A 461373-nucleotide genomic window follows, 5' to 3' on the forward strand; every position below is an offset into this window, starting at 1 on the left:
TATCTATATCCCCAAGACTCCAATGTCAACCTGCTTTATTACAATGTGGCCATGTTCAGGGAAGCCGGCCTAGATCCGGATAATCCGCCGAAAACGATCGAGGAGCTTGATGCAGCAGCAGAGAAGCTTACGAAAATAAGCGATAGCGGCTTTGATCGACTGGGATTCATTCCTTGGATCGATGCCGGCGATGACTCCTTTCTGTGGGGCTGGGTATTCGGCGCTAATTATGTTGACGAGGATACAGGCGCGATTAAGCTGAATGATGACCATCTGGTCAATATGTACAATTGGATGAACAAGTACGCCCAAAAGTACAATCCGGAAAAAATCAAATCGTTCACGTCCGGCTTTGGCGGCGCCTTCTCCCCGGATCACCCGTTCTTTACAGGTAAAGTCGCCATGACCGTAAACGGCAACTGGTTCGCAAATGCGCTAAGCATTTATGCGCCGGATACGGAGTACCGCGTTGCTGCTATACCATATCCGACTGGCGGCCGAGAGAAAGCGACTACGTTTGGAACTAACGTATTCATGATCCCGAAAGGGGCCAAAAATCCGCAGAATGCGATGAAATTTATTATGTTTGCCGGCCAACCGGAAATTCTCGCGGACAACATTAACACTTGGCGCTCCATCTCTATCTATACGAAGCCAAGCGATGCTATCAAGTGGGATAAAGAGAACGACCAGGTTTATAAAATCGTACGAGAAGTCGCTGCCTCGCCAAGCTCCGGACATCCTGCGCTGACACCGGTAGCGAAGGAAATGTCCAATGAATTGATTCTGCTTCGCGACAGCGTCATTTATAACAACAAAGACCCGAAACCGCTCCTGGAGAGCGCGGAGAAAAAGATCCAAGCGGCATTGGATAAAAAGAAATAAGTGCTTTGCAGCCTTATGCTCCCGGACCGGGCACCTTGTTCGGGAGCAAAGCTGCACATGCCCGGCGGCTTTAATCCAATAAATACGCACAAGGTGGTGAAAGTACGTGAGAAGTTCTGTCCCAGCCCTGAAGCCAACACCTGCGGTGCATGCGAAGCGCAGATCCAAGAAGCTGATGGAACGATTGGAGCTCGCTGCGGTATATGTCATTTTGAGCATAACGGCGCTCGCTTTTATACTACCATTTCTTTGGCTGTTGTCCGGTTCACTCAAGAGCAGCTCGGAGCTGTTTGCGAATCCTCCGATTTGGATTCCAAGCAAGCCGCAGTGGTCCAACTTCACGACGGCTTTCGGTGAATTTCCGTTTCTGCTGTATTTGCGAAATACGCTGACTATTGCAGGATTTGGCATCGTGGGTGCCGTTTTATCGAACACGTTGATTGCCTATGGTTTCTCGCGTGTGGAATGGAAGGGACGGGATGGCGTATTCGTCCTAGTACTCGCAACGATGATGCTGCCGTTTCAGGTTACGATGATCCCGTTATTCATCATGTTCCAGAAGCTTGGCTGGATCGGAACGTTTCTCCCTCTCATTGTTCCTGTGTTTTTTGGAAATCCGTTTTTTATTTTTCTGCTGCGCCAATTTCTCATCGGCATTCCAAAGGAACTGTCTCAATCCGCGAAGGTAGATGGGGCTAGCGAGTTTCGGATTTATTGGCAAATGATTTTGCCGTTGTCTTTGCCAGTCGTTACTACGGTTATGATCTTCTCCTTCATTGGCTCATGGGGAGATTTCATCGGACCGCTGGTGTTCTTGAGCGACAATAAGCTTTATACGCTATCGCTAGGAATCCAGCAGATCATGTCCGTTAATGATCCGCGCTGGCCGCTGCTAATGGCGATAGGCATCAGCATGACGGTGCCGATACTGATTATCTTCTTTGTCCTCCAAAAGTATTTCATACAAGGGATCGCTTTTTCGGGAATCAAAGGCTAGGGGTGAACAGTGATGAATATGACCAGAAAAAATGTGCTGAACGGATTGCTCTTTATTTCTCCTTGGATTGTCGGATTCCTATGCTTCACTGCGTATCCCCTTATCAGCTCGTTTTATTATTCGCTGACCGACTACGATATCATCAATCAGCCCGTGTTTGTCGGATTAGAGAACTATAAGACGCTGTTTACCGGTGATGACCTGTTTTATAAAGTGCTGAAAAACACGCTGTATATGGTTTTTGTCGGCATAAGCGTCATTACGCTCTGTACAATATTTATCTCGATCCTGCTCAATAACAAAAAGATAAAAGGCATGGCTTTCTTTCGGGTTGTCTTCTTCCTGCCGACCTTGGTTCCATTCGTCATTCTGTCGATTCTGTGGGTATGGGTGCTGCAGCCCGATTCGGGTGTTGTCAATACGATACTCGGCTGGGTTGGCATTGAAGGCCCCGGCTGGTTCTCGAGTCCGGCATGGGCCAAGCCGTCTTTTATCCTAATGGGATTATGGGGAGCTGGCGGCTCGATTATTATTTACCTTGCAGGCTTGCAGGGCATACCGGAATCGCTTTATGAAGCGGCTTCGATTGACGGTGCGAATTCGATGCAGAAGGTTTTTTCAGTCACCTTGCCTATGCTGCGACCGGTCATTCTTTTTAACGTCATCACAGGCATAATCGGCACATTTCAATCGTTTGCGGAGACGTTCATCATTACGCAGGGCGGACCGAATGGATCAACCATGTTCTATTCCCTGTATTTGTACCAGAATGCGTTCCAATACGCCAAAATGGGCTATGCGTCGGCGATGGCATGGGTGCTGCTGCTTATCGCGCTTACCTTCACGCTGATTCTATTCAAAGTTTCGAGCCGCTGGGGAAATAACGACTAGACCAATAGCGCTACAATTCGAAGGGATGTGCAGTTGTATGAACCACGTGGAGAATGCAAATCTGACGAAAATCGGGCTCATCGTTGATAACATAGAAGAAGCGGCGGAACGTTACTGTGCTTTATTCAACCTGCCAATGCCGGAAATTCAGGTGCCAACGCTGGATGATCCGCCGTCTGATCAAACCGATGACTCTTATACTTGGTACCGTGGAAAACGCCGAGATACGCGGACGAAATTTGCCAATTTGCAGATGGGTCCGGTAACCATTGAGCTGTTGGAGCCGCTTGACGAGCCAAGTCCATGGAGCGAATTTAAACAGAAGCATGGGCAGGGCGTACATTTTATCACCTTTACAGTAAAAGGCTTCGAGCAGCATATCGACTTTTTAGAGCAGCAAGGGCTTCCGCTTATTCATAAGGGAGAGTACGGTTCAGGGCGCTACAGTTATTTTGACTCGGAACAAGTGCTTGGCGTTACCTTGGGGATTCAGGAGCTCGGCCCGAAACGAAGCATTTAAAGAATTACAACTAATGTGAACAGAAGGAGCGCTCATATGATTAAAGGAATTGCGCATAACGCGATACGTGTGACGGACATGGAAAAGTCTCTGCATTTTTACTGCAATATTGCGGGGTTAACCAAAGCATTTGAGATTCATGATGATAACGATAAGCCTTGGATTGTTTATTTAAAGGTGTCGGACGGACAGTTTTTGGAATTATTTTATGATGGAGTCAAAGTGCCGGAAAATAGATATGCGCCTGATCTTATTGGGTATCATCACTTCTGCTTTGAAACGGATAATATCGAGGAGCTTGCCAAGCATTTTCATGCGAACGGGCTTATGAAAGGCGACCAGCCGGGGCATGGCAAGGACTTGAACTATAATTGCTGGATTCATGATCCCGATGGCAACGCAGTGGAGTTCGTTCAGATCCATCCGGATTCACCGCATGCCAGAAGCAGCTTGAGGAAGGGGGTATAACAATGTTGAAAGGCAATGCCCACGTGGCGTTTGTTGTATCGGATATGGAGAGATCGCTGCAGTTTTATTGCGACGTATTGGGCTTTGAAAAAGCTTTTGACCTCGATGATGATGAAGGCAATCCGTGGATCAATTATTTGATGGTAGCAGACGGCCAATTCATTGAACTGTTCTATGGCGGCAAGCGCAATTATGTTCACCATCCGAAAAATGCCGGCTCGGCGCATATTTGCTTTGAGGTCGACGATATATATGAAATGGCTAATCACCTCAAGACGCATGGCGTCAAGCTGGACATTGAACCGAAGCGGGGCAAAGACAACAATTACCAATGCTGGACAAAGGACCCTGACGGCTTCCCGATCGAATTCATGCAGCTGCATCCACGCTCACTACAAAGAAACAGTTAAAGGCTAGTAGTGGAATGGATGCTCAATTAGGCATGGGGAAGGAACGGTTAAGAAGCAGTTAAATTCTCTCCTGCGCTCAGCGTACATGCACTTCTAGGCAGCTACCCACATACAATAAAGAACAGACTTCAATGTTCGCCCGGATCGGAAAAGCCGAAGGGGATTCCGAGCTGAGGTAATACAACGTGGGGGTGTACGGTACAATGCCTGGATTGTTCTCAGCGATAGCGCTATTCATTAAGCAGCTTTCATTGCTCGTCTCTTATGTCAAAAACAATGCTTTTCCCCAGCCTCTTCAAGAGGAGGAGGAAACCAAACACCTGCAGCTGATGGCCGAAGGCAATCAGCGTTCCCGTAACCTGCTCATTGAGCACAATCTCCGCTTAGTCGCTCACATAGTGAAAAAATTCGACAATACTGGGGAGGATCTCGAGGATTTGATCTCGATCGGGACGATTGGATTGATCAAGGCGATCGAGAGCTTTCAAACCGGTAAAGGAACGAAGCTCGCTACATTTGCAGCTCGTTGTATCGAGAATGAAATACTTATGCATCTCCGGTCTTTGAAGAAGACTCGGAAGGACGTTTCTTTGCATGATCCGATCGGCACGGACAAGGAAGGCAACGAGATTACGTTGATTGATATCCTCGGCACTGAGGCGGATGATATCGTCGATAAGGTGCAGCTAAAGATTGAGAAGAGCAAAATATATAAGAATTTGGATATACTCGATGACCGCGAGAAGGAAGTCGTTATCGGCCGCTTTGGGCTGGAGCATGGCGGGGATGAGCGGACGCAGCGGGAGATTGCGAAGGAATTGGGGATTAGCCGGAGCTATGTGTCGCGGATTGAGAAAAGGGCGCTTATGAAGCTTTATCATGAGTTTTATAAAGCGAAGAGATAGAATAGGGAATGTTACAGGGCTGCTCCAGTAGGAGCGGCCTTTTGTTATGAGAAGTACTCCTCATAAATGGAGTTGGGACGTGCGCTCAATTACATTTATTGCCACAGAGTAATGCTATTGCATGTATACAAGAAGAAAGCCATTACTATCAAGATAAGCCGAAACTAACCGCCTATTTAGAAAATAATGACTCTCAAAACAACACGTACAAGTTATACATTCCATTATCACGTTTTCTATACTGCAAGTCAGACTGCACCTTAGCTAGCTCTATTGAAGGCCGCCATGGGCAGTAGTCCGCATGGTTTTAATCTTTAATAAGAATGGGCTCAAGACCGCGTACGCGATTGGCGCTACAGGCGAAAAGTCGCTGTTCGCCAATGTGATCCTGAAAAAAGGCGTCGTGCGATACTAGTGCTCGCTGGCTATATAAAAGGCCCAATCTCGAAAGATTGAGCCTCTTTGAATAGCCGTTTTGCTTTAGCCTTTTACCCCGCCAACGACCATCCCTTTGACAAAATACTTCTGTAGAAACGGATAGACCATAATAATCGGCACACTGGCTACGATCGTCATCGTTGCGCGAACCGATGTTGGCGTAACCATCGTTACATTGCCCTGCGCATTAGCAAAGGCATCAGCCGCCGAGCCGCCTGAACTTGTCGTAGCACTTGATGTGGACAACACCTTCATCAGTTCATACTGCAAGGTACTTAGATCAGGCCGGGAAGAGTTGTACAAGAATACGTCAAACCAGGAGTTCCACTGGGATACCGCTACGAACAGAGACACCGTAGCAAGAGCCGGAACGGTAAGCGGAAGCACTATGCGCGTAAATGTAGTAAAGTCTCCGGCGCCATCGATTTTAGCCGATTCCATGATGCCTTCCGGCAAACCTTCAATGAAGGAACGGATAACAATCATATTGAAAACGCCGATAATGCCCGGGATAATGTATACCCAGAAGTTGTTTAACAATCCAAGCTCTTTGGTCAGCAGGTAGCTCGGAATCAAGCCACCGCTGAAATACATCGTAAAAATGAAGGTAATAGCTACAAATTTCTTCAATGCATATTCAGGGCGGCTGATCGTATAAGCCAGCATCGCCGTACAAAACACGGAGACGATCGTGCCGATGATCGTCCGCGCAGCGGAGATGAAGGTCGCATAAAACACATTGGACTCGCTAAACACATATTCAAAATTTCTCAGAGTCCATTCGCGTGGCCAAATATAAACGCTGCCTCGAATCGAATCATTCGCATCGTTAAACGACAAAGCAAACATATTCAAGAAGGGGTACAGGGTCAAAATGACCAGGATAATCATAAAAATAATGTTACAAACATCGAAAATTTTATCGCCCATCGAAGAGTTTCGAGCTGATTTGGCTTGTTCCACAGCCTTAGCCTCCTTTCATTTAGTACAATCTGCTTTCGCCCATCCGTTTGGCGAGGTTGTTGGCGGCGATGAGGAAGATGAAGCTGACCACGGTTTTAAACATTCCGGCTGCGGTCGCCAAGCCAAAGTTATTCATTTGCATGCCGTATTTCAAGACGAATATATCCAGATTTTCCGAAAATTCAACATTGATACCATTGCCAAGCAAGTATTGCGCTTCGAACCCGGACTCCAGAATATGACCCAGATTCATAATCAGCAAAATGATTATGACCGTCTTCATGCCTGGAAGCGTAACATGCCACATCCGTTGAAGGCGTGAGGCGCCATCCATTTCTGCTGCTTCATACTGTGTAGGGTCAATCGTCGTGATGGCGGCCAAGTAAATGATGGTGTTCCAGCCGACATTCTTCCATACTTCCGTTACTCCGAGAATCCCCCAGAAATATTCGCCTATCCCCAACCACAAAATAGGATGATCGATGAGCTGCATTCGGAGCAGCAACACATTGACTATACCTTCGGGCGCCAGTGCTGTTTGCACGATATTTGCAGCTACTACCCATGAAATAAAATGCGGCAAGTAGCTGATCGTCTGCACCGCCCGCTTAAAGTAGACCTTACGCAGTTCATTCAGCAGCAGTGCCAGCCCGATGGCCGTTGCAAACCCAAGCACCAGATTGATAGAGCTCATAACGAGCGTATTGCGCAGGACTAGATAAAACTGTTGTTCCTGGAACAAAGACCTGAAGTTATCCAATCCGATCCAGGTCTGATCAAAAAGATCCCTTGCCAATCTGAATTTTTGAAAAGCAATCGTCCATCCCCAGAGCGGAACATACTTAAATATGATGACCCAGACGAGAAATGGCAAAGACATCAGCATCAGCATTTTTTGATTAGACAATGTTTTGAATAAGGTGCTCAGGCGCGAATCTTTAGAAGTCGATCTTGCCATCTGTACTGCATGTTTCTCCACCCGATCTGTCTCCCTTCCGTCTAAAACTGTATCTCTCTAACAAGTGTAGAAGGGAAAAGTGAAGTGACTTCACCTTTCCCGGTTCATTATTATGATTCAGAAGCTGCCGCCTACCAATTTCCTGCGACACGCTCCTTCACCTTAGTGGTAATGAATTTCTCGAAACCGGCAGCACCCAGCTTGTTGAACTCTGCAATATACTCATTCCAAGTGGATTCGAAGGCTGCTTCGGAAGCAAACACCATTTTTGGATAGTATTTCTGCTGGAGATCTCCTGCTTTCTGATTGAAGATCTGTTCAGGAGAGCCTTGTTCTTTCTCGATGCTCCAGGCAGGGTACCAGGGGCGCTCAACCGGTTCGGAATAGAAACCGGAGAAGGTCTTCAGACCGTAGGCTTTTAGCAAGGCTAGATCACCCTCCGTGTAATTGACCGCCGCTACTTCCGGCTGACTGGTGGGCACATGAGCGTTGCCGTCCTCGTACACCGAGTTGTTGCCGTAACGCGGCCACTCATAATCGAAATACGCCCAGCCATACTTGCGTTTGAATTCATTGTCGTTGCGGTTGGCTAATTGCTCCTCGTTCATGACGAAACGGCCTTCTTCATTTACCGAATAGGTGACATCTTTCTCACCCCATTGAATGAGCTTCTGATTTTCTTCTGTCAGCATGTTATCCCAATATTTAATGATGCGTACCGGATCCTCAGCGCTCACGGTAATTCCGAGCCCGCGGTTGTTGACGAAGGAGGGAGGATCGATATAGGCATCCGTGATGCTTTCGTCAAAGACAATGGGAAGCGCCACATAACGAAGGTCGTCATTGCCCGCCGCTTTCAGATTGTTGGTCGCATCTCCAATCTGCCAGGAGTAGTTGGCATATCCCAGCACGCGGCCGGACGTAAGCTTAGCGAGGTACTGGTCTTTGTTAGCGGTAAAGGTCTCCGGATCAAGCAAGCTTTTCCGGTTCATCTCGTTTAATGAGGCAAGCCAGCGTTTCTCATATTCGGTGCCCATATAAAGCTTGGCTTCATGGGTCTCCATGTCAACCAGGACGTTGCCGTCGTTCGGATATCCGGCAAGATGCATCGGCTGATTGGTTATGGTGAAAAACTCACCAGGGGTGCCGGCGAACGTAAGGAAGCCAATCGTGCCTTTTCCGTCCACAGAAGGGTATTTGGCTTGATACTGCTCGATAAGATCAAAATATTGATCAAGCGTTTTCACTTCCGGATATCCGAATTCTTTCAGCACGCGGCGCTGCATCCAAAAAGTACTTGACGCGTCCGGCTCCATCAAATAGCCGTTAACATTGGCAGTGAAAGGAAGAATATAGATGTTGCCGTCCTCATGCGTAATCTTGTCCATATAGTCGCCGTAGACACGCTTGATGTTAGGACCGTACTTCTCGATCAGATCGTTGAGCGGGATGAACGCGCCTGCATCCAAGAGCTTAGAAAGCTCGCCTACCGGAGAGATCACATCGGGATAATCGCCGCCGGCAATCATGACACCGGACTTTGTGCTAGCGTCCCCTACAACATACTCCATCTTCCAATCGACACCTGTCTGATCCTGGAGAATTTTGCCGATGGTCGTGTTGCTGGCAATTACGTCTTTATTCGTACCGAAGGCGAAGTAATCGTATCTTACCGGGTCTGTACTGACCTCTCCGTTCGTTCCGCCTGCTTCTGTGTTGCTTCCTGCTGGATTATTATTTGAGCAGCCAGCAAGGAGGATTGTCGCAGCCGTTAGAACGGACAGGCTGTATTGCAGCCATTTTTTCTTGCGCATTGCTGTATCCCCTTTCTCTATCAAAGTATTGTAAGCACTTTCAGTATAGAAGATAGTGTTTCTGATTGTTATATAGCAAACCTTAGATCGGTCTTTGAATAATTAAGAACTTGTTGCGAGGGATCATTTTTTTTTGTCCAGCGGTAGACGCAGCATGATCCGTGATCCCACTCCCGGATCACTGTCAATCGTGAAGGTGAACGAATCACCATAGCATATTTTCAGGCGAGTAATGACATTTTTCATTCCGATGGAATCGCCCATGATAGCTTCCTCATGGAGGTAATGATGAAGCTCCCGTATCTTCTCCTGATCCATGCCCACCCCATTGTCCGCAATGAGGAAGACAATCTGACCATGTTCTTGCGCGATTTGAATCGTAATATACCCAATGCCCGGCACATTCTCGATGCCATGAATGCTTGCATTTTCAACAAACGGCAAAAAGGTCATCTTTGGAATTTCAATATCCAGAAGGGATTGATCCACTTCGATATGATACTCCAGTTTACTGTCAAAACGGTACTTCTGAATTTCCAGAAAGCTTTCCATCAACTCAAGCTCCTCGCGAATCGTAACGAAGCTCCGTTTCCAAATAATCGATTTACGAAAGATTCTTGCCATGTTCTGAATCGTCTTGGCCGTCTGTATCTCACCCTTCATCTGACTTCGCATTCGGATCGTCTCCAGCGCATTGAATAAAAAGTGAGGGTTGATCTGACTGTGTAGCGCATGTAGTTGGGCTTGTCTTTGGCTCAGCTCCAGCTCTTTCTTCTGTATCTCCGTTTCATACACATCATTGATCAGGTTCTCGATCCGCTCGCTCATGCGGTTGAACTCCACTGCAAGCTCGCCAACCTCGTCCCTTTCCCGATGATAAGGAATACGTTCGAAGTTTTTGCCTTTTACGGACTTCATGTGTTTTAGGATTTTTTGAATGCGTGTATGGATCGAGCGGGAAACAATCACGATCACGATCGTAGGCACAAGGAAATTAATCCCTGCAAACCAAAGGATAAACTGCCCTGATTGTCTGACATCATACAAAATTTTCTCTTCATCCAAGACCCCGTATACCGTCCAGTCTCCCAAATAGCGATTATTATGATATTGGTTGCTGATGACGATTGACTTATCCGGCATGGGTATATCATCGAGGCTTAGTGTCCGCCCTGTTGTGATCTGATCACTTGGTTGACCGCTGGACAGACGGCCGTAACGAGCTTGATAAGACGGATCCAGAAAGTAAAAATCCCCCTTAAAGCTGGATAAATCAAGGATTTGAGAAATATAATTCATATTCAAGTCGATTTTCATAACATGCTCATACGTCTCGGTCCGGCGATCGGATAGCTTTTGAATAACGCTGATACTGTCGGACGTCACATACAAATAGGGATACGTGTTATTGAAATTTTTGATTTGATGATACCAATCGGTGTTCCGCATCTCGTCCTCGAGTCTGATGATATGGCTCGAGGCCAGTATCGTCGGATTGTCACTCATAATGACAACGGAGCTAATGGTTTTGTATTCCTTGTCGGCTCGATTGAACAGATTCGAAATGGCATTCAGCGACTCCACATAGTGGTCATGAGACGCATGGACGATGTTTAAATGGTAGTTGAGCTGCTTGTTAATAGAATACAGATAGGAAATACCTGCTGCATCTTCAATGACTGCCCCTAATTCGGCTTTCAATAGATTTATCGATTGTTCCGCATCTGCCGTTTTCTGATTTTTTATGTTAATGGTTGTCACATGATAGAACATCACGTTAGTCAGTACGATCGGTACGAACACGCATGCAATATAGATGAAGACCAGCTTGTTTCGGAGCTTCAAATGATGAAAACGAAAGTTGAGCACGAGGGGGAGCCTCCTTATTTTTTACCGATCATCTTATTGCGATAATCCGTTGGCGTCATGCTCTCCAGCTTTTCAAACTGGGCAGCAAAATAATCGGCATTTTGAAAGCCTACCAATTCCGCGATTTCGTACATGCGTTTTTTAGATTGCCGCAGCAGCCGCTTCGCCTCTTCGATGCGAAGCGACAGCACATACTCATTGAAATAGACGCCGTAATTTTTGCGAAACAACTGTCCGAGGTAGACCGGATTCATATGAAATTCGGCAGCAATCCCTTTCAGATAGATGTTTTCTTTGTAGTGGCTGTCGATATATTTTTTCACCTTTTCAATACTGCCCTCGTTCTTTTCGCCTCGCTTTTCCGCGATATATTTAGCCGCTTCTTCTATAAATTGCAAGAAAACATACCTTAGCTGCTTCAAATTGCGGTATTTCATCTGCCAATTGAGCAACTCGTCCAACCATTGCAGATCTTTTTCGTTTCCTTCCAGCTGCCGGATGATATTGATGATAGCAATCATAATTCGCCTTATTGTATTCGTAACTGCACCTGAAGCGAAATGCCGCTCCTGAAAGGCAATAAAAATGGCATCAATAGCGGAGTTATAACCTTCCTTTCGATCCGCTTCAATCTCATAAATGAGCTTGCTGTGCAGGTCTTCATCCACATCAAAATAATATAAGGGCAGCTCCAGCAGGTCCGATGCCATAAAGATGCTGTTAAAGCCGGCGGCAAAACGATAATTCAAGCATTCCGCGGCACTGATTCCGGAATGAGCGATCTGTTTTAAATGGCTTGCCGTATGGCCTATAAACAAAGCTATCGTCGTTGCAAGCTCCGTTTCCAGCATATCAAGCAGCTTGGCGTAGTTCGTCCGCTCTGCCTCGCTTTGCTCGTCCAGCCATAACTTAGGCACAATAAAGCCATATTGATTGTACGCGCGTACATGAATGAGCAGAGGTTGCCCCTCATGATGAAAATATTGCTGGAGCGATGTTTGCAGTGCGGGAAGATAGTCGATTACCCCTTGAGGCAGCCTATCCTGTATTTCTGCAATGATATACGTATAGGAAGAGGAGAGTGGAAGCTCCAACGCATGGGCAATCCGCGCCATCACCTGCTCGCTTGGTTCGGTCTGCAGCAAGCTTTCGATGACGGTTTCGATAAGAGGCTTTTCTCTCGTTATCGATAAGAGCTGCTTTTGATTCAGCGTATTGGCTATTTTTTTTAAGGTAGATGTAAACTCCTGTTCATCAACCGGCTTCAGGATATAATCCGACACATTGTAACGGAAGGCTTGCTGAGCATAAGAGAAATCGGGGTACCCGCTTAAGATAATAAACAGCGGTTGATGCTCGCCCTCCGCTTTCACCTTCTGGATTAGCTCCAGACCGTCTAGCACGGGCATGCGTATATCCACAATGACTAGGTCCGGGGTCAGTTGTTCGATAAGGTCCAGTGCTAGCTCCCCGTTTTCCGCTTCGCCACAGATTTCAAATTGCAGCGACGACCAATCCATCAGACTTATTAACCCCTTGCGCACAAAAATTTCGTCATCCACGATCAGCACCTTGTAAATGATTTTTCCTCCTCCGAGAAATCTACTAAGACATTTATTTCGGTCAGTTTGGGAATGAAGCTCTCCCTTGCAGGCGTTTGAAAGCCGAAGGCGACATCCCCTTGTATTTCTTGAATTGCTTTGAGAAGTAGCTTAGATGCTGAAAGCCGTTCTCAAGCGCCGCTTCCAGCATGCTGCATGAGCCGGATTGGATCATGAGTGCGGCGCTGTTAACTCGGAGCAGATTAATATATTCCAGCGGCCTCATGTCCGTCAGCTCCTTGAATAGCCGGCACAGATGGGACGGCGAAATAGAGCCGATGGACGCCAGATCGTCAAGCGTGAGCGGAGACTTGTAGTTTTCGTCGATGTACTCCAGCACTTGAAGCAGGTTCTTCCATTTGTGCGTGTTTAACGGATTGGCGCGTTCGTATAGCTGCTTTGGAATCAAATGTGAGTAGAGGGCCGCGAGAAGCATATAAAGCCGTCCCTTGACGCCAAGCTGAAATCCGCCGTGTTCGTTTCGGTATTCCGCGAGCAGATCCTCGATTCGGTCGATCCCTAGCTGATCCAGCACTCGCCGTCGCGTCAACAGGGAAGGGAACATAAGTTCTCCACGAAGAAGCGGATTCAAGAACTTCTCCTGACAGAAATCGGGATGCAGGGCGGATAGCCACGACAGCTTGAATACGATAGCGGTATAGGAGCATCCGGATGCGGAATCACTATAGCCGCTGTGGGGCTCTCCCGAATTGACGATCAGACAATCGCCAGCCTGCACGGGGATCTCCACATGGCTCACGGAGAATACGGCCTGTCCCACTCGGATATAGATCAACTCGATTTCCTCGTGCCAATGCAACGGAAGGATAGACTGATTTCCCGAAAGGTAATCTACGTTGTAGACGGCGAACGGAAAGTCAGAGGATCCGTGCGTTACTTTTTCCAGGAGACGGTATTCCAGCAAAGATATTCACCCCCTATCAATATTGAGTTAATTATAAGCAAAATTGAGTTATAAGTTAATTTATATAATCAATATCATTATAATTGAAGGGAATTGCATAGCGCGAAGGAATGGAATGCCAATCGTGAATTACAAGCAGCTGCCGGAGGCTCTGCTGATCTAGACGGACGAAGGATGCTGTTAAGCGGGGAGAAGAAGAAAGCTGGTCTTTTACCAATGGTCTGAAGAGACGGGCTGGTTGCTGGCGGTCGTGATCTCGAAGAAGGAGCTGTTCGAATCTATGAGGCAGTTCACTGTAACGGCCGCTGCGCTTACCTTGGCGATACTCTTCTTCACTCTACTGTTCTCTTATTATACTGCGCAAAAAATAACGAGGCCGATTGCCAGATTGCATTCCTCCATAAAAAAATCGATCTGAACGGCACGGTTCAACCGAAGCGCCATGTCGACAGCGGTATAAACGAAATCGAGGCGCTGAATCTTGCCTTCCAGAACATGCAAGCGAAATTGCAAAGCTCCGTCGATAAGCTGTTGTATTCGCAATCCCAGGAGATCAGCGCAGTCAGTATTAATTGGCAGGTTGTTTGTTCAGTATGGAAAGTTTATACTGTTTGGCAGTTAAGCAGGTGTAAACAGGAAGGGGAAGGAAATATGATGAGTCCGATTAACCATGATTCACTAAGACGTGCCGTTCCGCCAGGGTATGACCAGTACAGGGAAGATATTGCCCGCGGCAAAATAGAAACGGTTGAATATTTCTCTATGACGGTGGGATGCAAGCGCAAAACGATGATTTACATCCCTCCAGGTTATTCTGATGGTCAAAGGGGTTATAACGTTCTTTATTTATTGCACGGTATCGGCGGGGACGAGGCGGAATGGTACAATCATGCGGGGCCGCAAGTGATTCTTGATAATTTGTATGCAGACTGCAAGCTTGCGCCCATGATTGTGGTCCTACCTAACGGCCGTGCAATGCAGAACGACCGGGCGGAGGGGAATTTATTCGACGCGGATAAATTAAAGGCGTTCGAGAATTTCGAATCCGATTTGCTTCATGATCTCATCCCTTATGTGGAATCGAACTATACGGTTCTGACGGGGAGAGAGAACCGTGCTCTGGCCGGTTTATCGATGGGAGGAGGACAATCGCTCAATATCGGATTAGGCAATCTAGATCAATTTGCTTGGATTGGGGTTTTTTCCTCCGCACCTAACACGAAGGAACCCGTATTGCTTGTCCCGAATCCCGAAGAAGCGGCGGCTAAGCTCAGAATGCTCTGGCTGTCATGCGGGCTTCTGGACAATCTTAAGCATGTCAGTGACCGGACACATGCCTATTTGGAGAGGAACAATGTGCCCCATATTTGGTACGAGGAGAGCGGCGGCCACGATTGGCCGGTTTGGAAAAACGATTTATACCATTTTTCCCAACTTATTTTTAGATAACGTGCAGCGGCTGCTGCAAAAGTCTGATCTAATCTAAAGCAAGAACACAAGATGAATGGAATCAATTAAGGCAGCCGACGAGTTTGGCTGCTTTTTTTTGTAAAAAGTAAAGATTCGATAACATTATCAATAATTGCATCTTGATTTTTACGTGAATAATCAGGGAGAATAATAATTATTCATGAATATTTCGTTGCCGAGAAATGGGGTTGTCATCGTGCGGAAGCGAATTGGGAGCAAGGCTGCAATAATGCTTGCCGTATCAATGTTAGTGCAGACACTGGCGGCATGCGAGGACCAGCGTCCAACTGATGAGCTGGATAAGAGGGGTGCGGAAGAAGCGATCTATTCGGACCCAGGCCTAGCCAAATATAATCCTCCGATAGAGATTTCGCTCGTACGGAATGTAAATGAAGATTTCACCGACTTGATCAGCAATTTTCCGGGAGAGACTCTCGAGGATAATCGTTGGGACCGGCTCTACGAGGATGTGCTGGGCATTCGGGTAAAGTACGAATGGACTGCCAAAGATGATCTCTATCATCAGAAATTAGGCTCGGCGTTGGCATCGGGCAACATTCCCGATATCGTAAGAGTGAATGCACAGCAACTTCGGCAGTTGGCCAACGAAGGATTAATTCAGAATTTGAGCGACGTGTATGAACACTATGCGGCACCGTTCACCAAGGACGTACTGAGCCAGGAAGGAACTGGACCGTTCGAAGCGGCAACTATAGACGGAAAGCTGATGGCCATTCCGGAAACATCGGCATCGATCGAAGGCGCCCAATTTTTGTGGATACGAACCGATTGGCTGGATCGGCTTAATCTTAAGCCTCCGAAGACGATAAATGACCTGCTCGCTATTTCGAAAGCGTTTACAGAAAACGATCCCGACGGGAACGGCAAGGATGACACGTATGGGCTGGCGCTGACGCAATATTTGTGGGATCCCGTCATGGGTGCGTTAGACTTTATGGCGGGCTACGGAGCTTATCCGAATATTTGGCTCGAGGATGATACCGGCAAACTCGTGAATGGAGCTGTACAGCCTGAAGTGAAGCAGGCGCTCGCGGTGCTTCAGCGAATGTACCGCGACGGACAGATCGATCCGGAATTCGCTCTGAAGGACGGCCGCAAAGAAAAGGCGCTGATCGCTGAAGGGAAAATCGGCATCATGTACGGCGAACAATGGGGGTCCTTCGTTGTTCAATCGAGCTATGAGAAAGACTCAGATGCGGATTGGCAGCCGTACCCGATTGTGTCGGCCACAGGTGAGCTGTCCAAGGTGCCGCTCCGATTTGCGACTACGCAATTTTTGGCCGTCAAGAAGGGCGTTCAGCATCCGGAAGCGATCGTAAAGATGATCAATTTGCATCTGGAGAAAAATTGGGGCGTTACGGCCGAATACGAAACGTACTATAGTACCCCATATCCGGCGTGGCAGCTCTCGCCCGTTACTCCCGCCCCTTTGCGCAAAAATTACGAGGCATTTCTCCAATTAGAGGAGTTCCGGATCACGGAAGACGAAGCCGTGCTCCATGATGAAGCCAAAGCGATTCAAAAAAACATCGATGCCTATCGGACTAGAAACGACATTACGGGATGGGGCTGGGAACGTACCTATGGCCCGAAGGGGGCGTACTCAATATTTAGAAAATACGAAAAAAACAATCAACTGTTATTCGAGAGCTTCGTAGGCGTTCCGACGGAAGCGATCATCGAGAAGCAATCGATTTTGGACGAGTTGAAAAACAAAACGTTCATGAACATTATTCTCGGAAGACCTATCGAGGAATTTGACCGTTTCGTCGAGGAATGGCATCGACTGGGTGGGACGGAAATGACGAGCGAGGTCAACGATTGGCATGCGGAGAAGGGCCGAAAGACGCAGTAAGCGTGAGCTTCGATCGCGATCCTCACGTATTCGCTCCATGGACAAAGCTCTTTCGAGGGGTTGTGTAAGATTGCTTAAAATACCGGTCAATTCCATGCGCCACGCCTTGTTTCTTAGGCTTGTCATCATGCATCTCGTAGTGATTTTGCCTATCATTATTCTTGGCGTTTATTTGTATAACTGGAGCTACACCAACGCGAGCCAGGACATTTCGAGGAACACCTTGGCGCAGCTCTCATCGTATTTGGAAGACATGAACCGCGAGGTAGAATGGCTGGAGGTCCAGCAGTTCGATATGCTGCAGGAGGGAGAGCTTACGAAGGTCGCGGTAACATGGGATATGATGGACAGCGTCGAGAAGAAGGAAAGCATGGATTATTTGATTCATCGGCTCACTTCCATTAGGAACAGCAGCGCTTATATGAAGGATATATACGTTCATATCCCCTCGATTGGCAAAACGCTATCGTTCGGCAATGCTGTTCACGATCTTGAACAAGGAAGGTATGACCAAATTCGGGCTTTGTCGGAAAGAAGCGGGGCAAAACGTCTGATCAGACAGGGCGATTCGCTTCATCTTAGCGCTTCCAAGTACGGTGGGAAGAAGGGAGAAGAGCCGCTTTACATCGTTCAGATCGAGCTTGATACGGCGAAGCTGAAGGAATCGCTAAACCAGCTGAGCGTTTATCCCGAGAGCGGCTCATTCCTTATCGCTGAAGATGCGGATTTCACCCTGCTCGGCAGCGATAAATCACCCCATATTCTGAACGAATATTTGCAAACGCTGCAGCTTTCGGAAGAACGTACGATGCAATTAAAAGCAGATGGACGAACCTACCATATCGACAAAGCGAAATCGTCTGAATTGGGCCTTGCGGTCGTGACTTATTTGCCGGAGGAAACGGTGAAGAGGCCTCTTAACAAGTTCAATAAGTGGGCATGGCTCTTCACGGCAACCTCGATTCTTGCGATCGTCGTCTACTCGCTCTCGACTTACCGGCTCGTTCATCGGCCGCTGCTGCTGCTTGTTCAGAGCTTCCGCAGAATGGAAGGCGGGACGCTGGATATCCAGATTGAACACGAGAATAAAGATGAATTCGGTTATTTGTACGATCGATTCAATCAGATGCTGAACAAACTGCAGTTGCTGATTGACCAGGATTTCAAGCAGAAGCTCATGATGCAGAAGGCTGAGCTGAAGCAGCTGCAGTCCCAGATTAACCCTCACTTTCTATATAACAGCTTCTTCATACTCAATTCGCTTGCCAAGACGGGCGATACGGAGCGTATCGAGCTGTTCACCAATATGCTCGGCGAATATTTTAGGTTCATTACGCGCAACGGGGAAGATAACGTCTACTTATCCGAAGAAATCAAGCATGCCAGGATGTATACCGAGATCCAGAAGCTTCGGTTCTCAAGACGCATCAGTGTGCAATTCGACGAACTTCCGAAGGAAATGGAGCGTATTCGCGTACCAAGGCTTATTGTTCAACCGATCATCGAGAATGCATACGAGCATAGTCTCGAGAAAATGTCGGAGGAGGGTTTTCTTCGCGTCTCGTTCGAGAGGGATGAGTCGGATTGGTTGATCGTCGTCGAGGACAACGGAAGTCAGATTGACGACGCTGCCATTCAAACGTTAAACGACCAAACGACGAACAACGGCGAAGCGCATGAAATGACAGGCATCATTAATATTCATCGCCGGATTATGCTGACGTACGGAGAAGGCAGCGGTTTATTTTTATCCAGAAGCAAGTTGAATGGCTTGCGAGTCGAAATACGGATAAATCCAAAGGAGGCGGATGGAGATGCACCGATTGTTGATCGTCGATGACGAGGAAATTATTACAGACGGCCTCTATGAAGTGTTAAGCAATCTCATGCCGGATCAATTGGACGTATGCAAAGCTTATTCGGCCAAGGAAGCGTTGAATTGGATGGCACGAACGCGCATCGATATCGTCTTGACCGATATCGCAATGCCGGGTAAGAACGGTTTGGAATTGTCTGAAGAAATTTTGATGTATTGGCCGAGGTGCAAAGTTATTTTTCTTACCGGCCATAGCGAATTTGATTATGCCTACAGAGCTTTCCAGCTGCCGGACGTCCGTTATTTGCTCAAGACGGAAGGCTATGCGAAAGTGACGGAGGCTATACGGGGCGCATTGCTCGACATTCAGCGCAGCAATCTCGAGAGCATGCTGCTGGAGCAATCACGCGAGCAGAAGTATGCCTATGAATTTATGGCGCAAGGGGATTACATGAGGCAGCTGCTGCAAGAGAGCGCCGCTCTCTGCGCAGAGCAAGGACGAGTCATCGAGGAATTTGGCCATCTGAATATTGGTTTGAATCCGATGAATCCCGTAATGCTGGTGCTTGCTCGTCTATCGTACCCAACTGGGATGACGTATACGGAGAGAAACAAGCTCCTTGTTTCAGCGAGAACGGTATGGGATTCCTATCTGATGGATCACGCCGATAGTATTGGCATCGTTGATAGGCATGACGACCTGATGTGGTTTATTCAGCCGTCCAGAGAGGCAAGCGGGAAACAAAGCGGAGACTTTATCCGCTATATGGAGGGAGTGCTCGAGCTTGTCCAGGAAGCGTGCCTGACGTCTCTCGGATTAGAGATTACGTTGACAATAAGCGGTGCAAGCTGCGATTGGATGGCAGTCACGCAGCAATATGAAAGGCTGCGCCAGCTGCAGCAGTTGAAGATCGGCGACGGCATTTCCATGATTTTGCGGGATCGCGACGAGAACATGGACGGCTTCGGCGGTAAAGAAGCATTCGTACCGAGCCGCAAGGCGGAGATCATGGCAGCGCATTTGGAAGCGGGCCGAGCGGACGAGTTCCATGCGGATTGGGATCAGTTTTCGAGGGCTGCGCTGCAATATAACGAGCATGCGCAGCGATCGATTGAAGCGTACTATTCCGTTGCCCTGATGCTTTATTCTTGCTTGAACCGTCTGGGACTCCAAAATCGCCTCGACGATCACGGGAAGCTGATGCGACTCGATTGTCATGCTTCTATGAAGGATGGATTTGCCTATTTGAAGCAAACGGCGGAAGCGATCTTCCGCTACAAGCAGAGCGACGAGCGGGATAGAACCTCGCAAGTGATCGACCGGATCAGCCAGTATATCGACGAGCATCTTAGCGAAGATTTATCCTTAGTACGACTGGCTGAAATTCATTACTTCAATCCTTCCTATCTATCGCGCTTCTTCAAACAGGAACGAGGCATTAATCTATCCGAATATATCGACACTTGCCGAGCCAGAAGGGCGAAAAAACTTCTGCGTGACAACGATCTGAAGGTCAGGGAGGTCGCCGTGTCGGTCGGGTATGAAGCGGCCCATTCGTTTACACGTTTCTTCAAGAAGGTAACAGGCATGACGCCCCAGGAGTACCGCGATTCTCTTAGCGTCATCTAACATATTAATAAAGCGAAAGTATAAGCACGATACTTATACTTTCGCTTTTTTTTATTGTATTCTGCTCAGCCGCATAGATGCAAAAACTGGAATTGTGGGGGTGAATACACAGAATTTGACAGATCGTGAACATACCGTGGAGACGATAAATTAATGTAACAGAGAGGGGGAGCGATTATGAGCATCGCAATACGGAGAAAAAACATGTTGTCCGATGAAGAAAGCGGCGATCGTCTCCCTCGAGTTAGCAAGGGAGACGATCGCCGCTTCTGTTTATTATCGCGCAGTCGATTAATAAATGCGGTAATTGCCGCTTAATGCCAGCAGGCTGAAGAAGTACAGGCAATTGTCGTAATAACGCCGAACGCCGGTACGCAAGGGGGTGTTCCAGAACAAATGGACAAAATGAGCGGCCTCCGGACCGTCCGCGGAAAGCGATGCCATCGCATTCGTCGCCAGAAGCCCGACCGGATGCAGCGAAGGTTCTTCGAATGCCTTCCCGTCGATCGTGTAACGGCGATAATCGGATACGTCGATATCGCGGAAGAACGCTTGGATACGATTCGACTGTTCGACTTGCCACGGATCCTTGCGGAACCATTCATAATCAAGACCGATGTTCGCCGCAACGCGGTAAGCGTCACTGAAGAAATGCCGGTAGTCGCCGTGCGGCTGGGGTACGGCAGGCGTCCCGTCATAGTTCGCGTATTCGGGCGAGAGTCCCGTTACGGGATGGCAGGCGGTTTGCAAATAAGCGCGGCTTGCCGAGGCGGCTTCCCTCCAGAAGCGTCTATCCTGCTCGTCCGCATGAAGCGCGAACAAGTCGTAGAAATGCGGCAGATGATAAGAAGGGTCGCTGAACGGCGATTCCGGTATGAACTTAATCAGCTTGGTAGCAGGATCCCACATCGGATCGCCTTCGCCGTTCTCTCCTTGATGCACGCATGCGCGCAAAATCGTCCTCGCTTGGTCGGAATAGTCGAACGGCTCCGGCCCGTCACCCCAGCGATTCGAGGCGAAGATCAGAGCCATGGCGAAAAACTCTTCCCCGTCCGGTGCCGGCCCCTGGGAGATGCGGGTACCGTCAGGCTTGCAGTGCCAAGCGAAATAGTGCTGGTAGCGGCCTTCCTTATGCTGCATGAACGTCTTCGCATAATTCCAGAGACGGTCGAATTCTCCCTTCTTGTTCATTTGCACGGCCATCATCATGCCGTAGGACATGCCTTCGGATCGAACGTCCGAATTGCCTGTATCTAGGAGATAACCTTTATCGTCACCCAAAGGATAATAGATTCGCAAGTCAGCGTGGCCATAAAACAATTCGTCCCATGCCTGCTCGAGTCTGGCGTGTATTTCCTGTTCGGAATATCCGAGCTCCTTGAACAGATTCCTGTACTTGGCTGTGTGGAAAGCTCCTTTTTTCACTTCAGACACGGTCGTAACCTCCATTGTCAATCATTTATGCCCATCATAGCATGTTCGTTAGTTAAGAAATTAAAGCGTTTACTTTGAAAACTATAGCGTTTCCGATTTTTCGAAGAGAGAGGGTTACCTGCATGCATAGCGTAATCATTGTCGACGACGAAATATATTTTGGCAAAGGCTTTATAGGATTGGGAAGGAAACGGCTATCAAGTGATAGGCGAGGCTGACAACGGAGAGGACGGCGATGATCCGGGGTAAAAATTCCGATTTGGTCATTCGGATGCCCGTTCTGGACGGTCTTTCCTTAATTCAGGCGGCAGATGAGGAGATGCTCGATACGGAATTTGTCATTGGGAATCCGCAGGTGCCGCAGCGGAGGATTGGATGGAGCATGAGACGGCATTTGGATCTCGAACTTTCACGTACACGCTGATCGAGCTGAGCAATGTTCACCCATGGAGCGATAAGAAACAGCCATCGAAGGAAGAGCGGCGGGCAAGTATTCGGGATTCGGTGCGGCAGCTGGTCGGGCAACGAAGACGATCATCGCTTCCGTGCCGGTTATCATTGTATATCCGGTCTTGCAAAAGTACTTTGTCAAGGCATGATAGTCGGCGGCGTCAAAGGCTGAGTGTATAGTCCAACTGCAAATGACGCTGAGCTCAAGCACCCCAGATGGGTGCCTGAGCTGTTGCTGCGCACTGAAACCTAGAACTTGACGGGTAATGACTAAGAGATAGGCAGGTTGTTCCTGGCTCTGGTTGACCTTACTATGTTCAGTAATAGGGAAAGAGGTGAGCCTGCTGACATATAGAAGGCGTATCGGGTTCGTCGCAGCGCTGGCCGCGGCTGCCGCGGCCATTTTTCTCATCTACCAATCGCAGGATGGCCTGAACGAATCAAAACCCAAGCCGACACCTGTTGCGTTGTCGGCTTATCTGAAGGAAGGGACGGTAGAGTTAAGCAAGAAGAAGGATACGACCTATGAAGTGAAATTATTGATGGACGACTTCCCAGATGGGGCAGAAGTTGTTCAAATTCGCGCGCTGCTGAACATTCCAGCCGCATTCGAGGTTGATGCAATCGTTCCGAACCCGAGCAACATACCGGTGGCAGCCGTCGCGTTCCAGCCTGTAAAGGGTGGTATGGAACTTCGAATCGGCAATGACGACGGCTCGGTAATTTCATTTGCCAACCTGGATGGCAGCAAAGAGCTGGCAACAATTACATTAAAACAAAAACGGGAGTTGATTGTGAGAATGAAAGAAGAGTTGAAAGTAAGCAGCCTGGAAATCGTGGAATCCGATCATAAAAGCAAGGCGTATGACGTTAGCGGAGCATCCTCCGCGATGAGCTATGAACCGCCCGCAAGCGCGATCGGCAAGCTTCCTCAGAACGGAAATCCGATCGTTTCGCATAAATTTGGCGCCGATCCTTACGCGATCGTCTACAATGACCGCGTCTATATCTACAGCACATACGACGTGCTGGAGTACGACGAGGCCGGCGAAGTGAAGGATAACACATACGGGTCAATCAACCGGCTGTCTATCGTTTCCTCCTCGGATTTGATGAACTGGACGGACCATGGCTTCATCGTAGTGGCTGGTCGAGAAGGCGAAGCGAAGTGGGCGACGCAATCCTGGGCGCCGGCAGCGGCTCATAAGGTGATTGACGGCAAGGACAAGTTCTTCCTGTACTTTGCAAATAACGCCAGCGGCATTGGCGTGCTAACGAGCGACAGCCCGACCGGACCTTGGATCGATCCAATCGGCAAGCCGCTTATTTCAAGATCGGCGCCGGCTGCAGAGGGCGTGACCTGGCTGTTCGATCCTGCTGTATTGGTCGATGACGACGGCAAGGCCTATATTTATTTCGGCGGAGGCGTTCCTGAGGGCAAGGATGAGAAGCCGGATACGGCGCGCGTTATGCAGCTTGGCGAAGATATGATCAGCGTTATCGGGGAAGCGGCCGTTATTCCAGCGCCGTTCATGTTCGAGGATGCCGGCATCAATAAAGTTGGCGGCACTTATTATTATACGTATTGCTCGAACTTCTACGGGGGTGCTCGTCCGGAGGGAAGTCCGCCGGCTGGCGAAATCGCCTACATGACGAGCGATCATCCGATGGGCCCGTGGGCGTACCAAGGAACGATTCTCAAAAATCCCGGCCACTTCTTCGGCGTTGGCGGCAATAATCACCATGCGATGTTCCAGTTCCATAGCGAGTGGTATATCGCCTATCATGCACAAACGTTGTCCAAGGCGATGGGCGTTCCGAAAGGCTATCGTTCGACGCATCTGAACAAAGTAAGCTTCAGCGAGGACGGTGCAATTCAAGAAATCGAAGCCGACTTAAAGGGCGTTCCGCAGCTGAATAAGCTTAATCCATTCGTTCGCGTGGAGGCGGAGACGCTTGCATGGAGCGCGGGCATAGATGCGCTGCCGCTGCAGATGGACGATAGAGGAACGGCAGTCGTAGAGGTTGCCATTGCAGGTATCCATAACGGCGATTGGACGGCGGTATCTTCAGTGGACTTTGGCGAGGGAGCTTCCACGTTCTCTGCGTCAGTAGCAGGAGGAAGCGACGATGCCGTCATCGAGCTTCGGCTAGACAGTCCGGATGGTGACCTGATTGGCTCGCTTGCCGTGCCGAAGGCATACGGCTCTGGAAGTTGGACTGAAGTGAAAACGGCGGTCGCAGGCGCCGAAGGCGTTCACGATCTGTACTTCGTGTTCAAAGGCAAGGACGATACGGAACTGTTCACATTCAATGCCTGGCAGTTCGGCAAATAAAGCAGCATATGTGATTTGAGCAGCGCCAGTCGGGTTATCCGGCTGGCGCTGTTCGTTTCATTTCATGAAGTCCCGATCACGCCTCTGTGCAAGAGCTTATTTGATCTTACCCCACCAACCTATCTTTTATAGGGTGAACGAACAAGAAACGAACAGGTACTTCTCCAGAAATGAAAACGTTAAAATGAATAGTGATCAATAATGAAATCTAGAAAAAACGAGGAGGTTAGCGATGTCGGCGAAGATAGGGTTACCGAGTGAAGCAAGTGGCGAGTCGATACTGAAGGCGATCAGCCTTAAGCGGACATTCGGCAAAGGCAATGCCGCCGTCACCGCGTTATCGGACGTCCATTTGGATATAAGAGCCGGATCGATGGTGGCGCTCAAAGGCAGATCCGGCTCAGGCAAGACGACATTGCTGAATATGCTTAGCGCGCTTGATGAGCCCACGGAAGGACAGGTGTTCTTTCAAGGTAGAGAAATTACGCGCATGCCTGGCAAGGAGAGAAGCGCTATAAGACGCAAGGAAATCGGCCTCGTATTTCAGTCTTTCGGGCTCATTCCGCTCATGAATGCATACGAGAACGTTGAATTCGGTCTGCGCGTTGCAGGTACGCCGTTCAAGGGCAATCGGGAGGCGGCTGAACGGGCTCTGGAGCAGGTTGGGATGAAGGAGAGAATGAAGCATCGCCCGGCCGAGCTTTCCGGCGGCGAGCAGCAGCGCGTGGCGATCGCACGAGCAATTGCTCATGAACCCGTGCTGCTTATTGCGGACGAGCCGACGGCCGAGCTAGATAGCAGGATGGGCATTCAAGTGATGCGGGTATTCCGAGAACTCGTCAATCGTTCCGGCATGACTGTCGTTCTAACGACGCATGACCCGGACATCATGGAGCTAGTCGATCATGTCATTTCATTGGAGGATGGAACAATTGTACCGCATACGAACATCGAATAACGGAAGCGGACGGACGTTAACGGCAACGCGACGAGCTGCAATCGCGATAACCGCGATGCTGGCGCTGTCCGGATGCGGACTGCTCCCTGCCGAGCAGCAAGCATTGCAGCCTCCGCTCGTACAGCCCGCGCAAGAGCAGCTGGATATCGTGGAAGCAAGCCGTGGATCCATTCAGACGTATCTCAAAGGCACGGCTCATTTCGTCTCCTCGAGCGCGGAGAACTTGTCATTCAAGGAGTCGGGAGGCCGGCTCAAATCGATAAAAGTGACGATCGGTCAAGTAGTGAAGGCTGGCGATCTGCTCGTGGAGCAGGAAACGGGAGATCTTGAGCTTCAGGTTAGTCTGCAACGTCTTAACGTGGAACGGGCGCAGCTGATGTATAAGGAAGCTATTGTCTCTGAAGCAACGCCGACTGATCAGCGTCTGCGTGAAATCGATCTTGAACGCGAAATAATATCGCTGCAGTCGATGGAGTCGCGCCTCGCAAAATCCCGGCTGTATGCATCGATTTCGGGGACGGTAACCTTCGTGGAAACGCTGAATGCGGGTGATTTTGTAAATGCTTATCATTCCATCGTTTCGATTGCGGATACGTCTCGCATACAGCTTACGTATGTCGCGGGTGACATGAAGGAAGTACTACCGGTCGAAGCGGGCATGCCCGTCAATCTGAAGTACAAGGGCAAGTCTTACACGGGCAATGTGCTGCAATCGCCTTCCAATGTACCGATCGGATCGGACGGCGCCAAGGCCGAGCGAAATGCGGTAACGATCTACATGAGCATGGACAATGCACCGGCCGGCATCCATATTGGCGACAGCGCCGAACTTACGATCGAGCTTCAGAAGCGCGAAAACGTCATCGTTCTGCCTCGCTCGGCAATTCGTTCTTATATGGGACGTTATTACGTGCAGGTAGCGGAAGGCGAGCGTCGCAAAGAGGTCGACGTCGAGGTAGGTCTGATGACGCCGACTGAAGCCGAAATCGCCAAAGGGCTCGAGGAAGGCCAGCAGGTTATTCTGAACAACTAACAAACAACGAAGACCAGTTACAAATAAGTACCTGGCGCTAGGATGGGGTGTACGTATGGCCTTATGGACGATGATCCTCCGCAAGATGGCAAATAACAAGTGGCTGCAGCTGAATTTATGGATCGGCCTCACTGTATGCGTGGCCTTGTTCAGCTCCATGCCGCTTTACTCGGATGCCATCCTGCAGCGGACGCTGCAAAAGGAACTGCAATCGGTGCAGCTGCAGGAAGGGGTGCATCCGGGATATATTCGCATCGGTACGACCGTATCCTCGTCGGCGATGGACGACAAGACGATCGAGGCTATCAAGCGTGCCGACCGATTCGTGCAAACGATACCGGGCAGGACAGGACTTGAAGCTTTATCCTTCTACCAGAAGCGTTTCACGCAACGCATGAAGGTGTACGGAGCTGACGCTACGGATCAGGAGAAGCAGTCGCAGAAGGCAGCGGGAAGCATCAAGTCGCTCTCCGGCCTTGAGAAACGCGTGCGTTTGATCGATGGCGCAATGCCTGCCGTTCGCGCTGACGGCATTTACGAGGCGCTCGTTACGCAGAAGTTTCTGATCGCGACGAAGCGCGATATTGGGGACGAACTGATCGCGGAAGCGCCGGACAAAACGAAGTTTCGCGTCATCCCAGTGGGGATTATGGAGACGAATCCAACGGCAGATCCTTATTTGCCTTTTCTTACTTCGGAGGATAGCGACGGCTTCATTATTCCTTTCGATCAGTTTGAGAGCGATTTCATACTTGGGGACAAGACGAAGCTGGCGAGCTTGGAGTGGCGCTTAGCATTGAAATACGAGGGATTAACAATCGATAATATCGATGCATTCGTGCAGGCCGACAAGGATATTAGACGATACTTCCGCGGCCGTATCGGCGTCGACGAGGTCAACATTCCTGCCGTATCAACGGTTAATGCCTATCAGGGCAAGCAAGAGAAGCTTGATGTTATGATGCTATCTCTCTATTCACCGGTTATGCTCATGCTTGCCTTCTATCTCTATATGGCCGCCAATCTCATTATTGAGCGGCAGAAGACGGAAATTTCCGTCCTGCGCAGCCGCGGGGCAAGCCGTTTGCAAATCATGACGGCATATACGTTCGAAAGCTTGTTTCTTGGCGTGAGCGCACTTGCCGTCGGTCCGATTCTCGGTATTTGGTTCACGAAAGTGCTAGGCGCCTCGAACGGCTTTCTGGAGTTCGTCGATCGATCGGCGCTTGAGGTCAGTCTGACCAGCACCGCTTACTTGGTGTCTTCGGTGGCGGTGGCTGCCGCTTTGGCTTTGATTCTGATTCCGGCTTTCATGGCGACTCGAGTCAGCATCGTTAGTCATAAGCAGCAAAATGCCCGCCACAACAAGCTGTCGTTCTGGCATAAGACGGGCCTTGACTTTATCCTTGTCGGCATTGCCGTATATCTGCTCTACAATTTCAACAAGCGCCAGGAGGACTTACAGCGGCTAGGGCTCGATTCGGACGCCTTCCAGCTCGATCCGATGCTGTTCCTCATGCCTTCGCTATTCGCGCTCGGGGGCGGTTTGCTGCTGCTGAGGGTATATCCATGGTTCATTCGTCTTGTCTATTTGGCAGGGCGCCGTTGGTGGTCGCCGGCGCTGTACAACACACTAGTTCAGATCAGCCGGTCTTCTGGTCAATACCAGACGATTAAGCTGTTCCTAATCATGACCGTCGCAACGGGACTCTTCAGCGCGAATGCAGCCCGTACCATTAACGACAACTTGGAGAGTAAGATTCAGTACAATATCGGAGCCGATATGACCATTATGACCCGCTGGGAAAGCGATGCGCGTCCATCGACCTACGTAACGTCCGCTCCGCAAACGCAGGCCGAGATAACTGCGTCCAGCTCGAACCGGGTTCAATACACCGAGCCGCCGTTCCAGCCGTTCGAAGAGCTGGAAGGCATTGAAGCGAGCGCAAAAGTGTTCAAGAAAGAGAAAGCGCGATTCGTAACGCCAACCAGCGGAGCAAGCGGGGCGACTACTCTCATCGGCATCGACACGATGGACTTCGGCCGGACAGCGTGGATGAAGGACGGACTGCTCGAACATCCCATTAACGGATACCTTAATCTGCTCGCGCCCAATACGAAAGCGGTTCTAATCTCTCGCTCGATTGCGGAGAAGGCAAAGGCGAAGCCAGGCGATACGATTGCACTGTCCTGGGATGGACTCGACCATGCTCAATTCGTCGTTTATGGCATTATCGACTACTGGCCTAGCTGGAATCCGCTTCCGACCGGCAATAACGGTAACGAGAAATCTGTTCCACCTAACTTAATCGTCGGCCATCTTGCTACGATTCAGAAAAGGCTTGCCGTAGAGCCTTACGAGGTGTGGCTGAAGCTGAAGGACGGCGTCGCAAGCCAAACCGTCTACGACCAGCTGGCGGAGAAGAAGCTAAGGATCATCACCCTTCAAGACGCTACGCAAGAGCTAATTCAATCGAAAAACGATCCGTTCAGACTTGCGATCAACGGCGTTATGACGCTCGGTTTCGCCATCTCGATGCTGATCAGCTTCTTCGGCTTCCTGCTATTTTGGGTGCTCACGCTGTCGGGCAGAACGCTTCAATACGGTGTGCTGCGGGCAATGGGCATTCCATTTGGACAAATTATCGGCATGCTCGTCAGCGAGCAAGTGCTGACGTCCGGAGCGGCGGTCCTTCTAGGCGTCATCATCGGTAATACGATAAGCAAGCTATTCGTGCCGTTATTCGAGATGTCATTTGCGACGAAGGATCAAGTGCCTCCTTTTGAGATGATTCAACAGCTTAGCGACTATCTGCAGCTATACAGCATTGTCGGCATTACGCTGACAATAGGCCTGCTTATCCTTGGTTACCGCTTATCGAGAATCCGGATTGCGCAAGCACTCAAGCTTGGAGAGGAGTAAAGGATGATTAAAAGCGAAGGACTCGTCAAAATTTACAAAATGGCAGATCTTGAGGTGTTCGCCTTGCAAGGTCTTGATCTGCAGGTCGAGGACGGAGAGCTGATGGCGATTATCGGCAATTCCGGCAGCGGCAAGTCGACGCTCCTGAATATGCTGGGAGGACTGGATAAGCCTTCTGCCGGCAAGCTGTTCATAGATGGCAAAGACTTACTGAAGTTCGGCGAGAAGGAGCTGGTGGCCTACAAGCGCGATACGGTAGGCTTCGTATGGCAGAATAATGCGCGCAACCTTATTCCTTACTTAACCGCGCTGGCTAATGTAGAGCTTCCGATGCTGCTGCGCGGAAATCGCAGGCGGGCGCGGGCAATGGAGCTACTGGAGGCGGTGGGGCTTGGCCATCGGATGAAGAATAGGCTGAGCGAGCTGTCCGGCGGCGAACAGCAGCGGGTAGCGATCGCGATAGCGTTGGCCAACGATCCGAAACTGCTGCTCGCCGATGAGCCGACGGGCTCTCTCGATACGAACACATCCAATCAAGTGCTCGATTTGTTCCGAACGCTCAACCGTTCAATCGGGATCACGATCGTAATCGTAACGCATGATCCGGCGCTGGCCCGCAAGGTAGACCGGGTCGTCCAGATTCGTGACGGCAAGACGTCGGCGGAAATGATCCGCAAGGTGTCGTATGCCGATGAACTGGCCATGTTAGACGCCGAGAGCGACATGCTTGAAGCGGAGAGCCACACGGAATATGCCGTGTTAGACAAAGCAGGACGGCTGCAAATTCCTTCCGGCTTCCTTGATGTGGACGGTTTCAAGGACAGCAACAAGGTACGCGTGGAAATGGAGGACGGCCGTATCGTTCTCTATCCCCAGTCAGCGAAGCAGACAGGCTAACCAAGCGCCATGCCACTCCCCGCAAGAGGAGTTTGATATGGATATCTAATTGGAGAGAGGTGTTGTTCGCAAGATGAAACGTTTAAAAAAGTTGATGGTATTGGGACTAGCCGCAGCGCTGATGTTAAGTGCTGGGACGATAAGTTCGATCACGTCCCGAACGTTAGTACATGCGGAAGCTGCAGTTTCAAGTGAAGCGGAGGCGAGTAATGAACCTTCATCAGAGCTTGAGCGTATCGCAACGGACTTTGAGGACGGAACGGTACAAGGCTGGCAGCCGCGCGGTGGCAGTGTCATTTTGTCGGCATCGGCTGACGCGGCTTATTCGGGCGAGTACGGGCTTAAAGTGGAAGGAAGAACGCAAGGCTGGAACGGCCCTACGTTTAACGCGACGTCGTTTATGCAAGTCGGCAAGACATATGGCATAACGGCATGGGTTCGTCTTCCGGCGGGCTCGAGTACCTCTTCCGTCTCCATGCTCGTCGAGCGGACGACGGACGGTACGCCATATTACGAATCTGTCACGTCCAAAACGGCAACGGACAGCGGCTGGGTAAAGCTGTCGGGCGAATATACGCTCAAGAATCCCGTTTCCAGTGCCGGCGTTTACTTTGAATCGTTCGACAATCCGACGTTATCCTTCTATGTTGATGAATTTATAATTGAACGCATACCCGATCCGATTCCGATCGAAATCGAGCAGGATATACCGAGCTTGAAGGATGTGTTCGCTGACGATTTTCTCCTTGGTTCGGCCTTGCTCGTTCACGAGATAGCAGATACGGAGGGACCGGACGCCGAACTGCTCAAGAAACATTTCAACAGTCTCACCGCAGGCAATGAGATGAAATGGGATGCGACCGAGCCGGTCGAAGGGCAATATACTTTCGCCAATGCGGACAAAATCGTAGACTTTGGGGAGGAAAATGGCATTGCGGTACGCGGACATACGCTGATTTGGCATTCTCAGACACCGAACTGGGTGTTCTACGACGACAATGGCAATCTGGCCAGCAAGGAATTGCTTTTCGCGCGCATGAAGAGCCATATCGACGAAGTTGTCGGCCGCTACAAAGGGAAAGTCTATGCCTGGGACGTCGTGAACGAGGTCATAGAGCCCGGTGACCGTAAGCCGAACGGCCTGCGCAACAGCTTATGGTATCAAATCGCAGGCGAGGAGTACATCGAGAAAGCGTTCGAATACGCCCATGCAGCGGATCCCGATGCCGTTTTGTACATCAATGATTACAACACGCATTTTACCGATAAAAGGCAATTTATGTACGACCTGATCAAGCGCCTCCAAGACAAGGGCATTCCGGTGCAAGGAGTCGGCCATCAGACGCATATCGGCATCGCGAGCCCTTCCATTCAGGAGCTCGACGACATGCTAGCGGCCTTCCGTGACCTCGGTATCGAGCAGCAAGTTACCGAGCTGGATATGAGCGTTTATACGAATGACGCGGAATCATACGAGTCGTTCCCACTAGAATTGCAAATCAACCAAGCGAAACGTTACCAAGCGATCTTCGACGTGTTCAAGAAGCATGCGGATCAGCTTACGGCCGTAATCTTCTGGGGCAAGGACGATCTGAATACTTGGCTGCGAACTTTCCCGGTCGATCGGAACAACTGGCCGCTGCTATTTGATGAGCGTCTTCAAGCGAAGTATGCGTACTGGGCGCTTGTTGACCCAACCCAGCTGCCGGTCGAAATACAGAAGACATCCGCGGTTGCTGGCACCGTGTTGGTGGACGGCAAACTGGATAATTCATGGATGGCAGCAAGGCCGATTACGATTCAATCAGAGGGCAGCACGGCAGCTTCCTACCGGACGCAATGGGCATCAGGAAAACTGCATGTTTGGGTCGATGTGTTGGACTCGACGGTCAACGGAAATGATTCCGTTGATGTATTCATTGACGAAAATAACGGCAAGACCGCATCCTACGAGGCGGACGATAAGAAGTATACGTTCCGCATGAGCGGCGCGAATCCGCATAGTCCAGTCGTATACAAGGCGGTCAAAACGGCGACCGGCTATGTTATCGAAGCGTCGATTCCACTCGCCGGCGCAGCTCTTGGCCAAACGATCGGTTTTGATGTACGGATTAATAATCGCTCCGGAAGCGACACCTCGTTGACGTCGTGGAACGATATTCAACATAAGCAAGATACCGATACGTCGGGCTTCGGCGAACTGGAGCTAATCGAAGGTCCTCGTCATGCGAAGGCTGTACGCGGAACGCCGGTCATTGACGGGGACATCGACGGGATTTGGAAGTACGCGTCCGCCTTTACGACGGACCGGTGGGTGCAAGGAACTTCCGGTTCGACGGCGAAGGTCAGAACCCTCTGGGATGGCAACCGGTTGTATATCTTGGCAGAGGTGACGGATTCGAACCTTACGAAGCGAAGCGCGAACGTATGGGAGCAGGATTCGGTAGAAATATTCCTCGACCAGAACAATGCAAGAAGCGATTCTTATGATGCGGACGACGGACAGTACCGGATCAACTTCGACAATGAACAATCCGTTAGCCCGGGTTCATCCAGCGGTAGACTCGTATCCGCAGCGAAGCGAACGGGTGCGGGGTATACCGTAGAAGCTTCCATCGCCTGGACGGGTACGCCGCCGCAAGCCGGTATCCTGGTCGGCTTCGACGTTCAGGTCAATAATGACCAGGACGACGATGGTGTCCGCGACAGCATTGCGATCTGGAATGATACGACAGGAATGACGTGGCAGAACTTGTCCGGGATCGGACTGCTTGAGCTTACGAAATAATCCAAGAGCCGATTGCTTATCACGGATAAGCATCGGCTCTTTCTATGGAAACCAAAAAAGCCACGATGCATCGTCATTCTGACGATTACCGGGGCTTTCTTTATAGTTGTCGGCAGCAATCGTGTAAGCGGTTACGCAGTAATGGAAAACATTTTACGGTATTCGTTAGCGCTCAAGCCTGTATATGCTTTGAATTTTTTGTAGAACCAATCCATTTCCGTATAGCCGATCTCATTCGCGATTTCATACACTTTCATGTCCGTATTTTCAAGCAGCAGCTTAGCCTTCTCCATGCGCTGTTGCAGCAAATATTCATTGAAGGTCATATTTTCCTGGAACTTGAACTTTTGACCCAAATAAGAGCAATTGAAATGAAGGTTGTTGGAAATTTCCTTCAAGGTGATGTTCTGATGCAGCGCCTCATCCACATATTCCTTAACCTTCTCGATGATATTCGGTTGAGGCTGGGCTTCCTTTTCCGTCGGCACCCATGATAGCGCTTTATTTTTTTTGATTGCGCAATCGAGCTCACCTTTGACGGCCAGCAGGCTTGACGTTAGCTCGACAGAAGAAACGGGGTCCGGCAAATAATCGCTTACTTGGTAATAGAGAGCCTTTCGGGCAAGCTGGAAATCGTTTCCTCCGCCTATCAGGACAATCGGTACGCGGCTCTTCTGGCGAATGTAATCGCATAGATACAAGCCGTCGATATGAGAGCCGTTCATGCCGATCAGGATAAGCGAAAATTGGTTTCGGACAAGAAAATCGATTGCGTCCGCAAAGCTGTTCGCATAAGCGTCCAATTCAAATTCGATCCGATTCCATTCCGGCATACGTTGCAACATCTCCATCGACGATGTGGAGTCAAAGTCGACAAGCAGCACTTTATACACGATGGTTTCCTCCTAATTGAATTTGCGGAACTTAGGGGTTTCCCTAATGGGAGAATGACTACGTTTTAATTATGTGAATTGGACGTAAACGAAACAACGTGCTTTTCTTTGCATCTCACACATGTTTTTACTTCTTGCTCAAAAAACATCTTTTGGTGAAATAAATTGATTTCCAATCTAGAATTTGACAGGTGATAGACCTGTTTTCCCACAGGTTGTTGAATGCATTATGAAAGCGCTACACTTTTCGGTGTAGTTCAATATGTAAAGGGGGATTCGCAATGAAGATTCGCAAATTAATGGTTCTGCTATGCGCTTTTGTTCTCGTACTTTCAGCATGCAGCGGCGGTTCGGGCAACGGTAACAGCACGAACAACGGGTCAAACCAAGCTACGAACAACAACGGCTCTGGCAACACGGGTAACACGGCCACGGCTGCGCCGGAGGGCGAAGGAGAAGAAGATATCAGCTCGCCCGAGATGGATTTCGACATGGGCGGCAGAACGGTCAAAGTCGTATCCTGGTGGGATATGACGATTCCGGAAGACAACCCCGACAATATTCAACGCAAGAAAAATCTGGATGAATTGATGAAGAAGCATAACTTCAAAATCGAATATGTTGCGATCGACTTTGGCGAATACCAACAAAAAGTAACGGCTTCCTTGCTGGCCGGCGAGCCGATCGGCGATATCGTCCGTTTGGGAAGAAACTATATGATTCCGACATTGGTCAAGCAAGACTTGCTCTGGCCGGTCGACGAGTATACGAAAAACACGAAAGTGTTCAACCAGAAGACTACGAGTGAATACTTCACTTACGAGGGCAAGGGCTATGCGTTCACGGAAGACCAAAGCAATCTAGTTCAAGGCATTTTCTACAACCGTACGCTCTTGAATCAGCTTGGAATCAAAGCGCTGCAAGATTACGTGAATGAAGACAACTGGAATTGGGATACATTCGTTCAAGTAGCGAAAGAAGCCAATAAAGATACGAACAACGATGGCAAGCTGGATACATGGGGTCTTGCTAACTCCCAAGTTGTCGAGCATGCGATGTATTCGAACAGCGCTCACCTGACGAAAGGCGACAAGCAAAACCTGGATGATCCAGCAACGCAAGAAACATTGAATTTCTTATCGAAACTCGCGACGGAGCAAGTGTACAGACCGACTGAGGGCGGAGACTGGACGGAGCCTGGACAATTTTTCCGTCAAGGAAATACCCTCATGTATGCCGGCGCCATTTTCGAATTGAACGGCTTTAAGACGGATATGCCGGATGCGGACATCGGCTTCGTACCGTTCCCTAAAGGGCCTAGCGCAACCGAATATCATTCCGGCGAAGCCGCTTACCAAGCGCTTACGATTCCGAAGGCAGTCGAGCATCCGGAACAATTGCTCTACATTTGGGAAAAAATCAACGATATTGACTCCGAATACGACTATCCGGGTCAAGCGTCCTTTGAAAGCAATTTTTCGAACGAGGATGACATTAACAACGCCAAGATGGTGGGACCTGGCATGATCATATTCGACCATGGTACGTACGGCGATGCCTTGAAATTCTGGGACTTCGTCGGTGAGATCAACAGCGGGGTATCGGTATCAACGGTTGTCGAGAAGTATAAACCGGTGTTCCAAGCGGCAATTGATGCGGTGTACGGTTCTTAACGTGTTATAACGTGTGAGCGACAGTCCCTATTTAGAATCCTTTCTAATGGGGACTGTTGTTGAATTTAACTTCTTGCTGCAGGAGGGAGAAAAGTTGAACTTCAGAAAGAAGAACTACTTCGCGATTATACTCATTCTCGCCGTATTGGCAACGTCTATATTGGCTTTCTACCCTTCGGATTCGAAGGATAGCGGACGCGCCATGGCCATGGCGGATTTCGCCGCCGTTACGGCATTGGCAGGAAAAGACAGCTATGATGCGTATTTGAGAGCCCACTCGAATGCTGGGCGGCCGGACGAGATCATCCGAATTGAGGGCGAGAGCTTCTCGGAAACGACCGGTGAAGGATTCGACATATCTGACCATCTGGAAGGGTTGGACGGAAAGGCCGTTGTTACGCCGGATACCGGCTCCATTAGGTGGGATGTCCAGGTGAAACAAGCGGGTCTGTACAATATGAGGATTCATTATTTGCCGATCGAGGGCAAGAGCTCTGCGATCGAAAGGCAATTTGCTATTAACGACAAAGTCCCTTTTAAAGGGGCGGATATTTTATTGTTCGACCGGGTTTGGGGAAATCGACAGGATGAAATCGAGCGGGACGATCGCGGCAATGAAATCAGACCAAGGCAGGTAGAAAAACCGGCATGGCAAATCGGGATATTCACCGATCGCAACGGTTATTATGACGAGCCTTACTCCTTTTACTTCGAGAGCGGGCAGCAATCGTTTTCCTTGAGGGCCTTAAGGGAACCGATGGCGATTGATTATATTGAGCTGTACCAGGACCAAGCATTGGTGACGTATGAGGATATGAAGAAACAGTATGACGCCGAAGGAATCAAGGCGACATCGGATCAGTACATCGAAATTCAAGCCGAGGATGCCGTTGCCAAGTCATCGCCTACGTTGTATCCGCTGGCAGACCGATCGAGTCCGACGGTTGTTCCTTACAACGTGTCAAAGCTTCGAATCAATACGATCGGCGGAACGAACTGGAAGCTTCCCGGACAGTGGATCGAGTGGGAGTTCGAGGCTCCCGAAGACGGCTTATATCAAATCGCGCTGAAGCAAAAACAGGATACGCTGCGCGGCATATACGCCACTCGGAGCCTGACGATCGACGGCGAGACGCCTTTCCTGGAAATGAAGCGCCTTCGCTTTAATTTCAACATGGATTGGGCGATGAACGTGCTGGGAGAAGAAGAAGAGCCTTATTTGTTCCACTTGTCCAAAGGGACACATCGCATTCGAATGGAAGTTTCGCTCGGCGACATCGCGCCGCTTATTCGAACGATCGAATCGAGCGTGCTGCAGCTTAACGAGATGTATCGGAAAATATTGATGATTACATCAAATACGCCCGACCCGTTCCGCGATTACCAATTGGAGAAGCGGATACCGGATATGGTTAAGACGTTCGAAGAGCAAGCCATGATCATACAGAACGTGGCGGATTATTTAGAACAATCAACAGGTGAGCGGAGCGATAAAGTAGCCGTTCTTCATACGATGGTCGGCCAATTGAAGGAAATGGTCAAAAATCCGGAGACGGTCGGCAATCGATTAACGGCATTCAAAACGAATGTCGGGGGCTTGGGCACATGGATACTTACGGTCCGCGAGCAGCCGATAAAGCTGGATTATCTCATTGTGTCCTCACCAGACAAGAAGCTTCCGAGAGCGGAAGCGACAATCTTCGAGGAAGTTAAGCATGAGCTTGGCGCATACTTTGCTTCTTATTCCGAGGACTATGACAGCATCGGGAATACGGGCGGAGACCAGGATCGCAATATAACGGTTTGGATTACGACGGGGCGGGATCAAGCGCAGGTGCTTAAGAGCTTGATCGACGATTCCTTCACGCCGGATTCGAATATCGCGGTAGATTTGAGGCTCGTACCGGGGAACATCTTGCTTCCGGCAACGTTGGCCGACGAGGGTCCCGACGTCGCGATGCAGATCGGCGAGGACGTTCCCGTGAACTACGCGATGCGGGATGCGGCGACAGACTTGACGCAGTTTGGGGACTTCGACGAAGTAGCCTCCCGTTTCCATGACAGCGGACTTACGCCCTACAAGTACGATCAAGGCGTCTATGCGCTACCGGAGCAGCAGTCGTTCCCGATGCTGTTCTACCGGAAGGATATTCTTGAGGAGCTCGGACTCGATCCGCCTAAGACATGGCAGGATATTTATAACATGATTTCGGTCCTCCAGAAGCATAACATGGAGTTTTGGCTGACGATCGAGGCAACGAACGCAAGTCTTGTACCGAATGCGACATTCTCTATGCTGCTTTATCAGAACAGCGGCGAATTCTATCGCGACGGCGACAAGAAGAGCGCTCTTGATACGGATCTATCCATGGAAATGTTCAAGAAGTGGACGCAATTTTATACCAACTACAAATTCCCGGTACTGGCGGACTTTCCGAACCGATTCCGTACGGGCGAGATGCCTATCGGCATTGCGGACTACACAACGTATAACATGCTGACGGTGCTTGCGCCTGAGATCAAAGGTTTGTGGGATTTCATGCTCGTGCCTGGTACGGAGCAGGATAACGGAACCGTTAATCATGCGGTAGCCAGCCATACCACGGGCGTTATGATGATGGAGAATGCCGACAACAAGGAAGCGGCATGGGAATTTATGAAATGGTGGACCAGCAAGGATACGCAAATTGCTTACGGCCGAGAAATGGAAGGTTTAATGGGCGAAGCCGCCCGTTATCCAACGGCTAACGTAGAAGCGCTTGCGGAATTGCCTTGGCCAGTCAAGGATTACAACAATCTGTCCAGTCAGTGGGAGTGGGTTGAGGGTATTCCTCAAGTGCCGGGCGGTTACTTTACGGGCCGACATCTGGATAATGCCTTCCGCAGAGTCGTCAACGCGAACGAGAATCCTCGGGAAGCACTTAACGATTACGTGCTCTATATTAACGACGAAATCGAGATCAAGCGGAAAGAATTCAATTTACCGTAATCGTTTGGGGGTGGAATTCATTGCAAGCCGAAACAACCAGTCAAGCCGTACCTAATCTTATCCATCCGAAGAAAAAATCGAAGCTGGCCCATATATGGACGGAACTGAAGAAAAACAAGCATTATTACCTTCTGATGAGTCCGTATATGCTTATTTTCTTTACCTTTACGGTCATTCCCGTCGTATTCTCGCTCATTCTTAGCTTTTTTTACTTCAATATGCTCGAATTTCCGCGGTTTGTCGGATGGCAGAACTATTCCAGGTTATTTCTGAACGACGACATCTTCATGATTGCATTGAAGAACACGTTCATCTTCGCAATCATTACCGGTCCGGTCAGCTACATCGCCTGCTTTTTCTTCGCATGGATCATTAACGAGCTGTCGCCGAAGATACGGGCGGTCATGACTTTGATCTTCTATGCGCCGGCGATTTCCGGCAACGTATTCTTTATTTGGCTAATCGTATTTTCTGGCGACCGCTACGGCTATTTGAACGGATTCTTGATTAAATTCGGGTTTATTCTGGAACCGATCCAATGGCTGACTAATGAAAAATACATTCTTATGATCGTCATGATCGTACAGCTGTGGCTCAGCTTAGGCACAAGCTTCCTTGCCTTTATAGCCGGCCTGCAAACGGTTGATCGGACGCTGATCGAAGCTGGCGTCGTGGACGGAATCAAAAACCGTTGGCAGGAGCTATGGTTCATCACGCTGCCTTCCATGAGGCCGCAGCTGTTGTTCGGCGCCGTGATGCAAATTACGGGATCGCTGGCGGTAGCCGATATTACGATCGCGCTCGCTGGCTTCCCGAGCGTCAACTACGCGGCGCATACGATCGTTACCCACCTGATGGACTACGGCACGATTCGTTTCGAGATGGGTTACGCCTCGGCGATTGCGACAGTGCTGTTCGGTATTATGATCGGGACTAACAAATTGACGCAAAAATTGCTCAGAAAGGTAGGTGAGTAACGTTGGTCGTTAAAATGATGACCGCATTTCGGACGACGAAGCGGCTGAACCGTTCGTTTACGGTCAGCTTCATATTGTTCGCGTTTCTCGCCGTGTTCGGAGCGTTCATGGTGCTGCCACTGCTTTATGCGGTGAACAACGCCTTCAAGCCGCTGGATGAGTTGTTTATTTTCCCGCCGCAATTCTTCGTGAACAATCCGACGCTCGATAACTTCTATGACCTGGTTGCTTTGATGGGCAATTCATGGGTACCGTTGACGCGTTACATTGCCAATACGCTGCTCATTACTCTCATCGGAACCGTGGGACATATATTGCTGGCTTCTGCCGCGGCTTACCCACTAGCGAAATATCAGTTCCTTGGATCGAAGACGCTATTCTCGATCGTTGTCCTGTCGCTGATGTTCTCGGGGCATGTTACGGCAATTCCAAACTATATGGTGATGTCTTGGCTGGGCTGGATCAATACGCATGCGTCGATTATCGTTCCATCGCTTGCTTTTCCGCTAGGCCTGTTCTTGATGAAGCAATTCATGGAGCAGCTTCCGACAGCTTTGCTGGAAGCCGCCAAGATTGACGGAGCGAGTGAATACCGGATCTATTGGAGCATCGTGATGCCGAACGTGAAGCCTGCTTGGCTAACCCTTATGATTTTGCAGTTTCCAATGCTATGGGGAACCGATGGGGGTAGTTTCATCTACAGCGAGAACCTGAAGACGCTCCATTACGCGCTGGGACAGATCACGCTGGGCGGAATAGCGCGCGCGGGCGTTGGGGCGGCCGTCGCGCTCATATTAATGGTCGTTCCGATCACGCTCTTCGTCATCTCGCAGAGCAGCGTCATTCAGACGATGGCGACTTCCGGGATGAAAGAGTAGAAGGGAGACTTGCACGATGCTGAAGAGAAAAACAAAACTAAGAGCTTATCTCCTTACGGCCATATGCTGCGTATTCGGCATAAGCGCGGGAGGATCGCTTGCTTATGCCGCGGATGGCGATTCTTACAACTATTCTGTCTGGGGAGAGACAGTCGTATCTCCTTCCGCCTATGAAGCGACGACTCTAATGACCGGCACTATGCTCGGTGTAGGCGCGTTTAAAGACCCAAGCGATCTGCACGTCACGGCGGACAATGAAATCTATGTGCTCGATTCGGGCAATAACCGGATCGTCGTGTTGGACGACGATTATCGTGAGACGGCGATCATCGACTCCTTCGAGCATGACGGAGCGACCGATACGTTTCTGAATCCGCAAGGTATCTTCGTAACCGAGCAGAAGCATGTTCTTATCGCCGATACGGGAAACAAGCGGGTCGTTCATCTCGATGAAAAAGGCCGGTTGGCGCAAATCGTAGAGAAGCCTGCATCCGAGCTGCTGCCGGGGAGCTTCGAGTTTCAACCAGTCCGCGTCGTCATGGATAAAGCGCAGCGCATTTATGTCATGGCGATCGGCGTGTTCGACGGGCTGATGGAATTTAGCGCGGAAGGTGCGTTCACTTCTTATATCGGCGCGAACCGTGTCTGGGTCGATCCGGTGGAGCTGTTCTGGAAGCGGCTGTCGACGGAGGCGCAGCGCAGCCAAATGGTCATGTTCACGCCAACGGAGTTTACCAATATGGACATTAACGACGAAGGCTTCATTTACGCGACAAGCGGCGATTCGGGGGACACCATTCGTAAGCTGAACGCCCAAGGCAACGATATTTTGCGAAGAACCGGATTTTACAAACCACAGGGCGATATACGCTTCGCGAGCGATCTGGGACCTTCCAGACTCATTGACGTCGACATTACGGACAGTGAAATCTACTCGGTCCTCGATTCGAAGAGAGGCCGGATATTCACGTATAATGGCGACGGGCAATTCATGTATGTGTTCGGAGGCATGGGCAACCGTATCGGGGAGTTCAACACGCCGGTCGCCATTGAACGGGTAGGGGACGATTTCCTCGTTCTGGACAAGGCGTTCGGCGAAATGACTTTGTTCCGAACGACGGAATACGGCCGGACGCTGAATGAAGCCGTCAGGAGCTATTACCGGGGCGAGGAAGAAAAGGCGCTTCAACTCTACGAACAGACGATTAATAGGAACGCGAATCTGGATTTCGCTTATTCCGGTATCGGCAAGGCGATTCTAAGGCAGGGCGAATACGACGATGCGATGCGTTACTTCAAGCAAAGCTTGGATCAACCCAACTATTCAAAGGCGTTCCTCCTTTACCGCAAGGAAGTGCTGAGAGCAAACTTCAGCACGATTATGACGGTTGTCATCGGATTAGCTGCCGTCGTCCTGATCGTAAGGGTTTACCGGAAAAAGCTGGCTAGAAAGAGGGGCGTTTCGTTTGAATAAAGAGCTTATTAAATTTCCCTTTTATGTAATGATGCATCCCTTCAACGGTTATTGGGAGCTGAAATACGAACAAAACAAGAAGCTGAACTTGATCTTGTCGTTCGGGATTCTGCTGATGCTTATTATGACTAACGTTCTAAGCAGCCAGTACAGCGGGTTTCTAGTCAACATCTACAATCCTGAATACATGAACAGCTTAATGGAGATCACTTATGTTCTCGTACCGGTCTTATTCTGGTGCGTGGCGAACTGGTCGCTTACGACGCTGATGGACGGCGAAGGGAAGTTCGTGGACATATTCACGTCCACCTGCTTCGCGCTGCTGCCGCTGGTTATTGTCAACTTTCCTTGGATTTGGCTAAGCAACGTCATTTCCATGCAAGAGACGACGTTCTATTATTTCTGCAACAGCTTTGCCGTTCTATGGTCGATGTATCTGCTGTTCGTCGGAAATATGACCGTTCATCAATTCACGCCAAGCAAGACCATCGTAACGATCATTCTCTCGCTGGTTGCCATCGGTTTCATGGCGTTTCTCTGCTTATTGTTTTTTAGTCTTATTCAACAAATTGTTACCTTCATCACGATCATTTACCAAGAAATCACCTTGAGGAATTAGGAAGGAGGAACGTAAGATGCATAGGGCCAGAAATGCCATCTTGTCCGCGTTTCTCGCAACCGGACTGCTGGTCGCCGGCTGTTCCAGCGCGGATACCGCGAACCTACCGGAAGATGCGCAGCAGCTAGAGGCTGCATTCGTGCAAGGAAAGGCGCTTAACGCTTCGTTTACGGATGCGCGCATCGCCGGAATGAAGGGGATCGCCGAAAATGAGTTGCTTCGGTTGTTCATCAACGAGGAGACGGGCGCCATTGCCGTACTTAACAAAAGCGGCGGCGAAATATGGCACAGCAATCCACTTGAAGCCGAGACTGATCCTATAGCGACGGGGGTGAACAAGGGCTTGTTGTCCTCACAGTTGAAGATCGACTACTATAACAGCTTCGGACAGGTCAACTCGGTCAATACGTTCCTGGACAGCGTCGCATACAAACAGGTTAATTATGAATCGATTGATAGCGGAGTCAAAGTAACCTATAAATTCGGTAAAGCCGAGAGATCTGCAGCGGATTTGCCTCTCATGTTAAGCGTTGCCCGTTTCGAGGAGTTGTCAGGCAAGCTGGATAAGGCAGGTCAACGCGCCTTGCGTATTGGGTATACCGAAAATGAAGATAAAGCGGCCTACGTTCGGAATGACCAAGCGCTGAACGGTCTTCAGCTCGATCGCGCGTTCAAAGCATTCGAGGATGCCGGCTATACGCAAGAGGATCTGGAGAAGGATATGGCCGAGCTCAATTTTACGCAAGATTCGCCTGCGCCGAGAATTTTCCTCGCTTCCATCGAGTATAAGCTCGATGGGGACAGTCTTGTTGTCAAGTTGCCGTCTCAGGAAATCCAATCTCCAAGCGAGTATCCGGTCAGCAGCGTCTCTATGCTGAGCTATTTCGGCGCTGCCGGAAGCGAGGAGAAAGGCTCGATATTCGTTCCGGACGGCTCGGGCGCGCTCATCTCGTTCAATAACGGCAAGACGAAGTACCCTGCCTACCAGCAAGCGGTATATGGGAGCGACCAGGCGATGGAGAGGGTCGAGAACGCCGTTAACGAACAAACCGTCAGGCTGCCGATCTTTGGAATGATCAGGGACGGTAACGCATTCCTTGGCATTATCGAAGAGGGAGCGGCTGCAGCGACAATCAATGCGGATATCAGCGGCAAATTGAACAGCTACAACTATGTTTATCCGACCTTCAACGTGACGAACAAAGGGGAGCTTACGCTTCAGGCGAACGGATCGGAGCGGACGCTGCCGAAGTTCCAGGAGCATCCGATGAAAAGCGATTATACGGTGCGTTACGCCTTCCTTACCGGCAAGTCTGCAACGTATCAAGGCATGGCCGAGTATTACCGTCAATATTTGGAGAGCCATGGCGGATTGCCAGAGTCGAAGGCGGAAAGCGGGGAAGAAGATCTTCCGTTCTACGTTCAGGTAGTGGGAAGCATTGCGAAGCAGAAGCATTTCGTCGGCGTCCCGTACAAGACGCTTGAGCCGCTTACCACTTTCAAGCAATCGCAGCAAATGATCAGCGAAATGAAGGAGCGCGGCATCGCAAATATTAAGCTTCGGTATGCCGGTTGGTTCAATGGCGGACTCCATCACCAAGTGCCGGATGACATATCGGTAGACGGGGCGATTGGCGGCACCAAAGGCTTGCGCAGCTTGGCGTCGTTCGCGAAGGAGCAGGGCGTAGACCTCTATCCTGACGTCGCTATTCTTACCGCGCATACGGGCAAGGGGTTCAACGAGAAGGAGGAGGCTTCGCGTTCTCTGCGCGGCGTGCCTTCGTCATTTTATCCGCTTGACCTGGCGATGGGCCGACGCGACCGTACCGAGTCGCCGTCCTATGTCGTATCACCGAAGCGTGTAGGAACTTACGTGGATGCTATTCTAAAGGATATGAAAGGCTTCAATATGAGCGGTATCTCGCTTCGCGATATGGCCGACCAGTTGAACAGCGATTTTCGCAAAAACAATCAAATCGACCGTACCGAGTCTGAGGATATTTCTATACAGGCGTTGAACGACATTCGTGAAGCAAACATGAATATTTTGGCGGATGGCGGAAATGCTTACGTACTCCCTTACTTGTCGGATATTACGAATGCACCTTTAACGAACAGCCGCTATAAGCTCGAGGATCAAGAGATTCCATTCTTCCAAATGGTTATACGCGGGAAAATCGATTACACGGGCTCGCCGTATAATTTGACCAGCTATACGAACGTGAGGCAATACATTCTGAAATGCCTCGAGTACGGCTCCGGCGTATACTTCGAATGGATCCATGAGCCGAATTACAAGGTCAAGGATACGGCATTCAGCAATCTGTATGCTGTCAATTACGAGCAGTGGCTGGAGCAGGCTGCACATATTTACGATGAAGTGAACGGCGTGCTGAAGAAGGTACAGAATGAGCGCATCTCCTCACACGTGAAGCTTGGCGAAGGTTTGTTCAAAACCGTCTACGAAAGCGGGACGTACGTCATCGTGAACTACGGCGCTACGAATGCAACCGTGAATGGGCTGACGATAGAGGCCGAGGGCTATGTTACGGGTGGTGAGCAACCTTGAAATCGATAACGAAACTTGTGTTTAGATCAAGAACGTACAACGAGCAGAAGGCGTTGTGGGGCTTTCTCTACGTGCTGCCCTGGCTGCTTGGTTTTCTGTTTTTCTTTCTAATTCCTTTATTGACTTCGCTGCAATACAGCTTAAGCTCGATCAAGGCCAATGCGAACGGGATGACAATCAAATACATCGGCTTCGCGAACTATATTGAGGCACTCATGGTAAATACGAGTTTTAACCGAGCGTTGACGGAGTCGGTCATTAATATGGTCGTTAACGTACCGCTCATCGTTATATTCAGCTTGTTTCTAGCGGTGCTGTTGAATCAGAAGTTCGTCGGGAGAGCTCTGGCAAGATCGATCTTCTTTCTTCCGGTTATTCTTGCTTCCGGCGTCATTGCGACTTTGGAGGCGTCGAGTCTGGTGCAGGCGATCAATGAACAAAATGCGAACGGGGGCGTATTCTCGAGCGGCACGATAGAGCTTGCGAACATTATGGTCAGATCCGGCGTCAATGAGGATATTGTCATGTACTTGATGGATGCAGTCGAAAGAATCTATCAGATCGTCAGTCAATCCGGCGTGCAAATTCTTATTTTCCTAGCCGGCATTCAGACCATCTCGCCGCAGTTGTACGAAGCGTCCAAAATCGAAGGCGCAACCGGATATGAGGCATTCTGGAAAATCACACTCCCGATGGTCAGTCCGCTCATACTCGTAAACGTCATTTATACGATTATCGACTCTTTCTCCAGAAACAATATGACGACGCTAATCAAAGAAACAGGATTTACAACCTTTAACTTTGGGCTTAGCTCGGCGATGGCTTGGATTTACTTCCTGGTCATCATGCTAATCCTATTAGTCAGTACGTACTTCATATCCAAACGGGTCTTCTACCAGGAATAGAAGGAGAGTGAGAACGTTGATATTGGCCCGATTGTTATCGTTGGAAAGTTGGAAGCGAGGGCTGTGGACGATCGTTCGGCTCGTGCTGATCATCGGATTGTCGTTTGTTATCTTATATCCGATTATCCAAAAAATTTCGACGGCGATCAAGGACAAGGCGGACCTGTATTCGCCGATCGTCGTGTTCATTCCCGAGCACTATACGTTCGACAATTTCAAGCAAGCGATCTCCATTATGGATTATTGGGAAACGCTGGTGAATACGTTTCTGCTATCAAGCATGACGACGGTCATGACCGCAGCATCTTGCGCGTTCGCAGGTTATGCGTTCGCCAGGTTGAAGTTCAAAGGAAGTAATCTGCTGTTCGCGGGCGTAATACTAACCATACTGGTTCCGCCTACGACCATCTTAATTCCGATCTATATGAACTTAAAGGACTTTACGCTTCTGGGATTGGTCCCGTTGTTGACGGGCGGAAAGTCATTGAATCTGCTTGATTCATATTGGCCGTTCATTCTGACCTCCATTACGGCCAATTCGTTAAAGGCGGGGCTATACATCTTTATTTTCCGGCAGTTTTTCAGAGGCATTCCGAAAGAGGTCGAGGAAGCGGCTTACATCGACGGAGCAGGCATCGGCTCGACGTTCCTTCGCATCATGCTTCCGAATGCGATTCCATCCATCGTTACGGTGCTGCTCTTCTCATTCGTGTGGCAGTGGAACGACAGCTTCTTCACGACGACCTATTTGACGTCGAGCAAGGTTATGTCCACGCAGTTGTCGTCACTTCCTTACAACTTGCAAATATTGCTTGAAGGCGGCGCAACGACCAACAAAGACCCGTTCTTCATGAGCATGGTGCAGGATACCGGTATTTTGCTCGCGATTCTGCCGCTCGTTATTCTTTATTTGTTCGTTCAAAGGTACTTCGTCGAAAGTATCGAGCGTACCGGAATCGTCGGTTAAGGGAAGGACGCATGTATAGCGCCTTACGGGGGCCGGCCACTTCGGCCGGCTGCCCGCAAGGCGCTTGTTGCTGCTTAGAGGATTGGTGTGGCAAAAAAAGATTTCGAATGGAAGGCGGGCAAACGAAATGATTCGAAAAGGCAACAAGCTAATATACAGCATAATAGCAGCTGTCACATTAATTGCGGTCGTTGCTGTGCTTATTTTCAATAAGCATCAAGCGGAAACCGTGAATGAAGCGGCTGTGCTTCAGAAGGAAGCACCTGCGGGCAGCGTGAATACCGAGGATGGCCAGCCTTCAAGCACTCTTGAAGCGAGTGCGACTCCGGTTCCATCATTGAAGCCAACTCCGATGCCGGAACCATCTGTCGAGCAGGATATTCCGTCGATTGCAGAGGTGTTCGCCGATTACTTCCCGATCGGAGCGGCCATCGAGCCGTCCCAGACCGAGGGGCTGAAGGCGGATTTGCTCAAGAAACATGTGAACTGGCTCGTAGCGGAAAACGTGATGAAGCCCGATGCGATCCAACCATCGGAAGGAAACTTCAATTGGGCCAATGCCGACCGAATGGTTGCGTTCGCGAAGGAAAACGGCATGGAGGTGAGATTCCATACGCTTGTCTGGCATAGCCAGGTGGGTGCCTGGTTCTTTAAAGACGCCGAGGGCAAGCCGATGGTCGATGAGACTGATTCGACTAAGCGCGAAGCGAATAAGAAGCTGCTTTTGCAGCGACTCGAAAAGCATGTCCGTACGATCGTCGAACGATACAAGGACGATATCCAATCATGGGACGTCGTCAATGAAGTAATAGAACCAGCCGATCCGGACGGGATGCGGGCTAGCGAATGGTATAAGATAACCGATACAGACTTTATCGAGACGGCGTTCCGAGCGGCACGCGAAGCGGGCGGAGCCGAGGCGAAACTGTACATTAATGATTACGGTACAGACAATCCGGCCAAGCGAGACCGATTATATGAGCTTGTGAAGGAAATGCTGGACAAAGGCGTGCCGATCGATGGTGTCGGACATCAGACGCATATCGACCTATTCGGGCCGACGGTGAATTCCATCATCGATTCGATGAAGAAGTTCGCCGGGCTTGGACTGGACAATCTCGTAACTGAGCTGGATATGAGTCTCTACGCATGGAACGATCGGAGAGATATCGGCAGCGATATCCCTGAAGACCTCCTACTGAAGCAGGCGGACCGATATCGCGAGCTGTTCGAGGCGTTCAGGGTGAACAAGGATATACTCGGAGGGGTCGTATTCTGGGGCATCGCGGATGATCACACGTGGTTGAACAGCTTCCCGGTGACGCGTACCAACGCGCCGTTCCTGTTCGACAAGCAGCTTCACGCGAAGCCGGCATTCTGGGCCGTCGTCGATCCTTCTGGGCAAGTACGACCATAAAAGCATGAAAAGTATCGCCTATAATTTGCGGGGGAACCCCTATTGATAGACGGGTTGTTCCCCAAGCGCATGCAGGCTAGACTGGTTGGATGATGGACTAATCCAGAACTACAAAGGGGAGCTAGCGATGAACAAAACGACAATAACGAACCCGGTCATCTGGGCGGACGTTCCGGATCCGAGCGTGATCCGTGTAGGATCGACCTTCTATATGGTCAGTACAAGCATGCATTCGATGCCGGGCTGCCCGATTATGAAGTCCGAAAATCTGCAGGATTGGGAGCTTGTTAATTACGTATACGAGACGTTCGAAGATAATGACGCGCACAATTTGCTTGACGGTAAAGGCATTTACGGCAAGGGATCTTGGGCTGCCAGCTTACGCTATCGCGACGGCATCTTTTATGTGTGTTTCTCGAGTCTGGATATGAATCAGTTCTACGTGTATACGACCGAGGATATCGAGAACGGGAAGTGGGAACGCAACGTTATTCAAGGACTTCACCATGATCCGAGCATGCTGTTCGACGATGATGGCCGTGTGTTCGTCTTCCACGGCAATGGCGATATTCGGATTACGGAGCTGTCAGAGAATGCAACTGCACTGAAGCCGGACGGTATCAATCAGTTGCTGCTCGAGACGGAACGAGACGGGATCATGCTTCGTGCCGAGGGTTGCCATGCCTACAAAATCAATGGTTATTATTATTTGTTCTTCATCGATTGGCCGAATGCAGGTAACATGCGCCGCAGACAGCTATGCTATCGTTCACGTGATCTGCTCGGTCTATACGAGCACAAGCTAGTACTCGATGATCAAATGGATTATCGCAACAATGGCATCGCGCAAGGCGGCATTATCGATACGCCAGATGGGGATTGGTATACGGTACTGTTCCAGGATCACGGAGCCGTCGGCCGCATTCCATGCGTTCTGCCCGTCGTTTGGGAGAACGACTGGCCAGTCCTGGGGCAACACGGCAAAGCGCTGAAGACGTTCGAAGTGAAGCTGCCCAACTCAGAGCCAAAGCCGCTTGTCATCAGTGATGAGTTCGATTACGGGGAGAACCGTCTAGCGCTTAACTGGCAATGGAATCATAATCCGGACAATGGTAAATGGTCAGTAACGGAGCGACCGGGCTGCTTGCGCCTAACGACGGGACATGCCACGAATAGCGTAGAATTTGCCCGCAATACGTTAACGCAGCGTACAGTAGGTCCGGCATGTGTCGGTACAACTGTTATGGACATCAAGGCTATGAATCCGGGCGACCGTGCAGGATTGGTGGCGCTGCAATATGCTTTCGGCTCGGTCGGTATTCAGGTCGACGACAACGGCGACCGTTACGTAGCAATGTGCGTCAATGGCAGAGTGGACGGCGGTCAAGGCGAAATCACGGTTGATCGCGTAAAGTATGAGGGCGACCAAATCTATTTGCAAATGGAGTGCCAGTACGATAATGGCGATCGCGAGGATATTGCCTGCTTCCGCTATTCCTCGGACGGAGTGAATTGGCATGTGATCGGCGATCCGCTTCGTATGCAATACAGGCTCGAGCACTTTATGGGCTACCGAATCGGGCTGTACAATTACGCCACGAAGCAAGCTGGCGGTTTCGTCGATTTCGATTACTTCCGCTATGCTAGACTTATTTAACTATTTTCGCAACGATAAGGAGAGTGCGCTTGCATGAATTATAACAATCCGGTTATAAGCGGGTTTCATCCGGACCCAAGCGTCTGCCGCTTTGGCGATGATTATTATCTCGTAACGAGTTCCTTCGAATATTTTCCGGGTGTTCCGCTGTTCCACAGCAAGGATCTTGTGAATTGGACGCAGCTTGGCCACGTCCTGACAAGGCCCGAGCAGCTTGATCTAAGCCGCGCGCCAAGCTCTGGCGGCATATTCGCGCCTACGATCCGCGAGCATAACGGAACATTCTATATGGTGACGACGAACGTTACCGCCGGCGGCAACTTCTTCGTGCATACGAACGATCCGCGCGGGGAATGGTCGAACCCGATATTCGTCGATCATCCCGGCATCGATCCCGACTTGTTCTTCGATGAGGATGGAACATTGTTTTTCACATCTTCCGCTCACGGGGATCATGGGCCTGGCATCTATCAAAGCAAGATTGATCCAAAAACCGGAAAAAGGCTGACTGATCCTGCTTTCCTCTGGACGGGAACGGGAGGCCAGTACCCGGAAGCACCGCATATTTATCGTTACGGCAACTGGTACTATTTGATGATTGCCGAAGGCGGCACCGAGTACGGCCATATGGAAACGATCGCTAGAAGCGAACGTCCGAACGGGCCTTTCGTAAGCTGTCCGCACAATCCGATCTTGACCCATCGCAGCCAGTCGAAGACTATTCATGCAACGGGACACGCAGACCTCGTTCAAACGCCGGACGGCGACTGGTGGGCTGTATTTCTTGGCATCAGGCCGCATGGCTATCCGAATAAACACCATCTCGGCAGAGAGACTTTTCTTGCTCCCGTCACATGGACGGAAGAAGGCTGGCCGATCATTGGCGATAATGGAACCGTCAGCGAGACGATGCCGGCAGGCAATCTTCCGCTGGAGCCTGTCAAAGCTGTTCCCGTTCGGGACGGCTTCGAGGAGGAGGCTCTTGCGCCGTATTGGAATTTTATGCGTTCGCCCAACTCGGATAATTGGTCGCTTAGGGAGAAGGACAGCTGTCTAACGCTACGTGGCAACGAGACGACGTTGAATGAAATCGGAGCGCCTGCATTTCTAGCGAGAAGACAGCAGCATTTCGATTGCAGCGTGTCTACGCATATGGAATTTGCACCTCAGCGTGACGGAGAGGAAGCGGGCATTACCGTTTATATGAACGAGCGCTTCCATTATGAGATTGCTGTGACTCGTATCGCCGGTGTGTGCAAAGTAATTTTCCGTAGAAAGCTCGGCAGCTTGTGGAAGATCGAGAACGAGGCGCCGTGGGCGTTCGATTCTATCGTGCTTCATGTGAGCGCGAATCGCGACCAGTATGCTTTCGGATTCTCTGATGGCAACGGAGAGCCATTCTGGTTCGGCCGTGGAGAGACCTCCCTTCTTGCAACGGAAGTGGCTGGCGGATTCACTGGCGTGCTCTTCGCATTGTATGCGACCGGCAACGGAGCCAAATCGGAGTCGCTTGCCCATTTTGACTGGTTCGATTATGAATCAAAGTAACAAATTATCCTTTTCTTGAGCAATACAAACAATAAAAGCTTCTCCCAAGTTGCCGGGAAAAAGTTTTTATTCTACTAAGTCGGAAACCAACTCAGGCGCCTTTCTTCACCTAATTTGGGTCTAACCGATATGTTCCGGACAGGTATAACTGTCGTATCTGTTTCAGTCGTCGCTGCTGTCTGGAGTCCATGGCTTCTGCTGGCAATCTTTCTTGTGGCCCTGCCGACGGCCTTATCAAAATGGAATGAAACTATTGAAATATAACCTGGGAAAAATAAATTGCCTATCAACTACTTAAGCACTATTTGGCGGGCTTCGTTGGCTTGTATCAAGTCTAAACCTATAATTCAACAGGTTGTTTGAGAGTAAAGCAAAGTCTAAAGTCAACCTATACAAGAAGAGGAGGCGATCGGAGAAATGGACAATTCCCGATATGAAGGATCTTTAAAACTTCATAAAGCGTTTAGTCAGCAGTTTTTAATTGGTGCGGCTGTAAATGTGAAGACGCTGGTTACACAACGCGAGTTGTTGGCTTATCATTTCAATAGTTTAACGGCTGAGAATGAGATGAAGTTCGAGCGTTTGCATCCTGCAGAACACCAGTATACTTTCGAGGATGCAGATCGCCTAATGAATTTCGCGAAAGTAAACGGAATGCAGGTTAGAGGGCATACGCTCGTCTGGCATAATCAAACGCCTGCTTGGGTGTTCGAGAATGAAACTGGAGGTCTAGTTGAACGCGATACGCTGTTGAAGCGAATGAAAGCTCACATCAATACAGTGGTTGGGCGTTATAAGGGTCAAATTTATGCATGGGATGTCGTGAATGAAGCCGTGTCTGATAGTAGCGAAGAACAACTGCGTTCGTCCAAATGGCTCGACATCGTCGGGGAGGAATTTATTTCCAAGGCGTTCGAATATGCGCATGAGGCCGATCCGAAAGCGCTGTTGTTTTATAACGATTATAACGAGTCCGTACCTGAGAAGAGGGAAAAAATTTATGGACTGGTAAAATCTCTGAAGGAGAAGGGCGTGCCAATTCATGGTATCGGACTTCAAGCGCATTGGAATCTATCCCATCCGTCACTGCACGATATCCGAACGGCAATTGAACGTTACGCTTCGCTTGGGCTGAAACTGCATATCACGGAGATGGACGTGTCGGTTTTCGAGTTCGAAGATAAACGAACCGATCTGATATCGCCTACTTCCGAGATGATGAGTCTTCAGGAGGAAAGGTATTCCCAGTTTTTCCAGCTGTTCTGCGAATATAGCAATGTGCTGACGAGCGTAACGTTCTGGGGGGCCGCGGACGATTATACGTGGTTGGACAACTTCCCGGTCAGAGGGCGCAAAAATTGGCCGTTGCTGTTCGACAAGGAACAGCTGCCGAAAGGATCATACTACAAGTTGGTCAGCAGGTAGCAGAAGCGTCTAAAAGAAATGCCGGATTAGCCGGGGTACTCGTTTTAGGATTAAAAAAAACTCAAAATAGAATAAAATCATAGCTAACACATTTGGGGATGACAAGGATCGCTTTTTCAATACTTCTTGTATCGATAATATGGAAAGCGTTCAACCTGAGGAAAGCTTGTAATAGAAACGGAAACATGGTGAGTTGAAGAGGTTAACAATCCTGCTCTACCTAGCTATAGTGCTGGTATCAGAGGGACTAACGATGGCAACGGCAAAACAGAAATAATAGAATGTTCCATAGTGCAAGAAGGAGAGCGCCTGCTTATTTTGCAATTATTCTTCGAACTTGCTCAACGGTTAAGTATTTATTAATGATACGGGTAGTAATTTGATATTTTCCCCTTTAAGTAGACACTCAAAAAAACCGTCAAGTTATTATGACGGTAGGAGTGAAACCTGGAGGGGATATTTTTTATGGCTAAAAAGGGACAGCATTTCGAACCTAAACTGAAGAATTTATATTAGAGGCGGTTAGAGCATATCTTGAGGGTTGTTCAAGCTACAAAAGGATGGCTGAACGGTTAGATATCCGTAATTGTTCGCAACTAAAAGTGTGGGTAAAGAAATGGCAAAATGGGAGCTTATTCGATGAGTTTAAAAAACGGGATTAGCCCATTGAAGGGGCGCCCTCGCACGACTTTTAGCAGTGTCGAGGAAGAGCGGGACTACCTGAAAGCAGGTGGACTAGTCCAGCTATTACAAATGGCGAACCACACAACCGAAGCGTGACGCGAGACAACAACGGGATCATGAGGTCAAAGAGCATATGATGGCCATCCATGTTAAGAACCATGAGTTCGGCTATTCTCGCATGATGAACGCTTTATGGGAAGCAGGCTTCAACAGTGTACTTCGCGGGCAAAATTAGTTACGAGTGACTATTTTACGAAGCCGAAGCCCAGAATCGTAAATCGCTTGCTCTCATGTTCTGCCGCCATTCTGATTTCCACTGTATGCTCTCTCGATTGCCGCTCCCGATACAAAATGAGGGCGTGGCAACGCGTCCACTTGACGGTTTGGGACTCCGCCACCTTCACAAGCTTTCCGTCAACCCAAATATCGGCGTTTCCGAAATCGTTGCTTCCGGAATTTTTATAAATGAGTAGCAGGCTTTTGCAGTGAAGCGTCATGGTGAAGCTGTCTCTGCCGGATTCGGATGTATGCATCCAGTTGTCGGGGAATTGAGGTGTGCCGTATGGATGGTCGTCCATCTCCGCGAACTGGAGTTCGGTATCGGATGCGTAGAAACTGCCTTCCATAATCTTTGCTACACTAGGGCCATTGTTCCTATCCAGCAAACGAACGTCGGCGAAATCGTTGCCGAACATCGGCGGCTTGTTGAGGATGATATCCTCTTGATTCGGTGCGCAACGATCGGTCTCCGCGAATAGCCAACGCAAGCAGTCGGCCATGATGCGATGTCCCGCGTTGGTCGGATGATAGATGTCGCTAAAAAATTGCGGCTTGGAAATGACGTTGCCTTCGTCCTTTGACTTTGGAAATTGTTTCGTCACCGCATCCTTCACGCTTACCATGGGAAGCCCATAATGCCGGCCGACGGGAGAAAGCCGTTCCTGCAGATTCCAATCGTTTTCGAACACGCTGAACAGCAGAATGACAGCGGGTACATTGGCGGCGGCTAGGGCTTTCAGTACGAGACTTTCGTAGCAAATCCCTTTCGTCTCGTCGTCGGCGTCATTGACGGCAAACTCCACGACGACGATGTCCGGCTGAACCGCTCCGTTTCTCAGGACATCTCGCTCATAGCGAATCATGCCCAGTTCGGAAGGCGTGCCGCCTACACCCGCTTTGATAAAGTGGATCTGATTGCCGCCGTCCTTACCAAACATCTCTTTGAAGGCGGTATATGTCCGGTAAGCGTAGCTGGACGTATGGAGCGGATCTGCTCCCGCTCCATGAGTGATGGAGCCGCCAATGAAAGCAAGCGTAACGTTATCGCCTCTTTTGGCCTTTTCAATGGCGGCTTTCAATCGCTTATTGTTGCCTTTGTCGAGCAGCGATTTGGCGATCATCTCGTGATAAGCCTCCGAGTAAATATCAACGAGCTCCTCTGTAGCGTCTAAGGGTAGACCGTCTGTCATCGTTATTCCCCTCTCTTAGGTTCGATTAGCCTATCTTAGTACAAACCGACCGAACAGAAAACCCGTCAAAGCATGGTTGAAGGTTCGGAAAATCGTAAATAGCTTTATCAATAAAGTGCTGGCAGCAAATTTCAACCATTATCAAATTGATTTTACATCGGGTTGTGTCCACAACGTCAAAAAATTCGACAATACTGGGGAGGATCTTGAGGATTTGATCTCGATCGGGACGATTGGACTGATCAAGGCGATCGAGAGCTTTCAAACCGGTAAAGGAACGAAGCTCGCTACATTTGCTGCTCGTTGTATCGAGAATGAAATACTTATGCATCTCCTGTCTTTGAAGAAGACCCGGAAGGACGTTTCTTTGCATAATCCGATCGGCACGGACAAGGAAGGCAATGAGAAAATAAACATAGAAGATCTAAATAAGCTAACGGGCAGTTTTGTTGAAAGAGCACGATGTACAAGCAGGACTTGTGAAACCTCTGGATAAATTTAGGTTGATAATATTTCATTGAGAGATTGGGGTGTTTATATGGAACTAATGTATGATGAATTTCATACAAAAATCAATAATAAATTTGAGGTGTCATGTCTTTCAGTTCCCTGCTTATTGACAATATTATGTTTAGTAGCTAAACTAAATTTATGAATAAAAATAATCAACCTTCGTCTGACAAAGTAAACAGTGGAAGTCGTAATCTTGGCCGATTGATTATGCAATTGCGACGGCTCGAGCGCCATCCGAAAAGTTTTGGTAAAGCAGGTTTATTAACACCAAGTGAAATTCACACGATTGAAGCAATCGGCTGCGAGGGCGGCATTCTTATGAGTGAGCTCGCTGTCCGCCTTAGTGTTACTAAAGGTGCTGTCACGCAGATTGTTGTGCGCCTGGAAGCAAAAGGGCTGGTGACACGTTCGACACATCCGCATGATTCGAGGGCAATCGTAATTTCACTTACCGAAATAGGAAGGGAGGCTTTTAAGGCTCACGAAGATGTTCATGATAAATTTTACGATCAACTTCGAACTCAGTTAAGTAAACAAGAGATAGAAATATTCGAGAAGTGCATTGATAAATTGATCGAATCATTAGGGGGATAATTTTTTTTGGTCATTTAGTTTAGTAACTATACTATATAAATTTGTTGGTGATTATATATGAATTCATCCGCACTTCAGGCGCAAGTTATTACAAATAAACATCGATTTTTCATGATGACTGCCATATGCATGGGGGCATTTATTCTCATTTTACTGCTGGTATCGTGAACGTTTCACTCCCCCATTTCATGAAAATATTTCAAACAAACCTGGGAACCGTTCAATGGATTACAACGGGATACTTGCTTGTCATTGCCTCCTTGCTTCCGTTAATGGGGAAACTTGGAGACCGCTTTGGACATCGTCATATCCACAATCTTGGATACTTGTTTTTTACCTTAAGCTCTTTGCTTGTTGCCTTTTCGCCGAACGTATACACGCTGTTGATTCTTCGAATGGTGCAGGCCATAGGGGCCGCTATGTTCCAAGCTACAAATATTGCGTTAATCACTTATCATTTTCCAAAAGAACAAAGAGGCCAGGCGCTTGGAATTATGAGCTCCGCCGTAGCTATTGGCGGGATGACTGGACCGATTGCCGGGGGAATTATAGCGGAGTGGCTCAGTTGGCAATGGTTGTTTTTGATTCATGTCCCTGTTGTTTTAGTTGCTACATGGCTGGCTTTTCGCTATATTCCGTCTAGCCGACAGGAGAGAATGTCCTGTTCTATTGATAGTCTTGGAGCAATTTTATTTATGATCGTGATCAGCACACTCATTTATGGTATATCGAGCGGCAATACTCGAGGCTGGCTTTATTCTGAAATCATTTCCGTATTTACTGTTGGTTTCATTTCTTTGGCCATTCTCCTGTTCTGGGAGTTACGTCAAAATACCCCCTTTTTACCAATAAAGGCATTTCGTATTCCGGCTGTGACATACGGTTTGATCATTAGCTGCGCTTCTTTTGTTCTTGCAAATACAGTGTTGGTGGTTATGCCATTTTATTTATCCGGCAAGGCTGGATATGCTCCTGCAGCTGTCGGATATATCATGACCTCTTATCCTATGTTGTTAGCATGTACGAGTCTGGTTGCGGGACATTTGTCCGATCGTTTCGGTTCAGGTTTTTTAATGATCACTGGGTTATGCGGCATGGGAGCAGGGCTTGTCATTCTCGCCTTTTTTCTCGGTCAATTATCGGTTGTTGGGCTTATTGCTGTACTTGCCTTGATTGGAATGGGTATGGGGCTCATCGCTTCTCCAAATAACAGCTTCATTATGAGGCATGTGCCTTTGGAGTATGCCGGGTCGATAGGAGGAATGATCGCATTAACACGAAATACCGGCATGGTTTTAGGGGCGGCTCTGGGACTTGGGATTATGAATACTGGACAGATTCCTTCATTAAACGCTTTTCAGTTCGTATTCGTAATTAACATTGCCATTTGTATAGTCTGCGTTGTGGCAATGGGATATAGAGTTCGTTTAGAACGCCGGCGAGATAGGGAATCTGTTGAAAAGTAATGGATGATACACAGGAATGAACGATAATATCGTAGTGGTTGGCGGATATGGTCAAGTGGGGAAGGTTGTTTGTAACAGTCTGGGAAAACTTGTTTCCAAGGAAGGTTTATGCTGCCGGAAGGAGTTTTGAGAAAGCCAAGCAATTTGCTTCAACTACCCATGGAAAGGTTCTGCCTCTACAAATGAATGCATATGAAAAACAGTCTGTTAACTTCTTAGAAAAAGCAGCTCTTGTTGTCATGAGCCTGGACCAAGAAAAACACGACGGTAGCCATGTAATAGGGGGATTCGCTCCAGCCAATTCTAATTGGCTGGAGCTTCCCTTTATTGTTAATCATTCGCCCTCACACAATAAAGGGATATTTTCACAACTGTGATCTATGATAAATAGAAGATTTAACAAAATATTTGTCGGATATATATAGGGTATACCCGTATGGTATAATAAAAAGAAGGAGGCGGATGTAAATGAGCGACCAAACAGATCTAGTAGAACCAACCTCTCATGAAGCTTCTTCATGTTGCGGAGCGGAGGAGACGGGGAGAAAGAGCCATCACTCGGAAAAGGAAAAAAATAATTTGGTTTCACGTCTTAATCGGATAGAAGGTCAAATTCGCGGCGTTAAAGGAATGATCGAAAAGGATACGTATTGTGACGATGTGTTGAATCAAATTGCTTCCGTTCAATCTGCATTGAACAGTGTGGGGAAACTTTTGCTTGAGCATCATATGAGAAGCTGTGTCATCGAACGTCTGCAGGATGGGGATACTGAAGTACTAACGGAACTGATGACTACGATGAACAAGTTAATCAAATAAAAGAACACAAGTGAGTTATAAGTAAGTCTATAGATTGTGCTAATAATAACTAAGAGAGCATTTAGATTGTAAATGCTCTCTTAGTTATGTAGAGGTATCAAATTGATGAGTCTGATGATTTTGCTAATAGAGACTGGTAATGGCCTTCACGTATCCTGAATGACTTTTGCTAATACTTCGGTTGTCCTGTAACTTTCCTCCAAACTGTTTTCGACACCGCCGATTTCAATTAATGCACTATTGCCAGTGAGCGACTGATCGCCGAGAAATGGTCTTGTCATTAACGGATAAAGGTTCACGAACCATTCGACAGATACGTGAGCAATCAATAAAGTTTTATCAGAGTGTTTTAAAGGATCTAACAGCAAATGATCAAATGATTATTATTGAAGGCATCAAAACATTTACAGATGCGCTAATAAGATACAAGGGAGATTGGGCAGCAGAAATGCTGCTTTTTTTATATAGTATACGGGGGTATCGTAAAATTTTGTTGACTAAATATAGGGTGGAGGGGTATACTATGTTTATAAAGAGGTTGGCAATGATTGTTATACAAAACACCCCAGCGACTTAGAAATGAAATTATTGAATGATTGTTACGATGTAACAACTAATCATAAAAAGGAGAAGATGAACAATGACAAATATAACCTTGCAAGTAGAGGGTATGAGCTGCCAGCACTGTGTGAATTCAATTGAGGGAGCATTGAAAGTTATCGGGGCAATTGGAAAAGTAGATCTTACGAATAATACAGTGGACGTATCGTTTGACGAGAATCAAGTTGCCTTTGAAGCTGTAAAAGAAGCGATTGAAGAGCAAGGCTACGATGTTGTGTGAAAAACGAAATAAGGAGAGAATGGCTGATGGAAGCTACTGCAACTAATGATAGCAAGCAGGTGACTTTTCAAATTACTGGAATGACTTGCGCCGCATGCGCAAATCGAATTGAAAAAGGATTAAATAAACTAGAAGGTGTTTCCTCCGCCAATGTAAACTTTGCTCTTGAGAAAGCAAGCGTTACTTATGACTCGAAAGTTGTAGGCATTAACAAACTGGAGGATAGCATTAGTAAATTGGGTTATGGTACGGCAAAGGAAGCCGTTGATTTCCAAATTGAAGGCATGACATGCGCGGCATGCGCGAACCGGATTGAAAAAGGGCTTAACAAGCTGCCAGGAGTAACGAATGCAACAGTCAATTTTGCTATGGAAACCGCACGGGTTGAATATTCCCCAGGTGAGATCTCCATAGCCGATATGCAGAATAAGGTGCGGCAGTTAGGTTATAAAGCAAATACGAAACAAGAGAACGAAAATAAGGGTGACCATCGCGAGAAAGAAATCCGGCATCAAAAACGCATTTTGCTTCTATCTGCTATTCTCTCGCTCCCTCTCTTATGGAGCATGGTAGGGCATTTCTCGTTCACTTCATGGATCTATACACCGGATATATTCATGAACCCATGGTTTCAGCTTATCTTGGCCACACCTGTTCAGTTTTATGTTGGAAGACAATTTTATATAGGTGCTTATAAGGCGCTGCGCAACGGCAGTGCAAATATGGATGTGCTTGTATCGCTTGGGACATCGGCTGCGTATTTCTATAGCTTGTATCTTACGATCGAATGGTTCTTAAACGGCGCCTCTGCTCATCATGGGCCATCCTTGTATTATGAGACGAGCGCTGTACTTATAACGCTCGTTATTATGGGAAAATTGTTTGAATCGCTCGCTAAAGGGCGGACGTCAGAAGCCATTAAATCTTTGATGGGATTGCAAGCAAAAACAGCCTTGGTGGTGCGCGAAGGTCAAGAGCTTACCATTCCGGTTGATGAAGTTCTTGTTGGAGATGTCGTACTAGTGAAGCCGGGCGAGAAAATTCCGGTAGACGGGGAGGTTGTGGAAGGAACCTCATCGGTAGATGAGTCCATGCTAACCGGCGAGAGTATTCCAGTCGAGAAAAGATTCGGAGACGCCGTCATCGGCGCGACGATCAATAAAAACGGAATGCTCCGAATTAAGGCAATGAAAGTAGGCAAGGAAACGGCGCTTGCTCAAATTATTAAAGTCGTAGAAGAAGCCCAGGGATCAAAAGCGCCTATTCAAAGGGTGGCGGACGTCATTTCGGGCATATTTGTCCCAATTGTCGTGGGCATTGCAATCGTTGCTTTCTTGGTCTGGTACTTCTTTGTTACCCCTGGCGATTTTGCGGAAGCATTGGAGAAAGCCATTGCGATCCTGGTTATTGCTTGCCCATGCGCGCTTGGTCTGGCAACTCCGACCTCCATTATGGCAGGATCAGGGCGTGCAGCCGAGCTAGGCGTTTTGTTCAAAGGCGGCGAGCATCTGGAACAGACGCATAAGATTAACGCCATCATTTTAGATAAAACAGGTACAGTCACCAAAGGGAAACCGGAATTGACAGATGTGCTGACGGATAACGAAGAAATGGAGTTTCTTAGACTTGTCGGCGCGGCGGAGAAAAACTCGGAGCATCCGCTGGCGGAAGCGATTGTAGCGGGCATTCAGGAGAGAGGCGTCACGCTCCCGGGTACGGAAGCGTTCGAAGCCATCCCGGGATTCGGCATTAAAGCAGTCGTGGAAGGCAAGGAAGTGCTGATCGGTACGCGCCGGTTAATGGAAAAATTCGATGTGGATGCGAAGCCTGCTTATGATATGATGTCCCGCCTTGAAGAAACAGGCAAGACTGCCATGCTTGTCGCGATAGATAATCGTTATACAGGAATCGTTGCCGTAGCGGATACGGTGAAAGAAACGTCGAAGGCCGCGATCAGCCGGCTGAAGGAAATGGGCATACAGGTTATTATGATCACTGGCGACAACGAACGCACGGCAAAAGCCATTGCTGCCCAGGTTGGAATCGAACACGTGCTTGCGGAAGTTCTTCCGGAAGGCAAAGCGGAGGAAGTGAAGAAGCTGCAGGCCAGCGGTAAAAAAGTGGCAATGGTAGGGGACGGCATAAACGACGCGCCTGCTCTGGCTACGGCAGATGTTGGGATGGCGATCGGCACGGGCACTGACGTGGCGATGGAAGCGGCAGATGTGACGCTGATGCGCGGCGATCTTTCGAGCATTCCGGATGCGATTTATATGAGCCGCAAGACGATGAATAACATTAAGCAAAATTTGTTCTGGGCGCTTGGCTATAATACGCTTGGTATTCCTATTGCCGCGATTGGTCTATTGGCTCCATGGGTCGCAGGCGCCGCAATGGCGTTAAGTTCCGTTTCCGTCGTCCTAAATGCCCTTCGCTTGCAGCGAGTCAAAGTACGTCATTAAAACTTATTTAATAGAGGAATGGAGAATCCGAATGATGAAAAAGAAGTTGACCCTCCTTATTTCAATCGTCCTTACTCTTAGTTTGTTGGCAGCTTGCGGCAATACTTCAGGTGGGAATAATCAAGCTGTCGGGCATGAAGGCCACGGCGGGCAGAATACGACTGACAATATGGAGAGCAATAACAACGGTCATAGCGGGCATGGCGATGACGCACAGACTGAAAGCGCCAATCTTAAAGCTTCCTTTACCTTTGTTTCCGGCGGTGCAAAAGCTAAGGAAGATACGGAATTAGCGATTCAGATTACCGACGATGACGGAAACCCGGTTAACGACTATAAAGTCAATCATGAGAAGTTGCTTCATTTGATCATTGTTAATCATGATTTGTCGTTCTTTAATCATATCCATCCAGAATTTCAGGGAGACGGCAAGTTTACTGTAGAAACTTCTTTTCCCTCGGGCGGGGAATATAAGGTATTTGCAGATTTTATCCCTGCTGGCGGAGCCAATTTGACGCTTAGCGAATGGGTAGAAGTAGAAGGCAAGGAAGGGGAGCATGCCGATATTGCACCCGACTCGAACCTGATCAAAGAAGTAGGCGGAAAAGAAATAGAGCTTTCTTTGAGTGGTATGAAGTCGAAAGAAGAAATAACGCTCTCTTTTACGATTCGCGATTCCGAAACGAAAGAAGAAATTAGGAACCTGGAGCCTTATCTTGGTGCAGTAGGTCATGTCGTTATACTGTCGGCTGATGCGGAAAGTTATCTCCATGTTCATCCGCTTGATGAAAAAGCCACTGGGCCTCTTGCAGAATTTGCAACCACTTTCCCTCAAAGCGGCACATATAAGATATGGGGACAATTTCAGCATAATGGGGAAGTCATAACCGTCCCGTTCGTGGTTGATATCAAGTAAATCCAATTAATCGATAAGGGAGGGTACTGGACTTGGGAGTGAAAACGAAGATTGCTGTTGCCCCCGAAATTCAAGTTGGCGGTAGTTTGTTTTCTCCGGAGCAACTTGCCAAAATCGGTACTATTTTAGGTGCCGATGCCCAAATTGAAGTGACTCCTTTTAAGCAACTTTATGTAGAGGTTTCGCTCGATAGGCGCGATGCCATTATAGAGGAATTCAAGCTTGTCGGTCTTGAAGTTTACCCGTCAGGTTCTACAACCAAAAGTTTGATTGCCTGCAATTTTTGCAAAGGAGCGGAAGAGGCGGGGCTAGATACAGCACGAAAATTAAATCTTGCCATTGCAGGCATTGAAACGCCCACTCCGCTTAAGATTGGCTATGCCGGATGTGCGCTGGGAACTAGCGAACCACTACTAAAAGACATTGGTGTTGTAAAAATGCGGAATACGTTTGATATTTACGTCGGCGGAGAGCCTAAAGGATTAAAAACGTCTATAGCCAAACTACTACTTACGGGGTTAACAGAAGATAGGCTGGTGCCGATTATAAAAGCTCTTATTGATTTCTATAAGGAAAATGCAAAAGGAAAAGAAAAATTTAGCAAATTTATCGATCGAATAACACTTGATCAGTTAAAGCAAATTGCTGGATAATCGGAAGTATTTGAAGGAGCGATAACCTTGGCGGAACAATTACGAATCTATACGATACCGACATGCAGTGATTGTACCTATGCGAAACGATATTTTAATGAGAATCAGATTCCCTTTACCGAATACAATTGCGAAGACAACGAAGCTTATGCAAGAGAGGTGTGGGATTTAACAGGGAAACAAATTGCCCCGACTATTGTCATTAACGAGAAAGTATTTGTTGGATTTGCTGAAAATCTAAAAGAAATAAGCGAATTGCTGGTTTAAGAATAGGATTGAATAACAAGCTCACTTCGAAGTGGGCTTGTTTCTATTGGCATGCCTTTTTAGTTTTAATTTTCGGTTCGACGAAATCTGCAGAGACGCGGGCCGGGTAACGATAGTTGAACAAACAATGAGCGGTTTGCTGCTACGGCGGTTGCTCCCTTTCTTAATCAAGCTAATTGGCAGATTTCGCTAACTGGAGTTGAATGTTGTTATTCCGCTCTCAATATTATATAATGAGTAAAAATTCATTCATCAAAAAGGAGCGAATTGTTTGCCGCGTAGCAAGGAACAGTTTGAAGAAATGCGCAATGCCACTAGGGAAAAAATCCATTCAGCTGCGATGCAGTTATTTGTTCATCAAGGTTTCGGCTCGACGAATGTTCAAGATATCGCGAATACAGCTGGCATTAGTATTGGGCTGATGTATCGTCATTACAAAACGAAGGATCAGTTATTTAACGAATTGGTTGCCTACGCGGTTGAAGGATTGAAACGTAATATTATTTTCTTTGAATCCGATCAATCCCCTAAAAAGTTAATGGCACAGTTTGTCGACGAAGTCTACACTGACATGATCAATGGGGAGGAACTAGCCCATCTACTGATCCTTATTAATCAGTCGCTATTAGCTGGAGCTGCCACCGCCTCAAAACATTATGAAGAGATCCTCCAGGTAAATGCCAGGCTGCTTGATTCTACGGCACAGCTCATTCGCAAGGGTCAGCAGCTTGGGGAATTTTGCTCGGGTGATGCGCAGGAAATGGCTGCCCTTTTTTATGCATCGATTCAGGGTTTGGCTCAGATGAAAGCATTACTAAAGAGCAACTTTACCATGCCCTCACCATCTATCCTCACCGCATTTCTATTGAAGGAAAGGAAGTGACCATGTCATGATTAACGTGGTTAGAGCCGATCAAGCTGAATTTGATGTGAGGCGAGGAATATCTGAAATATTCGCAGAGGGATTCACACAGTGGCTTGGGTTTTTCTCTAAGGATCCGAAAAGGATTGCTGCAGCGTTCGCCCATATATTCGTTTTGGACCAATTTTATGTGGCTTTATACAAGGGGCAAGTGGTCGGAATGGCTGCTTGTACGGATGGAACTTCACTTTCGGTTAAACTGGATAAAAAGGAACTTCGCAAACATTTAGGCTTTTATAGAGGCACTATGGCCGGTATTTTCTTGAAAAAAGAATTTGAAGCTACCTTCGTTCATCCTTCATCTGGTGTAGGCTCCATTGAATTTGTAGGGACGGCCACCGAATTGAGGGGGCAAGGCGTTGCTTCGCAACTGATTCGTCATATCCTTGAGCATACACCATATGAGGTTTATTTGATTGAAGAAGTCGCCGATACCAATATTCCAGCCATGAAACTCTATTATAAATTAGGTTTTGAAGAATACAAACGCAGGCAAATACCAATTAAACGGGCAAAGAAAATCGGGATCAATTACGTTGTATCATTGAGATATTCGAAATAATGCGGATTAGAAAAGTTATTACGTTGACCAACGAATTCTAGACTTCTAAAATGAAGGATACTCTTTAAGCTATCGGGTAACGATAGTGTAATGATACAGGCTGTCGATCGATAGTTGACATTATCCCCTTTAAGTAGACAGTGCCAAGAAAGCGCACTACAGTTTACTTGGAGGGGATTTTTGTATGGGAGAATTTTCATAAACATTGTAACGAATCGTCCATAGACAAGTCTTTATACTTCTCCTAATCGGAAAAGCAAAAGCGGTTTGTGGCTCATGATACAACTGAAGCAGCAAGTGAGAACAGTATCGAAGAATCGTTGCTTGATAAGGCATTCATTCACGTTGCAGCATGAAGACGGCCAGACCGAAAGCCAGCGCAGTGTAGCCGCAAAGCACAGCAAAGCCAGTCCATGGTGTCAACGGATAATATCCCATCTGCGGTACATAGGCGCCGATTACCTGTGGGTACTCCGTTAAGCTCTGCTGGATCGCGAACCCAGCAGCTGGGGTGAGTTTTAATAGCCACCGTGATACGCCCAGGTGCAGGACGTTGGCAAGGATATAGGGGAGGACGACTGCCGTAATACTGGCAATCACCGCCACGACCCTACGCCGGAATAAGGCAGCGAGGGCGAGTGAAAAAATAGCAACTACGGCGAGGAATGCAGCGGTACCAAGTATTACACGCAACTCGGTAAACAGAGTTACAGGAAGTACATGAATTCCGTTTGAGAGCAGGATTGGCGTGCAAAGTGAAACTGCAACTATGGCGGCAGCCAGCCCGGCAACAAACGTGACGGTACCCATCACAATAGCCTTCGCTGCCAGCACCCGTTCTTGCCGTGTACTCGCAGGTTGAGCGTTGCGAGTCAAGCCTCGTCGATTTTCGGTGGTGACAAACAGCACCGCCACAATAATCACTGCTATCAGCCCGAATAACACACCAATAAGGGAGTGCTCAATACGCCAGTTACCATCAGTTCCAGTTTGCGGCGCGATGTCACCAACTCCCGTCACTGTGAACCGACTACCTGACTCCTCCACCCCGCCTGGGTGATGCGGCGTTTTCCCATCGGGTTCCATGTCGACGCCCACATCGTCGCGGCTCCATGGGCCATGTAGGTTGACCCGGTCGAAGACGGCAGTGACCTCACTAAAGCGGACCGCATACCTGGCACCTTCGAACCTGAGGTCACCGGGGGAAGCAGCAAACATTCCGATCCGCACTGTGTCCGGCAGAACCATCTGAACCGTGTCGATCTTGATCCACTGCTTGCCATCAAAGGATTCGTAGCCGATCAGCGTGTTCCCCTCGCGGGTGAGCCGCAGCCAGCGGGGAGAGTTTTCCGAAACGCCACCCGGCCGACTAGCCGTGTCGTGGGTGAAGTTGTGCTGCATGCGCACACCATGCTCGGCGGTGACCATCACCGCCACATACGGCGTACCCTGGCGAATACCGTCCTTGATCATGACACCGGCCTTCGCCCATGGTACCATCCCTGGCACGGGCTTGGGGCCAGGCCCGATCGTGCCGCGAGGTGAAGGGTCCTTGATCCGGCCCGTCATCGAGGTCAGACGGACCGTGATACTGCCGTCTCCCGTCAGCGGCTTATGCACAAAGTAGAACTTATCGGTCACCGCTTCGCCATCCGGCCCCACCAGAATAGGGGAAGAGCCACCTCCGTTCGAACTGCAATAATCCAGTCACAGCTGCGCTTTGGTAGACGAACATACGGATAGGAAGCGAAATGATCCCTTTTTAATCTATCGTCCAAAAAATTTTTTTCAGTGTGAAAAATAATAGGCTCTTCGATTGTATTACTAATGTAAGGGCGACATCAGGTAATCATGTGAAAGTCTGGTTAATCCGAACAACGAATAACATGCTTGAATCTTAAACCAAAAACTCTACGAGGTGAAAGAAATGAAAACAAAATTCAAAATGATTACTCTTTCCGCTGTTACCGCATTATCATTAACCTTTGTAGGTCAAAGCTATGCAGCTACCAACCCTTTCTCGGATATAACGAATATCGCGGCAAAGGATAAAATTGTTGCCTTACAAGAACAAGGCTTAGTCCATGGTATTTCGGACGACTTATTTGCCCCGAATGACACCATCACAGCGGCACAAGGTATTCAGCTTATTGTTAATGCCGCGAATCTGAATCTAGATCTAGTAAGATTCCTTGTAGAACCTAAAGCTGCGGATTATTTCAAAAACGCAGACAACGATGCTTGGTATGCGAATGCCTTAATTACGGCAAGCGTTAATGGAGTCGTACTGCCAGCCGATCTGGATCTTAACAAGAAATGGACGCGTGAAGAGTTTACTCACCAGCTTATCAGCACGATTGAAACGCACAGCAATCTTCCAAAGATTAATCTTGTTCCCGCCCAGATTAACGATAGCACGGATCTAACCATTGATTATGATGGATCCATCCAGCGCGCGCTTGCTTATAACGTAGTGAAACTAGATGAACAAGGGAACTTCCATCCTAAAGCCGAAATCTCTCGCGCTGAGGCAGCGGAACAAATCTACAATGTACTCGAATACATTAAGGCACATCCTGCACCATCGCCACAACCAGATCTAGAATCAGAAACAAACTCAAAAAGATCACCTTCGTCAACAAGTCCACAAATACCAGGAACAAAATAAGGTCTACAAAGCGGGGACGAATTTCGTCCCCAAACGTCGGACGCCATCCGATTAGAACCTAAGGCGAGCTGTGAAAACCCAGACAGGACAATGCTTCAGCTGAATTAATCGGATTGCTTCGGATATCCGTTCCGTCGCTGGCTGCGATGCGGTCAGGTATTACTTTGCATCGGGTTGTGTCCACATCGTGGATAAGGTGCAGCTCAAGATTGAGAAGAGCAAATTAAGAATCTGGATATTCTCGATGACCGCGAGAAGGAAGTTGTGATCGGCCGCTTCGGGCTGGAGCATGGCGGGGATGAGCGGACGCAGCGGGAGATTGCGAAGGAGCTTGGGACTTCGCGGAGCTTATGTTTCTAGGATAGAAAAGAGAGCGCTTATGAAGCTTTATCATGAGTTTTACAAGACGAAGCGATAGATAGATTTCGATCCAGACTGTTCTTTTAGAGCAGTCTATTTCTGTTTTTGATCGCTAATGCTGATTCTATCTTTTTAGGCCACGATCTGTGATATACCCTGATATACTTCAAATAAAAAATTGCTGATAATAAATTCTGAGTTGCTTGGAGGGAAGTTATGAATCACATACAGGATCTTCAAAAGCTGATAAAGCTAACGGGAGATCGCGCTAAGTTTAGAAGCCAAGGCTAATGGTACCTATGTCGTCTATAAAACAAAAGATGGGCAGTTTGTGAAAGAATATAGCAATGGGAAAAGCGAACAAATTGAAAAACAGGAAAATGATCATGAGTGAACATTGTGGCTTTACAAGAGTGTCGGAAAAGTGCAATCAAGTAGTCGTCATATTGTTAGTTCACTAACAAGTATTGTGATAAAATGAGGAAAGATCCGGATTTTGATAGGTATAAGGGGGGCGAAGATGGACGCAGACCGATCGGTCGCGCTGGAGCTCAGAACGCTAAGGAATATGTTGAAGAGACAGGTTGACGGGTTTATTCATCAGAAATACGCGGATCAAATGACCGGCATGCATGGTTGGGTTCTGAAGTATTTTGTTGATAACCAGGATAAAGAGATCTTCCAGCGTGATTTCGAGAACGAGTTCTCGATCCGCCGTTCGACGGCGAGTAAGATTTTGCAATTGATGGAGAAAAACAGCCTCATAACGAGACAGCCGGTTTCCTACGATGCGCGATTGAAAAGGATTATTCTTACGCCTAAGGCCATCGAGTACTATGAAACCATTATCGAGAAGTACGTTGCATTGGAGTGTGAGTTGAGGAAGGGTTTATCGCGAGAGGAGATGGATATGTTTTTTTCCGTGCTGGATAAAATCAAAAAAAATTTGGAGTAGCAGTCGTCGTAGTTGTTGGGACGGCTTTAATTAAAATCATATTGTTAGTAAACGTGCAGTTCTATAGCTAACAACAGGGAGAAGGAGCGTTCGGTAGATGCTTAAGATTTTGAAGTATTTTAATCCGAAAAATGTTTGGTTTATTCTCGTCAGCACCGCATTTATCGTATTCCAGGTATGGCTCGACCTGAAGCTTCCCGACTATTTGGCCGAAATTACGAGGCTGGTGCAGACCGAAGGCAGTTCCTTGAGCGAGGTTTGGGAGCCGGGCGCCTACATGATGTTATGCGCGATTGGGAGCTTAATCGCTTCCTTCATCGTCGTCTATTTGGTCTCGCAGAGCGCCGCGTCGCTCGCCAAGAGGCTTAGGAGTATGCTCTTCGACAAGGTTGAATCGTTCTCAATGGCCGAGATGAACCAATTCTCGACGGCGAGCCTCATTACGCGCTCCACGAACGATATTACACAAGTACAGATGATTGTGGCGATGGGACTGCAAGTCATGATCAAGGCGCCTATTTTAGCAGGTTGGGCGATCGTGAAGATATCCGGCAAGAGTTGGCAGTGGTCGCTTTCGTCCGGTGTATCGGTTGCGCTGCTTCTTCTCATGATCGCGATCGTCATTTTGTTCGCAATGCCGAAGTTCAGAATGATTCAGGGACTAACGGATCAATTGAACCGGGTAACGAGGGAAGGGTTAAATGGTCTGCGAGTCATTCGTGCCTATAATGCGGGACCGAGCCAAGAAGCGAAGTTCGATCACGCGAATCGGGAGTTAACCGATGCGAATCTGTTCACGAGCCGATTAATGGCGTTGATGATGCCGGTCATGAGTCTTATCATGAGCGGATTAAGCTTGGCAATCTATTGGATCGGCGCCTATCTGATCAATGGGGCGGATACGCCGGCAAGGCTAGGCTTGTTTAGCGACATGGTCATCTTCTCCTCCTATGCCATGCAGATCGTCATGGCCTTCATGATGCTATCGATGGTTTTCTTCATGCTGCCGCGGGCGTCGGTCTCTGCCAAGCGCGTTATGGAAGTAATAAATACGGAACCAAGCATCAAGGATGGCAGCTCGAAATCCACTTACGCCGCAAAGGCAGGAGAGATTGAATTCCGGAATGTCAGCTTCAAGTATGCGGATTCGGATGAATATGTTCTTAGAAACATCAGCTTCGTTGCGCGCAGGGGCGAGACGGTTGCATTCATCGGCTCGACGGGCAGCGGCAAGAGTACGATGATGAACTTAATTCCGAGATTTTACGATGTGACGGACGGAGAGGTGCTTGTTGGGGGCATGAACGTGAAGGAGTACGCGCTGCGGGATCTGCATAACAAGCTCGGCTACGTTCCTCAGAAAGCCGTATTGTTCAGCGGAACCGTGACGTCCAACGTCGCCTATGGCGATAACGGGCGTGTGGCAGGGTCGGCGGACGATGTGAAGAAAGCAATAGCAATCGCCAAGGGCCAAGAGTTCGTCGAGAAGCTGGATGGCGGGTATGAGGGCAGCATCTCGCAAGGCGGCTCGAACTTGTCCGGCGGGCAGAAGCAGCGGTTATCCATCGCTAGGGCTGTATACCGTAAGCCTGACATTTACATTTTCGACGATTCATTCTCTGCGCTTGATTACAAGACTGACCGTCAGCTGCGATCCATGCTGAATCAAGAAACAGCCGGCGCTACCAATCTGATTGTGGGGCAGCGAATCGGAACGATCAAGGATGCCGATCTCATACTCGTTCTAGACGAAGGCAAAATCGTAGGAAGAGGCACGCATCAAGAGCTGCTGCAGACCTGCGAGGTATATCGTCAGATCGCGAACTCTCAGTTATCGAAGGAGGAGCTTGAAATTGGCTAATCAACAGGTCGCAACCAAGAAAAGCATTGATTTCAAAGGCACAATGGGCAAGCTTGTCGCGTATTGCAGGCCGTACGTTCCTCTTATTGTCGTGGCCCTTCTGCTGTCCGTCGTAGGCACGATATTTACGATTATCGGGCCAAGCAAGCTGGAAGACATGACGGATCACATTACCGAGGGGTTAATGGGCGAAATCGACATGGACGCGATTTGGAGCATCGGTATACTGCTTGCCGTCCTATACGGATTAAGCGTTGTCTTCTCGTTTTTCCAAGGCTATATTATGGCTACGGTAACGCAGAAGGTATCGAGAAGCTTGCGTACGCGCATCTCGCAGAAGATCAACAAGCTTCCGTTGAAGTATTTCGATTCCACCAGCAACGGCGACGTGCTGAGCCGTGTCACGAACGATATCGATACGATCGGACAAACGATGAATCAGAGCGTCGGGATGCTTGTGACTTCCGTCACGATGCTGGTCGGCTCGTTGGTAATGATGCTCTTTACCAACGTATGGATGACGTTGACGGCGATCATTTCGACGTTTCTAGGATTTGCTTTCATGACCGTGATGATCAAAAAATCGCAAACGCATTTCGTCCACCAGCAGGCGAACCTGGGTGCAATGAATGGCCATGTCGAGGAAATATACTCGGGCTACGATGTTGTTAAGGTCTATAATGGAGAGCGGAAGGCGAAGGAAACCTTTAACGAAATTAACGATAAATTATATGAAAGCTCATGGAAGTCGCAATTTTTATCCGGATTGACGATGCCGCTCATGATGTTTGTCGGAAACTTCGGCTATGTAGCGGTCTGTATTGTCGGCGGAGCATTAGCTATGAACGATCAAATTTCGTTCGGTGTCATTGTCGCCTTTATGCTCTATGTCCGGCTGTTCACGCAGCCACTGGGGCAAATCGCGCAGGCCGCGACAAGTCTACAATCGACTGCAGCCGCAGCCGCACGCGTTTTTGAATTTTTGGAAGAGAAAGAGCTCGAGGACGAGAACCATAAATCGAAGGTGCTTAAGGACGTAGAGGGGCAGGTAGAGTTCCGGAACGTTACTTTCGGGTATGATCCGAATAAGCTTATCATTCACAATTTCTCGGCCCGCGCTTTGCCCGGCCAGAAGATTGCCATCGTTGGACCGACGGGGGCGGGGAAGACGACGATCGTCAATTTGCTGATGCGATTCTATGAGCTGAACGGCGGAGAGATTATTATCGATGGCGTTCCGATTCAGGAGCTCCAAAGGGAAAACGTACATGAGCTGTTCTGCATGGTGCTTCAGGATACGTGGTTATTCGAGGGGACGATCAAAGAAAATATCGTCTTCAATAAGCAAGGCGTTACCGATGTCGAAGTGAAGGACGTCTGCAAGGCCGTCGGCATTGACCATTTTATCCGGACCTTAACGCATGGCTACGAAACGGTTTTGAACGAGCAAGTGAATCTTTCCGCAGGGCAGAAGCAGCTGATTACGATTGCGAGAGCGCTCATTGCAAACGCCCCGCTGCTCATCCTCGACGAGGCGACGAGCTCCGTCGATACGAGAACGGAGCTTCTCATTCAGGAAGCGATGGACCGGCTGATGGCGGGACGAACCTCGTTTGTTATCGCGCACAGACTATCCACGATCAAAAATGCCGACATCATCCTCGTCATGAAGGACGGTGATATTATCGAGAGCGGCAATCACCGGGAGCTGCTTGCGGCGAACGGCTTCTATGCCGAATTGTACAACAGCCAGTTTGAGACTGCGGAAGCAGCTCTGTAAAAAAGACATATGCTCAAAAAAATGAAAGAGACGGCTGCTGGTTATGATATGCTCCCCTTACGGTCGTAGTTATGAAATAGCTTTGTTTATGTCTTAAATGATTACTAAGCATTCGAAACATCTGGAGTGTTGCTCACTGTTGGTCAGAAAAGATTAATAGCTGAGATGTATTGGCGGAAATAGTAAAGAGGGGCGGAGAACCCCTCTTTTTGTTTTTAGAAATGTCATCGTACAATGATGTTTTTTAAACGAAAAAAACCAGATTACTTCCCTGCTATTTTCGAAACTATTTAGATTCAAATAAAAATATATTAAATGATCTCTACGTTCAATCTCTCTTTTGAATCCTAATTTCCTCAATAACATTGTTTTTGTCAAACAGCCCCCACCGACAGCCCGAATCCTCTAGATGAAATCTGATAATTTCCTCAGCTTCTTTTACAGCCTTACATGGTTCAATATCCATAAATCTTGTAATTTCCTCATCTGAGAAATGTTTAAATACTATTTTGGAATCTTGTAGTGTTAAAAGCCTAAGATTTAGTCTTTCTGTTTCTAATGAAGGAAATTCGACTTTTTGACCTTGCCTTAAGATTGTGGACAGCAAGAAAGCCTCATTACAACCTTTAGTCTAATCATTTAAATACAGCTTTCTTAGCCACAGCGATGAATTGTTATGAAAAATAAGTGAATTCATCAAAAAAATACAATAAATTTATCTATTTCATGAAATGGTTTTCGAAATCCACATCAATATTGTGCAATATAAATCGCTAATCCTCACTATTGTTTCGTCTGAAGGCTTGGTCTATATTAATAACGGATGGATTTGTTAGTAATAGTTGAGGTGCACATGGCTGAGTATAGGAGTGAATAAAACAGATGAAACGAGCGAGTATCCGCTATAGATTAATGGTTCTAATGATATGCCTTGCAACTCTGCCCGTGTTGACTGTTACCTGGATTGCGACAATCAATACGCGAAGTACGGTGGAAAAAGAGATTATTGAAGCGAATCGTTCTCGTATGATGTCTGCGGATCAATACTTGGATGAATTAATCCGCCAAGTAAGCGTTTTATTTTATTCATTACAAGTGAATCAACAATTAAGAGATGGCCTTAATACGATAGACTCGCAGAATGGGGGTCTGCAATTTAGGACGCAACGATATATTCAGGAGACGCTGACCGCAGCGTTCTATGCTAATTCAAAAAAAATAGATGAACTGTCGCTGTATACGCATCAAAGCCAAAAGATGTACTCGGTTAATTATGTGAACAGCGGACTCATATACTCCCTTGATATTGAAAAAAGCGATTGGAGCCGCATGCTGCAAAAGCCGGTCAATATGTATTTCAAACAATCAGGTAACGGTATTTATGCTTACCATAGCATTAATCGATTTAATGACCAACAGTTTCTTGGCGGTCTGTCCGTCCGTATCAATAAGGATGTATGGGAGAAAGTCAGTGAGATATTAAAATCCGAGTCAGAAAGCTCGGTCTTCTTAGTAAACGATGAAGGAGAACTATTATCTGGATCACCTGATCAAAGTGCTAGTGAGATCATCGATCAAGCAGAGCTTGAGAATCTGAAAGGTTCCGAAATGATACTCCGAAAAACCGATCATTACTATCTTTTCACGAAAAGGGTCGACGATGGCGAGCTTAAATTAATTAAAGCATTACCAATCAAGACAATTACGAATAGTGCTCGGAATACCGTTCGGGCCGGGATTTTGACTGGTCTTCTATTTGCCGCTGTTTCTATCCTTTTATCCATCGCCGTATCGCTTCGAATTAGCAGACCGATCGTCAGCCTTGCAAGAACCATGCGAATGGCCCCGATACATCAGTTTGAGCTGACATCTGTACAAAGCAATGATGAAATTGGACTGCTGGAACGCGGCTATAATTCCATGATAAAGCGGATGAAGGAACTCATTGAAAACGAGTATCAGAAAGAAATTGAAGTGAAGAATGCGCAACTAATGGCATTACAGGCACAAATTAATCCTCATTTTTTAAATAACACACTGAACTTAATAGGGGGAATGGCTCTTACTAAAGGAGCTCCTGAAATTTATAAAATCACTAAAGGCATTGGTGACTTACTTCGCTATTCAATTAGTTCCGGCTCTGACTCAGCAACTCTCTATGAAGAGTTGAAGCATATTCGGAACTACCTTTTTATTCAAGAACAACGTTTTTTAGGTCGGTGCAGCATTATTATTGCTAACGATGGATCGGGAGAAAACCTCAGACTTCCAAGATTTACGCTTCAACCTCTCGTAGAGAACGCATTTGAACATGGCCTTCAGCCGAAAGAAGGAGCTTGGCATGTCGAAATTCGAATCAAAACGATAGGCAAGCATCTTGTTATTATGATCAAAGATGATGGTGTGGGGATCGAACAAGAACGGCTGCGGCTGCTTCGGATGGAGTTAAAAGAAGGGGTTGCTTTGAGAACGGATGCGACCGATCTGTACAAGGAGATACCGCGAATGCAAAAAGGAATAGGGATTCAAAATGTGGATTCGAGATTGAAACTGCATTTTGGGCTAAAAGCAGCCGTACGTGTATTGAGCAGACCTAAGAAAGGAACGGTTATATTACTGAAGTTACCTTTGCAGGAAGGGAGGCATACCGTTGAATAAAGTGTTGATCGTAGACGATGAGCCATGGGCAAGGGAAGTCATAAAGGCGCTGGTTGATTGGGATAGGCTAGGGCTAGCAATAGCAGGGGAAGCGGAGGATGGCAGCCAAGCGCTTCATTTCATTAAGGAGCATAAGCCTCAGATCGTAATTACAGATATGAGAATGCCAGGCTTAGACGGCGTGGAGTTCCTTAAAGCGTTGAACGAGCAATTCCCTTCTATAAAAATTATCGTCATGAGTGGATATGATGATTTCGTTTATTTAAAGCAAGCCATTCGTTCCCGGGCTGTAGAGTATTTGCTAAAGCCTGTCGATGAAACTGAACTGAACGAAGCATTACATAAATGTATTTTTGAATTGGAGAACGAGAAGCAGACGGTACACACGGCATCGAGATCTCCGATCGTTTTTCCAAACGCCCAATCGATGGATCGATATGGGGGATTGCGAAAACGAGTTTTTGGCACGTTGTTTGAACTTAGCAAACCGGCGCTTTTGCAGGCACTTGATAAGTTGGAAGCGCTTTTAGAGGATACGTTTTCGAATGGGATAGACTCGGCTTTGTTGGCAAAAATCGGAGACGATTTTTTACGTATGCTGGCAGAGTTTGTATCCGAAAACGGTACTGATTTTGAAGCAGCGGATTTGGAGTTAGAGAACTCCAAGCGTTATGAAAATGTAAGCGATCTGATGAGAACGGTCGCGAATGCTTACGGAGCGGTAATCGACAAGATGGAGTCGATAAGAAAATCGAAAAATCGGCTAGTTATATTAGAAGTCCAGCATTATATCGACCAGCATTATATGGATCCCATTTCGCTTGAAACGGTGGCGTACCAATTTTATGTGACGAAAGAGCATTTAAGCCGAGCATTCAAATCAACGATAGGAGAGAATTTGACCGAATATATGACTCGCAAACGTATGGAAAAGGCGAAGCAGTTGCTTATGCAATCTGATGTATCGATTAAACAGGCAGCCCAGATGACCGGTTATTCGGAACTTGCCTATTTTCATCGGGTATTTAAAAAGCACTTTGGGGTAACACCAGGAGAAATTCGAAGTGGCAATCGATAAGTAAGCGTTATCAATATTGTGCAATAGATGTTGCTAATTGGCTCTAATGATCCTCCTTCAAACTTACCCTATACTAAGGATGTACTAATCATTTAAGGGGGATAAATCAATGAAGAAAGCGTTTTATCTGGGTCTAGTAAGTGTAATGTTGATGTTGTCAATTACGGCATGCGGCACTAACAACACGCAAAACAGTGGAGAAGCTGCCCAGGCTACCAATGCAGGAGCATCCGGCGTAAACACGGAAGAACCAAAAGGAGAGGCACAGAAAGTCGAACTGAAAGTGCAAATAGGATCACCGCGTTTCAAGGATCAATTTGAAAAATATTTTGAACAGTTTAAAGCCAAAGAACTAGCAGAGAAAAATATCAATGTTACGATCGATCTCGAAATGCCGAATCCAGATCAGGCTAAACAAGTTCTTCAAGCGCGCCTGGCTTCTAATGATGCACCCGACATCTTTGATGTACATGCCAACGATCTCCCAACGTATGAAAAAGCTGGTTATCTGGAAGATCTTACGAGTCAACCGGCAATTGCAACCTTATATGATAGCGTGAAAAATACCGTAACGCTTGACGGCAAGGTTGTGGCCCTTCCACTTGAGAGCTTGGCATGGGGGTACTTGTACAACAAAAAGATCTTTAGTGATGTGGGAATCACGCCTCCACAAACGCTTGATGAAATGAAAGCAGCTGTAGATAAATTGAATGCGGCTAAAATAAAGCCATTCTTGCTTGCTTTCCAAGAGTCATGGGTGCCTCAGCTGATGACAGCTCTTTCCCTTGGTGGAATCATTTCCTCTGAGAATCCGGACTGGATCGAAAAAATGAATAAAGGCGAAGCTTCTTATGCAGATGTTCAAGGGATATTCAATATTATCGACCTCATTAATGCAAACGGAACAGATAAACCTTTTGAAGTAGGCAATGAAGCGGGTTCCACTGAATTTGCGAGCGGAAAAGCTGCGATGTGGATACAAGGACCATGGAATGCAGAAACGCTCCTAAAAGTAAATCCTGATTTTGAGTTTGGCGTAGCTCCACTTCCGGTTAGCAACAATGCCGCTGGAACGATGATCAATTTGTCGACCTCCACAACGCTTGCTGTATCGAAAACCAGCGAGAATAAAGAAGTGGCGCTTGATCTCTTGAATTATATCTTGGATGAGAAAGATTCGTCGGCATTGTTCCAAGAACTGAAGTTCAATCCCGTGTCGAGCGTTCACAAATATGAGGTATTCCCTTGGGTGAATGAAGCTTCCGAATATGTGGCACAAGGTAAAGCATATCAAGATCTCAAACTGCCTAATGGTGTTACAGACGAACAAGCCAAATTGCTGCAAAGCTATTACGTTAAAGAGGTTACCAAGGAGCAATTCATCAGCACGATGGATAAGGCATGGGCAAATGCAGTAAAAGCAGCGCAATAGGTATGACAAACAGGTGACCGGGAGTGACGGATTATGAATTTTACAAAAAAATACAAGCAAACGGTCATCCTTCTCGCCTTCGTTTTTCCGGCATTATTATTCTATGCTGTATTTACCATCGCCCCTACAATCGGGGGCGTGTTGTACAGCTTGACGAACTGGAATGGATTGGATCCCACCTATGACTGGGTGGGATTCTCCAATTATACCGAGGCGCTGAAGGATGCTTATTTCATGAAATCAATATGGTTTACATTGAAATATGTGATCTATATGGTTGTGCTGCAAAATGTCATTGCTTTGCTCTTGGCGGTCTTCGTGGAATCCAGGAAAAAGAGCAAAGTATGGTTCCGAACCATATTTTTTATGCCGAACATGCTCAGCTTGATCATCGGCGGATTCATGTGGGTGTTCATCTTTACGAAAGTGTTACCTTCTTTTGTTGCGTCTACCGGTATCCACTTTCTAGATCAATCCTGGATTGGCGATCCGGCCTATTCCTTCTATTCCATCATCATCCTTTCATTATGGGGCGGGGTAGGCTATCAGATGGTTATCTATATAGCCGCTCTACAAGGTGTACCTGCGCAGTTAAAAGAAGCAGCAGCTATAGATGGAGCCAGTGCAATTCAGATCTTTCGTCATGTTACGCTCCCCATGATATATCCGGCACTAACAATCGGTATTTTCCTAGCGCTTAGCACTTCATTTAAAGTGTTTGACGCCGTATTTGCATTAACCGGAGGAGGGCCGGGAAGGTCAACGCAGGTAATCGCGATTAACATCGTGGAAGAAGCCTTTCGTTTCAACCAGCGTTTCGGATATGCCAGCGCAAAAGCGATTATCCTTTTCTTGATTGTCCTCTTAGTTACACTCGTTCAATTATTAATTATGAAGAGAAGAGAGGTAGAGGCATAATGGCACAGAGGCAATCGAGCAATAGATCGATCGGGCGCGGAGCCGGAAATGCTTTTATTTTTCTCGTATTAATTATTGCTTCTATTTTCACGCTTTTCCCCATTTACATGGCGCTATTAAATTCTTTTAAGCCGGATGGGGAAATGCTGACGAATATCATGTCGCTTCCTACCCGATTAGACTTTGGAAACTATATTGATGCATACCAAAAGATCGATTATCTGAACAGTTTTGGGAATACCATAGTCGTAACGATTATCGGGGTAGCAGGGATCATTCTTTTTGCTTCCATGGCCGGATATAAGATGTCGAGGACACCTGGGAAGTTAAGCAGTTTTCTGTTTGGATTATTTGTCTTATCGTCATTAATCCCGTTTCATTCCATAATCATTTCACTGGTCAAAATCGCTAAGGAACTGAAAGTGCAAGGAACGTCATACGGTCTAGGATTGATTTATATTGGTTTGGGGGTAGCTCTCGCGATATTTCTGTACCATGGATTCGTAAAATCGATTCCTAGGGATTTGGACGAAGCAGCATTGATGGATGGATGCGGTGAATTTCGGCTTTTCTTTTCTATTATCTTGCCATTGCTTCTGCCAATAACGGCAACAGTAGCTATATTAAATGCTCTGTGGATGTGGAACGATTTTCTTTTGCCGCTGCTAATGTTAACCGATTCCGAATATTATACACTTTTAATTTCTACGAACATGCTATTCGGCGAGTATAACAACGACTGGTCGGCTATTCTATCCTCTTTGGTGCTGACGATGCTGCCGATTATTGTCTTGTATCTGCTCCTGCAAAAATATATTTTAAGCGGTATAGCAGAAGGTGCAATTAAAGGTTAATAGGAAAGGATGAGGATTGAGACAATGAGAAATTCCATAGAAGTACAAGGTTTCGTAAAAGCCTCCGGAAAAAAAATCATTAATGGCAACGGCCAAGAAATCCTGTTTCGGGGCGTCGGCTTCGGCAGTTGGATGTTGCCTGAAGGCTATATGTGGCGGTTTCCCAATCAAGGTGACCGTCCTCGCCGAATCGAACGCATGATTAAAGAATTAGTCGGAGAAGAAAAAGCCGCACAGTTTTGGGATATGTATTACGAAAATTATACATCGGAAAAGGATATACAAAAAATAGCGGCTGAAGGATTCAACTCCATTCGTGTACCTATTAACGCTAGATTCCTTATCGAGGATGGAGAACCTTTGCGTCTTATCAATGGACGTATCGAGATCATTGACAGAGTTATTGACTGGTGCCGTGAACACTCGCTTTATGTCATCCTTGATTTACATGGTGCTCCCGGTGGACAAACGGGGACGAATATCGACGACTCTGAACATGATAAGCCGGAACTGTTCATGGATGATAAGAATAAGCGTTTAACGGTTGCATTATGGAAAATGCTCGCGGAACGCTATAAAGATGAATGGATCGTCGCAGGATATGACCTGCTGAATGAGCCTTTACCGGATTGGTTCTCAGTATATAACGATCAAGTTATGCCGCTTTATAAAGAGATCGTGAACGCCATCCGAGAAGTGGATGACAGGCATATGATTATTTTAGAAGGTGCGCACTGGGCTACCGATTGGTCCATTTTCGACGAGAAGATTGACGACAATCTCATGCTTCAATTCCATAAATATTGGAATAACCCGGATACGGAAAGTATTCAGACCTTTTTGGATAAACAGGATGAGTGGAACGTACCGATTTTCATGGGCGAAGGCGGGGAGAACAACTGCGATTGGTTTGCAGGAGTATTTCGCCTATATGAAGATCACGATATATCCTGGAACTTCTGGACATGGAAAAAGATGGACTGTACTAATTCTCCTTGTTCTGTAAATACGCCAAAGGGCTGGCAGTTGCTCATTGACTATTTGGAGGGCGGCATTAAACCGAATGCGGAAACTGCAGAGAGGATCCTGTGGGAATACCTAAACAATATGTTGTTTGAACATTGTGTTTATCGATCAGAAGTCGTTAATGCTTTATTCCGTAGGCCTCCAGTTCGTATTCCTGCAATCTTTTATGGTTACAAAGGCGAGGGTACAGGTTTCGGCATTGGGAAACCATGTGATAAGAAGATTGGTTTTAGAATAAATGACGGAATAGATATCCGATTTGTTAAAGAACAAAGAGAAAAACCTCATTTTCAACATATGAAGGGTGAGGAATGGCAGCCGGATGAGCTTTTATATGTACAACTTGCTCCGAATGACTGGCTTGCTTATGAATTTACTGTTCCTTTATTCAGTTCCACATTGGCGTTCACCTTAGAATTATGTGTTCAAACAGGAGAATTTGGGATAATCGAAGTTACTGTGGATGACGTCCTTATCGGTGTAGCCGATACGTGTGGAGATTCTTGGAACTTAATTAAACTTCACAAACATTTCAGTGCTAATGATGGTCTACATCGGTTAGTATTGAAGGCAAAAGGACAGCCTGTTGCAATTCAATGGCTTCGAATAGTACCCGTTTAAAAAGTAAACTAAGAAGAGGAGGCACTCTTATAGATATCCTCGGTACCGAGGCCGATGATATTATCGATAAGGTGCAGGTGAAGATTGAGAATAGTAAAATCCACAAGAACCTCGACGTACTCGATGACCGGGAGAAGGAAGTTGTGATCGGCCGCTTTGGGCTGGAGCATGGCGGGTTAAGTAACGCTTGAACAGCACAAAAAGAACCCCTTCAATCGGCGAGCCTACGCCAATTGAAGGGGTTCCTTTTGTACTTACGATCTATTGCTGATATAGATTAATTTCTGCAATGGACCACCATTGACCGGCAGTACCCCTTTGGTTGATATTGAAGTATCTTGCATGAACGGTTGCGAACTTGACCCGCTGAACCGGTCCTGTACCGTCACTACTGGCTATAGGTGTCCAATTCACGCCATCGATCGAGACGCTGTATGATTCAGAGGATCCGAATACGGAGCATTTCTCGCCGCCTGCAACCACTCATCGATTGCGACGCTAGGATTATGACTGATCTTTGCTCCGGCAGCCGGAGCGGATTCGATACCAAGTACGTTGGCTTCAGCGACGGACCACCAGTTTGCAGGCGAGCCGGTCTGAGTCACTTTGCAAGAGGTCAGTGGTTGCTATTGTATTGAGACAATGATAGGTTGTGGGACCTGGATCGGCTATAGCACTTACCTCTTTACGCCCCGCCCTGCATCCAACTGCTTCTGTACTTCTTTCCGTACCTCTTCGATGCCTGCTTGCTTTAGCTCCTCGTTAAACTTGGGGAGGATCGTGTCAACATCGACGGTGCCAGTCATGAGGCTTGGATAGTATTTCTTCCAAATCATCTCGATGGTATCGGTTTGGGCGGTCAGCTTGGATAGATCAGGAGTAAAGCCGAGAGCGGTGGACTTGATTGCTTCAGCGTTGTATTTGCGGAATTGATCCCATTTATCGAGGGGTTCTGGGTTATCGCCGCCCATGGTTTTCAGGATAAACCAGTTACCCTGTGTATATTGTACTCCTGCATAGCTTGCTGGAGCATCCGGGATCGGGTCGCCGTGGATGTCTTTGTCGGGAATTAGGGCCGCTTGCCCATGTTCACCCAGCGTGTAATGCACTCCTTCAATACCATAATTAAATAAGTTTCGTATTTCAGGGTCGGTATTGAGTAGATTCAGAAACTTAATACACTCAATGGGATGCTTGGTGTTGGCATTAACAGCCATGATTCCTCCACGGACTGATTCCGTGGTGACGACGCTTGGGGTTACCGGATTTGATACAACCGTGTAGCCGCGATCCTTACTCCAAGTAGTCTCCGAGAGTGGGCCACCACCTGAGGACTTCCAGAACACTTTATCTCCACGCTTAAGTCCGCCAGGCTCCCGCAGCGCGGCGTCCTTGTTAATGAAGCCCTCTTTATAATAACGCCGTAATGTGTCTAATACCTGCCGTGCTTCCTTTGTTTCGAAGATATTCACGACCTTAGGGTTAGGGTCCAGTGATTTCACCATCAGGGGAACTTTATGGTTCACAATATATTCGTAGCCATAGAGAGCGAAGAAATTGTGTGAATCCCGATCTAATTCCATCGGTATGTATGCAGGCTCATCCTGTTGAATCATCCGGAGCAACGGTTCAAGCGATTCCAGCGTGTTGTACTTGGCAATGTCGATATTGTACGTTTTCACTATTGAAGCAGGGTACATCCAATGATCACGGACGGCCAGCTCTTTATTGGTCGGTACACCATAAATGCCTCCATCATTCATTCGTACCCCTTGCCAAAAGGTTGGGTCAATGGTGTCGTACAGATCTTTACCCAGACTCGTAAGATAGTCATCAAGTTTTAGCCATGCGCCGCGCATAGCGGTGGTTGCATAGTTGGGTGCAAAAGCAATGTCGAAAGGGCTTCCTGCGGATATAAGGGTGTTCAGCCGATCTTCATACTCCTGCCAACCTACCTTGATATAGGTGATAGTCACGCCAATTTTACGAGCCATGATTTCATTGATTTTCTCATTTACGAGCTTCAGATCCTTGTCAGGCTCTCCAATCGTGTAATAAATCAGATTTACAGTGTCACCATGATATTTATCATTGTTGTTTTTGCCAGGCTGCCGGGAGCAACCGGTCGTAAACGCTGTGAGTAGCAATATAATAATGATTATAATGAAGATATTTTTGTGTCCATAGCACTTTAGCATCGATATGCTCCTTTCTGCCGAGTTCGTTGTTAACCTTTTCCCCGCAGATCAGAGGGAGATTTTCCGAAAAAGCTTTGAAAGTGTGTATAGAAATAATTGAGATTGTTGTAGCCGACGGAAAGCGCGATACAAGAAATCTTCTCATCCGACGATTGAATTCGTTCTTGTGCGAGGAGCATTCGGTAAGCCATTAGGTATTCTGAAAATTTCATTTCGGATTCTTTTAGAAATAATTGTCCAAGGTAAGTACTGTTCATCTGGAAGCGCTCTGCCACTGATTTTAAGGTGATATTCTGAGTATACTCCGTCTTGATCATCAGCAGAATGCGGTTAACCAGCTTGGATAAGCTGTCATAGCTTACACCGAGCACAGGATCCTTTTTCAAACTCTCGCAACTAATATTACCTATCGTACCACCCAGATCTTCAACAATAATCTTCTCAACAACTTGCTGTAGCTTTGTACGTTCTACAGGCTTGAGTAGATAGTCTTTGACACCACAGCGAATGGCTTCTTGGGCATATTTGAACTCACTATAGCCGCTCATAATAACATATTTCGTAGGGATTTGGAGCTCGTTGAGTCTGCGTATAGTTTCATATCCAAGATTTTTGCCAATGCAGACATCAAAAATAGCGATATCTGGCTGCATGTCTACAACCTTGGACATGGCCACCTCTGTAGATTCGCAGGTTTCGATCCGACTGAAGCCGTATCGTTTCCAGTCCAGGATTCGCTTCATCCCCTCCAAAATCTGAGGTTCGTCATCCAAAATCAGCAGTTTGTACATGTTCAATCACCTCTTTTGAAATCCGTACAGAAATCTTAACTCCAGCTTCCTCATTATTCTCAATCTCTATAGAAAAGCTTTTCCCATAAAAGAATTGAAGCCTTGTGTATACGTTGCGTAAACCAATACTCTCGGAAGAAGTATCATCATTGTTGGACAGTGTGCTTCGCACTGTATTTAAACGCTCCGCATTAATACCACGGCCATTATCCACGAATTCTAATACATAATGCTCTTCAGCTTCCCAGCCATTAACTACATATAGGTTAAACTCATTACTTGCGATAAAGCCATGGATAAAAAAATTTTCAGCCAAAGGCTGCATCCAGAATTTCACGGTAGGGATCGAGAGTAACGTCGGCTCTACATTAACTTGATAATAAAAACGCCCTGGATACTTAAACTCCATAATCTCTAAGTACTTCTGCAGCAATTCCAGCTCACTTGCAATAGAAATTATATTCTCCTTCTTGACAATTTCACGATAGAGCGCCCCTAAGGTAGCAATTGCATCAGCGGTATCCCTGTCCTGGTTAACAAGGGCAGTGGAGCGGATTACCTCTAACGTATTGTAAAGAAAATGAGGGTTAATTTGGTTTTGGAGCGCTTTCATTTCGGTTTCTTGCTGCTTTAGTTTAAGCAAATATTCATTACGGATATGCTTATCTAACTGCTGAATCATATCGTCTAATTCCCTTGCGATCATGCCGTATTCATTTCGACGATAACGGGCAGGGCGATTAAGTGTGAAATTGGCTGTTTTCACGCGTCCAATCGATTGAATAATGCGGTGCAGGAAGCGGGAATCATCCCGCATATTGTACACAATGAGCAGTAGTACACTAATCATGGTCATTAATACGATCAGAAAGATGGTGATTAGCATCCTAGCATGCTGCCGAATCAGCATAGATAAATCAACGATGCTAACGAATTTGAAATTGAATTTGGTGGACGGAAAGGTGATAAAAAATATATGCTTTAAAAACCCCTTCGAAATATATCCATGGCTGCGTCCATTCGCCGCCGCCAGACGGTAAAATTCCTTCAAGTCTTGGTCCTGTCCATTACCGATAAGGTATATCTCACCAGAAGGACTGACTGCAGCAGCCTTTCCGAATCGATAATTTTGTATCGTTTTAAAGATTTGATCACTGCTGACCAAGAAGCGCAGCTCCCCTAATTCCTCAGAGCCAAGTGTTGGATCCGATAGCTTCTTGCGATATACGAATCCTTTTAGAATTGTATCGTGAAAAGCTTCATCTGAATTTGGAAGACCGAACGTGAAGCTTGCAATTCCGTTATCGTTAAAGCGGACGACATTGCCATATTGGTTGGTATGTAGACTAATCTGTGTTATTTCACCTTGCGCCCAGCTGTACAGGTAGGTTTTTATATCCTCTGGGAAGGATACCAGCGGCTGTGAGAATTGGCTGTTTTGAAGACTATTGGTTAAGTAGCCTTCAGCACTGCTGCTTAAAAAGCTGCGAGCATCATCCATCAGACTATGATTGGAGTATATACGCTGCATGTAAGACTCAATTCGGTCGGCATCATACTGCAGCTCATTCTCTACACCAGCGAAAGCATTAGCAGCCTCTAAACGGGCATCACCAACCCATTGATTCAGCAGCATTGAACAGGTCAGAATGCCAAGCGTGAGTCCAATGGTCACGACGAAGATGACATAGGCAATAAACTTGTAACGATAAATTTTGATTTGTAAAAAAGAGCTCATACGACACCTCAATTGCAGTAGCTCGTTAAAAAAAGTAAGCGTTACCATATCACTTTAACATGATTAAGCAAAGCTTCATAGATAGCAAGAAAAAAGCATCCCATACCGAGTGTCTCAATAAGGGATGCTCATTCATTTAATCTTACTTGAAGTAATTATTAATTTGCTCTTGAGCAGCTTTCATAATCGTGTCCATACCAGCGGACTTTAATTCAGCTGCAATCTTCGGAACCATTTTCTCCGGATCGGATGCGCCCGTAATTAGTTCATATTTGTATTTATCCCATACAGACTGGCAATTCGCCACTTCTGTCTGAAGATTGCTGATGTCCAGTGCGAAACCTAGTACAGTGGAAGATGTCGCTGCATCATTCAGCTTTTTAACCTGTTCCCATTGATCTTCAGGAGCGCCTTTTGTAACCGCTAGATTAAAGAATGTACCTTGGGTGTAGGCGGCCAGCGGCCAAGTATCGGATGTGCGCTCGATTACCTTTTCACCATCGACATTTTTGTAGTCTAAGCCTAACTCGCCGAATGCCAGCATATTGCGCAGTTTTGGATCTGTGTTGACCAATTCGAGGTACTTCAATGCTTCCTTCTTATATTTCGAATTCGCTGAAATCGCGTTCAAGGAGCCTTGGATCGTGCTCGTTGTATAAATAGGTCCGAAGTGCTGAACCATATCATACTTTTGAATAGCATCATTGATTTGCCAGCTTACCTCTGCACCTGGAAATGCCTGAGCGGCAAAGAACGGTCTGCCTTTGTCATTCTCTGTTTTAGTCGGAGCATCAGGGTTGATGATGCCATCCTGATACCATTGATGCAGGAGCTTCAGATCGGCCATAATATCAGGCTGCTCGAGAACAGAGACAACCGTGCGTGATCCATCGTCTGCTTTTACGCCAATTGGAGTGAAGCCTAGTGTTAGATCGTCATAATTGTTAAAGAAACCGTTCAAGCCTTCACCTTGGGTCATTGGCAATGGGTAGAAGCTCTTGCCTTCGCCAGACTTTATACTGCGCAGAGGCTTATCAAGGTCCTGCAGTGTTTTGATGTTGTTGATATCGATACTGTACTTTTGCACGTACTTATCATCGTACACCCAATATTGCGTTAGCGCTGAATCCTTATATGTGGGAACGGAATAATACTTGCCGCCAATTTTCGTGCCATCCCATACCTTTTCAGGAATCAGTTTGTATAAGTCTGGTGTTTCACTTTGAACCAGATCAGTGATATCGGCAAAAGCTCCCATAGCGACTTGCTTGCTGTATTTACCGCTGTTTGTGAACATAATGTCGAAGGGTTCGCCAGTATTCACAATCGTGTTGATTTTAGTGTCCCATTCACCCCAGCTGGCTACCTTGATGTCAATTTTCACACCAATTTTCTCAGCTGTGTACGCATTCATGGCATCAATAGCTTTGCTGAAGTTATTAGGTACTTGACCGCCGATGGTCCACCAGATCAAAGTCGGAATATCCTTACTAGGTGCTTCGGTGTCCTTTGGAGTATCTGTAGTTGTCGGAGAACCATTTGTTGCAGATGGAGAGTTCGAGCCGGAGCAGGCAGCTAAGGCAGTCACCAGCAGTGTGAGAATACAAAGCGTAGAGATGAGCTTCCAAGATTTCTTCATTTCATTTCCCCCTTATTGAAGTTGTATCACCGTAAGAGTCGTACAGTGATCTATCATAAACCAAGCTAGCTTGGCTTATTTCGTTGATTATCCTTTGACAGCGCCGATCGTTAGTCCGGATATGAAATATTTCTGGAAGAACGGATAAGCGAAGGCTACAGGCAGAACGATGATAATGGCTACAGCCATGCGGGCAGATTCCTTAGGCATCGTTGCGACAAGCACAGCATAGCTGACGCCCATACTTGCAGCATTCTTGGCAAGTGCATCCACATTGCTCATCAAGCTGTTTAACAGTGCCTGCAGAGAATAGAGGTTCTGGTTGTCGATATATAGCATGGATTGGAACCAGTCATTCCAATAAGAGAAGCAGAGAAACAGTCCAATTGTTGCAATGACCGGCAAGGAGATCGGTAGGATGATTGAGAAAAAGATTCGCAGCTGGCTCGCTCCATCAATTTCAGCAGATTCAATCAGTCCGTCGGGAATCGTACTTTTAAAGAAGGTTTTACAAATGATAACGTTGAACGATGAGACGGCCAGCGGCAGAATAAGTGCCCAGACGCTATCCTTTAGTCCTAATAAATTTGTATTAATGAAGTAGCTGGATACCAGACCGCCATTGAATATCATGGGGATGAATACGACCCAGGTCAGAAAGCCATTCAGCTTGTATGTTGGGCGAGAAAGTACATAGCCCATGGAGGTGGTAAGCAATACACCGAGCACAGTACCAACCGCAGTAACAAGAGCGGATACGCCGAGCGCCCGCAGAATCATCGTTCCCTGCTTGACTACATAGGCGTAAGCCTCTCCTGACAATGCAATCGGCAACAGATGATATCCTGTCTCACGTATGGAGTCCTCACTGGAAAATGAAATGGATAGAACAACAACTACTGGTATGACGCAGAGCAGCGCCAAGATGATAAATATAAGGTTGAAAAAGATGTTTACGACTTTGCTTGTACGGTTAAATTTCTCAAGGCCCGTTTCGTAAGTAGTTCTCGTTGACATTCTCTTACCTCCTTACATCATCGCGCTATCAGGATCAACTTTGCGAACAATCCAATTAGCGGCTAGAATAGTTGCACAGCCCAGAACCGACTGTACGAATGCGGCAGCTGCTGCCATCCCCAATGTAGCGGATTTCAGTTGTTTATACACCATGACGTCGATGGTGGTAGACACGTTGAACAGAGAATTGGAATCTCGCGTGACCTGAAAGAACAAGCCAAAATCGGTGTAGAATATACGCCCAACTGCCAAAATGAACAGCATGACGATAACGAGTTTGAGCATTGGCAATGTAATAAATCTCGTTTGCTGCCAGATAGAAGCGCCATCAATAACAGCTGCCTCATAATAGGTGCTGTCAAGGCTTGTGATGGTTGCCAGATAAATGACCATGCCATAGCCAAGGCCTTTCCAGATATTTAAGAGAATCAGGAAGAATGGCCAGTATGCCGGCTCCATATACCAGTTAACAGGATCGCTGCCCATATTGACGAGCATTTGATTGAGAATCCCTTTATCAAAGCTTAGGAACGCCCAGCCTACAGCAGATACGACAACCCAAGACAGGAAATAGGGGAGGAACATCATCGTCTGATAGACTTTACTTGCTTTGCGGCTGTGGAGTAGTCCGATCATAATGGCGAATAGAACGGGCAGCACAATACCTAGAACGATAAAAATAATGTTGTATCCAATGGTGTTTCGAATAATGATCCAAGCGTCATTCGACTTGAATAAGAACTCAAAGTTTTTGAAGCCTACCCAAGGACTGTTAAACACATTGCTCAAGAAGCCGCCGCTAATTCTGAAGTTTTTGAAGGCAATAATGATCCCGAACATAGGTAAGAAACAAAACAGTATGTACCAAATCGTGGTAGGCAATGCCAAGAGGGTTAGTTCCGTATCCTGCTTGTGCCAACGTATCCGTAAGCGCTTTCGTTTAACTTGTAGTTCAGCTTTAGAGCTCATGTCTGTCACTCCTTCCGGTGTTTTCTCGCTTGTATTACATTTGTTAAGTTCATTGTATAGTAGGAGAATTCGATGCTTCTAGATAACAAACTTGATACCATAGTCAACAAACGTTAGATTCGAAAAATTCAGTTCACAGAACATGTTTATTATTCCACTATTTAACCAGGTGGACTATGAAGTGATCTATTGGATTCGTGCTGGATTGAGCGGGAGATTGCGAAAGAGCTTGGGATCTCGCGGAGTTATTCGTCGCGGATTGAGAAACGGGCGCTTATGAAGCTTTATCATGAGTTTTATAAAGCGAAGAGGTAATACTACAATAAAAAGCAACGAGGGTTACACTGAACTGTGAGCCGTAAGATGGACACTTTGAAAAAAGTATCCTCTTACGGGTCTTTTCTTTTTTATTCAAATAAGAATAATTTTGCGAGGTGAAAGTGTTAAAGTGGAATGCATCTGTTCTTCGCGTTTCGTTTCCAGTGTCGAGCCCCTCGCATTGTATAACTAGATTGAATCGCTTACAATAGTATCGCAAAGGGACTAAGCGATGTGGAAAGTACACATTTATCCTCAAATCGAAGACAAGGGTGTCGATCGGATGAAGCGTTTTATAGCAAAGTTCGGAATTATAACGTTTGAGAGATTAACCTTAAAAAAGAGAATCATTCTAATTTTCGCTGCAAGCACGATCATCCCGTTCCTTTGTACCGCGCTCGTCTCTAATCATGCAATCACCTTAATTTTGAGCAAAAATTTAAATTCCGGTGTTCAAAGCAATTTGCATCAGGTCCAATTATCATTGGAGACGACCATTAGCAATTTGAATCATGTATCGCAGCAATTGGCCTATCCGGGAAGCGTAGGTATGATGCTGGAGCAGTATTTATCCGCTACCCAGCAATACCAGAAAGCCGTCTTAATTGAGGATATTCAAACGGAGTTAAATCTGATTACGTTCACGAATCCATCCACAAATCTAGTGATGTACTATTTTAAGAATGAAGAGAGCTATAGCTACATGTTTCAAAACAATGCGATAAGAGAGGATTTCTCATTAAGCAAGCTGCCTATGCTTGCCTCCTATTACGGCATCACCTATTACGGCCCGCATATTAGCAACAGCTTGTATAATAATGAATTCGTGCTCTCCGCGCTGCGGCGGGTCAATGTGCCTGGCCGTGAAGGTATTTACGTATATATTGAATCAGGCTTTAAACTGACTCAAAGTATTCTTGAGAGCGATCGAATCGGCAAAAACTCGTTTCATCTCATTCTCGATAACGATGGGCGAATCGCCTACAGCGAGGCTGGCAGCATCTTTCCCCAGAACGGCTATTTTTCTCCGGACGGTAAACCGTCTGATCAAGCGGTTGACAGAGATTCCGGTCTGATGAACGGCTATTATTGGTTTAAGGGCACAAGCAATCAGGGATGGAGCGTTGTATCGCTTATTCCGAAAGAGGATTATAACCAGGAGAAAAACCGCTGGATCATGCAGATGATCTATTTGTTTGCCATATTTACGAGTATTGGTCTCCTTCTCGCTTGGCTGCTTTGGAAGATGGTTTATAAGCCCTTGAACCAGTTTAATATGGAGATGAAAAAAGTGATCAGCACACGCATTCAATCTCCAGAGGCTCGCACCACTATCCCTGAATTCAACTATCTACTTAAGCAGTTCCATAATATGAAGAATCAAATTGCGAATTTGTTTCATGAGGTCGAGCAGAAGGAGAAACGAAGAGCTGATCTCGAGGTGGAGAAGCTGCTTTACCAGATAAATCCTCATTTTCTTATGAATACGCTGGATACGGCCCATTGGCTGGCCGTAATGAACGGTCAGAAGGAAATTGACCGCTTGGTGCTGTCCTTGAATAAGCTGCTTCACTATAACCTAGGCAAACTAGGCCAAAAATCTACAATAAGAGAAGAAATCGATTCGCTCAGGCAGTACCTCATTTTGCAGCAAATCCGTTATGACTTTGCTTTCGACGTGCGGATTGAAGTAGAGGACGATGTACTCGATGCAGCGGTGCCCCGCTTTATTTTGCAGCCGCTTGTGGAAAATTCACTGTACCATGGTCTGGATGACGAGGGCTACATTCAGGTAGACGTGAAGCAGAAAGATCATATCGAGATTACAATACAAGATAACGGAGCGGGGATTACGCAAGAGAAGATCGAAGAGCTGATGAGTGAGCAGAAAAATCCGCAGGAGAAGGTCGGTATGGGCATCGGTATGAGCTATGTCAAACGGATGCTTGAGTCCTATTATGAGGGCCATGCGAAGCTGGACATTGTAAGCGAAATTTCTAAAGGCACCACCATACGCCTTACATTACCTTTCAGGGAGGCGAGCCAAAATGATGAACGTGTTGGTCGTGGATGACGATAAACTGGTTAGAAAAGGGCTGATTTCTGCAATGCCATGGCATGATTTTGATTTGCATGTTATTGGTGAAGCCAAAAATGGCGAGAAGGCGCTTGAATTTCTTGCAACTGCAGAGGTCGATTTGCTGCTGACCGATTTGGCGATGCCGATCATGTCCGGGCTTGAATTGATGAGAATCGTACGCAAGAAGTATCCGCATATTTTTATCGTCGTCTTAACCCTTCATCAAGATTTTGAATATATACAGGAGGCCTTGCGCCTTGGGGCGATTGACTATATTGCCAAGGTTCAGCTCGAGGAGGAGAACTTCGAGGAGGTGCTGGGGCGGATTTGCGGACGTATGGCCGAGGAGCAGGCGAAGCTGGAGGCACAGGAGAAAGAGCGAGGCAATGAAGCGCTGCGTTTGGATACAGGGTATGCGATGATTGCAGTCGCGTCCGAGGACAACGAGCGGCAACGGCCAATCGTACCGATTCCGGTCAGTCAAGTGCTAGAACGCGAAATTATGCCCCATTTAAGATTGTGGCTACCGGTTAATGAACAGGATAATGCTGTAGTCGGAAAGGAATTAGCCGAGGCGGCGGAGCGTTCGGAGCTATGCCTTCTAGAGCTGAGCGGCTTGGAGGGACTGGCCATCCCAAAAGTAGAAAGACTGCTTATCGCTTATACTGCCTACGGTTTCTTTTATGACTATCGAGAGGATATCAAGGTTTATTCATTGTCCGTACATCACATAAAGGAGCTGCCGCCTGAGGTGGACAAAGAAGCCCTTTTATCCGTGCGGGAGAAAGGCTTGTCTTTGGAATGGGTTCACAAGCCAGCGCTGTATGAGCAGCTTGTCGGGCAATTGTATGAGCTGCAAATGCCTACTGGCCAGCTTGTGAGTGAATTAAACCAGTGGATCGTAGAGTGGAACCGGATATATCAGCCGGCAGCCTCAAGCAGTCTCGAACCACCGATATTAGCAGACGCTTGGGTACAGATTGAAGCTTGGCTTAGGAAGACACGTCAGCTCCTGCTCGAGGCATTAGGCAGACCTCTTTATTCGACGGAAGTACAGGATTGTATCGTAAAGGCCGTTCAGCTCATTCATTCCGGGCTTGCTGAACGACTGAATGTGATAAACATTTGCCAGCAGGTTAACATGAGCCGGAGCTATTTCAGCCAATGCTTTCGGGACATTATGGGCGCAACCTTCAATGATTATGTCAGACAGCTTCGCGTGGACAAGGCGAAGGAGTATTTGACGAAGACCAATAAGACGATCTTTTGGATCGCCGAGCATACGGGCTACGCAGATGAGAAGTATTTCAGCCGGATTTTTCGCAAGCATACTGGACTGCTTCCAAGCGAGTTTCGGCAGCTTCGCCGCGAAGGTGAACAATCGTCCAAAACTTAGGGAGACAAATGTCCGATAGCCCGCAAAATCGTGGTTTATGCCGCGAAAATGAAAGCATTGCCCCACCTTATTATGAGACCGTACTCTAACCATGAGAACGGTCTCATTATGCTATTGTAAGAGTAAGAAAAACATCAACGCGAAAGAAGGGGTGCAAGATGAACAAAAAAAACCAAGGCAAAGTGCTACTGCTTATGATTATGCTGCTTGTGATCAGCGCTTGCAGCAATGCAAACAATTCCCCCCAAAATACAGGGACGAATGCGCCGAGCAATGCGGAAGCTCCTCAGGACCCGTTTGGCAAATACGCAGAACCGATTAAAATCAGTATCGGCATGGAGATTGATCCCACGGACAAAAGCTTGCCTGCTGGAGATACGCCTCTAGACAATCAATACACGCGCAACATCAAGGAAAACCTGAATATAGAGGTGGAGCACACCTTTACGGCATCAGGTGCTAACATGCCCCAAAAAATTAGTTTGGCTATTGCCAGTAACGACCTGCCGGACGCGATGGTTGTAGGACCAATCGAACTGCGGCAAATGGTTGAGGCTGATCAATTGGCTGATTTGACAGACGTATACAAAAACTATGCGTCCCCTACGATTAAGGAAATTATTGAAGGCACAGGCGGCGCCGCGCTGAAAACGGTTACGTTTGACGGGAAAATTATGGCCATCCCGGGTGTCCAGCTGAAAGCAGACGGCATCCATACGATGTGGATTCGTCAAGATTGGCTGGATAAGCTGGGCCTTGAGCCTCCAAAAACCATAGAGGATTTGGAGAAGGTTGCAAAAGCCTTCGTCGAGCAGGATCCGGATGGGAACGGCAAGGCAGATACCATCGGTATTTCCGGTCCGCAGAGCGGCGACGGCAAGATGTATGCGAACTTCCTGGAATCGAAAAATAATTTGTACGGCTTTGACGCTATTTTCTCCGCCTTCGACGCGTACCCGGGCTTTTGGGTTAATGGAGCTGACGGCAAGCCTGCATATGGCTCTACTCTACCGGAAACAAAAGAGGCGCTTGTTAAGCTGCGCGAAATGTACGCAGCAGGTCTTATCGATCCGGAAATGGCCGTGCGCAAGGAGTCGAAAGAGCCGGTTGTAAGCGGCAAGTCCGGCATGTTCTTTGCACCATGGTGGATGGGTTACGGGCCGGTATCCGATGCCGTCCAGAACGATCCGAAAGCAAACTGGCAGTCCTATGCGCTGCCGCTGAACAAGGACGGCAAGTTCAGACCGCATATCGGTACGCCTTCCAGTGATTTTGTTGTCGTCCGCAAGGGTTATGAGCATCCCGAAGCACCTATGAAAATGTTGAACAATCTATTCAAAAATGAAGCGGAAGCGACCTTTGATCCAAGCAAAGGCGGGCCTGGCTTTTATCCGCTCCGCCTAGTATACGCGCCTTCTGACGAAACGGAATATACAGTTAAAGCGATACGCGAGGTGCTGGCTGGCACAAAAAAACCTGAGGATTACGCAGCCGACGTAAGCTACAAGCTGCTTGCATCCGATTTGAGAGATATTAAGAAAGTAAAGAACGAGCCTTACGATCAAATGGGCATTGAAACATGGAATCCAAGCGCGGATATGGGCATTTGGACACGGGCTTACTCGATAATGGTAGGCGGTACTCCGCTTGTCGATACGAGCATGGAGGATGTTCCGAGTTTAATTTACGAGCAAACGCCATTGATGGAGAGCCGATGGGTGAACCTGAAGAAGATGGAAGATGAAATGTTCTTGAAAATCGTGATGGGGGTTGCTTCCGTAGATACCTTTGATACCTTTGTGGCTGACTGGAAGAAGCAAGGCGGAGATCAAATTACAATGGAAGTAACGGATATCGTTAACCCGTAGTTTAAAAATGGCGGCGCCGACGCAATGTCGGTGCCTTGCCGCTTGAAATTATCGAAGGGAGAGATAGCATGAAAACGAAAGGGTTTGCTAAGCATTATTACCTCATGCTGTTGCCAGGCTATCTTTGGCTACTGATTTTCAGCATCATTCCCATGTTTGGCATTATCATTGCATTCCAGCAGTTCAATCCGGGAAAAGGGATTTTCGGATCAGAAATTATTGGCCTTGAGCACTTTAGATATATGTTCGCGCTTAATGATACACGGGATGTGTTTGTTAATACGCTATACATTGCCGTCATGAAAATAATTGCGAATCTCATTGTGCCGCTTATGTTTGCGTTGATGCTCAACGAGCTGCGTCTAATGATTATGAAACGATGGGTTCAAACGATCGTATATTTGCCGCATTTTTTGTCATGGGTTATTCTCGGCGGGATTGTCCTTGATTTATTTTCTTACAAAGGACCTATCAATCAAATTGCTGGTCTGTTTGGCATGGAGCCGGTCATCTTTTTTGCCAATGCGAGCTTGTTTCCTTATCTGGTAGTAGGCAGCGATGTATGGAAGGAGTTTGGCTTCAATACCATTATTTATTTGGCTGCGTTAACAGGTATCAGTCCTGCATTGTATGAAGCGGCAGGCATAGACGGCGCCTCGCGGTTCCGCAGCTTGTGGCATATTACGCTGCCAGGCATTCGGACTACCGCAGTGCTTTTGACCGTTCTTAGCTTAGGAAATGTGCTGAATGCCGGCTTTGATCAAGTATTCAATCTATATAACCCGCTTGTTTACTCGACGGGGGATATCATTGATACCTGGGTGTACCGGACGGGCTTGCTGAATTTGCAATATGAGCTGGCAACAGCTGTCGGTTTACTAAAATCTTTGGTCGGCTTCATCTTAATTTCCGTGTCCTACTACTTGGCTTACAAGTTCATCAACTACCGCATATTCTAACGAGCACAGGAGGTGACGGGATGGTTCGCGATACAACAATCCGTTCAAAAGCTTTCGATATTTTATTGATCATCATTTTGGCTCTTATTACTCTCACCTGTATTTTGCCATTATGGTATACGCTTGCGCTTTCACTAAGCTCAAATACGGCAGCTGCGGCGGGCAAAGTATGGCTGTGGCCGATTGATTTTAATTTCAATGCGTACAAGCAAATTTTACAAGATAGTCAATTTTTCAACTCCTTCTGGATTTCGGCGAAACGCGTTTTTCTTGGGGCCGGCTTGAATTTAGTTGTGGTGGCCATGATGGCTTATCCGCTCTCCAGAAGCGTGCAGCAATTCAAGGGGCGTAATGTGCTTATGTGGACGCTTATATTCACTATGCTATTTAATGGCGGGCTCATACCGCTATATTTAACGATCAAAGAGCTGGGAATGCTTAACAGCTTATGGTCGATGGTTCTTGTCGGCGGTGCCCACACCATCGTGTTTAATGTCATTCTGACCGTTAACTTTTATCGGAATCTCCCAAAAGAAATGGATGAAGCGGCGCTCGTAGACGGAGCAGGGCCGTGGGATGCGCTAATTAAAATTTATATTCCGCTCGCTGTGCCTGTTCTAGCAACCGTGACCTTGTTCAGCATTGTTTATCACTGGAATGAATTTTTGTACGGGCTGATCTTCATGACACGCGAGGAGTATTATCCGCTGCAAACGTATATTCAGCAGCTTGTCGTTTCCGTCGATCCGTCTACGATGACGGAGGATCAATATAAACGAATGTCTGAGCTGTCTAACCGGACATTGGATGCTGCTAAAATATTTATCGCCATGCTTCCAGTTTTAGTTGTGTATCCGTTTCTGCAGCGGTTTTTCATTCATGGAATTACGTTAGGCTCCGTTAAAGAATAGCTGATAGCAGAGCTGGGACACAGCCATATGCTGCTATATATTATAGAAGGCTGATGGTCTGTTTCCGCAATTTGCGGACGCAATCATCAGTCTTTTATTAATGCAAAACAAACTGTAATGCGTGGTTAATTAACACCGGCAGCATGTACACATGGCTGCTTCTTTTTTTATTTAGGTGTGGGCATACTCTCTCTTTGCCATACCGAAATTACTCAATAAAAGATCTTGCTTCACCTTTTATTACACTACTGTTATATTATAGTGGTGAAATATAACTGTGGGATTGAAAGGATGGTGCTTGTGAAACAGCTTTCCAGCGTGGAATTGGTGTTGCTACAAATCATCGCGGAGTCTAAACAAACGTCTGGGTATGAAATTAATAAGCTGATAGAGCAAAGAGGTTTTAGGGAATGGGCTAAAATTGGCACTACTTCCATCTACGCCGGCTTGCAGAAGCTGAATGAGAAGCGCTTGATTCAATCAGACACCCCAACCGATAAATTAGGTAAAGGTCCGTTGCCAGTCAAATTTACGATAACGGAAATCGGAAAACAAGTGCTGCGCACTGAAATCATCGATTGTTTATCCTCCACACGGGAAAGAGACAACCGCTTCGATCTCGGAATTGCAGCCTTACCTTTAATTCAAAAAGAGGAGGCTGTGGAAGCGTTAAAGAAACGGTATGAATTTTTGCGAGAAGCGTCACTGAATATCAGGGAGAAATATGAAGTTCAAGGAGGAGAGCAGTTGCCGCTGCACGTTTGGGCTTTGTTTTTCCACCCTTTAAATCTCATTGAAACAGAACTGCAATTTATCGCTCAGTTGATAAGCAAGTTGGAAGGAGGAGCGACTCGATGATCATAGAAGATTTTATTCCGTTCGCGGGAGAGCATTGTGAGACGACGGCCATGGGCAACCTCCTTTCACATGCAGGCATTCATTTGTCTGAACCGATTTTGTTCGGGATCGGAGAAGGTTTGGGGTTTATCTACTGGGATATGAAAGGGATGGATTTTCCGTTTATCGGAGGCAGGACTAAACCGGATGAATTGACAGCCCGCATTGCGTCCCGTTTAAACCTGACCCTCACGATGCAGGAAACCGCCTCTGTTAAGAAAGCATGGAGCAATATCAAAGTGAAAATTGATTGCGGTGTTCCCATAGGCCTAAAATTAGATTGCTATCACTTGGATTATTTTACTAACAAAATTCATTTTGCAGCACATTATGTCTCCATGTACGGATACGATGACGAATACGCTTATTTGACCGATACAACCCAGCAGGGTGGCGTAGTCAAAACACGCTTGGAGACATTGGCACTTGCTAGAAATGAAAAGGGATCCATGAGTTCTAAAAATCTCTCCTACACTATCGAAAAAATAAATGAACTCCCCCTGCTGGCTCCCGTCATTCGAGCGTCTATTTCAAGCAACGCCTATCATTATTTGAATCCGCCGATCCGCAATATTGGAATAAAAGGGATCGAAAAAATGAGCGCCGAAATACTCAAGTGGCCTTCCCGAAGCCAGAATATGGCCCATGATTTATGTTTGACAGCATTACTCATGGAAAAAGGGGGGACTGGTGGAGCGTTTTTTCGTAATTTTTACAGAGACTTTCTCAAGGAAAGCATGGAAATATGCGACGATTCAAAAATAGAGCGAGCCTACTTATCATTCAAGGAAATTGCTTTGCTATGGCATGAAGTTTCAACTTGTATAGACAAAGCGGGAAGAACAGGAAATATGGACGATCTAAAACAAGCTTCCGAATTATTGCTGCATATCGCTCGAAAAGAAAAAGAAGCGATGGAACTTTTATTGGAGCTTTAAAGCATATTTCGTTGCGGGGCGCATGTGGAAGTGACTGGGGCATGCCTAAAATTATCGAATAAATGATAAATCGGTGAGTCCGCCATTGCTTAGTAAAACAGTCCGCGTAAATCGCGGGCTTATTTTATATTAAATAAAGTATATAAATATATATTAATATTATTTATAATTTTTAAAGCGCTTACATATGGTTGAGAAAGGAGCAGCCAGGTTGTTGTAGTTTATTTCATGTCGATCTAATAAAAGGAGATGACTTGTAATGAAGAAATGGTTAAGCCTTTTGCTTGTTGCCGCTTTGACGCTAACCTTTCCTGCGGGAGGCTTCGCTTATACAAATCCTATCCAGATGCCGGAATCCTGGCATTGGGACAACGGGGACTTCTACGGGGAGGGTGACCCGTACATTCTGAAATTCAATGGTATTTATTATCTTTATACGAGTACGGTGGACGATAAAGCCGGCGTGAAGGCCTGGTCTTCCGCAGATTTGGTTCATTGGGAATACCGCGGTCTGGTGACAACGGAGCTGGTAACAAAAGCGGCATACGCTCCGGAAGTCATCTATTGGAATGGGCAATTTTACATGTACACCTCACCTGCCGGTCGAGGCCATTATGTATTAAAAAGCGAGAGCCCGCTTGGCCCGTTCACCGTCCAGACGGAAAACAAGGGCATGGGGATCGATGGCCACGTATTCATCGACGATGACGGGAAATGGTACTTCTATAGTACGGGTGCGGGGCGTATCGATGTGCGTCCGATGTCTGATCCTTATACGTTCGGGGCCTTGGCCGATACGGGTGCGGAAATGAATGGTTGGACGGAAGGTCCTACGGTAGTGAAGCGTAATGGAAAATACTTTATGACCTACACAGGAAACCATATCTGGAGCAAAGGCTACAGAGTGAATTATAGCAGCGGTGTAAGTCCGATGACTGGCTTTACACCGGCCTCCTCACAAAATCCGATCCTAATCAATACGGAAGGAAACCATGTCGGACTCGGGCATAACAGCATTGTGCGCGGTCCCGATCTTGATTCCGATTATATGGTCTATCATAACCATGCCAGTCCGGGACGGAATATGAACCTCGACCGGATCGTATGGAACGGTGATAAAATGAGTGTTCTTGGTCCTACGACATCGGGGCAGACGGATCCAGAGATGCCGGATTTCAGCGACCGTTTTCAAAGGGCGGCTCTAGGCGAGGAGTGGAGGGCTGCCAACGGCGGCAACTGGGGGATTCGAAATGCAGAGTCCTTATACCAGGATAGCTTGGGAGATCCGTTGCGTCCATATCTGATTACATCGAAGGAAGAAACGGAGCATCAATATACGGCTGAATTTCACATGAAACAAGTCGAACAAGGAATGAGCGCTAACCCGCTGATTGGCGCCGTGTTCTCCTATAAAGATAAGGATAATTATGGCATTGCGGTATTAAGCCGAAATCATGGCCGGTTGGAGACGTTCTTCCGCGTTAATGGGAGGGATAAAGGCTGGGAAACTTCTCTGCTGCCGGAGGACTATGATCTTACGAAGTGGCATGAGATCCGGGTGGAAAAGGGCGGGTCCGACTACCGAATCTATGTAGATGGCATGCTGAAGCAGACTCGAACGATTGATCGACTCGGCAGCGGTAAGGTTGGCTACACGACAACCGATGCACGGGCGGACTTTGGCTATGTCGCATTTAGCAATGAGGTTGATGGCAGCAGTGCCAACCTAGCATCCAAGCCGATTCCCGGGGAGATCCAGGCTGTTCACTACAACACGGACGAGAAAGATTCAGATGATCGGAGAAATGAATCGGATAAGAAAAATAAACAGGATCAGCATCGCAGAGAGGATATCATCCCAAATCCAGAGGGCGGCTATTACGTGAAATTAGATGGAACCGGTGATTCGCTGCGCTATAACGTAAATGTTACGGAGGCCGGCACCTTCGACCTGGTTATCAGGTATGCGGCGGCTGCCGGCAATGCCCGGTTAAAGCTTGCGCTTGACGATTCTGATTTAATGAAAAACGTGCAAGTGCCGTCAACAGGAGGCGCCGACCAATGGGGCAATCTCCATATTAAAGGGCTTAAGCTTCCGAAAGGACAGCACATACTCAAATTAAAGGCGGATAAAGGTGAATTTAATTACTCTGCACTGAAGTTTCAACGATCTGCTGAAACAAAGTCCATTTTCGATGACTTCAATGATGGAAACGATACAGGGTGGCAAAAATTCGATCAGAGCTGGAAGATCAAGACGGATGAGCCAAGCAGCTTTGACGCCTACAAACCGATCCCGGGTATTGTCGAAGCGCCATATTATAATACCGGCGGGGAAGGCGTTGCCTACCATGATGCAACAGCGGAAAATATCGGCGGGGCACTTCGCGGGGATGCCGTCGATATTCGTACCAACTCCTTCAATGGAATCAATGTCGGTTGGAATCAGACAGGTGAATGGTTGAAGTATAACGTCGATGTCAAAGAAGCAGGCTTCTACAATTTCGAGCTTTCCGCAGCAACGACATTCATAGGAGCTCAGGCTCGGCTATGGTTGGATGAAGAGACAGACCTGACCGGTATTATCGATATACCTAGATCAGGGGATTGGAACGTCTGGCAAACTGCATCGGCGCAGCGCTTTTTCCTGCCCGAGGGCAAACACACGCTCAAGCTGGAAACGGTAAAGGGAGAATTTGATTTTGCGCGATTGAAGTTCACGTCATTCGATATCTATAAGCCGCTGCCCGGAATAATCGAGGCTGTGCATTACAACACTGGCGGTGCGGAGGCCGGGTATCATGACAATACGCAGGAGAATATTGGAGGCAAGTATCGTGCGGATGCCGTTGATATTCGCGACAATCCGGAAGGTGGCTGGCATGTCGGATGGAACCAGACCGGTGAATGGTTGAAATATAACGTAGATGTTGCTGCAACGGGTACCTATAATGTGGGCGCCCGGATTGCGACGGCGCTTGATGGCGGTAAAATCCGATTATGGCTTGATGACATGACCGACTTGACGGGCATTGTCGAGATTCCGAATACCGGCGGATGGGACACCTGGAATGATGTCCGGCTTGGCGACATCATACTTCCTCAAGGCAAGCATACGATCAAGGTTGAGATCGTGGAAGGCGAATATGATTTCTCGAAGCTTACCTTCTTTGCGTTTGATAAGCCCAAGTCCGTTACGGGAAGCGTATATGCTGCAGAATATAAGACAGGGGGAGAAGGAGACGGCTATCATGACCTCACTCCAGTGAATATCGGAAGTGAGTACCGCGATGATGCTGTCGATATTCGAACGCATCCCGAGGGCGGATTCACGACCGGTTGGAATCAGACCGGGGAATGGTTGAAGTATAACGTGCATGTAGACGAAGCGGGCACATATAAGCTTGATCTAAAGGTAGCGACCGCCCTGGAGGGCGGCAAAGCGCGGCTATGGCTTAACGATTCAATAGATCTCACCGGAATAATGGAGATTCCGAATACCGGCGGTTTCGATGCGTGGTCTACCTTGACTAAAGAGGGAATAACCCTTCCCGAAGGCGATCACACCATTAAAGTTGAAATTGTAGAAGGGGAGTTCGATTTCTACAGCTTCAGATTCCATAACGATCCGGCCGATCCCAAGCAAGGCATGTATAAATCCGAAGCGGGAGGATTTGCGAAATCGGTCATTGGTGACGGTGGATGGTCGGACTATACGATTGAGGCGGATATCCAACTAGCCCGCGGTACTTCGGGTCCAGCGAATAGCGGCATCTTGATGCGCGTAAATAATGCTGCGACCGGGAATGATTGGGGTCAAAACAACGCGGAATTCCTGCAAGGCTACTCAGCGTATTTAACTGCGGACGGTGTTCACTTAGCCAAGTTTAATTATAACGTTGAGTACTTGGCCGGATCGGCCCTGAGCGATACTGTCGACACCTGGCAGCATATGAAGGTCGTGGTTAGCGGTGCAAATATTAAGATTTATGTCGGTGACATGAATCAGCCGTTGATAGACTATACCGATCGGAGCAGCACGGCATATACGCACGGCAAGGTGGGGGTTAGAAGCTTCTTTGCGGAAAGTCTTATCGATAACTTTACGGTAAAACCTAACAGCGTGGTGATGAAAGAACATGATGACCAAAATTGAAGCCGGTGGGAGGGCGTTATGATCGGATCGATTAACGGTTAAATCCTCAACCATTACGACAAATCAGCAGGAGGCTTAATTTGAACACAAACGCGAAAATTACGATTGACTGCAGCCGAACGAGCGAGCATACGGTCAACCCTTATTTATTCGGCCATTTCGTTGAAGACATTCGGGATCATATGGAAGCGATGCTCGCGTTTCCGCTTAAGGATATGGATTTCGAAAGCGAAGCCGAGACGAAGAAAGAGATAGCCGGGAGCTGGTACGCCTATACGAACGGGCGGAACACCAAGTACGCATTGGAGGCACCCGCTCCGAAGCATTCGGGGCGGGCCCAGCGCATCCGCCTTCAGAGCGATGACGAAGCCTATGCGGGAATCGCTCAGAAGGTGGCGCTCAAGGGACCTAAGGATTACGCGGTCAAGCTTGTGGCCCGGGCTTCCGTAGAGTTGAAGGTTATCATCGTCGAAGCGGTGGACCGGCGCTCGGAAGAGCTCCTTGGACAAGTCCGGATCGAACTCGGCAGCCACAACTGGCGTGAGTACGAGGCGCAGCTGTCTATTTCCTGCGCATGCGTGGACGCCGAAATCCGAATATATGTTCCGGCCGATCACCCGAGGTGGATCGATCATGTGTCCACCGGTATGCTTTGGATCGACCATGTGTCTGTATTACCGGTAGACAGCATCGTCATGGTGAAGCGCGAAGTAATCGACATGACGCGGGAACTGAACGCGGGGATGATGAGGCTTGCCGGCAACTACATCAGCGCCTACCACTGGGAGCATGGCATAGGCCCGGTTCTTGAGAGACCTGTCATGTACAACGAAGCGTGGGGAGGCTGGACCAGCAAATATTTCGGCACGGACGAATTTATTCGTTTTTGCCGGGAGCTTCAGGTCGAGCCCCTCATCTGCGTAAATGACGGATCGGGTACGCCCGATGAAGCTGCTCAGTGGATTGAATACTGCAATGGCGGCGTCGATACGCCCATGGGAGCGCTGCGTGCAGCAAACGGAAATCCCGAGCCGTACAATGTCCGCTATTGGGAGATCGGCAACGAGGTGTGGGGACAGTGGCAGGTCGGCACTTGCTCCGCGGATCAGTTCGCTAGGCGCACGGTTTCCTTCGCCGAAGCCATGAAGGCGGCCGATCCCTCTATCAAGCTTCTAGCCTGCGGCCACTTCGAGCAGGAGTGGAATAAGACTGTCCTTGATCTGGCCGGCGAGCATTTCGATTACCTTACCCTGCACTTGTATCACGGCTACGGTCCCTTCGGCATGAACCGGAATACGCCGGCGGAGGATCGGTATAAGGCGATCGCATCTTATCCCGAGTTTACCCGTCACCACATCACGCAGACGGCAGAGCATATTCATGCGGACGCGAAGCATAGCCATGTGAAGCTGGCCATTACCGAATACAACACGATGTATTATCCGAACACGATTCGGAAAGGACTGCCGAACGAGCATACATTGGGCGCGGCGGTTGCCAATGCAGCCAACCTGAACGAAATGATACGCTGCAGCGATATCGTTCATATTGGCAGCTTCTCCGATCTGGTGAATGGCTGGCTCGGCGGATGCATCCGCGTAGGTGATTATTATGCCGATCAATATTGCGGCAAGGAGCCCGGCTGGAGCGGATTGCCCCTTACCGTATACGGGACGCCAACTTATGAAGTGATGAAACTTTATGCGAATCGGAATATTCGGCATATTCTCCACGTTGCAGCCGAGTGCGGGAAGTTTGCCGTTCCGTCACTCAGGGAGACGCCTATCATGCTGGACGCACTGCCTGATCTTGATATTGTGGCCGGCACGAATGACGACCGCAGCACCGTCTCCGTATTTATCGTGAACCGCAGCTTGAATGAGGTGAAGGTGGCGCTTGGCCTGCAAGACTTTGAGGCTTCGGAAGAAACGGTTCTTTATGAAATAACGGGAGAATCATACGACGATATCAATTCCGTGTTTGAGCCAGAACGGATTATATGTAAGGTAAGAGTCGTCCCTGCCGAAGAATGGAATCTCGGCTACACGCTACGCCCTACTTCCGTTTATGTACTTGAAATGAAAGAGAAGCACAAGAAATAGGAGGCGCGGCATGACAACGAAGGCATATATCAAAGACTATCCCAGGCCACAATTCGTACGCGACAATTGGCTCTGCTTAAACGGCGAATGGAGCTTCCGCTTCGATGACCGTAACGTGGGGGAGAAAGAGAAGTGGCAGGAGAAATTCGAAGAGACCCACAAAATAAACGTGCCCTTTACGTACGAAACCAAAGCAAGCGGAATCGGAATCGAAGAGTTCCATCCGCAAGTATGGTACAACAAAGCCGTTCACATCCCGAAGGAATCCGAAGGGAAAAGGGTCATTCTTCATTTCCAAGCGGTGGATTACGAAGCCAAAGTGTGGGTGAACGGAACGTTGGCAGGCCGGCACCAGGGAGGCTACGCGGCCTTCTCGTTCGACATTACCCCTTATCTCGTATTCGGGGCCGATAATCAAGTCACGTTGAAGGCGGAAGACAGCAATAGCTGCTTTCAGCCCCGAGGAAAGCAGCGCTGGATGGAAGACAATTTCGAATGCTTCTATGTCCAGACGACCGGGATCTGGCAGACGGTATGGATGGAATACGTGGAGGAACAGCGTCTTGATGCTGTCAAGATCACGCCGGATGTCGACCGTTCTATCGTCCGTTTCGATTACGAAGTGCAAGGGGTGGAGGAAGACGGAGCTGGCGACTTAAGGCTGGAAGCTATCGTTACGTTTAAAGGCAAGCAAGTAAAAAGGGTTAGCCTAGCGATTGACCGCCCTTGCCTCACCGTTGAGGTTGATCTGCTGCATGAGGCGAACGGGCCGTGGAAGAAATGCTTCTGGTCTCCCCAGCATCCGAACTTATATGACGTGGAATTTGTGCTGTATGCGAAGGATCAGGTCGTGGACCGGGTGTTCTCCTATTTCGGCATGCGGAAGATTTCCATCAAGAACGGCGAGGTGCTGCTGAACAATGTGCCGATCTACCAGCGATTGATCCTAGACCAGGGGTATTGGACAGACAGCCATCTGACTCCGCCAAGCGAAGAAGCCCTGATCGAAGATATCGATTACATCCTGACGATGGGCTACAACGGTGTGCGTAAGCATATGAAGATCGAGGACGCGCGCTTTCTCTATTGGTGTGACGTGAAAGGTCTGCTTGTATGGTCCGAGATGGCGGCCACCTTCGAGTTTCATGATAGGGCGGTTGATGCTTTCACGAAGGAATGGCTGGAGATTGTGAGGCAGCAATACAACCATCCAAGCATTATTACATGGGTTCCATTTAACGAATCATGGGGCGTCGCGTCCATTCTACGCGATAAGCGGCAGCAGAAATTCACCGAGGGCATCTATCATCTGACCAAATCAATCGATCCTTACCGTCCGGTCATCACGAACGATGGCTGGGAGCACACTGTATCGGACATTCTAACGCTGCATGACTATGTTGCGTCAGGAGACGGTTTCCTGAAGCGTTATGCCAACAAGGAAGCGATCGTGACCAATGAAACGACTTGCAATCATTGGAAGTACGCATTTGCCGAAGGGTATGCATACCGGGGACAGCCGATCATCATCAGCGAATTCGGCGGCATCGCGTTCCAGTCGGACCAAGGCTGGGGCTACGGCGATCAGGTTGCTTCGGAAGAGGAATTCATTAGCCGATTCCGCGGCATCACCCAAGCGATTAAGAACGTCGAGTATATTAGCGGGTATTGCTATACGCAGCTTACTGACGTCCAGCAGGAAATCAACGGGCTTCTGACGGAGGATCGCAAGCCGAAAATTCCATTGGCTACAATCAAAGCCATTAATTTAGCCTGAATGAACTTATACAGCATAAGAGTGGGGCTGCGCGAGCTGCGCAGTCCTCATCGTTCTTCCAGATATAATGAGGTATAAAAATTGATTATTACTCCATCCATCACCATTCGCCCCTTAATTCTGCTCCTGCCTTGCATGACTTCTTGCCCGCTGTTGTCCATTTACTTAATCTCATAACTTTATAGAGGCATTTTATGATCGTTTAGAGAGGATCTTTTGATTTCCGGTAAAAGCTCGGCGGCTGTCCGTGGTAGCTTTTAAAGGCATGAGTAAATGAGTAAACGTCTGAGTACCCGAGGGAAAGGGCGATATGGGAAATCGGCAGAACGGTCGTTCTCACTATTTTCATAGCATCCTTCATGATCAGATTCGTCAGGTACCGATGTGGCCGGATGCCGACTTTCTGATAAAAGACGTTCGAAAAATGCGAGCGGTGGATCCCGACATGATCAGCAATGTCTGTAACGGTTATGCCTTCCTTATAATACAAATGAATGTAGTCGATGCTTGTAGCAACCCAATCATCGGTTGGTGAGGATGCTTTAATCGGCTTAGATAATCGAACGATCTGATTCAGTAAAGAGTAAAACCGTTGCGTTAAGGAGAAGTCATCTTGTTTCACGAGGTGCTTCCATTCAAATGCAAACTGAAAAAACGACTGCTCAAGATCCTGATTAAAAAAATCTTTGATATAGGGGTGTTTGAGCGTAAGTCCAAGACGGCGGGTGACCAGTGGCATTTGTTTGCCCTCGGCAGCAACCCAAAACATCTTTAGAGCAGGTTCTTCACGGGGAGTAATGTAATATTCATGAATGCTGTGAGGGAATAAAACGAATAGATCACCTCGCGTAAGCGTGGTCTCTTCCTGATTCATACGCAGTGTAACCTGACCTGCAAGAACGAAGTGCAAACTATAATAAGCAATAAAGCGCGGTCCTATATGATAATTTGGCTTTGCCTCGTTATAGCCAATACGGATGGGTATAACGCCGCTATGCTTTTCCAATGCATTGGGGGTATGATACATATGCTCCGCGAATTCATGGGTAAACTCTATCATGCAAACGACCTCTTCCGAAGTTAAAGTTGATGAAAGTCACTATCATTTTAACATCGTCAGGCATAGGTGAATAGTAACCCGTCATTCGAGAAAAAGACCTCAAGCATACAAGCAGTGCCATTGTCCAAATGGTTGCAGCTTGCAGGCTTGAGGCCTCGGTTTGGACGGGTTAAGCGTGACAAACTCTGGGCATTGGCATAGCTTCTTTACCAAGTTCAGCCCATACGTATTTTAGTAGGAGTTCTGATTTTAAACTGGCGAAATCAGGGTTATTCCACAAGTTATGAAGTTCGTTCGGATCCTCTTGCAGGTCAAAAATTTCACCGTATGTCTGGTTGTAATACACCGTAATTTTATATCTTTCATCGACGTACGTTTTTTGATGGATGGTGGTTGCCTCATGCCGGAATTCACAGATGGCATGGTCTCTTGCTTGATCTGAGATCCCGAGCCAGACTTCCTTCTGGTCTACGCCTGTCATTGCATGAGGTATAGGCAGATTCGAGAAAGACAGGAAGGTAGGGGCAAGATCGACGAGTGATTGAAATGCCGAAGAGGTTTTGCCGGCCGCAACGCGCCCCGGGTACCTCACGATGAAAGGCAGTTTCAGCAAATCCTCATAGTGGAAGCCGCCTTTAGCTTGTAAGCCGTGCTGCCCAAAGAAATGGCCATGGTCGGTAGTGAATACGAGTAGGGTACTATCGGCCAAACCGAGCTGGTCTAATTTATCCAGAATCGAACCAATATATTTATCCATCATGCTGACCATGCCATAATACACAGCGACCAGCTTTTTCCTGTCCTCTTCCGTCAGCCTGAATTTGTTGCCGTACTCGTAGAAATGATGGGAGCGGTAACCATGAATGTCAAATCCGCTCTCTCGTAAGTTAGAGAAGTCAGGGGCCTCTTCCTGAGTCATTCGAAAATGCGGCGGATTATTATCGTGTTCACCAGGAACCATGGAGGGGATGGTAAGCTTATCGGGGTCATACATCAAATCCCATGGCTCAGGCACCAGGTATTCCGGATGAGGGTCAAAAAAACTGGACCACAAGAAAAAGCTGTCGTCATTCTGTTTATATTGTTCTAATAAAGCATTGGTACGTTCGGCGATCCAGGTGTTATAGTGGTACTTCTCAGGAATTGGCCATTTGTAAGTCTGGCTTGGATCCATGGTGCCTGTCGGCGGCAAGAAATAATCTCGCCAATTAGCACATCCTTTGTCCTCCATCCATGCAGCATAGTGCTGTCCAACATGCGCTTCATTGGTGTGATTTCGTGCTAACTCGACATGAGAGAAGCCGTAAAAAGAGTCTTTTTTCGTTTTCCAGTAATCCAAATCCTGAAGTATAGGGTACGATTCGAGCGATGGATATTTTTCTGTTGACCGTAAGGGTTGAAAATGTGCCTTACCAACCAACGCAGTTTTATACCCGGCCTGCTGGAAGTCCTCGCCAATGGTATGACGATCCTCAAGCAGTTTCGTTCCAAGCGTCCAAGCTCCATGCTGGCTTGGATACATGCCGGTAATAATGGATGCGCGGCTCGGCGTACAGGTAGGGTTGGGGCAATAAGCCCGGCTGAAAGTTGTTCCTTCATGAACCAGCCGATCCAGATTGGGAGTATGGATCTCATTGTTAAATGCGCCTATCGTATTCCAATGCTGCTGGTCGCTCGTAATCAGTAGAATATTTGGTGTTTTCATAGAATCATCTCCTTCCTGCTTCTCATTATAGACAATATTGGTAGGAAGAAGGATGACATAATGTGTGATCCGTATTTGTTATTTTGTAAGGTGGTTTTTAAAAAATGTTTTTATCATACTGGGATTAAGGTGTAATATTAAAGAGCGATTACAGGTTAGAAACCGCTAATTAATACAGGAATTAGCTTGTGTTAATTCCAAAACGGAATAAAGAAAGTTGCCATTACGAAGACAATTATAGGAAGGCGGTGTTGAGAAGTGGATCGTTCCCAATCTAGTCCTCCCCGGTTAATATCCTTATTTTGGAGCTTTCTGAAGCTTGCGCCTGTTTCTTTTGGCGGCGGTTATGCCACTTTTCCTGCGCTCGAACGCGAGATTGTAGCCAGCAGAAAATGGATGAACGAAGAGGATTTACAAGAAACGCTTTCTCTTGCGGCTGCAGCCCCGGGAGGAGTAGCAATCAATGCCTCTTTCTTGATCGGGTATCGTCTTGGCGGGTTGAAGGGATCGGCCGCAGCAGCAATCGGTGCCATCTTACCAACTTGTCTCGTCGTTATCGCTCTCTTTCTTCTCTATCACAAGTTCAGTGACAACGTAAAGGTAAAAGGTGCGTTAAGAGGTATCGGTTGGGGAATTGTTGCTATGATCCTTTATACCGTTTATAGGCTGGGGAGGGTATCAATTAAGGATACACTTACGTTAACGATTGCGATAATAAGTCTTATTCTCCTCTTCTTGGATACACATCCCATATGGCTTATAGCCGGAGGCGCTGCCGCCGGCGCCGTTGCAACACATGGTAGAAACCGGAGCGTAAAAAACTCGCAGACACGCCAATCCAAGGCTGGCGTCGACAGCTCCTATATGTATTTTATTTAAGTGAATCCATTAGGGGGGTGTAATCATGGTGGAGTTATTTTGGTTCTTTCTGCAAATGGGATTCGTTTCTTTTGGCGGAGGGTATGCGTTGATCCCTTTGATTGAGAAGGAGACGGAACGCCAAGTCTGGATGAGTAATGGCATGCTTGTAGACGCAATCGCTGTAGCAGGAATGTCTCCCGGTCCCATCGCCGTTAATTTGGGTTTGCTTGTCGGCTATCAAACATACGGGGCGACTGGGGCTATGGCGGGCGTGCTAGGCTTGCTGCTCCCTTCCATGCTGATGACTGCCGGAATGGTTTACTTCATCACTCGGGATCATAAAAACTACTTGAAGCGCTGCATGTATGGAGTGCAGCCTATCGTTACGGCTCTAATTCTTTTTGCCGCGTATCAACTTTGTGCGGTCCATTTATCCGCTAGCCTGTCTGCCAGTGAGCTTCTGCCCGCCTTGCTAATAGTAGGGGCATGCCTATACATGTTATTGCGTTTACGAATGCATCCCTTTGCGATTCTATTATTCTCGGGGATTAGCGGGGCGGCATTCTACGCTTAGGTTAATATGTGATGCTCAAGCATATGAAATAAGAGAAGTCCCCGCGTAACGGCTGCATGCTGGTTTGCGGGGACTTCTTCGTCAAGATCAGATTTCATTTGAACCGGTAAAGCCTTGGATAAATTTACGGGGAGATATCGCTTCGATTTGTTTAAAGGCTTTGCTAAATGCATAGACGCTGCCGTAGCCTACCTTCTCCGCGATGGTTGTAATCGACAGCGGCGTATAAATCATAAGATGTTTTGCTTTTTCAATTCGATAGCGCATCTGGAATTGATGCGGCGTGAGACCGTATTTTTGTTTAAACAGCCTGGAGAAATGGAAGACGCTTAGCGTGGCCGTCTTGGAAAGCTCCTCAAGCAGGATCGTTTGGTCAAATCGTTCCATGATGAATGTTGCCGCTGCGTCCAGCGATTTATGATGGACCCGGCTCCGTGACAGCTCGCTAGCTTCTAATCCTTTCATGATCAGATAAATCAGTTTTAAAACCAGTGATTTTTGCAAAATGAAAAAATCCAGATCCCGCCGTTCATAAGCATAAATGAGCTGCTGAAGCGTTTTTAGTATTTCTCCGTGGTTATCAACCCGAATGACATCCGGTATTTGCAGGACGGCTTCCAGAACGTCATCGCGAATCCAGCTTTTTTCTTGCTCGCTGCAATCGGCTAAGCTTTTGTAACTGATGGGCACCTCCTCCAGATTATCTGCGTAAAGCGCGTCGAAGTGAATATGCGGCATCCAGCATTCACCGACGGATTCCAAAAACTCATGCTCCTTGCCGGGCTTGAATAACACAATGTCCCCAGGTAGGAGGTTATGAACGGAATCGTTGATCCTTAGTGTAAGCTCCCCTTTCTCCAAGTAAAGCAGCTCATAATCGAATATAATGCGCGATTTTAATCGCATGCCGGATTCACGATGGTTCCAAGCTCTGCGAACATTGGGCGAGAGCTGCATCATCAATGTTTTCTTAGGATCGGAAAACGCTTCCATTTTATCACTCCAAAATAGCAAGATAGGATAAATAATAACAAGTTGAACTAAAGAAGTTCTCAAAAAACTATGATAACATAAGCGATGTAAACGATAACATGATTTGAATGGCCGAATGATAGAAAGCATCTTCTATTATATTATAGCTCGGTTATTCCATCAACCGATGGTTGTCTTTCTTTATTTGAAGAGCTGTGCTTATCTGGAAAGGAGCATAAAAATCATGAATACATTTAACGGTCTAGAAATGGGAATTGGCAATTTGGCTAGAGTTTCTGACGCACAGTCCCGTTCGATAAGCGCGGAAAATTTTAACGGGGAAAAGGGCAAGGGCGGAATGGCAACAGAAGGAACCGGTGCAAATTGCGCACGGGATCTAGGGATCGGCTGGAAGGTATCTCCTTCGGTGGAGATTGCGGCTGGAGCGACCTTCACCATGGCCGAAATTGACGGTCCCGGAGCGATTCAACATATATGGCTGACATGCTTTCCAACGCATTGGAGAAATATGATCCTTCGCATGTATTGGGACGAAGAGGAGCAGCCTTCCGTCGAAGTGCCGCTTGGCGACTTCTTTTGCAATGGCTGGCAGGAACGATGCGACGTAAATTCGCAGCCAATCGCCGTGAACCCGGCGGGCGGAATGAACAGCTACTGGCTGATGCCGTTCCGGAAGCATGCCAGAATTACCGTTGAGAACAAAGAGCCAGATAAGGTCGTGCTTTATTATCAGGTTGATTACACTTTGACGGCTGTCCCGGATGATATGGCTTATTTCCATGCCCAGTGGAGAAGATCCAATCCCGTGCCGTACGGCGAAGTCCATACGATACTGGACGGCGTAAACGGAAGAGGACAATACATCGGGACGTATCTGGCCTGGCAAGTAAACAATACAGGCTGGTGGGGCGAAGGCGAAATCAAGTTTTACATGGACGGTGACAAGCAATTTCCGACGATATGCGGAACGGGTACCGAGGATTATTTTGGCGGGGCTTGGAACTGGGAGCAGCCGATCGGGAAGTATTCCACCTATTCGACCGCGTATCTCGGGATGCATCAGCTGATCAAGCCGGACGGATTATATCGCAGCCAGCAGCGTTTCGGGATGTATCGGTGGCATATCATGGATCCGATTCGGTTCCAGAGCGATTTAAAAGTAACGATCCAGGATCTCGGCTGGCGTTCAGGAGGAAGGTATTTGCCGCAGCAAAGCGATATTGCCTCAACGGCGTTTTGGTACCAGCTTGAGCCGCATGCTCCTTTTCCTTCCTTACCGACCAACGATGAGCGGGAAGTGATTTGACGGTTGCATGCAACCTGAAAATTCAATACAGCATGAGGTGAAAGCGCTTTGCTTAAAGCAACAATAAAACAAGTCGCTGCCGAAGCGGAGGTATCTACGGCAACCGTATCCCGTGTTCTGAATAGCAGTCTAAAAGTAAGCGATGAAGTGAGGCGCCGCGTCACCGAAGCAATTGCGAAGCTGCACTATGAGCCTAGCGCTATTGCAAGAAGCTTGAAGCAGGATAAAACGTTTATGATCGGCATCATCGTACCCGACATTACAAACCCGTATTTTATGGAAATATCGAAGGGCATCGAGGATACGGTTGGGCAATGCGGATTCCAGCTGATGTTCTGCAGCTCCGATGAAAATAGGGAGAAAGAAGGAAGGCTTCTTCAGCTTCTTGGCGAGAAGCGTGTAGATGCCGTCGTCATTGCGACCGCTGGCGGCAACGGAAGAAAAATCGAGAGTATGTCTCGCTCCGGGCTTCCGGTCGTACTGATCGACCGAAGTTTGGAGGCCAGGGAGGACTTGAAGAGGCTGGATCTGATTGCTGAGAACAATGCGGAAGGTGCTTTTATGCTGACCAAGCGGCTGCTGGAGGACGGGCACACTGCGCTGGGCGTCGTGAACGGGCCATCCTCGGTAAGCACCGGGCGAGAGCGTCATGAAGGCGTGCTGCGAGCGATGCGGGAATGGGGAATCGAACATCCGCTGCATGTGTACAATGGCGATTTCTCCGTCGAAGGAGGGATTCGTGCGGTACGACGGTTATGGCAGGCCGATCAAAAGCCGACGGCGATCGTATCGCTTAACAACCGGATGACCTTCGGCGTCCTGCTCGAGCTTATACGAAGCGGCCTCCATATTCCAAGCGATGTGGCCATAGCCTCCTTTGGCGAGGTTGAAGCAGGACGGCTGCTCAAAAAACCAAGGCTTTATTATATTGATCAGCAGCCGTATGACATGGGGAAGAGGACCGGGGAGCTACTGCTCAGCCGGATGAACAAGCAGGACGACGGCGTCAACCCTCATTTGGAACTATTCAGCCATCAAATCAAATGCATGCTATAAGCATTATCCAATATTAGAGACGATTAACTAGGAGAGGTGACTTCGATGTCAAACTTAAAAGCCGTAAACCGATTGCAGGGCAATTTGCCGAAAATCGGCATCCGTCCCATTATTGACGGAAGGCGAGGCGGAATCCGCGAATCGCTGGAAGAGGTAACGATGGACATGGCGAGAGCGGCGGCAGCCTTCTTATCAGAAAATCTGATGCATAGCTGCGGCGTGCCAGTTGAATGCGTCATTGCAGATACTTGCATCGGAGGAGTGGCCGAAGCGGCCCGCGCAGAGCAAAAGTTTGCTACCGCAGGCGTCGGGCTGACGATTTCGGTTACGCCGTCTTGGTGCTACCCGACAGAAACGATGGATACCGATCCGACGAGGCCAAAAGCGATTTGGGGCTTTAACGGAACCGAAAGACCGGGAGCAGTCTATTTGGCCGCAGCGCTTTCCGCGCACAACCAAAAAGGGCTTCCCGCATTCAGCATCTACGGACGCGACGTGCAGGATATTGGCGACACGACCATAACGCCGGACGTTCAGGAGAAGCTGCTGCAGTTCGCGCGGGCAGGGCTGGCCGTTGCAACAATGCGAGGGAAATCCTATTTATCGATGGGCTCTGTCTCGATGGGCATCGCGGGCTGTATCGTGGATGAGTCATTCTTCCAGAAATATTTAGGCATTCGCAACGAGTATGTCGATATGACGGAGTTTGTAAGACGGATGGAGCTTGGTATTTACGATCGCGAGGAATTTGAGCTGGCTTTGGCGTGGACGAAGCAGAATTGCAAAGAAGGAATCGATGTGAAACCGGAGCATCTGAAACGGACGGCCGAGCAGAAGGAGAACGACTGGGAAACTGTTGTTAAAATGGCGCTGATCGCACGCGATTTGATGATCGGCAATCCGAAGCTCGATGAGCTCGGATACGGTGAAGAGGCGCTCGGGCATAATGCTATCGCAGCAGGCTTTCAGGGGCAGCGGGCTTGGACGGATTACTTCCCAACCGGCGATTTCATGGAAGCGATGCTTTCTTCTTCCTTCGACTGGAATGGGATCCGCGAACCGTTTATGCTGGCGACGGAGAACGATACCCTTAATGGCATTACGATGCTGTTTGGCCATTTACTTACGAATGCTGCACAGATTTTCGCTGATGTTCGCACGTATTGGAGCCCGGATGCGGTCAAGCGCGTGACGGGCCATGAATTGACGGGCAGAGCGGCGAACGGCATCATCCATTTGATTAATTCCGGTCCGGCGGCGCTTGACGGCACTGGTCGCCAAACCCGAAACGGCGAGCCGGTCATGAAGCCATTCTGGGAAATTACGGAGGATGAAGTGAAGAACTGCTTGGATGCTACGGAGTGGTGCCCGGCGGTAGACTTTTTCCGCGGCGGCGGTTACTCAACCGATTTCACGACTTCTGCCGGAATGCCGGTGACGATGGCTCGCATTAACCTGATCGCCGGACTTGGTCCCGTGCTTCAGCTGGCCGAAGGCTATACGGTCGAGCTGCCGGATGAAGTGCACGATGCGCTTGACGAACGCAGCAATCAAACTTGGCCGACTACCTGGTTTGCACCGAACTTGACGGGCGAGGGTTTGTTCAAGGATGTATACACGGTTATGAACAAATGGGGCTCGAATCACGGTGCTGTGAGCTACGGCCACATCGGCGGCGATCTGATTACACTTGCTTCGATGCTTCGTATTCCGGTCTCCATGCATAACGTTCCAGAAGATAGAGTGTTTAGACCCAGCGCATGGGCAGCCTTTGGCGAAATGGAGCCGGTCGGCGCTGATTACCGGGCTTGCCAAAACTTTGGACCGCTTTATAGATAGCAGAAAGGGATGATAATCTATGTGTGCCAAATATGCAATCGGCGTCGATTACGGCACCGAATCGGGAAGGGCAATGCTTGTGGACGTGGCTGACGGCAGGGAAATCGCAGCGCATGTTACGCCCTATCCGCATGGCGTGATGGATGAAAAACTTCCTGACGGAACCTTGCTGGGCCCTGATTGGGCGCTGCAGCATCCGGAAGATTACATGGAAGTGCTCAGACGCTCCGTACCCGAGGTGCTGCGCGAGGCGGGGATTAATCCCGAGGATGTCATCGGAATCGGAATCGACTTTACGGCTTGTACGATGATGCCTCTCGATGAGCAAGGCTTGCCGCTTTGCCTAAAGCCGGAATGGAGCGGCAATCCGCACAGCTGGGTGAAGCTCTGGAAGCATCATGCGGCTCAGCAGGAAGCAAGCCGCTTGAACACGATCGCGGAGGAACGCGGGGAAAATTTTCTTCCTCGTTACGGGGGCAAGCTCTCATCGGAATGGATGATCGCCAAAGTATGGCAAATCTTAAATGAAGCGCCGGAGGTTTACGAGCAAACGAATCTTTTCATGGAAGCGGCGGACTTTGTCGTGATGCAAATGACGGGCAGCCTCGTAAGGAATAGCTGCACGGCAGGATACAAAGCCGTATGGCATAAGGAGCAGGGTTATCCGTCGAACGATTTTTTCGCAGCGCTGGATCCAAGGCTTGAGACGCTGACCGAGACGAAGCTTCGCGGCCAGATCGCCGCTCTGGGCTCAAAAGCGGGCGAGCTGAATGCCGAATTAGCAGAGGCGATGGGCTTATACCCCGGCATAGCGGTTGCGGTAGGCAATGTCGATGCGCATGCGGCTGTGCCTGCGGTAGGCGTCGTAACGCCTGGCAAATTGGTTATGGCGATGGGTACTTCCATCTGTCACCTGCTGCTAAGCGACAAAGAAGTTAACGTTGAAGGTATATGCGGCGTTGTAGAAGACGGCATCGTGGCAGGCTATTACGGCTATGAAGCCGGTCAATCCGCGGTGGGCGATATATTCGCTTGGTATGTGGATGAGGCAGTGCCTGCGTATGTGCGGCATGCCGCGCAGGATGAGGAAATAGGCGTTCATCAATGGCTGGAGCGCAGGGCAGCCGCATACAATCCGGGAGAAACGGGACTGCTCGCTCTGGATTGGTGGAACGGCAACCGTTCGGTGCTCGTCGATGCAGATCTGTCAGGCTTGCTCGTCGGTCTAACGCTGCAGACGAAGCCGGAAGAAATCTACAGGGCGCTGCTCGAATCGACCGCTTTCGGAACGAGACGGATCATTGAAGCGTTCCATCAGAACGGCGTCGAGGTTAATGAGTTATATGCCTGCGGAGGACTGCCGCAGCGAAATCGGCTGCTCATGCAAATTTATGCGGACGTAACCGGCCGAGAAATTAAAATTGCGGATTCAACGCAAACGGCAGCGCTTGGCGCAGCCATGTTCGCGGCGGTAGCAGCGGGAGCCGAGGCCGGTGGTTATGCGACTATCGTCGATGCAGCGGAAAAAATGGCGCGGGTAAGAGAAGAAACATTCAAGCCGATTCCTGAGCATGCTGCCGTATATGAGGAACTTTATCAGGGATACCTCAGGCTGCATGATTATTTCGGCCGGGGCGGAAACGACGTTATGAAGTTGCTGAAGACTATGAAACGCAGCTCCATCTAAGCTTTCAGCGTTTTATCATGCAAAATGTGCAATCGATCTCACAATTCATCGCAGAAAAGGTGGTACATCAATGGAAATCCAACAATCGATTCAATCGCTTAGCCAGATGAGACAGGGAAAACGGAAAAGAGAATCCAGTTATGACCGTACGGGCGGCAACAAAGACTACTATACGATCAATCCAGGTGACAAAACAGACATTTGCCAAATCCAAGGAGCGGGGGCCATTACCCACATTTGGATGACCATGGCGACGGACGGCCCGCAGGAAGAGGCGCTGCTGCCAAGAAAGATCGTGCTTCGCATGTACTGGGACGGGGAGACCGAGCCAAGCGTGGAAGCGCCGATCGGCGATTTCTTCGGACTCGGGCACGGGATAACCAAAAACTACGAGTCGGCTTGTCTCATGATGAGTCCCGAAGACGGCAAAGCGCTCAACAGCTTTTTCCGTATGCCGTATGCAATCGATGCCAGAATTGAAATCGAGAGCGAAGCGGATCATCCGATCAAGTTTTACTTCTATATCGATTATGAAGCTTACGACAAGCTGCCTGAAAACGAGCTGCGCTTCCATGCCCAGTGGAACCGAGAATGCCCTACGGATGGAATTGACGATACGAGCGTAGATAACGCTTACTTCGAATTCGGCGGCAAAAATACGACGGGTGACGGCAACTACGTCATTCTTGAAGCGAAGGGCAAAGGGCATTACGTTGGCGTAAATTTCAATATTCATAACCTGCGGGAAACAAGAGAGTGGAACTGGTACGGCGAAGGTGATGACATGATCTTCATCGACGGAGAGCCGTGGCCGCCGACGCTGCACGGTACGGGGATGGAAGACTATTTCAACACGGCATGGTGTCCGCAGCAGGAAGTATGCACGCCGTATCACGGAATCATCCTTGGCGGAGGACCGAACTGGAGCGGCAAAATATCTACCTACCGATACCATATTCTTGATCCGATTATGTTCGACCAAAGCATTAAAGTGACCATCGAGCACGGGCATAACAATCATCGCAGCGACGATGTTTCTTCGACGGCTTATTGGTATCAATCGGAGCCTCACCAATCGTTCAAGCCGCTGCGGAAGGTAACGGGACGTCTTCCGCTGGCGGACACCAAACCTTTTAATGACCAAAGCCTGAAAGAAATATTCAAGCACGCTAATCCGTAAACGCGCTTCGGCTGCGCCTCTTAAAGGAGATGATGAAGCTGCGTAAAACGATGACGGGCACTTTGCTAATCCTCTGCTTGCTGCTATCGGCCTGCCAAGCCGGCAATGATCAGAACGCGGATCAGATGCTGGACGGAAGCGGGAAAACGTTTCAGTTGCAAAGCGTAACCGGCTTGCAACAGGTTGCGCAATTAACGGGAAAAGATTCGATGAACGGGACAGACCGCTATGCGGTATCGGGCACGGATCTTGGTTCGATGTTTCAAGCAGGCGACAGAAGCTATTTCGTCTTCGGTGATACCTTCGGTGACCGTGAGGACGGTTCGACCGGCGCCGGAGGCAGCTTTTGGCGGTCCAATACGTTGGCTTATTCTACCGATATCGACCCGTCGGACGGCATCATGTTCGACGGTATGATAACGGATGACATCGGACTCGCGAAAGAGCTGCTGCCTTCCAAAAAAATCGATTTCGATGAAATGACGAAAATTCCAACCCACGGCGTATCTGCGAACGACAGCCTGTATTTGTACTACATGTCGGTCAACCATTGGGGAGATCCCGGGCAATGGGATGTCAATTACAGCAGCCTGGCGAAGTCAAGTGACGACGGGGAAAATTGGACGCTTATGGACGAGGTGAAATGGCCGGGAGACAGCCACTTCATTCAGGTTAGTCCTTATAAAGTGCCGAACGGCGAGGACGGTTCGGACATTTACTTTTGGTGTATTCCCTCGGGCCGGTTCGGTGGCGTGAAGCTGATGAAAGTTAACGAGGCCTTGATCGAAGATCTAAACGCGTATGACTATTTTGCCGGTACCGATAATAAGGGCGAGCCAATCTGGAGCAAATCGATCGCCGATGCAGAGCTTGTTGTGGACGATAAGGCAGGAGAGCTGTCCGTGATTTGGAATCCGTATCTCGAAAGCTGGATCATGACCTATCTGAAGGAAGGCCAAGGCGTGGTTATGCGCGAAGGCTTGACGCCTTGGGGACCATGGAGCGAAACGACGCTGCTGGTTTCATCAACGGAATATCCGGGCCTATACGGTCCTTATATGAATCCTCGATATATGGAAGATGAAGGCCGGACCATTTATTTCACTTTATCGCTATGGGAGCCTTATAACGTGTTCTGGTTTAAAGCGACGCTAAATAAATGAAAGCGCTTCAAAAAGTAGTATGCCAGTTGATTCCGGTTTAAACGCTTAGGCGTTTAAATAAACAGTCTTTTTTAAAAAAAGGGAGGATTCACACATGCAGGCTTATCGTGGAAAGGTTTTGACGGGCATTCTAGCGGCGATTCTCATGCTGACCTTCGTATTGTCCGGCTGCGGCAATTCCGGCACAAACGCAGGCAATGAGGGCAATACAGGCAATCAAGGCAATCAAGGCAGCACAAATGAAACGGCGAACAACGGGAAAACGGACGAAAAACCGGCCGAGAAAGTAACGGTTGAATTTTGGGCGAATAAGTTTGAAGACACGACGGATGCCTGGTTCAAGAAATGGACCGATGAGTTCAACAAAACGCATGAGGATATTCAGATTAAGCTGACAATCGTTCCTGGCGACGCGTGGGCGCAGAAGCTGAAAGCGGCGCAAGCAGCAGGTAAAGCGCCGGATATCATGACGAAGAGCTACTCGGGTATTGCTCCGGCTGCCAAGAACGGCGAAATCAAGCCGCTTAACGACTTGATGGATCCGGCTGTGTTCGAGGATTTGTACGATAATGTCAAAGAATTCGTTACGGTTGGCGATCAATACTATGCTTATCCGAAGCTTGTAGAGCCTTCCGCTGTATTGTACTACCGCAAGGACTTGTTCGAAGCGGCTGGACTTGATCCTGCGAAGCCGCCGGTTACATGGGCGGAGCTGATCGAATACGGCAAGAAGCTGACCCAAAAAGGAATTTTTGGCCTTTCCACGGCGCAGACGGCTCCTGATCTAGGATGGTCGAGCTGGGGCTTGCAATACAACGCAACGGGACATCTTCCGATTACGGAAGACTGGTCCAAAGCAGACGTGATGCACGATGGCTATAAAGCACTGCTTAACTACTATAAAACGCTTTATCAAGAAGGCATTATACCGAAGCAGCAGCTTTCCGCTTATGCTGATGCGGCTCCATTCGGTCAAGGCAAGCTGGCAATGACAATAAGCGGTTCTTGGGCGATGGGCTTGTTCCGCAACGATTACAAAAACATGCTGGACAAAATCGGCGTAGCGCCGATGCCTTCCATCGACGGAGACCAAACCAAGCCGACATCGACTCTCGGCGGCTGGACGCTCGTCGTAGACGGGAAATCGAAGAAGCCGGAAGCTGCTGCCAAGTACATTGAGTGGCTGCTGGCAGGAGACCCGGCGATTATGATTGACTTCTTCAAAACAAGCCAATTCTCCAAATTCTCGCCCCGGAAATCGGTAGATGAAGCAATGAATCAAGATCCGGCAGCATCGGCTGACGAATGGCGCAAGCTGATCGCCGAGAAGGTTATTCCGTATGCAAAAGCGGAACCAAACTATCCATGGGATATTAGTATCGCATTCTCAACGGCAATCGAGTCCGCTATGAAGGGTGAAGACGTAGACAAAGCGCTTCAGAAAGCGGAAAAAACGATTAACGATTACATCGCGAAATCGAGCTTGGCGGGTACGAATCCGAAATAACAAGCAGCCGGGGGGAAACGTCCGGGAGCAGACGCTCCCGGATGGCTGATCCCCGTACTTTTACACGACGGTGGTGAATGCGAATGAAGAAGAATAAAACACGGCTCGACAATATGACCGCTTATACCATGCTTATTCCTATCGTGGTGCTGCTGACTATTTTTGTCGTCATCCCGTTTGTTTACGCTCTCTATGTCAGTTTCTACGACTGGAGCTTTTATCAGGAATCCCAGTTTGTCGGCTGGAAAAATTTCAGTAATGTGCTTAGCGATCCGCTGTTTATGAAAGCAATCGTTACCGGCTTGAAATTTGCTTTGTTTGTTGTTCCTGCTCAAATGATTCTCGCGTTTCTGTTCGCGCATGTCATTCGTTCGATGGGTACGAAGCTTTCCGGATTCGTAAAGACATCGATATATATTCCGACCATTATTTCGGGTATTGTCGCGTCGATTATTTTCGTGTTTATTTTCGATTACAATGCGGGTCTTGCCAACGTTATCGTTAATCTGTTCGGCGTGGAAAATCAGGCTTGGCTTGCCGATGTGAAGACGGCGCTCGGAAGCATGGCGCTGCCTGCGATATGGCTTGGTTTCGGGATTACGACGCTGATTATGCTCGCCGGCTTACTTGATATTCCCGAAAGCTATTATGAGGCTGCGAATCTCGAGGGAGCCGGTTCATGGACAAAGATGATCCATATTACGATTCCTTTGCTTAAAAACGTCGTATTGTTCTTGCTAATTACCGGCTTTACGGGTGCCATTCAGCAGTTCGAGCTGTCGCTGGTCATGACAGGCGGGGGACCGCTTGATGAAACGACGACGCCGAATTTGTACATCTTCAACCATTTCCGGAATGACGTCCTTGTCGGCCACTCGATCGCTTCGGCACTTCTTTTGTTTGTTGTGCTTGGCAGCATATCGGCTATCATTTTCAAAGTGCTCAATTCGGAAAAAGCGGTTGACGGTTAAACGAACAGGCGAATGGAGGAGAGAACGCGATGAAATTACAGGAGCAAACCTTAAAAACGATCATGTATGTCATCGGCATCCTGATAGCGATTGTGGCATTGTTTCCGCTCGTATGGATGGTGATCGCCGGCTTCAAGGCCAAAACCGAGGTGCTGTCGTCGCCCTTCCGTTTTTTTCCGGAAAAATGGCTTTTTTCAAATTACAGCGCCATTTTGTCAGATCCGATGTTTCTTAAATCAATGGGTGTTACCTTCACCGGCGCGGTTTTCTTTGCCGCGTTAAGCCTAATTATTAATTCAATGGCGGCTTATGTTTTCGCCAGGCTCGAATTCCGCTTTAAGCGCACATTATGGGTGTTCGTCATTTGTACGATGTTCATACCCGGCATGGCCATCCTCCTTACTTCCTTTATCGTAGTGACCGAGATGAAGATGCTGGACACGATGGCCGTTCTTATTTTGCCTGGCGTGGCCTCCGCAGGGCATATGTTCTTTATCCGCCAGTTTTATTTAAACATTCCGCTGGCGCTCGAGGAAGCTGCGCTTATCGATGGCGCTAACCGGTGGACAATTTTTACAAGCATCTTCTTTCCAATGTCCTATCCGGTATTCGTTATCGTAGGGATCGGTTCCTATCTCGGCTATTGGAACTCCTTCGTATGGCCGACGATGACGATTACGAATCCTGATTTGTTCCAAATCATGCAGTTCTTGAACACATTCCGTTCCGAGCGTTCGACGGAGATGGGGCTGCTAATGGCCGGATCTACGCTTGCGGCGATTCCGACGATCATCTTGTTCCTTATTTTCCAAAAATACATTATTAAAGGCATAAAAATTTCGGGGTTAAAGTAACGGGAGGCGTCTCTACATGGTAGAACTGGCGAATGACCGTATTCGTATCGGCATTAGCGAGACGGACGGAACGATCCAAAGTATTTTGGACAAACGCAGCAGCAAGGAATACGTCGCTTCCGGGGGCGCGGGAGAGCCGTTCCGGCTCGAAACCGACGGCGGAATATCGAGCGCTTTCGTTCAATTTTCGTTTGAGGAGCAGCAGGCAAGCGGGAAGCAAGAGGCGCGCCTGATATGGCGAGTATCGGAGGGCCTAACGGTAAAAGCGGTAATCCGCATTTCGGGCGGAAACGATGAGATTGAATTCCGCTGCGAGGTGATGAATGAAACAAACGAACGCATCGTCAGCATGGAATACCCGATTATCGGCGGTCTTGGCGCCATCACGGAGGGAGGTGAAAATGATTACGCAGCGCACAGCTTTGCGACGGGGTTCAAAGTACGCAATCCTTTGAAGCATTTCGAGAAGGACGGCGGGGGCTTGCGGTTTATGCCTTATCCGGAGAGCTTCTCCGGCGCTTCGATGCAGTTCTTCACCTATTACGGCTTGAACGAGGGCGGTCTCTATTTTGCTGCGCTGGACGGAGAAGGTTATGCCAAATGGCTGAATTTCTACAAGAACGGCAGCGGGCTGCTCGAAGCGTCCTTTATTCACGGCTGCGAGGATATGGGTGCAGGCAAAGGTATTCGCGCCGAATATCCGATCGTCGTGAAGCCGCTCGAAGGACGCGACTGGTACGAGGCTGCCGATCTTTACAAGGCATGGGCGGAGCAGCAAAGCTGGTGTTCAAAGGGTAAGAGTATCGATCGGAAGGAGGCGGACAGCTGCAAGTGGCTGCATGAGACGATGGGAGCCGCCACCTTCGGCATTAACGCCGGCTCCGATCGAACGGAGTGGCTGCGCAAATACCATGAGCATATCCGTACGCCGATGTTCCACATTCTCGGGCCGGACTGGTCGAACGCCCCGCAAACGTTCTACAAGGGCTTCCCTGGCGGGCTTGACGACTGGTTCCCGACACGCTTCAACCGGGAAAATATCGAGACGATGAAAAGCTATGGCGATAAATATGCTCCATTCGAGTTCGATTACCTGTTCCATATGGAAGGAGCCGACGGAGAACGCGGGAAGGAAGCAGCGCAAAAGTTTCCGGAGAAAGAGAAGCTGAAATCAATCGATGCCTACCGTTTCCCGTTTATTTGTCCGGCAGCCGAATATACGCGGCATTTTCATGTAGACCGTGATACGACGCTTCAGCGAAATGATGATGTAGATTCAATCTACTACGACATATCTGCCAATAACATTATGAAAATATGTTTGGACGATTCGCACGGGCATCCGGTTGGTGCCGGCAGGGCGATCAATGAAGCGTACCGGCAAAATTATATCCGGACGAAAGCGGCGATGATTGAAGCGGCCGGGCGCTATGTGCCAATGGGCACGGAGATGATGAACGAGACGTTTTTGGATGTGCTCGATTATTACCAGGCACGCGCGGGCGGACAGCCGGCAGCGCCGCTCGAAGGTTACCCGCTGCGCGATTTGCTCAAAACCGGCGAAGCGGAGCTTATCCCGATGTTCGCTTACGTATACCACGAATACGGTGCCGTGCGTTTGGACGGATGGGGCAAGCTGGTCGAGGAAATCGGCTCGCTTTACTATTTTACGGTTGCGCGTACGTATTTATGGGGCGGGTTGTATGAGCTGAACTATGAATACAGTCCGATGGAAGCGCTGGAAGGGCGTGAAAATGCGCCAGAGGAGCACTACTATCCGTTCGAGCCGAGAGGCTATGCCTTCTCCGCCGATCGCGCCGATTACTTGGCTCAGTTCGCTGATCTGCGCACGGGGGCAGCCAACAAATATTTGGCCTACGGCATGATGCTGCCTCCGCTTCACTTTGAGCGCGGTCGCATTAGCGTGGATTGGTTCCACTACAATCACGGTAAGGAAACAAAGGAATACAACGATGCCGGCGAGTTGGAGGTCGATGCGATCGTCCACTCCGCTTGGCGTTACAAAGAGGAAAGCGTAGGCTTGTTCTTTGCTAACGTAAGCAGCGAAAACCGCCGGGTGAAAGCTGCTGCCGAGCCGACTCGTTACGGGCTTGCGGGCTCTTCGTTCCGGTATGTTCTGCATACAGGCGGGGCTAGCAGGGAAAACACTGTACCTACGCCTCAGGAAGACGGCTCCTTCGAGCTGGATATTCCGGCTAGAAGTGTCGTCCTGCTTGAAATTCATTAATATGCTGCAAAAGCTTAACGTCTTGCAAGGAAAGCATCCGGTCAGGCTGACATGAACCAAAATCATGTGAAGTAGGATGGTGCAAGGAAAATGAGAAGAAAATTGTTATTGTCGTTATTGGTATTCCAAATGGCGTTTTGCTCCCTGCTCATTGCAACGGCAGAGGCGGTCACACCGACGGGCCTTGAGATGATCGCTCGCGTAACAGGGGTAAAGCCGGAAGGAGAGACGATGCCTAATCCGAATCAGACGGATGTGAATTACCAAATTACCGGGACGGATCTGGGTATCGTCTGGGATAAAGGGGACGGACAATATTTCGTCCTCTTCGGCGATACGAACGGCTTTGGTCCTAACGACTGGCGCAGCAATACGCTTGCCATTTCATCCGATACGAATCTGTCCGACGGCTTGTCCTTTGACACGATGATTCAGGATACGCCGGGGCATGCCAAAGAAATTTTACCTTCCAAAAAAATCAATTTCGATGAACAGACTGTTATTCCGACCGCGGGAGTCACCGTGGGCAATCGCCATTATATCCACTATATGTCCGTCAATCATTGGGGGGATGCAGGGGTCTGGTATACCAATTATTCCGGCATCGCTTACTCAGACAACAATGGCGCGACTTGGACGAAGCATGCGACGGCCAGATGGTACAATAATACAACGGCTTGGGATAACAAATTCCAAATGGCGGCTATGGTCAAGGACAGCGGCTTCGTCTACATGTACACGACGCCGAACGGACGTTTCGGAGACGTATATCTGGCCCGCGTGCCCGAGAACAGCCTGCTCGATATTAACGCTTACCGTTACTGGGACGGCAACGGCTGGTCAACGAGCCAATCGTCCGCTAATGCGGTAGCGAACGGCGTAGCCGGAGAGTTGTCCGTCGCTTACAACTCCCATTTCAAACGTTATATTATGACTTACCTGAACGAGCATCGCCAAGCTATCGTCATGCGGGATGCGCCGACTCCTGTCGGGCCATGGAGCGGAGAAAAAACATTGGTTCCGGGCGGCTTCACGGGATTAGGGCAATATAACGCCTTTATGCACCCCTTGTCTAACAACAGCGACACGCTTTATTTCATCATGTCGACATGGTACCCGGATTATAATACGCATCTTATGAAAGCGACGTTGACGGCCGACATGTTCGGCGACAATATCGTGACTGATCCCGGCTTCGAAACGCAGACGCAGACACCTGTCATGGCGCCGTGGCATGTGGTCGGTGAAGGGGGAATCGATCGAGACTTAGGTCAAGCCCGCACGGGAGAGGATAATGGCTACGTTCGAAACGGCACCGGCTGGAATGCGATTAAGCAGCGTGTCGTCGTTCAGCCGTTCACGAACTACACCTTAAAGGGATGGGTCAGAACATCGGGCAATAACAACGACGGGTATTTCGGAGCGCGTGTGCCTAATGACGGCATTGTTCTCGGTGAGGTTCCGTTTGATTCCTACGCGAACTATACCGAGCTAACGGTGCAATTCAACTCCGGGGCGAATCATTTTGTAGAGCTGTACGCGGGCATGTGGGCAAACGGGGAAACTTGGGTTCAGGTAGACGATGTAAGCCTGGTCAGAGAAGCGAACCTTGTCGGGCACGCCGGCTTCGAATCGCAGCCTGCGTCTACGGTCAGTTCTCCCTGGTATTTGAACGGCAACGGAGGCATTGACCGGAATGCGGGATTCGCCCATACGGGCCTCAACAATGCGTTCGCGAGATACGGAACCGGCTGGAACGCGATGAAGCAGGAAGTGTTCGTCGAGAGAAATACGCATTATACGCTGTCTGCGTGGATCCGCACATCTGCAAACAATAACGACGGTTATTTCGGCGCGAGACTAATAAATGGAGGCGCAGTCCTGAATGAGACGCCGTTCGGCAGCTTGCCGGGCTATACGCAGCACACCGTACAGTTTAACTCCGGCAACGCGCACAGCGTGGAAATCTATGCGGGAATGTGGGCGAACAACGGCGACACCTGGATACAAGCCGACACGTTCAGCCTGACCAAAAATTGACGTTAAGAGGTGACAATCATGAAAGCGCTTGTAATTGATAAACCGCAACATGCTACTGTACAGGAGGTTCCTTACCCGTCCCCCGGAAGGGACGAGGTTGTCATTCGCGTGGAGAGGGTCGGCATTTGCGGGACCGACTTTCATATCTTCGAAGGGGAGTTTCTTTCCCCTTATCCGATTATTCCAGGCCATGAGTTCTCGGGGACAATCCATGAATGCGGTGAGGGAGTGGAGGGCTTTCGGATCGGCGAGCGGGTAACCGCCGATCCTTCCCTGTTCTGCGGGCGCTGCGTCTATTGCCTCACGAACCGGGGCAACCAATGTGAGAATTGGGGAGCTCTTGGCAATACCGTAAACGGTAGCATGGCGGAGTTCGTGGCCGTACCGGCGCGCAATGTTATCCGCATACCGGACTCGATGTCCTTTGAAACAGCAGCGTTCATCGAGCCGATCGCCTGCGTGGTGCATGCGATGAATAGGCTTCGGCTAAAAGCCGGTGATTCCGTGCTGCTGCTTGGAGCGGGAGCGATGGGCCAGCAGCTTGTGCAGACTTTATCCCGGTCCGGCGCATCGCGGCTTACGGTCGTCGACGTATCGGAGACCAAGCTTGCGCTCGCAAGGTCGCTTGGCGCTACGGAAACGGTCAACGTGCGGGATAAATCCCGTCTTGCCGGTGTGAAGTTCGACGTCGTCGTTGACGCGACCGGCATTCCGGCCGTTATTGAGGATGCCTTCTCCTATTTGGGCAAGACGGCGACTTATTTGCAGTTCGGCGTGACGCCGAAGGATGCGCAGATCCGCATCAATCCTTTCGATCTTTATCATAAGGATTGGACGATTTTAGGCTCGATGGCTATCAATTATACGTTCCTGCCCGCGTTCGAATGGGTGAAGGAGGGGAGAATCCAGCTGGAGCCTCTCGTGTCTAAAGTTATTTCATTAGAAGAAACAGCCGAATTTCTTGCGAAGCCAAAGGATCCCGAGCTGTTGAAAGTGCAGATCAAGCTTTAAAGGGAAAGGAGCTTTCTATGATGTACACGAAAGAGCAGCTGCATGTCGATAACACGCAGCGCACTTATCCCGGAGAAGCAAAGGAAGCGGCTTTTCTGCTTGGCGGAGTCGGAACAGGCAATATATCGCTTGGCAGCCGGGTGTGGATGCGATATCGGGAAAGACGATTTCGGGAGAAATCACTCTAGAAGGCTACGGGGTATTGGTCATTCAGACAGACAAGGAGGAATCATAAATGAAACGAATCACTTTGAAGGCGATCGGTTCCACCATGCTTGCAACGACGTTTATGCTTACGATAGCAATGCCCTCTTTCGCCGACGGTCTTCCTGCGCCGAAGGATACGGCTGCCTTTGAACTGACGGCAAGCAAAGCGATGAAGATTTCCAGAGTAACTGGCGCGTCGCGCGAGGGAGAAACCGTTCCGAATCCGAATGAGACTCATACGCACTACGCCCTGACGGCAACTGATCTAGGCATCATGTGGGATGCGACTTCGGACAATGGCAGCAAAAAAGTAATGGTCGCATTCGGCGATTCCTATGACGACGGTTGGGGCGGCTTCGGAGGCGGCGGAAACGGCGCGGGCTGGAGAAGCAATTTGCTCGCGATTTCGGAGGATGCCGAGCTCTCGGACGGCCTGACCTTCTCTTCGATGATTATGAATGAGAATAAAGCCGGCTACTCCAAAGAGATCATCAGCTCCGCCCACAATACGTCCGGAAGCGGCGATTTCACCGCGATCCCCACTGCGGGAGTAACGGTCGGTACAAGGCATTATATCCATTATATGCAGATTAAAAATTGGGGAGCAAACGGGCGCTGGAATACGAACTTCTCCGAAATCGCTTATTCCGACGACGAGGGGCAAAATTGGACGAAGTCCGGCGCGAAATGGGGTGCCACGAGCAAATTCGCCCAGGCTGCTTACGTGAAGGACGACGGCTATGTCTATATGTTCGGAACGCCTGCCGGCAGATTCGACAGCGCTTACTTGGCAAGAGCGGCTGACCAAGACATGCTTCTGAAGGAGCAATACGAATATTGGAACGGCACGGGCTGGTCAAAAAATAACGAAGCAGCGGCAGTAGCGGTCGTGGACGCCCCGGTCAGTGAATTATCCGTTGTGTATAATTCCTATTACGATAAGTGGATCATGACTTATTTGAATGAGAATCAGTATGCTATCGTCATGCGGAGTTCATCCAGTTTGACGGAAGGCTGGTCTGACGAGACCGAAATTGTAACAGGTGCGGAATACCCGGGATTGTACGGAGGGTTTATCCATCCTTGGACGAACGACGGCCAGGATTTGTATATGCTGATGTCGGAGTGGGGTCCGTATAATGTGTTCCTGATGCATGCCAAGCTGGACGTTGGTACACCGGATCATAATCTTATTGCAGACCCTTCCTTCGAGAAGCAAGCCTCGGGAACGATTTCCGCCCCGTGGACACTTGAAGAAGGTAAAGGCGGAATAGATCGTGCGACGTTGTCGAGAGCGGGAAGCAACAACGTATGGCTGAGAAATTCGGCCGGCTGGAACGCGATTGCGCAAGTAGTAGACGTCGAAGCGAATACGGAATATCTGCTTACCGGCTTCGTTAAGACCTCACAAAACAATAATGCCGGCTATTTCGGCGTAAGGGATTCCGCAGGCGGCATTTTGAAGGAAACGAAATTCGAACGATTTGATAATTATTCCAAATTATCGGTACGCTTCAATTCCGGCAGCAATACGCAGGTGAAAATATTTACGGGCATGCATACGAACGGCGACACCTGGATTCAGGCTGACGATTATTCGCTGTTGCCTGTAGATACGGCGCCTCCTGTGATTACCCTGCTCGGCGGCGCAGCGGTTGAAGTGCCGCTGGGCGGCGCGTTTACCGATGAGGGCGCTTCGGCTGTCGATAGCAAAGACGGCGATTTATCACACAAAATTGTCGTAGAAGGAAGTGTCGATCAATCAATCATCGGAACCTATCCTTTATCCTATAAAGTGTCGGACTCTGACGGCAATGCAGCCGTCCCTGTCATAAGAACAGTGAAGGTTACAGGCGCTGAATATAGCGTAAGCGGGGTATCCTTCAAGGACGCGGATGGAAAAGTGATCAGGAAGCTTCCGAAAAAAGGCTTTGTTACAGCAAGCGCGAATGTGAGAAACAATACGGGAGCAGCGAAGACCATTACGCTCGTTGCAGCCTTGTATAATAAAAAAGGCGAGGTCGAAAATGTATCCGGTGTAACGAAATCACTTGTCTCGGGCGCAGAGGAGACATTTATCGGAGGCTTTAAAATGCCCGGCAACAATTCCGGGTACATACTAAAGGTATTTATCGCGAATTCGCTGAATGATCTGCAGTCTATTTCCGATGTGGCCATATTGAATTAGGAAAGCTCGCTCCCCATCCGCTGTTTATTGAAAAACGGATGGGGATTTTTATTGATGACAGAAAAAAAACATGCTAATGTGAAATGTGAAATCGATTGCAGAACAGAAGCGGCACAGCATGCATGGAGGAGGGAGGCTTATATGAATAAAAACACGATTTATCAAATCGCAGAGCAGGTCGGGTTGTCGGCTTCAACGGTTTCGAGAGCGCTTTCAGGGAAAGGCTATTGCGGCGTTAGAACAAAAGCGAAAATTATGGAGGCAGCGAAAGCATTAAATTATGCGCCCGATCATGCCGCTAAAATGCTGAAAACCCGAAAAACGAATAAAATCATATTTGCCGTCCCGGATATATGCAATCCCTTTTACTTTGATATGATTAACGGAATCAACCAGGTAGCGGAGGAGCATGGATACCTGCTGATCCTGTTTTATACAAAGCACCGACTGTCGGAAGAGCTGAAAGCGATTCAGAACGTAAAGGAAAGAGTAGCGGACGGTATGATCATGGTTTCCTTCCATTTTTGCGAGGAAAATATTCAGGCGATAAACGAGCTGTCCTCCCCGGTGGTCCTAACCAATCAATACGAATCGCCCGAAGGGGGAGACCGCTTTGATTACGTATACGTAGACACGTTCGAGGGATCGAAGCAGGGAACAGGGCATCTGATCAAGCAAGGAATAGAGAGGATCGGCTTTATAGGCGGGAGCTTGAGCGAGCAAACCGGGCATCAGAGATACAGCGGTTACCGTGAAGCTTTGCTTGAGGGCGGCTTGCCGTATGCGGACGAACTGGTCATGGAGTCCGATTATACGGAAGCCGGCGGTTATGAGTCTGCAAAGCAGCTTCTATTGCTGGACAATCGTCCGCAGGCAATCGTGGCCGCTAACGACTTGATGGCAATCGGCGTGATGCATGCATGCGAGGAGGCGGGGTTGTCGATCCCGCTAGATATGGCTGTTGTAGGAATGGATAATCTCGATATCTCATCACGGGTTCACCCAAAGCTTACTTCCGTTTCCCTTATGCAGGAGGAAATCGGTAAGCAGGCCGCAAGCATTTTAATGAATAGGCTGCACGGAAGGGACATCTCCGAGAGAGCAGTGAAAATTATGCCAAAGCTGGTCGTCAGGCAATCGAGCAAACGGTTCGTTAACGACTCGAATTTATAGAAGCGGAGAGATCACACAAGATGCTGAAGCAGAAGCTGATTAGACATATGAACCTGCAAAAAAAAATAACGCTGCTTCTCGTTTTGTCTATTTTTATTCCGCTTACCTTGTTTGGCTATTTATTTTATCAAAGCTCGAATCAATTCGTTGCTGATCGTACGGACAAGGAAACGAATCAGCTGCTTCATTTGGTCAACCAAAATGTCGATCGGCTGTTGAATGAATATGAAGCACAATTGAAATCAATATATGAAAACGAAAATGTCATTTTGCAGTTAAGCCATATCAATCGGCAAGCAGACGGTGGAGAGGCTCAGCTGTCTGCCGAATCGATTAACCGTTTTTTGAGGAATTTCCTTCGGGGGAAGGATGACCTCGACTCTATATACTTATTTAGCGGCGAAAAGCTGTTTTTTGCTGATTTCAAAGGATCGCAATATTACGAGGAGCAATTCCGCAAGCACCCTCAGTGGCAGCAAGCAGTGCATGATGCCGGCGGAAGAGCGGTATGGATGCCGACTTACGAGCTGCCTGTCAATCGGTATACCTTTGAGCCTTCCCATTATTTCTCGGTTGGGATGCAGGTGAAGAACGTAGCCGATGTCATGCAGACGCTCGGTTCCATCTATATCAACGTAAAAATTACGGCATTGGACCGTTTGGTGGATCAGGTGCGGGTAAGCCCTGGCGGAACTCTGCTCATAGCCGACGGCGAAGGGCATGTCATCTGGCATCGGAATTCCGAAGCGTATCAAGAGACGCTGAAGGAAATCCCTTTTTATGAAGAGCTGCTCACGGGAAAGCAGTCGTTCACAACGGTTAAAATGAACGGGCATCTATATCAGATGAGCTACATTCAATCAGCTTACAATGACTGGTATTATGTATCGCTCATTCCTAATACCGATTTAGCTGAGCAATCCAAGGAGCTTCGGCGATTTTTAATTGTGACCATCTTGGCCTTTGGCGCATCGTTTATATTGCTTGCGTTATGGGTGTCCAGGTTCATTACGAAACCGATTAGGCAGATGGCGGTTGCCATGAAACAAATCCATAAGGAAAATGTCGACTTTCAGCTGCCTGTCGCCTCCGAGGATGAGATCGGTCTTCTGAATGCGGCTTTTAACAGTATGAGAAGAAGGATTAATGAGTTGATCCATGAGGTTCGGGTCGTTTCCGAGAAAGAAAAGGAGGCGGAGGTGCGTGCGCTTCAGGCACAAATTAATCCGCATTTCGTTTATAACTCGCTTGATACGATCAATTGGATGGCGATTGAACGGCAGCAGCATGATATTAGCTCGATGATCGCGGCGCTCAGCGACATTATGCGTTATGCGATCCGCCCGGGTGAGCCATGCATTGCACTCGAAGAAGAAATGAAATGGGCAAAAAATTACGCTTATTTGCAAAAGATGAGATTTGAGGACCGGTTCGATATTATTTTCCAAGTCGATCAGGCGCTGCTTCGGCAGAAGGTCCCGAGGCTGTTTTTGCAGCCGTATTTGGAAAACTCTATTTTACACGGGATGGAAAATATCGAATCGGGCGGCTTGATAACCGTCACTGTTTTGCCGGACCTTAAGACAGGCGGCATCCGGGCTCAACTGGTGGATAACGGGAGCGGAATAAAAGAGGACGAGCTCCAAAACATTATGCTTCGCCGAACGCACGGCATTGGCATTTATAATTTGGACGACCGCCTGAAGCTGGAGTATGGCTCCATGTACGGCGTTACCATGCGGTCGGAATGGGGAAAAGGCACCGTTGTCACGATTATTCTTCCTCGTGATCCAATCGAGCACGAAAACAGCGGACAAGAATGACGGTCACAGGAGGAAACCATGTATAAAGTAATTGTAGTCGATGACGAGCCCAGGGTGCGAAGGGGATTGCAGTCACTCATACCGCAGCTGGAGCCCGATTGGACTGTAGCTGGTTCTGCCAGCAACGGTATTGAGGCGATTGAGCTCGTAAGGAAAGAAATGCCCGATTTGGTCATTACCGATATCCGTATGCCGCTTATGAACGGGCTTGATTTGCTCAGCGCATTGAAGGAATATCCGGTGCATGTCGTTATTTTATCGGGTTACGGCTATTTTGAATACGCGCAAACCGCTGTGAAATTCGGCGCATTCGATTATTTGCTCAAGCCGGTCAAACCGGCAGAAATAAAAAGTGTATTACTGCGGGTGAAGGCGCACAAGCAAGTGCAAGGGCCAGTGGCCACTATATTGCCAAGTCCGGTTAATTACTCGAAATGGTGGAAAGAGTGGCTGTCATCAGAAGCTGGGGAAGCGCAGGAGTATATGGAAAAACTGCGCCAGCAATTACCGAAACAAGTGTCAAGCTATCAGCTCGTGGCTCTTGAGATCGACCGTTACGACGATCTGATTATGGACGATCAATGGGGAGACAGACAGCTTGTTCTGTTTGCGGTCCGCAATGTCGTTCATGAGATGCTGCCGGAGCTTGGGGCCGAAAGCTCAACCTTCTTATTCGCGAACGGACCGCAGCTTTATTATTTGATCACCGATGGCCTATGCACGCTGGAACAATCCAAGCGCTTGATGGAAGAAGTGCGCAAATGGGTAAAAATTTCGATTTCGATTGGCGTCAGCGCAATGCTGGACGATTTCTCTGAGCTGCCGACCGGCTTTCGGCAGGCAAAGGAAGCGCTGCAGAACAAATGGATATACGGCGACGGTATCGTCAGCGCATACGAGGATGTGACCTTGTTGAACCGCCGAGACCTTGGATATCCTACCGAGATTGACGAAGCTATCGTTAGATCGGTTAGGTCAGGTGAGCGTGAGAAAGCGCTGGATGGTGTGGCTGTTTTTGTGGGACGGATAAAGGAAGACAGCATTCCCTTTCGGCAATTCCGCCGTTTCTGCTTACAGCTGTTGTCGTCCGTCTTCCGCGTCGTCTATGAACATAAGCTGAATGAATTGATCCTCAAACAGATCAATCAACCGCAGGATTTATTTCATCGTGATTTTACGGCGGAGGAATTCGTTGGCTTTCTATCGGAGCTGATTAGCCGGGTCATCGAGTCGATGGAATGGAACATTCATCAGAAGCAAAACCGAACGGTCGAGAAGGTGGTTGATTTCATCCGCAAAAATTATGCGAAGGACATATCGCTTGACGATGTAGCTGTTCATGCGCAGATGAGCAGCAATTATCTCAGTACTTTTTTCAAACAGGAAACGGGGGAGACATTTATTGAACATTTAACCCGTCTCCGCGTCGACAAAGCCAAAACGTTGATGATGAACGCTCAACTGCGGCTATATGAAATCGCCCAGATGGTCGGCTATCAAGACGTCAAATATTTTTCCCGGCTGTTCAAGCGTGCAGTGGGTGTGACGCCAGCGGAATACCGTCAGTTTTTTTATCGCAAGGAGGATTGATCGAATGGGGACTCGTATGAAATCCACGCCTCTTTTTCTTTGTGCTCTGGTTGTTTTTCTGCTGGCCTCCTGCGGCAACTATGTCGAGTCCGAAGGACCGACAATCGGCAAGCTGCTCAACGAATCGTCGCCTGTAGATCCGAACAAGAACAAAATCGAGCTTCGTTTATGGTCGTTTCATCAATCCCGCGAATATGATTTCTGGCAATGGCTTGCCAAAGAATACGAAGCTGAGCATGAAAATATTAAGATCAAAGTTGAATTCGTAACCAGCGATGATTATTTCTCGAGAACGCGCTTGCTCTCCTCATTCGCTTCGGGACAGGGGCCGGACATTTTTTTTGTGTCTCCAGCTACGATTGAGCGGTTCGTGAAGGCGGATATCTTATATCCGCTGACGGATTCCTTCACAGCTGAAATGAAAAATGACTTCTATCCATCGGCGCTGGAATCGGTGACGCTTGGCAGTGATATTTATGCGGTGCCTATTGAAACAGAGATGCTCGGACTTTTTTACAATAAGGAAATGTTTCGAAAGAAAGGCATTCAGCCTCCTTCGACGTGGGAAGAGATGAAGGAAGCGGCGCAGGCACTCACCTCGAGCCGTGTGAGCGGATTGACCGTTGAAACCTTTGAAGGGGTCTATTTAAACTTTTCCTGGCTGCCGTTTCTATGGCAGACCGGCAGCGACCTGTTGACGGAAGACGGAAAGGGGTCGGCTTTGCCTGGACAAGCTTCGAAGGAAATGTACTCGTTCTTCAAGGATATGGTTAATCAAGGCTTGTTAAATATGAGACCGTCTCGGCCGGTAACGGATATCGGCATTATCGCAAGCGGTGAGACGGCGATGCAAGTAAGCGGTACGTGGAATATCCGTACGCTCGAGACCGAATTTGCCGATGAGCCGATCGGTGTTGTGCCGCTGCCTGTTCCTAAAGGCGGCAACCCGGTGACGATTGCGGGCGGATGGAAGCTTGCCGCGAGCAAACAAAGTGAACATGCGGAGGAAGCCGCAAAATTTATTATGTGGGCGTTAGCCGGAGATCCCGCAATTCCTCTTAAGTGGGTCAATGAAACCAAATTTGCTTATTCTCCGCGCAAATCAGTCATGCAAGAGGGACTGGAGGACTACCGTCAAGGATTAAGAGCGGTATTTACCGATCAAATATTCGGTACAGAGCGGGAGGAGCCGCAGCTTCCGGAAGAAATAAACCGGATATTTTCCGATTCGTTGCAGCAATTGCTGTTTGGGGACGAGAGCGCTCAGCAAATCCAAGAACAAGCCGACGCACGAATCAAGAAGTACCTGGAGGACGTCAGAAAATAGTCCACCCTGCGTAAATATTTCCCGTTATATGCCCTAGCCCAAGTGGATTACACTTGGGCTATATTCATTGAAAGGGGTTACAAACAAATGGGGAAAAGATGGAAAAGTCTTGGTTTTGCCGTTTTGACGCTGCTGCTCATGCTGCAGGTTGCATGCGGGAATTCGAACAATGGAGGGGAGCCAGGCGGGAATAACACTGCCGATTCAGGACAAACAGCGGACGTCGGCAAAAAGGTCAAGCTGAAATTTTGGGACTTCCATTCAGAGAAAGAAGAGGAGTTCTTCAAAGGCTTGGTCGATGAGTACAACAAGGTTCAAGATAACGTCGTCATTGAGTATTCCACCTTTAACCAAACGGATTACACAACAACGAAGCTTCCGACCGGATTTGCTTCCGGCGAAGGCCCGGACATTTACATGATCAGTCCCGGCGATTTTATGAAATTTTCCAAATCCGGTTTGATGGCTGATTTGTCACTGTACTTCCCTGAAGGCGCCAAGGAGGATTTCCTGCCTGCATCGCTGGATGCGGTAACGGTCGACGGCAAAGTATTGGCTCTGCCGTACGAGCTTGAGCTTCTCGGTCTTTACTATAACGAACAGATGCTGAAGGACGCGGGTGTCGAAGTTCCGAAAACATGGGATGAATTGTACGCCGCATCGAAGAAGCTGACGACAGACAAGGTGGCAGGTTTAATTTTACCGCCTGATAAAGGTCCTTATTTCAACTTCATCTGGTATCCGTTCCTATGGCAGCAAGGCGGCAATGTTTTGAACGAGGACGGAACGGCATCTAAATTCAACACGCCGGAAACGGCAAAAGCGCTTGACTTCTGGGGCCGATTCTTCAAAGAGGGTATTGCCCCGACAAAGCTGCAGCAAGGGCCTTGGGAGATCGATCACCTCGGCAAGAAAACGGCAGCGATGCAAATCGTCGGAACCTGGGCAATCAACCGCGCAGAGGAAGTGTTCGGCGACGTGCCAATTAATGTAGCCCCGCTGCCAATCCCGGAAGGCGGCAAGGCAGCAACGGATGCGGGCGGCTGGAAGTTCGCAGTCAACGGCAAAAGCAAGCATGTAGATGAAGCGGCTAAATTCATTATGTGGGCGTTCGCCGGAGATCCGGAACGCGCGCTTAAATGGTGCACGGAAATTAAATTCGCATACTCGCCGCGTAAATCCGTAGTCGAGAAGGGGAAAGAAGTATACAGCAAAGGAATGCGCAAAGTATTCACGGAGCAAATTTACGATTCCGCCATTCCGGAGCCGCGTTATCCTTCTGAAGTGCTGGATGTTGTCGGTGATGCCATGCAGTACGTGATGTTCGATAAATATGATGGTGCGGGCGCGGCACAGCAAGTAGACGGCAAAATTAACGAAGCGATTCAAGCAGCGAATAAATAATTGATTAACCAAACGAAAAGGAAGCGGGGGGCGGAGAACCGGATTTGCGGTTCTCCACCTGCACCACTCCGATTGAAGGAGGATGTTCAGTGACTCCAAAACGAATAAGTGACAGGACGAGGAATGAGTGGGTCACGGCGTACGCTTTTTTGCTCCCAAATACATTGGGTTTACTTACTTTTGTATTTATCCCGATCGTATACGCCTTTTATGTCAGCTTACACGACTGGAATGCGTTAAGCCCGAAGGTGTTCTCCGGCTTTGCTAACTATAAGGCGCTGCTGCAGGATGATTTATGGTGGAACTCCGTGCTCAAGACGTTGTTGTTCAGCGTGATTTATGTCCCGTCTCTCTATATGCTCTCGCTGATCTCAGCCGTTCTTCTGAACGCATTGAAGGGGAGAATCGTAGGTCCGGTGAGAACGATGTTTCTAATGCCGTTTGCCATTACCTCCATCATATCCGCCATTATCGGCATGTACATGCTCGATCCACGAAACGGCGTCATTAATCATCTGTTAGGGTTCTTAGGCATAGGGCCGCAGCAGTTTCTCGGCTCCACCTCGCAGGCGATGCTTAGCATTGTCGGGGTTATATTATGGATCAACGTCGGCTATAACATGATCATCTTTTTATCCGCCATGAAGGAAATTCCGCGAGATTATTATGAGGCGGCGCAAATCGACGGCGCTACGGGCTGGAAGGCCTTTCGCTTTATTACGTTTCCGCTCCTTACGGAAACGAGCACCTTCATCCTTATCGTGACCATGATCGGCTCCTTTCAGGCATTCGATCAGATCGTCGTCATGACGAAGGGCGGTCCGGCTAATGCAACGGAAGTGAGCGTTCTCTATATTTTTAAGCAGGGCTTTGAGCTCCTTAACATGGGGTATGCTTCCGCACTGGCCTTTGTCCTGTTCCTGATTATCTTCTGCTTGTCCATTATTCAGTTAAAGCTCCTCTCTTTGAGGAAATAGGCGGTGAAGAACTTGAGAATAAACAATCGAATCCTATTGCCGTCTGTCGCGGTTTTATTAGGTCTCGTTATGATTTTTCCGATTTATTTGCTCGTTATCAGCTCATTGCGTTCCGAAACAAACGTATTCGATTTTAATTTATTGCCGACCGGGTTTGAGTTCAGCAACTTCGCAGAAGCTTGGATTGGCTCGGGGCTGCCCCGTTCGATCGTCAATTCCCTAATCGTATCCGGTACCGTTACCGTCATTGCAATGATTTTTCATGCGATGTCGGGCTACGCGCTTGCGCGGTTTCGTTTTCCGGGGAAAGCGATCATGTTCGCTTGGATGTTAAGCACGCTCATGGTACCGTTTGCCGTCATTATGATCCCGCTCTATCTGATTACGAAAAATTTAGGGCTAGCCAACTCGTATGCCGGCCTTATTATCCCATCTATCTTTAACGCTTACGGTATTTTCTTGTTCCGTCAGTTTTATATGGATTTCCCCAAGGAGCTGGAAGAAGCGGGTTATATGGAGGGACTCAGCTTGTCGGGTACCTTCTTCCGGCTGGCGCTTCCGCTGTCTGTTCCGATCATTGTGCCGCTAACGATAGGATTCTTCCTGACGAATTGGAATGCATATATGTGGCCGTTAATTATTACACAGGACGAGAGCCTGTGGGTCGTTCAGCAGCGGCTCGCGCATTTGGTGGGCGGAGGTTATTTTACGCCATGGAACGTCGTGCTTGCGGCTGCCGTCGTTGTGGCCATACCAACCTTCATCCTGTTCTTCGTCGCGCAAAAGTATTTGGTAGAAGGCATTAAGATGAGCGGAATAAAATAGTAACCTGCAAGCAGGAAAGCCATGCGACTGGAGCGATGACGTTCCAGTCGCATGGCTTTTTTGTCAGCTATTTTTCTGGTAAAAGATAGAGAATAATTACATGATCCGAAGGAGGATAGCTGTCAAATCCACTTTGTTTGGGGCGATCTTCACGGGCTGTCCAACGCATGAAAATGCTACGTAATTAAGAAAGGGCAGCGGTTAATCCGGTTGGCGTTCCGAAGAAGACCCCGCACCGTACAGATTCCGGTACGTGTCCGGCGTTATGCCTTCCTTCTGGCGAAACGTAGCTACGAAGTGACTCGCGTCACGGAACCCGACCGCTTCTCCGATGCGGCGCACGGTCCAATCCGGCCGGGAAGGAAGCCATTCCTTCGCCTTGCGGAGCCGCAGTTGGATCAAATAAGCGTATGCCGTCTGGCCGAACAGCTCACGAAATCTTTCGTTCAGCTGCCGTTTGCCGATGCCGAGCTGCGAAGCCATCTCCGCCAATCCGATTCCCGGGTTGGCGAATTCGTTTTCGAGCCAGATCAGCAGGCCTTGAATCCGCTCTAGCCGTTTCGACATGGACGGTCGGTTGTCCGTGCGGGCATCGGTCCGGAGCAGCGTCAGAAACCGGTACAAATCCGCGGAGTAGCGCCATCCCGACGGATCGCTGCCCGATTCGGCTGACGCCAGCAAGCTTTCCAGCTGGTCGGTTATCTGATCATTGCCTGATTCCCATTGAAAGCGTTCGGCGATGCTCCAACCGAGCGATTGCACGAAACTTACGGCCGCGCTTCCTTGAAAGGTGATATAGCCCGTCCGCCACCGGTCGCCTCTGGCCTCATATCGGTGAGGCGTCCCCGGCGCGAGAAGAACGCCTGATCGTTCCGTCATTTTCCAGGTGCGGCCGCTCATCGACAGTTCACCTTCTCCTTCCAGCGTCTGAAGCCAATGGAAATAGGGATAACCGTTTGGCCTTGTCATCGTCTCTTGGTCGGGATTGATTCCAATCGTCTCCAGCTGAAGGGGCAGCAACTCCGCCGGGGAGGTGGGAACTACTCGGTGCATCTTATAAAACCTCCATATTCTTATATGCAAGCTCTTTTATTTTATATTGGATATAGCCATTATAAGCCATAATATAAGGTTATCACATGCAGTTTTATCATATGACGGCGGCGATTACAATCCCGATCAATGGGACTTCGTTATGTGGACGAAGCGCATAAGTTCTACGATGCGTTATACCGTTCGGGAATCGCGGCGGACGTCGTCAGCGTGGAAGCCGATCTTACCAGTTACGAACCTCGTTATTGCGCCCGTTATGCATATGGTGAAGCAGGACTTAGCGGACAAGCTGGAGAAATACGTAGATGCTGGTGGCGCGCTCATCACGACCTTCTTCAGCGGCATCGTCGACGAAAACGAGGCGTCGTTCCTTCAAGATTGGTTGTCGCAGCTGTGTTTCTCCCGCGGGATCAAACCTCTCGTTCACTCCGCGCCGGAAGCCGTGGAAACGACGCTTCGTTCCAAGGACGGCCAAGAGTACTTGTTCGTGCTTAATCACAACGCGGATGCCGTTACGGTCGAAATGGGCGATTGGTCTGGCGTTGACCTGTTGACCGGCCGTACGATGAATGGCAGCAAATCGGAGCTTGCGGGCCGCGATGTATGGATTGTAAAGCTTCATTCGTAGAGTGCCGTTTCCATGTGGAAGCTCATTTAGTTCTTAGAAGCAAACATCCAAATCCCTGCTTCCGGCGGGGGATTTGGACATGTAGATGAGGGGATGAACAAGATGAAAATTAACACAAAAGCAAGCGATTTGAAGCAAGTCATCGGACGTGTGGCGGAGTATACGTTCGACATGGACCTCACATGGGATTGGCCGGGCGGAGTCGCCTACTACGGCGTCAGCCGTGCGTTCGAGGTAACAGGCGAGCAAGCATACCTCGATCGGATGATTGCTTGGGTGGACGAATACATCGAAGCGGGACTGCCAGGCTGGACGGTTAATACGTGCGCTATGGGGCATATGCTGCTCACGTTATACGAGCATACGAAGGACGAGAGGTATGCCGAGCTTATTTTCAGCAAGATCGATTACCTGGAGAATAAAGCACTGCGTTTCGGCGACCGGGTGCTTCAGCATACGGTGTCGGCAAAAAACGATTTCCCGGAACAGTGTTGGGCGGACACGCTGTTCATGGCGGCATATTTCATGCTGCGCGCAGGCATCATGTTTGACAAAAAACATCTCGTCCACGATGCCTTGCATCAATTTTTCTGGCATATCAACTATTTGCAGGACGAAAACGACGGGCTGTGGTACCACGGCTACAACCATATCAAGAAGGATCATATGTCCGGTATTTACTGGGCGCGCGCCAACGCTTGGGCAGCTTATACGATGTCCCGAGCGGCAAAGGTACTGCCGGAAGGCTATCTGTATCCTCCGATGATGCATATATGGAGCTCATTACGCGATCAGCTGGCCGCTATCAAGAAGCTGCAGAAGGAAGACGGTCTTTGGGGCACCGTTCTCGATTATCCGGAAGCCTATGGCGAAGTATCGGCTACGGCGGGCATCGCGGCGGCAATGGTCATGCAAGGCAATCCGCTGCACGCGAAGCACGTGCAGAAGGCGCTTGATGGGGTTCTAGAGAACATCGCTGACAATGGCCGCGTACTGAACGTATCGGGAGGCACTGCCGTCATGAACGACATCGCCGGTTACCTCTGTATCGACAGGAAATGGGCCCAGGGCTGGGGGCAGGGGCTGGCGCTCACATTTTTAGCTGCGGTCATCGAGAATGAGAAATCCTGATTTCGGAAACAGATTGAACTAAAACGGTGTTACACAGTTAAAGGAGGCAAAACCATGTTGTTGGAAGCAAAATCGAAATTGGTCATGATCGGCGATTCCATTACGGATTCTGATCGGGCTAGACCTTACGGGGAAGGGCTCTTTGGGGCTATCGGCAAAGGCTATGTTTCGCTTGTGGATGCGCTGCTGACGGCAGCGTACCCGGAGCGCGGGATACGGGTTGTGAACATGGGAACAAGCGGCAATACGGTTCGTGATCTGAAGGAGCGCTGGCAGACGGACGTGCTGGATTTGAAGCCGGACTGGCTGTCGATCATGATCGGCATTAATGATGTCTGGCGCCAATATGATCTGCCAGCCCAGACCGAGCAACATGTCTATATCGACGAATATGAAGAAACGCTGGAGGCGCTTGTAAAGCGTGCGAGGCCGCAGCTGCAAGGGCTTGTATTAATGACACCGTTCTATATCGAGCCGAATGCGGCAGATCCGATGCGTAGGACGATGGATCAGTACGGCGAGGCCGTAAAGAAGGTGGCGATCAAGTATGATGCTCGGTTTGTCGATACTCAGGCAGCATTTAATCAGGTTCTAGCTCATATTTATCCGGGAACACTCGCCTGGGACCGCGTTCATCCGAACATGGCGGGGCATGCGGTACTCGCACGAGCATTTCTGCAAGCAATCGAATACGACTACAACCGTGGTTTGTAATACGCTCTATCAACCTGGGACTGCCGACGTCGCTATTATCAAGAAGAACAGTCTAACGCCGTCCGATTAGATCCTAAAGCAAGCTGTGAAAACCCAGACAGGACAAGGCGTCAGCGTTTTTATAAGGATTACGGATGGCCGTTCCTTCGCTGGCGGCGATGAGGCCAGTGGCTCGATCTCCCCTAGGGTCCACCAAAACAATAAATTCAAACCACTTCATCCGAAGTGGTTTTTTTATTGCTTGGCGGAGCCCCATAAGAGGACGACGGACCTCGGATTTCAGTACGTGCAGACGGAACAAATGGTTAGGAAAGGCGTCTGAATCTACCGGTAAAAATCCTCGTCGAGTTAGCTTTGTAGCTATTCAATCAAAGATTGGGACATCTCTAGACGGATAAGCGAGCTTATCTCGCACGAATGAAACGAAGCGGTGGAACGAACTTAACGTCCTCGCGTTTTCGAATCAGTAACTGCCTTGTTTGTTCTTTTCTCGGTGAAAAAATAAACCAATGCTAAGAGCGGCAAGAGGATTCCAATGAGAGATGTGAGCTTCCAGCCCCCATGGGTATAAGACCAACCGCCCAAGGATGAGCCGATGGCTCCGCCTACAAAGAAAATAGACATGAATAGTCCGTTTAGGCGTCCTCTCGCCTCACTTCCCAACGAATAAATCGCACGTTGACTAATTACAAGATTACCTGAAACGGCCATGTCGAGTTTAAATGCGGATACAAAGAGAAGAATTAGAGCAAGGGTTGAATAGCTTTGGAACAGATGGATGAGTAAAAAAGAAAAGGCGGCTGCAATCAATGCTAGAAACGTTAACAATTTGTCCCAGCCTTTGTCCGCTAATCTTCCGGCAATCGGTGCAGCAATTGCGCCACCCACACCCACTAGCGCAAACCATGCAATGCCTCTCTGGGACATTCCAAAATTATCAGCCAAATGTAAAGGAACGACAGTCCAAAATAGGCTAAAGGCTCCAAATAAACAAGCTTGATATAGTGCGCGACGTCGTAATGCAGGCGTTTGTCGTAATATAGCGCCTAAAGAGAGAATTAGTTTTCCGTAGCTTACCAAAGGAGACGGCTTACGCTCCGGAAGAACATACGATAGCAGAGCAGTCAATAGAGAGATAACGATTGCAGATAAAACAAATATGGCTCTCCAGCCCCATAGACTGGTTATAAAGCTTGCCAATGGCCGAGCAAACATAATTCCCAGTAAGAGGCCGCTCATCACATTACCGATCACGCGGCCGCGCTGAACTTCAGAAGCTAAATAGGCGGCGAAGGGCACCAGAATTTGAGCTACTACGGATCCAATTCCAATAAATAGAGATGCGATCAAAAACAACGGCGCATTAGGCGCGAATGCGGCAGTTAGCAGTGCGACAATTGCAACTATAAGCATGAAAACCGTGAGACGCCGATTTTCAATGACGTCGCTTAGCGGTACGATGAACAGCAGCCCGACAACATAACCGATTTGAGTCACTGTAACAATTAATCCTGCTGCTGTAGAAGTAAGGCCAATTGCATCGCGGATAGGTCCTACCAGAGTTTGAGCGTAATAAAGATTGGCGGCAATAAGCCCGCACGCGCCTGCCAATAGAAACATCATCCAACTTGATATACGGCTTTCTTGAATAGCTTGTTCTTTTCGCATCATAATTCTCCTTTAAATACTGAACGTTTAGTTTTGTAATTATATTTTAAATAATATACTGAACGTATCGTATTGTAAATAGGCTTTGTTTAGTATTTTATTTTTTGTATACTGAACGTATAGATTTTTTATTGATGGACACGGAATAGATAACAAAGGGGGATTCAAATGCAGGGGAAAAGAGGGCGTCCGCGCAATATTGAAACGCAAAACTCGATCCTTACAGCTTCCTATGATTTATTGTTGGAAATTGGCTTTGGAGCGGTTACGGTCGATAAAATCGCTGATCGTGCCAAGGTCAGCAAAGCTACGATCTATAAATGGTGGCCTAACAAGGCTGCAGTGGTGATGGACGGATTTCTATCCGCTGCGTCTGCAAGACTGCCTGTGCCGGATACAGGTTCGGTATTCCAGGATATTCTGGAACATGCCACGAATATGGCCCGGTTTATGACTAGCCGTGAGGGCTCCATTTTTCTTGAGATCATAGGTGAAGGGCAAGATGATTCTGCTTTGGCGGAAGCCTATCGGATCCGATATATACAGCCTCGTCGTCTGGAGGTTCATGGCATTATGGATCAGGGGATTCGGCGCGGAGAGCTGAAGAAGAATCTCGATATCGCATTATGCACAGATCTCATTTACGGGCCGATTTTCTACCGTTTATTAGTTACGGGGGATATGCTTGACGATAATTATGTAAGGCAGATGGTAACCCTGGTCTTTGCTGGAATCCGCTTATAATATTGTTGTTATACGTTCTATAGTAGAATCAATGGCCACGTCTTTGTTGCGTGGTTATTTTTTATTGCTTCTTGTAAATTTATTGGTTTACATTTGTTTTTTTTGTTTAATGTGACTAATTTCAACAGATTGGCCCATTCCCTACACTGTTGTCATTCATACGATATAAGGCGCGATTTTTTGGATGACAGTGGAATCATTTCTCAAAGGGAGATGGATGAGTGAAATCAAAAACAGAGCTTACCGGGCGAGTTATCTTTAGAGGAGATCGAGGTTATGAAGCGGCACGTAAGAATTGGGATCCCCATACGAACAAATTCCCCAAAGTGTTTGTTTTTGCTCGCACGGCAAGGATTTATAGCTCCCTTTGGTGACAGCCCTTCTGTTGGGATCGGCGGAATCACACTAGGTGGAGGAATCGGTCCGCTCCAACGGTCGATTGGCCTCATCAGCGATAATCTTCTCGGACTTGAAATGGTTGACGCGAAGGGAAGAGTTATTCGTGCAAACAAAAATTGTAACGCTGATCTCCTATGGGCTTCCCGCGGGGGTGGCGGTGGTAACTTTGGAGTATATACGCGATACAAATTTAAAGTGCATCGTGCTCCAGCCGAGGCAACCGTATATCGCATCACCTGGCTATAGAATCAATTCGAAAAGGTATTCAAAGCATGGCAAAAATGGGCTCCTTCCGTCAATCCCAAATTAGGCAGCGAATTATCAATCGGTCCGAAAAAGGGTGGCAATGTGTCAATGGAAGGGCTGTTCCTCGGATCAAAAACGGAGGCTATCCGCCTATTAAAGCCCGTTACGAGCGTCGGAACTCCTACAAACAAAATAATCCGATCTTTACCATACACGGAAGCAGTGAAATTTTTATTACCTCCCGATCCGGTGCTTACTCAAAGGTACAGCAACCAGTTCTCTTCCGGTTTCGCTAGGAAACCTTTCCCGGATAAGGCAATTAAGTCCATGCGTGAATTTTTAGAGAACGTAGAGGGGGATTTCGCGGGATTCTTTTTCCTCAACTGGGGCGGAGCTGTAAGCCGTAAAGCACCTAAATCTACTGCATTCTTCTGGCGTAAAGCAAAATTTTATGTTGAGTGGAACAGCTCATGGATCAAGCAATCCGAAGCCGCTAAAAATATTGCCATCGTTCGGAATACACGCCGGAAAATACAGCCCTTTATCGTGGGGTCCTATATAAACGTTCCAGACCAAGGGATTAAAAATTCCGGGCCGGTTTACTATGGAGCAAACTTTCCTCGATTACGGAGAGTAAAAGCTAAATATGATCCCGGTAATGTGTTTCAAAATCCCCAAAGTATTCCTCCGGCTGGCAGAGGAAAAGTTAATTAACTATTCTACTGGTTAGCCCAAATACAAACTGCCAAAACCCTTGATAATCAACGGTTTTTTTTATGTCCTGAGCAGAAATCGGAGTCATAGGTTTGTAACCTTTGGGGACGGATGGGGGACGAAAAAATGAATTTTTCTGCCCATCTGTCACTTTCATTTTCTTTAGTCAGTGCAGATTATTTTGATTGCGCTTTCAAGAGTTCGCTCTTAATATTAATTTTGATTAAATACTTATTTCATTCATTCTATATTATTAATCACTGGAAGGAGGAGGATCACTTTTGTTCGGGCATTTTCGTAAAATAAGCCTTATTAAGCAAATCGTATATTTGATCCTCATTATGCTTATCATTTTGCTCATTTCATTTATTGTCTCCAACTCGATCGCGAAAAGCACCGTCGAGCAGAAGGTCACGGAATCGGCTACAAAAATTATGCTGCAGGTCGAGGAAACCATAACGAGCTTTTACAAGGATATGGACGGCATTTCGTATTCGCTGCTGTACAGTCCGACGATTCAGTCGTATTTGGGGACGAATGAAATATTATCGCGTATTCTGTTGAACAAGGATATTTCATCGCAATTTTCCAGTACGCTTGCATTGAAGGAGAATATGCGTGGCATCCAAATTTACGATAACGAAGGCAAGATGATCGCGAGTGAAGGAAGAGCAATCGAACCGCTTGCCGTTAGTCAAGTCGAGGATATCGAATATTCCGGAATTATGAAAAATTCATCGGGAGGCCTGTACTATACGATTGCCGTACCGATCTATAATTTGCAGAACAACTATGTGCTAAAGGATTATCGCGGCATGTCGCTGTTCATTATGGACGTCACCAATTTCGATACTATATTGAGCAAGTCCAAGATAACGCCGAATGCCAAGCTGCTGCTGCTTGATCAAACAAAAAAGGTGATCTCGAGTACGAACGTAGAAAATGTCTTATCCGTCTTCGACACCGATACGTGGCGCAAGGACAGCCGTTACATTGTCCAAGAAATTGAGCTGTCATATACCGGCTGGAAGATCGTCAGCGTCATTCCAAGGAACGAGCTGCTGCAGGACCTAGATACGGTGAAGCAGCTTAATGTCGCGACTTACTTTATTATTTTCTCGATCTTCTGTTTGTTTCTGCTTATCTTCTATGGGCGAATCTTGAAGCCGGTCAAGTCGCTGCTCGATTTCATTAAGTCGTATACGAAGAGCGGTGGACAAAGTCGGTTCACGGTCGTTTATCATAACGAGATCGGCGTGCTCGCCGACAACCTGAACAAAATGTTGGATGATATCGATACGCTCAGCAGCGATGTCCAAATTGCCCAAAAGCAGATGTATGAATCGGAAATCGTGAAGAAGCAGATGGAAATTGCAGCTTACCGCAATCAGATTAATCCGCACTTTTTGTACAACACACTGGAATGCATCCGTGCGATGGCATTCTTTTATAAGGCGGATGACATTGCGGATATCTCCTCAGCTTTGTCGAATATGTTCCGCTATTCCGTTAAGGGAGACAATATCGTCACTGTACAAGATGAAATCACTCATCTTAAGGAATATGCGGCCATTATCGACTTTCGGTTCAGAGGGAAAATAAAGGTTGTCATTCATGCAGAAGAAGATTTGCTTGCCGAGCAGATGCTGAAGATGCTGCTTCAACCAATCGTCGAGAACGCAGTTTTTCACGGCCTGGAGAGGAAGATTGAACCTGGAACGGTAACCGTGCATATATGCCGCACAGTCGACAAGCGTGTCCGCTTTTCGATCAGCGATAACGGTCTAGGCATGAGTGAGGACAGATTGAACGGGCTGAAATTTTACTTGCATCAATTCGAAGCGCCGGGCTTCATGACGAATAACGGGGACAAAGGAATCGGTCTCGCTAATGTATATCGAAGAATTAAGCTATTCTACGGCGACCAGGCGGATATGGAAATAGAAAGCGCTATAAATATAGGGACGAAAGTTAGTATCACATTACCGGCGGACAAGCAGCTGATAGAAAAGGAGGACAGACATGTATAACGTATTAATCGTTGACGACGAGCCATGGGTTGCATACGGCATAACGCATGTAATCGATTGGACGAGCCTCGGCTACAACGTCATAGGGGAGGCGCATGACGGGCTATCCGCACTGCAGATTATAAAAGAGAAGAAGCCGGAGCTCATCATTTCCGATATTCGCATGCCTGGACTGGATGGCATTGAACTATTGGAACAGATCAATCTTCTGCAGCTTGAGACTAAGGTCATTCTCATCAGCGGCTATGCCGATTTCGAATATGCGCAGAAGGCACTGCGGCTCGGCGCTTTCGATTATTTGCTTAAGCAAGTTGACAAGATCAAGCTGACGGAATCAGTAGGAAGGTTATCCGAGCTGCTGCAGCAAGAGCGAGAAGCAGCGAAAGGACTAGATCTGTTTCTAGATGAATTGTTCGAGTGGCTGGAGCCGGACAATAGGATGACGATCGGGGCTATTTTGGCGAATAAAGGGGTGGAGACGCCGTTTCCCGATTACCGTTTTCTTAATTGCCTTTATTCTTCGCAATTGCCGGCGGCAAGCTTAGCTAAGGATGGAACATTCGAGCTTGAAGGGGTTATCGCCATCAAAGTCCGTACCGGTCTGCATAAGCAGTCGATTCTGCTTAATTACGACGAGAGTAAATACCCGCTTCATTTTTTGAATTACATGACCGATTATTTGCTCGACGCCCAGTACATCGGTATTAGCAGTCTCGGCCAATTAACTACGCCTGTCGCGAGGCTCTATCAGGAGTCCGATATTGCGGTATGCACTGCTGCGTTGCACCAAGGCGCTCAGATGCTTACGTATAAACCGTTCGAACTATCGCCGCAGATAAGGAAGGGAATGCTGAATCTCGAAGTAAGCATCAAGGAGAAGACGCTCGAACAGATCGTCAGCTTGCTGGATAGGTTATGTGGGACGTGCAAGGAGCAGAATCTGTATATCGACCAGATCGCAATGATCTACAACCAGATCGTATCGATTATTTATAAATATCACGGTGGCTCGAACCGAATCGTGGAAATCGAGCATCTTCATTATGAGCATATTGCCCGTTATTACAGCTCTGCTGAGAGCCTCTTCGATCGGATAAAATCAAGCTTCGATCTTTTGATGGATGAAGAGGTTCATATTCATAACGTGCAGGTCGAAAAAATACTCGAATATATCGATAGCCGGTTTACCGAAGACTTATTGTTTAGCGACATTGCCAAGCATTTCAAGATTAGCATCGGCTACTTGAGCACGCTTATTAAGAAAGAGACAGGTATGACCTATTCGGACTATATTATGAACAAAAGATTATCGATGGCCAAGGAATTGCTTGTCGATGCTTCGTTATCGATCCAAGATATCGTGCAGCGGGTCGGTTACAAAGATTATTTTCATTTCAACAAGCTATTCAAGAAACAATTCGGCATTACGCCCAGTAAATATCGGAAGCTCTGACAGAACCCTACGAAGGGAACACCAAAAATACGAACGGGAAACATATGATGGTCCCAGAACAGCCGTTATGATAAAGGTGTTCGAACAAACAGATTTCTAATTTGGGAGGTCGTTTTCAATCATGAAGGGGAAGTTAGTGCTTATCGCATTAATAGTGGTTTCGTTGCTGTTCGCGGGCTGTAGTTCCAATGGAAGTAATGAAACCGCTAACAATTCAAAAGACGAAAACAAAGGAAGTACGGCAAACGACGGAGGAACTACGGCGCCAAGCAAAGCGGTTTGGTTCTCGACTATCGATTTCTGGAATCCGCCGACTACGTGGAGTACGGATCCAAAGACGGTTCAAGGCGCTATAACGGAGAAAACAGGACTTACATTCGAATTCAACATTCCAGCTCAGGACGGCGATACGAAGCTGAACCTGATGCTCGTATCAGGCAATGACTTTCCGGATGTCATCACCGTGACTAACGACGTAGTCGTGAAGAAGCTGATCGAAGCAGATAAAGTATGGGAGCTGGATGAGTTTCTAAAAAAATACGATCCGGAATCCCATCTGCTTACTGACTTCCCGGCTGACGTGAAGGAGACGATTATTCAGCGTGATGGCGGCTTCTATGCTTATCCTAGCCATATCAACTCCGAGGATGCACGAGCGGTATACCCGCCAACAGGTCAATTCTATTTAGACCTGATCGAATATGGATCGAACTCGGGGATGCTTGTCAATGAGAAGATTCTGACCGAAGCAGGACTTACGCTTGATGATATTAAGACCGAAGCGGGTTTGCTTGCCGCCTTTCAGAAAATCAAGGCTCTTAATTTGAAGGTTGACGGCGCTCCTGTTATCCCGCTGCTCGTGGACGGAAAAGGCTTCCAGGGACCGACGCTTGGCTTCCTGCAGGATACTTTCGGCGCAATGCCGGTCGACAAGGACGGCAATTATCGCGACAAGCTGCTTGCTCCTGAAACGAAGGAGGCGCTTAACTTCCTGTACAAGGCACAAAAGGGAGCTTACTTCGAACCGGGACAAATGACGGTCGATAATGCTTCGGTCAAGGCCGACATTGCATCGAATCGCGTATTTACCTTCATCGGCAATACGGCTGATACATCATTCCAGTTGAACGATTACTGGACCTCCTCCGGTGCGATTTTATCAGATACGGGTACGAAGCCAGTGCTCGGTATGAACAAACGCGCAGGCGGCGGTTGGATGAAGACGTTTATTTCGAAAACAGCCAAGGAACCGGAAAAACTTGCGAAGTGGCTCAGCTTCATGAGCAGCAAGGAAGGCATGCTGCTGCATATTTACGGCTTTGAAGGCATTCATTACACGCTCGACGGAAACGGTCAACTCGTTAAGACGGAGCTAGGCTTAAAAGATGCCGAGCAATACATGACAACGGGCGTTAGCGCGTTCTGGCCATTCCACCATACGACATTCTCCTACGGCACTCAGCAAGCGCCAACCGAGGAGACGGATAAACAGGCGGTTACGGCGAACCGAGTTCAAGCGGCGTTTGGCAAGTCAGAGGCAACTGAAATTTACAATAACGCAGCATTTAACTTGCCTAGTGATTTGTTCGATCCTAGCAGCAAATTCGCAAATGACGAGCTGCAGATTAAGACGTATAAGGAAGCGCAAATCGCCAAAATCATCATGGCGAAGACCGACGGTGATTTCACCAAGCTTTACGATGAAATGATCGTTCAATTGAAGAAGCTCGGCATCGAGGAGCTTGACAAAGAACGAAATAAATATGTGCAACAGAAAAACGCGGAGTACGGCGTTAATGTAAAGGGAATCAATTCGTAATCGCTGATTAACAGGAATGCGGTGTCAAGGCGCGCCTGCAAGCAAATCGCGCCTTGGCACCGCAAGTAGTAGGATGGAGGAAAAGCGATGTCGCCGCAAAAACAGAAAGGCTTTCGGCTAGGTTATGATTTTCGTACGCAGTTCGAACTCATATTGATGTTATTACCTGCCGTACTGTTTATTTTCTTATTTGATTTTACGCCTTTATTCGGATTGTTGATGGCTTTCAAAAGCTTTGAGCCGATCATGGGCGTCAAAGGAATTTTCACAAGCGAATGGAATGATTTTCAACATTTCATACGCGTCTTTCAGAGCTTCCAATTTTGGCCGATGGTCAGAAATACGCTTGGTATCAACCTCTTAAGCGGTTTGATCGGAATTCCCGTAACGATAATGTTCGCCTTATTGCTTAATGAAATCAAGCATCACAAGTTCAAGTCGCTCGTTCAGACCGTGACGTATCTTCCGCATTTTCTATCTTGGGTTATTTTCGGTGGCTTATTCATTACGCTGCTTAACTCTACGGGTATTGTCAACGTTTTGCTAATGGAGCTTCATCTGATTGACGAGCCGATTCAATTTTTGGCTGATCCCAAATACTTTTGGGGTGTCGCGATCGGAACGGGGCTGCTGAAGGATATTGGCTGGGGAGCCATCCTTTATTTGGCTGCAATGGCGGGTGTAGACCAAAGCTTATACGAAGCTGCCGCAATCGACGGGGCCGGACGCATCAAACGAATGTTGTATATAACAATTCCAGGGATATTGCCGACCCTGATGGTGTTGATCATATTTGCCGTGAGCGGCATGTTGAATAACAATTTTACGCAAATCTTCGTGCTTCAAAACACGCTGAATTTGCCGACGAGCCAAGTTATCGATACGTACGTCTATCAGACAGGCTTGCTGCAATTCCAATTCGCTTCGGCAACGGCAATCGGGTTATTGAAAACGGTGTTTGCGCTGCTGCTGCTCGTTGGTGCGAATGCTTTGTCGAGAAAACTAACAAAAACAGGGTTGTTCTGAGGAGAGAGCTACATGGTTGGAGGAAACACGGCAGGAGAGCGCATTTTCAATCTAACAACCGTCGCGATAATGATCATCCTGATGGTTGTCACGTTATATCCGTTTTGGTTTTCGTTAATAAGCTCATTGAACAGCGGCGCCGACCTGGCGCGAGGTCCCGTCTTTTTGCTGCCGCGCGAATTTACATGGGGCAGCTGGTCGGCAGTGTTGTCTGATCCGGGCATCCTGAAGGCGCTGTGGATTACCGCTTCCCGTACCTTAATCGTAACGATAGTATCTATCTTGTATACGGCGATGTTCGCTTATGCCTTTTCAAGATCGTATCTGAGAGGGAAGAAATTTTACGTCATTATCGGCTTTATGAGCATGTATTTCAGCGGGGGGATTATTCCATCCTTCATGCTGATGAATTGGCTCGGGCTGTACGATCATTATCTCGTCTATATTCTTCCCTCGCTGTTTGGTGGCTTCTGGAACGTTATTATATTCAATGCCAATTACAAGGCACTGCCTGAAGCGCTCTTCGAATCGGCTAAGATGGACGGAGCAAGCGAGTTTCGAATTTTCCTGCAGATCGTTGTACCGCTTTCGAAGCCGGTGCTTGCCGCGTTAGGCGTGTTCACGGCGGTCGGCGTCTGGAACGATTATGGCACGACGCTATACTTCACACAGTCGAGCGATTTGCAGACGTTGCAATATATGATTCTTAGATTGATTCAGTCCAATCGTGCAGTTGAAAATATGATGAGTATGCAAGGTACGAATCTGGCCGTTTCCTCGCTGCTGAACGGTACGCAAGGGCAAGGGCCGGTGACGGCGCAGACGATCGAGCTTGCTGCGATGGTTATTGCATCGATTCCGATGATCATTATGTACCCGTTCGCGCAGAAGTTTTTCGTCAAAGGCGTTCTTGTAGGATCGGTAAAAGGCTAAGCTTATCGGTTAAGATGAGCATCACATTGCGGGAGATCGGTATTTGCGGCGATACTGGGTCGGCGTCAAGTGCACGCTCTTCTTAAATTGTCTCATAAAGTGAACCTCGTTGTCATATCCGCAAAGCTCTGCGATCGTCTTAATATCGTGATCGGAATTTTCTAGTTGATGCAGCGCGTATTCGAGCCGATTGTGAATGATGTCATTAATGACGGACACGCCGAATATTTCCTTGTAGAGCTGTTGAAAATGCGATCGGCTCATATTCATGGTTGCCGCCAGCTCATCAATCGAGTACGAAACCGAAGGCGTATTGTAGATCACGTTACGAAGATTAATAAATTGATCATAATGCTTGCTAATGTGATGGTTGGAATCGATACGGCTGCGCATTTCGCTTAGTTTCATGAGCAGACAACGTGCGGTAGCGTCCATAATCTCGCGCTTGTAGGGGCCGTTATGGACATGCTCGCTTTGGAGCTCGCTTACTTTTCTGGAAATATAAAAAGGATCATGAGCCGTCATGATCGTGTCGAGCGGCAGTTGAAGCTGCTGGCAAAGTCCGTCTATTTCATCGGAATCGAAATGAAACCAATCGTGCACCATTGGCTGCTCGATGACTCTATAGTATTGCTTGCTGCCTTTGCCATACAGTATATAGCTGTTTTGCTCCGTGACGATTAATTTTCCTTGCGATTCGATTTCCATTTTGCTGCGGAACAGCAGAAACAAGTAGTCTCCGGAACCTTCCGGCCGGTCGACGATGAACCCTTCTTCATGTGTGACATTGTAGCCGCATCTCTTGATTTGAATCAATGTTATCCCTCCGTTATTTTCCGGATAATAAATCAGTTAATACCTATCATACATCATTTACGATTGTGCAATAAAGTTGGAAAATAGGGTAGGATAAAGCTTTTATTATGGATTATATTTCAGCTATGAGGATGAGTGGAACTAGTGGCAGCTAACGTGGGGCAGTATGCGGGGTATTTGTTCGCTTATTTCAAGGGCGAGCGATATGAGGATGGGGAGCAAGTATATTTTGCGATTAGTGAAGGCAATAACGCGCTGGCTTGGAGAGAACTGAACGGAGGACAGCCTGTTCTTGTTTCTACGATGGGAGAGAAGGGCGTTCGGGACCCTTATATCGTCCGATCGCCGCTAGGCGATTGTTTCTATTTGGTTGCGACCGATCTGCGGATACACGGCAACGGCGATTGGAAACGAGCAGTCACAGCGGGAAGCCGATCGATCATGATTTGGAACTCATCGAATCTCGTTGATTGGTCAAGGCAGTCGATGGTTGAGCTAGCGCCGGAGGGGGCAGGCTGCACCTGGGCGCCGGAAGTGTTCCGCAAAAGCGGCTCGGACGTGTATTGCTTGTTTTGGGCTTCAATGCTGGACGGTAGTCTTTCGGATGGCGATCGATACCATCGTATGATGGCGGCCGAGACAAAGGATTTTGTAACGTTCAGCAAGCCGATAGTATACATGGATTACGGGTATTCGGTCATCGACACGACGATGATTGAAGCCCAGGGCAGCGTGTATCGGATTAGCAAAGGGCACAACATCATGCAGGAATCAGGCCGTTCTTTCTACGATCCGAGCTTTAAGCTTATAAATGATCGCGTAGAACAGCCCTATTTGAGGCAAGGTGAAGGGCCGATTATTTTCAAGTCAAATACAGAAGACAAGTGGTACGCATTCATCGATGAATACGTGGATCGCGGCTACATTCCACTCGAAACGACGGATTTGAGCTCCGGCATATGGTCGTTGCCCGAGCACTACTCCTTGCCCGCCTCGCCGCGCCATGGCTCAGTTATACCCGTTACCCGGTTGGAATACGATAGATTGCTAGAACGATACGGAGGATGAATTCATGGAGAAGCAGTTGCAGCTGCCGACCTTGATCGGGGAATGGGCTGATCCGTTCCTATTTCAAGACGGAGAAAACTATTATTTATATCCGACGAAGGACAGTGAGGGATGGCTATACGAGAAGTTCCATGTTTTCCGCAGCAAGGATTTGATTCACTGGGAAGGGCCGTTCTTGGCGCTGGACTTGACCGATGTCAGCTGGGCGAAGACTAGAGCATGGGCGCCAGGCATTAACAAGTATAAAGGCAAGTATTATATGTACTTCTCTGCGGAGGCGCAGATCGGCGTTGCCGTATCCGATTCACCGCTTGGGCCGTTCAAGGATTTGCTTGGCAGACCATTAATTGGGAAGAACGAATACGATTGCCAGAGCATCGATGCCGACCTGTTCGTTGACGAAGACGATCAGCCTTACTTGTTGTGGGGTCAAGGAAAGTGCTGGATCGTTCCGCTTGAGGACGACATGATTTCGTTTAAAACGAAGCCGGTTTTGTTGTCCAAGCAGCTGTATGAGCTTCGGGGCCAAGATCCGGATGTGTTCGATATTAGCATATATAACGAAGGGCCGCATATGCAGAAGGTGAACGGGAAATATATGCTGACCTGGAGCAACTACGATACTCGCGATCCGCGATACCAAATCTGCTACGCTACGAGTGGCCATATTTACGGTCCTTATGAATCGCCGGAGGATAACCGCGTTACGCGGCACTCCGACCATTACACCGGAACGGGCCATGCGTCCATGGCGAAGTATGAAGGCGACTGGTATTTAAGTTATCACCGGCTTATCGATCCTTCGAGAACTGTATTGCGCGAAACCTGCATTAGTAAAATCGATTTCAGCGACGGCAAGCCGATCGTTGATGTAAACCGCTGGATATCGGTTGAAGGAGGAGATGCCAAATGAGCGAGACACAAGGAAAGCTTACGATACACACGAAGCAACGCGGTGCTGAACTCGGCGATTTGTTCGGCATTTTCTTCGAGGACTTGAACCATGCGGCAGACGGTGGGCTCTATGCGGAGCTTGTCCGCAACCGTTCCTTCGAGTTCGATCCGATCGACCACCCGGACTTCCATGCGCTGACCGCTTGGGAGAAAGTCGAGAGAGGCGGCGGACAGGCCGAGCTAGCCATCGAGGACGCACAGCCGATGAATGAACGAAATAGGCATTACGCCGTCATTACTATTCAAATGGCTGGCGACGGAGTGGGAATAGCGAATACGGGCTTTAATTCGGGAATTCCGGTTAGGAAGGGGGAAGACTACCGATTCTCCTTCTACGCGAGGCGCGATGAGAGCTTCAGTGAGCCGGTGCGCATTGCGATTGAAAGCAAGGAGGGGGTTGTTCAAGGGGAAGCGGCTGTTGTGGTGGACGCGTCCGAATGGAGAAGATACGAGGCTGTTATATCTGTGGATGAAACCAATTACAGCAGCAGGCTGACGATTACGACAGGCGGATCGGGCAAGCTGTATGTGGACATGGTCTCGTTGTTCCCGGTTCAGACGTTCCTTGGACGTTCGAACGGGCTGCGGGAGGATATTGCTTCGTTGCTGGCTGAGCTGAAGCCGAAGTTCATGCGTTTTCCAGGTGGCTGCCTCGTACATGACGGCTCGCTGAACCCGGATGACCGTAACTCGATGTACCGTTGGAAGAACACAATCGGTCCTGTTGAACAGCGTCCTTCGAGAAGGAATAATTGGCGATATAATCAGACGCTTGGATTAGGGTATTTCGAATACTTCCTGTTCTGCGAGGACATTGGCGCGAAGCCGATTCCAATCTTGCCTGGCGGATATGACCCCCATCATAAGCGGATCGTCCCGATTGTCGAGCTAGGGCCCTGGATCGATGATGCTCTTGATCTGATTGAATTCGCGAACGGCGACCTTTCGACGGAGTGGGGAGCTATCCGCGCCGAGCTTGGACACCCAGAGCCGTTCGGGCTCGAATATATCGGCATTGGCAACGAGGAGGTCGGTGAACCGTTCTTCGAGCGGTACAGCTACTTCCACCAAGCGATCAAGGCGAAGTACCCGACTATGAAAATCATTAATTCCAGCGGCCCGTTCGCGGCCGGTGGTGAATATGAGCGAGGCTGGCAGTCGGCGAGGGAGAATGGCTCGGATCTAGTGGACGAGCATTACTATCAATCTCCGGAGTGGTTTCTTGCCAACTTCGATCGCTATGACGGGTTCAAGGCTGATGAACCAAAGGTGTTTCTGGGAGAATATGCCTCGTGGGGCAACACCTATTATAATGCGCTCACTGAAGCGGCATTCATGATCGGCTTGGAACGTAACGCCCATGCGGTTGGACTTGCTTGCTATGCGCCTATGCTCTGCAACGTCGATTATGTGAATTGGAAGCCCGACCTTATCTGGTTCAACAATCATGAGGTATTCGGAACGGCGAACTATTACGTACAGAAGTTGTTCATGCATCATCAAGGCGATCGTTTGCTTCGCATCGAAGCGAGCGGCTTCGAGAAGCCGCAAGGCAGCAAGGCGAAACCGATAAATGGCGCTATCGAGCTGGGCACGGACGCAAGCAGCGTTATATATTCGGATGTTAGGATCGTGAATAACGATACAAGCGAGGAGCGTACGTTCGCCGGCTGGACGGTTGAGCTGTCGGATACGGAGAAAGCTCGCCTTGAAGGCAGAGCCAAGCGGTCGGAACATCTCTGCGTAACGGATTGGACTAACTATACATTATACATGACGGCTAAGAGAACGGGTGGACCAAGAGGATTAGTGATATCGTTCGGCCATGCGGATGATGATAACCGGTTGTTCTGGGAAATTAGCGGCTGGCAAAATCAAGATTCCATGATTAGCTCCAGGGTCAAAGGTCGCAATTCCTGCTTGACCCAAAGCTTGTTCACCGTCGAGACTGACGTCACCTATGAGCTTGCGCTCGAAGTTTCGGGAAGACAGATTCGCGGCTACATTAATGGTGAGCTCATTCATGATACGGAAGACAAAGTCGCCGTTATCCAGCCGCTTTATTATTCCTCTAGTGCAGATGATGCAACAGGCGACACGATCGTCAAGGTCGTCAATATCCAGGACGTCACCATATCTGCGGACATCGTTTTGGAAGATTTACCTGAGGCAGAGGGCCGCCACGTCGAAAGCTATGAATTATCGGGCTATTCGCTTGAGGACGAGAACAGCTTCGAGAGTCCTCAGAAAATTGTGCCTAATCAGCGCATATTCTCGTTTAAAGGCAACAGCTTTGCCCATGTGTTTCCCGCACACTCCATCACCGTATTCCGAATCAAATAATGAGTACACAAAATTAGACGTTCAAACCTGAAATAATTCAATTATCAGTCATTAGAGGCTGCCGGATGATCGGTAGCCTTGTTCCGTTATCCGGGAGGTATTCCGAATACTAATAAAGGTGTGCTTATAAAGAAAGATATACGCAGCACAAAATAGCATTGTCCCACCAATTTATACCTTGTCACCTTGATAGGTGTTAGCCTTTGTATATAGCCATACATCGGCAAGCTCTCTATACTCCTTTGGGGTCATCTCAATTTCCCGCTTAAACAGGCTGCAAAACTGCGCATCCGTTGAAAAGCCGCATTCCATCGCGATAACCGATATTTGCAAGGGGGTATGCCTTAGCATTGTTTTGGCATGCTCGATCCTACGCTGCAAAATATATTGGCTGGGAGATAACCTGATCTTTTCCTTGAACAAATGACGAAACCGATCATAGCTATAACCGGATTGGTTGGCAAGAGCTTGGAAGTCGATTTTTTGCATATAGTACTCATCAATGAAAGCCTGGGCGAATCGTATAATGTCATGGCGGCTATCTGCTTCTTGGGAGGGATAAGCCCGCAGCACCTCCAAATATAGGCGCGAAATCAAATTATCAAGCAATTGCTTATAGAAGGGAGGCTTATCGCGAAGCTCTTTTGCCATCATTTGCATGAGACCAAGAATAGGCCGTGACGGGGAATCATGGTAGATCCCTTCTTTCAAGGGAGGATAGACGGTGCTGGTAAAGCCCGTAAACATCACCTTCGACTGTTTGCCGTGCCGTTCCTCGTGCGGCGTGCAGGGCGCTATTATCGCATAATCACCTGCCTTGAAACAATGTTCGGCTTTCCCGATTCGGGTTGTCCCCTGACCGCTGTCGTAATAGACCAGCTCATAGCACTGATGGTGATGCAGCGCGATATGCTCATGCTTCGTTCTCGTTTCTTGATAAAAGAAGTCCAATGAGGCGGCCATTCATAGCTCTCCTGTCATCGTAGCCAATTCGTGATATAGAACAACCGTATGATGCTACTGCATGATTTGAATTGTTTGTAAAATGAATTCATTATAGCATGGCTGAAAAGCCAATTCATTATATAGATGGAGGAAGAGTATATGGGACTAGGTTTTCCAATATTATCCGCTGACGAGCTGGTTCGCAAGCTGGAGGCTCCATGCAGTAGAATCAGAATGGTGCTCGATACCGATACATTTAACGAGATTGACGACCAATTTGCGGTCATTTATGCGCTATTGTCACCTGAAAAAATAGAGCTTCAGGCTCTTTATGCAGCACCGTTCCATAATGAGCTCTCGACCGGACCGAAGGACGGGATGGATAAAAGCTATAAGGAAATCATTCGCATTCTTAAGCTAATGAATCGAGAGGATGTCCCAGCCTATCGCGGCTCCGATGCTTATTTGCCTGCCGCTAACTCCCCGATTCGCAGCGAGGCAGCACTGAATTTGGTAGAGCGTGCAATGGCAAGCGAGCTGAATGATCCATTATATGTAGTCGGAATAGGTGCCATCACGAATATTGCGAGTGCCATTCTATTGGAGCCGCGAATCATCGAGCGCATCGTCGTGGTCTGGCTGGGCGGCCACGCGCTGGATTGGCCGGACACTCGCGAGTTTAATCTCGAACAGGATCTCCACGCCTCGAGAACGTTGATGAACTGCGGCGTGCCTCTGGTCCTTATCCCATGCATGGGAGTCGCTTCAAACCTGCGTACGACACTATCGGAGGTAAGAGATTATGTAAAGCCTTCCGGCGCAATTGGTGAGTACCTCTATGAGACGTACAAAAACTGCAAGGATGATCATTTCGCCTATTCCAGAGTAATATGGGATATCTCGGTTATCGCTTGGTTGAATCAGCCAAAGTGGGTTCCTTCGCGGCTTATTCCAAGCCCAATCATTTCGGAAGACTTTCGCTGGAGCACGGATAGCACAAGACATTTGATACGCTGCGCAAGCTATATTGACCGTGACGCGGTATTTCAAGATCTATTCTCCAAGCTTGCGCTAAACAACACTTAAATCGTCGTGAAATCCTTTTTTTCTATATTGCCATTACAAACCAAGATGTTAGGACGTTATTTTGCCTATAATCTTGGTTATTTCTATTTTACTTAAATAGGTTGGCCTGCTGCCGTACCTTGCGATAAGCACCGGGAGCTTCACAAATATTTTTGCGAAAGGTTTTAGAGAAATGATGCAGGTCGGAAAACCCGCAATATTCGGCGATTGTGTGAAGCGGATATTCCGTTTGCTGCAGCAGCTCGCAAGCATGGCGAAGTCTAAGCTGCAGCAAATATTGATGAGGCGGTTGACCGAATTGCTGCTTGAATACTGTCCTGAACCTAGAGGGGGAAAGGTTAGCCCGGCTCGCCATCTCTTCCAAGGTGAGAGATTCGGATAAGTGCATATGAAGATAAGAAGTCATCCACTTTAAGGAAGTGTCAGACGGAGCCGAATTCAAGCTTCGCTCGGCATGATCCTGAAGAAGCATGATGATGAGCTCGGTCGCATAGCTTTGCGCTTCTAAACGGTTTAAGGGGTCGTGCCGGTTCCAGCATTCGACCATTCTAAGCATTGTATCTCTAAAGCGAAAGAGATCACGAGGCTTGAAATTGCTAGGAATATGCAATCCCGACAAGTCGTTGATGCGAGGCTGAAGCAGATGGGCATAAGGCGTTAGATCGGTTTGCCCTGCTTTGGTCGGGAAGCTTTCCTTCCGCTGGGGATGATAGAAAATATCCAAATGTGCAAATGGTGTAATGGTATGCGTCAGCCCTTCGAGCGTGTGCAGCGTACCAGGTTGCAGCAGGCAGAATTCACCTGCTTGGTAATCCGTCGCAACGCCTTCTTCCGTCACACGAAGCGTTCCTTCCTGTATATAGATAAGCAAATAATCAAGAAGCCTTCTTTCATGCATAAACCAAGGCATGCGCACGGCGAAATCGCATTCTCTTATATACGGAAGAACAGGTGAGCTATTCAGCAATTCGGTTAATGTTAGCATAACATTCCTTTCATTTGAAAGACGTCCATAATCTATACTGCCCTATAATCGTTCTTTAGTAAACAGTCATTTTTGACAAAAATACGGTCAGTTCCCACAAAGAATTTACTGCTAAATAGACGCTACAATAGAACTAGCAAGGGTGAAAATTATTGAAGACAAGGAGCGGTTACACATGGAAAACATTAACGCAGCAAAGCTGCCTCAAATCGATCAAGACTACGAGCTGACGAAAAGTCAGATAGCCGATTATGGGAAAAACGGACATATTCTGCTGCGAAACGTAGCAACGGCTGAGGAAATCGCGGCTTACAGGCCCTTTATGAGTGAATTGGTAGAGAAGCTTAACTACCACGACAAACCAATTGAGGAAAGGGATACTTATGGCAAAGCGTTCATTCAAATACCGAACGTATGGCAAAAAAGCGAGGAGGTTGCACGATTCGTTTTAGCCGAACGGTTTGCCAAAATCGCCGCAGACCTCATGGGCGTGGATGCTGTTCGGATCTACCATGACCAAGCTTTGTATAAAGAACCGAGGGGAGGGCACACGCCGTGGCATCAGGATCAAATCTATTGGCCGCTCGATACGGACAAAACGATTACGCTTTGGATGCCGCTCGTTCCCATCTCAGAGGAGGTAGGGTCCATGACCTTTGCATCTGAATCCCATCTTAACGGGTACGTAAGCAGAACGGTCATTTCGGATGAATCACACCGGACGCTGAAAACCTACATCGAAGGAAAAGGATTGACACAAGTGAATTACGGGGCAATGACTGCAGGCGACGCCACCTTCCACGCAGGCTGGACTCTGCACTCTGCTCCAGGGAATCCGACGGACACGATGCGAGAGGTAATCACCGTCATCTACTACGCTGACGGAACTAAGGTTGCGGAGCCGGACAGCAATTCTCGAAAAAACGATATGCAAGCCTGGTTTCCTGGCTGTCAAGCCGGTGATTTGGCAGCCAGTCCGCTCAATCCGGTCGTCTATCGCAAGAGAAACTAAATTCCGGCTTTCTACAGATGAACATTATCCGCACAGGCTGCATAAGGAGAGAAGCACCACACCCATTAGGTTGTGGTGCTTCTCTGTTTATAAAGTGCTTCGTTCATAACCATGGGACATTTTAGAAGCTTTATCCATCCAGAATATATTAAAGCGAGTCGCGATCGATGATTGTGTATGCGACATTTGTGCGAAGAGGAATCTCATTTCCTTTAATATTTCCGATTAATAGCTCGACTGATCTTCTCCCGATTTCGTCTACATTAAAGTCGATCGTGGTGAGCGGAGGATTGACGTAATTCAGAATGTCGATATTGTCGAAACCCATGACTCCGACTTGTTCTGGTACTCTGATTTTCTGTGTTTTTAGATACCGCAGTATATCTAACGCATAGATATCGCTGCTGCAAAGGATCACCGGCTTTTCTTTCGATTCGTGTATCAATCGATTGATAGTCGTTAAATAATCCTTGTCGGTTACGACGTTAAACTGGATGTCGGGTAAAGCCTCACAAGCCTCTAGAAATCCCTTATGTCTTTGTTCTGGACTGTAAATATTTTCTCTACCCTTACTGCGCAATGGGGGGCTGACATAAATAATGTCCCGGTATCCTTTGGAAACGACATGGTTAACAGCGTCTTTCATTGCTTGTTTGTCATCAATCCAGACAAAAGGAAACCTTGCGGATAGTCGATTACCAAAAGATAAAATCGGAATATTCAATCTATTAAGAAATGATTCGAACTTGAGTCCACTATTGATTGGAGATAACGCAATTCCATCAACTCTTCTGTCTAACAGGCTGTTTATATACTCAATTTCAAGATTTTTATCTTTATTGGAAAGTACGAGGTAAATGAAGTAGCCCTGTCTTCTTGCTTCCTCCTCGAACGAGTGGAACAGCTGGGAGAATATTCGGTTATGAATATCAAATAATATGACCCCCAATGTTTTGGTCTGTCCTTTCACAAGGCTTTGAGCTAAAAAGTGGGGACGATACCCAAGATCTTCGGCTACTTTTAATATTTTCTCACGAGTTGCTGCACTGATTCCTGGGCGGTTGTTGAGCGCGCGGTCGACCGTTCCTCGGGTCACTCCACATATCTCCGCGATCTGTTTGCTAGTTACTTGCATGACTCTCAAGGAACCTCCCATCACATATTCTGCTCCAATAATCGTATAACAGAAATGCAAGCAGGTCAATCCGTTCATGTGCACGAAAACAAATTTATCCAGAAATCCTACATAAATAGATTAAAAATAAAACGTTTACAAAATAAAAAACGGCTGATACAATGAAATAGTTCACGTGCACGGTGATCTCGTAATTATTGAAAAAGGCGGTGATGGGCACCTAACTTAAGAGCCTTTTATTCTTGGTGGTGTTTCCATCGGCCTGTTTGATTGAATCAGTAAATTTTTTTTACTCTTTTCCGTTCACGTGAACGGTAATGGGGATACCTCATGAAATTCGAATGCATAAAGGGTGGGTTTTGCTCGTATTTCCGCTGTACGACTGGCGAGGAACCAACATTATAAATTCGAGGATGGTGTTCTATTTGAGAAAAACAATCATGTTGTGCTTGATTTTTGTATTGTGCTTTAGTCTTGCAGCATGTAATTCTTCAAATTCAAATTCCTCTAACGACTCCAAGAATTCAAATGCTTCTAACCCATCAGGCAATGGTGCTTCCAGCGACGAGAAAGCTGAATTAACGCTCGTTTGGAGTAAAAACGAAGCTTCCGATGCGCAGCTCAAAGATGTCCTGACAGAATTCAATAAGTTATACCCTAATATCAAGGTCAAACGGATTGAAGTGGTCAATAGCTCTTGGGGAGATTATTTCAATAAAATCCAAACGATGATTGCTGGGGGCAATCCGCCCGATGTCATTCGTGTAGCGATTGAAGGTATACAGATGTTCGCCAAGCAGGATTTGCTGCTTCCACTGGATGCATATATGGAAAAGGACCCTAACGCGCTTGACAATTATGACGACATCCATCCAATGGTTCAAGCTCCGTTTGTAGTCGACGGCCAGACCTACGGATTCGTCTGGGATTGGAACAACGTGGTCATGCATTTTAATACGGATAAATTGAAAGAGGCAGGACTGGAAGTTCCAGGAAGAGACTGGACCAAAGATGATTTTCTTACTTACGCTCAAAAGCTGACAACAGAGAAGGATGGCAAAAAGTCTTATGGCTTTGCGATCCCTGCCTACTATTTCGGTGCTTCGGCATGGTTGTTTAATAACGAAGCGAGCGTACTGGATGAGGCAATGACGACCAGTAAGCTTGACGATCCGAACGCGATCGAGCTCATGCAATTTTTCCAAGATCTCATTTATAAATACAAGGTATCGCCGGTTCCAAACCCTAAGGATGACCAAATCCAAATGTTGATGAGCGGCCAGGTAGCGATGATGTCTGCCGGTAAATGGCCGTTTGCCTCTTATGATAAAAATGATTTTAAAGCTGTTGACGTACAATTCCTGCCGACCCTCAAAACCAATAAAGTCATATTCGGCTCGGGTGCTTTCCCAGTGCTTAAGTCCACGAAGTATCCAGATGCGGCTTACAAGCTGTCCGCATTTCTAGCTGGTGCCTATTCGCAGAAAACAACACTGTCGAATGCCTCCATCCCTACTAGAAAATCGGTTATGGACGAGGTGCTGCCGAAGACCCCGGCGACCAATTGGCCGATCTATGCCGAAAGTGCGGATATTGCGAAAGCAGTGGAATCACCTGTTCAGTATGCGGAGGTACAAGGTATTTTCGATCGCTATCTATCACTAATCCTATCCAACCAATCAGATGCTGCAACGGCTATGAAGAAAGCTAAAGAGGAGATTGACAAAATATTGAAGTAGTTCCTATCCTTACGGCGGCTGCAGCGGGCTAAAGAGTCCGCTGCGGCAACGTTTCTCTGGAGGAGGTATCGATAAAAAATGACGAAGAAGACAAAAGATATCATCGTAGGTTACCTTTTCTTAGCTCCTGCCATATTGCTGTTTCTCGTGTTCATCGCCGAGCCTGTGGTGGCCTCTATCATTCTTAGCTTCACTGAATACAACATTATTACTCCTTCTAAATTCGTTGGTTTGGACAATATCAAGCAGTTTTTCCAAGATGATAGACTCGGTTTAGTGTACTGGAATACGTTCAAGTACATTTTGATCCTAACGCCTCTCCATGTCATTTTGGGGCTGCTTCTCGCACTTGCCGTACAACGTAAGATGGCGAAGGGATGGAAGTACTTTTACCGGACTGTCTTTTATTTTCCGGTTCTTGCGACTTCCGCAGCGGTTGCCGTGGCCTGGTCATTTATTTTTAATACAGATTTCGGTATATTGAATTATTTTCTTAGCTTGTTTGGTATTGATGCGGTTCCTTGGATGCAGTCTCCGAACTGGGTGTTTTTGGCGGTTGCTCTCTATAGCTTTTGGAAGTTTATCGGAAACGCTTTTCTGTATTATTTTATCGGCCTTCAAAATATTCCGGAAACGCTGTATGAAGCTGCCGAGATTGACGGGGCTGACAAGATTCAGCGGTTTTTCAACATTACGCTTCCAATGCTCTCGCCAATGTTGTTTTTTGTGCTTGTGACGACATTAATCGGTACGACGCAAATATTCGATGAGCCTTATCTAATTACGGGCGGCGGACCTGGTGATGCATCCCGTTCCGTAAATATGTATATTTACGAAATTGCATTCCAACATCATGAAATGGGATATGCATCGACTGTGTCAATTAGTCTTTTCCTAGTCATCTTATTGATTACTGCTTTTCAATTCTCCTTTAGCAAGAAGTGGGTCTCATATGATCAAGAGTAAAGACGTGTTCATAAGGAGGTATCGCGAAGATGAACAGGAAAGTTGAGGCCGCCGGTGTATTTCCCGAAAATCGTATCCGTACTGCGTCACGCAAAGGAGTTGGAGGTTTCATTCTTGACGGCTTTCTTATCGTGCTGTGTTTTCTTATGATTTCTCCTTTTCTGTGGATTGTGTCCACATCCTTGCGGCTGCCAAAGGATTCATTTTCGCTACCGCCGGCTATTTTCCCGACCACATTTAACTTTTCTAATTATATGGAAGTATTTCAGCAGGTACCATTTACAGCGTTCATTGTGAACAGCCTGAAAATTTCCATTGTCATCGTTATCGGTCATATTTTTATTTCCAGTATGGCTGCTTTTGCTTTTTCTCGTATTTCGTTTCCAGGCAGAAACACGATCTTTATGGTTTTTCTCGCTGGGCTGATGATCCCAGGGCAAGTCACGATTATTCCACAGTTCATTCTTATTTCCAAGCTTGGCCTAGTTGATACTCATTGGGCGCTGATATTGCCTGCTTTGATTAATCCGCTAGGTATCTTCCTGATTCGGCAAATGATGATGACGATTTCATCGACTTACGATGAAGCCGCCTACATGGATGGGGCCAGTCGAATGTGGGTCTTCTTGAAAGTTGTTTTACCTATGGTTTTCCCGGCGGTTGCTGTTACGTCGGTTATGACCTTTATTTCCCACTGGAACGATTTTTTTAGACCTTTAATATTTTTGAACACATTTGAGAAAATGACTCTGCCTATCGGAATGACCGTTCTGAATGGCACCTTTGGCTCAGGAAACTTATCCGCTATCCTTGCCGGCGTTGCGCTGTCGCTTATCGTACCTTTAATATTTTATATTTTCGGACAAAAATATCTCGTTGAGGGAATAACAGCCGGTGGTTTGAAAATGTGAGGAGGAAGAAAACGGATGGGCTATTTACAAAAAAAACTGTTCCAAATGGACAAAAACTTCGTTCGCTCATTTCGCCAATGAAGTACGGTTTCATAAAGATCATGATTTATTTCATTATTTAATAATGACTGGGAGGAAAAAGGGATGAACGGTCAAAAACCGAATGATCTATACAAAATGGAGAAGAGCTTTACGTATACCGGAAGTAAAACAAATGAGATTTCTTTTCCGCTTGGCGGAATCGGGTCTGGCTGCATCGGGCTCGCAGGTAACGGTCGCTTGATCGATTGGGAAATATTCAATCGACCGAATAAGAACAGCTATAATGGTTTTTCCTTCTTCGCGATTAAAGCTGAGCATAAAGGTGAAGTTAGAGTGGCGAAAGTACTAAACGGGGATTTGCATCCACAATATTCTGGAAGAGGTAACGAAAAGTTCAGAGGCTTCGGCTTCGGCGTTGAGAGAGAAAGCCTAGCCGGTTTTCCTCATTTTACGTCAACATCATTCAAAGGAGAGTATCCTTTTGGCGAGATTCAATTTATTGACGATCAGGTTCCTTTGGATGTGAAGCTGACCGCCTTCAATCCATTGATTCCTCTTAATGATAAGGACTCGTCCATTCCAGCAGCTATTTTCACCTATGAAGTGGTTAACACCTCACATGAGGAGCTCGATATTAGTCTTGTCGGCAATCTATCAAATCCTTTTACTAAAGATGCATGGAATGACTTTACGGATTTTGGCGATTACAAAGGCATCAAGTTGTCTTCCACTCATTTCAAAGAAGAGGACCGTGAATTCGGTGACCTTACACTAAGCACGGACTCGGAAGAGGTAAGCTATCAGACCTATTGGTATCGCGGAGGTTGGTTTGATAATCTCACCGTGTTCTGGAAAGAGTTCGCTGCGCCAGGAAAGTTTAAAGACCGCAATTATAATTTGATTAGGGAACAAGCAGCAATCGCTACGTATAATCGAAATGACGTTTGCTTGTTAAGCAGTCATAAGAAGCTGGCGCCTGGGGAAAAAGGCGTATTTCGATTTATGATTACATGGAATTTTCCTAACTACGTTAATTTTTGGAACCCTGGTGAATGCCGTGACGGTGAAAAATGTGAGCTGCCTAGCTGGAAAAACTACTATGCCACACTTTTTGAAGATTCAACAAAGTCCGCGGCATACGTATGGAACAATTTTGACCGTTTGTACCGGGATTCGCTCTCGTTTAAAGATACGCTGTTTCATTCAACGCTGCCTGATTATGTGATCGATGCGGTATCCAGCAACATTTCTATTCTGAAATCACCCACTTGCGCAAGGCTTACAGACGGAACGCTGTACGGATTTGAAGGCTGTCACGGACAGGAAGGCTGCTGTGAAGGCACTTGTACACATGTGTGGAACTATGAGCAGGTTACGCCGTTCCTCTTCCCGTCGCTCGCTCGCTCCATGATCAACTCGGAGTATAAAGCGACCATGTATGACAATGGGAAGATGGCATTTCGAATTATGCTGCCCATTGAAAGAACGCTAATGGACACGTCGGACTGTGCTGGACCAGAAAGAGCGGCAGCGGACGGGCAGATGGGTACGATTATTAAAGTTTATCGGGAATGGAAAATATCAGGGGATACGGCGTGGTTGAAGTCCATTTGGCTGAAGGTGAAAAAATCGCTCGAATTTGCCTGGAATCCGACGAATATGGACTGGTGGGATAAAGATTGTGACGGCGTCATGGAAGGGATTCAGCATCATACGCTAGATGTGGAAATTTATGGCCCGAATTCGTATATCAGCGGCTTATACCATGGGGCATTGCTCTGCGCTTCTGAAATGGCGGAGGCGCTTGGCGACGAAGCAGGCAAGAAATATGTGGAGCTGTATGAAAAAGGCCGTAAATGGGTGGGAGAAAATCTATTCAACGGGGAGTATTTCCATCAATTGATAGATCTCCAGGACGAGAGGTTCCCGATTGATCCGGAATTAGAAGAAATCAAATATCAAATCGGGGAAGGCTGCCATATCGACCAGGTACTGGGGCAATGGCATGCTCATATTATAGGGCTTGGTTACATCTTTGATCAGGACAAAGTGAAGAAGGCACTTGAATCAATCTATAAATATAACTTTATCGAAACCATGCGCGATTATCCGAATGCCTGCCGAATATACTCGCTCAATGATGAAAAAGGCTTGCTTATCTCCACTTGGCCGAAAGGGAACAGCCCGAAGGTACCTGTGCCCTATGCGGACGAAACGATGCACGGATTCGAGTATCAGGCTGCCTGCCATATGATCTATGAAGGATTAATCGAAGAGGGATTAAATGCTGTGAAGGCTGTTCGCGACCGTTACGACGGCGAGAGAAGGAATCCTTGGAATGAAATTGAATGCGGCAGCAACTATGCGAGATCCATGGCTTCTTATTCTTTATTGCTCGCTCTCAGCGGTTTTCAATTTGATATGCTCAGAAAGCATATCGGCTTCAACCCGAAAATTAATCAAGAGCAGTTCCAAAGCTTCTGGTCGCTTAATCGTGCTTGGGGGAATTTCATTCATCAGAACGGAGAAATCCAATTGGTAGTTAGCTATGGTTCATTAGAATTAAGCAGCTTCCAAAGTGACTTGTTTGACGGAAAGGAAACGATTGAGGTCTATTTGAACGATAAGCCAGTAGCAGTTGACCGAATGGGGAATGCAATCACATTCGCTTTAGCGGTTCAATTGGAAGCGGGAAGCAGATTGGTCATGTTATTGAAATAGATGCTTTACTCAAGGTTACGTCATTAATGGCAAGCTGAAAGGGTGAAAAATAACATGTATACAAAAGAGGAATTGTACAAGACCACTGCTCAGCGGACTTATCCTGGTGAAGCGAAGGAAGCGGCTTTCTTGCTCGGAGGTATCGGTACAGGAAATATCTCTATCGGCAGCAGGGGCGAATTTCGGGATTGGGAAATCTTTAATCGTCCAGGCAAAGGGAGCATGATGCCCAATACCTATTTCTCCATATGGGCTAAGCAGGAAGGAGCCGAACCGGTAGCCAAGGTGCTGGAATCGAGATTAAATCCGCCGCACAGCATCTCCCATGGGTATCATCCCATAACAGGAGCGGGTCTTCCGCGAATGGAAAAGTCGACTCTCCGCGGGGAATACCCTATCATGTGGGTCGATTTCGAAGACAGGGAATTGCCGATAGAAGTCACCCTAGAAGCCTTTACGCCTTTTATCCCGTTAAACGTAGACGATTCCAGTATTCCCGGAGCCTATTTAACCTATTGGGTGACGAACACTTCCGATCTACCCGTTGATGTTACTATCGCAGGTTCGTTGATGAATCCGGTCGGCGGGGTGAATTTCGACCGTTTCGGCAATTTGGATTTAAAGAATACGGAAGGGAATGTAAACGAGCTTCGTCAAGAAGGCGAATACGCGGGATTATTATTCGGTTCCAGCAAGCTCGCTCCTCAAGATGAGCATTATGGAAACCTGGCCCTAGTAACGACAAATAAAAAGTTGACGCACAAGCGCGCATGGCTTCGCGGAGCCTGGTACGATTTTCTTCAGGAATACTGGGATGACTTCACCGAAGACGGCCTGCTGAACGATCTAGGTTACGAAACGCCATCCGAGAAGAACAAAACCGATACAGGATCGCTTGGCGTGTATGAAACATTGGCTCCCGGCGAGACGAAAGAGTTTGTGTTCATATTGAGTTGGTACTTCCCCAATCGGTTAAATGGGTGGAGCGAGAATGTTTGCGTGAAGGAAGAGGGGAGGCAGCTTACACAGAATTATTATGCCGCCAAATTTGAGAGTTCTTGGGCAGCGGCGTCATATCTCGTGAGTAACCGTGCTCGTTTGGAGCGAGAGACGAAGCTTTTTCATAATGCGCTGTTTTCAAGCACTTTGCCGGAGCACGTTATCGATGCGGTATCGAGCAATATAACCGTACTTAGGAGCACGACTTGTTTTCGATTGATAAATGGCCTTTTTCTTGGTTATGAGGGCTGTTTTGACGAGGCGGGCTGTTGTGATGGAACATGTACACATGTTTGGAACTATGCTCAGACGCTTGCTTTTCTATTTCCGGAGCTGGAGCAGAATATGCGGCAAAATGAGTTTCTGGAGGAAGTACAGGAAGACGGGAAAATGGAATTTCGCTCCTTAAAAATGTTCGATGCCAAATGGATTTGGCACGGACAATCCGCGCCGGCCGCCGCCGACGGGCAAATGGGAACGATAATGCGTGCCTACCGGGAGTGGAAGCTGACGGGTGACGATGCTTTCCTGCGCAAGTTGTGGCCATCAATAAAGAAAACTTTAAACTATGCCCCTATACACTGGGATACGGATGGAGATTTGGTCTTTGATGGTGTCCAGCATAATACTTACGACATTGAATTTTATGGGCCGAATCCCTTGACTGGAATCTTCTTCCTAGGCGCACTCCGTGCGGGACAGGAAATGGCTGCCTATCTTGGTGAAGATGAAGTTGCGCGAAAATATGGAGAGGCATTTGAAGCTAGCTCGAAGCGCCTTGATGAGCTGCTGTGGAATGGAGAGTACTACGTTCAGCGGCTGGAAAATGTCAATGCCTACAAATATCAGCATGGAATTGGCTGCTTATCGGATCAAATGCTTGGTCAGCAGTTAGCCCATCTCTATGGTCTAGGTTATCTTTTACCGAAGGAGAGGGTTAAAAGCGCCATTCATGCCGTCTATAAGCATAATTTCAAAACTGATTTTTCAAATCACGTCAATTGCCAACGCACCTATGCGTTAAATGATGAGAAAGGCCTTCTTCTTTGCTCATGGCCGAGCGGCGGTCGTCCGAAGCTGCCGTTCGTTTACTCCGACGAAGTATGGACGGGAATCGAATACCATGTGGCGACCCATCTCATCTATGAAGGCTTGATTGACGAAGGGTTAACGATCGTAAAAGCAGTGCGCGAACGCCACGACGGTTACCGCCGTAATCCGTGGAATGAAGTGGAATGTGGACATCATTATGCAAGGTCAATGTCAAGCTGGGGACTGCTCATTGCACTAAGCGGTTTTGAATTTGATATGTCCCGCGGCGAAATGAAGTTCGCGCCTGTTATTAATCAAGAGGACTATACCGGTTTTTGGAGTACGGGAAGAGCGTGGGGGACCTACAGTCAGAAACAAAATGCACAAAGCGGGGAATACGATATCGAAGTGAAGGTGCTGTACGGAGAGACTTCGGGCTTAAAGGTACATGCATGCGGTAAAGAATTCATGTTATAAGAAGTCTCCATCTTAGGAGGATTTTGATGGGAAAATCAGAGCTTATTTTGATAAGCGGATTTTTGGGATCCGGGAAGACTACACTGATGCTGTCCGCAGCAGATCTGTTGCGACGGAGAGGCCTTGAAGTGGCATGTATTACAAACGATCAAGGTGAACAACTGGTCGATTCGAAAATGGTGCTGCGCAAGGAATTGCCTCTGCAGCAAATTCAGGGCGGATGCTTTTGCTGCCGCTTCGAAAAACTAGCAGACTCTATCAACGAAATTATTGAACTCCACAGTCCCGACGTGATCATTGCCGAGGCGGTAGGCAGCTGCACGGATTTGACGGCTACAGTTATTAGGCCATTGCAAGCCATGCACGGCGAGTTATTGGAGGTTCGTCCGCTTAGTGTCGTTGTTGACCCGGGTCGTTTGGCGGCAATGATGTCGCAGTCCGCAGCTTTTACGAAAGAAATTGTGTATCTCTTCCAGAAGCAGTTGGAGGATGCTGGATGCATTTTATTGAACAAGACCGATTTGTTGTCCGCAGATGAAATCGATGGATTGAAAAGCGGATTGAGAAGTAACTTCGAGTCGGCACATTTGCTGCAGCTATCCGCGCTTACAGGCAGCGGCCTCTCGGATTGGCTCCATTATATGAAGCACGCAGAATCTGTGATTTTGCCGGTGCTTGATATTGATTATGATATTTATGCGGAAGGCGAAGCGCAGCTTGGCTGGTTAAACGCCAGCATTGCTTTGAATGGACCTATGTTTGATGTAGGAAAAGTTTGCTCCTCCATCATAGAAGGAATGTTGATTTCATTTAGATCGCTGAAAGCAGAGACGGCACATCTAAAGTTGTGGGCACAGGATGCTAAACACAGCTTGAAAATAAGCGCCGTTCATAATCAGGACTCTTATACTGCGGATCATACGACCTCACTGCAATGGCGATCGGATGCCGTGACCATTTGGGTTAATGCGCGCGTAAATATTGGATCTGAACAGCTGAGAGAGATATTTACCGGCACGATGCGTGGATTAAGGGAAACGTCTGCGCTTACTGTATCGGTTGAAAGGATGGATTGTTTTGCTCCTAGCCGCCCGGTCCCATCTTATAGAATGGTTTAAACTGAATAAGACGGTCGCCAATTTGATAACGGGATTATCTATCGCTGTAATTACGACTCTGCTATTCATCACTTTAGGGCTTCTGAAAGGATTCTCTATACAGACCGTGATCGGTTTTATCGTTGTAGCTTGGTTAGCCGTTGAAAATGGCGGAAACGACGTTTCTAAAGGGATTGCTCCTTTACTGGCATCCGGGGCTGCCAATAAGCAGACAGCACTGATCTATGGGGCAGGCGTAACGATAATCGGCGGTATATTATCGATTTTTATTTCCATGAAATTGTTGAAATTGTTTACGACAGGACTAATAGGATCCCATTTTCCGATAACCGGAAATATGGCGCTGATGATAGCTGTCGGAGCAGCGCTTTGGGTAGCGCTTGCAACTCGATTCGCTCTGCCTGTCTCGACTACCCATGCCATAATGGGTTCGATCCTGACAGTCGGGAGCTTATCCTATGGGTTATCGAGCATTTTGTGGGGAAATCTGGTTGAGAAAGTAGTGATGCCATTGTTATTGGGTCCATTGGTCGGCTTAGTCATAGCATGGCTGCTGACCTACGTAGTTAAATACGTTCGTTTGCCGAAGCAAGCAGGAAAAATATTGATCTGGTTGTCCAGCGGAGCGATCTGCTTTGTCCGAAGCTTAAACGATGTGCCGAAAATTGTAAGCATTGCCGTAATGGCTGCTCTCATTGGGATCGATGGCGCTGAAATGAATACGTTATTCTCATTATTCTTGTTGATTACGGTGGCAATGGGCATTGGAAGCCTGGTTAAAGGAGCGGCCGTTACGGAGCTGCTTTCTCAGAAGGTCACGAACCTTGACGATAAAAGCAGTCTATCTTCATTATTAACAACGAGTCTGCTCGTCATGTTCGCGAGTAAACTGGGACTGCCGGTATCGACGACGCATGTATCCTCTTCCGCAATTATCGGCTCAAATCTGCATTCAGGAGTAAAGTCAGTCAACTGGGTCGTCGTACGACACATCGTTTTATCATGGATTGTAACGGTTCCGGGAGCGGGTTTACTGGCCGCAGCCGCATTCATGTTGTATCGTATATTTTAAACAGGAGGCGTATATGCAGGACATTGAATCTATTTTAGAGGAAACGGTTTCGCGTTTACAGAAAATTCCCGGTCTCGAGGCGATTGTCCTAGGAGGTTCACGCGCGAGAGGCACTCATACTCCGGAATCTGATATAGATGTCGGTTTATATTACGCATCTGCCTATCCAATCGACACCGGCGCCCTTGAGGAGGCAGCGGCAGACCTTGACGATTCGAGACAGAAAAATCTCGTTACACGGATCGGCGAGTGGGGGCCTTGGATTAATGGCGGAGGATGGTTGGAAATTAGATCGGTACCTGTTGATTTTCTATACAGGGATCTCGACAAGGTTAGCGCTGTAGTGGATGATTGCTTGCAAGGGAAAATATCGGTACATTATCAGGCTGGTCATCCTCATGCCTTCTGCAGTTCGATCTATATGGGGGAGGCGGCAGTTTGCAAGAGCCTGTGGGATCCCAATGGCCGAATCAAACAGCTGAAAAATCTTACTGAACCTTATCCTGACGCACTGAAGAATGCCATTGTTTCGGCATTTTTGTGGGAGGCGGATTTTTCGCTTGCAAATGCAAGGAAAGGGATAAGCAGGAAAGATGTTTCCTATGTTGCGGGCCATCTCTTCCGAGCTGTCAGTTGCTTGACACAAATACTTTTCGCTATAAACAAAGTCTATCTGTTGAATGAGAAAGGGGCGATTGCTGCATGCGCAGCCTTCCCTAGAAGCCCCGACCGGTTCGAAGCCAGGATTCGCCATAGCTTTACGCTCCTGACAGATGATAAAAAACGTATGGAATCGTCCATCGACGAGGTCGAAGCGCTGGTAAAGGAAACGAAACGCTTGCTCAACTGATCCAAAACTTTTCTGGTCATCAGTATACTTCATCTTAACCAATCGCTAAGGCAGCGCTGTGGTTTTTACATTGCTTGATTGGTTAGTCTTAACATTAAAAATACTAAATAACAAGCTGATGCCGGTATTCAACTGGCGCCAGCTTGTTTGTTTTTCGCTGCTCCTTCAAGTTAAGTTTATCCCCGTCATAGCATGCTATCTTGTTACTTCTTTTGAAGTCATTTCCTACTTCCGGTTCATTTGTATTCTTTATTTCAATCCCATCGTTTTCCAACGTGACGGAACCCGTTATAACCTCGTTTCCTCGATGGCTTCTAAAGATAGTTAATAATATGGGGGTAAATCTATAATTTGTTAAGTAGTAATGTATGCGCTTACTTTCTATAATTTAGTTATGCAATACATAAATTGTATTGCAATTATACTTGAAAGAAAATTTCTTCTCAGGTAGGAAGGACAGTCAGAACTTCATGGAATAGACACAGGATAAGTTATGTACTGCAAAGAGAAACAACCGACAAAAAATGAAAGGGAGTGATTTGTAAAAGGTAATATTCAAGTAGTACGCAGGAAATAGTCGCAAAATTAAAAAAATCAGGAGGTAAAATATGATTAAGTTTAATAAGAAAATCTTGATGTTAGTTATTGCAGCTTCAATGAGTATTACCGGCTTGTTTGCAGCAACCGCAAATGCAGCGACGGACTACTGGCAAAATTGGACCGATGGTGGTGGGACAGTAAATGCTACCAATGGATCTGGTGGAAATTACAGCGTCAACTGGTCAAATACCGGGAATTTTGTTGTCGGTAAAGGCTGGAATACCGGATCACCAACTAGGACAGTAAACTACAATGCCGGCGTTTGGGCGCCGTCCGGCAATGGGTATTTGACTCTCTATGGGTGGACAAGAAACTCACTCATAGAATATTACGTCGTTGATACCTGGGGCACTTACAGACCTACAGGAACGCATAAAGGCACCGTGTCCAGTGATGGTGGCACATATGACATCTATACGACTCAGCGAGTCAACGCACCTTCCATTGACGGCACAAAAACGTTCACCCAGTTCTGGAGTGTCCGTCAGTCGAAGAGAGCGACAGGCAGCAACGCCGCTATCACTTTTAGCAACCACGTTAACGCATGGAAGAGTAAAGGAATGAATCTGGGGAGCAGTTGGTCCTACCAGGTGTTAGCGACAGAGGGATATCAAAGCAGTGGTAGCTCTAACGTAACGGTTTGGTAACAGGTCACCTGCAAGCAGGGCAACGGACAGGCGCCCAACCTTTTCCAGAGTATTGAGAAAGTGTTTTAATCATTTGATATTTGTTAAGTTAAGGCCAGCCGGCCTCACAGCCGGCGGCCTTATATATTTCAAAAAACGCTACAATCTACAACCTACTTGAATATTATGTTTTAGAAGAGGGAAGGGGCCCGGCGGGGACCGCTTTCGAGTAAGCGAGTTTTTGATGTTGGCGGACGCGAATTGTAGGCCGTCACGGCCTAAAATTTTTCCTATCCGTTTAAAGGAGATACATCTATGAGAAAGTTATTAATTTTCCTTTTAATAGCAATAACGGCTGTTGTTAGCGCTTGTTTGCAAGAAAAGCCTGATAAAATGCCTGATGATAACTTTGTATTAGTCAAAGGCGGGTCTTTTATGAACACAAAGTCCAACTATTATGGGAAAAATGTAACATTATCGAATTTTTATATCGGCAAATATGAGGTAACTCAAAAAGAGTGGATCGAGGTAATGGGAAGTAATCCCTCAGAATTCAAAGACGACAATTTGCCGGTAGAAATGGTAAGCTGGTATGACGTTGTGGAGTACTGTAATAATAGAAGCATAAAAGAGGGCTTAACACCGTATTACCATATAGACAAGAATAAAAAAGACCCGAAAAATAAGAGTGAAAACGATAATATAAAATGGACAGTAACGATCAATGCGGGAGCTAATGGTTACCGATTGCCGACAGAAGCGGAGTGGCAATATGCTGCAGGTGGAGGTCAGATGAGCAAGAGTTACACCTACAGCGGAAGCAATCATGCAGATGAAGTAGCATGGTACTGGAAAAACGCTGGAGATAAGTACTTATCAGGAGAATGGAATTGGCCTATGGTAGAAAACAACCATAATAAAACAAAATCTATCGGTGTCAAGAAACCCAACGAGTTAGGACTTTACGATATGTCAGGTAATGTAAGGGAATGGTGCTGGAACGGGTACGGAGACTTGGATAGTAATAGTAGCTCTACCCGGGTTGTGAAGGGCGGCGGTTGGATGGGCGACGTCGATGAGTTATCTTATCTGAGCAATTTCGAGGCGAATGGCTTGGGCCCCGATCAAGGTTTTCGTGTGTGTCGCGATGAGTAAGCGGTCATGACTTGAAAGATGTGCTGCGATACGGGAATGAAAGCGGAAATGTTATTGCTTACGCTTGACGGGAGATTAATATTATCGCTATAACGAAAAGACCGATTAGCTATCAATTGAGCTAACCGGTCTTTTCATTTTCGTCTAACTTTATTTTGAAAGAAAATAAAGAAAAACGCTTGTTCCCGGTCTTTTCGTTTGTTTATGGATAGTGTGTGAAAGATCCGAGCAAGGATTAAAATACAAATGATTACGATGAAAATCCAATCACCGTTATATGGTTTGCTCCATTGAATCCCCTTACAATGAAAAACAGAGGGAGGGAAGCAACATTATGTTAGCAAGACTATACAAATATCGTTGGCAATATGTAATGATTTTTCCGGCCGTTTTGCTTTTGTTTCTGTTTAACTATGTTCCTATGGCGGGCATTCAAATCGCATTCCGCGATTTTCAGATCGGGTCATCCATCTGGGATAGCAATTGGGTCGGTTTGCAAAACTTTTCGTTCTTACAAGAACCGCAGTTTTGGACAGTCGTAAAAAACACGTTGTTCATTTCTGTATTGAAATTTGTATTCGGTTTTCCGGCTCCGATTATTTTAGCTTTAATGATAAATGAATTGGTGCATGCGGGCTTCAAAAGGTTCGTTCAGTCTGTAAGTTATTTGCCCCATTTCTTCTCTTGGATTGTCGTCGCTTATATATTGCAATCGTTTCTGACGCTAGATGGCGGATTGGCTAACGACTTGATCACGAAGATGGGCGGGGAACCGATCTTTTTCCTTGGCTCGGAAGAGTGGTTTCGGCCGATGATTGTGTCTAGCGGTTTGTGGAAAGAGGTAGGCTGGAATACGATTTTGTATCTCGCGGCTATATCAGCTATTGATCCGCAGCTGTATGAAGCAGCCAAGGTGGAAGGCGCAGGGAAGTGGGCGCAAATTCGGCATGTGACGCTGCCGGGCATTATGCCTACTGTATCGATCGTTCTTATCCTTAGCATTCCGAGCTTGATAGCGGTAGGCATGGATCAGATTTATCCGCTCATGAATCCCGCGAACATGCAGGTAGCGGATGTTCTGGATACGTATGTGCTTCGAAGCGGCCTTCAACAGGGTTATTTTGGAATGGCAACTGCAATTGGGCTGCTGTCCTCCGTTATAAGTCTTATTCTAGTCGTCGTTACGAACCAGATATCCAGAAAATTGAATGGCGAGGGGTTATGGTAATTGAAGAAACGTTCATCCGGAGAAAGACTCTCACAAAGCATCCTTGTCATCTTAATGCTCTTGCTATGTCTGTCCGTACTTTATCCGTTCGCCTACATGTTGGCGATCTCGCTGAATGAGGGGACGGATGCGGCGAAGGGCGGGGTCTATTTATGGCCAAGGGCATTTACGCTGATCAATTATGAAATCGTGCTGGGGAATGAAGTCATCCAGCATGCTTATCTGATTACACTCGCACGTACGGTTCTCGGCACGATAGCGGGCCTTCTGGTCACACTGATGGTCGCTTTTGGCTTATCTTATCATCAGGTTCCGTTCCGCAAATCGATTTTGAGCTATATTTTGATCACCATGCTCTTTAGCGGCGGACTTGTTCCTCTCTATATCCAGCTGTATAATCTAGGACTTATTAACAACTTTATGGTCTATATCATACCCGGCATGTTCTCGGCTTGGAATATGTTCGTTATGCTGAAGTTCATCCAGGGTATCCCGGAGGCACTTATTGAGTCTGCAGAGCTTGATGGCGCAGGTCCGTTCCGCATATTGCTGCAGATCATCGTTCCGTTATCGAAGCCGATGCTTGCGGCAATCGGTTTGTTTACCGCCGTCGGCCATTGGAACGATTGGTTCGCCGGAGCGTTCTATGTGACCAAGCAAGATTTGATTCCGGTACAAACATTTCTGCAGCAGTTATTGTCGGCGCAGGATATGTCGGCTATTTTAGGTTCGAACTCGAATCAGGAAGCGCTCGCAAGAGGGTCGCAAATGCAAAACGTGACGCTCATGTCGATCAAAATGGCAACCGTAATGGTAAGCGCCATTCCGATTCTGTGTGTGTATCCATTCCTTCAGAAGTATTTCGTGAAGGGCGTATTGATCGGCTCCGTCAAGGGATAAAAGCCGATTACTAAAGGGTATTGCGATTAATCATATACCATTATTCATGCAATCGAAAAGGGGAGAAAAACAGAATGATGCAGGGCAAACGGTTAAAGAATGGCGGCCTTATGTTGCTTGCCATGGTTTTAGTGTTAACAATCGTCGCAGGCTGCTCCGGTTCGAATTCATCGAACAAGGAAACGAATAACGCCAATGCGGAACAAGGCGGCGGCGAAAGCGCGAAGGGGCCGCAAAAATTCAATCTTTGGCTGGGTTGGTCGGCGACGATTAACAATGACAGTCTCGTCCAAAAATATTGGAAAGAAGAGGAGCCGGGTATCGCGGTTGAGCTTGAAGCAACGCAGGGCGACGCGGTAACGGCGCTTAACTTAAAACTGAACACGGGCGGCTTTGAAGATGCAGCCGTATTCGGCCGCAGCGAAATCGTGAAAGCAGCGATGATCCGCTCCAATAAAGTGCTGTCCGTCGAGCAATATTTTGATATGCCTGATAAATATCCTAATCTTGCGGCGATTCCCAAGGAGTACTTGGATGATATGAAAGATGCCGACGGGCATATATGGTCGATTCCGACATGGTTTGATCAAAACCCTGACAATCCATGGCCGGGCTGGGCTTCCCAATCATGGCTCGTCCGCACGGACGTGTTGGAGAAAGCCGGAATGACCACTCAGGATTTGGCTACTATCGAAGGGGTCGAAGCGTTTCTGAAAAAAGCGGCTGAGCAGAAAGACGAGTCAGGCAAGCCTTTACTTCCGCTTAGCTTCTTAATGGATCCTAACGATACGGCAAGCTGGAATGATGAAAATGCGGTGTTGAGCACGTTTGGCGTAACAACGGGCGGCGGCATTATCCCCGCGGAGAAGAAGGGCGACGAGCTCGTCCTCCTGTATGACGACCCTCAGTATAAAGCGGCTTACCAATGGATGAACAAAATGTATCGTTCCAATCTGGTTGATCCCGAGGTCGTAACCGACAAAAAGGAACGCTACAAGGAGAAAAACAAAGCCGGACGCGTAGCGATGAATGTAGGCAGCTTCTTTAATGTGGATCCTACGCTTTGGGAACAGCTGGACGGACCGACTGAGCCAGGCTGGTTCTATCAAGTCGTACCATTCCCTAAAGTAGAGGGTGTCGAGAAGCTTGGAGCGAACGCCGTCATCAATCCGTATCCAGGATATGATGTCTACATTAGCAAAAATTCCAAAAATCTAGACGCGGTTTTGAAATTCCTCGATTATTCGCTTCAGCCGAAAGCGGAGCAACAACATGTCATTAACGAAGGACCAGTAGGAAAGTACTGGGGATGGATCGACCAGCCGCTGGGTCAATGGAAATACACTGACGCAGAGTATGAAAAAGCCCGTAATTCCGGCGAGCCTGCACAGAAAGCTAAAGTAACGCCGGAGCTGTACATGATATCTTCCTACAATAACGACTGGTATCCGTGGTGGAACTATGGCCAAAGCGATAAAGCCGGAAGCAAAAAAACGGCGGAATTCACGGCAACGGTAGGACAGATGGGCGCCGTGCGCAGCACGGAAACCTATGATTTGGTTAAAGCGAAGGCAGGCGGCTTGTTAGAAAAATACTTGCCTGAGCTTGAGAACATCCGCAAAGAGTATAGAGCGAAGTTCATCATGTCCACAAGCGACGAGCAGTTCGAAGCAACCTGGAAGGCGTTCCGCGATGCGCTCGAGAAACGCGGCCACTGGACTGAGATCAAGCAAGAATGGCAGGAGCAATATGAAGCGTTGGTGAAAGAGCAAGGTTAGCTGTAAAAGATGATGGAGCAACCCCTATAGGGAGGTTGCTCCCTTTTCCATTGTTGCGAATGCCATTACACTATGGAAAGGAGGGATACGATGCCATTTCGCCGCAGTCTCGAACGAATAGTTATCCGGTACACCCGAAAAATGAATTTGCGAGGAAAAATATTAATTCTTTATGGAGCCATTATTTTTGTTCCTACGATTGTTCTTGGAATTGTCGCGGGCTATCTTGCGCTTGAAAGCTTCAGAACCAATTATTTGGTTACAATTAATGAAGCGATGCGCCAAACGGTTCAAAATATAGAATTCCGCAAGCAGAGCTACGATGTGCTCGCCACGCGAACGGCAACGGACGGGGAGCTTATTTCGCGTTTAAGCCGTGATTATTCGAATATGTTCGAGCAGTTGAATACAGTCGAATATGTGGACCGCTCATTCGTATTCACGAGTAAATATTTGCCGGGCATCGACGATTTTCGGATTTATCACACGAATCCGATGCTTGTGCAGGACGGTCGGCTGCTTTGGAAACCGGAGGGACGTATGTTACAGCCGGGATTTCATGAAGCGGATTGGTTCGCCAAAGCGAGCGAAGCTCCGAGCTCGTTAATATGGAACAATGTTAACAAGGATAAGCTTGTGATCTCCCATAAAATTATGAGTCCTGCCGGCAATTTGCAGGGCATCATTTATTTGCTGCTAGACTATAAAACGGTTTTTGGAAACCTGTTTAACCAGCCGTTCAGCGGTTCGGGCGAGTTGTCGATTATAGACGATTACGGCACGATCATCGTCTCCTCCGATCCGCAAAAAATCGGATTAAAGCTTCAAACTACAACGCTAAACAATCACTGGCAAGAAGCGGGCCTATCCGACGGCGTAATGGTTGACGGCAATCTGCTTATGGTAAGGCCGATTGATTCGAATTGGCATGTGGCTGCGCTGATCCAGATGGATCAACTTGAAAGCCAGTCCAAGATGATTCTATACGGCATTATCGCCGTCATTTTCGTTTTTCTGCTTTGCTCCACCTTTTTGATTATGACTGTGCTGAAAAATGTCGTTTGGCGTATTCGCAAGCTTGGCATGCGCATGTACGATGTCAGTCAAGGGGAGTTCGATGTCAGTATCCGTAACACCGATAAAGATGAGCTAGGCGAGCTGGAGATATTATTTAACTCGATGTCTGGCCGATTGGGTATGCTCGTTGAAGACATTACGCATGCGAAGCTCAAGGAACGCGAGCAATCGTTCAAAGCGTTGCAGGCACAAATTAATCCGCATTTTATTTATAATTCGTTAAGCCTGCTAAGATGGCGAGCGCTGGAACTTCAAGACGAAACGCAGCTGCGTACGATCGACGCTCTGACCGCTTTTTACCGGTTGGCGTTGGACAATAAAATAAATGTGACGCAAATTAAGGGCGAGCTTGATCATGTAAGAGCTTATTTGGACATTCAAGAGATGCGCTATCCGGGCAGGGTAAACATCGAGTGGCAAATCGATCAGGAGCTGCTGGAGCTTTATACGATCAAGCTGCTACTCCAGCCAATTGTAGAAAACTGTTATTTGCATGGCAACATTACCGGAAAGAAAGACGCTGTCATCCGAATTTCAGCGCAGCTTGAACAGCATAACGTTCGTTTCGAGGTGTTCGATAACGGCAGAGGCATCCCGAGCGATATGCTGGAACAAATTCGATTAGGGAAGCAGGCGGGGAACGGAAATGGATTCGGCACGGCGAATATTCGCGAGCGGCTCCAGCTCTACTTTGATAATAAGCATGAATTTACCTTAGACAGCAAAGAAAACGAATGGACGGCGGTTACGATTATTATACCTGCCTGCGTCCATAAGCCACAGATCAGGAAGGTGATGTGATGTTGTTAAAAGCGTTGATCGTAGATGATGAGCCTACCCATATTCAGGGGCTGGTGCGCTATATCAAGTGGATGGACCTTGGCTATGATAGGCCATTCACCGCAGAGTCCGGTCAAGAAGCGCTCGAAATGATGCGGAATGCTCCTATTGATGTGCTTATATCGGATGTATCCATGCCCGTTATGACGGGGATCGAGCTTGTTGCCAAGGGCAAAGCGATCCTTCCGCAGCTTCAAGTGCTTATGATCAGCGGCTACAATGAATTCGAATTCGTGCAGGAAGCGATGAACGTAGGGGCGCAAGCCTATGTTTTAAAGCCGATTAAAGTGGAAGAGGTAGAGAGTAAGCTAACTGGATTTCGGAAGACATTGACGAAGCTGAAGCAAATCGAGGGTCAAGCACTGGAGCTTCAACAGAAAGTGTCCGGCAGCTTGGATATCGTCAGAGAACGGTTCGTGTCGGATGTCATTGGGGAGGCAGGCATCAATGTTGACATGCTGCATTCATGGGGCCGTCTGCTGGAGCTTCCTGCAAGCAACCAAGAAATCGGATTAATCGTCTTCGGTTACGATCATTTCCATTCCTCGGAACAGGATGCGAGAGAGAGGGTTGTGATCGGAACAGGATTTTTGAAAGCGGTTCATGTCGGTTTATCCGATTATCATCAAGTCTATGTCGCAAAAACCGGTGCCGATGAGATTGTCGCTCTGCACATTAATTTAAGTCCTATTGAACGCGCATCGATCGAAAAACAGCTTGCTTTCATTCAAAACGTGATGCAGGAGCAGTACGGCTCAACGGTCACGATTGGCAATAGCAGGTTGTGCACGGCGTGGGAAGAGGTGCCGTCGCTGTATAAGGAAGCAAAATTCATGATGGCGAGATCCCGCTTGATGGAGGGCGGACAAATCCTGCATTACGATCGCTTGGACGAATCGGATTTTCAACAGTTTCGCCTGCGTGAAGAGGTTATTCCCGAAATTATACAGTTGACGGAAGCTGCGGCGGATGTCCGTAAGGTTGTCGACTACGTTAACAATGTGTTCGATATGCTTCTGTCTCAACCATCCATACAATTTACGTATATACAAGCGTTTGGCATGGCGCTGCTCAGCGAACTGGCCCGTAAGCAGAAATGGAACAAAGAGCTGGGCGGGGAAATGAATTTGGAGATGTGGCAAAAGCTTATCGATTGCAGGAGCGAGGCGCAGGTTCGTGAAGTTGTGCTCGATTACGTTCAACGCTATATGGTAATTGAAACAAAAGGCGAAGCGAACCAAAGGCATAATCTGATCGGCAAGGTTAGCGAGTATTTGGAAGCGCATTTCCAAGAACATATCACGGTGAAGCAAATCGCTGAAATTCATCATCTGAATGCGAGTTACTTAAGCGTGTTGTTCAAAAAAGAAATGGGAAAAACGATATCGGACTTTTTGCAGGAAACGCGCATGAACAAAGCAAAAGAGCTGCTTCGCGATCCAAGCATCAAGGTGTACGAGGTGTCTGAGCAGGTCGGGTTTCAAACATCCGCTTATTTTGCCTATTTGTTCAAGAAGACGACGGGCTATACGCCGCAAGAATATAGAGATTACCATTAAGGCAGATTTATGCCAAGAGCTGGAGGCATGTGAAAGAAATGATAATAGAGTCAATAGCGGGAACGTGGAGATTTCACCTGGATGCGTTGAAACAAGGCATCGAGAATCAATATTATAAAGGGCTGATGCTGGATGAAATTCAGTTGCCCGGGACGACCGCCGAGAATAAAAAGGGCGAATTCAACACGGCAAGGGAAGTAGCCCATCTTACCGAGACTTATCCGCTAACCGGATATGCCTGGTACCAGCGGGATATTGAAATTAAGGAAGAATGGGCGGGCAAGCTTATTCGACTGTATATGGAGCGAACAAGAGTAACGCAGGTTTGGATCGGGGAGGATTGGAAAGGAACGCAGGATAGCGTTAGCGCGCCTCATGTCTATGAATTCGGAGCCATTGCACCGGGAACGTATACGCTAACCGTACTGGTCGACAATAGCGGCTTGCCGATAAAGGGCGGGCATATGACATCGCCCGATACGCAAACGAACTGGAACGGGCTGCTTGGCAGAATCGAAATTCAGGCGGTGGAATTGATTCGTTTGGAGCGCATACAGGCTTTTCCTGATGTTTCAAATAAGTCCGTGCGGTTCACTTTTCAAGTGCTTAACGATACTTCGAGCAATGCCGATATTGGCATTTCAATCGAGCTTGCGGATGTTGTGGGTACGGCCCGCTCAGTTTGTAAGTCTGCAGGTAGGACGCTGCGCGTCTCTTCTGCACCGGGCTGCCAAACGGTTGAATGGGAATACGAAATGGGCGAAGATGTGGCCCTATGGGATGAATTCTCTCCTGTTCTTTATTGCATGCAATTAAAATGGGAGGCCTTTGCCGGGCAGGAAGTATATCGGGATGAGCAATCCGTAAGCTTCGGCATGCGTCAATTCGGCACGGAAGGAACGCAGTTTACGAATAACGGCCGAAAAGTTTTTTTGCGGGGAAAACATGATGCCTTGGCGTTTCCGCTAACGGGTTATTCGCCGATGACCGTCCAAGAATGGGTGAAGGTGCTGTCTATCGCCAAATCCTATGGCATTAATCATTACCGGTTCCATACCTGTTGCCCACCGGAAGCGGGATTTATGGCTGCGGACCTGCTCGGCGTTTATTTCGAACCGGAGCTGCCGTATTGGGGAGCTTTCCATGATCCGGAGGATGAGGAGTATGATGAAGCCAAAGCAGACTATTTGCGCAAGGAAGGCTTGCGTATTTTAGAGGCTTACGGCAATCATCCTTCTTTCGCCTTGTTCACGCTTGGCAACGAATTGCATGGAAGCCGCAGAGCGATGTCGGCATTGCTGAAGGAGTATCGCGAGCGAGATAGCCGACGATTATACGCCGAAGGAGCGAACAACTATTTCTGGGCGCCATCCTTCTCGGAAGAGTCCGATTTCTGGGTGACGATGCGAACGGGGCATGGCGGCTCGATCGTGAGAGCTTCGTTCTCACACGCGGATTTGCCGCTCGGACATGTTCAGGCTAGCTACCCGTCAACGCTCACGGATTACAGGCATAATTTGCCGGATATCCAAGTGCCTATCGTAAGCCATGAAATCGGTCAATATCAATCATTCCCGAATTTCGGCGAAATCGAAAAATATGTTGGTGTTTTGCAGGCGCGTAATTTTGAAGTTTTTCGCGAAAGGCTTCAAAATGCGGGAATGCTTGATCAAGCCGAGGATTTCTTCCGGGCATCGGGACAGCTTGCGGTAATATGCTACCGCGAAGAAATAGAAGCGGCTTTGCGTACGCCGGGCTTCGGCGGGTTTCAGCTGCTTGATCTGCAGGATTTTCCTGGCCAAGGGACGGCATTGGTCGGCGTATTGGACGCATTCATGGATTCCAAAGGATTTATCGACCCGGAGCAATGGCGCGAGTTTTGCTCGGACATCGTATTGCTTGCCCGTTTCCCGCGATATACGTACACCGACGATGAGACGTTCGAAGCGCATTTGGAAATGGCGAATCACGGTGCAAACGAGCTTGCGGACGTTCAGCTGGAGTGGTCGCTTAAGCAAGGCGATCTGCTAATCGAGGCTGGTGTGACAGCGGCAACGGATGTCGGCCAAGGCGCTTTGAAGGCTGTGGGAAACCTTCATATCAAGCTGTCTAAAGTGAAAGCGCCCGCCAAGCTGGAGCTGGAGCTGAAATGGAAGGGAAGCGCGATCGCGAACCATTACCCGCTATGGGTATACCCGGCAAAGGTGAATACGGATCCCAATAATGGCGTTCAGGTACGTCGAAGGCTCGATCAAGAGGTACGCGATTTGCTTGAAGATGGTGGACGCGTGCTGTTGATTGCCGACCAGGAGCAGCTATCCTCCCATATCGACGGAGCCTTTGCTTCGGATTTCTGGTGTTATCCCATGTTTAGGTCCATTTGCGAAGGAAACCATGCAGCTCCCGCACCGGGAACGCTAGGCATTTTATGTGATGAGCGGCATCCCGCGCTTCAGGCGTTTCCGACTGAGTTTCATAGCAATTGGCAATGGTGGCCGATTCTGATGAACTCGCACTCACTTATATTGGATGATTGGCCAGCCGCTTTCCGCCCAATCGTACAGGTTATCGACAACTTTGAGCGCAACCATAAGCTGGGCTTGATTGTCGAAGCTAAGGTAGGAAACGGAAGCCTGCTCGTATGCGCAAGCGATCTCATTGGCCAGCAACATAAGCCGGAAGCACGGCAGCTTCTACATAGTCTGCAAAGTTATGCCGCTTCAGCCGAGTTCAAGCCGTCCGAGGAGTTAAGCTTTGAGCAGTTACGAAGCGTATTAGATCCGAATGCGGCGACCGAAAGGCAGTCGCATCGCGGCCAAGCTGTTATTAATCCTTCTTATCCGAACTAATACCTTAGAGGTGCATCTGCCCTCTCACAGAGTCTACGCTCCCACTTCCCGGTTGGCTTGTAAAAAAACCGCTCTCATTGAGCGGTTTTTTATATACAAAATTCTACAAAATCTTGCTTATCGCAATTTATTGTCGGGAAATATCATATCTTGTAAGTGGGTTATTTATTAATAAAACCAACCTTGACTTGGAAATATTCCAATGTTATATTCTCAATAATTCATCAATGACAAACAGTGTTTTATAATGTAAAACAACTAATAGGACCCTGCTCCAAAATGGAGGGAGATTGAATTAACGATCTGTAAGCGTTTACAAATGTTTTGGCCATATCTCCCTAATTGCTTCAACAGCTGAAGAACTTAAAAAGGAGGTTTCCCTACTTGAAACAGAACACAAGCCTCATAGGCTACGGCAGAAAGCTAAAACAGATGCGGCAAGATTATCAATTGTATTTGATTATATTGTTTCCTCTTGCTTGGTTAATGATCTTTCAGTACTTTCCTATGTACGGGCTTCAGCTTGCGTTCAAGGATTTTAGAATCATGGATGGGATCTGGAGCAGCCCATGGGTCGGTTTGGAGCATTTCGAGAAATTTTTTAACTCTTATCAATTCAAGAGAGTCATTACCAATACCCTCATCATCAGCTTTTATGATCTCATCGCAGGTTTTCCGCTTCCCATTCTTTTGGCTTTAGCCTTAAACGCAACGTTAAAAACCCGATTTAAGCAAGTCGTCCAGTTTGTCACTTACATGCCTTTCTTTATATCCACCGTTGTCATGGTCGGGATGATCCTGCAGTTTCTAAACCCTAGAATAGGCATTATTAATATGGGAATGGGTTTGTTTGGAGCCGATCCGATAAACTTTATGGGCGAGCCGGAGTGGTTTAAGTCGGTTTATGTATGGTCGGGAATATGGCAGACAACCGGCTGGGGGACCATTATTTATTTAGCGGCTTTGTCTGCGATCAGCCCGGAAACCCATGAAGCGGCGACAATTGACGGGGCTACCCGTCTACAGCGAATCCGGCATGTTGATTTGCCTGGCATTATGCCGACCATTGTCACTCTTCTCATATTGAATGCCGGCTCGATTATGGGAATTGGCTTCGAAAAAATATTTTTAATGCAAAATCCATTGAATCTTAGCTCTTCTGAAGTCATATCCACTTATGTTTATACGGTGAGTCTAGCTTCCAGCGCCCCGGATTACTCCTATGCAACGGCCATTGGTTTTTTTAACTCGATGGTGAATTTTATATTAATTATCCTTGTTAATCAAATCGCCAAAAAAGCGGGAGATACCAGCCTGTGGTAAAGAGGGGAGCTGTTACATGAAAAGCAAGATTGTGCTTACAAAATCCGATAAAGCCTTTTATTTCTTTAATGATTTGTTTCTGCTGGTCGCACTGCTAATCGTCCTGTATCCGCTTATTTATATTTTCAGTGCTTCTTTTAGCGACAGGCTGTCTGTTATCTCGGGAGATGTGTTTTTATGGCCGGTCCATTTTTCATTGGAAGGCTATCAAGCCGTCTTTAAGGATTCAAGAGTGTTAACCGGTTACGGGAACACGGTATTTTATACGATAGTCGGAACTATCCTCAATGTGATCTTGACGATTTTGGCCGCTTACCCGCTATCCAGAAGAACGATGGTAGGCCGGAATATCATTATGTATTTATTTGCTTTTACGATGCTGTTTAACGGCGGACTAATCCCCAACTATCTGCTGATAAAAGATCTTGGGATGATCGATACGAGATGGGCGATGATCCTGCCTGGAGCACTTTCTGTTTGGAACGTGATCATTGCTCGAACCTTCTATCAATCGACCATAAGTCAGGAGCTTTTTGAAGCCGCTTCCATGGACGGATGCTCGCATTTGCGTTTTATGTGGAGTGTCGTTCTGCCCCTATCGAAAGCCATTACGGCGGTCATGGTGCTGTTCTACGGGGTGTTTCATTGGAATGCTTATTTTAATGCTTTTATCTACTTGAAGAGCGATGAGCTTTACCCGCTGCAAATAGTTCTTAGAGATATTCTTATTCAAAATCAGATCGACCCGGCTTCCATCACGGATACGGAAGATATGACAAGGAAACAAGGGCTGGCGGATCTGCTTAAATACTCGATCATCATCGTCGCAAGCCTGCCGATATGGCTGGTTTATCCGTTCGTGCAAAAATATTTCGTTAAAGGCGTCATGATTGGTTCGATAAAAGGCTGAAAAAGCAGTGGGCAAGGGGCATCAAGCGGCTGGTGTGGCCCGCCATGACAGCCGATTGATATAAAAAATGAGGAGGAAAACAGAAATGAAAAAGTTGGGTGTCAGCCTGCTTATGCTGGTATTAGTTGCTTCTATGCTGTTAAGCGCGTGCAGTGACAATACAGGGGGCAAAGAAAACAACCAAAAAGAAGATCCTGCAAATACCGGCACTGAATCCGGACTTTCCGAGCCTGGCGTGCTTCCCATTACAAAAGAAAAGACGACCATAACGATTACGATTCCGCGGGATCCGACGGTAACCTCGTATGAATACGGCGAAAACGAGCTGACAACATGGCTGGAGGATCAAACGAATGTCCATATCGAATGGAACCTGTATCCTTCCGCGGATTCCATTGAGAAACTGAATCTCGAGCTGTCATCCGGAGGAGATTTGGGTGATCTCATCATGGGCTTTCCCGGAATAGACAATGCGATGCTGGCATCGTACGGCTCGCAAGGCGTATTCCGCGACTTGCGGGATTTGATTGACAAGAATGGAGCCAATATCAAAAAGCTGTTTGAGGATATTCCCGAAATGGAACCGTCTACCACTGCGCCGGACGGAAATATATACGCGCTCAATGCCGTAGGGGAATGCTATAACTGCGACAGAGCGATGCGTTTTTGGGTGAATAAAAAGTTTCTCGAAGCCTTAAACATGCCTGTCCCTACGACGACAGATGAATTATATCGCTATTTGAAAGCGGTCAAAGAAACGGATCTCAACGGCAATGGCAAAAAAGATGAAATTCCGATGGTGGGCTCCACGCAAAGCTGGTTTGCGACGGTTGACGATTTTATTATGAATGCGTTCACTTATCAAGATTCGAATAACCTTTATGTGAAGGATCATAAAATTTCTGCAGCGTATACGACTCCTGAATGGAGGGAAGGGCTGCGATTTCTAAATAAGCTTTATGCCGAAGGCTTGATCGATCCTTCTTCCTTCACGAATGATGAGAACCAAATGAGGCAGTTGGTTGAGCTGAACGACGGAAATACGGTTGGCGCTGTGCCGGGCGGAGGCCAGCACGTATTTGCGGCAAACGATTCTACAAAAATGAATTATGAAATTGTTCTTCCACTTAAGGGGCCGAACGGGTTCCAAAATGCTTATTTCAATCAGTACGGTAAAATCAGCAACCCGATGTTCATGTTGCCCGCAAACGGAAAAAATGCCGATATCGTCATGAAGCTGGTCGACCTGATGTATTCGCATGAGTTTTTCCTGAGAAACCGTTATGGCGTGCAGGGCAAACACTGGGATAAACCAGCAGCCGGCACTGCTGCCGCAAACGGCGGCGAGGCCCAGTATAAGATCTTAGGAAAAGACTTGTGGCAGGAACCGCAGCAGGTTCATTGGCATGGCATAGGCGGCGCATGGCCTCCGTTTGGGTCTGACGCTAGAGAAGCGCTTCCGGAGGGGCAATTCGATTTAGAGTCGGAATTGTACAAAGCGGCGGCAGAATACGACAAATTCGCTGCGCGCATCACGACTCCGAAGTTTTTCTTCGATAATGAAACGGCTAAACGGTGGAACGAATTGAAAACCGAAATCAACAAGATTGTCAGCGAATCGACGGCTGATTTTATCGTTGGTAACCGTAATATCGAGAAGGATTGGGATCAATTTCAAAAAGAGCTGAAAAGTATCGGAGTCGATGAGTTCATTACCATTATGCAAAAAGAATATGACGGGAAATGGAAGTCCTAATCAAAATCCGCAGGTAAAGATCCAGACTTCCGTCATTTGGTATGGCGGAAGTTCTCTAGCTTTTTTTCACAAGAATAGGAGGGTCTATCATGCCGCAGGCTGAAACGATTTCTCGAATCGATTCCATGAGAATTGGATTTACGGGCAGCTTTTACCCTGTTCCCGCAAACGTGGAAGAGGATGATATTGCAGAGTGGCAGCTGCAGAGAGCCATTGAGCTTGGCTGTGCCGTGCTTCAGGTAAGTACGCTTCCAAAGGATCATATGAAGCTGGCCGAGTTTGGACAATTAGCGCAATCAAAGTCGATCGAGCTGGAGTTAAGCGCGCCGGGAGCGTTCAGTCTAGCAGGCCCCTTCTCCGATGAGAGGGGAGCGAATCGGTTTCGCCAAGCCATAGCGTACGCAAAGCAGCTTAAAATGCCTGTCGTACGAACGGCTTATGGCCGCTTGGATGTGGAAACGAGCCGGTTTAATCAATCCTTTTCCATTCGTGAGCATATAGAAGCGCTCGTGCCTGCCCTGCAGGCTGCAGCGAAGATTGCCGAAGATGCAGGTGTGCGGCTTGCTGTAGAAAATCATTGCGACTTTACCGGGCGAGAGCTGGCTCAGCTTCTGGATGCCGTTGATTCGGCTTATGTGGGAGCCGCACTTGATACCGGCAACGGCTATACCGTTTTTAGTGATCCGAATGAGGACATTGAAGCGTTGGCTGCTTATACCTTTACTACACACATCAAGGATATGAAGGTCGTCAAAAGCCAGGCAAAGGGCTGGATTCCGCTAACCGCTTTCGGGTGTGTGCTGGGGGAAGGACATGTAGATATCCCCAAAGCGTTAAGCTTGCTCGCGCAAAAAAGCCCGCGGGCTGACGGGCTGCATTTGATTGTTGAGCCTGGGTGGATGATCTTCGATCCAACGAGGGATACCGCTTCACAAAGCGAGGAATATTTCCGGAAAAGCATTTACTATTTACAAAGCCTGCAACAAAATCGAGGGAGGGCTAAAATATGAAGAAAAAAGTGTTGGTCACTGGGGGAGCGGGACGTTTGGCGCGTTATATGATCGATTATTTGATCGAACAAAACTATCAAGTAACAGCATTTGACCGCGTTGCCCCGGATGCCTCTCGTTTTCCGAAAAACGTATTGTTTGTTAAGGGAGATCTCACGACGCTTGGAGACTGCATGCGTGCCATCCAATTGTCGGAAGCGGAATCGATTATTCATCTTGCCGCGCTCCCCTATGATACAACACTGCATCCATCCCAGCCGAGAATCCAAAACCTGCCTGAAGACGAGTGCATGAAGGTCAATACGATGGGCACGTATTATTTGATGGAAGCTGCACGCAGATTTGGAGTTAAGACAGTGGCCATGGCATCTTCCTATTACACGCTTGGCTTGGGGCAGCGGTTAGGCGGTACTCCGTTTCAAGTGGATTATTTGCCGATCGATGAGGAGCATCCGAACCGTCCGGAAGATACCTATGCGTTGTCCAAAGTGTTGGGAGAAGAAATTTTACATGCCTATACAAGAGCATATGGCATTCGAACAGTAGCGTTTCGCCTGCAAGGGCTTGATTGGCCCGATCAAAGCGAAAATTACAAATACGGGATTTCGATTCCCGCTCGGGAGCACGTAGGCGGACCGGTGGTTACCACGCATCAGTACTTGGATCCAAGAGATGCTGCGCAGGCATTTACTCTTGCAATCGAATCAAATGATCTGGATTTGTTTGAAGTTTTTTATCTGCTGACCGACAGCCGGCACATTGAGGATACAAAGGAGGTTGTCGCAAAGCATTGGCCTGACCTGACAGAAAAGGCTGCTGGCTTGGTAGGAACGGAAGGGTTAATTACTCAGAGAAAACTGCTGAGCAAGCTGAATTACAAGCCTCGATACTCGTGGCGCCAGCAGCAGGCAAATCATGAAATCATAGATCAGGGGATGATGGGATGAATCATTTACGATTTGGGCATACCGCGATTACGTGGCCGAATGAGGCAATCGAGGAAGCTGTATCCGATATCGCTGCCTGCGGTTATTGGGGAACGGAGACATTCGGGTGGGTGCTGGAGGAATGGGAATCTCAGAATAGAAGCTTATTGGCTTTGTTCGAGCAGCATCAGCTTCAGCTGACTTCTTTATACTGTCACCTTGAATTGACGGATTCGTCAAAGCGTCAAGATGCGATTGACAAGGTGATGGAATGGGTTGATCTGTATTTGAAATTCCAAGGGCCGGTCGTCGTGATCGGCGGAACGATGTTGAATCGGGCTTCTTTTGCTATATCAGACCATGCTTCGGCTATCATCTTAACCTTAAATGAGCTTGCGAAGCGCATCACGGATAAGGGGCTGTTATGCTGCTTTCATCCGCACACCGGAACCGCAGTTGAAACGGAAGAAGAAATCCGGCGTGTTCTAGAAGGCGTCGATTCCCGTTATGTCACCTTTGCCCCGGATGTCGGCCAGATCGCCAAGGGAGGCACGGATCCCGTTCGGATTATTCAAGAGTACTATGAGTTGATCCGGATGCTGCATCTGAAGGATTATATAGGAGGCCCGGTTAAGGAAGATGCTGAAGGTCGTCAAGTTGATGCTACCGGTTTTCTTGGTTATACGCCGCTCGGAATGGGATCTGTCGATTTAAGGAGCATTGTTCAATACCTGGAAGATAAAAAATATCCTCATTATGCTTCGGTGGAATTGGATGGCAACCAATGGAGTCCTACCCGAAAAGGTAATCCTCTCATGTCGGCACCTGAAGCGATCCGTACGAGCAAGCAGTATTTGGAACGTCTTGGTTACCGGAATTTTAAAATAACGTAACTTAGCGGAGTAGCATGAAGATTGGCTGGACGAATAAGAAACCCTTTGGTAAAATTATTCATATCGTTCTATATTATAAAACAGAGGATGATTTTACGCCCATGCCGATCATTCAATCATTAGACCGTGCTCTGCGCATTCTTAATTTGTTTGATGACCAAAATAAGGAATTAAAAATTACCGATATCAGCCAACAAATGAATTTACACAAAAGCACCGTTCACTCTTTGCTCAAAACGCTGCAAATGCACGGCTATATCGATCAAGAGGGACATACAGGAAAATATAGACTCGGGATGACGCTTGTCGAGAAGGGACAGCTTCTGCTGCAAGGTCTAGATATTCGAGGCGCAGCCAGACCCCATCTTCAGCAGCTGTCGGACTTGACTGGTCAATCTGTTCACTTAGTTATTATGGATGGTCATGAGGGCGTATATATCGATAAGGTTGAAGGAGCAAAAGCGGCCATTCGCTACTCGCGGATCGGACGCCGGGTTCCGCTTCATAGCAGCGCAGTCGGAAAAGTGCTTGCTGCTTATCGCGCTCCGGGAGAACTGGCCCGGATCCTCGACAATTACGTATTCCAAATCCATACCCCGCAAACCATTGACCGAAAGGATACTTTCTTGGAGGTGCTGAGCGGAGTAAGACAGGACGGGGTGGCTTTTGACCGTGAAGAAAATGAACCCGGCGTTCGCTGCGCAGCGGCCCCCATTTTCGACCATACTGGCCATTGTGCCGCAGCCATGAGTATTTCTACCTTAGTTTCGCATGTCGATGAGACGCAGCTGCAGCATTTTGTTAAGCTGTTGTTGAACGAAACAAAACGGATTTCCGCCAATTTAGGATATCGGTCATAAAAGAGCTTTTGTTTCTAATCAAACGATATGGAATGACATCCATAAGCTCTTTTTTTGTCTATATTACAGAATTGAGTTTTATATTATAAAACTATGAGGTGGGTTAATGCGCATTATTCGTTATCAGGAAGATTCTTTATTTAAATTAGCTGCGCTAACAGACGCTGAAGAAATCTTTTCCTTAGAGGATTCTGATTTTATATCACTGGTACAAAGTGCGGCACTGGACGGCATTAGCGTTTTAGAAAAGGTGAAGCGGATAGTCGATTCATCCCAAGCGCTGAACAAAGAGATTCACCAGCTTGATCTGATCGTTCCGCTGGAAGCCCCAGAGATATGGGCAGCAGGCGTAACTTATATGCGGAGTAAGGAAGCGCGAAATGATGAAGCGGCAAACGAGAACAGGGTGGGACCAACCTATTACGATAAAGTGTATGACGCCGACCGGCCGGAGCTGTTCATGAAATCGACTGCCGCGCGAACGGCCGGACCGGGCAGCGAAGTGTGCCTGCGAAGTGATTCAAGCTGGCAGGTTCCAGAACCGGAGCTCGGATTGGTGCTGGACAGGAACGGGAGTATTCTCGGCTATACGATCGGAAACGATATGAGCTGCCGTGACATCGAAGGCGAGAATCCTCTTTATTTGCCGCAGGCCAAAATTTGGCGTCAATCCTGCTCCATCGGTCCTGCTATTCGGCTAGCCGACACTGTAGAGGACCCGTATAATCTTCAAATATCGTGCCGCATTTATCGCGGCGGAAAGAAGGTCGTTGATGAAACGGCTAATACAGGCCAGCTCAAACGGAGATTTGGAGAACTGGTAGCCTATCTTGCCAAGGATAATATTCTGTTTGACGGTACTGTGCTGCTTACGGGAACCTGTATCGTGCCTCCAGGACAGTTCACACTAGAGCCGGGTGATCGAATCGAGATTGATATTACGGGGATTGGCACATTAACGAATACAGCCGTGCCGGCCTAGAAAAGGAGATGACTTTTATGAAGAATGCCCTTGTTATCGACAATTATATCGGTGGGCAATGGAAGCCGCCGGGTAACCGGGAACGCCTGGAAAGCATGAATCCCGCAAACAAACGGGAGGTAGTCGGGTATGTTGCGAATTCTAACGGCTTTGAGCTCAATGAAGCCGTTTATGCAGCAGAAACGGCTAGGCTGCAGTGGAGGAAGAAGACTGGCGCAGAGCGCGGGCAGCTGCTAGTCAGGACCGCGGAGCTGCTGGAAAGTCGATTAGATGAAATTGGCGAGACGATGTGCAGGGAAATGGGGAAAACCTTTGCCGAGGCTAAGGGAGAGACAGCTCGAGGAGCAGCGATTTTACGCTATTACGCGGGAGAGGGCATGCGCAAAATCGGCGATGTCATTCCATCCAGCGATGCGGACGCGTTTCTATTTACGACACGTGTGCCTCTGGGCGTAGTTGGCGTTATCTCGCCTTGGAATTTTCCCGTGGCGATCCCGATCTGGAAGATAGCCCCGGCACTAATATACGGTAATACGGTAGTCTGGAAGCCGGCCGTTGAAACGGCGGTAACTGCGGCGGCAGTCATGCAGTGCTTTCATGATGCTGGTTTTCCTGAGGGCGCTGTTAACATGATCGTAGGCAGCGGTGCTGTGATCGGGAATGGTATGGCTAATCATCCGGGTATCCATGGCATCACCTTCACAGGCTCTAATGCTGTCGGAAAGCAAGTCGGCCAGGCCGCTTTGGCTCGCGGAGCGAAATATCAATTGGAGATGGGAGGTAAAAACCCGATCATCATCGCGGGCGACGCTGATTTGGATTTAGCCGTAGACGCTGTAATTAGCGGGGGGCTGCGCTCGACGGGGCAGAAGTGCACAGCGACTAGTCGTGTGATTGTCGAAAAGTCCATTTACGACCTCTTCAAAACGAAGCTGCTCGAAAAGGTAGCAACGCTTAAGGTTGGTAACGGCATGGATGCTTCTGTATGGCTCGGGCCATGTGCGAACGAAAAACAGCTGGAAACCGTGCTTAGGTATATTCAAAAAGGAAAGGAAGAAGGAGCCGTTCTTCTATTTGGCGGTACACGGCCTGAGGGCAGTGCTTTGTCTGATGGTTTTTATATCACTCCCGCAGTGTTCGACCGAGTCGAGAGCCGGATGTCTATCGCTCAAGAGGAAATCTTCGGACCCGTGCTTGCTTTAATAGAAGCAAAGGACTTCGAAGATGCAATCTCGTTGGCGAACGATACAGCGTACGGACTTAGCGCTTCCATATACACTAAAAATATCGGGAACGTTTTATCGTTTGTTCAGAATATGGAAGCGGGACTCATTAGGGTCAACGCAGAAACCGCGGGTGTAGAGCTGCAGGCTCCGTTCGGCGGAATGAAGCAGTCCAGCTCTCACTCAAGAGAGCAAGGCCAGGCAGCTATTGAGTTTTTCACTTCTGTCAAAACGGTTTTTATTAAACCGTAACCTAAGCTTTGATAGGAGGAGATGGGATGGACATGGACCCGAGCTTCGAACAGATCATGGGACATAGCGTGGATTCTGATTTCATCATACAAACTCAAGCATCGGGGCCAAAAGGCGCGCTTCCGCTTACACATGATAGGCTTCAAAACGCGCCAAGCGGCGATTTGTTCGGCTGGTCACAAAATGTGGGGATGGGGTGGAGCCCTTCTCGGCTGCTTGGCCGGGAGGTACTTATTTTGGGAACGCAGGGCGGGATCCGCAATGAAGACGGCTCGGCGGCGGCACTCGGCTATCATACCGGCCACTGGGAAATCGGTCTTCTGATGAAGGAAGCGGCAGATGAAATTACTCGAGCGGGAGGCATTCCATTTGCCGGTTACGTAAGCGATCCCTGCGATGGCCGATCGCAAGGCACGTCCGGCATGTTCGACTCATTGCCTTATCGCAATGATGCGGCGATTGTTCTCCGGCGGCTTATCCGCTCGCTGCCCACAAGGTCCGCTGTTCTCGGAGTTGGAACATGCGACAAAGGGCTGCCTGCTATGATGATTGCACTAGCTGCAATGAGAAACCTTCCTGTTGTTATCGTACCCGGAGGTGTAACGCTTCCGCCGATTAATGGAGAAGACGCAGGTAAGATTCAGTCGATTGGAGCACGTTATACGAACGGTGAGATTACGCTGGAGGCAGCGGCCGACTTAGGCTGCCGGGCATGCGCCACGCCCGGCGGCGGATGCCAGTTTCTTGGTACGGCTGGTACCGCACAGGTTGTAGCGGAGGCGATGGGTCTAACTGTCCCGCATGCAGCACTCGCTCCATCGGGCCAGCCGATCTGGTCAGAGATGGCCCGCCAATCGGCAAGAGCGGCTTTATATATGGCGGAGTCCGGCATGACTTCGGCTAGTATCATGACCGATGCAGCCATTCGAAATGCTATGGTCGTTCACGCTGCTTTTGGGGGTTCAACGAATTTACTTTTACATATCCCAGCTATTGCCCATGCGGCAGGCTTATTCGTTCCCACGGCCCAGGACTGGGCAAAAACGAACCGCAGCGTGCCAAGACTTGTAAGCGTTCTGCCAAATGGACCGCTCTATCATCCGACTATACGGGTTTTTCTCGCAGGAGGCGTCCCTGAGGTAATGCTGCATTTGAGAAAGCTCGGATTAATAGATGAGAAAGCGCTTACGGTAACGGGACAGACGATCGGCGGCATGCTGGATTGGTGGGCGGAATCCGAGCGGCGCAGCCGGATGAGACGCTATTTAATGGAGGTTGACGGTGTCGATCCGGATACGGTTATTTACAGTCCGGAAAAAGCCAAAGCTGCAGGCATGACCTCGACCGTGACATTCCCGTCGGGGAACATTGCTCCGGAAGGGTCAGTCATCAAATCGACTGCTATTGATCCCTCGTTGATTGACGCAGCGGGCATTTACAGACATGTCGGAAAAGCAAAGGTGTTCACAACTGAGCGTGACGCGATTCTCGCGATAAAGAATGGAGGTATTGAATCAGGTGATGTTTTGGTTCTAATCGGGCGCGGCCCGATGGGAGCCGGAATGGAGGAAACCTACCAATTAACCTCAGCTCTCAAGCATCTATCCTTCGGTAAGCATGTGGCGCTACTTACTGATGCGCGGTTTTCAGGCGTGTCGACAGGCGCTTGCATTGGTCATATCGGTCCTGAAGCTCTTGCTGGCGGACCAGTCGGAAAGCTTCGCAACGGGGATTGGATTAATGTGCAAATTGATCTTGTCAAGCTCGAAGGGCAAATCCACATGGTCGGGAGCGGCCTAGTGCCTGCTTCACCTGCGGAAGGCGCTTCCGAATTGGCTAATCGCAGCCCCCATCCCGGATTGGCCGAGGATCCGGAACTGCCTGATGATACAAGGCTTTGGGCCGCGCTGCAAGCTGCAAGCGGAGGCACCTGGAAGGGCTGCGTCTACGATGTCGAAAAAATAATACAGGTTCTGAATGCCGGTATGAATACATTGGCAAGTGAAAAAGGTGAGCGATGATGGCATGGTAATCGTTCACTGTGATCATGCATCTTGATTGAGAGAAGAAAATAAGTTTTTTAGAGGCAAGAATAAAGAGACGACCCCCACCCCAGTTTTTTGGGGTGAGGATCGTCTTTTCATTTTCCAAGCAGGCCTCCACAAAATACGTGACCTTTCTGAACGGCAAGCCTATGAATGGGGCAGCTGTTAAAGCCTCTCTCGAACGGGCAATGAAAGATAGCCTTTCAAGTGATTACTTGCGAGATAAATTTGACGTGACGTATTCGCGCATGCGCTAATTGTCAAACGCCTGCTCCAGCGCCGCTATTATTCGCAGGAAGCGTGAAGGCGAACGTCACGCCACCCTGCTCGTTGCGTACATCATACCGGCTGCCGTGCAGGTCGAGAATTTGCTTCACGATGGCGAGCCCGATCCCGGTGCCACCGCTTTCCCGGGCGCGCGCTTTGTCTATACGGTAAAATTGGCCCCATATTCGCGGGAGTTCTTCCTCCGGTATGGCGTCCCCCACATTATGGACGGATAAGCGCCAATCGCCGCCGTCCATGGAAGCGGCAAGCGTGACCGTTCCTCCGTCCGGAGCGTGCCGTACCGCGTTAGTCACCAGATTGGTCAGAACTTGTCCGATTCGGAAGCGGTCTGCCGCAACCTCGACTATACCGTCCCCTTCTTCAGGCAAGGATACGGATATTCGGACATTTCTTTCCGCTCCAAGCGCCTCCGCGCGTTCGGCTGACTCCTTGAGCAGCTCAGAAGCATCGAACGGCTCCCGGTTCAACCGGTATTGACCGGCTTCGAGATGGGATAGGTCCAACATGTCGCCGACAATGGTGGACATTCGCCGCGTCTCGTCCAATATGACTTCAGCGTATCTCTCCCGCTTGGCTCCGGCCCCGATGTTATCCTGCAAGCCTTCCGCATACCCGCCGATCAAGCTGAGAGGCGTTTTGAGCTCATGAGAAACCCCGGCCACGAAATCGCGGCGCATCCGCTCCAGCGCTTTCTCCCTCTCGATATCTTCCCGCAGTTTGTCGTTGGCTTCGTGAAGCTCCGCAAGCGCTCCTTGCAAGTTATCTGCCAGGAAATCAAGAGTCCGCGCCAGCTCGCCGATCTCGTCCTTGCGGCGCCACCGGATGCGGGCGGAGAAATCGAGCGATGCCAGTCTGCCGGCAAGCTCATTCAATGAGCGGAGCGGTCTGGTGAGAATGCCGGACGGTAGCCAATCGGATTAGTACTTATTTGAACGAATAGCTGTAAGCGTCCAGTATCACCTTTTGGCGGGACACACTAAAAACTTAGCATTATCAAGGCTCCAGCCCACTATAACAGATTCTGGAACCAGAGGCTGCGTTGTTCGGTTTTATTGCTTTAAGGCGCTTTGATACATTCAACGCAACCTGATAAGGGTTGCGTTTTTTTGTATATACCCAGCAGGCATGAAGCCATAAATCTAAAATTACTGTACTAAATGGCAATAAGAAAGTATACCAACTGCAATCGTAAGATTCTCTCTTTTAGGCTATTCACATTTATTTTTTATCAGATTTAAGAGAAGCGCTTGCTTCTCCGATAATATAAATTCCTCCTGAGGCCAAAATTCCTCATCTTCGTCTCTGCCGAAGAGACGGATGATCTCCTTCCATACCCCTTTTTCCATTGCTTCCGAAGCCGAAATCATAATCTTCAATGCCAGCACCTCCTGTCATTTCCTTACGTTTAATTACACTTATATATGTGAAAATAAACATAGTCTTATTCATGATACGCATTTCTAAGAGATAGTACTCAGCTGCTTATGCCTAAGTGCAGTTTGTTCTTGCTCGATTTTGAATAGGATATGGAGAAAAGATCGACTTTACAAAATTCCGCATAAAGAGACAAAACAAAAGGCTTGCAAACCTAAATTTTTAGGCAGGAAGTCGGATGATAATTGATAGAACGCGATGTAAAATCGAGGAAGTAAACCGCTCTTGCATTTTTTTTGAAGCATTTTGAAACCGGTTTCATGAAACCGGTTTCAATCGCAGACGGTCCCGTAATCGATGAACGGAAAGCACCAATTCATTTAAAGGGGGAAGATTCTTTGAAAAGGTTCATGTTTAAGAAAAGCACGGCAGCAGCGCTGCTTAGCGTTGTATGCTGCCTCGCTCCGCTTGGAAATCTGTCTTTCGGCGCGGATGCGGACAAGAGCGTCCTGTATGACGCCGTCATTACCGTTGATGCATCGAAAACATTTCAGAAGATCGATAACTTCGGCGCATCCGATGCATGGTCGATGGAACCGATCGGGAAAAACTGGACGGAGGAAAATAAATCCCGTTTAGCCGATATTCTGTTTTCCAGGGAGAAGGGAATTGGCTTGTCCGCGTGGCGTTTTAATATAGGAGCCGGATCTACGGAAACGGACCAAGCGATTATATCGAATCCATGGCGGCGCTCGGAAGCATTCAAATCCACAGAAGACGGCGTTTACGATTGGAGCAAACAAGCTGGGCAGCAATGGTTTTTAAACGCAGCCAAGGAACGGGGCGTCGATTCGCTCATCGGTTTTGTAAACAGCCCGCCGGTATGGATGACGAAGAACGGACACGCCCAGCCGGATTCGACGGTAGGCTCTACGAATTTGAAGGCAGGGTATGAAGAGGAGTTTGCCGCTTACTTGATCGACGTCGTAGAGCACTTTAAAGAGGAAGGAATTCACTTCGACTATTTGAGCCCAATTAATGAACCGACTTGGGATTGGAACAAAGCAGGGCAAGAGGGGAACCGATATAACAACGACGATATGAAACGAGTCATTCTCGAGCTCTACCGTCAATTGCAAGCCAAAGGGCTTGGGACACAAATTAGTGCGCCTGATGGCGTCGAGATTACAGCGTTGCTGGACGATGACGTCTATAAGACGTTCGCGAATAAAGAAAGTTATAGCGGCGGAGCGAACAGTCAGGGTCTTGGCAAATACCGTGAATATATTAAGGATTTGCTGGGCGACCCGGAGCTGAAGGAAGCGGTCGGCAATAAAATTGCATCTCATTCCTATTGGTCCGATTACAGCAATTCCGGCGATGATCGCCTCGGTACACTGAGGGACTTGCTGAGCGCCAATTTGAAAAAATACGACCCGAACGCCAAATACTGGATGAGTGAATATTGTATTCTCGGTTCTTACGGGCCGGGCCGCGACCTTGGCATTGATCCTGCTCTCTATATCGCGAGAACGATTCATTTCGACTTGGCTCGGGCCAATGCATCGGCATGGCAATGGTGGACGGCAGTCTCCAAGGAGGATTATAAGGATGGCTTGATCTATACCGATTACAACAACCCGGGCGACGAACAAACGATACTTTATTCGAAAATGCTATGGGCGCTCGGCAACTACAGCAAATTCATACGTCCCGGCGCCGATCGCATCGCTTTAACGGGGCTGGATGAACAGGCGCGGAGCGGACTGTTCGGTTCCGCTTACCGGCATGAGGGAGAGAAGACCGTTACGGCTGTGTTCGTCAACGACAGCCTAGAAGAAAAACGCGTTAAAATGGCGTTAAGCGGCATCGACAAGCATGAGGCTGTCTTCGCCATGAAATCGTATATCACCTCGGCTGACCGGGATCTGGCCAGAGGGGAGGATATTCCGGTTCAGGCAGACGGTACGTTCGAAACGGTCATTCCTGCCCGTTCCATCGTGACGCTGAACGGAGACCTTGTTAAAGCGAATAAGAAGCCGGATGCCCCGGAGATCGTCAGCGTCAAGCCTCTGAATAAAGGGCTGAAAATCGAATTCAAAGCCCCGAAAGGCGCGTATGAATATGAAGTGAGATACGGTGTAAAGAACAACAGCCGGGAGCTAAAGTTAACGCGGATGACAGAAGATGCATTCATCCTGCAGGGTCTTGAGAACGGCGACGAATATTTTGTCACCGTACGGGCTGGGAACGCTAGCGGCTTCGGCCCGCAATCCAAACGCGCATATGGCATACCGCAGCTGCTTGCACCGACCGGTGTCACGGCTATGGGTACCGATGGCGGGTTTACAGTAAACTACCCTGCTGAGGCTGGCGTTTCTGCATATCGGGTGCGTTACGGCGTGCAGCCGGGGAAGTACGATAAACAATCGATAACCGACGGAGTGCCAAGCGGCACGATTCAAGTTGACGGACTCGTAAACGGTACAGCCTATTACGGGGTTGTAGAAGCGGTTGACGGTCAAGCCGCGAGTCCGTCTTCGGTGGAATTCCAAGTAAAGCCTGATATACCTGCTCCGGGCAAGCTCATCGCTATTTCCGGAAATCAAAAAGCGCGCTTCCAATTTGCTCCTGTAGAAGGCGCTGTTGGCTATTCGGTACAAATGGTGTCCGGCGCAACAAATAACGATTCCATGCAAATCGACACAAACGAAGTAGAACTGGACGGTTTAACGAACGGATCGCCTGTTGCCATTCGCGTGGCGACGATCGGCAAAGGAGGTATAGGGATCGGTTACGCGGATGCAGAGGTAACGCCGAGAGCTGAAGAGGCCCGGTTCGAGGACGATTTCAATCATGGGGATATTTCTCGTTATCAGCAGGATTTAAGTCAGTGGCTGCTCGATGACGGCTTGTTGAAGCATGCCTCAGGCTCAAATGGCCAAGGTGAAATCGGAGTCAAAAATATGCAGGTGATCGACGGAACCATTACGGCGGTTGCCAAGCATGCGACAGCGGAGGCGGATTGGGGAATCTCTTTCCGCGGCAGCAGCTATTCGAAGGGGTACATGTTCGGTTATGAGAACGGGGTACTGTTTATTCGGAGAGATGGACAAAATTTGGAGCCTCCGGTTTCTTTCACGGCAAAACCGGGCGAATATTATAAGCTGGAGGTTCGACTGAACGGGAAACAGATTCAGGGCTATATCGATGGCAAGAGAATCTTCGATCTGACGGATACGATTTACACAAGCGGTCGCGTCGGACTCCACAGCTGGTCCGACGCACAATTCGCCTACTTGAAAGTAGCCAGGGAAACGGATAACCTGACATCGAAGCCTGAAATCTACCAGCTGAAGGAAGGCGATGGGCAAGTCGCACTGCAATACAGGGAAATCGACGGAGCGGAAGCTTATGCCATTCGGTACGCGGAGGTCAGCGGAAACGGATCCGCTCCTACCGAGATTGCCGCTGCTCCTGGCTATATGATCGTGACGGGACTCAAAAACGACACTGCCTATTCGTTTAAGGTAATCGCGATTAGGGACACAGAGGAAGCGGAATCTGCTGCAATGGAAGCGACGCCAAAACAGAGCGCCGGCAATGTAATATACTACGTCGACGCCGGTGACGGGACGCCTAGCCAATTGGAGGAAGGGGAGGCTCTCGGATTGCTTCAGTCACAAGAAGAACAAGAGTATGGCAGTGACTCCGTAACGGGTATGAAATGGGGCTACGAAGCCGATAACGGGCTGACATGGGCACACACTTCTCCGGCCGACGCGTATGAATCGATTCGCCAATACGACGGAAATGAGAATGGCAAAGGGCTGGCTTATCGATTCCAATTGCCAGACGGTACGTATAAGGTGACGGTCGGCTTCTTCGATCCATGGAAGGCGAGCGACCGAGTTATGAATCTAACGATTAATGGCGATATGTTGCTGACCGATTATGTCATCGGTTCGAAACAGGAAGCAAAAGTGTTTGACAATATCGCGGTAAAAGGCGAAGAACTCGTTGTGAAAGTCGTCAAGGCGGATGGGTCTAAGCCAATGGTAAGCTGGATTAAAATCGAAAAATAAAGTCTGGCCTGTGTATCTAGATGTTCCATTGGAACGGAGGGTCACAGGCCTTTAGTTTTAGAATGTTTAGTTATAGTTCCTAAATGACATCTGGTTATGTCCACAACCTCAATGCCTTATGAACATGAATCGATGTCATTTATGAATGGGTTGGACAAGCATGCCCTTGGATGACGATACACTCTCATCGTTGGATAATTGTAGCAGGCAGACCTGCTTCAGCTATGCTATTATTTTGACAGAATGATACGATAGATTTAGGCATCGATTATTCCCCCTCGTATTTCTTAAACCTCGTGATACAGCCCCTGATTCATAGCATGTTCTAGTAGAGAGAAATCAATTTAAGCTAAAGGGAAGTGTCGAGCAGCCAATAAACATAAGGAGAGGTTTCTTTTTTTCGGTCAGATTCTTACGACTCACACCATAGGAGAATCCAAGATGAAAAGCTGGAACGACTACCTGCTGAAGAGTAAAATGTTCATCGTGTTCTCCGCGGTGTCGCTGTTTATCGTCATACTGACATGCATTATTTTTTACTACAAAAATGTAAGCGATATCAAAAGTCAGACTTTGTCGCTATCCGACACGATTACCAGGCAGTTCAGCCGGACCTTCGAGCTTTACATTCAGGATATGGAGAAGCTCTCTGTCTCCATTATTGGCGATCCGATCATTCAGCAAAGTCTGATCGATCATTACCGAATTCAGGAATCTGTCGCGCAGAACGAGATCGAGCTGACGATCAACAACAGGCTGTTCACCCATCTTCAGCCACGGCCACAACTGCAGAGCATCTATATCTTCACGACGGACGCTGCCGCTTACTTCGTATCGAAGGGAGGGGGACCCAAGGTAAGCTTCAATCTGCGGGACGAGAGCTGGTATGAGAAACGGCTGGAGATGCCCGGCATCAAATTTCTGCTTCGGCCCGTCACAACGGAGAAGACGGGCAGCGATGATGAAGCCCAGGTTATTTCCTTTGTGCGGAACATCAACCGTATTCCCTATCGGGATGTTCTGGGGTATATGAAAATTAATATCAACGTTGATGTCGTCAAGGACATGCTCGTCAATTCGGACAGCAACGACGTTGAACGGAACATGAGAGCGTTCATTATAACCGATGAAGGCAACGTCATCTATGACGACAGAAACGAGCTGACGGGCAGCGAAAATCCGGGTATCGATCTTTCGATCTTCCAGGGCAACCGCCAATCCGACGAGGTGATATGGAACGACGTGAGCTATCTCTATACGACGTCGAAGTCCTCATACACAAAATGGAATACGCTGATTCTGATTCCGAACGAATTTCTGCTGTCTAAGCAGAAACGATCCACCTATATTCTCATTCTCGTTGGTATGCTTGCGATGGGGCTGATTGCATTTGTTTCCTATGCGTTGTCCTATCAGATCACGCTTCCTCTACGAAATCTGATGAAGAAGATGGCGCGTGTCGAGCAGGGGGACTTAAGCCAGAGAATGGAGGTGTCCGGCAACAATGAGATCAGCCGTCTAAGCCGTATATACAACAATATGCTGGACAGTATTACCCGGCTGATCAGCGAAGTGTACACATCCAAATTGGCGGAGAATAATGCGCAGCTATCGGCGCTGCAGGCGCAGATCAACCCGCATTTTCTGTACAACACGCTTAATATCATGAAGTCAATCAGTCGGGTTCGAGGCATCGAAGAGGTTGCCGAGATGGCAGAATCGCTGGCGGAGCTGTTCAAATACAGCATGAAAAATCTTCACCATCCCATCCCGCTGCGTGACGAGATGGATCATATCAGCAATTACATGAATATCCAGCAGCACCGGTTCGGCAGCCGCTTCGCGTTCAGTATGGACGTACCGGAGCCGTTGCTGGAAGCATCAGTGCTGAAGCTTACCGTGCAGCCGTTGGTTGAGAACGCTATCGTTCATGGGCTTGGCAAGGTCAAGTCCGGCGGGCGAATCGGCATCGCTGTCAGGCTGCTCGGCGGTGAACTGATTATCGAAGTTTCCGACAACGGCTGCGGTATCGAAGAGGAGCGCATCCACATGCTGCGCAGGAGGTTGGCGAGCATCCAAGCGGCGGACGCTTACGACGAGGATGAGCTGGGTATAGGCCTGTCCAATATCGCTCAGCGGATCAAGCTGTTCCACGGTGACAAATACGGCGTTGAACTAATAAGTGCTACTGGCCGTGGAACGACTGTCAGGCTGACGTTCCCATATGAGCTTTTCGTCAAGGTGAAAGGAGAGTCCGGATTATGAATTTATTTCTGGTGGAAGACGAGCGATGGGCGCTGGCGGAGCTCGAGATCCTCTTCAAACGCTACGAACCGCAGCATCGCGTGCTTGCATTCGAGAACGGGGAAGATGCGCTTGAGGCAGCGAAATCCGTAGTCCCGCATCTATTGCTGACCGACATCACGATGCCGGGCATGGACGGAGTGGAGCTATTGGCTGAAATCGGGCGCAGCCATCCGGAAGCCAAGGGGATCATTCTTAGTGTCCATGACGATTTTGCGTATGCGCAGCGCGGGATGCAAGCTGGCGTGACGGACTACTTGCTGAAGCCTGTCAGGAAAGAGACGCTTTACATGGCGGTAGACCGCATGCTTGCGCGTATCGAAGACGAGTCCCGCAGCCGGAGCGACCGTGCCGAGTGGTCTCTTCTGCAGCGGCTGCTGTCCGTGGACGCGCTGGAGCGCGGGAAGCCAGCGGCAGCCGAGCAGCAGTCCATGTTCATGGCGCTGCTGCTACTGGGTAACTTTGCATCGCCGCTCACTTGGAAGGATGCCGGACTTGACGCATCGGACATTCTCGCGCATTTCGGGAGTGGTTTGAACGGGGAGTCGGATTGTTACTGCGTCACGATCGACAGCCGCCGCAGAATGCTGCTGCTGCCAGCAGGCAATGAGGCATATACGCAACTGCTAAAGACAAGACTTAAATCGCTCATTCAGTATGCGGAGGCCCGCGGCATTCTGCTCCATGTGAGCTTCGGAATGAAGAGTGAGAGCGAGAGTCTAAACCGCAGCTTCGTCCGTCTTAGCAAGCAGCTGGAAGAACATTTGCGGATCGGCGTGCCAACCTGGGCAGCGCCGGATATGAAGCCGGCTGTGCCCGATATCAGTGGAATTTGGGTGAAGGTGCGCGCCCTGCAAGCGCAGATCAAAGCGGGCGATATGGCCAGAGGACGAGACACGGTATCGCGCATTGTTGCGGGCCTTCAGTGCAAAGAGGTCACCCAAAAGCAGCTGACGCAGTTCGCTATCGATCTGTTCTACTCGTTGAAGTTCAATCTGCAATCTGAGTCCAAGGCACTGCTGCAGGAGGAAATGAGCCTGCTGAATGAAGCGATCGACTACGAGCCGATTACAGAATGGCTTACGGCAGCGGTATTCGGGATTGCTGGGAAATGCGAATCAAAGGAGCAGAAGCCGAAAGGGCTCGTACCGGTGGTGATGAACTGGATCCACGCTAATTATCAAGGCGACCTTTCCCTTCAGCAGTTTGCTTTGGAGCATCATGTCAGTCTTGGACATTTATCCCGATTGTTCAAAAGCCAGACCGGCTATAACTTCTCCGACTATGTGATCGGCTACCGGATCGGCAAAGCAAAGGAGCTGCTCGACGACGGCACGTCGCGTCCATCGGAAGTCGGCGGGCTGGTCGGATACGAGGATGCCAAGCATTTCTCTCACTTGTTTAAGAGAATAACGGGCGAAACGCCGACCGCCTACGCAAAACGCAAAATGAACGAATAAGACGAATGCAAGTAGACGATTAGAGGGTTAGAGGGTTATGCACCTTCGAAAACGGATCGTTTCCTCACCCGAGCCATTACTTTTTCCCAAAATGGAAAAATTACCCCCTTAAAATAGCAAATGAGCAGGTATGCATCAAAATCAGAAACTCGTAAACTGAAACTACGAGGGGACCCGGGCCCTTGGAACGGAAGAACGCTCTTGTTGCAAGCGTATTCAATCATGAAGTTGAAACTTACGGAATCAGAGATGCGAAGAGGGGCAACAATGGACGGCTGCCGAAGGGAGCACGATCCATGCCTACAAAGGGAGGCTGCGGAAATGATGAAACGAACGACAAGCAGAACACTTTCATTCGTGACAAGCCTGATTATGATCATGGTGCTGCTCGCCGGCTGCGGCGGCAATAATGCGCCCGCGACGAGCAACAACACCGGCGGCGCAAGCGGTGAAACGAACGCGAAAACCGACGCCACCAGTGAACCTGCAGAGAAAACGACGTTGACCCTGATGGTGGGCAATACGGGCACAACGCTCGAGGCGCTTAAAGCTGTTGGCACGGAAGCAGAGAAAAAGCTGAATATCGCCATTGAGTACGACATCAAACCGGATGGCACGGAAGGCGACAACCTGGTTAAGACGCGCTTAGCAACGGGTGATATGTCCGACCTGCTCGTTTATAACACGGGTTCGCTGCTGAAGGCCGTTAATCCGGTGGAAAATTTCCTTGACGTGACGAATGAGACGTTCATGGCTGACGTGCTTGATTCCTTCAAAACCGTCGTAACCGTCGATGGCAAGGTGTACGGTGCGCCCGTCGGCTCAAGCTCCGCTGGTGCGATTTTGTACAACAAGAAGGTGTACGGCGAGCTGGGATTGACCGTTCCGCAAACGTGGGACGAATTCATGGCCAACAATGAGAAGATTAAAGCTGCGGGCAAGACGGCCGTTCTCGCTTCCTACAAGGATACCTGGACGTCCCAGTTGTTTGTCCTCGGTGATTACTATAACGTACAGGCGCAGGTTCCAAATTTCGCAGACGATTACACGAACAACAAAGCGAAGTATGCGACGATACCAGAGGCACTGCGCAGCTTCGAAAAGACGGAGGAGCCGTTCAAAGCCGGCTACATGAATAAGGACTTCCTGGCCACGACGTATGATGTAGCCTTGAAGATGCTGGCCGAGGGCACAGGCGTACATTATCCAATGCTGACGAGCGCTTTAGATTCCATCTTGCTAAATAGCCCGGACAAGATCAACGACATTGGCGTTTTCCCGATTCCGAGCGACAGCGCAGACGTCAACGGACTGACAGTATGGATGCCTAGCGGCCTGTATATCAACAAGAACAGCAAGAAAATAGAAGCCGCCAAAAAGTTCACGGAATACTTCGTATCTAAGGAGGGCCAAGCGATATTTGCCTCCAAAGTGAAGGCGGCAGGCCCCAATGTCATCAAAGGAATCGAGCTTCCCGACGATGCTTACGAAGGCGTCAAAGAAATGCAGAAATACTTTGATGAGGGCAGGACGGCACCTGCACTTGAGTTCGTATCGCCGGTCAAAGGCCCGAACCTGGAGAACCTCACCGTCGCTGTCGGCAGCGGCATCACTTCCGCGCAGAAGGGCGCCGAGGACTATGACAAAGACATTCTGAAACAGGCGCAGCAATTGAATTTGCCAGGCTGGTAGACCGCCCGCCGTAAGCCGAAATTCTAGTTGGAGACGGGGCTCCGCGCAAAACGCTGCGGGGTCCGTTTTCTCCGGAAAGAAGGAGAGAGCCATGACCAAGCTGACGATTCGAACCTACTCGTATTTGTTTCTTGTGCCCGCATTTCTAATCTACTTCGTTTTCTATTTGCTGCCAACCGTGTTATCGCTGTTCTTCAGCATGACTCGTTGGACCCTCACCGATTGGGATTTCATCGGCTTTGACAATTATGTCACTTTTTTCTCGGAGACGGCGCTCAGCATCGGCTTCCGGAACACGTTAATTTACGCGGTTGTAACCTGTGGTCTCAAGGTCATTCTGGGCCTCTTGCTCGGCGCGTTCCTTACCTCTGCCGCTCTGTTTAAAAACTATCTGCGTTCCGTTATTTTCTTTCCGACACTGCTCAGTACAATTGCGGTCGGGATCGCGTTCTCCATTATGATGCATCCTTCGTCAGGACTGATTAATACAAGTCTGGCCGCGCTTGGCATTACTGGACCAGATTGGCTCGGCAATACGAAGATTGCGCTGCTGTCAGTTGCCCTAGTAGACGTATGGAAAGGTATCGGCATCGCTACCGTTATCTATATCGCGGGCATTTCGGCGATTCCTGGTGAGTATTACGAAGCGCTCAAAATCGACGGCGGGAGCAGCATGAACGCATTCCGGTACATCACGGTTCCATTAAGCAGACCGGCGATGAATTCGGTCATCATACTGGCATTTATCGGAGGGCTTCGTTCCTTCGACCTGATCTGGGCCATGACTAAGGGGGGGCCGGGTTTCACGACCGACCTGATCGCCTCGATCATATACAAGCAGTATCAGGCTGGCTTCTACGGCCTAGCGACTGCGGGCAACGTCATCCTGTTCATCGGCGTGTCACTGCTGGCGTTTCCCTTGTATAAGTACCTGACGAAAAGCGAGGTGCATTTATGAGCAGGGAAATGAGCAGGATCATGGATAAAAGCGTGGGCAAGGCGCTGAGCCGCGAAAACACCGGGATCAGCAGCAAAGCTAAGAGGGTTATCATAGCGGTGTTCGCGCTGGTGCTCAGCACCGCCATCTTCTGGATTCCGTTCTATTTCGTCATCATCAACTCCTTTAAGAGTCAAGCAGAATCCGCGCTCATGAATATGTCGTGGCCGAAATCGTTTCATATTTTGGAAAATTACAGGGATGTGTTGACTGCCTCCGATCATATGCTTGTCCGCGCCTTTTACAACAGCATGCTGCTGACCGTTCTGTCGATCGCTGTACTGATCATCGTCAGCGCGATGGCCGGTTTTGTCTTGCATCGCCGCGAAGGGGGGCCGTTTTCTTCCTTCTTAAACTTTCTTGTATTGGCCGGCTTGATGATTCCGCCAGCTATCGTGCCTACGATCTGGGTGCTCGACTCGATCGGATTGTTCAAGACGCTAGCCGGCATCACCTTCGTGGAGGTTGCGCTTCATTTTCCGTTCGCGGCGATTTTGTACAAAGCGTTTGTGGCAACGCTGCCTCGCGAGATCGATGAAAGCGCGCTGATCGATGGGGCGGGCGGCGGGCGGTTGTTTTTCAGCATTATATTTCCTCTACTAAAGCCCGTCACTTCAACCATCATTGTGCTTGAATCGATCAATGTCTTCAATGATTTTGTCAATCCGCTCTACTTCTTCCCAGGCTCGGACAACGCGACGGTGCAGCTGACGCTGTACAACTTCATGAGCCGGTTCACGACATCGTGGAATCTGCTGTTTGCCGATATCGTTCTGATCTCTATCCCGATGCTCATTCTGTTCATTTTCTTCAATAAGCAAATTGTAGCCGGCATGACGGCAGGCGCCGTTAAGGGGTAATCGAGCCAGAACTGCTGGAGTCAGGTGCATGGAACACGGCATGGATCAGTACGATCTGATGTATAAACGAAATCGAGCGATTTTTTTATAGAAAACGGTCCCGATCGGAAAGGTTTTTGTCCCGAACCGCCATGATTCGGACTGAAAGAGACAGTATGATGGAAATATAAAGCGTTTACAACTATGATGGCTTGACGATTCGACTAGTGATCTTATCTTGGAACATGATTATTCAATTCAGAGGACGAGAGGATGTTGAACATGGCGGTCAAAATCGGAATCGTAGGCATGAACGGTATCGGCAACAACCATGCAAACTGCTATAAGGAGGATGAATTGGCTGATGTCGTTGCGGTATGCGACGTCATCAAGGAGCGCGCCGACGCGGCTGCGGAGAAGCACGGTGTAAAGGCGTACTATACGCTCAAGGACATGATCGAGAACGAGCCCGACCTTCAGGTCGTCGATGTGACGACAGGCGGCATCGACAACGGCAGCTGGCATTTTGAACCGGCGATGGAAGCCATGTCTTACGGAAAGCACGTGCTGGTGGAGAAGCCGCTGTGCAACGATGTGCGCGAAGGCCGCCAGATGGTGGCTTTTGCCGAGAAGCAGAATGTGTATCTAGGCTGCAACCTGAACCATTACTTCACGCCGCCAGCTGAGAAGGCGAAGCAATATATGGATAGCGGCGAGGTGGGCGAACTGGTCTACTGCCTGGCCAAAATGGGTTTCAACGGCGGCGAGCGCAACTATTCCCTGGCCAGCTCGGACAAAATCAAGGGCCACCCTTACTTTCACATGCGGGCTTTTCTGACACACCCATTCAGTGTCATGCGCCATTTCTGCGGCGATATCACGCATATCCAGACGTTCTCCGACCGTCCTGGCTTCCGGCGCAGCGCAGGCGACGTTATGGTGTCCATCAACAGCATCCATATGAAATTCGCAAATGGCGGTGTCGGCTATCTATTGAGTCAGCGCGGCGATGCGGTCTACGGATTAGGCGGCTGGTGGAGTCTGGAGGTTGCGGGCTCAAAGGGGACATTCACAATTGAGAACTGCGTCGAGAAAGTGTCGTTCTGGAAAGCGGACAAAGGCATACCCGCCATCAGCGTTCAGGCTGAGCCGGAAGTGACGGATTTTGGCACGAACGATTTCAACCGGACATTCAACAATCGGCTGCATGCGTTTCTGGAGGATGTTGACGGCAAGGTATCTCCGGATGCGCTGCGCGCCAGCGGGCGCGATGCGCTTGCTGTGCTGGAGTATGTGCATGCGGTGCAGGAGTCGTATGAACGGGGTGGCGAGGTCGTTCGGCCGCAGCCGCTGCCGCCGCTGCACGGCGATCCGTTTTATTTGAAATAATCGCGTTAAAATGACGTGAGGCACCGATGCTTCCGATTCATTAGCTGAATTCTATTCACTTATACATGCTTTACTAATCGATCATTCAGGAGGACTCTTACATGATTAAATTGGGTGTCAATTCCGTGCTGTTCAAAGAGTTCGATTTTGCCGTAGCGGCGAAGCATATTGCAGCTTGCGGCTACGACGGTGTAGAGATCGCCGCGATTCAAGGAATGTGCGAGCATCTGGATCTCAGCCGCTGGAGGGATCAGAAGAGCGAGCTGCAGGCGATTGTGCAGGAGAACGGACTGACGTTTCTCTCGACTGAGGTTGCGTCGCTGAAAGAGGAACGGCTGCTGCCGGCTTTCGAAGCTGCCGCTGAAATGGGTATTCCGATCGTCAATGTTGGCCCAGGCGGGAAGCTGGGCGTCGAAGAAGACCTGCAGGCGTCGATTGAGATGCTTGCTAGGATGGCGGAGAGGGCCGCTTCGTTTGGCATTACGCTCTGCGTGAAGGCACATGTCGGCAACGCCATCCACAATACGCCGACCACGCTGCGTGCGATGGAGGCGATCGCTTCTCCTGCGTTCGGCATCGACATGGACCCCAGCCATATCCACCGTGCCGGCGAAAATGCAGAAAAAGCGCTGCCCGCCGTACTTAGTCGCGTGAAGCATGTTCATATCCGTGACTGCAAGGGTCGTGAGCAGGGACCTGGACCGATCGCCCTGCAGGCGTGCGGACGCGGCGACATCGATCTGTACGGCTACTGCAAAGCAATGGTTGACGGAGGTTACGCTGGACCGGTTGTCGTTGAGGTGATCGGCTCTGCACCGGAGCATACGCTTGCGCTAGTATCCATCGTAGCCGCGGAGTCTTACGGCTACCTCAATGCCGTCCTTAAACAGCTGAACGCGCGATAAAAAGCAATATTTTCATCCAAAAGGAGGATTTCAATATGGCCAGTAAGAAACCGAATATCCTGCTGTTCGGCATAGACAGCCTTCGTCGGGATCATATGAGTGCGTACGGCTATTCAAGGCTGACTACCCCGCATCTTGATAAAATTGCAGCTCAGGGCGTACTGTACGAGAAGCATTTCAGCCCGGGCATTCCGACAACGCCGGCTTACGCATCGATGCTGACAGGCATGGACGTGTTCGGCACCGACGTTGTGGCGCTGCGCCATGAAGGACCGCTCGGCGGTCACGTCAGGACGCTGCCGGAGGTCCTCGCTGAGAACGGCTATAATACAACATGCGTCGGCTTCACGGGCAATCCGTCATCGCGCGGCTTCCAAACGTATCTCGATTATGAATCTTGGGTGCCCGACGAGTCGGGACGCACGCCCAAGGCGCAAAACCTGAACGACATCGCAATTCCAGAGCTGGAGCGGCTGGCGGCAGAGGATAAGCCGTTCCTGCTGTTCATGCGGCATATGGATCCGCATTCGCCGTATTTGCCGCCTGCGCCGTTCGAGCGGATGTTCTACGGCAAGGACGAGAAGGACCCGGCCAACGATTCCATGGAGCCGGTTTACCATTTCAAGCCGTTCGCGGATTTTCTGAAGTCATGGATTCCGGAAGGCGTTACCGACGAAGCTTATGTCAGCGCGCAGTATGACGGCGCAATCGCTTATATGGACGCTTGTATTCAAAGCATCTTCGAGAAGCTTGCCGCGCTAGGTTTGGAGGAAGAGACGCTGGTCGTAATCACGTCGGATCACGGCGAGACGCTGTACGAGCACGACTGTTATTTTGACCATCACGGCCTGTATGACTGTACGCTTGTCGTGCCGCTCATCATCAAGTTCCCAGGACGTTTGCCTGCGGGAAAACGGATAGAGGATGTGTCGGCCATCTCGGATATTATGCCGACGCTGCTTGACTTGATTGGCATCGACGGCGGCATTTCCTTCGACGGCCGCAGCCTGACGAAGGAGGTTTCGAGCGAGGAAACGAACCGGATCAGCGAGCTGTATCTGACGGAATGCACATGGATGCGCAAGCACGGCTGGCGGACACCGGAATGGAAGCTGATCCGCGCATTAGAGCCGGATTTCCACTTCAAGCCTGAGGTAGAGCTGTACAATTTGATCCGTGATCCGGAGGAGAACACCAATGTCGCGGAGCAGGAGCCAGAGGTCGTCGCGATGCTGACGAAGCGGATGGAGGACCATATCGCAAGGCGCGAAGAGCAGACTGGACGTACGAATCCTATCTATACGAATCTGAACTGGCACGGCAAAGGCGAGACGTTCACCTCGTCCGAGCAGGCATACGAGTCGCTGCATATCGGCAACATTATCGGCGCACGCTCCCTCCAAACCAAGGAGGAGGCGGCATCCAAATGATTCGGGTTGCGGTCGTCGGAGTCAATCATATCGGAAAAATCCACTGTCGCGCCTACCGTAATCATCCGGACACGGAGCTTGCGGCTGTCTGCGATCTGATGCAGGAACGCGCGGAAGCGGCAGGCCTTGAACATGGCGTTCCCTTCTATACCGACCTAAGAGAGCTGCTAGCTAAAGAGCAAATCGACGTAGTGGCGGTTGCAACGGCGGGTGTGGAGAAGGGCAGCCATCATTTCGAGCCAGCGATGGTCGCGATTGAAGCAGGCAAGGACGTCCACGTGGAGAAGCCGATTTCCAACCGGATCGAGGAAGCAAGGACGCTAGTCGCTGCCGCCCGTGAACGAGGCGTCCGGCTCGCTTGTAATTTAAATCACCGCTTTACGCCCGCTGCTTACAAAGCGAAGGAAATGATGGAAGCGGGCAAGCTAGGCTCCCTTCTTTTTCTCAATATGCGGTTAACCATCCAGAATTCGCAGGAAGATACGGAGTGGCTGCACATGCGTGCTCTGCATCCCCATTCCATCGATGTCATGCGGTATTTTGGCGGTGATGTAAAGCGGGTGCAGGCGTTCATGACCAAGGCGCCGGGCCGCCAGAGCTGGTCGACCGTATCTGTCAATCTGCAGTTTGTTTCCGGCGCGGTCGGCCATTTGACCGGAAGCTACGACATGTCGATGCGCCATCCGATCGAATATTGCGAAGTGGCAGGCAACGAAGGCCGATTCGTTATCGACAACGTGTACGAAAGCATGACGTATTATCCGCACCAATCCGACGAGTTGACCGTAGTCCGCAATTCGCTGTTTGGCGGGATGCAGGGCTTCAACGATACGTTTACACATCGGATCAATCGATTCATCGGGCAGATCAAGGCAGGCGATGCGCCGGAAATGATCGAGGCGTCCGGCGCGGATGCGCTTGCCGCACAGGAAGTTATTGAAGCCGCGATTCGTTCGCATCAGTCCGGCGGCATGCCCGTTGACGTACCCGCGAACGGATAAGCGAAAGACTAGGCGAGAGGAGACGATCTGCATGGACAGACAACACGGCTCGGTGATATGGTTCATGGGATTGTCGGGAGCGGGCAAGACGACGACGGCCCGGCATATAGCGGCGGAGCTGCTGCAGCAAGGACGGCACGTGGAGCTGCTGGACGGCGACGAGCTTAGAGAGACGATCTGCAAAGGCCTTGGCTTCTCCCGCGAGGAACGGCTTGAAAATATCAAACGGATCGTCTACGTGGCAAAGCTTCTCTCTCGCAACAGCGTGGATGTGCTCGTCTCCGCCATTACGCCCTACCAGGAAATGCGTGACTACGCACGATCGCAGCTGCCTGGGTTCGTGGAAATTTACGTGCAGTGCCCGCTCGGCGAGTGCGAGCGCCGTGACGTAAAGGGCTTGTATGCCAAGGCGAGAAACGGCGACTTGCGCCAATTTACCGGCGTTTCCGATCCGTTCGAGGTGCCGCAGTCCCCCGACATCGTGATCGACACGGCTGCCACCTCGCTGCAGGATAACGGCGATGCCGTGATCGGCTGGCTGCATGCCAATTTGCGGTTCAAACACGCAGCGCAGAGAGCATAACCGAAGAGGCGATAGATAACCGGATCACCGGAATCCCGAAGGAGACGGCATACCATGAAGATCATACTAATATCGCTGGATACGCTTCGCGCCTCAAGGTTGAGCGGGTACGGCTATCCGAAGCCGACGAGCCCATATTTGGACCGGATCGCCGAGCAAGGCGTGCTGTTCGAGCGCGCTTATGCCGCCGACATTCCAACCGAAGTGGCGCATACCGGCATTTTTACCGGCAAAGTCGGGCTTACGACAGGGATTGTCTCCCACGGGTCAGAGCTGACGCATCTGCCCAAATCGACCCCGTGGCTGCCAAACCTGCTGCGCAGCGCCGGCTTCACGACGTCGGCGGTGGACAATTTGTACCAGCTTAAGGAATGGTTTGCGCGCGGCTACCGCTACTATACGAACAGCGTTGGCGGCAATCGTTGGATCGACGGCCGGACCGTCAATGATTTGGCAATGCCATGGCTGACGGAGCATAAGGACGAATCGTTCTTTTTGTTCCTTCATTATTGGGACGCTCATACGCCTTATTTGCCGCCGGAATCGTATATTCCAGACTTTTATGAAGCGGGGCGGGATCCTTATGATCCGGACAACCGAAGCATGGATTCGGCATACAACCATCCCGCCTACCCGTTCTTCAAGCACCACCATTACGATCTTGTCGGTCCGGTGACCGACAGTGCCTACTATGACGCGCTATATGACGCAGAAATCCGCTATCTTGACGATCGTTTGAAGGAACTCGACACCCATCTGGAGAAATTGGGTATTAAAGAGGATACGCTGCTGATTCTGTTCGGCGATCATGGTGAGAGTCTGACGGAGCACGACATCTTCTGGGATCATTGCGGCTTGTACGAGCCGACCGTCCATGTGCCGATTATTATGCGGTGGCCCGGTCGTATTCCAGAGGGACGCAGGGTGCAGGGCCTCGTGCAGCAGGTGGACATTATGCCGACCGTGCTGGAAGCGATACGCAGCGAAAAGCCTGACGGTGTCGACCTTGCGAAGGTTGCAGACCCGCCCGAAATGGACGGCCGGTGCTTATGGCCTTCTATCCGCAGGGAGATGGACGGTACGCACGACGTCGTTTACCTGAGTGAATGTGCCTGGCAGGCGGCGCGCGGCGTACGGACGAACCGCCACAAATTTATCCGCACATACGACGCGGGGCCTTTTACTAGACCGCCAAGAGAGCTGTATGATCTGAGTGCCGATCCAGAAGAGACGGTAAATCTCGCGGAAAGTGAGCCGGAGCTCGCCGACCAGCTGGAAAGGCAGTTGGAAAGCTGGGTGGCGGCTAAGCTGAACGGCCGTGAGGATCCGAAGGACCGGCAGCTCCGCGAGGCGGGACTTCCGTTCCGCAGGCGCATTGAGCAAATACTGGCGGCATCCGGTATGACGTGGGACGAATGGTTTCAGAATCCGAGCCGTCAGCGATTCGATCAGGCGACAGAAGGGCGGCTTGAACCGATCATCGGATCTTGATCGGATCTTGACCGGATCTTGACCAGATTTCGACGCGAGGGGATGAAAGATGGAACGTATACTGGGTAGCGATACTTACATGAAGGATGAATTTCCGTTCTGGATCACTCGGATGGTACAAACCACTGTCGCCGAACACGGTCACGAGTTCATTGAGCTTGTCTACGTGGTGCAAGGACAGGGCGTCCATATCTTCCAAGGCAACCATTACAACATTCATGCGGGCGACGTGTTTATTATCAATCCGGGCGAGACACATGCTTACTCTGTAGCGTCTGGCGGGAATATGGAAATCGTCAATTGCTTGTTCATGCCGTCCTTTATTCCCGATGCGCTGCTTCAGGAGCTGGAAATAACGGCATCGATGGACTACTTCTACGTGCATCCCTTCCTAAAGCAGGATGTCCGCTTCAACCATTACCTGAATCTGAACGGCCAGGAGGCGACGTCCGTGCTAGCATTGCTGGAGAGCATGATCCGCGAATTCAGCAGCCGCGGCTCCGGCCATAAGACGTTGATCCGCCTGCAGATGGTGGAGCTGCTCGTGCTGCTGTCCCGCTATTACGCCTATATGCAAAGCCATCGTATCCATAGATCCCCGCGCCAATCGGAACGAGTGATGATGGCTAGACGGATTTCCGGCTATCTCGAACGCCATTTTGACAAGAAAATTACGCTTCAGACGCTGGCCGGCCTGTTCAATGTCAGCACGCGGCAACTGAACCGGCTGGTGCGCGAGGAGTTTGGCAAGAGCGTATTCGATCTGCTGCACGAAGTTCGCATTGAGCGGGCGAAGCGGATGCTGCTCGAATCCGACCAGAAGGTCATTTACATTGCGACCATGGTTGGCTACGATGATCCATCGTTCTTCAGCCGATTGTTCGTCCGCTATGCCGGCTGCTCGCCGCGCGAATACCGAACTGGCTCACGCGAGCAGTGGGAAGGAAAGGGGCGGATGGCGCATGACACACTCGAAGAAAGAGCGGAGGCCTAACGTGCTGCTGATTACGGCCGACCAATTACGAGAGGATTGCGTCGGTTACAGCGGCAAATATCCGGTCCGGACACCGCATCTGGACCGTCTGTCTGAGCAGGGCGTTTCCTTCTCCCATGCCTACTCTGTGCTGCCTGTATGTTCGCCGGCTAGGCAATCGCTGCTGCGAGGAAGAAGGCCGGAGACATTCGGTGCTCTATGGAATTACAGCGGTGCCCTGCCTGTGAAGTCACTTGCGCCGGAATCCTATACTTGGACGAGAGCGCTAGCTGAAAGTGGCTATGCAACCGCATATTTGGGCAAATGGGGTGTCCATCCCGTGCATGGCCCTGCAGCTTATGGTTACGAGTCCTATGTCAGCGAAGCAGAATATCAAGACTACGTCTCGCAGAAGCACCCGGACGTCCGTTATGAGAACGGCTTCTTCGGCGAAGAGAGCCCGCTGCCGCTGGAGGACGCGGAGACGCATTGGTTCGCCGCGCGTGCGTGCGAGACGCTGGAGCGTCTGGGGGAAGACGGGCGTCCGTGGCATCTGGCGCTGCACTTCAGCGAGCCCCACTTGCCCTGCCGACCGACGGCTCCCTTCGCAGCGATGTACGACGCCGCGGACATCCCGGAATGGGCAGGCTTCCGCGAGACCTTTGCCGGCAAGCCGTACATTCAGCGCCAGCAGCCGGAGAGCTGGGGAGTCGCCGGTTACGGCTGGCAGGATTGGGCCCCGATCGTTGCCCGTTATTACGCAATCATCAGTCAACTCGACGATGCGATCGGGCGGGTGATGGGAACGCTGGAGCGGCTAGGCATGGCGGACGACACCATTGTGATCTTTACCGCGGACCACGGCGACATGTGCGGTTCCCACGGCATGATGGATAAGCACTACATCATGTATGACGATGTTGTACGGGTGCCGCTCATCGTTCGGATGCCGGGCGGCGGGGATACGGAACGAGGCTGGCAATGCGACCGGTTCGTCTACAATTTTCTGGATTTGCCGCCGACGATTCTGGAGCTTCTCAACTTGCAAACGCGCGATCCTGGAGATCTGCAGGGACGCTCATTTGGGACGCTGCTGGCTCGGGAGGAGCCGGCCGATTGGCGGGACGCCATCGTATCGACCTATAACGGCCAGCAGTTCGGGTTGTACACGTCTCGGATGATCCGTACGGCAGAATGGAAATACATCTGGAATTTGACGGATGTCGATGAGCTGTACGACATGGGCGGCGACTCTGGCGAACTGACGAACTTGAGCGGGAAGGCCGATCATGCAGAGCTGCTCGCCGTGCTGAGGAGACGATTGTACGAGCAGCTGTCCGCGGATGGCGATGCGATCGTCGCGAACGAATGGACACGCCGCCAGCTGCTGCAAGGCGCGAAGCTGGGCGGTACATAGAGAAGCGAGCGCTGATGAAGCCATCATAAGTTTTATAAGCAGAATATCAGACCGAAACTAAAACATCATATGGCTGCTGAAAGACAAACGGGTTTCTTCACTTGAATGACGAAGAAGCCCGTTTATGTTTTTGGTCGAATAAGCAATGGAAAGTACTTGAACAACTCGGTGAAAAGTATAATATAAATATGAATCTATTTTTCATAGATTTAATCGTTCGATCCTAGAGAGGCTGTTTTTGTACGATGCCTTATAAAAGTAAGGTTAGCTGAGAGTCAAGACTTAGGCACTGCAAGCAGAATGCTGATAGGATACCGTTTGGGCGGGTAAAGGAGGGACGGCGATGAGGATGAGTCCATATGATGCTGCCGAAGGCCATTGGGTGGTGGAAGGCAGATGAGGCTTGATGATCAGAAGTTTTTTTCGAGAGAAGTCCGTCATATTTTGGAAGCGGTTACCGACCGGATGATTCCGGAAGATGAATGGCCATCGGCGACTGATGGGGGAGTGCTGTCTTACCTGAAACGTCGTGCCGACCAGGATGCTGCCACCTGGACGGATGTGATAGAACCTGGAATTCGCGCATTGGATGCGGAAGCAATAGCTGTCCATGGCCAACCATTTGCGGAGCTGTCGCTACATGAGAAAGATAGACTGCTGCACGACGTCGAGCGGAATTCCGTTCGAGACTGGCCTGTTTCGTCTAAACGCTTCTTTGACACTTTATTGAGTCTAGTCATCGAAGGTTACTATGGAAGTCCTGAGGCGGGCGGGAATAATGGCGGCAGGTCATGGGACATGATCGGATTCCGTCCGGGTCCGGCATCCGAAAGCGATGCGACTGCCCCTGAAACCGATTTACCGCAAAGAACCTTCGATCAGCTTCGAGACCAGTATGATGTTATCATCATAGGAGCTGGGGCTGGCGGCTCGGTAGCGGCGGCGGTATTGGCCGAATCTGGACTTCGCGTTCTCATCGTTGAACGCGGAAGCTGGCTTCGATACAGTCAAGTAGGCAGCGATCATTTGCGTAACCATCGTTTTAGCAAATATGGACATAACACAGGACCGGGTTTGGAAGGCAATCCTCGTACGATTCTATCGGCAGGCGGGGACGAGCGGATCACCGCGCCCTTTGAGGGCGATTATCATAATAACGCGATGACGCTCGGCGGGGGAACGCGGATCTATGGGGCGCAGGCGTGGCGTTTTCATCCGGATGACTTCCGTATGGCGAGTCGCTATGGGATACCGGAGGGGAGCTCGCTAAGCGATTGGCCGATAAGTTATGAGGAGCTCGAACCTTATTATGTGAGGGCCGAGTGGGAAATCGGCGTCTCCGGTGATGGGAATGCCCATTCTGGACGCGGGAAGCGACAACGCGATTATCCCATGCCAGCGCTGACGCGTACGCTGGAAGCTGAACGGCTGGCTCGGGCGGCAGAGAAGTTGGGATGGGAAGTGGGGCCGGTGCCTCTCCTCATCAACTCCATCGATCGGGACGGTCGACCGGCTTGCGGACGGTGCGGCCAGTGTGTCGGATTTGCCTGCCCGACCAATAGCAAGAATGGCGGGCACAATACGATGCTAGTGAGGGCCATCGCTACCGGTAACTGCGATCTAATCTGCGATACTACGGTGGAGCGCATCGATACCGAGGGAGGACGGCATGCCACCGGGGTTCGACTTGTGCAGCAATTGGAAGGCTCAATCCAGCGGAAGCAAGTACGGGCTGGGCACGTTGTGGTTGCCGCCGGGGCCATCGAAAGCGCACGCCTCCTTCTCAACTCGGCAAGTGATTCGGAGCCGCATGGAATAGGCAATCGGAACGGACAAGTAGGAAGAAACCTTCAAGGCCATGTCTATTCTGGTGCGTACGGCCTTTTTGATGATCCGGTTCAAGATGGTTTAGGTCCGGGGGTGAGCATCGCCACCTTCCGCTTTGACCATAGTAACGAAGGCGGGATTATCGGTGGAGGGCTGCTTGCTAACGAGTTCACTCGGTTGCCGCTCATTCACTGGTATCGAGCGCTTGCGCCGGACGCGGCGCGATGGGGGAGCGCAGGCAAGGAAACGATGCGCGAGAGTTACTTGCGCACCAGCCAAATTCAGGGACCGATCCAAGAGATCCCGAGCGCCGAGTCCAGAGTGCGGCTATCGAAGGCGGTCAAAGATCGTTTTGGCATGCCTGCAGCTCAACTCTCTGGAAGTGTCCATCCCGAATCTCTTCGAGCTTCAGCCATGATGGCAGAGCAAGCGGAGAAGTGGCTTTGGGCCGCCGGAGCACGTGAGGTATGGCGAACACAGCCAGGAGGCGGGCTTAGTGCCGGGCAGCATCAGGCGGGCACTCTGCGCATGGGAAATGACCCTTCGACATCCGTCACAGATCCCTTAGGCCGCGTACATGGATACGATAATCTCTGGGTGAGCGACGGCTCTGTGCACGTGACCAATGGCGGCGTTAATCCGGTGTTGACGATTCTTGCTTTGGCATTCCGTACGGCAGAAAACCTGGTGAAACAAGGGTAGCGAAATGATGGGAAAGCATCGTATCAAAAAATAAAGGGAACCAATAAAGAGTCATATGTTCTATAAGGCGAAGCGTTGACTATTATGGAGAAAGGGAAAATCGTGGAGAGCGGACCGGCAGAAGTCATTATTATTAATCCGCGCCATCGCTCTCCATAGGCTGTGAAACAGAAGATTCAAAAAAAGACTGCTCTCCTTTTAGGTTAAGGTGAGCAGTCTTTTTTTTGGATCGGGTTAAAAGGCTAAAATGAAGCTCAAATCCTTCATCAGGCTTCTTTGGCGATTGCCAATTTCAACTTCGCTTTGGATTCTTCTTTAGAGGCTTGATCGGTACGTTTGATAAAGAAGGAAAGCAGCAAACCGATTATGCCAATCCCAACAATTACGAGATAAGCGTCATTAATTCCCTGAATGGAAGCTTCCATGATCATTTGCTTTTGTGTTGCGGCCTCTGTCCCGCCTGAAGCCATTAGATCCTGTAAATGCGTTTTGGTACGACTCGTCATCACGGTTACGAGCAGAGATGTGCCTACTGCGCCGGCAACTTGCTTAATGGTATTGGAGATAGCCGTGCCATGCGCATTGAGTCTGGCTGGCAATTGATTTAAGCCTGCTGTGGTAATAGGCATGAGGAGCATAGCCATCCCGAAGCGGCGCCCCGTAGACATAAGAACCAGATAGGTATAGCTGGTCGTGTCCGTCAAGTTAATGAAGCCGAAGGTAGTGGCGATCGTAATCGCCATTCCGATGATGGAAAGCCATTTTGCTCCGAACCGATCGAACAGCCGTCCCGTGATCGGCATCAGTATGCCCATCAGGAGCGAGCCAGGGAACATCAATAAGCCGGATTCCAAGGCGGTAAAGCCACGGGCATTTTGCAGATAAAGAGGAAGCAGCATCATATCCGCGTACATTACGATAGTAACCGCGATATTTATGATGGTCGTTAAAGAAAACATGCTGTATTTGAAAGCACGGAGATCAAGAAGCGGATTTTGGGAAACCAACTGCCGCCAAGTAAACAGGACGAGAGAAAGAACCCCCGAAATAAGAGTAACAAGCACCTCCGCGCTCGACCAGCCTAAGCTGCCAGCTCGGCTGAAGCCGTACATCATCGCTCCGAAACCTACGGTTGAAAGGACAACGCTTAGCATGTCAATTTTGGCCTGGATTCGCTCCGACACATTTTTTAGATAAATAAACCCGCAAAGGATAACAATGAGAGCTAACGGTATCATGCCGTAAAACATCATTTCCCAAGGATAATTTTCCAGGATGTACCCGGCAAGCGTTGGCCCGATCGCTGGGGCGAAAATGATGGCGAACCCGACCATACCCATTGCCGCGCCTCTCTTATTGGGGGGGAAGAGCGTTAAAATGACATTCATGAGCAGCGGCATAATAATACCAGCGCCGGCTGCTTGAATTAATCGCCCGGTCAGCAGGACGGGAAAGCTCGTTGCAACAGCCGATACGATCGTTCCCGCAAGAAAAATAAACATCGAGGTTTGAAACAGCTCACGTGTGGTAAATCGCTGCATCAAATAGGCCGTGATCGGAATTAATACACCGTTAACCAACATATACCCTGTTGTCAGCCACTGTGCTGTTGCTGCCGAAATGTTAAAATCAATCATTAATTCCGGGACAGCAACGCTCATGACTGTCTGATTCAGTGTCGCAAGAAAGGCACCCAAAATCATTACGAACAAGATTGGGCCCTTTTTTATCGCACTACTGTTTATTGCCAAGCTTTTACTCAACCTACTCCATCCTCTCAATCTCTCTGTATATACTTAATTTACACTGTGTTATATAATCAACAATGTATAAATTAGATTATAGGCAGAAATGATGTGTTTACAAGCGACACAAATTGATAAAATGTAAAGTAGTTGACAATAAAAAGTGTTTTTGTCGTTTATCTTAAAGATGTTCTACGAAAGCGATGAAAGTGTAGCTTACAAAAAAAGGAGAAAGTTATGGATCATATAACACCGCGAACAGATCCTCGTATACTTCGAACACGACAATTGCTCAGAGACGCCTTTATTGAGCTGCTGCAGGAAATGGATATCGAGAAAATATCGGTAAATCGGCTTGCAGAGCGTGCTACCATCAACCGCGTTACTTTTTATCTGCATTATCGGGACATTCCGGATATGCTGGAAAAGATGGCGGATGATATGAACGAAGACATTCAACAGGTTATGGATAATACGCAACCGAATCCGAATACGGCTGGAGAAGAGGATTGGCCGATGTTGGTGAATCTGCTCGAGCATATTTCCCAACATGCGAAATTTTACAAAGTCATTCTCGCGACGAATCGAACGACGATCTTTTCTAATCGTCTGTTAAAGCTGCTTGCGGAATTAGTTACCGAAAGGATAGAAAAAAGGGAGAGTGATTCTTTCCTTTCATCAGAAAATATTCAAAAGGACATTGCCATATGGTACGGTTCTTCAGCCTTGATCGGTACGATTATTGCTTGGCTTCGACAGGACATGCCCTATACGCCGCTTTATCTCGCCAAACAATTTTCTTTGCTGCGCTCAACACCGCGATAAATCCCAGGCAGCGAGGCCATTTTGTGTGACGGAATAAGGGACTTAATTATTCCGATACTCTCCGGCATTACACAGTCGGAAGATTCGGGTAAATCATGACTTTAATGCTGGTATCCTTCCGCGTGCGCGCAGTCTCCACCGCTTCCTTGATATCCATTAGTCCGTACCGGTGCGTTATGATGGATTCGATGTCTACAGACGGCTGCTGCAAGGCCTGGATAGCCGCCGGATAGGTGTTTGCATACCTGAATACGCCATAGGCGTCGATCTCGCCATCGATTAGAGCTGCCATGTCCATTGGCACCTCATCGGCAGCTGGGAGCCCGACAAATACAATCCGGCCGCCCCGCTTGACCAGCTTTACCGAGTCAGCCATCGCTCTGGCATTGCCCGACGATTCCACGACGAGCGTGATGCCAGCGCCTCCGGTCAGCTCATTCAGTCTCTCCCCAACCTGATCCGTTGACGGATCAAATACCGCCTTAAAGCCCATCTTAAGCGCGAGCTCCCGCCTGTAAGCTACCGTATCCGTTCCATATATTTCGGTTATGCCGAATAGCTTTGCCGCCTGTCCAGCCAAAAGGCCAATCGGACCAAGTCCCGTTATCAGCAGGCGATCGAACGGTTTGGCCTCTCCACGCTGCATCGCGTGGAATCCGACCGATAGCGGCTCCAGCAGCGCACCTGCCTCGAAACTCATCGAATCTGGCAGCTTGAACAGGTAGTCGCTCGGCATAACGATATATTCTGCCCAAGCACCGTTCACGGGTGGGGTCGCGAGAAAGACAACATCGGGGCACAGATTGTAGCGTCCGGATTTGCAATACTCGCAGCGCCCGCATGTTACGCCAGGCTCCACTGCGACCCGGTCGCCCGGAGCTAAATGCGTGACCGCTTTGCCTATCTCTACGATCTCGCCTGCCAGCTCGTGGCCAAGCACTATTGGCTCCTTCACGATATAACGTCCGATTTGCCCATGCTCATAATAATGAATATCCGAACCGCACACGCCTATGCAGTGAACTTTAACCAATGCTTCGTAATCTCCAGGAACAGGGATGTCCACCTGCTTAACAGCTATTGACAACGGTTTGTCCATAATTGCCGCATTCATCTTGCCTGACTTCATACATTATCGCTCCTTTGGATTATAAAATGATCATGGATTCCTTATCCCGGGGTCAAGCGACTAGTGAGTTGATTCGTCCTTCTATACTTCAATGCCTAGGGGGAGAATCCTTGTTATCTAGGCGTCGTTATTAAATAATGGCGATTCGTTTCGAATTGTAGATTGACTAGATTCGAAATTGTCGGTAGAATCCACGAATCGTGGAATGGATTCAAAAGGTCGTTTAGGTATAATGTAGATCAGGCATCATAGACTAGATTTTTTTTTGAAGGAGAGTGTTATGTTGCGCAGCCGTTTCAAGTTCAGCAGGAGCATCACGTATAAATGGATGATTTCTTATGCGGTCATCTTGCTTATTCCGGTTGTTGTAAGCGCTATTGTATATATGCAAACCACGCAAATCGTCGAATATGAGATTCAGCGTGCAAGCAGCGCGATGTTGAAACAGGTAAAATATATTTTGGACAGCGAGCTAAATCAAACGGAGAAGCTGGGAACGCAGCTTTCCATTCATACCGATGTGCTTAAGTTTCTGGCGTTAGACAAGCAGACGGAGTCTTCGCATTCCTTTGATATCTACCGTACGGAGCAGGAGCTTGGCAAATATAAATCGACTAATGATTTTATAAACGGCATCTACGTTTATTCTGCAAGCCTGGATAAAGTGCTAACCAATGAGACGTATGCGGACAGTAGGCTGTTCTATGCGATGAACCATCAGTCTGACAGCTATACCTATGAGCAGTGGCAGTCGGACATGCGAAATCAGCAATTGAAAACCTATCAATGGATACCGATGCTCGAGTATGACAAATTCGACAACACGGTGGTTTACACGAAGCCTTTGGCGAGGAAAGTGGGAGGCATTCCGATCGGTACGCTGGTCATGCCTCTAAATAGCAACAAAATTCAGCATTTGCTCGAAAACGTCGATTGGGTCAATAAAGGCAAGGTGTATATCGTCGACGACCGGAATCAGGTGTTGTTCCATAACGGAAGCGGCGAGGGTTCAGCTGTCTCCTACGAGGAGCTGCTAAACGATAAGAATAGCATGGTTGCTTCCATAGCATCCGATCTTACGAGCTGGCGGTACGTCAGCATGTTTCCATCGGACGTATTCTGGGAGAGAGCAAGAGAAATACGCATCTTGAACCTGATTGGTCTGCTTGTCTGCTGTCTGATCGGCGGGGGCGTCATAACGTACTTTGCCCGTAAGAACTATAACCCCATACGTGAACTGGTCAGCATCTTTCCTAATGACCAGGAAGGGAGCGAAGAGGCAAAGGACGAGTATGCGTTTATCCGCCAGAGCGTATTGACAGCCATCAGGGAACGGAATGACCTAAATCATGATCAAATGCGGCAGCTGCGCGTGCTTCAGAGCTACTATTTAGCCAAACTGCTGAAGGGCCAGACCGAGCAGGCAACGTCGGTTAAAGAAGCGGCCAGCATACACCGGATGGACTGGCAGTCGGAGTATTTTGCGGTCCTTCTATTTTACTTGGAGCCGGCTGAGGAGAAGGAGGTGCCGTTGACGCTTTCCCAATTCATCGTCTCCAACATCGTGAAGGACCTCGTTGACCGCAGCCATAATATTCACTTTACGGATGTGGACGGATTGCTTGCTGCCATTATCAATATTCATCCGGATCGCATGGAAACGTGGAAGGAAGAGGCCGAAGGGGCGATTCTGGAAGCGCATGTTTTTATCCGTCAACGTTACGGACTGTCATTCGCCGTATCTGGAAGCGAGAGGAATGGCTCGCTCGAAGGCATTCATCAAGCTTTCCTGCAAGCGCTTGAAGCCCAAGAGTACCGGATTATGCTGGATGAGAAGTTTGTATGGTATGGCGATATCAAGCTGGATGAAACCGACTACTACTATTCAATAAACGAAGAGCTGGTACTCCATAATCTGATTAAAAGCGGAGATTTCGAAAAGGCAGCCCAAATGGTCGACAATATGATCGGACATATATTTAATCGACAGGCATCGATCGAAATGGTCAAATGCTTCCTGATCGATCTAGCTAGCACGATGATGAAGATGATACCGCAGGAAGCGCAAACTACTGCGCTTTGGGAGGAGCGCAGGCCGGTCAAACGTCTGCTGGCCTGCACGACCCGTACCGAATTTAGGAAGGAGCTTCTGGAGATACTCTCAGCGGTTTGTGAACGGGTTAACGAAAAGCTGTCGCTCGCGTCCAATTCTCGAATTGGGGAGCAAGCCGAGAATTATGTCCGGATACATTATGCAGACACCAATCTCAGCGTTTCCTTAATCGCATCTTATTTCGGAATTACGCCGCAATACGTATCCAAGCTGTTTAAGGAACATGCAGGAGAAGGACTGCATGAATTTATTAGCAAGACCCGCGTCAGTGAAGCTAAGCTGCTTCTGAACAGCGGCGCATCCATAGACGAAACGGCGATAAAGGTCGGCTTCTCCAGCAGCAGCGCTTTTATTCGGGTGTTCAAAAAATACGAAGGCATCACGCCTGGCAAATATAAATCGATTCATTAAAAGAAATACCGTTCCCGGCATGCGAAAAATAGGCGATGAGATTCAAACGGTCTATCGTCTATTTTACATGCGGTCAACTGAGTTTCGATTATGAATATTGCCGCTGATACCGCTATGACTTACATTGGGTTAGCGGCGCACCGCGCTGACAATATAAACATACGGAGGTCTGATTGGAACGATGAGACGGCTTACAAAGGGAAAGTTTCGATTGACGCTATTTTTGCTGCTAGCCATTACATTGCTTGCGGCCGGTTGCAGCGATGCAAGCAACGGTCAGAACGACCAGAAAAACCAAGGACAAGCCGATAACCCATCAGGTTCAAATCAAGAAAGCGGCGCTTTCTCCTATCCGATGCCCGGCAATATTGAGCTTACCTATATGACGGAATCGCTCGGAGGGGTGCCCGACAGAGTTAAGATCGACGATGAATATGAGAAACGTACGGGCATTAAGATCAAGCATCTTGGAGGCACCCCGATGACGGACCAGAAATTTAGTCTTTTGCTAGCTTCCAATGAGCTGCCCGACATCTTCCTCAATACTTGGCTGCAGTATCCGGGCGGTCCGTAGAAAGCGGTCGAGCAAGGGTACATTCTAAAGCTTAATGACTATATCGATAAATATGCACCTAACTTCAAGAAGGTACTGGAAGAGAATCCTGAGATCGATAAAATGATCAAAACAGACGACGGCACGTATTATGCCTTCCCGTTCATCCGATCGGAAGCGGGACGTGTGTACGGGGGACCGATCATCCGCAAGGATTGGTTGGATGAGCTTGGCTTGCAAATTCCGGAGACGATCGATGAATGGTATACGGTATTGAAAGCGTTTAAAGAGAAGAAAAATGCTGCTGCCCCTGTCACTTTCCGCACGATGTTTCTGGGCGAACGCACGGGCGGTTTTGCCGGCGCTTTCGGTGTCATGGGGAATTTCTACCTAAACGACAGCAAGGTTGTCTATGGATATATGGAGCCGGCGTATAAAGAATATCTGACAACGATGAGTAAATGGTATAAGGAAGGACTCATCGACAAGGACTTCGCTTCGATCGATGCGGCGACCGTCGATAAAAAAATGAGTTCTACTGTAAGCGGTGCCACTTTCGGTTGGCAGTTCTATATCGAGAAGTACAATTCGGCTGCGCAAACGACGGATCCAAATGCGAATTTCGTCGCCGCGCCGTATCCGACTCTTGTTAAAGGGACGAAGCCTGAATTCGGCCAGCTGGACAACGCGTACGCGGGAACAAGCTCTGCTGCTATTTCTGCGGGCACCAAAAATATTGAAGCTGCCATGCGCTGGCTTGATTACGCTTATGCCGAGGAAGGCAGCATGCTGAACACATTCGGCATAGAGGGCACTACTTATGAGCTTAAGGACGGCAAAGCGGTATACACCGATCTGGTTGTCAAAAATCCGGACGGACTTGGCAGTGACCAGGTGATGATGCAGTATGCCCACGGGACGAATTTTCCCATGATTCAACGGGATAACAACCTGCCTGCGAAATACCCGCAAACGTCGGAAGCGCTGGACATCTGGAAAAATACGAATCATGCCAGCCATCTTCTTCCACCGGTTACGCCAACTGCCGAGGAAGCCGATGAGCTTGCCAGCATCATGAACGATGTCAACGCGCTGGTCAAAGAAGCGGAACTGAAGATCATCATAGGCACAGAGCCTGTGGATGCTTATGACAAATTTGTCTCGCAGCTGAAAAGCCTCGGCATTGAACGTGCACTCGAAATTCAACAAGCAGCTTATGAGCGGTATCTGCAACGGTAAGCCAAAGCTTGGGTTAAGAAGCGCCGCTTGCTTCATAACAAGCGGCGGTTTGCCCTTGGAATGGCAGAAGACTGGCGATAAGGGGGAACGCAGCATGCCTATTGCGCGTTTGGGCAAAGATTTGATTCGCAATAAATATTTATACATGATGATTCTTCCGGTCATTATCTACTATGTAATGTTCCATTATGTCCCGATGTACGGCGCCATTATCGCTTTTAAGCAATTCGTGCCCGCGAAGGGCATCTTAGGCAGCGAATGGGTCGGACTTAAGCATTTCGAGGATTTCTTCTCGAGCATCTATTTTTTTAGAGTCATCAAAAACACGGTTTTGCTTAGTTTTTTCAATCTGCTTTTCGGTTTTCCGGCACCCATCATCCTTGCTCTCCTGCTGAATGAGCTGAAAAGCTCGATTTTTCGCCGGATTACTCAAACGATTACGTATATGCCTCATTTTATTACTCTGGTTGTCGTCGCCGGGATTATCCGGTACTTTACTTTATCCGACGGTCTGATCAATGACGTAATCGCATTTTTCGGAGGAGACCGGATTGCCTTTCTCCAACAGCCGGGTTCGTTTCGGGCGATTTATGTGATCAGCGAGATTTGGCAGCAGGTCGGGTGGGGAACCATCATTTACTTGGCGGCAATTTCGGGAATCGACCAGCAGCAGTATGAGGCAGCCAAAATCGACGGAGCAACGAAGGTTCGGCAGATCTGGCACGTTACGCTGCCGGGTATTCTTCCGACGGTCATGATTATGCTCATTCTTGCGCTGGGCAACTTGATGAACGTGGGCTTTGAGAAGATCATCCTGCTGTACAGCGCAAGTATCTACGAAACGGCGGATGTCATTTCAACCTATGTCTATCGCAAAGGCATTCTGGAATTCAATTATGGCTACAGCACAGCGGTGGGGGTATTCAATTCCGTCATCAACTTCGTTATCCTGCTGCTGGCCAATTATTTCAGCAAACGCGTCAGTCAGAACAGCTTATGGTGAGGAGTCGAGTACATTGCACAAAACATCTGTAGGCGAGCGCATTTTTGATATAGCCAATATGATCATTATGCTGCTGCTCATGGTCGCAACGTTATATCCGATGCTGTATATTTTGTTCTCTTCGCTTAGCGACGGGAACCGGTTAATCTCGTTTGACGGCATATTGTTATGGCCTCAGGGGTTTTCCTTGGACGGCTATAAAGCGGTATTAAGTAACTCCACGTTTCTGCAAGCGTTTAAGAATACTTTCTTTGTTCTTTTCGTAGGATTAATCGTAAATTTGTCGCTGACGTCTTTTGGCGCCTATTTTCTTTCCAGGGATGGTGTCATGCTTAGCAAACCGATTATGTTTCTTATTGTATTTACGATGTTTTTTCAGGGCGGGCTAGTTCCCTTCTATTTAATCGTTAAATCTTACGGGCTGCTAAATTCGTTATGGGCGCTAATTTTGCCGTCAGCGGTCAGCACGTTTAATTTGATCATCATGCGTACCTATTTCCAGTCGATTCCGAAGGAGCTAGAGGAATCCGCGTTTCTTGACGGGGCGGGGCATTATACCATTTTATTTAGAGTATTCGTTCCACTGTCGATGCCAGTAATCGCAGTCATGATCCTTTACTATGGTGTCGGACATTGGAACAGCTGGTTTAGCGCCATGATCTTCTTGAGAGATCAGGATTTGTTTCCTGTTCAGCTAGTGGTCCGAAATATTTTGCTAGAAAACGACAATGCGAATATGATTGGCACGTCAACGCTTCAGCATAGCCAGAGCATAGCCGAAACGTTGAAATATGCGGCTATTATGGTGACAACAGCTCCGATCCTGATGCTATACCCTTTCCTGCAAAGATATTTCGTGAAGGGTGTATTGGTGGGAGCCTTGAAGGGATGAAAAGGTGATGAATATGAAAACATTGTTTAACGATGGATGGGAATTTGCCAAAAGCGGCCTGGAAGCGGCGGATAGCGCTTCTTTGACATTTGAGTCAGTTGACATCCCCCATGATTGGCTTATCTGCAATTCTTTAAATCTGTATGAGAACAGCATAGGCTGGTATCGAAAGAGATTTACTTGCACCAAAGAAGATGCACAGGTTCTGCTCTGCTTCGATGGGGTTTATATGGATTCAACCCTATATGTCAATCACAAGTATATTGGAGAATGGAAATACGGCTATTCATCCTTCGAACATGAGATCACGGACGCAATAGAGGATGGGGAAAATGAAATTGTGTTGAAGGTCGTGCATCAAAGCCCGAATAGCAGATGGTACTCGGGCGCCGGCATTTATCGCAATGTATGGCTTAAGACAAGAGGCCGCAATCATATTGAGACGGATGGCATTTATATTAGCACGATAAAGGAAGAGGATAGCTGGAAGGTTGATATCGAAACGGAAATGATTCTTGATCAGGACGCTTATATCGCGCATTCGGTTGTGTATAAGGATCAGGTTATCGCTGCCGTTTCCGAGAGGATCACTGCGGAATTGGGTTCGATTACACGGCATCGGCAAAGCCTATCTATTAAAAATCCTTTGCTATGGAGTACGGATGCTCCTCATTTGTATCAGCTTGTAACGGAAATGCAGCTGCTGGATTCAGCGGAGGGAGATGCCAATCCGATTAGCGAAGCCGTTGAAATCATTACGCAAAGCATCGGATTCCGTGAAATCGTGCTTCACCCCCAACAAGGATTTTTATTAAACGGAAAAAAAATGAAGCTGAATGGGGTTTGCGAGCATCATGATTTGGGGGCTCTGGGTGCTGCCTTTTACAAAGAGGCGCTGAGAAGAAGGTTTCTAATCTTGAAAGAAATGGGCGTTAACGCGGTTCGAACGGCGCATAACATGCCTGCGGCGGAGTTTATGGAATTGGCGGATGAGATGGGATTACTTGTTGTCTCAGAAGCTTTCGATATGTGGGAAAGGCCGAAAACGCCTTATGATTACGCGAGATTTTTTAAGGATTGGGCCCCTATCGATGTGAAAAGCTGGGTCAAACGGGATCGGAACCATCCGAGTTTGTTCATGTGGAGCATCGGAAATGAAATTTACGATACCCATGCAGGGGAGAGCGGGCAAGAGCTAACCAAAATGCTGATGGACGAAGTGCTGAAATACGATCCCAAAGAAAACGCCAGAGTAACTATCGGTTCGAATTATATGCCTTGGGAGAACGCTCAAAAATGCGCGGATATCGTAAAGGTTGCGGGATATAATTATGCTGAAAAATATTATCGCAAACATCATGAGGAGCATCCAGATTGGATCATCTACGGGAGCGAGACAGCCTCGATTGTTCAAAGCAGAGGCATCTATCGTTTTCCGTTTGAAAGATCGATTCTTGCCGATGACGACGAGCAATGCTCAGCACTCGGGAATAGCTCGACGAGCTGGGGAGCAAAGTCTGCAGAGGCCTGTATTCTTGCGGAACGGGATACGCCTTTTTCTCTCGGCCAATTTATATGGACCGGATTCGATTATATAGGCGAGCCAACGCCCTATCATACCAAAAACTCTTATTTTGGCCAGATAGATACGGCTACGTTTAAGAAGGATTCCTTTTACATCTATCAGGCGGCTTGGACAGATTACAAGACAAAACCGATGGTTCATCTTTTCCCCTATTGGGACTTTAATAAAGGCCAGATGATCGATGTTCGCGTATGCTCGAATGCGCCTAGAATCGAATTGCAATTCAACGGCACGCGAATAGGAATCCAAGATATCGACCATAGGCATGGAACGGAGCTTATCGGCTGGTGGAAAATTCCTTACGAAGAAGGAGAATTAAAGGCGATAGCCTACGATGAAACCGGCAAAGTGATCGCAACAGATGTGAAAAGATCCTTTGGAGATGCGAAGCGAATTTGCTTGCATGCGGATAAAAAAGAGATGAGCGCTAACGGACAGGATCTCATTTTCGTCGAAATAACAATGGAGGACGCGGAAGGGAATCCGGTCGAAAATGCGAATAATCGCGTACGCGTAGAGGTCACAGGAGCAGGCCGTTTGATTGGTCTGGATAACGGCGACAGTACGGATTATGATTCGTACAAAGGGTTAAGCAGAAGGTTGTTTAGCGGTAAACTGATGGCCATCATAGCGTCCACGGTAGAACCCGGCAAGCTGCGAATCGAAGTTACCTCCACCGGGATCGAAAGCCGGATGCTAGAGCTACAGTCGCTGTCAGCAAGAGAGGATGAGAATTCCGTATTGGGAATCTCAGCAAGCGTGAGAAACCGGGAGCAGCCGTGCATAATGGGTGCCCATGATGAAATACCTCTCCGTAAGATTGAAATCGCAAGCGATTCGGGACAAGTTTTTGATCCATCCAAACAAGAGATCGTCGTACGGGCTAGATTATGCCCCGATGATGCTTTTTATCAAAAAATAGAGTGGAGCGTTGTGAATGATACGGGCATTGCATCAGACATTGCCAAGGTAGAAGCGTCGGGTAGCATGGCTAAGATCACGGCTCTGGGCGATGGGGAATTCCGAGTTCGCTGCACGAGCAGCAATGGCACCGACAAGACGAAGCTCATCTCCCAACTGGAATTTAAAGCTTCTGGTATCGGCATAGCGTACAAAGATCCGTATGGATTTATATCAGCAGGACTCTATGATTACAGCAAAGGCGAAGTGGGGAACGGCAACGAGAGAGGAATCGCTACCAGCAGGGATGGAGAAACCCAGGTTGGCTTTCGAGACATTGACTTTGGTTCGTATGGCTCAGACCTTATCACGATTCCTATCTTCGCTTTAACGAGCGAACCGTATTCACTGCAAATTTGGGAAGGGATGCCAGGCGAAGCGGGCAGTGCATTACGGTCTGAAGTTTTGTATCAGAAAGAATCCAGGTGGAACGTATATCAAGAAGAGACGTACCGCCTGCCCAAAAGGCTTTGCGGCATCACTTCGATTTGTTTTGTCCTTCATAAGAAGGTGCATATCAAAGGATTTTATTTCCAAACCCAAAACAGAGCCTTTGAGCGGAATTTCGCCGCCGAATGCGATCGCATTTATGGGGATACGTTCGCAATCAAAGAAAATAGAGTGGAAGGGATCGGAAATAATGTTTCCCTTGCCTTTGAAGAAATGGATTTTACAAGCGAAGGCGCTACGAAGCTTATCGTTTGTGGGAAGTCGCCTATCGATAAAAATACCATTCATATCCGATTCGCTAATCATGAAGACGTAAGCAATCAGATCATTGAGTTCGTACAGTCAGATAAATATGAAGAGCGAGTATTTGAGTTGGAAAAAATAGCAGGGAAACAAAATGTGACCTTTCTATTTCTCCCTGGAAGCTATTTTGACTTCGAATGGTTCCGATTTGAAAGGTAGGAGGTGGGAAGAATGGACCAGAAGTCATCAAAGGATAGATTCGTTTACAAGGCTTGGATTGGGTATCAGGCAATCGGCGATGCGGCGCTTCGGAAGCGGGAAGCAGAACGCTTCCGATGGATAGCGTCGTCCGATAATGATGAGACCGTTAGAGCAGCCGTCTCGGAGCTGGTTACCGGGATCGGCTCGATGTTCGGAGCTGACCCGCAGGCCGAAAAGCACGGGCTAGCGGAGAATGGTATTATATTGGGCACGTTCCAACAAAACGATCGGCTACGGGAAATATGCGGTGACGCGGCGATTCGATTAGGTGCTGATGGCTTCGTCATCCGAACGTCGGGCGCAGTTACCGCGATCGGCGCGCATACCGCGGCAGGCGTTTTATATGGCGCATTTCATCTGTTGCGATTGCTTGCGCATGGGAGAGCATCAACGGACCTCGACGTGATCGAAAGTCCGGCTAACGGTCTTCGAATGATTAACCAATGGGATAATATCGACGGCAGCATTGAACGGGGTTACGCAGGGCAGTCGATCTTCTATCGTGAGAACGCCATTTCGTTCAGCCTGGAGCGCATCCGTGATTATGCGCGGCTGTTAGCCTCAGTTGGCTTGAATGCAATCTCGATCAACAATGTGAACGTGCACAAACTGGAATCGAGGTTTGTTACTAAGGAGTATTTGCCGCAAATCGCAGAACTGGCTTCTATCTTCCGCGTTTATGGCATCAAGCTTTTCCTTAGCATCAACTTCGCCAGCCCAATAGAGGTCGGAGGATTGCAAACGGCCGATCCGCTGGATCCGGAAGTCCGCGGGTGGTGGCGCGAACGCGCTGCTGAAATCTATGAGTCGATTCCGGATTTCGGAGGCTTCCTAGTCAAGGCGGATTCCGAAAACCGTCCGGGTCCTTTTACTTACGACAGAAATCATGCCGACGGCGCAAACATGCTGGCGGAAGCGTTAGAGCTCTACGGCGGCGTCATTATCTGGCGCTGCTTCGTCTACAATTGCAAGCAGGATTGGCGGGACCGATCCACCGATCGCGCCAGAGCGGCTTATGACCATTTTATGCCGCTTGACGGTGCGTTTAAGGATAACGTTATTCTGCAGATTAAAAACGGACCGATGGACTTTCAGGTCCGGGAGCCTGTTTCTCCGCTGCTCGGCGCTATGAAGCGGACCAATCAGATCATCGAGCTTCAAATTTCGCAGGAGTACACGGGACAACAGCGGCATCTCTGTTATTTGGTTCCGCAGTGGAAGTCTGTTCTTGACTTCGAAACATTCGCCAAGGGCCAGGGCGAAGCCTCTCCTGTGAGGCGGATTGTGGACGGTTCCGCGTACGGCAGGCCTTACGGGGGCTTTGCGGCCGTATCCAACATAGGAGACGATGCGAACTGGACTGGACACCCGCTTGCTCAGGCCAATCTGTACGGATATGGGCGGCTTGCGTGGAACCCGCAGCTTTCTTCGGAAGAAATTGCCGAGGAATGGGTGATGCAGACCCTTGGCTCAGATGAGGCTGTGGTCAGCAACGTATGCGGCATGCTGATGGAATCGCTCGACATTTACGAATCCTATACGGCGCCGCTTGGGGTGGGCTGGATGGTCAGTCCGAACCATCACTATGGACCGAGCGTGGACGGCTATGAATATGACAAATGGGGGACGTACCATTTCGCCGATCGTTACGGAATAGGCGTTGATCGAACCGTCAAATCGGGAACCGGCTATACCTCCCAATATTTTGGCGGGAACGCCGAGGTTTACGAGTCGCTCGACCGCTGTCCGGATGAGCTGCTGCTGTTTTTTCATCATGTTCCCTATACGCATGTGCTAAAATCGGGGAATTCGGTGATCCAACATATTTACAATACGCATTTCGAAGGCGCGGACCGCGCGGAAAAACAAGCAGCAGCTTGGAGATTGCTTCGGAATTTGGTTGATGAAGAGATGTACGCTCAGGTCGAGGCAAGGCTTCTCGAGCAAGCCGAGCATGCCAAGGAATGGCGCGATACCATTAATACGTACTTCTACCGTAAAAGCGGAATCGCGGACGAGCTGGGACGCACCATTTATTAAATGCCAATATTTTACTGCCTTAAAATCTATTTGACCTTGCATGAAAAAAAGCTCGTCCTATTGCCGATCGTCATAGGTTCAATATCATTACGTTTTCTTAAAAAGGCTTATAGAGGGGCTGTATCTGAAGATCATCAAGCTTCAGGGACAGCCTCTCAAATCATTTTCAAACCTAAAATAAATCTATTCGATGTGTTTACTCCTTGTTGCTTATTGGATATTCTTGAAAGGTCATATATGATTAATGACTTAGAACATGAATGCACGACAAATATGAATAAAATAGGAGGTACCAAGCATGCCGGCTTTGGCCTTTCACCGCGATGATTCACTGCCTTTCTTGGAAGCAAAGCAATGTAGGGCGAACGATCTTGCCTATCATAAGCACTTTCATGAGGAATATTCGATTGGACTAATTGATGAAGGAGAAACGAATGCTTGGTGCGATGGACAGCAGCTTCGGGTTGAAGCGGGGAGGCTAATCAGTTTTCCACCGCTGATGATGCATGCTTGCCATCCCCTCGAGAGCCAGGAATGGAAGTACAAAATGCTCTTCATTAAGCCTGAATGGTTCCAAGGCCTTAAGCAACGGGAGCTTGACCAGCTTAGCATCCCTTATTTACTGGAAGATGGTAAAAATAAAGCCTGTCGTTTGCAAATCAACCGTACGATGGAGGCACTTGCGAGCAAAGGTACTCCTCTTGAGATCGAATCAGCTTTAATCGAGCTGATACAAGCGCTTGTTAGTCAGAATGCCTCCGATCTTGAACATGAGCCTCAAGGCAAACAGGATCAGAAGTACGTTAAGCTGATAAAAGAATATCTGCATGCGCATTTTTCCGAAAAAGTCACGTTGGAGGAGCTGGAGCGCGAAGCAGGTATCAGCAGATTTCATCTCGTTCGTTTATTTAAGAAGTGGAGCCATCTGCCTCCGCACGCTTACCAGCTCTTGCTGCGAATCAACCATGCCAAGACGGAATTGGCGATGCAGCGGCCAATTGCCGACGTTGCGGCAGAAGTGGGCTTTTATGACCAGAGTCATTTCGCGAGGGCCTTTGTCAAAATTGTCGGGGCAACGCCGCAAAAATATGCGTTATCGATTTGAGAATAGAGCAATTTTATACAATACCGCCACCTATCTAACTTGTACACTTGGAGTTACTTGAAAGAAGGAGTGGTAGTACGATGTACCAAGACCAAGCATTAGATTTGGAAAAACAATTTACAGCCGCGCTTAAATCTATCGCTCGCCGTTCAGATTTAAAATCATATGTGGAACAGACACCACAGCTGAATCGAATTCTGCGACATGCGGCCGCGAGGTTTGTGACGGGCGAAGCTCGTCAAGATGGACTGGATGCAGGACAGAAGCTTATCGCAAAAGGGTATGCGATATCACTTGAGTACATCGGTGAAAATACGACAGATGCCTCTGAATGTGAGGCAGCAGTCAAAGAGATGATGACTCTGATCGATGATTTTGGGCAAAAGGGGACCCCAGCTCGAGTATCATTCGATCTATCGCATATCGGGCTTTCGCTGGACACCGAGCTTGCTTTTTCGAATCTGATGAAGCTAGCGGAGCAAGCACAGAGAGCGGGCGTAGAACTATTCATTAGTATGGAAGAGTCATCCAAGACAGGGCAGATACTCTCTGTCTATAAGCGGGCAGCTTCCATATATCCGAATGTCGGCATTACTTTACAGGCTCAGTTGAAACGAACGCCGCAGGATTTGGCAATGCTTGCCTCACCATGTCGTGTACGTATCGTCAAAGGCGCTTATCAAGAATCGGATGACCGCTCGATTCCTCGTTCTCCAGCACTTAATGAACGTTATGTTGAGCTGGTTGAAAGCTCGATTCGCCAAGGACACTTCGTGTCGATCGCTACCCATGACGAGCAGATCATTAAAACATTGCTCGATCAGGGGTTAACGGGCTCCAATATAGAGTTCGAGATGCTGTATGGAATTCGCCCGGATTTGAGCAGCAGGCTGAAAGCAGCCGGACATCCGGTAAGGATTTATTTGACTTATGGACAGGAATGGTATTTGTACCTATGCCATCGAATAGCAGAGTACCCGCCGAATCTTTTCCAAGCGGTAATAGATTTGGTGAGCAATGAGGAAATTGAGCCTGTGCAATCGTATAACTGAAGAAAGTCCACGATAGCTCGTGGACTTTTTTTTATTGGATGCGCCTCTTAAGAGTTTACTTATTAATCAACGGGTATCTCCATTATTTCATGATATGTTTTCATGTAGTGCAACCCTTCAATTACCCCCTCTTTGCTTTTTTCACCAAACGTACGACATTCATGCCTTCACCTCTTTCCCTAATAAGAGTCATAACCGCGTTAAAAAGTTCATTTTATTAAAAAATAATAAATTACAGATCAGGCATCGTTTATATTCCGTTTAAAAAAGTGCATTAGGATGACTATATCATCTGATATTGGAGGAATTGCAATGGAATATGTTCCTAAAAAGAAAAAAGAGGCTGACAATGGCGATTGGGCTATCGAAGCGCGCGGACTCGTTAAAGCTTTTGGCAGCTTTCGCGCGGTGGATGGCGTAGATTTAAACGTTCGCGCAGGCTCGATCTACGGTGTGCTTGGTCCAAATGGAGCGGGTAAGACGACTACGATTAGAATGCTGGCGACCTTGCTAAGGCCAGACGAGGGCTCAGCGCGAATCTTTGGGCATGATGTGGTAAAGGAGTCGCAGATTGTCCGTCAATTGATCGGAGTGACCGGTCAGTACGCTTCGGTAGACGAGTCGCTTAGCGCTACCGAGAACCTGATCATTTTCTCACGGCTGCTAGGTCTGGGGCGAGCAGAGGCGCGGAAAAAGGCAGGGGAGCTGCTTGAGGAATTTGGTTTGACGGAAGCGGCAAAGCGGCCGCTCAAAAATTTCTCCGGCGGCATGCGCCGCAGGCTCGATCTCGCAGCGAGCCTTATTGCACAGCCGCCGCTCCTCTTCCTGGATGAACCAACAACCGGGCTGGACCCGCGAACGCGTGCGCAGATGTGGGATACGATCCGCCGGCTGGTGAAGACGGGGTCAACGGTACTGCTAACGACGCAGTATCTCGAAGAGGCAGACCAGCTGGCAGACCGGATCGCGGTTATCGATCATGGGCGAGTCGTCGCCGAGGGCACTTTGGATGAGCTGAAAGCGTCTGTCGGTTCCTCGTCGCTGCATTTGAGAGTCCAAAATCCTCAGGATATCGAGGCAGCCCGTAAGACGGTTGAACAGGTGCTTCGTATTCAGGTAAATGTGTCGTACGAAGACGGAAAGTTGACTGCGCCGATAGCGAACGTCGACCATGTCACAGACCTGCTTAACGCCCTCCGTGAAGCGGGGATTCACTTGGCCGAGATGAGTGTGCAGAAGCCGACCCTCGATGAGGTGTTTCTCAACATTACAGGCACTGGTATGAAGGAGGACGCGGTACCGGCGTCCGTCGAATCGAATCAGAAAGAGGAGGCTAGAGTATGAGCAGTCGTACAGTGAAGTCGGTTGCTGGCCGTGAGCTGAAAAACTACACAAGCTTCGGCCAGACGTTACGAAACTCGTTGACAATGGCTTATCGGGGACTGCTGAAAATTCGTCGTACGCCGGAGCAGCTGTTCGACGTAACGCTTCAGCCGATCATTTTTACTTTAATGTTTACCTACATCTTTGGCGGGGCTATCTCTGGCGACGTGGTGAGCTATTTGCCTGTCATCATTCCAGGCATTCTCGTGCAGACAGTGATCACAACCTCAATCGTCACCGGCGTCCAATTGCGCGAGGACATGGATAAAGGCGTGTTTGACCGGTTCAAGTCACTGCCTATCGCGCGAATAGCTCCGCTCGCGGGAGCTTTGCTTGCAGACACCGTCCGATATACCATTGCGACTGTTCTTACCTTTACGATGGGATATATAATGGGCTACCGGCCCGACGGAGGTCTCGGCAGCGTCGCCATTGCTGCCATTCTTGTCATTATCTGCTCCTGGTCGATTAGCTGGATCTTTGCCTTCTTCGGCGTCATTGCGCGTACGGCTTCAAGCGTACAAGGCATCTCGATGATTGTGCTGTTCCCGCTTACGTTTCTGTCCAACGCCTTCGTGCCGGTTGATACGATGCCGGGCTGGTTGCAATGGTTCGTTAACGTCAATCCGATCTCGCACCTCGTCACTGCCGTTCGAGAACTCGCCAACACGGGAACCATTGGCTCGGATCTTGGTATTTCTCTCATCGGAGCTGCTGTCATTGTGGCGATCTTTGCACCTATCACGGTGCGTGCGTATATGCGCCGGACCTAGTGAAACGAACGATTTTTAGCGATCTTCAGCTTTCCGAATGCCTGTAGCGATTTGGGCTTAAACCTACATGCTTTTTGAACAGATTGCAGAAGTAGGAGCTGTTCGTCAGACCGATCGCTTGTCCCACTTCCTGAATAGATAGGTCACTCATCTTAAGAAGCCAGCAGGCTTGGCGGATGCGGCGGGCGGTTAAATATTCGGTAATGCTCGTGCCTGCTTTTAGCCGGAAGGCTGCCGATACGTGATTGGGAGTTAAATGGATATCATCGGCAAGCCGTTTCAGATCAAACTCATCCTTATAATGCTGCTCAACCCAGCTCATCACCCGCTCAGCTATGGAGGAACTCCGTATCTGAAGCGGGTCTTTGCGCTGCTTTGGAGCTTCGAATGGCTTTAGCTGATGCAGCAGCGAAACGAGGAACAGCATTTCCTCCTCCAGTTGAAGCTCCGGCTGCGTATTCGCCATGCGCTCGCGACAGCTCTCGAACATGCTGCGGAAAGCTTCTTGCGGCAAGCCTTCAAATACTTGCGCTTGCTCTAGAGGTTCCTTCCATAGACGGTTGAAAAACGAACGCAATGAGGCAAAAGGAGCGAGATACTCATCAAGCTTGGAAGGCTCGAAGACGAATAATGATCGGATATAGCGGGATTCCGGCGCGAGCTTCAATTGAATGCGATGCAGCTGGAAGGGACGGAAGAAAAAGAGAAAGCCCGGGGCCAGCTTGACGATCTGCTGATTGACGATAACTTGGCTGTTCCCCTCATGTACATATAACAGCTCCATCCCTTGATGGGCATGGTAGACTTCAACGAATTCATCGGTTCGATCCTTGAGAAAAGAGAGCTGGACAGGGTGGCTGTACAAATTCATATAATTTAAAATTCTCATCTAAAACGCTCCCGTATTAAACCGTAATATAGCAACATTTTATCATAAGAGCGCAAAACTAGGGTTGATCATTTTTTGCTACTATTGAAGATAGAAGTTGCAGCAATGGTTTTTAAAAAATTCGGGAATTGTTTAAAAAAATGTTTCTGACTTACTAATAAATCGAAAAATGCGAGGAGATGAAAGGATGGTAACTATGTTATCGCAGAACGGCAGGATACAACGGGAGGAGCTTCAAGCGCTTTGGGAATCGCTGCAGCAAAAGGTTGATCGGATGATCGGGCAGATGGGGGACAAGTCGCCGCATGTGGCGGCTCAAGAGACTGGCATCTATGACGATATGCGTCTCGATTGGTGGACGGCGGGATTTTGGCCGGGCATGCTTTGGATCATGCATGACATGACTGGAAAGGAACATTACAAGGAAGCGGCATGGGAGTGGGACAGCAGATTTGAACGCAGAATGATAGAAGACCACAACTTCCACCATGACGTCGGATTTCAGTTTCTGCCATCGGCGATTATGAAATACAAGGTTACCGGCGATCAAGACGGCAAACGGCGCGGCTTGGCCGCAGCGAATTTTTTGGCTGGCCGCTTTAATATGGCAGGGGGCTTCTTGCGCGCATGGAACCAAGACAAGACGGGCTGGTCGATCATCGACTCGGCGATGAACCTGTCTCTCTTATTCTGGGCGGCCGAGGAGATTGGCGATCCGCGATTCGCCCATATCGGCAAAACGCATGCCGACACGATTATTAAACATTTTATCCGTGAGGACGGTTCGGTTAATCATATCGTGAGTTTTGATCCTTCTTCAGGCGAAGCCATAGAATCGCTTGGCGGACAAGGAGCTGGGCCGAACTCCGCTTGGAGCCGGGGAGCAGCTTGGGCGCTGCACGGCATGGCAAATGTATATCGCTATACGGGCGATAAAACGTATTTATATGCTTCGCAGCGGGTCGCGCATTATTTTATGGCGATGCTGCCAGCCGACAGCATCCCGCATTGGGACTTCCGCGCAGCAAAGTCGCTAGACGAAGAACCGCGCGATACGTCGGCCGCCGCATGCGCAGCCTCGGGGCTAATCGAACTGTCGGAAGCGCTCCCAGAAATACAAGGCCGTCCATATCGCGAAGCGGCTGAGCGTATTCTGCTTTCGCTTACTCGGAGCTACGGCACCTGGGACCGTCCTGAACATGAGGCCATATTGCTGAGTGGAACCGGGAACAAGCCTGCCGGCTCCAATGTCAACGTCTCTCTTATCTATGGAGACTATTACTATATCGAGGCGGTCGCCAAGCTGATGGGCTGGAAGCGCCGTATTTTTTAATAAAGCGGATCGTATGTGAGAATCAAGTTGTAAAGATCAAACCTAGAGGTGAATCATGAAAACAATGAATCTTTCTAAAGGCTGGGAGCATTACCGGGGAGGCCTGGGCGGGGTCTGGGAGGTATGGCGAGAAGATAAGCTGAAGCAGACGCTGTATCATCTTCCTTGGGAAGTGGTGAGCCTTCCGCATTGCTTTAACGAATACGACGCAGTTGATCCCGATGTCAAATATTATCAGGGGCAGGGCTGGTACCGTACTAGACTTGATGTTAGCAATCCCTATCCAGAGGGGAGGACGCTGCTGCGCTTTGAAGGCGCAGGCCAAAAAGCAGCCGTCTACGTCGGCACAGAAGAAGTCGGCAACCATAACGGCGGGTATGATGAATTTAGGATCGACATTACCGAGGCAGTGGAACGCTCCAAAAGCAAGCCGTATTTTGACGGGCAAGCGCCAATCGCGGTCATGACCGACAACAGCCGCGACCTTCAGACGATTCCGTCGGACATTAGCGATTTCAATCTGTATGGAGGCTTGTATCGCGGCGTGCATCTTGAATATGTACCGAATGTATCGCTGGACCGCGTTCATGTGACAGTTAAGGCGGAATCCGGAGACTTTGCCAAGGTCCAGATACAGGCAAGGCTCTACAATCCGCAGCAAAAGCAGTCGCAGGTTAACCTGACCGGAGTCGTTCGCGATCCTTCGGGAAAAGAGGTCGAACGTTTCGAGCTTGAAGCTTTGCCATGGGAAGGCATGCAAGCGTGTGCTTCGTTCGAGCTTCGCTTACCTTCCTTATGGAGTCCCGATCTTCCAGCTCTCTATACTTGCGAGATCAGGCTGGATAGCATACATGGCATGGACGAGGCTGTTGAAAGGTTCGGCGTCCGGTTCTACGAATTTGTAGAGAAAGGACCGTTCCTGCTGAATGGAAAGAGGCTGCTCATTCGGGGCACGCATCGGCATGACGATCATGCGGGCGTTGCCGCTGCTATGACAGATGAGATGATCCGTACCGAGCTTGCGCTGATTAAAGATATGGGCGTTAACTTCCTCAGGCTCGGCCATTATCAGCAGTCGAGGCTGGTGCTGGATCTATGTGACGAGCTGGGCATTCTCGTGTGGGAAGAAATTCCTTGGTGCCGAGGCGGTCTGGGCAATGACGATTACAAGCGCCAGTGCCGCGATATGCTGGGGGCGATGATCGAGCAGCATTACAATCATCCGTCGGTTATGATTTGGGGACTCGGCAACGAGAACGATTGGGAAGGCGACTTTGACGATTTCGATCAAGAGCAAATACGTGCATTCATGAAGGAGCTGCATGACCTTGCCCATGAGCGCGACCCGCAGCGGGTAACGGGCATTAGGCGCTGCGAGTTTTGCAAGGATATCGTTGATGTCTATTCGCCTTCGATTTGGGCTGGCTGGTACAGAGGCATTTATCCCAAGTATGAGGATTACAGCCGCCACGGCTTCGAGCAAACAAGCCGGTTTATCCATATGGAATGGGGGGCTGACGCAATGGCGGGCAGGCATGTCGAGCACCCCTATACCGGATTCCAAAATATTACGGCGCAGGCGACTGCAGAGGAGCGCGATGGCGACTTCCTGATGTCCGGCGGAGATCCGCGCGTATCGGCAGACGGTGACTGGTCCGAAACTTACTTTTGCGATTTAATCGATTGGCATTTGAAAACGCAGGAGAAGATGGAATGGCTGACAGGAACGGCGCAATGGGTATTCAAAGATTTCTCAACACCGCTCAGGCCGGATAACCCTGTACCGTATGTCAACCAAAAAGGTGTAGTTGAGCGTGATTTGACGAAGAAAGAAGCGTACTATGTTTTTCAATCCTACTGGAGCGACAAGCCTATGGCGCGTATTTACGGGCATTCGTGGTTAACCAGATGGGGAGGGCTTGGCGAGAAAAAGAAGGTGCGTATTTACTCCAATTGCCAAACAGCAGAGCTATTTGTAAATGGCGAGAGCTGCGGCAGAAGAAATCGTGATTCTCAAAGCTTTCCTTGCGCGGGCTTAAGCTGGGAAATAGCGTTCCAAAAAGGCGTCAATACACTGCGAGTCATAGCGGAAAAAGACGGCGTTACGGTCTCGGATGAATTGCAATTCGATTACGTAACGGAGCTGTGGTCGGAGACGTCTAATTTGCGGATGACTGCAAAGAAGATTTCGCAAGGAACAGCACTTTTGGAGATCGAAGCTCTCGACAGAAAGAATAGGTTTTGTCCAGATGCTGCGAATTTCATCCGGTTCTCACTGGCTGGTGGAGGCAGGCTGATCGATAATCTTGGGACTGCCCGCGGGAGCAGGTATGTTCAGCTGGCGAATGGAAGGGCTTCGATTCAGGTGGAATATCCGGAAGGCGGCCTTACGACTGTATGTGCGATATCGGAAGGATTAAAGGGCGCGGGCCTTGTATTGTAAGAAGTCCGGCAAGCGTCGCCCGAACGTAGAAAAGGAGTGGAATAAATGATCGATACGAGGCTGGATTGGTCATCCTTCTTAGGCAGGCATGACCTGACTTGGTCAGTAAAGCCTGTTTCCTGGGATCAAGGCGCCTTTATCGGCAACGGCTGGCTTGGCGCTATGGTTTACGGCGAGGAACATCGCTTGAAGCGGAACGTTCTGCGATTTGTGCTAGGGCGTACAGATGTGACAGCAAGACGTCCGGAGGGAGGGTTTTCTCCCCGCGTGCCGATTGGCGAGTTGCATTTGGAGCTGGCAGGCTGGATATATCAGCCAACCAGTATGCGACTGCATTTATGGGATGCGGAGCTCAAGGCGGAAATAACGACGACCGCTGGAACGGTCAAGCTAAGAGCCATCGCGCATAGCCGAGAAATGGTCATGGCGGTGGAGCTGGAAACGTCGGCAGGTGAAGACAGCGCAGCTTTCCGGTGGTATCCCTATTCGGAGGTTGATCCGATTCTGCAAAATGCGGACGGCCGCAATCTGAATCAATATATTCCCGAAGAGGAAGTGACAAGGTCAGATAGAAACGGCATCGAGATCGGCCTGGCCGCGTTCAAGCCTGAAGGAACAGGCGGCTGCGCGACAGCCTGGACCGAGAAAGAGTCGGAGGGAGCTTCCGAGGGATTTGATAGACGGCGCATCCTTTATTTGTCGGTCATGAACGGAGCGGATGAATCCTCGGCGGATCAAGCATCGGAAGCGGTAAGCCGGGCATGTGGACAGCCATGGGATGCGTGGGTTGAACAGCACCGCAGCTGGTGGCATGCGTATTACCCGCAAAGCTTCCTCTCGATTCCGGACACGCAGCTGGAAGGATTCTACTGGATACAAATGTATAAGCTCGCATCGGCTACACGGTCAGACGGCATGATTATAGACAATCAGGGACCTTGGCTTACTTCATCGCCTTGGCCAGGCGTTTGGTTCAACATGAACGTGCAGATGTCATACTCTCCCGTCTATGCCTCTAATCGGCTGGAGCTTGGCTTGTCATTGGTCAAGGCGATCCGAGGGCAGTTTGATCAATTGGTCATGAACGTCCCCGAGGAGTATCGACAGGATTCGGCGGGTCTCGGACGGAGCTGCAGCTACGATCTGGTCTGCCCCGTCGATGACGAGAAGGGGAACCTGCTGTGGATATGCCATAATCTGTGGCGACAATACCGTTATTCCATGGATTCGGATTTGTTGAAGGATCTGTTGTTTCCGCTGCTGCGGAGGGCTGTACGCTTCCATATGCGATTGCTGACGGAAGGAGACGACGGCCTGCTGCATCTGCCGCCGACGATTTCACCGGAATACGGTTCATTCCTGCAGTTGACGGTGCCGGATGCCCATTATGATCTCGCACTGCTCGAATGGGGAATCCGCGTGCTGCTGCGCGTCAGCGAACCGTCAGAGCATGACGGAATTGCAACGGCAACGGAGCTCGATGCTGAGCGGCAGGAGTGGACGGAAACGCTTGAGCGTCTTGCTCCTCTTCCCGTTGACGAGACCGGTTATATGATCGGTCGTGGACAGCCTCTAGCGTTCGGGCATCGGCATTTCAGCCATATGATGGCCGCTTTTCCATTGCATACTGCGAATATGGAGTCGAAGGAAGAGAGGGCGCTAATACAACGCTCGCTTCGACACTGGTTTTCGAGGGAAGGAGATTTGCGCGGCTTTACGTTCACGGGAGCGTCTTCCATTGCAGCGACAATCGGTCTTGGCGACGAAGCGCATGCTTACCTGAAGTCGCTGCTCCATATATTGAAACCAAATACGATGTACAAGGAGGCCGGTCCGGTTATCGAGTCGCCGCTCGCGGGTGCGGAAGCCCTACATGATATGCTGCTGCAGAGCTGGGGCGAATGGATTCGCGTGTTTCCCGCGCTGCCGGGCGCTTGGAAGGAAGCAGCCTTCCATGACCTGCGTGCGGAGGGGGCTTTCCTTGTCAGTGCAGTACGCTCGCGAGGAAAGACGTCGTGGATTCGCGTCAAAAGCTTGGCTGGCATGTCTTGTCGTCTAATAACTGATATGACTGACAGCGTAAGTGTAACGGCAGGCGGTGGAGCGAAGGCGATTCCGCTAGGGGACGGGCGATTTGAATTGGTGCTGGCTGAAGGAGAGGAGATTGTACTGTATGAAGTGGATGCCGCAGGCAATCCGGCTTTGGAAAACGGAGACCGTTTGCCGCAGGTTCGCCCTGTAGCGGCAGAGCCGCATTTATGCGGGTACTTCGGAGGCTTCAAGCCATGGAGGCTGTACGGAATTCCAATCTGGACTGCCGATTAAATGTCTTTTGAAAGGAGTTTCTGCCCAATGCTAACGATGGATACGCTTTGTGAGTGGCGAACGGATTTGCAAGAAGTAATAGCAAAGGCTGACCGCTCGCTTGAAGCGCCGATGATCGCCATTACGGAATGCCGATCTGGGCTGAGCCCTGGCGGCAAGCACGATTATTATTCCAATGGCGATTATTGGTGGCCAAATCCGGATACGCAAAGCGGATTGCCATACGTCAGAAGGGATGGCGAATCGTACCCAAGGGCGTTCACCGCGCATCGGGAAGCGCTCCGCGAAATGCGGACGCATACGGCCAATCTTGCGGCAGGATATGCGGTTTCAGGCCGTCGTATTTACGCGGATAAGGCTGCTGCGCTTCTTCGCCATTTTTTCCTGAATGAATCGACCCGCATGAACCCGCATCTCCGATATGCCCAAGCGATTCCGGGCGTTTGCTCTGGGCGTGGCTTCGGTATCATTGATACGCTTCATTTAATCGATATCCCTGCTGCGGCGGAAGTGATTGAAGCGGCAGGGGCGCTCTCAGAACGTGAAGGCTCATTGCTGAGAAGCTGGTTTGCGGATTATCTCGAATGGATGCTGACGCATCCTTACGGTCTGGAAGAACGCGATGCAGCGAACAACCATGCCGTATGCTGGACAGTACAAGCGGCCGCGTTCGCTTCGTTTACGGGCAACGCTGCCGTAATGGCCATGTGCAGGGAGCGTTACAAAAATATGTTGCTGCCCTCGCAAATGGCTGCAGACGGCAGCTTCCCGCTTGAGCTGGCGCGCACGAAGCCATACGGCTATTCGATCTTTGTCATAGACAATATGGTAACGCTTTGTCAATTGCTGTCCACGCCGCATGATGATTTATGGCATTTCCGCCTTTCGGATGGAAGGGGGATTCGGCTCGGTCTTGATTATCTGTATCCGTATCTGGCGAATAAGTCAAGTTGGCCACTCCCGGCCGATATCGAGCATTTCGACAGTTGGCCGGTACGGATGCCTTTCATGCTTTATGCCGGACTTGCCTTTCAAGATGAGCGTTATTTGGGTTTATGGCAATCGATGGCCCCTGATTCCGCAGTTCCGGAAATCCGTCGGAACACGGCGCTCCGGCAGCCTCTGCTCTGGTTAATACATAATGAGAAGAGAGCGAATCGAGATGATTGCTACCATTAAAACTGGGGGAGAAGCAGATGAAATTTAATATTCAACCAGGGGATATCGTGCTATTTCAAGGCGACAGCATTACCGATACCGGAAGAAACAGGGACAACCCGTCCGATCTTGGTCGAGGCTATGCAAGCATGACGGCAGCGTTGTTCGGGTCGGTATATCCCGAGCGGCAGGTGACATTTTTGAATCGAGGGATTAGCGGGAATAGAGTGAGGGACTTGCAAGCAAGATGGCAGGAGGATTGTGTGGCCTTGCAGCCGAGCGTGGTATCGATTTATATCGGAATCAACGATTGCTGGCGGCGATATGATAGGAACGATCCGACCTCTGCCGAGCAGTTCGAGCGGCAATACCGAGATTTGCTCAGCCGAACGAAAGCGGAGCTTGATGCCAGACTTATCATGATCGAGCCGTTTGTTCTTCCGGTACCCGAAGACCGGAAGGGGTGGCGTGAGGATCTCGATCCGAAAATCAATGTGGTACGGGAGCTGGCAAGGGAATTCGGCGCATGGCTCGTTCCGCTGGACGGATTGTTCGCGCAAGCCTCCATGACTGCGCCATCTAGCTATTGGGCGCCAGACGGCGTTCATCCTTCTCTTGCCGGGCATGCGCTGATCGCCAAAGCATGGCTGCAAACCGTCGGAGCTGCTGGTGCTGCACAATTGCAATGACTTTGACATGATACATACTGACGATATAGGCTTTCTTGTACTGACCTGCTCTTGCGAGCAGGTTTTCTTTATGCCTCCACGCTAGAGCGCTGCGCCCTTCGTAGCCCGCGACAACGTCTGCATGCGGCAGGTAAAACAGGCAGCGTGTCGAATACTAAAAAATGTTACATATGCATGTCAGATTCGGGGGGGGGGCGAAGCTATTTATGGGTATAATCAAGTTCCGTACGCGCAGCGTAATCATTACCTGGCTAATTTCATACATATCTGTCCTGTTAGTCCCGATTATTATTAGCGGAATTATATATACGGCGACCTGGCATGTAGTAGCCTCGGAGGTTAACCGGGCCAATGAATCTCTTCTTAATCAAATGGAGCAAGCGATTGACAGCAATCTCCTGGATATTGAACGGCTAAGCACGGAAATGACGTTAAGCAATCGGCTTGCCGGTTTTCTAGACGTTGAAGCCCCTATCAAAGATCCTGATTATTACACGCTGGCCGGAATTGCTAAGGATTTGCGGATTTATAAAATGGCTAACGACTACATTGAAGAAATCTATGTGTATTATAAAAACAGCGATACTGTCATTTCCTCGCGGGAGCATCTGGACAGTCAAAGGCTGTTCGAAATGACGTATACCGATGGGATGGACAAAAATAGATGGTCGGCGATTTTCGGCAAACGCTATACGAATGAATATGTGCCGATCACTTACAGGGAAGATGGACAAGCATCGAAGGCCGTCATGTACGCCCGCTCGCTCACTCTCGATAATTCGGAGCAGGATGGCGCCGTTTTATTGTTTATTATTAAAGATTCCAGTTTACTTGCGAATATTTCATCCAGCAACAAATCTTCCATCGTTATACTGGATAAGGAAAACCGTTTGATCGCTGCTACCGGCAATGCAAACGGCTCCGATACTCTTACGCATGAGAAATTAACGGGCACAAGCGGGATGTTTTATCAAGGGACAGGAAAACAAAAAATAGCCGTTTCCTATACGGCTTCCGGAAAAACGGGATGGAAATATATAACGATCGTTCCGGCCAAACTATTTGACGAGAAAATGAAGCTGGTAAAAAATTTAATCTATATCAGCTTCATTCTCAGCCTCTTCATAGGTGGAGTTGTCACTTATTTATTTTTAAAGCGAAATTACAACCCGATCAACACGCTGATTCGCAGTCTGGTCTCGCGTTCGGGCATTAACTTCGAGGCAGGCTCGAATGAGTTCGGTTATTTAAAAACGTTGCTCGATGATACTTTTGCAGAGAAAGAAAAGATAGGGGAACGTTTTGAGCGGCATCGAAATTCCATTCGCTCCCATTTTCTTCAAGGGTTATTGAAGGGGCAGCTTGATGGGAATATGCCGATGCAGGAATCGCTTGATGTGCATGCTATTAAACTGGCTTCTAGCCGATTTGCTGTCCTGCTGTTCTCTGTCGATCACTACGGTAAATTTGAAATATCTGGCCTCATCGATCTGCCGAAGGCAAAGCTAGTACATTTTCTTGTTATGAACGTGGCGGAAGAAGTGGCGGAAGGCAGGCATCAGGCCTACACGACTGAGATCGACAACTTACAAGCTTGCATTATCAATTTCAAGGAATATCGCGATGAGGAAGAGCTAATGGCCCTTGCGGAGCAGGTTAAAACGTTTATGCTCGATCATTTCCATGTTCATCTGACGGTAGCGGTCAGCAATGCTCATGAGCAGCTGGAGGGAATAGCTCTGGCCTATCAAGAGGCAATGACGGCTCTTGAGTACCGCCTAGTCATGGGAAGCGGAGAAATTATTCGGTACGGCGACCTATCGGAAGCAACCCGGGAATCCAGGAGCTACTACTATCCGTTGCATATTGAGCAGCAATTGATCAATTTAATCAAAACAGGCGATTATGATAAAGCGAAGGCGATGCTGGACGAGATAGTGGAAATCAATGTGTCGGGGGCCGGGATGTCGGTTCCGCTTGCCAAATGTCTCATATTTGATTTAATTAGCACGATTCTCAAGACTTTGAGTGAAATCGGATCAAGCGATAAAAGAGATTTGATGGGTCAAATCAATTCGGTGGATCAATTGTTCGCCTGCGAGACGATAAAGGAAATGCAGGTCCAAATCAGCGAAGTTCTAAAGAAAGTGTGCGATTCCATCCAGGATGAGAAAAGCGGCGATAACAGCCGGCTCAGTCAACAGGTCATCGCTTATGTGGAGCAGCGCTACAGCTCCGATGATTTGAACATTACCGCGCTGGGAGAAGCCTTCAACCTGACTCCTTCCTATCTCTCGAAGCAGTTCAAAGCACAAACGGGAGAGGCGCTTCTTGAATTCATTAACAAAACGCGTATCGGAGGCGCCAAGCAGCTTCTTAGGACGACTTCCTTATCTGTATCGGAAATAGCCAAACAGGTTGGATACTCAGATATTAATACCTTCAATCGAGTATTCAAAAAATATGAAGGCATTACGCCGGGCAAATATAAAGATATGTTGTAGAACTTGAGAAACGGCTTCGCCCTTTGGATAAAGACGGCAAAGCCGTTTTTACTTGTCTTTTGGCGAATTGCATGACCAGTTCACATATTAGAGATACGTTATTGCCGATTTTGAAGGTCGATTTCTAGTTTTGATGATATCTATAACGCTTGATTATGCTGCACAATCAATAGGCAAGGCAACAATAATTAACGAGTAGGGGGATTTAAATGAAGAAACGGTTTAAAGGCTTAATAGGAATGGCGGTAACGATTTGTCTCGTATCAAGTATGCTTGCGGCATGTTCCGGCAATAAGAACGAGAAGAACGAGGCAGATCCCGCACCTTCGCCAAAGACTGATAATTTGGAAGCGTTTTCTTATCCGATTGAAACAAAAGACACGCTAACATCTTGGGAACAGATCAATACGAATTTAATTACCTTTTTTCCTAACTTAGCAGATTCGCCTTTTGGCCAAGAGCTGGAGAAGCGAACCGGCGTAAAGGTGAAATATTCGCATCCTGCGGACGGTCAGGCGAAGGAGCAATTCAATCTGCTGATCGCTTCCAATAACTTGCCGGATGTCATTGAATACGATTGGAACACTGGTTATCCGGGCGGGCCTGACAAGGCGATTGCGGACAAAGTTATTCTTCCTTTGAATGATCTGATCGACCAATACGCGCCTAACTTAAAGAAAATTTTGCAAGAGAATCCCGAGCTGGACAAAATGCTGAAAACGGACGACGGCACTTATTACGTATTCCCGATGATTCGTCCGGAAAATGGTACCGTATTTCGCGGTCCGATGATCCGGAAGGACTGGCTGGATGAATTGAGCCTGCCGGTGCCGACTACGATTGATGAGTGGTACACGGCATTGAAGGCGTTTAAGGAGCAAAAGGGAGCGACCGCTCCGTTCACACTGCAATACGGCGTGGAATTTAACATCCAGGATGCTTTCATTGGCGCGTATAAGACTGCCAACCGGTTTTACATTGATGATCAAGGCCAAGTGAGGTATGGTCCGATTGACCCGCAATTTAAGGACGCGATGGCCTTGCTGCGCAAATGGTACTCGGAAGGCTTGATCGATAAGGATTTTGCGCTGAACAATGACTCCAAATCCCTTGACAGCAAAATGATGAGCAACGCCTCCGGCGCAACGGTTGGCTTGCTAAGCGGCGGCATGGGCCGATGGATGGATACGGGCAAGAAGCAGAACGAGAAATTCCAGCTGGTCGCTGCCCCTTACCCAACGCTGAACAAGGGAGAGAAAGCATTTATCGGCCATAAGGACTTCTATTATAATCCGATTGCGAGCAAGGCGATTTCGGCAGATTCCAAAAATCCCGAGCTTGCAGTGAAATGGATTGATTACGCATACAGCGAAGAGGGTTCCATGCTCTACAACTTCGGTATTGAAGGCGAGAGCTACACGAACAACAACGGTACGCTGGCGTATACGGAAAAAATAACGGAAGATCCGCAATACAATTTGCAGCAAATGATTTCTCAGTACACGAAGCCTAACGGTCCGTATTATGGCGATACACGCAAAAACAACTTCAATTCGTTCAAGGAACAGGATGAGGCTTTGGTCATTTGGGCAAATACTGATGCGGCAAAGCATATTATGCCTGCCTTCATTACACCGACGCTTGATGAATCCAAAGAGGTCGCGAAGCTGATTACGGCTATTGCGAGCTACAAGGAAGAAATGCTGCTGAAGTTTATTATGGGTCAAGAACCGATCGAAAAATTCGACGCATACGTAGACCAGATCAAGAGCATGGGTATCGACAAAATTACAAAAATCTATCAGGACGCCTACGATCGTTACAAACAGCGTTAATGGCCAAAATCGCATACGGAAGGCAGACGGCGAGCGCTGCTTCATGCCTTCCGGCCAACAAGAATGGAGTGAAGCAGAAATGGCTGCGCCAAACCTAAAAACAGCGCCTGCATACTTACCCGGTAAACGAGCTGGTATCTTGCTTGATATAAGCAGAAATAGATGGCTCTATATCATGCTCCTCCCGGTTATCCTCTATTATTTGGTCTTTCATTACGGGCCGATGTACGGAGCGCTAATTGCTTTTAAGGATTTCTCGCCGCGGCTTGGCATTTTAGGGAGCGAATGGGCAGGGTTTGAGCATTTCCGGACTTTTTTTACCGGTGCTTATTTTTGGCGAACGATAAAGAACACGATTATGATCAGCTTCTATGAATTGGTTTTTGGTTTCCCTGCACCGATTATTTTGGCTTTGCTGCTGAATGAAGTGAAGAATACGCTTTTCAAGCGGGCTGTGCAAACCATTACCTATATGCCTCATTTTATTTCCCTTGTGGTTATATGCGGCATCATTAAAGACTTCACTTCCAGCGAAGGCGTCATTAACGACTTTATCGCTTGGATAGGAGGAGAGCGCGTCACCTTCCTGCTCGAGCCGGGCATGTTCCGTTCGGTCTATGTGTCATCCGGCATTTGGCAAAATATAGGCTGGGGGACGATTATCTATTTGGCAGCGCTGACAGGCATCGATAACGAGCAATATGAAGCGGCGCGAATGGATGGAGCCGGAAGGTGGAAACAGCTCCTCCATGTAACGGTTCCGGGGATTCTGCCTACCATTATTATTTTATTAATTTTGGAAATAGGCCGCATGATGAACGTAGGGTTTGAGAAAATCATTTTACTTTACAATCCGACCACCTATATTACGGCGGACGTCGTTTCCTCTTATGTATATAGGGTGGGCCTTCAGGATTTCAACTTTAGCTTTAGCTCGGCCGTAGGCCTGTTTAACTCCTTTGTCAATTTTACACTATTGATTGCAGCTAACTGGATAAGCAGAAAATGGAATGAAACGAGTTTGTGGTAGGAGGTACGCAAAGATGAATCGAGCAACGTTTGGAGAGAAAATTTTCGATATTGGAAACGTACTGTTTCTGTCAATCATGATGCTGGCAACCGTTTATCCGATCGTGTATGTATTGTTTGCCTCTTTAAGCGATGCGGGTCAGCTTATGGCTCATAATGGATTTCTATGGAAACCAGCCGGTTTTTCTATCGAAGCTTATGAGAATGTGCTGCGAAATCCGATGATCGGGAAAGGTTATGCGAATACCTTTTTTGTAGTAGCGGTTGGTCTAACGATTAACATTTTGTTGACCTCTTTCGGATCCTACGCCTTGTCGCGCAAAAGCCTTAAATACCGCAAGCCTATTATGATGGGCATTGTTTTTACGATGTTCTTCAATGGCGGACTCATCCCTCTCTATTTAACGGTTAAAGGAGTGGGGCTATCCGACTCATTATGGGCTTTGATTATTCCGCAAGCTGTTAACACTTTCAATTTGATTTTGATGAAAACAGCCTTTGAAGCCATTCCCGACGCGCTTGAGGAATCGGCCAAAATCGACGGCGCCAATGATTTTACGATATTGTTCCGTATTATTTTGCCGCTGTCGCTGCCTGTTGTTGCGGTTATGCTGCTCTATTACGGTGTAAGCCACTGGAATTCTTGGTTCTATGCGCTGATCTTTTTGCAGGAAAGAGCGCTGTTCCCTCTTCAATTGATACTTCGTGAAATTTTGCTTCAGGGCGAGGCCAGCAGCATGGCTACTGGCGCCTCCGATATGGATGCAGCCGCTCTGTCCGCCACATTAAAGTATGCGACGATTATCGTTGCGACCGTACCTATTTTGTGCGTTTATCCATTTTTGCAAAAGTATTTCGTAAAGGGCGCTCTTATTGGGGCTATTAAGGGGTAAGGCAAGGAAACGCTGTTGAGCGTATAAATAGAGGCCGTCGATGGGCTGGCGGTCTTTGCTATTTTGTTGATACCCTATGGCTATTGCGCCACTGGGTCGGCGTTACGCCTACAAACCGCTTGAACACGGTCGCAAAATGCTGGCTTGATTGATAGCCAAGCCGATAAGAAATGTCGGTTATGGCGTCTTGTGATTCTGCAAGCTGACGGCAAGCCGCCTTTACGCGAAGCCGCTCGACGAAAGTAATCGGCGGCTCTCCGGTATATTCCTGAAAGGTCCGATAAAAATGGGAAGCGCTGACGCCGGCAGATGCAGCAAGCTCATCAACTGAAGGTCGCCACTCCGGCTGTTGGTTCAATTTAGCGATAAGTCCGTTAAATTGGTGCAGCAAATCCTGCGCAATTGGATAGGAGCCATCATTTGGTTGAATAAAGGAAAGAAGAATATCAAGAATTGCGCTTCGCACAGCGGTGCTTTGGAGAGGGCTTTCAAGCGTGAGCGCTTTCTTCAGCTTCTTGAACGATTGAATGGGTGGCAAGCCAATTTGTGCAACTCGAGGCAATCGCGAAAGCTCTTGATCTAAGGCCGTGCTCTCAGCCGGAGCCAACCGAAGCCATTCTTGCTCATAAGGAGCCCTAATGATCAACCACCAAAACTTGCAGGGCTCGATAACGTTGAAGCCTCCCCGGTGCTTCTCGCCGGGACGAGAATGGAACAAATCGCCCGCCTGTGTTTCGTAAAGGCCGCCTTCAAGCTCCCAGCGCGCTTTTCCCCGCTCAATAAGGACGAATTCATAACAGCCAGGATGCTCATGCTCGTGGAGCGGCAAAGCTTTTCGCAATTCGTCGCATCCAAACATTACGAACTCCGGTACAAGATGGATGTGCGGATTAACTTCTGTATCGTATGTCCAGCGGGCGCTGCGGGGAAAGGAGGCTGAGCCGGCTTCTATTGCATATAGTTGTTCATCATCTGACTTCTCTTTCGACATGATGAGTATCTCCTCTTATGTTTCTATCTGCGCTCTATGTTTCTCATCCTACTTCGTAATAACAGGAACGTCAAACGTTGCTTGCAAAGGTTATGATGAGGGCAAGCACAAAGAAGGAGGATTTATAAATGACTTTACAAGCAGAACGCCAGTATCAGATTACGGAGCAGGACAAGGAATTGTTTAATAAGAACGGGTATTGGATCAGTCCCAAGCTGATTGACGATGAGCAAATCGAACGGCTGCGCGAGGCGCATAGCCGAATATGGTCAGGCGAATATGACGGAGACGGGCAACCGATGAATCATTTTCGGCTAAGCGACAATCCGGCCGCGCTGCGCAAATTGGATAATGGCTGGTGGATTAACGATGAGGTGCGAAAGGTCGTGACGGACCCGTTGATCGGAGAGCTGTCAGCGGATTTGCTAGGCTCGGATGAAATTCGGCTGTGGCATGATCAAATTATCTATAAACCGGGAATAGGAAATAAAAATTCCGGGGACGGCAATGTGGGCTGGCATCAGGACTATGGCTATTGGCAATGCTCGGACACGCCTGATATGATTACAGTCTGGATCGCTCTTCAGGATACGGACTTGACGAACGGCGGAATGATGACGATATTGGGCTCGCACAAGTGGGGGCTGATTCCAGACAGCGATTCCTTCTTTAATCAAAACATGGATGAGCTGAAGCTAAAGTATTCGGGAGGCCGTGATTGGGTGGAGGAGCCCTGTATTCTGAAGGCTGGCCAAGCAAGCTTTCATCACGCTCTGACCTTCCATGGCTCGGGGCCTAACCGTACGAATGATCCGCGGCTGTCCGTCGTTGCGCATGTGATGCAAGGCGGTACGAGCTACCGAGCGGGTATACAGCGCCATGACAACATCCGCTTGCTTGGTCCTCGCCCCGTTCACGGGCAAGCTTTTGCGAACGACTATTTTCCGGTTCTGTTCAAAAGATAACGAAAAGGCTGCCGAAATCGTTTTTCGGCAGCCTTATTGCTTACACCAAACTCTTGCCTCGCTCATTATCATCCGGCAACAACGAGCTGACTAGCAAAGCCAATGTCTGCTTATACACGGCATTGGCCGATTGAACATCTCCCAAATGCCCGCCAAAGTAAAGATGAATAACCCCATGGAGCGAGGCCCAAGAAATACTCACAACAGCTTCTATATCATATTGACGAGGAAGAAGCCCTTGCTCTTGAGCAGAGCTGAAGAGCATCAATAATTGCCGCATGGCTGTTACGGTGCCTTGCATGCTTTCCTCGTCCGGTTTGAAATCTGCGAAAGCTCCCCCAAACATCAGCTTATAATAGCTGGGGTAATGCTGCCCGAATTGCGAGTAGGTTTCGCCTATGTTGTAAAAATACTGTGAAGGGTCGGTACTTTTCGGCGTCTTTTCGAATTCGTCCGCGAGTATTTTGCAACCCTCCAAATACAGCTGCTAATGCGGGCTTTGCTACGCATGGATTGTTTGATCAAGTGTCAGGCGAGCGCCAACATGAAGAGGTGATGCTCCATGTAGCGGCTTTCGTCGATATGACCCACTTGTTTTTGCCAGACATGCTGCGCAGAAGCTCAGGCACAGTCATTAACGTAGCTTCAACTGCCGGATTTCAACCACTTCCCTATATGGCTGTATATGGGGCGACGAAAGCTTTTGTCTTGTCATTCACACAAGCGTTATGGTGGAAAACCGTAAACGCGGCATAACTTTTTTCGCGCTTTGCCCTGGTTCAACGGATACCAGCTTCTTTAATGTCGTTGGGACAGAAGAGGCTTCTGTCGGAAAGAAAGATACTCCAGAGAGAGTGGTTGAGGTTGCTCTACGCGCATTGAAGGACGGGAAGGTGTATGTTGTTCCAGGTATGCAAAATTATTTCGGAGCGCAGTTATCGCGATTTATTACAAGAAAGCAGGGTCTGCGGGTAGTTGGTAACATGCTTCGTCCGCGTGAAGCTTCAGGTCATTATAAAAATACCGGGAATCAATCCGATCTTTCAGAAAGAACTATTCGAGAGATTTAACGTTTTACTTTGAATATTTTGTAAATACGGTTGACATTACTACGAAATCGTATTAAATTAAAGCATATAACCTACGAAATCGTACTAAAAGGAGTCGCCGGCATGCAGCAACTTTACGATCTCTTCCTCAAGACCGGTCTGCGTCCATTCGCTTTCATGACCGATACGCTGCATTTGGAACAAAAAGTGACGCGATCTGATCTATCTGCGCTGCTTATTCTGCTCATCCGCGGTGATCTGACGATGTCGGAGCTGGCTGCCGAGATGGGGGCGCCTTTAAGTTCCATGACGAGCATTGCTAAACGGCTTGAACGCAAAGGCTTTATCGCCCGAGCTACTTCAGCGCAAGACCAACGAGTTAAGCTGGTCACGCTGACACAGGAAGGAATGCAGCTAGCTAAGGAATCAGAGCATATTATGCTGATCATGCTAGGAAGGCTGGAAGCGGCATTTACACAGGAAGAATTAGAGCAATTCACGACACTGATGCTCAAGGCAGCTAAAGTATTTCAAGGTGAAGGGCCAGTAAGGCTTCCTGAGACGAAGATCACAGCTGTAAAAATCAAAATCGAGGAATGACCGGTTGAACCGGTCTCTTTTTTCAACAATTACTACGAAATCGTACTAAAAGGAGTGGCTCACATGAGAATTATCATTTTTACGGGCAAGGGCGGCGTTGGCAAGACGAGCATAGCGGCAGCAACTGCGGTAAAGCTCGCAAAAGAAGGGAAACGGACGTTAATTCTCAGCACGGATGCGGCACATAGCTTGGCGGATTCGTTAGCAATGCCGATTGGTCCTGATCCTGTCCAGGTAACCGAAAACTTGTGGGGCCAAGAAGTGAACAGCCTGCGGGAGACGGAGAACAACTGGGGGGCTGTCCAAGACTGGCTGACGACCATGCTCGACAAAGCACAGCTTAAAGATATTACGACCGAAGAAATGCTGGTGTTTCCGGGCATGGAGGAGCTGTTCAGCTTGCTGCAGATCAAGAAGCACGCGCAAAGCGGACAGTTCGACGTGCTGGTGGTGGATTGTGCTCCAACTGGAGAGACGCTGCGGCTGCTCAGCTATCCTAACGTATTGAATTGGTGGCTGGAGAAAATATTTCCGCACGAACGCAGGTTGATTAAGCTCGTAAGACCTGTAGCGAAGCTCGTAAACAGCATCGAGCTTCCTTCAGATGGCGTGTTAGACAGCATCGAGCGATTAGCACGGAGCTTGGAGGATATGCAGAGGATCGTGCTGGATCAGGAAATGACCTCGGTAAGGATCGTGCTGAACCCCGAGAAGATGGTGCTTGCAGAAGCGAAGCGCTCTTTCACGTATTTGAATCTGTTTGGATTCAATACGGATGCCGTTATCGTAAATCGGGTGCTGCCGGACGAGGCCGGGGAAGGTTATTTTTCACATTGGAGAAGCCTTCAAAAGAAATATGAGGAAGAAATCAAGGTGAACTTCCAGCCTCTGCCGATAATGAAAGCGCCCATGATGCAAAAAGAAGTTATCGGACTGGAAATTCTGGAGGAGCTTGCGGATATCGTTTACGGGAAACAGGATCCATCAGCGATGCTTTATTTCGGAAGAACGGAAACGATACGGGAAGAAGGGGAGGAGATGCTATTGGAGCTAACGATTCCTTTTGTCGATAAGACGGATCTGGATTTAACGCAGACGGGCGACGAATTGACCGTAGATGCAGGTGCCTACAAACGCAAAGTCATTTTGCCAAGACCGTTGATGGGCCGGCAAGTTACAGGCGCGAAGTATGCAGAGGATCGGCTTGTCATTCGTTTCGGCGGAAAGAATTTATAAGAAATGAGTTGAGGAGCAATGAGAAGAAGCGGGCTAGGAATGGAGCAAGTAATTGAACATCTTTTGAATGCAGAACGATTGCTTGGACAATTGGAACAGCACCAAGCAAAAAAGCATGTGCGAAACGGCATCAAGGAATGGCTGCTTGCATCCCGTTCAATCGTTGACAGTGTAATCGATGCATTGGAAGACGAACCAGGCACTCCGTCTGCAAGGAAAATAAAAATATCAGACGAGTGCGAGGATTCGCTCAAAGGAAAAGATAGGAGATGAACGATATGGTGAGCGGGATCAAACGTCAGATCGGACTGCTGCTGATGTTGACCGGATTGCTGCATACAGCAGTCGGCCTGTTTGTATTCACGAAGCAGCTTCTTCCCATTGCAGCCGAAGGGGTATGGAATACCGTTAAGGAGGGGCAATGGGAACGTGAAACTGCATTTTGGTTTATGATGTTCGGGTTTCTGCTATTATTGCTAGGTTACTTGGTTAATTGGCTGCTGAAAAAGAAGGGTATCTCCCCACCCGCAGCTTTCGGATGGCTGCTGCTTATTTTGAGTCTAATCGGGTCAATCGCGATGCCTGTTTCGGGTTTCTGGTTGGCTCTGCCGCAGGCTTGGATTTTAACGCGCCGGTAAGCCCGATTCTATTATTCTATATAATTATTCATGGCTCCCATCGTAACCTTGGACTCGCTTCTCATGCGCAGCTTGAACTCTCTGGGCGAGCATTGATTATGCCGCTTGAATAGCTTATAGAACTGGGCCATGTTAGAGATGCCGACCTCATAGCTCACATCCATTATGCTAAGCTCACTGGTCAGCAATAAAAGCTCGGATTTTTTGATTCGTTTATAGTTGACGTACTCCACGAACGAGACGCCCATCGTTTTCTTGAAATATTTGATAAAATAGTGATAGCTCAAATTAAGCAGCGTGCAAGCATCCTCGACGCAAAGCTTATCGTTCAAATGGGCGTTTACATAGTCAAGGACCGGCCTTAACCGAATTAATTCGGTTTCCTCTGTATAGTTCAGCACGTTGCGGCTATCGCTTCTGAGCAGCAGCAGGATCAGTCTTTTTATCAAAGAGCTGACCGCAATTTCATAGCCTCGCATCCTCGTTTGTGATTCATTGAAGATTTCCATAATGAAAGCATAGGTTTCCCGTTTTGCCGACTCGTTTATGTCAAAGATATAGTTTAGTTTGTCCAGCGGCTCCGTCAGCTCCGAGAAGCAGTACAAATACGGCATGGTGCTCTGGTCAAAATGTTTGCCAAGATCAATTTGAAATACCACATAGTGTAATACTTCTGTAAGTGGCTTATGGGAACGGTGCGGCTGCGAGGCTCCCAATACCATAACGTCGCCCGGACCAAGAACAACGTAATCATGCTTGCTCTGTACACCTAAGCGGCCTTCTATGACAGCAAGAAATTCTACTTCTTTATGGTAGTGCCAGGGGTGCTTCTCTACGACGCTGCAGTGATGAGCCTCTAAGTATATTTCCCATATTTTAAGAAACAGCAGCGGGTTCTGATAAATAACCTCTTCGTTGATCGCTTCTGTATGCGTATCGATTGTGTTTTCCAGCAAGGGCATGAGCATAACCTCCTAATAGGAGTATATCACTTTTGGAAATGTAGGTTCATTAATTTCATCACTGTTCCGCGTCTTTTTATAGTAATTTGAATTGGAGGACACTTTTGAATATAAAAGAGGCATGATTTAGTATTTCTCTAATGGCTCGAATTTTTTATACTGAGAACAGCTGAAACAAAGGAGTGTTCCTATTATGGTAAAGGTAACGGTATGGAATGAGAATCGTCATGAGAAAAAAAACCCGCTCGTAGGTGAAATATATCCAGTTGGCATACATGGTGCGATTGCAGGCTTTTTGAAGGAAGCAGGATTTGATGCAGGTACAGCCACTTTGGATGAGCCAGAACACGGTTTAACGGATGACGTATTGAACAAGACGGATGTGTTAATTTGGTGGGGGCATCTGGCGCATGGCGAAGTAACGGACGAGGTTGTCCAAAAAGTACAGCAGCGCGTGCTAGACGGAATGGGATTGATCGTCCTTCATTCGGGCCATTTCTCGAAAATCTTTAAAGCGTTAATGGGGACTAGCTGCGATTTGAAATGGCGTGAAGCCGATGAGAAGGAGCGTCTATGGGTTGTGGCGCCAAGCCATCCGATCGCGGAAGGCATCGGGGAATTTATCGAGCTGGAAAAAGAAGAAATGTATGGCGAGCATTTTGATATCCCTGCACCAGACGAGCTGATTTTTACGAGCTGGTTTGAAGGCGGAGAAGTGTTCCGCAGCGGCTGCACCTTTACACGCGGTAACGGCAAAGTGTTTTATTTCCGGCCGGGGCACGAAACCTATCCGACCTACCACAACAAAGCTATTCAACGTGTTATTACGAATGCCGTAAAATGGGCGCAGCCTGTAGAACGCAAGCGTCCGGTTTATGGGAATGCACAGCCGCTTGAGAAGATTAAGGAAAAAACAAACGCATAATCGGTTATTTGCCGAATGACGGCAGAAAGAATGAGCCTAGAGAATCTTCTCTAGGCTTGTTTTGCGTGTCTAGTGGCGTCGCCCGGAATTTCTGGAATTAGCGGGAGCTTTTCACGTTAATCATGCTTCAATAAGAATGAACGAGCAGCGTATCGCTTGTGCAGTATATTTAATCGCTAAGGTGAAAAATGATAGGAGGCAGGTTGGCAAATTGGAAATACGCACTCATAATACATGTTATCTATCACTAACGCACGAATTCCTGATCGTCCCGTGAAATAGGGAGTCATGCTTAAGGGAGGCTATTTATATATGGTATCTGCATGGTTAGAAACGAAATGCGTCAGCTCGCTCGCTAAAGTGTTTCCGGACGAGGAGCTTACCTGTAAACCGTTTTCCAGAGCTTCCGTTTTCAAAAACGAAATATTCTCTTTCCAAGTCGCTTATCGCGCGCAGCATGTCACAAGGGCGAAACGAGACTTGAAGGTCCGAATGGAAAGCGGGCTTGCCCATCAAATATCGATAAAATCGGTTGGGCTGGCTCCGTCCGAATTGCCCTGCTATCCCGACCAAGACGAGCATATCCTTCGTTCTGCGCCTGGATTATATCCCGACCCGCTATTTCCAATGGATACAAATCGGGGCGTGCATGCTATCCCGCAACAATGGCGTTCGCTTTGGATAACGGTTGCATTAGACGGCTCCGCCGAAGCGGGCGTCTATCCCATCCGCATAGCGTTTCAAGACGAATCAGATAGCTTATTATCCGAGTCAACCATTGAACTGGAGATTATTAACGCGGAATTGCCGAAGCAGAAGCTGCTTCACACAGAATGGTTTCACACCGATTGCTTGGCGACGCATTATAACGTGGAGATGTTTGGTGACGCGCATTGGGTTTTGATAGAAAAATATGTGAGCACAGCTGTTCAGCACGGCATGAATATGCTGCTGACGCCGCTGTTCACGCCACCTCTCGATACGAAAGAAGGGGGAGAGCGGCCAACGGTTCAGCTTATTGACGTGGAGAAGCAAGGGGATCGCTACACTTTCGGATTTGATCAGCTCAAGCAATGGGTTGAACTGGGCAATCGCTGCGGCGTGCAATACTTTGAGTTCTCGCATCTCTTCACGCAGTGGGGAGCAAAGCATGCGCCTAAGATACTAGCGACAGAAGATGGGAAGCTTACCCGTATTTTTGGCTGGGAGACCGATGCTGCCGGTGAAAGCTATAAGGGATTTCTAAGGCAATTTTTGCCCGCGCTAGTCCGCTTTATTGAGACGAACAATCTCGAGTCGCGCAGCTATTTCCATATTTCTGATGAGCCTTCAATCGAGCATATTCCTTGGTATACAAGTGCAAGCGAGATCATGAAGGAGTATTTGGGCAAATTTCCAATGATCGATGCGTTATCCGACTATACGTTTTATGAACAAGGACTGATCTCTAATCCGATACCGGCAAATGATCATATCGAGCCTTTTTTAGCAAATGGGGTAGAGAATCTATGGACCTATTATTGCTGCGCGCAATACAAGCAAGTATCTAATCGGTTCTTTAGCATGCCATCCGCGAGAAACAGAATGATTGGCATGCAAATGTACAAATTCAACATAGCAGGTTTTTTGCACTGGGGTTATAATTTCTGGTATTCGCAATATTCGATAGCTCCGATTGAGCCCTTTGAAACAACGGATGCGGGCTGCGCCTTTCCGTCGGGGGATGCGTTTCTTGTATATCCTGGTTTGGAAGGGCCAATTGAGTCTATCCGGTTAAAAGTGTTCTACGAGGCGTTGCAGGATATGAGGGCGCTGGAATTGCTGGAAGGGCTGGCCGGGAGAGCGGAGACGCTGAAGCTTTTAGAAGAAGGGCTTGCCAATGAGATTACGTTTGATGTGTATCCACGAGATTTGGATTGGCTGTTGTCCCGCCGTGAGCGCATAAACCAGACGATCAAATCGTTGATAAAATAAAAAATAGATTTGCTGCACCATATCCTTGCCGGTAATCGGCACTTGGGTATGGTCTTTTTTTTATGATGGTGAGAGGGCAACTTGTTTATTTTAAAGGGTTCTTAGCTTGCGATGCACAGGTTGTTGCAGGAATGCTTATCTTTGATAATAAAAGAAGATGGTTACGAGCATAGGAAAGAAGGTCGAGTGAATACAACATGCATACAAAAATGGACATGAACAAAACAGGCGTAAGCGCAAGACTCTTCCAAAAAAAGAGTCATTTCAGAAAAATGGGTGCCCAATATCAACTAATACTCTTATCCATTCCTTTTGTTCTCATTCTTATTCTTTTTAATTATGTTCCGCTATGGGGCTGGATCATGGCATTTCAGAACTACTCACCAGCCAAAGGGATAACGGGCAGCTCATTTGTCGGATTTGAAAATTTCAAGTTTTTATTTGCCGATGATCAATTTTTAAGAGTGCTTCGAAATACGCTTGTGATGAGTATCATGAGCCTGGTCGCTGGTTTTCTTGGTGCGATAACACTAGCTTTGCTCCTTAATGAGGTGCGGATTTCGATATTTAAACGGACGATTCAAACCTTGACGTATATTCCTCATTTTGTGTCGATGGTTGTTATCGCCAATATCGTTCTTACCTTTTTATCTCCGGATGGCGGATTCATCAACAACCTGCTTCTGCAACTGGGGCTGATCAAAGAGCCAATCTACTTTATGGGAAAAGGTGAATGGTTTTGGGTCATCCATACTTTAGTCGGAGTGTGGAAGGAGATTGGCTGGAGTACAATTATTTATCTCGCTGTCATTGCCGGATTGAATCAAGAGGTGTATGAAGCGGCGGATGTGGATGGCGCGAACAGGTTCAATAAAATTTGGCATATTACGATCCCAGGCATTATGCCGACTGCGGTCATTCTATTGATTCTATCCGTCGGCTCGATTATTAATACCGGCTATGAATCACAATTTCTATTAGGTAATCCGCTCGTTATTGATTATTCGGAAGTGTTGGATTTATATGCGCTTAATCTATCGTTTGGCTCACAGCAGTACTCTGCAGGTATCGCGCTAAGCATATTCAAAAGCATTGTCAGTATTGTCCTTGTAGTCATCGTAAATTATATTGCGCGAAGAACCGGCAAATCCGGTGTGTTCTAAGGAGGAAAATGATGCGAAAGTCCGTTGGAGATATCTCTTTTAGTGTTGTGAACTACATGTTCTTAGCCATTCTTGGCCTTGTTACCTTATATCCTTTCTTGAATTTATTTGCCATTTCGTTTAATGATTCTCTAGATTCACTGCGCGGCGCGGTCTACGTGTTTCCTAATCAGTTCACGCTCGATAATTATCGAGTGGTCTTCCAAACAGATTCCTTGCTTAATGCTACGATCCTTTCGGTAACGAGAACGGTGCTGGGCACGTTTTTATCGGTTCTATGTACGGCGATGCTAGCCTACACCTTATCTCGCAGGGAGTATATTTATCGCAAAACGATAAACTCTATACTCATCGTGAGCATGTACGTCAACGGGGGAATTATCCCTACGTATCTCTTAATTAAAAATTTAGATATGACGAATACATTTTGGGTGTACATTATTCCGGGGCTGATCAGTGTGTTTAACGTGATCATTATGCGAAGCTACTTCGAGCAGCTGCCGGAAGGCTTGATAGAATCGGCCAAAGTAGAAGGCGCATCTGATATCAAAATATTGCTTCAGGTCATTCTTCCGATCAGCATGCCTGTGCTGTCAACGATTACCTTGTTTGTTGCTGTTGGCCATTGGAGCTCATGGTTCGATAATTATTTGTATAACAGCAAAGAAAGCTTAAGCGTGCTCCAATATGAGCTTATGAAAATTCTTATTCAATCAACGAATCAAGTTTCTGGAAATGCGACCGGTTATGTGGACAAAAATATTTTAGCCCAAACGACGCCGCAGTCGATAAGAGCCACGTTGACCGTTCTCGTCACGATGCCTATCATTTTGATTTATCCTTTTCTCCAAAAATATTTTATAAAAGGCATGATGATCGGAGCAATGAAAGAATAGCTGATATCAAACAGGATTGACCTGTTAATGATATGATAACGAATATGAGAGGGTGTTCGAATTGAGAAAAATGAAAGCGATTAGCGTAGTGCTTGCTCTTTCCTTGTCTTTGCTTGCAGGCTGCGCATCAGATTCAAAGTCATCCAATAAAACAAACGCGGAGCCAGGCTCAGATGTAACGCGGGAAAACATCAAAGTAACGATAAGCACAACAGATCCAAAGTTGAAAACGGATACAGCAATACAAAAAGCGATTACTGAAAAAACGGGTGTCGAACTGGAATATATGCCTGTCATTGGTGGTGCAGAGCAAGCGCAACAGAAATATGAAATATGGCTAGCGTCCGAGGATTATCCTGAAATCGTAAACATAGGCGTTGGCAGCATATCGAAATATAGAGATGGCGGAGCGCTTTTGCCGCTTGAAGATCTAATAGAACAGTATGGGCCCAATATTAAGAAAAAATTCGGTAAATTTTATGATTTGCTGCGCGACACAGATGGGCATATTTATTCGTTAAGCAACGTGAGTCTATCCGAAGAAACGCCTGCCAATGTCCAAGGATCGTTTGTTGTGCAATACGACGTTCTAAAGGAAGCCGGGTATCCGGAAATTAAAACATTGGATCAGCTTTTCGAAGTTCTGCAAGCGTATGTGGCTAAGCATCCAACTATTGACGGCAAGGAAACGATTGCTTTTTCAGGCGCAGGCGCTGACCTGACCTATAATAATCCCGCGATCAGCGCAGCGGGATTGCCGGACCATGGACGCTTCTCGATCGATAGCGAAAATAATGTTCATGTCGCTTTTACGGCGGACTATACGAAAAAATATTTTGCCTTTTTGAACAAGCTGCAAAATGCAGGAATGCTCGATAAGGAGATTTTTAGTCTGAATTATGAGACAGCAAGCACGAAGATTGCACAAGGTCGGATTTTAGCCGGCTATTTCCCGCAGTGGGTACTATCGGGTCCAGAAAAATCGCTGGCTGCAGCGGGTAATACGAATCGGCAGTTTGCCAAATTCCCTGTTTATTTTGAGGAAGGCACACAGGATCACTCCAATACGGTGACGCCGTCGAGTTCAGGAAATAACTGGGCCATTACCAAAAATGCCAAACATCCAGAGCGGATTATTCAATATATTGATTACCTATTTACAGATGAAGGCCAGAAATTGATCAGTTGGGGAATCGAAGGGCAGCACTACGATGTTGTAGATGGCAAACGTGTACGGAAGCCGGAAATCAACCAATTGAGCAAGGCGGACCCGGATTACTTTATTAACGAAGGTTTGGCAAGTCCAAATAGTCAGTTCAGCTTTGGTGATGGAGCGAAACTAGACGATGGCGATTACGCGACGCCGCTCACGGCAGAGATGATCGCTGGAAATTATGATGATGCGACGAAAGAGGTTTTAAATACATTCAACAAAACGATATGGGCTGACTTCCTGCCGAAGCCGGAATATATTCCTGCTTACCTTTGGCAGCTAAATGCCCCTGAGAACTCTACCGCTATTATGAAAAAAATGGAGCAAATTTGGCAGAAGGAAACGCCAAAAATTATTTTGTCAAAAACCGATGCTGACTTCGAATCCGCATGGAACAGTTATACTCAGCAATTGGAGAAAGCTGGGGAGAAGAAGCTTGAAGAGATGTGGTCGGAGACTTGGAAGCGATATGTTGAAGTCTACAACAAGGCGACAAGTAAATAATCATCCAGATGCGGATGGAGGGACTATGCGATGGTATCGAATGATTGGCTTATCACAACAGGGAAGTTCAAAGCAGAGGTGGCCTTCTGTCAAAATGATGCTGAAATCGTGATGACGAATGGGTTAATTAAGCGAGCATGGCGGATATCCCCGAATGCTGCAACGGTAGCGTTTGATAATCTAATGACTGCTGAGACATTAATTCGTGGCGTGAAGCCCGAGGCGATCTTAGAAATAAACGGAAAGATATTTGAGGTCGGAGGGCTGAAGGGTCAACCTGATTATGCTTACCTGCGCAAGGAATGGCTGGGCGAAATGAAATCCGATTCCAACGCCTTTCAATTTCAAGGTTATGCATTCGGGGTAACGGAAGAGAGATTTGCGTGGGGACGCAACAGCTTCTCGGACAAGCAAGCGGCATGGCCGCCACCGGGGGTGTCACTCCAATTACATTTTGCTCCTCCAAGTGATACGTTAGATGGCATACAACTCACTGTACACTATGAGATGTATGACGGAATTCCCTTATTATCCAAATGGTTATCGATTGCGAATAACAGTGGAAGCCGGGTGAAATTAAACGCGTTCAAAAGCGAGATTTTAGCGGTTGTGGAGTGGGAATCACCGGTTGAAACGCCTGAGCGTTGGGAATATCCGAATCTCTATGTTGAAAGTGACTATGCCTTTCAAGGCATGACCTCTAAGAAATCGAATCGCACAACGAACTGGGTTGCAGATCCGGATTACACAACCCAAATTAATTACGAGTATTTAACGCCGGCGCTATTAGAGAGCCGCCCACCGATCGGACCAGATGTATGGATTGGGGCAGGCGAGAGCTTCGAAACCTTTCGGACGTATGAACTGATCCATGACAGTATGGACCGCGAACGAAAGGGGCTTGCGCAGCGGCGGATGTATCGGACGCTTGCTCCATGGGTTACTGAAAATCCGATTATCATGCATGTGCTTAGCATTGAGCCGGATGTCATTAAGGAAGCTATTGATCAATGCGCCGAGGTAGGTTTTGAAATGGTTATTTTATCCTTTGGCAGCGGCCTTAATATGGAGGAAGAGGATCAAGACTATATCGCAAAGATCAAGCAGCTGTCGGACTATGCGCATGGGAAAGGGATAGAAATAGGCGGTTACTCGCTGCTCGCGAGCCGGAGCGTTAGTCCGGAGGATGATATCGTAAATGCCCAGGGGGCTTATTATATCCATTCACCGTGTCTGGAGAGTCACTGGGGACAGCAATATTTTAAGAAGGTAAAATCATTTTTAGAGCAAAGCGGGATGGGCGTATTTGAGCATGACGGCTCCTATCCTGGGGATATATGCGAGTCTAATGATCACCCTGGACATCATGGGAAAGAAGATTCCCAGTGGCGACAATGGAGTAGAATAACCGATTTTTATAAATGGTGCAGAAGCCAAGGCATTTACTTGAACGTGCCAGATTGGTATTTCCTAAGCGGCTCGAATAAAACGGGAATGGGATACCGGGAAGTGAACTGGTCGCTGCCGCGAGAGAGGCAAATTGTCATTGGCAGACAAAATATTTATGATGGAACGTGGGAGAAAACCCCAAGCATGGGCTGGATGTTTGTCCCGTTGACGGAATATCATGGCGGTGGAGCGGAAGCGACAATGGAGCCGTTAAGCGAGCATCTTCCCGATTATGAAGCCCATTTGATAAACAACTTCAGTGCTGGCGTGCAAGCGATTTATCGCGGGTTTCGAATATTCGATTCGGAAGCAACGAAACAAGTGGTTAAGAGCAAGCTTCAATTTTATCAAAAATACCGTGCCATTTTGGAATCCGATATCATCCATGTGCGAAGACCTAGCGGCAGGGATATCGATTGTATTCTTCATGTCAACCATGAGCTTCAAGACAAAGGATTGGCGGTTGTCTATAATCCACTGGACCACGCCGTGTCGCAAACATTGAAATTGCCGCTCTATTATGCGGGGTTAACCGAAACCGCAACCGTTCAAGAACAAGAAGGGCCATCTCATGAATATGCGCTTGATCGAGGTTTTCATATTGAATTGCATGTGAAAATAGCTCCGAAGTCGGCAACTTGGTTTTTGATTCGTTAATGATTGAATTAGCAGTATAGTGAATAGCCGAATCTCTCCTGAGAGATTCGGTTATTGCATTAGGTATGGAGGATCAGAGCCTATGAAGATCAGAACAAAAATATTTTTTACTACGGCGCTGGTCGTGATTTTTCTTTTAGGTTCATTGACCTATTTTATGACGCGATTCTCAAGTCATATTTTGATGACAAAAATGGAGCAGGACGTGGGTTTCTCGACATCACAGCTTTCGCAAAACATTGATTCGCTGCTTCAGTCTTATGAACAAGTGATCGATTCCCTCTATACAAATTCAGAGCTGCAGAGCAGATTATTAACAAGGTATGATTCGATTATCGAGGCGCAGGATGTTTATTTTGATTATTATTTGCCTTTTGTCAATTGGGTTCGAGGGTCCAAAAATATATTGAGGCTTATGGTTTACACCAACAATCCGACTTTTCAATTTGCAGATGTCAAATGGATCGATGAAGAGATTAAACAGTCCGAATGGTTTAAGACAACGCAGCAGCCCGACAAAAAACTCGTGAAAACGTGGACAAATCTCGGAATTGACCCTTATTATCGCTTTCGGGTCATTCGTCTGACACAGAGGATGAATAATCCGGTTATTCATTCTCAAGTCTATGTCACGATTGATCTACAGGAGCAGCTGCTGCAAAACCTGATTTCAAAAGAAAACCAGAAGCAGCGGTTTATTATCGGTCTGCCTAATGGGCAAGTCGTAATGGATAGCTTCTTGAACAACAAAGCTCCGATCCGGATTCAAGATTATGACTTTTATAAACAAATTGAACAAGCGAATGAAGGCAAAGTCGTATATGTGAAAGAAAATAATGAGCGGTATTTGTTAACGGTCAAGAGCCTGGATACCCGTTCCAGCGTACGAGGATTAAAGGCGATTGTGTTAACGCCGACCGGTGAATTAACATCTAAAGTGAATGAGATGAAACGAATAGCCATAATACTGTTAGTTTCTTCGATCATTATTGCCGTAATTATGATGTATACGATCTCCTCCAAGCTGACCAAAAGACTGATGCTCTTGGCAGCTAAGATGAGGACGGATAATATTACGCAATCCTACTCGCAAATTGCTTTAACCGGCAACGATGAGATCAGCCAGCTAGGTCTAATCTATAATCAAATGATTCTTCGCAACAGTTTGCTGATTAAGGAAGTCTATGAATTCGAATTCAATAAGAAGGAACTAGAATTGAAAGCGAAGGAATCGGAGCTATACGCGCTGCAAACGCAGATTAATCCCCATTATTTATTTAATACGCTAAATGCCATTCGAGGCAATTTATTGAAGAAAGGCGACAAAGAAAATGCGAATATTATTAAATTACTCGCACAGTCTTTTCGCAATCTGCTAGGTAAAAGCGGCTCTGTCGTTCGATTAGAGGAAGAGATTGGCATCGTGGACACGTATTTGCGAATTCAATCTTACCGATTTGGCGGCAGGCTGCAATATCATATTCACATTCCGAAGGAGCATAGCGCCTATCAGCTTCCGCGGCTGTCTCTCCAAACGCTGGTGGAGAATGCGATCATCCACGCATTGGAGAAAAATGAAGACGATACGCTGATCTATATCGAATCTCAGGTCATAGATAATCAACACTATCATATCGTGGTGAGGGATAACGGCTCTGGCATCTCGCCCTTAGCTTTGGAGAAGATACGACAACAATTAAACGATTCCAGCATGGAACATGAAAGAAATATTGGCTTGCGGAATGTTCACCAACGTTTAACCCAGATGTATGGACCGGAATACGGTTTAACCATTCATAGCGAAGAAGGTAGAGGCACGTGCGTAACCCTGATGATTCCTTTAAAAACATAAACGGCAAAGGAGGTGCGTCGATGGAATCTGTATTAATCGTCGATGATGAACCAGGTGCTCTGGATGCAATCATGTATGCGTTGGACTGGGAACATTACGGGTTTGCGATTAAAGGAGTAGCCGCAAGCGGCAGACAGGCACTCGAGCTGCTGAAGAAAAACCAATTCTCGCTTATGATCACGGATATTCGTATGCCGGGTATTAGCGGACTTGAGCTTTTGCAAGAAATAAGAACGTTTACGAGCATTCCGGTTATTATTATGAGCGGCTATCAGGAAGTGGATTACCTCAAAACCTGCTTGAAATACAGCGTGAAGGATTACTTGTTAAAGCCTGTGGAAGAAGAGGATTTGGCCAAGCTTTTAGTAAATATCAAAAATGAAATCACACATGAGCACATGCTGAATCGGCAGCTGCATTTCGGAATTCCCGCCATTAAGGATCAATTGATGAAAAAATGGACTCTAGGATTATTGAGGGAAGAGGAAGTTAAAGATCAGTTTGGCATGCTGGGGATAGAAATACAGGATGATCATCATTTTTGCTGCCTCATTATTGAGTTTGACTTCATGGAAACTACGACGTTCAACCAAACGAATTTTGAAATTCAGATGAAACGATATGCTGCCCGCAATGTCATTGAAGAATTGATTTTGAATCAAGGCCACGTATTTGAAATTTCGGATGAACGATTTGGCGTTGTTCTATTTCATGCTTTAGATGCTGAGAACGAGATCTGCATTCAGAAAAAAGCAGAAGAAATCATGCTGTTTATTGAAAAATGCGTTAAGATTCCGATTACTATTGGGATCGGCACAAAAGGAAATAAGTTAGATAATACTTTCCAATCCTATGCGGCAGCAGAGAAAATGCTGGATCGAAGATTCTTTCTTGGCGGACAGACGATTCTTTCGGCAGATCAGCTTCCAGACGATCACGAGAAGCTTAAACCTTTTGAAACGCAAGGAGTTATATCCATCATCCATGCCGTCAAGGAACAAAATCTTACGGCACTTCAATCCTGTATTGAGAAGCAAAAGAAACAATTCGTTGAAGCCGAAACGCCAAAACCGCTCGTGCAATCTACCGTAGTCGAAATATTGGTGCAATTGCTGCGCGTGGTGCAAGAGGTCGGAGGCCAATACGATAATTTGTTCGAGTTAGATTTGGGTGATTACAAGAGCTTTATGCAATATAAAGAGCTTGATCTATTGTTTAAATATGTAGAAGAGAAGTGTTTGGTCGTTTTAGATTTTTTAGCACAACAGAAATCATCTCAGCCTGCGAAAATGGTACATTCCGTAAAAAAAGTCGTTGAGCGGCAATTCAGTTCGAATTTAAGCTTGAAGGCGATTGCAGAACAAATACATCTCCATCCCGTTTATTTAGGCAAGTTATTCAAAGCCGAGGAAGGCATCTCGTTTAATGATTATTTGCTGAGTGTTCGTATGGAGAAGGCAAAGGAGCTGTTATTGTACTCCGATAAAAAAGTATATGAAATTGCACTAGAGGTAGGGTATCAGGAGCTGGATTGGTTTTATAAAAAATTTAAGGAATATACCGGTGTCAGCACGAGTGAATATCGTAACAAGTCGAAAATGAGCTCGTAGATTACGTCCGAGTGCGAATAATGATACTCCATTCATGAAGAAGAGGTGCTTAAAATGACAGCAAATTCTAACCTTAAACCAACCCCGAAACAGCTTGCGTATCAATCATGGGAGTTCGGATTATTTGTGCATTTTGGCCTAAGAACGTTTTATGAAGGATACGTGGATTTTGATCCAAGAGGCATGTCCCCTGCTTTATTTAACCCGCAGCAGTTGGATTGTGAGCAGTGGATTCGTACGGCGAAAGAAGCGGGAATGAATTATGCGGTATTAACGGCCAAGCATCATGATGGATTTTCCAATTGGCCGTCGCAGTACAGCTCGTTCACAACCTCGCAATCCCCATGGAGGGATGGGAAAGGTGATGTCGTTCGGGAGTTTGTGGAGGCATGCCGAAAGTATAATGTGAAGCCTGGATTATATTATTCGCCATTTGACGGATCGGCCGATTTCTATAATCAGGACGCATTGGCTTACGATGATTATTTTGTTAATCAAATTACAGAGCTGTTAAGTAATTACGGAGAAATTGATATCCTATGGTTTGACGGCTGCGGCTCGGAGGATCATGAATATGATTGGAAACGGATCATTGGAGAAATTCGCCGCCTTCAACCGAACATTTTGATTTTCAATATGGGAGACCCCGATTTTCGGTGGGTTGGAAACGAGGATGGCATTGCGCCGGTTCCATGCTGGAATGTTGTGGATTCGCTTGATTTCTCGGTCATGACCGAGGAGAAGGAATCATTGTCGGGCAAGCTGTGGCTGCCTGCGGAATGCGATGTACAGATGCGGGCGAACTGGTTTTATAGCGATAGCGATGAGCATACCGTAAAAAGCTTGAACCAGCTCATGGGCCTGTATTATTATTCCGTTGGACGAGGCGCGAATTTATTGCTGAATATCGGCCCGGATCGGCACGGATTGCTGCCTTCAAAAGACGCGAGCCAGCTCCATGCAATGGGTGCAGAAATACGAAGAAGATTTGGCAGCCCAATCGCAACCATGAAACAATGTGAACGGAATCAGATGGAATGGTTCTATAAACCAGCTCATCCTCATCTTCTTGACCATATTGTCATTCAAGAAGATTTATCTCAGGGAGAACATGTCCTTAACTTTCAAATCAACATCATGACAGAAAAATCGCATCGGACATTAACTATATATGAGGGACAGAATATTGGCCATAAAGCAATTGTGCGTATTCCGCCGGTAAAAGTTCGAGGAGTCTCGCTAACGGTAACGAATGCGAAAGGTGAGCCTTCTATTAAGGAACTGTCATTTTATTATGTAGGAGAGATTGGAAATGGATAAAGCCTTAAGATTCCGTACTGACGGCACATTTAAAATTGTCCAGTTTTCCGATACCGAGTATATGGACGATGCCGCTGAACTCAATGAACGAACCGCTAAGATGATCCGTACCGTCATTCAAGCAGAGCTGCCTGATCTTGTCGTATTTGCAGGCGACGTCATCGGCAGTTTGCGCTGCAGCAATCCAGAGCAGTCATTCCGAAATGCGGTATCGACCGTAGAAGAGTTGAAAATCCCATGGGCCGCTGTTTTTGGCAATCACGACTCAGAAGCGGGAATCACCAGAGAACAGTTGATGGACCTCCAATTAAGCCATAACTACTGCGTTGCTGAACAGACGGCTGAGCATGTGAGCGGCGTAGGTAACTATGCATTGAAAATTATAGGAAACGACGGTGAGCGAGCAGCCGCTGCTTTATATTTTTTGGATAGTGGAAGTTATTCGCCGCTCCCACAGGTTTCTGGATACGATTGGATTCGCAGAGATCAAATTGATTGGTATGCTGCCCAATCGAAGGCATTCCGCGATGTGAACGGAGGACAACCGCTACCTTCACTAGCTTTCTTTCATATTCCTTTGCCTGAATATCAAGACGTATGGGATAAGGCTGTCTGCTATGGAGAAAAAAGAGAAGAGGTTACCTGCCCTCGGGTCAACAGCGGTCTCTTTGCGGCTATGGCAGAAATGGGTGATGTCATGGGAACCTTTGCAGGGCATGATCACGGGAATGATTATTGGGGAGAGCTATATGGGATTCGGCTCTGTTACGGACGCTCTTCGAGCTATATGGTTTGGGATACGGACATTCCAATTGGCGCAAGAGTGATTGAATTGACGCAAGGATCGAGGACGTTCGAAACGTGGCTGCGTTTATTTGACGCCTCGACACTGCATGATCAACGTACACGGGCTACAAAGAAAAGATCATCATAATAATTGACTTATCCGCAATAACTTTCTATCGATATTGATTCAAATGTTCGAACGCGAACGCATGTTAAAGAAATGAATCGATAAAGGAATAGGATAGCCACACAAACAAAGGCCGCTCACAACCTATATAGGTTGAGTGCGGTCTTTGTTTGCCGTTGGCGGAGAGCTCATCGAAGGAATACGGAACAACAAGAAATGTTCAAAATCGAAAGGCTCGTGGATAATTCACCTATGCTTGGTTAATATAAAACGAATTGAAAATGATTAAGGGGGAACAACAATGGCAGCTCATTTGGGAGCACATGAAACGATGGAAGTACATGAAATCTTGACAGGGGCAATCAATGGAATCAATCACTTTATGCTTTATGGTACCTTAGTAAGAGACCAACGGCTCCTTCAGATTCTTAACAATCATTTACAGTTTATGACAAACGAGTACAATCAAATGGTACAAACTTTGAATAATCAAGGGAATAACAATGCAGTACCATATCAAGCCAAAAGTCTTGGAGCACCGATCTATGGGCTGGACAACCCGGAAATGCAAAGCCCGAATCTGGCTATGAGCCAATTTGATGACCGGGATGTAGCGAGCAGCATGCTCTCCTGTCATAAGGCTTCGGCATCCAAGAAAATGTTGGCTGCCTTGGAATGCGCGGATCCGCAGCTTCGCAGAATGATGCAGCAGGGAGCGATTAATTGCGCGGAGCAGGCCTATGAAATTTGGCAATATATGAACCATATGGGTTACTACCAGGTCCCGACGATGAAAGAAGAGACTACGAACACGGTTCTGAACACCTATCAGACTGCAACGAATCAATCAAATATGGCAAATAGGAATGGTATGCAGCAGCAATTCCAATAATGTAATGACAAATAAGCCCGCTGAGAGATCAGCGGGCTTATTTGCTATGATAACGAGATAAATCTTATTTTTCTATGATCTCATCCAGTTCCGACGAATGTTCGTGGGCGGCAGCCTGGATGTCCTGATCGAGCTTGCTTTCGCCTTGTATCTTCGTAGCGGCTTTGATTTGCTGCTCTAATTGCTCCTCGATCTGCCCAATCCCATGCGCTTCCTGATGTTGTCTGCTTGTCGTCATTTGCATTCCTCCGCTATCAATGTTCGCCCAAAGGCTACTTTTTATAATTCGTAACGCGCAGCGATCTTATACCGTTTTCTTCAGTGGCATTCCCCGGTGCAGGAGAGCATACATTTAAAAAGTAATGCAGGACGGGCTCTACACCATTTCAAATAAGGATGATAACCTGTGAGAAAAAGCAGACCGGATTTATTGAACGAATTATTTTTGCGTCGTTTGTTAAAGAGGGGTTCCCTCATCATGACAGGATCTATCATCCAAGGGTTTGCCATGGGGGTATATCTGTTCCCGCATTCGATCCCGTCAGGTGGCGGCGCAGGATTAGCGGTGTTGCTGAACTATTGGCTTCACACCCCGATAAGCATCGGTTTATGGCTGTCGAACTTTTTTTTTCTAATCTCCTCGGTCCATTATCTCGGAAAGGTCAGTGCCTTCGGCACGATATTTACGATTACGGTTACATCCGTTTCAGTAAACGTCTTTCAGGTATACTTCATTTCTCCTTTTTCGAGTGTATGGATCGATCTCCTGGTTGGTTCCATAATCCTTGGCTGTGGAGTTTCCATTCTTCTCAAGCAGAGAGTTTCAAACGGAGGAATCGGTTTTGCCGCATTAGCCATTGCGAAATATAAGAAAATCGAACCAGCAATCATTTTGTTTTGGATGAATGGCATTATCATTATTATTACCTCTTATGTCATTGATTGGATAATAATTATTCAAGCTATTATTTGTCAATGGATATCAACAAGAATAGTTAGTTGGTTATACAGCGCTTCCCACCCCAAAAAACACGTATACACGATTGCTTGGCGCAAAAAAAATTGAGTACGGGCCCATTCCTTCCGACCTCATAGATCCCATTCTGGGATGTCGTAATGCATGTTTTAATGCATACTTTTCAATAAAATCGTAAATCATAATTTATGTTTACAAAATAAATACGGCATATTGCAGCGGAGAATTGAGGGGAAATGTTTGACCGAAAAGAATATCCTTGCTTATTTCAACAGTCCGGAGCAAGCGGAAAAAGCGCTTAAGCAAATGAAGCCTTTAAAGATCGTGGACAGTTCGATCGATAGATTTGACGCCTATCCCGGCGATGGCATTGACCGTATCGAAAACCCGCTGACCAGTGACTTTCCAAGTCTTGGAAGCTTAACGCTTGGTGGCGGCTTATCTAGTCCAGACGCTGGCATCCTTGCTGCCGCAAGCGTAAGCGCAAGTGGAATGAGCTCAGGCGGCAAGGATAACGAAGTAACCGGACGCGATATACTGCTGACCATTGTCGTTGAGGAAGAGGATTTTGATAAAGCGATGGCTATCGTTCAAAACGAAGGCGCTCTTGTTTAACAAGGAAGCAGAGACGTTCCATGATCTGGAATGTCTTTTTTAGTTCCGTGTGCTGCATATTGCCATTAGTCGGTTTAGCGTGCAAATAAACAGAACATCTCCATAAAAGAGGAGCCCCTACTATATGCATAAGACCAAATCACTCAAGCTGAACATTACGTTCCAGAGCGACATAAGCCTATCGGATGCAACGGAGTTAAAAGGAAAGGATTCGAAATCAAATAGCGGCTCAAAAGGCCGGATATGGGAATTTATTGCGCTAGCCACGATTCCAATCGTGCTCGTATTCGGTAACTCCATGCTAGTACCGGTACTGCCAATTATGCAGAGAGAGCTTGATATCAGCAAATTTCAAAGCAGCTTAATTATATCCATTTTCTCCTTGGCTGCGGGCATTTTCATTCCGGTCATTGGCTATCTATCCGATCGATTTGGCCGGAAAAAGATTATTATTCCAGCATTGATCATTTACGGGGGAAGCGGAGTCTTGGCAGGCTTTGGCGCTATTTGGGACTCCTATTCGGTTATTATTGTCGCCAGGGCGATTCAAGGTTTTGCGGCTGCGGGAACAGCACCTATAGCCATGGCTCTTGTAGGCGATTTGTATAACGGCGGAACAGAAAGCAAGGCGCTGGGCTTGATCGAGGCTTCTAACGGGGTAGGAAAGGTACTCAGTCCGATTATCGGCTCCTTGCTGGTTTTAATCGTATGGTATGCTTCCTTTTTCGCATTTCCCGTGTTTTGCGCGCTGTCGCTGCTGGCTGTCATTTTTTTAATTAAAGAGCCGAAGCATAATCAAAAGCAAAAATTAAAAGTGTATATTCAAAAAATCAGACAAATATTCAGCGAAAAGGGTCGATGGCTAATCACTTCATTCTTTGCCGGTTCATTAGGGCTTTTCATTTTGTTCGGCGTTCTTTTTTATTTGTCCAACACGCTTGAAGAAGCACCATACAACATTGATGGGGTTAGAAAAGGCCTGGTATTAGCCATACCGCTGCTCGGCATGGCCATCACGTCTTATACGACAGGCAGCTTGATCAAGAAGAAAGGCGTTTTGATGCGCTGGCTCATGAATATCGGGCTGATTGCCATGACCATTTCACTTGCCGCGACCATCTTCTTTTTTAAAAATATTTATGTATTTATTGGGCTATTAACCGTCAGCAGCATCGGAACAGGCCTGCTCCTGCCCTGCTTAAATACGATTATCACTGGTGCCGTAGAGAAAAGCGAGCGCGGCATGATCACCTCTTTGTATAATAGTTTGCGTTTTTTAGGCGTAGCGGCCGGGCCTCCTCTATTCGGATGGATGATGGATAAATCGGATCGCATTATTTTTATTTCGGTTTCTGCATTATCATTTATAACGCTCGGGTTAGTATTCTTTCTAATTAAACCCCCTGCCAAGCTGACTGAATAACGGACGGGTTAGTTGGATTGCAATAGTCAACATAGGCACCAGCCAAGGGGAAAACGCATAGAATACCTTATCAATCGATGCCTAAAATTCATAAGGAATTGAGGAGATACCCGATGAAAGGTTCTCTAAGTACAGTTTGGCCCAGAGAGTTATGCGACCCGAGCGGACGTCGTAATGAGTATGAACTAAAATCCGATGATCCCCATGCAAATCAGGTCGTTGGCCGCGGTCAAACGATGGTCATCGATAAAGGCCTCGGCAGAAACTCATTTTTAGATTTAATTGAAACTGCCTCGGCCTATATGGATTGCATCAAATTCGGCTTTGGCACGGCCCCTCTTTATCATTCTGAGCTGTTGATTTATAAGATCAATCTTGCTAAAAAGCACGGTATTACGGTTATGCCAGGCGGTACTCTCTTAGAGACTGCGGTGCAGCAAGAGGTTGTGCCGGCTTTTTTTGATGCTGTATGCAAACTTGGGTTCAACGGAATTGAAGTGTCCGACGGCACGATCGAGCTTTCACGCCGCAAACGCACAGAATTGATAAAGGAAGGTGGAAAACGAGGCCTTCAGGTATTTACGGAGTATGGCAAAAAACTGTCAGGATCGCTTATAGATGCGAAGCATCTTGCTCAAACGCTTGAAATTGATTTGGAGGCAGGCGCAAAGCTTGTGACCGTTGAAGCCCGGGAATCGGGAGTCGGTGTCGGCCTATTCGATGAGAAAGGTGAATGCCGAGATCATGTTATAAATATGATCCTTCAGTTTGTACCGGATCCGCAGCGATTGATGTGGGAGACTCCGCTTAAGCACCAACAGGTGCATCTGCTGCGCGAGTTTGGTCCAAATGTACATTTGGGCAATATTCCTCCAGGAGAGGTCCTTTCTCTCGAGACGATGAGACGCGGACTTCGCCAGGATACATTCGAGTTTGGGGTAGAGGCTAGCGAAGCTCAAAAATTTTTTTATATGATTTAATGAATGATAGACAGAGGAAGCCTCTGATAGAAGGGGTTTCCTCTGCTATTTAGATAGACCTGAGTACATAGCGGCATCAGTTAGTTAGGCTATTAGGTTATTTTGGACAGGTGAAAATGATCAAGGAGGGTGAAAACGGTTTATTGACCTCAGGTAACGCCCGAACTAAGATGGAAGCAGGCTTATTCACTAAACAAAGCAAAGCAATGTACTGCTGCAGTTGATCGGTCAGAAATATGCTATCTCTTGGTCTTTGGATACCAAACCGCCATGCCTCGATACGGAATCGGTATCGGGGTTTCTTCGTTTTACAATCACCCGGGAAATAAGTAAACGTTTTGTGAAGCTAAAGTATTGTATTGTTACACGTATGGCATTAAAATTTCAGGTAAACGGTGGCTGCTGAACAAGAATCAGATGGTGCCAATCATCCCGGAGAGAAGTGAGGGCGAGTGATGAGCAAATCGTGGTTTTACCGGCTTCTTCTTTCCTATATGCCGATATTTATTATCGTCGTCACCTTTACTTTTTTCGTTTTTTTTCAGCTGATTAGCGAACAGGGCCGAAAAGAGGCTATCAATGCGAACAGTATGTTGTCATTGCAAGCAATGAGGCTTATAGACACGTCTTTAAGAGCTATTGATAATATGGTGATGAAGGAATCCATTAACAACAAATCGCTTATCGATTTTTTCAACAGCAAAGAGGGCGGCGATCCTTACATCAACATCAGCGCCGTCAAAAAAATGAACGATATGATCTCCTATTATCCGCTTATCGACTCCGTCTATCTGGTTCGATATGAGGATCAGGTTGTGCTCAGCAACGCAACAAACGGACATATCGACACGTATCCGGATAAGGCCTTCATTGAGCAGTACCGTAAGTCGATATCCCAAAAATGGACAGACGTTCGGACCTTCCGGCAGTTTACCGTCTTAGAGGGCAAAAAGGTTGTCAGTCTAGTGAGAGGCGCCCCGTTCATGACGAATGAAAAAGGAATGATTGTTGTGAATGTGGCTGCGGATTCCTTGCAGCGGCTCGTTCATGAGCTATACGATTCGAAGGTCAGCTTTATCCGAATTAAAGATGGAGCGGGCAACGATTTGCTGAAGCAGGCAGAGCCCGCGGAATCGATGCGTATTTATGCCGATTATAAATCGAGCTATTCGAATTGGTCTTATATAAGCGGCTTTGTACAAGGCACATTTATTCAAACGGTATCCTTGCTTTACAATGCTTGGTTTATCATCGGGCTCATATTGATCGTCGCTGGTCTCTTATGGATGATCTATATATCAAGGCGCAATGCTAAGCCGGTGGAACAAATTGTCTCACGCTTCAGCGGGTACAAGCTTGCTCTTGCTGGAGGAAGAATCAATCCGGGATCAGGAGGAATTAATGAATTTGTCTTTATTGAATCCGCCCTTGATAATTTGACGGAGCAGGCAAGACAATATCAGCAGCAATACAAAGAGGATCTCCATTTGCGGACTCGGAACCTGTTTCATCAGCTTATCGAGGATGGAACGGAGCTGACGCTTGCGGATTGGCGGCGCGAAGCGGAACGGCTGCAGCTTCCTGCGCCCTCGGAGAGCCATTCGCTTATTGTCCTGGAGATGGATAAGTACGGTGAGTTTTGCAGCAGCTATTCGCGTAACGATCAAAATCTGCTGAAGTTTGCCCTTCGCAGCATTACCTATGAGCAGTCTTCACGGTTCGGCTGCGAATGCTGGGCTGAATGGACAGCCTCATCGCGCTTGAGCGTTATTTTATTCGGCAGCGGTAGCGGGACTGAGGTCAATATGCTCCTTCAGCTATGCGACAGCATCCGTGAATGGACGGAGCAGAATATGAAATTCACCATAAGCATAGGCATTGGGGACCCGGCTTCGCATTTAGCCGAAATCTCCAAATCATTCAATCAAGCCTTGGAGGCACTTAACTACAAGATGGTGCTTGGCGAGAACCGCCTCATTACGCGTGAAGATGTGATGAGTCAAGGACAAGTAGAAGTATATGCCTATCTCGGCATTATTCGTTCTGCGGTCTATGACTTCCGCAAATCGGAAAATAGCTGGAGAGGCCAATTGGATGATTTGTTCAGCCAAATGAAGCGAGGCTTGCTGACCAAGGACGAAATCATGAATGTTATCAATTACTTGCTCTACAGCTTGGGTCGTGAATTGTCGGGTCTCGGCAAGGAATTTCAGGTCGTATGGGAAACGGAAGCACTGCCGATACTGACGGATAAATTAGATAAATGCCACAATTTGGAAAAAATGAGCGAGGCTATAATCGGTGTCATGACAGAGCTTGAGGATACGTTCGCAGATATGCGCTATAACGGCCAGCATGCCGGGATCATCCTGGAAATGCGCCGCTTCATCGAAGAGGAATACGTTAATCCAAACATGTCACTTGAATTGTTAAGCGAGAAATTCAATATAAATGCGAAATACGTGAGCAAGCTGTTCAAGGAAACAACAGGACAGAAGTTTATCGATTTCTTAATCTATATTCGCTTGAATGAAGCGAAAAGACTTCTGGTCGAGACGCGCAGGCCGGTTCAGAGCATCGCTGAAGAGGTCGGCTACACAAGTGCGATATCGTTTACCCGGGTATTTAAGAAGGTCATCGGATGTTCGCCGGGCGAATACCGTTCAGAGACGCTAAAGCAGCAAAACGGCTAATCGCGAATCAACGTGTTGAAAATAGTTAAGCGCTAGAATAATGTTAATCATTTTATTTCAAAAAGGTTGCCAAAAATGACGGCAGCACCGGCTGTATAAGGTGCTGCCGTTTGTTGTGCACCAGTGTTTGCGAAAAAGGTTAAGCATGGAATTAATGTATCTTGTGCCGCAGGGAGAGCGGATTATAGAATGATCACATGAAAGCACGGTCACAATCGAAGCTGTTAAAAAGGAGGCAAGCCCTTGTCCAAGCTTAATAACGAATGGCAATCCGTCTCAGTACCCCATGTGCAAGCAGCGAGTCGTTATGCACCTATGCGCAAAATGGCTCGCCACTGGCAATTGTATCTCGTCATCCTATTGCCGATTGCTTACCTCATTATTTTCAAATATGTACCGATGGCTGGCATCATGATCGCATTCAAAGACTACAACGTCATTAAAGGCATTTTTGGGAGCGAATGGGTCGGACTGAAATACTTTAATCAGTTTTTCGAGTCTCCGAACTTTTGGCTGTATATGAAAAATACGCTCGGCATTAGTCTCTATGGCTTGCTTGTCGGGTTCCCTGCCCCAATCATTCTAGCGCTTGCTCTCAATGAAGTACGCAATGGCCTGTTCAAGAAAAGCGTGCAGCTGGTCTCGTATGCGCCTTACTTTATTTCGACGGTTATTATGGTGTCTATATTAATCGTCAACTTGACCCCAAACGTTGGGATTGTGAGCAAGCTGTTTTCGATGCTCGGCGTGGAAAATACGAATTTTATGGGCATCCCGTCCTTATTCAAATCCATTTATGTCTGGTCGGACGTTTGGCAGCATACCGGATACGGCGCCATTATCTATATCGCAGCTTTAGCGGGTGTTAATCCCGAGCTGTATGAGGCGGCGAAGGTCGACGGTGCGTCTAGAATCCAAAAAATAATCAATGTCGATATTCCAAGCCTGATTCCGGTTTCCGTTATTCTTCTTATTCTTAATTTGGGCAATCTGATGAAGCTTGGCTTTGAGAAAATATATTTGATGCAAAATCCGCTCAATCTTGCGACCTCCGAGGTCATTTCCACTTACGTGTATAAGGTGGGCTTGCTCGGCTCGAGCTTCAGCTTCTCGGCTGCAATCGGCGTTTTCAACTCGGTTATTAATCTAGCTTTGCTTGTCATCGTTAACTATGTGGCAAGAAAGCTGTCTAATAATAGTTTGTGGTAATGTACTTCATTTCTAGTCTGCCAAGCCCGAATCTGGGCGGAGAGGAGAACCTATGGCAAAAAGCGTATCCATTCGAGAATCAAGCGGAGACCGCGTATTTATGGTCTTGATCTATGCGTTTCTGACCATGGTCCTATTAATTGTGCTTCTGCCGCTGCTTTACATCGTAAGCTCATCATTTAGTTCGCCGCAGGCTGTCGTTTCCGGAAAAGTATGGCTATTCCCGATTCAATTTACTTTAGACGGCTATAAAGCTGTTTTCAACAATCCGCAGATCGGTACAGGCTTTATGAATTCCTTGTATTATACGGTTGTCGGCACGTTAATTAACGTAGTTCTGACGGTAATGCTTGCTTATCCGCTGGCGAGAAAGACTTTTTACGGACGGAATTTCTTCATGGTTCTTCTCGTCATAACGATGATGTTTGAAGGAGGGCTTATCCCGTATTATTTGGTCGTGAAGGACCTGAATTTGCTGGATACGCGATGGGCGATGATTTTGCCGGGAGCGCTTGCGGTTTTCCAGGTCATCATAGCGAGAACCTTTTTCCAGACGAGCATCCCGGAAGAGCTTTCTGAGGCCGCCGATCTAGACGGCTGCAGCGATATTCGTTTTATTTTCAGCATCGTCCTCCCGCTTTCCAAACCGATATTGGCCGTTATGATGCTGATGTATGCGGTAGGCCATTGGAATGCATACTTCGATGCCCTTATCTTCCTGCGCTCACCAGACCTGTTCCCATTACAGATCGTGCTGCGCAACGTGCTTATTCTAAATACGGTAGATGCATCTATGATCTCCAATGCCAATCAAATGCTTGCCCAGCAGGGACTGAAGGATCTGCTCAAATATTCATTGATTGTTGTCGCCAGCGGTCCGGTGCTTCTGATCTATCCGTTTGTGCAGAAGTATTTTGTAAAGGGTGTCATGATCGGTTCGTTAAAGGGATAAACAGGAATGATTCTTTGGAGGGGGGATGGGTCGCCTTTGGGGCCGGGGCGGTCATTCATATACGAGTTAGCGCCAATGCTTGTTACGGGGAGTATAACGGATATAACAAGGAGGAGTCGGTTCGATGAGAAAAGGATGGAAAAAACCTAATGCAATCTTATTGTGTATCGTGCTTAGCTGTGTCGTTTTTGTTGCTGCATGCAGCAACAATTCGGAAGCGCCTAATAATGGTAATACAGAAGGCGGACAGACCGCGACCAATCAACCGCAAGAGGATGTTTTCACAGAGGTGGGCACGTATCCAATTGTGAACAAGCAGCTGACGCTTAAGATGTTTGCCCCTCAGCTTCCAACGATCGAGAACATGGAGACGAATGCTTTTACGAAGCATTTGGAAGAGAAGACGAACATTAAGATTGCATGGGATCTTGTCCCAAACAACGCCCTTGAAGACCGCAAGCAGCTGATGCTGGCGAGCGGCGATTATCCAGAAGTGATCCTGCATGGGAATCTGACCAGGGAAGAACAGATGAAGTACGGGAAGCAAGGCGTATTCCTTCCTCTTAATGATTTGATTGACAAGTATGCTCCTACTATAAAGAAGGCACTTGAGGATATTCCTTATATGAAGTCGTCCATTACGTCACCAGACGGTAACATTTATGCGCTGCCGCAAATTAATGAATGCTACCACTGTGATAATGCATTAAAGCTTTGGATCAACAAGGCGTGGCTCGAAAAGCTTGGACTCCAGCTGCCGACTACAACGGAAGAGTTCTACCTGGTTATGAAGGCATTCAAGGAACAGGACCCGAATGGCAACGGAAAGAAGGATGAGCTTCCGCTAACGGGCTCCGATGAAATGTGGGCGGGGAACGTGTCCGCTTACTTGATGAACGCCTTTATTGTGGATGATTATACCGAGAAGAACGCTGGCACCTTCTTATCTGTCAAGGATGGCAAGGTCGACTTCGCGGCGAACAAAGATGAATGGAAACAAGGGCTTGAATATTTGAACAAATTGTACGCGGAGGGTTTAATCGACCCGGCAGCTTTCACGCAAAATGCCGATGCCATCCAGCAGCTGGCGAATCGGGAGCCAGATAACATCATGGGCGCTGCGACGACCGCGCTTATCAGCTATGGCTATAATATGACGGAAACGCAGCCTCGGCATAAAGATTATGTGACGCTGCCTCCGCTTAAAGGACCAAATGGCGTCCAACAGACGCTCAACTTCGCCGGCATTAGCAAATCGCAATTTGCGATCACGAACAAGGCTACGGAGGAGCAGCAGATTGCAGCGATTCGATTAGCTGATTATTTGTATACGGAGGAAGCCATTGTATTGCAGGAGAATGGTCCTGAAGGTAAAGGCTGGCGCAAGGCGGCGGACGGCGAGCTGGACATCGACGGTAAGCCAGCCAAATACGCGAATATTCAACAGGAGAGCAAGCAAACCCACAACGACGGTTGGGAACAGATCGGGCCTTCTCTGCGCACGTATGAGTACCGTTCCTCATGGATGGCGATTCAGGACCCGCTTGCTGATGGCGGCTATGGAACACGATTGAACACGGAATCGAAAAAATATGAGTCCTTCCATTCCAAAGAAATGTATCCTAACGGCGTATTCATCGCGCAAGAGGATGCGGAAATCGCAGCTCAGCTGAAAACGACGATCGTTGATTATACGAAGTCGAATATGGCTCAGTTTATTACCGGCTCCAAAGACATCAGCAAGGAATGGGACGCGTATGTGAAGGGCTTTGACGGATTGCAGCTCGGTCAATATATCGATATTTATCAGAAGGCATTAAGCACCCCATAAGAAAGCATAGTGCGAGGCCGCTCCGGTTACAGACCATTTCTGTGGAGCGGCCTCATTCATAACGATTCTAGGAGGCTTTGTTACGATGAGTGAATTAATTGCTGATAATCTGCCAGATGAGAACGAAGAACAAGAGCTGCATGAAGGCGTCCATAATTTCAGCAGCGAGCGCGAGTGGATACGTCCCGACAACCCGGTTACGCTGGAGCGCCTGGAATGGTTCAAGGATCAGAAGCTTGCACTGATGATGCACTGGGGACCGTATTCACAGCTTGGCGTTGTAGAGTCTTGGGCGCTTAGCGATGAGGATCAGGATTGGTCCCGTGAAGGCATTGACTGGGAGAAGGATGGGGAAGCGTTCAAGCGTCAATATTTTGACTTAAACAAGACGTTTAATCCGATCCGCTTTCAGCCTGAGGTATGGGCAGACTTGGCCGAAGAGGGCGGGTTTAAATATTTGATCTTTACGACGAAGCACCACGACGGCTTCTGCATGTGGGATACGAAAACGACGGATTACCGCATCACCGGCGAGCAGACTCCCTTTCATACGAACAAAAACGCCGATATATGCCGCCATGTATTCGATGCGTTTCGGGCCAAAGGAATGGCTATTGCCGCTTATTTCTCGAAAGCAGACTGGCATACGCCTTATTACTGGGCGCCAGATATGGAGCGCAGTCTGACGAATACCCGGCGCGGACCTACCTATGATCCGCAGCAGCATCCTGAGCTGTGGAGCAAGTTCGTTTCGTTTACGCATGAGCAGATTAACGAATTATTGACCCAGTATGGCCGCATTGATGTTCTTTGGCTCGATGCTGGCTGGGTAAAGCCGCTCCGAAGCGGACAGGACATTCGTCTTGGCGAAATCGTTGAGAAGGCCAGGGAGCATCAGCCGTGGCTGCTTTCGGCAGACCGTACGGTAGGGGGCCCTTATGAAAATTACGTCACTCCTGAGCAGACGATTCCAACCGAGGCAATGAACATACCATGGGAAAGCTGCATTACGATGGGCACTTCCTTTTCTTTCCGATATGAAGACCAATATAAACCGACTCGCCAAATCGTAAAGATTTTGCTCGAGGTAGTGGCAAAGGGCGGGAACCTTGCGTTAAATGTGGCCCCGCAGCCTGACGGCAGGCTGCCGGAAGGCGCGATCAAGCGCATGAAGGAGCTTGGTGCGTGGCTGAAAGTGAACGGAGAGGCCATATATGGTACTCGCATTTGCGCGCCATATTATACAGGCAGTCAAGCCTTCACGCAAAAAGGGCATGCCGTCTATTGCTCCTGCCTGTACGCATCGGCGGAATCAGAAATTTCAGAGACTATATTTATTCCATTTAATGATACTCTGGAATCGGTAGAGCTGCTAGGCATGGAAGGGAAGCTGGAGTGGACACGCGAGGCTGACGGCATCTATGTTCAGCTGCCAACGGCCGCCATCGCGGAAAAAGCGCCGATCGCGCATGTATTTCGGATACTGAGAAAATAAAACACTCGTAATAAGCTAAGGCTTCCAAGCTGATTTTGGATGAACAATCCGAAACCAGCTTTTTTAGTTAATGATATGCTTTGAATTACGTAGGAATAAATCTCCTTATGCTTTATAGTAATAACCATGATGTCGAAGCAGATGTAATTGAAGGAAGGGGTTTTTCGTTTGAACCTAAAACGATTTTGTGAGTGCATTAAGCTTGACCCTGCTGCTCAGCAGCAAATTTATGCATGCCCTATGGAGGAAGAAGAGTATTTGGCGCATAAAAAGCACTTTTATTCAGATCGATGCTCTTTTTTTGAGTCGGTAAAGCAAACGACAGGCTACCGTCAGCTGCTACTGTATTTATTCGTAAGATTTGCGGTGGATGCCCATGAGGAGTACCAGATTCGAGGGATCAGTGATGAAATCTATTATGATACTTTCTCGGATATTCAGATCTGGTGTTTGAAATGCTTGCGTGATTTCGGAGAATACGGGATCGAGGAATATAACTGGCTGCAGGAGCATGTGCAGCTTCGGTTGTTCCGATTGGGAAGATTGCAATTTCAACCCTTCGCCTTTGACCGCGACATAGAGGTTGAAGGGCGAAAAATAGTTAAAAACCAAATCGTGTTTAATGTACATATTCCGTCAGGAGAGCCGTTGATCGCACAAGGTGCTCAGAAATCGTTTGAATTGGCGAGAGCTTTCTTTAGAGGGATATCTCCTGTTTTTATTTGTCATTCGTGGCTGCTCTATCCGGGGTTAAGTGAGATCCTGGACGCTGACTCAAATATTTTACAGTTTCAAAACCATTTCTACATCTATGAGGTTGAAGAAGATTCAAGGGAAGCAGAACAAAGAATATTCAATCGGATTTGCGCCGATCCATCCGAATATGAAGAGCAAACCCGTTTGCAGCGCAGCGCGAAAGCTTTTCTGGCTGCTGGGCGCAAGCTGGGAAGCGGTTACGGAATCAAGCTGAATGGAAGCGTTTAACGGGTACCGTCAAAGGCTGACATATGCCGAAGAGTTAATATAATGGAAAAGCTGAGGTTGGCTTTGAGCCAACCTCGGCTTTTTTTTGTTTTATTTTTTGTAAAAAATTATATTCATATATCCATTTTTTTATAGTTCTTTTGGATTATCTTATTATTTTCAGTTTATTTTATATTTTCATATATTCGCTCGAAATGTAAGGGTTTACAAATTGCTGCAGTTTTCGTGAATCCATTCAGCTCATTTTGTCGTTTCATCGTTTAAACAGAACAAGAAGCGGCGTGTGCTGAAATGAAGAAATAGTGTAACAGATGCCAGTAAAGATACCGTGTTTCGGTTTTTAAATTAAAGCAGATAGTCACAGCTGCGATTTCCTTTAGGCGGGTTTTAATAAAAATTGCTGTCTTTTTAAGGTTTTAATTAAGTGATGCGGCGCTCCTTTCATTACCTCAGCCGCATTTGACAGATAATAATAAGCGTTAAAAATAAAGCCCTAAAAGTCCTGAAACGAATTTAAGGTCTTTACTCCTCCATTGCACAGAGTTGCACAAATCGGGAGCGGGCCTTTAGAAATAGGGCTTAGGACTTGGACTCCATAAATAGAAAAATTTACAATAAAACAAGTTGACCAATACATATTCTGTGTTATTATTTTGAATAAATGCATACATAACTGGAATCTGATGGTTTGGGAATGAATGAAAGGACACCTATTTATTAACAGGTATACTTACACAAAGAAAAGGTGGATGCCGTGAAGAAGTGGATTTGGGTCATTGTTATCGTTCTCATTATTGGTGTTATTAGCAGCTTTTCCATCATCGCAATGAATCAACCTGTTACAGTTGTATTAGGGGAAGTTACTCAACAATCAATGGCGGAAGAGATATATGTTAGCGGAAAACTGGAAACCAAACAGACAACTCCACTTTATTCGGATACGAACGGGCTAATCAAAGAGCTGAAGGTGAAGGAAGGAGACAAAATCAAGAAGGGACAGGTTTTAATTACGTTGAATATGGATAGCGTTACGCAGGCTTTGGCGGAAGAGCTTGTTAGTTTGGAAATCACGCAAGCAGAGAGATTGGCTGCAAAACAAGAGCACTTCAAGAAATTCCAGCAGCAGCAGATTGAAAATCAAGATGCGATCAATGAGCCCTTGAATTTAGAGCAATACGATCTTCGAATCAAAACCCACAACATTAAAATCAACGCGATGGAGAAAAAGCTGGTTAAGGATGAAATCAAAGCTAATGCAGACGGAACCGTCACGGAATTATCTGTGAACAGCGGGCAGTTGATTAGTGAAGGCATGCTTATTTTGAAAGCTTCAGATTTCTCAGCTTATCAGGTAGTTGCTGACATCAACGAAATCGAGGCGGGAAAAGTAAAGCTCGGCATGCCCGTAACGATTAGCGGTGAGTCATTTGCAGATGTTTACGAGGGCAAGGTATCCAAGATGGCGTCAACTGCCGTTGTGACAGACCCTGCTTATAAGGATGCTTTCGTCGCAACGACGATAGCGCTGCAGCAAGTGAGCGATGAGCTGCGACCAGGCTACAATGTCAACGTGGAATTAAATATTCCCGATAAGCAAAGGATAGTCGTTCCCTTGGAAGCTGTCGTACAAAGCGAAGGGAAATCATACATATACAAGGTTGAGCAAAATAAAGCAGTAAAAGTCCAGATCGAAACAGGGAAAGAGAATGATGAGTATTACGAGGTTGTTTCAGGCGCTGCCTTAGGGGATAAGATCGTCATTAAAGATGTGGAATTGCTTACAGACGGCAGCAAGGTGGTTGTCCAATGATTACTCTTCAAGACATTCGAAAAGTATATCGTAACGGCCCGCTTGAGGTAGAGGCTTTAGCTTCTGTTAATTTGACGATCGAACGCGGTGAATTCGTCGCTATTATGGGGTCTTCTGGCTCTGGAAAATCAACCTTAATGAATATTATCGGCTGTCTGGATGTGCCCACATCAGGCAAATACATATTGGATGGCGAGGAAGTACAGGCACTCGACGAGGTGCGCCTCTCCTCCGTTCGCAATCGCAAAATCGGCTTTGTGTTTCAAAGCTTTAATTTGCTGGGCAGACAAACGGTCTTACATAACGTTGAGCTTCCGATGATGTACGGCGGATTAAGCCGGGCCAAGCGGAACGACAGGGCATTAGAGCTGCTCGAAAAGGTAGGACTCGGCGGACGAGTGAAGCATAAGCCTACTGAGCTGTCTGGCGGTCAGCGGCAGCGGGTTGCTATTGCACGCGCATTGACCATGAACGCGCCGATTTTGCTAGCTGATGAGCCTACCGGCAATCTGGATTCCAAGTCGTCAGAGGAAGTCATGCAGCTATTCAAAAATATCCATCAAGAAGGAACGACGATCATTCTTGTTACGCATGAGCCGGAAATTGCAGAGCATGCTGAGCGTGTCCTTTGGTTCGGAGATGGGAAGCTGCTGAGAGAAACGCGTAAAGGGAGTGCCTCTACATGAGCTTGTGGGAAAGCATCCTGGTAGCGCTGGACAATTTGAGAGTCAACAAAATGCGTTCGCTGCTTACGATGATCGGGATCGTCTTTGGCGTTATGGCCGTTGTAACGGTTGTATCGATCGGGCAGGCGGGTCAAGCCTCTGTCTTGAATGAACTATCCAATTATAGTGACGGTTATTTCGTTGTTTTCAAAACGGCTGGAGAAGGAAGTTCCAATGCTAGCATTACATTAAGAGATTTGAACGAGGCTCGTAAACTGAAGGGCGTCAAATTTGTTTCTACCAGCAGCAGCTTTCAAATGTCGGAGATGCGCGAAACGGAGAAGCTTCTGATTAACCTGCTGGGTACGACATCTGATATAACAAAGATGCAAAAAATTGATTTGTTGACCGGACGTTTCTTTACTGCTCAAGAGCAGCGCACGAAGCAGAAAGTGCTCGTCGTAGAAAGCAAGTATGCCGAGAAGGTTTACGGATCTCCTGAACGAGCATTGAATCGAAAGGTAAAGCTTTCGGGAGGAACCTTCCAAATTGTAGGCGTATATAAGCCGCAAAAAAGTATTTTAGGCGATATGGGTGGAACCCAGTATAACGCTTATGCACCGTTAGAGTCGATGCCGAACTCAAGTGCTGGACGCTATCTTAGCTCACTAGACATCGTATCGGAAAATCCTGAGCAAATGGAAGATTTGATGGATGAGATGAAGGAATGGCTCGCTCTCAGACATAATGCTGAACCGGAGCATTTCACCTCCCAATCGGGCAAGGAAGCACAGGATATGGTATCCAGCATTTTTGGCATCCTTCAGGTTGTAATCGGCTCAATCGCCGCAATATCGCTTCTTGTAGGCGGAATCGGAATCATGAATATTATGCTCGTATCTGTAACGGAGCGAACGCGCGAGATTGGAATACGCAAAGCGATCGGGGCGACCCCGAGTGCCATTAAGCTGCAGTTTTTAATCGAGTCAGTCATCCTTTCCTTTCTAGGCGGAATGACAGGCGCACTGCTAGGGTTACTAGTAGGAGCGGGTGTTTCTTTCTTCATGGCTCTGCCTAGCGTAATTTCCATCTGGGCTATCGTGCTGGCATTCGCCTTCTCTGCAACCGTCGGCATTTTCTTTGGCTATTATCCGGCAAATAAGGCCGCCAAGCTGCAGCCGATTGAAGCGCTAAGATACGAATAACCTAATCGAACAATCGAACGTAGAAAGGCCGTGGGAGGAATGCCGGATGGATCATTCGGAGGAATTTGCCCGATTTATTGAGCCGCATATGAAGAAGGTTCATAATCATTGTCTTTATCTGGCAAGCTGCAAATGGGATGCTGATGATCTGGTGCAGGATGTGCTGATTAAGGCTTATCAATATTACCGTAAGGTTGGTGCCTTTCAGCACCCGTTAACGCTTCTTAACAAAATTGCCCGCAATCTATGGATTGACCAGCTCCGCAGACGCCGCAAAACGATCGTATCGATTGAAGCGGCCGCAAAGCTAGCATATAACGATCTGAATTATGCTGCGGTAAGAGGGCTTGTAGAATGGATATCTGAGCATTTGGCCGAGCGCGAGGTTGTCATGCTGCTGCTTTCGGAGGTGTTTAATTATTCGTATCAAAATATAGCCGAGGAGCTGCAGTGTTCAGTCGGTTCTGTTAGAATGTCGCTGCATCGTTCTAAGGTATCGTTGCGGATTACTCGAACGCCATACAATGATCGATTCAATCGAAAGAGGATGTCAGACTATCAAATTGATTGTTGGACGCAAGCCATCATGAATGACGAGCCGGTCAAAAATGAGCAGATGGAGGCTTAATACATGCTTCAAATCTTTGCTGTCCCAATGAAAGAGCGGATGAGCAAAGCAGCGTTTAATCGCTTGATGGACGAATCATCCCTCGAAAGGCAAGCAAAAGCGCGGCGTTTCATAAAATGTGAAGATGCAGCGCGAAGCTTAATCGGAGAGAGGCTGGCAAGAGAGGTGATTGCTAGGCATACCGGTATGTCTGTCTTTGATATTCGATTTGAGGCCAATAAATACGGCAAACCTCATGTTAGGGATACGAGGGAAGCGATCTATTTTAACCTTTCACATTCCGCGGAATGGATCGTTTGTGCCATTGACCATTGGCCGGTAGGCATAGATGTGGAACAGATTAATCCAATCGACTTGCAAATCGCCAACCAGTTTTTTTCAGAACGGGAGTGCGCGCAGCTTATGTCGCTGCCTTCAGAGCAGCGTCTATCTTATTTTTTTGAATTATGGACGATGAAGGAAAGCTATATTAAAGCAGATGGCAGAGGGCTTTCGATTCCATTAAATTCTTTTACCATACAAAAAAACGGCGCTACCTCTGCGCATATAACGGAGGAGCGATTAAGCGGCTATTATTTCAAGCTATACGATATCGATCCCGCCTATAAGCTTGCCGTGTGCAGGATGAGAGCAGAATTCCCAGAGAGCATTACGATAGTGGAACTTTCTTCGTTATTGATTTCCGTATTTTAACTTTATGTGTAAAATAAACGTTTTTTTCTTTTAAATATTAAGTTTCTTATCGAAAAGTTATCTTGACGCTAATATTCAGATGACAAATTTGGTGTAATTTATATGTATGATGTTTATACATGATTAATCAAGGTTGGTGATGTAATAATTAAATGAATAAATAAGGATTTATATAATTTCGACCTCTAATAATGATATACATAGATGTGTTTGATTAATTATTATCCTATTAAAAAAGAATAAAGAGGTGGAATAATGACAAGCAAGCTTCATTCTTGGTTTGTTCCCGCGAATGTCCATACACATGCGAAATTACGTTTATTTTGCTTTCCTTATGCAGGTGGCGGCGCTAGTGTTTATCGCGATTGGCATAAGCTTTTTCCGAAGGAAATCGAAGTTTGTGCTGTTCAGCTCCCAGGAAGAGAAAGCAGAGGCTTAGAAGCTCCTATCCATTCACTAGACCAGCTTGTAGCCGTGATAGCTGAAGAAATTCAACCATTGCTTAATAAGCCGTTCGCCTTTTTCGGTCATAGCATGGGGGCGCTGATCGCTTTCGAAACAGCCCGCCATTTAAGCAGAAAAAATAATAGAACCCCCGACCACCTATTCGTTTCAGGCCGATCTGCTCCTCATCTCACACACCGATATAGGAAGCTTCACCTACTCCCAGATGACGAACTCAAAAATGAATTAAAGCTTTTAAATGGCACCCCGGATGCCGTGCTGCAAAATAAAGAGTTGATGGACCTTATACTGCCTCGATTGAGGGCAGACTTTGAGGTTTGTGAAACATATAAGTACACGGTTGATAAGCCAGTCAATTGCCCGATTACTGCTTATGGGGGAAAGGATGATCTGGCTGTCAGCTTTGAATCGCTGGCTGCTTGGCGTGAACATACCAGTCATCATGCTGATTTGAAAATGTTCGAAGGCGATCATTTCTTTCTGCATAATGAGCAAGAGAATTTGGCGCAAAGCTTGAACAGCAGCGTTCTTCAGACTGCCAAAGTCTTAGAGAGCAGCTTTATTAGCGTGCCAGTGAGATAGGTATGATATGGAGGGGTATAAGATGTATACAGAAAATGCATATCCGTTAACCGAGGCTCAGAAAAGAATTTGGTACACGGAAAGATTTTACCCAGGAACAAGCATCTCCAACATCGGAGGTAATATTAGCTTCAAAACAGAGCTTCCCTATGATGCTGAGCTCATGAAACGGGCTATCAATCATTATGTCCGTCTTCACGATACGATGAGACTCCGAATGATTAATGATCCCGGCAATGAGCCGACGCAGTATGTAGCAGATTATGCACCCTTTGAAGTGGAAATCGTTGATTTTTCTCAAAAGGCTAAAGCTGATGTGGAGCAATGGGCCAGTGATTTAATGCGATTGCCAATGCCCTTTTTTGAAACAGAGCTTTACTTCTTTGCAATTGCGATCACGGGTGAGCATGAGGGCAGCTTTTTCATAAAGATGAATCATATTTTGTCAGATGGCAACGGCATGGTAATTACAATAAGCGAGATTATCGACATGTATCTCGATCTCGTTAACGGGAGGGCCATAAGGGAAGATTCCCGTCCATCCTATCTGTCTTATATTCCAAATGAGCTTGAATATAAGCAATCGGATCGCTGGAACAAAGACAAACAATTTTGGAACGAGAAGTTCTCAACGTTGCCTGAATTTGTTTCCTTGAAGCCAACAGACAGCTATAGCATTCGGACAGAGGCTGAGCGGGAAGTAGTTGTTATACCTCCAGCGCTCGAGAGGCAAATTCGAGCTTTTTGCCAGACGAATAACTTAAGTATATTAACGTTGTTTTTATCCGTGCTCTATACATATTGCTATCGCATTACGGGACATGAGGATTTGGTGCTTGGTACCTTCTTCGCCAACCGGACGAGTGCGAAGGAAAAGGCGCTTCCTGGAATGTTCGTCAGTACGACACCGGTTCGTGCCCAGCTTTCGCCGGAGATCGATTTCCTCGCCTTCGCACGCAGCGTTCTGAAAGAGCAGACAGGAGTGCTTCGGCATCAGAAATATCCTTATAACATGATCTTAAGCGATATTAAATCTCGAAAACCCGATGTAAGCTCATTGTTTGGCCTGACGTTGGAATACATCGTAATGGGCTGGCAGGAAAAGGACGGCATCAGCTATGTGGCCGAGCAGCTCTTTTGCGGACATGAGCTGAATGACTTGTTCGTATCCGTTAAGGATCGATGGGATACGGGCGAGCTGCAGATGGTATTCGATTATCGCACAGAAATGTTCGCTCCTGAAGAAATACGGAATATAAGCCAGCACATGCTTTGTTTGCTCAATGATGCCGTATCAAACCCAAGTAAACCTCTTGGAAAATTAGAAATTTGTCCGCCAGAAGATGAGCGGCTCATCTTAGAGCAGTTTAACAACACCGATGCTGTATCGACTCCAGGATTAACGGCAATCGCTTTATTTGAGAAGCAGGCTGAACGCCTTCCAAATCAAATCGCAGTTAAGTTCGGAGAAGTCGAGCTGACTTACCGTGAATTGAACGAACGAGCAAATCGTTTGGCTCGGATGCTTATAAACAAAGGCATTACCCGCGATGATCGAGTAGCCATCCTGATGGATCGCAAGCCTCTTATAGTGGAATGTATTTTGGCGGTCTGGAAAGCTGGGGGCGCTTATGTACCCGTCGATCCCGCTTATCCGAATCAGCGAATGATTGACATGATCTCGGATTCGGGCGCGAGCTTCGTTTTGACAGAGTCAGCATTTGCGAGTGATGTGCTGCAGGAGCAGCTTTCAACACATGCTTTTTTATTGCTGGATGATGCGTATTCGGAGCTTCTAACATTCGGTATAACAAATCCAGAGGTTGAAATCATACCCGAGCAGCTGGCTTATGTCATCTATACGTCCGGTTCAACCGGAAAGCCAAAAGGAGCTATGCTGGAGCATGCCGGCATGCTTAACCACATTGAAGCGATGGTGGAAGAGCTGGGCATGGATGAAACATGCATCATGGCTCAGAATGCTCCGCATTGCTTCGATATCTCCGTATGGCAGTTTGTAACGGCACTTACGCTCGGCGGGACTACAGTCATTTATCCGAATGAGCTGATTTTGAATCTAAGAGCTTTTATTGCGCAGGTAGAGCAGGACGGCGTTACTGTGCTTGAAGTGGTCGTTTCATTTTTGTCAGCACTATTAGAGATGGAGCTTGAGGTTCGACTCACTGCAATGGAAAATCTGCTCGTTACCGGAGAAGCGGCGAAGTCAGACCTCGCCCGCCGATGGTTTGAGCGGTATCCGAACGTGAAGCTGATTAATGCCTATGGCCCGACAGAGGCATGTGATGATATTACCCTCCACATCATGGATAGTGCGCCAACCGGTGATGTTATGCCGATCGGAAAGCCTGTCCGCAATTTAAAGGTATATGTCGTTGATGGACATATGAATTTGCTTCCCATCGGCGTTATCGGTGAGCTTTGCGTTTCAGGGATAGGCGTTGGACGAGGCTATTTGAACGATGCGGAGAGAACGGCAAAAGTGTTTTTGGAGGATCCGTTTCGAATCGGTTCTGGCGTAAGACTGTATCGAACAGGTGATTTGGCAAGGTGGCTTCCGGACGGGAATTTGGAATATATGGGAAGAATCGATCATCAAGTCAAAATTCGCGGACATCGGATCGAATGCGGCGACATCGAGGTCCGTCTCATGCAGCATGAAGCGATTAAAGAAGTGCTGGTACTGGATCGCAGCGACTCGAACGGCAATAAGTATCTATGCGCTTATTTTACTGGAATGTGGCCGGTTGCTTCATCAGAGTTGAGGGAGTTCATTTCGTCGGACCTGCCTGGCTATATGGTTCCTTCCTATTTCGTACAGCTGGAAGCTTTCCCGCTTACTGCCAATGGCAAAATTGATCGCCGAGCGCTGCCGGAGCCGGCTTCTGAGCTTGGCGGGACAGCAGCCGAATATATCGGTCCAAGGAACGATGCAGAGCTGCTGCTTTCTACGATTTGGCAAAATGTGCTTGGTATTGACCGTATAGGCGCCCGAGACAACTTTTTTGAGCTTGGCGGAGACTCATTGAAGGCCATGGTTATTATGGCTAATCTTTATAAGCAGTCCCGTGTGGAGCTACCTTTGCGTGAATTGTTTGAAGCACCGACTGTTGAGGGACTTGCGATCAGACTTTCTCGTTATTTGCAGCAGCCAGGCACTATTCGCATGCAAGCGATTGAGCCGGTTTCGGAGCAGCAATTGTATGAGGTTTCCTCCGCGCAAAAACGAATGTATTTGCTTCATTTATTACAGGAAGGAAGTACAGCCTATAACTTGCCGGGCATGCTCTCCATCGAAGGGCCTTTGAATGCTTCGCGAGTACAGGAAGCGCTTGGACAGCTCGTTCAAAGGCATGAAGCGCTGCGCACCTCCTTTGTCGCAAAGGATGGAGTCCCTTTTCAGAAGGTGCATAAGCAGCTGGATTTGGAAGTGCCGATGATTGAAGCTTCCATCGAACAATTGCCTCGGATCTCGCGGGAGTTCATTCGTCCCTTCGATTTGAATGAGGCGCCGCTTTTGCGAGTCCTGCTGGTGAAGCTCGGCTGGGAGCAGCATGCATTATTGGTTGATATGCATCACATTATTTCGGATGGCGTATCCGTACAGCTGTTTCTGCAGCAATTTGGAGCCTATTATAGCGGAGCTCGATTGCCTGTGCTTGAAATACAGTACAAGGATTTCTCAGCTTGGCAAAATCGTATGCTGAGCAGCGAAACCATTAAGGGCCATGAGTCATACTGGCTGAAGCAGCTGTCGGGAGAATTGCCGGTTCTTGCTTTTCCTACTGATTATCCAAGGCCTATCGTGCAAAGCTTCGCAGGCGCTCGAATTTGGTTTTATGCAGAGACGGCCTTGAGCGATGCCATTCGCAAGCTTGCGTCTGACACGGGAACGACTACCTTTATGGTTATGCTCGCTGCCTATCAAGCCCTGTTGTTCAAGTACACGTGGCAAGAGGATCTTATTGTAGGAACCCCGATTGCAGGACGCTCGCTTGCCGAGGTGGACAGCGTATTCGGCATGTTCGTCAATACGCTTGGCATACGCGCGTTTCCAGAGGAAAATAAATCTTTCCAGCAATTTTTGCAGGAAGTGAAGGAAACGCTGTTTCAAGCTTATGAGCATCAGGATTATCCGTTTGACGCTCTTGTTGAGAAGCTTGAGCTCGGGCGCGACAGCAGCCGCAATCCGCTGTTTGATACGATGTTCGTTCATATGAATAACGATATCGTTGACATGGACGTTGATGGATTGCGGTTAAAGGTGAATGAGCTGGATGAGGATGTCGCCAAATTTGATTTGTTATTGGAGGCCTCCGAGCAGCCTGACCATATTCGCTTCAAGCTGCAATACGGCACTGAATTGTTTAAGAAGGAAACGATCGACAGGCTTTCCGTTCATTATTTGAACCTGCTTAAAGCTGTAACGTCTGCGCCTGATATCACACTTGGCAGCATCCAAATGATGAGTCATGAAGAGAAGCAGCTGCTGCTCTACGATCTTCATCCCGCAGCGGCGGTTTATCCGCAAACAGCAACAGTCGTCGCCTTGTTTGAGGAGCAGGCAGCAAAAACGCCTGACCATATTGCGGTTGCATACGATGGACAGGCACTTACCTATCGTGAGCTGAACGAACAGGCTAATCGTCTGGCGCGCACGCTGCGCGAGAGCGGAGTGACACGGAACAGTTTAGTAGCGGTCTTAGTTGAACGCTCCGAGAAAATGATCGTAGGCTTGCTTGCCATTATCAAAGCCGGGGGCGCGTATGTGCCGATTGATCCCGCTTACCCTGCTGACCGTATCAAATTCACGCTTCATGACAGCGGAGCAAGAGTGCTTCTCACTGAAGCAATCCATATCGGCCTAGCAGCGGAATATGATGGAATGATTATCGATTTGCTGGATGATGCCTGCTATGCGGAAGAAACGAGCAACTTGCAGCTGGTGAACGAGCCAGAGGATCTTCTCTATATTATTTATACGTCGGGTACGACAGGTCTGCCTAAAGGTGTAATGATCACGCATCGCAACGTCGTGCGCCTGCTTGTGCATGATCAGCTGCAATTTGAGTTTGGCGCGTCGGATGTGTGGACTATGTTCCACTCGTATTGCTTCGACTTCTCGGTGTGGGAAATGTATGGTGCGTTATTATTCGGGGGAAAAACGGTAATCGTGCCTAAGCATGTGGCACAAAATTCGGCGGAATTCGCCGAGCTGCTTCGTGAGGAGCGGGTCACCGTTTTGAATCAGACGCCAACTGCTTTCTATGCGCTTATCCATGATGAAATGAAGCGGGCTGACCAAGAGCTTTGCGTACGCTATGTTATCTTCGGCGGCGAAGCGTTAAGCCCCGCGATGCTGCGTCCGTGGCGCGAGAAATATAAGGCTACGAAGCTGATCAATATGTACGGCATTACAGAGACGACAGTCCATGTGACCTACAAGGAAATTGGAGATGCAGAAATAGCTGCAAATATAAGCAATATTGGGAAACCGATTCCTACGTTGACCGCTTATATTTTCGATAAGAACAAGCAATTGGCACCGATCGGCGTGGTCGGAGAGCTGTACGTTGGCGGCGATGGAGTAGCACTCGGTTATTTGAACCGCGATGAGCTGACGGCTGATCGTTTTATGATGAATCCGCATGTGCCTGGCGAGAGAATTTACCGTTCTGGCGACTTGGCACGCATGATGCCAAGCGGAGAGATGGAATACCTTGGCCGGATCGATCATCAGGTAAAAATTCGCGGTTATCGAATTGAGCTGGGCGAAATCGAATCTGTTTTATTGCAGGTACCGGATGTTAAGGAAGCGGCTGTGTTGGTCTCGAACGATGCGCATAACCAGAAAATATTAGTCGCTTACTATATAACCGACAGCCAAGCAAACGACACTCAGCTTCGCGCGTTCCTTTCCGATCATTTGCCGTCCTATATGATTCCGTCCTTTTTTATACAGCTTGATCGGATGCCTCTGACAAGCAATGGCAAGCTGGATCGCGCAGCGCTTCCTGCGCCGCAGAGAACTGCTGCTGCAGGAGAGGATCAGGTTGGTCCGCGCACACCGACGGAAGGGAAGCTTGCTGAGATTTGGAAGGAGCTGCTTGGCGCTGAATCGATAGGCGTTCATGACGATTTCTTCCATAGCGGAGGCCATTCCCTAAGTGCTGCAATGCTGGCAGCACGTATTTTGGCAGAGTTTAATGTGAAAGTACCTCTGCGTACGATCTTTAAACAACCTACAATTGCGGAAATTTCAGCCGACATTGATGAAGCCGCTAAGCAGGAAGTGCTGATGAAAACAGACGAGCATCCTGCCTTCCGCGCAATTGAGTCAGCGCCTTGGCGGAATGATTACCCGCTCTCCTCTGCACAGAAACGGTTATTCGTCTTGGATAGGCTGGAAGGGGCTCAGGCAGGAACCGCTTATAATTTGCCTGCTGCTATGCTGCTTGCTGGAGAGTTGAATCATGTGCGGCTGGAGCATGCTTTTGCCGAAATCGTCCGGAGGCATGAGTCGCTTCGCACCTCTTTCCGTCTTGAAAATGGAAATCCGGTTCAACAGGTACATGAGAATGTAAATTTCGCAATCCATTACATCTCTGTGGAGGAAGCGAATATTTCGCAGGCTGTAGAGAGCTTCATTCGTCCATTTGACTTGACACAGCCCTCGCTCCTGCGAGTATGCCTGGCTGCACTGTCTGAGGATAAGCATTTGCTGCTCGTCGATATGCATCATATCGTTTCAGATGGTATTTCGGTCGCTGTTATCATCGACGAGCTCATTCGTGGATATGCCGGAGAAGAGCTGCCGACACCTCGCTTGCAATACAAAGATTATGCAGTGTGGCAGCAAGGCTGGATAGATTCCGAGGAGTACAGCAATCAGGAACGATACTGGCTTGAAGCGCTGTCGGGTGAGCTGCCTGTATTGGAATTGCCTTGCGATTACACGCGGCCGCCTGTGCAAAGCTTTGAAGGAGATAGCTTCTCCTTCGAATTGGATGCTGAGTTGTCAGCGAGACTGAATCAATTGACCGCTGAGAGCGGAACGACTTTGTATATGCTGCTGCTTGCCGCCTACAAGTTGCTTTTGTTCAAATACAGCGGAACGGAAGATGTCATCGTCGGAACTCCGGTAGCGAACCGGACGCATGCCGATGTGAACAATATGATTGGCATGTTCGTTAATACGCTTGCTATCCGGAGCTATCCTAGCGCGGAACAGACATTCAATCAGTATTTGCAGCAAGTGAAGGAAAGTGCGTTAGAAGCCTTCGAGCATCAAAATTATCCGTTTGAAGAGCTGCTCGATAAGCTTGCGATTCGCAGGGATTTAAGCCGGAACCCGATTTTTGATACGATGTTCAGTCTCAATAACGTGGAAACCGTGAAGCTTGCGATGGACGGTATTTCTTTCGAGAGCTTGTCCGTTGACGAGAAGATTTCCAAGTTCGATATTTCGATGGAAGCCTTCGAAAGGAATGGGAAAATCGCGTTTACGGTAGAATATTGCACCCGGCTGTTCCGTGAATCAACGGCGAAACGATTTGCGGGCCATTTTGCTCAAATTGTTAAAGCAATAGCTATGCAGCCTGATATTCAGCTAGGTCATGTTGACTTGTTGACCGATGCCGAAAAAACGCAAATTATTCATTTATTTAATTTTACGGGAATGCCGTCTCGCCAAGGGGCAACAGCTATATCCTTGTTCGAAGAGCAGGCGCTGCGCGTCCCAGATCGAGTTGCCGTCCGCTTCGGTGAGGCAAAGCTGACTTATTCCGAATTGAACCAGCAGGCAAACCAGCTCGCTCGTCTGCTGATTGAGAAGGGCGTAGGCCGCGACGACCGCGTAGCGATCTTTATGGATCGAAAGCCTCTGATGGTCGTGTGCATATTAGCGATTTGGAAAGCAGGCGGGGCGTATGTGCCGGTAGATCCTGCATATCCGCTGCAGCGGATCACGGATATGATTGGAGACGCTGGGGCTAAAGTAATCTTGACAGAGTCGGTATTTTGCACCGATGAGCTATTAACCGTTTTGTCGAGACCGGCGTTTGTATGCCTGGATGCTGTCGCGGATTCACTTGCGTCGTTTGAGAGCAGTAATGTAGACCTCGAAGTTAAACCGGAGCAGCTGGCATATGTCTTATACACTTCCGGATCAACAGGCAAGCCAAAAGGCGCGATGCTTGAGCATGCTGGGATGTTTAACCACATAGAAGCGATGATCGAAGAGCTGTGGATGACGGAAGGCTGCGTCATGGCGCAAAATGCGCCTCATTGCTTCGATATTTCGGTATGGCAGTTTGTCACGGCGCTCACGATAGGCGGAACAACGGTCATCTATCCGGATGAGCTGATCTCCACGCCCAAAGCCTTTATATCGGCCGTTGCGCAAGACGGCGTAACCGTACTGGAAGTGGTCGTTTCCTTTATGTCAGCGCTGCTTGAGATGGAAATCGATGAAAAACTGCCTGCTTTGAAGCATTTGATCATTACGGGTGAGGCGGCTAAAGCGCAAACAGCCAGACAATGGTTCGAGCGGTATCCGCATATTAAGCTTGTCAACGCTTATGGTCCGACCGAAGCTGCTGATGACGTTACGCTGCATATTTTGGATATGGCGCCTGAGACCGACATTATGCCGATTGGCAAGCCGGTACGCAATATGAAGGTGTACGTGACGGATTCGGGTTTGAACCTGCTGCCAATTGGAGTGGTGGGAGAGCTATGTGTTGCGGGTATCGGAGTAGGGCGCGGCTATTTGAATGATCCAATCCGGACAGAAAAGGTTTTTATGGAAGACCCATTCCATGAAGTGAAGAGCAGATTATACCGTACGGGCGACTTGGCACGATGGCTTCCGGATGGAAGTCTGGAATATATGGGACGGATTGACCATCAGGTCAAAATTCGCGGTCACCGGATTGAGTGCGGTGAGGTCGAGGCCCAACTGCTCATGCACGAAGCCGTCAAGCAGGTTCTCGTTATGGACCGGAGCGATCATCGCAGTCAGAAATATTTATGTGCTTATTTCACCGCGGATCGGATGCTGGAGCCGGCTGACCTAAAGGCGCATGCAGCGTCGGCTTTGCCTGGCTATATGGTTCCTTCCTTCTTTGTTCAAGTGGAGCAATTCCCGCTTACGCCAAATGGGAAAATAGACCGTAAAGCTCTGCCTGCGCCGAGTGGCGATCAGCTCTTGGCTGAATATACGGCTCCGCGCAATGAAACGGAGCGAACGCTTGCCGAGATTTGGCAGAGCGTGCTTGGCGTCGACCAGATTGGCGTGAAGGACCATTTCTTCGAGCTAGGCGGTCATTCCTTGAAAGCGATGGTCATGCTGTCACATGTATCAAGCAGGTTTGGTGCGGATGTTCCCCTGCGCGAGCTATTTGCTTCCCCGACGATTGAAGGGTTAGCCCTTGCATTGAAATCGCAAGGCGTAGTAGGGAAAGCGGCTGACCATACTGCCATTCCGGCAGCGAGGAAGCAGTCTTTATATCCGCTTTCGTCTGAGCAGAAGCGTCTTTATATTCTTAGCCAATTCGAGGACGGCGGCAGTACGAGCTACCATATGTCCGATGCTTTGCGAATTGAAGGGCCGCTTGATAAGAAGAGATGGCTGGAAGCTTTCCGCAGCATCGTTCGAAGACATGAAATTTTGCGAACCTCTTTCCATACCATCGACGGTGAACCGTTCCAAATGGTCCATGACGAAATGGAGCTCGAACTGCCAATAAGGGAAGTTAAGGAGCATGAGGTAGACGGAATCGTTCAACAATTTGTACGGCCGTTCCAGCTTAATCAAGCGCCGCTATTGCGGGTAGAGCTCCTGCAGCTTTCCGATTCACAGCATATTATGCTCATTGACATGCATCATATCGTCTCAGACGGGGAGACGATTCGTCTGTTAGTCGATGAATTCATGAAGCTGTACAGCGGCGCTGAGCTTTCGGAGCTGAAGGTGCAATACAAGGATTTTGCGGTTTGGCAGCAGGAGAGGTACGCTTCCGACATATTGGAGCGGCAAGAGACCTATTGGTTAAATCAATTTGCCGATGGCGAAATACCAGTTCTTCAGCTTCCGGCTGATTATGCAAGGCCGCCTGTTCAAAGCTTTGAGGGCGACCGATTTGCTTTTGATGCTGGAGGGGAGCTTCTAGGCGCCTTGCAGCGGCTTGCGAAGGATACCGGAGCAACGATGTATATGATTTTGCTTGCGGCATACCACGTCCTGTTAAGCAAATATTCCGGCCAGAAGGATATCGTGATCGGCACGCCGGTTGCCGGCCGAACGCATGTCGATGTGCTGAATTTAGCCGGGATGTTCGTCAATACATTAGCAATACGTTCCAAGCATACGCCGGGCATGACGTTTTTGGAGCTGCTTGAGCAAGTAAGAGGCGTAAGCCTCGAAGCGTTCGAGCATCAGGAATATCCGTTCGAGGAGCTCGTTGACAAGCTGCAGCTGCAGCGTGATTTCAGCCGTAATCCTTTGTTCGATACGATGTTCAGCCATCAAATGAGCGATACGGAAGCGCTCGCGGTTAATGAGCTGACCTTCGTTCCTTATGAAATGGACAACCCTACATCCAAATTTGATTTATCGCTGGATGCGGTCGAGAACTCAAATACGCTTCATTTAGAGTGGGAATACAGCACAAAGCTGTTTAATAGGGAAACGATAGAACGCGCAGCTGGGCATTATATAGCGCTTGTGCAGGCAGCAGCTGCAAATCCACACGTACGCATAGATGACATTGACTACTTGTCCATGGAGGAAAAACAGCATTTGCTGCTGGATTTTAATGATACGCAGCGGAATTATCCGACAAACCTGACTTTCCATGAACAATTTGCGGTGCAAGCGAAGCTGACGCCTGAGCTTACGGCTGTTACGGCAGTTGGAATATCGCTGACGTATCTGGAGTTAAATGCGCGCGCCAATCGTGTTGCACGTGTGCTGCGCGGAAGAGGCGTTGGACCGGAAAGCATCGTTGGCGTTATGGTCGACCGTTCTGTTGATATGATCGTCGCGGCGCTGGGCGTTATGAAGGCCGGAGGAGCGTACCTTCCTATCGATCCGGAGTACCCGAAGGATCGAATCGAATATCTTCTTCAGGACAGCAAAGCGGGGATTGTGATCACTCAGCTCGGCTTGAGAGGGGCCGCCCAGTTGTCGGGAGATGTTCTCATAATGGAGGAGATGGAGGAAGCCGGCGGAGACGACTCGGATTTGGTCAATGTGGCGGCTCCGGAGCACTTGGCTTATATCATCTACACCTCCGGAACGACAGGCAAGCCGAAGGGGGTTATGATCGAGCATCGTCAATATATGAACGTCGCGTTAGCCTGGAAGGAAAAGTATGAGCTTGAGCAGTTCCCGGTAAGGCTTTTGCAAATGGCGAGCTTCTCGTTTGACGTGTTCGCAGGTGATATGGCACGCGCACTGCTGAGCGGCGGTCAGCTTATCATTTGTCCGAATGATATAAAGCTTGACCCAGCCTCTCTCTATGAGCTGATTCGCGAGCATGAGGTCAATATTTTCGAATCGACGCCGGCGTTAATCGCTCCATTGATGCAGCATATCTATGAGAATGGCCTGGATGTCAGCTTTCTCAAGCTGCTTATCCTAGGGGCGGATAGCTGCCCAATCGTAGAATTCCATAAGCTGTTAACCCGTTATGGCAGCCAGATGCGCATCATCAACAGCTATGGCGTGACGGAAGCGGCTATTGATTCTAGCTATTACGAGGAGCCGCTTCACAAGGTGCCGACAGCCGGAAATACGCCGATCGGCAAGCCGCTTCCGAACATGTCCTATTACGTACTTGATTCTGCTATGAAGCTGCTTCCGGTCGGTGTGGCTGGAGAGCTTTACATCGGCGGCGCTGGTGTAGCGCGCGGGTATTTTGGACGCGAGGATTTGACTGCGGAGAAATTTGTAGATAATCCGTATGTGCCGGGAGGCAGGCTGTATCGAACAGGTGACTTAGCTAACTGGATGCCTGACGGCAATCTGATGTTTCTTGGACGTGATGACCATCAGGTCAAGGTGCGCGGATACAGGATCGAGCTGGGAGAAATCGAAGCTTGCTTGCTGAAGCATCCTGATATTCGCGAGGCTGTCGTTATGGCTCATGAGGACGCTTATAAACAAAAATATTTATGTGCTTATATCGTGAGTACAAGTGAGCCGACGCTTAATGAGCTTCAGGCCCATTTAATCGCAGAGCTGCCGGTATACATGGTACCGTCACAGGTTGTTCTGCTCGAGAGAATGCCGCTCACTCCAAACGGTAAAATCGACCGCAAGGCGTTGCCGGGTAGAGCTGGGAACCAGCTTAAATCGACGGAATATGCTGCGCCATCCACTGCAACTGAGAAGCTGCTTATCGAGGTGATGGAGCTTGTTCTTGGCACGGCTGATATCGGTGTGAACGATGATTTCTTCCAAATCGGCGGACATTCTCTTAAAGCGATGACGCTAGTCTCGCATATTCATAAAGCTTTCGGTATTGCCATGCCGCTCCGAATCGTATTTGAAGCGCCGACGACAGCGCTGATGAGCAAGTACATCGATGCTGCTAAAGAGAGCTCTGGCCCACGATTCACCGCAATCGAGCCGATTGAGCTTCAAGAATCCTATGAGCTATCGTCCGTTCAGAAGCGCATGTTCATCCTGAACCAAATCGAAGGAACGGGCACCAGCTACAATATGCCGGATGCGATGATTATGGAAGGCAGCATCGAGCCAGCTCGAGTAGAAGAAGCGCTCAGGAAGCTCATTCGCCGCCATGAATCGCTGCGAACATCCTTCCATATGCAGAGCGGAAAAGCGTTCCAGCAGGTGCATCCAGATGTTGAATTCCACGTTGAGTTCTCGGAAGCGCTGCATGCATCCGAGGATGAGCTGGAACGGTTAACGGCTGATTTCGTACGGCCGTTCGATCTTGGCCTTGCACCTCTAATGCGAACAGGCCTAGTAAAGCTGTCCGAGGATCGCCATCTATTCCTCTTCGATGTGCATCATATTGTGTCTGACGGCGTGTCGATGGGAATTATTTTAAGCGAGTTTGCAGCCTTGTACGGCGGTGAGGAGCTGCCGGAGCTGAAGCTTCAGTATAAGGATTTCGCCGCTTGGCAAAATCGTCAATTCACGGCTGAATTTTTAGGCGAGCAGGAATCTTATTGGCTGGAGTCGTTGTCAGGCGAGCTGCCTGTTTTGGAGCTTCCGACGGATTATGCTCGCCCTGCAAAACAGAGCTTCGAAGGCTCGCGTGTAGCTTTCGGCTCAGGCAAGCAGCTTCGGGAAGAGATGAGCCGCCTCGCAGCAGAAACGGGAACAACGCTGTATATGGTGCTGTTTACGGCATACAATGTGCTTCTTGCCAAATACAGCGGACAATCCGACCTCATCGTGGGCACGGCGACAGCTGGCCGTTCGCACGCGGATCTGGATGGAATGGTAGGCATGTTTGTCGGTACTCTCGCTCTGCGGACAGAGATCGATTCGGAGCTTACGTTCCGGGATTTACTCATGAACGTAAAAGCCCGCATGCTTCAGGCTTATGAGCATCAGGACTATCCGTTTGACCAGTTGGTTGAGAAGCTTGAGGTAAAACGAGATTTAAGCCGTAATCCTGTCTTTAATACGATGTTTATTTTGCAGAACACGGATGAACAGCGTTTTCAGCTGGAGGATATTAAGCTTCTGCCTTTCGAAGCGAAGGAGACCATGACGAAGTTCGACCTGACGCTGGAGGCGACGGAGACGCAGGACGATGTTGCGTTCGTGCTTGAATACAGCTCAAAGCTGTTTAGTCCAAGCACGATAGAGCGGATGTCGGAACATTTGATAGAGCTGATTCGATCGGCTATGCTGCAGCCGGATAGGAAGGTAAGCGAGCTGAGGCTGCTTTCCGAGGATGAGGAGCATCGTTTGATCCATGAATTCAATGATACGGCGACCGCCTTTGATGCAGATGCAAAGCTATTGCATGAGTTAGTGGAAGCGCAAGTGACAAGGTCTTCGGAGCTTCCCGCCATCATTGTCGGCAATGAACGCTTGACCTACCAGGAATGGAACGGGAGGGCGAATCAGCTTGCTCGCTCGCTTCGCACCAGAGGAGCGGGTCCAGATCGTACGGTTGCTATTCTAGCAAATCGATCAGTAGAAATGACTGTCGCCATCCTTGCGGTGCTGAAGTCTGGAGCGGCCTATGTGCCGATTGATCCGGACTATCCGCTGGACCGAATTCGCTACATGCTGGAGGACAGCGGCTCAAGCCTGCTGCTGACGCAAGGAGCGCTTCCGAGCGGCATCCCATATCAGGGAATAACGATCGATTTGCTTGACGCCAATTCCTATAGTGTTGACGATTCGAATCTTAAGCCGGTGAACAGACCGGATGATTTGGCCTATGTGATTTACACTTCCGGAACAACCGGACGTCCAAAAGGGGTCATGATCGAGCACCGCAGCATCGTGAATACGATTGCTTGGCGGACAGAAGAATACCGCTTTAGCTCTGGCGACCGTGTTCTGCAGCTGCTTTCTTATGCATTCGATGCTTTTGCAGCCAGCTTCTTTGCTCCTATGGCTGCTGGCGGAACCTCCGTTATCGCAAGAGACGAGGAAGCGAAGGACCCGCTTGCATTGAAAGGCTGCATAACGAGCCATAGAATCACTCATTTCAGCACCGTGCCAAGCTTATACGCGGCGCTGCTCGATCTGCTAAGCGATAAGGAAGCCGCGCTCCTTAAGGCGGTCACGCTTGGAGGAGAGAACGTCCCAATCAGCCTGATCGAGAAGAGCATCGCTTTGAATGATCAGCTGCATCTGTTAAATGAGTACGGACCAACGGAAAACAGCGTCATCACGACGATTGAGAGCGGACTTCATCCGAGCAAGCGGGTCACGATTGGCCGTCCGATCGCAAATACCCGTGTCTATATCGTAGACGCTCATATGCAATTGCAGCCGATCGGCGTATTTGGCGAACTATGTATCGGCGGCACCGGTCTTGCGAGGGGCTACTTGAACGAGCCGGAAATGACCGCTGCAAAGTTTGTGACGAGTTCCGTTGCCATTGGTGAAAGAATTTACCGAACAGGAGATATGGCGCGTTGGCTTGAGGACGGAACGATTGATTTTGCCGGAAGAATGGATCATCAGGTTAAAATTCGCGGCTACCGGATTGAGCTCGGTGAGATTGAAGCGAATCTGCTGAAGCTGAAAATGATAAAAGAAGCAGTCGTCATCGCCCGAGACGATGACGGCGGTCAAAAATATTTATGCGCGTACATCGTATCGGACGACGAGCTAGCAGTTCTTGACGTCAGGTCGTATATGGCGCAGGAATTGCCAGGCTACATGATTCCTTCCTATTTCATTCAGCTATCGCAGCTCCCGCTTACTCCAAACGGCAAGCTTGATACGAGAGCGCTGCCTGCCCCTGATCTTGAGCAGCTAGGCAGTCTTGACTATGCAGCTCCGGCAGATGAGCTGGAGGAGAAGCTGGCAGTGATGATTCAAGAGCTGCTGCAGCTTGAGAAGGTCGGAATGTCAGATCATTTCTTCATGATTGGCGGGCAATCGTTGAAAGCGATGCAGCTCGTCGCTCAGTTGTACCGGGAGTTCAAGGCAGAGGTGCCGCTGCGCATTATTTTCGAGAGCGTCGCGATTAGGGATATAGCCGATTTCATACGGAAGAGTGCCTCATCGGAGGAACTAACGCTTCAGCCTGTACAGCCGAGAGCAAATTACCCGCTATCGTCAGCTCAGAAACGGTTGTACGTGCTGGATCAGTTGGAAGGACCGGGAACCGGCTATAACATGCCGGGAGTGCTTCGTCTGCATGGGCCGCTTAACGGCAGCAGGCTGGAAGCCTCGTTCCAGCAGCTTGTGCAGCGTCATGAATCGCTGCGTACGACGTTCCATACAGTCGAGTCCGATCCCGTACAGATCGTACATTTGAACGCCGAGCTGCATATGGAATGGATGGAAGCCGGGGAAGCGGAAGCGATATCGCTTATTGAGTCTTTTGTAAGGCCGTTTGATCTCAGCAAGGCACCGCTTCTGCGGGTGGGTCTTATTAAGCTTCAAGAGGATGAGCATTTGCTGCTGTTCGATACGCATCATATTATATCCGACGGGATTTCCATGAATGTGCTTATTTATGAGTTTACTCAGCTTTATCGCGGTAATGAGCTAGCGGAGCTAAAGGTCCAGTATAAAGACTTTGCGGTCTGGCAGCACGGCCTGTTCGAAGCTGGTGTGATGCGCAAGCAGGAAGCCTATTGGCTGGACCGCTTCGGTGATGAAATTCCGGTGCTGGAGCTGTCTACCGATTTCCCAAGACCGGCTGTACGCAGCTTGGAAGGCGACTATTACGATTTTGAGACGGATGAAACATTGCTGAACGAGCTGAAGGAGCTGGCGTCAGCTACGGGAACGACGCTGTTTATGGTCCTTTTGGCCGCTTATAACGTATTTTTGGCGAAGTATACGAATCAAAACGACATTGTCGTGGGAACTCCGGTTGCCGGCAGAACGCATGGCGATACGGAAGGTTTAATCGGGATGTTCGTAAGCACGCTCCCGATGCGCAATCGGCCGGAAAGCGGGAAGACGTTCCTTCAGTTCCTAAACGAAGTGAAGCAGAATGCCTATGAAGCATACGAGAACCAGGATTACCCGTTCGAATCGATGGTGGAGAAATTGCAGCCTTATCGCGATCTAAGCCGAAATCCGCTATTCGATACGGTCTTTATTTTGCAAAACATGGATCGTGAAACGCTTGAAATCGAGGAAATGACGATCGAGCCGTATGCATATGAGAATAAAATCTCAAAGTTCGACCTGGCGCTTGCCGCCGTGGAGGAAAAAGATGGGCTCTCGCTCAGCTGGGAATATGGCACTTCGTTGTTCCGCACAGAAACGATAGCGAGGATGGCTAACCATTTCGTTCAAACGCTTCGCGAAATAACGCGGAACCCGAGCAGCACGCTCGCGCAGATCGATATGCAAGGTGACGCTGAGAAGGAGCGGATACTTGTCGAATTTAACGCTGCCGAATCGATACATTCTCCGGCAGATACGCTTCACGGGCTGTTCGAGCTTCAAGTGGAGTCGGCGCCAAGCCAAACTGCGCTGTCGCTCGGATCGGAACGGATGACCTACGGGGAGCTGAACTCGCGGGCAAACCGATTAGCCCGGACGCTGCACGAGCGCGGAATTGGGCCGGAATCGGTCGTCGGCATAATGGTCAATCGTTCATTTGAGATGATTGTCGGCATACTTGCGGTGTTGAAGGCGGGCGGCGCATATATGCCGATTGATCCTGCCTATCCGGCAGAGCGTATCGCTTTCATGCTGGAGAACAGCGATGCCGCTTTCGTATTGTCCGAAGCCGCTTTTATTCCAGCATTAGCTAATGATAACTCAGCTGTATGGCTGGATCTATACGATGAGACGCTATATTCGGATGACGGGTCCAATCTGATCTCTGGCAGCCATGCAGGCGATCTAGCTTATATCATCTACACGTCAGGAACGACCGGCAAGCCGAAGGGTGTCATGATCGAGCATCGGAGCATTACCGGCAATATCTGGTGGCGCAGCATGGCGTACGGCTTAACGGCAGCAGATCATGTATTGCAGCTGTTCTCCTTTGCTTTTGACGGTTTTATTACGAGCTTTTTTACGCCGATTGTATCTGGTTCAACTGTCGTATTGTTAAGCGAAGATGAAGCGAAAGACCCTGTAGCGATCAAGAATAAGATTGTGGAGCATGGCGTCACTCATTTCATCAGTGTTCCGAGCTTGTACGCAGCGGTGCTTGAGTGCTTAAGTCCGGAGGAAGCGGCAACAATACGCATCGTTACGCTGGCTGGCGAGCGAGTGACTGACAAGGTCATTTCGCTTAGCAAATCCATTAACGACCGGATTGAGCTGATCAATGAATACGGTCCTACGGAAAGCAGCGTCGTCGCCACCATCGAACGAGATTTGCAGCCGGGAAGCCCGATCACTATAGGCCGGCCAATCTCCGGCACCCGCATTCGCATCCTCGGTGCGGACGGTCAAATCGCACCAATCGGGGCGATTGGCGAGCTCTGCATTGCTGGCGATGGACTAGCACGCGGCTACGTTCGCTTGCCGGAAATGACAGAAGAGCGCTTTACCGTTGATGCCTACGCCGATCAGCCTCATGCGCGCTTGTACCGTACGGGTGATGCGGCACGCTGGCTCCCTGACGGCAGAATTGACTATATCGGAAGAATAGACGATCAGGTTAAGATTCGAGGCTACCGAATAGAGCTTGGTGAAATCGAGGGAGGTCTGCTGCAGCTGAGCTATTTGAAGGAAGCGGTAGTGGTAGCTCGAGACGATCATGGCAGCAGCAAGTATTTAATCGCTTATGTAACGGCGGATTCGGAAGTGGGGCAAGCCGCAATACGAGACGAGCTGTCCCAGCTGCTTCCAGATTACATGCTGCCATCCTTTATCGTTCAGCTTGATCGTCTTCCGGTTACTCCGAACGGCAAGGTAGATCGCCGTGCTTTGCCTGATCCTGATCGCGCAGGCGGTACAGCTGATTCTTATCAGGCGCCAGAAAGTGAGAAAGAGCAAATCTTAGCCGAGATTTGGCAGGAGGTGCTTGGCGTTGACCGCGTAGGTACGCAGGATCACTTCTTCCAGTTAGGCGGAGATTCCATTAAAGCGATTCAGGCTGCGGCAAGATTGAACAAGCATGGTTTGCGTTTCGAGGTACGCGACCTGTTCCGCTATCCGACCATTGCAGAGCTGAGTCAACGTCTGATGCTGACAGATCGAGTGATCTCGCAGGCGGCAATTGAAGGCGAGGTGCCATTAACTCCGATTCAGCATTGGTTTTTTGAAAACAGCTTTACCGATCAGCATTACTGGAATCAAGCGGAGCTGATTTATAGGCCTGAAGGATTTGATGCTAATATGCTTCATCAGGTGTTCGTAAGGCTGACGCAGCATCATGACGCTCTGCGATTGCGATTTGCCATCGACGACGGCAGCGGAACAGTGAAGCAGCATAACGCAGGCACGGAAGGCGAGCATTTTACGCTGGAGACATTCGATCTTCGAGGCCGGACGAAGGAGCAAATTCAATTAGCGCTATTGCAAGCTGCGAACCGGATTCAGAGCAGCATGAATCTGACGGACGGACCGCTCGTTAAGCTCGGCCTGTTCCGTACCGATGATGGTGACCATCTGTTGATCGCTATCCATCATTTAGTCGTTGACGGTGTGTCCTGGCGTATTTTGTTCGAGGACATAGAGGAAGCCTACAGGCAAGCCGAGCAAGGACAGGAAATCGTATTCCCGGACAAAACTGACTCCTACCGTTATTGGGCTGAACAGCTTGAAATTTACGCTGGCAGCGAACGGCTTCGGAGCGAAGCGTCCTATTGGAGCAAGCTTGGACAAACGGCTGTTGCAAAGCTGCCCAAGGATAGGCTATCGGCCGACAATCGCGTGAAGCATATGCGCAGCGTTGGCAGGGAGCTGACGCAGGAGGCAACTGGACAGCTATTGAAGGGCGCACATGTTGCATATAGAACGGAGATCAATGATCTGCTAATGGCTGCACTCGCCTTGGCATTGAAGGACTGGAGCAAGGGAGATGCGTTCGCGGTCAATTTGGAAGGGCATGGACGCGAGGCGTTTACCGAGAAGCTGGACATTACGCGTACAGTCGGCTGGTTTACATCGCAGTACCCCGTCATCCTCGATGCGAAGCATGAAGATGATTTGGGCTATCTCATTAAGCTGACGAAAGAAACGCTTCGTAAAGTGCCAAACAAAGGACTGGGACACGGCATTTTGAAGTATATGTATGATCAATCGCAGCTCGTTGAACGGAAGCCGGAAATTTCCTTCAATTATTTGGGACAGTTCGATGTAAATTCCGAAGGCGGCAGCAGTATGAAGACATCCCCTTATGATACCGGCTTGCCGTTCAGCATGGAGTCGGAGCGTACGGTCTCGCTCGATGTGACGGGACTTGTATATGAAGGCAAGCTTAAGCTGGAGCTACACTACAGCGCTGGAGAGTACGAGCCTGAAACAGCTGCTGGATTGATCGATCTGCTCATGAGTCGTTTGCTCGAAATTATTGAACATTGTGCAAGCCGAGAAACGCAGGAGATCACGCCTAGCGATCTAGGCGATGACGAGCTGACGCTTGAGGATCTTGACAGTATTTTAGAATCTATTGAATGGTAATCCGAAGCCGCGAATCCTCCAGCAGACATCGATTTGCTGGGGGACAACCGGCTGTCTTCCGGAATGGAAAAGACGGTTAAAGCGAATAAGCCAACTTCACGCGAGGTGAATAATGACGAAAGCAAATGCGATTCAGAAGGTGTACCCCCTTACTCCGATGCAGGAGGGAATGTTGTTCCACTCGATCATAAACAGCAAGTCCAGCGCTTATTTCACTTTAATGGAAGCTTCGCTGCTAGGCAGCGTGGACCCGGAGCTGTTCGAGCAGTGCTTAAACAGCATCATGAAGGAATTTGACATCCTGCGTACAGTATTTGTCCATCAAAATTTGCCGCGGCCTCGGCAGGTTGTCTTCCATGAGCGGAGCACGAAGCTGCATTATGAGGATCTCCGCCATCTAGAGGAAACGGAGCAGGGCAAGTATATCGAGTGCTATAACGAGGCAAACCGAAGTCGCGGTTTTCAGCTATCGAAGGATGTGCTGCTTCGAGTTGCTTTGTTCCGCACTACTGAGCATACATATCGATTAATGTGGAGCCATCATCATATTTTGATGGACGGCTGGGGCTTTGGCGTTGTCATACAGCGGTTGTTTCAAATTTATGCAGCTAAGCGTACGGGCAGCGCGATTCCTCAAAGCATCATTTATCCATACGGCGATTACATCAAATGGCTTGAAAATAGAAGCAAAGAGCAATCTCTCGTCTATTGGAAAAAAGCGCTTGAAGGCTTTGAAGAGCAAACGTCTTTGCCGCAAAGGCAGCTTAGCGGCCAGGCGGACGAATATCGCCAGGGTCAGCATGAATTTGTCATTAACGCCGAAACAACGCTGCTCCTTACCCGAATGGCAAGAGGCTGCGGAGCGACGCTTAACAGCTTTTTTCAAGCCGTTTGGGCGGTGCTTCTCAGCAAATACAATAGGACGCGTGACGTTGTGTTTGGCTCGGTCGTATCGGGGCGCCCCTCGGATGTGCCGGGAATCGAGCAGATGGTCGGATTGTTCATAAATACGGTGCCGGTTCGCGTTCGCAGTTTTGACGGCCTTACCTTTGCGCAGCTGCTGACGAACATACAAGCAGAAGCGGTCGAGATGGAAGCACATAGCTACCTGCCGCTTTACGAGGTGCAAAATCAATCGGAGCTGAAGCAGGCGCTGCTCGATCATATTTTGATATTCGAAAATTATCCGCTAGGCAAGGATGTTGAAGGCGGGAAGGCCGAGGAGGCGATCGGCTTCCAAACACAGGTTGACCGCGTGTTTGAACAAACGAATTATGATTTGAATGTCGTTGTATCTCCTTCCGAGGAGCTTTCTATCAAATTCAGCTACAACCAGAACAGGTTTGAGAGCTCAGTTATCCATCGGGCAGAAGGTCATTTGCGCAGCATCATAGCGCAAATATTGGATAACCCGGCAGTCGAGCTGAGCGCGCTCGAAGTGGTTGCAGCGGAAGAAAAACGGCAATTGTCCGAACATTTTAACGCGACGAAGAGGGTGTATGAGGAACCGAAGCTCGTTCATGCTTTGTTTGAGAAGCAGGTAACACGCACGCCGGATCAAACCGCTGTGCTTGGAGCCGGTGTAGAGCTAACCTACCGGGAATTGAACGTCGAAGCTAATCGCCTAGCCCGGACGCTATATGACAATGGCGCTGCAGGCCGCGTCATAGCTGTTATGGCAGAGCCTTCACCGGATATGGCGGTTGCGCTGCTCGCTGTGCTTAAAGCGGGAGCAGCTTACTTGCCAATCGATCCCGCGCTTCCAGCAGATCGCATCCGCTATATGCTGGAGGACAGCGAAGCCTGCTGTGTTCTATCCGATCCTCACTATGCCCAGCTTGCAGAAAGCTTTGGCACAAATGTTGTTGATATTAGCGATATAAACGGCTACGCGGAGGATACCTCCAATTTGGAGGTTCAGGTCAAGCCGAACGATTTGGCTTATATCATTTACACGTCCGGCACGACAGGCATGCCTAAAGGGGTTATGATCGAGCATCGCAGCATATCGAATACGCTGCTTTGGCGGAAAGAGGAGTACCAATTTAGCACGGAGGATCGCACGCTAGTCTTCTTGTCGTTTGCATTCGACGCGTTCGTTAGTACGTTCTTCGCGCCGCTCATTGCAGGCTCGTCCGTTCACTTGGCGAAAGCTGCGGAGAGCAAGGACCCGCTTGCGCTGAAAAAGCTTATTGCGGCGGGACAAATTACTCATTTCAGCACAGTGCCAGCCATGTTCCTGGCCATTCTTGATGTTATAACGCAAGAGGAAGCTTTATCGCTCAAAGCGGTGACACTCGGAGGAGAGAAGGTTACGGAGGATGCCGTTAGCCGTGCAAGGAGCGTAAATCCGGCGCTTGAATTGGTTAATGAATACGGGCCGACCGAAAACAGCGTTATAACGACATGCTTGCGTGATGCCCAGGACGGTAAACGGATAACGATTGGCACTCCAATTGCCAATACACAGGTATGGATTGTTGGTAGCGACAGGCAGCTTCAGCCAATCGGCGCAGTGGGCGAGCTATGTGTTGCTGGCGAGGGGCTGGCTCGCGGATATTTGAATCAGCCTGAGCTGACGAAGGAGCATTTTGTGCCGCATCCATTCGATGAAGGTGCTGGCTTGCTTTACCTTACGGGCGATCTAGCGCGATGGACGGAGGATGGCCAGCTTGAATTCGTAGAGCGGATCGATCATCAAGTGAAAATTCGCGGCTATCGGATCGAGTTGGGAGAAATCGAAGCCGCGCTTCGCAAGCAGGCGGCTATTAAGGATGCAGCAGTGCTAGCTGTGCAGGACGGTTCCGGCTCGAAGCAGCTTTGCGCCTATGTAACGCTGGAAGAAGGTTCCGATTGGGATGAAGCGTCATTAAGAAGGATGCTTGGAACCCAGCTGCCATCCTACATGAATCCGGCAGCCTTCATTCGGCTTGAGCGCTTGCCATACACAGCGAACGGCAAGCTCGACCGCAAGGCGCTTCCGATTCCGGATGCAGGCTTGGCAGGGAACCGTGAATACATAGCGCCTGAAACGCTGCTTGAGGCGCAGCTTCAGCCGATTTGGGAACAAATTTTGCAAGTAGAGAAGATCGGCGTAACGGAAGATTTTTTTGAGCTTGGGGGGCATTCGCTCAAAGCGATGCTGTTGGCGGCCAGGCTTCAGAAGGAGCTGCAGACAGACATTCCTCTGAAAGAGCTGTTTGATCGTCCGACGATCCGCGGCATTGCCCGCTTCATTGAAGGAGAGAATCAGGAGGAAGGAACATTTGTCGCCATTGTACCGGCAGAGCCAAGAGAAGTCTATCCGTTAACATCGGCGCAGAGAAGAATGTTTGTAATCAACCAGTTTGAGAACGTCGGCACGGCTTACAATATGCCCGATGCTTTGCTTATGGAAGGGATTGTTGATCAGGAAAAGCTTGCAGATGCCCTTCAGAAATTGATCGAGCGGCATGAGCCGCTACGGACCACGTTCGAGCTGCAGGAGGAGGAGCCCGTTCAGCGCATTCACGCAACGGCTGCGGTTGAGCTTGAGGTTTTCGAAGCATCCGATACGCTGCAGGCTGAACAAATCATGCGCGATTTCGTACGCCCCTTCGATTTGACGCAAGCTCCGCTTATGCGGGCTCGCCTCGTTCGTTTGGAGGAAGAACGCCATCTGCTGCTGCTCGATGTGCACCATATTATTGCCGATGGGATTACAGTTGGTCATCTAATTCAGGATATGGCCGCATTATATCGGGGTGAACAGCTGCCGGAACTTCGCATTCAGTACAAGGATTATGCTGTCTGGCAGCAGGGCGATGTGAACGCGGAGCGGCTGAAGAAGCAGGAGGCTTTCTGGCTGGAGCAATTCTCAAGCGGCGTGCCTGCGTTCGATTTCCCTTCTGACTACTCGCGTCCGCTCGTACGGGATTTTGCAGGTAAGCGATATGAGTTCACGGCCAATAAGGAGCTATTTGCTTCGCTGCGTGAATTGGCTACAGCTCAAGGCGCAACGCTGTTTATGGTGCTGTTCGCAGCTTATAATGTGCTGCTCAATAAGTACACCGGCCAGGAGGATTTTGTCGTTGGAACGCCGACAGCCGGCCGCGCTCATGATGAGCTGCGGGAAATGACCGGGCTGTTCGTAGGTACGCTTGCGCTCCGAACAAGACCTAAGCCGGAGCTTTCTTTCCAAAATTATGTTGCCGAGGTTAAACGGCATTGTCTTGAAGCGTTCGAGCATCAGGACTATCCATTTGAGGAGCTGCTGCAAAAATTGGGCATTCCGCGCAGCATGAGCCGCAATCCGCTGTTCGATACGATGTTTCTTATGCAAAACATGGATTCGGCTGATCTGCAGCTGGAAGGCTTGAAGCTGACATCCTACCCGCAATCCAATGATATCGCCAAGTTCGACCTGACCTTTGGCGTGATCGAGCAGGAGGATTCGCTTCAGTTCAGCATTGAATATGCAACAGCTTTATTCCGCCCAGAGACAGCGAATCGGCTTGGCAATCATTATATCGAGCTGCTTCATGCGATTGCCGCTCATCCAGAGAAGTCATTAGCTGAGCTGGATGTGTTAAACAGCAGTGAAATCGAGCAATTGCTGTACGGGTTTAACGACACCGCGGCAAGCTACTCGCGTGAGGCTACGATAACTTCGTTATTTGAACAGCAGGCAGCTATTCATGACGCGCTTATTGCGGTCTCGGATGATGAGCGGCAGCTAACCTATCGCGAGCTGAACGCTCGAGCGAATAGGCTGGCAAGGCGGCTTCGAGATGAAGCGGGAGTTGGGCGTGACAATCTAGTAGCGATTCTTATGGACCGCACGACCGACATTATCGTTGCTATGCTCGCGGTTCTGAAGGCGGGGGGCGCGTATGTGCCGATTGATCCCGCTTATCCTGAGGAGCGGATTCAGTACATTTTGAAAGACAGCAAGCCGAAGGCGCTGCTTACGCAAACCTCTTGTCTCCATCAGGCTAACGGCGAAGCCTGCATCGTCTTCGATCTCCAGAACGGCTCAACCTTCACGGGAGACGAGGGTGATTTGGAAGCAATCAATGAGCCGCAGGACTTAGCCTATATCATCTATACGTCCGGAACGACCGGCCAGCCGAAGGGCGTTATGATCACCCATCGGAATGTGGTAAGGCTGTTAACGAACAATCGGCTTGCGTTTGATTTTAATGAGCGGGACGTATGGACGATGTTCCACTCGTACTGCTTCGATTTCTCGGTATGGGAAATGTACGGCGCTTTGCTGTACGGCGGCCATGTTGTCGTTGTTCCGCGCCATACCGCGCAAAACCCGCAGCAGTTTGCTGAGCTGCTGAGGAAGAAGAAGGTAACGGTGCTGAACCAAACGCCAACTGCTTTCTATGCCTTGATTCAAGAAGAAGTGCGTCAGCAGGAACATGACTTAGCGGTACGTTACGTCATTTTTGGCGGTGAAGCTTTGAATCCGGCTATGCTTCGCCCATACCGCGACCTGTATCCTGCCGCAAAGCTGATCAATATGTACGGCATCACCGAAACGACCGTGCATGTCACATACAAAGTGATAACGGATCATGAGATAGCGACAAATGTAAGCAATATCGGCAAGCCGATTGCTACGCTTACCTGCTATGTTTTCGATTCCAGGCAGAGGCTTGTTCCCATTGGGGTTAACGGCGAGCTGTACGTTGGCGGAGATGGCGTGGCGAGAGGCTATTTGAACCGTGAGGAGCTGTCGCGGGAACGGTTCGTGCCGAACCCATACAATGCCGACGAGAGGCTGTACAGGACTGGCGATCTGGTACGCAGATTGGCTAACGGCGAGATGGAGTATCTTGGGCGCATCGACCATCAGGTTAAAATCCGCGGTCATCGGATCGAGCTGGGCGAGATTGAGACCGTGCTTCTTAATCATATCAAAGTTAAAGAAACAACCGTCATTGCACGTGACCAGAAGGACGGCAGCAAAGCACTGTGTGCCTATATCGTTGCCGAGGAAGAGCTGACCGTTACCCAGCTGCGTCAATTCACGAAAGAATCGCTGCCCGATTACATGGTCCCGGCCTATTTTGTCCAGCTGGACAAAATTCCTTTAACCTCGAATGGCAAAATTGACCGGCAAGCGCTCCCTGAACCGGACCTGAGCATCTCTACCGGCAGTGCTTATATCGCACCGGAGTCGATTCGCGAGCAGCTGCTTGCAGACATTTGGCAAAGTGTGCTTGGCGCTAAACATATTGGCTCGGCCGAGCATTTCTTTGCGCTCGGCGGCGACTCTATTAAAGCGATCCAAGTAGCTGCTAGACTCGGTGCACATGGTTTGAAGCTAGAGATTAAAGATTTATTCCAGTATCCGACAATCGGTGAGCTTGCTCCGCGGCTAAAGGCTGTCACTAGGAGCATTGAGCAAGGCGCTGTAACAGGAGAAGCCGGGCTTACCGCAATTCAGCACTGGTTCTTTAAACAGCAATTTACCGATGCCCATCACTGGAATCAATCGGTCATGCTGTACACGCCGGGACGGTTCGAGGAGAAAGCGATCCGATCTGCCGTTGATGCGATCGTCCGTCATCATGATGCGCTGCGCTTCGTGTTCCGCCAGAGTGGAGATGGCTCCTATATTCCCTTCAACCGGGGACTAGAGGAAGAGGGTACGCATACATACGTGTATATGGATTTATCCGGCGAGGCGGATGATCGCTCGGCACTTGCTAGGCATGCGGAGCAGCTTCAAAGCTCGATCAATTTGTCAGAAGGCCCACTGTTCCTGACCGCTCACTACCGGACAGCGAGCGGCGATCATTTGCTGCTGATCGCCCATCATCTCATCATAGACGGCGTCTCTTGGCGCATCTTGTTCGAGGATCTGGAGCAGGCATATAGCCAAGCGCTGAACGGGGAGCAGATCCGACTTCCGCTCAAATCCGATTCCTTCCTCTATTGGTCGGAGCAGCTCAGCTTGTATGCAGAAAGCCCGCTGCTTCTAAGGGAGGCCGATTATTGGAGAGAGCTGGAGGAGAGAGGCGTCGTTCCTCTTCCACGCGATAGACATGCGGGCCGCGGTGACTTCTCGACATTGCGGACGGCACAGTTCGAGCTGGATGAGTTGGAGACAGACGATCTGCTGAAGCGGGCTGGACGCGCGTATAACACGGAAATCAACGATTTGCTGATGACAGCATTAGGACTTGCCGTCAAGCAATGGTCGGGCATAGACCAGGTCGGCATCAACCTAGAATCACACGGACGCGAGCCTATCTCGGAGGCGCTGGACATTTCGCGCACGGTTGGCTGGTTCACCTCCCAATATCCGGTTGTGCTGGATATGAGCGCGGCGGATGATTTATCTCGTCAGATTAAGCTGACGAAGGAACAGCTTCGAGCTGTACCTGGCAAAGGCATCGGCTACGATCTATTGAAATATATGACGCCTGAGCCATTGAAGCCAGTGCTTCGCTTCGACCTTGAGCCGGAGATTTGCTTCAACTACTTAGGGCAAATTGACGGAGATGTAACGAACGAAATTTTCACCATGTCGGATTATGACAATGGGTCTCCCGTCAGCTCAAAAGCGGAAAACAGCTTTGCATGGAGCTTCGGAGGCATCGTTGAGGAAGGCCGGCTTTCGATGAAATGCCATTACAACAGCTTAGAATTTTCGGAGGAGACGATGAACCGCTTCATGAATGCTTATCGCGCGCAGCTTGGCAGCGTAATCGCTCATTGTACCTTGCAAGAGGATGCGGAGCTGACGCCAAGCGATATTAGCTCAAAAGGGATGACGGTTGACGACTTGGAAGACATTTTCGATCTGCTGGAAGAGAAGCTGAAATGAGAAAGCGAGCGAATATGCTTGTCAGAGAGGTGCGAAATGTCAACTTTTAAGAAAGAGCAAGTGAAGGATATTTATTATTTATCTCCGATGCAGGAGGGCATGCTGTTTCATACCATCATGAGCCGGGATGCCACCTATTTTGAGCAAATGACCGTTCGTATTCGCGGAGAGCTGAATGTCGCTTTGTTCGAGGAGAGCATGAATCGCATTGTTGCGCGGTACGATGTGTTTCGGACTACTTTCTTATATGACAAGGTCAAGCGCCCGGTGCAGGTTGTGCTGAAGGATCGCTCGCTAAAAATCCGGGTTGAGGATTTGTCGGGGTTAACCAGAGAGGAACAAGAGGCAAGCCTTGAGTCCGCCAGACAAAAGGATCGTGAGATAGGCTTCGACCTCTCTCACGATATCCCGATGCGTATGATTGTATTCCGCCTTGCAGCGAACGAATACGAAATGATTTGGAGCCATCACCATATTCTAATGGACGGCTGGTGCCTCGGGATTATCATCAATGAATTATTCAGCCTGTACGGGTGCTTGAAACGCCAGGAAACGCCTGCGCTTGCGCCGGCCCAGCCTTACAGCGATTACATCAAATGGCTGGAGAAGCAAGACAAGGAAAAAGCTTTAACCTACTGGCAAGAGCTGCTTGGCGATTACGAGCAAGAGGCATCGCTTCCAAGGCGCAAAGCTCCGTCGGCTGTTCATGCGGGCCATTATGAGCAGGCTGAGCTGCGATTCAGCTTCGGTCTGGAGCTATCGCGCAAGCTGCAGGAGCTGGCAAGCAGCTGTCAGATTACGCTGAACAGCTTGTTTCAGACATTATGGGGCGTGCTGCTTCAACGGTACAACCATTTGGAGGACGTCGTGTTTGGCTCTGTCGTATCCGGCCGCCCATCGGAGCTGCCCGGTATTGAAACGATGGTGGGGCTGTTTATCAATACGATTCCGGTTCGCATACGATCGTTGGGGAATGAATCGTTCGCGGAAATGGCTGCAAGCGTCCAGAGGAAGGCCATTGAATCGGAAGGCTTTGACTATATGCCGTTATATGACATTCAAAATAGGACGGAATTAAAAAACAGCCTGATTAATCACATTGTCGTGTTTGAAAACTATCCGATTGAAAAGGAAGTTTCAGAGAGCGGCTCTGAGGATACGCTTGGCTTCGATGTAGGCGATGTAAGCATGTATGAGCAAACTAGCTATGATCTGAACGTGATGGTGCTTCCGAGCGACGATTTGACGGTAAAGCTTAATTTTAATGCTTCCATTTATGATCCGAAGCAGCTGGAGGCTATTGAAGGCCATCTGATTATGTTGGCTGAGCAAGCTGTTGCAAGCCCGGACATGCCTGTTCGCAGCATGCGAATCGTGACCGGCGAAGAGCAGCAGCTGCTGGAATCATTTAACGGCGATGCATGCGAGTATCAATCCGAGCATACGGTTCACCGTTTGTTTGAGGAGCAGGCAGCACGTACGGGGGAAGCGGTTGCGATCGCGATGGGCGCTGAGCGAATCAGCTACGGCGAGCTGAACGCCGCAGCGAATCGGTTGGCGCACAGCTTGCGTCAGCAGGGCGTCGGCGCTGGCAAGACGGTCGGCATCATGGCGGAGCGCTCGATCGCATACGTGACGGGAGTGCTGGCTGTATTGAAGGCTGGCGGCGCATTCGTGCCGATTGATCCGGACCTTCCGGCAGAGCGCGCCGCCTATATGCTGGATAACAGCGGAGCGGAAATGCTTTTGCACCAGCCGGATATGGCAGACAAGGCATCTATTGTTGGTGGGGGTGTCGCGTTGCAAATGCTGCAGGACGAACTGTATGCACAGCTGTCAGCTGACAATTTGCCTCCTTTGGCAGCTTCGAACGATTTGTTTTACGTGATCTATACGTCCGGCACGACCGGACAGCCCAAAGGGGTCATGCTTGAGAATAAAAACATGGTCAATTTACTTTCCTATGTATGGTCGAAAACGACCGTTCCTTACCACACAAAGGTGCTGCAATACACGACGATCAGCTTCGACGTCTGCTATCAGGAAATCTTTTCGACGCTGCTGGCAGGAGGCACGCTTTGTTTAATCGATAACGATACGAAGCGCAGCGTAGAAAAACTAACCGAATGGATCGGCGAGCAATCGATTCCTGTCTTGTTTTTGCCGGTGCCCTTTCTCAAATTTGTATTTAATGAAAAAAGCTACGTCGAGCTGTTCCCGCCTTGCGTTAAGCACATCATAACCGCGGGCGAGCAGCTGGTCGTCTCAGATGGCCTTCGAGCTTATTTGCGAGAACGTGGCGTTACGCTCCATAACCATTACGGCCCATCAGAAACGCATGTCGTTACGACACTGTCGCTCGGGGCATCAGAGCCGATAGCCGAATTGCCGACGATCGGACGGCCGATATCAAATACTGGCATTTATATTTTAAACAGCGGCATGCAGCTTCAACCCGTTGGCATACCCGGCGAGCTGTATATCGCTGGTGACAATGTCGGGCGCGGCTATATCGGCAACGCCGAATTAACCGCTGAGAAATTTTTGCACAATCCATATCGTTCTGCGGAACGCATGTATCGCACGGGAGACCTCGCTTGCTGGCTGCCGAATGGGGAAATTGAATTGCGGGGCCGCATGGATCATCAAGTGAAGATTCGCGGCCATCGTATCGAGCTTGGCGAGATTGAGTCTCGTCTGCTCAATCATCCAGCAATTACGGAAGCGGCGGCACTCGCATATGAGGATGTTCAGAGCAGCAAATATTTATGTGCGTATTATGCGGCTTCAGAAATGCTTTCAGCTGTTGATCTAAGGGAGTATATGCTTGAAGCGCTTCCTGATTACATGGTACCGTCACTTTTCATTCAGCTGGAGAAGCTGCCGATTACGGCTAACGGGAAGACCGATCGAAGAGCGCTTCCGATGCCGGAGGGAGAACCAGGAACAGGTGCCGCCTATGTCGCTCCGACGAATGAGCTTCAGCAAAAGCTGGCTGCAATATGGGAAGAGGTGCTTGGAGTCGCCAAAGTCGGCATTTGCGACAACTTCTTCACATTGGGAGGACATTCCCTTAAAGCGATGATGCTCGTATCCAGCATAAGCAAGCAGTGCGGCATCGACGTTCCGCTAAAAATGCTGTTCGAGAAACCAACCATTGAAACGCTGACTACATATCTTAATGTTCATAATCAGCCTAATTCCGAACACGTTTCGGCGGTTTCGGCGGTTCCACAGGCGCAGAAGCAGGCTATATACCCGGCCTCGTCCGCGCAGAGACGGATGTTTGTGCTCCATCAATTGGGCGACGCTCATACGGGCTACAACATTCCCGGCATATTTCTGCTTGAGGGCGAGATCAATGCCGACAGATTCGAAGCAGCGATGCAAAAGCTGGTTGAACGACATGAATCGTTGCGCACCTCCTTCACGCTAACCGATGGCGAGCCTATGCAGCGCGTGCATGACAGCATTTCCTTTCATGTGAATAGGATCGATCTTTCTGAAAGACCGGAAGCGTGGCATGAGCCTGAAAAGCTGATCGAACGCTTTGTCCGGCCTTTCGATCTGCTGGCAGCGCCATTATTTCGCGTAGAGCTGGTTAAGCTGGCTGCTGACCGTCATTTGCTGCTATTTGATCTGCATCACATAATTGCTGACGGCGTTTCACTAAGCATTATCATTGATGAATTCACGGCATTGTATCGAGGCGAGGAGCTGCCGAAGCTGCGTATCCACTATAAGGATATTGCCGTCTGGCAAAACAGTCTGGTCGGATCGGAGGCTTTCAGCAGGAAGGAAGCGTTCTGGCTGGAGCAATTTTCAGGCGATTTGCCGCTGCTTGATCTTCCAACCGATTACGCCCGGCCTGCCATTAGAAGCTTTGAAGGCGAGCATTTGTCTATGCTCCTTGAACCAAGGCAAGCCGCTGCGCTTAACGAGCTTGCAGCGAAGGAAGGCGTCACGCTGTACATGGTGCTGCTTGCCGCATACTTTGGGCTGCTGTACAAATATACCGGCCATACGGACATCATCGTAGGCTCTCCGGTTGCCGGACGAACGCATGAAGATATGAATCACGTCGTCGGGATGTTTGTGAATACATTGGCGCTGCGTGCGAAGCCGGAAGGGAAGAAGACGTTTCGCGCTTTGCTGAAAGAAGTGAAGGAGACTTCATTGTCCGCGTTCGAGCATCAGGATTACCCGTATGAAACGCTGCTGGAGAAGCTGGACATGCCGCGTGATTTGAGCCGAAATCCTTTGTTCGACGCGGTGTTCATGGTTCAGAATTTATCTGAAGGCGCAGAAGACCCGAATGGGTTAAAAGTAAGCGCCTATGAATTTGAAAATAAATGGTCGAAATTCGATTTGACGCTTATGGCGGAGCCATCGAGCCAAGGGATAACGCTTGGCGTTGAATTCAGCACCTCCTTGTTCAACAAGGATACGATGGCGCGGTTTCTGAGCTGCTATACGGAAATATTGACAGCTGTCGTCCGCCAGCCTGAGCTGACGCTTGCAGAAATCAATATGCTGGCGTCTGAAGACAGACGGAAACTGCTTGAGGATTTCAACGATACACAAAGCGAGCTTCCGGCTGACAGAACCGTTCATTCGCTGTTCGAGCAGCAAGCGAGCCGTATTCCTGATGCCGCTGCTTTGAGCCTAGGCAGCATTACCCTTTCCTATGCAGAGCTTAATGCCAAATCCGATAGGATGGCAGTTAAACTTCGCCATGCCGGTATTGGGGCAGAAGCGATTGTGGGCGTAATGATGGAGCGATCAATTGAGATGGTCGTGACATTGCTCGCTATTATGAAAGCCGGCGGAGCCTATTTGCCTATCGACATCGATTATCCGGATGAACGGATTCAGTACATCGTCCGGGACAGTGGAGCCAAGGTGGTCGTCACGAGGCAGCTTGACTATGACAAGGTTCGGGCAAGCGTAAATATGCAAAGCAATTTGCTCATTTACGAGGAAATCATAGGTCTAGGAGCAGATGGTCATAATCATGGCGGATTGGCTGCCGCCGAATCGCTTTCCGGCATTGATCAAGCGCAAGGCGAGCAGCAGCAGCCCCATTCATCCGGCAGCTTGGCCTACGTCATCTATACGTCCGGTACAACCGGCATGCCGAAAGGGACGATGCTGGAGCATAGGGGGCTTGTTAATTTACAGGTTTATTTTCAAAGCCAGTACGGGATTGGCGAGGAGGACCGAATCGCCCAGTTTGCGAGCAGCTCGTTCGACGCATCGGTTTGGGAAATATTTATGGCGCTGTTTACCGGAGCCACCCTCCATATCGTTCCGAAGGAAGCCATGAACGATTATGCAAGCTTTGAATCCTTTATGAACGAGGAGCGAATTACGGTCATTACGCTTCCTCCTACTTTCGCTATTCATCTGGAGCCGAAGCGGCTGCCTTATTTGCGGCGTCTCATTACTGCCGGTTCTGCCGCTTCGAGAGAGCTTGTTACCCGGTGGGTTGACCACGTAAGCTACGTCAATGCCTACGGTCCGACGGAGTCGACGATATGCGCAACCGCCTGTGAGATCAACGAGTTGCCGTTTGAAGCATCAGCGTCCGTACCGATCGGCAAGCCTATTGCGAATACGAAAATATTTATTGTCAGCCAGGACAACCAGCTGCAGCCGATCGGCGTGCCTGGGGAATTATGCATCGGAGGCGTTGGCGTGGCTAGAGGTTATTTAAACCGGCCGGAGCTGACCGAGGAGAAGTTCGTTGCATGTCCATACCTGATTGGCGAGCGGATGTACCGAACCGGAGATTTAGCACGATGGCGGCCTGATGGCAGCGTCGAATATTTGGGCCGTATCGATCATCAGGTGAAAATTCGCGGCTATCGAATCGAGCTGGGCGAAATTGAAGCAGCGATAGTTCAGATGAGCAGCGTTGTCGAAGCTCTCGTGCTCGATCTTGCTGACGGTCAAGGCGATGCTTATCTTTGTGCCTTCTATACGGCTCAACACGGGCTTGATCCGGCCGAGCTGCGCGAGCATTTGGAAGCTAGGCTGCCTAGCTTTATGCTTCCGGCACGCCTCATTCCACTAGAGAGGATGCCGCTCACCGCAAATGGGAAAATCGACCGTCTAGCTTTGCAGAAAACCGCAGAATCGCTGAATGAGGCGGAATCGGAATTTATCGCGCCTCGTACATGGACAGAAGAGAAGCTCGCGGCTATATGGTCCGAGCTGCTTGGCACCGAGCGGATCGGCGTGCAGGACGATTTTTTCAAGCTTGGCGGACACTCGCTGAAAGCGATGAACCTCATATCCAAAGTTTTGCAAGCCTTTGGCGTGAAGCTGGAGCTGAGCTCGTTGTTTGAGAGCTCGACGCTTGAAGCTTTAGCATCGGCGATTGACCGCAAGGAGCGGATAGAGACAGCAGCAATTGTACCGCTGCCTAGCAGTCCGCATTATGCAGTGTCAGCCGCTCAGCGCCGCATGTACATTATGCACCAGTTCGATGGCGAAGGAACGGGCTACAATATGCCTGGCGCGATGATCATAGAGGGAGCATTGAACCCTGACCGATTGCAGGACGCCTTCCGCAGCATCATTCAGCGCCACGAGACATTCCGGACAACTTTCCATTCCGTAGGGGGAGAGCCGGTACAGAAAGTTCACGATGAGGCTGTGTTTGACATTTCATATCGTCATGCACGCGAAGCCGAGCTCGATAGCGTAATAAACGAATTTGTGCAGCCATTCGATTTGGCGCATGCGCCTTTGCTGCGTGTAGGACTTGTCATGCTTGAGCCGGCAAAGCATCTGCTTATGTTCGATATGCATCATATTATTTCTGACGGTGTATCAATGGCCATTCTGGTTCGGGAGTTTGCCGAGCTCTATGCCGGACGTGCGCTTCCTGCCCTAAACCTGCAGTATAAGGACTTCGCGGCATGGCAGAACCAACTATTTGCCTCCGCTGCCTATGAGCGTATGGAAGCCTTTTGGCAAGCGCAATTTGCGGGCGGCGTTCCGCAATTAGCGCTTCCAACTGATTTCAGCAGAGCGGAGAAACGAGATTTTGCTGGCGATGCGATTACGTTTGCTACGATTCCGGGCTTAAAGGATAAGCTGATGCTATTGAGTGAGGAAACAGGGTCAACGGTATTCATGGTGCTGCTTGCGGCTTATCACGTTTTGCTCTCCAAGTATTCGGGGCAGTCTGACATCGTTATTGGTGTTCCGGCAGCAGGACGGCCGCTTGCTGCGCTCGAGCAAGTTATGGGCATGTTCGTTAATACGCTGGCCCTGCGAAACATTCATGATGCCGATTTATCGTTTGCGGAATTTGTTCTTCAAGTAAAAACACTTACGCTCGAAGCTTTCGAGCATCAGGATTTTCCGCTGGAGCAGCTTATTGCAAGCCTTGATCTGCAGCGGGATTTAAGCCGCAACCCACTATTCGATACGGTCTTCAGCCTGCAAAATATCGCGGGCGAGGCAGAGGATATCGAAGGTTTGCGATTTGCACCTTATGAGCTCGGAAGCTCGATTGCGAAGTTCGATTTGACTCTGTCGGCAGTCGAGGAAGAGGAGTGCTTTAGATTCTCCTTCGAATATGCAGCAGCGTTATTCAAGCGGGACACGATTGACCGGCTGGCGCAGCATTTTATCAAGGTGCTGGAGGCTGTAACGAACGATCCAAGCATCCGCATCGGCGACATACAGCTGATCGAAGCCGAGCAAATGGATAATTTGCTGGGGGAAGACGTACAGTTTCAATTTTGATTCGGTTGGAGGAGGCTCGTAATGATCGATAAATACGCGCAACAAATGCTGCTGACGAGCGGCCGTTACGATAAGGAGCAGCATTTCTGGGCTCAAAAGCTTCAGGATGACATTGGCATGAGCGAGCTTCCGCGGATGATTATCCGCGAGGGCTCTGCCTCATCCGCAAAGGCAGCTAGCGGTATCGGCACTTATCTTCATGTTGTAGATGGGGCCGCTGCAGCCAAGCTGAAAGCAGCTTCAAGCACGGAATATGGCCTGTTTATGCTGCTGCTGTCCGGCGTTAGCTATTTGGTGCATCACCATGCTTCCGCAGGCCAAGCCCGGATCGGGGTGCCGGTGTTTAAGCAGCATAAAGATTTGAAAGAGCCAGTCAATAAGCTGCTGGTCATTCATACCGAATATAAGAGCGAGCATACCTTCCGCGATTGGGCGGGTCATGTCCGGCAAGCCGTGTCGGAGGCGAATGAGCATCAGAACATTCCCTTTCGCACCTTGGCCGAATATGCGCAGATTGCGCTATCGGAGGATGGTATAGCAGAATTACCGATTCTCGTCATGCTGGAAAGCGTCCACGCTAGAAGCGATGCGGCTGATATCCGATCAAGCATAGCCTTTGTTTTCCGTATGGATGAGAATCGTTTGGAGGTCGCAATCGAATACGATTTGCAACGGTTTAGTGAGCAAAATGTGGTTTCACTAGCCGCTCATCTTAATCATGCGCTGAAGGCGATTGAAACGCCGGACGTTCCGTTATCGCAGCTAGCCCTGCTCCCTGAGGAAGAACGCCAGCTTTTGCTGCTGACATTTAACGATACGTCAATTGATTTACCCCAAGGACGAACGCTGCATGGACTGTTCGAGGAGCAGGTAGCTCGATCGCCAGAGAGAATTGCGGTTCAATTTGGCATGGAGCGTCTTACATACCTGGAGCTTAATGCGCGCGCCAATCGGCTAGCACGCACGCTTCGCGCTCGCGGAGCAGCAGGGGATACCGTAATTGCCGTAATGGCAGAGAGATCAAATGAGATGATAGTAGCGATTCTAGCTGTCATGAAGGCAGGTGCTGCCTATCTTCCGATTGACCCTGCTTATCCGAAAGAGCGAAGAGATTATCTAATCCATGATAGCCTTGCTAATCTCGTACTTGCACAAACCCATCTGATAGCCGAATGCGGAGCGGTGCAGACGCTTGATCTAGGCGATGAGGCTTCTTATGATGCGGATGATTCCGATTTGGCGGCTTTGGCTGGGCCAGAGCATATGGCTTATCTCATCTACACATCGGGTACAACCGGACAGCCGAAGGGTGTAATGGTCGAGCATCGCGGAGTCGCCAACTCGATTCAATGGCGTGCAGCCGAGTACGGTTTAACGGAGCAAGATGTTGTGCTTCAACTGTTTTCCTTCTCATTCGACGGCTTTGTGACAAGCTTCTTCACGCCGATCATCTCCGGAGCAGCGGTCGTGCTCGTTTCCGAAGAGGAAGCGAAGGACCCGCTTGCTATCAGAAGGCACATTGCCAGAGCGGGAGTGACGCATTTCATTAGCGTACCTAGTCTATATGGGGTCATTATAGACGGCATGAAGCCGGAGAATGCCGGCTCTCTGCGTATCGTGACTTTGGCAGGGGAACGAATCCCAGACTCACTCCTTGAACGGAGCAGGAAAATAGCTCCACAAGCGGAGCTTGTGAACGAGTACGGTCCGACAGAAACGAGCGTGGTCGCTACAATTGGCCGTCAGTTAAAGGCAGATGAAGCGGTGACGATCGGCAGTCCGATTGCAAATACGGCTATATATATCGTTAACGAGCATTTGCAGCTTATGCCGATTGGCGTTCCCGGCGAGCTGTGCATAGCGGGTGCCGGGCTTGCTCGCGGCTATTGGATGAGGCCGGAGCTGACCGCAGAGAAATTCGTGAATTGTCCTTACCTGCCGGGGGAGCGGATGTATCGTACCGGCGATCTTGCCCGCTGGCTCCCGGATGGGCGAATCGAATATGTTGACCGGATCGATCATCAGGTCAAAATTCGCGGCTATCGCATCGAGCTGGGGGAGATCGAAGCTGCGGTGCTGAGTCATTCGACGGTCGAGGAAGCCGTTGTCGTTGCTTACGATGATGCAAATGGGCAAAAAACGTTATGCGCTTATTTGACTGCGGATGACGAGCTTGCGCTCCTAGACATCAAGGAAAGGCTAGCAGCCGAGCTTCCGTCGTACATGGTGCCGACGCATATCGTTCAGCTTGATCGCATGCCGCGTCTGCCTAATGGCAAGCTGGATCGAAAAGCGCTGCCGGAGCCAGACTTTACATCGGCAATATCCGGCGATGCTGCTGAATATACTCCGCCTTTGAATGATACAGAGGAACGGTTATGCGCCATGTGGCAGGAGCTGCTTGCGGTGCCGGTCATCGGCACGAAGGATCATTTTTTCAAAAGAGGGGGACATTCCCTCAAAGCGATGACGATGATCTCGCAAATCAATCAAGCTTTCGGTATAGAGGTTCCGCTCCGCGTTATTTTCGAATCGCCGGTCATCGAAGCGATATCGGACTATATCGTCCGGCAGAAGGAATCAGGTGTCTCTCACGCCTATTCAGAGATTGAGGCGGTGACGGAAAGAGCTTATTATCCGGTATCTTCGGCTCAGAAGCGGATGTATGTCGTCAGCTCTCTTGAGGGTTCAGGGACAAGCTACAATTTGCCTGGCTTCATCCTTATTGAAGGGGAGCTCGACGTTCCTTTGCTGCAATCGGCGTTCCGTCAATTAGTCAATCGTCATGAGACGCTTCGGACCCGCTTTGAAACTGTGGATGGAGAGCCAGTGCAGATCATTGAAGAACAGGCGCAGCTTCATATTCCTTATTCGGAAGCGGATGAATCCGAAACAGAGCGCTTGACGGAAGCCTTTGTCCGTCCGTTTGAGCTGAATGCTGCACCGCTCTTCCGGGTGGAACTGGTCAAATTAAAGGAAAACAAGCATTTGCTGCTGTACGACATGCATCACATTATTTCCGATGGCGTCTCGGCCGGCATTGTGGTCAAGGAATTTGTAGAGCTGTATCAAGGAACAAGCCTTGAGCCGCTTCGCGTTCAGTATAAGGATTACGCAGTGTGGCAGCAGGAGCGGTTAAGTTCAGCTCAATTGAAGGCGCAGGAGCAATACTGGCTGAATCGGTTTTCCGGCGAGCTGCCTGTGCTTGATCTTCCGACGGACTTTCCGCGCCCGCCTGTGCAGAGCTTCCATGGCGGCGTCGTAGCACAGCTGGCAGATCGGCCCCTGCTTGACCAGCTGCAAGCACTTGCGAAGCGGACGAATACGACATTGTATATGGTGCTGCTGGCTGCTTATAACGTCCTGCTGGCCAAATATACGGGAAAAGAAGATATCGTCATCGGCTCTCCAACCGCAGGTCGTCAGCATGCGGATACAGAACCGATGATCGGCATGTTCGTCGGGACGCTTGTTATGCGGAACAGGCCGGAAGCGGATAAATCTTTTGCGTCTTTCCTGCAGCAAGTAAAGGAATCCACACTCGAGGCCTTCGATCATCAAGGATATCCGTTCGAATCATTGATCGAGAAGCTTGGTCTTAAGCGGGACATTAGCCGCAATCCGCTGTTCGATACGATGTTTATTTTGCAAAACATGGATCTTGAAGCGACTGGGCTACCTGGTCTAAGCTTTATCCCGCTCGCCTCTGAGGCGCAGGTGTCCAAGTTTGATTTGTCTTTGCAGGCGAGAGAAGCAGATGAGGGGCTGCTGCTTAGCGCAGAGTACAGCTCTGCTTTATATCGTGAGGAGACCGTTAAGCGGATGCTTGGCCATTTTATTGAAATTTTGAAAAGCATAGCCGCACGGCCTAACGGCTCTATCCGTGATATCGAAATCATTACCGGTGGCGAGAAGCAGGTTATACTGCGGGTGTTCAATGACAGCCGCACCGCTTATCCGCGCGATGCCTCTCTTGCAGAGCTGTTTCAAAAGCAGGTCCAGTTAACGCCTGTGCATGCTGCGCTCGCCTATCGCGGACGACAGCTGAGCTACAAAGAGCTTAATGCCTATGCCAATCGAGTAGCATACACGCTTCAAAAGAGCGGGATTGGCCGCGGCCAAACCGTAGGTATATATGCTGACCGATCGCTTGAGCTGATCGTCGGTATTCTAGGCATTTTGAAAGCAGGAGCTGCCTTCGTCACGCTTGATCCGCTATTTCCGGAGGAACGGATTCGATTCATGCTGGAGGACAGTGCAGCATCGGCTTGCTTGACATTCGAAACCAAGCCGCTGACCAGCCTGCATATCGGTTGGTTTGAGCTGACACAATTGATGTCGAGTGAGGCTGCCGAGGATGAAGATTTGAACGCAGCTATTGCGCCAGATGACCTTGCTTACTTGATGTATACGTCAGGCTCTACCGGCAATCCGAAGGGAGTTATGGTTGAGCAGCGGAGCGTCGCTCGACTCGTAAAAGGAACGAAATACGCTTCCTTTGATTCGGACGGACGGTTGCTGCTGACGGGCTCTGTCGGCTTTGATGCGATTACGTTTGAAATATTTGGAGCTCTGTTGAATGGCATGACGCTGCATATTGTGGACAAGCATGTTCTGCTTCATTCAGAACAGCTGGCTGCCTATATTCGCGAGCACCGGATTACGTTGATGTGGTTGACTGCGCCGCTGTTCAACCAGCTATCGGAAGAGAATCCGGGCATGTTTGCTGGTGTCCGGCAATTAATTATCGGGGGAGATGTGTTATCTCCGCGCCATATTAACCGCGTGCGCCGCAGCACGCCGGGACTAACCTTGATTAACGGTTACGGGCCAACGGAAAATACGACATTCTCGACAACGTTCCCGATTGATTCTGACTTTGCGGATTCCATTCCGATCGGACGGCCGATCAGCAATTCAACCGCTTATATCGTGAATGAGGCTGGCCATTTGCAGCCGATCGGCGTACCGGGCGAGCTTGTGGTTGGAGGCGACGGTGTCGGCCGCGGATATGCGAATCTGCCGGAAATGTCAGCAGAGAAATTTGTTCCAAACCCATACGAGCATGGAGCACGGATGTATAAAACGGGAGATCTCGCCCGCTGGCGCGCAGATGGCGTGATCGAATATTTGGGCCGGATTGACCAGCAGGTGAAAATTCGCGGTTATCGGATTGAGCTTTCCGAGATCGATGCCGCTTTGTTGAAGCAGCCGGGAATGAAGGAAGCATGCGTAGTTGCGAGCGAGGATCAGAATGGTCAAAAGGCTCTATGCGCTTATTATGTCTGCGAAGCTGAGCAAGATGCTTCGGAGCTTCGCGCGGCGCTGGCTCAACAGCTTCCAGCCTATATGATTCCGCTATGCTTCTTGCAGCTCGAACGGTTTCCGCTAACCGCCAATGGCAAAATCGATCGCCGCGCACTGCCGAAGCCGGATTTCACGGCAGCCGCAGCTCAAAGCGCGGGTTATGTGCCGCCTCGCACCGATACGGAATCGCAGCTTGCTGCGTTATGGGAAGAAGTACTCGGTATGCAGCCCGTTGGTGTGACGGATGATTTCTTCGCACTAGGCGGGCATTCCTTGAAAGCAATGACGCTAATCGCCCGGATGAAACGGCATTTTGGTGTCGACGTTCCGCTGCGGAAGCTATTTGAAGCGGCGACAGTGGAAGCATTGGCCATTTATATGGATCAGGCGGATAAAACGGTACAGTCCGCAATAGGCAGAGCGCCTGAGCAGCCGTATTATCCGCTGTCACCGGCACAAGAGCGATTGTTTGTGCTAAGCCGGTTCGAGGGTGCAGGCATCAGCTACAATCTTCCGCGTGTAATGACGATAGAGGGGCCGCTTGAATGGGAGCATGTGCAGCACGTATTCCGCAAGCTGGTCTCCCGTCACGAAGCGCTTCGTACCGCATTCAGCCTGGTAGACGGCGAACCCGTCCAGCGTATTGCTTCAGACGATGATATTTCATTCAGCGTGGTGAGGCGACAAGCTGCGGAACCGGATTTATCCCAGCTCATCGAAGCCTTTATCCGGCCGTTCGATTTGGAGCAGGCACCGCTGCTCCGGGTAGAGCTGATCCAGCTCTCGGAGGAGAAGCATATTCTGCTATGCGACATGCACCACATTATTGCCGACGGCGTGTCGATGAGCCTCTTCATGAAGGAATTTGCCGAGCTCTATGAAGGCGAGGAGCTGCCATCGCTGCGCATTAGCTACAAGGATTTTGCGGTATGGCTAAGCAGCGGGGAAGGGAAGTCCACCTTGAAGCGGCAAGAGCAATACTGGCTGGAGGCATTCGCGGAGGAAGTGCCGCTTCTTGCATTGCCGACCGATTACCCGCGACCTGCCGTGCAAAGCTTCAAGGGTGCGAATCATGCGGTTCAAGCCGGCAGCGCGCTGAAAAACGCGCTCAATGAAACGGCGGCCCAGACAGGAACGACCTTATATATGGTCCTTCTTGCAGCATACAATGTGCTGCTTCACAAATATAGCGGCCAGACCGACATCGTCGTTGGTACGCCGGTGGCGGGGCGTCCGCATGCGGATGTAGAGCCGATAATCGGCATGTTTGTTAATACGCTAGCCCTGCGCAGCTATCCCGAAGCCTCCAAAAATTTCGGACAGCTGCTGGAGGAAGTGAAGCAAGCTACGCTAGCGGCGCTGGACAATCAGCACTATCCGTTCAATACGCTGGTAGAAAAGCTGAATCTGCCGCGCGATTTAAGCCGGAATCCGCTCTTTGACACGATGTTCAGCTTGCAAAATATCGATATGGGCACGCGGGAGCTGACTGGGCTGCGCATTGAGCCATTCCATTTCGAGGGAGGCGCCGCCAAGTTTGATCTATCGCTGGAATCAACGGAAACGGAAGACGACCTTATTATAAGCTTCGAGTACGGAACAGCCCTCTTCAAGCGGGAGACCATTGAACGGATGGGTGACCATTTCGTTCGTATTTTGAAAGAGGTTGCCAGTAATTCCGAAGTGCTGCTAGCAGATATCGATATGATGTCCGGAGAAGAAAAAGCGCAATTGACCGAGCGGTTTAATGATACGGAAGCGGAATTTCCAGCTGAGTCGACGCTATATGAATGGTTTGAGTCTCAAGCGCACAAAACGCCAGATGCCGTCGCTGTATGGGACGACAGCCGAACGCTTACGTATCGCGAGCTGAACGCGCAAGCTAATCGTTTGGCGTATAAGCTGCGTAATTGTGGTGTCGGCCCAGACTGCATCGTGCCGCTTATGCTGGAGCGCGCCGCCGAGATGATCGTCGGCATTCTCGCCATTCAGAAAGCGGGAGGAGCTTATCTGCCCATCGATCCGGACTTTCCGGAAGAGAGAATGCAGTACATGCTGGAGGATTCCGGAGCAAAATGGCTGCTGACGCAAACGAAGTTTGTGGCAAAAGCGCGGTCACTGCTGGTTGGCGAAGTGATTGACCTTAATGATCCAGCGTCCTATGAGGACGGGGAAGCCAGCAACTTAAAGCCGATCGCAGGACCGTGCCATCTTGCTTATGTGATTTATACTTCAGGCTCTACAGGCAATCCAAAGGGCGTCATGATCGAGCACAGAGCTGCGATTAATCGTATTCACTGGATGCAAAAGGCGTATCCAATAAACGAAAACGACGTTATTTTGCAAAAAACACCGTATACCTTCGACGTTTCCGTCTGGGAAATGTTCTGGTGGGGCTTTACCGGAGCGAAGGTTTGCTTCCTGAAGCCGGGAGGGGAGAAGGACCCGGAGGAAATCGTTCAGGCAATCGAGCGCAGCCGCATAACGACGCTGCATTTTGTTCCATCCATGCTCGGTTTGTTTTTAGATTATGTTGCCCAAGGTTCGCACGCGGAGCGGCTGTCGAGCCTGCGCCTTTTGTTCGCAAGCGGTGAAGCGCTGCAGCTCGAGCATGTGAGGCGATTCAACAAGGAGCTTTACAGCAGGCACGGCACTAAATTGATTAACTTGTACGGCCCGACCGAGGCAGCCATCGACGTCTCGTACTTTGACTGCTCGACAAGCGATGTTCCCGGTATCGTTCCTATAGGAAAACCGATTGATAACATTGGGCTGTATGTGGTGGACGGGAATTTCAATCTGCAGCCGATTGGCATTCCAGGGGAGCTTTGTATAGCTGGTATCGGTTTGGCTAGAGGTTATGTGAACAACCCTGCGCTGACAGCAGAGAAGTTTGTAGACAATCCGTTTGCTCCCGGCACAAAAATGTACCGTACAGGCGACTTGGCGCGCTGGCTGCCAGACGGAAATGTGGAATATTTGGGCCGGCTTGATTTTCAGGTCAAAATTCGCGGTTACCGCATTGAGCTAGGCGACATCGAAACAGCGCTGCAAAGGCATGAGGCCGTACGCGATACGGTCGTTGTCGCCTTGCAGGACAAGGAGAAGCTCAGCTTCCTTTGCGCTTATTTTACGGCTGACCGCGAGCTAAACGTAAGCGAGCTGCGCGAGCATCTAGGGAACGGACTCCCAGCGTATATGATTCCGTCGCAGTTCGTTCAGCTGGAACGTTTGCCGCTTTCCTCCAATGGCAAAATAAACAGGAAAGCTTTGCCTGAGCCTGAAGGGCTGCTGGCAACAGGCGCGGCTTATATCGCACCTCGAACGCCAACCGAAGAGCTGCTTGTCAGCCTGTGGCGAGAGGCTCTTGCCGTTGAACGCGTTGGCGTGCTGGACAGCTTCTTCGCGCTCGGCGGGCACTCGCTCAAAGCGATGGCGCTGCTCGCGCAGATGCATAAAGCATGCGGAGTTGAGGTTCCGCTTCGCTACCTATTCGAATCGCCTACGATCGAAGCGGCTGCACGCTATATCGACGGGAATGCCAAGAAAACTTACAGCCCAATCAGACTAGCGCCTAAAAAGGATTTATATGCGGTGTCTTCGGCACAGAAGCGCATGTACATTCTCGACCTGATCGAAGGGAAAGGGACGAGCCTTGCCTATAACATGCCGGCTGTCGTTGGATTGGAAGGGATTATCGATGCAGGACGATTTGAACAGGCGCTGCAAAAGCTCGTTGCAAGGCATGAACCGCTTCGGACTTCCTTCTATTTAGTGAATGGCGAACCGCTTCAACGCGTTCACGATACGGTTGACATGCAGCTCGAGCGCCATCAAGCAAGCTCCGAGGAAGCGGCAGGTCAATGGATCGAGGAATGGTTCCGGCCATTCGATTTGGCAGAGGCGCCGCTGCTGCGCGCAGCTCTTATCCAAATCACAGAGCATAAACATGTATTTGCGTATGACATGCATCACATCATTTCGGATGGCGTATCAGGCTCAATCTTCCTGCAGGAGCTCATCAGGCTGTATGAAGGAGAGGACCTTCCGGAGCTTATGCTGCACTATAAGGACTTCGCCTTATGGCAGAATGAATGGCTGGAGAGCGAGGCTTTCGCTGAGCAAGAGCAATTCTGGCTGAATCAATTCGCTGGTGGAGACGTACCGCTTCTGGAGCTTCCGACCGACTATGCGCGTCCAGCCGTGAAGAGCTTCTCCGGCGCTGTCGCCGCGTTTGAAGCAAACTCCGATTTGACGGATCGGCTCGAGAGGCTGGCACAACATTCTGGTGCGACCTTGTACATGATATTGCTTGCAGCTTATAAGGTGTTGCTCTCTCGTTATTCGGGCAACCCGGATGTCGTGGTCGGAGCTCCAATCGCGGGACGCTCCCATGCCGATACGGCAGGGATGCTCGGCATGTTCGTAAATTCATTGGCCATTCGCAGCTCGATATACGGGGAACGTTCCTTCCGGGAGATTCTATCAGACGTGAAGCAAAACGCGCTGAATGCATTCGAGCATCAGGATTATCCGTTTGAAATGCTGGTCGAGAAGCTGCAGCTGCCGCGTGATCTAAGCCGCAATCCGCTGTTCGATACCGTGGTGGTTTGGCAAAATGGGGACTCTGAACGAAGCGAAACATCCGAGATCTCATATTCGCAAAACGAGCTTCGTATCATACCGTTCGGTCAGGAGCATAACATTTCTAAATTCGATCTGTCCTTGATAGCCGCGCCAGGCGAAGGCACTTTGCGACTAAGCTTTGAATATTGTACGGACCTCTTCCGGGAGGAGACCATTCACCGGATGACCGGTCATTTCCTGCGCATTCTTGAGGCAGCTGCTTATTCGCCGGATTCCATCATAGGACAAATCGATTTGATGGCAAACGGGGAAAAGCAGTGGCTCTCCGAAATTAATGCGACCGAGCGCGAATATACAGGCACTAGCCTGCTGCATGGTCTGTTCGAGGAGCAGGCAAGCCTGTATCCGTCACAGCCAGCTATCGTGCAAAGGGAGTCATCGCTGTCATACGCGCAGCTGAATGCAAGGGCGAATCAATTAGCCCGCGTCATTCGAAGCCGCGGCATACAGCGCGGGGATATTGTCGCTATTGCAGCAGATCGATCGATTGAAATGGTCGTAGGCATGCTTGCCATCATGAAAGCAGGTGCAGCTTACTTGCCGATCGATCCCGATTATCCTGCTGACCGCATCCGTTATTTGCTTGAGGACAGCAGGACGCCGCTGCTGCTGGCAAAAGCCAGCACGATAGAGGCGGTGGAAATCGAATTCAGCGGCAGCCTGCTTAATCTGGAGTCAGAAGACAGCTACGCTGCGCCCCAATCGAACCCGGAATGGACGGTTTTGCCGCAGGATCTAGCTTATGTGATCTATACCTCGGGGACAACCGGCAAACCGAAGGGAGTCATGATCGAGCATCAAAGCATCGCCAATACCGTGAAGTGGAGGCGTGCTGAATTCGGATTCGGGCCGGAGGACAAGGCGCTGCAAATGATGTCATTCTCCTTCGATGCGTCCGTCATCAGCTTGTTTACGCCGCTTGCTTCAGGTTCGGTCAATTATCTCGTGCCGAATGAAGAAGCGAAGGACCCGGTAGCATTGAAGAAGATGGTATCCGCCTTTAAAATTACGCATCTAAACGGGGTGCCGAGCTTATTCGGTTCAATCATCCATTTGCTGGAGCCGGAAGAGGCTGCATCCATTCGTCAAATTATGCTTGGCGGCGAGCCTGTCAGCGGCGGCTTGGTTGCCCAAACGAAGCTTAAAAACGCGAAGGCAGAGCTGGTGAACGAATACGGGCCTACTGAAAGCAGCGTAATGTCCACCTACATGCGCGGTCTTGAGCCAAATCAAAGCGTTACGATTGGCAAGCCGATTGCCAACACAAAAATATATATTGTGAATGAACGGATGCAGCAGCAGCCGATTGGAGTTAGAGGGGAGCTTTGCATTGCGGGCATTGGTCTCGCGCGCGGGTATTGGAACCAGCTGGAGCTGACGGAGGAGAAATTCATCCCTTGTCCATTCGAGCCGGGCGAGCGCATGTACCGGACTGGCGATTCGGCACGCTGGCTGCCAAATGGGATGATTGAATTTACCGGACGCATCGATCAGCAGGTGAAGGTGCGCGGCTATCGCATAGAGCTTGCTGAAATTGATGCGGTGCTGCTAAAGCAGCCTGACATTCGCGCTGCCTCTGTTCAAGCGCTCGACGATGCGAGCGGGCAAAAATATTTATGCGCATATCTAGTCGCAGATAACGAAGAAGCGGTACTCGCAGCCAAAGCTGCCGTTGTTAGAGAGCTTCCTGCTTATATGGTGCCTGCTCATTTCATTCGATTAGAGCGACTTCCATTAACGCCTAACGGCAAGATCGATATGAAGGCATTGCCGCAGCCAGACGTTCATGCCTGGCGCAAGCCTTATATTGCGCCAAGAAATGAAGAGGAGCAGAAGCTTGCCCAAATTTGGGAGGAGCTGCTAGGCATCCCGCAAGCGGGCATTCACGACAATTTCTTTGAGGTAGGCGGAAATTCGTTGAAGGCCACCTTGCTTGCGGCAAACGTGTATGAACGACTGCGAGTGGAGCTTCCATTCCTTGCTATCTTCCAGCAGCCGACGATTGCGGAGCTTGCCGATTACATCGCGAGCCGCCGCATTCAGCGAAGCGTGGACCAGCCGATTACACTGCTCAATCGTTCAGCAGATCGGCATTTGTTCTGCTTCCCGCCGATTGCCGGCTACGGCTTCATTTATCAAGAGCTGGGCGCACTTCTGGAAGAGGTCGGCATAGCTGTTTACGGCTTCGATTTCATTCATGAGGATGATCGAATCGAGCAGTATGCCGCATACATTCGCAGCGTACAGCCGGAAGGTCCATATCTGCTTCTCGGTTACTCAGCTGGGGGCAACCTAGCTTTCAATGTAGCCCAAAAGCTTGAATCCGAGGGGAGCAGCGTATCTGATCTCATCATGCTCGATGCCGAGCCTAAGAAGAAAGCGATCAAGCAGAGTGCTGAGCAAACGGAAGAAGAGGTCGGTAAAATTATCGAGCAGGAAGCAGAAGGCTCGCAATATGGAGCATATCTGCAAAATAATATGATCCGCGATACGATTTACCGGCACATCGTGGCCTATATGTCCTTTCTGAATAAGCTTGATAACAAGGGCAAGCTCGCCGCCGACATCCATTTCATCGAGTCCGAAGGCAAGGATCTTAGCCTGCTTCAGCGCCAGCTTAACTGGAGCAAGCATACGACCGGCCGTCATATCAAATATAAAGGCGCCGGCACGCACGAGGATATGCTCGAGCCTGCACATATTACGGCGAATGCGGAATTGATCCGACAGCTGCTTGGCTGATCGGGAAAGGAGCTCACCCTTGGTTAAGCTGTTCAAGTATATGAAGCCTTACAGCTTCTGGATTGTACTCAGCATTGCGGCATCATTGACAGTTGCAGCCATCGATATATGGCTGGGATTATTCATTGAAAGGCTTGTAGACGACGCGTCGGGAAGCTTTGCACACAGCTTTGGCGCAACCCTCAAGCTGCTAGCGGCGCTAACGGTTATTGGTGCCTTAGCGAGCTATGCGATCAAGTACGCGCTGACCCGGTTCAGCGCGTGCGCCTTGCGCGATATACGCCGCGATATCGTTAGTCATTTGGAGCGAACGACGGTGGCTGCGCTGGAAAGCCGGCACTCTGGAGATTTGGTATCGCGATTGACGAATGATACGGCGGTGCTTCAGCAATTTTTTATGCTTCATTTTGCAAATCTGTTCTATATGCCGGTCGTCTTTATCGGTGCGCTGACGGTGCTGCTCATGACGAGCTGGAAGCTGGTTTTATTTAGTCTCTTGTTTCTTCCCGTTGCGATTGTGGTTACGAGCGTCCTTATATTTCCGATGAACAAGATGTCCGAGCAGCTTCAACAGTATTTGGGCTCGTCCAATGCGATCGCGCAGGATACAATCGGCGGCATTCCGATGCTAAAGGCGTTCAATATGTTCAAAGCGATGTCGTTAAAGTACAAAGCCGCAATGGAGCTCGTTCTTAAGAAAGGCATGCAGGTTGAGAAAAGAAGGGCATTTATTGCTCCTATCAGCCTGCTCCTCATGTCGAGTCCGATCATTTTCAGCGTGTCATACGGCGGCTATTTGATCGGAGAGGGAGAGCTGTCTGCTGGCAGCATGGTGTTGTTCCTCTATATGCTTAACTTCCTGATGCAGCCACTATCGATGGCTCCGGTGCTTTCCGCCCAGATACAAGAGGTGAAGGGAGTTGCTAAGCGGCTGTTTGAAATGCTGGAGCTGCCGCTTGAGCCCTCTGAGCGAGGGGAGCAAACCGTTGATGAGGCTGCCGTACCGATCGAGCTTGATGGCGTATCGTTCCATTATGAAAGCAAGCCTGATGTGCTTGCGGACATCTCGTTTAAGGCGAAACCGAAGCAGACCGTGGCGTTAGTAGGCCCAAGCGGCAGCGGAAAAAGCACGATTCTAAAGCTGATTTGCGGTTTTTACGGCATGGAGAAAGAGGCGGATTCGGATGAGGTTGCAAACGGCGTTCGATTGTCCGGCGCCATTCAAGTGTTTGGCCGCCCGCTGCATGAATGGAATCCAATGGATCTGCGCGATCAGCTTGCGCTCGTCTCGCAGGATACCTATTTGTTTCCGGTCAGCGTTGCAGAAAATATCGGCTACGGCCGAACTGGAGCAAGCCGCGAGGCAATTATCCATGCGGCCAAAGCCGCAGGCGCTCATGCCTTTATCGAAACGCTTCCGGAAGGCTACGAGACCGTGCTTGGGGAGCGGGGAGCTAGGCTGTCCGGCGGAGAACGCCAGCGCCTCGCGATTGCCCGCGCAATGCTGAAGGATGCGCCGATATTGCTGCTTGATGAAGCGACTTCCGCTCTAGATACACAGTCGGAGTCTATCGTTCAAGAGGCGCTGGAGCGCGTCATGAACGATAGAACCGTGCTGGTGGTCGCACATCGGCTATCGACGATCATAGAAGCGGATCTCGTTCTGGTGCTAGATCAAGGCCGAATCGTTGAGCGGGGAACGCATGCGTCCTTGCTGGAACAACGAGGCCTTTACATGAAGCTTTATTATAAGCAATTCGCCGCTCTTGAAAGCCGCGATGCGATGCAGCTAGCGTCAGGGGAGGGAGCAAGGGGATGATTGGAGAAAAGTCGCTGCTGAAGAAAAGCAAGGCGGAGCTTGCAAGAATGATCGGTTTGCTTGGCTCCGGTCGCAAGCTGTATTTTGCCGGCTTGATTGGCGACAGCATGGTTAATGGCAGCATTACCATTATGATGGCATTCGTATTCAAAAATTTACTCGACTTCTCGGTACAAGGCGACCGGCAGCTCTTTTACAATTCGATCGCTTTCGTAAGCGCCGCATTTCTAGGCATTGCTCTGCTATCGCCGATCTTCTCATATTTGTATATGAAGATCGTCAAGCAAACGATGGTGAACACGCGGATACGGCTATACGATCATCTCGGGGAGCTTCCTCCAAGCTATTTCGAGACCAGGCATTCGGGAGATCTCATTTCCCGCTCAACCAGCGATGTCCAAACGATGGAAAATATTTATGTCGAGCATCTGAAGTCGATCTTAACCGATGTTTTTACGCTGCTTGGCTCCATTATTTCCATGTATATACTCGATTGGCGGTTTGCCCTCGCCTTAACGGCTTTTGGAGCAGTCGGCATCGCCGTTAATTTGGCCTTTGCGGGTCCGCTCCGCGGCACTGGCAATAGGCTGCAGCAGCGGCTTGGCAAATTGACGGAACGCCTAACGGATTTGCTAGCCGGCCTGCACATGGTGAAGATGTTCAGGCTTCAGACCATCATTAGCGGAAAGTACAATGAAGAGAGTGAACGGGTTACGGCTTCTTCCCTGGAGCAGGGTCACCGCAATGGCTTGCTTGAGGCAGTTAACTACTTGATCAATTTCATAAGCTTCGGCGGCATTTTGGTTGTCGGTATATTTATGTTCGCAAGAGGTGCGCTGGAGCTGGGGACGATGGCTGCTATCGTGCAGCTGGAGATGGGAGTCACAATGATTTTTCTGCAGGTTGGCAGCGTGGTTTCCATGATGCAAAGCTCGCTTGCAGGAGCAGCGCGCGTATTTGAAGTACTCGACCATGAACCGGAGCAAGAACGGTTTCCGATTCGTGCGGAGGAATTGTCGCTGAGCAAGGATACGATGCTGGAGTTTAAGGATGTTAGCTTCTCCTATGAGTCAGGTGCGCAGGTGCTGGCAGGATTTCATTTAAATGTCCAGCAAGGGCAAGTCGCCGCGCTCGTAGGCGCGAGCGGCAGCGGAAAAAGCACATTGTTTAAGCTGCTGCTCGGTTTTTACTCGATTGATGACGGCGCAATCGGCATTGCCGGCAAGCCGTTCTCGGCCTATACATTAGAAGAAATTCGCGGGATGATCGCGTATGTGCCTCAGGATGCCTATTTATTTGAGGGTACGATCGAAGAAAATATTATGCTCGGCAAGCCTGACGCATCGCGCGAGCAAATGATCGCCGCCGCTCACGCTGCTTATGCCCATGAGTTTATCGAAGCGCAGCCTGACGGATATGCAACGATGGTTGGCGAGAGAGGCGCAAAGCTGTCAGGCGGACAGCGCCAGCGAATTGCAATCGCGAGAGCGCTGCTGAAGGATTCTCCGATTCTGCTGCTCGATGAAGCGACCTCCGCACTCGATAACGAATCTGAGTATTGGGTGCAGCAGGCGCTGGAGAAGCTTATGAAAAACCGTACGGTGCTTGTCATTGCACACCGATTGTCAACGATCCAAGAGGCAAGCGTCATTTATGTGATGGAGCAGGGGGAGGTGTTCGAGAAGGGAAGCCATGAGGAGCTTATCTCTCAACGCGGCTTGTACGCAAGTCTGTACAAGCATCAGTACGATAGCGAAAAGGAATATGCAGCTGTGTAAATGCTTGAACGATGAAAGGGAAAGGAGCCAGAACAGAACATGTTCTGACTCCCGTGATCTTAGTAGCGTTTCAAAGCTGCCTCCGGAAAATCTGTCGATTGCTCTGCATCCAGTAGAGGAGTGTCCAGGCCTTGCAAATGCTTTTGGAAAAAAGCGACCGTATAAGCATTGATAACCTTATGCGCTCGTCTTGGCGAAAGCGGCATCTTCTCCATAATGGGAAGAGCCGGCGACCAAAAATAGTAATCGCTGAAGCTCATGTGACGGGTGCGCTGCAAAGTAAGTTCATAGGCTCCCGAGCCCAATGCGTGCTTCATCCGCATGGGGAGCTGGACGGACATACGATCGAATTGCTTGCGGGTCATGCTCATTTCTTGCAATTGCGAATCGGTAGGGACAACAGGATCGGTCTCCATTACAAAAGGCTTGGTGTCCATCAGCATAAACGGCTTGCCTGTGCCTTCGGCTTTATGTGTGTTGCCAAACATAGTGCCGTCCATATTGATTGCGGCCTTAACTCTTGGGTCCGTGTACAGCACTTGAGCAGCATTCGCGCCGCCGAAGGAATGACCGAACATCCCAACATGGTTCATGTCGATTTTGCCGCTGAACAGATTATTCGAGTCTTTGTCGTTCAGCTTCTCCAGCTCATCAAGCACGAAGGTTGAATCCTGAACCCATATGTCTGAAATAAGGCCATCCCATGCGTCAATATCGGTCATGCCCGGCAGGCTGGCAATCGTTACGAATTTCCCGTCAGGCAGAACGGTTGCAAGGGCGTTATAGGTATGCTCGATACTGGCTACGATAAACCCTTGGCTGGCTAATTCTTCAAATTGGAACGTATTCGAGAACCGTGCTCCGGGCAGTCCGTGCGAAAACAAGATGAGCGGATAGGATTGCTGTTGGCTGGCGACAGCTGCATTCGGATAGGAGTTGGTCTTGACGAGTTCAAGGTATTGAAACAGAAATTTAGGGATTTGAAGCTTGGTTTTTACTTCTGCTGCGATGACCGGAACATTTTTGACATAAGGAGCTTTGTCGGGAAGTGGCTTAGCAATATCGGCGGGATACCAAATCTGGACCAGCACTTCCCGTTGATCGTTAGGATCATCCGTATAGGTTTCCTTTCGATTCGGGTCAACCATTGCGTACTCTACCGTTCCGACAGCGTGGGGTCCAGTTGGCTGATCGAAGCCGAATACCGGGAGCAGCGTTGGGAGTGCGATGGCGATAATGATAAATACGGCAAGCAAGGAAGACAAGATAGCCCGCTTGACCGGCCGCTGTTTCGTGCGCACGAAGGATAGGCCTGCACGGCCTCCTTGACGCAGCATGCGAAAGATGCCAAAGAGGGTCAAAGCGTAAGCGGGAATCATTTGCCAACGGTACCCGTTAATCGTTAGGTGAAGTGCAACGGATATGACCGTAAGTAACGTCATCGAGATCATCGTTGATCGGGTCATGCTTTTGCCGAACCGTGTTCGTAAGATCAAAAATAGGCTAATGAGTAAAACCAAAACTTCAAAGATTTTCACTTCAAACCTCCTTATAAGGGACATGCTTTTCAGTCTTCTAGCTATGATTGCTGAAGCCCATCCATATTGTATACTCGCGACACTAGAGTTACAAGTTTTTATTGTAATGAGATAAATTAACATTTTATTAATATAAAGAAGGAGAAGGCGATTTATAATTATTTAATCAAACGATGATATTATGTTAAATATTGTATGGTATTTTATTGAAAACATATTAGGGGAGTGGGAATAATGAACGTTTTTGAAACGATGGAATCGAATGTACGGTCTTATTGCAGGTCTTTCCCAGATGTATTCGTAAAAGCAAAGGGCTCTAGAATATACGCAGATTCTGGAAGAGCGTTCCTAGATTTTTTTGCTGGAGCTGGGGCTTTGAATTATGGTCATAACAATGACTTCATTAAAAAGAAAATCGTTGCGTACTTAGAATCGGACGGCATGTCTCACGGCTTAGACATGCACACCTCGGCAAAGGAAGTCTTTCTGAACCGGTTTTCGGAGCTTATTTTGAAGCCTAGAAATTTATCCTACAAAGTGCAATTTTGTGGACCAACCGGAACAAACGCTGTCGAAGCGGCATTGAAGCTGGCACGCAGGGTAAAAGGAAGAACGGGCATATTCTCATTCATGGGTGCATTCCACGGCATGTCGCTCGGAAGCTTAGCCGCTACTAGCAATTTATATCATCGCGGAGCTGCAGGAACGGATTTGGATCGTGTCCATTTCATGCCGTTTCCGCAAGGGTTTATGAAATCATTTGATACGATTCAATACTTGGAAGAGGTGCTTACGGATGGCCATTCCGGGATCGAGAAGCCGGCTGCCATTATTTTTGAGACGCTGCAGGCGGAAGGCGGAATTAACGAAGCACCAATCGAGTGGATGAAGCAGCTTCGGGACCTTTGCAACCGTCATGATATTTTGCTCATTTGCGATGAGGTTCAGGTCGGATGCGGTCGGACAGGCCCGTTTTTCTCATTCGAGAGAGCGGACATCGTTCCAGATATCGTCGTGCTGTCGAAATCAATCAGCGGCTACGGTCTCCCGATGTCCATCGTGCTCATGAAGCCGGAGCTCGATATTTGGAATCCGGGGGAGCATACCGGAACATTCCGCGGCAACCAGCTTGCTTTTGTCGGGGCAACAGCTGCACTCGAATATGGCGACTCTATTAATCTCGAAGCGGATGTGTACCGAAAAGGGGAGTTTGTCCGTCAGTTTTTGACCAAAGAGATTGTGCCGATCAGCCAGTCCATCTCGATACGAGGGATGGGTCTTATATGGGGAATTGACGTATCTGCGAGCAAGCATGACTTCTCAAAGGAAATTGCCGCTCGCTGCTACGAGCTTGGTCTTATCCTTGAGAGGGTAGGTCGCGACGATAAAGTAATCAAACTGATGCCGCCGCTAACGATCTCATTGGAAGAGCTGGAAGAGGGCTGTGCAATCGTGAAGCAGGCAGTGCAGGAATGCTTTGAGAAGTATGAAGCTTCCGAATATCTGTTAGCATAAAGCGGGCCTATGTTCCATTGCAAAATGACGTGAACGATGCCCGAATGACATTTGAAACGATTGTTCTCCAATTGAAACAAGCTAATCCTCGAATAGAGGCTTAGCTTGTTTTTTTATTGATCACTTACGAGTGTGTATTTAATTGTTTTTAGTTGTTTTTGTGTTGACATCATGAAGGCCGGTAAGTAAGATGAATATTGAAATGAAGATTCTATATGAAGAGGGGGAATATACGATATCCTTTGCTATTATACTTGTTTTGTGTTCAGGATTGACCCATGCGGTTTGGAACATGTTTACGACGACGAGCAAAAATAAAAGTGTTTTTCTGTGGTTTATTCATATTACAGCCATTGCTTTGCTTCTTCCTTAGTCGCGAGCAGCTCTATTTCGATAAGCGGCTATTTATTTATGCTGCTGACAATGGGTTTTCAGATGGGCTACTTTTTTTGCAGCCGATCGTTTACAGACAAGGCGAGATGTCGCAAATGTACCCGATTATGCGCGGCATGGGAGCATTGCTCGTACCTCTTTTCAGCGTATGGATTTATGACGAATCGTTGTCGCCTATCGGATGGATGGGGGTGGGGTGTATCGTGCTGGGCTTGTTTGCTATAAGCGGTTTTTGGAATAAGCAGCATAGGTCAGCGGTCAGCTTACGAAATATTTTTCCGGCACTTATGGTCGGTTTATGTATTACGGGTTACGTTATGACCGATAAGATGGTGCTTCAATCGTTGTCTCCTCTGTCTATCATTGAACTTAGCAACATGGCTTATGTCATCGTGTTAAGCCCTGCTGTGCTTCGCTCCAAGCAGATTAAGGAGGAATGGCGGGTTAATAAGCAAGCGATTTTATGGGGAACGGTACTGTCGCCTGGGTCTTACCTGTTGTTTCTCTTTGCCATGAGTTTGCGCCGCTATCCCATTTGGCTCCCATTCGCGAGATAGGTACGGTGTTTGGAACGATGCTCGGCATTTTTCTGTTGAAGGAATCAAATGGCATGAATCGAATTTTGCTATCAGCAGTCATTACGGTGGGCGTTATCATGATAGGGATTTGGGGAAGTCCATAATTCGTACATATGAGGAGAGATGATGCTTGGGGAAAATAAACAGAGTGTTCATTATCGGCTGGGACGGTGCGGGAAATTTTGTGCGTGATGCCCATACGCCGAATTTGGACCGATTAGTCGAAAGAGGCATGATCAGTTTGGAAGCACAAACCGTATCGCCAACGATTAGCGCGCAATGCTGGGGTGCGCTTTTGCACGGAGTAGGGCCGGATAAGCATGGTTTAACGAATGAAATAGCAAGTGAGTGTACCTATCCTGACGATTCACCTTATCCATCTATTTTCCGAATCGTACGGAATGGCATTCCTGATGCCAAAATGGCTGCGTTTAGCGTATGGAATCCGATAAATGATGGCATTATTGAATCGTCAATCGGTGTACATAAAGTATCTATGAACGACCATGAGCTTTCGCTTGCCGCCGCTGCTTACATTCGGGAAAATTCCGATTTGAAGCTGATGTTCATTGGATTGGATCTGCCTGATGCAGCGGGGCATCAATATGGATTCAATACGCCCGAGCAGCTGCAAGCCATTGCAGAGACGGATGCAAATACAGGAATAATTTTACGAGCCATTGAGGAAACAGGCGTTTTGGAAGACAGCTTGATCATTGCCGTCTCCGATCATGGAGGCGGTGGGGAGCATTCCCGCGAGCATGGAAGTGATCATCCGTCTGACAAAACGATTTTCTGGGGCTGCGCCGGTCCAGGAATTAAGCCGGGTACATCTCTTCTTGGGGACGTCATCATCACGGACACGGCGGCAGTCGTCATTCGCGCGCTTGAGCTTGCTTTGCCTGCTGAATGGGAAGCAAAGCTGCCGGATGGTCTATTTAAGGAGTGATCCTATTAGGAGAGAGAAGGAAAGCAAATAAGGATGCGAGATATCAAATAGTTGCTCTGGGATCAGGATGTATGTTGTGAAAATGCATCCTTTCATCGGCTTTTTTGATAAATTTCTATTATCGAAGCGTGCTCCGTCTTCTTTTTGTACGATTGCCAGAAGCTGCTGCTCTTGCTTTTAGTGTGTTTTTGCTTTTAATGCTTGGTTTTTTGCTAGGTACGCTGCTTACTAATGCTTTCGGGCCCAAAAATGAACCGACCATCTTGATTGCCGGTCGCATTTGCTGAAAGATGCCGAAAAATTGTTGGACTTTCCCCATCATGGACATGATCCCGTCAAAGCCTCCGACTCGGGCGAACATCGATCTGTCTTCTACTGCTATAGGCGCTGTTGGAAAGTCTTCTGATGGGTTAAAGTCATTTAAAGGCTCACTTGCAGCAGGTAAAATTGCGCTCGTACGGGCTTTTCTTATTCTTTTCACTTCGTATCACTTTCCTTTCTTCATCATCATGAAATATAGTTACTTTCAAATAGCTATTGAATGGAAGAATTCGTTATTTCCCTTAGCTCGATCCACCTCCTAATCTTTTTGATTACACTGTAAAATATGCATGGAAGACGTTCAATGACTGGATTCTTGTTACGGAGACTTTTAATCTATGTGATTTGCCTATGAATATTTAAAATGCTGGAAGTTCTTTTAAAATGAAAAAAGAGACCCATAAAAGGGGTCTCTTTGCAAGTGAACGATTAGCAGCATCTGCCATAGAAGCTGAAATGGTGCTTATCATCTTTCTTCTCGCCTTTTTTATCGTCTTTTTTATCATCATGTCTATCATTACAGCCCAATAAGCCGCAATGACAAGCGATAATGATTAATAGAATAAATAGCACAAGAATTGTACTCGTTTTCGTAAACATCTTTTAATCCACCTCCTATTAAGCTAAGTTCTCTATAAGTTATGTTTCCTATTAGAACTATGTTTGTATGTTTGTGACGGTAACATATCTTATGTGCTGATAGACTAGCGAAGGGGATTTCAGATGCTATAAACGAGTGGGAGTGGAATGTCGCGGCATGCTGTTTATAATGGATATCGCCCTTTTCTTTATAGAGCAACCGGCTGCTTTAGTTCCATCGAACGATATCCTGCAAGCGCAGCATTCGTTGAACGTAAGCCGTCTTCGCCTGTAATTGGGACGGATTGTCCGCTAAGGATAGCTTGGACGAATGCTTGAATCAAATGGAAATCCATGTTGTCTCCCCAATACTTCCATTGTCCTTTGCCGATTTGCCCGCTGTACAGCTCATTGGTTTGGGCAAGCCCATCGAGCGAAATAACGCCGCTTGTGCCAATAATTTGCATCGTGACATCGCCCCATGTCGGGAATGGCGGCATTCTTGACCAGCTCGTATCGATGACTCCAAAAACGCCGTTTTCAAATTTCACATGCAGCATGCCCGTATCGTCAACTTCCAGCTTCTCCTTGAACAAGGTGGCAGCATAGGCGTAAACCTCTTTCACCGCTGAACCCGTAAACCAGTTCATCAGATCCATAACATGTACAGTATGATCCAATAGAGCGCCGCCTCCGGAGAGCTTGGAATCAACGAACCAGCCGCCTGGCGCGGTCCCCCGATTTGTCCCTTTAATCGCGACGATGCTTCCAATTTCTCCCTGTTCAATCGCTTTCTTCGCTTGTACAACCGCAGCTAAATAACGGCATGGGAAGGCGGTCATCAGCTGTACCTGATTGTCGTGGCATGCTTTAATCATTGCATGCATTTCATCCGTCTGAATGCCCAGCGGTTTTTCACATAGCACATGCTTCCCTCTTCTTGCAGCTTCGATGGTAATCTCGGCATGATAAACATTTTCTGAGCAAATGATTACGGCATCTACCTCTTGGTCAAGCAGCTGATGATAATCGTTGAAATAAGGAAGATGATGCTCGGCAACGAGTGCGCTAACCCTGCTTTCTACCGGATCGGCAATGCCTGCAAGCTCAACCTCGGGCAAGCCCCTTAATGCCTCGAAGTAGGAGTATGCATGGCCATGAGCAAAGCTGATCATACCGACTTTAAGCTTCTTCATATTTTTTTCCTCCTGACAGTTAGAGTTGAACAGGTTTACCGGTACGTGCGCTCTCAAGCGCAGCATGCGCCAATTCAAGCGCTTTATAAGCATCGCTCGCGGTTACGATTGCTTCTGTGCCCTCTCTAATACACTCGATAAAATGCTCCAGCTCAAGCGCATATGGACTCTTGAATGCCGGGCTTTCAGGGATGGATACCGTAGGTGCCGTCTCTCCAGAAGGATGCTTGTGGATTTGAAGGGAGCTGCTCTTTAAGCTGTTTGTCATGACGACGCCAGCATTTCCGGCAATTTCGGCTTTCGTATGAAACGGTCCGGGAAATCCCCAATTCGCTTCTACATTTGCGATGGAGCCATTCTCGAATTGCAGCGTTGCAAGCGCGTATTCCAGCTGCTCGTTTTGATATTGCATGGCGTATACGGATTTGACTTCACCCATGGTCCATCTCAGAAAATCCAAATCATGGATCATCAGATCGACGATTACGCCGCCGCTTCGTTCATGGTCTTTATACCAAGGCTTGGCATCGCCCGGATGGGGGCCGACTCGGCTGGCATGTGAAACGCAAGCGCGCCCAATAGCTCCGCTGTCAAGCGATTCCTTTAAGCTTGCATATTCCGGAAAAAAACGGACGACATGCCCGATGAACAAGCGTACTCCGTTAGTTTTGCAGCCATTTATCATCTCATCGGCATCTTCGAGAGAGAGGGCGATAGGCTTCTCGCAAATGACATGCTTTCTTGCTTTTGCAGCTAGTAGCGTATATTCTTTGTGTAAATAACTAGGCAGCGTGATGCTTATCGCGTCGAACTCCGCATTTTCAAGCATATGCTCGAAGGAATAGAAGGCAGGGGCTCCTGTTTGTGCGGAAATATTGTCTGCTAGCTCCGTTTGCAGGTCGCATACGCCTGTTAATTCAACGCCTTCCAGCTTTGAGTAGATGTTTGCATGGATTTGTCCGAGACCACCGCATCCTAATACAACAACTTTCATAGTCCATCTCCTTCATATGGTTATCGACCTTTCTGTATAATGATACACAGCAGGCGGGAGAAACGTATATGCGGTTATTTATTCTGTTTGTATCCATAATCAATCTATCAATTTGGCGGGGGAGACGTATGGACAGCTTTCAAGAGCCAATTCACTATCAGAATCCACAGCTTTGCATTAAAGTTTGGAAGTTTATGCATACGGGCAGCGAGCACTTCGGTTATCAGCCTTGGCATTACCATAAAGAAATTGAGTTCATCCTAGTGCTGGAAGGCATCCATGAAATGTATACGCCGAGCCAAGCCTATAAACTGCATCCGGGAGATGTGATGGTCATCGGCTCCTCCCAGCTCCATAAAGCGCAGGTGCAAGCCGGGAAGCACGTGTCTTATATCGTCCTCCACGTCGACCTGGAGCCGTATTTCGACCCGGCAATGATGCATTATACGAGGCATTTTATGGAGATTATGAACCCGCTGGATGATCTTAACTATCTGTTCAGCAAGTATCCGCATGTACAAAAAGAGGTAGGCGCTATTCTTCTTCATATCCATGAGGAAGTGATGCAGAAGAAAAAGGGCTATGAGATCGCCGTCAGTATGCATATTAAACATTTGCTGCTCGTTCTGCTGCGCAATGACGACCAGCTGCTGCTGTCGGCGCATGAATATGTGGATGCTGATTCCTTGCGTCCAGTTGTCGCGTACGTGGAGAAGCATCTAAGCGAGAAAATCGAAATGGCGGAGGTTAGCCGGCTTGCTGGCATGAGCTACGTTTATTTTTCGAAATATTTTAAGAAAAAAATGGGGCTTTCGTTTACGGAATTCGTTAATCGCAAGCGGATTTCCAAAGCAAAACGGATGCTGGTGACGGACAACAAGAGCATTACGAGCATCGCTGCGGCGGTAGGGATGGAGAATATGGCTCATTTTTATGAGCTGTTCAAGCGATTTAATGAATGCACGCCTAAGCAATTCAAGGAGAACTTGAAGGGTGGCAGAGTCGCTCTTTCTGCATACGCCGCTTCGAATAAAAGAAATTAGCGAGAACATCGGGTTTTTGAACAGCACTTACTTTATTACGGTGTTTAAGAAGAAGTATGGCGTATCTCCAAATCAGTATCGGCAAATGAAAAGAGCAAACTAAGATTGAATGAGATGGATAATCGGATAGTGCCGAAGATATGCATACTTTTGCGGATCGAATGAGAAGTATATGAGCGACCCCTCCGTTATGATAAAAACAACGCAAGATTACTTATTTGGAGGGGTTTATGATGGCAAACGCAACACTGTCCGAGCAAGAGGTTCAATTTTATAAGAAGAATGGTTATGCGCTCCATAAGAAACAGTTATTCAGTCAAGACAAGATGGCAGAGCTGTCGGCTATATTCGAAGAGCAATGGGAGCTGGTCGGCAGAAAGCTGAACAGCGAGCTGGATACGCCTCATTTCCGCGATGAGCGGCTGCTTAAGTTCCTCTTAAGCGATGAGGTGCTGAATCTGGTTGAGCCGCTCATTGGACCTAACATCGGGCTGTGGTCAAGCCATTTCATTTGCAAGGAGCCGCTAATCGGCAAACAAACGCCATGGCATGAGGATTCCGCTTATTGGAACGGCCGCCTCAGCAACTTTGACAATATCGTAACCGTATGGCTGGCAATCGACCGCAGCTCGAAGGAAAATGGCTGTATGCGCGTCATTCCCGGCACGCATAATAACGGATTTTCCGAATACGAAGAGGTTGATGGAAACCAGAACATTTTTAATACGGAAATTAAAAACACGGATGAATCAAAGGCGGTTTATTTCGAGCTTGAGCCCGGCGAGTGCTCCGTGCACGATTCCCGCATTATTCATGGGGCAGCAGCCAATATGAGCCCATTGCGCCGCTGCGGCTATACGATGCGTTATTTCTCGACGGAAGCGCAGGTTTATACGGAGAAAAACCAAAATCATAAAATATGGCTCGCAAGAGGCAAGGATATAGCTGGCAATCCATTTATAAATGTATAAAGAATGAATAAAACTAGAAGGAGCTGCACTTCATGAAACTTAGGTTAATAAAAGCGTTATGGGGAATGGAAGGCACGTATGAAGAGCAATTAGCCCGTGCAGCAGCGGCCGGTTACTATGGCATTGAAGCTCCGCTGCCTTCCTTATCGAGGGAACAGTCTTTTAGAGAAGCGCTTGAGCGCCATAACCTAGCCTTTATCGCACAGGTGAGCACCCAAGGCGATCATCTAGCCAGCTTCGAGGAGCAGGTGGAGCGCGCAACAAGCTTTAAGCCGTTGTTTATTAACTCGCAGAGCGCTAGAGACAGCATGACGGAAGCCGAGCAGGATCGCTTTTATGAGGCAGCTCTTGCCATTGAGCGAAGAGCGGGCATTGCAGTCGGGCATGAAACGCATCGAAGCCGTCCGATGTTTACGCCTTGGACAACGGCAAGGCTGCTGAAGCAATTTCCGGAGCTGCGCATTACAGCAGATTTTAGCCACTGGGTAAACGTATGCGAATCGCATCTGGAAAATCATGAGGAAGAGCTTGCTCTTGCGATGGAAAGAACGATTCACATTCATGGCCGAGTAGGTTTTCCAGAGGGACCGCAGGTTCCGCATCCGGCCGCTCCTGAGTATAAAGCCGAGCTTGTGCTATTTACGAAGTGGTGGAAGCAAATTTTGGATCGTCAAGCGAAGAAAGGCAACGCTTTCGCCACCTTTACGGCTGAATTTGGGCCACCTTGCTACATGCCGACAGTGCCGTTCACCAATAAACCGGTCGCTGATTTATGGGAAGTGAATCAGTGGATGACCGATTATATTTCCGCTAATTATGTAGAGTGGTTTAAAGATTAGCAAATAAACAAGAGGGGGAGAGCAAGGTTGGATCATTACAAAACGCCGGAGAGGCTGCTCAGCAAAAACTTTTTAACGTTGTCCTCCCCCTTCCGTATTTATAAGCATGTTATCGATCACCACATTCAAACGCATTGGCATGAGTTTTTCGAGATCGGTTTTATCGTCTCGGGGTCAGGCACGCATATTTTAAACGGCGAGCCATTTCCTCTGAAGAGAGGAATGGCTTTTTTGCTTACTACCGCTGATTTCCACGAGATCATACCGGATGAAGGCGAGACGGTTCATTTGTATGATTTTATATTCGAGGATTCGTTCATTCGACCGGCATTAACTGAAATGTTATTCGAGCAGGCATCTCATTATGCCCATACCTTCGAAGGCGCCATAGTTGACACTATCGAAGCGGAATTTGATCGTATTTGGGGTGAAACACAGCTTTGGCAGCCAGGCAGCGATCTGATCGTTCAAGGCAGCTTTGAGAGGATACTGATCGAACTATTCAGACAAACCGGCCAGAAGCAGCGCGCAGCGGAAACCGCAACCGTACATGCCGTTCATCCCTCGATTAGAAAATCAGTCATCTATATCCAGCATCACTTCCGAGAGCCGATTACGCTTCAAAAAGTTTCAGAGCATGTTGGGCTCTCCGCGAATTATTTCAGCGAATGCTTTCGGAAGCAGACGGGCACTTCCTTCCAAGTGCATCTGCAGGAGAAAAGGCTGCAGTTCGCTAAGGCTCTGCTCGTCAGCACAGCGCTGCCGATAACGGAAATCTGTTATGCCTCCGGCTTTAATACGATACCGAATTTTGAGCGATTCTTTAAAAGAAAGTTTGGCCAAGCGCCTCGCGATTATAGGAAAAGCAATAAATAAGCCTTCTATACACTTTTAAGTGTGTGGGAGGTTTTTTTTGCGCATGCTAACTTATTCCGGCCTTATTCATGCGAGTTGTTTCTAAACTGTAAACTTTCTCTGGCTTAGTTGTTAGTCAAAACGAGGCTGTGATACCATCAAGTTGGAATGGAGATGAACAGATGGAGCTAACGAAAATTTTAATTATAGAAGACGAAGCGGCCATTGCGGATTTGCTGGCCTACGGCTTGCAGAAGGAAGGCTTTCAAACCGCAGTTGCCCATAATGGAAAAGATGGATTAAAGGAAATTGATGAATTCAAACCAGATCTGCTGCTGCTGGACTGGATGCTGCCCGATCAAAGCGGTCTTGATATATGCAAAAAAATGATGGGCAAATATATGCTTCCGATCATTATGATTACAGCGAGATCAGATATTTCAGACAAAGTGATCGGGATGGAGCTCGGCGCCGATGACTACATTACGAAGCCGTTTGATATGCGTGAGGTGATCGTCCGTATCCGTACGCTGCTGCGCAGAATCAATCCGGTATCGGCTGCCACTCCGGAACCGGTGCCTTCTTTGATCAAAATTAAAGCGATTGAAATTAATGTGATCGAACGAACGGTCAAAAAAGACGATGAACCAATCGAGCTTACGCCAAAAGAGTTTGATCTCTTAATGACGTTGACCAGCTCAAGAGGTAGAGTATTTACCCGCTCAAACTTGCTGGATATCGTGTGGGGATACAATTATTTCGGAGATACGAGGACCGTCGATATTCATATTCAGCGTTTGCGCAAGAAGCTCGATGCCAATGACTTGATCACAACCGTATTTCGTGTCGGCTACAAATTCGAGAAAAATGTGGATTGAGCTATGATACAGTCGATCAAAGTTAAGTTTCTCATCGGGCTATTGGTCATTTTTGCAGCCTCGCTGCTGCTGCTGCATCATTTTGTTATGCAAATTATTGAATCCAGCAATGAAACGACGATCACTCAGGATTTGAACAGCATGAAGAAGAACAGCAATGTTTATGTAAGACAGACGTTTATGATCAACCATTATAGTCATGATGAGATTTATTTTGAGCAGATGTCCAAAGAATTGGTGGATGATTTGAATAAAATTACGTCCAGCAGCGTTGCCGTTTACTCTGTTGACGGCAAGCTCCTTGCCGCATCGGACAAGGCTGCCTTCGAGCGACCTCCGGGGGACGACTTTAAGCATGCTTTAAAGGGAGAAACAGCCTACACGATCATGCATCATGATAAAATATCGTCCATCTCTTTTTCGTATCCTGTTGTAATTGAAGGGGATAAGATAGGCATTTTGCGATTTGCCAAGGACGTGTCCTTGCTTTACGGGCATAGCCAGCAAATATTAAATGTCATTATGTATGTGACGTTTGCGATTTTTGCTATGAGCTTGCTGCTCTGCTTTGCTTTGTTCTGGAACATTACGCTTCCCATCGTGAAGTTGACAAAGGTATCTACAGAAGTGATAGACGGCAATCTAAATGTGCATATCGCATTAAATCGAAAGGATGAGCTGGGCAAGCTAGCCCACAACTTCAATCAGATGATTGAGAAAATTCGCTTGCAGATCGGCAAAATCGAGAAAGACCGGGATCGCCTTAAAGAGCTGAACCTGCATCGCAAGCAATTTTACGATAATGTGACCCATGAATTGAAAACGCCTTTGACCTCTATTATGGGATATGCGCAGATGATCAAGGAGAATGGCCAGAGCGATGAGGTTTTTTTCGAGAAAGGGATTGATCATATTGCAGACGAGAGCGCGCGGCTTCACGAAATGGTTCTGCAATTGTTGGAGCTGTCCAGAGAGACGGATTCTAAAGCTCCCTTTGAAAGCATGGAGGCAGGAGCTATTTTGGTGAGCGTTTGCGAGGGAATGGCATTTAAAGCGCAAAAATACAAAAAGAACATTTTGTGCGAAGTAGAAGGACAGCTCATGATTGAAGGGAGTTCAACAAAGCTGAGACAGCTATTTATCAATTTGGTTGACAATGCGATTAAATACGGTGATGCGTCCTCTGAAATTATTGTGAACGCGGTACAGGCTTCGGAATGTATTCAGATTTCCGTTATCAATCAGGGAGAGGTTATTCCACCTGATCATTTGGAACGCATTTTCGAGCCTTTCTATAGAGAGAACGGCCGTCTTGAAAAGGAAATCGGCAGTCGAGGCCTCGGACTCAGCATATGCAAAGCAATTGTAGAAGAACATCAGGGAACCATTCAAATTCGAAGCGAGAACTCGGAAACGAGTGTACTCGTTCAAATTCCGCGTATGGATGCGAAGCAGGTGAACGTATGATGATAAGGTATCTCCTTATTCTGCTGGCCATTGTTTTCTTGCCTAGCTGTTCGTCATTGGAATTCAAATCCAGAACGATAGTCATCCCCGAAACGGAGGCTGTACCCGAACTGGCACATTCGAACGGTGATTTTGAAGTAAACAAAATATATCGTTTGTTCGAGGATGATGAACAGGTTATGCAAATTTTGGGCTGGGCAGATAACGAACATATTGTCGGCAAATACATGACCATGAATAGAGCTCAATCGATGAAAACGGTAGACTACCGGAACCAAACAAGCCAAACGATAACGAACCTGAATGCAAACACAGAGCCCAGCCTGCTTTCTCCGGACGGACGACATGTTGGTCTCTACGATTGGGATAATAAAGAAGGCAGTGCAACGAAGCTGTATAACCTGAACGACAAAAAGTCGACTTCATTCGTTGATAATAACATACCATTGAGCGGCATGATGACTTGGTCTAACAACAGCCGTTATTTAGCTTTCTTTCTGTATGATAAAATTCCGACGTTTCAAGAAAAGCTGACCATCTACGATGTATCAGCTAAAAAGATGAAACAAATCGTAATGCCAATCCATGAAGAGAAGAGCTGGGCGAGGTATGCGAAGGTTTCCGACGATGGGGAAACCGTGTTGATCGTCAAGCAGACATATGACAGCCAGTTGATGCTATTCGGTAAACTAGATGGCAATCGTCTCATAGAACTGTATGAGCATAAGCTTAGCATCGATGTTTCGGTCGATTATCTCAATAATGATCAAATCATGTTTGTCAGCGAAAACAATTTGCTTTTTGTCTTTGACCGCCGCAATAAGGCGACCTCAATCTTGAGCGAGCAAATTGGCTTATTCCGGCTAACGGCGGATCGCAAGTATATCGCGTATTCAAAGGATTCCCAAAACACTTACGCTGCCAAATTGCAAGGAAACAACCTTCTTGGCGAGCAGGAGATCTTCAAAGGGATGAATCCGGCACAATTGGAGTGGAGCCCATCTGGCAATAAGCTTTATTTGAACGGCTGGAAGTCATTTGATGATCGAAGCAAAAGCAAACCGATCGCGCAAATACAAAATATGATGCATTACATTATTGAATTTAAGTAGTTTGTTAGTTTGTTTACTCAAAAATGCCCTTACAGCTGCCAGCTGTAAGGGCATTTTTTTTGATTCCATAAAACGACTGGATTCAACATTTATAGATACAACTTGTTTACAAGTTGGAGAAGTGCTCGAAATTTGGCTCGCGTATAAATAAAAGTAGCTGTTTAACATGATAAAATGAGGAGGACAACATGCTGCACCCGTACACAAGGAAGCGAAAAACTCGCCTCGCTAGATTGATTGTATTTCTATTCATTCTATTATTGATTGCTGTGTCTGTCATCGGCATTGCCGCTAACAAGCAAGAGAAGCCGAATGCCTTGTCTGCCATCCCAACGACAAAACCAGTGAGCCAGCTTGTAGAGGATCATTTGAAAGAGACCTATAAGATTGTCATTGATGCCGGACACGGCGGCAAAGATCCGGGGGCGGAAGGGGTTAGCGGTCAGAGGGAGAAGCTGTTTACATTGTCCTTATCTTTAAAGGTTTACGATCTACTCAAGCAAGAGGACATGTTTGAACCTTATTTGACTCGAAGCGACGACAATTTTATCGATCTGGACAAGCGTCCCGATATCGCGAACCAAATGAATGCGGACGCTTTCGTGTCTATTCATGCCAATACTTTTACGGATGAGTCCGTTGGCGGAACCGAAACCTTTTATCGTCATGACGACAGCGTGCAATTAGCCCAGAGCGTACATGATAAGGTTGTAAAGGAAATGGGCTTCCAGGACCGTGGCATCAAGAATGAACAGCTAAAGGTTCTTTCTCTAAGCAAAGTGCCGGCAATATTGCTGGAAGTGGGCTATCTGACGAACCCCTCAGAAGAGGCGACTCTCCTCGGAGAAGACGGACAAGCTCGCGCGGCTCGCGCCATTGTAGACGGCTTGAAGCAATATTTTACGAACAAACCGCAAGATGCCATTATACATTCCTAAGATTTGGATCTAAAAAAACGAGCAAAGGCTCTTCTGTGCAGATGACAGAAGGGCCTCTTTTCATTTATTTATACCTTTTTATTCATTTGTGTGCGCCATTCTTCATTCAACTTGGCCACCTTGCAGCTCACAAGTAGAAGCACGAACGACAAGCTCCGGTTCCAAGTAAACGGTTTTGAGTGATTCCGGTTTATCTATAAGTTCAAGAATGGTAGCTGCGATGACCGACGTGATCGTCGCGATGGCTACGCCTACTACTGTCATGGGAACGCCGATGTCTTCCATTTGGGGAAGGTTGTCGTAGCTGACTACTGAAATATCCTCCGGGACGCGAAGCCCATGCTCGCCTATCGCCCGAAGGATGCCGCGAGTCAAATCGATGCCTCCGCTGATAACGGCTGTTGGGCGCGGCGTACGCTCAAGCATCGTTCGCGCGGCCATATACCCGTCGTGGAATTCTAAGCCGCTCATCTGTAATACCGCGTCGCTCCTGGCTGGCAGCCCTAGAATGTCAATTTCCTCCCTGAAGGCTTCAATCTTAACCGTTTGCAAAGGATCATGCGACCGAGGTTCGCCGATATACGCGATATGCTTATGACCGAGCCCCGCTAAGTGACGAACGGCAAGGCGAACCGCTTGTCCCCGATTTACGTCAACAGCGGAGTAAGGCGTGTATCCGGCAGCGCCGTAGGTGAGAATCGGGATTTGCAGCGGGTTTAAGTTGTTGAAGCTGGAAATGCGATCCTGGTCTCCGAAGACGAGAATGGCGTCTGCTTGGTAGCGGCGGAAAATTTCAACCGCTGATTCCAAATTGCTGATCGATAGTAAAGTGATGTAGCCGTTCTTCTCAAGCTGTTCATTAATTTTGGTAATGAGGGAGGAAAGCGCGGCGCGTTCAATGGATGGCCATACGACGCCGATCGCCCCGCTTTTTCGTGAGACGAGATTTCGGGCCGCGATGTTGGGCTGGTAGCCCATTTCCTTTGCGATGGCAAGAATATGCTGCTTTGTTTTGTTCTGGACGAGCGGGCTGTCTCGCAGCGCCTTTGAGACAGTGGAGAAGCTGACGCCGGCCCGGTCTGCAATATCTTTAATCGTTACCATGAATTCCCTCCGGAAGGCACATACAAGTACTCATTTATGTCGTTCACTTTATCACAGAATGTCTATTTTGCAAATGAAAGCGGTATGCTTTTCGTATAGACAGGTAAGGAATATTCGGATATGATGAAAATAACAACGTTGTTAATTTGGGAGGAGTGGTTAGTTTATGTTTAGTTTACAGGATACCGTATCGGTCGTGATCGGCGGAAATGGCGTGTTGGGGAGCGCCATGGCAAGTGCGCTTGCCGAAGCGGGTTCGAAGGTAGCTGTCGTTGGCCGTGATATGGCAAAGGCCGCATTGGTGTGCGAGCAAATTGAACGCAGCGGCGGTTCGGCAAGATCCTTCCAAGCGGATGCGACTAAGAAATCAGAGCTTGAATCGGTGCTTGAGCAAGTCCTGCAGTGGGGAGGACGCGTGGATACGCTAGTCAATGCCTCAGGGACGAACAGCACGACGCCGTTTTTTGAACTAGAGATGGATGAATGGGACCGGATTATGGACGTTAACTTGAAAAGCGTCGTGCTGGCATGCCAAGTATTCGGAAAAAGAATGGTTGAACAGGGGAGCGGCGGCTCCATCATTAATATTTCTTCGGTATCATCCGAACCGGCGCTTTCCCGCGTTTTCACTTACTCGGCATCCAAAGCGGGAGTTAACAGCGTCACGCAATTTTTAGCCCGCGAATTGGCTCCGCATCAGATAAGAGTTAATGCCATTATTCCAGGCTTTTTCCCTGCCGAGCAAAATAAAAAGATTTTATCTCCGGATAGAGTTGAATCGATAATGCGGCATACCCCGATGGATCGCTTTGGAGCTCCAGAGGAGCTGAAAGGCACAGTCGTATACTTAGCCTCTCCGCGTGCATCATCGTTTGTAACCGGTGCTTTTCTGCGGGTAGACGGCGGATTTGGAGCGATGACGATATGAGCGATATTTTAACACAGTTAGTTGAAAACATACCGCTTCCTAAGCTTGTGAAGATACGCCAGTCATTTGACGACACGGTTTTAGAGAATCCGCTTGAGCATCTCTCTGCTCGGCTGCAAGCATCCGAATCCATGGCTGGAATTGCAGCCGGTCATAAGGTTGCGGTCGCCGTCGGAAGCCGGGGCATTTCCCGAATCGATGAATTGACGAAGACGGTTATCGACGAGCTGAAGAGAATTGGAGCAGAGCCATTCATCGTGCCATGCATGGGAAGCCATGGAGGAGCGACAGCGGAAGGGCAGACGGAGGTGCTTGCTCATCTAGGCATTGACGAGCAGAGAATGGGCTGTCCCGTGCGCTCTTCCATGGAAGTCGTTCTTCTGGAGCATCTGCCGAACGGGTTGCCGGTTTATTGCGACAAAATCGCCGCGACAGAGGCGGACGCAATCGTCGTCATCAACCGGATAAAGCCGCATACCGCTTTTCGAGGGGCTATTGAAAGCGGCATGTTCAAGATGATAGCGATCGGGCTGGGCAAGCAAAAGGGGGCAGAAGCTTGCCATCAGCTTGGCTTTAAGTATATGGCTGAGAACGTACCTGCAATGGCAAAGGTTATGATCGAGAAGCTTCCGATTAAATTTGGCGTGGCGATCGTGGAAAATGCATATGACCAGATTTGCCGGATCGAGGTTCTCGGCACCGATTTCATGGAGGAAAGGGAAAAGGAGCTGCTCATTGAAGCGAAAATCAGGCTTCCCCAAATTCTTTTTACGGAGCTTGACGTGCTCGTGATCGACTATATCGGCAAGAACATCAGCGGCGACGGAGCAGATCCGAATATTACGGGAAGATACCCGACGCCCTATGCGCATGGAGGCCCCGAGGTCAATAAGATGGTTGTTCTTGACCTTACGCCGGAATCCCAAGGAAATGCCAACGGCGTAGGCACGGCCGATTTTACGACGAGCCGGCTGGTTGGCAAGACGGATTGGCCGAGCACCTATGCGAATGGGCTGACCTCAACGGTCTGTGCGCCAACTAAGCAGGCGACTACGCTTGCGAATGACCGCGATGCCATTAAAGCGGCTATCAAAACCTGCAACATTTTGGATTATACCGCGTGCAAGCTTGTCCGCATCCGCGATACGCTCCACCTTGGAACGATTGAAATTTCGGAAGCGCTGCTTCAGGAAGCAAAGCTCAATCCGCGCATCGAAATTTTAGAAGGGCCTTACGAGTGGACCTTCGACGAGGAAGGATATTTGCCGAAATGAATGCGGATCACAAAATAGTCATTGCGATTGATATCGGAACGACAAGCACGAAGACGCTGGCTGTCGATCTTGCTGGAAACATTCAAGGCAGCGAGTCGATTGAATATCCGCTGCATACGCCAAGTCCGGGTTATGCCGAGCAAGACCCGGATGTCATCTATGAGGCTGTGCTTGAAGGTGTAGCGAGCGTTATGAAGAAAGGCGGCTATTCGGCTGAAAATGTAGTGTGCGCGGCGTTCAGCTCCGCCAATCACAGCTTGATTCTTCTAGATGATAGCGGGCTTCCGCTTACTCCGAGCATTACATGGGCTGACCTGCGCGGCGCCGTTCAGGCAGAGCGATTGCTTGCAGACGGCACCGGCTTGCCGATATATTCGCGGACGGGAACGCCGATCCACCCGATGTCGCCGCTCATCAAGCTGATCTGGATGAGGGAAGAGCGTCCAGCACTATTTTATACAGCATGCCATTTCGTTGGCATAAAGGAATATATTTTAAATAAGCTGTTCGGTGTTATGGTCATGGATCATTCTCTGGCAAGCGCAACGGGATTATTTAACTTGGAAACGCTGGCATGGGATAAAGAAGCGCTGCTACTGGCAGGTATCAGCGAGGAGCAGCTGCCGAGGCTAGTTCCAACCACGGAACGTTTGGATGGACTGATGCCGGAAGCAGCCGAGCGAATGGGACTTAGCACAAGCACGGCGTTCATAGTCGGCGCGCAGGACGGCGTGCTCGCCAATCTCGGTATCGGAGCTGTGGAGGAAGGCGTGCTCGCCGTTACGATTGGCACAAGCGGTGCGGTGCGAACCGCTGTAAGCCAGCCTACTTTCGATCCGGCAGGACGGTTGTTTTGCTACGCTTTGACGAGTAAGCATTGGATTGTTGGCGGGCCTTCCAACAATGGCGCTATCGTAGCGAAATGGATTACGGATCGGATTTACCCGGGCAAAGCGATTGAAGAGGTTCTTCCTCTTGCGGCAGCCGTGCCTGCGGGAGCAAACGGTCTGCTCTTTCTGCCGCTCTTATCGGGTGAGCGGGCTCCTTTCTGGGACGCGCAGGCGAAAGGGGTTATGTTCGGACTGACGCTCTCGCACAGTGAAACGGATATGCTTCGTGCTGCAATGGAAGGGGTCATGTTCCAAATTACGGCTATCGCTTCATTAATGAAGCAAGCCGGGGAGACGCCTAAGGAGGTTCGGGCATCCGGAGGCTTTGCGCGCTCAGCTTTATGGTGCCAAATGATGGCCGATATGCTGGGGGTACCGGTCAGCGTGCCTCTATCCGTTGAAAGCTCGGGACTTGGAGCCGCTCAGCTTGGATTATACGCCATGGATGGCTGCGAAGGTCCGCTGCTGAGGTGGAAGATGGATGAAGGCAGCCTCTATGTACCGGATTTAATAAATCATAAACAATATCAAAGCCTATTGCCGCTATATTTAAGCTTATACGATCGATTGAAAGAGCCAATGAGAGAAATTTCGAAGCTGCAAAACACGTTGGTTGGTTGACTTTAGCAGGAGGAGGGAGCAGTAACATGCATGATAAATATAGCAAGCTGCAAGCGATTTTAAAGGAAATGGAATCCGTCGTGGTAGCGTTCTCTGGAGGCGTCGACAGCACTTTTCTTTTGGACGCTGCAATTAAGACGCTTGGAAGCGAGCGTGTGTTGGCGGTTACGGCCGACTCGGAGACTTATCCGACGGAAGAGCTTGAGGAAGCTATCCAGCTGGCCAAACGTCTTGGCGCGACACATAAGGTGATTGAAACGTCCGAGCTTCAAATACCTGGTTATAAAGAGAATAATGCCAACCGTTGTTATTTTTGCAAAAAGAGCCTGTTCGAGCATCTAGAACCGTTCATCAAGGACGGAGACTACCGCCATATCGTATATGGGCTGATCGCGGATGACATGAATGAGCATAGGCCGGGTGTTCAGGCAGCGAAGGAACGCGGCGTGCGCGGACCTTTACAGGAAGCGGGTCTTTATAAAGAAGAAATCCGTGACTTATCCCGTGAGCACGGGCTTGCCACTTGGAATAAGCCGTCCTTCGCCTGTCTTTCCTCACGAATCGCTTACGGCGAGACGATTACGATCGAGAAGCTTGGACGCGTCGGTGAAGCCGAGCGCTATATTCGCTCCCTTGGCTTCGGTCAAGTCAGGGTAAGAAGCCATGGCGATATCGCCAGAATCGAAGTGGAGCAAGGCGCCATGGAGCAATTGATTAGCTATGCATCGATCATCTCGGACCGATTGAAGGAGCTTGGTTTTATCTATGTGGCCATGGATCTTTCCGGTTATCGCAGCGGCAGCATGAACAAAGTGCTTGAACGCGGAGGAGCGGCGATATGAACGAATTTGAGGATCTTGGATTTTGCAAGCTGGATGTGGGGCGCAATGAGCGAACCGGGCATCCGGAGGTCGTTTTTGGACAGGGCAAAACAACGGATCAGGTGGAAACGATATTTTCCCGGCTTGTTGAGATTCATGGCAGGGCGCTTGTAACTCGCGCAACACCGGAGATGGGCGAACGAGTGGCTGCAAAATTTCCTGAAGCGCGCTATGACGAAGCTTCCCGCCTTATCTCGCTAGGAAGGTCAACGCGAGTGCTTCCTGGCAAGGTAGCTGTTGTGACCGGCGGGACATCGGATATTCCAGTAGCGGAGGAAGCGGCAGGGACAGCGGAGTGGATGGGCTGCGAGGTTGATCGGATCTATGACGTCGGAGTCGCTGGCATCGATCGGCTGCTAAGCCAAAAGGAACGGATCAGGGAAGCATCTGTTGTCATTGGGGTCGCGGGCATGGAAGGAGCGTTGGTGAGCGTTGTAGGCGGACTCGTGCGCAGGCCGGTTATTGCTGTGCCGACCTCCGTAGGATACGGCGCGAATTTACAAGGCATTACGACGCTTCTTGCCATGATGACCTCCTGCGCTGCAGGCGTAACGGTAGTGAACATCGATAACGGATTTGGGGCAGGTTTTCAAGCCGCAATGATTTTACAACTGGTAGCGGAGGGCACTTAGCATGAGGACGGTTTATTTGGATTGCATTTCAGGCATCGCGGGAGATATGGCTTTGTCGGCGCTAGTGGACCTTGGCGCAGACCCGAATTATATTATCAGCCATTTATCGAAGCTCCCAATCGATCCGTTCACCATGGAATTCGTTAAGGTGGACCGGAGGGGCATCACAGCGAAATGGCTGAAGTTAGACTTTGTTAACAGCGGTCATATGGATGTTCATGTTCATAGCCACGACCATGATCACCATCATGGACACGATCATAGTCACGATCATAGTCACGGTCATGATCACCACCATGTGCACGCTCATAGTCACGGTCATGATCACCACCATGGACACGATCATAGTCACGATCATAGCCACGACCATGATCACCACCATGGACACGCTCATAGCCATGCTCATAGCCATGCTCATAGCCATGAGCATTCGCATGAGCATAGAAAAGCTTCCGACATCTTGCGCATGATCGAGGACTCAAGCCTGCCAAACCGTGTGAAATTGCGGAGTCTGTCCATCTTTCGCCTAATTGCCGAAGCGGAAGGCAAGATTCATGGCATGAACCCGGCTGACGTTCACTTTCACGAGGTCGGGGCGATGGACTCCATTTTAGACGTTATTGGCGTATGTTTAGCGCTGGAGAACCTCGATGCCGGCAAAATAATCGTTTCTCCCGTGCCGACAGGAACAGGCAAGCTTCGCATGGCACATGGATTATATCCGATTCCGGCCCCTGCGACTGCGGAGCTGCTTCGCGGCGTACCGTTATCGCCGTTCACGGCAAAAGGTGAATTGACGACGCCAACCGGCGCCGGGATCGTCAAGGCGCTGGCAGCAGGCTTTGGTCCGCTGCCCGCAGGCACGATTGACCGTATCGGCTACGGAGCAGGCACAAAGGATTTTGAGCATCCGAACGTTTTACGCGCTATTTTGTATCAACAGGAGCAGCAAGAAAACAAAGAGACGATTGTCGTACTCGAAGCCCAAGTGGACGATTCAACGGGGGAAATGCTTGGCTATGCGATGGAAAAGCTATTTGAAGCCGGGGCGCTCGATGTGTACTATACTCCGGTTTACATGAAAAAAAACCGTCCGGGTGTCCTCGTCAGCGTGCTATGCCGACCGGCTGACAGCGACCGTTGCGAGGAAACGCTGCTAGCGGAAACGTCAACTTTCGGTGTGCGCCGAAGCGAGTGGCAGCGAAGGGCGCTGGAGCGCCAATGGATTCAAGTTGAAACGCCATACGGCACAGTAAGAGTAAAGCAGGCTATTGACGGAGAGCGGATCATTCGCCAATCTCCGGAATTTGAGGATGCTGCCCATGCTGCCCGAACATCCGGGATACCTCTCGAAGCCGTATATCGCAAAGTATACAAACGGTTGAAAGAATAGGAGGCCAGCAGTAGGGCAAATAACGTAATTCAGGACTTTTATAACAACGTTGTTATCACGATGCCTATCGACAAAGCTGGCTTTTATCACGATCAATGAAACTCATTTAAGGGGGAAAAATAATGAATACGCAATCCGTTATAAGCTTGGCCGATCTTCGGCAAACGGTACAAAAATGGGCTCACAGCATGCCTGTCACAGATATGCATACCCATTTATACGCTCCTGAATTCGGGGATCTGCTTTTGTGGGGTATCGATGATTTGCTGACCTACCATTATTTGATTTCGGAATCGTTTAGATGGTCAGAGGATGAATACAGCCGCTTCTGGTCGATGACCAAGCGCGAGCAAGCGGATTGGATATGGAAGCAGCTATTTATAGACCATTCTCCGGTAAGCGAGGCGGCCAGCGGATTCATCACGATCCTAAAGCGTCTCGGATTCGATGTATCCTCGCGCAATCTGGACGATTACCGTCAAGCGTTGGCGAAGCGAACCGTGCATGAGCAAGTCGATACGGTGATGCAGATTGCAGGAATTGAAAAAATCGTCATGACTAACGACCCTTTTGATGCTGTAGAACGGCCCGTCTGGTTGTCGGGCAATGGGAAGTCGGACCCCCGTTTTTTTGCTGCGCTTCGTGTTGACGCACTGCTTAATGATTGGCCCTATGCCGTAAATGAGCTGCAAAAGCTCGGGTACGACGTGCAAGCAGAGTGGACGGAGAGGACAAAAGAGGAGACGAGTCGTTTTCTATCGGAATGGATTGTTCGCATGGATGCTCTCTATCTTGCGGTGTCGATGCCGGGGGATTTTAAGTATCCAGCCGATGATCATAGAAGCAAAATGATCGATGAAGTTATGATTCCGGTATGCCAGGAGCAGCAGATTCCGTTTGCGCTTATGATTGGCGTTCGCAGAAAAGTGAACCCGTCGCTTGGACTGGCAGGCGATATGAGCATGCTCTCAGACGTGTCTGCCGTTGAAGCGTTGTGCAGACGTTATCCGGACCAAAAGTTTCTTATCACTATGCTTGCAAGAGAGAATCAGCATGAATTATCGGTGCTTGCCCGCAAGTTCCGTAATTTGATGATCTTTGGCTGCTGGTGGTTTCTGCATATCGAGTCCATGGTTGAGGAAATGACTAGATTCCGCATAGAGCTTCTTGGCACTTCGGTCATTCCGCAGCATTCGGATTGTCGTGTCTTCGAGCAGTTGATCTATAAATGGGAGCATTCGAGGTCCATTATCGGGAACGTGCTGGCGGATAAATACGAGAAGCTGCATCATAGCGGCTGGGAAGTGACCGAGGAAGAAATCAAAAGAGATTTGGATGATATGTTGAATCGAAACTTTTGGCGTTTCCTCGGCAAAGATATAACCTAATCGAAAGAATAAGGCGCATCAAATAAAAAAAGGCGATTCTTGCAGCGTTTAGCGGGGAATAGCCTTTTCTTTCATAAGGGAGATTTATCTCATTGTGAATCTGCCGTCCATACTTCTTATAGCTCGTATATCCCTAACTTCATTTGAGCATTTTGCATGGGAGTACTATAATAGAAGCATGCAATTTCTAAAGTAAATTTATACTAATATTGGAGGGAAAATGACAATGACATATCCTACATATCAGCAATTAGAAAATTATGCTGCGCTGGCCGTGCAGGTTGGCGTCAACGTTCAGCAAGGGCAGACGGTTGTCGTTATGGCTCCGATTACTGCCGCTCCACTGGTGAGGCTTATTGCCTCCAAGGCTTATGAAGCCGGTGCGAAAAACGTGCATGTTGAATATAACGATGAGGAGCTAACCCGCATTAAATACAAGCAGGCGCCGGAAGAAGCCTTTGTGGAATACCCGATGTGGCGTGCTAAGGCATGGGAGGATTTTGCAGACAAAGGCGCTGCGTTTATTACCATTTATTCGCCGAACCCGGATCTTCTGATCGATGTAGACCCGTCAAGAGTTGCGACTGCGACTAAGACGGCATCAACTGCGATGAGCAGCTACCGTTCTGCCTTGATGAGCCATACGAACGCATGGACGCTTATTTCTTATGCAACGCCTGAATGGGCAGCCAAAGTATTTCCGAATGTATCGAAGGAAGAAGCGGTTCAGAAGCTGTGGGAGCGGATTGTCGATGCTACGCGCATCGGACTGGAAGATCCGATTCAAGCATGGAAAGAGCATAATGCGAAGCTGCTCCAAATGGTTGAAGTGCTTAACGGCAAACGCTACAAGCAGCTGCAGTATGAGGCGCCAGGCACAAGCTTGACAGTTGAGCTGCCGGAAGGGCATATCTGGCTAGGCGGAGCCAAAGCGAACGCCAAAGGGGTATTTTTTAACCCGAATATGCCGACGGAAGAAGTATTTACGATGCCCCATAGAGATGGCGTCAATGGTGTCGTTCGCAGCACAAAGCCTTTAAATTATAATGGTCAGGTTATTAACGGCTTCTCCTTGACCTTCAAGGACGGCAAAGTGATTGATTATTCGGCTGAGCAAGGTTATGAGGCGCTTTCTAATTTGCTGGGCACGGATGATGGGGCTAGACATTTGGGGGAAATTGCGCTGGTGCCTCACGATTCACCTATCTCCAACTCCAATGTGATATTTATTAATACCTTGTATGATGAGAACGCCTCTTGCCACCTTGCACTCGGTCAGGCATATCCGGTTAATCTTACTGGCGGTACTAAAATGTCGCCTGAGGAGCTGCTCGCTCACGGCGCAAACAGAAGCCTTACGCATGAAGATTTTATGATTGGCTCGCCCGATATGAATATTGACGGTGTGACGCAGGATGGCACTCGTGAGCCTATATTCCGCAATGGCAATTGGGCGATCTAGCTAAAAGCAAAGGCTTTGGCTTAATCAGAATGATCTGATAAGCCAAAGCCCTCTTTGTATCTACAGTGACATAACAGCGGCCTTCTATCGCATACGGTCCGTATTCATAAAATCTTATCAACATAAACCAGCGCAATTGCGATTCCTAAATGGAATCCGCTGCTGCGCTGGTTTATTATTTTTCAAATACTTGGTTTGGATATAGGGCATATTCGACTGTCTTTCTCTCATGGGAATTCATGTAAAGTTTGTGTAAGGAATATGGAATATCCTAAAAAAATTAAACATCAAACCAAAAAAAAACGTATCACGTCAATAAGTTGAATTACGTGATAATTGTAAATAGGCAAGGCGCACTAATCAAATTTTAGAATCGGGGGAGAAAAAGATGAAGAAATTGATTCTGGTCATGGTAATGTCATTATTCGCTATCAGCTTAGCTGCATGCGGAGGCAACAACGCACCAACGGAAGAAAGCAGTAATCCGACTAATGGCAACACAAGCACGGAGAAAAAAGAGGTTACGCTTAAATTTCAAATTCATACAGCAGATGAATCTTCGGTTCAATTGAAAGCGCTTCGTCAAATCGTTAAGGATTACACGGAAGCTAATCCTAACATTAAAATCGAGGTTGATGCATTAAACAGCGACCAACAGAAATTAAAGCTGAAAACGCAGGCAGCTTCCAATGACATGCCGGATATTACCGTGGTGAATCCAGGAGCTCAAATGAAGCCTTATGTAGATGGCGGCAAGCTTGCTCCGCTTGACGACATTTTGGACAAAGACGGCTTGCGTGATTCCTACCAAAAAGGAATTCTCGATTACTACACGTTCGACGGCAAGACATATGGATTGTCAGAAGCTAATGATATCGGTCTCATGTATTACAATAAAGAGCTTTTCGAAAAAGCGGGTGTCGAGATCCCGACTACTTTCGAAGAAATCGTGGAAGCTGCCAAACAGCTGAAAGCGAAAGGAATCATCCCGATGGCAATCGGTGAGAAAGAGCCGTGGACTGGATCGTTCTTGTTCACGAACATTGTAATCCGTCTTGGTGGAGCTAGCTTCCTGCAAGATGTAATTGACAAGAAAAAATCTTTTGATGACCCTGCATTTGTGAAGTCCGTTGAAAAGATGCAAGATCTCATTCAAGCTGGCGCATTCCAAGAAGGTGCAACGTCATTCGACTATGAGCAAGGCGAGAATTTGTTCCTGACTGGCAAAGCGGCGATGTACTATATGGGCTCATGGGTAACTGCTTCTATCGAAGGATCTGAAATTCAGGATAAAGTAGTCGCCAAACCTTTCCCTACAGTAGACGGCAAAGGCGACCCGAATGAATTTATGCTTGGACCTGGTTCAGGCTATGTTATTTCTGCCGGTACAAAGCATATGGATGAATCCAAACAATTCCTGCTTTACTACATGACTAACTATCCGAAAAAGATGTTTGATATGAAAGGTGCAGTTGGTCTTGCACAAATCGTAGACGGTGATTTCGCTAGCGCGGGCTATTCGCAAACGGCTATTGATGTTCTAGATATATTCAAGTCAGTAAAAGGCGGCTCGATCGCGTTCGACAACTTGATCGATCCAAGCACGACGCAATATCACTTGAATGCGCTTCAAGGCATGTTCATTCAGAAGATTAAGCCTGAAGATATTGCTGCTGAGCACAAAAGCAATTTTGACATCAACAATCCTTAATCGAGAAACTTAAACCTTAACTAAGGGAGCCTATACGGTTCCCTTCCTTTATTCAATAAGCAGGCCAATGAAGCCTATGGCAACACGGAGGGATTACAATGAATATTTTGAAAGTTTCAAAAACAGCACTAGCGATCTTCGTACTGCCGTGTCTTATCTTGTACGTATTGATGGTGTTTGTTCCAATTGTTGTATCCATGTTCTATTCCTTCTACCAATGGGACGGCATGAGCACGGCAAAATTTGTTGGACTTCACAACTTTGTATCCATGCTTACGAAAGACCCTTTATTTTGGCCAGCGGTAAATCGCGGATTGCTCTTCGCGCTCATTTCGGCATGTGAAATTCCGGTTGCGTTGTTTGTAGCTATTCTTCTAACCCGCTACCTTCGCAAACCGAACACTTTAGTTTCGATTTACTTTTTGCCGGTTATTTTGTCTGTTGTCGTAATCGGACAGCTATGGCGTTCGATCTATAATCCAGCCGAATTTGGAGGCATGCTGAACAAGCTGCTTATATCTGTAGGGCTGGAGAGCTGGACACATACTTGGCTAGCAGAACCCAAAATCGCTATCTATGCTATCTTTTTCGTAGCCTTGTGGCAGTATCTAGGCTATCATGTCTTAATCCAATTTACAGGCTTGCAGAATATTTCCAAGGAAATATATGAAGCATCACGTATCGATGGAGCAGAAGGCTTTAAAGCTGATCGCTACATTACCATTCCTTTAATGGCACCCGTACTTAAAATCTCGCTTATATTAGCGGTTATCGGTTCACTTAATGCATTCGATATTGTTATGGTTATGACAGGCGGAGGACCCGGAAATTCGACCGAAGTCATTTCTACCCTTATGTATAACAAAACGTTCATGTCCTTCCAGTACGGCTACGGCAGCGCAATGTCGGTATTTTTGGTCGCAGAAGGATTGATCGCTACAATATTGCTTAACTTTGCCTTCAAGCGCTCAGAAAATGCCGCATCTTAATATTGCGGAACAGGAGGATGATACAAGTGAAAATCAAAAAAACGATAGTCCGGGCATTTTTGGCCCTTTTAATAATAACTCAAGTTTATCCATTGCTTTGGCTCGTATTGTACTCCTTTAAGACAAACGAGGAAATACTATCAAGCACTTTCTTCGCTCTCCCACAAGTGATGAAATGGGAAAATTACACGAATGCATTCGTGAACGGACACTACTTGCAATATTTGTGGAATAGCGTTATTGTGACAGGGATATCGATGATTATTACTTTGGTACTCGGCGCTATGGTCTCCTATGCGATCGGGAGATTCAAATGGAAAGCTTCTAAAATCGTTATGCTTGTTTTCTTGATCGGTATAATGATACCGACACAAGCGACGCTGATTCCGCTTGTCGTATTGTTTAATAAGCTGCACATTATGGATACGCATTTATCGCTTATTTTGCCTTATATCGCTTTCTCTGTACCGATGGCTGTCTTTATTTTGTCCGAATTTTATAAAGGAATTCCTCATGAGCTCGAAGAATCGGCAGCAATCGATGGGGCATCCATTTATCGTATTTTCATTAGCATTATTTTTCCGATTACAATTCCGCCTTTGATGACGGTTTCGATCGTAACGTTCATTAACATCTGGAACGAATATATTATGGCGGCTACTTTTATTTCTAGTTCTCATCTCAAAACATTGCCTTTCGGAATTTACAGTTTTGTTGGGAAATATACAACGAATTACGGCGCAATTGGTGCATACTTGATCTTAGGCGTTATTCCGGTATTGATCGTTTACTTCCTCCTTGCTGACAAAATTACGCAAGGCATGGTTGCCGGTGCAGTAAAAGGATGATCCATTAAGATCTGCTTAAAAATGGTTTCAAGGGAGATAGGAGCATGAGACGGGGCAAGCAATGGTTTAATCGATTAGGTGTTCGTTTATTTCTATTGTTTGTCGGCAGTTCCTTTATCCTCATGCTTGTGTTAACGATGCTGTATTACCAGAGATCGGCCATTCAAGTCAATGACAAAGTAGGAGACGTAGCATTAAAGAGCATGTCGCAAGCTAGCGGCCATGCCGAGCTGCTTCTGAAGGGTTATTCGATCTTGGCGAAATCGATTGTCAGCAGCCCGGAGATCCAAACCTATGCTGCGCGTGATCAAAAAGACATTCCTGCGCTGCAGGCGATTAGAGAACGTACGATTACGAACGCCTTAGGCGCGATATATTATTCATGGGATGATATTATTGGCATCTACGTGATAACGGATACAGGAAAAGTGTACAGCTACGGAAGCCGAAATGCACAGGTGATTGACGTTGGATATAAGGATACCCTCTGGTACGATCAGATAAAGCAATCCAAAGGGGAGCCGATATGGCTTGGCGTAAAGGATAAATCAATTATTGATCAGATTGAGAAAAGGCCTGTATTCGCCTTCGGCAGCCAATTGGTGGATTTCACCAATCAGAAGTCGATGGGAATCATACTTGTCGAGATGGAGCCAAAGGCTATTAACGGCATCATGAAAAACTTGGAGCTGTCCAATAATAGCGAGTCATTTCTCTTGAACAGCGATAAGGCCATACTCGCTCATAACATACCAAATCACATTGCAACCTCTATTGCGCGTGATATCGCGGATGAACACGACAGCAAGCCAGTTCAGATCATAGACCATGATCGTTATTTAATCGTTAACGGCATGCTGAACAGCATGGGGCTGCAGCTCTTGAGCCTAACGCCAAAATCCGATCTCGCTTTCGAGCTGCAACAAACGAAGCAGTTCATTCTCATGATTTTTATGCTGCTCATTTTCTTATCGATCCTATTGGCATTGTTTGTATCGCGATCGGTTTCCTTGCCGATAAGCCAAATGATTCGTCAAATGAAGCAGGTTGAGCGTGGCGATTTCAATGGTATGATGGAGGTAAAGTCATTCGAGGAAATCAGGGAAATGGCTCAAAGATTTAACCGAATGGTTGATCGGATCAATGGTTTGATCGCTCGTATTCGAGCGATATCCGCGAGTGAAAAAAATGTACAGCTTCAGGTTTTGCAAGCGCAAGTGAATCCTCATTTTTTGTATAACACATTAGATATGATTTACTGGATGCTGGAGGAGAAAGAAGAAGAAACGCTTAGCGAGGTTGTTCTTTCCCTTTCTGAAATATTCAGGTACAGCAGCAACTGGGAGCATTCATCAAGTGTGACGCTGCTCGAAGAGCTCGAACAAATCAAAAACTATGCGCTTATTTGCCAAACTCGAATGAACCATCGATTAGAAATCAAAATAGAGATCGATCCCATTTGGCATGAAATAAAGCTTCCGAAGATGATTTTACAGCCCATTGTAGAGAACGCTATCGTTCACGGTCTGGATGAGAAGGACTCAGATGAAGCTGGAGTTGTCCTTCTTACGGCCCATATAGACGCTGGGAATTTATATATTCATATTGAGGATAACGGTGTTGGTATGGAGCAGGACAAGCTTAAGTCACTATTATCCACACTCCATATCAAGTCTGAGAAGGAGCGCGCCTATGAGAGAAAGACGGGAGGCAATCTCGAAGAAGTCCCAGAAGGGCAAGCAGAAGATTTAATCTCAATTGACTTGCAGCGGGAATCCGACACGGGGATTGGGCTGTCTAACGTGCACCGACGACTTTTGCTATGGTATGGACCTGCTTACGGCGTGCAAATTCGCAGCACATTCGGAGAGGGGACGCGAGTATCCATTATCGTACCCGCTATTTTGGAGGAGGAGCGTGCATGAATATATTGATCGTGGATGACGAGAAGCCGATATGTGACGGTGTGAAACGGACCATTCTCTCCTCTTTTCCGGATGCTTCGATATTAGTGGCTGGAAACGGGAAAGATGCGCTGGATCTACTCTCCAAATCATCGGTTGATATCGTCATCATGGACATCAAGATGCCGAAGATGAACGGTTTAATGCTTCTGGCAGCAGGCAGGGAATTGGATCAGCGTATTAAGTGGATCATTATTTCAGCCCATGCCGATTTCTACTATGCACAGGAAGCGCTCAGGCAAGGAGCCTCCGACTATATGCTTAAGCCGATTGGGAAGCAAAAATTGATAGCGCTTATTACGCGACTGCAGGCCGAAATGATTAAGGAGCAACAAAGATTATCAACAAAAGAGCTCCTAGAGCTCGAAGATAAGACAATAAAGGCAAACCAAGCGTTAAAGGATGGAGATAAATCGTCAACAGGAATGATCGACACAGCCATTCAATATCTTCATGAGCATTTTCATGAGAATGTGTCGCTCGATAAAATCGCTGCTGCCGTTTATTTAAATCCTACTTATTTCAGCTTGCTGTTCAAACAAAAAGTCGGAGCTGGCTATAAGGAATACATTACTCAGCTAAGAATGGAAAAAGCCAAGGCATTGCTGCGAGATACAAACCTTAAAGTATCTGATATTGCGGTGCAGGTTGGCTTTAACGATATGCGTCATTTCACGCAGGTGTTCCGAAAATCATGTCAGGAAACACCAACCGAATATCGAATGTCGGAGTCACAGAAGGCAGATCGCACATCACTTTAATCGCATATGTGATTCGCGAAATAGAAGGCAAAAACCGCCCTGCATGTATGGCGGTTTTTTGTTGTTTAGCGGCATTGTAGGCCGGCTGGCAAATTAAGAAAGAGCTGATGTTGCCATTTCGTTCGCTGTTAAATCGGTTCATACAATGGTATAAAGAATAAGTGTGGTTTATCGGAATAAGTCGAATGATCTATCTATGTCGAATAATCAACGGACTGAAGGAAGCTAGTCATACGGGATGCAAAGGAGGGAACATTGTGGGATACATTCGTACTATTTTCGGACGTTGGAACTCAATCCGCAACAAGATCTTTTTCTCTATTTTGCTGTTTTTAATCATCCCTTTTCTGTTGACATTTTATTTCATGGACAAGCCGCTTGAATCCGTCATTGAGCGGAAAATCGGCAGCTCGGCACAGGATGCGCTTTATTTGGTCAATTTTAATGTGGAATTGTTTCTGGAGGACATGCTTCAATCGTCAGTCAACATTACCATTAATCCGAGCATTACCAATCTTCTCAAAGACCCCGACTCCATGAGCAGCTATGAGAAGCTGCGCTTGAATGACACCGCCTTGAATCGTCTGTTCAGCTCTTACTTTACAAACACGTATGTGACTCTGTTCGATCGTTACGGAAATTGGCAAAGTACGAGCTATTTGCTTAACGAGCTGCTGCAGCAGTATATTGGCGCCGATTGGTATAAGGAAATGATGAAGAAGCCTTATCAAATCAAATGGATGTTTAATGATAAGGATCTATTATATACAGACCGCAAACCGATCATTACTGTGGTCAAAACGATAACGGAGCTTCAGACGAGAGAAAATATCGGCATGATTGTATTTAGCGTAAGGGAGGAGGACATTCGCAAATATTTGACAGGGCTCGAAGGAAGGGTTTATCTCGTCGACAAGAAGGGGACTGTTGTGTCTAGTCCTGCCAAAGAGATGATCGGAAAAAGCTTGGCAGAGGAAAGCTACATGCCGAAGATCGGAAACAAAACAAGAGGGCAGGAGATTATCAAGAAGGATGGACAAAAGTGGTTTGTCAATTACGATACGGTGCAGCTAAACGGCTGGAAAATTGTGCAGCTGGTACCGTATGACACCGTTTTTAAAGAGATTTTTGATATCCGCCGAACCAATATTTTTATTTTTACGATTATCTTTTTTGTATTCTCCATCATTACAATATCCATTTCATATGGCATATCAAAGCCTCTTAAGCTGCTCAAGAAGAGGATGCAGGAGCTTGAGGACAAACAATTTTATTCTGCTATTTCGATAACAGGACCGCAGGAAATCTCTTCTCTACTCGAGACTTACAATAAAATGGTTAAAGAAATTCGCGGCTTATTGCTGCGAGTGAAGGAGGAGTACGAGCAGAAAGAAGAAATGCGCTTCCGCGCGCTGCAAGCGCAAATAAATCCGCATTTTTTGCTGAATACATTAAACAATATTAAGTGGATGGCTTATATTCGCAACAACAGCGAGGTCGGGGATATGCTCTCTAATCTCGGCGGTATTTTGGAAGGAAGCATCGGCAGGGGCGCAAGCTTGATTCCGCTGAAGCAGGAGCTTGATTATATCGACAATTATATCGGTTTGATGAAAATGAAATTTCTCGAAAAGCTATCGGTTGAAATGGATATCCCGGAGGATTTGATGGATCAGGAAGTGATCAAAATTATGCTGCAGCCGATTATCGAGAACTGTCTGGAGCATGGCATTGAGCCGATGAGCGGATTAGGGCGCATCGTTATTAAAGCACAATACGAAGAGGATCAGTTCGTACTGCGTGTCTGGGATAATGGCATAGGAATGGAGTCGAATAGGCTAAAGGAGATCCATGAGCGTCTATCGGCTAGCTCGGCGGAGCCTCCTCCTGATCGAATCGGAGTGAAGAACGTCCACGACCGGATCAGGCTGCAGTACGGTGAAGAATACGGCCTTCGCATCACTAGTGAGCCTGATGCAGGCACGACTGTAGAATTCCGGCTTCCGATAAAAAAAGTACAGAAAGGGATTGGCGATGAAACTGAAGGTGATACTGGTTGATGACGAGCTTCTAGTACGATTGGGCATTAAATCGTTGATTGACTGGGAGAAGCATGATTTCGAATTTATCGGAGACGCTTCAGATGGAGAAAAAGCGCTGGAGCTTATGGAATATAAGGTACCGGATATTTTGCTCACTGACATTGTGATGCCGCGCATGAATGGGCTTGAGCTCATAGAAATCGTTAAAAAACGTTACCCGAATACGTTAATTATCGTACTCAGCAGCCATAATGAATTCGAATACGTACGCAAGGCAATGAAGCTTGGCGTAGAGGATTATTTGTTAAAAGCATCGATGAAGCCTGCAGAGCTGCTCGATCTTCTTGTTGAAGCTGCAGGCAAAATAGCTCGGGGCCAAGCGAAGCCTCTCCCGCATCGCAATCAAGCGGAGACTCCAGAAACAAGAATCGATGCCGTCTCGCGGCAGCTTAAATTGTTGCTGGTTAACGACCTTTCATCAACCGTAGAAACGACGAATTTGCGTCCTGCCTCTATTCTTCTCGTCCTTCACGTGCGGCATGCAAGAGAGGGAGGACCGGAGGCCTCGGCGATCCAGCTGCTGAAGCATCTGATTGAGTCCGAGCTGCAATCGATCATGGACAGCCAGCCCATAGCGACCGGTAACCGGGAAATCGTTGTATTGCTGACGTTATCTGAGCAGAAGCTTCCGGAATTAGAAATGATCATCAGCAGCTTAGTCAGCGCATCCAATCAACTGCTCGGCATTTCCCTCCGTGCCGAAGCCAGTGATCCTATCCTTAAATGGGAAGATATACGCAGCCAATATTTGAAAACGAAGGAGAGGCTAATCGATCAGGGTGTTCGTGAAACCTCCCGTGACGATATTAGAAAGCTTCTTGATTATATGAAGGCGAACTATACGCAAGATATTTCATTGAAGCATGCAGCCGAGATGATCAATATGAGCGAGAGCTATTTGAGCACGATTTTCAAAAAAGAAACCGGCTATGGCTTTACCGATTGGATTAATTCGCTGCGCATTGAACAGGCGGCCACTTATCTCGTCGAGACGAATTTGCCAAGCTATTTGATAGCGGAGCAGGTCGGGTATGAGAATATCAATTATTTCGGGCGGATTTTCAAAAAAATCAAAGGGGTCAGCCCGCAAAAATATCGCGCTAGTCATCAAAAATAGTAGGCATTTTCATTTCTCCCCTGAATTTGAGGGGGGATTTTTTATTCAAAAGCATTTTAAAATTGTGAACATTTCATTTAAAAATAGTGAATAAACAGCCGTTATCCAAAAATGTTGAATAAAAAACGAAAATTTCGTTCCTGTTTTGATCGAATTTACAAAGCTATAATTTGCTTATAAACATTTCCGAGCAAAGCATTTGGAAGGTCTAAGCATCTAGACGAGGGAGGCGGATTAAACATGATAGCCGGGTCGCTGAAGCATTGGACGACTGAACGAAAGTTCGCACACCCTGTACTGCGCAAAGCTATCGATTTTTTGGCAGAGACGGATTTTGGCGTGTTGGAGGCAGGGAAATACCCGATCTGGGGCGATGATATGTTCGCACTGCTTATGGCGAACACAACGAAGCCTAAGGAAGAGCAGCCCGCCGAAAAGCATGAGCGTTTCCTCGATATTCATCTTTTGCTTGAGGGGGAGGAGACGATCGGTTGGCAAGTGCAGGACGGGAATAGTAAGCCATCCGCGCCTTATAACCCGGAGGAGGACTTTGCGCTATTTACGGAGTTGCAGGACGAGACTTTGATCAAGCTAAAGCCAGGCATGTATATGGTGCTGTTCCCGGAAGACATTCATCGGCCGGGAATAACCGAAGCGATAGCCACGGATGTGCGCAAGATCGTTGTCAAAATCAATCAGGATTTACTTTAATGACTTCTATGAGATGACCACTATTTAAAGGGGGCTATATCCATGTTAAAAAGTCGTAAGTTTTCTGTGGTTTCAGCATTCATTTTAATTATCGCCATTTTGGCGGGTTGTTCCGGAAACGGGAACGAAGCAGGCACGAGTCCAAATAAAAGCGAGAACGATGGAGCTAGCGGCAATAAAGAGAAGGTTGAGCTCTCCTTATGGCTCACGCCGCAGTGGAAAGGCGTCTTCGATGCCACTGAAGATAATGCCGACTATGACAGCTTCTTCAAATTTGCGGCAGATAAATTTTCGGAGCAGTACAAAAACTATGATGTAAAAGTAAATGTTCAAGTCGTTGCCGGCGATCAGCGGGACGAGCTGCTTAACGTTAATCTAAACGGCGGAACACCTCCTGATATTTTCTTTGAAAGCGTTTTTGCGATGGGTGACTATGCTCACCGCGGAGCCTTGGTACCGCTAAATGACATCGTTGACGATGCGGCAAAAAGCGATATTGCGCAAGGCTACTGGGATAACGTTACCTTTGGAGATGGGGTTTACTTCTACCCGTTCTCGCAAAATCCCGGCACGCTAGCCTACAATGCTGACATGTTTAAAGCAGCTGGCCTAGAGAAATTTCTTGGTGACGAAAAAGAAATCAAAACATGGACTTTGGCCGAGTACGAGCAGATTTTGGAAGGCTTGAAAACGAAGCTGCCGAAGGACAAATATTCGAATACGTACCCGATGGCGCTTTACGCTTTGAACAATCAAGGCGACACGTGGAATCTAGCTTACCTCAGAATGTTCGGAAACAAGTTCTTTGATGAGCAAGGCAATCTGATTGTTGATGATGAGAGCGGTGTCAAAGCGGCGGAATGGCTGAAGAAGATCTACAGCGCAGGCTACACCAATCCAGGCGCAGAATCGGTATCCTCCAATGATGCGAATGCGATGTTCCAAAATCAACAGCTCGCAATCAGCTTTACCAATGCAGTCCTGTTCAACAATGCAAAAGCGGATATGGAAGCGGGCAAAGCGCCGAAGTTCGATCTTAGGCTTGCCAACATCCCGTCCGAAAACGGAGATCCGCTATCCTTCACTTATGTAATCGGCGCCAGCGTATTCCAGACCGGAGACGAAACCCGCATTCAAGTCGCCAAAGATTTCGTGAAGTTTTTCTCCACTGATCCTGAGCTCGTTAAAGCTTCTAAGAACAGCATTCCTGTAAGAAGCTCCGTAGCATCGGAGTTCAAGGACCAATATCCGCTTTTCGCGGCTTATGATACAAACGCTTCACATATGTTCAACTTCACAGGCAACGTGCCTGGCTATAGCGAGCTTAGACAAGTGCTTTATCCAGAGCTGCAAGCGATCTACATTGGCGAAAAAACGGCTGCGCAAGCGATGAAGGACTACCAAGCAAAGGGCAATGCCGTTATTCAAAAGGCGAAGGAAAACTCAACTCTCTACAAATAGACATCTGCCTGCAACCGAAATCATGTTTCGGAGCCTTGATCGCCTCTTAAGCAATCAAGGCTTCGAATAAGAAAGGTAACGGATAACCATGAAACTACGCAATCATTACTGGAAAGAAAACGTGACCGGCTATCTGTTTATAATGCCTCAATTTCTATTGTTTCTTGTGTTTATCGTGTATCCGATTCTCGAAGGCATACGCCTGAGCTTGTACAAGATTCAATATCAAAAAGAGACGTTCGTAGGTTTAGACAATTACATCACCTTGTTCAACGACCCTGTCTTTTTTAAATCGATTTATAACACTGTTATCTTCGTTGTCTTTATCGTTCTTTTGACCGTAGGGTTTTCATTATTTGTTGCTTCAGCCGTTTTTGACAAAAATGCGAAGTATGTTTCTTTTATAAGAGGAAGCTATTATATCCCGGTTATGGTATCGATGGTCGTCATGAGTATGGTATGGGGGTTCTTGCTTAATCCTGCCAATGGGTTGATCTCTTATGCGGCACGTGAGATGAATTTCAGCACCTTTAATTTGTTAGGCAATAAAAGTACGGTACTGCCAGTGGTCATATTTGTAACCTTCGCGACTAACGTTGGCCAAGCGATTATTCTGTATCTTGCCTCGATGATCGGCGTACCCAAGGATTTATTTGAAGCAGCCGAGGTGGATGGCGCAAGCCGTACAAAAGTTATTTTTCAAATTTTGATTCCTCTTGTCAAACCGACAACGATATATATAACGATCATTAATATTATCGCCGTTCTGAAGATCTTCGTCGTCATCCAGATGCTGACTGGCGGAGGACCGAATAACGCTTCCGTGACCATGATGTATTATCTCTACAACAATGCGTTCAAGTACAATCAACTCGGCGTCGCTTCCGCGGTAGGGGTTATCATGTTCTTCATTACATTGTTATTGTCGGTGCCTCAGCTCAGAGCGATGTTCAAGGATAAGTGAGGGATAAACCATGCTTCAGACGAAAGCAAAGAAAAAGCGGGAAACATACGATGTTATCGCTAATATCATCATTATCATATTCGCCATTCTCAACCTATTCCCATTATATTGGCTGTTTACAAGCTCACTCAAAAATAGCTCGGATGTGCTTAAAATGCCGCCTGATTGGTGGCCTAAAACGTTTACCTTCTCGAATTACACAGAAGTATTCAACAGTCAGCCTGCGCTGCGCTGGACATTAAACAGCTTGTTCGTAGCGGGTTTGACGACCGTACTGGTCGTAATCGCCAGCTCGATGGCTGCGTATGCTTTCTCCAAGCTTCAATTTAAAGGAAAACAAGTAATCTTTATTATCTTCATTTCAAGCCTAATGGTTCCAAAAGAGGTCATGATCGTTCCGTTATTCCGTATTACGCAGGAGCTTGGCATGGTCAACAGCTTGTACGGCATGATTTGGCCGAACGTTGCGACTGCTTTCGGGGTATTCCTGTTAAAAGGATTTTTTGACAGTGCGCCGGACGCTCTCCGCGAAGCAGCAAGAATCGATGGAGCAGGAGAAGTCAGAACATTCTTGCAAATTTTGCTTCCCATTATCAAGCCGGGGATTGGCGCGCTGTTCATTTTGAACTTCGTACAGGTATGGAATGATTACTTGTGGCAGCTCGTTATCGGTCAGGATAAGGAAATGAAAACCTTGATGGTTGGCGTAGCCACCTTGATGCAGGATCTTAATCCTAACTTTGCTTACAAGATGGCAGGCGCTACGGTTGCCGCCATTCCGATGCTCATTATCTTTGTGATGTTCCAGCAATATTTTACAAGGGGCATTTCGATTGGTGCGGTAAAGGAATGAAGCATTATATAGGCATCGATATTGGCGGAACGGATATTAAATATGCGGTGTTTGGCGCTGATGCAGAGCTGCTCTATCATGATTCCATGAAGACGCCTAAAGGGCAGGCCAATATCCGGATACCCGAAGAAACGGCCGGCATTGTCAAGCGGCTGCTGGAAAAGTACGACGGTATTTGTGGAGTGGGCATAAGCACAGCGGGTGTAGTGGACGTAGTAAGCGGCGAAATTGTCTTTGCGGGAGGAACGATCCCCGAATATAAAGGCACGAATCTCAAAAAAACGATTGAAGAGCAATTTGCTCTTCCCACAATCGTTGCCAATGATGTGAATGCGGCAGCTTGCGGCGAAAAGTGGAAGGGAGCGGCCCGAGGCAGCGATCATTTTTTTTGTATAACGCTGGGGACGGGCATCGGCGGCGCTTTATTTTGCGAGGGGCAGCTCGTGGTGGGGAGCCATTTCCGAGCCGGCGAGATTGGGCATTTCTTATTTGATAAGAGCACCCAAACGACCTATGAGCAAAGAGCGTCTACTTCCGCATTGTTAAAAAAAGCCGCGTTAGAGCTTGAACATTTCTCGGGCAGCGGACATGAGCTGTTTGCTAGCGCTAGAATAGGCAACGCACGCTGCGACAGCATTATTGATGCTTGGGCAGAGGAGATAGCAAGGGGCTTAGCGGAAATCATTCTTCTCACAGACCCATCGGTCATTTTGATTGGCGGCGGCGTTTCCGAGCAGAAGGCGTTTCTGCTGGACAAAATCAAATGGCATTTGAACACGTACCTGCCTCCTAATTTCTCCAAGACAGAACTAATTGCGGCAGAGCTTGGCAATCGAGCTGCGCTCTATGGCGCCGTGTATCCTTATTATAAAGAAGAGACGGAGTGAGTGAACGATGAAAACAGACATCATCTCTAAATTTGAAGGTATTTATGTTGCTATGTATTCGGTATACGATGACGCAGGAAATGTGGATCAGGCGCGTGTGAAGAAGCTGGCTAGATATTATGTATCCACCGGTATTAAAGGACTTTATATCGGCGGCAGCTCAGGCGAAGGGATTTTGCAAACAGTAGAGGAACGGAAGCAAGTACTTGAGGCGGTTATGGAAGAAGTAAAAGGGGAATTGACGATTATCGTTCATGTAGGAGCTAATTCTACGCGCGAGAGCGTTGAGCTATCGAAGCATGCCGAACAGGCTGGGGCCGATGTCATTTCTGCTGTTCCTGCCATCTATTACCGTCTGTCGGAGGCGGCCGTAGAAAATCATTGGCAGCAAATGATAGACAGCTCGGAGCTCCCATTTATAATTTACAATATCCCGCAAACGACGGGCTTTAACTTGTCGATCCCGCTGCTTACGAAGATGGCGAAGCAAGAAAAAGTCATTGGCGTAAAAATGTCGGGAGAGAGCACGTTTGAGCTTCAGCAGTTCAAAGAAGCTGGCGGAGAAAACTTCCTCGTATTCAACGGTCCTGACGAGCAGTTTTTGGCGGGCAGAATCATGGGCGCAGATGGCGGCATCGGCGGCACATATGGGGTTATGCCCGAGCTGTTCTGTGAATTGAACCGTTTGTTCGTCCAAAATAAGCTCGCAGAAGCACAGACGCTTCAAAATAAAATCAATGGAATCATTAAGAAGCTGCTAGGTTATCCATCCCTTTATGGCGCATGCAAATATATACTAAGCATTAGAGGCATTGAGACGGGCGAGCCTCGCTTCCCGCTATTGCCTGTTCGCGAAGCGGATCAAGCTTCATTAATTGAGCTGAATAAAGAAATCGAAGCAGCCATTGCCTTTTATGCGAAGGAATAGAGGGGATAACAGATGATGATGGAACAAATCAGCGGCGGACTCGTCGTTTCGTGCCAGGCACTGGAGCATGAGCCTCTGCATAGCTCGTTTATTATGTCCAAGCTTGCTTTGGCAGCCAAGCTCGGCGGCGCGGCAGGGATAAGAGCGAACTCGAAGGCGGATATCATCGCGATTAAGCAGGAGGTTTCGCTGCCTGTTATCGGAATCGTCAAGCGGGACTATGCGGACAGCGCTGTTTTCATTACCGCGACGAAGAAGGAAATCGATGAGCTGCTCGAAAGCGGCTGCGAGATGATCGCTATGGACAGCACGAAGCGCGATCGGCCTAATGGCGAGACATTAGCTGAACTGGTTGCTTATTGCAGGGAGAAGAATCCGGCTATCCTGCTTATGGCAGACATCTCTACGGTGGAAGAGGCGGAACTCGCACAGCAATTGGGCTTTGATTGCGTGTCTACAACGCTCCATGGGTATACGCCGTATACGTCAGCAACGAAATTATATGATCATGACTTTGCCTTTTTGAAATCGGTATTGCAGGCTATTCAAATTCCTGTCATCGCAGAAGGAAATGTTCTTACGCCAGAAATGTACAAGCGCTGCTTGGAGCTTGGAGCAGCCTCCGTCGTTGTTGGCGGAGCAATCACTAGGCCAATGGAAATTACGGCGAGGTTTGTAGCTGCTGCGAAGAGCTGAGAAATCGTTAACGGAGAGAGGACTGACGATACAAGTATCGTCAGTCCTCTCTCCGTGTCTGGCTACTCGCCAACGATTCTAAAATCAATGTTGGCAGGCGGCGGGAACATTGCCTTGGCTTCCGCTAGATGAGTAGAGGTTAACGGTGCATGTTGTTCCGTTGCCAGCTGCTTGGCCTTGTATTTGTACCAGAGCTCGATAATGAGTGTTTCTCCTTCACGAATGACAGCAAACTCCTGTGAAAATAAGCGCTCTACAAATGCATGCTGATCCAGCTCTAGAGCGGCTGCGCCAACAATAATTTGAATGCGGTCGCAGCTCGTGAAAGCTTCCGGCAAGTCTTGGTAGACACGCCATGCTTCTTCATATCGCTCCATGCCAATAAGCAGATTTAAATATTCTTCCGCTAATGCTTGATCGGGGAAGGACTCGGCGATATGGTAGGCGCTCTCCCAATATTTAAGCGCTTGTTCCTTGCGGCCTGCTCGATTCATGGCCTCTGCCAGATTTCGGTATACCCAAACGGATGGCTGAAGTCGGATGGAGTTTTCCCAAGCGGCTATCGCTTCTTCCTCCTTGCCGTTCTCGTAAAGCATCACTCCCAGATGCATATAGGCGTTCCAAGATTGGTTCCGCGCAGATTGCAGGCTAGCCTGCAGCAGGTCGAGCCATTCCTCTTGGATCATCCATGCGCTAGGAACTTCATGAACGCCGCGCTCCGGAAGGCGCCTATCGTTCAGCAGAGCAAGCCAGTCCTCGGCTGTACCGCTCTTGCCTTGCGGCTGCCTGGAGAAATCGAATCCGGCTGGTACGCTGCGATATTCGAGCTTTTCCCTGCGCTGCCTTTCAAGCTCGCCCCATTCGGAGCCGCGAAACAGCGTCTGTTCAGGTGCCCTTTCAGCCTGCGCCCCAAGGGAGCGATGAATGGCCAGCATTTCTTCTTCATCGATATGGCGGTCGACACATTTACGAACATAAGCCTGCGCCTGATGCCAATTTTGCTGGTGGGCAAGCTCCACCTTAATATCAGTCATTCCTATCGCTTGGGTGAAATCCCATTCCGAATGGGCTGGCATATCGAGTCCGTGCAGCTGCGTGGGCGCGAAGCCGCCTTGAATTTCAATATACCGGCCCTCACCGGGACTCGCTAGATAGTCGCACCACCGTCTTCCGCCGGCATGATTGCCCCAGCAAAACATTTTGCGATAGCGCAGCCTAGAGGTTGAGCGCTCGTAGAACATTCTGCCATCCTCATAGGCTACGGCTTCCCAAGGATATTCGATTTTTTCATGCGTTTGGAAAAAATATTCATTCGAGAACGGAAAATTTATCGGATACGAGACGTCTTTATCCGGAACGGTCGGCAGATGGGGCAGCTTGCCTAAGCCGAACCCTTTTATGCTGTGGTCAATATAGATCACTTCATCGGTAGAGGAGAAAATACGGGCTTTGGCGGTTTCCTCTACAGCTATATTCGTCCACCAATACATCGGTACGGTGCGGTTGTTGTCATTGACGATTCGCACATAAATGAGCAGCTTATCCGAACCGGCAGGCAGATGGAAATCGATATGCCAAAACACATTTTTACACCGTTCATAATCATAAATGCGCAGGAAATCATCGCCCCTATCATCCTTCAAAATAGCAGCGTGCACGGGGGAGCAGGTGGTGAACGTATGGCCGAGCTGACCGATATTCCACTCTATGCCTCCTGAGAACCATGCGTTCAAGATGGCCAAATTAGCAGGTTGAAAGACTGGATTCGTATATAGAATATCGCGATTCGTTTTTTTATCGATCAAGGCATACAATCTCCCCCCGTACTGGGGCAAAAAGACCGCCTGCAAGCAATCATTTTCTAAAACAATCGTATCCAATAAAAGCGCAGTCCGCTCTCTCGAATAACGATCCTGCATCCGGTAAGGCAAATAACGCTCGCCAGTCTCATAGCCGAGCTTCGCGCGAAGCTCCTCCGTTAGGGTGCCGTTATCCTTCACATCTCTATGATGGCGGCTGTTGCGAAACATAGGCAGCGGATTATCTGATCCAATCGCTGCGCCTTCCAATCGCAAAGATGATTTATATACACGCAATTTAAACACACCTCCCATATTTCTCAAACATGTTGTTTATATGTAACTCTACCTTCGGTTTGCACAGCAGGAAATGAACTATTTTGAACTAAACCTGCCATATTTTGTTCAGAGCGGCGTTCAAGGAGGAGGTTCTCTTATTCATAACGGATTTATCCAACTATTCACGTTTATGGCTAAATAAAAAATGAGCCTGCTCGTTTATGATAAAGCTAACAGAGACAACGTGAGAGGGGATTTATCGCAGATTGTCGAATTGAAAGGAAAGGCTTCCAAATGCTGCAATGGCTAGTCGCGAGTCAAGCTCTGAAAATTTAGTTGAAGGGGTCCATATGCAAAAAAATTTACGCATGTCCACGATACTTAGACTTTTTTTCATTTTAGTCGTCATCGTACCGGTCATCTTGATTTGCGCGGTCATATTAAACATTTATGAGCGGGATATTCTTCAGCAAAATACGGGACGGTCATTGCAGACCTCGCAAGCGGTAGCCTATTCCGTAAGTCAGGAAATTAACCGGATGGCGGGTCTATTTGCTTCAATCGGGGTGGATCAGGATGTCATATTAACCGTTTTTGACGTCCACCACAAGGAAGGCATTGAGAAGCAGCTAGCCAGCAATAAGCTGAAAATATTGATCGAAAAGTATACGGCGTCCGTATCTGGCCGAGTCCTTTCGGTCAACTTCTTTTTTGATAACGGCAAATCGTACTCCTATTTAAAAAATATGATGAGCGAAGAGTCGACGATCCGTCAGCAGCAATGGTATCACGATACGACAAGCACGCCCAACATCGTCCGTTTTTTAGGCATGCTTCCGAATATGCTGTATGGCAATTATAATCCGTATATTATGGCTGCTGCGCTTTCTCCGAGCGACCCCAATCCTCTTTCTAAATTAGAGATGATTTTGTTTACGTTTGAGAGCGGCGCTTTCGATCGTATTTTGCAATCCCGCGACAACTCTGAATCGGTTCTGCACATCGTAAGCGAGAAAGGCGAGATTATCGCATCAAATACGATTGTGGATAGAGGCAGCTTGATTCCTGGCAACTGGAAAACGGAAATCGGCCATGAGGAGAAGGGCTCTTTCGTCGATGATACGGAGGGCAACCGCAAATTAATAACGTATGCTCGAGTGGATAATTCGAATTGGTATATTGTGCAAATGCTTCCTTACAAGGATTTGCTCGAAAATTACAGGAGCGTCAATTCGTTTGTATGGTTTCTTGCGATTTTGATCATTTTGGCGTTTGTGCTCGTTTCCTTCTATCTCGTATCCAATGTCACGGAGCCGATCAGCGCACTGCTCCGTCAAATGGTCCGCGTTACCGGCGGTGACTTAAATGCAAGATATACCGGATCAGGAAGCTTGGAAATGGTGCGGCTTGGCCATTCCTTTAATTTGATGACGGAACAGGTTAAGGAGTTAATTGATCAGCATGAGCAGCAGGAGATCGAGAAGCGAAAAGCCGAATTTGCCGCTCTTCAGTCGCAAATCAACCCTCATTTTCTAATCAATACGTTAAATTCGATCAAGTATATGGCATTAATCAGCAAAGCAGACAATATTCGCAACATGACGCATGCGTTAACCCGTTTGCTCGCCTCTTCCTTTAATCGCGGCGGGCTGCTGACAACGATAGAGGAAGAAGTCGACCACTTGAAGCATTATTTATATATTATGGAGATTCGTTTCGGCAGGCCGATTCAGACGGAATGGAATATCGACAGCAAAATTTCCCGCCATTATTTGCTCAAGCTGCTGCTGCAGCCTATTTTGGAGAACAGCATTATTCATGGCTTGAAAGAAATCGATTACCCGGGAAAAATCGAAGTTGCCATTCATGCGGCAGAAGACGATTTGCTCATTACGATCGCGGATAACGGAGCGGGCATGCCGGATGAGTTGATGCTTCAAGCTCCTGATAAAGCGCCTAGTTATGCTTTCAGCGGGATGGGGAACCGAAATGTGCACAGAAGAATTCAACTGCATTATGGCGATCGTTACGGTTTGCAATACGAGCCCAACTACCCCCATGGCACGAAGGTGAGAATACGGCTGCCGTTGATTGCTGAACCTGATGAGGAGGAAATGGCCGACATTCCTTTGAAAAAGTAAGCAAGTGTTATGCCGGTGGATGAGTGGAAAACGATGCATAAAAGATCATGTCTGAACCAAAAAGGTCATATCGCTTTGTCTCTTTAACGTGTAAGATGACATTTATATTGCTGAAAGCGCCAACAAGTCTAATCATATTCCGAGCATTATAGGGAGATAAATGAATGAAATTGAGAAAAGGAGTAGGTTCCGCCTTAGTCATTAGCATTATTTTTATAAGCCTGCTTGCCGGTTACATCGGCTATAACAAAATCGAAATCAATAATAAGGTTAATTCATTTGGTGCACATGATTCACAATCAAAGATTGCCTCCAATAAAAATCAGCCAGTCAAAATTAAATTAGGAATTTGGGAATCCAAGACGGATATCGCGTTTTGGACGGAAAAAGTAAAGGAATACTCGGTTATAAAGTCCAATGTAACGGTCGAGGTAGAGACGATTCCGGATAACAGCGGTCAATATTTAAAGGTGCGTTTGGCGGCAAATGATTTGCCGGACTTGTTCTATTTGAAATCAGGCCATCTCACGATTTATAAAGATTCTCTCCTATCGCTGGATGAATTGAATGCGACGGGCAGAAACAAGTACCCGGCCAAGCTGGATGGGCATATATTCGGTCTGCCGCTGGTGTCTTTCTCGGAATACGTCTATTATCACCCTAGTATTTTCAAAGAGGTTGGCGTAGAGGTGCCGCAAACCTATGACGAGTTTATGGCTGTGCTGGAGAAAATCAAATCACATGGCAAATATATACCGATTGCGATCGGAGGGAAGGACGACTGGACCTTTTATCCGTTTATCGAATTTGGCCCTCCTATATTGACGGAGGATGAGCACTATTTGGCTAATCTCGCGAAGCTTAAAAGGCCGTTCGGAGCCGGCTCAGGCTTCGAGAAAGCAGCGAATATGCTGAGAATCATATCGGAGAACAAGCTTGCAGGGGAAGACGCGCTCGCCATCGGGTTCGATCAGGCGACACAATTGTTTCAAACGGGCAAAGCAGCAATGATTGCTCTTGGGCAATGGTATTATACCGATCATATGTCGAAGGTGAGTTCGGATGCGGATATCGATGCCTTCGCCTTGCCTTGGAGAGCAACGACAAAAGAGAAGCTGAAAGCTGTTACCATGCCTGATCAATATATGGCCATCAACAAAAATTCCAAAAACACGGAAGAGACGATTGCATTTCTGGAGTGGATGTTCAGCCGAGAGGTTTATCAAGAATATATTAACTATTCACAGAACTCTTCCACCTTAAATGATGTGACAGCACATCTGCCCTTCTTTAATAAGGTGAATAACCGGCATCCTTTTAATCCGTTTATGTATCAAGGGCTGGATGAGCAATTTGTGAAGCTGAAAAACGCTGCGCAATATGACGAGAAGAAGATGGCGCAACAAATTTTCGCAGGCGCATCCGTAGCTGATATTCTGAGTAAATTGAATGAAAATTGGAGTAAGGCGATTGAATACGTCGAAAGCAACAATATCCATTTTCCATTATATTTTGACAGGTGATATCAAAAGGGGGAAATATGATGGCGAAATACCAAGCTTTCATTATTGACGACGAACCTTTAGCTAGATTGGCACTGCGGGAATATATTTCATTAACTTCAACGGATATCGAAATTGCCGGGGAGGCCGGGGATGGGGAAGAGGCGTTGACGCTGCTGCGGGAACGTCAGGATATCGACATCATTTTAGCCGATATTCAAATGCCGAGGATGAACGGAGTGGAGCTGCTGAAAGCGCTTCGTGACGCTTCACTATCCCGGGAGCCTCTGGTCATTATGCTCAGCGCGTACGGTGATTACAGTTATGTGAGGGATTCGTTTGTTCTTGGCGCCTTCGATTATATGCTCAAAGCGAAATTGGACGAGGCGTATATCGCGCCTGTGCTGCACAAGACGGTAGCGGAATTAAACCGGCGGCAAAGCACCGCAGCAACAATATCTCCCGCTCAGGATGAAGAGGAAATGGTGTGCGCAATCCTTCACCGGCTTTCCTTATCGCATGCTTCAAATCTATCGGATTATGAGCAGGATGATGAGCTAAGGCAAGGATTGGCATTTGTCCGCAATCATTTGGGAGAGAAAAATCAAGAGGTAGCGCTTATCCGATTATCGGAGATCATCCCCTTCGAGCATGTTCATCGCATGGTGCTGCAGACGATACGGACTGTGACCAATACAGACCGGAATGAAGGGGTATGCCGCGTTTGCCGCCATGATGATCGCCATTACACTTTATTTTTTACGTTTCCCGAGCAGTGCAGCACGCTAGCTATACGAAGGCTGACCCAAAGCGTATTAACCGATGTGAAAATAAGGCTGCGCCAGTTTTTGAATCTTAATCTATCGATCGGAATCAGCGATGTCGCAAGCGGCGTCATGCAATGGAACCGGTTGTTTAAACAAGCGGAACGGCTATCCATTCTTAGCTACTATCACGGTTATGACCGATTATTATATCCAGAGGCGGAGCGGCCGTATCGAATTGAAGAGGACGATTGGAAGGAAGAGTGGGCATCATTTAAGCCAGAGCTGCTGCAAGCGTTAAAGGAGGCGGACCATACGCTCTGGAAGCAGCGGATGCAGCATGGTTTAGAGCGGCTGGTTGAGCGGTTTCCCTCTTCGCCTGATGATATCAAGTCAGCGCTTAGTGACCTGATATGGGAGGTGGGATCGCTGATGCACCAAAATGGCGTATCCTGGGAAAAGTTTCATGAGCAGTTTCCCCATCCGATGGAGCATGTGCGCAATTTGGAGACATGGGATGAGACCATACAATGGGTAGAGCTGTTTCTAGAGAAGCTGCATGACAAATTGCATCCCAAATCACGATGCACAGCTAGCTGGCTGAGCCCGGTGGTTGCGAAAGCGAAGTCGATACTTGAGAATCATTTTGACGAGGATATTCATCTATCCAATATTAGCGAGATGGTCGGCGTCAGCGAGAGCTATTTAAGCAAGCAGTTTGCGAAAGAGACAGGTATTAACTTCATTTCTTATTTGACGAATTTGAGAATTGAGAAAGCGAAGGAGGGCTTAGAAAACGGCTTGAAAATATATGATGTCGCGGAAAAAGTAGGGTACGTCAACCCTGAGCATTTCAGCCGAATTTTCAAGAAAGTAACCGGACTTAGCCCAGTTGCCTATCGCAAGGAGAAAGATAAACGTTTTGTCATCTCCTCTTATATGTAGCAGCACCTAAAGTGCCTCCTGATCACGTTAAGTGGTTAGGGAGGCTCTTTTGTTTTTTTCAGGCTTACAGTGGATACCAAGCAGGAGCAAAATAAGACGTTAATGCAAAAATAATCAACTTTACTTCAAAATAGATCATTTGTATCCGTTTCCACGGTCTGTATGATAAAGGGGTCAATAAAACCAAGGGGAGGGATACAATTTGTATCGCAAAATACTGTTGAACACGTTAATCTGTACGATTGGTTCCATGCTGCTGATGACGGCTGCCGGTGCGGAGAAGGCATCTGATTTTGTGATGCGTTCGTCGGTCAAGGAATCTGCCCATGCACAGTTTACGATCACGCTTAGCGGAGAAAACATGAAGGATTTGTACGCGTATGAAGCTAAATTCAAGTTTGATCCGGAACAATTGGAGGTTGTAAAAGCTGAATCAAGCTTCAAAGGATTTTCCGTCTCTCCCATCATTAAAAACAACGAGATTACTTTTGCCCATACGAAGATCGGAAATGTGAAGGGCGAAGCGGGAAATATGGAGATCAGCACGATTACGTTCAAAGCAAAAAAGGCAGGAACCGCCAAGGTGAACTGGACTTCGATGAAAATCATAGATCACGACCTGAAGGATCAAGCCTTTACGCTTAAGGAGTCCATCGATTTCACTAAAATTTTCAGCGATATCGCCGGCCACTGGGCTAAAGACGACATTATGCAAATGGTCGATAAAAACATCGTGGAAGGAATCGATAACGATCGGTTTGCTCCAAACAACCATGTAACCAGAGCGCAGTTCGCAGCCTTGATTGCGAGAGCGCTTGAGCTGAAGGCGGGCAGCGGGAAAAACCCGTTTGCTGATGTGAAGGCAGGCTCATGGTATGAGGATACGGTAAAAAGCGCTTATGCCGCAGGTATTATCAACGGCATTACAAGCCAAACCTTTGCGCCTGATAAAAGCATTACGCGAGAGGAAATGAGCGTCATGCTGATGAGGGCGAAGGCTTACGCTGCCGGGGTTAAAGTAGACAGCCTTAAAGCAGGCAGCTTGAAAGGCTTTAAAGATGAAGGCGAAATTAGCGAATGGGCCAAAAAATCGGCTGGGTTCGCCATTGCTTCTGGATTGTTGAAAGGAAGAACGGCAAGCGCCTTCGCGCCTAAAAAGCAGACAACAAGAGCGGAGTCGGCTGTCGTCATTAAGCGTTTATTGGCAGGCTCTTGATGATACATTTTGTATCGTCATTCGGGCGGTAACGTTAGGGGGGATGCACAAAAAGATACATAGAACAGCTTAGCTTCGTCTGGTTTTCATTAAGCAAAGAGAGGGAGATCGAAGTGAAAAGAAGCACCAAACCGTTTAGCGTTCTTTTGGCCGTGCTGCTTGGCATTCAGCTTTGCATGCCACCTGCCGCTGTACTCGCAGCTGAGACAACTGATGTTTACTTGAAGGATTACAATGACGGCAGCATAGCCGGTTGGACAGCAGGCAAAGGGAATACAGCGTTTACTGCGGATAATGGGGCTGTCAAAGCGGTTACGCAAGGAGCCGTCATCGTCTACGATCAGGATTCGCCGCAATACGCAGATGGCGAATATGAAGTCAAGCTGAAGTTTAACGAGGCGCCAACGAGGTTTGGGCTGGTCTATCGTTATGTGGACAGCAGCAATTACAATGTTATCCAATACGATACGAGCAGCTGGGGCTGGGATTCTGTGAAAGGCGGCGTAGAAACCTACGGCAATATTGCTTCCACGAGTCCAACCTTTGCAGCAGGCAAGCAGTATACGTTTAAGCTGCGTTATGTGAAGGACAGCGTGGAATTGTTTATTGACGGAGCCAGCGTTCTAAGCACAAGCTTGCCGAGCGTGCCTACGGGAGCCGGTAAAATTGGACTTCGCAGCTGGTTTGCCAATAAGACGATTACGATCGACGATCTGAAGGTGACGGAGGCGAAGGTTACAACTCCTGATCCGAAGCCGATTACCGTCATTGATACGCTCGCTTCCGAGCAGATGACCGTCGAAATCGACAAGGAATTCCCGCGGGTGAAAAATTATGTATGGAACAGCAGCGGCGCGGAAATGAAAGGCCAATTAAACGGCTTTAATGAATTGAAAATTAATAACAAGTCCTATTACCCTACGGCAACTGCCTATGCCAAGAGCGCGGCAGCAGGAGACAAGGGTGAAACGGCTGTATACACGCTTCAAATTCCAGAGATTAACGTGGATCTGAAGGTGGCGATGGAATTATCTGATAATGTGCTTAATTTTAACGTTGTTAGCTTAGAGGAAAAGGGCACAGTGAAGGTCAAAACGATCGAATGGCCGAGCCATGACCTTGTATCCGTGCTCGGAACGCAGGCCAAAGCGCAAGAAACGGCTGCTTGGGTAACGGGCGGATGGAATGAAATCAATGAGGAATACAAAGACCTTAAAGCGGGGGCAACCGATGTTAGCGGCGGACGCACATATGCGTTTCTCAATTCCGACCAATTAGCGGCTACGATGATCACGAGCGTCCTCAATGATAACGATAAGGTTCGCGTGAAGGTAGCAACGGATACGCTGCTTGGGACGAAGAAGGCAGCCCTCTCAGGCGGAGCCTTCGTATACCGCGGCAGCGATGTGCTTGATCCCGAGCCATTGCCTTGGGCGAAGGTTATTCTAACGCCGGATGCGAACGGTGACGGCCTCGTCGATTGGCAGGATGGCGCGATCGCTTATCGCCAGCATGCGGAGGTGCCGTTTGGCAGCGAGAAGATTCGCGACAATCTCTCTTATGTGAGCATGAACATCGGCTCGACGACCTCGACTCCTTTCTTGCGCGCATTCGATAACGCGAAGAAAATTTCGAATTTGACGGATGGATTTGGACAAATGATTTTGTTCAAAGGCTATCAAGCCGAGGGCCATGATGATTCGCATCCGGATTATGGCGGCCATATCGGCATACGCCAGGGCGGTATCGACGATTTTAATTACGTGCTGAGCGAAGGCAAAAAATACAATATTCTTGGCGGCGTTCATATCAATGCGACCGAGTATATGCTCGATGCTTACGAAACGAAGATGGAAAATATGACGCAGCCATTAAGCAAGGGCTGGGGCTGGCTCGATCAGGCTTACTATGTCAACAAAACAAAGGATGTGGAATCCGGCGAGTTGAAGCGCCGCCTTGAAATGCTCAAAAGCGATACCGGGGACAATCTATCCTTTGTGTATGTAGATGTCTATTCAGGCGCTGATTACAATGCGAAGAAGCTTTCCGATTATATTAACGGCAACGGCTGGATGCTCGGAACGGAATTTGCCGGACCGCTTCATCAGCAGGCTGCATGGGTACACTGGGGGACGGACCCCGGTTATCCGAATCAAGGCAACAGCAGCCAAATTATCCGTTTCGTGCGCAATCACGTGCTGGATGGATTTTTAACGACGCCATTGCTCAAGGGCAATAAGCAGGTTGGCGTCGGCTATTGGCAAAGCAATTCTGCCTTTAACAGCTACAAGGATACAACAGCAGCATTCTTTAATCACAATTTGCCAACCAAATATATGCAGTATTTCCCGATTACGAAAATGACGGAAAACCGCGTTGAATTTGAAAGCAATGTGGTCGTAGAGCGCCTTCAAGACGGAAAAATACATTTGAGCAAGGATGGCAACGACATTGCGATCATGACGGACAGCAGCAGCATCAGCAATAGTACGGTCTTCATTCCATGGAGCCCGGAAACGGAAGAAAAAATCTATCACTGGAATCCGGCTGGCGGAGCTACGACTTGGAAGGTTCCGGCTTCATGGAGCGATGTGCAAAACGCTCAGCTGTATAAGCTGACGGATCTTGGACATGAGCTGGTAGGCAATGTACAAGTGGCAAACGGCGAGGTGACGCTAACAGCTGAGAAGGGCATCGGTTATGTCCTTTACAAAAAGGCGGCTCCGGCAAACAAGGATATGCAGTGGGGCGATGGCGGGTTGGTCAAAGATCCGAGCTTCGACAGCCAAAGCTTCAATAGCTGGAGCAAATCCTCGACAGCAGCGAATACCGATCATATCCAAATTGTCAAAAACAACAATGCGGAGGATCAGCTGCAGGTGAGCGGACCGGAAGACGCGACGATTGAGCAGACGATCACTGGACTTGAGGTTGGCAAAACGTATTCCGCTTCCGTATGGGTGAAGGAGGACGGAAAACGAAAAATGCAAATCGGCGTGAAGCAAGGAGACTCCGAGGCAGTCAATTATTTGGAGGATACCGAGCACGGCTATTTGTCGCAGCAGCATAAATATTCAGGCGCCAAATTCCAACGGATCAAAGTATCGTTTGATGCATGGAGCGACTCCGCGGCTCTGTCTTTGAAAGTCGAGAAAGGCAGCGGGACCGTAGTGCTTGACGACGTGAGAATATGGGAAAACCCAACCAAAACCGATGCAGGAAACTCCATCCTGTACGAGGACTTCGAGAATGTCGATGAGGGCTGGGGGCCATTTGTTTATTCCAAAACAGGCCCGGTTCGTACTCATTTAGTTGAAAAAGGCGGCAGCCAAATTCAGAGCTATGTGCTGGATGGCAAATGGTCGCTCAAAACGAATGAAGAAGGAACGGGAGAATGGCTGCGGACGCTGCCGCACACGCTCCGGATGAAGCAGGATCATATGTACCATTTGACGATGGATTACAATTCCGATGAGCTGGATATGTACACCGTTGCTGTACGCGTTAATGAGAACGGTGTCGTGCGCGATCTCGTTTCTCAGAATCTAGCGGAAGGAAAAAATACGCTTGATCTTACTTTTGCTACAGAAGGCGCCCAAAACGCATATTTGGCCATTATAAAAAACAAAACAAATAACCAAAAGGAATTAACAGGAACGCTCGTGGTCGATAACATCCGCGTTGACGATGAAGGACCAATCGTACCGGTTGAAGGCGTTCTCGTTACGAGTGTGACGCTTAACAAGCAAGAATTGGAATTGAATAAAGGTGAATCCGCGCAAATGATCGCGCAAGTAAAACCTGCTATCGCCTTCAATAGAACTTTGCAATGGAGCTCAAGCGATACTGAGATTGTCTCCGTGGATCAAACGGGCAAAGTGACTGCGCATGGCATGGGTTCGGCTACGATTACGGCAGCATCAACGGATGGAAGCCAAATAAGCGCAGCTGTATTGATCCATGTCTATGACGCGAATACGCTTATCCCGCAATCGCAAATGACAGCGAGCGCATCCAGCTTCCAGCCGGGCGACGATCCGCAGAATGCGCTAGACGGCGACATTTCAACCTTATGGCATACGAAGTGGAGCCCGGCGCATTTGCCAGAGTCCATTACGCTAGATCTTGGCGGAAGCTACACGATCAATCAATTTAATTACACGCCGAGAACAGGCGCAGTAAATGGCATCATTACTCGTTATAATCTGTCCATTAGTACGGATGGCGTTAACTTCACGCAGGTTGCGAGCGGTGCTTGGACGCGCGACGAGAAGGTGAAGTCGGTAAGATTCGCGGAGGCAGCGGCAACGCACGTGAAGCTTGAAGCGACAGAGGGTGTTGGCAATTTTGCCTCGGCAGCGGAGCTTCATGTGTTCAAGGCGCAGGACCCATCCGAAATTATCGGAGCTACCGGCGTTCAGTTAGACAAGGCGGAAGTAACGCTCAAAGAAGGAGAAACGGCTGAGCTTACGGCAACGGTGCTGCCTGAGAATGCGACGAACAAAAATGTAACCTGGTCGACCAGCAACGATGCGGTCGCTACAGTCGCTGTGCAAAATGGTCATACAGTGGTGACCGCGCTGAAAGCAGGTACAGCGGATATTATCGTAACGACGGTAGACGGGAAATTTACGGCAACGAGCAAGGTCACTGTGCAAAAAGCGGATGTTGAGCTGCTGCCGGCGACGATTCTGATTGGACCGGCAACGGTTACGCCGAAAACGGAATTTGCTGTGAAGCTTGGTCTGCGCAACATTGAACAGAACATTTATGCGCAGGATATTAAGCTTCAATACGACGCTAGCCTCATGGAATATGTAGGAGCAAAGTCGTTGATCCCAGGTGTGAGCATCATCGCTGATCAGGACGAAACACCAGGCGTACTTCGCTTCCTCCTTGCAAGTGAAGGGACAGCGCATGGCGTAACAGGCAATGCGGATGTGCTGGAGCTGGCCTTCCGATCGAAGGAGGCGACAGGGAAGACGAGCGGTACGATTTCCGTAACTGGCGCAGAAATTTCCGATGGAAATGTGGAGCTGACTGCGGCTCCTTCTACGATCAGCATCGAGATTGCGGATGCGGGCATCATTGGCGATGTTACGGGAGACGGCAAAGTGAGCATCGGCGACTTGGCCATTATCGCAGCTCATTATGGCAAAACAACGACCAGTACGGATTGGCAGCAAGTGAAGAAAGCGGATATAAATAAAGACGGCGTGATTGATCTGGAAGACCTTGTTCTTGTAGCAAGAAAAATCGTGGAATAAATTTGACCAACTAGGCTAGCGGCATGATGTGATAGACAGCATTATGCCGCTAGCCTTCTTTCTGCATGCTCAAAATCATGGTTTGGGGTGAAGGTTAAATGAAAAAATGGGTCAGTATTCTCGGTATAAGCTGTATGATTTTTTGTTCCATACCGCTTCAATCCGTCGGGGCTGCGGAAGCGGTCGTCAATGCTAAACCGAAGGTCATTCCAAGCTTGCAGACGTGGACGGGGGGAAGCGGCTCCTATACACTGACAGACCACTCGCGCATCGTGCTAGCGACCACGGATTTATCAGCGGTGGGGGGAGTGTTCCAAGACGATCTGAAAGAAATCACAGGCAGAACGATTTCGATTGTCAATAATCAGCCAGACTCGACAGGTGACATTGTTCTTGCGGTAAACAGCACGAGAGATGAAACGATTGGCGATGAAGGCTATACGTTTGAGGTTGGCGATCAAGTGAAAATAAGCGCCAATACGACGAAAGGCGTTTTTTACGGAACGAGAACAGCGCTGCAAATTTTGGAGCAGGACTCTTTGAAGTCGAGCATCGTGAAAGGGAGCGCTAAAGACTTTCCTAAATATCAAGAGCGCGGCTTTATGCTGGACGTAGCGCGTAAGTTTTTCCCGATGAGCGATCTTAAGGAATACGCAAAAATGATGTCCTACTACAAGCTGAACGATTTCCAGCTTCATCTGAACGATAACGAAATTTTCTCCGATACGAGCAGGCTGAACTGGAATAAATACTCTGCCTTCCGCTTGGAGAGCACCAAATATCCAGAGCTGACGGCTAAGGATGGGCACTATACGAAGCAGGAATTCCGTGAGCTTCAAGATCTAGCAGGCGTTCGCGGGCTCAACATTACCCCTGAATTCGAATCGCCCAGCCATGCGCTGGCGCTCACGAAGGTTAGACCGGATCTCGTCAAGGATAATTTGCCTGTCGACCATTTGGATATTACACGGACGGAGACGATCGAATTTGTCAAAGACGTCATGGACGAATATTTGGATGATCAGTGGTTCGACAGTGAAGAGATTCATTTTGGCGCCGATGAATTTGACCGAAATGACAGAACGACCTTCGAATATTACAGGCAATACCTCAATCAAATGAATGCGTATTTAAAAAGCAAAGGGAAGGTATCCAGGATGTGGGGCAGCCTGTCGCTATTCACGGGAACGACGCCCGTTGACAAGGACATTATTACGCACATTTGGAACAATGGCTGGCAAAATCCGGCCGACTCCGTCGCACAGGGCTATAAAGTAATCAATACGCTGGACGGCTACTTGTACATGGTGCCAAAGGCAGGCTATTACCGCGATTACTTGGATGCGAATTGGCTCTATAACAATTGGGAGCCTACCTACTTCGGGAACAATCTCCGCTTGCAAAACGGGGAGCCAAATTTGTTAGGCGGCATGTTCGCGGTATGGAACGATAAGCTTGGCAAAAAGGTAAGCGCGGCAGATGTCCATGACCGGGTGAAGCACGCTTTGCCGGTAATGGCGGAAAAAATGTGGAGAGGGCAATCGAGCGATTCCACCTTCGCCGAGTTCAAGCAGCTGAGCGATCAGCTTGGCATTGGGCCTGGAAACGATTTGCTGCATGAGGTAGATTCCGTTGGAGAAACCGTCGTTCACTATCCTTTTGAAGAAGGGAGCGCAGTAACGACAACGGATCAATCCGGCAATTCGTACAACGGTACGCTTAAGGGAGCAGAGTGGGCGAATGAAGGGAAGACTGGCAAAGCGGTCATTTTTGATGGCAAGACAGATCAGATCGAGACGGGTTTGACGGTAAAAGGCTTTCCTTGGACGGCAGCAGCTTGGGTTAAGCTCGATGGCCAATCGCAATCGGAGGAAGCGATTTTTGTGGAATCGGAGTACGGCATGCTTAAGCTGAAGCAAAAAGGGAGCGATAACGCGGGCTTCTCGCGCGAGGGCTTTGATTTCACCTTCAACTCCGCCATTCCGACAGGGCGCTGGGTGCATGTTGCTTTCCGCGGAGATTTGCTCGGCACCTCCTTGTTTATCGATGGGGAGCTCAAAAGCACCTTAACCGAGACGACGCTGCTGCCTGCGGCTTCCATTGGCAGCAAGACCAACTCCTTCTTAGGAGCCTTGGATGAATTCAAGCTTTATGACCGTGCGCTTTCGGGCAAGGAGATTGGTGAGGCAGCAGGCTCGCCGCCTTGGACGGTCAATGCAGCGGCTCATAAAACGGCAACCGCTTCTTCCGTAGAAGTTAGCGCCTTTCAGCCGGATTTAGCTTTTGATGAGATTGAATCAAGCGCCTCGCGCTGGTCATCGAAATATACGGACAATGAATGGATTTATGTGGATTTGGGGCAGTCCATCGACATTGGCAAGGTCATTCTGAAATGGGAGAATGCCAATGCCAAGGGCTACAAAATTCAAGTCTCGGACGATGCGCTTTCCTGGCGTGATGTGTATTCGACAAGCGCAGGCCTCGGCGGTGTGGAAATCGTTAAATTTCCAACGGAAAGCGCGCAATATGTGCGAATGCAGGGAACGAAGCGCATAGGGCAATACGGCTATTCCTTATACGAATTCGAGGTTTATCCGGCGAATCCGAATGACCCGGTTCCCGTTCCGGTGCCGATTCGCTATAGCCAAAATTTCGAAGATCATACGCCGCTCGAATGGACGCATGCCATTGGAGCCGGGGGAGGCAGCATGTCCATCGTTGACGCTCCGGGTCAGGCTGGCCAGCATGCGCTGAAGCTCACCGCAAATAACGTCAGCAATGTGTTTGTGGATCAATTGGCGCCGGCAATTAAAAACGGCGAGCTGGAATTTAAGGTGATACCTCAAAGCGATGTCATACGTACAGGTGCTATTTTCCGCTATGCGAATGAAGGGTCATGGGCATCCGTTGGCTTTGATCAGCGCGGCTGGTATTGGGTGAACGCTCAGGACAGCTATGGTGCGCTGACATCCGAGCCGGGGGCAATGCTGCGTAAAGGGGAAACCGCTACCGTGAAGGTCAAGTTCGAGGGGACGTTTATTACACTGGTTGTGAATGGAACGACTTATTTTGAAGGGGCATTGCCAAACCTGCCAGTTGATGAGGGCAAAATGGGTGCACGCGTATTCGGCCCTACGATTGCTGTGTTTGACGATTTTCAGTTCAACAATACTGTTGCGGAAGTGCCGGTAACGGGCGTTAAAGTGGATAAATCGACGATTAGTTTGCAGCCGGGCGAAACGGCCGAGTTGGTTGCAACTGTGCTGCCGGGAAGCGCAACGAACAAAAAAATAACATGGGCGAGCAGCAATGAAGATGTGGTTAAGGTTGAAAGGATGGAAGGCAAAGCTATCGTTACGGCGATTGGAGCGGGCAGCGCAAATATTACGGTAACGACCGAATCTGGCGGGTTTACAGCTGTCAGTAAGGTTACGGTTGTGCCCGCGAGTCCGAAGGCTCCAGCATCAACCATTGCTGCACCAAGCAAGGTGGTTTACGGCAAGAGCTTTAAAGCTGGCTTCGGTCTTAAAAATGTAACCGACTCTGTGTATGCACAGGATATTACGATCCTGTATGACGCCAACGTGATGACGTTTGTATCAGCTGAATCGTTGATTGACGGTGTTTCTCTACTCGAGACTAAGCAGGGCACTGGCTCCGTACGACTGCTCTTGGCTAGCCAAGGCGGAGAGCATGGAATAACGGGGGAAGCTGCAATCGCTGAGCTTACCTTTACGGCGAAGACATTAGATCAACCATCGAGCGGCACGATTACGGTTGCGGAGGCTTTGCTCGGCAATGAAGACGGAGAAGAAGTTAAGGCGGATGCTTCCTCCGTTCAAATGAGCTTCGAGAATGCGCTCCCAGAGCATCCGGGGGATCTGAACGGTGATAACAAAGCAAGCATTGGCGATCTAGCGATCGTCGCAGCAAGCTATGGAAAAACCGAGGCCGATTCGGATTGGGAGCAGTATAAGAAAGCGGATGTGAACCAAGACGGCATCGTTGACATTAATGATCTTGCATTTGTCGCGAAGAAGATATTGGAGTAAATAAATTGGTAGTCGATCATTGATTAGGCAAGGTGCATGCTGTACGGCTCTAGCAGCCTCATACATGATGCATCTTGTCATTCAATTAAAGGTGTTCGATCAAGAATTTCCACAAAATTTGGTTGGTTGGGGGAGTTAACTTGGAAATCGTTAAATATCGATGGGGATTGGCATTAACTTTTATGCTCATGGCGACGGCAATGCTCTTATGGTTTCATCCCCACTCCGTCATGGCTGCTGCCGTAGGCAACGTCACGGATTTCGAACAGACGGATGCGAAAACGTATACGCTCACCTCCGGCAGCGATAAGGTTAAAGTCATTTTTTTGAAAGACGATATGGTGCGAATATGGCTTGGCGTCGGAGGCCAATTCACCGAATTGAGAGGGAAAACCGCTGCTGAGCCTGCTGAGCCAATTGTCATCAAGGAAGACTTTGGCGCTGTTGCGGTTGCGTGGTCCGATGAGGGCACCTATTACAAGATGGAGACAAGCAAATTCGTACTCCGCGCTTACAAGAACCCGCTAAAGTTCGCCATGTACAAGAAGGATAACGCAACGCTCGTGTGGGAGGAAGCAAACGGATTAACTTATAACGGCACCTCTACAACGCAGAAGCTCGTTCGGGGCGATGATGAATATTTCTATGGCGGCGGGATGCAAAACGGCTTTTTCTCCCACCGCGGTCAAAAAATCGATATTGCGAATAAATACGGCAACTGGGGCAGCGGCACCGTATCCAATCCCTCCCCTTTCTATTTGAGTACGGCAGGGTATGGCGTGCTGCGCCATACGTTCCAGACGGGAGTCTATGATTTCGATAATGTCGTTTCTTTGGCTCATAATGAAAACCGTTTTGACGCCTATTATTTTTACGGAGATACGATGGAGGACATCTTGAACGGCTATACCGATCTTACGGGAAAACCAAGCTTGATTCCGAGATGGGGCATGGGCTTTGGCGATGCGAATTGCTATAACAGATCGCCCGGGACGACGATTGACGTCGTAGACAGGGTTGCCAAAGCGTATCGGGATCATGATATGCCGGGCGCTTGGATTTTGCCAAATGACGGCTATGGCTGCGGTTATACCGATCTAGGCAAAACCGTGGATGAGCTGGAGAAGCTAGGCTTCCATACTGGGCTATGGACGCAAAATGGCGTTGCCAATATTGCGCAAGAGGTTGGCGTGGATGGAACGAGGCTCGCCAAGCTTGATGTCGCTTGGGTCGGGCCAGGCTATGACTTCGCCTTAAACGGAACGAAGCAAGCGTTCCAAGGCATTGAGAATAATTCGGATGCTCGGGGTTATGTCTGGTCCGTCGGAGGCTGGGCGGGAACGCAGCGGTATTCCGCCGTATGGTCAGGCGATCAGTCGGGGGATTGGGAATATATCCGGTTCCATATTCCGACGTTGATTGGTGCCGGGCTATCTGGCATCCCTTATGCGACAGGCGATGTGGACGGCATATTTGGCGGGAGCGCCAAGACGTATGTGCGGGATTTGCAGTGGAAGGCGTTTACACCAATTCTGATGAGTATGTCCGGCTGGGCTGCGAAGGACAAACAGCCTTGGGTTTGGGGCGAGCCTTATACGAGCTACAATCGGGACATTTTGAAATTAAGAGAACGGCTGACTCCTTATTTCTACACCTATCTGAATGAAGCCTATGAAACAGGGGCGCCGATGGTTAGAGGAATGGTCTATGAGTATCCAAACGATCCGAATACGAAGGGACTGCTCACGCAATATCAATTTATGTCCGGCGATTCCTTGCTGGTAGCGCCAGTATACTCGGATACCACAAGCAGAAACGGCATTTATTTGCCAAAAGGCAAATGGACGGATTATTGGACGGGAGAAGCGCATTACGGCTCCAAAATGCTGGATGAATACGAGGCGCCGCTTAATCGTCTGCCGCTTCTCGTAAAAGGCGGGGCGATCATTCCGATGTACCCGGAGTCGCTCTATGACGGGCAGGTTCCGGCGAATCCGATAACGTATGATATTTATCCTTACGGAACGTCAAGCTTCGAGATGTATGAGGATGACGGCGTGACCAAAGAGCATCGCAGCGGCAAGTTTGCCAAAACGATGATTACTTCAAAGGCGCCTGAGCAAGGCACCGGCGATCTCATCATTCAAGTTGGCGCTAGCATAGGTGATTATCAAGGCAAGCTCGCTTCACGCACGAATCAGTTCATGATTCATATGCCGAATAAGCCGTCTGCCGTTGCGGTTGGCGGGGAAAGCTCCTCGGAGCTTGCGACGAAGTCTGCATGGGATGCCTCAACAAGCGGCTGGTATTACGATGCGCAGGACAGAGGCGGCATTCTCTATGTGAAAACAATGGATCTGCCTACTGATCAGGCATTTGAATTGAAGGTGTCCGGCTTCACAGCGGATACGACTCCTCTGATTGACCCGGTTGTCATTGAATTGCCCGAGCAGGATACGGATCCAAGCAAAATCCCGCAGGACGATATGCTTGCGACAGCAACGAATGCGGATGCAACTGCTCCGGCAGCAAACGTGCTTGACGGCAATTTTGAGTCGATTTGGAGCACAGCATTAAACGGAAGCGCTGGGCTGCCGCAGTCGATTACGCTCAACCTAGGGTTCAAGCAATTTGTGAACAAGATTAAATATCTGCCAAGGCAATACGGCGGCACTAACGGAATCATTACCGAATACAACGTATCGGTTAGCTTGGACGGCAACAATTACACCTTGGTGAGCAGCGGGCAATGGAATGCCGACAAGCTGGAGAAGGTGGACACCTTTGATACGGTTGAAGCGCTCTTCGTCAAATTGGAAGCAACTGAAGGTATAGGGGGCTTCGCTTCTGCAGCGGAGCTCAATGTGTACCGCGATCTGTCGAAGCCTGCTCCGACACCAATTGAGAAAAAGCTGATGAAGGCTTCAGCCGTCAGCTTTCAGTCTGGCAGCGAAGCAGCTAAAGCCATCGACGGAGATTCGAATTCCGTCTGGCATACGAAGTGGGATGGATCGGATAAATTGCCGCAATCGATTATTCTCGACCTTGGCAAAGCCTATTCGATCAGTCAATTCCGGTATGCTCCGCGCAAGGACGCCGGCAACGGAACGATTACATCCTACAACCTATATGTCAGCTCAGACGGTCAGACCTACTCGAACATTTCCAGCGGAACATGGATCAGAAACAATGTGAAAAAATACGTTTCATTCGATGCTGTATCGGCACGGTATGTGAAGCTGGAAGCGGTGGCTGCGCTTGGCGGGTTCGTATCCGCTTCAGAGCTGGATGTATACGAATCGCCGAAAGGGGCTCCGGAGTTAGTGCTCATCTCTGAGGGCAAGCCGGCAACAGCCGACAGCGAAGATCCATTGTTCCCGGCAGCGGGAGGAAATGATGGAAAGCCGGATACAAGATGGTCAGCGAACGATGCGATGGCAAACCATTCATGGACCGTTGATTTGGGCGGCATGTATTCGATTCAATCGTCAGAGGTTTCCTTTGAGCATAGCGATAAGCTGTATAAATACAAAATTGAAGTAAGAGAGGCTGGAAGCACGAATTGGGTGACGGTCGTTGACCGTTCTAGCAACACGACGATTGGCGCGGTATTGAAGGATAACTTTGGCAGCCAAGGCAGATACGCAAAAATAACGGTAACCGGTCTGCCGGATGCGGATACGAAAGCCAGCTTCTCGGAATTCAAATTATTCGGCATTTCATTAAGCGCGGGAGAGTCTCCAACGGGCGTTGCACTCAATCACGCAACCCTTGCACTTCGTGTATTGGATGAGCCGGTTACGCTTATTGCAACGGTGGAGCCGGAAGGTACAGCGAATAAATCGGTAACCTGGGTAAGCAGCAATCCCGGCGTCGCAGCTGTAGACAGCAAGGGGCTCGTTACGCCGAAAGGACAGGGAACGGCGACCATTACGGTTACGACAGTAGACGGAGGCTTCACAGCTGCAAGTGAAGTGACCGTCACAGGACAAAAGGATCTTATCGAAATTCCGCAAGGGCAAATGAGCGCTACGGCAACAAGCTCGCAGACAGGCACCAATGATCCGAGTCATGCGCTTGATGGAAATCCGGATACACACTGGCATACGAAGTGGTTCAACGTTGATCCGCTGCCGCAGTCGATCATTGTGAATCTGGGCGGAACGTTCAAAATCAGCAAGCTTGGTTATTTGCCGAGACCGGATGCGGCCAATGGAACGATTACCGGCTACAACGTGTATACGAGCGTCGATGGCCTGACTTATACGTTGGCAACGAGCGGTGCTTGGCTCAGAAACAACCTGTTAAAGGAGGCTAATTTCAAACCGGTCGAGGCTGCCTATGTGAAGCTGGAAGCCGTTCAAGGTGTAGGAGACTTTGCGTCGGTAGCGGAAATTTCGGTATTCCGCTTCGAGCAAGCTCCGGCTGAACCGCAAACGCAGTTGACGGGCAAGAACAGCGTTCAGAGCGGAGAAGCATTTGCTATTCGTTATGGAGTGAAAAACGTCATTGAACCCGGCTACGCGCAGGATATTTTTATCAATTACGATGCGTCTGTTATGACGTTTGTATCGGCTAAGTCGTTAATTGCTGGTGTAGAGCTTATTGAAACGATGACGTTATCACCAGGCAAACTGCGGTTTATCGTCGCAAGCACGGGACCAGACCATGCACTGACTGGTAATGCCGATGTTCTGGAGCTTAGCTTCAAGGCAAACGACATTACGAAAGCAGCAGCTGGAGAGATTGCGGTATTTGGCGCTACGGTTGCCGATGGGAATGGCGTGGAGACGAAGCTGAATGCTTCTTCAATGAGCGTGGAGGTTATTCCGGCTCAGACAGGAATCCCAGGCGACAGCAACCATGACGGCAAAATCAGCATCGGCGATCTGGCCATGGCAGCCGTTCATTACGGCAAAAATACGGAAAGCTCGGATTGGGCGCAAATCAAGCATATGGACCTCGATAAAAATGGCATCATCGACATCATCGACCTAGCGGAAGTTGCCAAAAAAATCATCGAGCTATAGTAATAGGGTGACAGAGGGGAGAAATCTGCTTAAGGCAGTTCTTCCCCTCTCCCTAAATGCGGATTGGCGGGGCTCCAAAAATAATCCCAGAGAGGGGATTTGAAAAAAGATGAATATGGGTGCAAATAAACTAGCGTCCAAAACAGCGCTTATCTTATCTGTGTTGATGGCTTATACAATGATTGCGAGCTATATCGTACCGTCATCGACAGGTTTAGTATCGAGGGTAAGTGCAGATGCCGCAGGGCAGGCGGAACAAGCGGCACAGGCAGAAAACGATCTAACGCTTTGGTATCGCCAGCCTGCGACGAGCTGGGAGACACAGGCGCTGCCTATCGGCAACGGCCATATGGGTGGAATGGTCTTCGGAGGGGTGGATCAAGAGCGCATCCAATTTAATGAAAAGACGTTATGGAGCGGCGGTCCCGGTGCAGATCCGAATTATCAATACGGGATAAAAGACGGAGCGCAAACGCATGTCGAGACGATTCGAACTTTGCTTAAGGAAGGCAAAATTAATGAGGCAAAAGCGCTGGTGAACCGCATTACCGGCATCATGGGACCCAATGATTCTTCCTTTGGCGCTTATCAGGCATTTGGAGATGTGTTTCTGGATTTTAATAAGCAAGAGACCTATACCGTAACAGCAAGCTCTTCAAATCCGGCTTACGGCGAAGGGATCGAGAAGCTTACGGATGGGTCTGTCGATACGAAATGGTATTCCGGCGACGGACAGCCGCCATTCTGGATTCAGTGGCAGTACAGCGAGGCGAAGGTGATTGCCGGCTACTCATTCACATCAGCGAACGATGTAGCGAATCGCGACCCGAAGGACTGGACCTTAAAAGGCTCGAATGACGGGGTGCAGTGGACAGTTCTGGATACGAGGACAAACGAAGAGTTTGCAAGCCGCAAGCAGAAGAAAACATATACGTTCGCCAATAGTCAGGCCTATGTCTACTACAAATTTGATCTTGTAAGCAAGGGCGGGACTCAAATGCAATTGTCTGAGCTCCAGATGGGCGATGCGGAAGAGGCTCCTAAAAATGCAACCGATTACGTCCGTGCATTGGATATTAAGGATGCGACCGCAACGGTGTCCTACAAACAAAATGACGTGCAGTATAAGCGGGAGTATTTTCTGAGCTATCCCGACAAGGTGATGGTCATGAGATTGACGACGGAAGGGAATCGTCCATTCAGCTTTGACGTACGTGTCACGGGCGCGCAGCCTGCCCATTCCGTTGCGGCATCAGGGAATGATGCGTTAGTTTTAAAGGGCTTTGTCCCAAGCAACAAGATGGGCTATGAAGCTCAGCTTAAAGTGAAGAACGAGGGCGGAACGGTAACAGCCGTCGGAGGGAAGCTTTCGGTAAAAGAGGTGAATGCGGTCACGATTTTGTTAACTGCTGCCACCGATTATGCGAATGATTTTCCAACCTATAAGAGCAGCGTAACGCCGAAGGCGAAGGTTGAAGCGAATATGAATGCTGCTGCAGCCAAAACCTTTGACCAGCTGCGCTCGTCCCATCTGGCGGATTACAAAGAGCTGTTCGACCGTGTTTCGCTCGATTTGGGCGGAGGAACAGTTGAAATGTCCACCGATGAGCTGCTGAACAAATACAAGACGAATGCAACCGAGAGCGAGAAAAGAAGTCTGGAGGCGCTTTTCTTCCAATATGGCCGCTATTTGCTTATAGCTTCTTCGCGGGAAGGCTCGCTACCGGCAAATTTGCAGGGCGTGTGGAATCAAGTGAACAATCCCCCTTGGAACAGCGACTATCATACGAATATTAATGTGCAAATGAACTATTGGCCGTCTGAGGTTGTCAATCTGGCGGAAACGGATATTCCATATATCGATTATATCGATTCGCTGCGTGAGCCTGGCCGCGTAACGGCACAAAGGCAGCATGGCATAGAAGGCGCGGGCTGGGCTATCCATACCGTTAACAATCCATTCGGGTATACGGCTCCGGGCTCGGATTTTTACTGGGGCTGGTCGCCTGCTGCTAACGCCTTTATGGTTCAACAGGCGTGGGATCAGTATGCCTTCAGCGGTGACGTAAACCTGTTGGAAGGCAAAGTATATGACATTATTAAAGAAACGACGCAATTTTGGCTGAAGTATTTGGTAGAGGATTCGGATGGAAGCTTGGTGTCATCGCCTTCCTATTCCCCGGAGCAAGGCGATGTGGCGATTGGCGTGTCCTATGACCAAGAGCTGATATGGGGATTGTTCACGCAGTTTATTGAAGCGAGCGAAATTCTTGGCTTAGATGAAGAGCTGCGTTCAGAGACGATCGCGAAGCGGAGCAAGCTGTGGCTGCCGAAGGTCGGAAGCTGGGGGCAGGTGCAGGAATGGAAAAATGATATCGACAATCCAAACGACCAGCACCGTCATATCTCGCATTTGATCGGCTTATATCCTGGTACGCTCATTAATAAAGTGGATACGCCAGATTTGTTTGCAGCGGCAAAGGTGACGTTGAATGCTCGCGGCGATGGCGGAACAGGATGGAGCAAAGCGAACAAAATCAATTTATGGGCGCGCCTGCTAGATGGAGATCGTGCGCACAAGCTGCTAGGGGAGCAATTGAAAGGCAGCACCTTGCAAAATTTATTTGATACGCATCCTCCTTTCCAAATCGACGGAAACTTTGGCGCGACTTCGGGAATAGCGGAAATGCTGCTGCAAAGCCATACGGGAACGATTGACCTCATGCCGGCTATGCCTGCTGCATGGGGAGCGGGAAGCGTAAAGGGCTTAGTGGCAAGAGGCGGCTTCGAGGTGGATATGAAATGGAATGGCACGGTGCTGAAAGAAGCGGTCATCACATCCAAGCAAGGCAACGAAGCAAAAGTAAAGTATAAGCAATTTGCTCAGCAGGGCTCCTTTGACATCGTTCGTGCTGAAGACAACCAATCTGTCAACTACACCATGAATGGCGACATCCTTACATTTGGGACGGAAGCTGGCGAGCAGTATAAAATAACATCGCATGTGAAGCCGCCAATTTTGCCAATCAAGGTAGATGATCGCGACCCATCGGTTGTTTACTCCGGAACATGGGGTCCTTACAACGATGCTAATGACTACAAAGGAACGGAATCCTTTAGCAGCACAGCCGGAAGCTATGCGGAATTTACGTTCGCAGGCACTGCGATCAAGCTCATTAGCGCGCGGCAGGCGAACCATGGACGAATTGATGTTTATATCGATGGTGAATTAGCGGCTGAGGATATTGATGGTTATGGCCCCGCCACGTTAAAGCAGCAGGTTCTTTTTCAGCGGGAGGATCTGCCAAAAGGGACACATACGATAAAAGTAGTGGTGAAAGGAACGAAAAACAATGCAGCAAGCAATACGATTGGCATGATTGACGCATTTGAGTATCTTCCTTACGACGAGGAAGAGGCGTTGCCAACAATCGACTTATCTGGACCAACATCTATTGCCAGCGGAAAAGCGTTCACTGTAGCCGTTGGCCTCAAAAGCGTAACGCAGTCCGTATATGCGCAAGATATCCGGCTCAGCTATGATGCCGAGCGGTTCGAGTTCGTATCGGCAGCTGCAGTTAAGGATGGGGTTCAACTTCTGGAGACGCAGCATAGCTCGCCTGGAACAATCCGGTTAATTCTCGCTAGCGCTGGTCCGGGAAATGCGGTAACAGGCGATGCGAAAGTGCTGGATCTTAGCTTTAAAGCAAAGGAAGTTTCCGTGGCGACAAAAGGAAACGTGGCGATCACGGCTGCTGAGCTAGGCGATGCCCTCGGAAGCGAGACGAGCGTGGGCCTGGCAGCACTTGAAATCGCGATTACGCCAGAAGTGAAGGGCAATTCTGAAGATGTCAACGGTGACGGTAAAGTAAGCATCGGAGATCTTGGCATTATCGCTAAGCATTACGGCAAAACCTCCACAAGTCCGGATTGGGAGCAAGTGAAGCACGCGGATATTAATGGAGATGGCAGCATCGATCTTATGGACCTGACGTCTGTAGCACGGAAGATGCTGGAATAGCTTTATCACAGTGGGGGATAGCGCGCCATGGGAGTTAAATAAAGGAGGCTTTACCGTTTGAATGATCGGAACTATCAAAATGCGATATGAGGAGAGGTATACATTGAAAAAAGCCGCATCTGCCATTCTTGCATTGATCCTGATGTTCACCATGCTTCCAGCGACGATAATGGCCAATGAACAGCCCTTGGAGACACCTGATCCAAGCTTAGTATTCCGTGCCGAAAATCAACAAATCTACACCAATAACTATACAAATTTAAACGATAAAGTGGATGCGCTGAAAGGGCTTGAGGAAGGAACGATTATCGTTAGATTTCGTTATACCGGCACCTCGATTATGTCCTTATTCTCGCTTAGCAACAGCACGAAGGCTAACGGGCATTTTCATATCTACATTACGCCGGCAGCCATTGGCAGCGAAAACCGTTTAGAAGCGCCGGGACAAACAGCGGTTAATACGCATGTCAAAGCCGACATTGCCGTGAAGCAGAATGAGGTTCATACCGTGGCAATGGTCGTGGACAAAAATCAGGGCTATAAATATTTCCTTGATGGAAAGCTCGTTAAAACGGATACGACATCGGCAAGAAAGTTTATGAGCAATGTTTTTGAGCCCAATAGCGCGCAATTGGGACGTACGGAAAGACCCGCTGGCTCCAATCAATATTCCTTTAACGGCGAGATTGATTTTGCAGAGGTATACAGCAAACCGCTGGCCGACCAAGAGCTGCTTGCCATTACAGGAGTAACGAATACGACTCCGGTTCAAACTCCTTTGCCGGAGGGTGCCTTGATTACAGATCCGTACTCGGTTTATTATCCAGGTCAATACGGCTCTAACGCATACCGTATTCCTGCGCTGCTGCAAACGGAAGACGGAACGCTGTTAGCAGGTATCGATAAACGGATCAGCCATGGCGGCGACTCTCCCGCAAACATTGATATGCTCGTAAGAAGAAGCTTGGACAACGGGCAGACATGGGAAGAGAATGGCGTTCTCATCAATAACTATCCTGGAAACGCATCCAATATTGATCAATCCTTGCTGCAGGATCGTGAAACGAAGAGAATCTTCTCGCTGGTCCTCGGCTTTCCCGATGGCGGAGGGTATCCTACGTCGGTGAAGGGCAGCGGCTTTAAGTCGGTAAATGGTAAGCAATATTTGCTGCTTAAGGATCAAAGCAATAACGAGTACACCGTAAGAGAAAATGGCGAGGTGTATGACAGCGCAAACGTGAAAACAACGTACAAGGTAGATCAGAAGAGAAACTTGTATAACAACGATGTTAAGATAAGCCATATTTTCCTGCCTGCTTCTCCTTTAAAGCCGATTCGAACCTCTTATCTTGAGCTATGGCACAGCGATGATGAGGGTCTAACGTGGGAAGGTCCAGTGGATTTGAACCCGGGGATGAAAGAAGAATGGATGGCCTTCCTCGGTGCCGGACCGGGGACGGGAATCCAGTTGACAGAAGGGGATAAAGCGGGAAGACTTGTTTTCCCCGTTTATTTCACGAATGAGAATAGCTCGCAAGCAAGCGCAGTCATCTATAGCGATGATCATGGCGTTACCTGGCATCGCGGCGAATCGCCTAATGAAGGGCGAATTGTGAACGGGGTTACTTTAAATGAAAGAACTTTTACAGGCAATGAGCTTACAGAATCACAGGTTGTTGAAATGCCGGATGGCCAGTTGAAGCTGTTCATGCGAAATTATTCGGGCTTTGCCCAAATCGCGACAAGCTTTGACGGTGGCGAAACATGGGATTCGGAGGTTGTGACCGAACGCGGCCTGCCTGCTGCTTACTGTCAAATGACGGCTATTCGTTATGACGGACAAATTGATGGGAAGGAAGCTGTTATTTTTGCCAGCCCTGGAAGCTCGTCAAGCCGAATAAACGGCACGGTTAAAGCGGGCTTGATTGTTGAAAATGGCACTTATTCAAATGGCCGAACGAAATATGAATTTGATTGGAAATATTCGCAGCTGGTGAAGGAAGGCCATTATGCGTATTCGAGTCTAGCTAATCTAGCAAATGGTGAAATCGGCCTGTTCTATGAAGGAACCGGAAGCGCAGAGATGAGCTTTATCAAATTTAATCAGCAATATTTGAAATGGCAGCTTCAAGGAAGCAGTCCTGAAGCGAAGCTGAACGCAATTGCGATTGAATCGCCTAAGCCAGATGGATATGCGGCAAATGACAAGCTGCGGATCAAAACGGTATTTAATCATTATATGATGCTTAGCGGCGATAAAAGCTTAAAAGGCACAATCGGCGATACAGCGGTCGTGTTCCAACTGGCAAGCCAAAATAGCTCGGGCACGGAATTTATTTTCGAAACGGAGTTCCCTGAGCTTGCATCTGGCACCTATACATTGAAAGCTGCGTTTGCAGACAATCTCAAAGGCTACAACGCTTACGGAAATGCACTGAATACGCAAGCAGATGCAAATAAGCTGGAAACGCAGGTCATATCGGGCGCAATTGAGGTGAAGGGTGATTCAACTGGACTAACGGGTCCAAGCGAAGCCGTGTCCGGTGAAGCATTCAACATGAAATTAAGCTTGAAAAATGTAACGCAAAGCGTATACGCGCAAGATATCACGGTGCAGTATGACCCTGCCGTTATGTCATTTGCATCCGCCAAATCATTGATCGAGGGTATTCAATTAATGGAAACCAATACGAGCGTGCCCGGCAAAATCCGCTTCATACTCGCTAGCGCGGGCGCAGCTCATCCCCTGACGGGTGATGCGCAATTGCTTGAGCTTAGCTTTATAGCGAAGGAAGCGAGCGAGGCGGCTACGGGAGTAATTGAAGTCACTTCCGCTTTGCTAGGGGATGAGCTTGGCATGGAAACGGAAGCTGCTCCGTCATCGCATAGCCTATTGATAACGCCGGCTCCTACTGGATTGCATGGAGATATCAATGGCGATGGCAAGGTAAGCGTTGGCGATCTTGGCATTGTAGCTGCCCAATATGGGAAGGATTCAGCAAGTCTGGATTGGGAGCAAGCCAAGCGGGCAGATATCAATAAAGACCAAAAAATCGATATTGAGGATCTCGCAGCCGTTGCCAAAATCATCTTAGAATAATGAACCAAGGGTAGGCCGTGGGCCTACCCTTTTCTAATTGGGATAAGGAATTAAGATGAGAACAAAAAACATCAACTTCACAACAAAAGATATCATTTGGGAGCGCTTAATCAGCTTATATAATGAGGGAACAATCGAATGAAAGCAACTAGAGTTCATAGGATTTTGGGTGAAAGAAGACGGAACGATACTTTAAGGAGGATTACACGAAATGGGGAACAAATTCAAAAAAAGAGTAACATTTGGAATGGCGCTTTTTCTAGTGCTGCTAGCTCTGTCTGGCTGCGGCGGCAACGGAAACAATAATCCGCCTGCAGCGACCGAGAAGCCAACAGATGCTCCGAAGGCCCAAGAAACAGCGAAGCCTGCAGAGGAGCCAACCATTTCGGGAGATTTTGAAATCCAATACTTTGTCGGCGGGTATGGCGATGCATGGTGGAAGGAAGTCATTGGCGAATTTCAGCAGAAGTACCCTGATTTGAAAATCAAGGAATCCGCTGGCTCCCAAATCAATGAGCAAATGAAGCCGCGCTGGATTCAAGGCAATCCGCCGGATGTCGTTTACATTGATGGCGCCGGTTCAAACGAAACGCAAATGGTTCAAGATGACCAGCTAATGGACATCACGGATTGGGTGAAGCAAGCAAGCAATGTTGACGGCGAAAACCTTGTCGGCAATCTGATTGCCGGTCCTCAAGACTTTGGCGGCAAGCACTATACGATTCCAATGGTATTCGGCTCATGGGGAACGTTCTATGACGCGGCTCTCTTCAAAGAAAAAGGCTGGGCTGTGCCAACGGATTGGGAAAGCTTCATGGCGACAAGCGAACAAATTAAAGCTGCGGGCATTAACCCATACATCCACACAGGCAAATATCCATACTACATCGTCGGCGGACTGCTTAACTCTGGTTTTGTTTCCGAGAACGGCGATAACCCGCAAATTCTGAAGGATCAGGAAGCTGCCAAAGAAGGCTCCTTCAACAATGATGCCGTTAAGAAAACGCTGGCGAAGCTTGTTGATATGCGTGACAAAGGCTACTTCGACAATGCGTCCTTCGGCATGAATCATACCGATTCGCAAATGCTGTTCCTGCAGCATAAGGATGCCATGATTCCGAACGGCTTATGGCTGGAAAATGAAATGAGCAAGGATACGCCTGAAGGCTTTACATTCGGATTTATTCCTTCGGTTATGCAAAATGCAGGCGGTAAATATGTAGCGATTCCTTACACAAGCAATATCGCGATTGCTAAAAAAGCGAAAAACCCGGAAGCTGCAAAAGCGTTTATCGAGTTTATCTTCACGAAAAAAGCAGCCGTACGCTGGGCAGAGATTACAGGCGCATTGATGAACGTGAAAGCTGACTTGGAATCCTCCAGCGCAAGCAATGTCGTGAAAACAGCGATGAACTATTTTAACGGCGGCGATACGATCGTAGCTCCAGTATTTAAATTGAATTCGGACCTTGAGCAAGCGCAAAATGATGCAACAATCGCTTTGCTGCAAAAGACGATTACACCGGATGAGTGGATCGACCGGATGGAGAAAGCTGCGGCTAAGGCGCGTTAATACGATTACCTCTCTTCATTCTAACAATCAGAGGACGCTCGTTCCTCTGATTGTTCTTTCAAATCATAAGGGAGGCAGGAAATGATGATCTCGACCATTAAGAAAAAGAAAAATACAAGCTCACGGAGCCGCAAGCTGTTTATTGCAAGCTTCCTGCTCCCCACGCTAGCTTTGTTCTCGTTATTTACGATCTATCCTTTGGCCCGCGGTTTATACTTGAGCTTCTTTGATTGGTCCGGCGGGTCGGAAACGATGAATTTTATCGGAATCGATAATTATAAGGAGCTATTCGCGGATTCCATTATTCCAACAGCCATTAAGAATGATTATTTTCTCATCTTCTGGAAGGTCATTCTGATCATGCTGCTGGCTACCTTCTTTGCGGTCGCCTTAACCAGATTAAAGCTTAAGGAATATGGATTTTACCGTGTCGTCTTCTTCTTTCCAAACATTATATCCGTTGTCGTTATCGGAGTGTTGTGGAGCTTTATTTATAATCCGACGCTTGGCTTTCTGAATGCGTTTCTCTCATTGTTTACCGAAAATCCCGTAACGACGAACTGGCTCGGGTCGCCAAACCTCGCGATTTGGTCGCTGCTCCCGCCGAGCGTATGGGCAGGGATCGGCTTCTATATGCTTCTCATCATAGCTTCTATTCTCGGGATTCCCAGCTCCTTGTATGAAGCAGCGGGCATAGACGGGGCTAACGAATGGCAGCAGTTTACGAAAATTACGCTGCCGCTCATTTGGGAACAATTCAAGACGTCGGTTATCCACATTGTCATAACTACGCTGAATGGATCATTTATCATCGTCAAGCTTATGACGGAGGGTGGTCCGGATAATCAGACGCAGGTGCTCGGCTATTATTTGTATCAAATGGGCTTCAAGCAATATCATCTCAGTTATGGGGCAACCATCGGTGTTCTGATTCTTGTATTATCCTTAATCACAACCTTGATTCTAAACCGAATTCTTCATCGGGACACTATAGAAATGTAATGAGGTGAACAAATGAATGAGCTTGCAACCAAAAAGCCGCTGCTAGTCCTATCGAAATCGGTCGTTCGTATTTTATTATTGCTTTGGACTTTGCTTGTCCTTTACCCGGTCATTTGGACATTTTTAACCTCATTGAAGGATAACAAACAGGTTATGCAGGGCAAGCCATGGGATATACCAACGCTGTTTCGCTTTGAAAATTACGCGGATGTATGGAGCCGGGCGCATTTTGGCGACTATTTCTTCAATTCGATAATGGTCACTGTCGGCAGTATGATCGTGTCATTGGTAATGGCCGCGACGACGGCTTACATATTGGCTCGTTATACATTTAAGGGAAGAGGTACGCTTTACTTTGTTTATGTTGCCTCGATGATGATTCCGACAACGCTCGGATTGATCCCGTTATTTTTTCTGCTCAGCGATCTTCATTTGTCGAATTCCTTATTTGGGCTTATGATCGTTTATTCTGTCGGCACAATCGGCATTCTTCCATTTGCAATCTTCTTTCTCGTAGGCTTCTATAAGACGCTTCCGAAGGAGTTGGAAGAGGCCGCGACCATTGATGGCAGCTCGAATTACGGCATTTTCTTCCGCATTATGCTTCCGTTATCGAAGCCGGGACTGGTGACCGTTGGCATTATGAACGCGTTGACCGTATGGAATGAATATATTATGGCGACGGTTTTGATCAATGATCCCGAGAAGTACACCGTCCCTGTTGGGATTGCGATTATGCAGGCGGAGATGCAGTATAGGACGGAGTGGGGGCCATTATTCGCGGGATTAGCGATCTCGATGATCCCTGTCATCATGATGTATGTTCTCTATCAGCGGCAAATTACGGGCGGACTTACGGCAGGCGCTTTAAAAGGGTAACGCTAAGCGCTGCCACCGCCTATTCAAAGGTTTTCATACCCATCCACAGAATCAGCAGAGAGACATTGGCGGCGATCGAATCGCCCCAATGACCTCTAGGGATATTCGCAGCCAGATCTCCGGCTTTCATGAAGGAGGTTTTTTTTGTTATGCCCGAATGCGGGCATTCAGATGAAACTAATGGTGATAAACAAAGGAGGCAAGGATAAGATGTCTAGAAAGACAATTAGCCTGTTAATCGCACTTTTCATGCTGACAACTGTATTTTCTAACCTGGTAAGCTCGGCTGCCCAATCAACTGAAGCCCAGCTCAAGGCTGGCAACAGCGAGGGCACCTATGAAGTTTACCCACTGCCTCATAACGAGACCTACTACGGAGGAAGCTTTTCGATTACAGATGAGGTGAATCTCGTTATTGAAAGCGCCATCGATGAACCGACAACTAATCTTATTAACAGCATACTTTCTACAAAAGCGATTCATGTGACGAGATCGGAGTCGGCTGTACCAGGTAAAACCAATGTTCTGATTGGAGTCAGACATTCAGGTGGAAACGTAAACGCCTTCTTTGAGCAAAACGTGGAATACGATGCTGCTCTTTTTAGCAAAAATGATGCGTACGTTTTGGATATAGACAAGAAGCCGACGCAAGCTGGCAGCATCGCAATATTAGGAGCCAATACGGATGCAGCGTATTATGCGCTTGCTACTTTAAAGATGATTTTTGACCAAATGGCAGGGATGAGCATTCAATCGGTGAAATTCGAGGACTATTCCGATGCGAAGTGGAGAGGCTTTATCGAAGGGTTCTACGGATTTCCGTGGTCGCATGAGGATCGGATCAGCTTAATGCGATTTGGCGGAACCGTCAAAATGAATTCGTATATTTTTGCGCCAAAGGACGATAAGTATCATAATTCCTCTTGGAGAACGCTGTATCCAGCTCATGAATTGGCGAAAATCAAGGAGCTTGTCGATGTCGGCCATGCATCCAAAACACAATTCGTATGGGCGATCCATCCCGGCTTCAACATGATTAATTGGAACCATTATGACACGGAGCTTCAAACGCTGCTTGCCAAGCTGGACCAGCTTTATAGCGTCGGCGTTCGCCAATTCGGCTTGTTCATGGATGACATCAGCACCGCTCAATCTTTGATCGACAAAGACAAGCATGTGAAGCTCATTTCGGATGTTGCCAAGTGGGTCACAGCAAAGGGCGATGTCAAATCGTTGATCTATTGCCCGCCATTTTACAATCAGGGCTGGACGGGAGAGTCGGGCAAGCCTTATCTGCAAGCGCTGCGCAGCGTTCCGGAAAACGTTGAAATCATGTGGACCGGAAGAGGCGTCGTTGGAACGGTAAATACGACCGATATGCAGTGGCCGAAGGATGCCCATGGCAGAAATCCTTATGTATGGTTGAACTGGCCGGTAAATGATTATAAGGATTCGAGACTTATGCTGGGCAAAGGGGAAGTGCTAACCCCCGGCACGCATAATCTTTCAGGCGTTGTATCCAATCCAATGGGGCATGCGGAGCTATCGAAAATTGCATTGTTCGCCGTTGCCGATTATACATGGAACGTGGATGATTTCAACAGCGATGAGAGCTGGCAAAATTCCTTCGATTACGTGGCACCGGAGGCTGCGTCCGAGCTAAATACGATTGCCTACCATTTGAGCGATCCATCGCCAAGCGGGCATGGATTGCAGGTAGGGGAGTCGGAAAATGTAAAGGCCGAGCTTGAGCAGTTTCTTAGCCGATTTGCGAATGAGCAATCAGTTGAAGCGGTCGGGCAGACCTTGATTACCGAATTTGATCATGTACTGCAGGCCATCGAAAAGTTCAAAGAAAAAAGTCAAAATCCGAGTATGCTGGAGGAGATTGACCCATGGCTGAACAGCTTGCGCTATGTTGTGGAGTCAAGCAAATACGCGGCACAATCGGCGATTGCGCTTCAACAGGGAGAGCTGGGGTCGGCATGGGAAGGACTCGCCAAAGCGACAAATGCGCTGTCGGAGTCGAAGAAGATTAAGATCAAAAAATTAAACTCTCCCGATGTTACGGTGGAAGCGGGTGCGAAGCGCCTCGTTCCTTTTGCCGAACAATTAATGAGCAAGCTGGATGCGCAAATTTATACATCGATTGACCCTGCATTTGTAGTTCCGCTTCCTATGAGCTCGTACGGCTCGCCAGCGGGGCTGAATCGAATGATTGATGGAGACAACAGCACGTCCACCTATTTCCAAACGCTGCAAAAAAACGGCGACTGGTACGGGATCGATTTTGGCAAAACGGTTAAGGTTTATGATGTTGCGATCATACAAGGCAGAACCGACACGGATCATGATATCTTTCAAAGAGGTATTCTTGAATATTCCAACGACAAGCAATCTTGGACGGCAATTGGAGAGGAGAGATCAGGCTTTAAGATCGTTGCGAGTGAGCTCGACTTGGAAGCGAGATACGTCAGATACCGATTGACGCATGCGGGAATTCCCGGCGGCAAGCCCGACCTGTGGACAGCGATTAGAGAATTTACGGTTAATGCGAATAAAGGAAAAGCAGCTATCTATACGAATGTGGAGGAGCTGAAGCAAACCGCTGTCATTGCTGCTAATGCATCCGCTGAGCTAAATGACATAGGAGAAATGACGCTGGAGCCTTCCCAATACGTAGGGATCAAACTGCCGTCTATTGTGAAAATATCCGAAATTTCTCTCGAAAGCACAGTGCAACAAGCGGTGCTTGAATCATCGGAAAATGGCGTTGAATGGCAAACGGTAACCGTAGGAGGCCCGTATAGCAATGCCGCTTACATCCGATTAATAAACAAAGGGAATGATCCTATTCCATTTGTTTTAAGCCGCTTAATGATGAGGATGAATACGTTTTCCGAGCCTACTGTCACTCATAATTACGAGAGCGTCTATCAAGGTGCGCTGCAGGATATTTTTAACGGGAAGTTAGAGAGTAAGGTTTGGTTTGGAGGAGAACAAAGGCTTGGCAAATATGTTCAAGTCGACTTGGGCGGCATTATCAATGTGCAAAATGCAGCTGTCGTTATCGGCGATGGTGAAGGGGATTATTTTCGCAAAGGCGATCTACAGCTGTCCTTAGATGGTCAAAATTGGGAAACGATTCATAGCTTCAACAATCCGAATGATCGGAGTCTGAATTTCCCAGAGCATGAGGTTCCATACCGGTATAAGAGAGTTCAGGTGGATGGCAAACCAGCCAGATATATCAGGCTGGTCTCTACAGTAAACGATGCTTCTTGGCTTGCCCTTAATGAAATTCTCGTCAATGAAGGCTTGCCAAACACAGCAAGGGAGAACCCTTCCATTCAAGCAAGTCCGCAAGGGCCGCTCGGGAATGAAGCGGATTATGCCATCGACCATAAGCTGTCAACCTTTTATACGCCGATGGCACAAACGGAGTCAGGCGTTCTGAATTACAAGCTCTCGCATGAAACGGAGCTAAGTAAGGTGATTATAATGCAAAGCCCGCTTGGCATCTCGAATGCGGAGGTATCGGTAAGGGACCTGAAGGGCTGGCATCAAGCAGGGTTATTATCACAGTCGTACAACGTTATTGACACGTCCAAATACACAAATGTGCTGGAGGTTAAGCTTGCGTGGGACGGAGCAATGAAGCCGAAGATCCATGAGATGATACCTGTGAAGAGGGATGGAGGAGTCATTGTTCCAGAAGGGGCATATTCGGAGTTAACGGGTGCCGCATCTGTCGCCGGAGGCCAGTTATTTGATCTGCAGCTTGGCTTAAAGAGCGTGACGGAAAGTGTTTATGCGCTTGACGTTACACTGGATTACGACGCAAATATGCTGGAATTGGTGTCCTCGAAGTCGCTGAAAGAAGGAGTTAAGCTGCTGGATGCGGCGAAGCATACTCCTGGCAAGATTCGGCTTCTAATGGTTAGCGAAGGATCAAAGTATGCGATCACTGGCGATGTTCAGCTCTTAGAGCTGAAGTTTAAAGCAAAGACGGTGACCCAAACGGCTGAAAGCACCATAAAGGTATCCAAAATGATGATGGGTAATGATCAGGGTACGGAGACGGAAGCGGCAGCTTCAACTTTCCGTATTCAAGTCACCTCGGCACCTGCAGGCATTCCGGGTGACGTGAACAATGATGGCAAAGTATCGATTGGGGATCTCGCCATTGTAGCCGCGAATTACGGCAAAGACACAAGCAGTCCGGACTGGGAGCAAGTGAAGCATGCCGATTTAACAAACGACGGTATGATCAATATTGACGATTTGGCGCTGGCAGCGCGGAAGATTTTAGAGTAAAAGGCTAGGAAGAGAAGGAGCATTCTGTAATTGGAATGCTCCTTTTCTGTTTGTATTTTTTTAGAATCGCTGAGCGATATCTGCGAGTCGTCTGGCTCCATCCCGCAATTGCCCTTCATTGACAAAGGAGTAGCTCAAACGTATCCATGACCGCATCTCTCTAAGCGGATCACAGATTATGCCAGGAATAAAAGAGACGGATTGCCGGATGCTTTCGTTCAAAAACGCCTCCACAGGAAGCGCTTCGGGAAGCTTAAGCCATAAGTTAAAGCCTCCTTTTGGGCTATCCCAGGTCCATCCGGTTGCAGACAATTCCTCCTCAACAATCTCTTTTCTTATTTGGAGGGCGATGCGCAGTTTGTCTAAGTGTTGTTTCATTCGTTCTGACTCGAAATAATGTAAAAATATTTTCTGATTGACCAGCGGCGTTCCGTTATCAGCCAAAGATTTTGCGATAATGAGTGGTTTTATTACTGACTGACGACCGATGACGGCACAAATGCGCAGACCAGGCGATATATATTTACTGAAGCTGCGGAGATATACAACCCATCCATCAGTATCGTATGAAAAAAAAGGCTGAGGCGGCGGCTGATCAAAATACATTTCGTGAATCGCATCATCTTCTATTAGTAAACAGCGATAACGTTCAGCCAGCTCAACAAGCTGCTTACGCTGAGCAGCAGGAACCGTATATCCTGTCGGGTTATGAAAGGTAGGATTCATATAGAAAATCCGGGGGCGATATTGTTTCATGAGCATTTCAACCTTCTCCAAATCATAGCCGCTCGGGTAAATGTCGACAGTTAGAAACCGTGCCCCCTGTTGGCGGAACATATCGAGCGCAGCGCTATAGGTAGGTCTCTCTACCAAGATGTAATCCATTGGTTTAATGTAGACCCTGGAAATTAAGTCAATCGCTTGTTGGCCGCCCGTCGTAATCAACAGATCGTTTTCTGTCAGTTGAAGATTGTGATTTCGCACCAAGTAGCGGCTAAGGAACTCACGAAGCTCTTCATCCCCTTGTACACTGGAATACGTTCCCATTAACTTCGGATAGATATCAAACACTTTTTTCACATATTCAGATAGGTATAGATTCGGCAGCAAATTCGGATCAATGAGTGATTGGGACAATTGATAAGTAACGGGTATCTGTTGGATTTCTGCCAAAGCATTTTTTAGATAGCTGGAAGAGGTTTGAGGGCTAATGTCCGTATGGCCAGGTATAGCCTCTTTCGGATTGATTGGACTTACATAATAACCTGATTTCTCTTTTACATAGACCTTCTCGTTTTGTTTCAATAACTGATAGGCTCGAAACACAGTCAGCCGATGTATCTTGAGATCTTGGGCGAGCAGCCGTATTGAAGGCAGCTTGTCATGCGCTTCCAACTCTCCACGCTCGATTCTGATCATGATGTAATCGTATGCTAGCCTGAAAAGTAGTTTGCTGTCCTGCGTGGATGATGATGCCTTCTTCATTATTTCTCCTCCCCCTTAACGTTTATTGTACATTATGCTTTGGCAATCTGTTCTACTATTATACAACTGTTCTATTCATTGCAGTGTATGATACGTAGCAAGAGGGGGGAGCATACATGATTATTATCAATTACTTGCTCATATGTTTCATTTTTGGCACGACATTTTTAGCCATAAAGATAGGGGTCGATGCTTCAACACCGCCGTTCTTCTCAGCGGGAATAAGGTTCTTTGTTGCAGGCCTGCTATTGTTTCTCTGGCTCGTATGGAAGAAAAAAGCAAGCTTTGCTCTGCTCATTCACAAGGAAATGTTTATTACGGGAATAGGACTGACGTTCGGTACATTCGCAACTTTGTACTGGGCCGAGCAATACGTCTCATCCGGTATCGCAGCTGTTTTATCAGCTACGGCACCTATGATCATTCTTGTGCTGCAAGTGCTTGTCATGCGGCAGAAGACGTCAGCACGCTCCGTATTCGGATGTTTGCTTGGATTCGCAGGAATCGTTATCTTACTGCTTCCACGATTGTCTCTATCCCATGACATAGGGTGGATTATCGGCTGCGTCGCTATTTTATTCGGACAGATCTTCTATGCATCGGGTACTCTATATTCCAAACGAGTCATTCAACGATTCCCGCAAGCATCACCCATTGCACTTAACGCAGTTCAAATGATTTGGGGAGGACTGCTGCTTCTTATTCTGTCATCGATCACAGAACAAGTGGACATCCAGAGCATGTTAACGACAAAAGCAATCGGGTCCTTACTCTACTTAATCGTTATCGGATCAATGGTAGGACACAGTCTCTTCTATTGGCTGATCGCCAAAACAAATCCTATCTTTCCGGCAACTTGGCTCTATATTTCACCAACAATTGCCCTCGTACTTGGCGTTTTATTATATGGAGAGACCATTACTTGGTTGTCGGTAATAGGAGTGTTTACTATTATCGGTGGAACGATTTGCGCCAATCTGGACAGTTTGAAACTATTGATTGATAAGAGGAGAACAGCAGTCTCAATATCCGTTAGAAAAGCTGCTGAGATGCGAGATTGGTGATCACCGAAGTTATCATATTAGTTATAAAAGCAGCTAAGACCATTAAAAAATGGTCTTTTTTTGTTGAATTTATGCAAGTTAAATTGGATTGCTTCGCTTTCGAAGGATATGTGGCGTGCAAATGGGCAAAATAAACCAATTCAGTTACCTGGAAGTATGAAGACGTCTAAATCATTTCGAGGATGTGGATTTAACATGAGACAAAAAATTAGCCGGCTTGGGCTGATCATTTTCATTTTTGCCATAGCCTTTGGATGCCAAAATCAGGGATCGAAACCGAAAGAACAAGACTTAATGCATGTAAAATCAATCCAAGGAGATCAGTCGAAAAAAATCATCCTCCTGCTCATTGATTCTTTAATGGCTGGAGCGATCGATGAAGGCATTAGGCAAAATGAGCTTCCCACCTTTCAATTCCTCATCGAACACGGCCAGTATTATAAGGACATGGTGAGCTCGTTTCCCACAATGTCTGTAACCATCGACAGCTCACTCATAACGGGTAAATATCCGAATAGCCATCATGTGCCGGGACTGACCTGGTATTCTACGGAAGAAAAGAAAGTTATCAATTATGGAACCGGACCGATGGAAGTGATAAAGCATGGCGTTGATCCGGTCTTGGTTGATGGATTAATCAACTTAAACGGGAAGCATCTGAATCCCCATCTGCCTACCATCTATGAAGAACTGGCGGAGCATGGGCTGAAATCCGGTTCTATTAATGGTTTGATCTATCGGGGGATGAGTAACCATACGCTTTCGATTCCTCCGTGGATACAAGGTCCAACCTCTTTACCGAGTGAGGTGAAAGTAAAAGGTCCGGATTATTTCGCGTTAGGCTCATTGTCCAATCCGCTTCAAGGCATTAAAAATCTGTCTGACGGTTTAACCAGTCGCTTAGGCTTAAATAATTCATTTTCCATAGAAATGATTCAATACTTGATCAATGAAAATAAATTGCCGGATTTTTCCTATGTGTATTTGCCTGATTTGGATCAGAAGCTGCATAAGAAAGGTCCTTCTGATATCAAAGGCGTCAAGGAACTGGATCGGCAGCTTCAATCACTTTTAAAATCATACGGTTCTCCGGAAAAAGCTTTAAGCAAAGCGATTTTTATAATCGCAGGGGATAGCGGGATGACTCAAATTTTACCTGCCGAAAAAAATCCGGTTATCGACCTGCCATCCATTTTCGGCGACTATCAGGTTCTGCGCCAGGGAGAAGCTGTTACGGAAGAAACGGAAATCGTCCTTGCCGTAAATGAAACGATGGCTTACGTATACGCACTTCAATCGAGCCAATCGTTAAGAGACATCGCAAAGCTGTTAAAAGCTGATCCGCGCATTGATTTTGTTTCGTGGAAGGAAAACGGTTGGATTTATGCGGTCCAAGGAAAAACAGCCAAAGAGCTCAAGTACAAAGCGAAAGGCAACATTATTGACCCATATAAGCAAGCTTGGACAATCGAGCAGGATACTGAGGTGTTGGATTTAAAGATTGCAAACCATGCGCTGGAGTACGGACAATATCCTGATGTTTTACAACGATTGTCAGGAGCTTTGCATTCTCACAAGGGACAGTTTTTGGTCGTTACTGCAAAGCCGGGCTATGAATTGGCAGACAGAAGCTCACCTTTGCACAAAGGGGGCGGAGGTCACGGTTCGATTCGTAAAGATGAATCTTTGATTCCTCTGATCATATGCGGAACGGAGCAAAAGCCGGAATACTTGCGAATTGTCGATTTAAAATCATTTTTGCTAAAATTGTTACTTGATACGAATGATGCGAATCAAAGTGTAAAATAAAAATCAAAACGCTTGATCCTAATCTTATAGGATCAAGCGTTTTTTGTTTCAATGGTTCAAGCGCAAGGCAAGTCAGTAGTTAGTGATTACCTATAAAAAATGCTGCGAGCTCCGATGAAATCTTTTTTGAATCGAGCTTCTTCGTATGGCCGAGTCCCTTTTTGCTAAGCAATTGCGCATTGGGGAGTACGCTTGCCAGTGCCTGAGCACCATGACGCAGCGCAGCAGGGCTTTCAGTGCCTTCGATCACAAGCGTTGGCATTGTCACTTTGCTCCATAATTGAGCAGGCAGCGGCTTTCCGTCCATATAACCATCGAGCAATACCGCATCGTAGGGGAGCGTGTGAGCGACAGCCATGAGCCTAGACCACACGCCCGGCATAATCCGCATTAAATGAACGACGAAGGAAGGGGCACCCATTCCTTGTGTCATAAAATAAGTGATGGCCTCGGCCCGTTGATTAGCGGCTATAAGCTCGGTAACGTGTTTCACGAAATTTTTCGGAGGCTTGCGATCAGCAGCATCGACCACAAAAGGAGGTTCATGAAGGGCAAGCTTTGTGATGCTTACCCCACTCGCAGCTGCCTGTAGGGCAAGAGCGGCCCCGGATGACAATCCCCAAACATGGGCCGAGCCGCCAGCTTCATCCATCATTGCTTGAAGATCTTCAATTTCGCGAGCTATTGCATAGGGCTGTGTGTCACCGCTATCGCCGCGGCCGCGGCGGTCGTAATTGTAGACTGTGAAGTCCTTTGATAACAGATTAGCGAGCTGAACCTGCCCAGGGAATTTTCGGTAGCTGAACGCGCCCGCTACCAGTATGAGCGCCGGTCCTTGACCGGTTTTGTCATAGGCAATCTTAGTGCCGTCTTTTGAAATTGCTGAGTTCATCATTTTTTCTCCTTTGCTGATGTTGCAAATTTTTTTGGAATTATTAGATAGCCGCCTCAGACAAAAGCCGCAGGTGCAGTCAGGAACGAATTGCAGCTTACCCCTTTTGTTCGAAATTCCGAGCCTCTACTATGACGACGAACGAGTGAGAGTAATATCGACAGCTCAGCAAAAAATATTTAGAACAGTAGCACAAAAAAATAAGCTGCTTGAACAAATTATTCATGTATAATATGCCAAGCAGCTTATTTTATTGGGTCAATGGAGGGAGCAGAATGATAAAAATAAACAAAAATTCGGATACGGTCATCATCGTTATTCATGAGATATATGGTGTTAACAAGCATATGAACTATATTTGCGAATCGTTATCCGACCGTCATTTTGATATCATTTGTCCAAATTTATTAGATCGAGAATTACCGTTTGATTATGCGCATGAGGAAGCGGCTTATCGTCATTTTATGGAGCATGTAGGTTTTACGCAGGCCTCGCATCAAATAATAAGTCTTGTATTAGGTCTGAAAGACAAATATCAAAAAATATTTATTGCCGGATTTAGCGTAGGAGCTACGATTGCCTGGTTATGCAGCGAAGAAAAGAACATCGATGGAATTGTAGGATACTATGGTTCACGGATTAGGAATTATGTAGATTTATCGCCACAATGCCCAGCTCTGCTCTTTTTTCCGCAAGAAGAACCAGCATTTGAGGTGGACGAGCTTATTTCATCTTTGGTTGAAAAAGATATCGAGGCTTATAAATGCAGCGGACAGCATGGATTTAGTGACCCTTACTCTACCAAGTATCATGCAAAGTCAGCGCAGCAGACTTTTCAAGCAATGATTGATTTTTTTCAAAGCGTTTAGGGATGTAATGGGGATAATTCAATATCAATGGTATCCGCGATAAGAGTGTAAAACTCTGGAAACCTCGGATCTGTGGGGCTTGGTATTTCTTCAAAGGTCCGTATACATAATCCTGCAGTCGCAATTGCTGATATAATATCACCGATTGTCCAGCTTCGAATCTGCACCTTCCCAAGTCCAGAGCGTTCTTCATCGGGCAGAAGTTTAGCAAAAGCCACTTCTCCTTCTCTAACATGATCGTCAAAGTAATTGCCAGATGGCTGTTTTAAATTGGTTGTGTTCATCCATGCACGTGCGAAAGGATGAAAGTCAGTCAAGATAAGCCGACCATTTTTCCCTAATCTGCGACGAACTACAGAAAAGATAGAGCTCAGGTCTGTAAAATAATGCAAAATACCAAATTCCATCAACACGATGTCAAATTCGCCTAATGAATCTTCATTTGGGATATGCAAGACGTCAGAACAGATATAGTCGAGCTTCACACTGGCTGCAGCGGCAGTCTGTATTGCGTACAACCGATTTTCTTCTGAGATGTCCACCACGGTAACATCAGCGCCAAGCAATGCTAGAGAAATTGCCTTTCGTCCGTGCGAGCCAAGCAGGTTAAGAACTCGTTTGCCCGTTGGATCACCCATGTACTTTAACCAATACCGAAGATGATGCTTGTGCTTCAGCTTTAGCTCGCTTGCAAGTTCATCTGGTGTTCCAAACATGTGAACCCACGCCTGATAGGCTTTCGTTTCCCACGCAGCCTTATTCGCCATCGCCAGTTTTTCTTGCATGCACATACCTCCTAGATTTATTTTTCGTTCGTAGACGGTATATATTACCATTTACGATTTAATTGTCAACTTTTTTCCTAAAACAAAAAGAACGTTTACCGGCAGCCTGCCATGCAAACGTTCCTTCATTTGTTATGAATAAATGGCTTCTAATGATTTGCGCTGCGCAGGCTTTATATTCAATATCGAGCGAATGCTTTGGGCTTGCTGCTCTGCATCTTCAATGGTATCGGCTAAGCCTAACTCAAGCAGTGTCCCGTATGCAACGGTTCCCGTACGGCCTTTGCCGCCCCCGCAATGAAACGCGACCTTTTTGCCTTCCTTGTAGCTCTCTACAACAGCTTTAATAGCGGTGTGAAGCAATTTTTCTTGCGGTTCATTTGCTTCATCGCCTAATGGCACCTTGATCCATTTCAACCCTTCACCAGTAGCTGCACATTGCTCGGATCCTTCTCTTAAATCAACGACAATTTCAATATTTTCATGATCCACCATAGCTTGTACGTCATCGGCACCGCCCATATATATACGACCAGGAATTAATGCATGATAAGTTTTATTCATGTTTGAGCACTCCTCCAACTTTGATGGCAGAATCTTATTGTCCCTCTTTCACAAATTTCTCGATACGTGTTTTAATGTCATCGCGAACGTTTTTGAATTGATCCATAATTTCATCCTCTGTGCCGACTGCTTTAGCCGGATCATCAAAGCCCCAATGCCATTTCATCACATTCGGATTGGATATGACAGGGCAATGCTCATCGGCATGGCCGCAAAGGGTAATGACGTAGGCAGCGCGATTCAAAATTTCTGGATCGATCACATTAGAAGTGTTTTGGCTAATATCTATGCCAGCTTCTTTCATAACTTGAACGGCTCTTGGGTTCAAACCGTGAGCTTCAAGCCCTGCGCTTTTCACTTCGTACTGCTCACTGCCGAGAGCATTAAGAAAGCCATCTGCCATTTGACTCCGGCAAGAGTTGCCCGTACACAAGAAATAAACCAGTTTCTTTTCCATTTTTCCTATCTCCTTTGAAATTCGTTTAGTGGATGATGCTAAGCCATAAGTAAAGGCCAACTAACGTAATAAACAGAACAGGAAGCGTAAGTACGATTCCAACCTTAAAGTAATAGCCCCATGTAATTTTCACGCCTTTTTTGGACAGCACATGCAGCCACAATAAGGTTGCTAACGATCCGATTGGCGTAATTTTAGGACCTAAATCGGAACCTATAACATTTGCATATATGAGAGCCTCTCGCAACACTCCGTTTGTATTCGTGCCTTGAATAGCCAAAGCATCAATCATAACGGTAGGCATATTGTTCATAATCGATGAGAGGATCGCAGCAATGAAGCCCGTACCGATCGTTGCCATAAATAAACCTTGCTCCGCTGTCCACTGAAACACCTTGCCGAGCTGATCAGTGAGACCGACATTTCGGAGGCCGTAAACGACGACATACATCCCGATAGAGAAGACGACAACCGACCATGGTGCCCCCTTGATGACAGCACCTGAATGAATGGCGGGACTTCTGCGTGCTGCAAAAATAAAGACGATAGCGGCTATACCCGCTACGATCGATACCGGAATGTGGACGAACTCGCTTACTAGGTAAGCAATCAATAATACCGATAAGACAAACCAAGACAGCTTAAACATACGCATATCTTTTATCGCATCACGAGGCTGTTTGAGCTGGTTGAGATCATAGCTCCTAGGGATGCTTCTCCTGAAGAACAGGAATAGAACGAGCAAGCTTGCACCAACGGCAAAGAAGTTTGGAATAATCATCCGGCTTGCATACTCGGCAAATCCAATGCCAAAGAAATCAGAAGAAACGATGTTGACCAAATTGCTGACCACAAGCGGCAAGGAAGCCGTATCGGAAATAAATCCGCTAGCCATAATAAATGGAAGGATCATCCGATCATCAAATTTGAGCGCTCTGACCATGGCAAGAACAATCGGAGTAAGAATCAGTGCAGCGCCATCGTTTGCAAAAAAAGCAGCGACTGCAGCACCGAGCAATACGACGAAGGAGAACATGAGGTAGCCATTGCCTTTTGCGAAGCGTGCCATATGAAGTGCCAACCATTCGAAAAATCCAATCTCATCTAGAATGAGCGAGATCAGGATGACCGCGACAAAAGCCAATGTTGCGTTCCAGACAATGCCGGTTACGTCCCACACATCATTAAAATCTACAACACCAAAGAGCAGGGCGAGTATAGCTCCGCCAACAGCCGAATAGCCGATATTTAGGCCTTTAGGCTGCCAAATGACGAAAATCAGAGTAATGAGAAAAATAATAGATGCGATAACTAACATAGTTCCTCCTAAAGACGCTGTCATACCATCTTGTTGTTCATACTATCTGCGCTGGAAGCAGGGCTGGCCTTTAATTGCAGCAATCGTTGCTCAGCTTTTTTAATTCCTCTTTCATGGACGGGAGCATATCTAGAATGCCATGAAGATAAGGTTTATCTTCAAGATTCAACGAGTAATAAATCCATTGTGCCCGCCTTGTTTCATTAACCAGTCCGCCAACTTTTAATTTTTTTAAATGCTGGCTCACATTTGGCTGTGTGGTTGCAAGAATAGTCACGATATCGCAAACGCACAATTCTTTTTCTTTAAGCATGGCGAGAATGGTAAGCCGAGTCTTATCAGACAGCAGCTTTAATGTATCGGAAAGAGAGTCAATCGGTTGAAGCATGCAATCACTCCTTTATTTCACATAGCTAAGGGCAACTTTCAATGTTTATTATACACAGCTGATTATATAAGTAAAGTATTATATAAGCGAAAATGCATATTAAGATTTTGTTAAAAATTAACTTGCAAATTACAAGTAAATCATTTATAAGTAATACAGGGGGGATGAAAAATGGATAACCCGAGAGAATTGCTGCAAGTCCTTGCAAGGCAGTTTGGTTTGTTGAACAAGAACTGTTGTCAAATCAGCGGTCTGGATATATCGCTCATTCACAGCCATATCCTTTACGAGATTGGGCGCCAGAACATGCCTTCCATGCATAAGGTCGCAGAGACGCTTTGCGTGGATATTACGACCTTTAGTCGGCAAATTCAATCATTAATAAAGAATAAGCTTGTAAAAAAAACAGCTTCTCCTGAAGATGGCAGAGTGTATCTGCTGTCACTGACGACGGAAGGGAAGTTTGTAGCAGGTTCAATTGAAAAAATGATGAACGATTACTTAGACGAGGTTTTTTCGTTTATGAATGAGTTCGAGAAGGAGACTGTCCTCCGTTCGCTGCAGCTGCTGATTACAAGCATGCAAAAGTCAAAAATGTGCTGTACACCTATGGGGTAATGAGATTACTCCATATTTTTTAAATAATTACTTGCAAAATGCAAATAATTTCATTTGCGAATGGAGATATTATGAGCGAATTATACGACGATTACTCGGGAGAGACATTCATTTTTGGATAAAGATTATAGGGTATGATAAATTTCCTTTTTGGCGCTTCGGTAAGACTGTAGGAAGTCCCAGCCATTGATATCGGCGGCTTCAAAAACAAGCTGCAAAATGGCCAGCTTAAACAGAAACCCATGTTTATAAAAATGGATGCCGAAGGGGTCATTTGGCCGGATGGAATAAAAGAGAGCATCGACAGCATTATTTTTGCCACTGGCTTTAAACCCATTATTCCGTATCTTTATGGCGTTGAAGGTGCAGTGGATGATCGAGGTTATGCGGTTCAGAAGGGAGGTGTGAGCAGCACGGTGCCTGGTTTATATTATCTAGGCTTATCCGGTCAACGGTCATTTATTTCAGCAACAATCCGTGGTGTAGGTTCTGATGCTAAATATGTGGTGAAGCATCTAAAACGGTCAACAAGAAGAAGTTCATAATAGCAGCGAGCCTTCAGTTTAAATAACGAATGAATGAAAAAAATCGAGGAGGAATTACGATGGAAAATCAATTGCCTGTAGCTATTATTGGTGGAGGTCCAGTTGCTTTGGCAGCAGCTGCGCAGTTAGCAAAAAGAGAAATCCCATTTGTATTATTGGAACAGGGAGCTTCGGTTGGGGCGTCGGTATTGGAATGGAGCCATATCCAAATGTTTTCTCCATGGGAGTTTAACATTGATTCTGCAGCAGCAGAGCTTCTTGCCGAAACAGGATGGACTGCTCCGCCAAAAGAGGAACTGCCAACCGGCAAACAATTATTTGATCAATACTTGTATCCACTCTCAGAACTGAATAAATTAAAGCCATACATTAGGACTGAGGCACGGGTAACAGCCATTCATCGTAAGGGTCTTGATAAAATGAGAACCGCTGGCAGAGAAAAGGCGCCTTTCGAAGTCGTATACCAGAGGCATAACGTTGACCATCGGCTCGAGGCTTCTGCGGTAATTGACGCTACAGGTACATGGAGAACACCAAATCCAATTGGAGCTAGCGGTGATTACGCTGCGAAAGAGACCAACTATAGCTCGCGCATTCATTATGGCATACCCGATATTAAAGGATCTCAAGCTAGTCGATACTCGGGTAAAACGGTGGCCGTCGTAGGGAGCGGACATTCGGCTATCCATGCCGTACTATTGCTGCATGAGCTCAAATTGAAAAATCCTGAAACCACGATCCATTGGGTACTAAGAAAACAATCGCTTGGTGATGCTTTTGGAGGCGGTGAGCTTGATGGACTGCCTGCTAGAGGAAAGCTTGGTTCACGTGCTGCTGCGCTTGTTAAAGAAGGAGCCGTAAACGTCCATACGCCTTTTTATATCGATGGTCTCGAGCAAGAGGAGGAGAGGATAAATCTAATTGGCACGGGCGCAACGATCAAAGGTGTGGACGAGATTATTGCTGCAACGGGAGCAAGACCAAATTTCTCCTTCGTCAGAGAACTTCGATATGCAGCCGATTCATCCATTGAGTGTGTACCGAAGCTGGCAGATCTCATTGATCCTAACATTCATAGCTGCGGTACAGTTCGCCCGCATGGAGAAGCAGAGCTCAGCCAGCCGGAGCAAAATTTTTATATCGTCGGTGCGAAAAGCTACGGACGTGCACCTACGTTTTTACTCGCGACGGGCTACGAGCAGGTGAGAAGCGTTGTTGCAGCTTTAGCAGGCGATTGGGATTCGGCACGGGAAGTGAAGCTCCATCTGCCTGAAACTGGCGTATGCAGCGTGTCACGACCAAAGACTGCATTAAGAGTATCCCAAGCCTCGTGCTGTGGACCTTTGGATGCCAAAAAAGCCAATTAATATGAGCAATTAGTTGCAGCAAAGGGGCTAGCGCTCCTTTGCTGCTCGATTCGCTTAGTTAGACAGCCACCAATAGATGGGAATGAACAGCACTGAGGTAATAATCCCAGCCACACCCATGGCAAAGCCGCTCATGCTGCCTTGTATTTCGGAATCCTTGATGAGCCTCGCTGTGCCGATTCCATGAGAGGACGTGCCAATGGCAACGCCTATCGCAATGCCATTTTTCAGCTTGAGCGAGGTTAACAGCTTCTTCCCGAACATGCTGCCAAAGAGACCAGTAAGCACCGTTAGCACTGCGGTAAGCTCAGGCAAACCTCCTAATTGACGAGATATTTCTATCGCGATGGGGGAGCTGACCGATTTAGGAAGCATGCTTAGCAAAATCTCACGGCTGCCGCCGAGAAGGGCGACAAGAGCGGCGGCACTTGCGATGCTCATAAGAGAGCCAACGGTTATCGCCACTAGGATACTTAGAATATGTTTTTTGATTAAGCTGAAATTTTTATAAATAGGCACGCCGAGAGCTACCGTCGCAGGACCCAGCAGGAGGGTAAGGACGTCACCGCCTGCTTTGTATGCTTCATATGGGATCTGAAAGCTTAGCAGCAGCAGAATAATAAATCCCGAGCACAGAAAAAGCGGGTGCAGCCAGCGCCAGCGTTGATGGATGAGCTGTGCGGCGGCATAGGCGATAACGCTAAGGGCAATGCCAAATAGCGGTTGGTTGAGCCATTCTTGCAGATTCATTCCACACCGCCTTGGGCACCATTCCGGAGCAGCTTAGTCGTAACGTAGCCCGTTGCCAGAAGGGAGGCTACAGCGCTGCCGATGACGCCAATTCCAATCGATAGCCAGTTCGATCCGATCAGTGGGAAAAAGACTATCGTCCCGACCAGGAAAGGAATAAAAAACAGCATCATATGTCCGGTAAGCCAGCTTGCCGCAGTATCCACCCATTCTAGCTTAATTAATTTAGTAAATAAGGCGATGAGAAAAAGAATAAGACCGATAACATTGCCTGGCAAAGGGATATGAAGGCTCAGATGGAGCCAGCTTCCGAGTAAGTTAAAGCCTAGTAAAATAGCGAATCCTAGCATAGTATCTCCTTTATTTAAGCTTGGTTTGCAGGCAGCCGGATACTAATCGTCGTTCCTTCACCTAGCTGACTGTCGATTTCGATGCCGTACTGCTCCCCGAAGTAAAACAGTATCCGGTCATGTACGTTCTTGATTCCAATATGCGCCTCGTCGAGCGTATCAGACGGCTGCGAGAGGCGGTATTGAAGCTGTTTAAGCTTCTCCTCGCTCATGCCGACCCCGTTATCTTTGATCATAATGATCACTTCGCTGCCCGATCTCAAAGTGGATACTTCGAGCTGACCAGGTCCGCTGCGGCGTTCCAATCCATGCACAATGGCGTTCTCGATTAAAGGCTGCAGCGAGAAATGCATGACCTGAATGGCCTTGCTATCCGCAGCCAACCGTTCGATATATTGAATTTTATCGCCGAAGCGCAATTGCTGTATTTTGACATAAAGGCGGATATGCTCCAGCTCCTCCTTCAGCGTTACCGTATCCTTGCCGGTTTGAATATGTATTCGAAACAACCGACCGACGATGCCGACCATCTCGCCAATATCGCGCTGGCCGTTGATGACTGCTTTCATCTGAATGGACTCGAGTACGTTCGCAAGGAAGTGCGGGTTGATTTGGCTCTTTAGAGCGCCAAACTGAGCTACCTTTTGCTGAGCCTTTGCCATAGACGATCGCTCGATATAGTTTTGCAGATCCTCGACCATTTTGCGAATGCCTTGATACAGCACGCCAAACTCATCCTGCCGGTCGCTGCTTAAATCCACATCGAATTTTCCCATGCCGACCATTTTAACCTGTCTGCTTAATAGGATAATCGGTTTTGTCACTCGCTCCGACAAGATGTACATAAACAAAATAGCTGTGCCAAGCGATAGGATCGCCAGCGTTAAAATGATTCTACCGAGAAACGCAGCCTGCTTCGTCATTTCTTTCTCAGCGATATATTGAATCACCTTCCAATTCGAATAATCGGAGGTCACAAAGTTTATATACGACTTGGTATCGGCTACATCGGCATAAAAGCTGCCCGCGTCTTCCTCCAGGAAGGTACGGAGCGTTTTATCCTCTAACGAAATGGATTTGCTGATGTCTGTGTTGGCATCCGAATGATAAGTAACGCCGCCTTTATCATCGATAATAATAAAATTGCGCTTGCTCGTCTCTGAGAGCTGCAATATTTCCCGCAAGGAATCGAGGCGAATGTCGATGAGCATGACGCCCAGCGGCTGTTTGCTGCCGACCTTATTGATTACCCTTGCGATAGAAATAACCGGCGCCTTGGAATTGGTTCGATGAAAGGGGGTATGGCTGCCAAACAGGATGACACCCCCTTTTTTTTGCTGCGTCTGAATATACCAATCCTCTTGGGTAAAGTCTTTGAAATCATAGTCGGCTCGGTTGAAGTCTGCGGAATAAAAGACACGCGAGCCTGCATAAATCTGCACGCTATCGACATTTTTAATCGTCATTTCGATGGAGCTGATGAAATGCTCGATCGTATTTCCGTATTGAATGCTCTGATCGTTCCCGGTAGTATTTCCACTATTTGTCCAATGCTCAAGCGCAATCTGAAGCCGGCTGTCCATCTGGGCATTCAGCGTGCCTTTCTCGATGCTTTGCAAATACTGGTCAATATTAAAGGACAGATTATTGAGAATGAGATTGGAGCTGCTTTGATATTCGTTTTTGACCGCTTGATTTGAAAAGATGTAAATGATTGCGGAAATGACGAGCAGCGGAACGGTAATCGTCAAAACCATAAGCACAAAAATTTGATGATTGACATGCTTCATTCGATATTGATAGGTGGGCCGGCCTAATTTTCTCACAGGGTCACCATCCAGATTGTTTTCTATAGTCGGTAGGTGTCATATTCGTGATGCTTCTAAACGTTTTTACAAAATGCTTATAGCTCTTATATCCGCACATCGTACAAACATCCGTCACCAAATATTCGGGCTTCTTCAAGCATTCCTGCGCATATTGAATGCGGATTTCGGTGACGAATCGCATGTAGTTTTTGTCCAATTTCCGCTTGAACAGCCGGCTCAAATAAGAGGGATTATAGAAGAAGCGGTCGGCGACCATTTGCAGCGTAACCTCTTGATCGATATTTTGCTTAATGAAAGACTCAATGTGCTCAAAGATGATGACATCCTGCTGATGGTTTTCCGTTAACCCTTCCGTATAAACAAGGCCCAAATGCACCATCCACCTGCCCAGCCAGTCGAAAAGCGCATCAAGCGTCGGGAAATCATCGACGAATGTAAGGTTTAACAGCTTTTCACTGTAGACGCCGTCAATGTGAATGCCGTTTTTGTTGGCAAAACGAATAATGACACTGATCAGTTCTTGCAAATAGGCAAGCGTTTTTTCAAATGAAGCATAGGTTGTTTTGCTCAAAATGGATTGAGCCAGCTGCTGCATCAGCAGCCTTGTTTCCAGCTCATTGCCGCTCTCCAAACAAGCGACGATCCGTTTCCTATCATTCTCATCCAACTGGATAAGGGCTGCTTTGGCTGTTTGGGAGGCATTGCTTAGGCGTGAGGCAATGAACAAGCTGTGATCTTCTTCGTAAAAGCGCTGATACAACGCTTTATCGGAATCGTTCAGCAGCTTTTTCATTTGGGATAAATCGGATGTTCGTGTACCTAACGCCATAAACAGCGAAGTTTGATACTCTTTTCCGGCGATTTTCAGCAACGGGTCTAGTTGTTCCTGTGCTTTCTCGTCGATAGGGCCGATGACGTCGCTTGAATCCTTTACAGGCAGTACTATCATTCCAAAGAGCTTCGTTTTATACGTATAGGTGAAAATATGCTGCCTATCATAATCGGGGAAAAGGGACTCAGCCGCTTCTATTAGAAAAGTGTCCGCTTGCTGTTTGCCCCAGCTGCTAGGCTCGGAATGCGCTTTCAGATGTGGAAGCCACGTCACTACAAATGGCTGATATACATACGCGCTGCTCGGAAGCTCGCAAAGCTCCCCGATAATAGACTCATCTACCGCAGTATGCTCTTCCTCAAGCAGAAGCTTTACGAGCTCGCTCCCTTTTAGCTTCCAGCTCTGTTTCATCTCCATCTCTAACATAGACAGGCTTTCCAGCTCATGCCGTTTCTCCTTCAGCTTATCTATGCCATCTTGGATCGTTGCCAGGCTTTCCTCGTATTCCAAAGGCTTAAGCAGGAAAGCATGGACACCGCCTGCGCGGATCGCTCTCTGTGCATATTCAAAATCATTAAAACCTGTCAAAATAATAAATAGCGTGTCTGGTAGCGTCACGCGTATTTGCTCTATCATTTGAAGGCCGTCCATCTCAGGCATGCGAATATCGGTAATGACCAAATCAGGCATCTCTTGAAGCGCAAGAGCAAGTCCATCCTTTCCGTTCTCCGCTTCAATAATGGTATGTACCTCAATCTCTTCCCAGGAAAAATAATGTTTTAGACCCAATCGTATAATGGGTTCATCCTCTACAATCATTAGTTTAAACATGATATTCCCTCCTGAAGGTTATGCTCATAGTGGATATCTTCGAAGTATGTAATGAATTATAACATGCTTATAGAATGATAGAAGGAACAGGTCAGAATACGACCATGAATGTAAAGAGTAAGGGATTCTTCTAAATTTACAAATGTTTTATGATTAGCGCAAGGGATAAGGCATTCTCATTTTATTCCAAAACATAATGGGGGGTATTTGAATGACGGTCATGAAAAAAGGACTTATGACGATTGTAGGTGTCGCTTTGCTAGGCATGCAGCTAACGGCATGCGGGAACTCAAACACGAATACGAATAACGCTCCAACAAACAAAGCCAGTGATACACCCGCTGCAACCGAAACGGCAGCCAAGCCCGTTGAAATTACATGGTGGAACTTTCCGACCTTCCAGGCGCTGGATGGGGAAGTCGGCAAATACGAGAAAGAAATTATTGCTGCATTCAATGAGAAAAACCCGGAGATTAAAGTTAATTTAGAGATGATCACCTTTGAGGGGGGCCCCGAGAAGCTGAATGTTGCGATCGCCTCCAATACAGCGCCAGACGTTATCTATGATGCACCTGGACGTATTATCGATTGGGGCAAGAAGGATTTGCTGGCTCCCCTGAATGATATGGTGACCGATGAAGTGAAGAACGATATTTCACCGGCCTTCTGGAAGCAATCGAGCGTAGGCGATCAAATTTATATGTATCCCATTAATACGGCGCCGTTCATGATGGCAGTCAATAAAACGATTTTTGAGAAAATCGGTGCGCTTGATCTGCTTCCGCTGAACAAAGAGGACAGAACGTGGACATTTGATGAATATAAGAAAGCGCTTCAAGCTGTTAAAGAGAAAGCGCCTGAGGTTATTCCAACTGGGTTTTTCGCAAAAAGCCAAGCTGGTGACCAAGGCACTCGTGCCTATATTGCTAACCTAGGCGTATCCAGATTTTTGAATGAAGACAATTCCGCAGTTGCCATTAATACCGATAATGCCGCAAAGGCGCTGGATTGGATCGTTCAAGCTACGAATGATAAGTTAAGCGTCACTGGCGCAGCCTCGCTTGCTGCAGCCGATGTAAACGACTTGTTCCTGCAAGGAAAGCTGGCATTTACGCTTAACTATTCCGCTGTTCTAAAAGCGCAAAACGTATCTAAAAAAATGGTCGAGTTTGAAGATGTTTTGCTTCCGTTCCCGACATTAGATGGTTCGGAGCCGAAGCTTGAGCCGTATCTCGGCGGAATGGCCGTGTTCAACAATGGCGATGAGAATAAGATTGCAGCTTCGAAAAAATTGATCGATTTCATTGCTAACGACGAGGTATACGGCAAGAAAAACCTGATTCAAACTGGCGGATTATCCGTTCGTAATTCCATAACTGGCCTCTATAACGACCCAGAGTATACCTACGCAGAATATGCGCGTAAATTTACGACTGATGCACCAACCATCGCAGATGGCTATGCTGACATCCGTACGTTCTGGTTCCCTGAATTGCAGCGTGCATTGATTGGCGGAGCAACAGGCAAAGAAGCTTTGGACAGCTTTGCCAAAAGTGCAAACGAAGCGATTGCTAAAGCAAAAGCAGCAGCTAAATAAAGAACATGGCGTCCATGGGGGAGTAGAGTGCGCGAGTGCTCTACTCTTTTCAAAACATCGATGATTGGGGAGAGGGAAATGGAGGCAACCGTTCGCAAAACGAAGGGTTACGTGCTGCGCGATTGGCTGATGAGTTACCTGTTTTTACTGCCGGCGTTTGGATTTTTTCTGCTCTTTGTAGCGTATCCAATGGTTAAGGGGGTATATATCAGCTTTTTTGATTACTCATTGAGAGATTTTAATTTTATTTGGTTCGATAACTATATTTCGCTGATTCATAATGACACCTTTCTGAAGTCAATGCGAAACACGCTTTTGCTTGTTGTCATTACCGTACCGATTGTTATCGTGTTCTCTATTTTTGTTGCGGTCAATATTTATAAGAAAAAAGAGTTTGCGAGATCCTTCTTTAGAGGCGTGTTCTACTTGCCAGCTGTATCGTCCGTCGTCAGTATTACGGTCGTATGGGGCTGGATCTATCATCCGAACTACGGCATTCTCAATTATTTGACTAGCTTGTTCGGCGCAGAGCCGATCTCTTGGCTTGGAGACACTAGGACTGCACTGCTCGCGATTATCGCTGTTTTAATTACGACCTCCGTTGGCCAGCCGATTATTTTGTACGTCGCGTCGCTTGGCAACATTCCGACCTCCTACATTGAAGCGGCGGAGCTTGACCGTGCAACGCCATGGCAGATATTCCGGAAAATTGTTTGGCCGATGCTGATGCCTACAAATTTGTATATTATCGTCATCACCACGATTAATACTTTCCAGTGCTTTGCTTTGATTCAATTGCTTACTTCGGGTGGTCCCGTCTATAGTACATCAACCGTCATGTACGGCGTATATGAGCAAGCATTCGTATTAGGGCATTTCGGCAATGCATCCGCGATGGGCGTTTTACTCGCAATCGTCATTGGCATTATTTCCATTATTCAATTCAAATACTTTGGCAGCGATGTTGAGTACTAAGGGGGGGACATCATGAGTTCGAGTTCATACCATTCATTAGAGATGAAAGCAACGATGGTGCAGCCAAAGAAAAAAAGCGCTTGGAAAAAAGAATTTGCCGTTTCGAAAGTGCTGGCAGGCATCCTTTTAATAGCAGCAACTCTATTTTTTATCTTTCCCTTCTATTGGGTAGTTTCCGGCTCATTTAAGCTACAGACCGTAGCAACGACCATTCCGCCAGAATGGTTTCCGCTTAAGCCGACGATGCAAAACTGGACGGAATTGTTTAAAAATCCGGTGGAGCGCTGGATGTTCAACAGCTTCATTATTGCATTGCTGGAGATGACTGCGATCTGTATCGTATCATCCCTTGCCGGATATGTACTGGCTAAAAAATCATTCCCTGGCCGCATAGTTATTTTTACGATGTTTGTTGCAGCAATGGCGCTGCCTAAACAGGTAATTCTTGTGCCGCTCTTTACGATGTTAGCGGATTTTGGGTGGGTCAATACGTATAAAGGGCTTATTTTACCGGCAATTGGCTGGCCATTCGGCGTGTTTCTAATGAAGCAATTTGCACAGACCATTCCAGGCGAGCTGATCGAGGCAGCGAAGATAGACGGCTGCTCGGAAATGCGCTTGTTTACAACGATCATATTGCCTTTGCTTAAACCGGCTTTAGGCGCGCTTGCTATTTTTACCTTCATTACTTCATGGAATGATTATTTCAGCCAGCTCATTATGACAAGGTCAACCTCGATGATGACGCTGCCGCTAGGTGTAGCAACGCTTAGAGGCGAGTTTACGACAAATTACGGGCTGCTGATGGCTGGCGCGGCGCTTGCGTCTATTCCCATGATCGCCATTTTCCTATTATTCCAAAAGGCATTTACGCAAGGCATTACGATGGGCGCAGTTAAAGGCTGAAAAAAGCGGGGATCGTATATCCCTAAATCTATCTTTCTAAAAACGGAGGCTATTTTACGATGAAACACGATGATTTGGAACGTTATAAAGGCATTACAATCGCGATGTACTCCAGCTATAATGAGCAGGGCGAAATCAATAAGGAAGCGGCTCGGAAGCTGGCTCGCCACTACGCTTCAACTGGCGTTAGCGGACTTTATGTCGGGGGGAGCTCAGGCGAGGGCATGCTGCAGTCCGTTGAAGAACGCAAGCAAATGCTGGAGGCGGTCATCGCAGAAGTAGGCGATGAGCTTACGATTATCGCACATGTCGGTTCGCCGTCAACCAGAGACAGCGTAGAGCTTGCGAGGCATGCAGAGCAAGCAGGCGCTCATGCCGTGTCAGCTGTTCCGGCTATTTATTACCGCTTATCTCCGCAAAGCGTCGAAGCGCATTGGCAAGCGATTATTGACAGCACCTCGCTTCCCTTTATAATTTATCATATTCCACAAACGACCGGCTTTCAGTTATCGAAGAGCCTGCTCGTCAAGATGGCAGCGCAGGGCAAGGTCATTGGCGTAAAAATTTCGGCGGAGAGCACGTTTGAGCTTCAGCAATTCAAGGCTGCCGGCGGCAATAATTTTCTTGTCCTAAATGGGCCTGACGAGCAATATCTAGCTGGACGAAGCATCGGTGCGGACGGGGGAATTGGCGGCACGTATGGCGTTATGCCAGAGCTGTTCTTGAAGATTGAGCAATGCTATGTGCAAGGAAAGATGGCCGAAGCGCAGAAATGGCAGTTCATCGTGAACGAGCTTATTGTGGATTTGCTGTCCTTTCCGTCTTTGTATGGGGCATGCAAGGCGATCTTGAAGCTGCGCGGATTTGAGACGGGCGAGCCTAGAATGCCGCTTCTGCCTGTTGCAGCCTCCGATATGGACCGCATTGAAAAATTGAATGACCGAATCTTGAATTATATTGCGCAAGCAAAGGGCTAAGTAAAAGGATAGATTTTCTCGGAAGGGAATCAGCCAATATGACTCGATTGAATGACATTTTCCCTATGAAAGGGCTAATCGTTTCCTGTCAGGCGCTCGAGCACGAGCCGCTTCACGGCGGCGATGCGATGGCAAAAATGGCAAGGGCAGCAGTGAGCGCCGGTGCCATTGGGATTCGAACGAACGGTGTTCCGGATATCGTTGCGATTAAGCAGGAAGTGGATGTGCCGGTAATCGGGCTTATTAAGCGGGATATTCCGGGCTCGGCTATCTTCATAACTCCGACGCTGGAAGAAGTAAAGGCAATCGTAAATGCCAAAGCGGATATCGTAGCTCTCGATGTTACGAATCGAGAAGGACGTTTGGAAACCGTAAAAACATGGATAGATTATGCGCATGAACAAGGTGCTGCGGTAATGGCGGACATTTCTACCCTTGAGGAAGGGCTTGCAGCGGAGGAGCTGGGTGCTGATTTCATCGGCACGACCCTTTCGGGCTATACGCCATACAGTACGCAGCAGGAAGCGCCGGATTTTGAATTGCTGGAGCAGCTATGCAAAGCGGTTAACGTTCCAATCGTTGCAGAAGGACGGATATGGACGCCGGAGGATGCGGCGAAAGCGATGAATATTGGAGCAGCATATGTCGTAGTGGGCAGTGCCATTACAAGGCCGCAGCTGATTACGGCGCGTTATGTCAGCGCATTGCGTACAAGGTAGGATCAAGGGGGAGAGCGGATGGATATGCAATGGTTCGATCCCCAAACGGAATACGCAATAGGCGTGGATATTGGGGGCACAAAAATAAACGCCGGTGTCGTAAAGGCGGATGGGAGTGTTCTGCATACCTTAAGCCTCAGCACGATGGCTGGGCAAGCCAAGACGGTTGATCGCGTGAAGCAAGCTGTTCATGATTTGATGGCAGAGGTGAAGGTGATCCAGCCGGCAATCCGGTTCAAAGGCATTGGCATTGGGAGCGCAGGACAAATCGATTGGGCAAATGGCAGCATAAGATCGGCATCCGAGCTTATCCCTCATTATGCAGGAACAGCGCTGCAAAGCATCATTCAGCAGCAGTTTCTTTTGCCGACTATCGTGGATAACGACGTGAATGTGCTTGCGCTTACGGAGAAGTACCTTGGAGCAGCGCAAGGGGTTGACCATTTTCTATGTCTTGCTCTCGGAACCGGCGTGGGCGGAGCCATCGTCGTTGACGGTCGCCTTGTTCATGGCTTATGGGGTGGAGGCGGCGAGCTCGGACATCTGTCTGTAGATTTAAATGGCCGGCCCTGCTTGTGCGGGGGGAAGGGCTGCTTGGAGCAATATGCATCTGGTACGAGCATTGCCCGCCGCATGTCAGAGAAGCTTTCAATAGACGGGGATGCGAGTGATAATGTGGATTCACGAGAAGTGATTGCAAGGTGGCTGGCTGGTGAACCGCTAGCCGCCCAGCTGATGGAGGAAACGATGGCGGCGCTTGGCTCCGCTATTGCTTCCCTCATTCATATATTCAATCCAAAATTGATCGTTATTGGCGGTGGCGTTGCCGAAGCAGGCGAGCCGTTATTTGCTGGGATAAGGAAGGAAGTCAGTCTCCGGTCGATGCCATCGATGGCGGAGGGCGTTCGAATTGAAGCAGCCTATCGCGGCAATTTATGCGGAATGATAGGTGCGGCTTTGCAGGCGTGGGAATACGCATAATAAATGCGCTATTTAATAAAGCGGGTAGTCAGTTCATTGACTATCCGCTTTTTTTTATTATAAATTATTCATTTTGAATATTATTTTACGAAAATACGATTAAATATCTGTTATAATATTCGAAAAGCGAACTTTTAGAAGTGGAGGTTTTTTTATATGAAATTTAATAACGTAATGTACAAGCTTAAAGGCCTCTACAAATTCGGTAAAACAGCTCCAAAGCTGCGCGGAAAAGTGTTCGTGAATCGAATGGGTGACATTCAGGTTGGCAGAAACCTTTCGATTGTGGGACATCCGTGGGCTGTTCAAATTACGAGCACCAAGGGCGCGAACCTAACGATTGGAGATCATGTCTACATTAATGCAGGCGTCGGAATCGCAGCTAATAAACAAATCATCATTGGCGATCATGTAAAAATAGGTCCAAGAACGAGTATTTTTGATAGCAATTACCACCGTATGGATAGTGCTGATAAAGGTGAGCTTAGCAAAAAAATTACGATAGGCAACAACGTGTGGATTGGGGCTGACTGCACCATTCTTCCTGGCGTTTCGATCGGAGATAATTCGGTTATAGCAGCGAAGAGCACCGTCAACAAAGATGTTCCCGGCAACGTGCTGGCAGGAGGAAGTCCCGCAAAGGTTATTCGTGAGCTGGAAATCGAGGAGGGCTGGGTCCGGGATTAATAGGCCATTACATAAAGGCGAGCCTTCCTCCCGGATAAGGGAAGAGGGCTCGCCTGTTTTTTGTGAGGATTATTCCGGATCAGAACCTTTTTCATTAACGAGCGTTACTTCTTTTTGGAAAATCATATGATCATTCTTGCCAAAAAAATTCATGAGAAACGCACCAATGACTGCAGTGCCGCTTGCCTCTTCAATCGGAATCGATATGGTTCCATTCGGATTTACGATTACTTGCTCGCTGCCGGATATTTGCTTCCAAATAATAAATGGCATTGACGGAAGGTCGAACCCGAAAGCTTGAAGCGAGTAATGATGATTTCTTCCATTGTCTGTAATCTTCACCGTTTCCACCGCTTCAGCACGGATATAGGCAGCGATCAGGACGTATAATGCCGGCTCGTCCTTCTTCAGCTTCTCCTGAAAATTCAGAACGGTAGACCACACATTCGCGGGCGTGATGCCAAGGTTAGCTAAAGCTGCGCTTAGCGCGTAAGTTTCCCTCTGATTCAATACTTCAACAAGCGCCTCGTTAAACACCTCATTCATGGCATAATGGTTGATTAGCAGTGCAGACAGATCCTCTGGGTTTTTATCAGCTAGAATAGCTTTAATTGTACCTTCAATCCCTTTGACTTCGCCGCCATCGCCGAAGAGAAAAAGGAGTAAGTCCAGGGTAGTTACATTCGAACCTTCTCCCGCAGCTGCAAGCGTGCTGAGCAGCTCACGATATTCCTCGTTTGCTGCAATGGCTTCGAGCTCGGACAGCTGCGGATCGTATCGGATGGAGCTGTATGCCTTCAACATTTCGAACAAGCTGCTCTTAAGTTTTGCTTCGTCAGAAGAAGCGGGCAGCTTCGCTTTTATCTTGTTCCATAAAGGAGCGATTAGCTTCGGATCGTTCGCATCGTTTAGACCGGCGATCTCCTCTTGCAGATTTCGAATAGCCTCAATCTCATCCGCATCACCAGCAGCTATCGCCTCATGCAGCTTCTGTAGCCGGTCGAGCAGAGCCTGCGGAATGGAGCTTCCGGTATCTGCTGCCGTTAACGTCACTTCTTTCTGGAAAATGATTTTCTCCGATCCGTCGATCGGGTTCAGCGCTTTAGCCTGAATAACAGCGGACCCTTCCATTTTAGGCTTGGAAAGCTTAACCGAGCCCTCGGGTGATACGGTCACAGCGTCGCTTCCGGAAGCTTTGGACCAAACGAGTAGGGAATTCGGCACCTCTTTGCCTAGCGTAGATAACGAATAGTCATGCTGGCGACCGTCTTGGCTTACCGAAACCTGTTCTACCGAATGCGTTCGCAGGTAGGCGAGCAGCATGGCGCTTACTGCGGTTTGGTCATGCTCAAGCTTGCTCTGGAATTGGTTAACGACTGCCATAATATCGTCCGCAGTAACGCCAAGCTTCTGGAATGCAGGACTGAATCTATAGTAGCGATCGTCCGTTTGGCTTAAGACGGTGTTAAGCGCCGAGTACAGCTGCGCGTCTCGCTTTTCTTGATCGAACAAAAGCGAGATCAGCTCCTGCGGACTTTGATCGGCAAGCAGCTCCGTCATTGTACCTTGTACACCTTTTCTCGCAGCACCGTCGCCATGCAGGAAAATCATGAGATCTTCCGCATAAAGGTTGGTTTGGACTGTTGAGAGGTAGTTAAATAGTGCTCCATCGTATTCCGCATTCGTAAAGAAAGCTTCCAGATCAATGGAATCGTCATAATAAGATAACTGGCCAGCTTCCTTCAACATTTGAAAAAGTGCCAGCTTGTTTCTTTGTTTGTCGACGC

At 48.3% G+C, this 461373-nt stretch carries 317 protein-coding genes and 11 pseudogenes (2 of these 328 running past the window's edge); 272 read left to right on the forward strand and 56 right to left on the reverse strand.

What is annotated here, in order from left to right; genetic code table 11:
• From HI950_RS11635 to HI950_RS11670, 8 genes are all read left to right on the forward strand, one after another.
• Positions 1–885: the 3' portion of an ABC transporter substrate-binding protein gene (locus HI950_RS11635; protein ID WP_317618336.1), read on the forward strand. Its footprint begins 474 nt before the window's first position; the window shows 885 of its 1359 coding nt (coding positions 475–1359); the start codon falls outside the window, past its left edge; its stop codon occupies positions 883–885.
• 106 nt (positions 886–991) lie between these two features.
• Positions 992–1882: a carbohydrate ABC transporter permease gene (locus HI950_RS11640; protein WP_317618337.1), complete on the forward strand. Its 891-nt coding sequence runs from the start codon at positions 992–994 to the stop codon at positions 1880–1882.
• Positions 1883–1894: 12 nt separating this feature from the next.
• Entirely contained in the window at positions 1895–2773 is an 879-nt protein-coding gene (locus tag HI950_RS11645; RefSeq protein WP_169082561.1) for a carbohydrate ABC transporter permease, read from the forward strand.
• A 37-nt stretch (positions 2774–2810) separates the two neighbouring features.
• Positions 2811–3293 carry a VOC family protein gene (locus HI950_RS11650; RefSeq protein ID WP_169082560.1) on the forward strand — a complete coding sequence of 161 codons (483 nt, stop codon included), beginning with the start codon at positions 2811–2813 and terminating at the stop codon, positions 3291–3293.
• Positions 3294–3329: 36 nt separating this feature from the next.
• On the forward strand, positions 3330–3761 hold the full coding sequence (locus HI950_RS11655) for a VOC family protein (RefSeq protein WP_169082559.1): 432 nt from the start codon (positions 3330–3332) through the stop codon (positions 3759–3761).
• Between the two features lie 2 nt (positions 3762–3763).
• Positions 3764–4171, forward strand: coding sequence for a VOC family protein (locus HI950_RS11660; protein ID WP_169082558.1), 408 nt, complete (start codon positions 3764–3766; stop codon positions 4169–4171).
• Positions 4172–4374: 203 nt separating this feature from the next.
• Complete coding sequence (sigK, locus tag HI950_RS11665) at positions 4375–5076, forward strand: RNA polymerase sporulation sigma factor SigK (protein WP_053374990.1); 702 nt, start codon at positions 4375–4377, stop codon at positions 5074–5076.
• A gap of 301 nt (positions 5077–5377) precedes the next feature.
• Complete coding sequence (locus HI950_RS11670; protein WP_223285231.1) at positions 5378–5491, forward strand: RbsD/FucU family protein; 114 nt, start codon at positions 5378–5380, stop codon at positions 5489–5491.
• A gap of 65 nt (positions 5492–5556) precedes the next feature.
• On the opposite strand, the gene HI950_RS11675 is transcribed toward HI950_RS11670, so the two are convergent.
• The 8 genes from HI950_RS11675 to HI950_RS11705 all read right to left on the reverse strand — a co-directional run bounded on the left by HI950_RS11675 (position 5557) and on the right by HI950_RS11705 (position 14187).
• Positions 5557–6444 carry a carbohydrate ABC transporter permease gene (locus tag HI950_RS11675; RefSeq protein ID WP_169082826.1) on the reverse strand — a complete coding sequence of 296 codons (888 nt, stop codon included), beginning with the start codon at positions 6442–6444 and terminating at the stop codon, positions 5557–5559.
• A gap of 52 nt (positions 6445–6496) precedes the next feature.
• Positions 6497–7435, reverse strand: a complete 939-nt coding sequence (locus HI950_RS11680) for an ABC transporter permease (protein WP_169082825.1) — start codon at positions 7433–7435, stop codon at positions 6497–6499.
• 131 nt (positions 7436–7566) lie between these two features.
• On the reverse strand, positions 7567–9249 hold the full coding sequence (locus HI950_RS11685; RefSeq protein ID WP_169082557.1) for an ABC transporter substrate-binding protein: 1683 nt from the start codon (positions 9247–9249) through the stop codon (positions 7567–7569).
• A gap of 123 nt (positions 9250–9372) precedes the next feature.
• Positions 9373–11118: a sensor histidine kinase gene (locus tag HI950_RS11690; RefSeq protein ID WP_169082556.1), complete on the reverse strand. Its 1746-nt coding sequence runs from the start codon at positions 11116–11118 to the stop codon at positions 9373–9375.
• A gap of 14 nt (positions 11119–11132) precedes the next feature.
• On the reverse strand, positions 11133–12680 hold the full coding sequence (locus HI950_RS11695) for a response regulator transcription factor (RefSeq protein WP_169082555.1): 1548 nt from the start codon (positions 12678–12680) through the stop codon (positions 11133–11135).
• Positions 12681–12741: 61 nt separating this feature from the next.
• Complete coding sequence (locus HI950_RS11700) at positions 12742–13644, reverse strand: AraC family transcriptional regulator (RefSeq protein WP_169082554.1); 903 nt, start codon at positions 13642–13644, stop codon at positions 12742–12744.
• Between the two features lie 210 nt (positions 13645–13854).
• Positions 13855–13980: a hypothetical protein gene (locus HI950_RS36385; RefSeq protein WP_262985697.1), complete on the reverse strand. Its 126-nt coding sequence runs from the start codon at positions 13978–13980 to the stop codon at positions 13855–13857.
• A gap of 15 nt (positions 13981–13995) precedes the next feature.
• Positions 13996–14187 (reverse strand): hypothetical protein, encoded by a 192-nt coding sequence (locus HI950_RS11705; RefSeq protein ID WP_169082553.1) that lies wholly within the window; start codon positions 14185–14187, stop codon positions 13996–13998.
• Positions 14188–14295: 108 nt separating this feature from the next.
• Here HI950_RS11705 and HI950_RS11710 point away from each other — a divergent pair, with 108 nt between their 5' ends.
• From HI950_RS11710 to HI950_RS11725, 4 genes are all read left to right on the forward strand, one after another.
• Entirely contained in the window at positions 14296–15093 is a 798-nt protein-coding gene (locus HI950_RS11710) for an alpha/beta hydrolase (protein WP_223285232.1), read from the forward strand.
• Positions 15094–15274: 181 nt separating this feature from the next.
• On the forward strand, positions 15275–16990 hold the full coding sequence (locus HI950_RS11715) for an extracellular solute-binding protein (protein ID WP_223285233.1): 1716 nt from the start codon (positions 15275–15277) through the stop codon (positions 16988–16990).
• A gap of 70 nt (positions 16991–17060) precedes the next feature.
• Complete coding sequence (locus tag HI950_RS11720; RefSeq protein ID WP_223285234.1) at positions 17061–18830, forward strand: sensor histidine kinase; 1770 nt, start codon at positions 17061–17063, stop codon at positions 18828–18830.
• Positions 18805–20436, forward strand: a complete 1632-nt coding sequence (locus HI950_RS11725) for a helix-turn-helix domain-containing protein (RefSeq protein ID WP_169082551.1) — start codon at positions 18805–18807, stop codon at positions 20434–20436. Before HI950_RS11720 ends, HI950_RS11725 begins: the two co-directional genes overlap by 26 nt.
• A gap of 291 nt (positions 20437–20727) precedes the next feature.
• On the opposite strand, the gene HI950_RS11730 is transcribed toward HI950_RS11725, so the two are convergent.
• Positions 20728–21885 carry a family 8 glycosyl hydrolase gene (locus HI950_RS11730; RefSeq protein WP_169082822.1) on the reverse strand — a complete coding sequence of 386 codons (1158 nt, stop codon included), beginning with the start codon at positions 21883–21885 and terminating at the stop codon, positions 20728–20730.
• A gap of 220 nt (positions 21886–22105) precedes the next feature.
• On the opposite strand from HI950_RS11730, the gene HI950_RS11735 reads away from it, so the two are divergent.
• The 8 genes and pseudogenes from HI950_RS11735 (at position 22106) to HI950_RS11770 (ending at position 33255) form a co-directional block, all read left to right on the forward strand.
• Positions 22106–22294, forward strand: coding sequence for a response regulator (locus HI950_RS11735; protein ID WP_169082550.1), 189 nt, complete (start codon positions 22106–22108; stop codon positions 22292–22294).
• A gap of 94 nt (positions 22295–22388) precedes the next feature.
• Positions 22389–22492, forward strand: a pseudogene (locus tag HI950_RS36660) (carbohydrate ABC transporter permease); the annotation flags it as partial.
• 163 nt (positions 22493–22655) lie between these two features.
• Positions 22656–24656 (forward strand): glycoside hydrolase family 43 protein, encoded by a 2001-nt coding sequence (locus tag HI950_RS11745; RefSeq protein ID WP_317618339.1) that lies wholly within the window; start codon positions 22656–22658, stop codon positions 24654–24656.
• 232 nt (positions 24657–24888) lie between these two features.
• Positions 24889–25614, forward strand: a complete 726-nt coding sequence (locus HI950_RS11750; protein WP_169082549.1) for an ABC transporter ATP-binding protein — start codon at positions 24889–24891, stop codon at positions 25612–25614.
• Positions 25589–26647: an efflux RND transporter periplasmic adaptor subunit gene (locus HI950_RS11755; protein WP_223285236.1), complete on the forward strand. Its 1059-nt coding sequence runs from the start codon at positions 25589–25591 to the stop codon at positions 26645–26647. The genes HI950_RS11750 and HI950_RS11755 overlap by 26 nt, the downstream gene beginning before the upstream one ends.
• A 55-nt stretch (positions 26648–26702) precedes the next feature.
• Complete coding sequence (locus tag HI950_RS11760) at positions 26703–29570, forward strand: ABC transporter permease (protein WP_169082548.1); 2868 nt, start codon at positions 26703–26705, stop codon at positions 29568–29570.
• A 3-nt stretch (positions 29571–29573) separates the two neighbouring features.
• Positions 29574–30467: an ABC transporter ATP-binding protein gene (locus tag HI950_RS11765; protein ID WP_169082547.1), complete on the forward strand. Its 894-nt coding sequence runs from the start codon at positions 29574–29576 to the stop codon at positions 30465–30467.
• A 73-nt stretch (positions 30468–30540) separates the two neighbouring features.
• Positions 30541–33255, forward strand: a complete 2715-nt coding sequence (locus HI950_RS11770) for an endo-1,4-beta-xylanase (protein WP_223285237.1) — start codon at positions 30541–30543, stop codon at positions 33253–33255.
• Between the two features lie 131 nt (positions 33256–33386).
• Here HI950_RS11770 and HI950_RS11775 read toward each other — a convergent pair whose 3' ends face one another.
• On the reverse strand, positions 33387–34148 hold the full coding sequence (locus tag HI950_RS11775) for a response regulator transcription factor (protein WP_169082546.1): 762 nt from the start codon (positions 34146–34148) through the stop codon (positions 33387–33389).
• Positions 34149–34429: 281 nt separating this feature from the next.
• Here HI950_RS11775 and HI950_RS11780 point away from each other — a divergent pair, with 281 nt between their 5' ends.
• The 14 genes from HI950_RS11780 (at position 34430) to HI950_RS36390 (ending at position 53908) form a co-directional block, all read left to right on the forward strand.
• A complete protein-coding gene (locus HI950_RS11780) occupies positions 34430–35821 on the forward strand; it encodes an ABC transporter substrate-binding protein (protein WP_169082545.1) in 1392 nt (463 codons plus the stop codon).
• A 94-nt stretch (positions 35822–35915) separates the two neighbouring features.
• On the forward strand, positions 35916–38810 hold the full coding sequence (locus HI950_RS11785) for an extracellular solute-binding protein (RefSeq protein WP_169082544.1): 2895 nt from the start codon (positions 35916–35918) through the stop codon (positions 38808–38810).
• 20 nt (positions 38811–38830) lie between these two features.
• On the forward strand, positions 38831–39787 hold the full coding sequence (locus HI950_RS11790) for a carbohydrate ABC transporter permease (protein WP_169082543.1): 957 nt from the start codon (positions 38831–38833) through the stop codon (positions 39785–39787).
• A 14-nt stretch (positions 39788–39801) separates the two neighbouring features.
• The gene (locus tag HI950_RS11795) at positions 39802–40665 is read left to right on the forward strand and encodes a carbohydrate ABC transporter permease (RefSeq protein ID WP_169082818.1); all 864 of its coding nucleotides are present in this window, start codon (positions 39802–39804) and stop codon (positions 40663–40665) included.
• A 16-nt stretch (positions 40666–40681) separates the two neighbouring features.
• On the forward strand, positions 40682–42139 hold the full coding sequence (locus HI950_RS11800; RefSeq protein ID WP_169082542.1) for a hypothetical protein: 1458 nt from the start codon (positions 40682–40684) through the stop codon (positions 42137–42139).
• Positions 42132–42758, forward strand: a complete 627-nt coding sequence (locus HI950_RS11805) for a Yip1 family protein (RefSeq protein WP_169082541.1) — start codon at positions 42132–42134, stop codon at positions 42756–42758. Before HI950_RS11800 ends, HI950_RS11805 begins: the two co-directional genes overlap by 8 nt.
• A 16-nt stretch (positions 42759–42774) precedes the next feature.
• Positions 42775–45327 (forward strand): DUF5696 domain-containing protein, encoded by a 2553-nt coding sequence (locus tag HI950_RS11810; RefSeq protein WP_169082540.1) that lies wholly within the window; start codon positions 42775–42777, stop codon positions 45325–45327.
• The gene (locus HI950_RS11815) at positions 45324–46232 is read left to right on the forward strand and encodes a carbohydrate ABC transporter permease (protein ID WP_169082539.1); all 909 of its coding nucleotides are present in this window, start codon (positions 45324–45326) and stop codon (positions 46230–46232) included. The genes HI950_RS11810 and HI950_RS11815 overlap by 4 nt, the downstream gene beginning before the upstream one ends.
• A 16-nt stretch (positions 46233–46248) precedes the next feature.
• Entirely contained in the window at positions 46249–47199 is a 951-nt protein-coding gene (locus HI950_RS11820; RefSeq protein ID WP_169082538.1) for a carbohydrate ABC transporter permease, read from the forward strand.
• Positions 47200–47326: 127 nt separating this feature from the next.
• Positions 47327–48616: an endo-1,4-beta-xylanase gene (locus tag HI950_RS11825; protein WP_187768074.1), complete on the forward strand. Its 1290-nt coding sequence runs from the start codon at positions 47327–47329 to the stop codon at positions 48614–48616.
• A gap of 127 nt (positions 48617–48743) precedes the next feature.
• The gene (locus HI950_RS11830) at positions 48744–50273 is read left to right on the forward strand and encodes a glycoside hydrolase family 43 protein (protein ID WP_169082537.1); all 1530 of its coding nucleotides are present in this window, start codon (positions 48744–48746) and stop codon (positions 50271–50273) included.
• Positions 50274–50306: 33 nt separating this feature from the next.
• Positions 50307–51821: a glycoside hydrolase family 43 protein gene (locus HI950_RS11835; protein ID WP_169082536.1), complete on the forward strand. Its 1515-nt coding sequence runs from the start codon at positions 50307–50309 to the stop codon at positions 51819–51821.
• 417 nt (positions 51822–52238) lie between these two features.
• Positions 52239–53246: an endo-1,4-beta-xylanase gene (locus tag HI950_RS11840; protein ID WP_169082535.1), complete on the forward strand. Its 1008-nt coding sequence runs from the start codon at positions 52239–52241 to the stop codon at positions 53244–53246.
• A 509-nt stretch (positions 53247–53755) separates the two neighbouring features.
• Positions 53756–53908: a helix-turn-helix domain-containing protein gene (locus tag HI950_RS36390; protein WP_187768084.1), complete on the forward strand. Its 153-nt coding sequence runs from the start codon at positions 53756–53758 to the stop codon at positions 53906–53908.
• 267 nt (positions 53909–54175) lie between these two features.
• On the opposite strand, the gene HI950_RS11850 is transcribed toward HI950_RS36390, so the two are convergent.
• Positions 54176–55399 carry an SGNH/GDSL hydrolase family protein gene (locus tag HI950_RS11850; RefSeq protein ID WP_169082534.1) on the reverse strand — a complete coding sequence of 408 codons (1224 nt, stop codon included), beginning with the start codon at positions 55397–55399 and terminating at the stop codon, positions 54176–54178.
• A 115-nt stretch (positions 55400–55514) separates the two neighbouring features.
• Here HI950_RS11850 and HI950_RS11855 point away from each other — a divergent pair.
• The 5 genes and pseudogenes from HI950_RS11855 to HI950_RS11875 form a co-directional block, all read left to right on the forward strand.
• Positions 55515–55862: pseudogene (locus tag HI950_RS11855) on the forward strand (sigma factor); the annotation flags it as partial.
• Between the two features lie 188 nt (positions 55863–56050).
• Positions 56051–56506: a MarR family winged helix-turn-helix transcriptional regulator gene (locus tag HI950_RS11860; RefSeq protein ID WP_169082533.1), complete on the forward strand. Its 456-nt coding sequence runs from the start codon at positions 56051–56053 to the stop codon at positions 56504–56506.
• A 125-nt stretch (positions 56507–56631) separates the two neighbouring features.
• A complete protein-coding gene (locus HI950_RS11865; protein WP_223285238.1) occupies positions 56632–57972 on the forward strand; it encodes an MFS transporter in 1341 nt (446 codons plus the stop codon).
• A gap of 47 nt (positions 57973–58019) precedes the next feature.
• The gene (locus HI950_RS11870) at positions 58020–58349 is read left to right on the forward strand and encodes a hypothetical protein (protein WP_187768075.1); all 330 of its coding nucleotides are present in this window, start codon (positions 58020–58022) and stop codon (positions 58347–58349) included.
• 91 nt (positions 58350–58440) lie between these two features.
• Positions 58441–58791 carry a metal-sensitive transcriptional regulator gene (locus HI950_RS11875; RefSeq protein WP_169082531.1) on the forward strand — a complete coding sequence of 117 codons (351 nt, stop codon included), beginning with the start codon at positions 58441–58443 and terminating at the stop codon, positions 58789–58791.
• A 146-nt stretch (positions 58792–58937) separates the two neighbouring features.
• Here the strand turns inward: HI950_RS11875 and HI950_RS11880 are convergent, their stop codons facing one another.
• Entirely contained in the window at positions 58938–59072 is a 135-nt protein-coding gene (locus tag HI950_RS11880) for a stage II sporulation protein P (RefSeq protein ID WP_169082816.1), read from the reverse strand.
• Between the two features lie 359 nt (positions 59073–59431).
• On the opposite strand from HI950_RS11880, the gene HI950_RS11885 reads away from it, so the two are divergent.
• The 7 genes from HI950_RS11885 (at position 59432) to HI950_RS11915 (ending at position 65414) form a co-directional block, all read left to right on the forward strand.
• On the forward strand, positions 59432–59632 hold the full coding sequence (locus HI950_RS11885) for a copper ion binding protein (protein WP_169082530.1): 201 nt from the start codon (positions 59432–59434) through the stop codon (positions 59630–59632).
• Between the two features lie 26 nt (positions 59633–59658).
• Entirely contained in the window at positions 59659–62094 is a 2436-nt protein-coding gene (locus HI950_RS11890) for a heavy metal translocating P-type ATPase (RefSeq protein ID WP_169082529.1), read from the forward strand.
• A gap of 31 nt (positions 62095–62125) precedes the next feature.
• Positions 62126–63010 (forward strand): hypothetical protein, encoded by an 885-nt coding sequence (locus tag HI950_RS11895; RefSeq protein WP_187768076.1) that lies wholly within the window; start codon positions 62126–62128, stop codon positions 63008–63010.
• 38 nt (positions 63011–63048) lie between these two features.
• The gene (locus HI950_RS11900) at positions 63049–63663 is read left to right on the forward strand and encodes a nitrite reductase (protein ID WP_317618349.1); all 615 of its coding nucleotides are present in this window, start codon (positions 63049–63051) and stop codon (positions 63661–63663) included.
• A 27-nt stretch (positions 63664–63690) separates the two neighbouring features.
• The gene (locus HI950_RS11905) at positions 63691–63930 is read left to right on the forward strand and encodes a glutaredoxin family protein (RefSeq protein ID WP_169082527.1); all 240 of its coding nucleotides are present in this window, start codon (positions 63691–63693) and stop codon (positions 63928–63930) included.
• 271 nt (positions 63931–64201) lie between these two features.
• Positions 64202–64813 (forward strand): TetR/AcrR family transcriptional regulator, encoded by a 612-nt coding sequence (locus HI950_RS11910; RefSeq protein WP_169082526.1) that lies wholly within the window; start codon positions 64202–64204, stop codon positions 64811–64813.
• Between the two features lie 7 nt (positions 64814–64820).
• Positions 64821–65414, forward strand: coding sequence for a GNAT family N-acetyltransferase (locus tag HI950_RS11915; protein WP_169082525.1), 594 nt, complete (start codon positions 64821–64823; stop codon positions 65412–65414).
• Positions 65415–65750: 336 nt separating this feature from the next.
• Here the strand turns inward: HI950_RS11915 and HI950_RS36665 are convergent, their stop codons facing one another.
• Positions 65751–67055, reverse strand: coding sequence for an ABC transporter permease subunit (locus HI950_RS36665; protein ID WP_317618340.1), 1305 nt, complete (start codon positions 67053–67055; stop codon positions 65751–65753).
• A 286-nt stretch (positions 67056–67341) separates the two neighbouring features.
• Here HI950_RS36665 and HI950_RS11925 point away from each other — a divergent pair, with 286 nt between their 5' ends.
• The 12 genes and pseudogenes from HI950_RS11925 to HI950_RS35740 form a co-directional block, all read left to right on the forward strand.
• Complete coding sequence (locus HI950_RS11925) at positions 67342–68082, forward strand: S-layer homology domain-containing protein (RefSeq protein WP_169082524.1); 741 nt, start codon at positions 67342–67344, stop codon at positions 68080–68082.
• A 184-nt stretch (positions 68083–68266) separates the two neighbouring features.
• Positions 68267–68500 (forward strand): annotated as a pseudogene (locus HI950_RS11930) (sigma factor-like helix-turn-helix DNA-binding protein); the annotation flags it as partial.
• 462 nt (positions 68501–68962) lie between these two features.
• Positions 68963–69397, forward strand: a complete 435-nt coding sequence (locus HI950_RS11935) for a MarR family winged helix-turn-helix transcriptional regulator (protein WP_169082523.1) — start codon at positions 68963–68965, stop codon at positions 69395–69397.
• 97 nt (positions 69398–69494) lie between these two features.
• The gene (locus tag HI950_RS11940) at positions 69495–71258 is read left to right on the forward strand and encodes an ABC transporter ATP-binding protein (RefSeq protein ID WP_169082522.1); all 1764 of its coding nucleotides are present in this window, start codon (positions 69495–69497) and stop codon (positions 71256–71258) included.
• Positions 71259–71301: 43 nt separating this feature from the next.
• A complete protein-coding gene (locus HI950_RS11945) occupies positions 71302–73038 on the forward strand; it encodes an ABC transporter ATP-binding protein (protein ID WP_169082814.1) in 1737 nt (578 codons plus the stop codon).
• 882 nt (positions 73039–73920) lie between these two features.
• Complete coding sequence (locus tag HI950_RS11950; protein WP_169082521.1) at positions 73921–75696, forward strand: sensor histidine kinase; 1776 nt, start codon at positions 73921–73923, stop codon at positions 75694–75696.
• Between the two features lies 1 nt (position 75697).
• Positions 75698–76774, forward strand: coding sequence for a response regulator transcription factor (locus tag HI950_RS11955; RefSeq protein ID WP_317618350.1), 1077 nt, complete (start codon positions 75698–75700; stop codon positions 76772–76774).
• Between the two features lie 151 nt (positions 76775–76925).
• Entirely contained in the window at positions 76926–78206 is a 1281-nt protein-coding gene (locus HI950_RS11960; protein WP_411268089.1) for an ABC transporter substrate-binding protein, read from the forward strand.
• Positions 78207–78239: 33 nt separating this feature from the next.
• A complete protein-coding gene (locus HI950_RS11965) occupies positions 78240–79124 on the forward strand; it encodes a carbohydrate ABC transporter permease (protein ID WP_169082518.1) in 885 nt (294 codons plus the stop codon).
• Entirely contained in the window at positions 79124–79978 is an 855-nt protein-coding gene (locus tag HI950_RS11970) for a carbohydrate ABC transporter permease (protein WP_169082517.1), read from the forward strand. The genes HI950_RS11965 and HI950_RS11970 overlap by 1 nt, the downstream gene beginning before the upstream one ends.
• Before the next feature lie 24 nt (positions 79979–80002).
• Positions 80003–81625 carry a glycoside hydrolase family 5 protein gene (locus HI950_RS11975; protein WP_169082516.1) on the forward strand — a complete coding sequence of 541 codons (1623 nt, stop codon included), beginning with the start codon at positions 80003–80005 and terminating at the stop codon, positions 81623–81625.
• Positions 81626–81648: 23 nt separating this feature from the next.
• Positions 81649–81801: pseudogene (locus HI950_RS35740) on the forward strand (RNA polymerase subunit sigma-70); the annotation flags it as partial.
• A 501-nt stretch (positions 81802–82302) separates the two neighbouring features.
• Here the strand turns inward: HI950_RS35740 and HI950_RS11980 are convergent.
• From HI950_RS11980 to HI950_RS12005, 6 genes are all read right to left on the reverse strand, one after another.
• Positions 82303–83823, reverse strand: a complete 1521-nt coding sequence (locus HI950_RS11980; RefSeq protein WP_169082515.1) for an ABC transporter substrate-binding protein — start codon at positions 83821–83823, stop codon at positions 82303–82305.
• A 29-nt stretch (positions 83824–83852) separates the two neighbouring features.
• The gene (locus tag HI950_RS11985; RefSeq protein WP_169082514.1) at positions 83853–84614 is read right to left on the reverse strand and encodes a response regulator transcription factor; all 762 of its coding nucleotides are present in this window, start codon (positions 84612–84614) and stop codon (positions 83853–83855) included.
• The gene (locus HI950_RS11990; RefSeq protein ID WP_169082513.1) at positions 84589–86352 is read right to left on the reverse strand and encodes a sensor histidine kinase; all 1764 of its coding nucleotides are present in this window, start codon (positions 86350–86352) and stop codon (positions 84589–84591) included. Before HI950_RS11990 ends, HI950_RS11985 begins: the two co-directional genes overlap by 26 nt.
• A gap of 142 nt (positions 86353–86494) precedes the next feature.
• A complete protein-coding gene (locus HI950_RS11995) occupies positions 86495–87991 on the reverse strand; it encodes an ABC transporter substrate-binding protein (protein ID WP_169082512.1) in 1497 nt (498 codons plus the stop codon).
• A gap of 87 nt (positions 87992–88078) precedes the next feature.
• Entirely contained in the window at positions 88079–89008 is a 930-nt protein-coding gene (locus HI950_RS12000) for a carbohydrate ABC transporter permease (RefSeq protein WP_169082511.1), read from the reverse strand.
• Positions 89009–89020: 12 nt separating this feature from the next.
• Positions 89021–89977: an ABC transporter permease gene (locus HI950_RS12005; RefSeq protein WP_169082510.1), complete on the reverse strand. Its 957-nt coding sequence runs from the start codon at positions 89975–89977 to the stop codon at positions 89021–89023.
• Between the two features lie 207 nt (positions 89978–90184).
• Here HI950_RS12005 and HI950_RS12010 point away from each other — a divergent pair.
• The 11 genes and pseudogenes from HI950_RS12010 to HI950_RS12060 form a co-directional block, all read left to right on the forward strand.
• Positions 90185–90292 (forward strand): annotated as a pseudogene (locus HI950_RS12010) (sigma factor-like helix-turn-helix DNA-binding protein); the annotation flags it as partial.
• 235 nt (positions 90293–90527) lie between these two features.
• Complete coding sequence (locus HI950_RS12015; protein WP_317618341.1) at positions 90528–92369, forward strand: sensor histidine kinase; 1842 nt, start codon at positions 90528–90530, stop codon at positions 92367–92369.
• Positions 92344–93771: a response regulator gene (locus tag HI950_RS12020; protein ID WP_169082509.1), complete on the forward strand. Its 1428-nt coding sequence runs from the start codon at positions 92344–92346 to the stop codon at positions 93769–93771. Before HI950_RS12015 ends, HI950_RS12020 begins: the two co-directional genes overlap by 26 nt.
• A 158-nt stretch (positions 93772–93929) precedes the next feature.
• Positions 93930–95639, forward strand: a complete 1710-nt coding sequence (locus HI950_RS12025) for an extracellular solute-binding protein (protein WP_169082508.1) — start codon at positions 93930–93932, stop codon at positions 95637–95639.
• A gap of 68 nt (positions 95640–95707) precedes the next feature.
• A complete protein-coding gene (locus HI950_RS12030) occupies positions 95708–96598 on the forward strand; it encodes an ABC transporter permease (RefSeq protein ID WP_169082507.1) in 891 nt (296 codons plus the stop codon).
• Between the two features lie 20 nt (positions 96599–96618).
• Positions 96619–97509, forward strand: a complete 891-nt coding sequence (locus HI950_RS12035) for a carbohydrate ABC transporter permease (RefSeq protein ID WP_169082506.1) — start codon at positions 96619–96621, stop codon at positions 97507–97509.
• Between the two features lie 300 nt (positions 97510–97809).
• Positions 97810–98367 carry a helix-turn-helix transcriptional regulator gene (locus HI950_RS12040; RefSeq protein WP_169082505.1) on the forward strand — a complete coding sequence of 186 codons (558 nt, stop codon included), beginning with the start codon at positions 97810–97812 and terminating at the stop codon, positions 98365–98367.
• Positions 98364–99344: a BtrH N-terminal domain-containing protein gene (locus tag HI950_RS12045; protein WP_169082504.1), complete on the forward strand. Its 981-nt coding sequence runs from the start codon at positions 98364–98366 to the stop codon at positions 99342–99344. Before HI950_RS12040 ends, HI950_RS12045 begins: the two co-directional genes overlap by 4 nt.
• 259 nt (positions 99345–99603) lie before the next feature.
• On the forward strand, positions 99604–103500 hold the full coding sequence (locus HI950_RS12050; RefSeq protein WP_169082503.1) for a carbohydrate-binding protein: 3897 nt from the start codon (positions 99604–99606) through the stop codon (positions 103498–103500).
• A gap of 80 nt (positions 103501–103580) precedes the next feature.
• A complete protein-coding gene (locus HI950_RS12055) occupies positions 103581–105602 on the forward strand; it encodes an alpha-L-arabinofuranosidase C-terminal domain-containing protein (protein ID WP_169082502.1) in 2022 nt (673 codons plus the stop codon).
• 10 nt (positions 105603–105612) lie between these two features.
• Complete coding sequence (locus HI950_RS12060) at positions 105613–107379, forward strand: glycoside hydrolase family 2 protein (protein WP_169082501.1); 1767 nt, start codon at positions 105613–105615, stop codon at positions 107377–107379.
• A gap of 202 nt (positions 107380–107581) precedes the next feature.
• Here HI950_RS12060 and HI950_RS12065 read toward each other — a convergent pair whose 3' ends face one another.
• Both HI950_RS12065 and HI950_RS12070 read right to left on the reverse strand, forming a co-directional pair.
• Positions 107582–108439: a helix-turn-helix transcriptional regulator gene (locus HI950_RS12065; RefSeq protein ID WP_169082500.1), complete on the reverse strand. Its 858-nt coding sequence runs from the start codon at positions 108437–108439 to the stop codon at positions 107582–107584.
• Between the two features lie 169 nt (positions 108440–108608).
• Entirely contained in the window at positions 108609–110144 is a 1536-nt protein-coding gene (locus tag HI950_RS12070) for a sulfatase family protein (protein WP_169082499.1), read from the reverse strand.
• Positions 110145–110402: 258 nt separating this feature from the next.
• Here HI950_RS12070 and HI950_RS12075 point away from each other — a divergent pair, with 258 nt between their 5' ends.
• Entirely contained in the window at positions 110403–111023 is a 621-nt protein-coding gene (locus HI950_RS12075) for a chromate transporter (protein ID WP_169082498.1), read from the forward strand.
• A 25-nt stretch (positions 111024–111048) separates the two neighbouring features.
• The gene (locus HI950_RS12080; protein WP_169082497.1) at positions 111049–111579 is read left to right on the forward strand and encodes a chromate transporter; all 531 of its coding nucleotides are present in this window, start codon (positions 111049–111051) and stop codon (positions 111577–111579) included.
• 87 nt (positions 111580–111666) lie between these two features.
• Here the strand turns inward: HI950_RS12080 and HI950_RS12085 are convergent, their stop codons facing one another.
• A complete protein-coding gene (locus HI950_RS12085) occupies positions 111667–112572 on the reverse strand; it encodes a helix-turn-helix transcriptional regulator (RefSeq protein ID WP_169082496.1) in 906 nt (301 codons plus the stop codon).
• A gap of 223 nt (positions 112573–112795) precedes the next feature.
• On the opposite strand from HI950_RS12085, the gene HI950_RS12090 reads away from it, so the two are divergent.
• The 21 genes from HI950_RS12090 (at position 112796) to HI950_RS12190 (ending at position 140948) form a co-directional block, all read left to right on the forward strand.
• A complete protein-coding gene (locus tag HI950_RS12090) occupies positions 112796–113878 on the forward strand; it encodes a glycoside hydrolase family 172 protein (RefSeq protein ID WP_169082495.1) in 1083 nt (360 codons plus the stop codon).
• 48 nt (positions 113879–113926) lie between these two features.
• Positions 113927–114934: a LacI family DNA-binding transcriptional regulator gene (locus HI950_RS12095; protein ID WP_169082494.1), complete on the forward strand. Its 1008-nt coding sequence runs from the start codon at positions 113927–113929 to the stop codon at positions 114932–114934.
• A gap of 45 nt (positions 114935–114979) precedes the next feature.
• The gene (locus HI950_RS12100; protein ID WP_169082493.1) at positions 114980–116773 is read left to right on the forward strand and encodes an L-fucose isomerase; all 1794 of its coding nucleotides are present in this window, start codon (positions 114980–114982) and stop codon (positions 116771–116773) included.
• 19 nt (positions 116774–116792) lie between these two features.
• Entirely contained in the window at positions 116793–118460 is a 1668-nt protein-coding gene (locus HI950_RS12105; RefSeq protein ID WP_169082492.1) for a ribulokinase, read from the forward strand.
• Between the two features lie 70 nt (positions 118461–118530).
• Positions 118531–119640, forward strand: a complete 1110-nt coding sequence (locus HI950_RS12110; RefSeq protein WP_169082491.1) for a glycoside hydrolase family 172 protein — start codon at positions 118531–118533, stop codon at positions 119638–119640.
• A gap of 32 nt (positions 119641–119672) precedes the next feature.
• The gene (locus HI950_RS12115; protein WP_169082490.1) at positions 119673–120803 is read left to right on the forward strand and encodes a glycoside hydrolase family 183 protein; all 1131 of its coding nucleotides are present in this window, start codon (positions 119673–119675) and stop codon (positions 120801–120803) included.
• 94 nt (positions 120804–120897) lie between these two features.
• Positions 120898–122310: an ABC transporter substrate-binding protein gene (locus tag HI950_RS12120; protein ID WP_169082489.1), complete on the forward strand. Its 1413-nt coding sequence runs from the start codon at positions 120898–120900 to the stop codon at positions 122308–122310.
• Between the two features lie 83 nt (positions 122311–122393).
• Positions 122394–123281, forward strand: coding sequence for a carbohydrate ABC transporter permease (locus HI950_RS12125; RefSeq protein ID WP_169082488.1), 888 nt, complete (start codon positions 122394–122396; stop codon positions 123279–123281).
• Between the two features lie 29 nt (positions 123282–123310).
• Positions 123311–124135, forward strand: coding sequence for a carbohydrate ABC transporter permease (locus tag HI950_RS12130; protein ID WP_169082487.1), 825 nt, complete (start codon positions 123311–123313; stop codon positions 124133–124135).
• 16 nt (positions 124136–124151) lie between these two features.
• A complete protein-coding gene (locus HI950_RS12135) occupies positions 124152–126383 on the forward strand; it encodes a DUF6259 domain-containing protein (RefSeq protein ID WP_169082486.1) in 2232 nt (743 codons plus the stop codon).
• A 90-nt stretch (positions 126384–126473) separates the two neighbouring features.
• Positions 126474–128423 carry a glycoside hydrolase family 183 protein gene (locus tag HI950_RS12140; protein WP_169082485.1) on the forward strand — a complete coding sequence of 650 codons (1950 nt, stop codon included), beginning with the start codon at positions 126474–126476 and terminating at the stop codon, positions 128421–128423.
• An 18-nt stretch (positions 128424–128441) separates the two neighbouring features.
• Positions 128442–129434 (forward strand): zinc-dependent alcohol dehydrogenase family protein, encoded by a 993-nt coding sequence (locus HI950_RS12145; RefSeq protein WP_187768077.1) that lies wholly within the window; start codon positions 128442–128444, stop codon positions 129432–129434.
• 17 nt (positions 129435–129451) lie between these two features.
• Complete coding sequence (locus tag HI950_RS12150; RefSeq protein ID WP_169082483.1) at positions 129452–129622, forward strand: hypothetical protein; 171 nt, start codon at positions 129452–129454, stop codon at positions 129620–129622.
• A gap of 47 nt (positions 129623–129669) precedes the next feature.
• Entirely contained in the window at positions 129670–131829 is a 2160-nt protein-coding gene (locus tag HI950_RS12155; RefSeq protein ID WP_169082482.1) for a DUF4185 domain-containing protein, read from the forward strand.
• 141 nt (positions 131830–131970) lie between these two features.
• A complete protein-coding gene (locus HI950_RS12160; protein ID WP_169082481.1) occupies positions 131971–133002 on the forward strand; it encodes a LacI family DNA-binding transcriptional regulator in 1032 nt (343 codons plus the stop codon).
• Positions 133003–133022: 20 nt separating this feature from the next.
• Positions 133023–134825 carry a cache domain-containing sensor histidine kinase gene (locus HI950_RS12165; RefSeq protein ID WP_169082480.1) on the forward strand — a complete coding sequence of 601 codons (1803 nt, stop codon included), beginning with the start codon at positions 133023–133025 and terminating at the stop codon, positions 134823–134825.
• 18 nt (positions 134826–134843) lie between these two features.
• The gene (locus tag HI950_RS12170; RefSeq protein ID WP_169082479.1) at positions 134844–136415 is read left to right on the forward strand and encodes a response regulator; all 1572 of its coding nucleotides are present in this window, start codon (positions 134844–134846) and stop codon (positions 136413–136415) included.
• Positions 136416–136419: 4 nt separating this feature from the next.
• Positions 136420–137742 carry an ABC transporter substrate-binding protein gene (locus HI950_RS12175; RefSeq protein ID WP_169082478.1) on the forward strand — a complete coding sequence of 441 codons (1323 nt, stop codon included), beginning with the start codon at positions 136420–136422 and terminating at the stop codon, positions 137740–137742.
• Between the two features lie 87 nt (positions 137743–137829).
• The gene (locus tag HI950_RS12180) at positions 137830–139146 is read left to right on the forward strand and encodes an ABC transporter substrate-binding protein (protein ID WP_169082477.1); all 1317 of its coding nucleotides are present in this window, start codon (positions 137830–137832) and stop codon (positions 139144–139146) included.
• 89 nt (positions 139147–139235) lie between these two features.
• A complete protein-coding gene (locus HI950_RS12185) occupies positions 139236–140123 on the forward strand; it encodes a carbohydrate ABC transporter permease (RefSeq protein WP_317618342.1) in 888 nt (295 codons plus the stop codon).
• A 12-nt stretch (positions 140124–140135) separates the two neighbouring features.
• The gene (locus tag HI950_RS12190; protein ID WP_169082476.1) at positions 140136–140948 is read left to right on the forward strand and encodes a carbohydrate ABC transporter permease; all 813 of its coding nucleotides are present in this window, start codon (positions 140136–140138) and stop codon (positions 140946–140948) included.
• Positions 140949–141149: 201 nt separating this feature from the next.
• Here HI950_RS12190 and HI950_RS12195 read toward each other — a convergent pair whose 3' ends face one another.
• Positions 141150–142001 (reverse strand): AraC family transcriptional regulator, encoded by an 852-nt coding sequence (locus HI950_RS12195; protein WP_169082475.1) that lies wholly within the window; start codon positions 141999–142001, stop codon positions 141150–141152.
• Between the two features lie 129 nt (positions 142002–142130).
• On the opposite strand from HI950_RS12195, the pseudogene HI950_RS36395 reads away from it, so the two are divergent.
• The 4 genes and pseudogenes from HI950_RS36395 to HI950_RS12210 all read left to right on the forward strand — a co-directional run.
• Positions 142131–142181, forward strand: a pseudogene (locus HI950_RS36395) (hypothetical protein); the annotation flags it as partial.
• An 82-nt stretch (positions 142182–142263) separates the two neighbouring features.
• A complete protein-coding gene (locus tag HI950_RS12200; RefSeq protein ID WP_262985701.1) occupies positions 142264–142629 on the forward strand; it encodes a Beta-galactosidase C-terminal domain in 366 nt (121 codons plus the stop codon).
• Positions 142630–142731: 102 nt separating this feature from the next.
• Entirely contained in the window at positions 142732–143760 is a 1029-nt protein-coding gene (locus HI950_RS12205) for a glycoside hydrolase family 88/105 protein (protein ID WP_169082474.1), read from the forward strand.
• 54 nt (positions 143761–143814) lie between these two features.
• Entirely contained in the window at positions 143815–144474 is a 660-nt protein-coding gene (locus HI950_RS12210; RefSeq protein WP_169082473.1) for an SGNH/GDSL hydrolase family protein, read from the forward strand.
• Between the two features lie 441 nt (positions 144475–144915).
• Here the strand turns inward: HI950_RS12210 and HI950_RS12215 are convergent, their stop codons facing one another.
• Positions 144916–146145, reverse strand: coding sequence for an MFS transporter (locus HI950_RS12215; protein ID WP_187768079.1), 1230 nt, complete (start codon positions 146143–146145; stop codon positions 144916–144918).
• A gap of 165 nt (positions 146146–146310) precedes the next feature.
• Between HI950_RS12215 and HI950_RS12220 the strand changes: the two genes are divergently transcribed.
• From HI950_RS12220 to HI950_RS12250, 7 genes and pseudogenes are all read left to right on the forward strand, one after another.
• A complete protein-coding gene (locus HI950_RS12220) occupies positions 146311–146886 on the forward strand; it encodes a TetR/AcrR family transcriptional regulator (RefSeq protein WP_169082472.1) in 576 nt (191 codons plus the stop codon).
• 221 nt (positions 146887–147107) lie between these two features.
• Positions 147108–148245: pseudogene (locus HI950_RS12225) on the forward strand (FAD-binding oxidoreductase).
• A gap of 281 nt (positions 148246–148526) precedes the next feature.
• Positions 148527–150275, forward strand: a complete 1749-nt coding sequence (locus HI950_RS12230; RefSeq protein ID WP_169082471.1) for a sensor histidine kinase — start codon at positions 148527–148529, stop codon at positions 150273–150275.
• Positions 150268–151728, forward strand: a complete 1461-nt coding sequence (locus HI950_RS12235) for a response regulator transcription factor (RefSeq protein ID WP_169082470.1) — start codon at positions 150268–150270, stop codon at positions 151726–151728. Before HI950_RS12230 ends, HI950_RS12235 begins: the two co-directional genes overlap by 8 nt.
• A 121-nt stretch (positions 151729–151849) precedes the next feature.
• On the forward strand, positions 151850–153547 hold the full coding sequence (locus HI950_RS12240) for a type 2 periplasmic-binding domain-containing protein (RefSeq protein ID WP_169082469.1): 1698 nt from the start codon (positions 151850–151852) through the stop codon (positions 153545–153547).
• A gap of 87 nt (positions 153548–153634) precedes the next feature.
• Complete coding sequence (locus HI950_RS12245; RefSeq protein ID WP_169082468.1) at positions 153635–154573, forward strand: ABC transporter permease; 939 nt, start codon at positions 153635–153637, stop codon at positions 154571–154573.
• A gap of 12 nt (positions 154574–154585) precedes the next feature.
• Positions 154586–155506, forward strand: a complete 921-nt coding sequence (locus HI950_RS12250) for a carbohydrate ABC transporter permease (protein WP_169082467.1) — start codon at positions 154586–154588, stop codon at positions 155504–155506.
• Positions 155507–155527: 21 nt separating this feature from the next.
• Here HI950_RS12250 and HI950_RS12255 read toward each other — a convergent pair whose 3' ends face one another.
• On the reverse strand, positions 155528–156322 hold the full coding sequence (locus tag HI950_RS12255) for a helix-turn-helix domain-containing protein (protein ID WP_169082466.1): 795 nt from the start codon (positions 156320–156322) through the stop codon (positions 155528–155530).
• Between the two features lie 144 nt (positions 156323–156466).
• Here HI950_RS12255 and HI950_RS12260 point away from each other — a divergent pair, with 144 nt between their 5' ends.
• The 3 genes from HI950_RS12260 to HI950_RS12270 are packed head-to-tail and all read left to right on the forward strand — an operon-like array spanning position 156467 to position 160687.
• Positions 156467–157390, forward strand: a complete 924-nt coding sequence (locus tag HI950_RS12260; protein WP_317618343.1) for a glycoside hydrolase family 43 protein — start codon at positions 156467–156469, stop codon at positions 157388–157390.
• A gap of 4 nt (positions 157391–157394) precedes the next feature.
• Complete coding sequence (locus HI950_RS12265; protein WP_169082465.1) at positions 157395–158303, forward strand: family 43 glycosylhydrolase; 909 nt, start codon at positions 157395–157397, stop codon at positions 158301–158303.
• Entirely contained in the window at positions 158300–160687 is a 2388-nt protein-coding gene (locus HI950_RS12270; protein ID WP_169082464.1) for an alpha-L-arabinofuranosidase C-terminal domain-containing protein, read from the forward strand. The genes HI950_RS12265 and HI950_RS12270 overlap by 4 nt, the downstream gene beginning before the upstream one ends.
• A 171-nt stretch (positions 160688–160858) precedes the next feature.
• Here the strand turns inward: HI950_RS12270 and HI950_RS12275 are convergent, their stop codons facing one another.
• Positions 160859–161650: a helix-turn-helix transcriptional regulator gene (locus HI950_RS12275; protein ID WP_169082463.1), complete on the reverse strand. Its 792-nt coding sequence runs from the start codon at positions 161648–161650 to the stop codon at positions 160859–160861.
• Positions 161651–161791: 141 nt separating this feature from the next.
• On the opposite strand from HI950_RS12275, the gene HI950_RS12280 reads away from it, so the two are divergent.
• The gene (locus tag HI950_RS12280; protein ID WP_169082462.1) at positions 161792–162718 is read left to right on the forward strand and encodes a nucleoside hydrolase; all 927 of its coding nucleotides are present in this window, start codon (positions 161792–161794) and stop codon (positions 162716–162718) included.
• A gap of 88 nt (positions 162719–162806) precedes the next feature.
• Here HI950_RS12280 and HI950_RS12285 read toward each other — a convergent pair whose 3' ends face one another.
• The gene (locus HI950_RS12285) at positions 162807–163703 is read right to left on the reverse strand and encodes an AraC family transcriptional regulator (protein WP_169082461.1); all 897 of its coding nucleotides are present in this window, start codon (positions 163701–163703) and stop codon (positions 162807–162809) included.
• A 175-nt stretch (positions 163704–163878) separates the two neighbouring features.
• Between HI950_RS12285 and HI950_RS12290 the strand changes: the two genes are divergently transcribed.
• On the forward strand, positions 163879–164715 hold the full coding sequence (locus HI950_RS12290) for a phytanoyl-CoA dioxygenase family protein (RefSeq protein ID WP_169082460.1): 837 nt from the start codon (positions 163879–163881) through the stop codon (positions 164713–164715).
• A gap of 148 nt (positions 164716–164863) precedes the next feature.
• On the opposite strand, the gene HI950_RS12295 is transcribed toward HI950_RS12290, so the two are convergent.
• Positions 164864–165850, reverse strand: coding sequence for a LacI family DNA-binding transcriptional regulator (locus HI950_RS12295; RefSeq protein ID WP_169082459.1), 987 nt, complete (start codon positions 165848–165850; stop codon positions 164864–164866).
• A gap of 425 nt (positions 165851–166275) precedes the next feature.
• On the opposite strand from HI950_RS12295, the gene HI950_RS12300 reads away from it, so the two are divergent.
• The 26 genes from HI950_RS12300 (at position 166276) to HI950_RS12425 (ending at position 202545) form a co-directional block, all read left to right on the forward strand.
• Positions 166276–167589 (forward strand): ABC transporter substrate-binding protein, encoded by a 1314-nt coding sequence (locus HI950_RS12300; protein ID WP_169082458.1) that lies wholly within the window; start codon positions 166276–166278, stop codon positions 167587–167589.
• 78 nt (positions 167590–167667) lie between these two features.
• Positions 167668–168555 carry a carbohydrate ABC transporter permease gene (locus HI950_RS12305; RefSeq protein ID WP_169082457.1) on the forward strand — a complete coding sequence of 296 codons (888 nt, stop codon included), beginning with the start codon at positions 167668–167670 and terminating at the stop codon, positions 168553–168555.
• A gap of 29 nt (positions 168556–168584) precedes the next feature.
• Positions 168585–169466, forward strand: coding sequence for a carbohydrate ABC transporter permease (locus HI950_RS12310; protein ID WP_169082456.1), 882 nt, complete (start codon positions 168585–168587; stop codon positions 169464–169466).
• Positions 169467–169610: 144 nt separating this feature from the next.
• Positions 169611–172229: a GH116 family glycosyl-hydrolase gene (locus HI950_RS12315; RefSeq protein WP_223285239.1), complete on the forward strand. Its 2619-nt coding sequence runs from the start codon at positions 169611–169613 to the stop codon at positions 172227–172229.
• A gap of 54 nt (positions 172230–172283) precedes the next feature.
• Entirely contained in the window at positions 172284–174737 is a 2454-nt protein-coding gene (locus HI950_RS12320) for a GH116 family glycosyl-hydrolase (protein ID WP_169082455.1), read from the forward strand.
• Between the two features lie 26 nt (positions 174738–174763).
• The gene (locus HI950_RS12325; protein ID WP_169082454.1) at positions 174764–175855 is read left to right on the forward strand and encodes a GTP-binding protein; all 1092 of its coding nucleotides are present in this window, start codon (positions 174764–174766) and stop codon (positions 175853–175855) included.
• A 22-nt stretch (positions 175856–175877) separates the two neighbouring features.
• The gene (locus HI950_RS12330) at positions 175878–176927 is read left to right on the forward strand and encodes an inorganic phosphate transporter (protein ID WP_187768080.1); all 1050 of its coding nucleotides are present in this window, start codon (positions 175878–175880) and stop codon (positions 176925–176927) included.
• Between the two features lie 13 nt (positions 176928–176940).
• Complete coding sequence (locus HI950_RS12335; protein WP_169082452.1) at positions 176941–177777, forward strand: nucleotidyltransferase domain-containing protein; 837 nt, start codon at positions 176941–176943, stop codon at positions 177775–177777.
• A gap of 608 nt (positions 177778–178385) precedes the next feature.
• Positions 178386–179024 carry a glycoside hydrolase family 11 protein gene (locus tag HI950_RS12340; protein WP_169082451.1) on the forward strand — a complete coding sequence of 213 codons (639 nt, stop codon included), beginning with the start codon at positions 178386–178388 and terminating at the stop codon, positions 179022–179024.
• 294 nt (positions 179025–179318) lie between these two features.
• Positions 179319–180158 carry a formylglycine-generating enzyme family protein gene (locus HI950_RS12345; RefSeq protein WP_169082450.1) on the forward strand — a complete coding sequence of 280 codons (840 nt, stop codon included), beginning with the start codon at positions 179319–179321 and terminating at the stop codon, positions 180156–180158.
• A 334-nt stretch (positions 180159–180492) separates the two neighbouring features.
• Positions 180493–181386 carry an ABC transporter permease gene (locus tag HI950_RS12350; RefSeq protein WP_169082449.1) on the forward strand — a complete coding sequence of 298 codons (894 nt, stop codon included), beginning with the start codon at positions 180493–180495 and terminating at the stop codon, positions 181384–181386.
• On the forward strand, positions 181387–182286 hold the full coding sequence (locus HI950_RS12355) for a carbohydrate ABC transporter permease (protein WP_223285240.1): 900 nt from the start codon (positions 181387–181389) through the stop codon (positions 182284–182286).
• 74 nt (positions 182287–182360) lie between these two features.
• On the forward strand, positions 182361–184064 hold the full coding sequence (locus tag HI950_RS12360; RefSeq protein ID WP_223285241.1) for a type 2 periplasmic-binding domain-containing protein: 1704 nt from the start codon (positions 182361–182363) through the stop codon (positions 184062–184064).
• Between the two features lie 90 nt (positions 184065–184154).
• Positions 184155–185942: a sensor histidine kinase gene (locus HI950_RS12365; RefSeq protein WP_169082448.1), complete on the forward strand. Its 1788-nt coding sequence runs from the start codon at positions 184155–184157 to the stop codon at positions 185940–185942.
• On the forward strand, positions 185942–187540 hold the full coding sequence (locus HI950_RS12370; RefSeq protein ID WP_223285242.1) for a response regulator transcription factor: 1599 nt from the start codon (positions 185942–185944) through the stop codon (positions 187538–187540). Before HI950_RS12365 ends, HI950_RS12370 begins: the two co-directional genes overlap by 1 nt.
• 38 nt (positions 187541–187578) lie before the next feature.
• The gene (locus HI950_RS12375; protein WP_169082447.1) at positions 187579–190389 is read left to right on the forward strand and encodes a glycoside hydrolase family 2 protein; all 2811 of its coding nucleotides are present in this window, start codon (positions 187579–187581) and stop codon (positions 190387–190389) included.
• 384 nt (positions 190390–190773) lie between these two features.
• Complete coding sequence (locus HI950_RS12380) at positions 190774–191712, forward strand: ABC transporter permease (RefSeq protein ID WP_223285243.1); 939 nt, start codon at positions 190774–190776, stop codon at positions 191710–191712.
• 16 nt (positions 191713–191728) lie between these two features.
• Positions 191729–192622 carry a carbohydrate ABC transporter permease gene (locus tag HI950_RS12385; protein ID WP_169082446.1) on the forward strand — a complete coding sequence of 298 codons (894 nt, stop codon included), beginning with the start codon at positions 191729–191731 and terminating at the stop codon, positions 192620–192622.
• A gap of 85 nt (positions 192623–192707) precedes the next feature.
• On the forward strand, positions 192708–194378 hold the full coding sequence (locus tag HI950_RS12390; protein WP_169082445.1) for an extracellular solute-binding protein: 1671 nt from the start codon (positions 192708–192710) through the stop codon (positions 194376–194378).
• A gap of 89 nt (positions 194379–194467) precedes the next feature.
• Positions 194468–195388 carry a sugar phosphate isomerase/epimerase family protein gene (locus HI950_RS12395; protein WP_169082444.1) on the forward strand — a complete coding sequence of 307 codons (921 nt, stop codon included), beginning with the start codon at positions 194468–194470 and terminating at the stop codon, positions 195386–195388.
• Positions 195385–196335, forward strand: coding sequence for an NAD-dependent epimerase/dehydratase family protein (locus HI950_RS12400; RefSeq protein WP_169082443.1), 951 nt, complete (start codon positions 195385–195387; stop codon positions 196333–196335). The genes HI950_RS12395 and HI950_RS12400 overlap by 4 nt, the downstream gene beginning before the upstream one ends.
• Entirely contained in the window at positions 196332–197207 is an 876-nt protein-coding gene (locus HI950_RS12405) for a sugar phosphate isomerase/epimerase family protein (RefSeq protein WP_169082442.1), read from the forward strand. Before HI950_RS12400 ends, HI950_RS12405 begins: the two co-directional genes overlap by 4 nt.
• Positions 197208–197308: 101 nt before the next feature.
• A complete protein-coding gene (locus HI950_RS12410; RefSeq protein ID WP_169082804.1) occupies positions 197309–198067 on the forward strand; it encodes an IclR family transcriptional regulator in 759 nt (252 codons plus the stop codon).
• A gap of 106 nt (positions 198068–198173) precedes the next feature.
• Positions 198174–199049, forward strand: coding sequence for a fumarylacetoacetate hydrolase family protein (locus tag HI950_RS12415; RefSeq protein WP_169082441.1), 876 nt, complete (start codon positions 198174–198176; stop codon positions 199047–199049).
• 8 nt (positions 199050–199057) lie between these two features.
• Complete coding sequence (gene gucD / locus HI950_RS12420) at positions 199058–200524, forward strand: alpha-ketoglutaric semialdehyde dehydrogenase GucD (protein WP_411268086.1); 1467 nt, start codon at positions 199058–199060, stop codon at positions 200522–200524.
• 32 nt (positions 200525–200556) lie between these two features.
• Positions 200557–202545, forward strand: coding sequence for a YjhG/YagF family D-xylonate dehydratase (locus HI950_RS12425; RefSeq protein ID WP_169082803.1), 1989 nt, complete (start codon positions 200557–200559; stop codon positions 202543–202545).
• 284 nt (positions 202546–202829) lie between these two features.
• Here HI950_RS12425 and HI950_RS12430 read toward each other — a convergent pair whose 3' ends face one another.
• Together HI950_RS12430 and HI950_RS12435 are read right to left on the reverse strand one after the other, a co-directional pair.
• Positions 202830–203753, reverse strand: coding sequence for a sensor histidine kinase (locus HI950_RS12430; RefSeq protein ID WP_317618351.1), 924 nt, complete (start codon positions 203751–203753; stop codon positions 202830–202832).
• Between the two features lie 312 nt (positions 203754–204065).
• A complete protein-coding gene (locus HI950_RS12435) occupies positions 204066–204233 on the reverse strand; it encodes a hypothetical protein (RefSeq protein ID WP_169082438.1) in 168 nt (55 codons plus the stop codon).
• Between the two features lie 396 nt (positions 204234–204629).
• Here HI950_RS12435 and HI950_RS12440 point away from each other — a divergent pair, with 396 nt between their 5' ends.
• The 16 genes from HI950_RS12440 (at position 204630) to HI950_RS12515 (ending at position 227326) form a co-directional block, all read left to right on the forward strand.
• Positions 204630–208316 (forward strand): glycoside hydrolase, encoded by a 3687-nt coding sequence (locus tag HI950_RS12440; protein WP_223285244.1) that lies wholly within the window; start codon positions 204630–204632, stop codon positions 208314–208316.
• 441 nt (positions 208317–208757) lie between these two features.
• The gene (locus HI950_RS12445; RefSeq protein WP_169082437.1) at positions 208758–210581 is read left to right on the forward strand and encodes a sensor histidine kinase; all 1824 of its coding nucleotides are present in this window, start codon (positions 208758–208760) and stop codon (positions 210579–210581) included.
• The gene (locus HI950_RS12450; protein ID WP_169082436.1) at positions 210578–212080 is read left to right on the forward strand and encodes a response regulator transcription factor; all 1503 of its coding nucleotides are present in this window, start codon (positions 210578–210580) and stop codon (positions 212078–212080) included. The genes HI950_RS12445 and HI950_RS12450 overlap by 4 nt, the downstream gene beginning before the upstream one ends.
• 182 nt (positions 212081–212262) lie before the next feature.
• A complete protein-coding gene (locus HI950_RS12455) occupies positions 212263–212490 on the forward strand; it encodes a hypothetical protein (RefSeq protein WP_169082435.1) in 228 nt (75 codons plus the stop codon).
• A complete protein-coding gene (locus HI950_RS12460) occupies positions 212402–213772 on the forward strand; it encodes an ABC transporter substrate-binding protein (RefSeq protein ID WP_317618344.1) in 1371 nt (456 codons plus the stop codon). Before HI950_RS12455 ends, HI950_RS12460 begins: the two co-directional genes overlap by 89 nt.
• Positions 213773–213863: 91 nt before the next feature.
• Positions 213864–214730, forward strand: coding sequence for a carbohydrate ABC transporter permease (locus HI950_RS12465; protein ID WP_169082434.1), 867 nt, complete (start codon positions 213864–213866; stop codon positions 214728–214730).
• 20 nt (positions 214731–214750) lie between these two features.
• Positions 214751–215629: a carbohydrate ABC transporter permease gene (locus HI950_RS12470; RefSeq protein WP_169082433.1), complete on the forward strand. Its 879-nt coding sequence runs from the start codon at positions 214751–214753 to the stop codon at positions 215627–215629.
• 261 nt (positions 215630–215890) lie between these two features.
• Positions 215891–216997: a Gfo/Idh/MocA family protein gene (locus HI950_RS12475; protein WP_187768081.1), complete on the forward strand. Its 1107-nt coding sequence runs from the start codon at positions 215891–215893 to the stop codon at positions 216995–216997.
• A gap of 101 nt (positions 216998–217098) precedes the next feature.
• Positions 217099–217902, forward strand: coding sequence for a sugar phosphate isomerase/epimerase family protein (locus tag HI950_RS12480; protein ID WP_169082431.1), 804 nt, complete (start codon positions 217099–217101; stop codon positions 217900–217902).
• 35 nt (positions 217903–217937) lie between these two features.
• Positions 217938–219332: a sulfatase family protein gene (locus HI950_RS12485; protein ID WP_169082430.1), complete on the forward strand. Its 1395-nt coding sequence runs from the start codon at positions 217938–217940 to the stop codon at positions 219330–219332.
• Positions 219329–220333, forward strand: a complete 1005-nt coding sequence (locus HI950_RS12490; RefSeq protein ID WP_169082429.1) for a Gfo/Idh/MocA family protein — start codon at positions 219329–219331, stop codon at positions 220331–220333. Before HI950_RS12485 ends, HI950_RS12490 begins: the two co-directional genes overlap by 4 nt.
• 31 nt (positions 220334–220364) lie before the next feature.
• Entirely contained in the window at positions 220365–220916 is a 552-nt protein-coding gene (cysC, locus tag HI950_RS12495; protein ID WP_223285245.1) for an adenylyl-sulfate kinase, read from the forward strand.
• 54 nt (positions 220917–220970) lie between these two features.
• Positions 220971–222407: a sulfatase family protein gene (locus HI950_RS12500; protein ID WP_169082427.1), complete on the forward strand. Its 1437-nt coding sequence runs from the start codon at positions 220971–220973 to the stop codon at positions 222405–222407.
• A 49-nt stretch (positions 222408–222456) separates the two neighbouring features.
• Positions 222457–223401, forward strand: coding sequence for an AraC family transcriptional regulator (locus tag HI950_RS12505; protein ID WP_169082426.1), 945 nt, complete (start codon positions 222457–222459; stop codon positions 223399–223401).
• A complete protein-coding gene (locus tag HI950_RS12510) occupies positions 223370–224797 on the forward strand; it encodes a sulfatase family protein (protein WP_187768082.1) in 1428 nt (475 codons plus the stop codon). Before HI950_RS12505 ends, HI950_RS12510 begins: the two co-directional genes overlap by 32 nt.
• Positions 224798–225193: 396 nt before the next feature.
• Entirely contained in the window at positions 225194–227326 is a 2133-nt protein-coding gene (locus HI950_RS12515; protein WP_169082424.1) for a GMC family oxidoreductase, read from the forward strand.
• Between the two features lie 266 nt (positions 227327–227592).
• Here HI950_RS12515 and HI950_RS12520 read toward each other — a convergent pair whose 3' ends face one another.
• The gene (locus HI950_RS12520; RefSeq protein ID WP_169082800.1) at positions 227593–229029 is read right to left on the reverse strand and encodes a DHA2 family efflux MFS transporter permease subunit; all 1437 of its coding nucleotides are present in this window, start codon (positions 229027–229029) and stop codon (positions 227593–227595) included.
• Between the two features lie 279 nt (positions 229030–229308).
• Here HI950_RS12520 and HI950_RS12525 point away from each other — a divergent pair, with 279 nt between their 5' ends.
• Positions 229309–229896, forward strand: a complete 588-nt coding sequence (locus HI950_RS12525) for a TetR/AcrR family transcriptional regulator (protein WP_169082423.1) — start codon at positions 229309–229311, stop codon at positions 229894–229896.
• A 67-nt stretch (positions 229897–229963) separates the two neighbouring features.
• Here HI950_RS12525 and HI950_RS12530 read toward each other — a convergent pair whose 3' ends face one another.
• Entirely contained in the window at positions 229964–231025 is a 1062-nt protein-coding gene (locus HI950_RS12530) for an NAD(P)-dependent alcohol dehydrogenase (RefSeq protein WP_169082422.1), read from the reverse strand.
• A 280-nt stretch (positions 231026–231305) separates the two neighbouring features.
• Here HI950_RS12530 and HI950_RS12535 point away from each other — a divergent pair, with 280 nt between their 5' ends.
• From HI950_RS12535 to HI950_RS12580, 11 genes and pseudogenes are all read left to right on the forward strand, one after another.
• Positions 231306–233549, forward strand: coding sequence for an AraC family transcriptional regulator (locus HI950_RS12535; RefSeq protein ID WP_169082421.1), 2244 nt, complete (start codon positions 231306–231308; stop codon positions 233547–233549).
• 181 nt (positions 233550–233730) lie between these two features.
• Complete coding sequence (locus tag HI950_RS35745; RefSeq protein ID WP_223285246.1) at positions 233731–234123, forward strand: hypothetical protein; 393 nt, start codon at positions 233731–233733, stop codon at positions 234121–234123.
• A gap of 15 nt (positions 234124–234138) precedes the next feature.
• A pseudogene (locus HI950_RS12540) lies at positions 234139–235341 on the forward strand (extracellular solute-binding protein); the annotation flags it as partial.
• A gap of 100 nt (positions 235342–235441) precedes the next feature.
• Positions 235442–236344, forward strand: a complete 903-nt coding sequence (locus HI950_RS12545; RefSeq protein ID WP_317618352.1) for an ABC transporter permease — start codon at positions 235442–235444, stop codon at positions 236342–236344.
• Between the two features lie 58 nt (positions 236345–236402).
• The gene (locus HI950_RS12550) at positions 236403–237236 is read left to right on the forward strand and encodes a carbohydrate ABC transporter permease (protein WP_411268090.1); all 834 of its coding nucleotides are present in this window, start codon (positions 236403–236405) and stop codon (positions 237234–237236) included.
• A 7-nt stretch (positions 237237–237243) separates the two neighbouring features.
• Entirely contained in the window at positions 237244–240693 is a 3450-nt protein-coding gene (locus HI950_RS12555) for a glycoside hydrolase family 2 TIM barrel-domain containing protein (protein WP_169082418.1), read from the forward strand.
• A 12-nt stretch (positions 240694–240705) separates the two neighbouring features.
• Positions 240706–242775: an alpha-glucuronidase family glycosyl hydrolase gene (locus tag HI950_RS12560; protein WP_169082417.1), complete on the forward strand. Its 2070-nt coding sequence runs from the start codon at positions 240706–240708 to the stop codon at positions 242773–242775.
• Between the two features lie 298 nt (positions 242776–243073).
• Positions 243074–243880 carry a helix-turn-helix transcriptional regulator gene (locus HI950_RS12565; RefSeq protein WP_169082416.1) on the forward strand — a complete coding sequence of 269 codons (807 nt, stop codon included), beginning with the start codon at positions 243074–243076 and terminating at the stop codon, positions 243878–243880.
• Between the two features lie 80 nt (positions 243881–243960).
• On the forward strand, positions 243961–244932 hold the full coding sequence (locus HI950_RS12570) for a proline dehydrogenase family protein (RefSeq protein ID WP_169082415.1): 972 nt from the start codon (positions 243961–243963) through the stop codon (positions 244930–244932).
• Positions 244933–245244: 312 nt separating this feature from the next.
• Positions 245245–246276 carry an ATP-binding cassette domain-containing protein gene (locus HI950_RS12575; protein ID WP_169082414.1) on the forward strand — a complete coding sequence of 344 codons (1032 nt, stop codon included), beginning with the start codon at positions 245245–245247 and terminating at the stop codon, positions 246274–246276.
• The gene (locus tag HI950_RS12580; RefSeq protein ID WP_169082413.1) at positions 246273–247088 is read left to right on the forward strand and encodes an ABC transporter permease; all 816 of its coding nucleotides are present in this window, start codon (positions 246273–246275) and stop codon (positions 247086–247088) included. Before HI950_RS12575 ends, HI950_RS12580 begins: the two co-directional genes overlap by 4 nt.
• A gap of 25 nt (positions 247089–247113) precedes the next feature.
• On the opposite strand, the gene HI950_RS12585 is transcribed toward HI950_RS12580, so the two are convergent.
• Positions 247114–247977, reverse strand: coding sequence for an AraC family transcriptional regulator (locus HI950_RS12585; protein ID WP_169082412.1), 864 nt, complete (start codon positions 247975–247977; stop codon positions 247114–247116).
• 196 nt (positions 247978–248173) lie between these two features.
• On the opposite strand from HI950_RS12585, the gene HI950_RS12590 reads away from it, so the two are divergent.
• The 9 genes from HI950_RS12590 to HI950_RS12630 all read left to right on the forward strand — a co-directional run bounded on the left by HI950_RS12590 (position 248174) and on the right by HI950_RS12630 (position 262186).
• Complete coding sequence (locus HI950_RS12590) at positions 248174–249310, forward strand: glycoside hydrolase family 88 protein (protein ID WP_411268091.1); 1137 nt, start codon at positions 248174–248176, stop codon at positions 249308–249310.
• A 55-nt stretch (positions 249311–249365) separates the two neighbouring features.
• The gene (locus tag HI950_RS12595; protein WP_169082410.1) at positions 249366–251753 is read left to right on the forward strand and encodes a glycoside hydrolase family 2 TIM barrel-domain containing protein; all 2388 of its coding nucleotides are present in this window, start codon (positions 249366–249368) and stop codon (positions 251751–251753) included.
• A 45-nt stretch (positions 251754–251798) separates the two neighbouring features.
• Positions 251799–254078, forward strand: a complete 2280-nt coding sequence (locus tag HI950_RS12600; RefSeq protein WP_169082409.1) for a glycosyl hydrolase family 95 catalytic domain-containing protein — start codon at positions 251799–251801, stop codon at positions 254076–254078.
• Between the two features lie 27 nt (positions 254079–254105).
• Positions 254106–255257, forward strand: a complete 1152-nt coding sequence (locus HI950_RS12605) for an alginate lyase family protein (protein ID WP_169082408.1) — start codon at positions 254106–254108, stop codon at positions 255255–255257.
• A gap of 17 nt (positions 255258–255274) precedes the next feature.
• The gene (locus HI950_RS12610; RefSeq protein WP_169082407.1) at positions 255275–255925 is read left to right on the forward strand and encodes an SGNH/GDSL hydrolase family protein; all 651 of its coding nucleotides are present in this window, start codon (positions 255275–255277) and stop codon (positions 255923–255925) included.
• Between the two features lie 206 nt (positions 255926–256131).
• Complete coding sequence (locus HI950_RS12615; RefSeq protein WP_169082406.1) at positions 256132–258429, forward strand: helix-turn-helix domain-containing protein; 2298 nt, start codon at positions 256132–256134, stop codon at positions 258427–258429.
• A gap of 209 nt (positions 258430–258638) precedes the next feature.
• Positions 258639–260264 (forward strand): extracellular solute-binding protein, encoded by a 1626-nt coding sequence (locus HI950_RS12620; RefSeq protein ID WP_223285247.1) that lies wholly within the window; start codon positions 258639–258641, stop codon positions 260262–260264.
• Between the two features lie 175 nt (positions 260265–260439).
• A complete protein-coding gene (locus tag HI950_RS12625) occupies positions 260440–261294 on the forward strand; it encodes an ABC transporter permease (protein ID WP_223285267.1) in 855 nt (284 codons plus the stop codon).
• 13 nt (positions 261295–261307) lie between these two features.
• A complete protein-coding gene (locus tag HI950_RS12630; protein ID WP_169082404.1) occupies positions 261308–262186 on the forward strand; it encodes a carbohydrate ABC transporter permease in 879 nt (292 codons plus the stop codon).
• Positions 262187–262244: 58 nt separating this feature from the next.
• On the opposite strand, the gene HI950_RS12635 is transcribed toward HI950_RS12630, so the two are convergent.
• Positions 262245–263177: an AraC family transcriptional regulator gene (locus HI950_RS12635; RefSeq protein ID WP_169082403.1), complete on the reverse strand. Its 933-nt coding sequence runs from the start codon at positions 263175–263177 to the stop codon at positions 262245–262247.
• A 128-nt stretch (positions 263178–263305) separates the two neighbouring features.
• Here HI950_RS12635 and HI950_RS12640 point away from each other — a divergent pair, with 128 nt between their 5' ends.
• Positions 263306–264142 carry a phytanoyl-CoA dioxygenase family protein gene (locus HI950_RS12640; RefSeq protein WP_169082402.1) on the forward strand — a complete coding sequence of 279 codons (837 nt, stop codon included), beginning with the start codon at positions 263306–263308 and terminating at the stop codon, positions 264140–264142.
• A 40-nt stretch (positions 264143–264182) separates the two neighbouring features.
• Here HI950_RS12640 and HI950_RS12645 read toward each other — a convergent pair whose 3' ends face one another.
• Complete coding sequence (locus HI950_RS12645) at positions 264183–264620, reverse strand: TetR-like C-terminal domain-containing protein (protein ID WP_223285248.1); 438 nt, start codon at positions 264618–264620, stop codon at positions 264183–264185.
• Positions 264621–264631: 11 nt separating this feature from the next.
• On the opposite strand from HI950_RS12645, the pseudogene HI950_RS12650 reads away from it, so the two are divergent.
• The 5 genes and pseudogenes from HI950_RS12650 to HI950_RS12670 all read left to right on the forward strand — a co-directional run.
• Positions 264632–265212, forward strand: a pseudogene (locus tag HI950_RS12650) (SDR family NAD(P)-dependent oxidoreductase); the annotation flags it as partial.
• A gap of 102 nt (positions 265213–265314) precedes the next feature.
• Complete coding sequence (locus HI950_RS12655; protein ID WP_169082401.1) at positions 265315–265791, forward strand: MarR family winged helix-turn-helix transcriptional regulator; 477 nt, start codon at positions 265315–265317, stop codon at positions 265789–265791.
• 63 nt (positions 265792–265854) lie between these two features.
• Positions 265855–267027 (forward strand): ArsA family ATPase, encoded by a 1173-nt coding sequence (locus HI950_RS12660; RefSeq protein ID WP_169082400.1) that lies wholly within the window; start codon positions 265855–265857, stop codon positions 267025–267027.
• Between the two features lie 39 nt (positions 267028–267066).
• On the forward strand, positions 267067–267300 hold the full coding sequence (locus HI950_RS12665) for a hypothetical protein (RefSeq protein ID WP_169082399.1): 234 nt from the start codon (positions 267067–267069) through the stop codon (positions 267298–267300).
• Between the two features lie 5 nt (positions 267301–267305).
• Entirely contained in the window at positions 267306–267665 is a 360-nt protein-coding gene (locus HI950_RS12670; RefSeq protein ID WP_169082398.1) for a DUF6463 family protein, read from the forward strand.
• Between the two features lie 11 nt (positions 267666–267676).
• Here the strand turns inward: HI950_RS12670 and HI950_RS12675 are convergent, their stop codons facing one another.
• Positions 267677–268621: a helix-turn-helix domain-containing protein gene (locus HI950_RS12675; protein WP_411268092.1), complete on the reverse strand. Its 945-nt coding sequence runs from the start codon at positions 268619–268621 to the stop codon at positions 267677–267679.
• Positions 268622–268820: 199 nt separating this feature from the next.
• On the opposite strand from HI950_RS12675, the gene HI950_RS12680 reads away from it, so the two are divergent.
• From HI950_RS12680 to HI950_RS12730, 11 genes are all read left to right on the forward strand, one after another.
• On the forward strand, positions 268821–269552 hold the full coding sequence (locus HI950_RS12680) for a ThuA domain-containing protein (protein ID WP_169082396.1): 732 nt from the start codon (positions 268821–268823) through the stop codon (positions 269550–269552).
• Between the two features lie 312 nt (positions 269553–269864).
• On the forward strand, positions 269865–271526 hold the full coding sequence (locus tag HI950_RS12685; RefSeq protein ID WP_169082395.1) for a DUF4091 domain-containing protein: 1662 nt from the start codon (positions 269865–269867) through the stop codon (positions 271524–271526).
• Positions 271527–271888: 362 nt separating this feature from the next.
• Positions 271889–272689, forward strand: coding sequence for an ABC transporter permease (locus HI950_RS12690; RefSeq protein WP_223285249.1), 801 nt, complete (start codon positions 271889–271891; stop codon positions 272687–272689).
• Between the two features lie 8 nt (positions 272690–272697).
• Complete coding sequence (locus HI950_RS12695; RefSeq protein ID WP_169082393.1) at positions 272698–273585, forward strand: carbohydrate ABC transporter permease; 888 nt, start codon at positions 272698–272700, stop codon at positions 273583–273585.
• A 70-nt stretch (positions 273586–273655) separates the two neighbouring features.
• Positions 273656–275302, forward strand: a complete 1647-nt coding sequence (locus HI950_RS12700; RefSeq protein WP_223285268.1) for an extracellular solute-binding protein — start codon at positions 273656–273658, stop codon at positions 275300–275302.
• 30 nt (positions 275303–275332) lie between these two features.
• Positions 275333–277408 (forward strand): alpha-galactosidase, encoded by a 2076-nt coding sequence (locus HI950_RS12705; protein WP_169082391.1) that lies wholly within the window; start codon positions 275333–275335, stop codon positions 277406–277408.
• Positions 277409–277490: 82 nt separating this feature from the next.
• Positions 277491–279260 (forward strand): sensor histidine kinase, encoded by a 1770-nt coding sequence (locus HI950_RS12710; protein ID WP_169082390.1) that lies wholly within the window; start codon positions 277491–277493, stop codon positions 279258–279260.
• A gap of 20 nt (positions 279261–279280) precedes the next feature.
• Positions 279281–280870 carry a response regulator gene (locus HI950_RS12715; protein WP_169082389.1) on the forward strand — a complete coding sequence of 530 codons (1590 nt, stop codon included), beginning with the start codon at positions 279281–279283 and terminating at the stop codon, positions 280868–280870.
• Positions 280871–280924: 54 nt separating this feature from the next.
• Positions 280925–282190, forward strand: a complete 1266-nt coding sequence (locus HI950_RS12720; RefSeq protein ID WP_169082388.1) for an alpha-L-fucosidase — start codon at positions 280925–280927, stop codon at positions 282188–282190.
• The gene (locus HI950_RS12725; protein ID WP_169082387.1) at positions 282183–283124 is read left to right on the forward strand and encodes a metallophosphoesterase family protein; all 942 of its coding nucleotides are present in this window, start codon (positions 282183–282185) and stop codon (positions 283122–283124) included. Before HI950_RS12720 ends, HI950_RS12725 begins: the two co-directional genes overlap by 8 nt.
• A gap of 280 nt (positions 283125–283404) precedes the next feature.
• Positions 283405–283995, forward strand: coding sequence for a spore coat protein (locus HI950_RS12730; RefSeq protein WP_169082386.1), 591 nt, complete (start codon positions 283405–283407; stop codon positions 283993–283995).
• 64 nt (positions 283996–284059) lie between these two features.
• Here the strand turns inward: HI950_RS12730 and HI950_RS12735 are convergent, their stop codons facing one another.
• Positions 284060–284233, reverse strand: coding sequence for a hypothetical protein (locus HI950_RS12735; protein WP_169082385.1), 174 nt, complete (start codon positions 284231–284233; stop codon positions 284060–284062).
• A 168-nt stretch (positions 284234–284401) separates the two neighbouring features.
• Here HI950_RS12735 and HI950_RS12740 point away from each other — a divergent pair, with 168 nt between their 5' ends.
• From HI950_RS12740 to HI950_RS12845, 24 genes and pseudogenes are all read left to right on the forward strand, one after another.
• Positions 284402–285061: a YitT family protein gene (locus HI950_RS12740; protein ID WP_317618345.1), complete on the forward strand. Its 660-nt coding sequence runs from the start codon at positions 284402–284404 to the stop codon at positions 285059–285061.
• Between the two features lie 150 nt (positions 285062–285211).
• Positions 285212–285586: a hypothetical protein gene (locus HI950_RS12745; protein ID WP_169082384.1), complete on the forward strand. Its 375-nt coding sequence runs from the start codon at positions 285212–285214 to the stop codon at positions 285584–285586.
• A 124-nt stretch (positions 285587–285710) separates the two neighbouring features.
• Positions 285711–287009, forward strand: coding sequence for an MFS transporter (locus HI950_RS12750; RefSeq protein WP_169082383.1), 1299 nt, complete (start codon positions 285711–285713; stop codon positions 287007–287009).
• Between the two features lie 113 nt (positions 287010–287122).
• Positions 287123–287989: a phosphosulfolactate synthase gene (comA, locus tag HI950_RS12755; RefSeq protein ID WP_169082382.1), complete on the forward strand. Its 867-nt coding sequence runs from the start codon at positions 287123–287125 to the stop codon at positions 287987–287989.
• 455 nt (positions 287990–288444) lie between these two features.
• Positions 288445–290682 carry a helix-turn-helix domain-containing protein gene (locus tag HI950_RS12760; protein WP_169082381.1) on the forward strand — a complete coding sequence of 746 codons (2238 nt, stop codon included), beginning with the start codon at positions 288445–288447 and terminating at the stop codon, positions 290680–290682.
• A gap of 315 nt (positions 290683–290997) precedes the next feature.
• Positions 290998–291891 carry an ABC transporter permease gene (locus HI950_RS12765; protein WP_169082796.1) on the forward strand — a complete coding sequence of 298 codons (894 nt, stop codon included), beginning with the start codon at positions 290998–291000 and terminating at the stop codon, positions 291889–291891.
• A 52-nt stretch (positions 291892–291943) separates the two neighbouring features.
• Positions 291944–292843 carry a carbohydrate ABC transporter permease gene (locus HI950_RS12770; RefSeq protein WP_169082380.1) on the forward strand — a complete coding sequence of 300 codons (900 nt, stop codon included), beginning with the start codon at positions 291944–291946 and terminating at the stop codon, positions 292841–292843.
• A gap of 124 nt (positions 292844–292967) precedes the next feature.
• The gene (locus HI950_RS12775) at positions 292968–294674 is read left to right on the forward strand and encodes an ABC transporter substrate-binding protein (RefSeq protein WP_169082379.1); all 1707 of its coding nucleotides are present in this window, start codon (positions 292968–292970) and stop codon (positions 294672–294674) included.
• An 85-nt stretch (positions 294675–294759) separates the two neighbouring features.
• A complete protein-coding gene (locus HI950_RS12780) occupies positions 294760–296169 on the forward strand; it encodes an alpha-L-fucosidase (RefSeq protein ID WP_169082378.1) in 1410 nt (469 codons plus the stop codon).
• Positions 296170–296337: 168 nt separating this feature from the next.
• Positions 296338–297153 (forward strand): acyltransferase domain-containing protein, encoded by an 816-nt coding sequence (locus tag HI950_RS12785; RefSeq protein ID WP_169082377.1) that lies wholly within the window; start codon positions 296338–296340, stop codon positions 297151–297153.
• Positions 297154–297907: 754 nt separating this feature from the next.
• The gene (locus tag HI950_RS12790) at positions 297908–298963 is read left to right on the forward strand and encodes an efflux RND transporter periplasmic adaptor subunit (RefSeq protein ID WP_169082376.1); all 1056 of its coding nucleotides are present in this window, start codon (positions 297908–297910) and stop codon (positions 298961–298963) included.
• Positions 298960–299649, forward strand: coding sequence for an ABC transporter ATP-binding protein (locus HI950_RS12795; protein WP_169082375.1), 690 nt, complete (start codon positions 298960–298962; stop codon positions 299647–299649). Before HI950_RS12790 ends, HI950_RS12795 begins: the two co-directional genes overlap by 4 nt.
• Entirely contained in the window at positions 299646–300833 is a 1188-nt protein-coding gene (locus HI950_RS12800; protein ID WP_169082374.1) for an ABC transporter permease, read from the forward strand. The genes HI950_RS12795 and HI950_RS12800 overlap by 4 nt, the downstream gene beginning before the upstream one ends.
• Before the next feature lie 46 nt (positions 300834–300879).
• Positions 300880–301461 (forward strand): RNA polymerase sigma factor, encoded by a 582-nt coding sequence (locus HI950_RS12805; RefSeq protein ID WP_169082373.1) that lies wholly within the window; start codon positions 300880–300882, stop codon positions 301459–301461.
• A 3-nt stretch (positions 301462–301464) separates the two neighbouring features.
• Positions 301465–302154 (forward strand): 4'-phosphopantetheinyl transferase family protein, encoded by a 690-nt coding sequence (locus tag HI950_RS12810; protein WP_169082372.1) that lies wholly within the window; start codon positions 301465–301467, stop codon positions 302152–302154.
• A gap of 255 nt (positions 302155–302409) precedes the next feature.
• Complete coding sequence (locus HI950_RS12815) at positions 302410–303201, forward strand: thioesterase II family protein (RefSeq protein ID WP_169082371.1); 792 nt, start codon at positions 302410–302412, stop codon at positions 303199–303201.
• A 22-nt stretch (positions 303202–303223) separates the two neighbouring features.
• Positions 303224–323494 (forward strand): non-ribosomal peptide synthase/polyketide synthase, encoded by a 20271-nt coding sequence (locus HI950_RS12820; protein WP_169082370.1) that lies wholly within the window; start codon positions 303224–303226, stop codon positions 323492–323494.
• A gap of 112 nt (positions 323495–323606) precedes the next feature.
• Positions 323607–324950 (forward strand): annotated as a pseudogene (locus HI950_RS37270) (condensation domain-containing protein); the annotation flags it as partial.
• A gap of 111 nt (positions 324951–325061) precedes the next feature.
• Positions 325062–326444 (forward strand): annotated as a pseudogene (locus HI950_RS37275) (amino acid adenylation domain-containing protein); the annotation flags it as partial.
• A gap of 48 nt (positions 326445–326492) precedes the next feature.
• Positions 326493–331319, forward strand: a complete 4827-nt coding sequence (locus tag HI950_RS37280; RefSeq protein ID WP_486187805.1) for an amino acid adenylation domain-containing protein — start codon at positions 326493–326495, stop codon at positions 331317–331319.
• A 36-nt stretch (positions 331320–331355) separates the two neighbouring features.
• Entirely contained in the window at positions 331356–339080 is a 7725-nt protein-coding gene (locus HI950_RS12830; RefSeq protein ID WP_169082368.1) for a non-ribosomal peptide synthetase, read from the forward strand.
• A gap of 21 nt (positions 339081–339101) precedes the next feature.
• Positions 339102–351776, forward strand: coding sequence for a non-ribosomal peptide synthetase (locus tag HI950_RS12835; RefSeq protein WP_169082367.1), 12675 nt, complete (start codon positions 339102–339104; stop codon positions 351774–351776).
• Between the two features lie 19 nt (positions 351777–351795).
• Entirely contained in the window at positions 351796–353595 is a 1800-nt protein-coding gene (locus HI950_RS12840; protein WP_223285250.1) for an ABC transporter ATP-binding protein, read from the forward strand.
• Positions 353592–355373: an ABC transporter ATP-binding protein gene (locus HI950_RS12845; RefSeq protein WP_169082366.1), complete on the forward strand. Its 1782-nt coding sequence runs from the start codon at positions 353592–353594 to the stop codon at positions 355371–355373. The genes HI950_RS12840 and HI950_RS12845 overlap by 4 nt, the downstream gene beginning before the upstream one ends.
• Before the next feature lie 59 nt (positions 355374–355432).
• Here the strand turns inward: HI950_RS12845 and HI950_RS12850 are convergent, their stop codons facing one another.
• On the reverse strand, positions 355433–356911 hold the full coding sequence (locus HI950_RS12850) for an alpha/beta hydrolase family protein (protein ID WP_169082365.1): 1479 nt from the start codon (positions 356909–356911) through the stop codon (positions 355433–355435).
• 234 nt (positions 356912–357145) lie between these two features.
• Here HI950_RS12850 and ectB point away from each other — a divergent pair, with 234 nt between their 5' ends.
• The 3 genes from ectB to HI950_RS12865 all read left to right on the forward strand — a co-directional run bounded on the left by ectB (position 357146) and on the right by HI950_RS12865 (position 360346).
• On the forward strand, positions 357146–358426 hold the full coding sequence (ectB, locus tag HI950_RS12855) for a diaminobutyrate--2-oxoglutarate transaminase (protein WP_169082364.1): 1281 nt from the start codon (positions 357146–357148) through the stop codon (positions 358424–358426).
• Positions 358427–358875: 449 nt separating this feature from the next.
• Positions 358876–359376, forward strand: a complete 501-nt coding sequence (locus HI950_RS35750) for a hypothetical protein (RefSeq protein ID WP_223285251.1) — start codon at positions 358876–358878, stop codon at positions 359374–359376.
• A gap of 151 nt (positions 359377–359527) precedes the next feature.
• The gene (locus HI950_RS12865) at positions 359528–360346 is read left to right on the forward strand and encodes an alkaline phosphatase family protein (protein ID WP_169082363.1); all 819 of its coding nucleotides are present in this window, start codon (positions 359528–359530) and stop codon (positions 360344–360346) included.
• Positions 360347–360464: 118 nt separating this feature from the next.
• Here HI950_RS12865 and HI950_RS12870 read toward each other — a convergent pair whose 3' ends face one another.
• From HI950_RS12870 to HI950_RS12885, 4 genes are all read right to left on the reverse strand, one after another.
• Positions 360465–360827 carry a hypothetical protein gene (locus HI950_RS12870; RefSeq protein ID WP_169082362.1) on the reverse strand — a complete coding sequence of 121 codons (363 nt, stop codon included), beginning with the start codon at positions 360825–360827 and terminating at the stop codon, positions 360465–360467.
• 269 nt (positions 360828–361096) lie between these two features.
• A complete protein-coding gene (locus tag HI950_RS12875; RefSeq protein ID WP_169082361.1) occupies positions 361097–361267 on the reverse strand; it encodes a hypothetical protein in 171 nt (56 codons plus the stop codon).
• 188 nt (positions 361268–361455) lie between these two features.
• Positions 361456–362442: a Gfo/Idh/MocA family protein gene (locus tag HI950_RS12880; RefSeq protein WP_169082360.1), complete on the reverse strand. Its 987-nt coding sequence runs from the start codon at positions 362440–362442 to the stop codon at positions 361456–361458.
• 19 nt (positions 362443–362461) lie between these two features.
• Positions 362462–363436: a Gfo/Idh/MocA family protein gene (locus HI950_RS12885; protein ID WP_169082359.1), complete on the reverse strand. Its 975-nt coding sequence runs from the start codon at positions 363434–363436 to the stop codon at positions 362462–362464.
• Positions 363437–363564: 128 nt separating this feature from the next.
• On the opposite strand from HI950_RS12885, the gene HI950_RS12890 reads away from it, so the two are divergent.
• From HI950_RS12890 to HI950_RS12930, 9 genes are all read left to right on the forward strand, one after another.
• Positions 363565–364479, forward strand: a complete 915-nt coding sequence (locus HI950_RS12890; RefSeq protein ID WP_169082358.1) for a helix-turn-helix domain-containing protein — start codon at positions 363565–363567, stop codon at positions 364477–364479.
• Entirely contained in the window at positions 364430–364582 is a 153-nt protein-coding gene (locus HI950_RS12895) for an AraC family transcriptional regulator (RefSeq protein WP_169082357.1), read from the forward strand. The genes HI950_RS12890 and HI950_RS12895 overlap by 50 nt, the downstream gene beginning before the upstream one ends.
• Positions 364583–364709: 127 nt before the next feature.
• Positions 364710–365450, forward strand: coding sequence for a phytanoyl-CoA dioxygenase family protein (locus tag HI950_RS12900; protein ID WP_262985700.1), 741 nt, complete (start codon positions 364710–364712; stop codon positions 365448–365450).
• A gap of 32 nt (positions 365451–365482) precedes the next feature.
• Positions 365483–366289, forward strand: coding sequence for a sugar phosphate isomerase/epimerase family protein (locus HI950_RS12905; protein ID WP_169082356.1), 807 nt, complete (start codon positions 365483–365485; stop codon positions 366287–366289).
• Positions 366290–366316: 27 nt separating this feature from the next.
• Positions 366317–367165 carry a helix-turn-helix domain-containing protein gene (locus HI950_RS12910; protein ID WP_169082355.1) on the forward strand — a complete coding sequence of 283 codons (849 nt, stop codon included), beginning with the start codon at positions 366317–366319 and terminating at the stop codon, positions 367163–367165.
• A 161-nt stretch (positions 367166–367326) separates the two neighbouring features.
• Entirely contained in the window at positions 367327–368022 is a 696-nt protein-coding gene (locus HI950_RS12915; RefSeq protein WP_169082354.1) for a response regulator transcription factor, read from the forward strand.
• A 3-nt stretch (positions 368023–368025) separates the two neighbouring features.
• A complete protein-coding gene (locus HI950_RS12920; protein ID WP_169082353.1) occupies positions 368026–369489 on the forward strand; it encodes a sensor histidine kinase in 1464 nt (487 codons plus the stop codon).
• A complete protein-coding gene (locus HI950_RS12925; protein WP_169082352.1) occupies positions 369486–370601 on the forward strand; it encodes a hypothetical protein in 1116 nt (371 codons plus the stop codon). The genes HI950_RS12920 and HI950_RS12925 overlap by 4 nt, the downstream gene beginning before the upstream one ends.
• A 188-nt stretch (positions 370602–370789) precedes the next feature.
• Complete coding sequence (locus tag HI950_RS12930; protein WP_169082351.1) at positions 370790–371539, forward strand: N-acetylmuramoyl-L-alanine amidase family protein; 750 nt, start codon at positions 370790–370792, stop codon at positions 371537–371539.
• A 102-nt stretch (positions 371540–371641) separates the two neighbouring features.
• Here the strand turns inward: HI950_RS12930 and HI950_RS12935 are convergent, their stop codons facing one another.
• Positions 371642–372643, reverse strand: a complete 1002-nt coding sequence (locus HI950_RS12935) for a LacI family DNA-binding transcriptional regulator (RefSeq protein ID WP_169082350.1) — start codon at positions 372641–372643, stop codon at positions 371642–371644.
• A 166-nt stretch (positions 372644–372809) separates the two neighbouring features.
• Between HI950_RS12935 and HI950_RS12940 the strand changes: the two genes are divergently transcribed.
• The 22 genes from HI950_RS12940 to HI950_RS13045 all read left to right on the forward strand — a co-directional run bounded on the left by HI950_RS12940 (position 372810) and on the right by HI950_RS13045 (position 398104).
• The gene (locus tag HI950_RS12940) at positions 372810–373571 is read left to right on the forward strand and encodes an SDR family oxidoreductase (protein ID WP_169082349.1); all 762 of its coding nucleotides are present in this window, start codon (positions 372810–372812) and stop codon (positions 373569–373571) included.
• Positions 373568–374845: a nickel pincer cofactor-dependent isomerase, group 22 gene (locus HI950_RS12945; protein WP_169082348.1), complete on the forward strand. Its 1278-nt coding sequence runs from the start codon at positions 373568–373570 to the stop codon at positions 374843–374845. Before HI950_RS12940 ends, HI950_RS12945 begins: the two co-directional genes overlap by 4 nt.
• Positions 374809–376356 carry a gluconokinase gene (locus tag HI950_RS12950; protein WP_317618346.1) on the forward strand — a complete coding sequence of 516 codons (1548 nt, stop codon included), beginning with the start codon at positions 374809–374811 and terminating at the stop codon, positions 376354–376356. Before HI950_RS12945 ends, HI950_RS12950 begins: the two co-directional genes overlap by 37 nt.
• 26 nt (positions 376357–376382) lie before the next feature.
• A complete protein-coding gene (gene larE, locus HI950_RS12955) occupies positions 376383–377198 on the forward strand; it encodes an ATP-dependent sacrificial sulfur transferase LarE (protein WP_169082347.1) in 816 nt (271 codons plus the stop codon).
• On the forward strand, positions 377195–377869 hold the full coding sequence (gene larB, locus HI950_RS12960) for a nickel pincer cofactor biosynthesis protein LarB (RefSeq protein WP_169082346.1): 675 nt from the start codon (positions 377195–377197) through the stop codon (positions 377867–377869). Before larE ends, larB begins: the two co-directional genes overlap by 4 nt.
• A gap of 1 nt (position 377870) precedes the next feature.
• The gene (gene larC, locus HI950_RS12965; protein ID WP_169082345.1) at positions 377871–379262 is read left to right on the forward strand and encodes a nickel pincer cofactor biosynthesis protein LarC; all 1392 of its coding nucleotides are present in this window, start codon (positions 377871–377873) and stop codon (positions 379260–379262) included.
• 122 nt (positions 379263–379384) lie between these two features.
• Positions 379385–380650, forward strand: a complete 1266-nt coding sequence (locus tag HI950_RS12970) for a glucuronate isomerase (protein WP_169082344.1) — start codon at positions 379385–379387, stop codon at positions 380648–380650.
• A 226-nt stretch (positions 380651–380876) separates the two neighbouring features.
• Positions 380877–382112: an aminopeptidase gene (locus HI950_RS12975; RefSeq protein WP_169082343.1), complete on the forward strand. Its 1236-nt coding sequence runs from the start codon at positions 380877–380879 to the stop codon at positions 382110–382112.
• 388 nt (positions 382113–382500) lie between these two features.
• Complete coding sequence (locus tag HI950_RS12980; RefSeq protein WP_169082342.1) at positions 382501–383823, forward strand: extracellular solute-binding protein; 1323 nt, start codon at positions 382501–382503, stop codon at positions 383821–383823.
• A 98-nt stretch (positions 383824–383921) separates the two neighbouring features.
• Positions 383922–384812, forward strand: coding sequence for a carbohydrate ABC transporter permease (locus tag HI950_RS12985; RefSeq protein WP_169082341.1), 891 nt, complete (start codon positions 383922–383924; stop codon positions 384810–384812).
• A 26-nt stretch (positions 384813–384838) separates the two neighbouring features.
• The gene (locus HI950_RS12990; protein WP_317618347.1) at positions 384839–385660 is read left to right on the forward strand and encodes a carbohydrate ABC transporter permease; all 822 of its coding nucleotides are present in this window, start codon (positions 384839–384841) and stop codon (positions 385658–385660) included.
• A 44-nt stretch (positions 385661–385704) separates the two neighbouring features.
• Positions 385705–387585, forward strand: coding sequence for a sensor histidine kinase (locus HI950_RS12995; RefSeq protein ID WP_169082339.1), 1881 nt, complete (start codon positions 385705–385707; stop codon positions 387583–387585).
• Positions 387582–388385 (forward strand): response regulator transcription factor, encoded by an 804-nt coding sequence (locus HI950_RS13000; RefSeq protein WP_169082338.1) that lies wholly within the window; start codon positions 387582–387584, stop codon positions 388383–388385. Before HI950_RS12995 ends, HI950_RS13000 begins: the two co-directional genes overlap by 4 nt.
• Before the next feature lie 257 nt (positions 388386–388642).
• The gene (locus HI950_RS13005; RefSeq protein ID WP_317618348.1) at positions 388643–390445 is read left to right on the forward strand and encodes a sensor histidine kinase; all 1803 of its coding nucleotides are present in this window, start codon (positions 388643–388645) and stop codon (positions 390443–390445) included.
• Positions 390420–391604: a response regulator gene (locus HI950_RS13010; protein ID WP_169082336.1), complete on the forward strand. Its 1185-nt coding sequence runs from the start codon at positions 390420–390422 to the stop codon at positions 391602–391604. Before HI950_RS13005 ends, HI950_RS13010 begins: the two co-directional genes overlap by 26 nt.
• Before the next feature lie 240 nt (positions 391605–391844).
• Positions 391845–392315, forward strand: a complete 471-nt coding sequence (locus HI950_RS13015; protein WP_169082335.1) for a NanQ anomerase/TabA/YiaL family protein — start codon at positions 391845–391847, stop codon at positions 392313–392315.
• A 42-nt stretch (positions 392316–392357) separates the two neighbouring features.
• A complete protein-coding gene (locus HI950_RS13020) occupies positions 392358–393776 on the forward strand; it encodes an ABC transporter substrate-binding protein (protein ID WP_169082334.1) in 1419 nt (472 codons plus the stop codon).
• Positions 393777–393864: 88 nt separating this feature from the next.
• A complete protein-coding gene (locus HI950_RS13025) occupies positions 393865–394740 on the forward strand; it encodes a carbohydrate ABC transporter permease (protein WP_169082333.1) in 876 nt (291 codons plus the stop codon).
• Between the two features lie 10 nt (positions 394741–394750).
• A complete protein-coding gene (locus HI950_RS13030) occupies positions 394751–395593 on the forward strand; it encodes a carbohydrate ABC transporter permease (protein ID WP_169082332.1) in 843 nt (280 codons plus the stop codon).
• Positions 395590–396480 (forward strand): ROK family protein, encoded by an 891-nt coding sequence (locus tag HI950_RS13035; RefSeq protein ID WP_169082331.1) that lies wholly within the window; start codon positions 395590–395592, stop codon positions 396478–396480. Before HI950_RS13030 ends, HI950_RS13035 begins: the two co-directional genes overlap by 4 nt.
• Positions 396481–396487: 7 nt before the next feature.
• Positions 396488–397408: a dihydrodipicolinate synthase family protein gene (locus HI950_RS13040; RefSeq protein WP_169082330.1), complete on the forward strand. Its 921-nt coding sequence runs from the start codon at positions 396488–396490 to the stop codon at positions 397406–397408.
• 15 nt (positions 397409–397423) lie between these two features.
• A complete protein-coding gene (locus HI950_RS13045) occupies positions 397424–398104 on the forward strand; it encodes an N-acetylmannosamine-6-phosphate 2-epimerase (RefSeq protein ID WP_169082792.1) in 681 nt (226 codons plus the stop codon).
• A 62-nt stretch (positions 398105–398166) separates the two neighbouring features.
• On the opposite strand, the gene HI950_RS13050 is transcribed toward HI950_RS13045, so the two are convergent.
• On the reverse strand, positions 398167–400200 hold the full coding sequence (locus HI950_RS13050; RefSeq protein WP_169082329.1) for a DUF5107 domain-containing protein: 2034 nt from the start codon (positions 400198–400200) through the stop codon (positions 398167–398169).
• 332 nt (positions 400201–400532) lie between these two features.
• On the opposite strand from HI950_RS13050, the gene HI950_RS13055 reads away from it, so the two are divergent.
• The 13 genes from HI950_RS13055 to HI950_RS13115 all read left to right on the forward strand — a co-directional run bounded on the left by HI950_RS13055 (position 400533) and on the right by HI950_RS13115 (position 435991).
• On the forward strand, positions 400533–402323 hold the full coding sequence (locus tag HI950_RS13055) for a sensor histidine kinase (RefSeq protein ID WP_169082328.1): 1791 nt from the start codon (positions 400533–400535) through the stop codon (positions 402321–402323).
• 164 nt (positions 402324–402487) lie between these two features.
• Entirely contained in the window at positions 402488–403846 is a 1359-nt protein-coding gene (locus tag HI950_RS13060) for an ABC transporter substrate-binding protein (protein ID WP_169082327.1), read from the forward strand.
• Between the two features lie 20 nt (positions 403847–403866).
• Positions 403867–405534 carry a response regulator transcription factor gene (locus tag HI950_RS13065; RefSeq protein ID WP_169082326.1) on the forward strand — a complete coding sequence of 556 codons (1668 nt, stop codon included), beginning with the start codon at positions 403867–403869 and terminating at the stop codon, positions 405532–405534.
• A 202-nt stretch (positions 405535–405736) separates the two neighbouring features.
• Positions 405737–406750, forward strand: a complete 1014-nt coding sequence (locus HI950_RS13070) for an S-layer homology domain-containing protein (protein ID WP_169082325.1) — start codon at positions 405737–405739, stop codon at positions 406748–406750.
• A 113-nt stretch (positions 406751–406863) separates the two neighbouring features.
• Positions 406864–412017 (forward strand): endo-alpha-N-acetylgalactosaminidase family protein, encoded by a 5154-nt coding sequence (locus tag HI950_RS13075; RefSeq protein WP_169082324.1) that lies wholly within the window; start codon positions 406864–406866, stop codon positions 412015–412017.
• Positions 412018–412115: 98 nt separating this feature from the next.
• The gene (locus tag HI950_RS13080) at positions 412116–416069 is read left to right on the forward strand and encodes a family 20 glycosylhydrolase (protein ID WP_169082323.1); all 3954 of its coding nucleotides are present in this window, start codon (positions 412116–412118) and stop codon (positions 416067–416069) included.
• Between the two features lie 140 nt (positions 416070–416209).
• Positions 416210–421099, forward strand: coding sequence for a discoidin domain-containing protein (locus tag HI950_RS13085; RefSeq protein WP_169082322.1), 4890 nt, complete (start codon positions 416210–416212; stop codon positions 421097–421099).
• Positions 421100–421208: 109 nt separating this feature from the next.
• Entirely contained in the window at positions 421209–425120 is a 3912-nt protein-coding gene (locus HI950_RS13090; RefSeq protein ID WP_169082321.1) for a glycosyl hydrolase family 95 catalytic domain-containing protein, read from the forward strand.
• A 103-nt stretch (positions 425121–425223) separates the two neighbouring features.
• Entirely contained in the window at positions 425224–428220 is a 2997-nt protein-coding gene (locus tag HI950_RS13095; RefSeq protein ID WP_187768083.1) for a sialidase domain-containing protein, read from the forward strand.
• A 211-nt stretch (positions 428221–428431) separates the two neighbouring features.
• The gene (locus HI950_RS13100) at positions 428432–429793 is read left to right on the forward strand and encodes an extracellular solute-binding protein (RefSeq protein ID WP_169082319.1); all 1362 of its coding nucleotides are present in this window, start codon (positions 428432–428434) and stop codon (positions 429791–429793) included.
• A gap of 81 nt (positions 429794–429874) precedes the next feature.
• Positions 429875–430795 carry a carbohydrate ABC transporter permease gene (locus tag HI950_RS13105; protein WP_223285252.1) on the forward strand — a complete coding sequence of 307 codons (921 nt, stop codon included), beginning with the start codon at positions 429875–429877 and terminating at the stop codon, positions 430793–430795.
• A gap of 12 nt (positions 430796–430807) precedes the next feature.
• Positions 430808–431674, forward strand: coding sequence for a carbohydrate ABC transporter permease (locus HI950_RS13110; RefSeq protein ID WP_169082318.1), 867 nt, complete (start codon positions 430808–430810; stop codon positions 431672–431674).
• Between the two features lie 210 nt (positions 431675–431884).
• Complete coding sequence (locus HI950_RS13115) at positions 431885–435991, forward strand: beta-N-acetylglucosaminidase domain-containing protein (protein ID WP_169082317.1); 4107 nt, start codon at positions 431885–431887, stop codon at positions 435989–435991.
• A gap of 60 nt (positions 435992–436051) precedes the next feature.
• Here HI950_RS13115 and HI950_RS13120 read toward each other — a convergent pair whose 3' ends face one another.
• Positions 436052–437476, reverse strand: a complete 1425-nt coding sequence (locus HI950_RS13120; protein ID WP_169082316.1) for an aminotransferase-like domain-containing protein — start codon at positions 437474–437476, stop codon at positions 436052–436054.
• A gap of 116 nt (positions 437477–437592) precedes the next feature.
• On the opposite strand from HI950_RS13120, the gene HI950_RS13125 reads away from it, so the two are divergent.
• Both HI950_RS13125 and HI950_RS13130 read left to right on the forward strand, forming a co-directional pair.
• Positions 437593–438540: a DMT family transporter gene (locus tag HI950_RS13125; RefSeq protein WP_169082315.1), complete on the forward strand. Its 948-nt coding sequence runs from the start codon at positions 437593–437595 to the stop codon at positions 438538–438540.
• A 195-nt stretch (positions 438541–438735) separates the two neighbouring features.
• Complete coding sequence (locus HI950_RS13130; protein WP_169082314.1) at positions 438736–440349, forward strand: alkaline phosphatase family protein; 1614 nt, start codon at positions 438736–438738, stop codon at positions 440347–440349.
• A 79-nt stretch (positions 440350–440428) separates the two neighbouring features.
• On the opposite strand, the gene HI950_RS13135 is transcribed toward HI950_RS13130, so the two are convergent.
• Positions 440429–441241, reverse strand: coding sequence for an alpha/beta fold hydrolase (locus tag HI950_RS13135; protein WP_169082790.1), 813 nt, complete (start codon positions 441239–441241; stop codon positions 440429–440431).
• A gap of 275 nt (positions 441242–441516) precedes the next feature.
• Between HI950_RS13135 and HI950_RS13140 the strand changes: the two genes are divergently transcribed.
• Complete coding sequence (locus HI950_RS13140; protein ID WP_169082313.1) at positions 441517–442110, forward strand: dienelactone hydrolase family protein; 594 nt, start codon at positions 441517–441519, stop codon at positions 442108–442110.
• Here HI950_RS13140 and HI950_RS13145 read toward each other — a convergent pair.
• The 5 genes from HI950_RS13145 to HI950_RS13165 all read right to left on the reverse strand — a co-directional run bounded on the left by HI950_RS13145 (position 442107) and on the right by HI950_RS13165 (position 445622).
• Entirely contained in the window at positions 442107–442895 is a 789-nt protein-coding gene (locus HI950_RS13145) for a class I SAM-dependent methyltransferase (protein WP_169082312.1), read from the reverse strand. The genes HI950_RS13140 and HI950_RS13145 overlap by 4 nt on opposite strands.
• Positions 442896–443027: 132 nt before the next feature.
• Positions 443028–443459 (reverse strand): protein-tyrosine phosphatase family protein, encoded by a 432-nt coding sequence (locus tag HI950_RS13150; protein WP_169082311.1) that lies wholly within the window; start codon positions 443457–443459, stop codon positions 443028–443030.
• Between the two features lie 34 nt (positions 443460–443493).
• Complete coding sequence (gene arsC, locus HI950_RS13155) at positions 443494–443916, reverse strand: arsenate reductase (thioredoxin) (RefSeq protein WP_169082310.1); 423 nt, start codon at positions 443914–443916, stop codon at positions 443494–443496.
• A 25-nt stretch (positions 443917–443941) separates the two neighbouring features.
• Positions 443942–445234: an arsenic transporter gene (locus tag HI950_RS13160; RefSeq protein WP_169082309.1), complete on the reverse strand. Its 1293-nt coding sequence runs from the start codon at positions 445232–445234 to the stop codon at positions 443942–443944.
• Positions 445235–445304: 70 nt separating this feature from the next.
• Positions 445305–445622, reverse strand: a complete 318-nt coding sequence (locus HI950_RS13165) for an ArsR/SmtB family transcription factor (RefSeq protein ID WP_169082308.1) — start codon at positions 445620–445622, stop codon at positions 445305–445307.
• A 171-nt stretch (positions 445623–445793) separates the two neighbouring features.
• Between HI950_RS13165 and HI950_RS13170 the strand changes: the two genes are divergently transcribed.
• The 3 genes from HI950_RS13170 (at position 445794) to HI950_RS13180 (ending at position 448152) form a co-directional block, all read left to right on the forward strand.
• Positions 445794–446240 (forward strand): MarR family winged helix-turn-helix transcriptional regulator, encoded by a 447-nt coding sequence (locus HI950_RS13170; protein WP_169082307.1) that lies wholly within the window; start codon positions 445794–445796, stop codon positions 446238–446240.
• A 242-nt stretch (positions 446241–446482) separates the two neighbouring features.
• Positions 446483–446785, forward strand: a complete 303-nt coding sequence (locus HI950_RS13175; RefSeq protein ID WP_169082306.1) for an NAD(P)/FAD-dependent oxidoreductase — start codon at positions 446483–446485, stop codon at positions 446783–446785.
• A 59-nt stretch (positions 446786–446844) separates the two neighbouring features.
• The gene (locus HI950_RS13180) at positions 446845–448152 is read left to right on the forward strand and encodes an NAD(P)-binding domain-containing protein (RefSeq protein WP_169082305.1); all 1308 of its coding nucleotides are present in this window, start codon (positions 446845–446847) and stop codon (positions 448150–448152) included.
• A gap of 54 nt (positions 448153–448206) precedes the next feature.
• On the opposite strand, the gene HI950_RS13185 is transcribed toward HI950_RS13180, so the two are convergent.
• The 4 genes from HI950_RS13185 to HI950_RS13200 are packed head-to-tail and all read right to left on the reverse strand — an operon-like array spanning position 448207 to position 452744.
• Positions 448207–448902 carry an LrgB family protein gene (locus HI950_RS13185; RefSeq protein WP_169082304.1) on the reverse strand — a complete coding sequence of 232 codons (696 nt, stop codon included), beginning with the start codon at positions 448900–448902 and terminating at the stop codon, positions 448207–448209.
• Entirely contained in the window at positions 448899–449252 is a 354-nt protein-coding gene (locus tag HI950_RS13190) for a CidA/LrgA family protein (RefSeq protein ID WP_169082303.1), read from the reverse strand. Before HI950_RS13190 ends, HI950_RS13185 begins: the two co-directional genes overlap by 4 nt.
• 14 nt (positions 449253–449266) lie before the next feature.
• On the reverse strand, positions 449267–451078 hold the full coding sequence (locus HI950_RS13195; protein ID WP_169082302.1) for a cache domain-containing sensor histidine kinase: 1812 nt from the start codon (positions 451076–451078) through the stop codon (positions 449267–449269).
• A 4-nt stretch (positions 451079–451082) separates the two neighbouring features.
• Complete coding sequence (locus HI950_RS13200; protein WP_169082301.1) at positions 451083–452744, reverse strand: response regulator transcription factor; 1662 nt, start codon at positions 452742–452744, stop codon at positions 451083–451085.
• Between the two features lie 211 nt (positions 452745–452955).
• Here HI950_RS13200 and HI950_RS13205 point away from each other — a divergent pair, with 211 nt between their 5' ends.
• The 7 genes from HI950_RS13205 to HI950_RS13235 all read left to right on the forward strand — a co-directional run bounded on the left by HI950_RS13205 (position 452956) and on the right by HI950_RS13235 (position 459586).
• The gene (locus tag HI950_RS13205) at positions 452956–454341 is read left to right on the forward strand and encodes an ABC transporter substrate-binding protein (protein ID WP_223285254.1); all 1386 of its coding nucleotides are present in this window, start codon (positions 452956–452958) and stop codon (positions 454339–454341) included.
• Between the two features lie 78 nt (positions 454342–454419).
• Positions 454420–455316, forward strand: coding sequence for a carbohydrate ABC transporter permease (locus HI950_RS13210; protein WP_169082300.1), 897 nt, complete (start codon positions 454420–454422; stop codon positions 455314–455316).
• A 12-nt stretch (positions 455317–455328) separates the two neighbouring features.
• Positions 455329–456222, forward strand: a complete 894-nt coding sequence (locus HI950_RS13215) for a carbohydrate ABC transporter permease (RefSeq protein WP_223285255.1) — start codon at positions 455329–455331, stop codon at positions 456220–456222.
• Positions 456223–456281: 59 nt separating this feature from the next.
• Positions 456282–457199, forward strand: a complete 918-nt coding sequence (locus tag HI950_RS13220) for a dihydrodipicolinate synthase family protein (protein WP_169082299.1) — start codon at positions 456282–456284, stop codon at positions 457197–457199.
• 38 nt (positions 457200–457237) lie between these two features.
• The gene (locus HI950_RS13225; protein WP_169082298.1) at positions 457238–457918 is read left to right on the forward strand and encodes an N-acetylmannosamine-6-phosphate 2-epimerase; all 681 of its coding nucleotides are present in this window, start codon (positions 457238–457240) and stop codon (positions 457916–457918) included.
• A gap of 18 nt (positions 457919–457936) precedes the next feature.
• Positions 457937–458899, forward strand: coding sequence for an ROK family protein (locus HI950_RS13230; RefSeq protein ID WP_169082297.1), 963 nt, complete (start codon positions 457937–457939; stop codon positions 458897–458899).
• Between the two features lie 156 nt (positions 458900–459055).
• A complete protein-coding gene (locus tag HI950_RS13235) occupies positions 459056–459586 on the forward strand; it encodes an acyltransferase (protein WP_169082296.1) in 531 nt (176 codons plus the stop codon).
• A 69-nt stretch (positions 459587–459655) separates the two neighbouring features.
• Here HI950_RS13235 and HI950_RS13240 read toward each other — a convergent pair whose 3' ends face one another.
• Positions 459656–461373 carry the 3' portion of a hypothetical protein gene (locus HI950_RS13240; RefSeq protein ID WP_169082295.1) on the reverse strand. It continues 1294 nt past the right edge of the window, so only the last 1718 of its 3012 coding nucleotides appear in the window; its start codon lies beyond the right edge, outside the window — the gene reads right to left on this strand; it ends in the stop codon at positions 459656–459658.

Origin of the sequence: Paenibacillus sp. PL91, assembly GCF_012935325.2 — a bacterium.
Taxonomy (GTDB): domain Bacteria; phylum Bacillota; class Bacilli; order Paenibacillales; family Paenibacillaceae; genus Pristimantibacillus.

Coding starts and splice junctions, on each gene's coding strand:
- HI950_RS11645 (WP_169082561.1), top strand. CDS start 1,895: ATGAATATGACCAGAAAAAATGTGCTGAACGGATTGCTCTTTATTTCT.
- HI950_RS11650 (WP_169082560.1), top strand. CDS start 2,811: ATGAACCACGTGGAGAATGCAAATCTGACGAAAATCGGGCTCATCGTT.
- HI950_RS11655 (WP_169082559.1), top strand. CDS start 3,330: ATGATTAAAGGAATTGCGCATAACGCGATACGTGTGACGGACATGGAA.
- HI950_RS11660 (WP_169082558.1), top strand. CDS start 3,764: ATGTTGAAAGGCAATGCCCACGTGGCGTTTGTTGTATCGGATATGGAG.
- sigK (WP_053374990.1), top strand. CDS start 4,375: ATGCCTGGATTGTTCTCAGCGATAGCGCTATTCATTAAGCAGCTTTCA.
- HI950_RS11670 (WP_223285231.1), top strand. CDS start 5,378: ATGGTTTTAATCTTTAATAAGAATGGGCTCAAGACCGCGTACGCGATT.
- HI950_RS11675 (WP_169082826.1), bottom strand. CDS start 6,444: ATGGGCGATAAAATTTTCGATGTTTGTAACATTATTTTTATGATTATC.
- HI950_RS11680 (WP_169082825.1), bottom strand. CDS start 7,435: ATGGCAAGATCGACTTCTAAAGATTCGCGCCTGAGCACCTTATTCAAA.
- HI950_RS11685 (WP_169082557.1), bottom strand. CDS start 9,249: ATGCGCAAGAAAAAATGGCTGCAATACAGCCTGTCCGTTCTAACGGCT.
- HI950_RS11710 (WP_223285232.1), top strand. CDS start 14,296: ATGATGAGTCCGATTAACCATGATTCACTAAGACGTGCCGTTCCGCCA.
- HI950_RS11715 (WP_223285233.1), top strand. CDS start 15,275: ATGAATATTTCGTTGCCGAGAAATGGGGTTGTCATCGTGCGGAAGCGA.
- HI950_RS11725 (WP_169082551.1), top strand. CDS start 18,805: ATGCACCGATTGTTGATCGTCGATGACGAGGAAATTATTACAGACGGC.
- HI950_RS11730 (WP_169082822.1), bottom strand. CDS start 21,885: ATGGAGGTTACGACCGTGTCTGAAGTGAAAAAAGGAGCTTTCCACACA.
- HI950_RS11735 (WP_169082550.1), top strand. CDS start 22,106: ATGATCCGGGGTAAAAATTCCGATTTGGTCATTCGGATGCCCGTTCTG.
- HI950_RS11750 (WP_169082549.1), top strand. CDS start 24,889: ATGTCGGCGAAGATAGGGTTACCGAGTGAAGCAAGTGGCGAGTCGATA.
- HI950_RS11760 (WP_169082548.1), top strand. CDS start 26,703: ATGGCCTTATGGACGATGATCCTCCGCAAGATGGCAAATAACAAGTGG.
- HI950_RS11765 (WP_169082547.1), top strand. CDS start 29,574: ATGATTAAAAGCGAAGGACTCGTCAAAATTTACAAAATGGCAGATCTT.
- HI950_RS11770 (WP_223285237.1), top strand. CDS start 30,541: ATGAAACGTTTAAAAAAGTTGATGGTATTGGGACTAGCCGCAGCGCTG.
- HI950_RS11780 (WP_169082545.1), top strand. CDS start 34,430: ATGAAGATTCGCAAATTAATGGTTCTGCTATGCGCTTTTGTTCTCGTA.
- HI950_RS11795 (WP_169082818.1), top strand. CDS start 39,802: ATGATGACCGCATTTCGGACGACGAAGCGGCTGAACCGTTCGTTTACG.
- HI950_RS11800 (WP_169082542.1), top strand. CDS start 40,682: ATGCTGAAGAGAAAAACAAAACTAAGAGCTTATCTCCTTACGGCCATA.
- HI950_RS11810 (WP_169082540.1), top strand. CDS start 42,775: ATGCATAGGGCCAGAAATGCCATCTTGTCCGCGTTTCTCGCAACCGGA.
- HI950_RS11825 (WP_187768074.1), top strand. CDS start 47,327: ATGATTCGAAAAGGCAACAAGCTAATATACAGCATAATAGCAGCTGTC.
- HI950_RS11830 (WP_169082537.1), top strand. CDS start 48,744: ATGAACAAAACGACAATAACGAACCCGGTCATCTGGGCGGACGTTCCG.
- HI950_RS11835 (WP_169082536.1), top strand. CDS start 50,307: ATGAATTATAACAATCCGGTTATAAGCGGGTTTCATCCGGACCCAAGC.
- HI950_RS11840 (WP_169082535.1), top strand. CDS start 52,239: ATGGACAATTCCCGATATGAAGGATCTTTAAAACTTCATAAAGCGTTT.
- HI950_RS11850 (WP_169082534.1), bottom strand. CDS start 55,399: ATGACAGACGGTCTACCCTTAGACGCTACAGAGGAGCTCGTTGATATT.
- HI950_RS11860 (WP_169082533.1), top strand. CDS start 56,051: ATGAATAAAAATAATCAACCTTCGTCTGACAAAGTAAACAGTGGAAGT.
- HI950_RS11865 (WP_223285238.1), top strand. CDS start 56,632: ATGCATGGGGGCATTTATTCTCATTTTACTGCTGGTATCGTGAACGTT.
- HI950_RS11870 (WP_187768075.1), top strand. CDS start 58,020: ATGGTCAAGTGGGGAAGGTTGTTTGTAACAGTCTGGGAAAACTTGTTT.
- HI950_RS11875 (WP_169082531.1), top strand. CDS start 58,441: ATGAGCGACCAAACAGATCTAGTAGAACCAACCTCTCATGAAGCTTCT.
- HI950_RS11880 (WP_169082816.1), bottom strand. CDS start 59,072: ATGACAAGACCATTTCTCGGCGATCAGTCGCTCACTGGCAATAGTGCA.
- HI950_RS11885 (WP_169082530.1), top strand. CDS start 59,432: ATGACAAATATAACCTTGCAAGTAGAGGGTATGAGCTGCCAGCACTGT.
- HI950_RS11890 (WP_169082529.1), top strand. CDS start 59,659: ATGGAAGCTACTGCAACTAATGATAGCAAGCAGGTGACTTTTCAAATT.
- HI950_RS11895 (WP_187768076.1), top strand. CDS start 62,126: ATGATGAAAAAGAAGTTGACCCTCCTTATTTCAATCGTCCTTACTCTT.
- HI950_RS11915 (WP_169082525.1), top strand. CDS start 64,821: ATGATTAACGTGGTTAGAGCCGATCAAGCTGAATTTGATGTGAGGCGA.
- HI950_RS11925 (WP_169082524.1), top strand. CDS start 67,342: ATGAAAACAAAATTCAAAATGATTACTCTTTCCGCTGTTACCGCATTA.
- HI950_RS11935 (WP_169082523.1), top strand. CDS start 68,963: ATGGACGCAGACCGATCGGTCGCGCTGGAGCTCAGAACGCTAAGGAAT.
- HI950_RS11940 (WP_169082522.1), top strand. CDS start 69,495: ATGCTTAAGATTTTGAAGTATTTTAATCCGAAAAATGTTTGGTTTATT.
- HI950_RS11945 (WP_169082814.1), top strand. CDS start 71,302: ATGGGCAAGCTTGTCGCGTATTGCAGGCCGTACGTTCCTCTTATTGTC.
- HI950_RS11950 (WP_169082521.1), top strand. CDS start 73,921: ATGAAACGAGCGAGTATCCGCTATAGATTAATGGTTCTAATGATATGC.
- HI950_RS11960 (WP_411268089.1), top strand. CDS start 76,926: ATGTTGTCAATTACGGCATGCGGCACTAACAACACGCAAAACAGTGGA.
- HI950_RS11965 (WP_169082518.1), top strand. CDS start 78,240: ATGAATTTTACAAAAAAATACAAGCAAACGGTCATCCTTCTCGCCTTC.
- HI950_RS11970 (WP_169082517.1), top strand. CDS start 79,124: ATGGCACAGAGGCAATCGAGCAATAGATCGATCGGGCGCGGAGCCGGA.
- HI950_RS11975 (WP_169082516.1), top strand. CDS start 80,003: ATGAGAAATTCCATAGAAGTACAAGGTTTCGTAAAAGCCTCCGGAAAA.
- HI950_RS11980 (WP_169082515.1), bottom strand. CDS start 83,823: ATGCTAAAGTGCTATGGACACAAAAATATCTTCATTATAATCATTATT.
- HI950_RS11985 (WP_169082514.1), bottom strand. CDS start 84,614: ATGTACAAACTGCTGATTTTGGATGACGAACCTCAGATTTTGGAGGGG.
- HI950_RS11990 (WP_169082513.1), bottom strand. CDS start 86,352: ATGAGCTCTTTTTTACAAATCAAAATTTATCGTTACAAGTTTATTGCC.
- HI950_RS11995 (WP_169082512.1), bottom strand. CDS start 87,991: ATGAAGAAATCTTGGAAGCTCATCTCTACGCTTTGTATTCTCACACTG.
- HI950_RS12000 (WP_169082511.1), bottom strand. CDS start 89,008: ATGTCAACGAGAACTACTTACGAAACGGGCCTTGAGAAATTTAACCGT.
- HI950_RS12005 (WP_169082510.1), bottom strand. CDS start 89,977: ATGAGCTCTAAAGCTGAACTACAAGTTAAACGAAAGCGCTTACGGATA.
- HI950_RS12015 (WP_317618341.1), top strand. CDS start 90,528: ATGTGGAAAGTACACATTTATCCTCAAATCGAAGACAAGGGTGTCGAT.
- HI950_RS12020 (WP_169082509.1), top strand. CDS start 92,344: ATGATGAACGTGTTGGTCGTGGATGACGATAAACTGGTTAGAAAAGGG.
- HI950_RS12025 (WP_169082508.1), top strand. CDS start 93,930: ATGAACAAAAAAAACCAAGGCAAAGTGCTACTGCTTATGATTATGCTG.
- HI950_RS12030 (WP_169082507.1), top strand. CDS start 95,708: ATGAAAACGAAAGGGTTTGCTAAGCATTATTACCTCATGCTGTTGCCA.
- HI950_RS12035 (WP_169082506.1), top strand. CDS start 96,619: ATGGTTCGCGATACAACAATCCGTTCAAAAGCTTTCGATATTTTATTG.
- HI950_RS12045 (WP_169082504.1), top strand. CDS start 98,364: ATGATCATAGAAGATTTTATTCCGTTCGCGGGAGAGCATTGTGAGACG.
- HI950_RS12050 (WP_169082503.1), top strand. CDS start 99,604: ATGAAGAAATGGTTAAGCCTTTTGCTTGTTGCCGCTTTGACGCTAACC.
- HI950_RS12060 (WP_169082501.1), top strand. CDS start 105,613: ATGACAACGAAGGCATATATCAAAGACTATCCCAGGCCACAATTCGTA.
- HI950_RS12065 (WP_169082500.1), bottom strand. CDS start 108,439: ATGATAGAGTTTACCCATGAATTCGCGGAGCATATGTATCATACCCCC.
- HI950_RS12070 (WP_169082499.1), bottom strand. CDS start 110,144: ATGAAAACACCAAATATTCTACTGATTACGAGCGACCAGCAGCATTGG.
- HI950_RS12080 (WP_169082497.1), top strand. CDS start 111,049: ATGGTGGAGTTATTTTGGTTCTTTCTGCAAATGGGATTCGTTTCTTTT.
- HI950_RS12085 (WP_169082496.1), bottom strand. CDS start 112,572: ATGGAAGCGTTTTCCGATCCTAAGAAAACATTGATGATGCAGCTCTCG.
- HI950_RS12090 (WP_169082495.1), top strand. CDS start 112,796: ATGAATACATTTAACGGTCTAGAAATGGGAATTGGCAATTTGGCTAGA.
- HI950_RS12100 (WP_169082493.1), top strand. CDS start 114,980: ATGTCAAACTTAAAAGCCGTAAACCGATTGCAGGGCAATTTGCCGAAA.
- HI950_RS12105 (WP_169082492.1), top strand. CDS start 116,793: ATGTGTGCCAAATATGCAATCGGCGTCGATTACGGCACCGAATCGGGA.
- HI950_RS12110 (WP_169082491.1), top strand. CDS start 118,531: ATGGAAATCCAACAATCGATTCAATCGCTTAGCCAGATGAGACAGGGA.
- HI950_RS12115 (WP_169082490.1), top strand. CDS start 119,673: ATGAAGCTGCGTAAAACGATGACGGGCACTTTGCTAATCCTCTGCTTG.
- HI950_RS12120 (WP_169082489.1), top strand. CDS start 120,898: ATGCAGGCTTATCGTGGAAAGGTTTTGACGGGCATTCTAGCGGCGATT.
- HI950_RS12125 (WP_169082488.1), top strand. CDS start 122,394: ATGAAGAAGAATAAAACACGGCTCGACAATATGACCGCTTATACCATG.
- HI950_RS12130 (WP_169082487.1), top strand. CDS start 123,311: ATGAAATTACAGGAGCAAACCTTAAAAACGATCATGTATGTCATCGGC.
- HI950_RS12135 (WP_169082486.1), top strand. CDS start 124,152: ATGGTAGAACTGGCGAATGACCGTATTCGTATCGGCATTAGCGAGACG.
- HI950_RS12140 (WP_169082485.1), top strand. CDS start 126,474: ATGAGAAGAAAATTGTTATTGTCGTTATTGGTATTCCAAATGGCGTTT.
- HI950_RS12145 (WP_187768077.1), top strand. CDS start 128,442: ATGAAAGCGCTTGTAATTGATAAACCGCAACATGCTACTGTACAGGAG.
- HI950_RS12150 (WP_169082483.1), top strand. CDS start 129,452: ATGATGTACACGAAAGAGCAGCTGCATGTCGATAACACGCAGCGCACT.
- HI950_RS12155 (WP_169082482.1), top strand. CDS start 129,670: ATGAAACGAATCACTTTGAAGGCGATCGGTTCCACCATGCTTGCAACG.
- HI950_RS12160 (WP_169082481.1), top strand. CDS start 131,971: ATGAATAAAAACACGATTTATCAAATCGCAGAGCAGGTCGGGTTGTCG.
- HI950_RS12165 (WP_169082480.1), top strand. CDS start 133,023: ATGCTGAAGCAGAAGCTGATTAGACATATGAACCTGCAAAAAAAAATA.
- HI950_RS12170 (WP_169082479.1), top strand. CDS start 134,844: ATGTATAAAGTAATTGTAGTCGATGACGAGCCCAGGGTGCGAAGGGGA.
- HI950_RS12175 (WP_169082478.1), top strand. CDS start 136,420: ATGGGGACTCGTATGAAATCCACGCCTCTTTTTCTTTGTGCTCTGGTT.
- HI950_RS12180 (WP_169082477.1), top strand. CDS start 137,830: ATGGGGAAAAGATGGAAAAGTCTTGGTTTTGCCGTTTTGACGCTGCTG.
- HI950_RS12195 (WP_169082475.1), bottom strand. CDS start 142,001: ATGCACCGAGTAGTTCCCACCTCCCCGGCGGAGTTGCTGCCCCTTCAG.
- HI950_RS12200 (WP_262985701.1), top strand. CDS start 142,264: ATGGTGAAGCAGGACTTAGCGGACAAGCTGGAGAAATACGTAGATGCT.
- HI950_RS12205 (WP_169082474.1), top strand. CDS start 142,732: ATGAAAATTAACACAAAAGCAAGCGATTTGAAGCAAGTCATCGGACGT.
- HI950_RS12210 (WP_169082473.1), top strand. CDS start 143,815: ATGTTGTTGGAAGCAAAATCGAAATTGGTCATGATCGGCGATTCCATT.
- HI950_RS12215 (WP_187768079.1), bottom strand. CDS start 146,145: ATGATGCGAAAAGAACAAGCTATTCAAGAAAGCCGTATATCAAGTTGG.
- HI950_RS12220 (WP_169082472.1), top strand. CDS start 146,311: ATGCAGGGGAAAAGAGGGCGTCCGCGCAATATTGAAACGCAAAACTCG.
- HI950_RS12235 (WP_169082470.1), top strand. CDS start 150,268: ATGTATAACGTATTAATCGTTGACGACGAGCCATGGGTTGCATACGGC.
- HI950_RS12240 (WP_169082469.1), top strand. CDS start 151,850: ATGAAGGGGAAGTTAGTGCTTATCGCATTAATAGTGGTTTCGTTGCTG.
- HI950_RS12245 (WP_169082468.1), top strand. CDS start 153,635: ATGTCGCCGCAAAAACAGAAAGGCTTTCGGCTAGGTTATGATTTTCGT.
- HI950_RS12250 (WP_169082467.1), top strand. CDS start 154,586: ATGGTTGGAGGAAACACGGCAGGAGAGCGCATTTTCAATCTAACAACC.
- HI950_RS12265 (WP_169082465.1), top strand. CDS start 157,395: ATGGAGAAGCAGTTGCAGCTGCCGACCTTGATCGGGGAATGGGCTGAT.
- HI950_RS12270 (WP_169082464.1), top strand. CDS start 158,300: ATGAGCGAGACACAAGGAAAGCTTACGATACACACGAAGCAACGCGGT.
- HI950_RS12275 (WP_169082463.1), bottom strand. CDS start 161,650: ATGGCCGCCTCATTGGACTTCTTTTATCAAGAAACGAGAACGAAGCAT.
- HI950_RS12280 (WP_169082462.1), top strand. CDS start 161,792: ATGGGACTAGGTTTTCCAATATTATCCGCTGACGAGCTGGTTCGCAAG.
- HI950_RS12285 (WP_169082461.1), bottom strand. CDS start 163,703: ATGCTAACATTAACCGAATTGCTGAATAGCTCACCTGTTCTTCCGTAT.
- HI950_RS12290 (WP_169082460.1), top strand. CDS start 163,879: ATGGAAAACATTAACGCAGCAAAGCTGCCTCAAATCGATCAAGACTAC.
- HI950_RS12295 (WP_169082459.1), bottom strand. CDS start 165,850: ATGCAAGTAACTAGCAAACAGATCGCGGAGATATGTGGAGTGACCCGA.
- HI950_RS12305 (WP_169082457.1), top strand. CDS start 167,668: ATGACGAAGAAGACAAAAGATATCATCGTAGGTTACCTTTTCTTAGCT.
- HI950_RS12310 (WP_169082456.1), top strand. CDS start 168,585: ATGAACAGGAAAGTTGAGGCCGCCGGTGTATTTCCCGAAAATCGTATC.
- HI950_RS12315 (WP_223285239.1), top strand. CDS start 169,611: ATGAACGGTCAAAAACCGAATGATCTATACAAAATGGAGAAGAGCTTT.
- HI950_RS12320 (WP_169082455.1), top strand. CDS start 172,284: ATGTATACAAAAGAGGAATTGTACAAGACCACTGCTCAGCGGACTTAT.
- HI950_RS12325 (WP_169082454.1), top strand. CDS start 174,764: ATGGGAAAATCAGAGCTTATTTTGATAAGCGGATTTTTGGGATCCGGG.
- HI950_RS12335 (WP_169082452.1), top strand. CDS start 176,941: ATGCAGGACATTGAATCTATTTTAGAGGAAACGGTTTCGCGTTTACAG.
- HI950_RS12340 (WP_169082451.1), top strand. CDS start 178,386: ATGATTAAGTTTAATAAGAAAATCTTGATGTTAGTTATTGCAGCTTCA.
- HI950_RS12345 (WP_169082450.1), top strand. CDS start 179,319: ATGAGAAAGTTATTAATTTTCCTTTTAATAGCAATAACGGCTGTTGTT.
- HI950_RS12350 (WP_169082449.1), top strand. CDS start 180,493: ATGTTAGCAAGACTATACAAATATCGTTGGCAATATGTAATGATTTTT.
- HI950_RS12360 (WP_223285241.1), top strand. CDS start 182,361: ATGATGCAGGGCAAACGGTTAAAGAATGGCGGCCTTATGTTGCTTGCC.
- HI950_RS12365 (WP_169082448.1), top strand. CDS start 184,155: ATGCCATTTCGCCGCAGTCTCGAACGAATAGTTATCCGGTACACCCGA.
- HI950_RS12370 (WP_223285242.1), top strand. CDS start 185,942: ATGTTGTTAAAAGCGTTGATCGTAGATGATGAGCCTACCCATATTCAG.
- HI950_RS12375 (WP_169082447.1), top strand. CDS start 187,579: ATGATAATAGAGTCAATAGCGGGAACGTGGAGATTTCACCTGGATGCG.
- HI950_RS12385 (WP_169082446.1), top strand. CDS start 191,729: ATGAAAAGCAAGATTGTGCTTACAAAATCCGATAAAGCCTTTTATTTC.
- HI950_RS12390 (WP_169082445.1), top strand. CDS start 192,708: ATGAAAAAGTTGGGTGTCAGCCTGCTTATGCTGGTATTAGTTGCTTCT.
- HI950_RS12395 (WP_169082444.1), top strand. CDS start 194,468: ATGCCGCAGGCTGAAACGATTTCTCGAATCGATTCCATGAGAATTGGA.
- HI950_RS12400 (WP_169082443.1), top strand. CDS start 195,385: ATGAAGAAAAAAGTGTTGGTCACTGGGGGAGCGGGACGTTTGGCGCGT.
- HI950_RS12405 (WP_169082442.1), top strand. CDS start 196,332: ATGAATCATTTACGATTTGGGCATACCGCGATTACGTGGCCGAATGAG.
- HI950_RS12410 (WP_169082804.1), top strand. CDS start 197,309: ATGCCGATCATTCAATCATTAGACCGTGCTCTGCGCATTCTTAATTTG.
- HI950_RS12415 (WP_169082441.1), top strand. CDS start 198,174: ATGCGCATTATTCGTTATCAGGAAGATTCTTTATTTAAATTAGCTGCG.
- gucD (WP_411268086.1), top strand. CDS start 199,058: ATGACTTTTATGAAGAATGCCCTTGTTATCGACAATTATATCGGTGGG.
- HI950_RS12425 (WP_169082803.1), top strand. CDS start 200,557: ATGGACCCGAGCTTCGAACAGATCATGGGACATAGCGTGGATTCTGAT.
- HI950_RS12445 (WP_169082437.1), top strand. CDS start 208,758: ATGAAAAGCTGGAACGACTACCTGCTGAAGAGTAAAATGTTCATCGTG.
- HI950_RS12450 (WP_169082436.1), top strand. CDS start 210,578: ATGAATTTATTTCTGGTGGAAGACGAGCGATGGGCGCTGGCGGAGCTC.
- HI950_RS12460 (WP_317618344.1), top strand. CDS start 212,402: ATGATGAAACGAACGACAAGCAGAACACTTTCATTCGTGACAAGCCTG.
- HI950_RS12465 (WP_169082434.1), top strand. CDS start 213,864: ATGACCAAGCTGACGATTCGAACCTACTCGTATTTGTTTCTTGTGCCC.
- HI950_RS12470 (WP_169082433.1), top strand. CDS start 214,751: ATGGATAAAAGCGTGGGCAAGGCGCTGAGCCGCGAAAACACCGGGATC.
- HI950_RS12475 (WP_187768081.1), top strand. CDS start 215,891: ATGGCGGTCAAAATCGGAATCGTAGGCATGAACGGTATCGGCAACAAC.
- HI950_RS12480 (WP_169082431.1), top strand. CDS start 217,099: ATGATTAAATTGGGTGTCAATTCCGTGCTGTTCAAAGAGTTCGATTTT.
- HI950_RS12485 (WP_169082430.1), top strand. CDS start 217,938: ATGGCCAGTAAGAAACCGAATATCCTGCTGTTCGGCATAGACAGCCTT.
- HI950_RS12490 (WP_169082429.1), top strand. CDS start 219,329: ATGATTCGGGTTGCGGTCGTCGGAGTCAATCATATCGGAAAAATCCAC.
- cysC (WP_223285245.1), top strand. CDS start 220,365: ATGGACAGACAACACGGCTCGGTGATATGGTTCATGGGATTGTCGGGA.
- HI950_RS12500 (WP_169082427.1), top strand. CDS start 220,971: ATGAAGATCATACTAATATCGCTGGATACGCTTCGCGCCTCAAGGTTG.
- HI950_RS12505 (WP_169082426.1), top strand. CDS start 222,457: ATGGAACGTATACTGGGTAGCGATACTTACATGAAGGATGAATTTCCG.
- HI950_RS12510 (WP_187768082.1), top strand. CDS start 223,370: ATGACACACTCGAAGAAAGAGCGGAGGCCTAACGTGCTGCTGATTACG.
- HI950_RS12515 (WP_169082424.1), top strand. CDS start 225,194: ATGAGGCTTGATGATCAGAAGTTTTTTTCGAGAGAAGTCCGTCATATT.
- HI950_RS12520 (WP_169082800.1), bottom strand. CDS start 229,029: ATGATTTTGGGTGCCTTTCTTGCGACACTGAATCAGACAGTCATGAGC.
- HI950_RS12525 (WP_169082423.1), top strand. CDS start 229,309: ATGGATCATATAACACCGCGAACAGATCCTCGTATACTTCGAACACGA.
- HI950_RS12530 (WP_169082422.1), bottom strand. CDS start 231,025: ATGAAGTCAGGCAAGATGAATGCGGCAATTATGGACAAACCGTTGTCA.
- HI950_RS12535 (WP_169082421.1), top strand. CDS start 231,306: ATGTTGCGCAGCCGTTTCAAGTTCAGCAGGAGCATCACGTATAAATGG.
- HI950_RS35745 (WP_223285246.1), top strand. CDS start 233,731: ATGAGACGGCTTACAAAGGGAAAGTTTCGATTGACGCTATTTTTGCTG.
- HI950_RS12550 (WP_411268090.1), top strand. CDS start 236,403: ATGATCATTATGCTGCTGCTCATGGTCGCAACGTTATATCCGATGCTG.
- HI950_RS12555 (WP_169082418.1), top strand. CDS start 237,244: ATGAATATGAAAACATTGTTTAACGATGGATGGGAATTTGCCAAAAGC.
- HI950_RS12560 (WP_169082417.1), top strand. CDS start 240,706: ATGGACCAGAAGTCATCAAAGGATAGATTCGTTTACAAGGCTTGGATT.
- HI950_RS12565 (WP_169082416.1), top strand. CDS start 243,074: ATGCCGGCTTTGGCCTTTCACCGCGATGATTCACTGCCTTTCTTGGAA.
- HI950_RS12570 (WP_169082415.1), top strand. CDS start 243,961: ATGTACCAAGACCAAGCATTAGATTTGGAAAAACAATTTACAGCCGCG.
- HI950_RS12575 (WP_169082414.1), top strand. CDS start 245,245: ATGGAATATGTTCCTAAAAAGAAAAAAGAGGCTGACAATGGCGATTGG.
- HI950_RS12580 (WP_169082413.1), top strand. CDS start 246,273: ATGAGCAGTCGTACAGTGAAGTCGGTTGCTGGCCGTGAGCTGAAAAAC.
- HI950_RS12585 (WP_169082412.1), bottom strand. CDS start 247,977: ATGAGAATTTTAAATTATATGAATTTGTACAGCCACCCTGTCCAGCTC.
- HI950_RS12590 (WP_411268091.1), top strand. CDS start 248,174: ATGTTATCGCAGAACGGCAGGATACAACGGGAGGAGCTTCAAGCGCTT.
- HI950_RS12595 (WP_169082410.1), top strand. CDS start 249,366: ATGAAAACAATGAATCTTTCTAAAGGCTGGGAGCATTACCGGGGAGGC.
- HI950_RS12600 (WP_169082409.1), top strand. CDS start 251,799: ATGATCGATACGAGGCTGGATTGGTCATCCTTCTTAGGCAGGCATGAC.
- HI950_RS12605 (WP_169082408.1), top strand. CDS start 254,106: ATGCTAACGATGGATACGCTTTGTGAGTGGCGAACGGATTTGCAAGAA.
- HI950_RS12610 (WP_169082407.1), top strand. CDS start 255,275: ATGAAATTTAATATTCAACCAGGGGATATCGTGCTATTTCAAGGCGAC.
- HI950_RS12615 (WP_169082406.1), top strand. CDS start 256,132: ATGGGTATAATCAAGTTCCGTACGCGCAGCGTAATCATTACCTGGCTA.
- HI950_RS12620 (WP_223285247.1), top strand. CDS start 258,639: ATGAAGAAACGGTTTAAAGGCTTAATAGGAATGGCGGTAACGATTTGT.
- HI950_RS12625 (WP_223285267.1), top strand. CDS start 260,440: ATGCTCCTCCCGGTTATCCTCTATTATTTGGTCTTTCATTACGGGCCG.
- HI950_RS12630 (WP_169082404.1), top strand. CDS start 261,308: ATGAATCGAGCAACGTTTGGAGAGAAAATTTTCGATATTGGAAACGTA.
- HI950_RS12635 (WP_169082403.1), bottom strand. CDS start 263,177: ATGTCGAAAGAGAAGTCAGATGATGAACAACTATATGCAATAGAAGCC.
- HI950_RS12640 (WP_169082402.1), top strand. CDS start 263,306: ATGACTTTACAAGCAGAACGCCAGTATCAGATTACGGAGCAGGACAAG.
- HI950_RS12655 (WP_169082401.1), top strand. CDS start 265,315: ATGCAGCAACTTTACGATCTCTTCCTCAAGACCGGTCTGCGTCCATTC.
- HI950_RS12660 (WP_169082400.1), top strand. CDS start 265,855: ATGAGAATTATCATTTTTACGGGCAAGGGCGGCGTTGGCAAGACGAGC.
- HI950_RS12665 (WP_169082399.1), top strand. CDS start 267,067: ATGGAGCAAGTAATTGAACATCTTTTGAATGCAGAACGATTGCTTGGA.
- HI950_RS12670 (WP_169082398.1), top strand. CDS start 267,306: ATGGTGAGCGGGATCAAACGTCAGATCGGACTGCTGCTGATGTTGACC.
- HI950_RS12680 (WP_169082396.1), top strand. CDS start 268,821: ATGGTAAAGGTAACGGTATGGAATGAGAATCGTCATGAGAAAAAAAAC.
- HI950_RS12685 (WP_169082395.1), top strand. CDS start 269,865: ATGGTATCTGCATGGTTAGAAACGAAATGCGTCAGCTCGCTCGCTAAA.
- HI950_RS12690 (WP_223285249.1), top strand. CDS start 271,889: ATGGCATTTCAGAACTACTCACCAGCCAAAGGGATAACGGGCAGCTCA.
- HI950_RS12695 (WP_169082393.1), top strand. CDS start 272,698: ATGATGCGAAAGTCCGTTGGAGATATCTCTTTTAGTGTTGTGAACTAC.
- HI950_RS12700 (WP_223285268.1), top strand. CDS start 273,656: ATGAAAGCGATTAGCGTAGTGCTTGCTCTTTCCTTGTCTTTGCTTGCA.
- HI950_RS12705 (WP_169082391.1), top strand. CDS start 275,333: ATGGTATCGAATGATTGGCTTATCACAACAGGGAAGTTCAAAGCAGAG.
- HI950_RS12710 (WP_169082390.1), top strand. CDS start 277,491: ATGAAGATCAGAACAAAAATATTTTTTACTACGGCGCTGGTCGTGATT.
- HI950_RS12715 (WP_169082389.1), top strand. CDS start 279,281: ATGGAATCTGTATTAATCGTCGATGATGAACCAGGTGCTCTGGATGCA.
- HI950_RS12720 (WP_169082388.1), top strand. CDS start 280,925: ATGACAGCAAATTCTAACCTTAAACCAACCCCGAAACAGCTTGCGTAT.
- HI950_RS12725 (WP_169082387.1), top strand. CDS start 282,183: ATGGATAAAGCCTTAAGATTCCGTACTGACGGCACATTTAAAATTGTC.
- HI950_RS12730 (WP_169082386.1), top strand. CDS start 283,405: ATGGCAGCTCATTTGGGAGCACATGAAACGATGGAAGTACATGAAATC.
- HI950_RS12735 (WP_169082385.1), bottom strand. CDS start 284,233: ATGACGACAAGCAGACAACATCAGGAAGCGCATGGGATTGGGCAGATC.
- HI950_RS12750 (WP_169082383.1), top strand. CDS start 285,711: ATGCATAAGACCAAATCACTCAAGCTGAACATTACGTTCCAGAGCGAC.
- comA (WP_169082382.1), top strand. CDS start 287,123: ATGAAAGGTTCTCTAAGTACAGTTTGGCCCAGAGAGTTATGCGACCCG.
- HI950_RS12760 (WP_169082381.1), top strand. CDS start 288,445: ATGAGCAAATCGTGGTTTTACCGGCTTCTTCTTTCCTATATGCCGATA.
- HI950_RS12765 (WP_169082796.1), top strand. CDS start 290,998: ATGCGCAAAATGGCTCGCCACTGGCAATTGTATCTCGTCATCCTATTG.
- HI950_RS12770 (WP_169082380.1), top strand. CDS start 291,944: ATGGCAAAAAGCGTATCCATTCGAGAATCAAGCGGAGACCGCGTATTT.
- HI950_RS12775 (WP_169082379.1), top strand. CDS start 292,968: ATGAGAAAAGGATGGAAAAAACCTAATGCAATCTTATTGTGTATCGTG.
- HI950_RS12780 (WP_169082378.1), top strand. CDS start 294,760: ATGAGTGAATTAATTGCTGATAATCTGCCAGATGAGAACGAAGAACAA.
- HI950_RS12795 (WP_169082375.1), top strand. CDS start 298,960: ATGATTACTCTTCAAGACATTCGAAAAGTATATCGTAACGGCCCGCTT.
- HI950_RS12800 (WP_169082374.1), top strand. CDS start 299,646: ATGAGCTTGTGGGAAAGCATCCTGGTAGCGCTGGACAATTTGAGAGTC.
- HI950_RS12805 (WP_169082373.1), top strand. CDS start 300,880: ATGGATCATTCGGAGGAATTTGCCCGATTTATTGAGCCGCATATGAAG.
- HI950_RS12810 (WP_169082372.1), top strand. CDS start 301,465: ATGCTTCAAATCTTTGCTGTCCCAATGAAAGAGCGGATGAGCAAAGCA.
- HI950_RS12815 (WP_169082371.1), top strand. CDS start 302,410: ATGACAAGCAAGCTTCATTCTTGGTTTGTTCCCGCGAATGTCCATACA.
- HI950_RS12820 (WP_169082370.1), top strand. CDS start 303,224: ATGTATACAGAAAATGCATATCCGTTAACCGAGGCTCAGAAAAGAATT.
- HI950_RS12830 (WP_169082368.1), top strand. CDS start 331,356: ATGTCAACTTTTAAGAAAGAGCAAGTGAAGGATATTTATTATTTATCT.
- HI950_RS12835 (WP_169082367.1), top strand. CDS start 339,102: ATGATCGATAAATACGCGCAACAAATGCTGCTGACGAGCGGCCGTTAC.
- HI950_RS12845 (WP_169082366.1), top strand. CDS start 353,592: ATGATTGGAGAAAAGTCGCTGCTGAAGAAAAGCAAGGCGGAGCTTGCA.
- ectB (WP_169082364.1), top strand. CDS start 357,146: ATGAACGTTTTTGAAACGATGGAATCGAATGTACGGTCTTATTGCAGG.
- HI950_RS12875 (WP_169082361.1), bottom strand. CDS start 361,267: ATGTTTACGAAAACGAGTACAATTCTTGTGCTATTTATTCTATTAATC.
- HI950_RS12880 (WP_169082360.1), bottom strand. CDS start 362,442: ATGAAGAAGCTTAAAGTCGGTATGATCAGCTTTGCTCATGGCCATGCA.
- HI950_RS12885 (WP_169082359.1), bottom strand. CDS start 363,436: ATGAAAGTTGTTGTATTAGGATGCGGTGGTCTCGGACAAATCCATGCA.
- HI950_RS12890 (WP_169082358.1), top strand. CDS start 363,565: ATGGACAGCTTTCAAGAGCCAATTCACTATCAGAATCCACAGCTTTGC.
- HI950_RS12900 (WP_262985700.1), top strand. CDS start 364,710: ATGATGGCAAACGCAACACTGTCCGAGCAAGAGGTTCAATTTTATAAG.
- HI950_RS12905 (WP_169082356.1), top strand. CDS start 365,483: ATGAAACTTAGGTTAATAAAAGCGTTATGGGGAATGGAAGGCACGTAT.
- HI950_RS12915 (WP_169082354.1), top strand. CDS start 367,327: ATGGAGCTAACGAAAATTTTAATTATAGAAGACGAAGCGGCCATTGCG.
- HI950_RS12920 (WP_169082353.1), top strand. CDS start 368,026: ATGATACAGTCGATCAAAGTTAAGTTTCTCATCGGGCTATTGGTCATT.
- HI950_RS12925 (WP_169082352.1), top strand. CDS start 369,486: ATGATGATAAGGTATCTCCTTATTCTGCTGGCCATTGTTTTCTTGCCT.
- HI950_RS12930 (WP_169082351.1), top strand. CDS start 370,790: ATGCTGCACCCGTACACAAGGAAGCGAAAAACTCGCCTCGCTAGATTG.
- HI950_RS12935 (WP_169082350.1), bottom strand. CDS start 372,643: ATGGTAACGATTAAAGATATTGCAGACCGGGCCGGCGTCAGCTTCTCC.
- HI950_RS12940 (WP_169082349.1), top strand. CDS start 372,810: ATGTTTAGTTTACAGGATACCGTATCGGTCGTGATCGGCGGAAATGGC.
- HI950_RS12945 (WP_169082348.1), top strand. CDS start 373,568: ATGAGCGATATTTTAACACAGTTAGTTGAAAACATACCGCTTCCTAAG.
- larE (WP_169082347.1), top strand. CDS start 376,383: ATGCATGATAAATATAGCAAGCTGCAAGCGATTTTAAAGGAAATGGAA.
- larB (WP_169082346.1), top strand. CDS start 377,195: ATGAACGAATTTGAGGATCTTGGATTTTGCAAGCTGGATGTGGGGCGC.
- larC (WP_169082345.1), top strand. CDS start 377,871: ATGAGGACGGTTTATTTGGATTGCATTTCAGGCATCGCGGGAGATATG.
- HI950_RS12970 (WP_169082344.1), top strand. CDS start 379,385: ATGAATACGCAATCCGTTATAAGCTTGGCCGATCTTCGGCAAACGGTA.
- HI950_RS12975 (WP_169082343.1), top strand. CDS start 380,877: ATGACATATCCTACATATCAGCAATTAGAAAATTATGCTGCGCTGGCC.
- HI950_RS12980 (WP_169082342.1), top strand. CDS start 382,501: ATGAAGAAATTGATTCTGGTCATGGTAATGTCATTATTCGCTATCAGC.
- HI950_RS12985 (WP_169082341.1), top strand. CDS start 383,922: ATGAATATTTTGAAAGTTTCAAAAACAGCACTAGCGATCTTCGTACTG.
- HI950_RS12995 (WP_169082339.1), top strand. CDS start 385,705: ATGAGACGGGGCAAGCAATGGTTTAATCGATTAGGTGTTCGTTTATTT.
- HI950_RS13000 (WP_169082338.1), top strand. CDS start 387,582: ATGAATATATTGATCGTGGATGACGAGAAGCCGATATGTGACGGTGTG.
- HI950_RS13010 (WP_169082336.1), top strand. CDS start 390,420: ATGAAACTGAAGGTGATACTGGTTGATGACGAGCTTCTAGTACGATTG.
- HI950_RS13015 (WP_169082335.1), top strand. CDS start 391,845: ATGATAGCCGGGTCGCTGAAGCATTGGACGACTGAACGAAAGTTCGCA.
- HI950_RS13020 (WP_169082334.1), top strand. CDS start 392,358: ATGTTAAAAAGTCGTAAGTTTTCTGTGGTTTCAGCATTCATTTTAATT.
- HI950_RS13025 (WP_169082333.1), top strand. CDS start 393,865: ATGAAACTACGCAATCATTACTGGAAAGAAAACGTGACCGGCTATCTG.
- HI950_RS13030 (WP_169082332.1), top strand. CDS start 394,751: ATGCTTCAGACGAAAGCAAAGAAAAAGCGGGAAACATACGATGTTATC.
- HI950_RS13035 (WP_169082331.1), top strand. CDS start 395,590: ATGAAGCATTATATAGGCATCGATATTGGCGGAACGGATATTAAATAT.
- HI950_RS13040 (WP_169082330.1), top strand. CDS start 396,488: ATGAAAACAGACATCATCTCTAAATTTGAAGGTATTTATGTTGCTATG.
- HI950_RS13045 (WP_169082792.1), top strand. CDS start 397,424: ATGATGGAACAAATCAGCGGCGGACTCGTCGTTTCGTGCCAGGCACTG.
- HI950_RS13055 (WP_169082328.1), top strand. CDS start 400,533: ATGCAAAAAAATTTACGCATGTCCACGATACTTAGACTTTTTTTCATT.
- HI950_RS13060 (WP_169082327.1), top strand. CDS start 402,488: ATGAAATTGAGAAAAGGAGTAGGTTCCGCCTTAGTCATTAGCATTATT.
- HI950_RS13065 (WP_169082326.1), top strand. CDS start 403,867: ATGGCGAAATACCAAGCTTTCATTATTGACGACGAACCTTTAGCTAGA.
- HI950_RS13080 (WP_169082323.1), top strand. CDS start 412,116: ATGAAAAAATGGGTCAGTATTCTCGGTATAAGCTGTATGATTTTTTGT.
- HI950_RS13090 (WP_169082321.1), top strand. CDS start 421,209: ATGAATATGGGTGCAAATAAACTAGCGTCCAAAACAGCGCTTATCTTA.
- HI950_RS13100 (WP_169082319.1), top strand. CDS start 428,432: ATGGGGAACAAATTCAAAAAAAGAGTAACATTTGGAATGGCGCTTTTT.
- HI950_RS13105 (WP_223285252.1), top strand. CDS start 429,875: ATGATGATCTCGACCATTAAGAAAAAGAAAAATACAAGCTCACGGAGC.
- HI950_RS13110 (WP_169082318.1), top strand. CDS start 430,808: ATGAATGAGCTTGCAACCAAAAAGCCGCTGCTAGTCCTATCGAAATCG.
- HI950_RS13115 (WP_169082317.1), top strand. CDS start 431,885: ATGTCTAGAAAGACAATTAGCCTGTTAATCGCACTTTTCATGCTGACA.
- HI950_RS13120 (WP_169082316.1), bottom strand. CDS start 437,476: ATGAAGAAGGCATCATCATCCACGCAGGACAGCAAACTACTTTTCAGG.
- HI950_RS13125 (WP_169082315.1), top strand. CDS start 437,593: ATGATTATTATCAATTACTTGCTCATATGTTTCATTTTTGGCACGACA.
- HI950_RS13130 (WP_169082314.1), top strand. CDS start 438,736: ATGAGACAAAAAATTAGCCGGCTTGGGCTGATCATTTTCATTTTTGCC.
- HI950_RS13135 (WP_169082790.1), bottom strand. CDS start 441,241: ATGAACTCAGCAATTTCAAAAGACGGCACTAAGATTGCCTATGACAAA.
- HI950_RS13140 (WP_169082313.1), top strand. CDS start 441,517: ATGATAAAAATAAACAAAAATTCGGATACGGTCATCATCGTTATTCAT.
- HI950_RS13145 (WP_169082312.1), bottom strand. CDS start 442,895: ATGCAAGAAAAACTGGCGATGGCGAATAAGGCTGCGTGGGAAACGAAA.
- HI950_RS13150 (WP_169082311.1), bottom strand. CDS start 443,459: ATGAATAAAACTTATCATGCATTAATTCCTGGTCGTATATATATGGGC.
- arsC (WP_169082310.1), bottom strand. CDS start 443,916: ATGGAAAAGAAACTGGTTTATTTCTTGTGTACGGGCAACTCTTGCCGG.
- HI950_RS13160 (WP_169082309.1), bottom strand. CDS start 445,234: ATGTTAGTTATCGCATCTATTATTTTTCTCATTACTCTGATTTTCGTC.
- HI950_RS13165 (WP_169082308.1), bottom strand. CDS start 445,622: ATGCTTCAACCGATTGACTCTCTTTCCGATACATTAAAGCTGCTGTCT.
- HI950_RS13170 (WP_169082307.1), top strand. CDS start 445,794: ATGGATAACCCGAGAGAATTGCTGCAAGTCCTTGCAAGGCAGTTTGGT.
- HI950_RS13175 (WP_169082306.1), top strand. CDS start 446,483: ATGTTTATAAAAATGGATGCCGAAGGGGTCATTTGGCCGGATGGAATA.
- HI950_RS13180 (WP_169082305.1), top strand. CDS start 446,845: ATGGAAAATCAATTGCCTGTAGCTATTATTGGTGGAGGTCCAGTTGCT.
- HI950_RS13185 (WP_169082304.1), bottom strand. CDS start 448,902: ATGAATCTGCAAGAATGGCTCAACCAACCGCTATTTGGCATTGCCCTT.
- HI950_RS13190 (WP_169082303.1), bottom strand. CDS start 449,252: ATGCTAGGATTCGCTATTTTACTAGGCTTTAACTTACTCGGAAGCTGG.
- HI950_RS13200 (WP_169082301.1), bottom strand. CDS start 452,744: ATGTTTAAACTAATGATTGTAGAGGATGAACCCATTATACGATTGGGT.
- HI950_RS13205 (WP_223285254.1), top strand. CDS start 452,956: ATGACGGTCATGAAAAAAGGACTTATGACGATTGTAGGTGTCGCTTTG.
- HI950_RS13210 (WP_169082300.1), top strand. CDS start 454,420: ATGGAGGCAACCGTTCGCAAAACGAAGGGTTACGTGCTGCGCGATTGG.
- HI950_RS13215 (WP_223285255.1), top strand. CDS start 455,329: ATGAGTTCGAGTTCATACCATTCATTAGAGATGAAAGCAACGATGGTG.
- HI950_RS13220 (WP_169082299.1), top strand. CDS start 456,282: ATGAAACACGATGATTTGGAACGTTATAAAGGCATTACAATCGCGATG.
- HI950_RS13225 (WP_169082298.1), top strand. CDS start 457,238: ATGACTCGATTGAATGACATTTTCCCTATGAAAGGGCTAATCGTTTCC.
- HI950_RS13230 (WP_169082297.1), top strand. CDS start 457,937: ATGGATATGCAATGGTTCGATCCCCAAACGGAATACGCAATAGGCGTG.
- HI950_RS13235 (WP_169082296.1), top strand. CDS start 459,056: ATGAAATTTAATAACGTAATGTACAAGCTTAAAGGCCTCTACAAATTC.